We start from the raw sequence: 450,830 nt of genomic DNA on the forward strand, positions 1-450,830 counted from the left end.
GCTGGGATAGCGACCCGCGTCTCTTTCGAGGCGCAGGCCTCTATCAGAGTGGAAGCATACAACGCTCTGCTCGGTTATGGGCAAATCTGCGGCTCGCGTTCGCAGCACGCGATCACATTATCTTTCCCGGATTCGATAGGAACAAACCTCGCGTCCTTGCATTCGGCCGGAGCTATCAGCACTGCCGGCACAACTCTACCGGCGAAGCAGAAATGGCTGCGCGCCTGCGCGGGCGAATGTCGCGCGGGAAGATGGACCGGACAGCCGGCGCAGAACCAGAGAAACCGTCCAGCCGGAGCGGACAAGTATCCGCTCCGATCCTGGATCGCCGATGCCGATCGAAGCGCGCGCGGCGCTTGAGACTTCCGGTATCAGTACTTCCGGTAAAGCCCGATCAACTTGCCCTGGATCTTCACGCGGTTCGGCGGAAGAATGCGGACCTCGTAGGCGGCATTGGCGGGCTCGAGCGCGATCGAGGCGCCGCGGCGGCGGAAGCGCTTGAGCGTGGCCTCCTCGTCGTCGATCAATGCCACCACGATGTCGCCGGTATTTGCGGTCTCGTTGCGCTGGATCAGCGCCATGTCGCCGTCGAGGATGCCGGCCTCGACCATCGAATCGCCGCGCACTTCGAGCGCGTAGTGCTCGCCCGAGCCGAGCATGTCCGGCGGCACGCTGATGGTGTGGCTGCGGGTCTGCAGTGCCTCGATCGGCGTGCCGGCGGCGATGCGGCCCATCACGGGCACCGCGACCGGGCGCTCGCCCTCGTCCGCGGGCGGGCTGGAGCTCGCGCGCACCTTGCCGAGATTGCCCTCGATGACGCTCGGGGTGAAGCCGCGGCGATTGCCGGCGGCGGCCTGGAGCTCGGGCAGCTTGATCACCTCGATGGCACGGGCACGGTTGGGCAGGCGGCGAATGAAGCCGCGCTCCTCGAGCGCAGTGATCAGGCGATGGATGCCTGACTTCGAGCGCAGGTCGAGCGCATCCTTCATCTCGTCGAAGGACGGCGGCACGCCGCTTTCCTTCAGACGCTCGCTGATGAACCGCAGAAGCTCGTATTGTTTGCGCGTCAACATCTCGACCAAAGTCCCCCGGTTGATGTCGTTCGATTCCGAGACGATGAAGTCGGCAATAAGCCGCTACATCCTCGAAACAAATCATGAACGGACACTATATGTTCGATATGTGTTCCGCAACTGCTTAATTTATGGTGAACGCGGCCAAACTCGCGGAATGCGTGTGGCTGGGCGGCTCAGACGGGCAGCCGGAGCACCTCGCAAGGCGTCCCTGCCTCGGCCTTCGGCGCGAACGGTGCACGCACGAGAAGTACCTGTGCCGCAGCGAGATTCGCAAGCAGGGAGGAGTCCTGATGGCTGACGGGAAGGGCGACGCGCGTGCCGTCGTCGCGCACCTCCAGTCGCGCACGCAGATAATCCTCGCGCTGGTCGTTGGCGGCGAGATCGCGGCCCAGCACGGCGCGCTCGCGCTGATGATGAATCGCTGAACGGCCCGACAGGGCGCGAATCAAGGGCACCATGAACAGGAAGGCGCACACGTAGGACGACACGGGATTGCCGGGCAGGCCGATCACGCGCATCGCGCCTAGTCGACCGTGCATCATCGGCTTGCCGGGCCGAATCGCGATCTTCCAGAACGCCATCGCGATGCCTTCGCCCTTGAGCGCCTGCTGGACCAGGTCGTGGTCGCCGACCGACGCACCGCCGGTCGTGATCAGGATGTCGGCGCCGCTCTCGCGCGCGCTGCGGATGCCGGCGGACGTCGCCTCCAGCGTATCGGCGGCAATTCCGAGGTCGATGGTCTCGGCGCCCTCGCTGCGGGCGAGCGCATGCAGGGCATAGCCGTTGGAATAGACGATCTGGCCACGACCAGGCGTGGTGCCTGGCATCACGAGCTCGTCGCCGGTGGCGAGAACGGCAACCCTCGGGCGGCGGATGACGGCGAGATGCGGATGATTCATTCCGGCGGCAAGGGCGAGATCGCGCTCGGTGAGACGGATTCCCTTGCGCAGCAGCACGTCTCCTTCGCGGAAGTCGACGCCTGCAGGGCGGATGTGCCGGCCGAAAATGGCGGCTTCCTTGATCGTGACATGTTTGCCGTCGGCAGCCGTGTCCTCCTGGATCACGACGGCATCGGCGCCGTCGGGAACGACGCCGCCGGTGAAGATCCGCACGGCTTCGCCGGGGCCGACGCTTCCCGCGAACGGCCGGCCCGCCGCGACCTCACCGACGACGGTCAACCTCGAATCGTATGCCGCGTCCGCCGTGCGCACGGCATAGCCGTCCATCGCCGACATTGCCTCCGGCGGCTGCGTGCGCCGTGCCGCGACATCGCGGGCGAGCACACGATGGTAGGCCTCGTCGAGGCAAACCATCTGTTCAGCCAGCGGCTCGACGCCGGCCAACACCGCGGCAAGCGCGTCAGAAACCGGCATCAGGGCCACGGGCGAACTCCTGCTGAGCACATCAGTCAATGGGCGGCGAGAGTTCTAGCCGAGTGCAGGCGTGAGGCAAAGCAGCACGCGGGATGATTTATCCTGCGTGATCGCGGGGTGGAGGAGGTCGGCTCAACTCCGCCGCGGCATGATGCGGAAGGCGAGACAGACCGGAACGAGGATTGCCATGGCAAGGACGAGAATGACGAGCGCCACGGCCAGCATCGGTCAACGCTCCGTCGGATCGCCTGGACTGAAATCCGCGACGTCGGGCGCCTTGGGACCCTGATCTTTGTCGGGCAGCGGATCGGCCTGGGATTTCAGGTCGGCGGCCTTGCTGATCAGCTTGGCGGAGAGGTCAGAATCCGAGGTGGTTCTAGCGAATTCGAGCAGGAGAGAGGCTTGCTTGGTGAGATAGGTCTTGCCCAGCACGTCGATCAGTCCAATGTAGAAGTCCCAACGGACTCATGAGTCCGAAAGGTGGTATTCCGTTCCCGGAACTCTGTATAAAAATGCACAAAGTGATCAGGTTCCACAATTTCAGCAGTTTTTGTTCCGGCAAGTGAGCGCGCTCCGGGCTTTCCCGCGGCTCAGATCCCCAGTGCTTTCAATGCGTTCCCGACATCGCGCGGCGAGGTGACATGCACGGCGGTCAACCCCCGCGCCCGCGCTCCCTCGATGTTCTCGGCGAGGTCGTCGAAGAACACGATGCGCTCGGCCGGCACGCCGATCGCCGCCACGACATGGTCGAAGGCCTCGGCATCCGGTTTGCGCAGGCCGATGCTGGAGGACAGATACAGCTCGCGGAAATGGCCGAGCAGACCGGCATATTCCTTCGAGAAATAGTCGACGTGCGGCCGATTGGTGTTGGAGAAGGCATAGAGCGGCATCTGCTTCGCCGCCCGCGGCAGCAGCTCGGCGATATCAGGCATCTCGCCGGCGAAGATCGCGTTCCAGCCTTCCAGGAATTGCGCATCCGAGATGCCGATCCCGAGCGAGGACCGCAGCGAGGCGAAATAGTCCGCATCGCTGATCTTGCCCATCTCGTGCAACCGGTAGGCCTCGTCGCGCACATAGCGCGCGATGATGGCCTCGGGCTGGCAGCCGGCATGTCCCGCCCAGCAGGCGATCGCCTTGGAGAAGTCGATGTCGAGCACAACGCGCCCGAGGTCGAACAGCAGCGCATCCGCGCTGCCGGGAGAGAGCGATGTCATTGCGTCCTTCACTTCAGTATGGCGCGTCAGTAACGATAGGGCTCGTGATCGAACAGCGGGAACGCGCTGAACACGCTGGGCGCGTTGGTGGCGGTCGCCGGATGCAGGCAGGATTTATCGATCTCGGCGAATGAGGTGGCGCCCAGGAGGCCGAGGCAGCGCAGCACCTCGTCTTCGAGCAGCTCCAGCATCCGTGCGACGCCGGCTTCGCCGGCTGCCGCCAGCGCCCAGCATTGCAGCCGGCCGATGCCGACGAGGTCGGCGCCCGCCGCGATCGCCTTGACGATGTCGGTGCCGCGGCAAAAGCCGCCGTCGACCATGATCCTGGCGCGGCCCTTCACGGCGTCGACGATCTCCGGCAGCACGTGCATGGCGCCGCGGCCGTGGTCGAGCTGGCGTCCGCCATGGTTGGAGACGTAGATCCACTCGACGCCGTGATCGAGCGCGATCTGCGCATCCTCGGCCGTGGCGATACCCTTGAGGATCAGCGGAATTTTGAACGTATCCTTGATCATCTTCACGGTCCGCCACTCCAGGCCCTTCTGGAAATCGCCGCCGGTGGCGCGCAGGCGGCTCTCGCGAACGTAGCGCTTGGCGATGTCACGTTCACGACGGCTGTAATGGGCGGTGTCGACGGTCAGGCAGAAGGCGGCATAGGCGTTCTTCTCGGCCCGGCTGACGACATCGGCGACGAAAGCATCGTCGCCGCGGACATAGAGCTGATAGAGACGCAGTGCATCGGGGGCAGCCTCGGCGGTCGTCTCGAGGCCGGGCTCGGACACCGAGCTCAGCATGTGCGCGGCGCCGAACCTGCCTGCAGCGCGCGCGACGCTCGCCGCGCCATCCGGATCGAAGATCTCGAGTGCGCCGACGGGAGCCAGCACCACCGGCAGACGCAGCTTGCGGCCGAACTGCTCGACGCTGCCATCGATCCTGCGCACGTCGCGCAGCACGCGCGGGCGGAAGGCGATCTCGTCGAGCGCCATGCGATTGCGCCGCATCGTGGTCTCGGTCTCGGCGGCGCCGACGATGTAGTCCCAGGCATTCTGGTTGAGGTTGGCGCGCGCCTTCCGGATGAACTCGTGCAGGTTCTGGAACGGCTCGTCGCTGGCGCCGAGCTCGACGTTCCGTTCCGGCCGGATGCGGGGCGCTTCATTCATTGTTGTCCTCCCGAGAATTTGAAGTCTTGTCGCCATCGCCTATCGCGTCCGGCCCTCCAAAACCATCCTAAAATCGCATAGCTGCGAGGCGTGAGCGGCTCGGACCGGCGTCGTGTTGCTTCGAAACAGTTTCGGAACGTTGCCAAAAGTTTAGGCCAAGGCGAAGAGATTTCTTCGGTGTACCCGCCAGCGCGGCATCCCGGCCTTGAAGAAACCAGAATGGTATTGTGAGAGATGGACTGGATCGCCATTTGCATGGCGTTTCCCAGCCTCAAGAGAAACGCCAAGCAAAAGGCACCTTCATGCGGAAAACCCTGCTGTTCCCCCTGGGCGCGCTCACGGGAGCGTGCCTGACCCTTCTGGTAGCCAGCCCGCAGGGCGGCGTATGGGCAGCGCGGGCGGCAGTGAGTGCGAATGATGCTTATTCCCAGCTCAATCTGTTCGGCGCGGTGTTCGAGCGGGTCAAGGCCAGCTATGTCGAGAAGCCGGACAATGCCAAGCTGATCGAGGGGGCGATCACCGGCATGGTGACCTCGCTCGACCCGCATTCGCGCTACATGAACGCCAAGGCCTGGACCGAGATGCAGGAGACCACCTCCGGCGAGTTCGGCGGGCTCGGCATCGAGGTCACGATGGAGGATGGCCTCGTCAAGGTCGTCTCGCCGATCGACGACACGCCGGCTTCGAAGGCCGGCATCATGTCCGGCGACCTCATCGGCAAGATCGACGGCGAGGCCGTGCAGGGCATGACGCTCGAGCAGGCGGTCAACAAGATGAAGGGACCGGTCGACACCAAGACCAAGCTGACCATCATCCGCAAGGGCGCGGATGCGCCGCTCGAGGTTGCGATCACGCGCGAGATCATCCATGTGCGTCCGGTGCGCTTCCGCGTCGAGAACGGCGACATCGGCTATATCCGCATCACCTCGTTCAACGAGCAGACCGCCGACGGCCTGAAGAAGGCGATCGCCTCGGTCTCCAAGCAGGTCCCGCCGGAGAAGCTCGCCGGCTACGTGGTTGATCTGCGCAACAATCCGGGCGGCCTGCTCGACCAGGCCGTGTCGGTGTCGAGCGCCTTCCTGCAGCGCGGCGAGGTCGTTTCGACCCGCGGCCGCAGTCCGGAAGAAACCCAGCGCTTCACCGCCCATGGCGGCGACCTCACCAAAGGCAAGCCGATCGTGGTGCTGATCAACGGCGGCTCGGCCTCGGCCTCGGAGATCGTTGCCGGTGCACTGCACGACCACAAGCGCGCGACGTTGATCGGCACGCGATCGTTCGGCAAGGGCTCGGTGCAGACCATCATTCCGCTCGGCTCCGGCAATGGCGCGCTGGCGCTGACCACGGCACGCTACTACACGCCGTCGGGCCGCTCGATCCAGGCCCAGGGCATCGCGCCCGACATCGAGATCCTCCAGGACGTGCCGCCCGAGCTGAAGGGGCGGATGGACACCATGGCGGAATCCCAGATGCGCGGGCATCTGTCGGCCGACGGCACCGAGCAGACCGGATCGCAGTCCTACGTTCCGCCGGAAGAGAAGGACGATAAGGCTCTGCACGCAGCCTACGACTTCCTCCACGGCGTTACGGCAAATGCCGTCGCTGCCAAGCCAGCGACGAAGTCTGCAGTGCCGAACTAGATCTTACGACGTTTCGGATCATGTTTCGCCCGGGAGCGGAGGACCGCTTCCGGGCGATTTGGTTTGCAGCGCCGTTTCGGCCTAACCGACCTCGCGGCGGCGGCTCTCGCGGCTTTCGCGCCGGGCGAGCCGGCTGCGGTGCAGCGCGAACAGCTCCAGCATCTTGTCGGCGGGTTTGGCGGCGCTGAACAGATAGCCCTGCATCTCGGAGCATCCGAGCGTGCGCAGCAGACGCTGCTGCTCCTCGGTCTCGACGCCCTCGGCCGTCGTGGTCATGCGACGGGCGGCCGCCAGGTTGACGACGGCTTGAACGATGCTGGCGGAGCCGTCGGGACGGGCGATGTCCTCGACGAAGCAGCGGTCGATCTTGATCTTGTCGAACGGGAAGCGGTGCAGATAGCTCAGCGACGAGTAGCCGGTGCCGAAATCGTCGAGCGCGATGCGCACGCCGATGGCGCGGAGCTGGTGCAGGATGGCAAGCGCGGCATCGTCGTCGCGGATCAGGACCGCCTCGGTGATCTCGAGCTCGAGCCGGCTCGCCGGCAGGTTCGACGCGGCGAGCGCCGCCATGATCTTCAGCGCCAGCGTGCCGCTCTTGAACTGCACCGGCGAGACGTTGACGGCGAGGCGGATGTCGTCGGGCCAGCTTGCCGCGTCCCGGCACGCGGTCGCCAGCACCCATTCGCCGATCTCGTTGATCAGGCCGGTGTCTTCGGCGATCGGGATGAAATCCGCCGGCGAGACCCAGCCGCGCTCGGGATGGCGCCAGCGCACCAACGCCTCGCAGCCGGTGATGCGGTCGTCCTTCAGGCCGAGGCAGGGCTGGTAATACACCTCGAGCCCGCCTTCGCGGCCGCCTTGCGCGATGGCGTGGCGCAGGTCGCCCTCGAGGTCGCGGCGTTCGCGGACCTTGGCGTCCATGGCCGGCTCGAAGAAGCGGTAGGTGTGGCGTCCGGCGGACTTGGCCGCGTACATTGCCATGTCCGCATTCTTCAGGATCTGGTCGAGCGCCGTGCCGTGTTCCGGCGCGAGCGCGATGCCGATGCTGGCGTCGCTGGTGAGATGATGGCCCATGCAGTCGACCGGCGTGCGGATGGTTTCGAAGACACGCGCGACGAGCTCGTTGACCTGATCCAACGACGTCACCGCGCCTTGCACGATGGCGAATTCGTCGCCGCCGAGGCGCGCCACGAAGTCTGCCGGGCCGGCACAGCGGCGGAGGTTCGTCGCGATCGATTTCAACAGCTCGTCGCCGACGAGATGGCCGAGCGCGTCGTTGACGCCCTTGAACTCGTCGATGTCGATGTAATGCACCGCGGTCTGCTCGCCGTGGCGGGCCGCAGCCAGCTCCTGCCGCAGATGCTCGTGAAACATGGCGCGGTTGGGCAGGTCCGTCAGCGCGTCGTAGTGGGCGAGGTGGGTGATGCGCTCCTCGATGCGCCGGCGCTCCGTGATGTCCTCATGGGTCGCCACCCAGCCGCCATCCGCGAGCGGCTCGTTGAGGATGTGGATCGAACGGCCGTCGGCGGTATCGACCACCATGGAGTTGCGGAGATGGATGTCCTTCAGGACGCGCGCGACGTAGGCATCGACGTCGCCGGTAAACGAGCCGGTCGTTTTGCGATGGGCGATGATGTCCCGAAAGCTGCAGGCGGGCTTCACGATCTCGGCCGACAAGCCGTACATCTCGATGTAGCGCTGGTTGCAGACCACGAGCCGCTGCTCGGAATCGAACAGCAACAGGCCCTGCGTCATGTTGTTGACGGCGCGGTCGAGCCGCTGCTTCTCCAGCGTCAGCTGTTCGCGCGAAAGGCGGTGCTGCTCCAGCAGCTTGCGCACGACGGCAATCAGCACGCCTGCGATCGCGAGCGCGGAAGAGGCTGCGATCGAGATCAGAATGCCGATCTGCTCGCGCCAGTCCGCCAGGGCTGCTGCGCGCGTCGTGGTGGCCATCACCAGGATCGGGAAGTGGGGCAGGGCGCGGGAGGAGATCAGCCGGTCCTCGCCGTCGACCGGGCTGTTGAAGCGGCCGGCGAAATGATCGAGCCCGAACACCCTTTGATGCTCGAACGGTCCGGTCTTGAAGTTTCGCCCCATCAATTCGCCGGACTGCGGATAGCGGGCGAGCAGTGTGCCGTCGCGATGCAGCATCGAGATCGTCGCGCCTTCGCCGAGCACCACGGAGGCGAAGAACTTCTCGAAGTTGGCGGGCTCGATTCCGCGTCCGACCACACCGAGGAACTCGCCGCGTGGCCCGACGACCCTCCGGGCCACCAGAATGGTCCACGCACCGGAGACGCGGCTGTGCAGCGGCTCGATCAGGACATCAGGCGCATTGGGATCGTACTTGAAGGTGCGGAAGTAGGCACGATCGGCGACATTCACCTTGGGGGCCGGCCACGCCGTCGACGAATTGATCAGATTGCCTTCGGCATCGATGATGTTGACGCCGCCCATGTAGGGCAGCGCCTCGATCTTCGACCGCAGCCTCCGATGCACGTCCTCGCCCGAGAGGCGCTTGCGATAGTCCTCTCCGGTCGCAATTCCGGTGGTGCGGACGTGATCGACGAAATCCTTCTGGATGACGGCGAAGTCCTGCAATTGCTGGTCGAAATGATGAGCGAGCAGCAGTACGGTGTTTTCCAGCTCGCGGCCGGAATTGCGCAGCGCCCGCTCCCGGAAATTTTGCGCGATCAGGACCGAGCCTATGGCGATGGCCGCGATCAGCAGCGTGCCGCCAACCACCAGCCAGCGGATCGGACCGCTGCGCACGAAGACCTGGTCAAACAGACGATTGCCGAATTTCATCTTCATGCTGGATTCGTTGCCGCGCACACGTCAGGATCAATTCAGGACCCTGAGAACATCCGTTGGTTTACGGTGACGGTGTGGAAGTAAAGTTAGGAAGCGCGGTTAACGAGACGTGAATGCTCGCGCGCAAAAGCAATCCATGCGCGCGGCGCGAAACCGGCGTGCTTGCGCAAACCCGCGTCAGGCGCGGTAATGGCCGGATTTGCCGCCGAGCTTCTCGACCAGATGGATGCCCTCGATGCGCACGCCGCGCTCGACGGCCTTGATCATGTCGTAGATGGTGAGGCAGGCGACCGACACCGCCGTGAGCGCCTCCATCTCGACGCCGGTCGGTCCCGTCACCTTCACGCTGGCCCGTACCACGCAGCCCGGCAGCTTGGCGTCAGGCTCGATATCGACGATGACCTTTGACAGCGCGAGCGGATGACAGAGCGGGATCAGCTCCGAGGTGCGCTTGGCGGCCATGATGCCGGCGATGCGCGCGGTGCCGAGTACGTCGCCTTTCTTGGCGTTGCCGGACACGATCAGATCGAGCGTCGTCTTGGTCATGACGACGCGTCCCTCGGCGACCGCAAGCCGCTCCGTCGCGGGCTTGTCCGAGACGTCGACCATCCGCGCTTCGCCGGAGGCGCCGATATGGGTGAGGGCCGGGCCCGCCTCGGCTTTGGCCTGCTTCGCTTTGGCCAACCTCTTCGCTGGCTGGCGCGCCATGTCAGCGCGTGCCCGCCGCGCGCGCCGTCGCCTGGCGCGCGAGCAGCGAGCGCGTCGCCGCCGTGACGTCGGCCTGCCGCATCAGGCTCTCGCCGACCAGGAACGTCGCCATGCCGACGCGCTCCAGCCGGGCGAGGTCCTCGGGCGTGAAGATGCCGCTCTCGCCGACCATCAGCCGGTCCGAAGGGATCAGCGGCGCCAAGGCCTCGCTGGTCGCGAGTGTGGTTTCGAAGGTCCGAAGATTACGGTTGTTGACCCCGATCATCGGCGAGCGAAGTCTCAGCGCCCGGTCGAGCTCGGCGCGGTCATGGATCTCGATCAAGACGTCCATGCCGTAGGCGAGGGCGGCGTCTTCGAGGTCTCTTGCGGCGGCGTCATCGAGCGCCGCCATGATGATCAGGATGCAGTCGGCGCCGTGCGCGCGGGCCTCGACCACCTGATAGGGATCGAACAAGAAATCCTTGCGCAGAACGGGAAGCGAGGTTGCTTCGCGCGCGGCTATCATGAAGTCGAGATGGCCCTGGAACGAGGGCGTGTCGGTCAGCACCGACAGGCAGGCGGCGCCGCCGGCCTCATAGGCCCTGGCGAGTGCCGGCGGGTCGAAATCGGCGCGAATGAGTCCCTTGGAGGGCGAGGCCTTCTTGATCTCGGCAATCAGCGCGTAGCCGCCCTTGGCGTGCTTTGCCTTGATCGCGCGCAGGAAGCCGCGCGGCGCGGAGGCGGCCTTGGCCTGCGCCTCGACGGTGGAGAGCGGACGCGCTCGCTTCGCCGCCGCGATCTCCTCGCGCTTGTAGGTCTCGATCTTGGTCAGGATGTCGGACATGCGGGAGTTCAGCTCTTGGAGACCGTGACCAGGTGCTTCAGCTTCGCGTTGGCTGCGCCGCTGTCGATCGAGCGGACGCCGATCGCGACGCCCTCCTTGAGGTCCTTGGCACGGCCGGCCACGACCAGCGCGGCGGCGGCGTTGAGCAGCGCCACGTCGCGAAAGGGGCTCGGCTTGCCGTCGAGCACGCTCTGCAGCGCGATCGCGTTGGCATCGGCGTCGCCGCCTTTGAGCGCACCGGCCTCGCAACGCGAAAGGCCGGCTTCCTCCGGCGTCACCTCGAAATTCCGGATCTCGCCGTTGTGAAGCGCGGAGACGAAGGTCGGGCCGGTGAGTGTGATCTCGTCGAGGCCGTCGGAGCCGTGCACCACCCAGACGGAGTCGGAGCCGAGATTCTTCAGCACCTGCGCCAGCGGCTGCACCCATTGCCTGGAGAACACGCCGACCATCTGCCGCTTCACGCCGGCCGGATTCGACAGGGGACCGAGCAGATTGAAGATCGTGCGCGTGGCGAGCTCGACCCGGGTGGGGCCGACGTTCTTCATGGCGGGATGGTGGGCGGGGGCAAACATGAAGCCGATGCCGCATTCGCGCACGCAGCGGCCGACCTGCTCCGGCTTGAGATCGATCCTCACCCCGAGCGAGGCCAGCACGTCGGCAGCGCCCGAGCGCGACGACAGCGCGCGGTTGCCGTGCTTGGCTACGGGCACGCCGGCGCCCGCGACGATGAAGGACGCGCAAGTCGAGACGTTGACCGAGCCGGAGCCGTCGCCGCCGGTGCCGACGATGTCGACCGCCTCCGGCGGCGCCTGCACGGTCAGCATCTTCGCGCGCATCGCCGCGACCGCGCCGGTGATCTCGTCCACGGTCTCGCCGCGCACCCGCAGCGCCATCAAGAGCCCACCCATCTGCGAGGGCGTGGCCTCGCCGCTCATCATGGCATCGAAGGCGGAAGCGGCTTCGTCACGCGACAGGCTGGCGCCGGTCGCCACTTTTCCAATGATCGATTTCAGGTCGTCCATCGCGTGCTTTCAACTCACTGGTTCGCGCCGGTCACCTGCGCGAAGGCGGCCTGATTAATGGTGGTCCCGATGTCGGTTTCAAGCTTGTTGACGTAGGAAGCGACCTGCTCCTCGGTCTGGGCGCGGTCGAGGCTCTCCTTCAGCTTCTTGACCGCGTCGGAGGCAAAGTCGACCGCGGGATCGACGATGTCGGTGACGCGGAAGACGATCACCTCGCCGCCGCCGCTCACGGCCGTCTGTCCGATGCCGTCCTTGGCGGTGCGGAAGGCCGCCGCCACGACGGTGCCGGGCACGCCGGCGGGCGAGTCGTCGCGCTTGAAGCCCGTCGCGGTCTCGACCTTGGCGCCGACAGCGGCGGCCTCGTCGGCGAGCTTGCCGCCCGCTTCGAGCTTCTGCACCATCTCGGTCGCCTTGGCCTTCAGCTTGGCCGCGATCTGGTCCTGGCGCCAGCGCCCCTCGACCTGGTCGCGGACCTCGTCGAGATTGCGGTCGCGCGAGGGCGTGATGGCGAGCACGTCGTACCAGACATAGCCACCCTTGAACGAGATCGCGTCGTTGTCGACGCCGACGTCGGTGTTGAAGGCCTGCGACACCACGTCGAGGCCCTGCGGGATGTTGGCGATCGGCTGGCCGTTCGGGGCGCGGCCGGAGCGGTCGACGGCCTCGATGGTCACGGCGGTGAGGCCGAGCTTCTGCGCCGCATCGATCACGCTGGAGCCGCCGCCGCGCTCGTCTTCCATCTTGTCGCGGAGGTCGGCGACCTTGACGCGCGCACGCTCAGTCGCGATCTCGCGCTTGATGTCGCCGACAAGCTTGGTGTAGTCGGCCTCGGCGCCCGGCTCGATCTTGTCGACCCTGACGATTGCGACGCCGAGTCCGCTCTGGATCGGCTGGCTGATCTCGCCGGCAGGCAGCGCGAACGCGGCATCGCCGACGGCGGGCGTGAGCGAAGACTTGGTCACCAGTCCCAGGTCGACGTCGGAGGCGCTCAGCCCGCGTTCCTTGCCGATGTCCTCGAACGACGTCCCGCCGACGAGGCGCTCGCGAGCGGCTTGCGCTTCGGCAACGTTCGGAAACACGATCTGCTGGATCTGGCGCTTTTCCGGCGTGCCCAGCCGATCCTTGCGCTGCTCGAACGCCTTCCGGGCATCCTCGTCCGAGACCTCGGTCCATTTGCCGATCTCTTCCGGCGAGACCACGACGAAGGAGATCTTGCGATATTCGGGCGCGCGGAACTGGACCTTGTGATCCTCGAAATAGGCGGCAAGCGCCTCGGGCGAGGGCGGGTCGATCGGACCGGCCTGCGCGGCGTCGAGCCGGACGAATTCAATCGAGCGTTGTTCGTTCTGGTAGCGCGTCAGGACGTCGACCATGGCCTTCGGGGGCTCGAGGCCGGCGCCGACCGTGCCGGTGATCTGCCGGCGCAGCGATACCTTGCGCTGTTCGGCGACATAGCGCTGCTCGGTGTAGCCGAAATTGCGGATCAAGGCTTGGAAGCGATTGGGGTCGAAATTGCCGCCGATACCCTTGAAGTTGGGGTCGTTCATGATGAGCTGGCGGATCTGCTCGTCGGATTGGCCGAGGCCGAGCCGGCGCGCCTCTTCGTCAAGCGCGGCCTCGGCAATGGTCTGCTGCAGCACCTGGCGGTCAAGGCCGAACGCGCGCGCCTGGTCGGACGTCAACGGACGGCCGAACTGGCGGCTGATCTGTTGCAGGCGGTCGGTGTAGATCTGGCGGAACTCGTTGAGCGAGATCTCGGTGCTGCCGATCTTGGCGACCGTGGACTGGCCGAAGCCCTTGAAGATGTCGGCAATGCCCCAAATGCCGAAACTGATGATCAACACGCCCATCACCACGGCCATAATGATCTTGCCGAGCCAGTTCGATGAGGCCTTGCGTATTCCTCGGAGCATTTGGTCCAACTTGTTTGGTCAGGAGGGGAACGGAGCGCGTCTTAATGCAGATTCCGCAAAAGCGCGTCACCAAATTGATAGATCATCATAAAGTGGCGGCTTTCCCCCCGCAACCTCGCCCCGGGCGACCACTTGAAGCTGCGGCGAAAGGGCCTCTGGTCTCTGGAACTGCAGGAGCACCTCTGCTAGCGCATGAACAAACCTCATTCTGCTGGACATTGACATGACCGACGCCATCCGACCGCTGATCGCGGGCAATTGGAAAATGAACGGCCTGAAAGCCCAGGCTGCTGAATTCGACGCCATGCTCAACGGCGCGGCAGACGCGGCTGGCAAGGCCGACCTGCTGGTCTGCCCGCCGGCGACCCTGGTTGCGGCGTTCGCCGAGAAGGCGCGCGGCAAGAAGGTCGCGGTCGGGGCCCAGGACTGCCACCCCAAGGCCTCCGGCGCCCACACTGGCGATATCGCCGCCGAAATGCTCGCCGATGCAGGCGCGACCGCCATCATCGTCGGCCATTCCGAGCGCCGCGCCGACCACGGCGAGGGCGACGCGCTGATCCGGCAGAAGGCCGAGGCGGCCTGGCGCGCCGGGACCGTTGCGATCGTCTGCATTGGCGAAACGCAGGGCCAGCGCGACGCCGGCCAGACCTTGGACATCCTGCGCGGCCAGCTCGACGGCTCGCTGCCGGATGGATCGACGGCGGCCAATCTGGTCGTGGCCTATGAGCCGGTCTGGGCGATCGGCACCGGGCTGACCCCCACAGCCAAGGATGTCGAGCAGATTCATGGCTTTATCCGGGAACTCCTGACCATCAGGTTCAAGGCTGAGGGCGCGAAGATGCGAATCCTCTACGGCGGCTCGGTCAAGCCCTCGAACGCGGCCGAACTGATGGCGGTGAAGAACGTCAATGGGGCTCTGGTCGGCGGTGCCAGCCTGAAGGCGGCCGATTTCCTTGCGATCGCCAAGGGCTGCCCCTAGCTAAGTCCAAACCGCGGGACCGGGCCCGATCGGGGGTGGCATTGCCACCTCCGATCGTGTAACACCGCGCAACTTCAGGAAAACCCGCGAAGCGCGATCGGCCGCCGTCAGGCGCCGCCCGCTTGTGACGGAAGGATATCATGCAGACCGTTGTCATCGTCATCCACCTCATGATCGTCGCCGTCATGATCGGTGCCGTCCTGCTCCAGAAGTCGGAAGGCGGCGGCCTCGGCATGGGCGGCGGCGCGGGCTTCATGTCGAGCCGCGGCACGGCGAACCTTCTGACGCGGACCACCGCGATCTTGGCCGTCGGCTTCTTCCTCACCAGCCTGTTCCTGTCCTGGTATGCCGGTTACGACCGCAAGCCGTCGTCGATCATCGGCCAGCCCTCGCAGACCCAGCCGGCCGGCGGGTCGCCGATCGCGCCGCCGACCTCGGGCGGCATCTTGGATTCGCTGAAGAAGGCTGACGAGCAGCAGCAGGCACCGGCTCCGACCGGTCCTCAGGTGCCGCGCTCGCAATAAAGCAGGGGGGCCATGCAGGGCGGTGGCTACCGTCCTGCATCAACAATCCCCATCAAGGCACTGTCATCACTCTTCGTTTCGGCTCACCCACAGGCCCGCAAAATCTTTGGGGCGGAATGCGAATCGCTTTGGCGAATCGTATTTAGGGGATTAGAGGTTAAGTCCCATGGCGCGGTACATATTCATCACCGGCGGCGTGGTTTCTTCGCTCGGCAAGGGTCTGGCTTCGGCGGCACTGGGTGCCCTGCTGCAGGCCCGAGGCTACAAGGTCCGCCTCCGCAAGCTCGACCCCTATCTCAACCTCGATCCCGGAACGATGTCGCCGTATCAGCACGGCGAAGTGTTCGTGACCGATGACGGCGCGGAGACCGATCTCGATCTCGGTCACTACGAGCGCTTCACCGGCCGTCCCGCGACCAAGGCCGACAACATCACGACCGGGCGCATCTACCAGGACATCATCTCCAAGGAGCGCCGCGGCGATTATCTCGGCGCGACCATCCAGGTGGTTCCGCACGTCACCAACGCCATCAAGGAATTCGTCCTCGACGGCAACGACGATTACGACTTCGTGCTGGTCGAGATCGGCGGCACCGTGGGCGACATCGAGGGCCTGCCGTTCTTCGAGGCGATCCGCCAGCTCAAGAACGAGCTGCCGCGCGATCACGCCGTCTACATCCATCTGACGTTGCTGCCCTATATTCCCAGCGCCGGCGAATTGAAGACGAAGCCGACGCAGCACTCCGTGAAGGAGCTGCGCTCGATCGGCATCCAGCCGGACATCCTGCTCTGCCGCACCGATCGCGAGATCCCGAAGGAAGAGCGGCGCAAGCTCGGGCTGTTCTGCAACGTGCGCGAAAGCGCCGTGATCGAGGCGCGCGACGTCGACAACATCTACGCGGTGCCCGAGGCCTATCACAATGCGGGCCTCGACGATGAGGTGCTCGCCGCCTTCGGCATCGGCTCGCGGATTCCGCCGGAGCTGCGCAGCTGGCAGCAGATCAACGAGCGCATCCGCAACCCCGAGGGCAACGTCACCATCGCCATCGTCGGCAAGTACACCGGCATGAAGGATGCGTACAAATCGCTGATCGAGGCGCTCTCGCATGGCGGCATCGCCAACAAGGTGAAGGTCAATCTCGACTGGATCGAGAGCGAGATCTTCGAGAAGGAGGATCCGGCGCCGTTCCTCGAGCACGTCAACGGCATCCTGGTGCCCGGCGGCTTCGGCCAGCGCGGCGCCGAAGGCAAGATCAAGGCGGCGCAGTTCGCGCGCGAGCGCGACGTGCCGTATTTCGGCATCTGCTTCGGCATGCAGATGGCGGTGATCGAGGCCGCGCGAAACCTCGTCGGCATCGAGGACGCCAACTCCACCGAGTTCGGCCCGACCAAGGAGCCGCTGGTCGGCCTGATGACGGAGTGGCTGCGCGGCAACGAGCTGGAGAAGCGCTCGCAGGCCGGCGACCTCGGCGGCACGATGCGGCTTGGCGCCTATCCGGCAACGCTCAACCGCGGCAGCCGCGTCTCGCAGGTCTATGGCGGCGCAACCGAAATCTCCGAGCGTCACCGCCATCGCTACGAGGTCAACACCGCCTACAAGGACCGCCTCGAGCAGCACGGCCTGAAGTTCTCAGGCCTCTCGCCCGACGGCGTGCTGCCTGAAATCGTCGAGTACGAGGACCACCCCTGGTTCATCGGCGTCCAGTTCCACCCCGAACTGAAGTCGCGCCCCTTCGAGCCGCATCCGCTGTTCGCTTCGTTCATCGAGGCAGCGGCGAAGCAGAGCCGGCTGGTGTAGCCGGCTCGGTCTGCCCTGACCAAAGTCTTGCTCGCACGTCCGGTTACGCGGCCGCGATGTCCATCCTGCGGCAGAAGCAAGATGCCTTGATCGGCACCTCCGCCCGCGACTGGGCGAGGTCAAGTCGCTGCTTGATCAGCGGCCTCTCGGCCTTGTCGCCACGCCGCATGAGACATTCGTGCAAACCGTGAAGCGACCACAGATTGTCGGGATGCTGGCAGGCCCGGCTCAGCTTTCCATCGAGGCCGAGATCGGAACGGTACACTGCCTCGGCTTCCTCGACCCGTCCCTGCTCCAGCAGCAGCGCGCCGAGTGCGTGACGCGGTGGCTGCATCCATCCCCACGGCTCGTCATAGGGCAAGGCGTCGCTGAGCGCGACCGATCTGCGCAGCTCAGCGAACGCGAAGTCGTAATTGGCTTTGCGATATTCCAGTTCGCCATTCAACATGGCTTCGGCCACGCCGAGCAGGGCGACGACCTTGTTGTTGTGCACGAGCCGGCTCTCCGGCACGCGCGTCTTCGCCTGTGCGAACAACGCTTTCTCGGTTTCGGCCTCAGTGACGTGGCCAAGCGCCGAATGAGCCACCGCCTTGGCGTAGTGGATCATCGCCGTCACAGAGCAGTATAGCTCGCGATCCTCCGGCAGCTGTTGGGCAATGATGTCGTGCCATTTGCCGAAACGCACGAGAACGTGCTGCTTCATCGTCAAATACCCTTCCAGGAAGTCCGCCATGGGGGGCGATTGAATGCGCAGCACTGGCTCGGGCACGGTGGCAATGAGTTCCTCGGCCGCTGCGATAGCGGGGGCGTATTGACCCAGGAACATCGCGCCGTAGATGGCGAAGTGGAAGTTGTGGATGACATAGACCAGGTAGACACCCGGATCGTCCGAATAAGCGAGGAATCTGCGGTCGGTCGCCAGCGCCTTCTGATTGTAGAGCAGGACGTCGTTGTACTGCCCGCACAGCACGTCGAGATGCGTCGGCATGTGGATCAGATGGCCGCTATCGGGGGCGATCCCGCGCAGCCGGTCCCCAGCCCGCATCGCCCGTTGCGGGAAGGGCGACATCTCCATGAGGTGGACGTAGAGATGGAGCAGCCCCGGATGATTCCACGCAGCCGGCCATCCATCGAAAGCTTGTTCGAGCACGGCCCTGCATTCCTCGGTGCCAGCGCCCTTGGTGGGTTCTCCAGACTCAAGGTCCCACATCAGCCACGGCGTCTCATTCATGATCGATTCGGCAAAGATGGCTCGGACATCGAGATCTTCGGGATACGTGGCGAAGACCTTTCGCATCTCTCGCGTGAAGGCCTTGTCCCACGGCGCCATGTCCTCGATCGCTTCACGCTGCGGATAGCGCACCGACAAGGCGCGGATCAGCGCTTGCTCGACCGGGCTCGCCCTATCCGCCTGCGCGAGCGCGTCCTGCGTCGCATCGTATGATGCCGCCAGCGCCAATTGACGGCCTTGTGCGTCATAGCGGACCCAGGGCAGGTTGTAGTTGGGACCCGCGGCGTAGCCGATGCCCCAGTGGGCCATGGCGCAGCTGTTATCGAACTCGAGCGCCTTGCGAAAGCATTTGATCGCCTCGCCGTGGTTGAATCCGAACACCCAGTTGAGCCCTCGGTCGAACCAGAGCTGCGCATCGGGCGAAGTCGTGCTGATCTTGCGGCTGTAGGGTCCGAGATCAAAATAGGTCATTGCCTCTGCCCCCCTTTGATCGCTTCGGTCGTTTTGCCGATTGCTCGGGCCGTCGGCGGCTGATCCGTCCGGACCGAGCCTGCACATTATCAAGAGCGCCGGCTCCGCGCTATCGAGCTATGCGCGAAACGCCATGAGGTCGCCCGGGCGAGGCTCAAGACAGAGTTGTGGCCAGCGGGTATAACCGCCGCTCCTGCCAGGGAGGGAGCAAGAATGATCTACGAAATGCGTATCTATCGCTGCGTGCCGGGCCGCCTGCCGGCGCTGCTGAAGCGCTTCGAGACCGCCACGCTAAAAATCTGGGAGAAGCACGGCATCAAGCAGGCCGGGTTCTTCACCACCCTGATCGGCGAATCCAACCAGGAGCTGACCTATTTCCTCGCCTGGGACTCGCTTGCCGAGCGCGAGAAGAAGTGGGGCGCGTTCATGACCGATCCGGACTGGATGAAGGCGCGCGCCGAGAGCGAAGCCGACGGCCAGATCGTCGCCAACATCGTCAGCCAGATCCTGACCCCGACCGCCTTCTCGGCGGTGAAGTAGCAGGCGGCGGGCAGGGAACCCTGGCGCAACCCTGATATTCGGACCGCCCTGGCGGAAGAGGGTTGATCCGACCCTCGTGGCGGCTATGGTCGCGCCGAAACGAGGGATTTGCCTTGAGCTCTTCGAATTCAGCGGCGCCGGTCGTCACCATCGGCAGGGTCAAATTCGGCAATGATTTGCCGATCTCGGTCATTGCTGGGCCCTGCCAGCTCGAGAGCCGCCAGCACGCGCTGGAGGTCGCCTCCGCGCTGAAGGAGATCGCCGCGCGGCTGAACATCGGCCTCGTCTACAAGACCTCGTTCGACAAGGCCAACCGCACCAGCGCGGCGGCGGCGCGCGGGCTGGGCCTTGCGCAGTCGCTGCCGATCTTCGCCGAGATCCGATCCTCGCTCGGCCTGCCCGTCCTGACCGACGTGCACGAAGCCACGCAATGCGCCGAGGTGGCGCAGGCCGTGGACATCCTGCAGATTCCAGCCTTTCTGTGCCGGCAGACGGATCTGCTGCTGGCGGCGGCCGCGACCGGCAAGGTCGTCAACGTCAAGAAGGGCCAGTTCCTGGCACCCTGGGACATGGCCAACGTCGTGACCAAGATCACGAGCGCGAACAATCCCAACGTGCTCGTCACCGAGCGCGGCGCCTCGTTCGGCTACAACACGCTCGTCTCCGACATGCGCGCGCTGCCGATCCTGGCGCGCACCACCGGTGCGCCCGTCATCTTCGACGCCACCCATTCGGTACAGCAGCCGGGCGGGAAGGGGACGTCCTCGGGCGGCGAGCGCGAATTCGTCCCGGTGCTGGCGCGTGCAGCTGTCGCGGTCGGCGTTGCCGGCGTCTTCATCGAGACCCATCCCGATCCCGATCGCGCGCCTTCCGACGGTCCTAACATGGTGCCGCTGCGCGAGTTCGAAGGGCTCATCGCCCGGCTGATCGCGTTCGACGCGCTGGCAAAGAATCCGCGCTGATGCAGCAGAGCGAGGCGCGGCCGCCAGATCACGGCTTGCCGACGGCGCTCTACGTCATCTCAGGCGCAAGCTTCGCCGCTGCCTTGTCGGCCCGTGCACTCGATCCGGTGCTGCCGCACGTCGCCGAGGATTTTGGCGTCAGCATCGCGACCGCCGCGGGCTTTGCCGCGGTGTTCGCCTTCACCTTCTCGATCATCCAGCCGATTATCGGCGCCGCCGCCGATCTGTTCGGCAAGACGCGGCTGATGATCGGCTGCCTCGCGCTGCTCGGCCTCGCCAACATCCTGGGCGCATTCTCGACGTCGTTCTCGGTTCTGTTTGCGACCCGCATCCTCGCGGGCATCGGCTCCGGCGGCGTATTTCCGGTGGCGCTCAGCCTGACCAGCGATCTCGTCGGGCCCGAGAAACGCCAGGTTGCGATCAGCCGCACGCTCGCCGGCGCCATGACCGGCAATCTGCTCGGCGCCTCGGCCTCCGGCCTGATCGGCGATTTCCTCGGCTGGCGCGGCGTGCTGGCGGTGCTCGGTGTGCTCGTGATCGTCGCATCGATCGCGGTCGCTGCCGGCTTTCGTGGCGCCAAGGTCAAGCATCCGCCGAAGACGAGCCTGTCGGCGCTGAAGGCCGGCTATCGCACCATCTTCACCAACCCGAATGCCTATGTCTGCTATTCGGCTGTGTTCATCGAAGGCTGCTGCGTGCTCGGGCTGTTTCCCTACATCGCTTCGTTCCTGTTCGAGCTCGGCCAGACCTCGTTGTCGATCGCCGGCATCGTCATCGCCGGCTTTGCGGTCGGCGGCCTGTTCTACACGCTAACGGTGTCGCGCCTGCTGCCTTGGCTCGGCGTGAAGGGGATGATGATCGCAGGGATGACGCTGGTCGCCTCACAGCTCATCGCCGTCGCCTTCGGTCCACGCTGGGAAGTGCAGGCGCTGAATCTCGTCGTGATGGGCTGGGGCTTCTACATCGCCCATGGCTGTCTCCAGGTCTTCGCCAGCGAGCTCTCGGTCGAGGCGCGCGCCACAGCGATGTCGCTGCATTCGTTCTTCTTCTTCATGGGGCAGACGGTGGGGCCGCTCGCCTACGGCTTCGGGCTCCAGCATGCCGGCAAGATGGCGACCTTGTCTGCAAGCGCCGCGATCATGGTGCTGCTCGGCCTCGTCTGCGCGCGGCTGCTCAAGCAGCGGGCGCCGTCAGACGCCCGCGTCTGAGCGCGCGTCCGGAAGAAGCGCCCTCTCAAAAAGCTTCGCGAGCAGTCTTTGTGGTGCTCAGGCGCTCGCGTGGGCCTCCTGCCAGAGGTCAAGCACCTCGTGGCGCGTAATGCCACGGGTGATGAACACGATGCGCGAACGGCGGTCGGCATTGGGCCATTTTGCCAGCGCCACCGGCGGATGGAAGACGTGGTGGACGCCATGGACCGCGACCGGCGTCGCTTCATCGCGAAGATTCAAGATGCCCTTGACCCGCAAGAGGTCCTCGCCCCGGGTGGCACGCAGATGTGCGAGCCAGCGCGATACGGCCATCCAGTCAAGGGGATCGTCGAATGCGATCATGAAGCTGAGGATCGACGCATCGTGGCTATGATGCTCGTGATGGGCGTGACCGTCATCGTGATGATGGCCGCGCTCATGCGCCGCCTTGGCGAAGTCGGCGAACGCCTGCTCGTTGAGCCAGCGCTCGATATCGGCTGTCTTCTTTTCGGGGTCAATGAGGGCGGCGCCGAACAGTTGAGCCGGATCGACCTCGCCATGCGCCACGTTCTCGATCCTGGCGCCGGGATTGAGCCGACGAAGCCGCAAGTCCAGTGCGTCAGTGTCATTGACCAAATCGCGCTTGGTGATCAGCAGCCGGTCAGCGAGCGCGACCTGCTTCACCGCCTCGTATTGGCGGTCGAGCTGCCGCGCTGCATTGACCGCGTCGACGGTGGTCACCACGGTGTCTAGCCGCAGGAAATGCGAGACCAAGGGGTTGTTCAGCAGCAGCTGAGCGATGGGAGCAGGGTCAGCCAACCCCGTCGTCTCAACCAAAATCCTGCGGAACGGCGGGACCTCGCCACGATCGCGGCGCACCAGCAGCGCGCGCAGGGTCTCTTCTAGATCGCTGCGAATAGTGCAGCAAATACAACCACTCGCAAGCACGGCGACTTCGCCGTCCACGCGTTCCACGAGGAGGTGGTCGAGGCTGACCTCGCCATATTCGTTGATGATGACGGCGCTGTCCTTCATCGCGTCATGGCGCAGCAGGCGGTTGAGCAGTGTCGTCTTGCCGCTGCCAAGAAAGCCGGTGATCAGTGACACCGGAGTCCGCTCGGCGGATTTGTCGCTCTCGAACAGGCTCATCGGCGTCCTCAACCCTGGTCTTATTTTTGTCGCTGGACAACAGCCTAATGGAGGACGAGCATTCCGAAAACAGGATCTTAAGCCCGATCTCAGCGGGCACACCCCGGGAGGAAGCGATGGACGATACCAAAGGCGATGAAGAGAAGGGCGGTGCGGCGACCGATCGGCGGACCTTGCTCCGCACGGCAGGTCTTGCTGGTGCGGCTGGGGCGGCGTTCGCAGGTGCGATGCACGGCAAGTTCTCACTTGCACCGATCACCGCGGCCCAAGCCCAAACCCCGGCGATGCCAAAGGGCGTGGACAAGCCTTGGTGGCCCTCGAAATGGGGCAAGGACGACGAGGCTGGCGCGTCGAACCACATCACGCCGGCGAAGGTTCTCGATGCCGTGAAGTGGATCAAGGATGGCAAGATCTACAAGATCGGCCGCGTTTACGAGCAAGGCATGCCGTTGTTCGGCGCCCGCGCATTCTCGTTGCGCATTCCCGGCGGGCCGACTGGCGGCCCGTTCGGCGACAACAAGCTCGTCTATCACGACGAGTTTCTCGCCACCGAAATCGGCCAGACCGGCACACAATTCGACGGACTCGGCCATATCGGTATCCAGCTGGGCAAGGACGGCGACAAGAGCGAGATGCGCTTCTACAACGGCTTCACTGCCGCTGAGATCGGCGACGCCTACGGCCTGAAGAAGCTTGGCACCGAGAAGCTCAAGCCGCTGTTCACACGCGCCCACCTGATCGATATGGTCGCGCTGAAGGGCGGCATGATGGATGCGGGCCAAGAGATCACCTCGGCCGATATCAAGGCGGCGCTGGCGAAGCAAAGCATCGCGGAGAGCGACATCAAGCCAGGCGATGCGATCATGTTCCACACCGGCTGGGGCTCCCTGTGGATGAAGAACAATGATCGCTACAATAGCGGCGAGCCTGGGATCGGCCTCGATGCCGCGAAGTGGATCATCGAGAAGGATCTCGCGCTGACTGCGGCCGACACCTGGGCGGTCGAGGTGGTGCCCAATCCCGACAAGTCGCTCGCTTTCGCGGTTCATTCCGAATTGCAGACCAAGCACGGCATTCTCAACCACGAGAACCTGATCTTCGACGAGTTGATTGCCGACAAGAAGTACCAGTTCGTCTACTGCTTCACGCCGTCGCCGATCAAAGGCGCGACCGGCAGCAATGGCTGTCCGATCGCGATCACCTGAGGCGGACAAAACGCGGGTGGGCGGGCTTCCCCGCGCACCCGCGAAAGGCCGCCCGATCTGCCCCGCCCGCGATAGGCGCGAGGCCGGGAGGCATTGCTCCCCATCCTGACCGCGCTCGGCAATGCCGGCCTCACCACCATCCTCTCCGGTTTCGAGACTACTTCCACGGTAGGGGAGCGCGATCGCCGTCCGGACCGACGAGCCGCGCCGGCTGCGCCGCTTCGCGCTGTTCCGGTGTCGCGGGTGCTCAGAAAATATGCAAATTTTTGTTGCTCGACAAACACATCGCGCCGAAAATCGTCCAGCCATGCGTGATGACACCGATCATCGATGGTTCGCGGGTGGCGAAGCAGCTAGATATTCGCTGTTTGAATATCTGACAATCGAGGGCAGCTGCAGCGCAGGGCCCAGCGGAATTTTCAATGATCCGGGCGGACGGGGTTGGGCCCACGCGTGGGGCGCTCTTGAGGGCTTTTCTCGCCGGCACAGCTCTTGCGACGGTTGCCTTGGTGCCGTCCCTGGCGCGAGCGCAGGTCTGGCAGGACGGTGGCATCGACAACGGCAATTACAACGCGCCGTCCAATTGGTCGACTGGTACGGTCCCCGACACCGCGGGTGAAACCGCGACCTTTTCCTCGACGGGCACGACGGCCGTCACAGTCACCCTTGGCCCCATCGCGCCCCAGTCCTGGATTTTCGACGCTGCCTCACAAGGCTACACAATCAGCGGTCAGGCGGTGAATTTTGTCGCCGGCATCACCAACAATGCCGTCGGTGTCGGTACTTTCATCTCGATCAGCAACAACATGACGGGCGCGACGATCTCGCAGGCAGGGTCGAGCCGGTTGACGCTGTCCGGCACCAACTCGTTCACCACCACCAGCGTTACCGCCGGAACCTTCGTCAACACCGGCAGCCTGACGACGTCGCTGACCGTCAGTGCGATCGCGAGCAATCAAGGTACCCTGATCGGCGACATCACCACCACCACCGGTTTCTCCAATCTTCCAGCCGGCATCATCTCCGCGACGACGATTGCCAACAACGGTGGCACGTTCTTCAACAATGGCTCGATCACGACGACCGGAGGCACGACCAATGCCGCCGGCGCCACCTTCAACACGACGGGCACGGTCAACGGCGGACTGACGAATGCGGGCACGGCCAACGCGAGGGGCGTGTTCAATGACGGCATCACCAACCAGGGCAGCGGCGCCTTCGCGCTGAGCGGCGACCTGACCACCAATGGTGCGGTGACCAACAACGGGACATCGAGCCTGGCCGTGCAGTTCGGCAGCTTCACCGGCATCACGACGCTGACGAACAATTCGACCTCGGCCACGGCGGTCCAGGTGGCGGCAGGCCGGACGCTGAGCGCGACCAGCATCGTCAACAACGCCGGTCCCTTCACCAACGCAGGTACGGTGACGACGACCGCCGGGACGACGAACGCAGCCGCCGGTACCTTCACGACGACTGGAACGGTCAATGGCGGACTGACGAATTCCGGCACGACGAACGCAGCCGGCACGATCAACGGCAACGTCGACCATCAAGGCGGTACCTTCACGGTGACCGGTGCGCTCACCGTCAACGGGACCCTGACCACCGGTGCAATATCCGACCTTTTTGTCTCAGGCGGCGATCTCACCGTCACGACGCTGATCAACCAGGCCAGTGCGATGATTCACGCCACCTGGATCGACGCCGGCCGGACGGTCAATGCAACGACCGTGACCAACGACGGCAATCTTGGAGTCACGGGAACGCTGAATGCGACAAACACGATCAGCAACGCCATCGGCGCCAATATTGTCGTCGACCCCACCGGGACGATCAATGGATCGATCAACGCCGCCGGCGGATACACGCAGCTCTATGGGACGATCAACGGCAACGTGACACTGTCCGGCGGTCTCGCTTCGATGAACACCTATGGCGGCAGCGTCACGGGGCGGGTGGACATGACGGCTGCCGGTGCGAATGTCTACTCGACCTCGGGCGGCGCGACCTACGGCTCGCTCGCCGGCGTGGCGGGCACCCAGCTCAATACGGGCGCATTTGCCTTCACCGTCGGCGGAGACAATTCGACGTCTGTGTTCGCCGGATCCATCATTGGTGCCGGTAGCTTCGTGAAGACCGGTTCCGGCGCCCTGATCCTGTCCGGCGACAGCAGCGGTTACACCGGCACCACCACGGTTGACGGGGGCACGCTCGTTGTGTCGGGGTCGCTGGCTTCGTCGGCTCTTACCACCGTCAATTCCAATGGATACCTGGCCGGAAACGGTGCAGTCGGAGCCACCCTGATCGCGGGAGGCTATTTCTCGCCGGGTGCGCCAGGTAGCCCGGGAACCTCCATGGCAGTGACAAGCCTCGTGATGCAACCTGGGGCGTACTTCAATGTCTTCGTCAATCCCACAACCTCCACCTTTGCCAATGTTGCCGGCAATGCATCGCTTGGCGGCGCCACCGTTAGTGCAAATTTTGCGGCCGGCTCTTACGTCGCCAAGCAGTACACGATCCTGAATGCGACCAGCATCACCGGCGCGTTCAGTCCTACGGTGACCAATATTGGCCTGCCGTCAGGTTTTCACACCAGCGTGAGCTATGACGCCACACATGCTTATCTGGACCTCGCGCTGAACTTCGTGCCCCCGTCCGGCAACCTCAACGGCAATCAGCAGAACGTCGGCAACACGATCATCAATTACTTCAACACCAACGGCACGATCCCGATCGCGTTCGGCGGCCTGACGCCCGCCGGCTTGACCCAGCTCTCCGGCGAGGTCGGCAGCGCGCCGCAGCAGGCGACCTTCAACGCGATGAGCCAGTTCATGGGCGTGATGACCGATCCATTCATCGCGGGCCGCGGCGATCCCGTCAGTGCGGGCGGGACGCCGAATGCCTATGCGGATGAGACAGCCCTGGCGTACGCGCGCAAGCGCCAGCCGAACGACGCACTGGCTGCGATCTACACCAAGGCACCGATCGCACCGTCGTTCGAGCAGCGCTGGAGCGTCTGGGCGGCGGGCTTCGGCGGCGCGCAGCAAACCGAGGGCAACGCCGTCGTCGGATCGAACACCACCACAAGCAACCTCTATGGCACCGCCGTCGGTGCGGATTATCGCATCTCGCGGGATACGCTGGTTGGCTTCGCGCTCGCCGGCGGCGGCACCAACTTCACCGTAGCGAACGCGCTCGGCGGCGGCCGGTCCGACCTGTTCCAGGCCGGCGCCTTCTTCCGGCACATCGTCGGCCCTGCCTACATCACCGGTGCGCTGGCCTATGGATGGCAGGACATCACCACAGATCGCACCGTGACGGTTGCCGGCGTCGATCGCCTGCGCGCCGAGTTCAACGCCAACGCCTATTCCGGCCGCCTCGAGGGCGGCTACCGCTTCGTCACGCAGGGCGTCGGCCTTACGCCTTACGCCGCAGCGCAGTTCACGACGTTCGACCTGCCGGCTTACGCCGAACAGGCCATCGTCGGCGGCAACCTGTTCGCGCTGGCCTATGGTGCCAAGAGCGTCACTAACACCCGCACCGAGCTCGGCCTGCGCACGGACAAATCCTTCGCCCAGGCCGACGGGATCGTCACCTTGCGCGGGCGGCTCGCCTGGGCGCACGACTTCAATCCGGACCGCGCCATCGGAGCCACGTTCCAAGCTCTGCCCGGCGCGAGCTTTGTCGTGAACGGCGCGGCGATGGCCGCCGATTCCGCGCTGGTGACGGGATCGGTCGAGAAGAAGTGGCTGAGCGGCTGGTCGGCTGCCGGTACGTTCGAGGGCGAGTTCTCGAACGTCACGCGCTCCTACGCAGGAAAGGGCGTGGTGCGGTACGCGTGGTGAAACGGATCCTGTCGGGACAGGACCTGGACAGACGCACTGAGAGAGGCGTTATTTCGCCCCGCCGGCCGCGATGGGCTCCATCCCGCTCGCGATGATGGCGTCGTGCGCGGCGGGGGAGGCGAGGAAGTTTATCAAGGCGCGGCCAGCCTCCGGCTCCTTCGCGCCCGTCGCAATCCCAGCCGAGAAGATCGTGATCCTCTGCAATTCGTCCGGCAGGGGACCTACGATGTCGATGCCCTTGACGGGCTTCAACTCGCTGATCTGCTGAAAGCCGAGCTCGGCCTCGCCGTGCGCGACGATCTCGCCGACCGGCGTCGCCGGAATCTTGCGCGCCTTGTCCTTCATGGCCTCAGTGATGCCGAGCTTGTCGAACATCTCGGTCGAGACGTAGACGCCACTGGCGCTATCGGAATAGGCGATCGTCTTCGCCGCCAGCAGCGCGCGCTTGACCGCATCGGCCGAGCTGATGTCCGGCTTCGGCGCGCCCGATTTCACCGCGATTCCGATCGGCGACTTCGTGAGATCGACCTGGCTGCCGGCGACGACCTTGCCTTTGCTCGCGAGGTCGCTAAGGGCATAGCCCACCATGATCAGGACGTCGGCCGGCTCGCCGCGCTCGAGCCGGACCGGAATCGCGTTCGCGGTCGTTCCCATCGACGGCCCATATTCGGTGAGCACCTTGTGGCCACTGGTCTTTTCGAATTCCGGCACGAGCGCCTTGTAGGCCGCCGTCAGCCCGCCCGAAATCATCACCCGCACCTCAGCGGCATCTGATGTGCCGGTCAGCAAGAGGAGGCCGAAGAGGCCTAGCGCCAAATTACGGAATGTTGCCGAGATTGATGTCATCGTCTTCGCCTCTAACTAGCCCCGTCCGCGATAGGGCGCGACGCCTTGCTCGGGCACCCAAAGGCCCTTCGGCACGCGGCCGGTCTGCCAGAACACGTCGATCGGGATGCCGCCGCGCGGATACCAATAGCCGCCGATGCGCAGGAATTTCGGCTTGATCTCCGACGCGATACGCTTGCCGATCATCACGGTGCAGTCCTCGTGGAACGCGCCGTGATTGCGGAAGCTCGCGATGTAGAGCTTGAGCGATTTCGATTCCAGCAGCCAAGCGCCTGGCGCGTAGTCGATCATCAGATGCGCGAAATCCGGCTGGCCCGTGACCGGGCAGAGCGAGGTGAATTCCGGCACCGTGAAGCGGACCAGATAATCCGTGCCTTTCTGCGGATTGGGCACGCGGTCGAGTTGGGCCTCTTCCGGCGTGTGCGGCCATTCGACCGCGCGGCCGAGCTGGAGGGACTTTTTCGCCATCGTCGTCAACATCCTGTTTCGGATGCCGGGATGGACGCAAACGGGCTCGTCGTCAACCGGCGGCGATTGTCTGGATCATGACGATGCGATCGTTGCCGGACTCGCAGCCCCAAAGCTCGCCCGGCCGGCCGTCGAGCTGGCGGACATTGGCGTTGGCCTTGTCGCTGGCGAAGACGTTGAACTTCTCGGTGGCGGGATCGAAGCGCACAATGGCATTGGCGGAGAAATCGGTCAGCCAGACCTTGTCCTTGTCGTCGACGTACACGGCATAGGCGCGGGGACGTTCGCCCGGCAGCTTCCAGGTCCTCCACGAGCCGTCGGCGGGATCATGCACCGAGACGTGGCCGCTGTTCCACTCGCTGACCCAGATCCGGCCCCTCGAATCCGACCAGACGCGCCGCGACCCCTGGTTCGGGGTCGGCGGTTCGACCACGGTCGCATTGCCGCCCGCGCGGTCGATCTTCGCGATATGGCTGCCGCCGAGGGAGGCGTACCAGACATCACCGTTGGGCGTGACCGTGATGCCGTAGGGGCCGCCCCCCTTCGGCGCCTTGAACACATTCATCTCGCCGGTCTTCGGAGACAGCCGCCCGTAATAGCCGGATTGGCCGGTGAACCAGTAGGTGCCATCCTTGTCGAACACGCCGGTGTTGAGATTGGCGGAGGCGAACCTTTCCGGCAGGCGGAACAACGTCACCTTGAGATCGGCAGGGTCGACCCGCGCAATCGCGTTCTGGCCGCCCTCGGTGATCCAGGGCGCGCCGTCGGGCCCGATGGTCACGCCGTGTGGGGCCGCGCCTTGGCCGAGGCTGACCGTCTTGAAGCGGCCATCGCGTGGATCGAGGCTGCCGAGCAGGCCCTTGCCCTGCGCCGTGAACCAGATCGTGCCGTCAGGGGCGGGCGTGAGATCGTGCAGGCCGATACCCGGGCTGATGGGGTAGTATCTCGTCCGGAACGCGCCTTCCTGCGCAAAACCTGGGCGGGCGGCGAGCAGCGCGGCGCTCGAAGCAAGAAATTGGCGGCGATTCATGGCGTTACCCCGACTGTTTGAGATTGAGGTTGGGCACGCGGACCAGATGCGGTCGAGCATATTCTGAGGCGCCTTTCGCGTCAGGCGGAGCGGTGCGTCCAAGCGTTCACATTTGCTTGCGGCCCGTGTAAGACCCGCGGCACCGATCAGCCCTAACGAACGGAAGTGGACATCATGACCGCCATCATCGACATCATCGGCCGCGAAATTCTCGATAGCCGGGGCAATCCCACCGTCGAGGTCGATGTCGTGCTGGAGGACGGGGCGCTTGGCCGCGCCGCGGTTCCGTCCGGCGCCTCCACCGGCGCCCATGAGGCTGTGGAACTGCGCGACGGCGACAAGACCCGCTATCTCGGCAAGGGCGTGACCAAAGCGGTCGGCGCCGTCAACGGCGAGATCTTCGAGGCCCTGAGCGGCCTCGACGTCGAGCAACAGGCCCAGATCGACCAGATCATGATCGACCTCGATGGCACGCCGAACAAGAGCCGGCTGGGCGCCAACGCCATTCTCGGCGTCTCGCTGGCCTGCGCCAAGGCGGCCGCAAACTCGCTCGACATGCCGCTCTATCGCTACGTCGGCGGCACCTCCGCGCGCCTGCTGCCGGTGCCGATGATGAACATCATCAATGGCGGCGTGCACGCCGACAACCCGATCGACTTCCAGGAATTCATGATCCTGCCGGTCGGCGCCTCGAGCTTTGCCGAGGGCCTGCGCTACGGCGCGGAAGTCTTCCATACGCTGAAGTCCGAATTGAAGAAGGCCGGCCACAACACCAATGTCGGCGACGAGGGCGGATTCGCCCCGAACCTGCCGTCGGCGGACGCCGCGCTCGACTTCGTCATGAACGCGATCGGCAAGGCCGGCTTCAAGGCGGGCACTGACATCATGCTCGGCCTCGACTGCGCCTCGACCGAGTTCTTCAAGGACGGCAAATACGTCTATGAGGGCGAGGGCAAGACCCGCTCGATCTCCGAGCAGGCGAAGTATCTTGCAGACCTCGTCGCGCGCTACCCGATCGTGACCATCGAGGACGGCATGTCGGAAGACGACATGGACGGCTGGAAGGAGCTCACCGACCTGATCGGCAAGAAGTGCCAGCTGGTCGGCGACGACCTCTTCGTCACCAACGTCAAGCGCCTCGCCGAAGGCATCAAGACCGGCCGCGCCAACTCGATCCTGATCAAGGTCAACCAGATCGGCACGCTGACCGAGACGCTCGCCGCGGTCGAGATGGCGCACAAGGCCGGCTACACCTCGGTGATGTCGCACCGTTCCGGCGAGACCGAGGATTCCACCATCGCCGACCTCGCGGTCGCCACCAATTGCGGTCAGATCAAGACCGGCTCCCTTGCAAGGTCCGACCGCACCGCCAAATACAACCAGCTCCTGCGCATCGAGCAGCAGCTCGGCAAGCAGGCGCTCTATGGCGGCAAGGCGGCACTGAAGGCGCTGGCGTAAGCCGGCGTCTCAATCCGCGCAAACGGAAGGACAGGGGAGGATCGACATGAGTGACGGCAAGACCGGACTGGAATTGCGTTCGCTGCTGAAGAAGAGCGGCGAGCTGGAATTGTCTCTCGTGACGGTCCCGACCGCGGAGCCGGCCGACGATGAGGTCGTGGTTCGCGTCGAGGCCACCCCGATCAATCCATCCGACCTCGGGCTCCTGATCGGTCCCGCCGACATGTCGGCCGCCAAGGCCTCCGGCACCAAGGAGATGCCGGTCATCACCGCCACGATGCCGGAGGCGGCGATGCGGATGATGGCGGCGAGATTCGATCAGTCGCTGCCGGTCGGCAACGAGGGCGCCGGCACGGTGATAAGGACCGGATCGTCGGATGCGGCCAAGGCCCTGATGGGCAAGACGGTGTCGATGATCGGCGGCGGGATTTACACGCAGTACCGCGTGCTCAAGGTCCGCGACGTCATGGAGCTGCCGCCGGGCACCACGGCGGCGGACGGCGCCTCCTGGTTCGTCAATCCGCTGACCGCACTCGGCATGACCGAGACGATGCGGCGGGAGAACCACAAGGCGCTCGTGCACACGGCCGCAGCCTCCAATCTCGGTCAGATGCTCAACAAGATCTGCATCAAGGACGGCATCGGCCTCGTCAACATCGTCAGGAACAAGGAGCAGGCCGACATCCTGCACAAGATCGGCGCGAAATACGTCGTGGATTCCAGCGCGCCCAGCTTCATGGACGATCTCACCAACGCGCTGGTCGAGACCGGCGCCACCATCGCCTTCGACGCCATCGGCGGCGGCAAGCTGGCGAGCCAGATCCTGACCGCGATGGAGATCGCGGCCAACAAGACCGCGAAGGAATACAGCCGCTACGGCTCCAACGTGTACAAGCAGGTCTATATTTATGGCAGCCTCGACACCCGGCCCACGGAGCTGAACCGCTCGTTCGGGCTCAGCTGGGGCGTCGGCGGCTGGCTGCTCACGCCATTCCTTCAGAACATCGGCCCGGCCGAGATCGGCCGCCTGCGCCAGCGCGTGGCATCCGAGCTCAAGACCACCTTCGCCAGCCACTACACCAAGGTGGTGTCGCTCGCCGAGGCGCTCGATCCCGCCAACATCGCGGTCTACGCCAAGCGCGCAACCGGCGAAAAATTCCTGATCAACCCGAACAAGTGATCGGCTTGGACGGTTATCGTGACACATCGGGCCGCCGCTTGGCGGCCTGATTCCTTTTTGTATCGGCCCGGATGGAGGGCACGCGGACCCATTTCCAGAAACGCAGCGTTTCCAAATCGGACCAGTTCATGCACTTGCATCTATTGGCCCGGATGGCTTAAGTGCCGTCCCGGCATTCCCGCTCAAGCCTTCAAGGACACCCAATGGCCTACAACATCGTCACGATCGCTGGCAGCCTGCGCAAGGACAGCTTCTCGCTCAAGATCGCCAATGCGCTCGCCAAGCTCGCGCCTGCCTCGCTCAACCTCGAGGTGATCACGCCGGCGGGCATCTCGTTCTTCAACCAGGACCTAGAGGGCGCGCCGCCCGCGGACTGGCTCGCCTTCCGCGAGAAGCTCAAGACGTCGAATGGCGTCCTGTTCGTCACGCCCGAATACAACCGCTCGATCCCGGGCGTTCTGAAGAATGCCATCGATGTCGCTTCGCGCCCCTATGGCAAGAGCTCGTTCCTCGGCAAACCGGTCGGCATCGTCTCCAATTCGCCGGGGCTGCTCGGCGGCGTCAGCGCGGCCAAGCATCTGCAGAACATTCTGCCGGGCATTTCTGGTCCGGTCCTCCAGCAGCCGGAAATCTACCTCAGTGGCGTCGGCGATGCCTTCGATGCGGAGGGCAACCTGACCAAGGACTCCCTCAAGACGGTGCTGCAGCAATATATCGACGCCTTCGCCGCGCATGTGGCGAAGAATCAGGGTTGAGCTTCCGGCCAAGCCGACGCTCCGTCAGGCCCGGGCTTGTCTCGGGCATCCACGTTCTTCGTTATCGCCGGCAAAGCACGTGGATGGCCGGGACAAGCCCGGCCATGACGCGTCGTGGGGATAGTGCCTCGTTCTGGCAATTAGCACTCCCTTAACCAACCTGTCCCATCTTCCGAAGATGGTCTCCCGCGCGCGCCTGAAATCGATCCTGACCGGTCTTGCCCTCTATGCGATGGCGGCGGCGATCGTCGGCTATTTCGGCGTCAACGCCTATACCGGCAAATACGGCCTCAACGCCCGCCAAGAGCTCGACCAGGAGATCATCGCGCTGACCAGTGAGCTGGCTCAGCTCAAGCGCGAGCGCGCCAGGAGCGAACAACGGGTGTCGCTGTTGCGGTCCGAGAAGATCGACCCGGACATGCTGGACGAGCGGGCGCGCTTCCAGCTCGACTATGTCCATCCGCGCGATCTCGTTCGGATGATCCCGGCGAATTAGCGCATCCGCAGCTTCCGAAAGCCGCTGCTGGGATCCGGCAACCTGCCTCCTCCTGCGAAGGTCGTAACTCCGGAACCGGGCGGTCGCCTTGACGGCGGCGCCGCGGCGGGCTCATGCCATTTGCAGGCGCTGGCTGAAGTTGACGTAGATCAACCGGGGAGCAGCGGCGCGTCCTACAATCGATATCCGGAGGAAACTGTGGTGAATGGGACAATGCCCCGGCATCACGCGGCCCGCGTCGAGGCCGCCATCGCGTCAGGCCAGGCGGCCCGGTCCGCGCTCGTGGCCTCGTGGCGCCGTTCCTCCCGATTGCATCATCTCGATCCCGGCGGCCACGCCGCGCCGATGCGGCTGACCGAAGCCGAGCTGCAGCAGGCGCGCGAGCGCATCGCGCCGCTTCTGGCGGCCGCCCAGGGCGCCATGGACCGGCTTTACCAGGCGGTCGGCGCAGCGGGCTGCTGCGTGCTGCTCGCCGATCGCGAGGGCGTGCCGGTCGATCGCCGCGGCACGGTGGCGGACGATGCGACGTTTCAGTCCTGGGGCCTTTGGACCGGTGCACTCTGGAGCGAGGAGCACGAGGGCACCAACGGTATCGGCACCTGCCTCGTCGAGCAGCGTCCGCTGACCATCGATCGCGACCAGCACTTCTTTGCGCGCAACACGCTTCTGAGCTGCACCGCCGTTCCGATCTACGATCACGAGGCGGCGCTCGCGGGCGTGCTCGACGTCTCCTCCTGCCGCGCCGACCGCACCGATGCCTTCGCCAGCCTGATCGCGCTCGCGGCAGGCGAGGCGGCCAGGCGGATCGAGGCCGACCTGTTTCGCAAGGTCTTCGCCCATGCCCGCATCGTGCTGACACAAGCGGCGGATGGAAGCTGCGGCGGCCTCGTTGCGGTCGATGCGGACGATCTGGTGATCGGCGCAACGCGCTCCGCGCGGGCAGCGCTCGGCATCGTGCCCGGCGGTGCGTTGCGGCCGGTGCCCGCGGCCGATCTTCTCGGCGGCGATGCCGCGCGCGATCATCTTGTCGGTGGCCAGCGTGCGGTGCTGCAGCGCGCGCTGCTGCGCGCTGGCGGCAATGTCTCCGCAGCCGCCAAGGCCCTCGGCGTCAGCCGCGCCACGCTGCACCGGAAGCTCAAGCGGTTCGAGCTGAACCACTGAGCGGCGCCGCGCCACGACTGTCGCAGAACTGCGACAGGTCCGCTCCGCGATCGCGTCCACCCGGGCTGACAGAAAACGCCTCCCGCATCATCGTCTGCGCAAGTCGCGAACAGGCGACGACAAGCGCAAACAGCAACATCGGGAGTGATCAATGAACAAGGTGGAATTCCTCAGCGTCACCAAAGTGCCCTTTGCCGAACGCTACGACAACTTCATCGGCGGCAAGTTCGTCGCGCCGATCTCCGGGAAATATTTCGACAATGCCTCGCCCCTGACTGGCCAGGTCGTCTGCAAGATCGCGCGGTCCGACGCGCAGGACATCGAGGCAGCGCTCGACGCGGCGCATGCCGCCAAGTCCGCCTGGGGCCGCACCAGCGTCGCCGAGCGCGCCGCGGTCCTGAACCGGATCGCCGACCGCATGGAAGAGAACCTCGAGCGCCTCGCGATTGCCGAGACCTGGGACAATGGCAAGCCGATCCGCGAGACGCGTGCCGCCGACCTGCCGCTCGCGATCGACCATTTCCGGTATTTCGCCGGTGTGGTGCGTGCGCAGGAAGGCTCGATCGGCGAGATCGACCACGACACCATCGCCTACCATTTCCATGAGCCGCTCGGCGTGGTCGGCCAGATCATACCCTGGAACTTCCCGCTTCTGATGGCCTGCTGGAAGCTCGCGCCGGCGCTGGCCGCCGGCAATTGCGTGGTGCTCAAGCCCGCCGAGCAGACCCCGGCCTCGATCATGGTCTTCGCCGAGATCATCGCCGACCTGCTGCCGCCTGGCGTGCTCAACATCGTCAACGGCTTCGGCCTCGAGGCCGGCAAGCCGCTGGCGTCGAGCCCGCGCATTGCCAAGATCGCCTTCACCGGCGAGACCACGACGGGCCGGCTGATCATGCAATATGCCAGCCAGAACCTCATCCCGGTCACGCTCGAGCTCGGAGGCAAGTCGCCGAACATCTTCTTCAAGGACGTCACCGCCGAGGACGACGATTTCTTCGACAAGGCGATCGAGGGCTTCGTCATGTTCGCGCTGAACCAGGGCGAGGTCTGCACCTGTCCGAGCCGGGCGCTGGTCCACGCCGACATCTATGACCGCTTCATGGAGCGGGCGCTCAAGCGCGTCGCCGCGATCAAGCAGGGCGATCCGCGTGATGCCACGACCATGATCGGCGCCCAGGCCTCCAGCGAGCAGCTCAGCAAGATCCTCTCCTATATCGACATCGGCAAGCAGGAGGGCGCCAAGGTGCTGGCCGGCGGCGGACGCGCCGATCTCGGCGGTGATCTCACCGGCGGCTTCTACGTCCAGCCGACCGTGTTCGAGGGTCACAACAAGATGCGAATCTTCCAGGAGGAGATTTTCGGCCCCGTCGTCTCGGTCACGACCTTCAAGACCGACGAAGAGGCGCTCGCGATCGCCAACGACACGCTCTACGGCCTGGGTGCCGGCGTTTGGAGCCGCGACGCCAATCGCTGCTACCGCTTCGGCCGGGAGATCCAGGCCGGCCGGGTCTGGACCAACTGCTACCACGCCTATCCCGCCCATGCGGCGTTCGGCGGCTACAAGCAGTCGGGCGTCGGGCGTGAGACCCACAAGATGATGCTCGATCATTACCAGCAGACCAAGAACCTCCTGGTCAGCTACAGCCCGAAGAAGCTCGGCTTCTTCTGATCGGGAAGCCGCACTCACGAGGTCGTCATGCCCGGGCTTGTCCCGGGCATCCACGTTCTTCGTGCGCGGGGCGAGGCGTGGATGGCCGGGACAAGCCCGGCCATGACGTCGTGGAAGCTGTAGCGCTCAATTTATGAGATTTGGCGGCAGGATGACTGCGCAGCACTTCTTGATCCGGTCACGAATCTGCGCGCACGATGGCGCGCATAGATTTGTTGCCCGATCAGCGCCAAAGATTTTGCAATATTTCGATCACGTTGCAGTGCGGCATAATGAAAGTCGTGCCATGCCGCCGCGGTGCTTTCCAAGGGCGTTTGACTTGGGTTAGAGAGGGCGAAAGTTTTCTCTGACCCGGAATTCCCATGGCCGCACTCAAGAAAGCCGCCGCAAGCGCTGCACAGGACAAGACCGACGGCGGTTCGCCCCCGGAATTCACGAAGGAGCAGGAACTCAAGGCGCTCCGCGACATGCTCCTGATCCGGCGCTTCGAGGAAAAGGCAGGCCAGCTCTACGGCATGGGTGCCATCGGCGGCTTCTGCCACCTCTATATCGGCCAGGAGGCCGTGGTGGTCGGCATGCAGATGGCCCTCAAAGAGGGCGATCAGGTCATCACCGGCTATCGCGACCACGGTCACATGCTCGCGACCGGCATGGATGCCAACGGTGTCATGGCCGAGCTGACGGGTCGTCGCGGCGGCTATTCCAAAGGCAAGGGCGGCTCCATGCACATGTTCAGCAAGGAGAAGCACTTCTACGGCGGTCACGGCATCGTCGGCGCCCAGGTCTCGCTCGGCACCGGCCTTGCCTTTGCCAACCACTATCGCGGCAACGACAATGTCAGCGTCACCTATTTCGGCGACGGTGCGGCCAACCAGGGCCAGGTCTATGAGAGCTTCAACATGGCGGAGCTCTGGAAGCTGCCGGTGATCTACGTCATCGAGAACAACCGCTACGCCATGGGCACCTCGGTCTCGCGCGCCTCGGCGCAGCAGGATTTTTCCAAGCGCGGGGCGTCATTCAACATCCCGGGCAAGCAGGTCGACGGCATGGACGTCCGCGCCGTGAAGGCGGCGGGCGAGGAGGCGGCGGCCTGGTGCCGTGGCGGCAAGGGTCCCTTCATCCTGGAGATGCAGACCTACCGCTATCGCGGCCACTCGATGTCCGATCCCGCAAAATATCGCACACGCGAGGAGGTCGAGAAGGTTCGCCACGACCAGGATCCGATCGAGCAGGTTCGCAATCGCCTGCTCGCTGCCAAGGTCAGCGAGGCCGATCTCAAGGCGATCGACGCCGAAGTGCGCGACATCGTCAACGCCTCCGCCGATTTCGCCCAGCATGATCCCGAGCCGGATGCCGCCGAGCTCTGGACCGACGTGTACCGCTGAACGCGCGCAAGCTTTCTTTGGAGAAGATATGCCAATTCAAGTGCTGATGCCCGCGTTGTCGCCCACGATGGAGAAGGGCAACCTCGCCAAATGGCTGAAGAAAGAGGGCGAGACGATCAAGTCTGGCGACGTCATCGCCGAGATCGAGACCGACAAGGCGACCATGGAGGTCGAGGCGACCGACGAGGGCACGCTCGGCAAGATCCTGATCCCCGAGGGCACCGCCGACGTCGCGGTGAACACCCCGATCGCGACCATCCTCGCCGACGGCGAGAGCGCGGCTGATCTCGCCAAGGCACCCGCAGCGGCGGCGAAGGCTGCGGAGTCCGCGCCGCCGGCCGCAGCAAAGGCCGAGGCGCCCGCGCCGAAAGCCGCGCCTGCTCCGCAGGCCGTCGCCGAGCCCGATCCGGAAGTCCCCGCCGGCACTGAAATGGTGACGCAGACTATCCGCGAAGCGCTGCGCGATGCCATGGCCGAAGAGATGCGCCGCGACGCGGATGTGTTCGTGATGGGCGAAGAGGTGGCCGAATATCAGGGCGCCTACAAGGTGACCCAGGGCCTGCTCCAGGAGTTCGGCGCCAAGCGCGTGATCGACACGCCGATCACCGAGCACGGCTTTGCTGGCGTCGGCGTCGGCGCCGCGATGACCGGCCTCAAGCCGATCGTCGAGTTCATGACCTTCAACTTCGCCATGCAGGCGATCGACCAGATCATTAATTCCGCGGCCAAGACGCTCTACATGTCCGGTGGCCAGATGGGCTGCTCGATCGTGTTCCGCGGACCGAACGGTGCGGCCGCGCGCGTCGCCGCGCAGCACAGCCAGGACTATTCGGCGTGGTATTCGCACGTCCCCGGCCTCAAGGTGGTTGCGCCATATTCGGCCGCGGACGCCAAGGGCCTGCTCAAGGCTGCGATCCGCGATCCGAACCCGGTGATCTTCCTCGAGAACGAGGTGCTGTACGGTCACACCGGCGAAGTGCCCAAGCTCGACGATTTCATCATCCCGATCGGCAAGGCACGCATCGTCCGCGCCGGCAGCCACGTCACCATCATCTCCTGGTCGAACGGCATGACCTATGCGCTGAAGGCCGCCGACGAGCTTGCCAAGGACGGCATCGAGGCCGAGGTGATCGACCTGCGCACGCTGCGCCCGATGGATACCGAGACCATCATCAACTCGGTCAAGAAAACGGGCCGGGCCGTCACCGTGGAAGAGGGCTGGGCCCAGAGCGGCGTCGGCGCCGAGATTGCCGCGCGCATCATGGAGAACGCCTTCGACTATCTTGATGCGCCGGTGACGCGCGTGTCTGGCAAGGACGTGCCGATGCCCTATGCCGCGAACCTGGAGAAGCTCGCGCTGCCCTCGGCGGCGGACGTCGTCGAGGCCGCCAAAGCCGTCTGCTACAGGTAGACCATGGCAGGCCCCAAGGAGCAGCCACTGCCGCCAGACGTCATGACCCGCGACGACGCGGTCGAGATCCTGCGCGTGTTCGTGCTCGACGGCGGGCTGTCGATGGCGTTCCAGCGCGCCTTCGAGGAGCCGGACATGTGGGGCCTCCTGCTCGTCGATCTCGCACGTCATGCCGCGCGCGCCTATGCGCGCGAGAGCGAATATACCGAGGAGGACGCGCTGAACCGGATCCTCGACATGTTCCAGGCCGAGATCGAGCGTCCCACCGACACCGGCACCACCACGCCGCGCGGCAAGGGGCACTGACCATGGCGATCGAAGCCCATCATTACGATTTCATGCTGGAGGCGATCCGCGAGGCGGAAGCCTCGATCGCGCAGGGCGGCCTGCCGATCGGCGCGGTGCTGACGCGCGACAACAAGATCATCGCCCGCGGCCACAACAACCGCGTGCAGGAGAACAATCCGATCCTGCATGGCGAGATGAGCTGCCTGCGCGAGGCCGGCGCGATCTCGTTCCATGACACCGTCATGTACACCACGCTGTCGCCTTGCTCGATGTGCGCCGGCGCGCTCGCGCTGTTCAAGGTTAAGCTGGTGGTGATCGGAGAGTCCATCACCTTCCCCGGCTCGAAGGACATCCTCGACAAGTTCGGCATCCCCTGGATCGACCTTGCCGACGACCGCTCCATCACCATGATGAAGAATTGGCGCTCCATCCCCGCCAATGAGCGCCTGTGGCAGGGCGACATCGGCAACTAAACCTGGTCTGTTCGTCTTCGCTGTCGAAAGACGACGTTTTGCAAAGTTCTTCTTGAGGTCAGCATGCCCATCAACATCCTGATGCCCGCTCTCTCGCCGACGATGGAGAAGGGCAACCTCGCCAAGTGGCTGAAGAAGGAGGGCGACAAGGTCAAGTCCGGCGACGTCATCGCCGAGATCGAGACCGACAAGGCGACCATGGAGGTCGAGGCGATCGATGAGGGCACGATCGCCAAGATCCTGGTGCCCGAGGGCACGCAGGACGTTCCGGTGAACGACGTGATCGCGGTGCTCGCCGGCGAGGGCGAGGATGTGAAGGCTGCAGGGAGCGCCAAGCCCAGCGCTTCGGCCGCGCCGCCGAAAGCTGCTGAAGCACCTGCTGCTGCGCCGGCGCCGGCGCCTGCTGCGCCCAAGGCCGCGGCGTCGCCGGCAGCTGCGCCCGCGCCGCAGCCCGCAGCTCCGGCCGCGCAGGCCAATGGCCACGGCGGTCGTGTGTTCTCATCGCCGCTGGCGCGGCGTCTCGCCAAGGAAGCCGGCATTGACGTCGGCATGGTCACCGGCACCGGCCCGCACGGCCGCGTGGTCGCGCGCGACGTCGAGCAGGCCAAGTCCGGCAAGGGTCTGAAAGCGCCCGCTGCTGCGCCGTCAGGCGCGCCCGCGATCGCGCCGACCATGTCGGACAAGCAGATCCTGTCGCTGTTCGAGCCTGGTTCCTACGACATCGTCCCGCATGACGGCATGCGCCGTACCATCGCGCAGCGCCTGACCGCGTCGATCCAGAACGTCCCGCACTTCTACCTCACCATCGACTGCGACATCGGCAAGCTGCTCACGGCCCGCGAGGAGATCAATGCCGCCGCGCCGAAGGACAAGGAGAAGAAGCCGCTCTACAAGATCTCGGTCAACGACTTCGTCATCAAGGCGATGGCGGTCGCGCTGCAGAAGATCCCGAACTGCAACGTCAGCTGGACCGAAAGCGGCATGGTCAAGCACCACCATTCCGACGTCGGCGTCGCCGTCGCGATGCCCGGCGGCCTGATCACGCCGATCATCCGGAAAGCGGAGACCAAGACGCTCTCGACCATCTCCAACGAGATGAAGGATTTTGCCGCGCGGGCTCGTTCCCGCAAATTGAAGCCTGAGGAATATCAGGGCGGCACCACCGCCGTCTCCAACCTCGGCATGTACGGCATCAGCCACTTCACCGCCGTGATCAATCCGCCGCATGCGACCATCCTTGCGGTCGGCACCAGCGAGGAGCGTCCCGTCGTGCGCGGCGGCAAGATCGAGATCGCGCACATGATGAGCGTGACCCTGTCCTGCGATCACCGCGCCATCGACGGCGCCCTCGGCGCCGAACTGATCGGCGCGTTCAAACAGCTGATCGAAAACCCCGTCATGATGATGGTCTGACGCGGCGGCAGAGGGGGCAACCTTGCATGTCCGGACCCGCTGGCCATGGATATCGCTATTGCTCGGAGCCATCGTCGCGCTCAACCCGGTCGGGCTCGATTTTCTTCACTCTGCGTTCTTTGCCGGCGAGCAGCTGGCACGAAACATCGCCCAGCCGATCGTGCTCACCGCGCTTGCCATCATAGTCCTGGTGGTGCTGTTCGAATGGCTGGTGAGGTCTTTTCTGGTCAAGCGCCGCGCCCGCGGCGCTTCTTGAGTTGAACGGGAGCCGCTATGGCCGACACATCCTTCGACGTCATCATCATCGGCTCCGGCCCCGGCGGCTATGTCACCGCCATCCGTGCCGCGCAGCTCGGCTTCAAGACCGCGATCGTCGAAAAGTCCTATCTCGGCGGCATCTGCCTGAACTGGGGTTGCATTCCGACCAAGGCGCTGCTGCGTTCAGCCGAGATCTACCACTACATGCAGCACGCCAAGGACTACGGGCTCTCCGCCGAGAAGGTCTCGTTTGATCCGAAGGCGGTGGTGCAGCGTTCGCGCGGCGTCTCCAAGCGCCTCAACGACGGCGTCGGCTTCCTGATGAAGAAGAACAAGGTCAGCGTGATCTGGGGCGCCGCCTCGATCGACGCGCCCGGCAAGGTCACGGTGAAGAAGTCCGACGTCGAGGGCCCGAAGGGCGCGCTAGGCGAGGGGACCTATCAGGCCAAGCACATCATCGTCGCCACCGGCGCGCGGCCGCGCGTGCTGCCGGGCCTCGAGCCGGACAAGAAGCTGGTCTGGACCTATTTCGAGGCGATGGTGCCGGAGCGGATGCCGAAGTCGCTGCTGGTGGTCGGCTCCGGCGCGATCGGCATCGAGTTCGCCTCGTTCTTCCACACCATGGGAAGCGACGTCACCGTGGTCGAGGTGCTGCCGCAGATCCTCCCGGTCGAGGACGCCGAGATCGCGGGCCTCGCCCGCAAGCAGCTGGAGAAGCAGGGCATCAAGATCATGTCCTCGACCAAGGTCACAAAACTGGAGAAGAAGGCCGACAGCGTCCTCGCCACCATCGACGACGGCAAGGGCAAGCCCGTCACATCAGAGTTCGAGCGCGTGATCTCGGCGGTCGGCGTCGTCGGCAACATCGAGAATCTCGGCTTGGAAAAAGTCGGCGTGAAGACCGACCGCGGCATCATCGTGGTCGACGGTCACGGCAAGACCAACGTCCCCGGCATCTACGCGATCGGCGACGTCGCCGGCCCCCCGATGCTGGCGCACAAGGCCGAGCATGAGGGCGTGATCTGCGTCGAGGCGATCAAGGGCCTCAATCCGCATCCCATGGACAAGAACATGATCCCGGGCTGCACCTATTGCCACCCCCAGGTCGCCTCGGTTGGCCTCACCGAAGCCAAAGCGAAAGAGAGCGGCCGCGAGATCCGCGTCGGCCGCTTTCCCTTCGTGGGCAACGGCAAGGCGATCGCGCTCGGCGAGGATCAGGGCCTGGTCAAGGTCATCTTTGACAAGAAGACCGGCCAACTGCTCGGGGCCCACATGGTCGGCGCGGAGGTCACCGAGCTGATCCAGGGCTACGTCGTCGCCATGAATCTGGAGACCACGGAAGAAGAGCTGATGCACACGGTGTTCCCGCATCCGACCCTGTCGGAGATGATGAAGGAAGCCGTGCTGGATGCCTATGGACGGGTGTTAAACATTTGAGGGGCGAGCGCGTCGCCCGCCGCCGTCATTGCGAGCGAAGCGAAGCAATCCAGACTGCTGCTGCGGAAAGATTCTGGATTGCTTCGCTTCGCTCGCAATGACGAGCAGAGAGAGCTGTTTGCAGAACAAGAAGGAAATCATCCCATGCACGACAACGACAATCTCACCATCGAACGCCCGACCTTCGTCACCCATCTCGAATGCGCGATGGAGGGCGATCATTACGCGGCCGACGAGGTCCACAACCTCTCCAAGGCCGGCAAGCCCCTGCTGGTGCGCTACGACCTCGCGGGCGTGAAGAAGGCGCTGACCAAGGATGCGCTCGCCCAGCGCCCTGGCGACATGTGGCGCTACCGCGAGCTCTTGCCCGTGCGCAAATGCAAGGACATCGTCTCGCTCGGCGAAGTCACGACGCCCCTGATCCGACTGCCGAAGCTCGGTGCAAAACTCGGCGGCGGCGAGATCATCGTCAAGGACGAGGGACGGCTGCCGACCGGCTCATTCAAGGCGCGCGGCCTCGTGATGGCGGTGTCGATGGGCAAGGCGCTCGGCATCAAGCACATGGCGATGCCGACCAACGGCAATGCCGGCGCGGCGCTGGCGGCCTACGCCACGTCCTGCGGCATCAAGACCACGATCTTCTGCCCGGCCGATACGCCCGAAGTGAACGTCAGCGAGATCGAGCTGCAGGGCGCGACCGTCTACCGCGTCAACGGCTATATCGACGATTGCGGCAAGATCGTCGGCGAGGGCAAGGCGAAAGTCGGCTGGTTCGACACCTCGACCTTGAAGGAGCCGTACCGCATCGAGGGCAAGAAGACGATGGGCCTCGAGCTCGCCGAGCAGCTCGGCTGGGACGTGCCCGACGTGATCTTCTATCCGACCGGCGGCGGCACCGGCCTGATCGGGATGTGGAAGGCGTTCGACGAGCTCGAGAAGATCGGCTTCATCGGCTCAAAGCGCCCGCGCATGGTTGCGGTGCAGGCCTCCGGCTGTGCGCCGATGGTGCGCGCCTATGAGGCCGGGACCGAGCACGCGACGCGCTGGGAGGACGCCCACACCATCGCCTCGGGCATCCGCGTGCCGCAAGCGATCGGCGACTTCCTGATCCTGCGCGCGGTGCGCGAGAGCAAGGGCTTTGCCATTGCGGTCGATGACGACAAGATCTCGGCGGCGCTGAGCGAGGTCGCGCGCGAGGAGGGGCTCTTGCTCTGCCCCGAGGGTGCCGCGACCTACGCCGCCTACAAGGAAAGTCTCGCCGACGGCCGGGTCAGCAAGACCGATCGCGTCATGCTGTTCAACTGCGCGACCGGCCTGAAATACCCGCTGCCGCCGGTCACCCGCACGCTCGATCGCCACAAGCCGATTGACTATTCGAAATTCTAACTTGCTTCTCCCTCTCCCCGTTCTTACGGGGAGAGGGTCGGGGTGAGGGGCTGCTTCCGCAAACACAGTGAAAGTTGAGCTCGCGGAGACTCCCCCTCACCCGAATTGCTTTGCAATTCGACCTCTCCCCGCAAGCGGGGCGAGGTGAAGAAAAAAACATCTGGGGAGAAGACAATGAAGAAGGCCGTCTGGGCTGCGCTGATTGCTGTTCTCGCTGTTGCAGGCGCCGCGCGCGCCGACGATTTTCCCTCGCGTCCCATTACCATCATCGTGCCGTTTGCGGCGGGCGGGCCTTCGGACGCGATGGCGCGGGTGCTCGCCGAGCGTATGCGGGTGCCGCTCGGCCAGCCGGTCGTGGTCGAGAACGTCACCGGAGCAGGCGGTTCGATCGGTGTCGGCCGTGCCGTGCAATCGCCGCCCGACGGCTACACCATCTCGTTTGGCCATCTCGGCACCCATGTCGCCAACGGCGCCGTCTACAAGCTCAAATTCGACCTCGTCGCCGACCTCGAGCCGGTGGTGCTGCTGCCGAGCAACCCGATGATCGTGGTCAGCAAGAATGCGGTGCCCGCGACCTCGCTGAAGGAGCTGATCGACTGGCTGAAGTCGCGGCCATCGCCGCCGACCGCGGGCACGGCCGGCGCGGGCTCCGGCAGCCACATCGCCGGCGTCTATTTCGAGAGCGTCTCCGGCATCAAGCTGCAATACGTGCCTTATCGCGGCACTGCGCCGGCATTGAACGATCTCATCGCCGGCCAGATCGACATCATCGTCGACCAGACCTCCAATTCCATCGGCCAGGTCCGCGCCGGCACCATCCGCGCCTACGCCGTCACCGACCACAAGCGCCTCGCCTCCGCGCCCGAGATCCCGACCGCGGAGGAGGCGGGCCTGAAAGGCTTCAACATGACGCTGTGGTCGGGCATGTGGGTGCCGAAGGGCACGCCAAAGGAGATCGTCGCAAAGCTCAACGCTGCGGCCGTGGAGGCGCTGAACGATCCGGCAGTGAGGAAGCAGCTGGAAAGCCAGGGTCTCGAGATGACACCCAAGGATCAGCTCACGCCCGAAGCGCTCGGCACGCGGCAAAGGGCCGAGATCGCCAAATGGTGGCCGATCATCAAGGCGGCGAACATCAAGGTAGATTGAACCGGGCGGCGCACTCCTCGCGGCGTCACCGCCGCGTTTGCTGGCGGCGGGCGCTCAAGACGTGGTTTGGTGACCTGGTGCCAGCGCACGGTCCAGGCATTGCATCAGATCCGAGGCGGCGAACGGCTTGCCGAGAAAACAGATTGCGCCCGCATCGAGCGCCCGCACACGCACGCCCTCATCCGGGAAAGCTGTGATGAATATGAACGGCGTAGCCGAACCCTGCGACCGCATCTTCGTCAACAGATCGATTCCGCTCATCAGCGGCATCTGTACGTCGGCGATCACGCACGAGGTGTCGCTCGAATCGGTCGAGCTCAGGAACTCTTCCGCCGAGGCGAACGTGTGGACGTTGTATCCGCGCGATTCCAGGAGATTGTTGATCGCGGCCCGAACGTAGGGGTCGTCGTCAAGCACCGAGATGACCGAAGCCACTGACAAGACGTCCGCTCCTCGCCGGGAATTACGCTTGCCGTCGCCACGGCTAGAACATAAAGGCGCAAGGTGGACCTGCCGGTCACGATTGGAAACTCATACTTAGGTTTGTGCATCGGGCTTGTTCGGGCCAATCCCGAGCGCCTCGCTCATTCTCACCAGATCGGCCAGCGACTTCGCGCCCATCTTCCGCATGATCTGGCCGCGGTAGATCTTGACGGTGATTTCGGCCAATCCGAGCTGGGCGGCGACCTGCTTGTTCATCAGGCCGGACGTCACCAGTGACAATACGTCTCGCTCCCGCGAGGACAGTGACTCGAAGCGTGATCTGACCGTCGAGACCGTCCTGTTGAGGTCGCGGCGCTTGCGGTCTCGCTCGATGGCGGCCTGGACTGCGTCGAGAATGTCCTGATCGCGGACCGGCTTGGTCAAGAAGTCGATCGCCCCGCTCTTCATGGCCCGAACCGTCATGGGAATATCGCCATGACCGGTAATAAAGATGATAGGCGTGTGGATATTTGCCTTGGCAAGGTCGGCCTGCAGCTCGAGGCCGCTCGTTCCGGGCAGTCGGATGTCGAGCACCAGGCAGCTCGGGACGTCTGGCGGCTTGGCCTGGAGGAGCTGCGGCGCCGAGCCGAATGCTTCGACCTTGAGACCGACCGACTCGAACAGATTGGTGAGCGCACGGCGCATGGACGCGTCGTCGTCGACGATGAGGACAAGGGGCTGATCGCCGTCCTTCTGCGGTGGCGAAGATTCCGCGCGCTCGGTCACGGTGCTTCCTCTCGGTGGAGGGGCAAGGTGATCTGAAAAGTCGCGCCGCGCTCCTGATTTGGTATGGCGGAAAGTCGCCCGCCATGGGCCTCGATGATCGATCGACAGATCGACAGGCCCATGCCCATGCCGGAGGACTTCGTGGTGAAGAACGGCGTGAACAGGCGGTCTATCGCCTGTTCGCTGATGCCGGTTCCGCAGTCGGAAACGCTCACCTGCATCGCGCCATCGCCGCTCGCCTGTGAGCGGATCGCCAGTTCGCGCGGGCGATCGTGGACGTCTGCCATGGCCTCGATCCCGTTCATGATCAGGTTGATCAGGACCTGCTGCAATTGGATGCGATCGCCAAAGATCTTCGGCAGCGCCGAGGACAGCTCCATGCGGACGGACACGCCGTGGCTGGCCATCTCGCGCTGAACGAGCGCGACGGCCTCCCGCACGACCGCATTGGCGTCGAGCGGTACCATCTCGATGTCAGAACGCTTGGCGAGCGCCCGAACGTGACGGATCACGTCGCCGGCACGCCTGCCGTCCTCGATGATCCACTCGACGGAGCGGCGGGCCGCTTTGAGGTCCGGTGGATTGCGCTGCAGCCAGGCGAGGCAGGCGTCGGCGTTTGCGATCACTGCAGCGAGCGGCTGATTGATTTCGTGGGCTATCGAAGCGGTCAGCTCACCCAGTGTCGTGACACGCGTCACATGGGCGAGCTCGGCCTGGGCCTTCCGTAGCGCGTCTTCGGCTTGATTGGCCCGGATGGCCGCGGTTACGTCCGTGCAAACGCCACGGTAGCCCAGGAAAGCGCCGTCCGCGTCGAAGAACGGCTTGCCGCTGGTCCGCACATAGATCGGCTGCCCGTTGCGGTCCTTGCTGCGATACACCAAGTCGCGGAACGGGACGTGGGCGTCGAGGGCCGCGCGATGTTGTCGCCATTTCTCGGGCTCAAGAGCGGCGTCGGGCGCAATGTCCCACCGCGTGAGCCCGATCAGGCCCGCGGGAACAGTGTTGGTATCCGAGTGTTCCGATACCTGGGTGACCCGGTGGTCCGGCCCGGTTTCCCAGAACCAGTCAGAGGCAGTTTCGGCATAATCGCGAAAGCGCTGCTCGCTGTCGCGGAGCCTGCGTTCTGCCTCTTTGGCCGCCGTGATGTCGCTGACTGATCCAACGAATTCGACGTAGCCGCTTGCATCTCGCGTCGCCCGTGCCACCGCCCGAACGTATTTGATGGAACCGTCGGGCATCACCAGCCGGTATTCGTGATCGTAGTCTTTCCCCTCGCGCGCCGCCTGGCCCGTCGTCTGCTGCACGGCGAGCCGGTCCTCCGGATGGATCCGCTGGAGCATGAACGGGATATTGGGCTTCGTCCCTTCTTCGCATTGGAAGATGCGATAAGTCTCCTTGGACCAGGTGATCTCGCGGGTTTTGGCCTTCCAGCCAAAACTGCCGGTGTGGCTCAATTCCTGCGCCTGGGCGAGATAAGCCTCGCTCTGTCGCAGCGCGTTCTCGGCCTCCTTGCGTTCGGTAATGTTCTCGCAGGCGACCAGCACGATCGGCCCGCCATTGGCTCGCAGCATGGCCTTGGCGTTCTCGCGCACCCATAACATCGAGCCGTCCTTGCGAACCTTCCGGATCTCCCAGGTGTGTGACTGATCAAGGGTCTTGAGGCACAACGCGACACAGGCGCGGACAGTGGCGCGATCTTCGGCGAGGAAGACATCCAGCACGGATCGGCCGATCAACTCCCCCGGCGTGTAGCCCAGCTGCTCGGCGCCGAAGGTGTTGACGTTGATCACGGTACCGGCCGGATCGACCATGAAGTACATGACCGGCGTGTGCTCGAAGACCTGCTGCCACTGCTTGACCGCCTCGAGCAAGTCGGCACCACGGGGCTCGGTGTGCTGCTTGGCGGGAACAGTTTGCCTCAGGCAGCCGACGAGGAATTGCGCGGCTGACTTCCCGAATGTCGCTGCCCGGCCAGGCTTCATCGCTGGCGCTCCCGGCACTCTCTGCGTGAACAGAAGTAGAGCACGTTGCGACGAGAGGAGCAATTCCAGCCAAAGTCGGATCGGCGGTCATGGTTCGCCTTTGGACTGTCCGCTCGCCGCCAAAGTCCATGGCGGCGCCTCAAGGACACCGTGCCGGCCAACGTTTCACGGTGACCGTGCAGCCAGAGGGTCATGCGCCATCACGTTGAACTCGGGCAGGGTGGGCCCCGGGCGAATACGGGACAAACCTAGGTATAGCTCCTCCATTCCTAGTCATGTCGGCCATTTACCTCCGTACAATTGAGCGTTTCGTGCCCGGCGGACTAGCCTCGCGACCATCGGAAGTCTCGAAGGCAACAACTGAGAAAAGCGCAAGCAACAGAGGGAGACAGCAATGTGTGATATGTCGGTACTTCCTGAGCGTCGCCTATCGGAGTCCGAAAGTTGCTCCTCAGGGAATGGCTGTGCGGTGTGCGGCGGCAAGTTTGGCCTGATCCGCTACTATTCCTGGCGCACGGCGCTCTGCTCCAAGAAGTGCGTTGATCGTTTCCGCACGCGAAGCGAACGCGACCGCCGGTGGTTGTTTCGGGCCCAGGTCGCATAAGGCTGGATTGGAGAGCTGATCCGGGAGGCCGTGCGTTGAACCGCTCATGCAAGCTCTTCTGCTGGATCGTTCTCATCGCCCCCATCGCGGCCGCCCACGGACAGGAGGCAGGACACGGTGCCGTTCATCGCCGGCATCCGCCCCAGGACCAGGCGCTGCACGAAAAATTCTATTCGACCTGGCGCATGCCGGACAATCCGGGCGTCAGTTGCTGCAACAGCGCCGACTGTTATCCGACCGACATCAAGTACATCGGCGACCAGATCTATGCACGGCGCCGGGAGGACGGGAGATACATTCTGATCCCACCGCAAAAGGTGGAGAGAAACAGGGATAATCCGGACGGCCGGAATCATCTGTGCGCTCCACCGCCCGCACTGTCTCCGCTCGACAGCGTTTACTGCTTCGCTTTGGGAGGTGCCACATGAGATTCGCGTTCGTGCTGGTCAACGGCCGGACCCCGTTCCGGCAGACCTCGTGTATGCAGTGCTGCGAGCCGATCAGCAGCAGTTATTTGCGCGAGATCGCGACCCGTCTGCCTTACTGCGATCATCAGTGCTACGCGCTGTTCTGCGAGACGCTCGCGAAAGATGGCGTGAGAGCGGCTTCATGAAATTCGTGGTGGTCAATCACGAGCCGCCGTTGCACGCGGCCGCGTGCAGCACATGCTCGCGGTCGCTCCGCTCCGGCTATGTCCGCCATGCGCGGACGCAGCGCCGTTACTGTGACGACGATTGTTACCGGCGCGGCGAATTCTCCACGCTGTTCATGCACTGGCCGGTGCCTGGGCGGACGGAACCAATTGCCGGCAAGGTCGAGCTCGCCGCTGGCAGCATGATCCAGACGTTGACGGTGATGAGTGCCGTCTGGTGCTGGAGCTGCACGATCACTGCCTGGACCTTCGCGAGAGCTTTGACCGCCGCATATTTGGACAGTCGCGACCCGATCACGATGGAAGGAGGTGACACCTAGAGCATGATCCGGAAAAGTGTAAAGCGGTTTTCCGAAACGATCATGCTCAAACAATAATCTAAAGCGCAATGACGATTCATCCTAATCGCATCGCGCTTTAGCTGCGCGACTGCACGCGCGTAGAAGCCGCAGCACCGTATCCTTGCAAGCGCCGCGTCCAGCCCCGGCGGCGTCGATCAGGGAATGGGTGCTGCGGCCGCCGCTGGCTCCGTTGCGCTGGCCTCGTGAGTCACCACGCGCTGGTCGCTCTTGCCGGCGATCATGCTGCTGCCCTCGAACCTTGCCCGGTAGACCAGCACGTTCTCCATCACGCGCTGGACGTAGTTGCGCGTCTCGGACAGCGGGATGCGCTCGACCCAGTCGACCGGATCGACGTTGGGGTCCCGGGGATCACCGCGCTTCTGCACCCATTCACGCACGCGGCCGCGGCCGGCATTGTATCCGGCGAAGGTCATGATCTGGTTACCGCGATATTCCGAGAACAGCGCGCTGAGCTCGGCGGCGCCCATCTGCGTGTTGTAGACGGGGTCGGAGACCATCCTGTCCCAGTCGTAAGTCAGGCCGAAGCGCTTCGCGGTGTCGCGTCCCGCTTCCGGCGTCACCTGCATCAGCCCGACCGCGTTGGCATGCGACTTGTCGCGCTGCTCGAACGAGCTCTCGGTGCGTGCCACCGAATAGATCACGCTGGTCTCGATCGCCGGTGCGACCTGCTTGTGCTCGGGGATGCCGATGGTCGGGAAGGCGTAATGGTCGAGCGCGAGCCCGCGCGCCAGCGCGGTCTTGCCGACCTCCAGCATCACGCGCGCATCGTTGCGCCGGCCCGCAAGCTCGCCGAGCGCTTCCAGCGCGGCGACGTCGGTGCTCTCTTTGGCGAAATCCTCGGCGTAATAGAACACCATGTCGCGCTCGCCGATGCCGTAGAGCATGTCGGCGGCGCGCACGCGCTCGTCCGCAAGCTGCGCATCGGTCGAGGCCAGCACCGGCGAGGGCGGACGCAGCTCGATGCCGTCGAGGCCGAGCCTGGCGCGGGCGAGCTGGCCGTAATAGGCGGTGTGATAGCGCGCCGCCGCCCGGTAGCTCATGCGCGCGTCGGCTGTCGCGCCCATGGCTTCGGCCGCGCGGCCGCGCCAGTAATGCGCCCGCGACAGCGCGATCGGATTGGACGAGCCAGCGTCGATCGAGGCGAAATGCACCATCGCCGTCTTGGGATCGTCGAGATAGCGTAGCGCGATCCAGCCGCACATGAAGTGATAGTCGACGCGGTAGACCTCCTTTTCCGGCACCGCGGCCGTGTGCACCACGTCATAGGCGGTCCTGGCCTTGCCCTGGTCGAGCAGCTTGCGCGCCAGCATGCGGCGCTCGCGCCACCAGGCGTCGGTGTCCTGGGCTGCCATCATGTCGGGCTTGGCAGCGAGGATCACCTCGGCCGCGTCGTCGATGCGGTCGTTCTGAAGATGCCACTGCGCGCGGCACAGCACGTAACCGAGATCGCGTCGCTCCTCGGCCGCGACATCCTCGAGCAGATCCTTGGCCTTGCTCGCCTTGCCGGTGACGGCGGCGCAGGCCTTCACGATCGCGAGCGCGTCCTCGCCGAGCCGCTTCGCCGCGCGCCGCGCACCTGCATAATCCTTGGCGCCGAGGCGCTTGTCCATGCGCGCGCGGTGATCGTCGGCGGACAGAAGGTCGCCGAACGCCGCATAGGAATCCTCTTCGCTCCGCTCGGACAGTTCCTCCGCGCGCCAGGTTTCCCGGACCAGCCGCGCAGCCCTGTCGGTCTCGCCTTCGGCGAGCAGGACGCGCGCGAGTGCGAATTTGCCCTTGGCACTGGTCGGGCGATCCATCGTGAACTTGTGCACGATGGCCGCGTCGGCCTTCTCCTGCCACAGCCGTGCCTCGGCACGGCGGCGGAGCAGGGCGCTGCTCGGCCAACCGGGATTGGCGGCGAGGAAGGCGGCGTAGCGCTTGAAATTCGCGGTACTGTCGGGATGGCGCAGCATGAACCAGTCGGCGAGCTTCTGTCCGGCAGGGTCCGTGATGCGGTCGCGCGCAGCGCTCGCGTCTTCGGTCTTGCCCTTGCGCGTCAGGTCGATGGCGTCCTTCAGCGCGGCGAGATCGCCGGTCAGCGCCGGCTTGGCCGCGGGCTCCTCGACCGCCTTCTTCGATTTGCGCTTGGCCTCGGCGTGCTTGCCGTGTCGCGCTTTGCCGGCGGAAGCGTGGCGGTGCTTGCCCGCTTTCGCCTCATGCGTCTTCTTCGGTGCGGATGATTTTTGACTGCTCTTCGCCGCCAGCTCGGTGGGAAGGAGGGCCATCGCGGCCACGGCAACGACACACGCGAGCGAGCGTAGGCACTGGTTCATTGGATGGTCCCCCCTGCGAAAACCACTACAAACCAAGGTCCGCGACATGCGGCTTGCGAATCAAAACACCGAACGATGCGTCGGGATCGTGTCGCATCCTCAAGCTGTCGCAACAATGCGGCAAAATACGGATAGGAGCTGGGGAACTTCCGAAAGGACGGAAGAGGCAGCGGTTTTAACCTTTTGTTAACGAGCAGGCTTCGCGCGACGATTGCGCGCGGTACAGGACGCCAGAACGGCCAGATTGCACGTGTTGCCTCGGCCAAATCCGGTGTATGAGTTCCCTCGCTTCATCCTTTCAGCCTTTGCCCTGTACCTATGCCGATTTTCAACCAGTCGATCCGGCGCAAGATCGTCGGCATCGCGCTCGGATTGATCGTTCTGATGCTGGTCACCTCGATCCTGTCGATGGTGATGTCCAGCCAGGTCGGCATTTTGCTCGACGAGCTGACCAACCGCTACATCCCGGCCTATAGCCATCTGGCGCGCGCGAACATCCGCTCGCTGGAACGGGCGCTGGCGCAGCGGCGGATGGTGATGACCAGGATGGAGGCGCCGTCGGACGAGGAGGCCTACACGGCGCGGCTTCGCGACTTCGAGGCCTTGGACCGCAATTTCGAGCGGGAGGCCGAGGCCGCTCGCAAGCTCATCAACGCGATCATCGACGACTCCAGGACGTATTCCGACAACGCCGCGCTGGCACGGCTCGACGTCCGGATCGAAAGCTCCGTCACCGAGCTGCGGCGCGATCTCGACGAGGGCAATGCGAAACTGCTCAAGCAGGTCGAGGCCAAGGATATGGCCGCGGCCCGCGGCACGCTGGAACACCTCGACACGCTGCGCGATGCGTTCAACCGGAAGGTCGATGCGATCCGCGCCGACATGCTGGCGCAGGTCTATTTCTCGACGTCTCAGGTGATCGGCCGCCAGCACCAGACGATCATCGTCTCTGGGGTCGTAACCCTGCTCGCGGCGATCGTCGGCTTCGTGTTTGCGCTGCTGGTGAGTAGCGGCATCACGCGACCGGTGCGCCTGCTGCTGGCCGGCGCCCGCGAGGTCGAAGCGGGCCGGTTCGACAAGCCCATCACCGTCTCGACACAGGACGAGATCGGCGAGCTCGCTGCCGCCTTCAACCGCATGATCGAGCAGCTCAGGCACAACGAGCGCATTCGCGAGACCTTCGGCCGTTACATCGACCCGAAGGTGGTGCAGGGCCTGATCGACCGGCCGGAGGTCGCCATCGACGGTGAGCGCCGGGTGATGACCATCTTGTTCTGCGACATGAGCGGCTTCACCTCGATGAGCGAGGGCATGACGCCGCGCGGCCTCGTCAAGGTGATGAACCACTACTTCACCGTGATGTCCGCTCCCATCAGGAACAATCGCGGGATCATCGACAAATATATCGGCGACGCCATCATGTCCTATTGGGGGCCGCCCTTCATCGAGGAGGATGAGCAGGGTCTGCTCGCAGGGCTCGCCGCCGTCGAGATGACCGATCAGGTGCCCGCGCTGCAGAAGCAGCTGCCGGACCTGCTCGGCATCCGCGCCATGCCGGCGCCGTGCGATCTTCGCGTCGGCATCGCCACGGGCGAGGTCCTGACCGGCAGTATCGGTTCCGAGCTGATGATGAGCTTCACCGTGATGGGCGATGCCGTGAATCTCGCCTCGCGGCTGGAGGCCGTCAACAAGGTCTACGGCACCCGCATCCTGATCTCGCAGGCGACCGCGGACGGGATCGGATCGCGCCTGGAATTGCGCGAGATCGATCGTCTGGCGGTCGCGGGCCAAAGCGCGCCGCAGGCGATCTTCGAGCTGATGGCGAGACCAGGCGCGCTCAGCAATGCGCAAGTGAGCTTGCGCACGCATTATGCCGATGGTCTCGCCGCCTATCGTGCGCGGCGCTTCGACGAGGCCCGCGCCGCCTTCAACGCGGCGCTCGAGGCAGTCCCCGGCGACGGCCCCTCGCGCACGATGCTCGGCCGCATCGCTCAATTTGTGGCCAATCCGCCGGATCCCGATTGGGACGGCGTCTGGCGGCTGGAGCAGAAATAGCCGTGCTTTGCGGTCGGGCACGCCGCGCCGGAAAAAAGATGCTACTCCATAACGATGTTCGCCGTGACCTATTTCCCGGGCTTAGGTTGGATGTCCATGAGGCGTCTGATGGGGACACGCCGATGACACATCTCGAAGACAGGCTGGAACGGTTCGAGACGCTCACCGCCGAATGCGAGCTGATCGCCAAGCTCGCCACCGACAGCAGCAAGCGCGAGTTCTATTTGAAGCTCGGGGAACAGTACCGTCAGCTGGCCGTCGATATCCGGCAGGCGATCGCGACGACGGCTGCGGCCTGAGCCGGCTGAAATCCGTTCTTAACGTTTGGCGCGCATCCTTGGAGCAAGCGAGCACCGCCGGTCGGCGACACTCGTTGGTGGGAAGGCCGGGGTTCGCTGCAATGCAGCGCGCCTCGTGAGTGTGATTTGCCATGTCTGACAGGGCAATCCCATGCGCCTCGTTGCAGTGATCATATTCGCGCTCATGACGGCGGCCTGCGATCAGGAGCAGGACATCACCGGCTCGACGACGCCGGCCTGTCCGTTGCGCAACTACAGCTACAATCCACGCGACATGAACCAGTGCGTCAGCGCCTGCAAAACGTGCGACCGCGGCACGACGGTCACCTGCACGACCTCCTGCACCCTCAAGGGCGCTCGCTGAGCATTTTGCGGATGCGCGGAACCGGTAGGGCCCTCGAGCCAATGCCGGCGGTGCTGGAGCACCGGAACGATTCACATGCATTAATCATTGAAGGAGGCGGCAGGACGCGGAGTCCAATGGAATGGGTATGCTCGATCCCGGTCGATTTCTGGTGTCGTGCTCGCATTGCGATGCCTGGCCGATGGCGGCCAATGTGAAACGGTCGAGCTGGTCGGCGTCGCCGCACGAGGTCCGCTTCGTCTGCACGCGTTGCCGCCGCGAAGAAACGGCGATCGTCTCGGCCTCCGGCGAATTGACCCCCATCAAGCGCGTGGATGCCCCGCCACGCGATGTCGCTGTCGCCTGGGCCCAGGCGCAACGCTCGCGCGGGCGGTCCTGATGTTCGGCGTCGTCGTCTCGTCGGTGTTTCGCTTCTCTGTCAACCCGCCCGCATAAAAATATTCCGCTTTACCGAAATTCGGAAATGGCGTATGTGTCGCCCATCCCGGCTCAATCTCGAGGGGCGATCATGAGGTCGTCATTGTCGCGAGCCGGGCTTGCGGTGGACGCGGCAGCGTCGTGTACGAGAGCTGAGGGCAGGGCGGATTGCTCTCCGTGAGCCCCTAAGCTTCGTACGGACGAGCGGCGCTGTCAGGTTCGTCGCGCCGGCATTTCGATGGCAACGTGCACAACGCCGTCGAACCCTGCGGCGCCAACGAACCGCGCGTACGGCAAAACCGTGTGGTCCTGGCCGTCGTTGCTACGGTCAAGCTCTGGCGAATGCGGCATTGGCGTCAACCGGCGCGGTGCCGGTGACTTTCGCGGGAGCGAGGGAGGCCAGAGGGAACTCGGCTCCCGGGAGAGCGCGGCATAAGCCGTCCGACCATCGCGCAGGGAAGGCCGTGTGTTGGGCTTCACCTGTATGCTGCTGTGCGGTTCTTCCTGCGTGTGCTTTTCGCGCAGCGGACCGCGGGTGCCGCCGGCACCCGGCCTTCCCTGCGCCCTCTTGGAAAAGAGGGTGAAGTGACCAAGCAAAGCTCGGGCGAAATCAGCCGCGAGAATGCGAAGGCATGTCTGCACCTCCACACTCGCTGTCATCGCCCGCGAAGGCGGGCGATCCAGTACGCCGAGACGCCAGTGATTGAAACGAGGGGGCGCGGCGTGCTGGATTCCTTGCCTTCGCGGGGAATGACAAGTGTTACTTGGAGAACGCAGCGTCGCCTCACACTCCGTCATTGCGAGCGCAGCGACTTGTCCGCCGAAGCCTTTGGCGAAGGCGGAAGCAATCCAGAATCTTTCCGCGGCGGGATTCTGGATTGCTTCGTCGCAAGGGCTCCTCGCAACGACGAGGAGGAGAGTGCGAGCGCTACACTCTCTCGTGCCCCGGACGCAGCGCAGCGTCCCCCCGGCGATGCGAAGCATCGTCCGGTTCGACGATGCGCTGCAGAGCCGGGGCCCATCAATCTGCGCCGTACCATGTCACCCTGGGTCCCGGCTCTGCGCCGCAACGCCCCGCGTTGCAGCTTGTCCGGGACACGAGCGATGTGCATCGCTTCGCGTGGGGCCGCCGCCGACTCACTTCCGGTATGCCGCCTGTCGTCCAGAGCGGATGTTCTGTGCCTTCCGAAAGATCTCAGGTTGTGGATCGTCATTTTAGCGAGGTATCCACGTAAGGAAGCCCGTGTCTTCCCGGTACGATTGTGCTGCCTGTGCAACACCCACATCGGATTTAACCCTCATCACCGGCGGTTCGCATCGCCGCCGCTTTTTGGCCACACCCGAACATGAATAAAATCGCTCTAATGTTTTAAGGGCAGTGGCGGTCTTCGAAGGCGACGAGAAAATCCCAAGGTCGATTCAAATCTTGGCTCTGATTTTTCGGGTCTGAAAGGGTTGGCAGGGGAAGCTGGTTGCGATGGGCGCGAAGATCAACAAGCAAAGGCTGCCGAGCCGTCACGTGACGGAAGGCCCTGCGCGCGCGCCGCATCGGTCCTACTTCTACGCCATGGGTCTGACCACCGAGCAGATCCACCAGCCCTTCGTCGGCGTCGCCTCGTGCTGGAACGAAGCTGCTCCCTGCAACATCGCGCTGATGCGTCAGGCGCAGGCGGTGAAGAAGGGCGTCGCGTCCGCCGGCGGCACGCCGCGCGAATTCTGCACCATCACCGTGACCGATGGCATCGCCATGGGTCATGACGGCATGCGCTCCTCGCTGCCGTCGCGCGAATGCATCGCCGATTCGGTTGAACTGACCGTGCGCGGCCATGCCTATGACGCGCTCGTCGGGCTCGCCGGCTGCGACAAGTCGCTGCCGGGCATGATGATGGCGATGGTCCGCCTCAACGTGCCCTCGATCTTCATCTATGGCGGCTCGATCCTGCCCGGCAATTTCCGTGGGCAGCAGGTCACCGTGCAGGACATGTTCGAGGCGGTCGGCAAGCATTCGGTCGGCGCCATGTCGGACGAGGACCTCGACGAGATCGAGCGCGTCGCCTGTCCCTCGGCCGGCGCCTGCGGCGCGCAGTTCACCGCCAACACCATGGCGACCGTCTCAGAGGCGATCGGGCTGGCGCTGCCGTACTCGGCCGGTGCTCCGGCGCCGTACGAGATTCGTGACGCCTTCTGCATGACCGCGGGCGAGAAGGTGATGGACCTGATCGCCCAGAACATCCGGCCGCGCGATATCGTCACCCGCAAGGCGTTGGAGAATGCGGCCGCCGTGGTCGCCGCGTCCGGTGGCTCGACCAATGCTGCGCTGCACCTGCCTGCGATCGCGCACGAGGTCGGCATCAAGTTCGACCTGTTCGACGTCGCTGAAATCTTCAAAAAGACACCATATGTCGCGGATTTGAAGCCGGGTGGCCGTTATGTCGCCAAAGACATGTTTGAAGTAGGTGGCATACCGCTTCTGATGAAGACGCTGCTCGACAACGGCTTCCTGCACGGTGATTGCCTTACCGTCACGGGCCGCACGATCGCTGAAAACCTCAAGAGCGTGAAATGGAATCCGCACCAGGACGTGGTGCACCCGGCAGACAAGCCCATCACCGTGACAGGCGGTGTGGTCGGCCTGAAGGGCAATTTGGCGCCAGAAGGTGCGATCGTGAAAGTCGCGGGAATGTCCAACCTCAGGTTTACCGGTCCAGCCAGGTGCTTCGACCGTGAGGAGGACGCGTTCGAGGCGGTCCAGAACCGCACCTACCGCGAAGGCGAAGTCATCGTGATCCGCTACGAGGGGCCGAAGGGCGGTCCCGGCATGCGGGAAATGCTCCAGACCACGGCAGCGCTGACCGGCCAGGGCATGGGCGGCAAGATCGCGCTCATCACCGACGGTCGCTTTTCCGGTGCCACCCGCGGCTTCTGCATCGGCCATGTCGGGCCGGAGGCGGCGGTCGGCGGCCCGATCGGGCTGCTCGAGGACGGCGACGTCATCGAAATCGACGCGGTGGCCGGTACCCTTAACGTAAAATTGAGCGACGCCGAGCTCGCCCAGCGCAGAACCAAATGGAGCGCCCGCGCGACTAACCACACGTCGGGTGCGCTCTGGAAATATGCTCAGCAGGTTGGACCGGCGATCGGGGGGGCAGTGACCCATCCGGGCGGCGCGCACGAGAAACAGTGCTATGCGGACATTTAGGCGTGCCACAGTTGCGTTTGTGTTGGGGGCGGCTGCGCTGGCCGTGCCGGCGTTCGCCTTCGACGGTTCGCCGGTCAATCCCAAGGATGCGACAATCCCGGTCGTGACGACCTTGCCCGGCGCTGCGGGTGCGGTGCGCACCAAGGTTCCGCCGCAGGTCGCAACCCAGGAGACCTCGCTCAGCGCCCTGCAATATGCCGCCGAGGGCGGCCACCCCATCGCGCAGTGGAAGCTCGGCCGCATGTACGCCAACGGCGACGGCGTCGCCCAGGACGACCTGCGGGCCTTCGAATATTTCAGCCGGATCGCCAATGCGCATGCCGAGGACAGCCCGTCGGCGCCGCAGGCGCAGATCGTGGCCAACGCCTTCGTCGCGCTCGGCCGCTACTATCTGGCCGGCATCCCGAATTCGAAGGTCAAGGCCGACCCGGACCGCGCCCGCGAGATGTTCTCCTATGCCGCATCCTATTTCGGCAACGCGGACGCGCAATACGACCTCGCCCGTCTGTACCTGAAGACCCCGGACGCCTCGCGCGAGGACTACCGCTATGGCGCGCGCTGGCTTGGCCTCGCCGCGCAGAAGGGCCAGCACCAGGCCCAGGCCTTGCTCGGCCAGATGCTGTTCAACGGCGACCGCCTGCCGCGGCAGGCCGCGCGCGGCCTGATGTGGCTGACGCTGGCGCGCGACAGCGCCGGTGCCGACGAGGTCTGGATCAAGGAAAGCTACAACCGCGCCTTCGCCAAGGCCTCCGACGACGACCGCGCCATGGCCCTGCAAATGCTGGAGCAATGGGTGCAGGGGCGTCGGGAGTGATCGGCTGAGGCGGCCTCAAGCCGCCTCGAGATCCAGATCCGCCCACACCGGAACGTGGTCCGACGGCTTCTCCCAGCCTCGCACATAGCTGTCGATGCCGACATTGGCGAGCTTGTCGCTGGCCTGCGGCGACAGCAGCAGGTGGTCGATCCGCAGCCCCTGGTTTTTCTGCCAGGCCCCGGCCTGGTAGTCCCAGAACGTGTAGAGCCCGCCCTCGTCGGTGACGGCGCGCAAGGCGTCGCTGAGGCCGAGGCCGAGCAGGGACTGGAAGCTCTCCCGCGTCTCGGTCTTGAACAGCGCGTCCTCGGTCCAGGCGGCCGGATTGTGCACGTCGCGGGCATGCGGGATGACGTTGAAATCGCCGGCCAGGATCAGCGGGACCTCCTCCTTGAGTCGCTCCTTCGAATAATCAAGAAGCCGCGACATCCATTTGAGCTTGTAGGGATATTTGTCGGTCCCGACCGGGTTGCCATTGGGCAGATAGAGGCAGGCGATGCGCAGCACGCCTCGCTTGAGCGTCACCACGCCTTCGAGGAAGCGGGCATGGCTATCCTCGTCGTCGCCGGCGAGGCCCGAGTTGGTCTCGTCGAACCTGAGCTTGGAGAGCAGGGCGACGCCGTTGAACGTCTTCTGCCCGTGCGTCACCACGTTGTAGCCGAGCGCCTCGATCTCCAGCCGCGGAAAGGCCTCGTCGACGCACTTGATCTCCTGCAGGCAGACGATGTCCGGCTGGCACTCCTTCAGCCAGGTCAGGAGCAGATCGATCCGCTGCCGGACCGAGTTCACGTTCCAGGTGGCTACTCTGATGGGCATTGGGAGGGCTCCGCGCAGGGGGTCTTGGGTTAGAACAAAATGCAAACGCGCCCGTCAAGCCGTCCGCAAAATCTCCCACAAAATTAACCCGGCTTAAGCAGGCCGCAGGCCATTGATCGTCAAGAGGTTCCTCGGATGGATGGCCGGACAAGGCGATGAATCGAACTCAGCCGCGTGACGGCCTGATCGGCGCGTTCCTGTATTGGCTCGGCGGCTTCGAGATCGAGGACGGTCTGACCGCCGATCTCAGCGAGCGCGAGATCCGGCGCATCCGCGCCAAACAGATCGACGCGGTGACCCAGCTGATCCCCGTGACGATGGCGGTGACGATGCTGAACGTCGCCATCGTACTGATCCTGTTCTGGGGCAGGGGCTGGAACGACTTCCTCGCGATCTGGGGCCTGACGCTCGCCGTCACCGCTTCGCTCGCGGTGCGCGCGTGGCACAGGTCGCATCAGGACCCGCCGCAGGAGGCTTCGCCCCGCGCGGCGCGGCAGACGCTGCGGCAGGCGTTTTTTCTCGCCGCGATCTGGGGCGCGCTGCCGCTCGCTCTGTTCAGCCGCATCGAGCCGACCAGTCAATTGCTCCTCGCCTGCCTGATGGTCGGCATGATGTCCGGCGGCGCCTTCACGCTCTCGACCTTCCCGCGCGCGGGCCTCGTCTATCTCGCGACCATGACGATCGCCTGCGCCGGCGCGCTGCTCCTGTGCGGCACCGGCCCATATCTGGTGACCGCCGTGTTCCTGCTGCTGTTCGCATTCTTCATGGCGCGTAACATCGTCTCCCAGGGCAACCTCTTCCTCGGCAATCTCAAGGCCCAGCTCGAGCTCGAGCGCCAGACGGAGATCATCTCGCTGCTGCTGAAGGATTTTCAGGAGAACGCCAGCGACTGGCTCTGGCAGACCGATGCCGAGGGACGTCTCGTCGACGTGCCGCAACGATTCGCGGACGTCGCGCAGCTGCCGCTTCCGCTGCTGAAAGGCGCGCAGTTCGCCGACGTGCTCGACATGCTCTGCCCCGAGGACAAGTCAGCGGCCTACAACATCGTCGGCCTGATGGAGCAGGCCGAGCCGCTGCACGAGATGAATCTCAAGGTCGTCGCAGGCGGCGAGGCCCGGCTGTGGTCGCTGACGGCGAAGCCGGCCCATGACCGTGACGGTCATTTCCTCGGTTATCGCGGCTTCGGACGCGACGTCACCGAACGCTGGCGCGCGGAAAAGGCCGAGGCCGAAAGCCGCGCCAAGTCCGACTTCCTGGCGGTGATGAGCCACGAGATCCGCACGCCCATGAACGGCGTGCTCGGTCTTGCCAGCATGCTCCTCGAAACCAGGCTCGATCCGGAGCAGCGCGAGGCCGTCGCCACGATCCGCGAGTCCGGCGACAACCTCCAGCGCATCCTCAACGACATTCTCGACCTCTCCAAGCTGGAAGCTGGCCGCTTCCAGTTCGAGGCGATCGACTTCGCGCCGCAAGCGCTGGTCGAGACGGTTGCGACCGTGGTGCGCGCCAGCGCCAAGAGCAAGGGGCTCACGGTCAAGGTCGAGCTCGATCCGAACCTGCCGCCGACGCTCCGCGGCGACGTCGCGCGCATCCGCCAGGTGCTGCTCAATCTCGCCTCCAACGCTGTGAAGTTCACCGACGAAGGCGAGGTGACGATATCGGCGACCTGCCAGGCGCGGCGCGACCTGCTGGCGACCGTCGAATGGACGGTGACTGACAGCGGCATCGGTATCGCGCCCGACAAGCTCGGTCTGCTGTTCAGCGATTTCGCCCAGGCCGATGCCTCGATCAGCCGCCGCTTCGGCGGCACTGGCCTCGGCCTTGCCATCAGCAGGCGGATCATCGAGCAGATGGGCGGCACGATCGGCGTCATCTCGACGCCGGGAGAGGGCTCGACCTTCCGTTTCACGCTGGTCCTGCCCTGGAGCCAGGCGCAGGCGTCCGATCAGGCTGGCGGCCGCGACGAAGCCGACGAGCTCAAGGCCCGGATCGCCGGTCTCGACCGGCCGCTGAAGGTGCTTGTCGCGGAGGACGATGCGGTCAACCGCATGGTCGTGAGCAAGATGCTGGGGGCTTTCGACATCGAGCAGCGCGTCGTCACCGACGGGACCGAAGCCGTCGCGGCTGCCTGCGAAGGCAATTACGATGTCGTGCTGATGGACGTGCGCATGCCCGACATGGACGGGCTCGCCGCCACCCGGGCCATCCGCGCGCAAGGCGGGCGCTTCGAGACCTTGCCGATCGTCGCGCTGACCGCCAATGCCTTCCCCGAGGACATCAAGATCTGCCGCGAAGCCGGCATGTCGGACTTCCTGGCCAAGCCGCTGCGCAAGCCGGCGCTGGTCGGAGCGTTGCTGCGGGCGCTGGACGGCCACGTCATGTCGGAGGACGCGCCGCTCCAGCCGGCGTTGATGCCGACCGAGGTGGCCTGGACGGACGAGGAAAGGCAGATAACGGGCGCGTAGCCGCGTTAGACCGAGAAGCTCGTCCCGCAGCCGCAGGACGCGGTGGCGTTGGGATTGTTGACGCGGAACGAGGCGCCGATCAGGTCATCGACGAAATCGACCTGCGACCCCGCCAGGAACGGCTGGGAGGCGGAATCGACCAGCACCACCGCATTGTCCTGCTCGATCACGAGATCGTCGTCGGTGCGGGCACGGTCGATGTCGAACTTGTACTGGAAGCCGGAGCAGCCGCCGCCCTCGACGGAGATGCGCAGCATCGCGCCAGAACCTTCACCCTTGAGGATCTCCCCAATCCGGCGTGCGGCCCGGTCGCTGATGGTCACGGCAGTCGTCATTGCTGGTCTCCGATAGTCCCGGCGTCATACCCAATTCATTTGGTATCCCGCACCCGACATAGTTAAGTGCCACCATACGCAGAATCAAATGGATAGGGACTAAATTCGCCGTGTCCGTCGGAATGGCAGCCCCCCGAGCGCCCTATGCCTGCGACCCCGATCGCAGCCGCGGCCGGTTGGTCGCCGAGCCCCCGAGCCGGACCCGCAGCCCGTTCCGGCGCGATTGCGACCGGGTGATCCATTCCACCGCGTTCCGACGCCTGAAGTACAAGACCCAGGTGTTCGTGTTCCACGAGGGCGACCACTACCGCACCCGGCTGACCCATTCGTTGGAGGTGGCCCAGATCGCCCGCGCGCTGGCCCGCCAGCTCGGGCTCGACGAGGATCTCACCGAAACATTGGCCTTGGCCCACGACCTCGGTCATCCGCCGTTCGGGCACGCGGGGGAGCGGGCGCTGGATGCTTGCCTGAAGCAGTTCGGGGGGTTCGACCACAATGCCCAGACGCTGCGCGTCGTGGCTTCGCTCGAGCACCGCTATCCCGAGTTCGACGGGCTCAACCTCACCTGGGAATCGCTGGAAGGCATCGTCAAGCACAACGGGCCGCTGACCGATCGCAGCGGCGCCCCGGTCGGGCGCTACCGCGAGCATGGCGTTCCCGTCGGGATCGCCGACTACGTCAAGACCTACGATCTCGAATTGTGGAGCTTCGCCTCGCTGGAGGCGCAGGTCGCCGCGATCGCCGACGACATCGCCTATGACGCCCATGACATTGATGACGGTCTGCGCGCCGGCCTGTTCCAGCTCGACGATCTCAAGGTGATGCCGCTGACGGCCGAGATCATCGCCGAGACTGCGGCGCATTATCCCGATCTTGAAGACGTCCGGCGCGGTGCCGAGCTGGTGCGGGAGCTGATCTCGCACCTGATCGGAGCGGTGTTTGCGGAGACAGAGAAGAACCTCGCGGCCGTGAAGCCGCAATCGGCCCAGGATGTCCGGCGGCAGAGCCGGGCGCTGGTCGCGTTTCCCGCCGAGGTGGCGGAGGAAGAGGCCGCCATCAAACGCTTCCTGTACCAGCACATGTATCGCCACGCGCGGGTGATGCGGGTGATGGGCGAGGCCGAGCAGATCCTGTTTGACCTGTTCGCGAAATACCTGAAATCCCCCAGCGAGCTGCCGCCGGAATGGCTGCTGGGGGCTGAGGCGGACGACGAGGGCGACCGGGCCCGCCGGATCGGCAATTTCATTGCCGGAATGACTGACCGCTTCGCCCTGACCGAGCACCAGCGGCTCTTTGACTCGACCCCGGATTTGCGTTAGGCGGCGGCCATGCCCCAGACATCCTCATCGCTGCATCTGTTCGCCGACGTGCTCGCACGCGTGCACGGCGCCTGCCGCGCGCTTGCGGCGGATTCCAGCTGGCCCGAGGGCATCGATTTCTCCCGCGTCGTCGTCGAGCCGCCGCGCGATACCTCCCATGGCGACATGGCGACCAACGCCGCCATGGTGCTTGCGAAAGAGGCAAAGGCAAAGCCGCGCGATCTCGCCGAGCAGATTGCCGAACGGCTGCGTTCCGACGCGCTGATCGCCAAGGTCGATGTCGCCGGTCCCGGCTTCATCAATCTGACTCTGAAGCCCGCCGCCTGGGCCGAGGCGCTGCGCACGGTGCTGCGCGAGGGTGCCGAATACGGCCGCATCCGGGGCGCCGCCAAGGTCAATGTCGAATACGTCTCGGCCAATCCGACCGGGCCGATGCATGTCGGCCATTGCCGCGGCGCCGTGTTCGGCGACGCGCTGGCGAGCCTGCTCCAGTTCGCCGGCCACGATGTCACGCGCGAATATTACATCAATGACGCCGGCGCCCAGGTCGACGTGCTCGCGCGCTCAGCCTTCCTGAGGTATCGCGAAGCGCTCGGCGAGGACATCGGCGCGATCCCGGAAGGGCTCTATCCCGGCGACTACCTCAAGCCGGTCGGGCAGGCGCTGGCGACGGAGCATGGCGACAAGCTGCTCGCGATGAGCGAGGCCCAGTGGCTGCCGACCGTGCGCGCCAAGGCGATCGCGATGATGATGGACGAGATCAAGGACGATCTCGCCGCCCTCAACATCCGCCACGACGTGTTCTTCTCCGAGCGCTCCCTGATCGAGACCGGCAACAACAAGGTTGCCGAGACCATCGACTTCCTGAAGGCCAAAGGCGACATCTACGAAGGCCGCCTGCCGCCGCCGAAGGGCGCGCCGGTCGAGGATTGGGAAGACCGCGAGCAGTTGCTGTTCAGGGCGACCGCCTATGGTGACGACGTCGATCGTCCGCTGATCAAGTCGGACAATTCCTACACCTACTTCGCCTCCGACATCGCCTATCATAAGAACAAGTTCGACCGCGGCTTTGCCGAGATGATCGACGTCTGGGGCGCCGACCACGGCGGCTACATCAAGCGCATGCAGGCCGCGGTGAAGGCGACGACGTCGGCTAAGGGAGCGCTGGACGTCAAGATCGTCCAGCTCGTGAAGCTCTTGCGCAACGGCGAGCCGGTGAAGATGTCCAAGCGAAGCGGGGACTTCGTCACCTTGCGTGAAGTGGTGGATGAGGTCGGCCAGGACGCCGTCCGCTTCATGATGCTGTACCGGAAGAACGACGCGGTGCTCGATTTCGACCTGGCCAAGGTCATGGAACAGTCGCGCGACAATCCGGTGTTCTACGTCCAGTACGGCCATGCCCGCGGTCACTCGATCTTCCGCAATGCCCGCGCCGAGGTGTTCCCGGAACTCCCAGAGGATGCCGGCGCGCGGATCGCATGGCTCGCTGAGTCGGCGATGGAACGCCTGTCGGACCCTGTCGAGCTCGATCTTCTTAAGCGCCTCGCAATTTATCCGCGCATGCTAGAAGCTGCCGCCGCTGCCCATGAGCCGCACCGAATTGCCTTTTATCTCTATGATTTAGCCAGCGAATTTCATGCACTTTGGACGAAAGGGCGCGATTTGCCCTATTTACGCTTCATTATCAATAATGATGCAGATCTTACAAAGGCGCGATTGGCAATGGTCCAGGGCGTCGTCTCGGTCCTGGCATCGGGCCTCGCCATCCTCGGCGTCCATGCCCCGGACGAGATGCGGTAGTTTGGGGCGAACTACTTAAGGGGAATTCGGGGGTAACCGGCAGAAGCCGGATCGCTTAGACTTGGTTGAAAGCCTTGTGGGTCGAAAGCCGTGCCTTGGTCGAGGGGCGCGCGGCTTTCCCGAAGGGACGCATCATCACGATGGCCGAACGATATCAGGACAGACCGTTTCCTTCCGATGACTATGGTCGCGGCGGCGACCAGCATGGGAAGGCGGATAGCGATCCCTTGGCCGAGCTCGCCCGTCTGATCGGGCAGACCGATCCGTTTGCAGCGCAGTCGCGTCCGCCGGCGGCGCCCGCCCATAGCTATCAGGACCACGATTACCGCCAGCTCGATGATCAGCAGGACTACGCGGAGCAGGCACCGTCGCCGCCTTCATGGATGCGGCGTGCCAACGTACAACCGCAGCCGGCACCCGCGCCCGAGCCTGACTATCCGGTCACCGTAAGCCCGGTTCATCCGCTGCATCGCTACGCGGCCAAGCCCGCCGCGCCCGAGCCTGTCGTTCATCAGCCGCAGGCCTACCAGGACTCCTATCAAGATCAGGCTCATCCGGAGCAGGCCTATCAGCAGCATGGTCAGGCCTACCAGGAGCAGTCCTATCAGGAACCGTATGCGCAGCCCGATCCGTCGCGCTACGACGATGCGCTCTATGGTCGGCTGGAGACGAGCGAGCAGGACTATCAGCGCGAGCCGGCCTATCCCGACGACCCTTACGCCTACCAAAGCGACTATCCCGAGGAAGAGGTCGAGGAGCCGAAGAAGCAGCGCGGCGGCATGATGACGGTTGCGGCGATCCTGGCGCTTGCCGTGCTCGGCACCGGTGCTGCATTCGCCTACAAGACCTATATCGGCTCGCCTCGTAGCGGCGAGCCGCCGATCATCAAGGCCGACAACACCCCGACCAAGATCGTGCCGGCGCCGACGGACTCCGCGGCCAAGGTGCCGGACCGCATGGTCAGCGGTGACGGCACTGAAAAGATCGTGCCGCGCGAGGAGGCGCCCGTCGACGTCAACGCCACGGCGGGCGGGCCGCGCGTGGTGTTCCCGCCGCTGAACCAGAATGCGAACCCGCCCTCGGTGGCGAGCGTGTCGCCATCCACCGTGCCGCCGCCGAGCGCGGGTCCGAGCCCGAGCAACGGCACGCTGCCGAACAATTCGCCGCGCGCGATCAGGACCGTTGCGGTGAAGGGCGATCAGACCGATAGCGCCGTGCCGCAATCTGCCGCCGCCAAGCCGGCGCCCGCGGCGCCGAAGCCCGTTGCCGCGCCGGTTGCGCCCGCCGCGCCGCGCAATCCGCCGACCTCGGCCAATGCCAGCGCCAACCAGCCGATGTCGCTGGCGCCGCAATCGTCCCCGGCGGCCGAGCCGCCGCAGCGGATGGCTGCGACCAACCCGACGCAGATCGCGCCGACCAGCAGCGGTGGCGGCTACATCGTGCAAGTCTCCTCGCAGCAGAGCGAGGATAGCGCCGCCGCATCCTACCGGGTGCTTCAGAGCAAATACGGCAGCGTGCTCGGTTCCCGTTCGCCCGTCATCAAGCGTGTCGACCTCACCGACAAGGGCAAGGGAGTCGTCTACCGCGCCTTCGCCGGCCCCTACGGTTCGGCCGAGGAAGCGACGCAGGCCTGCAACAATCTGAAGTCCGCAGGCCTGTCTGCCTGCTTCGTCCAGAGGAATTAACGGCCGTTTCCTTGACCCCCTCGCGGGGCAGGGTTAATCGGCCGTTATGAGAACGCGGGCCTTCATTACCGGCGTATCCGGAACGGAACTGACCGCCGCCGAGCGGGAGTTTATCCGTGCCGAACGCCCATGGGGCTTCATCCTGTTCAAGCGCAATGTCGCGACACCGGCTCAAGTTGCTGCATTGGTTGCGGAATTGCGTTCGGTCGCGAAGGCCCCCGACGCGCCGGTCCTGATCGACCAGGAGGGGGGACGGGTGCAGCGGCTGGGGCCGCCACACTGGCCGGTTTATCCGCCGGGGGCCGTATTCGCGAATTTGTACGACAGTGATTCGGCCCTCGGGCTCACCGCGGCGCGCCTCAGTGCCCGCCTGATCGCAGCCGATCTCGTCGATCTGGGCATCACCGTGGATTGCCTGCCGCTGGCCGATGTGCCGGTGCCGGGCGCCGATGCGGTCATTGGCAACCGAGCCTACGGCACCGAGCCGGGCAAGGTCGCGGCGATCGCCCGCGCCGTCGCCGAGGGCCTGGAGCAGGGCGGCGTGCTGCCGGTGCTCAAGCATATTCCCGGGCATGGCCGCGCCACCGCCGACACCCATTTCAAGCTGCCGACCGTCGACACGCCCCGGGACGAGCTGGAGCGGACCGATTTCGCCGCATTCAAGCCGCTGGCTGATCTGCCGATGGCCATGACTGCACATGTTGTGTTTAGCGCCTTCGACCCCGCCCATCCGGCGACGACATCTGCGACAATGATTGCTGACGTGATTCGCGGCGCAATCGGGTTCCAGGGTTTGTTAATGAGTGATGACGTGTCGATGAACGCGCTGTCGGGGAATATCGCCGAGCGGACTCGCGCGATCTTGGCGGCCGGCTGCGACGTGGCCCTGCATTGCAACGGCAACATCGAGGAGATGCGCGACGTCGCCGGCGAGACACCTGAACTGGCCGGTGGGGCGTTGGAGCGGGCGAACGCCGCGCTCGCCGCACGCAAGCCGCCGCAGCCGTTCGACCGCGTGGCCGCACGCGCCGAACTGGATGCATTGATCGCACGGGCAAACACGGCATCGGCATGACTGCAGAAATCCTATCGTTCGAAACCGGGCGGCCCGCAGAGCTCGCCGAGGGTGAGCCGGCGTTGGTGGTGGACGTCGAGGGCTATGAGGGCCCGCTCGATTTGTTGCTCGCGCTGGCGCGGCAGCAGAAGGTCGATCTCGCCAAGATTTCGATCCTCGCGCTCGCCGACCAGTACCTCCATTTCATCGAAGCCGCGCGAAAGATCCGGCTGGAGCTCGCCGCGGACTATCTGGTGATGGCCGCATGGCTTGCCTTCCTGAAGTCGCGCCTGCTGCTGCCGGAGCCGCCGAGCGCGGAAGGCCCGAGCGCCGAGCAGATGGCGACGGCGCTCGCCAACCGGCTGCGCCGCCTGGAAGCCATCCGCGAAGCCGCCAACCGGCTGATGAACAGGCCGCAATTGCAGCGCGACATCTTCCCGCGTGGCGAGCCCGAGCACATCGCCGAGATCAAGCACCCGAAATACACGGCCACGCTCTATGATTTGCTCACCGCCTATGCCGCGCAACGCCAGTCGCGCGTGCTGGCGAGCGTGCATCTGGCCAAGCGCACGGTGTGGTCGCTCGCCGAAGCGCGCGCCACGCTGGAGCGGCTGGTCGGCAGCATCACCGAGCAGGACGATTGGGGTGTTCTCGACGACTTCCTGATCCGGCATGTCGCCGACCCGACGCAGCGCGCGACGGTGTTCGCCTCAAGCTTTGCCGCCGCGCTCGAACTGGTGCGCGAAGGTCAGCTCGAGCTGAATCAGAAGGAAGCGTTTGCGCCGATCTATTTCCGGAAGGGGCGCCCAAAACCGGTCCCGGACGCAGCTCCTGCGCCTGATGCGCCGGTCGCTTAAGTGCAAGAAGGAGAATCTGCCATGGCAAGCCTGGCTGAAGTGCGGGTAGAAGAGGCCGAGCCGATGGAGAACGAATCCCAGGCGCGTCCTGAGGAGTTGCGGCTGCTGGAGGCGCTGCTGTTCGCCTCGAATGAACCGCTGGACACCGCGACGCTGGCCAAGCGCATGCCCGAGGGCGTCGACGTCAAGACGGCGCTCGAGCAATTGCAAGCCGATTATGCCTCGCGCGGCGTCAATCTCGTTCGCGTCGCCAACAAATGGACGTTCCGCACCGCGGGCGATCTGGCTTGGCTGATGACGCGGGAGAGCACCGAGACCCGCCGCCTGTCGCGGGCCGCAATCGAGGTGCTCGCGATCATCGCCTATCACCAGCCGGTGACGCGGGCCGAGATCGAGGAGATCCGCGGCGTCGTCACGTCAAAGGGCACGCTCGACGTGCTGCTGGAGACCGGCTGGATCAAGCCGCGCGGCCGACGCAAGACGCCGGGCCGGCCCTTGACCTTCGGAACCACCGAGGAGTTCCTGTCGCAGTTCACCTTGGAACAGCTCGGCGACCTGCCGGGCCTGGAAGAGCTGAAGGGGACGGGCCTGTTGGATTCGCGCCTGCCCACCGGGTTCAGCGTGCCGACGCCGTCGGACGATCCGGCGCTGCGTGAGGACGAGGATCCGCTGGAACCCGGCGATGACCTCGATCTCGCCCTTGCGCCTGCGGTCGAGCCTGAGAGCCCGCCAGAAGGCGGCAATGAGGGTGGCAGCGAAGGCGGCGCCGAGGACTGACGTACCGGCGAATTACGGGCCCCTGCGACCAGTTAACACTAGCAAGATTGCGTAGCACCGACAGCGAATTGGCGCTGCCTTGGTCCTTGTTTTTGAGGCCTGCCAAGCCTAGGTTTCGGTGAGATCGGCCGGGTCCCCGGCTATGCGCGTTTGGAGGGTTGCAGGATGGGTTCACTCAGCATTTGGCACTGGATCTTGGTGATCGCAGTGGTCCTGCTGCTGTTCGGCCGCGGCAAGATTTCGGATCTGATGGGCGACGTGGCTCAGGGCATCAAGGCGTTCAAGAAGGGCATGCAGGACGACGACAAGGCTGCCGAGAAGCCCGAGCCGGCGAAGTCGATCGAGCACAATGCTGCGCCGACCGCGACACGGTCCGACGTCGGCAGCAAGGCCGTCTGAGCCGGAAGAAGCACGCGAGACGCGGGTAGCGGCCCGATCCTGCGCGCAAGGGATGGGCCGGCTCCGGCTTCGCGTGAACGGAAGACCTCATGTTCGACATCGGGTGGAGTGAACTGGTCCTCATCGGGGTCGTGGCCCTGATTGCCATCGGCCCGAAAGAGCTGCCGGGCGTGCTGCGCATGGTCGGGCAGTGGATGGGCAAGGCGCGCAAGATGGCGGCCGAATTCCAAGGCCAGTTCCAGGAGGCGATGCGTGAGGCCGAGATGGCCGACCTCAAGAAAAGCTTCGACGAGGTCAAGGAAGCCGCCACGGGTTTTAATCCGATGAGCTCGCTCCAGAAGGACGTGAGCGACGCGCTTCGCATCGATGCGCTGGACAAGCCGGCCGAGACGCCGGCGGCCACCGCCGTCGATCCGCCCGTCACGCCCACGACACCGGAGACCCCGACGCCGTCGACCTTCATGGAAGCCGAAGCGCATGCGGCCGCGGACGAGCCGCTCGCGATCACCCGTGAGGTCGAACAGGCAAAGGTTGCGCAGGACACCGCGCCATCCGAAGCGATCAAGGACGCCAAAGCGTCATGACCGACGCCGATATCGAGGCCAGCAAAGCCCCGCTGATGGACCATTTGATCGAGCTGCGCTCGCGGCTGATCAAGGCGCTGCTCGGCTTCGGCATTGCGTTCATCTTCTGCTTCTTCTTCGCCAAGCAGATCTACAACGTCCTTGTCTGGCCGTTCGTGTGGATTGCGGGTCCGGAGAACTCGAAATTCATCTACACGGCGCTGCTCGAATATTTCATCACCCAGCTCAAGCTCGCGCTGTTCGGCGCCGGCTTCATCTCGTTCCCGATCGTGGCGACGCAGATCTACAAGTTCGTCGCGCCCGGCCTCTACAAGCACGAGAAGCAGGCGTTCCTGCCGTATCTGGTCGCGACGCCGTTCTTCTTCGTCCTGGGCGCGGCGCTGGTCTATTTCGTCGTGCTGCCGATGCTGGTGCGCTTCTCGCTCGGCATGCAGCAGTCCGGCGGCGACGAGACTGCGCAGATCCAGCTGTTGCCCAAGGTCGGCGAATATCTGTCGCTGATGATGTCGCTGATCTTTGCCTTCGGCATCGCCTTCCAATTGCCGGTGATCCTGACGCTGCTCGGGCGGATCGGCATCGTCAGCTCGACAATGTTGCGCGAGAAGCGCCGCTACTTCATCGTCATGGCCTTCGTGATCGCAGCCGTGCTGACGCCGCCCGACGTGCTCAGCCAGTGCTCCCTCGCGTTTCCGCTGATGGCGCTCTACGAGGGCTCGATCCTCGCGGTGGCGATGGTGGAGAGGAAAGCGGCCGCCGCACAGGCTGCCACCGGCACTGACGTGTCGACGCCGGCCAATCCGGCGGAGTAGGGCACTTTCGCACTATCATGTCGTTGTCCAGCCCATGATTCGTCATGCCCGGGCTTGACCCGGGCATCCACGACTTGATCTAAGGCGGCAGATACGTGGATGGGCGGGACAAGCCCGGCCATGACGGGAAGACAGCCATGCACGACATCAAAGCGATCCGCGACAATCCGCAAGCCTTCGACGCCGGCCTCGCGAGGCGTGGCTTGACGCCGATGTCGGCCTCGCTGCTCGCGATCGACGAGAAGCGGCGTGCGGCGATCCTGGCCTCCGAGCAGGCGCAGGCGCGGCGCAATGCAGCTTCGAAGGAAATCGGCGATGCCAAGAAGGCCAAGGACGAGGCGCGTGCGGCCAAGCTGATGGCCGAGGTCGCCGAGCTCAAGACCACGATGCCCGAGCTCGAAGCGGCGGCGAAAGCCGCCGACGATGAGCTGAACAAAGAGCTGGCCGCGATCCCGAACATCCCGTTCGACGACGTGCCCGACGGCGTCGACGAGCACGGCAACGTGCAGCACCACGTGTACGGCAACAAGCGCAACTACGCATTCGCGCCGAAGCTGCATGACGATCTCGGCACCGCTCTCGGCTACATGGATTTCGAAGCGGCGGCAAAGCTCTCCGGCGCGCGTTTCGTCGTGCTGAAGAAGGGGCTGGCGCGGCTCGAGCGTGCCATCGGCCAGTTCATGCTCGATCTGCACACCACCGAGCATGGCTACACCGAGATCAATCCGCCGCTCTTGGTGCGCAACGAGGTGATGTTCGGCACCGGACAATTGCCGAAATTCGAGCACGATCAGTTCTGGGCGATCAAGGGCGAGCTGCTCGCCTCGCCGGACCATGAGCGGCTGAAGACCGAGCGCCTCGGTCTGATCCCCACCGCCGAAGTGTCGCTCACCAATCTCGCCCGCGAATCCATCCTCGATGAGAAGCAATTGCCAATGCGGCTGACCGCGCTGACGCCATGCTTCCGCGCCGAGGCGGGTGCGGCGGGGCGCGACACCCGCGGCATGATCCGCCAGCACCAGTTCACCAAGGTCGAGCTGGTCTCGATCACGACGCCGGAAGTGAGCAAGGACGAGCTGGAGCGGATGCTGTCCTGCGCCGAGCAGGTGCTGCAGAAGCTCGACCTGCATTACCGTGTGATGACGCTCTGCGCAGGAGATATGGGCTTCTCGGCGCAAAAAACCTACGACATCGAGGTCTGGATGCCCGGGCAGGGCGAGGGCGGGGCGTTCCGCGAGATCTCGAGCTGCTCGGTCTGCGGCGACTTCCAGGCACGGCGCATGGATGCGCGCTCGCGCGGGCCCGACGGCAAGCCGCGCTTCGTGCACACGCTGAACGGCTCCGGCACCGCCGTCGGCCGCGCGCTGATCGCCGTGATGGAAACCTATCAGCAGGAGGACGGCTCGATCGCGGTTCCGGACGTGCTCCAGCCCTATATGGGCGGGCTGAAGGTGATCGCGCGCGACTAAAGCGTTTTCCTGCGAAGTGGACACCGGTTCGCGTCCGAAAACGCGGCATGACGAGAATCGCGTTGCGAAGATCGGGCGGCCCGCTATCCTGCCGGCCCGTCCACGCGAACCCTCCGTTCATGGCCTTGCACCGCGACATCTTCTGGGTCGGCAGACAATGGGCGGTGACGGGGGCCGGGATCCAGGCCATCGATCAGCGCCTCCGCGGCGTTCTCGACATCGAGATCGCGCGGCTCTGGGACGACGATCTCGTGCAGAGCCGGCGGGCCAAGCCCGGGGTCAATGCTGCGGATTTCGACAAGGCGCTGAGCGTGGCACGCGAACGCTTTCCGCAGGAGCCGACGTCCGATCCGTTCGTCGCGCAGCTAAAGGCGCTCGGCGTCATCGAGGCTTCCGTCGTGAACCCGGTCGTGCCGGCGATGCAACTGCGTGCAGAAGGCCGGCTTGCGCGCTTCCTGCCGCAATGGCGCGTTCGCCGCTAGCGGGACCAGCCAGGGAACCAGCCGCCGGCCCGCCGCAATCGTCCGGTTTGCCTGATCGGCGCTGGCCGGATAAGACGGCTCAGACCCGCTTTCAGGAATCGAACCTTCCGCATGCGCATTCTCTGCACCAATGACGACGGCATCCACGCTCCCGGCCTCAAGGTCGTGGAGGAGATTGCGCGCGCTTTGACCGATGATGTCTGGGTGGTGGCGCCCGAGCTCGACCAGTCTGGCGTGTCGCACTCGCTGTCGCTGAACGATCCCTTGCGTCTGCGCGAGGTCGGCCCACGGCACTTCGCCGTGCGCGGCACGCCGACCGACTGCGTCATCATGGGAGCGCGCCATATTCTGGGAGCCAAGCTGCCCGATGTCGTGCTGTCCGGCGTCAATAAGGGCCGCAACGTCGCCGAGGACGTGGTCTATTCCGGCACCATTGCCGGCGCATTGGAAGGCACCATCCTGGGGTTGCCGTCATTCGCATTGTCGCAGGAGTTCAGCGTCGAGACCCGCGAACGGCCGCCCTGGGACACGGCCCGCAAATTCGGGCCGGATATCCTGCGCAAGGTGATCGCCGCCGGCGTTCCGAAGGACACCGTCATCAACATCAACTTCCCGTCCTGCGCGCCGGAGGATGTGCTGGGCATCCGCGTCACGCGGCAAGGCAAGCGCAATCTCGGCTTCCTCAGGATCGACGAGCGCCGGGACGGCCGCGGCAATCCTTATTTCTGGATCGGATTCGAGCGGACCGCGATGCTCGACACGCCCGCCGACGGCACCGATCTCGCGGCGCTGCGCGAGCGCTACGTCTCGGTCACCCCGCTCAGGCTCGACCGCACCGACGAGGCGTTTTCGGAAGCGCTTGGCCTCACCCTGAAATAAGGGTTAGCTGCCGCGAAGCGCGGCCTCGATGGTCTTGCCGAGCGCGTCGAGCTGAAACGGCTTCTGGAGCGCCGGCCGGTCGCGATATTGCTCGGGCAAGCCGGAGGAGCCGTAACCGGTAGCGAAGATGAACGGGCAGCCCTTGGCCATGATGACATCGGCGACCGGCGAGATGACCTTGCCGTTGACGTTGACGTCGAGAATGGCGAGATCGAACTCGGTGGATTGCGCAAGCCGCATGGCCTCATTGATGTCGCCCGCTTCGGCGGCAACCCTGTAGCCGAGCTCCTCCAGCATGTCCGCAACCATCATTCTGATCATGACCTCGTCCTCGACGAGGAAAACAGAGCGGCCCGAAAGCCCTGTCGCAGTCATGGTTGAGTCCTTGCCCATTCCCGTAAACGTTCGCAGATAACGATAGGCGACGCAATGCGCGTTTCGGCGAACGCAAACCTCGCAAATGGCTTAGCGCTTTGAAAGCCTTGTTGTGGTCAAATGCTGCACTGAAACGCTATCATGAGTTCCTGAGCCGGAACAAGATTCTCGTCTCGGGTTCTTGCGGTGCAGTGCCGCGATCCGCCCGGACGAGATGAGCAATAGCAGCAATGACGCCCCACCAGCACCCGCCGGAAAAGATGATGTTTCAGCTCACCCTGAGGCGTCGGGGCATCAGCGATCAGGCCGTGCTCCGGACCATGGAAGAGGTGCCGCGCGAGCTTTTCGTCGACGAGGCCGATCGCGAGGGCGCCTATCATGACAGCGCGCTGCCGATCGCCTGCGGGCAGACCATCAGCCAGCCCTTCGTCGTCGCCTACATGACCGAGCAGCTCCAGCTCCAGAAGCAGCACCGGGTGCTCGAAATCGGCACCGGCTCCGGCTACCAGGCCGCCGTGCTGTCGCGGCTCGCCGGCCAGGTGCTGACCGTCGAGCGCTATCGCAAGCTCGCCGACACGGCACGCGCCCGGCTTGAGAAGCTCGATTGTCACAATGTTGAGGTGATGCTCGGTGACGGTCTCAATCTGCCTCCCAACATCGGCCCGTTTGACCGCATCATCGTCACCGCCGCGATGGAGCAGATACCGGAGAACCTGGTCGAGCGGCTGGAGGTCGGGGGCATCCTGATCGCCCCGGTCGGCCCGCATCAGGGCGTGCAGACGCTGACCCGCCTGGCCCGCAGCGAAACCGGAATCGAGCGCAAGGAACTCGTCGAGGTCCGCTTCGTGCCGGCACTGCCCGGGGTGGCGCGGGAGCTGTAGAATCCCGGATCGGCAGTGCCGCCAACATCTTATTGTGAGGGTTAAGCCGTTATTTACTCGGCGCGTGTTTACTTAAAACACCAGTTCTGTTGCGTACGAGTGAGTAACCATGTCCGCTGTCGCCGAGTTGCTTTACTCGCGCCGCGTGCCGCAGGTCGCGGTGCTGGCGCTGATCTCCTTCAGCTTTGCAGGGTGCAGCGCCGACATGTCGTCGCGGCTGTCCCAGACGAACTTCTCCAATCCTTTCGCCTCCGAGCAGACCGGTTCGGTGCAGCAGCCACCGCCGCCCCAGCGTGAGCTGCCGCAATATGCGCGGCCGCAGACGCAGCCCGGTTACTACCAGTCGCAGGCTTTGCCTCCGCCCGCGGTGTCTGCCCCGCAGTCCTATCCCGTTGCCTCCGGGGGCGGGGTGTCCGGTGGCGGACGCGGCGTCAGCTCATATGCGCCCCCGGCGCAACCGCACCTGGAGACCACGGCCACCGTCCCGCCGCGGTCGGTCGCGGCCGCCCAGCCGGCCGGCGGAACCAAGATCATCGTCGGTACCAGCGACACGCTCGACGTGCTCGCCAAGCGCTATCGCGTCACGCCGCAGGCGATCCTTGCCGCCAACGGCTACAAGGGTCCGCGGACGCTCTCGCCCGGCCAGCAGCTGATCATTCCGTCGCCGGCGACGGCAGCTGCACCGGCGCCCGCGATGGCCCCGGTCGCGGCAGTGCCTGCGGCGAAGCCGGTTGCTGCCGTCGCGGCACCGCCGAGCACGCACTTCGTCAACCGCGGCGACACGCTCGCCAGCATCGCGCGCAAGAACCGCATCTCGGCGGCAGAGCTCGCCCGTGCCAACGGCCTCGATCCGTCGGCAAAGCTGAAGCTCGGCACCAAGCTGACCGTGCCCGGTGCCAAGACAGCCGCCGTCGCGGCGCCGGTCGCTGCGGCTCCGATCGCGGCTGCACCGGTGGCCGGAACGCTCCAGCCCGTCGCGGCAGCTCCGGCGCCCGTGACCAAGGTGGCCACGGCCGCTGCGCCCGTGCAGAGCGCGCGGCTCGCCCAGGCCACGAGCAATGTGGAAGAGAAGGCTGCCGAGACGCCGGCGAAGGCTGCGGAGGCCACCGGCGCGCTGCCGACCTTCCGCTGGCCCGTCCGCGGCAAGGTGGTCACGAGCTACGGTGCCAAGACCAATGGCAAGTCCAATGACGGCATCAATCTCGCGGTGCCCGAGGGGACGCCGGTCAAGGCGGCCGAAGATGGCGTCGTCGCCTATTCCGGCAACGAGCTGAAGGGTTACGGCAATCTGGTTCTGGTTCGGCACTCCAACGGCTACGTCACCGCATATGCCCATGCGAGTGAGCTGTTGGTGAAGCGCGGCGATACCATCAAGCGCGGCCAGGTCATTGCCAAGTCGGGTCAATCCGGGGAAGTGGCGTCGCCGCAGCTCCACTTCGAGATCCGCAAGGGATCGAGCCCGGTTGACCCGCTTCAATTCCTCAACGGGGCGTGAGACTTACGTAGCCTCCGCACGAACAGTGTCGTCGCCCGGCTCGACCGGGCGACCCAGTACGCCGCAGCCTCTCGATCGATCACAACGGTCTCTGGAATACCGGATCGCCCGCTCCAGTGCGCAAGCGCGCACAAGGCGGGCGATGACAGTTGAATTCGGGGTAACAGCTCGCGCTACTACGCCGTCAGCTTCACACCCAGCCGTCCCGCCAGCTCCTGCACGAACTGCCAGGCAACGCGGCCCGAGCGCGAGCCGCGTGTCGTCGACCATTCCAGCGCCTCGCGCTCGAGCGCCTCGTCGTCGATCCCGATGCCGAAATGGCTGCAATAGCCGCTCACCATGGCGAGATATTCGTCCTGGCTACAGCGGTGGAAGCCGAGCCAGAGGCCGAAGCGATCCGACAGCGAGACCTTCTCCTCCACCGCTTCGCCCGGATTGATCGCGGTCGAGCGCTCGTTCTCGATCATCTCCCGCGCCAGCAGATGGCGCCGGTTGGAGGTGGCGTAGAGGACGACGTTCTCTGGCCGGCCCTCGATGCCGCCTTCGAGCACCGCCTTGAGCGACTTGTAGGAGGCATCGTTGCCGTCGAAGGAGAGGTCGTCACAGAACACGATGAAACGGAAGGAAGAGGCTCGCAGCTGCTCCATCAGGGCCGGCAGGCTCTCGATGTCCTCACGGTGGATCTCGATCAGCTTGAGCTTGTCGGCCGATTTGCGCTCCGCGTTGATGCTGGCATGCGCTGCCTTCACCAGTGACGACTTGCCCATGCCGCGTGCGCCCCAGAGCAGGGCGTTGTTGGCAGGCAGGCCGTTGGCGAAGCGCTCGGTGTTCTCCATCAGGATGTCGCGCATCCGGTCGACGCCCTTGAGCAGGAACAGCTCGACGCGGCTCACGCGCGGCACCGCCGAGAGGCGTCCGTCGGGATGCCAGACATAGGCGTCCGCCCGCTTGAACGACTCGGCCTCGACCGCCGGCTTGCCTTGGGCGGAGAGGTGCGCCGCAATGGTCTCCAGGGCACGGACGATGCGCTCCTGCGCGGGGTCTGGCTCTGCCTTGGTGACCGCCGCCGTGGGGCGTTTTGCCGCGACACGGGTGGGCTTGTTGGCAGGGGTGCGGGGGCCTTTGCCGGCCGGGCTTTTGCTATGGTTTTTGGGCATGTCCGAAGTTCCTGAGAACGCAGCCTTATCGGGCCTCACGGGCCGCCGCAAGGTGGCCCAAAAGGGCAGTCTGGCAGCGTTGCAATTGGGGCAATGGCCGCTATAGTCCGCGCGAATTTGACCGAACCGGTCGCCTTCGAGGGCCTGACCGGCTTTCCCCCGTTCTCACGAGGATCGTCCGAATGCTGATTACCCCTGCGTATGCCCAGGCCGCGGCCGCTGGCGACACCAACAGCATGTTGATGTCGCTGCTGCCGTTCGCCCTGATCTTCGTGATCATGTACTTCCTGATTCTGCGCCCGCAGCAGAAGAAGGTCCGCGACCACGCCGAGCTCGTGAAGAATATCCGCCGCGGCGACACCATCGTGACCTCGGGAGGTCTCGTCGGCAAGGTTACCAAGGTGGTCGACGACGACCAGATCGAGTTCGAGATTTCCGACGGCGTGCGCGTGCGGCAGATGCGCCAGATGATCTCGGGCGTTCGTGCCAAGGGCGAGCCGGCCAAGGAAAGCGCAAAAGAGAGCGCCAAGGACGACACCGCGGCGAAGTGAGAGCTTCACCGCGAGTCTCAAGTCTCCTGATCTGACAGGTCCAGTCGATGTTGTATTTCACGCGGTGGAAGGCGCTGGGGATTATCCTGACGGCGCTGATCGTGTGCCTCTGCGCGGTCCCCAACTTCTTCCCCGAGGCGCAAGTCAAGAGCTGGCCCGCCTGGGCGCAGCGCCGCCTCGTGCTCGGCCTCGACCTCCAGGGCGGCTCCTATCTGCTACTCGAGGTCGACGCTGCCTATGTGAAGAAGGAACGGCTGGATCAGATCCGCGACGAGGTTCGCCGGACGTTGCGCGACGCCAAGATCGGCTTCACCGGCGGCGTCACCGTCCGCAATGACGCGGTCGAGGTTCGCATCACCAAGGAAACCGACGTGCAGCCGGCGCTCGCCAAGCTGCGCGAGCTGTCCCAGCCGCTGGGCGGCCTGATGGGATCCAGCGGTCAGCGTGACCTCGAGGTGACTGATGCCGGCGGCGGGGTGATCCGCCTGAGCGTCCCGCAGGCCGCGGTGCTCGATCGCCTGCGAAAGACCATCGAGCAGTCGATCCAGATCGTCGAACGCCGCGTCAACGAGCTCGGCACCGTCGAGCCCGTCATCCAGCGCCAGGGCAACGACCGCATCCTGGTGCAGGTCCCCGGTCTTCAGGACCCGACCCGCCTGAAGGAACTGCTGGGCAGGACCGCGAAGATGGAATTCCGCATGGTCGACACCTCCGTGCCGCCGGATCAGGCGCAAGCGGGCAGGGTGCCGCCGGAATCCGAACTGCTGATGAGCGCCTCGCCTCCGCCGACGCCCTACGTGGTCAAGAAGCAGGTGCTGGTCGCCGGCGGCGACCTGACCGATGCGCAGGCGACCTTTGACCAGCGCACGGGTGAGCCGGTCGTCAGCTTCAAGTTCAACACCTCGGGCGCGCGCAAATTCTCGCAGGCCACGCAGGAGAACGTGGGGCTGCCGTTCGCGATCGTGCTGGACAACAAGGTGATCTCGGCGCCCGTCATCCGCGAGCCCATCACCGGCGGCCAGGGCCAGATCTCCGGCAATTTCACGGTGCAGTCGGCCAACGATCTGGCCATCCTGTTGCGCGCCGGCGCATTGCCGGCTCCGCTCACGGTGGTCGAGGAGCGCACCGTGGGTCCGGGACTCGGCCAGGACTCGATCGAGAAGGGTCAGCTGGCGGCCTATGTCGGCTCGATCCTCGTCATCATCTTCATGCTCGTGACCTACCGGCTGTTCGGCGTGTTCGCCAACATCGCGGTGGCCATCAACGTCGCAATGATCTTCGGCCTGCTGTCGCTGCTCAATGCCACGCTGACGCTGCCTGGTATCGCCGGCATCGTGCTCACCGTCGGCATCGCCGTCGATTCCAACGTGCTGATCTACGAACGCATCCGCGAGGAATTGCGCGGCGGACGCAATGCGATCTCGGCGATCGACGCCGGCTTCAAGCGGGCGCTCGCCACCATCCTCGATTCCAACATCACCACATTCATTGCCGCCGCGGTGCTTTTCTACATCGGCACCGGTCCGGTGCGCGGCTTCGCCGTGACGCTCGGCATCGGCATCATCACCACGGTGTTCACCGCCTTCACCCTGACCCGGCTGATCGTCGCCTGGTGGGTGCGGTGGAAGCGGCCGCAGAGCGTGCCGATCTAGGAGCCTGATCGTGACTCAGACCGTTCTCATCGGGCTCGGCGTTCTCATCGCCATTCTCACCGTGGTCTCGGCGCTCGGCCTGCTGCCGTCGCTGCGCATCGTCCCCGACGATACGCATTTCGACTTCACGCGCTTCCGTCGCATCAGCTTTCCGATCTCGGCGGCGCTGTCGATCGTCGCGATCGTATTGTTCTTCACCCACGGCCTGAACCTCGGTATCGACTTCAAGGGCGGCACGCTGCTGGAGGTGAAGGCGAAGTCCGGCGCCGCCGACATCGCGGCGATGCGTACCTCGCTCGACGGCCTGGGCCTCGGCGAGGTCCAGCTGCAGCAGTTCGGCGGTCCGGAGAACGTCCTGATCCGCGTTGCGGAGCAGCCGGGCGGCGACGCGGCCCAGCAGGCAGCCCTGCAGAAGGTTCGTGGCGCGCTTGGCGACAGTGTCGACATTCAGCGCACCGAGGTGCTGGGTCCGCGCGTCGCCGGCGAGCTCCTGGCCTACGGCATGCTCGGCCTGATGCTCGCGATCGTCGGGATCCTGATTTATCTCTGGTTCCGGTTCGAATGGCAGTTCGCGCTGGGCGCGATGATCGCCAACGTGCACGACATCGTGCTAACGATCGGCTTCATGTCGATCAGCCAGGTCGATTTCGATCTGACCAGCATCGCCGCGCTTCTGACGATTCTCGGCTACTCGCTCAACGACACCGTCGTCATCTACGATCGCATCCGGGAAATGCTGCGTCGCTACAAGAAGATGCCGATGCCCCAGCTGCTCAACGAATCCATCAACTCGACGCTGTCGCGCTCGATCATCACCCACGTCACGGTGACGCTCGCGCTGCTCGCGCTGCTCTTGTTCGGCGGCCATGCTATCCACAGCTTCACCGCGGTGATGATGTTCGGCGTGGTGCTGGTCGGCACCTACACCTCGATCTTCATTGCAGCGCCGATCCTGATCTATCTCGGCGTCGGCGAGCACCGCGAAGACGCGCCCGATACGACGACGCCGGCGAAGAAAAGCAAGGCATGATCCGAACCTCGTGCCCTCGCAGGCGTTTGCGAGGGCAGTAAGCCCATTCGGACGAAACTCATGGCCGGCGATCCCAACGCTCCGCATTTCCCGCGCTCGGCGCCGATCGACGCCTATGGCAAAGGCGGCTTCGCCTTTGCCGGCATGTCCCATCGGGGCTCGCTGCTCTGCCTGCCCGACGCGATCTGGGCCTGGGACGTGACCGACCCCGCGAAGATCGACCGCTACTCGCTGGATCGGGTGTTCACGGCGGCCAACAGCATCGACACGCTTCTGGTCGGCACTGGAACGGGGCTGTGGCTGCCGCCGCCGGAGCTGCGTCAGGCGCTCAAGGCGGTGAGGGTGGTGCTGGACACGATGCAGACCGGCCCGGCCGTGCGCACCTACAACATCATGATCGGCGAACGGCGGCGGGTTGCCGCCGCGCTGATCGCCGTGCCATGAGCAGCCCGGCGCCGCCATCCGACTCCGCCGCGTTCTGCGCCGATCTCGTGCGCAGCCATGACTTTCCGCGCTACGCCGCGACCCTATTCGTGGCGGCCGCCGAGCGCCGCGCGTTGCTGGCGCTGTACGCCTTCAACGTCGAGATCGTCCGCGTCCGCGACCAGGTGAGCCAGCCCTTGCCCGGCGAGATCCGCCTGCAATGGTGGACCGACATGCTGTCGGGCCATGTCCATGGCAGCGCCGAGGGTAATCCGGTGGCGGCGGAGCTGCTTCGTGCGATCCGCGATTTCGACCTGCCGGTCGAGCCGCTGTCGCTGCTTGCCGAGGAGCACCAGTTCGATCTCTACAACGACCCGATGCCGACCATGGCCGCGCTGGAAGGTTACCTCGCGGCGACCTCATCGGCGTTGTTTGCCCTGGCAGCGCAAGTGTTGGGACCGCCTTCGGAGGCGGCCGAGCATGTCGCCCGCCATGCCGGGCTGGCGCAGGGTATCGTGCAGGTCATCGCCAATCTGCCGCGCGATGCCGCGCACCGGCAATTGTTCGTGCCGCAGCAGGTGCTGGAGCAGCACGATTGCAGCATGGGGGATGTCTTCGCCGGCAAGGAGACGCCCAATCTCCATGCGGTGCTGGAGCAGCTCGCGGGCGAAGCCCGGCAGCATATGACCGCGGCTTCATCGCTGCTGGCGCAGCTGGCGCCGCCGTTGCGGCCGGCGTTTCTGCCGCTGCGCCAGGCGCAGGCCGATCTCGAGCGCCTGTCGCGCCCGGGACGCAATCCGTTTAGGTTGCAGCCGACCTCGCGGTTGCGCACGCTCTGGACGCTGTGGCGCGCCTCGCGATCGCGTGAATTTACCAAATAGACGCCGGCTTATCGCCTGGCCCGCCCAAATGCTCTATGCTGTCCTATGGCTGACATGTCCCAAAGCTCGTTCGATCTCAGCGGCCTTCCGGTCGCCCCGGAAGACATTCACGCCGCCGCCAAGACCATCCAAGGCGCCGTTGTCGAGACGCCCTGTAGCCACAGCCGGACGCTGAGCAGCATCTGCGGCTGCGACATCTGGCTCAAATTCGAGAACCTGCAGTTCACCTCCTCGTTCAAGGAGCGCGGCGCGCTCAACCGGCTCACCGCGCTGACGCCGGACGAGCGCGCGCGGGGCGTGATCGCGATGTCCGCGGGCAACCACGCGCAAGGCGTTGCCTATCACGCCAAGCGGCTCGGCATTCCCGCCACCATCGTGATGCCGATCGGCACGCCCATGGTGAAGATCGAGAACACCAGGCATCACGGCGCCGAGGTGGTGGTCACGGGCGCGACGCTGGAGGAGGCGGCCGCCTTTGCGCGCAGCCACGGTGAAGCGCACGGCATGGTCTTCGTCCATCCTTACGACGATCCGCTCGTCATCGCCGGGCAGGGCACGATCGGGCTGGAAGTGCTGAAGGCGGTCCCGGAACTCGACACGCTGGTCGTCCCGATCGGCGGCGGCGGTCTGATCAGCGGGATTGCCATTGCCGCGAAGTCGATCAAGCCGTCGCTCAGGATACTGGGCGTCGAGGCTTGGCTCTATCCCTCGATGTACAACGCCATTCACGACGGCAATCTGCCGGCGCGCGGCGATACGCTCGCCGAGGGCATCGCGGTGAAATCACCGGGCAAGATCACCACCGAAATCGTTCGGCGCCTCGTCGACGATATTGCGCTCGTCAACGAAGCCGAGCTCGAGCGCGCAGTCGCGACCCTGATCTCAATCGAGAAGACCGTCGTCGAGGGCGCTGGCGCCGCCGGCCTCGCCGCGCTGATGTCCGATCCGTCCCGCTTTGCCGGCGAGAAGGTCGGCCTCGTGCTGAGTGGAGGCAATATCGACACGCGGCTGATCGCCTCCGTGCTCACCCGCGAGCTGGCGCGCGAGGGGCGGCTGACGCAGTTGTCGCTCGATATCCCCGACAGGCCGGGGCAGCTCGCCGCGGTAGCGGCACTGCTGGCCGAGGCGGGTGCGAACATCATCGAGGTCTCACACCAGCGGACCTTCTCCGACCTGCCGGCCAAGGCGACGCTGCTGCAGCTTGTCATTGAGACCCGCGATGCCGCGCATCTCGACGAGGTGATGGCCAGGCTCAGCGCATCCGGACTGAGCGCGCGCTGCACCTGAGCACGCGCTAACGTGACGCCAAATCCGCGACGTGGTCGATCAGCCGGTCGATCTCGGCTTGGGTGTTGTAGTAGTGGGGAGAAGCCCGGACGAGCGGCGGCAGCTCGCGGATCTCGGCATCGATGCGGGTACTCGACGGGTCTGAAGCGCCGATTGTGATGCCCGCCGCCGCGGCGCTGCTGACAATGGCCTCCGCTTCATATCGATCCAAAGTGAAGCTGACGATGGCGCCAGGCTTGCGGCCAAGGTCGTGAATAGTGATGCCGCGAATGGAAGCGAGGCCGCTGCGAAGGCGGCCCGCGAGCAGCCGGCAGCGCTCCTCGATGGCATCCATGCCGATGTCGAGCGCATAATCGACGGCAGCGCCGAGCCCAAGCCGGGCGGCGTAATTATTCTCCCATGTCTCGAAGCGGCGGGCATCGTCGCGGAGCCGATATTCATCGCGCGAGACCCAGGGCGCTGCAAAATGGTCGATCATCGGTGGCTCGAGCTGCTGCAGCAGCGGGCCGCGCACATAGAGAAAGCCGGTACCACGCGGCCCCCGCAGGAATTTGCGTCCCGTGGCCGACAGCATGTCGCAACCGATCGCCTCGACGTCGACCTCCATCTGGCCGATCGCCTGGCAGGCATCGAGCAGATAGGGGATGCCGTGTGCTCGCGCAATTCTGCCGATGGCCGCTGCGGGATTGGTTAGCCCGCCATTGGTCGGAACCCAGGTGACGGCGATCAGCTTCACGCGTTCGTCGATCATACGTTCGAGTGCGCCGACATCGAACTCGCCCGTCGCATCGCTCGGTACCACATCGATGACCGCGCCTGTGCGTTTGGCGGCCTGAAGAAACGCAACATAGTTGGCGGCGTACTCCGCTTCGGCCGTCAGGATCCGGTCGCCCTCTCGAAATGGAAGCGAATAGAACGCCATCTGCCAGGCAACCGTCGCGTTTTCCACCAGGGCGATTTCATCCGGCGATGCGTTCAGGAGCCGGGCCACTGAGCCGTAAACGGCTTCGAGCCGATCTGACGCGCGATCGGCTGCGGCATAGCCGCCGATCTCGGTCTCGAGATCGATATGTCCCTTCATCGCCGCGACGACGGGCGCGGGCATGAGAGCCGCACCGGCATTGTGGAGATACGCGAGCCGGGAGGCAGCAGGCGTGTCGGCACGAATCTGGTTGATGTCGATCACGTCAGAGCCTCCATCGTCAGGTTCCTCGTAGACACAATGACGTACGCGAGCAAGCTCGGGCAAACGACTGTTCCAGCTGGAGCATGCGGATCGGGATGCCTATGCTGATCGGAAGCGCAATCTGGCACGGAATCACAGGGAATACCCAATGGCAAAGAACACGATCTGCCTCTGGTACGACAAGGATGCTGAAGCCGCGGCCCGCTTCTATGCCGAGACGTTTCCCGACAGCGCGGTGAGTGCGGTCCATCGCGCGCCCAGCGACTATCCGTCCGGCAAGGCAGGCGATGTCCTGACCGTCGAGTTCACAGTAGCCGGCGTTGCCTGTCTCGGCCTCAATGGCGGACCCGTCTTCAAGCACAACGAGGCCTTCTCGTTCCAGATCGCCACCGACGATCAGGCGGAGACCGATCGCTACTGGAACGCCATCGTCGGCAATGGCGGGCAGGAGAGTGCGTGCGGCTGGTGCAAGGACAGATGGGGAGTCTCCTGGCAGATCACGCCGCGTGTGCTGACTGAGGCGTTGGCCGCCGGTGGCACGGAGGCCAAGCGCGCCTTCGATGCGATGATGGGGATGACGAAGATCGACGTCGCCGCGATCGAAGCCGCGCGCCGCGGCTGAGACGGTCGCGCCTCAGATGCAGAGGCCGAGCAGCTTGACGTGACAATTGCCGGACTTCGGCTTGCTCGCGGGCGGTACCTCGCGCTTCACCGCGACGACGGGCTCCTTGTCCTTTTTCTTGCCTTTGCCCTTGAGCCCGTAATCGCCCGCGATCACCATTGCCCAATAAGTGCGCTTGCCACTCGCATTCTTGGCGCTGGCAATGCCGACGCGCGAGGCGTTGTGCAGCAACAGGTTCTTGCGGTGCCCGGAGGAGTCGATCCACTGGCCCAGCGTCTTCTCGAAGCTTTCGTAGCCGTAGGCGATGTTCTCTGCGGCACGGCCCGCGCCGGCCGGTGCGACGCGCCGGTTGAATGGGCCGAGTGCGTCGTGGCTGAGGTCGTCCTTCGCCGCCATCGCGCGGGCCTGATCCATGGCTATGCGATCGAGGGTGGCGTCGCGGACAACGCGGGCCTCACCATGCTTGAGACGGAAGCTGGAGATCAGCTCCGCCGGTGAGTCGGCCAGCGCAGGCGCCCCTGCCAGCAGCACAAGGCCGGCGATCGTTCCGCCAACCATACGATGCATCATCGTCCCCCGAGCGCCCATGATCTCTGCCATTTCTGCGTGATCCAAGCGCTTCTCGATCGCCATTGTGGAGGCTTCAAGGCGCAGATTCCGCGCTAGCTCGTCGGGAGCTTCGCCTCGAAATTGAAGCGGTCGCGCAGGTTCTTGCGCTGCTCCAGGATATCCTTGAGGAAGGCGCGATCTTGCTCGTTCTTCATCATCGGCTCGATCAGGTCGAGCTGGTTCATGGCGACCAGTTGCAGGACCTCGATGCGCGGCTTGCCGCTGGTGTTCCGTGGCAGGGCGTGCACGACCTGGATGTGCTCGGGCGGCTTCGGTCCCTTGGCGGCGGCAAGCTCGCTGCGGAGCTGGCCCTCGAGCGCGGCCTGATCGGCTTCGACGAAGGCGTAAAGCCCGACGCCGGAGCGACGGTCGGCAAAGGCGACGATGGCGGCGTCGCGCACGGCGGGATTCCGGCGGATCAACTCGGCCAGCACCGGCGCGTCGTTGACGAGCCGACGGCCGCCGCCCTCGCGGTCGGTGAAGTTGAACAGGCCGCGGGTGATGGCGCGATAGACCTTCTTGCCGGTGGCGAGCCACAGGCTCGCGGCGAACGACTTCCTCGCCAGGATCTTTCGCTCTCGCGGCGTCAGCGCCTCGGGCGCGTAGGAGCGCTTGTGCTTGAGCAGATGCCGGAGGTCTTCATAGGCGAGGATGCGATAGAGCCGGCCGCGGCGCTTGAAGCACGCGGCGAGCTGGAAGTCGGTGACATAGGCGCGGCCGTCGCGGCCGACCAGCCAGTTCTGCTCCTTGGCGAGATCGTTGTGGCAGATGCCGGCGCGGCGCAGCCGACGCAGTGCGGCCTTGGCGGAGCGGAAATAGGCGACATCGCCATGGGGCTTTGCCAGGTGCAGCGCGACGCCGTCGACGAAGCCGCGCACCAGAGCGCGGCGCCCGGCCCAGAGCAGCTCGGGGCCGACGTCGAGGCCCTTGGCCCGCACCAGGGCCTGCTTCTCGCGGGCGAACAGGTGGCGTGCCAGCAGAAACGACCACCATGGCACCTCGTCGAGCCGGCGCAGCACCGCGTCGATCTCGCCGCTTTCGCTGCGGAAACGGCCGCGCTCGACAGTCGAGAACACGTCGCGCTTGAGCATCACGCCTTCGGTCCAGCGCGCCGACAGCTCTGCGGCGTCGTCTTTGGGCAAGCTCATTGCAAACTCACGCGGCGGCGGCAATGCGCAGGTGATCGGCGATCCAGCGATCGAGATCGGCGAGCGCCCGTGCGCTCAGCGCCTGCTTCTTGGCCACCGTCTTCTCGTTGCCGCGCAGCCGCGTGCCGTCGGGCTTCTTCGTAGGCACGCTCGTGAGCGGTGGAAACAGGCCGAAATTGATGTTCATCGGCTGGAACGAGCGCGTGCCCGGCTCGATGGTCTCGATATGGCCGCCGGTGATGTGACCGAGCAGCGATCCCAGTGCGGTCGTAGCCGGCGGGCTGACAAGCGTCTCGCCGCGCGCTTCCGCGGCTGCATAGAGACCCGCGATCAAGCCGACGCTGGCGGATTCCACATATCCTTCGCAGCCCGTCATCTGGCCGGCGAAGCGCAGCCGCGTCTGTGCGCGCAGCCGCAGCTGGCCGTCGAGCAGCTTCGGCGAGTTCAGGAAGGTGTTGCGATGCAGGCCGCCGAGGCGGGCGAATTCGGCGTTCTCCAACCCCGGAATGGTGCGGAAGATGCGCTGCTGCTCGCCATACTTCAGCTTGGTCTGGAAGCCGACGATGTTGTAGAGCGTGCCGAGCTTGTTGTCCTGGCGCAGCTGAACAATTGCGTAGGGCTTGGTGGTGGGATCGTGCGGATTGGTGAGGCCGACCGGCTTCATGGGACCATGACGCAGCGTCTCGGGGCCGCGCTCCGCCATCACCTCGATCGGCAGGCAGCCGTCGAAATAGGGCGTGTTGGTCTCCCATTCCTTGAACTCAGTCTTCTCGCCGGCGATCAGTGCGGCGACGAAGCCCTCATACTGCTCCTTGGTCATGGGGCAGTTGATGTAGTCGGCACCGTTGCCGCCGGGGCCGATCTTGTCGTAGCGCGATTGGAACCAGGCCACCGACATGTCGATGGATTCGCGGTGCACGATCGGCGCGATGGCGTCGAAGAAGGCGAGGGCGTTCTCGTCGGTCAGCTCGCGGATGGCGTCGGCCAGCGGCGCGGAGGTGAGGGGGCCGGTGGCGACGATGACGTTGCTCCACGCGGCCGGCGGCAGGCCCGCGATCTCGCCGCGCGCGATCTCGATCAGGGGATGATCGTTCAGCGCCTTGGTGACGGCCGCCGAGAAGCCGTCGCGATCGACCGCGAGTGCGCCGCCGGCGGGCACCTGGTTGGCGTCGGCCGCGCGCATGATCAGCGAGCCGAGGCGGCGCATCTCCGCATGGAGCAGGCCGACGGCGTTGTTGGCGGCGTCATCCGAGCGGAATGAGTTGGAGCAGACGAGCTCGGCAAGTCCGTCGGTGCGGTGCGCCTCGGTCATGCGGGTCGGCCGCATCTCGTGCAGCACCACGGGCACGCCGGACTTCGCAATCTGCCAGGCAGCTTCCGAACCGGCGAGGCCGGCACCGATCACGTGGACGAGGTTGGATTGGGGTCCTGTCATGGGGCGGACAGGTAGCGCTTTTCGGCGGAGAGTGGAATCGCCGAGATCGAGTTTTCTGCCACCAGATGCGACAACGCCCGCACGAGGCGGGCGCTATCGGTCCGTTCTAGTGGAGGGCTGAAGGATATCAGCCCTGATACTGACCGGCGGCAACGCGCGGGATGTCCGAGCGATCGAGGCCGATGTCGGCCAATTCGCGATCGCTGAGCTGGGACAGCTCGGCAACATTGCGCTGATAGTCCCGGAAGGCCTGGATCATGCGGATGAGCGAGAGCAGCATTGGTAGTCTCCTGTAGTTCGATTCAGCCTTTGCTTGAGGCCTCATCGTTGAAATGAATATAAGTGAGAGTGGTGCAGTGCGAAAGTTCCGATGTTGCGATGCAGCTAAGCGCTGTACGCATATCGATCGTAACCAACGATTAACTGACGGGCGCTCCTGCTCGTCCGCCGGGCACTATGTCCGACTGGGAGCCACAAATCACCGTGAATTCACGGGCTTATGCTCAAACCCTAGACGTGCAACGCCCACGTGGACATAGGGTGCTTTTCACAGTGCGCTAGCGAGCGTAATAGCGACTCAGCCCAAAACACGTATGCATGATTTGCATGCATCCGAAATCTTAGAAGTGAAAATTGATTCATTCAAAAGCCGTTCCGACACCGATATTCGTACATCGGCGCACCGAATCTCTGCATGCTGCTCTGTGCCGAGTGCAACATCACGCAGTTCTCGCGAGGAGTTGATTGCGGCAAGTTGCCGCGCCCTGAGAAAAGTCGTGCTGCAGATTCCGGCAATTTCGCTGGTCTGCCTCATCTGAAGAAGGAAGTAACGTCATGACGAAGTTACTCGGGGTTATCGCCGTCGCCGCTGTTGCGTTCGCCGTCGCGCCCGCCGAGGCCGCCAAGCACGCCATCGGCGGTTGCAGCGGGGCCAATCTGGAGAAAACCGAAACTGCGATCGAGAACATGGCCGACGGCGACAGCAAGTTCGTCGCGCAGAAGGAGATCGCTGCGGCTCAGGACTCGCTGCTCAACGGCAAAATGGGTGCATGCGGTGCGCACCTGAACAAGGCGATGCATGCCACCATGGGCAAGTAAACGCGCCCAAGTAAATTCACCCAAGAGGGCCGGTCGCCTTGCGATCGGCCCTAGCGTTTTGACGTGTTTAGTCTAAGGGGCGCGCGCGAGCTGGGCGGCAAAATAGGCCACGGTCTTGGAGTAGACCTCGCTCTTGTTCCACTGCTTGAGCACCTCAAAGTTCGGGCTGCCCGGCTGCCAGTCCTTGCCCTTCTGCCAGCCATAGCCGACCAGATAATTGGCGGTGGAGGCGAGCACGTCGGGCACGTTATGCAGAAGATCGCGCTTGCCGTTGCCGTCGAAGTCGATGGCATATTTCATCCAGGATGACGGCATGAATTGGGTCTGGCCGAGCTCCCCGGCCCAGGCGCCTTTCATCTCGGCGGGCGCAAGATCGCCGCGCTGGACGATGCGCAGCGCATCCAACAGCTCGGCGCGAAACTGCTCGGAGCGACGGCAATCGTAAGCGAGCGTTGCAAGCGAGCGGATGGTTGCGAACTTGCCGGTGTTGACGCCGAAATCGGTCTCCAGGCCCCAGATCGCGACCAGGACTTCGCCCGGCACGCCATAGGCCTGCTCGATGCGCGACAGCACCGAGCCGTATTGCTTCATCCTGTTGGAGCCGCGCTCCAAGCGTGGCGGCACCATGCGGCCGGAGAACTCCTCGAAGCTCTGGGTGAATACCTTTTGCGAGCGGTCGCGGTTAAGCACGCTCTGGTCGAGTGTGACGCCGGCAAGCGCGGCAGTGATGGTCTGCTGCGAGATGCCCTTCGCCGCAGCGTCGGTTTTGAAATCAGCCAGCCAAGCGTCGAAATTGCCCGAGTCGCAGGCAACCGCGGCGGGCGCTGGCTGGACTGAGAAAAGGGACGCGGAGACGGCCAAGGCTGCGAGAGCAAGACGAGAAATCGTCGGAGTCATCAGATGAAATGGATTTCCGTGAATTTGACCTGACCGGCAGCATAATCTCGGCTGTAACCGCGGCCAAAGCAAGGCGTGCGGCCCTGTCCGAACCGGCCAGGGCCGCACGTCACGAGATTGTCAGACGTCAGTCCGATTCCGCCACGGGAAAAGGTTGGCCGGGAAGTCGGCGGCCGGCTTGCGCGGCCGATGCGGCGGAGGCGGGACCGGACGTGCGCCCGGATCGGACACGATCACCTTGCGGTAAAGGTGCCACGTGGCGTGCCCGAGCAGCGGGACCACAACGGCGAGGCCGAGGAAGGCCGGGATCGTGCCGAGCGCGAGCAGCACCGCCACGATCAGGCCCCAGGCCGCCATCGGCACCGGGTTTTTTGCGACCACGCGCAGCGAGGTGCTCATCGCCTCGAACGCACCGGCATGGCGGTCCAGCATCAAGGGGAACGACACGGCACTGAGACAGAGCGCGGCAAGCGCGAACAGGAATCCGGTGCCGCAGCCAACCACGATCAGCCACCAGCCTTGCTGCGTCGTCAGCACGCGCATCATGAAGTCCGAGAATCCGGTGACGCCCTCGTAGCCGAACGCCGCGACATAGATCGCCTGCGCGGTCGCCACCCAGGTGACGAACAGGGCGAGCAGCAACGTACCGAGGCCGAGCATCGCGCCGAACGACGGCGATCGCAGCACCTCCATGGCATCCCAGGCGCTGGCCGGTTCATAGCGCTCGCGTCGGCTGGAAAGCTCGTAGAGCCCGAGCGCAGCGAAAGGCCCGATCAGCGCGAAGCCCGCGGCGAGCGGAAACAGCAGCGGCAGCACCGAATAGCCCATCACCACACGGGCGAGCATGAGGCCGAGCACCGGGTAGATCACGCAGAGGATGATCGCGTGGCTCGGAACGGCCTTGAAATCCTCCCAGCCGCGCCTGAGCGCGTCGTGCAGATCGGACAATTGAATGGTTCGGATCACCGGTCCAGCCGCATCCGTGGGCTGGGCCACCGTGGGGACATTGCCCTGGTAGAGTGTGGCCATGGTCGCTAGCTCCCTTGCCAAGCGGCTGCATCCGGCGCCGGCAAACGGCGCAAGCGGCCGCCCATTCTCTTGAAATCCCGCGATCCCGACCAGACGCGAATTCCGGATGGCATCGCGAGCTGAACGGCAAGCATACTCCCAAGTCCGAGTCCTGTCCCTCACGCTTGGATGAAATTCGATGCCGCGGCGCAATCAATGCGGCGTCATTCTGTCGTCATTTCGCCGCAGATAAGCTGATGCTGCTGTCCGCTCGCGGAAGTTCGCGGGCGCGGCGCACCAACTTCGTCTATAAGTGCCACGCAAGGCCCTTCCAACGGATTCCTTTTCGGGGAGCAGACATGAGCATTTTCGGGAAAATCATCAGCGCGATCTTCGGCGGCCAGCCGGCCTCCGCTGCACCGGCCGGTGGCGCCGCTTCGCCGGGCGCCCCCGCAGGGTCGGCAAGTCCTTCGGCTCCGGCCGGCGCGCCCATGGCCGCGGTCGACGTGGCGGCGATCGTCGACAAGGCGGCGGCCGCGCACAAGGGCGAGAAGCTGGAATGGCGTACCTCCATCGTCGATCTCATGAAGGCGCTCGACATCGATTCCAGCCTCGCTGCGCGCAAGGATCTCGCCAAGGAGCTGGGCTACAGCGGCGACATGAACGACTCGGCGAGCATGAACGTCTGGCTGCACAAGCAGGTGATGTCCAAGCTCGCCGCTAATGGCGGCAAGCTGCCGCCGGAGATCAAGCACTGACCGGACCTGGGGTAGTGCCGCAGGGCCCGCGATCGCCGCGGGCCCTTTTGCGTTCAGGCGACCAGATCCGCATCCTCCGGATGCCGGTCGAGATAGTCGACGACGAAGCCGCAGCCGGCGATCACCTTCTTGCCGTCGCGCCGGATCAGGTCGAGCGCGCCCTTGACCAGCTCGGAGCCGATGCCGCGCCCGCGCAACGCGCGCGGCGTCTCGGTGTGGGTGATGATTACGGCCGACGGAGTCAGCCGGTAATTGGCGAAGGCGATGTCGTCGCCGACATCGAGCTCGAAGCGGCTCCTGTCCTTGTTGTCGCGTACCGAAGCCGCCATGCGGGATCCCTCCGAACTGCAGATGCCTCCTGATCTAGGGGGCTGACACGGCCCTTGCCAAGGTGAGACCAGGGGAGATTGGTGCAGATGAGATATCTGCAAATGCGCGCCGCCCTCACCGCACTGCGGTATGGCCATGGCGCCCGGCGAGCATGGTCCGCGGCTCCGCAAATAATTCCCGATACCGCTCTTGCAAGCCGGGGTTCGGTTCCCACGTCCTGGAAAGGACATACGCCCGAATGCGGCCGGCAGGGTCGCTAGACATTCGGAGTGTCATGATCGCCAGCCGCAGACGTATGCCTCTTTTGCAGGAGGGTACGATGTCGGATTCTGGTTTCTTGAATACTCATCGAACATGGGAAGACTGGTGTGGGATGCTGCTGGGCGCGTTGATCGTGGCCTCGCCGTGGTTCCCGATCCAGGATCAGGCGATCTCCGGTCACCAGACGGCCATCCTGAACACCGTTGCGATCGGTCTCGTCGTATTTGGCATCAGCCAGCTCGAATATGTCGCCTTGCAGCGCTGGCAAGAGGTCACGACCATCCTGGTCGGACTGTGGCTCATCGCCTCGCCATACGTGATCGGCTATTCCGGTGAGGGATTTCTCCGCATCTATCACACGGCCCTCGGTGCGGTGGTGGTGCTGCTCGGCATTCTCCAGCTGTGGCAGGACTGGGATATGAATGACCAGGACTTGCTCAAGCACGGACAATAGACCCTAAGTTACGGCAGGCCCGCCGGCCACGAGCGGCGGGCCTATGCACTCACCGTGTCACGAGATCTGCATAGTCCGGGTGCTTGTCGATCCACGCCTTCACGAACGGGCATTGCGGGATCAGCTTCAATCCCTCGGCGCGGACCTGGTCGAGCGCGCCTTGCACCAGCTTCGAGCCAATGCCCTTGCCGCCAAGCTCCTTCGGCACGTCGGTGTGCTCGAAGGTGATGACACCGCCGTCGAGCCGGTAGTGCTCGGTCGCAAGATGACCCTCCACGTCGAGCTCATAGCGGTGATGGGCCTTGTTGTTGATGACGTCGCTCATATCGTTGCCTTGCAGCTGCCGGCCTCGCGCACGAGATCGTAACGCACGGTCCGGCCGGGGTTTCCAATCCGAAGCTGTTCCGTTCAATCGGTCGCTTTGGCGAGCCTGGAATCTTCGGCCTGTGGCTGCGGGCGGAGGCAGCCCTGGCAGATGACCAGGGAGCGGTTGACCCTGGCATCCTGTTCGGCCTCGATGCCATCCGCCTGCCACCATTCCCTCGAATGGGGCTGAGCCTCGGCTTGCGACCTGTTGCGCGCGGCGCGGCCGGCAGTCCGCGTCGGCTGCGAGGCGGCGCGCGGCCGGTTGGGATCCTCGCCGGCGCCATCCCAGGCATAGCGCGCAGGCTTGACGGCGAGATCGGATGCCAGATGCGCTTGCGGAGTCGCGGCACATCCGGCGAGCGCCAGTGACAACAGAAGGAGGGCAGGCGCTTTGACCATGATGCGGCACTCTGTACGCGAGAACTGAGCGAGGTTGCGTCGATCATGTTTAAGATTCTCTGAACGATAGCGGTTGTGGTTGCGACCAACGACCATGCGATATCTGATCCTTCTGCTCAGCTTGCTCGTGACCGGCGCGCGTGCCGACGACGCAAAGCCGTTCAATCCGGCCGATTATCCGCCCGGCGTGCAGAAGGCTGTGCGCTTTGCGAATGAGGAATGCGAGAGCCAGCAAGGCGGCGAGGTGACCTTCGCGCATGATACGGTGCGCAGGATCGACCTGACCGGCGATGGTCGTGAGGACTACATCGTCGATTTCCAGGACACCAGATGCGGCGATCGCGAGACGACCTACTGCGGAACCGGCGGCTGCGTCGTGAAGATCCTGGTGACGCTGCCGGACGGCAGCGTGCGCGAGGTGTTCGACGGCTACGTGCTCCGCTATAAGATCATGGCCCCGCCGGTGAAGCGCGGCGCCGCGCGCACGATCCGCTTCGACCTGCATGGCAGTTTCTGCGGCGGCTTTGGTCCGCAAGCCTGCTGGAAGACCAAGGCCATCACCGCGACGCCGTTTGCGTTCAAGCAGTAGGCCAGGTCCGCGGCAGCCGGCCTTGCGGGGGCAACGGCGATGGCGATAAATGGGCTGCAATGAACGGACGGCTTGCGTGCCGCCCGTCGTCGAAGAGGAAGCCCGATGCAGCCCCTGCGCATGTCCCGCCGCGTCATGAATCTCGCCTATATGCTGACTCAGAATGCGCGGCGGCATGGCGCGCGTCCCGGCTTCGTCTGGGGAGACAAGTCCTGGACCTGGCGCGAGATCGATGCGCAGGTCTCCGCCCTGGCCGCGGCGCTCGCCGCGCGGGGAATTGCCAAGGGCGATCGCATCCTCGTCCATTCCAAGAATGGCGATGAGATGTTTGTCTCGATGTTCGCCGCGTTTCGCCTCGGCGCGGTCTGGGTGCCCACCAATTTCCGTCTGATGCCGGATGAAGTCAGCTATCTCGCGCAGGCCTCCGGCGCCAAGGCGTTCCTGTGCCATGTCGATTTCCCCGAGCACGCCGCGGCGGTGAAGGACGGTGCGCTGGAGTTCACCTGGAGCGTCGACGGCAAGGCCGCGTTCGGCGAGCGCTCGGTGGCCGATGCGATCGCCTCGCATGCGGGCGCCGTTGTGGAGAATGTCGCCGTCGAGCATGACGATCCCTGCTGGTTCTTCTTCACCTCCGGCACCACCGGACGCTCCAAGGCAGCCGTGCTCACCCATGGCCAGATGGGATTCGTCGTCACCAATCATCTCGCCGATCTGACGCCCGGCACGACCGAGCAGGATGCCTCGCTGGTGGTGGCACCGTTGTCGCACGGCGCCGGCGTGCACCAATTGATGCAGACCGCGCGCGGCGCGCGCACCGTGCTGCTGCCGACCGAGAAATTCGACATCAACGAGGCGTTCCGCCTGATCGAGGCGCATCGCGTCAGCAATCTCTTCACCGTGCCGACCATCCTGAAGATGATGGTCGAGCATCCCGCCGCCGACAAGTATGACCATTCCTCGCTGCGCTACGTCATCTATGCGGGCGCGCCGATGTATCGCGAGGACCAGAAGGCGGCGCTGAAGAAGCTCGGCAAGGTGATCGTGCAGTATTTTGGCCTCGGTGAGGTCACCGGTAACATCACCGTATTGCCGGCGGCGCTGCACGACCCGGAGGACGGCCCGCACGCCAGGATCGGCACCTGCGGCTTCGAGCGTACCGGCATGCAGGTGTCGATTCAGGACGATGAGGGCCGCGAGCTCAAGGCCAACCAGAGCGGCGAGATCTGCGTGATCGGGCCTGCCGTGTTCGCCGGGTATTACGACAACCCCGAAGCCAATGCGAAGGCGTTCCGCAACGGCTGGTTCCGCACCGGCGATCTCGGCCACATGGACGAGGAGGGTTTTGTGTACATCACCGGACGTGCGTCGGACATGTACATCTCCGGCGGCTCCAATATCTATCCGCGTGAGATCGAGGAGAAGATCCTGACCCATCCCGGGATCGGCGAGGTCGCCGTGCTCGGCGTGCCCGACGCGACCTGGGGCGAGGTCGGCGTCGCCGTCTGTGTCGTCAGAAAAGGCGCGAAGGCGGTGACCGAAGCGGAGATGGCGGCGTTCCTGTCGCCGAAAGTGCCGCGCTACAAGATGCCGAAGCGCTTCTTCTTCTGGGACGCGCTGCCGAAATCGGGCTACGGCAAGGTGCCGAAGCGCATGGTGCGCGACGAGCTCGAGGCGCGCGGGCTGCTCGACCTCGACAAGGCGAAGACCGGCTGAGCACAGCAGATGCGGAGTATCAAGCAGCCGGGGGCGCCGCCTCCCGAACGCATTCAATGGGTGGAGGCGAGGGGGCGCGCCTTTTCCTTCACGCTTCAGGCCGGCATGCCGCTTCTGGAGGCAGCGCGGCGCGGCTTTGCGTCGGAGGGCTTTGCTGGCGGCGTGCTGAACTTCCGCCGCGGCGCGCTGGGGCCGTTCGCCTATGTCATGCCGGCGCTGTCGAAGACCGGTGAGAATGCGGCGTTCTACAGCGATACGTTCCGGCCCGCCGGCGCGACGCGTTTGAGGCTCGGCAGCATGACGCTCGGCACGCGCGACGGTGCGCCGTTCTTTCATTGCCACGGACTGTGGACGGAGGCTGACGGCAAGACGAGCGGTGGCCACATGATGCCGGACGAGACCGTCGTCGCCGAGCCGTTCGAGGTCGAGGCCTTCGGTCTGGACGGTGCGATGTTCACGGCCGAGCCGGATGCGGAGACCAATTTCAAGCTGTTCGGACCGGTCGCGGCTGCAAGCACCGGCGCGCGCACGACGAGCCGCGCCTTCGCGCTCCGCCTGCGCCCGAACCAGGATTTTGCCGGCGCACTCGAAGCGTTCTGCCGCACGAACGGCATCGCCCGCGCGAAGATCCATGGCGGCGTCGGCTCGACCATCGGCGCGCGCTTCAGCCATGGCGGCGTGACCGAGCCGTTTGCGACGGAGCTGGCAATCACGGCAGGGACAATCGCGCCCGGCGCCTCCGGCGCGCTGGAAGCTGCGCTCGATGTCGCCCTGATCGACTACACCGGCGGCGTTGCGGAGGGGCGTCTGATCCGTGGCGACAATCCGGTGCTGATGACGATGGAGCTGGTGCTGGAGGCAGGGGACTAGCTCGTGCGCCGTGACGTGGCGGGTGCAAGATAGCGCTTTTGCAATCCGGATGTTCCTGTCATGTTCCGTTGCGGATGCGAGTAGCGGCAGGACGTCATGGCACGAAAAGGCAATCGAACGATCAACCTGCCAGCGCCGTATCTGAAGCGGATATGGCTCGACCCGTCGCAGGTTCGCGACCGCGAGGCCTATCCGTTTTGCTTGCCCATCTTCCCGGATGATTTCGAGCTTAGCTTCGACAGCCCCATCACGATCATCGTCGGAGAAAACGGCACCGGGAAGTCGACCATCCTCGAAGGCATCGCAGCGCTCGCCGGCTATGACGATGCCGGCGGCGGCAAGGGCTACAGGCCGGTCGATCATTCCGAAGCGCGCGAGGAGATGGGCGGCCAACTCTCCAAGGCGCTGCGCGCAAGCTGGCTGCCGAAGATTACGAACGGTTGGTTCTTTCGTGCGGAGAGCTTTTTCTCGGTCGCGCGATATCTGGACAAGGCTGCGCGCGACGCCGGCCAGGTCGGCCCCGATTTCCTGTCGCACTCCCATGGCGAAGGCTTCCTGCGTTTCTTCGAGGAGCGTTGCCAGCGCCAGGGCATCTTCATCTTCGACGAGCCGGAATCGGCGTTGTCGCCAGCGCGCCAGATCGAATTCCTCAAGCTGCTGCGGCGCATGGAAGAGTCCCGCATCTGCCAGGTCATCATGGCAACGCATTCGCCGATGCTCATGGCCTATCCCAACGCGCGGCTGCTGCGGCTCGGCAAATACGGCCTGGAGCTTGTCACGGTGGAGCAGACCGACCATTACCGGCTGATGCGCGAGTTTTGTGCCGATCCGCGCGGGTTCGTGGAGGCGACGCTGGGGGAGTGAATGTCGTAGTCGACGGTCGTTCTCTCCGCCGTCATTGCGAGGAGCTCTTGCGACGAAGCAATCCAGCGGCCAACCTTCGTGTCCCGGACAAGCTGCAACGCGTGAGCGTTGCGGCGCAGAGCCGGGACCCAGCAACTCCCAATACCGCGGATACGTGGGCCCCGGCTCTGCAGCGCATCACTTCGTGCTGCGCAGCGTCCGGGGCACGAGACCGTCGTCGATTGGCTGGCATAGGCTCGCATCCTCGCGGCAGAGTCCGCCCGAGCTTTGCTGCATTCACCACCCTCGAAAATGCCGAGGGCGCAGGGAAGGCCGGGTGCCGGCTGGCACCCGCGGTCCACTGTGCGAAGCGTGTGCTTGAAAAAGCTGCACAGCGGCATACAGGTGAAGCCAAACATCCGGCCTTCCCTGCGCAGTGGGTTGACGGCTTATGTCGTGCTCTCCCCGGGGAGCGATGCACTATTGCCCCCGTCGCCTTGCGGATGACTGACGGTGCGGGGCCCGGTCGGCCCGCAACGTCACCGCAAGCCTTGGCGCACAGACCCCGGGCGCCAGGACCACACGATTTTGCCGTACGCGAGACTGCGCCCGTCGTGTGCGCGCCTCGCCTGCTCACGGAGTGATCCGCCCTGCAAACCGCTTGCGCGCGACGCTGCCTGCGTCCACCACCTCCCATCCCGCGTTCGTGACGATCGCGATGCGCCCCTCGGCCCGGGTTGGGGTGGTCGCAACATGCGATAATTCCGAATTCGAGTAAAGCGAATTATTTCGGCTTGGCATGGTTGACCCCGGTCTGGTGTTTTGCCCGTCCGCCAACCCAATCAATGGTGTGCATTGGCTTTGCCACCGCCGTGCCACGAACGGGTCTCCCCATGGCCCAAAAATGCGCTAGCATGACCTCAGCGCGCGTTCCAAGTCGCGCAGATTGAGAAACGAGGAAACGAGATGAGGATGAGAAGCGGACCGGCGATCGCCGGGGTGGCGGCGCTGGCGGTGGCGGGGATGGCTCTGATGACGGCCTTCGAGCCGGTCCGGGCCCATGGACCGACGCGGCAGAAGGTGCGGGAATCCATCGAGATCAACGCGGCTCCGGCCAAGGTGTGGGCGGTGATCGGCAATTTCCAGGACATGAGCTGGCTTCAGCCGGTCACCAAGACCGAAGGCGAGAAGGGCAACGAGATCGGCGCCACACGCAAGCTGACCCTGACGGGCGGCGGGACGGTCGAAGAGGAGCTCTACAAATACGAGCCCGACATGCAGAGCTATTCGTACCGGATCACCAAGGTCGACGTGAAGGTGCTGCCGGTGACCAATTATTCCTCGACCCTGACGGTCTCGCCCGCGCCCGACGGCAAGGCGAAGCTGGAATGGGCCGGCGCATTCTATCGCGGCTATCCCAACAACGACCCGCCGCCGGAGCTGAGCGACGAGGCCGCGATCAAGGCGGTGAGCGGGCTCTACAAGACCGGGCTCGAGGCGCTCAAGAAGAAGATCGAGAGCGGCAGCTGAACGTGCGGGTACTGGTTCTGGCGGCGCTCGCCGCCAGCCTTTGTCAAGCCGGCTGTGGAAGCGCGCGCGCCGACGAGGCGTTCGTCACCAACCAGCTCAGCGAAGATCTGATGGTGGTGGATCTCGCTGGCGCGCGCGGCGTTGCGACCATCCCGATCGGGGGCAAGCCGGCGGGCGTCGCCGTCAGCGCCGACGGGCGCTTTGCCTATGTCACGAGCCCGGATGCCAAGGCGGTGACGGTGGTCGACGCTGCCACGCGGCAGGTCGCCGGCCGCGTCGAGGTCGGTGGCGGGCCGCTCGGCATTGCCGTGGCGCCCGATGGCAAGACGGTCTATGTCGCCGATTGGTACGCGGCCGCGGTGCGGGTGATCGATACGGCCTCGCGCAGCGTTGTCGCCAGCATCGCGGTCGGCGCCTCGCCGTCGGGTCTTGCGGTGACGCCCGACGGCAAGCTGCTGCTCTCGGCGGACCGCGACGACGACAGCGTCTCGGTGGTGGACACGGCGACGCGCCAACGCAAGGCCGTGATCAAGGTCGGCACCCGCCCGTTCGGCGTCACCATCGATGTCGAGGGCAAGCGCGCCTACACCGCCAATGTCGGCTCCGACGACGTCTCCGTGATCGATATCGCGAAGGCCCGCGAGATCGGCCGCGTGCCGGCGGGGATGCGCCCCTATGCGGTGGCGCTGACGCAAGGCCGGGGCTTCGTCAGCGACCAATATGGCGGCACCGTCAGCGTGTTCGACCTGGCGAGCCTCAAGCCGGTCAAGCGCATCAATGTCGGCGACTATCCCGAAGGCATTGCGGCAACTGCCGACGGCAAGCGCGTCATCGTCGCCTGCTGGGAAAGCAACACGCTAAGTATCATCGACGCGGCCGAGCTCAAGGTCATTGGCGAGATCAAGACCGGCGACGGCCCGCGTGCGTTCGGCGCGTTCTTGCGCAGGGCGGAGTAGGGGGTGTGTAGGGTGGGTTAGCCTTGCGGCTGCGCGGAGCGCAGTCGGAAGGCGTAACCCACCTCTTTGGTTTCAGCGGAGACAGAAGTGGTGGGTTACGCCGCGAATGCGCGGCTAACCCACCCTACGAGTCCGAGCTAGCGTCGATGCAATCTCATCCATCCGCTCGAACACATGATCCGGCCCGAACGCCCGCAACGCCGCCGGCGCCGCATAGCCCCAGCATACCGCGCCGCAGGCAATTCCAACGGCCCGTGCCGCCTCGATGTCGCGGACCTCGTCGCCGATCGAAATGACCTTGTCGGGCTCAACGCCCGCGCGCCGGATGACCCGGCGGAATTTCGCGGCCTTGCCGAACAGCGAGGCAGAGCAGTCGAACTGCTCGAACAACGCTGCAGCCTCGCCAAGCTTCTCGCGCGCATTGGCCTCGCTGTCGGACGTCACCAGCGCCAGCTGCACGCCGTTCTCGGCCAGCGTCCGCAGCATCGCCTCGACGCCGGCAAACAGCGGAATCTCAGCTGCAGCCTCCGCCTTCAGCCGCCGCGCATGCCGCGCGATTGCCGGCAGCTTCCACAAAGGCACCTCGAGTCGGGCGAGGATCTCGCGGCTCGAGGCGTGCCTCAGCTCTTCAATCTCCCCATCCGCGACGCGACGAAAATTGAAGCGATCAGCGACATCGTTGATGGTGCGCAGGAACCAGGGAAAGCTGTCGGCGAGCGTGCCGTCGAGATCGAAGATGGCGAGGGCGTAGGGCATGAGGAGACGGAAGCACCGGGGGCTGGCACGTCGTGTCCAGCCGGCGACGCGCTGACAGATGTGATTGGAAATGCTATATTGAGATCCAGAGGTGACAGATGTCGGAGCTACTGGCAAGGATTACGGTCGATCCGCAGCGTATGCATGGACGCCCCTGTATTCGCGATCTGCGCATTACGGTCGCCGACATTCTGGGATTGCTGTCCGCGGGACAGTCGCGCGAGAGTATTCTCGAGGATTATCCATATTTGGAAGAGGCCGACATCGACGCGGTGCTCGCCTACGCCGCCCGTCAGGTCGACCACCCGATCATAGCGGCCAAATAGCTTGCCATACTTGATCGATGCTCAGCTTCCTTCGGCACTCGCGGAAGCCATGCGTCGCGCCGGATACGACGCGGTTCATGTGGCCGAGTTCGGGATGGCAAATGCGATCGACGGGGTGACCGATCGTGCTATGGGTGCGCGTGGGCAACATCGATAATCGCGCGCTGATCCGCCAGTTTCTAGCCGCCATGCCTCAAATTGCCGAAGCCGTCGCACGGGGCGAGGCGGTGATTGAATTCGTCGGAAGCTAGCGAGACCGCAGCCCGCGGACGTCAACGTTGATGTCGAGATCGATGTTGCTGACGCAAGTCTGAATTGTTCGATGCGAGCCGCCTTCATGCCAGCGGCCATCCCGCGCCCGGGCACCACTGACATTGGCCAGCTTTAGGCACCGCCATTGCGGCAGCGGTCCGCTGCTTTCGCCTGCAAACTACCAGGCCAGCACGGCTTCCTCGCCGGACTTGTTGGTGCCGATGATATGCGGACAGAGCTCGCGACGGCGGCCCTCGTAGACGCAAGTCACCTGTTGCTCGGCAAGGATCGCGTTCCGAAATAGCGTATAGGTTCGACTGGCCATTGCTCCCTCCAGATCGATCATCTGGCCTTGCCAACCACTTGAGTGTAGTGATGCGGGACTGGAAGGGTAACCATGCCGATCAATGACACCCAGCTCAGCAAGTTTCTGAGCCTCATCCTGCGCCACCAGCCGGAAACGATCGGGTTGGTACTGGATTCGCACGGGTGGGCCAGCATCGACGACCTGATCGCCAAGGGAAATGCCGCCGGCACAAAGTTTGGCCGCGACGATCTGCTGCGTGTCGTCGCAGAGAGCGACAAGAAGCGTTTCTCGCTATCCCCTGAAACTGATCGCATTCGCGCCGCGCAAGGACATTCCGTCTCGGTTGAACTTGGCTTGGCGCCGCAGGAGCCGCCGTCGATCCTGTATCATGGCACGGCGACACGGTTTGTCGAGGCGATCCTGTCCGAGGGCCTGAAGCCGCAGGCGCGCCAGCAGGTGCACCTGTCCTCCGACGAGGCAACGGCGCAGCGTGTCGGTCAGCGCCACGGCAAGCCGCACATCTTCAAGGTCGATGCCGGCAGCATGCATGCCAAGGGATTCAATTTTTTTCGCGCAGAGAACGGTGTGTGGCTGACCGACCATGTGCCGCCGGAGTTCCTGGCCTAGCTTACGTCCTGGATTTCCAAACAGTCTCCTCGGTCCAGCCTAGTTCGGCGAATTCGGCGGCTCGCAGCGGCGCTTCGCCTTCCGCGAAGAATTCGTCGAGCTGCGGGGGCGCGACATCCGTTTCGCACAGCATGGCATGCGCCTGTCCGCGATGATGAATTTGATGTTGGAAGAGATGCATGAGCAGTCGGTCGCAGCGTTCGGTCTGCACGGTCGTGTCGCGGTTGATCCGGACGAAGGCGTCGAGCCGTTTAGTTGTCAGCGCATCGCAGATCGCAATCAGGCGGTTGTCCATTGCGGCTTGGGCAGCTTTGAGCTCGGCTAACGAGGGGTACGGCACCTCGTTCTTCCAGGCTGCCGGTCCGAGCCAGCCCCCTTCAAGCGCATCGATGTAGAAGAAGTCGATGATGTAGATGTGGTTCAGCGTACGCTGCAGGCTTGGAAAGAAGCCGGTGCGGTGGGCTTCGAATTCAGACTGGGATAGCGCAGCGCAGGCGGCGAGCAGGCGATGGTTCGCCCAAGCGTTGTTGTGGGCGAAGGCGCGGTAGGTTTGGACGAGTCCAGCGGACATGTCGGTTCTTTCCCGATCGAATAGTGGCGGATTACGCTCCGCTAATCCGCGCTACAGCCCTGTGGCTTCGATGCAGCGCAATCTACTCCGCCGCCTCGCTCGCGGTTCGCCTCCGCTTCGGCTTCCGCGCCTTCTCCAGCACGGGAGCCAGGAACTTCCCCGTATAGCTCCGCGGCGCCTTGGCGATGTCCTCCGGCGGGCCCCAGGCGACGATCTCGCCGCCGCCGTCGCCGCCTTCGGGCCCCAAGTCGATGACCCAGTCGGCGGTCTTGATGACTTCGAGATTGTGCTCGATGACGACGACCGTGTTGCCCTGCGCGACCAGCTCGTGCAGCACCTCCAGCAGCTTCTTGACGTCGTGGAAGTGCAGGCCGGTGGTGGGCTCGTCCAGGATGTAGAGCGTGCGGCCGGTGGCGCGCTTTGACAATTCCTTGGCGAGCTTGACGCGCTGGGCTTCGCCGCCCGAGAGCGTCGTCGCTTGCTGGCCGACATGGATGTAGTCGAGGCCGACGCGGTGCAATGTCTGAAAAGTCTCGCGCACGCGCGGCACCGCCTTGAAGAACTCGGCGGCTTCCTCGACGGTCATGTCGAGCACGTCGGCGATGCTCTTGCCCTTGAACAGCACCTCCAGCGTCTCGCGGTTGTAGCGCTTGCCCTTGCAGACGTCGCAGGTGACGTAGACGTCGGGCAGGAAGTGCATCTCGATCTTGATGACGCCGTCGCCCTGGCAGGCCTCGCAGCGGCCGCCCTTGACGTTGAAGGAGAAGCGGCCGGGCTCGTAGCCCCGTGCTTTCGCTTCCGGCAGGCCGGCGAACCATTCACGGATCGGCGTGAACGCGCCGGTATAGGTCGCCGGATTCGAACGCGGGGTGCGGCCGATCGGCGACTGGTCGATGTCGATGATCTTGTCGATGTGCTCGAGGCCCTCGATGCGGTCGTGCGGCGCCGCGCCTTCGCTGGCGTTGTTGAGCTTGCGGGCAATGGCGCGGTAGAGCGTATCGATCAGCAGCGTCGACTTGCCGCCGCCGGAGACGCCGGTGACGCAGGTGAACAGGCCGAGCGGAATTTCCGCCGTGACGTTCTTGAGGTTATTGCCTCGCGCGTTCACCACCTTGATGGTACGGCGATGGTTCGGCGGACGCCGCTCCGGCACCTCGACCTCGAGCTCGCCGGTCAGGTACTTGCCGGTCAGCGATTTCGGGTTGCGCATGATCTCGGCGGGCGTGCCTTCGGCGACGATGTTGCCGCCATGCATGCCGGCGCCGGGGCCGATGTCGAGCACGTAGTCCGCAAGGCGGATGGCGTCCTCGTCATGCTCGACCACGACCACGGTGTTGCCGAGGTCGCGCAGCCGCTTCAGCGTATCGAGCAGGCGGGCGTTGTCGCGCTGGTGCAGGCCGATCGAAGGCTCGTCCAGCACGTAGAGCACGCCTGTGAGCCCCGAGCCGATCTGCGAGGCGAGGCGGATGCGCTGGCTCTCGCCGCCGGACAGCGTGCCGGAGGAGCGGGACAGCGTCAGATAATTGAGGCCGACGTCGAGCAGGAAGGTGAGGCGCTCGCGGATCTCCTTCAGGATGCGGCCCGCGATCTCGTTCTGCTGCGCGTTCAGCGCCTCCGGCACGGTCTCGAACCACGCGCCGGCGCCCTTCACGGACAGCTCCGAGATTTCGCCGATATGCTTGCCGCCGACCTTGACGCAGAGCGCCTCGGGCTTGAGCCGAAAGCCCTTGCAGCCCTCGCAGGGGACGTCGTGGAAATATTTCGCCAGCTCCTCGCGCGCCCACTCGCTCTCGGTCTCGCGGTAGCGGCGGTTGATGTTGGTGATGACGCCCTCGAACGGCTTCTTGGTGTCGTAGGAGCGCACCCCGTCCTCGTAGGAGAACTTGATCTCGTCCTCGCCCGAGCCGTAGAGGAGCGCGTTTTGCGTCTTCTTCGGCAGATCCTTCCACTTGGTGTCGAGCGTGAACTTGTAGTGCTTGCCGAGCGCGGTCAGCGTCTGCACGTAATAGGGCGACGACGATTTGGCCCAGGGCGCGATCGCGCCCTTGCGCAGCGTCAGATCCTTCTCGGGGATGACGAGGTCTTCGTCGACATGCTGCTCGACGCCGAGGCCGCCGCAGGCGGGGCAGGCGCCATAGGGATTGTTGAAGGAGAACAGGCGCGGCTCGATCTCGGGGATGGTGAAGCCGGAGACCGGGCAGGCGAACTTTTCCGAGAACAGGATGCGCTCGGGCCCGCTCTTGTCGTGGATTTTCGCGGTCTTCTTCTTTTCCTCCGCAGGCGCAGAAGCCGCGGGCGCATCGGCGAACTCGACGACGGCAAGGCCTTCGGCGAGCTTCAGCGCGGTCTCAAAGCTCTCGGCGAGGCGCTGGCCGATATCGGCGCGCACCACGATGCGATCGACCACCACGTCGATGTCGTGCGGGAATTTCTTGTCGAGGCTAGGGGCTTCCGCCAGCTCATGGAAGGTGCCGTCGATCTTGACGCGCTGAAAGCCCTTCTTGAGCCATTCGGCGAGCTCCTTCCTGTACTCGCCCTTGCGGCCGCGCACGACGGGGGCGAGCAGATAGAGGCGGGTGCCCTCGGGCAGCGCCAGCACGCGGTCGACCATCTGGGAGACGGTCTGGCTCTCGATCGGCAGGCCCGTGGCCGGCGAATAGGGCACGCCGACGCGGGCCCACAAGAGGCGCATGTAGTCGTAGATCTCGGTGACGGTGCCGACGGTGGAGCGCGGGTTCTTCGACGTCGTCTTCTGCTCGATCGAGATTGCCGGCGACAGGCCGTCGATCTGGTCGACGTCGGGCTTCTGCATCATCTCCAGAAACTGGCGGGCATAGGCCGACAGCGATTCGACGTAGCGGCGCTGGCCCTCGGCATAGATCGTGTCGAAGGCGAGCGAGGATTTGCCGGAGCCGGATAGCCCGGTGAACACCACCAGCTTGTCGCGGGGAATCTCGACGTCGATATTCTTGAGGTTGTGCTCGCGCGCGCCGCGGATCGTAATTGCGCGCAGGCTCGAGCCCGCGTTCTGTTGTTGGCGCTTCGCCTTGATCACTTCATCCATCCGAGTTGCCCTCAAGGAAGCCCAAAGGTGCGCGATCGCGCCAACAAAAAAGGCGCGCTGCGCCCGGAACCGGGATCGGCGCCGATGGGTATGGCAGCGAACGTAGGAAGAACGGCGGCGGATTTCCAGTGGGACTTGCGAATCGTCAACGGATTGTTGGCGTGCTGGCGGGATCTGGCAGCAGGAACGCGCGGAACCGCTCCCGGAGCAACCCGGCCAAAAAAGAAAGGCCGGCGCGAGGCCGGCCTTTCGTGACGATGTGACGTCGGTCTTGATCAGTACTTCGCGACGACCGGGCCACCGAAGGTGTAGTTGAGGCGAACGGTAGCCATGTCCACGTCCTGCTTGATGCTGTCGGTGCGAGTGGTCACGCCGAGGAAGGTGAAGGTCTCGTTGTGCCTGCCCATGAACAGGTGGTTGTATTCGACAGCGACCGACCAGTTCGGGGCGAAGCCGAATTCTATGCCGGTGCCGACCGTACCGCCCCAGCGCGTTTCGTTCGCGGTGTCGAGCGTAACGCCGCCAAAACTGCCAGTGTACTTGTTGTGAGTGACGGCAGCGCCGCCCTTCACGTACCAAAGCACGTTGTTCCAGGCATAACCGACCTGGCCAGTGAAGAGGCCGATGGCGTCGATCCTGGTCTCGTTCACCAGCGGCGCGAGCGCGGCAGGCGAGCTGATGTTCGAACCCTTCAGGTCAGCCCAGTCGCCCTGGGCTTCGAGACCGAACACCCAGTTGGCGGACTGCCAGCGATAACCGATCTGGCCGCCGACGAGTGCGCCGGTCGCATTGTGACAACCTTCGGCCACCGCCGGAGCGACCACGACGGGGCCGACACTGGTGAGATCCCAACAGTTGCGGCTCCAGCCACCGCCGGCGTTGGCGCCGAGGTAGAAGCCGCTCCAGTTGTACACCGCGATCGGCGCCACCGGAGCCTTGGTGTAGGGGCGGGCCGCCAAATCGGCCGCCGAGGCCGGTGACAACGCGCTGAGTGCGAACAAGCTGGCCGAAGCCAGCAAAAGCTTCTTCATATCCATTCCCCACTTCCATTTCTCATTCCGGTCTTCCGGAGAGCGGAAGAGCAGCGGACCTTATGACTCAAGCAACGTCATTGCTTTTACACCATTTAAGCCAAAGGTTGTGTCACCCAGCGGCCACACCCCTTCGAAAACGCGAGCGAACGGGCGGCCGCAACAAACAAAAAGGCCGGCGCGAGGCCGGCCTTTCGTGACGATGATGCGTCAGAGACGAAGCTCAGTACTTGGCGACGACCGGGCCGCCGAAGTGGTAGTTCACGCCGACCTGCACGGTGTGGAGGTCGAGAGTGCCGGTGTTGACCGGGAAGACGCCCGAGAAGTAGGTCTCGCCGCCCAGGCTGCGATAGAGGTACTCGCCCTTGACCGACCAGTTCGGAGCAAACATCGCCTCGACGCCCGCGCCGACCGTCCAGCCCGAATGGAACTGGCTCTCCGAGAGGCTCAGAACAGGGGGCGCGCTGACGCTGATCTTGTTGTTGATCCAGGCGTAACCACCCGTGGCGTACAGCAGGACGCTCGGGGAAGCGAGCCAGCCGATGCGACCACGCACGGTGCCGAGCGCGTCGATACGCGAACTGACCGTCGTGGGAACGAGGGCGCCACCAAAATCAACAAGACCGGTCGCTGAGGCGTTTACGTCAGCCCACGCGCCATCAGCTTCGATGCCGAACACGACGTTGGAGGTCTGCCAGTTGTAGCCAACGGTGCCGCCGACGAAACCGCCCTGCATGCGCGGATCATCGGAGCTGTTTTCCCAGGCGCCGCCGCCGACGATACCGAGATAGAAGCCGGTCCAGTTGTAGACCGAGGCCACAGGCGCGGGCGCCTTGGTGTAGGGGCGGGCTGCCAGATCAGCAGCCGAAGCGGGGGCCGCGAGAGCGAACAAACAGGCCGAAGCCAACAAAACCTTTTTCATTTTCAACTTAATCCCAGTCCCAGTTTCTGTTGTTGCCTTCCCTCACGGAAGGGCAGCGGACTCAACGGCCCAACTGGCGCCGTCTTTACACCACCAAAGCCGCAAGTTGTGTCTCCGAAAAGCCACAACAGCCGAAAAGGTGATGGTTGCTGACTTATTGACGTCCAGCCGTCGTGCGCAAAAAAGAAGGGCCGGCGCTGGGGCCGGCCCTTCCATCGCTCACGAAATCAGAGGGAATCAGTACCTCGCGACCAGCGGGCCGCCGAAGCGATAATTCAGCCGGACCAAACCCATGTCGACGTCCTGATATATGCGATCGGATCCGAAGAAGGCACCGCCTGGCGTCGTGAAGTCCCGGGTCTGGTGGCCCAGGAAGAGGTGGTTGTACTCGAATCCGAGCGTCCAGTTCGGTGCGAATCCGAACTCGACGCCCGCGCCGACGGTGCCGCCCCAGCGGGTGTGATCGGCCGAGGCGAGCAGGGTGCCCGCACCGGGCGTGCCTGGCGCCGCGTAGACGTCGAACTCGTCGCTGACGACGGCGGCGCCGCCCTTGACGTAGACCAGGATATTGTTCCAGGCATAGCCGACCTGGCCGGTGATCAGGCCGAAGGCATCGATCTGAGACCGGTTGCGGCTGCCGGTGACGAGCGCGGAGCCCGGGAAGACGAGGCTGACATTGTCGCCGGAGAAGTCGGCCCAGTTGCCCTGGCCTTCGACGCCGAACACCCAATTAGCGGACTGCCAGCGGTAGCCGACCTGGCCACCGACCGTGCCTCCGGTCGCGTTGTGACATCCTTCACCGACGAGGGTGCCGGCGGCGCCGGTGACGAGGCCCGTGGTGTCGACGAAATCCCAGCACTTACGGCTCGTGCCGCCGCCGCCGTTGATACCGATGTAGAAGCCGCTCCAGTCGTAAACGGTAGCGACAGGGGCCGGAGCCTTTGTGTAGGGACGCGCAGCAAGATCCGCTGCACTTGCCGGCCCCGACAGCCCCAACGCCATTGCACCGATTGCACCAAACAGAACCTTGTTCATTACAGTCTCCCCAGTTTCGTCCGCTTCTTGAAACTCCCCGAAGCGGCTGATCAGGCGCGACGCCCATATGAATCAATTCCAACGCGAATGTAGCCTAAGAATGGGGCAGAGTCCGTCTCCGGAATGCCACACTCGCCACTCAAGTGAATGGAACAACTTAATGAATGTTAAGCGGTTTTTCTCGTTCAGGGGAACCCAAGAAGGTTCCATCGGAGCGCTGCTCATTATTTTGGCAATGGGCCAGAATGGCTGTCCTATTGCGATGAAGAACAAATCTGGAACAAAACGGAAGGGGATGCTATATATGGGGATAACCCCGGGGGTGGCAGGCTGATCGGTGCCCGCAAGCGTATAGGGTCGCCCTAGCGGGCGCAGAGGAACGCGGGCAGCGGATTCGCCCTTTTGAAATTCAGTGGCATTCGGAGTGGAGAGCGGCGATGGCGGGAAGCGTCAACAAGGTCATTCTGGTTGGAAATCTCGGCAAGGATCCCGAAATCCGCCGCACCCAGGACGGGCGGCCGATCGCGAATTTGAGCATCGCGACCTCGGAGACCTGGCGCGACAAGAACACGGGCGAGCGCAAGGAGAAGACCGAGTGGCATCGCGTCGTGATCTTCTCTGAGCCGCTTTGCAAGATCGTCGAACAGTATCTGAAGAAGGGCGCAAAGGTTTACATCGAAGGCGCGCTCCAGACCCGCAAGTACACCGACCAGAGCGGCGTCGAGAAATATTCGACCGAGGTCGTGCTGCAGGGCTTCAACTCGACGCTGACGATGCTGGACGGCCGCGGTGGCGGCGGCGGAGGTGGCAGCTTCGGCGACGAGCCGGGCGGCGACTTCGGCTCCTCCGGACCCGTCAGCAGCGCGCCGCGCCGTCCCGTTGCCGCCGGCGGCGGCCGCAACAGCGACATGGACGACGATATCCCGTTCTGAGGTCAAATAGCGGGCGCTCGTCCTTTGCATCGGTGTGCTCGCGTGCCGCGCTTGGATTTCTCGTCAATCAACGGGCAAAGCTTGATTTTCTAAGCTTGCCTCATGTTGTGCGTCAGACGGCGAGCCGCTGCCGATCGGGGACTGCTGCATGAGTCTTGGACCGCTTCTTGCTGCTGCTCCGGCGATCCCGCTGCATGCCTTTGCCGCGATGGCTGCATTCGTCCTCGGAATTGTTCAGCTCATCGCCCCCAAGGGCACCCTTCCGCACCGGGCTCTGGGCTGGGTCTGGGTGGTGCTGATGCTCGTCGTGGCGCTCACCTCGTTCTGGATTCACGAAATCCGTCTGGTCGGTCAATGGAGCCCGATCCATCTGCTCTCGATCTTCGCGTTGGCGATGCTCGTATTGGGCGTGACGGCTGCAAGAGCTCACAATGTTCGCCGCCACAAGATCACGATGGCCTCGATCTTCTTCGGCGCACTCGTCATTGCCGGGCTGTTCACCCTCATGCCCGGCCGGCTCATGCATACAGTGGTTTTCGGGCCTTGAGCCGTGGCCGAAATCCACTCTCCGGCGCAGGGGTTGCCGACGTCCGAGGGCTGTCCGGAAATGACCTCTCGTCACCCCGGTAAGTGCATGAAAAAACGAAGGGAAAAAGCGCCTCCGGCGGCCCTGTCAGGGTGGTTATCCAACCCTCGATGCGCTATATGATTCCCAGATAAAACCTCACCGGATTTCCCCTTGGCTGACGACGATAACAAGCCCGGCGACCAGCCGGCGCAACCCTCGGACATTCGCCCCGTCTCCATCCTCGACGAGATGAAGAAGTCCTACCTCGATTACGCCATGAGCGTGATCGTATCGCGCGCGCTGCCCGATGCGCGCGATGGCCTGAAGCCGGTGCATCGGCGCATCCTGTTCTCGATGAACGAGCAGGGCTTCACGCCCGACAAGAAGCACAAGAAGTCCGCCGGTATCGTCGGTGACGTCATGGGTAAATACCACCCTCATGGCGACCAGGCGATCTATGACGCGCTGGTGCGCATGGCGCAGGACTTCTCGATGCGCGAGTTGCTGGTGGACGGGCAGGGCAATTTCGGCTCGGTCGATGGCGATCCGGCGGCGGCCATGCGCTACACCGAGTCCCGCCTGACCAAGATCGCGCTGAAGCTGCTCGAGGACATCGACAGCGACACCGTCGACTTCCAGGACAATTACGACGGTTCCGAGAAGGAGCCGGTGGTCCTGCCAGCGCGGTTCCCGAACCTGCTGGTCAACGGCGCCGGCGGCATTGCCGTCGGCATGGCGACCAACATCCCGCCGCACAATCTCGGCGAGGTGATCGACGCCTGTATTGCGCTGATCGACAATCCCTCGCTGACCATCGACGAGCTCATCAACATCATTCCCGGCCCGGATTTCCCGACTGGCGGCATCATCCTCGGACGCCAGGGCATCCGCAGCGCCTACCATCTCGGCCGCGGCTCCATCGTCATGCGCGGCAAGGTCACGTTCGAGACCATTCGCAAGGATCGAGAGGCGATCGTCATCACCGAGATTCCGTATCAGGTGAACAAGGCGACGATGGTCGAGCGCATCGCCGAACTCTACAAGGAAAAGAAGATCGAGGGCATCTCCGACCTGCGCGACGAGTCCGACCGCGATGGCTATCGCGTCGTCGTCGAGCTCAAGCGCGACGCCGTGCCCGACGTGGTACTGAACCAGCTCTACAAGTTCACCCCGCTGCAGACGAGCTTCGGCGTCAACGCAGTTGCGCTCGATTCCGGGCGTCCGCAGACGATGAACTTGAAGGATATGTTGACGATCTTCGTCGGCTTCCGCGAGCAGGTCGTCACCCGGCGCACCAAGTACAAGCTGCGCAAGGCGCGTGAGCGCGCCCATGAGCAGGTCGGCCTCGCCATCGCGGTCGCCAACATCGACGAGATCATCAAGGTGATCCGCACCTCGCCGACACCAGCGGCGGCCCGTGATACCCTGATGACGCGCGATTGGCCCGCGCGCGACGTCGAGGACATCATCACGCTGATCGATGACCCGCGTCACCGGATCAACGAGGACGGCACGATCCGCCTGTCGCTGGAGCAGGCGAGGGCGATCCTCGAATTGCGTCTCGCACGTCTCACCGCGCTCGGCCGCGACGAGATTGGCGGCGAGCTGTCGAAGCTCGCCGGGGAGATCGGCGACTATCTCGCGATCCTGCGCTCACGCGCGCGCATCCTGGACATCATCAAGACCGAGCTTGCCGAGGTGAAGGCCGAGTTCGCAACGCCCCGCCGCACCGTGATCATGGAGCAGGAGGGCGAGGTCGAGGACGAGGACCTGATCCAGCGCGAGGACATGGTCGTCACGGTCTCGCACGCCGGCTACGTCAAGCGCGTGCCGCTGTCGGCCTACCGGGCGCAGCGCCGCGGCGGCAAGGGCCGCTCCGGCATGCAGACCCGCGACGAGGATTTTGTCAGCCGGCTCTTTGTCGCCTCGACCCATACTCCGGTGCTGTTCTTCTCCTCGCGCGGCCAGGTCTACAAGGAAAAGGTCTGGCGGCTGCCGATGGCCGCGCCGAACGCGCGCGGCAAGGCCATGATCAACATCCTGCCGCTGGAGCAGGGCGAGCGCATCACCACCATCATGCCGCTGCCGGAGGATGAATCGACCTGGGGCCAGCTCGACGTGATGTTCGCGACCACGGGCGGCAACGTCCGGCGCAACAAGCTGTCCGACTTCGTCGACGTCCGCCGCTCCGGCATCATCGCGATGAAGCTCGACGACAACGAGGCGATCGTCGACGTGCAGATCTGCACCGAGCGCGACGACGTGCTGCTGACCGCTGCCGGCGGCCAGTGCATCCGCTTCCCCGTCACCGACGTGCGCGTGTTCACCGGGCGCACCTCGATGGGCGTGCGCGGCATCGCGCTCGGCGAAGGCGACAAGGTGATTTCGCTGGCGATCCTGCGCCACGTCGACACCACCTCGGACGAGCGCTCGGCCTATTTGAAGATGCGCCGCGCGGTCGCGGGCGAAGCCGCCGCGGAAGAGGCACCGGCCGATGCCGAGGCCGAGGAGACCTCGGGCAGCTTCCAGCTCCCGCAGGAGCGCTATGTCGAAATGTCGGCGCAGGAGCAGGTCGTGCTGACCGTCTCCGTCAACGGCTACGGCAAGCGGACCTCGTCCTACGAGTACCGCACCACCGGCCGCGGCGGCAAAGGCATCGTCGCCATGAGCGTCAACAACCGCAACGGCAATCTCGTCGCCTCGTTCCCCGTGGAGGAGGCGGATCAAATCATGCTGGTCACCGACAAGGGTCAGCTGATCCGCTGCCCGGTCGAAGGCATCCGCATCGCCGGCCGCTCGACGCAAGGCGTGATCGTGTTCGACACCGCCGAGGACGAGCACGTGGTGTCAGTCGAGCACATCACGGAAGAGGCCGAGAACGGCAACGGAGCCAACGGGGAGTAACGTTCAGCCAGGCAGCCCGAATTGCGCTGCGCTCGATCCGGGCTGTGAACCGCCTAGCTGACGCGAAATCGTCAAGCCCGATTACGGCGTGCGGTTGGCGGTCACGAGGCGTGCCTCGCGGACATTGGCCTTAGTGCCGGCGCTACGCAGGCAGGAGGCTTCGAAGTTCGGCCAGGCCTGCTGCGAGCAGTCACGGCCGATGCTGCGGATGTCGAGCCGGTCGCTCTTGGCCAGCGGCTGCGGCACGCTGGCTTCAACCTTCGGGGCAAAGCCGGGCAGGAGGGTGAGGGCCGCGGCAACACACGCAGACAGAGCGATCGCTGAAATGGTCTTGATCATGACAGTCCCCTGTGATGCGGCCGCCTACTCCCAGTACGCGGCCCGTCGTTCGTTGGCCCGGATTAGTAACCATGGCCAGTTTCCGGACGTCTTCGCCGATGTGGGAAATGGTTTCGTTCCCGCTCCGTTTTGTTTCGTGGTCGCCCCGAGGGCGAAACAAACCGGCTGCCGCTGACGCCCGACGGGACATTTTCGGAGGGGCTGGACCGGAAACGGGCAAGGAACCTGCCCGGCTTGCCGGCCCGGGCCGGGCGCGGTAGGACGGGGCCATGCCGCGCATCGCCTTCTACCCAGGTTCCTTCGACCCCATCACCAACGGCCATCTGGACGTGGTCCGGCACAGCGTTTCCTTGTGCGACAGGCTCGTGGTCGCGATCGGGGTGCATCCCGGCAAGAAACCGCTGTTCTCGACCGAGGAGCGCCTCAAGATGCTCGAGGACGTCTGCGGTCCGATCGCGGCGCAGGCCGGCTGCGTGCTGGAGGCGACGACGTTCGACGATCTGTCGGTCACCGCAGCGCGCAAGCACGGCGCGACCATCATGATTCGGGGCCTGCGCGACGGCACTGACCTCGACTACGAGATGCAGCTCGCCGGCATGAACGAGGCCATGGCTCCCGAGGTGCATACGGTCTTCCTGCCGGCCTCTCCCATGGTCCGCCCGATCACCGCCACTTTGGTGCGCCAGATCGCCGGCATGGGCGGGGACGTCTCGGCCTTCGTCCCGCCGCAGGTCGCGGCACAGCTCAAGGCCAAATTCGCCTGAAAACGGCGCGCTTCCTCTTCTCTCTGATCCGGAGTTGTCATGATCCGAATTCTCGCAGTTCTTGCCGCGCTTCTGTTCGCGGTACCGGCGGTGGCGCAGCAATTGCCGGCAAATCTCGACAAGGCCAACGCCATCGTCATCGACAGCACCAAGGGCCGCATCGTCATCAAGCTCAGGACCGACATCGCGCCCCAGCATGCCGAGCGCATCAAGCAGCTCGCGCGCGAGGGCTTCTACAACAACGTGCCGTTCCACCGCGTCATGGACGGCTTCATGGCGCAGACCGGCGATGGCGAGAAATTCAACGGCACCGGCGGCTCGAAATACCCGAACCTGAAGCAGGAATTCTCCAAGGTGCATTTTGCCCGCGGCATCGTCGGCATGGCCCGACGCGGCGACAGCGTCGACAGCGCCAACTCGCAGTTCTTCATCATGTTCGCCGACGGCGGCAGCCTCGACGGCCAGTACACCGTGATCGGCGAGGTGGTGCAGGGCATGGACGTCGTCGACAAGCTCAAGAAGGCGCCCGCCGGCTCGCCCGGCGGCTCTGTCACCGATCCCGACAAGATGGTGAAGGTGCAGGTCGCCTCAGACATCAAATAGGCGGGGGCCATGGCGCGCCGCGGTGGCAGGCTCCTGCTGGTTGCCGTGGTGCTGCTGCTCGCCACCTCCCGTGCGGCCGTGGAGGCCGCCCAGGTCGACACGATCCAGGACATCTTCCGGCACCTGCGCACCTGCTGGAGACCGCCGTCGCCGGCGAGGGCCCGCCCACTCGACATCACCGTCCTCGTGAGCTTTAACCGGGCCGGAAACATTCTGGGCCATCCGAGGATTACCTATGAATCCGCGGAGGCCTCCGACAATGACCGGCTGCAATACCGGATCGCGGTGATGGAGGCGTTGCAACGCTGCACGCCGGTGCCATTTACCGATGCAATGGCCGGCGCCGCCGCGGGACGTCCATTCGCGATCCAGTTCCGCAGCCGCAAGACGTCACCCGAGAAGACTTCACCCCCAACGCAAGAGAGACGAGCATGAGCGTCACCGAAAACACCCTGATCCTCGAGACCACGCAGGGCCCCGTCACCATCGAAATGCGCCCCGACCTCGCGCCCGGCCATGTCGCGCGCATCAAGGAGCTGGTCCGTGAGGGCTTCTACGACGGCATCGTGTTTCACCGCGTGATCGAGGGCTTCATGGCGCAGACCGGCTGCCCGCACGGCACCGGCACCGGCGGCTCCGGCAAGAAGCTGAAGGCCGAGTTCAACAAGGAGCCGCATGTGCGCGGCACCGCCTCGATGGCCCGCGCCGCCAATCCCGATTCCGGCGACAGCCAGTTCTTCATCTGTTTCGACGACGCCCGCTTCCTCGACAACCAGTACACGGTGTGGGGCAAGGTCACCGAGGGCATGGAGAACGTCGACAAGATCAAGCGCGGCGAGCCGGTGCAGAACCCCGACAAGATCGTCAAGGCGCGGATGGCCGCGGACAAGGAATAGTCACTCGATCCTCATCCTGAGGAGCGCGGAACGCGCGTCTCGAAGGATGAAGGCCCCACTGCTGCAACCCGGCCTTCATGGTTCGAGACGGCGCTAAGCGCCTCCTCACCATGAGGGTCTGGCTGTGTCGCGCCAAGCCTGCTCATGCGCACCGATCTCTTCGATTTCGATCTGCCGCCCGAGCGCATCGCTTTGCGCCCGGCGAGCCCGCGCGATTCCGCGAGGATGCTGGTCGTCGAGAATGGCGCGCTGCGCGACCAGATCATTTCCGACCTGCCGCAATGGCTGAAGCCCGGCGACCAGCTCGTCGTCAACGACACCAAGGTGATTGCGGCGCAATTGAAGGGTCGCCGCATCGGCCGCGACACCGAGCCGAAGATCGAGGCGACACTGATCAAGCGTCTCGACGGCTCGCGCTGGCAGGCGCTGGTGAAGCCGGCCAAGAAGCTCGCCCCCGGCGACCGCATCCGCTTTGGCAACGAAGGCAAGGTCTGCCTGCTCGGTCATCTCGACGCCGAGGTCGAGGCCAAGGGCACCGAGGGCGAGGTGACGCTGGCGTTCTCGTTCCACGGCCCGGCGCTGGACCAGGCCATCGCCGATCTCGGCAGCCCGCCGCTGCCGCCCTACATCGCCTCCAAGCGCACGCCAGACGATCAGGACCTCGCTGATTACCAGACCATGTTCGCGGCGAGTGAAGGCGCAGTTGCAGCGCCAACCGCGGGACTGCATTTCACGCCGGCGCTGGAACAGTCGTTGCGCGACCGCGGCGTTGCCCTCAACCGCGTGACGCTGCATGTCGGGGCAGGGACGTTCCTGCCGGTCAAGGTCGACGACACCGACGGCCACAAGATGCACGCCGAGTGGGGCACGATCTCGGCCGAAACGGCGGAGCGGCTCAACGTTGCGCGGAAGAACGGCGGCCGCATCGTTGCGGTCGGCACGACGTCGTTGCGGCTGCTCGAAAGCGCCGCGAGCGAGGACGGCACGATCCAGCCATTCGCAGCCGAGACGTCGATCTTCATCACGCCCGGCTACCGCTTCCGCGCGGTCGACGCGCTGATAACCAATTTCCACCTGCCGAAGTCGACGCTGTTCATGCTGGTGTCGGCCTTCTCGGGGCTCGCGACGATGAAGCAGGCCTATGCGCACGCGATCGCGCAGGGCTATCGCTTCTATTCGTATGGCGATGCGTGTTTGCTGTTTCGGGCCGAGCGGTAGGGTGGGTTAGCCGCAAGGCGTAACCCACCACTGCTCGTCTCCGCGGAAGCGAAGAGGTGGATTACGCCTTCGGCCAATCCACCCTACGCAACCTTCGTTACGCCATCACCCGCTGCGGCAGGAGTTCCGCGATCTGCACCGCATTCAGCGCCGCGCCCTTGAGCAGCTGATCGGCCGCCACGAACATCGAGATCGAGTGCCCGGTGGGGTCGCTGAGATCCTTGCGGATGCGGCCGACCAGGACGTCGTCCTGGCCCGAGGCGTCGATCGGCATCGGGAAGTAGTTCTTGGCGCGGTCGTCGACCACCTTCACGCCGGGCGCCTGCGCCATGATGGCACGGACCTGGTCCTCGCTGATCGGCTTCTCGCATTCGAAGGTGATGGCTTCGCAATGGGCGCGCAGCACCGGCACACGCACGCAGGTGACGCCGACGGCGATGCTGTCGTCCTCGAAGATCTTGCGGGTCTCCTTGATGACCTTGGTCTCTTCGTCGTTGTAGCCGGTCTCGGGGTCGATGGCGGTGTTGTGGTTGAACAGATTGAAGGCGTAGGGGTGCGGCATCACCTTGGGCGTATAGACCTGCCCGTTGAGGTTGGCGCGGGTGGATTCGACGAGCTCCTCCATCGCGGCGGCGCCGGCGCCGCTGGCCGCCTGATAGGTCGAGATGATCACGCGCTTGATGCGGTTGTGCTGGTGGATCGGCCACAGCGGCACCAGGGCGGTGATCGCGGCGCAGTTCGGGTTGGCAATGATGCCCTTGTGGTCGCGGATGCGGCTCGCGTTGATCTCGGGGATCACCAGCGGCACGTTCGGATCCATGCGGAAGGCCGAGGAATTGTCGACCACGATGGCGCCGGCCTTCACCGCGATCGGCGCATACTTCCTTGAGATGCTGCCGCCGGCGGAGAACAGCGCGATATCGACGCCGTCGAAGGAGCGCTCGGTCAATTCCTCGATGACCACGCTCTGCCCGCGGAACGACACCGTCTTGCCGGCCGAGCGGGCGCTCGCCAGTGCCTTGAGCTTGCCGACGCGAAAGCCGCGCTTGTCCATGGTGGCGATGAATTCGGCGCCCACCGCGCCGGTGACGCCGACAATCGCGACGACGGGATCGTTGCTCACTTTGTCCTCCGTTGCATTGAGAATTTAGACAACAAAAAAGCCCCGGACCATCGAGGGCGGGGCTTGCCGTAGAGCTGATGCGTTTAAGTCGACGACCTACGCGCGCACGCCTCCCCGGGCCCCTTCGGCCGTGGTGGTTTTGGTCGTGCGTTTGGTGGTCGTGAACATGGCGGCGACTTATGCGGGAGAGTTTTGCGGCCGTCAATGGCTTTTCGGTCCGGACGATGCCGGGGGCAGCCTGCCGCTATTTGGCACCCGCTATTTCCCCTGGCGCCCGGCGGCTCCAGGGTGACCTCCTTGAGGTCGTCGCCGCTGACGACGACGATCGAGAAGTTCAGCCGGCCGCGTTCACGGACCAGCCCGCCGCTGATGGCCTTGCCCGCGGCGGCACGCTCGGCGACGCGCACGGCATCGGAGAGGCGGTGCCTGATCGCACCCAGCGCTGCGAGGTTGCTACGGTCCTCGCGGTCGAGCTCGGTGAGGGGCAGGGCGGCTTCCCCGCCGACCAGTTCGCCGGTCGAAGCATTGATGGTGTGGCGCCAGATCCGGTCGTTGTGCAGGGTCTTCACCCGGTAGACCGGCACGCCCGAGCCGCCGTCGAAGCTCACATCGGCAGTGGTGGCGCCGGCATGGCGGGCTTCGGCAATCGCCATGGCCTGGCTGATTGTGATCGAGGAGCTGCGGAATCGCTCTATTTCGCGGCTGACTGCCTGGCGGTCCGCTTCGGCATCACCATCTGTGTCGCTGTGAAGCGCGGTCGGCGTGCTCGCGGTCACGACAGCCTGTGCCGGCGCGGCGATGAGCAGCGCGGGCAATGCGATCGCAAGCAGGTGCGAGGTCCATCGTTTGGCAGTCGTCATGCTCGAAACCCTCGGCCAGCGAGTGTGCCGGATGATCGTAAAGAATTCGCGGCCGGCCTTGGGCATCGGCCGGCCGCGGAGCGCCGCGGCAGGCTGTACCCGGCGCGGCGATCTGGGTGATACGGGCCTCCTTTGGGGCTGGTGAAAAAAGCGGTCCGCATCGCCTTATAACTAAACCATACCGTATCGTTTTATTTCGGTCAATGACGCCGCACCGTCGCCCCTTGGGGAAAGCACGCAAGCTCACGGAATTGTCAGCGGGAGGAGCGGCGCCGTGGCGCGAGTTTCGAGGTGTCCTGGACGCGGTCGGCAGGTCCCAGCGCGCCGGCCAGGAACAGCTTGATCGCCGCGCGCATGCGCTTCTCGGCAGCCTTCAGCTCCAGCGCCGTTCCGAACGTCGCCATACGATGGGTGTGGCCGACGACGACGTCGAGGAACACCTCGGCTGCGATGGTGGTGTCGTCGACATCGAGCGCGCCTTGCGCCACCAGATGGTCGAAGAAGCGCGCCGTGGTGGCGACGGCCTTCAGCCAGCCTTCCTCCTTGCCGAGCTTGGCGACGTCGGGGAAGTTGATCGCCTGTGCCGTCATCATGCGGCTGAAGGCGACGGCATCCGGGCCGCAGGTGAAGGTCAGCATCTCGCGTCCGATCTCGACCAGCCGCTGCTCGACCGGGATGTTCGAGGCGCTGGAGAGCTGCGTCTCCGCCGCCGCCGACAGCGGCGCAAGCCAGCGTTCGATCTCGCGCCTCAGCACGGCCGCGAACAGGCCGCGCTTGTCGCCATAGCGGGAATAGACGGTGGGCTTGCTGACCCGCGCAGCTTCCGCGACCGCATCGAGCGAGGTCGCATCGAAGCCGCGGTCCAGGAACAGGCGGGTGGCGACCTCGATCAGCCGCAGATCGCGCTCGATCGCAGCAGTCTTCGTCGGCCGGCCACCGCGCGATTTCGGTACCTCGCGCCGTGGCGCTGCCGGTCTTGTCCTGGTCGCAGTCAATCCCATGCCCAATGATTCCTGCGCGGTCGTGATATCGGTCATTCGCTCTATATCGCGCAGGAGCGGAAGCGTCATCGCGAATCTGGCCGAATTGGCCATATCGTCAACGGTTTCGGTATTGCCTCGTTCCGTCACGAGGGATCACGGCAGCGTCGAGGACCAGGCCTGGCCGGATGCAGCCTTCTCGTATCCGTACTGATACAGCGCCCGCATATAGCCGGTATCGAATCCTTCCGACGGCGGGGCGGGATAGTCGCGCGCGATGTAGGAAAGATGGAAGCCCAGCCGGTTGCGCTTGGCGAAATCGTAGGTCGAGAAGATGATCGAGCGCGTCTGCGATTGGGTGATCGCCGACAAGCTGCGTGAAGCGACGTCGATGGTGCCATTGGACACCAGCTCGAAATTGCGTTCGATCTTCTTGTTGACGAGGATGTAGATGTCCATCCTCGCATTGCCGGGCAGACGGCCGCTCTGGAACAGCAGAGCTTCCGGCAAGGTCAGCACCGGCGCGGTCACGCCGCCGTCGACATGCATCTCCTGAAACTTGCGGCCCCCGCCTTCGGCGTCGATCATGATGGGCGGAAACACCAGGGGAATGCTGGCGGAGGCTGCCATCACGTCGCGAAACAGCTTGAGCGCCTCGGGCGTTCCGACCGCGGCAATCCTGCCCATGTCCCAGATCGCGGTGCGCTGCGTGTCGAGGTCGGTCGTCACCACCAAGAGCCTGCGGCCCTTGGCATTCTCGCGCGCGACCTGCGCCATGATCTCGGGTCCGACATAGCGTGCGACGAGCTCGCGCAGCCTGGTGTTGCCGAATAGGCCGGATCCGAACAGCACGCGCATGATGCTGGGATCGTTCAGGAGACTCTCCGCGATACCGCTGGTGTAGACCTCCTTCAGCGTGTCGTCATATTGCGGTCCGAGAAACGCGAACGGTGCGATCAGGCCGCCGGTGCTGACGCCCGAGACGACCGAGAAGCTGGGGCGGGTTCGGGTCGCGGTCCAGCCGGCGAGCACGCCGACGCCGTAGGCGCCGTCAGCGCCGCCGCCGGAGAGCGCCAGATAGGTTCTCGTGGCAGTGCTGTTGTCCTTCTCGAAGCTGAACTTGGTGACCGGCTCGTCGGCGTAGCGCCGCAGACCCTCGATATCGAGCACGCGCGACGTGCTCGCCTCCGCGGCGGTATAGGGCGTGCGGGGCAGGGAGGTGCAGGCGCCGAGCGCCAGGCTGCAGATCAGGAGCACTAATCCGATCAGGCCGACACCAGTCTGCCTGATCCGGTCACGCGAGGAGACGGATGCGTCGGTCGAACACGAAGGGTACGGCATTGTCGGTGGCTGGCGATCACGTATCTACCGCCGCCGGCAAGTTCGCCGCGGCATCTCGTCCAGCCCCACGTACAAAACTACACTGTATCGTTTCGTTTGACAAGGGCGCGGCGTACGATCCTTGTGTGGTCGGTGTCCCAGTCTGATGCACGAACCGGCCCAAGCGCGGTCGGCGGGTTGATCAGCCTGCTCCGACACGCAATAAGCACCGCCATGAATCCCGACAATGACCTTCCCAATCACTTTGAGTTGCTCGCCACCGACGGGGCCGCGCGCACCGGGCGGCTGACCACCCCGCATGGCGTGGTGCGGACCCCGGCCTTCATGCCGGTCGGCACCGCCGGTGCCATGAAGGGCATGCACTGGCGCGAGGTGCGCGATGCCGGCGCCGACATCGTGCTCGGCAACACCTACCATCTGATGCTGCGTCCAAGCGCCGAGCGGATCGCGGCGCTCGGCGGCTTGCAGACGTTCACAGGCTGGAACGGACCGATGTTGACGGATTCCGGCGGCTTTCAGGTGATGTCGCTGGCGGATTTGCGCAAGGTCAGCGAGCACGCCGTCACGTTCCGCTCGCACATCGACGGCGCCAAGGTCGAGCTGTCGCCGGAGCGGTCGATCGAGGTGCAGCGTTTGCTCGGCTCCGACATCGCCATGCAGATGGATGAATGCGTGCGGTTGCCTGCCGAGCGCGCCGACATCGAGCGCGCGATGCAATTGTCGCTGCGTTGGGCGGAGAGAAGCAAGCGCGCCTTCGCGAGCGCCCCGGATGGCTACATGCTGTTCGGCATCGTGCAGGGCGGCGACGTGCCCGAGCTACGACACGCGAGCGCGCAAGGCCTGGTCGGGATCGGCTTCCATGGCTATGCGATCGGCGGGCTCGCCGTCGGCGAACCGCAGGCGGTCATGCTGGCGATGATCGACGAGACCGCGCCGCTGCTTCCGAAGCAGCGGCCACGCTATCTAATGGGCGTCGGCACGCCCGATGACATCCTCGAAGCGGTGAGGCGCGGCATCGACATGTTCGACTGCGTGATGCCGACCCGCAACGGCCGGCACGGCGTCGCCTTCACGCGCCACGGCCAGGTCAATTTGCGCAACGCGCGCCATGCGGACGATCCGCGTCCGCTCGATGAAGAGAGCTCATGGCCGTCGACGCGGAACTGCGCGCGCGCCTATCTCCATCATCTCGTCAAGGCGGGCGAGACGCTGGGCGCGATGCTGCTGTCCGAGATCAATGTCGCGTACTACCAGTCCCTGATGCAGGGCATCAGGGACGCGATCGCACAAGGAAATTTCGAGGAGTTCTATCAGCGTACGCGCGCGGACTGGGCGAGGGGCGATATCGCCCCGCGCTAGATCAATGGTCCAAACTCAGTTGCACACGAGCCGCCGCTTCACGGCATGCTTGGTCACGAAGCCGTAGCCGCAATTGTCGCACGTCCAGAGATAGCTGATGATGTGGTCCGAGACGTAGGCAGACGCTTCAGCGGCGACCATGGAGTCGGCGCAGACGGGACAGGTCGGCAACTCGCTGCAACGCGGATCACGCCTTAGCGCTACGGTCGACATCACTTCAGCAACCGCTGACATCGTGGTGACCTCCCTGCTTTCTAGACCTAAGTCTAACATAAGCAGAATCAGTTGACGAGGTCGCAACACAAATGCGTTGGTTTTCTGCTAATTAAAGCTCACGCGATTTTGCGATGCAGCGTATTTAACATGTGCTGCATTGCCGCTTGCGCGTCGCCGCAAGCTGTCCGTAACTGCGCAAGGCCGCGACAGACGTGCAGATCGTCGCCACAGGGAGTTCATCATGGACGCATCGTCCAACACGGGTGCAGCGCACCAACCCGGCCGTGGCCGGATCTATGACTCGATCGTCGATGCCTTTGGCAACACGCCCATCGTGCGCTTGCGCCGGCTGCCCGGTATGCACGACGTGAACGCGACCATTTTGGCAAAACTTGAATATTTCAATCCTGCCGCGAGCGTGAAGGACCGTATCGGAGCGGCCATGATCATCGCGATGGAGAAGGCGGGCATCGTCAAGCCGGACACCGTGCTGATCGAGCCGACCTCCGGCAATACCGGCATTGCGCTCGCCTTCGTGGCGGCTTCCCGCGGCTACCGGCTCAAGCTGGTGATGCCGGAATCGATGTCGATCGAGCGACGCAAGATGCTGGCCTTTCTCGGCGCGGAGCTGGTGCTGACGCCGGCGGCGCAGGGCATGAAGGGTGCCATCGCGGCCGCCGAGGAGCTCTTGAAGACGACGCCGAATTCAGTGATGCCGCAGCAGTTCAAGAACCTCGCCAATCCGGAGGTGCACCGCCGCACCACCGCGGAGGAGATCTGGAGCGACACCGGCGGCAGCATCGACTTCTTTGTGGCCGGCGTCGGCACCGGCGGCACGATCACCGGCGTCGGCCAGGTGCTCAAGCCGCGCAAGCCGGGCTTGCGTGTGGTTGCGGTCGAGCCGGAGGAGAGCCCGGTGCTCTCGGGGGGACAGCATACTCCCCACAAGATCCAAGGCATCGGTGCCGGCTTCGTCCCTGACATCCTCGACCGCTCCGTGATCGATGAGATCGTGAAGATCAACTCGACCACGGCGATCGAGACCTCGCGCGCGCTGGCGCGGCATGAGGGCATTCCGGGCGGCATCTCCTCAGGCGCTGCGATCGCCGCCGCGCTCGAGATCGGCAAGCGGCCGGAAGCTTCCGGGAAGACCATCCTGGCGATCGTGCCGTCCTTCTCCGAGCGGTATCTTTCGACGGCTCTGTTTGAGGGAATCTAGGACATGGCGGATCAAACGAGACGGCCGCGCACGCTGGGCGATGCCAGGACCGAGGCCGAGGCGGCGTTCAAGAAGGTAACGGCCAAGGTCGCCGCCGCGCCGCCCAAGCAAAACGCCGTGCCCGGCATCAAGGAGCAGGTCACGCTGCGCATCGACCAGGACGTGCTGGAGTTCTTCCAGGAGGGCGGTCCCGGCTGGCAGGATCGCATCAACGAGGCGCTGCGCAAGGTGGCAGGGAAGTAGGCTCCGACCGGACACGTCCGACCAGCGGCGTCTCTCCGCAGACTGTGACATCCGTTTGGCGCACATCTCTATCATCGTCGTTGCGAGGAGCTCTTGCGACGAAGCAATCCAGGCTGTCACCGCGGAGAGATTCTGGATTGCTTCGTTGCGCTCGCAATGACGGAGTACGCGGCAGCATCATCGCACCAACGAAAAAGCCCGGCGCGAGCCGGGCTTTTTGCATTGTCGATCTCGTTTCGACTCAACGACGGAACATGCCGCCCATCATGCCGCCGACGACGCCGCCGACGAAGGCCGCACCGGCAGCATCGCCGGGATTGCTGCGTGGCTGGGGAGCCGGTGCCGGCGCGCTGCTCTGAGCCGGGGCGGTGGCGGCGCGCCGAGCCGGCTTCTGGCTGCCGTCGCTCGCCGTTGCCGGGGCAGCCACGATTTCCGAGAGCAGGGCCTTGTGCTGGTGCTTGTTGAGGTAGCCTGACGACGGGTAGCCGCGCGCCGTCTGCCAGCGCTTGAGCACGGACCGCGTTTCGTCGTTGAATACGCCGGTCTGGTTGGTGTCGAAGCCGAGCGCCGTGAGTCGACGCTGCACGTCGCGACGCTTGTTCTTGTCGAGACCGATTTGGTCCTCGGTCACTTGGGTAGCCTCATCCGTGAAGGTGGCGGGATCGACGCCGGCATTGAGCGTGCGGGTCGCGGTCGAGGGGCCGCTCTTGATCGCCGCCAGCCGCGCCAGCGCCAGCGCCTTGAACTGGCCGTTCGGGTAAGCGGTGAGGTAGGCATTGAGCTCCTCGGCCTTGTTGGACTCCTTGACCGAGCGCCAGTATTCGAGCTCGACACCGTCCGAGCTTCCGGTCGCCGCCGGCACGATGCCGGTCGCGGTCGGGGCCGCAGCGGCGACCTGGGTGGTCGGCGCCTGATTGAGATAGACGGAGCCGGTCAGATTGGTGTGGCCCCAGGGCAGCTGGCCCTTGCGGGTCTCTTCATTGACCTGAGCGCGCACCGACGTCATGGCCTGCTGGATCTCGACGCCGGGCTTGGTGATGTTGTCGATCAACGCCCGCGTGAACGGGCTGTTGTTGCCCTCCTGGCCGTCGAGCGCGGTCTGGCCCGGGCCGGTGGCGAACGCGATCAGCGTTCCTTCGCCGGACTTCATCTCGGCGAGGCCGCTCTGGACGTTGACGCTGCGCGTCGCCGAATTCGACTTGATCTTGGCGGCGAACGGATTGTCGCGGCAGGCATCGAGGAAGACGAGCTTGACCTTGGCATCGCCCATGGTCTGCTCGAGAGTCAGGTCGATGTTGATGGCGGCGCCCAGCTTGACGTCCATCTCCGACTTGATGTCGGCGTCGACGGGCAGCAGGTAATTGGTGCCGCTGACGGCGATGCCGTGGCCGGCATAATAGAACAGCGCGATATCGGAGCCTTGCGCCTTGCGGCCGAAATCAAGCAGCTTCTCGGTCATCTGGTCGCGGCTGAGATTGGAGCCTTCGATCACCTCGAAGCCGACATTGCGTAGCGTGGCCGCCATCGCCTTGGCGTCGATCGGCGGGTTCGGCAATTGTGCGACATTCTTGTAGGAGCCGTTGCCGACCACGAAAGCGACGCGGCGATCAGCCTTGGCGGCACTGACTGACAGCGCCATGCACATCAGCGAAGCGAGGAGGGTGAGATAGCGCATTCTGAAATCCCCAGAATCGAATTGCAGGCAGCAACAGATCGGCAAAGAACCTACACGAAGTGCCCGACTTCGCGCCACCAAAACGGCAGTCCGTTGCGTTCAACCCGCTGCTGTGTGGCCGAATGTGCACGATGGAGTGTCGCTCCAACGTGATCCAAATCACACGGCCACTTGGTTTTGTCGCGCGAGGCGGCGCGAGGTTCACCTGGCGCGGGCGGGAACCGACGAAGCGGGCTTCAAATTGAGTAAATTGCCAAACAGGATCAGCGCGGCGCCGAGCACGGTCCAGGAGTCGAGCCGCTCGGAATACAACAGCCAACCGGCAGTTGCAGTCAGTGGAACCCGCAGGAAGTCCATCGGCACCACGATCGTCGCGTCGGCGTAGCGCATCGCACTGGCCAGGCAATAATGTGAGAACGTGCCGCAGACGGCGATCACGCCGACCCAGCCCCAGACATAGAGCGACGGCCAGGTCCAGACCATCAGCGCCGGAATGAAGCCCGCAACCGACTGCACCACCAGCATCCAGAACAGGATCGAGAGCGCGCTCTCGGTGCGGGTCAGCGATTTGACCAGCGCCATCGCGACGCCAAATCCCATGGCGGCGCCAAGCGCGATGAGCTGCCCTGGATTGATCTCCCCGGTCGAGGGGCGGACAATGACGATAACGCCGACGAGGCCGAGCACGATGGCGGCGATCTTCCATGGCGTCATCCGCTCGGACAGGAAGCTCGCCGCGAGGACGGCCGTCCAGATCGGCATGGTGAACTCGATTGCCACCACCTGGCCGATCGGAATCAGTGTCAGTGCGAAGAACCAGCCGAGCTGGGCAACATAGTGCACCAAATTGCGGCCGACATGCTGCGGCAGGCGCGATGTCTTGAGCACCTTCCAGCCGCCGGCGCGGTAGATGATCGGTGAGAGCAAGACGAAGCCGGCCAGCGACCTCATTTCCATGATCTGAAAAACATTCAGCTCGCGCGTGGTCTCGCGCCCGGCCACCGCCATGATCAGCATCAGCGACAGCCAGCCGGCCATCCACAGTGCAGCCATCATTTTCGACGGTGTGGTGCTCATCTGCGGCGGATGTGGACGGATAGACCGAGGAGGGGCGGCCGGTATCGGCGACATTGCCGCCGTTTGCAACGGCCAAATCTGTGGATGCAGCGATGCTGGGCTGCATGCTAAGGCAATCAGCGAACAACGACAAAGATCGGGAGGCATTGCCCATGCGCATCTTGCAGCCGGCCGAGTGGAAAAAACCGCGCGGCTTTTCCCATGGCGTCGTGACCGAGGGGCCGGGCCGGTGGGTGGTACTCGCCGGCCAAACCGGGGGCGACGAGGCCGGCAGTTACGATCCCGACATGGCAGCCCAGGTCGCGACGGCGCTGAAGCGGATCGTCAAGCTGCTGGCCGAGGCCGGTGCCGGCCCCGAGCACATCGTCCGCCTGACCTGGTACCTGACCAGCCGCGCCGAGTACGAAGCGGCAGGTGCCGGCATTGGCGCGGCCTGGAAGGAAACGCTCGGCCGCAATTTTCCGCCCTCGACGCTGCTCTATATCGGAGGCCTCGTGGACGAGCGTGCCAAGGTCGAGATCGAGGTCACCGCGTACGTGCCCGGCCCATAAAAAAATCGATCCGGCGCGGGCGCCGGATCGACTGTCGCGTCAACTTGCGTCTTATTTCGACATCGAGATGTTCGCGCCGCGGAATTGACTGTCCGCGCGCATCGTGACGTTCTGCTTGTTGCCGGACGTCTTGAGAGAGATGTTGGCGTTGAAGCCCGCGGTTGAGGCCACCAGCTCGTAGCTTCCGCCGCTGCCGCGGCCCTGGAGCGAACCGGAGATATTGCGGCTGGTCTCGGACCAACTGCCTGCAATGGCGCCGCCTTCGGCCTTCACGTTGGCGCCGAGGTTGAATTTGTAGGCATCGCTGGCACAGGTCAGCGACATCTCCATGGTCGGTCCGATCGGAGCGTATTTGGCCCGGCAGCGGATCCGCTCGGTCGAGCCGTCATCGAGCGTAACCGTGCCACCGCCGCTCCAGCTGCCCGCCAGCGGGGCGAACGGGCCGGACTGGGCCTTGCTTTGGGTGGTAGCGATCCCCGCCGTAAACAAAACGGCGGCCGCAATCAGCAGCCGCCGGTTCCGGGCGCGAGCCTCAATTGGTTTATTGACGCGATGCTTCCCACCGCCCGCTGCACGGTATGCCTGCAGATGCTCCATTCCACTTCCCCGATCCGGCGTTGCCGCTGAGTTGACCGTTGGCATATGCACCATTGATCGAAACTTTCACAAGTCCCCCGCTGCCGATGGTGCCGGAAACGTTAGCGCCGGGCGCGGTGATCTTGCCGTCGGCAACCGTCAGCATCGAGCTTGCGGTCGGCTCGCACGAACCGGTCTTGGTCACGATGGTGACTTGCCAATTGCCGTCATAGGGATTCTGGGCGAACGCGGGGGCGGCGAGGGTGCCAGCGAGAACTGGGGCGGCACAGAACACCGCAATGCGACCAAAACGCATGAATTCGTCCTTGAATGTGTCTGAGTTGCTGACGCTTATTCGGACGAAATGTGACGGAAATTTGTTGCGATGCCAAAGCGAAAATTGTTCCTTTGGGAACAATGGTTTATTTGCGCTTTTGGCTCCAATTTCCGAAGCAGAATCAAGAGCGCCGCACGTTAAGGGTAAACGTCAGGACGACTCGGAAAGAGCTTGCTCCAGGAGACTTCGGCTCAGAGGGCTGGCTCAGAGGGGCTTGGCTCAGGAGAGGCTGGGCGCGGAGGTCGCGAACTGCTCGTCCTGGACTTTGGCGGGTAGCGCCTTGTGGACCTTGGCGTAATCGATCACATCGGCCAGCAGCTTGAGCCCGAGCGGCGCCAGCGCGCGCTCCCAAAGCTCTCGTGCGGTCTCGCCCTTCTTGACGAAGCACCAGTCCTGGGCGGCGATCGCGCCGGCATCCATGCGGTCGGCGAGATGGTAGATCGTGCCGCCGGCGATCGGGTCGCCTTCCTTGATGGTCCATTCCACCGCGGCCTTGCCGCGGTGGCGCGGCAGCAGCGATGGATGATAGCCGATCCCGCCGAGCCTGGCGGCGGCGAGCGCATCCTTGCCGATCCTGGCATGGCTGTGCGCTGTGATGATCAGATCGGTATCCGGGGCGATCTCGGAGGCCACCACCAGCTTGGGATTGGCTTGCACCTGCACCTCGATGCCCGCCGCCTTGGCCGCCGCGGCAAGGCGGTCATCGGCGTCCGCCACCACGATCCGGACGACCGAGACGCTGTGCTCCCGGAGCATGTTCAGGGTGGTCACGCCAAAATGGCGGGAGCCGACGAGGGTAATTCGCATGGGTGTCCGATCCGTCTCGCAACTGCGTCATCCCCCGATAACACGTCCCCGTGCCCTGTCACCACCCGCGCAGCGTTTGCGTGGGTTATCAACAATGCGCCGGGCGCCGCTTGCGCGAACGCCGGGATTCGCACTGTCCGGTGCTTCCATTCGGGCATGACACCGGCTCGGGAGCGAAGGCATGCGCAGCGTCGGGTTTCTCCTTGTCGCGACACTGCTGGCGGCCACATCGGCCCAAGCTGGCGGGCCTTACCCGGCGGTCCCGGCCCGAGACCGGCGTCGCGCCATCGGTGGGGCCGATCTGGGATGCCTACCGCCCAGGGGCCGGTGATCAATTTCTATCATGGCGCTTATTACGGCGAGGAGCCGCCCGCGCTCTATCGCGGCTGCGCCTACCGCCCGTATTACCGTTACCGCGCCTATCGCAAATTGCCGCGCACCTATTTCTGTGTCGTCGACGCGCGCATGTAGCGGGTTCCTGTGTTCGTTCTTAACAGAGATGCCTCGGATTGGCTGATAAGGGTGCGCCAACGGGGGCTGGTGACATTTCAACCCGCATCCGTTTTCGACCCCGGCTTTTGGCCGCCGGCGGCCTTTCATGCCCATGACTGACGAAATCATCGAACGGTAACACGATCTCAACCAGCTTGGCGTATCGACGAATCCGTCGCGGATTTGTACTGCGTACCGCGACACCGAAATCGTCTGCCTGCGTGGGCGCGCCGCCGGGCCTTTTCGCCGGGACAGATCTCATGCCGAACGCGATCGAGCAGATCGTCGACGCCTATGTGCGTCTGAAGAACCGCCGTGGACTGGACGAGCTGATGATGCATAGGCAGCGGCTCGCGGTCGATCTGAAGAGCCGGTCCGGCTATGATTTCAGCCTGCCGATCGGCCAGATCGACGAGGAGATCGCGATCATCGAGGCGGGGCTCAGCCGGCTCAAGGCGGACAAATCCACGATCTAGACGTCGGCATCGTGCGTGGGGCTTGGCGTTGACGCATTGTCACAGTCCAAGCTCGGTTCATGCAGGGTTCAGCCCAGCTTTGCCTCAATTGTCATGTCGTTTCGTGGGACGCGAATCCTGATAGGCTTGTCCACGTGATTTGGAGGAATCGTCATGATCGAGCTTGCGCTGGCCGGCTTGCTTGCGTTTGCAACCGTGCCTGCGGCACCGACAGCGCCCATGGTGGAGCAGGTTCAGTTCAGGGGCGGTCCGGGCGGGCAATGTCCGCACGGCTATGATTACAACCACTCGAACGGCCGCTGCTATCCCAACGACCGTCACGCGCCGGGTGTCTACACCGGGGGCCACGGCTCGGGCTATGGGCGCCGTGGTGGCCTGTGCCCGCACGGTTACGACTATAATTACTCGACAGGCGAGTGCTACCCGAATCGTGCGCACGCGCCCGGCACTTACGGTCGCCCTCAATATTACGGACGACGCGGCGGGCTGTGTCCGGACGGCTATGATTACAATTACTCGCAGGGACAGTGCTACCCGCACGGGGCACGTGCGCCGGGCATGTATGGGCGGTAATCATCGCCGTGCTGAGGCGGGCGCGCTCAGTCGCGCCGGCCGCCGTCGATCACCGTGAACAGCGGCCGCGCCGGGGTGGGTTCGACCAGCAGCTCCTCCACCAGTGCGGTTGCGGCATCGACATATTTTCGGGTCGGCTTGTCGAGAGGGCGCTTGGCCTCGTCGTCGAGCGCGACTTTTGCGGCCTCGACCAGCTTGCGCATGCGCGCGGCATGGTCGTCGCCCGCGGTCAATGTCGCGCGCGCGAGCGAGCGCAGCACGAACAGCTCGCCCTCAAGGCGAAGCAGACGGTCGTTGAGCCTGGTCAGGACGGCGTTGAGGTCGGCCATGGCGTTCGAAGCGGAGGATCCGTCCTGATCTAGCCGCGATCGGTGAACGGAGTGCAAACGGCGCCGGCGCAATTCGGCGGATCCGGCGTCACCGCAGGCGGCTTACCATTCGACGCCGGCCCAGCGCCGCCCGAACACGGGCGGCCTCGTCTTCACGGCCTGCCAGCCGAAGAAGTGGTGCTTGCCGGACCAGGCATGCACGATGCCGCTGCAGATGCCGCATTTGAAGCTGCCGCTGTGAGCCTCGCTGTGCTCCTCTCTGGTCGCGGTGTAGTTCATGCCGCAACTCGCACAGGTGAATTGTTCGATCGTCCAGATGCTGTTGGCCATGGCCCAGAATGCATTTCGGTGACTGCGGATGGAAGGTAGTCACCAGCATTTGCAGCGGCGTAAACCGGCGCGGGGAAATCCGGTTAACCCGCGTTAGCCAAGCCGGGTTGGGACGGACGATGCGGTATCCGGCACCCGGTCGTCTTGACGCCAGATGCGTTGCTGGCAATAACGGCTGAGCCCGCAAGCGCGGAAGTTGCGTTCATGCCGCAAGGAAAGCTGTGCCCGTGAAAAGCCTCCGTCAGTTGCTGACGGGCGAGGACGTCATCCAGCTCGTGATCCGCCTCGGCCTGCTCGCCCTGCTGATCATCTGGACCTTCCTGATCATCCGCCCATTCGTGCCGATCCTGGCCTGGAGCGGCGTGCTGGCGGTCGCGTTCTATCCGGCGTTCAGCTGGGTTGCAAAGATCCTGGGCGGCCGGCCCAAAACCGCAGCAGCAATCCTGACCCTGGTCACGCTGGGTATCGTCATCGGTCCGGCGACCTGGCTCGGCATCAGCGCGGTGGACGGCGTGCGTGAGCTGGCGCACCAGCTCGGCACCGGCGACCTCGTGCTCCAATCGGCGCCGGAGCAGCTCAAATCCTGGCCGCTGGTCGGCCCCTGGCTCTACGAGCTCTGGGATCAGGCCTACAACAACGTTCGGACGGCGGTGCGCGAGGTGGCGCCGTATCTTCAGCCGCTGGCCGGCCCGCTGCTCTCGCTCGCGGGCGACGCCGGCCTTGGCACGCTCCAGTTTCTCGTCTCCGTGTTCGTGGCCGGCTTCCTGTTTCCGCATGGGCCACGCCTGGTCGCGGCCGGCCGCAACTTCCTGTTTCGCATCGTGCCGGAGCAAAGCGAGCATTTCCTCTCGCTCGCCGGTGCGACCATCCGCGCCGTGGCGCAGGGCGTCATTGGCGTGGCGATCGTCCAGGCGCTGCTCGCCGGAATCGGCTTCAAGCTCGCCTCGGTGCCGAGCGCGGGCCTCCTTGCCTTCATCGTGCTGCTGCTCTCGATCGTGCAGATCGGTGCTTTCCTGGTGCTGCTGCCTGTGATCATCTGGATCTGGACCGCCAAGGACGTCACCACGGCGCTGCTGCTCACCGTGTTCCTCGTCCTGGTCGGCTTCATCGACACCATGCTGAAGCCGCTCGTCATGGGCCGTGGCCTGACCACCCCGACCATCGTGATCTTCGTCGGCGTGATCGGCGGTACGCTGGCCCACGGCATCGTCGGACTGTTCATCGGACCGATCATCCTGTCGGTGGCCTGGGAAATGATGATGGCCTGGATCAGGACCGAGGACCGGGCGGAGGCGGGGAAGGGGTGATCTCGCGCCCGCCAGCGCAGTGTCAGCCGCCCATGCCGGATAGCTCGTGGCCTGTGATCAAGGCGCGTCGCTAACTTGTCTGTTCGACTAGACAAGTTACCATTGGGTCGATTCTGTTTTCGACAACGGCAGCAATGGCAAAGTCTTCCAAGCTGGTTGCCGCCAGGCGCGGCAAGGTATTGTTGGTCAGACGCCGGTCGGACGGCCTGTGGATGTTTCCGGGCGGCCGCAAGCGTGCGCGCGAGTCGGAGAAGGACTGCCTGCGGCGCGAGATCAAGGAGGAATTGCCCAAGCTGAAGCTCGGCAGGATCAGCCTCTGGAAGGAAGTGAAGGCGAGGAACAAGCGCTCCGGCCGCAAGATGAGCGACGCGATCTTCATCGCCAAGTCCGCCAAGGGCAGGCTGGCGATCGGCGACAAGAAGGAGATCGACCGCGCCGCCTGGCATAAGCCCCGCGGCATCCGCCTGACGGCGACCTCGCGCTACATCCGCGACCGCCTGTTTCCGCGCAAGCGGCGGCGAAGTTGAGCCGCTAGTCCTCCCGCGTCGCCGATCGCGTCCTGCCGGCAAACCTCCTCGACTGCGCCACCTCCGGCTCGGGTGCGGCGAGCTTCGCGGCCTGGAGCTCCCGCATCTCCTTGCGGACCTGGCGCGCACTGCGCATTGCCCGCTTGATGAAAGGATGCTGCGAGTCCTCGGCGAAGAACAGCACGACTTCGCAGCTCGGACATTGCCTGGAATAGCCGTCCTGCAACCGGCCGGCGCGATCGCGAAACACGTTCTTGCACCGCGTGCACTGAACCTGGACCGAACTCATGCGCGGATGACAATCACTTTGAAATGGATCGTCAGCTGATCCGAAATGTCTGAAGAAAGCTTGAATGCCGGCGTGGCTGGATGCCGCCAGATATCGCCGAGCCAACAAGGCGTGTGAACCAGTTCACAAGCGCGTGGCGAAACCGCTGCTATGAAGACGTCATTGCTTAACCGATTCATTTCGAACGAAACGCCCCAGCGTGGCTCCAAGCGCTGGGGCTTTTTCGTGCCTCCATTCTCACAGCCAAGAGCAGATCGAAAGGGATCGCGCCGCCGCCTCGAACGTTGTTGAGGAGGGGTGCGTTCGCAGGGCAAATCCCATATGCATGGCGCCGAGCTGCCGATTCGAGGGGCAAGGCGGCTCGCATTCAGTTTGCGGCGGTTCAAGAGCAGAAACGGGTCCAAGTGAGGCTTTCCACGAAGGCAAGGGTGGCCAAGAAGCCGCCGAAGAAGAGCAAGGGATCGCAGCGCACGATCTCGTCTTCGTCGCCTCTCGGCATGATGGCCCTTCATCTGCTTGCACAATGGAAGCAGTCCGGACGCAGCGGCATCGTGTTTCTCGCCGAGAGCGAGAACAGGGCGGAGCGGCTCGGCAGCGTCATTCACGCGCTCGACGCCGCCTGCGAGGTGCTGGTGTTTCCGCGCTTGAACACCTTGCCGTTCGATCAGCTTGAGCCCTCGCACGAGCTCGCGGGGCGCAGAGCCTCCGTGCTGAGGCGCCTTGCGAAATCCAAGAAGCCGGTGTTTCTGGTATCGACGGCCGAAGCGGTGATGGAGCGGATGCCGCCACCGGCCAGCCTGTCGCGCCTGAGCCTGAGCTTGAAGGTGGGCGGCACGTTCGCCGAGCAGGAGCTGGAGTCCCGCCTCCAAGCCCTCGGTTACGATCTCGACGATGAGCCGGACTATCCGGGCGGGGCGCTGTTCCACGGCCAGACCTTCGAGATATTTCCCGCAGGCGCGCTGGGGCCGTTCCGGATCGAGCATTCGCAGCACACGATCAAACGGATCGTGGCCTTCGACCCGCATGAGCACAGGATCATCTTCGAGACCAAGGAGCTGCTCGTCGATCCCATGTCGGAGCGGCTCGGCCTTGCCGGCAAAGGCGGCAAGCGCGCCAGCCTGTTCGATTATTGCGCGGGCGCCAGATGGATCGCCGATGCCGGCGTGCCGTCGCATGCCGACGGATGGCTCGATACGATCGAGGAGGCCGCGCCCCGCAGCGAGCGGGAGCGCGAATATCTCGGGCGCAGCGATTGGAAGCGGCTCTCCAAGGGCATCAAGGTGCTGCCGCGGACGGCGCCGTTCCAGGCCATCCCGGAATTTTCGAAGCTGACATCCTCTCGGAAGGCGTTGCGCGGCTTCGTCGAGGAGACGCGCCGGGCCGGGTCGCGGCTGATCCTCGTTGCCGCGCACGAGGACGATCTGCGCGTGATGGAGCGGATGAGCGGCGTCAAGGCGGAGCGCTGCGAAGACTGGGAGGAGGCGGCGCGCGGGCGGGGCGGTGAGATGGCGCTGCTCGCCGATCTCGATGCCGGCTTCGTCGTGCCGGCGAAGAAGCCTCTGGTGGTGGTGACGGCGTCCGACGTGCTCGGCAGCCGCGCGCATCATCCGCAGCCGATGGCGCGCGCCTGGAGCGCGGCCTTCGACCATGCCGATGCGCCGGAGCAGGGCACGGTGGTCGTTCATCTCCAGCGCGGCCTTGCCGTGCTCGACGGCCTGCAGACCGTCAACACCGGCGGCGGCGCGATGCGCGAGATGATCCGCCTGAAGTTCGCCGGCGACAATGCGGTGCTGGTGCCGCCGCCCGATCTCGCCTTGATGTGGCCTTACGCCGCCGAGCTCGGCAGGCTTTCGCTCGACAAGGCGGACGGCAGCACGTGGTGGGCGCGCCGCAGCGAGGCCGAGCGCGAGATCCAGATCGCCGGCAAGGCGCTCGCCAAGCACATCAGCCAGCGCCGGCGGCGGCGCGGCGAAAAGCTGGTGCCGCCGGGATCGGCCTACGAGAAGTTCGTCGCGCGTTTTCCTTACTTCACGACGATCGACCAGGCCCAGGCGATCCGGGACGTGCTGGATGATCTCGCATCCGGCCATCCGATGGATCGGGTGATCTGCGGCGACGTCGGCTTCGGCAAGACCGAGGTCGCGCTGCGCGCTGCGGCCGCGGTGGTGCTGTCGGGCAAGCAAGTTGCGGTCGCGGTGCCGACGACGGTGCTGGCGCGCCAGCACGTCGCGACGTTTCAGAAGCGCTTTGCCCCGTTCGGCATCGAGGTCGGCAACCTCTCGCGCGCGACATCGGGCGCGGCGCTGCGGGAGACCAGGGAGGGCCTGCGCAGCGGCCGGATCAAGGTCGTGATCGGCACGCAGGCGCTCACCGGCAAGGACGTCAGGTTCGACGATCTCGGCCTCGTCATCGTCGACGAGGAGCAGCATTTTGGCGCGGCGGAGAAGGCCAAGCTCGCCGGGCTCGCCAAGAACGTCCATGTGCTGATGATGAGCGCGACGCCGATCCCGCGCACGCTGGCCGCCGGCCTCGCCGGCTTCCGCGATCTCAGCGTGATCGCCTCGCCCCCGGTGCACCGGCTTCCGGTGGCGACCCGGATCGCGCCGCTGTCGGATGCGGCGATCGCCTCGGCGCTGCTGCGCGAGCAGCGCCGCCACGGCCAAAGCTTCCTGATCTGCCCGCGCATCCAGGATCTCGATCCCATGCTGGCGCGGGTGCGGGCCGTGGCGCCGGATCTTCGCATCGTCTGCCTGCACGGCAGGTTGGCGGCCGACGAGATCGACGACCGCATGATGAGCTTCGTCGAAGGCCATGCCGACGTCCTGCTCGCGACCAACATCGTCGAGAGCGGTCTCGACATTCCCCGCGCCAACACCATCGTGGTGTGCTGGCCGGAAAAGTTCGGCCTCGCTCAACTGCACCAGCTGCGCGGACGCGTCGGCCGCGGCGGCATCCGCGCCTTCGCGCATCTCTTGACCGAGACGGAGTCCGGACAATCCGAGAAGCGCCTTGCTGTGCTCGAGGAGTTCAGCCGGCCGGGCGCGGGCTTTGCCATCAGCGAGCGCGATCTGGATCTGCGAGGCGCAGGCGATTTGTTCTCGGAGCAGCAATCCGGCCACGTCCAGGTGTTCGGGCCGGTGCTCTACAGCCACCTGCTGAAAATGGCCTCGGAGAAGAGCGACGAGCAGCTGTGGGTGCCAGACCTCAACCTGCCGGTCGGGGACATGCTGCCCGAGAGCTATGTGCAGTCCGAGCCGGTGCGGCTCGAGCTCTATGCCCGCGCCGCTCGATGCAACGACGAGGACGATCTCGACGACCTCGAGGAGGAAACCTCCCGCCGCTTCGGACCCTTGCCAAAGCTCGCGCGCGACTTCTTCGCCGCGGCCAAGCTCAGGATCGAATGCAAGCGACGCGGCATCATCCGCCTCGACGTCGGCCCTGAAGCTGCCGCCGCGACGTTCCTGCCCGGACGCCTGCGCAAGTCGCGCGGAAAATCGCTGCAACGCGACGGCGACCGCGTCGTCTATCACAGCCCGATGCGTGATGCGCCGTTCGAGCTGGTGGAGGAGCTGTTCGAGCTGCTGGATGAGGGGTAGGGGCTTGCGCGTTCGTCAGCGCGCACAACCGCGAATTCGTAGCGGAAACCCTGCTTCACCATTATAGTTAATTTGGGCGTGGCGAAGGAGATCGTCCGATGTCACATGCCATTCGTCCAGTGATTGCCACGATTGTCGCAAGCTCATGTCTATTGGCCCTGGTGCAAGCAGGCGGCGCAAATGCCGGCTCCGCCGGAGCGGGCATGGGAACGGGGCAGGGTAGCGCTGGCGGCTCGGCGCCTTCTGGAATGGGGACGAGTGCGGGCAATGCAGGTCCCTCAGCTCCCCCAGGGATGGGGACGAAGGACACCGCGCCCGGCGGAGATCTGCGCACCAACAGCGGAGCGACCAATTCGAACGTCCAGCCCGCGACGCCTGCGAGGTCGCGGGCGGCAGCTCAGGCCGCGAGAAATGCCGGGGCTGGTCACGCTCAAAATGGCCTCCCGATCGGCGCGATTGGCAGCGGCACGAGCAATGAAGATCAAAAGGCCGCTGGTTCGGCGTTCTCCCAAAGCAGATTCCGACCGGCAACACAGGCTCAAGGAAACGCCAGTGTTGGTTCAAATCGTCTGTCAGGGAGAGGCTCGAGCCTTTCGGACCAGATCAGTCGGCCGCGAGCCGCACGAGCTGGAGACAAGGTGCTGGATGCCAAGGCCCAGGTCGAGCGACGAACGACTGTGTCGCCCAAACGCGTTACGAGCCCGATAGGACCAGGCTTGTAATCTGCGAGCGACGGGGGAACAGGTGGGCATCGCGCTCTCCAAAGCACATGTGGCGCTCGCGGTTTGAGCGGACGCACGAGCTGTTCGAGTTGCTGGACGAGGGGTAAACCGGAAAGTGCGAAAACAACCCCATGCACAGTAGCTATGTGCTTGTGCGATAAGGCGTTCTGCATCGGCGCGTCCATCGCGGCCGAGGTTGGCCCAAGCAAGCGTGGTCCACGACCCGGATCAGGCCTATCGTGCCGGGTCCGTGACGGAGGCGCCGTCACTTGGCCGTTGATTTGTCGGGCAAAACAGTGGCATTATGCCAACTTCGGAAAATCCGCTGCTAGCATGGCTGTTGCCGGATGCACGGCGAGGAGCTTGCACCGGATCCGTAATCGGCCGGGGTTGCCGGGCCGTCCGCCGGCCGCGCCGCTAACGCGGAATTAATCCAGAAAGCCGACAATTTTAGGCAGTTGTGTATGGGTGCTGCGTAAGCGGATCGTCGCGAGGGCGTTCCAGGGGCGGCTTCCTGTTGCTCGCTCCATGGGGGTCAGTGCAAATGACCACGTCCTTCGAAACGCCAAGCTTCGCCGAAGAGCTCGACGCCGTCGCCCTTGCAGCCGCTGCAGGCGCGCAGGAACCCGCAGGCCTGGAAGCTGAGCCGCCGCCGATCACGCCCCGCCGCAAGACGATCCTGCCGCTGGCGGTGTGTGCCCTCGCCATCAATGGCGCGGCCGCCATCTATACATCGCCCTCCGGCATGCCGTCATTGAATGTTGCCAGCCTCGCCGAACTACTGCCACGGCAGGAGGCGCCGGCGCCGAAGCCGGATCCGGTCGTCACCGCCCTGAAGGAGATCCAGTCGGCGCAGCAGCAGCACACCGCTTCGTTGCAGGAGAACAACCAGGCCCTGCAGCAGAATGCGGCCCTGCTGCAGCAGGATTCACTCTTGCTGCTGTCGCTGCGGCAGAGCATCACGGAGGAGCGGGTCGACGTGAAGAAGATCTCGTCGCAGCTGTCCACGCTTATCGCCAAGGTCGACTCGCTGCAGAATGTGATGATGTCGGACGTGACGTCGTCCGTTCGCCGAGCGAATGCGCGCTACGGACTGTCTGCCGCGATGCGCAAGCGGCTGGTGCGCGAGCCCAAACCGCTGGGGCCTCTGGGTCCGGTGTCGATCGGAGGGGCGCCGTTGAGCGTCCCGGCTGCGGTGGCGGGGCCGGAGAGCTGAGGATGCGTCCTAGCTAGGCCGCTTCCTCCTCGAACGAGGTATAGACCCGGCCTGTCGGATCAACGACCTGAACGTCCCAGCATCCGTCCTGGACCAGCTCCCTGGCCTTTTTGAGGGCCGCGGCGAGTGAGGACCGCTTGAGATTGACGACGCCCGCCGTGTCGAAACCGTTGATTTCAAACATGCCGTTCCTCCGGTTTTGGGGAATCCTACACGTTTCCGGCGCGATGTCAGCGGGTTTGTCAAAGTTTCAGTTGCTGGGCCTTGGCCTCCAACCGTATTCCTGATGGGAAATCGTGGCGGTGATGTCGGCCTCTTTGTCTGCCGAGAGGCGCCAGGCCGCCACTCCGAAGCACAACGTCAGGACCAGGGCCGTCGCAAGCAGAAGCATCGAGACGAAATGGCTCACGCGGGTCACCAGCGGTTGGAAGCTACGAGAGAGCGAACACGGGTTGCCGATTCGAAAAATACAGACGGGCTGACCTAAAGCCCTGGTTTCCACATCAAGTCACACAGGACCAAAGGCGCTCACGATCCCGATCGTGATCGGGACCAGCGCGACGATCGTCCATAAGGCGGGCGAGCTGGAAGACAGACCGGCGAAAAAGATCAAGAGACCGAAGCCCACAAGGGCCGCCGAGATGGCATAGGCGAGTGCTTTTTCCATCGTTCGATCCACGAGGAAACGGGATGGATTGCGCCTGTAGGACTCACCGCCGTTCGAAACGTTCCCATGCTGATCTGGATTGGCCGTGCATCGGCATCTCCGCAGCTCCGCTCAGCATGTCGACCACCACCGAACTGTCGAATACTTCGCGCTTTGCTGGATCGGTAGCCAAGTCGCGGATCAGGGCGCGTTCGGCCGCATCTTTGCGAAGTTTCTCGATCTGCGCCAGATAGTCCTTCATTGGCAACTGGCTCCGTTTGCGCAAACAAAACGTACAAGCAATGTGCGAAAGCGAGCAGAAGCGATTGCCGATTTTTCCTAGTCTTCGATGGCTTTGGCCTTCCCCAAGGTCCAAGCACCTCCAGCGGCCCCGGCCTCACACCCCAAAAGCCCCCCACGGTCGGGGCCGTCATTGGATCGCAGCCGTGACGCCTGCCCCTGAACGTTCGCAGATGGAGGAGCCGAGTCGCATCGCTCGAACTGCGACAACGGCGCAGCACTGTTCAAAGGAACTGGCTCCATGCCTCTGCATTCCTCGATTGCATGATTTTCCCACTTTTTGGTCGGCTCGGGTGACGGAGGGGGTACATGGGCACTTTCGATCACACCGCTGTTCTGAAGCAGCGTTTCGATGAGCTTGCTTCTGGGCTTTCCGAATTGGAAGACCTGCGCTCGCGCGTAGTCGCAGCCGAGCAAATGCAAGAGAGACATAGTCACGAGGGCAAGCCGCCCCCGACAATACGCAAGGGTGCCAACCCTAAATCGCGATCAGCAGAAACCGATCGGCCAAAGAGGCGCTAGGCGCGGCCCCCGTGCCACGCTTCAGAACTAGGGCCGCCGCTCTGGATAGCGGTCCTACCTGGTTACCATAGGTCCGACATGAAACTTGCCAGCCCTGGTAACGACAGGTTCGTCCTGGAGGGATGTTCCTGCATCAACAAACGTGAATCCAAAGGAACGGCCCCGGGCGTCCCGGGGCTGGCTGCGGACACACCGAGGCCGCCCGACGCACCACTCAGCGTGGCACGCCGGGTGATATCGTCTGCTCAAACATTCGAGCTGGGTGTCTCAAAAGATACCGTCTAGAATTAAATCTTCGAGGTCTAGGCCAGAACCGGCCCCGACGGCAACGCGAACGGTGGCCGGTGAACACGTTCGAATGCGGCGCCCGAGAAAGTGGACCGCAACCTTGGAGGCCCGCCGGTTCACGCCCGCGAGCCACCCCCATTCGCCGCACGCGGTTTCTCCGCGCGCGAGGGCATCAGCAGAAGTAGCAATTGTTCAGCTCGCTCCTTGGTCAGATTGGCCGCCATGTCGGTCCCGATCAGTGCTGGGCCCCTGCGTTCTCGATCGTAGACCATCCAACCCTTGCCGCCCATGCGAATGAAGAATCGGCTTTGCAGCGGAACCTCGTCAGTCAATGAAGCATGCTCCCGATTTGCCCAGCACCTCTCAGAAGTGGCATTCTTCTTTGTAGCTTCATTCGCATATGTGAATCGTTTCGGGAAAAAGTGGTAATTGGTCGGGTTTTCGTTCACAGTTGAGTGCACTGTCACCGTAGTTTGTCAGCGGTTTTGGCAGATCCGGTGGGCGGGCTGCTTGGAACGCCTCCCTTGACTTCACGACCGTGGTCACGCGCCAGCGGGCGTTGAGTTCATGGGGAAGCCGATGATGCAGTGTGCATCAACCGGCGAAGGTTCGGCCTTCCTGCGTCAGCTCGAAGCTCTCGCCATTTGCGTGGAGCAAACCAGCCGCGACCATTTGCTTGGCTAATGACAGGCTGCACACCGGATGCGAGCCGCCCGGATGATACAGCCGCGCGCCCCGCGCGATCAGGTGCCCATACAGCAGAGCGAGCCGCAGCGGCTTGATCATCCCGGGCGAGATATTTGGCATTCCTGCCAAAGCGTGCGGAAGGCCCGTCATTCCTGCGTGGAGTCGAACGACTGACAATTGTCAGTCTGCGGAGCATGACCGCGGCTGGCTGCAGCTAATCGCCCGCGAGCGACTGCATCGCTTCCAAGAGGCGTTCAAGCCCGAACGGCTTCTGGAGCATGATGCTCCCGGACACCGGACGCGGAGCGGCGTGCGTATAGCCGGTCGCGTAGATCACAGGCATGCGCGGATTGGATTGCCTGCACTGGATGGCGACATCCCAGCCCGTCAGCGAACCTGCCAACCTGATGTCGGTGAACAAGAGATCGGGTGTGGCTTCGGCACAAAGCTCGAGCGCGCGCTCGCCGCTATCAGCTTCCATCACCTCATGCCCGTGAGTTTCCAGGATGTCGACCACCACGTCCCGGATCAGGTCTTCGTCTTCGGCTACAAGAACCCGCAAGTCTCCCTCCAGTCGCGCTCTTCGTCCACGACGTGAGGACCATGCGCAGAAAACGTAGTGCCGGCTGGTCGGGCCGCCTCGGCCAACGAGCCAGCGAGACTCAAGCTGGAACGGGTGGCCTTTGTTCCTGCCCTCCTGGTGAGCCGGACGGCATTTCGATTTTTGCTACTTGATTTTATTGGTGAGCGCGCTGGGGCTCGAACCCAGGACCCCGTGATTAAAAGTCACGTGCTCTACCGGCTGAGCTACGCGCTCCCATGGCCGCTGATGGCTAAGATAAGAGATCGCCATCGTGTTCGGACATTCGAGAGGCATGTCTTGCCGCTTCGCCTAGAGATCGCGTTGCGGGGAAAACCGGCTGTTTCCGGATCATGCCTTCGGCCCGCGCTGTGTAGGGGGAGTGGCTGCCGAGGTCAATAGTGCGGGTGGTTGCCGAAGATCGCGGCAGGAGCGGGGATTGGCCTGGGCTATCCGTCGCTTAGGCCAAAATTCTCACCTCGATTGGCGGCCGGCCATCCACGCCGAAGACCTCGTGACTTCAAAGCACGAGGTCCGAAGACCGGCGTGGAGCAGGATCAGTTCGTCTCCCGCCGCACCTCGCTCGGCACCGGCTGCGGCGTTGCGCTCGGGTGGGGCAGCGCGACAGGGCGCAGGCCGATCAGCTCGGCGGTGCGGATCGCGCTGTCGCGCCAGAACTGGAACGAGTTGATGCGGCTGAGCTCGAGGATGGCGATGGCGACCGCGGCGAGGAACGGCAGGCTCTGCAGCACCAAGACGCCGGCGAAGATGTAGATCTCGGTGATCTGCTTGTAGCTGTTGGTGGCGATCAGCACGCCGGCGCCGACCAGGAGCAGGGTGCCGATCACGGCCTCCCAGAACGCCTGGAACTCGATCGACATGCGGGACAGGCCGCCTTTGGAGGTGCGGGCGAAGGCGATGTGCTCGGTGATCAGGCCCTGCGCCACCGCGCGCGACACCGTCCATTGCACGCTCATCGCCGCGATCATGGCACCCAGCATCTGGCCGGGCTTGATGGCGACGCGGGCGCGGTACATCGACAGGAAGTGCACCAGCGAGACGATGAAGGCGCCGATAATCGGCAGCGTCAGGATCTTGTCGGGAATGGCGATGTCGGCGAAGGCGACGATCGGCACCCAGATGAGGTTGAGCAGCGCCACGACCACGCCGAGGCTTTCGGCGCCCAGCCAGTTCAGCCAGCCGAGGCCATATTCGCGCTTCTGGTCCGGCGTCAGCCGGCTCGCGCCGGGCAGGAAGCGGCGCCAGTGCTTCTTGACGATCTGCAGGCCGCCATAGGCCCAGCGGTGTCGCTGCTTCTTGAAGGCCTCGTAGGTGTCCGGCAGCAGGCCTGCGCCGTAGCGGGTGTTGGTGTAGTGGGTGGTCCAGCCGAGCTCCTGGATGGCAAGGCCAAGATCGCTGTCCTCGCAGATCGTGTCGCTCGACCAACCGCCGGCCATGTCCATCGCGGCGCGGCGGATCAGGCACATCGTGCCGTGCACGATGATGGCGTTGGCCTCATTGCGCTGGACCATGCCGATGTCGAAGAAGCCGGCATATTCGCCGTTCATGATGTAGTGCATGATCGACAGATCGCCGTCGCGGTGCTCCTGCGGTGCCTGCACGAGGCCGACGCGCGGGTCGGCAAAAGCAGGCACGAGGTCCTTCAGCCAGTCGGGCTCGACGACATAGTCGGCATCGAGGATGCCGATGATCTCGGCATCCGCCGCGGTGCGGTCCATCGCGATCCGGAGCGCGCCGGCCTTGAAGCCCTGCACCTTCTCGGCGTTGATGAATTTGAAGCGTTCACCGAGCGCGCGGCAATGGTCCTGGATCGGCTGCCAGAAGGCGGGATCCGGCGTGTTGTTGATGATGACCACGCATTCGTAGTTCGGGTAGTTCAGCCGCGACAGCGCATCGAGCGTCTGCTTCAGCATCTCGACGGGCTCGAAATAAGCGGGGATATGGATCGAGACCTTCGGGCAGTAATCCTCAGGCACGCTCTCGACCGGCTTGTTCTTGGCGATCAGGCGCTGCGGCGGCCGGCCGAAGGCAACCGCGGCGATCTCGTCGATGCGCGCCATCGCGATGAGGACCAGCGGAACAAGGAGGATCATGCCGAGCGTCAGCGCGAAAGCCGAGCCGAACAGGAAGTAGTGGCCGTTCCAATAGGCGAACACGGTCGCGGCCCAGGCGCCGACGCCGTTGGCGGTCGCCGATAGCAGGAAGGCTTGCCTCGCGGTCGCCTTCTCGATCCGCAGGATCGGCAGCGACAGCAGCACCCCGACCAGCAGCGCGATGCCCATCAGCTTCCAATAGTCGGGGTTCTCGACCGGGCCGGTCCAGGCAAATTTCGGCTCGCCGCTGGCATTGAGGACGCCCCAATACGGACCGACGCCGCCTTCGAAGAACTTCCAGGGCCGATCGAGGGCTTCGACGATGTTGTAGTCCATGCCGAGCGCTTCGGCGCGGGTGACGAAGTTGCGCAAGGTCAGCGCCTGCTGGAACGGACCTGGATCTGCGTTGCGCAAATTGTAGCCTGCGCTCGGCCAGCCGAACTCGGCGATCACGATGCGCTTGCCCGGGAACTGATTGCGCAGGAGGTTGTAGCGGTCCACGGCCTGGTCGACGGCCTGATCCGAACGGAAATTTTCCCAATAGGGCAGCACGTGCGCGGCGATGAAGTCGACGCTCGAGGCGAGGTCCGGAAAATCACGCCAGATGTTCCAGATCTCGCCCGTCGTCACGGGAACACGGACCGCGCTCTTGACCTTCTTGATCTTGCTGATGAGGTCCTCGACCTTCATCTCGCCGCGGTAGATCACCTCGTTGCCGACCACGATGCCGATCACGTTGCTGTTCTTGCGGGCGAGCTCGATGGCGGCCTTGATCTCCCGCTCGTTGCGATCCTCGTCCTTGTCGATCCACGCGCCGACCGTGACCTTGAGGCCGAACTCGGCCGCGATCGGCGGCACCAGCTCGCTGCCTTCCGTCGCGGTGTAGGACCGGATCGCTCGCGTGAGGGTCGAGAGCTTCTTCAAGTCCGAGCGGATCTTGTCGGGGTCGACGTTGAGGTCGACGACATGGCCCGGTTCGAACGGCGTATAGGACAGGCTCGGCACCAGGCCCTTGAAGTCCGGCGCAGGTTCCCTGTCGCGCAGGACTCCCCAACTGCCTGCGTGGAGCGCAGACACGAGCAACAGAACGGCGGCGACAACGCGCATCGCGGCTAAACCAATAGGGGCTGAGGTGGCAGGGAAGCGGATCCGACCCCGAGATCCGACCAAGTCCGCGGCAAAGGGAGCATATCTCTGCCGCGCGGTTTCACAACTGTCATGGCCTCATGTCCTTATGAGGGCATGGCCTTTTCGAACGACGCGCGGCAGTGCCAACCGTCTCTATGGCCGGTCGTTCCTGAACGGCAGCTGAAACGACCGGAGCTATTTTGGCTTGGGCTATTTCGCCGGCGTGGGGGACGGGCTTGCCGCAGGCGAGGGGCTCGCGGCCGGCTGCGGCTGCGCATTGGCGGCCGGCGCTGCCGGCTGGGCGGCCGCAGCCGCCGCCTGCTGCGGCTGGGCGGCCGGGTTGATCCAGCACGCGTGCACACGACTATCCAGGGTTTCCGCCACCTTGGGATCGATCTGGCCGCCGAAGCGGGTCAGGCAGCGGAACGCGGCCTGGATGTGGCCGCCGGGGCAGCCGAAGCGGTCGTAGAGGTCGAGATGGCGGAACGCGGTATCGAGATCATCCCGCCACATCAGCCGCACCACGCGCCGGCCGAGCCAGACGCATTCGGGATTGCCGGCCGGGCCGTTGATGACCTGGGCGGCTTCCGCGAACTCGTCGGTGCGGCGCTGATTTTGGGCGGCGTCCTTGGCGGCGTCCGCGGGCTGGGCGGCCGCCTTGCCCTGTTCGGGGCCCGGCGGACCGCTCTGGGCGGAGGCGCCGCCAGCACCGGTCAGAACGAGCAGGCAGGAGACGGCCAAGGTGGCGGCGAACTGCCGCAGGACCGCATTTCGTGACTCGAACACCCGTTGCCGCATGAATTCCCCAATGTATCCGCTGGCCGTCCGCGTCAGGAGCCCCGCGGACGCGCTAGCTGATGGCGTCCAAATGGGTCTCCAATGCGGCGGAAAAGTCTTTCGGAGTCCATGACCTGTATTTCGAATTTTGTCCAGCAAAGTCACGATCCTAGATCACCTTTGAACCGGCGCAGGTAAATTCCCTGGGGGCGCAAGGGATCCACCGGACGTGCCCCCTTGGCAGACGGCGTGCGAGAAGGTAATCGACGGCCCTTCGCGGAGGACGGAACCGATTTCTCTTCGTACGCCACTGGCGCTTCTGCTCGTCTCACTGGGTGCGATCGCTGCCGTGTGGTGGTGGCTTGCCACGCCGATCACGCTCGCGCGCGCCCCGATCGATCCCGCCGACAAGGTTCAATGCGTCTCCTACGCGCCGTTCCGCGGCGAGCAGTCGCCGCTGGAGGCATGGACCCATATCGAGGCCGACCAGATCGAGCAGGACCTGCGCCAGCTCAAGGAGATCACCGACTGCGTCCGGACTTATTCGCTGGAGAACGGGCTCGACCAGGTGCCGGCGATCGCCGCCAAGGTCGGCGGGATGAAGGTGCTGCAGGGCATCTGGCTCTCCAGCAACCGCACCAAGAACTACGAGCAGGCCGGGCTCGCCATTCGCCTCATCAAGCAATTCCCTGACGTCATCACCTCCGTCATCGTCGGCAACGAGGTGCTGCTGCGCGGTGAGATGACGACGGCGGACCTCGTCGCTCTCATCCGCCTGGTGAAGACCCAGGTCGGCGTGCCCGTCACCTATGCCGATGTGTGGGAATATTGGCTGAAGAACCGCGAGGTGTATGACGCCGTCGACTTCGTCACGATTCATATCCTGCCCTATTGGGAGGATTTCCCGATCAAGGCGAAGTTCGCTGCCGCCCATGTCGAACAGATCCGCGAGCGCATGGCGGTGGCGTTTCCCGGCAAGGAGATCCTGATCGGCGAAACCGGCTGGCCGAGCGCGGGCCGCATGCGCGACGGCGCACTGCCCTCGCGCACCAATCAGGCGCGCGTCGTCTCGGAAATCCTCGGCCTCGCGAAGGCGAACAAGTTCCGCGTCAACCTCATCGAGTCCTACGACCAGCCCTGGAAGCGCAGGCTGGAAGGCACCGTCGGCGGCTATTGGGGCCTGTACGACTCCGTGCGCCGGAGCCTGAAATATCCGCCGGGCCAGCCGATCAGCAATTTCCCGTACTGGAAATGGTACATGGGCGCGGGCATGGGCCTTTCCGTGCTGGTGTTCGCGGTCGCGCTGATCACGCTGCGCCGCCGGCCGTGGACGCCGCGTTTCCCGGCCTGGCTGGGCGTCGGCATCTCGGCGACCACCGCCGGAATCCTGCTCGGGATCGGCGCCGACAAGATGTATTACGAGAGCTACGGCATCGGCGGCTGGCTGCTCTGGGGCGCGTTGCTGCTGGCCGGCATCCTGTCGCCGATCTTCTGCGCGCAAGCGATGGTGATCGGCCGCAGCCTGCCGACCTTCCTCGACCTGCTCGGCCCGCGCGAGGGTCGGAAATGGTCGAAGCTCACGGCGGTGCTCGGCCTGACGCTGGCGGTGACCGCGGTGATCGCTTCCGCGACCGCGCTCGGCTTCGTGTTCGACCCGCGTTACAAGGATTTTCCTTACGCCGCGCTGACGATGGCGGTGGTGCCGTTTGCGCTTCTGATGCTGAACCGGCCGCAGATCGGCCAGCGTCCGATCGCCGAAGCGGTGTTCGCGGGGGTGCTGGCGATGTCGGCCGTGTACGTGCTGTTCAACGAAGGCCGCGACAATTGGCAGTCGCTGTGGACCTGCGCGATCTATCTGTTGTTCGCGCTCACGCTGTGGCGGGCGCGGGCCGAGCAAAGCCAAGAATAAGCAGGCCGATCGCAAGGCCCGACAGCACGACATTGTAGAGCACGATGCCGAGGCCGGCCGCGATGAGGCCGACGGTCAGCAGCACGATCGACGGCCGCATCAGGTTCAGCGTCGCAACCACCAGCGCCACGATGCCGAATACCGAATTCTTGAACAGCACGGTCGAGACCGAGCGCGACTTGCAGACCAGGGTCTGAAGCCCGGCGTCGCAGGCGAGCGCTACTTGCGAAAACTCGATCGCGAGATAGCGCACGTAGAGCGCAGAGCCGACGGTGACGAATCCGACCACGAGCAGGAACTGCACCTGGTAGGGCGTGAGGCGGAAGGGCTTCTTTGTCATGGCGGCAATATGGTCGGGAAGGCGCGGCCAGGCAACAGGGCAGGCGAGGTTTCTGTTGATCCGCCCGGGCACTCTCCAGGAACACGCGAGCCTCCCGCTGGTTCTCAACGTTGTGTTGCCAACACCGCCTAGGAGTGAGGCATGGAGAAGCCGACGCAGGAGCAGCTGAGCGAGCTCAAGAGGCTGAGCAGGGAGGCGCGGGTCGAGGATTGGTCGGAAATCGTCCGCTCGAAGGACGAGGCGGAGATGCGCATCCGCGATCTGAAGGAAAAGGCGCGCATGGAATAGTCATCGCCTGCGCCAAGGACGATCAGCGGGCGATCAATTGCGACCTTGCGTGTTCCGGCTCTGCTCCGCCAGCCGGCGCTCGTATTTTTCAGCCAAGACGAGCAGCCGCTTCCTGATGTGGGGATCGGCCCGCTCGGCCAGTTCGCGGATCAACGCGAGTTGCTCCCGCAGAAAGTTCGCGTCCGTCATCTCCGCTCCGAATCAAGTCCGGTGCGGAGTGTGCCGTGTCAGGTTAGTCTCGTTCGTATCATTTGGTACTTGGGCGGAGGCATGAAGCCGCTCACCGGCCATGTGCGACTACCAGACTTACTTCAACCCCAAACGACGTTCGAGCCAGCTGAGCGCGAACAGCACGAATAACGTGACTGCGATGGCGGCGCCCACCAGCAGCCAGGCGCCCAGCGCGCAGGCGATGCCAAGACCGGCAGCGATCCAGACAGTCGCCGCCGTAGTGAGGCCATGAACCGTCTTGGCCTTGACGTCGTGCAGGATGACGCCCGCACCGATGAAGCCGACGCCGCTCAGCACGCCGGTAACAATGCCTTGGACCACCCTCGAGACTGCATCCGGGTGGTCGCGCAAATTCTGAAACTCGATCACGGAAATCGAGATCAGCGCAGAGCCCAAGGCCACCAGCGCCAGGGTGCGCATGCCCACCGGCTTGTCATTCATGTCGCGGTCGATGCCGATCACGAGGCCCGTAGCCGCCGCGACGAGTAGCCTCAGCACATCATCCAGTTCGTTCATCAAGACCCGCGTTTCTGGAGGGGCGACGCTTCGCGCACGTCGGACATGGACCTGCGAACTTGCTGCCAAGCGCGGCCGAGGTCCAAGCGTCCGTTGGTCGCATGCTGGCTGCGTGCGCGCCGGGACCGAGGCGTCATTGTCGCCTGAAGAACGACGACAGCGTCGATCCCGCGGACGACGCTGCCGCCTCCGGTTTCGCCGGTGCTGGCGCCGGCTGCGCGGCGGGAGCGGGGGCGGGCTCGTCGCGCTTGGTGCGTTTTGAGGAGTAGCTGCGGCGGCGTTGCGGCTTTTCAGGCTTCGCGCTCGACACAGGCGCCGTTTCGGCTGCAGGGCCAGCGTCCTGGCTCGTCTCCGAACCCTTGTCCGGGACTCTGTCCTGAGTCTTCTCTTGCGTCTTGTCGGAGCCACGCATCGACAGGCGCTGGCCGTCGAACACGGTGGTCTCGCAAGGGCGGCCGTTCTCGACGAGACCCGCGCAGAATTTTGCGGCGGCGGCGGCATTGACCAGGGGGCCGGCGCCCAGGCGGAGCTGCATGCCGAGGCCGGTGTTGCCTTCCTTGATCATGATGATCGGCCGCAGCGCCGCGATCTCCGGGTTGGACTTGGTCACGCCGCGCCAGAGCGCGCGCAGGCCGTCAACCGAGTTGGCGCCGCCGAGATCGATCGCAAAGCGCGTCTGCTGAACGGCGATGGCAGGGGATTCGCTCTCGGCGGCGTCCTGCGGCTTGGTTGCTGCCGCCACGATTTCGGCTGCGGCGGTTGCCGGCTCGGCCTTCTGCTCGGCTGTCTCAGGTTGAATCAGTTTCGATGCGGCCGGATCAGGTGGCGCCATGAGCGACTTGGCGGGCACCAGCGGAATGGTCGGCAGCGCCGAAGTCATGGCTGGGGTCTGTTGCACGAGAGAGGCTGCGGCCGCGGTCTGCGGCGGCGGGCTCGGCGGCTCCTTCAACGTTTCCTTCTGGGCATCCTTTGGCGAATCCTTCTGAGCGTCCTTTTGACCATCCTTGGCGGCTTCGCTGCGCGGCTTCTCGCTCGTCGCCGTCGGCGTCGAAGCGACCGGCGCGACACTGGGAGCCGTGGGTGCTGCGTCCTGCGGCTTCGCGCCCGGCGGCGGCGTGGCCGCTTGCTTGGCAATGGCGCCGGTGACGGAATCGAGCCCTTGCTCCAGCACGGTGACGCGCGAATACAGCCGGTCGCGGTCGCTGTTCAGCGTCTCGATCGCGGCGGCGAGCCGGCGCGCTTCGTTCTGGCTCTCCTTGGTCAGCAGCTGCAGCCGGTCGGCCTGGCGCACGAGATCGGCGGACGCAACCTGGTCGCGCCGCCAGCCGAGCTGGGCCTGGTTGGCCATCACGGCAATGACGACGGCGCCGACGGCCGCCACGCCCCACGAGCCCAGCCGCCACATCAAGCGCCGGTCGAAAGTGCTTTCCTCGGCCAAAAGTCCGGAGAACAGCCCGCCGGTCTCCTTGGTGGAGAAGGCGTCCGCCAGTGGGTCGGAATCCTTTGCCATGAATGTTAAGCGCCCAGCCCCGTCCGGCTTCCCCGAATCAATCAGGGAACATTAACAGGAAAAGGGCGCCGCACTTGAATTCCGGGCGTTTGCGGGGGTAGCTAGGCGATAGCTTCCGAGGGCGTTGCCGCCCGTCCGCGCCAATTTGATTCGGCCATAGCTGTCAGGATTTCGATGACCGCCCGTTCCAGCCTCACGATCGTGCTCGCCGCCGGCGAAGGCACGCGCATGCGATCGAGCCTGCCGAAGGTGCTGCATCCGGTCGCGCACCAGAGTCTGCTCGCGCATGTGCTCGCCGCCGCACCCAAGGGAACCGGCACCTCGCTTGCCGTCGTGATCGGCCCCGATCATCAGGCAGTCGCGGATGAAGCCAAGCGCATCCGCCCCGACGCGCTGACCTTCGTGCAAGCCGAGCGGCTCGGCACCGCGCATGCGGTGCTGGCGGCGCGCGAGGCGATCGCACGCGGCGCCGATGATCTCCTGATCGCGTTCGGCGACACGCCGCTGATCTCGGCCGAGACCTTTGCGCGGCTTCGCGCGCCGCTTGCCCGCGGCGCTGCCATTGCTGCGCTCGGCTTTCGCGCCGCCGATCCGACCGGCTACGGCCGCTTCATCGTCGAAGGCGACCGCCTGGTTGCGATCCGCGAGCAAGCCGACGCCAGCGAGCACGAGCGCAAGATCGATCTGTGCAATGCCGGCGTGATGGCGATCGACGGAAGCCGCGCGCTCGACATTCTCGGGCAGATCGGCAATGCCAATTCCAAGGGCGAATATTATCTGACGGATGCGGTCGAAATCGTCCGCAGGCAGGGATGGGAGTCGGTGGTGATCGAGACCAGCGAGGACGAGGTGCGCGGCATCAACACCAAGGCGCAACTGGCCGAGGCCGAAGCCGTAATGCAGGCGCGTTTGCGCAGGGCGGCGATGGAGGCCGGGGTCACGCTGATCGCGCCGGAGACGGTGTATCTGTCCACTGACACCGTGTTCGGCAAGGACGTGACGATCGAGCCGTTCGTGGTGATCGGCCCCGGCGTGTCGATCGCGGACGGCGCGGTGATCCACTCGTTCTCGCACATCGTCGAGACCACGCTCGGCAAGAAGGTCTCGATCGGACCCTATGCGCGGCTGCGTCCCGGCACCTCGCTCGGCGACGGCGCGCGCATCGGCAATTTCGTGGAGACTAAGGCGGCGACGCTGGAGGCCGGCGTCAAGGTCAACCATCTCTCCTATATCGGCGATGCCACCGTCGGCGCCAATTCCAACATCGGCGCCGGCACCATCACCTGCAACTACGATGGCTTCAAGAAGCACAAGACGGTGATCGGGCAGGGCGCCTTCGTCGGCACCAACTCCTCGCTGGTCGCCCCGGTGACGATCGGCAAAGGCGCCTATATCGGCTCGGGATCGGTGATCACGAAAGACGTGCCCGACGACGCGATGGCGCTGGAGCGCAACCAGCAGACCATTCGCGAGGGCGGCGCGGCGCGCTATCGCGAGATGAAGACCGGCGGCAAGAAGCCGGAGACGTGAGAGGCGCTATTCTTCGTCGGCGAATTCGGAGAAGATCGCGCGGGTCAGGCGCCAGCCGCGCGGCTTGGCGCGCTTCACCGGCTCGCCTTCGGGATGCTTGATGAAGAGGGGCTTGTTCTCTTTGCCGCGCAGCGGCGGCGGCCAATGCGCAAGGTGCGTGCCCGTGGTCTCGCTGGCGCGCAGATACATCGACGACAGACCCTTGCGGTCGGATGAGCCTTTCATGGCCTGGTTCTCCCGACCGGAATCGTTGGCCAAATGTATTGACAATAGGTTAACGCGCGCCGTTTAAGCCGGCCAAATCGACGCAGCGGTCGCCCGTGCTGTCTCAATCAGCAATAATTATTGAGTATCTGGTTCCCTGCGATTTTCGCTAAAAACCGGGCGCGTCGTTTAGGCGATTTTTCGACGATTTGGGGGATAGTGATCCGCATGTGCGGGATTGTCGGCATTCTCGGGCGCGCGCCGGTTGCAGAGCAATTGGTGGATTCGCTCAAACGTCTCGAATATCGCGGCTACGATTCCGCGGGCGTTGCCACGCTCGAAGGCAAGCACCTGGAGCGCCGCCGCGCCGAGGGCAAGCTGAAGAATCTGGAGAAGCGGCTCGAGGCCGAGCCGCTCAAGGGCACCACCGGCATCGGTCACACCCGCTGGGCCACCCACGGCAAGCCGACCGTCAACAACGCCCACCCGCACGCGACCGAGCGCGTCGCCGTGGTCCATAACGGCATCATCGAGAATTTCCGCGAGCTGCGCGAGGAGCTCGAAAAGAAGGGCACGGTGTTCCACACCGAGACCGACACCGAGATTGTGCTGCATCTCGTCGACGATTTGCTCACGCGCGGCAATAAGCCAGTGGAAGCGGTGAAGCTGACGCTGGCGCGCCTGCGCGGCGCCTTCGCGCTCGGCTTCATCTTCGCCGGCGACAACGACCTCATGATCGGTGCCCGCAACGGCCCGCCGCTGGCGATCGGCTACGGCGACGGCGAGATGTATCTCGGCTCGGACGCCATCGCGCTCGGCCCGTTCACCGACACGATCAGCTATCTCGAGGACGGCGACTGGGTGGTGCTGACCCGCAAGAGCGCCGCGATCTTCGACAAGGACGGCCATGCCGTCCAGCGCGACAAGATCAGGCACGCCGCCTCGACCTCGCTGGTCGACAAGGCCAATTACCGTCACTTCATGGCCAAGGAGATCCACGAGCAGCCGGAGGTGGTCGGCCACACGCTGGCGCGCTACGTCGACATGGCGACCGAGCGCGTCGCGCTGCCGGTCAAGCTGCCGTTCGATTTCAAGAACATCCAGCGCATCAACATCACCGCTTGCGGCACAGCGAGCTATGCCGGGTTCGTCGCCAAATACTGGTTCGAGCGCTTTGCGCGCCTGCCGGTCGAGGTCGACGTCGCCTCCGAATTCCGCTACCGCGAGGCCCCCTTGCGCAAGGGCGACCTCGCCATCTTCATCTCGCAGTCGGGCGAGACCGCCGACACGCTGGCGGCGCTGCGCTATGCCAAGGCCGAGGGCGTGCACACGATCGCGGTCGTCAACGTGCCGACCTCGACGATCGCGCGCGAGAGCGAGACGGTGCTGCAGACGCTGGCGGGACCGGAGATCGGCGTCGCCTCGACCAAGGCGTTCACGTGCCAGCTCATGGTGCTGGCAAACCTTGCGATCGCGGCCGGCAAGGCGCGCGGCGAATTGTCGGACGACGACGAGACCAAGCTGGTCCACGGGCTCGTCGAGGTTCCGCGCCTGATGGCCGATGCGCTCACGAGCGAGCTCCAGATCGAGAAGCTGGCGCACCGGATCGCCAAGTCGCGCGACGTGCTCTATCTCGGCCGCGGCACCAGCTTCCCGCTGGCGCTCGAAGGCGCGCTCAAGCTGAAGGAGATCTCCTACATCCACGCCGAGGGCTATGCCGCCGGCGAGCTCAAGCACGGCCCGATCGCGCTGATCGACGAGACCATGCCGGTCGTCGTCATCGCCCCACATGATCGCGTGTTCGAGAAGACGGTTTCCAACATGCAGGAGGTCGCCGCGCGCGGCGGCAACATCATCCTGATGACCGATGCCATGGGCGCGGCGGAGGCGACGGTCGAGTCCCTCGTCACCATCGTCATGCCCGATATGGCAGCAGCCTTCACGCCGATGGTCTATGCCGTCCCGGTGCAGCTGCTCGCCTATCACACGGCCGTCGTGATGGGGACCGACGTCGACCAGCCGCGCAATCTCGCGAAATCGGTGACCGTGGAATAGGCAATCTGGATATCGATCGGCCGCTCTCTTCCAAAACCTGCTAGAAGACTCTAGCTTGTGGTAGCGACCGACCTGGAACCCGAATGACCCCCCGCGACGACGCGCCTGCGCCTCTTGATCCCGTTCCGGAACCGCATACCGGTCTGATGGGCCGTTTCCGCAATTATTTCCTGACTGGCCTCGTGGTGACGGGGCCGATCGCTATCACCCTCTATCTGGTCTGGTGGTTCGTCACCTGGGTCGACGGCGTGGTGCGGCCGTTTGTGCCGCTGGCCTACCGGCCGGAAACCTATCTTCCCTACGTCATTCCCGGCTGGGGACTGATTGTCGCATTCTTCACGCTGACGCTGGTCGGCTTCCTCGCGGCCAATCTGATCGGCCGCACGCTGGTCGATGTCGGCGAGACCTTTCTCGGCCGGATCCCGGCGGTGCGCGCGATCTATCGCGGCCTGAAGCAGGTGTTCGAGACGCTGTTCTCGGGCAAGGGCTCGAGCTTCCGGAGAGTTGGCCTGGTCGAGTTTCCTTCGCCGGGCATGTGGTCGATCGTGCTGATTTCGCAATCGCCGAACGAGGACATCTCGCGCAGCCTGCCGGGGCAGGAGGAGCACGTGTCGGTGTTCCTGCCGTGCTCGCCGAATCCGACAACCGGCTTTTTCTTCTATGTCCCCAAGAGCAAGATCATCGAGGTCGATCTCACCGCCGAGGACGCCGCGACGCTGATCATGTCGGCCGGCGTGGTGCAGCCGGGCTCGTCGCCCGATCCGAAGAAGGCGGCCGCGCTTGCGGGCATGGCGAATGCTGCGCGGATCGCCAATGCCTCCACGCTCCGGCCCGAGCCTGCGAAGGCGGAGTAGGGCCATTCCGTTGCGGGATGGTCGCGTTCACGCGGGCGCATTCGTCCTCTGCTAGGCTCAGCTCGACCGAACCTGCCGCTCGGAATTCGACCTGGAGTGCACGATGTCCAAAACCATTGCGATCCTCGCGCCCGGTGCAATGGGCAGCGCCGTGGCCCGCCGCCTCAGCGAGAACGGTGCGCGCGTGCTGACGTCGCTGCAGGGGCGGAGCGAGGCGACGCGCAAACGTGCGGCGGACGCCGGCATGGTCGGCGCCGAGGACGACGCGATCGCGGACGCCGACATCATCCTCTCGATCGTGCCGCCGGGCCAGGCCGTCGCGCTGGCCGAACGGCTGGCCGCGCTGATCGTCAGGCGCGAGAAGAAGCCGGTCGTGGTCGATTGCAATGCCGTCAATGTCGATACCGTGCAAAGAATCGAGGAGATCATCGGCTCGGTGCAGGCGCCGTTCGTCGATGCCGGCATCATCGGCTTTCCGCCGCAGCCAGGTGGCAAGAGCCCGGCCTTCTACATGTCGGGCGAGCACGCCAAGGACGTTGCCGTGCTTGGGGATCTCGGCCTCGACGTGCGGATCGTCCAAGGCCCGGTCGGCGCGGCGTCCGCGTTGAAAATGTCCTATGCCGGCATCGTCAAGGGCCTCGCCGGCATCGGCTCGGCGATGGTGATCGCAGCCACGAGGGCGGGCGCAGCCGATGCGCTCCGCGACGAGCTCGCGCTGAGCCAACCCGCCATCCTGGCGCGGCTCGAGATCGCGCTGCCCGACATGATTCCGAAGGCCTATCGCTGGGTCGCCGAGATGCGGGAGATTTCAGGATTCCTCGGGCCCGATCATCCGGCCAGCCAGATCTACGAGGGCTTTGCGCGGTGGTTCGAGCATCTGGCGGAGGATGCGATGGGGGAGGCTGTGGATGCGGAGCTGATGAAGGCATTCGCGGCGAGCATCGCGCGGAAGAAGGCCTGATCGCGCGCATTCTCGCTCCCTCAACACGTCATTGCGAGCGCAGCGAAGCAATCCAGAATCTTTCCGCGGAGGCAGTCTGGATTGCTTCGCTGCGCTCGCAATGACGTGGAGGATCCGGTGCCTTTGCGTCTGTCACGAACCTTGCGGCACTGCCTCAATGTTAACCCGCTCCGATCAGCGGAATCGCTTCGTCTCGTTCATAGAGATACAGCAGGCACCGCAGCGCCTCACCGCGCTCGCCTTTGAGCTTCGGATCCTCTTTAAGGATTCGCAGAGCCTCGTCTCTTGCCTGGGCGATCAACTGGCCATGCACCTCCGGGCGCGCGATGCGGTAGCCGGGCAGGCCGCTCTGGCGTACGCCCAGCACGTCGCCTTCGCCGCGCAGCTTCAGGTCTTCCTCGGCGATGCGGAAGCCGTCGGTGGTCTCGCGGATCACTTTCAGCCGCGCCTTCGACATCTCGCCGAGCGGCTCGCCATACAGCAGGATGCAGGTCGATGCTTCGGAGCCGCGCCCGATGCGGCCGCGGAGCTGGTGGAGCTGGGCAAGACCGAAACGCTCGGCGTTCTCGATCACCATGATGGTGGCGGCCGGAACGTCGACGCCGACCTCGACCACGGTGGTCGCGACCAGCAGGCCGATCTCGTGCGCGGCGAACTGGGCCATAACGCGGTCCTTCTCGGTGCCCTTCATCTGGCCGTGGACGAGCCCGACGCGATCGTCGAAGCGCTTTTGCAGGGTCTCGAAACGCTTGGTGGCGTTGGTGAGATGCTCGGTGCCCTCAGCCTCGGACTCCTCGACCAGGGGGCAGATCCAGTAGACCAGCTTGCCGGCTTCGACCGCACGGCCGACGCCTTCCATGACCTCGCCGATGCGGCTCATCGGCACGGCGCGGGTATCGATCGGCTGGCGGCCGGCCGGCTTTTCGCGCAGCTCGGAGATGTCCATGTCGCCGAAATAGGTCAGCACCAGCGTGCGGGGGATCGGGGTCGCGCTCAGCACCAGCACGTCGACAGCCTCGCCCTTGGACGTCAGCGCGAGGCGCTCGCGCACGCCGAAACGGTGCTGCTCGTCGACGATGGCGAGCGCGAGATCCCTGAACACGACATCGTCCTGGATCAGCGCATGGGTGCCGACGAGCAGGTCGATCTCGCCGTCGGCAAGCTGGCTGATGATCTCGCGCCGCTCCTTGCCCTTCTCGCGGCCGGTGAGGATGGCGACACGCATGCCGGCGCGCTCGGCAAGCGGGGCGATGGTCTTGATGTGTTGGCGCGCCAGAATCTCGGTCGGGGCCATCAGCGCCGCCTGCTTGCCGACCTCTGCAACCGCGGCGGCCGCGAGCAGCGCCACCACGGTCTTGCCTGAGCCGACGTCACCCTGCAGCAGGCGCAGCATGCGCAGCGGCTGCTTGAGGTCTTCGGCAATCGCCGCCGCAGCGTTGCGCTGCGACGGCGTCAGCGCGTAAGGCAGGGCGTCGATGATCTTGTTGCGCAGATGTCCGTCGCCGGCATTGCGCACGCCGGCGGGGCGGCGCAGCTGCGCGCGGATCAGGGCAAGCGCGAGCTGGCCGGCCAACAGCTCGTCGAAAGCGAGGCGCGACCAGAAGGGACGGTCGGGCAGGATGTCGGTCAGCTCGACCGGCTGATGCACGCGGTTGAGCGCTTCCGTAATCGGCGGGAAGTCGCAGCGGCGCAGCACCTCCGGGCTGATCCATTCCGGCAGTGCGGGAAGCTTTTGCAGCGCCTGCGCGATCGCGCGGCGGAGCGAGCCGAGCGCGAGGCCTTCCGTCAGCGGGTAGACGGGGTCGATCCCGGAGAGCTTTGCGATCGCCTCCTCGTCGAGCACGCGATCGGGATGCACGATCTGCGGGATGCCGTCATACATCTGCAGCGTGCCGGAGACGTAGCGCTTCTCACCGACCGGCAGCAGCTTCTCGACATAGCCCGGCTTGGCGCGGAAGAAGGTCAGCACAACGTCGCCGGTATCGTCGCTGGCGTAGACCAGATGCGGCGCGCGCGCGTTGCGCGGCGGGGACGGGCGGTGACGATCGACGGTGACCTCCAGTGTCACCATGGTTCCAACGGCCGCGTCGCGGATCTTCGGCCGGGCCCGGCGGTCGATGACCTGGCTCGGCAGATGCAGCAGCAGATCAACCAGCCGCGGCGTCTCGCTGCGGCTGAGCAGGTACTGCAGCAGCTTGTCCTGCTTCGGACCGACGCCGGACAGGCTGGTCACGGGAGCAAACAGCGGATTGAGCAGGCTGGGGCGCATTTGTGCAGCAATCGTCATGCGCGGGCTCGACCCGCGCATCCATCTATTCAAGAGGATGGATTGCCGGGTCAAGCCCGGCAATGACGAGCATAAACAATTGCAACAACAAAGGGCTGACATGGCCTCTTCGAGTGGCTATATCACCCCCGCCCGGCACGTCCGGGCTTTCTGCGTTTGACTGGATTTGAGACATGACGGGAACGACACGATCGAGCAGCGGGCTGGATGACCGCCGCAAGCGGCTTCTGTTCCGCTGCTGGCACCGCGGCACGCGCGAGATGGACCTGATCCTCGGCCGCTTCGCGGATGCCGAGATCGGCAATCTGTCCGATGACGACCTGAGCCAGCTCGAAACCTTGCTCGAGGTCAACGATCCCGATCTCTATGCCGCCATCACGGGCGACAAGGTGCTGCCGGCCGACGTCGCCGGCGCGCTGTTTGCCCGCATCAAGGCGGCGTTTCCGATCGCGGACGGCAACGCATGAAGCAGGGAATGAAATCTCCGGCCGAGCTGCTCGCGCCCGGCCGCGCGCTGACGCTCGCCAATGTCGCGGAAGGTGCCGAAGGCCTTATCGTCTCCGATCTCGCCCGTGCCATCGCGGGGTGGCCGAAGAAGCCGGCGGTCAGCCTTGCGGTCGTCTGCCGCGACGGCGGGCGCATGCAGTCGCTCGAGCGCGGATTGCGGTTCTTCGCGCCCGATCTGCCGGTGCTGGCCTTTCCGGCCTGGGATTGCCAACCCTATGACCGCGTCTCGCCGCATGGCGGCGTTCTCGCCCAGCGCCTGACCACGCTGGCGCGGCTGGCCTCGCTCACCGGCAGCGACAAGCCGCTGATCGTGCTGACGACGGTGAACGCGGTGGTGCAGCGCGTGCCTGCGCGCGAGCTGGTCGCGGCGCAGGCGCTGTCGGTCGCGCCGGGCAACGTCGTGCCGATGGACACCGTTGTCGCCTGGCTCGAGCACAACGGCTACAACCGCTCCTCCACCGTGCGCGAGCCCGGCGAATACGCGGTGCGCGGCGGCATTTTGGATTTGTTTCCGGCCGGCCTCGAGCAGCCGGTGCGCTTCGACTTCTTCGGCGACAGCCTGGAATCAATCCGCTCCTTCGACGCCGAGACCCAGCGCACGCTGCTCGACATGCGTTCGCTCGACCTCGTGCCGGTCTCCGAGTTCCAGCTCGTCACCGACACCATCCGCAGATTCCGCATGGGCTATGTCGCCGAGTTCGGCGCGCCCGAGCGCGACGATGCGCTGTACGAAGCGGTCAGCGAGGGCCGCCGCCATCCCGGCATGGAGCACTGGCTGCCGCTGTTCCAGGACCGGATGGACACGCTGTTCGATTATCTGCAAGGCGCTGCGATCGCGATCGAGCCGCAGGCCGAGGACGCCGTGCGCGAGCGATTCAAGCAGATCCTCGACTATTACGAGGCCAGGCGCGAGGCGATGGAGCATCCCGGCGGCGGCGCGATCTACAAGCCGCTGCCGCCCGACCGGCTGTATCTGACCGAGGAGGAATGGGCCAAGCGCCTCGGCGATATCCCGCTGGCGCGGCTGACGCCGTTCTCGGTGCCGACCGACGGCACCGGCGTCGTCGATGCAGGTGCGCGCAAGGGCCGCGATTTCGCGCCGGAGCGCAACGACAGCAAGGTCAACGTATTCGAATCCGTCGTCGCGCATGTGATGGCCTTGCAGGCGCAGCGCAAGAAGGTCGTGATCGCGCTGTGGACGGAGGGCTCGCGCGACCGCATGACCTCGATGCTGCGAGACCACAAGCTCGCCCACACCACCAGCGTCAATTCCTGGCGGACGGTGCAGGCGACGCCGCGCAACGAGACCATGCTCGCGGTGCTCGGCCTCGAGAGCGGGTTCGAGACCGACGAGATCGCCGTCATCAGCGAGCAGGATATCCTCGGCGACCGCCTGGTGCGGCCGCGCAAGGCCAGTCGCAAGCTCGACAATTTCATCTCGGAGGTGACGAGCCTCACCGCCGGCGACATCGTCGTCCACGTCGATCACGGCATCGGCCGATTCATCGGCCTGCAGACGCTGGACGTCGCCGGCGCGCCGCATGACTGTCTCGAGCTGCATTATGCCGCCGAGACCAAGCTGTTCCTGCCGGTCGAGAACATCGAGCTGCTGTCGCGTTACGGCTCTGATCAAACCACGGTCGAGCTCGACCGCCTCGGTGGCTCGGGCTGGCAGACCCGAAAAGCAAAACTGAAGAACCGCATCCGCGAGATCGCGGGCGAGCTGATCAAGATCGCGGCCGAGCGCATGCTGCACGAGGCCCCGAAGCTGCCGGTGCAGCAGGGCGTCTATGACGAGTTCTGCGCACGTTTCCCCTATGACGAGACCGAGGACCAGCTGGGCGCGATCGAGTCGACGCTGAAGGATCTCGAAAAGGGCCGCCCGATGGATCGCCTGATCTGCGGCGACGTCGGCTTCGGCAAGACCGAGGTGGCGCTGCGCGCCGCCTTCGCCGTGGCGCTCGACGGCAAGCAGGTCGCGGTCGTGGTGCCGACCACGCTGCTGGCGCGCCAGCACTACCGGACCTTCAGCGAGCGCTTCAAAGGCTTTCCTGTCAATGTCGCACAGGCCTCGCGCCTGATCCCGACCAAGCAGCTCAACGAGGTCAAGAAGGGCATCGCCGACGGCTCGGTCGACATCGTCGTAGGCACCCACGCGTTGCTCGGCAAGGCGATCAAATTCCGCGACCTTGGCCTGCTCATCGTCGACGAGGAGCAGCATTTCGGCGTCAGCCACAAGGAGCGGCTGAAGGCGCTGCGCGCCGAGGTGCACGTGCTGACGCTGTCGGCAACCCCGATCCCGCGCACGCTCCAATTGGCACTGACCGGCGTCCGCGAGCTCTCGATCATCGCTTCACCACCGGTCGATCGCCTCGCGGTGCGCACCTTCGTCGCCCCGCACGATCCCCTGATGATCCGCGAGGCGCTCTTGCGCGAGCGCTATCGCGGCGGCCAGGCGTTCTACGTCGTGCCGCGCATCGACGACCTCGCCGAGGTCAAGGACTTCCTCGACAAGAACGTGCCCGAGATGAAGGTCGCGGTCGCGCATGGCCAGATGCCGCCGGCCGTGATCGAGGACATCATGACCGCGTTCTACGACGGCAAGTTCGACGTTCTGTTGTCGACCACGATCGTCGAGTCCGGCCTCGACATCCCCAACGCCAACACGCTGATCGTCCACCGCGCCGACATGTTCGGCCTTGCCCAGCTCTACCAGCTGCGCGGCCGCGTCGGCCGCTCCAAGCTGCGGGCCTATGCGCTGTTCACGCTGCCGGCGCAGCAGAAGATCACGGCGCAGGCCGAGCGCCGGCTCACCGTGCTGCAGTCGCTGGAGACGCTGGGCGCCGGCTTCCAGCTGGCGTCCCACGACCTCGACATCCGCGGCGCCGGCAATTTGCTCGGCGAGGAGCAGTCCGGCCACATCAAGGAGGTCGGCTTCGAGCTCTATCAGTCGATGCTGGAGGAGGCGATCGTCAACCTCAAGGCCGGCGTCTCAGAGCCCGCCGCCGATCGCTGGTCGCCGCAGATCACCATCGGCATGCCCGTGCTGATTCCGGAGGACTATGTCAGCGACCTCTCGGTGCGGCTGTCGCTGTACCGGCGCCTGGCCGATCTCGACACCGAGGAGGAGATCGAGAATTTCGGCGCCGAGATGCGCGACCGCTTCGGCGTGCTGCCGGACGAGGTGCGCTATCTGTTCAAGGTCGCCGCGATCAAGGCGTTCTGCCGCAGGGCCAATGTCGAGAAGATCGACGCGGGTCCAAAGGGCGCCGTCATCGTCTTCCGCGACAATTCCTTCGCCTATCCGGAACGCCTCGTGACCTTCATCCGCAGCTACGGCCAGGCTGCCAAGGTGCGCCCCGATATGAAGGTGGTGTTCCTGCAGGATTGGGAGACGCCGGAAGAGCGGCTCGCGGGCACGACGGAGATCATGCGGCAGCTGGCGCAGCTCGCAGAGAGCAAGAAGGCGGCGTAGGCCCGGCTCTCACCACGTCATTGCGAGGAGCCCTTGCGACGAAGCAATCCAGAGTCTCTCCGCGCAGAGAATCTGGATTCCTTCGCTGCGCTCGCAATGACGGTGCTCGTTGCTGCAGCTCGCGAAAAACTACGACGCCGCCCTCGATGCGTCCGCCGACAGCCGCGCCAGCAAGGACCTTGCCGTGTCCGACGGCGACAGCGAGTCCACGCTGACGACGGGATCGCTGCGCATCTCGTGCTTGCCGTTGGAGGTGTGCCGCATCACCGCCGACAGGCGGCGCGCGATCATATGCGCGGTGCGGAAGTCGGTCTCGGCGAACACGACGATGACCGAGCCGTCCTTCTGCGCGGCGCCAAAATCCATCTGCCGCATCAGGCGGCTGAGGATGCGGGCGGCGTCGAGCTGGGCGCGAGGATTGTTGGGATCGAAGGCGAAGCGCGCGACCGAGAGGCCGCCGCCGCGGGCCAGCGTCTGCTCGACAGCCTTGGCGAAATCGCGGGCGAAGGCTTCCACCGTGAGCAGGCCGCTGCGTGGATCGAGCCAGCCGCCGGCATCGATCGAGCGTAGCGTGCGGCTCAGCTGCGCTTCCATGGCGTGCTGGCGGATCAAGGGCAGCGCGTTGGCCGCGATCCTCGGCGGCTCGCCGGTGATCAGCTCGAGATTGGGCAGGTCGTAGCTCTGGGTGAGGTGGTGGGCGGTGACGACCACGGGCAGGCTGCGGAAGCGGGTGTCCTCGGCGAGCACGGTCAGAAACGCATCGGTCACGCGCGCGGTAAAACCTTCGGCGAGCACGACGCCGTCGAGGTCGCGGGTATTGAGGTGTTTTGCGGCAGCCTCGATCGAGAGCGCACCGACCACGCCGACGCGTTCGCCGAACGCGACGGAGAGCGCAGGGTAAGCCGCGCCGCGGCCGATCAGGAGCACGGTGGCATCGCGTGCGGGATCGCCCTGCGGCAGCGCGATTTTCACTTCGGGCAGCCGGCGCAGAACCGTTGCGTGCAATGTCCGCACGCGCAGCGCCGCCCGGAGCCGCGCGATCAGCCGGTCGGGACTGCCGCCGCGCGAGGAGAAGGGCAGGGCGTTGTGCGGCAGCGTGCCCGCCGCATCCAGGGCCACGAAGGGCAGGTAAAGCGATTGAGCGGCGATCGTCTTTGCGAGCCGCGTCACATGCGGCTCGTGCCCGGCATGGACCGCAGCGAGAACCGCGGCCGGCTGCACCTCTTCGACCGCGCGCGGCGCGCTGGTCCAGTCGGTGTCGACGACGGGAAAGAGCCGGGCCTCGTCCAGCGCCGCCACGAAGGCGGGGCGTTCGGCATCGGACACAAACAGGATCGGGCCCGCCTGGGACATGTAAAAACTCTGATCGCGCAACAATTTGCCGCCGCAATCTAGTTTGGCCGCCTTAATGCTGCGTCAACGCAGGCGCTGAAACCGCGCCTAGACCGGCCCGGAGCGGTCGCGAAAAGCCTCGACCATCAGGGGGTTAAGCCCGAGCTCGCTGAGCGCCTCGCGGGCGCGGGCATTGTCCTGGGCTCGCCCGGCGAGCCGGTGACCGGAGAGGCGGTCGGGCAGCGCCGTGAGCAGGGCGCCCTGGCCGAGCCGGCGCGCCCATTCCTGCAAATCGTTGGAGAGGAAGCGATAGCCGCCGACCGCCATGATGCCGGAGGGCGGCGCGGTGATGCAGATCGCGCCGCTCGGGCGATCGAGCCGCGCGGCATAGCCGGTGTCGACATAGTCACGCGGTGGCTGCGCCGTCAGCGTCTCGCCGACCGGCTGCGGCGGGGCGTAGGCCGCGATCGGCACCATCGCACCGCGCAGGCCGAGCGTGCCCTTCGGCGTCAGCAGGATCTCGCCGGCGATGGAGGAGCCGGACTGCTCGCGCGGAGCGCCGTGCGGCCCGGGCATGACAGGCACCGGCATGCCGTCCTCGCCGCGGCGGGCGCCGAACAATCCGGCCTCGCCGAACAGATAGACGTCGGTCAGCGGCGCATGCGGCGCGATCCAGGCATCGCTCGCCGCGACCTGCTCGGGCGCGCGCCACAGGCCGATGACGTTGCGCAAGGTGGGCATCCGCGCCGCGAGGTCGGCATCGCCGAGCCGCAGCGCGAGCTGCGCCGGCGCGATCAGCACCTCGCATTCGTGCTCGTTGATCTGCTGCTCCAGCACATCGTTCTCGAACGGATGATGCAGCGCCAGCGTGCCGCCCGAGAGCAGCCACACCGCGAGCGAGGAGGCGAGCCCTGCGAACGACATCGGCGTGAACGCCGCCATCACGGTCGCGCCCTGCTTGATGTCGGCTTCGAGCGACATCGCAAGGCCGCCCGCGATCAGGCTGAAATGCGGCCGCGGCACCGGGCGGAAGCCCTCCGCCGTGACGTCGAAGGAGATCATGGCCGCCTTGCGGCCGTCCTGGATCACGGCGCGCGTGGTGCCGGGCGGGCGTGCCAGGACGTCGTCGAGCGAAGCCATGCCTTCGGGCAGGTCGCTTCCGAAGCCGTAGACGTGCCGGATCGAGAACGCCTCGGCCGCGGCGTGCATGGCCAGATCGGCATAGCTGACGCCGTCGACCGTGCTCATGGTAACGATGGCGCGCGCGGCGGTGCGGTTGAGCGCGGCGGTCAGTTCCGCATGGCGCCAGAGCAGCGGCAGCACGGCGACGACGAGGCCGGCGCGATGGGCGGCGAGCACGGTCAGCACGAACTCGACAGTGTTCGGCAACTGGATCGCGATCACGGAATTGGCCGGCAGGCCCGATTCGACGAAATGCGCCGACAGCGCCTCGATGGCGGTATCGGCCTCGGTGTAGGTCATCCGCCGCGGATGGTGCCCGGTGATGCGTGTCTTGTTGAGCGGATCGAGCAGGGCGGTCGCGTGGGGCTGCCGCATCAGCGTGCGCTGAAACAGTGTGTCGAGCGTCGGCGATATTGCTGGCTGGTTCACGGCGTCACTTCGCTTGATGAGCTTGCGGCTGCCCCTTCGACCACCAGGTCTCCGGCAAATAGCCCGAGAGCGAGGTGGTCTTGGGCCGTTCTATCCGATTCCAGCGCGCGATCCATTGCTCCGATACGTTAAACAGCGGGATTGTGTAGAAGCCCGCGATCAGGGCGCGGTCGAGCGCGCGCACCGCCGAAACGAAATCCGTATGTTCACGGGCCTCGAGCAGGGCGGCGATCATGGCATCGACGGCGGGATCCCTGGCGCCCATGTAGTTGCGGGTGCCCGGATTGTCCGCGGCCGCGCTGCCCCAATAGAAATATTGCTCGTTGCCGGGCGACAGCGATTGGTCCCAGCGGTTCTGGATCATGTCGAACTCGTAGGCGAGCCGGCGCTGGTCGAATTGCACGGGATCGACCGAGCGCACGCTGGCCTCAATGCCGGCGCGTCTGAGGTCGCGCTGGAAGGCGAGCGCGATGCGCTCCTGGTCGCGCGTCGTGACCATGATCTCGAAGGTGAAGGGGCTCTTGGTCGCGCGATTGCGCAGCACGGTGCCGTCGAGATCGTAGCCGGCCTCCGACAGCAGCTTCAGCGCCGCGCGCAGCGTGGTGCGGTCGCGGCCTGATCCGTCGGTGACCGGCAGGCGGTAGCTGCCGTCCAGGATGTCGGGCGGAATCTTTGCGGCGAACGGCTTGAGCAGCTCACGCTCGCGCGCATCCGCAGGCCTGCCATAGGCCGACAGCTCCGAGCCGGCGAAATAGCCGGCCACGCGCGAATAGAGGGCGAAGAAATAGCTGCGGTTGACCAGCTCGAAGTCGAAAAGCAGCGTCAGAGCCTGCCGCACGCGGATGTCGGCGAAGACAGGACGGCGGGTGTTGAACACCAGGAATTCGGACGGCTGCGGCAGGCCGGGCTTGACGGTGTCGCGGATCACCTCGCCGCTTTTGGCTGCCGGAAAGTCATAGCCATCGTGCCAGCGCAGCGGCTCGTGCTCGACGCGGAAATCGTAGAGGCCGCGCTTGAACGCCTCGAACTGCCCGTTGGCCTCGCGAAAATAGTCGAGCCGGATCTCGTCGAAATTGTAGAGCCCGCGATTGATGGCGAGGTCGCGGCCCCAATAATCGGGATTGCGCGCAAGCGTCACGCTGGCGCCGGGCTTCACCGCGGTGACGCGATAGGGGCCTGAGCCAATCGGCGCGGTCAGCGTCGTCTCCTCGAAGGTCGCGACGTCGATGGCGTGCTTCGGCAGGATCGGCATCAGGCCGAGAATCAGCGGCAGCTCGCGGTCGTTGGCGCCTGTCAGGTCGAATCGGACGGTGAGGGGATCGGGCGCTTCGGCCTTGGCGACCTTGCCGTAGTACTGCCGGTGATTGGGGCGGCCGTGGTCGCGCAGCAGCTGCCAGGAGAACAGCACGTCCTCGGCCGTGACCTGCTTGCCGTCGGAGAAGCGAGCGCGGGGATCGAGGTGGAAGGTGACGAAGCTTCGTTCGTCATTGGTTTCGACGGTCCTGGCGAGCAGGCCGTAAAGCGTGAACGGCTCGTCCTGTCCGCGCGCCAGCAGGCTCTCGACCACGTAGTTGCGGACCGGCTGCACCGCCAATCCCCTCACGATGAAGGGATTGAGGCTGTCGAAGGTGCCGAGAATGCCCCAGGTCAGGCGACCGCCCTTGGGGGCATCGGGGTCGGCGTAGGGCATGTGGCTGAAGCCGGCGGGCATCGCCGGCTTGCCGTGCATGGCGATCGCATGGGCCTCCTCGGCCGCGGCGGTGCCCGCCGACAGCATCCCGGCAAGCGCAAGGGCAAGCGTATAGAGGCGGAGGCCGAGGCCGGGGCCCTCGAAGAGGCGCTGGAACATGAACATCGGCACAAGGTGATTCGAGGACCGTCGGGCGAATCTTATCACAGGGAATTTGATGGGGCTTTCGCACCAGACCGGCCAAAGACGCTTGTCGGCATTGATCTTTTCGTCGGCCACGTTAAGAAGGCACCCAATCGCGCAAGAGCGTCGAGCCCGTCACTTATCCGCCTCAATTGACGGGGAGAGAGCCGCGCCCAAGGCGGCCAGGTTCGGCGCTTCGGAGCGGTTCGGGCACTTCCCGTTCAGAAAGGGTTTTCCGCAATGAATTTCCGTTACTTGGCCGCGTCCGTCCGGCCGCGCGGGCGACTTCTCGCCCTGTTGACGGCGACGGCGTTGGCCGTTCCGTTTGCCGCCGAGGCTCAGACCCCTGCGCCGGCCCCAGGCGCCCCCGCCGCGCCCAAGGCCTCCCCGGCCCCGGCTCCGAAGGCGGCTGCTCCCAAGGCAGCTCCCAAGGCTCCGGCGCCCGCAGCATCCCCGCAGGCCCAGCAGGCTCCGGCGCAAGGCGCCCCGCAGCAGGGCGGAGCCCAGCCCGCCGACCAGCAGATCCAGCTGATCTATGCGCCCTGGACCAAGTTCTGCCTCAAGGGCCAGGACGCCAATGCCAAGCAGGTCTGCTTCACCGGCAAGGACGGCCGCATCGAATCGGGCCAGCCGGTCATCGCGGCCGTGATCATTGAGCCGGAAGGCGAACCGAAGAAGATCCTGCGCGTGACGCTGCCGCTCGGCATGCAGCTCGTGCACGGCACCCGCATCATCGTCGACAGCAACGCGCCGCTGCAGCAGCCCTATGTGATCTGCTTCCAGAACGGCTGCATGTCTGACTACGAGGCCACGCCCGAGCTCATCAACAACATGAAGAAGGGCCAGAATCTCGTTGTCCAGGCGATCAATGCCAACGGCGCGCCGCTGACGCTGCCGCTGCCGCTCACCGGCGAATTCCAGAAGGCCTATGACGGTCCGCCGACCGATCCGAAGGTGTTCGAGGAGACCCAGAAGAAGCTGCAGGAAGAGCTGCAGAAGAAGGCCGAAGAGCAACGCAAGAAGCTCGAGCAGCAGGGTGGTGGCGCGCCCGGCGCGGCTCCGACCGGTCAGAAGTAATCGGGATAAAATCCCGGACGTGAAAAAGGCGCTCGGTTGGAGCGCCTTTTTTGCTGGCCGCTCGATGGTGCGCAATTCTCAACGGACGCGGTGCCGACTATCGGGCTCCGTTCAACTCTCCCGAAGGGAGAGGTCGGATCGCATCGCAAGATGCGATCCGGGTGAGGGGTTACAGTCTCACTGGGCGCTGCGGCTCCTCACCCGGATTGCTCAGGCGCGCAATGCGCGCCATAGCAATCCGACCTCTCCCCGTCGGGGAGAGGTGGAGCCGAGGCGCCGGCCCGGTTTCTGAAGCTTTAGTTCAGCGAGGGATTGCGCGGGCGATAGCCGCCGGCCTTGTCCTTGATAAAGATCTCGGCGACCTGGGAATGCCGGACCGGCTCGCCGGAATCGTCCGGCAATAGGTTCTGCTCCGAGACATAGGCGACGTATTCGGATTCCGCGTTCTCCGCGAGCAGGTGATAGAACGGCTGGTCCTTGTGGGGTCGCACTTCCTCGGGAATCGATAACCACCATTCCTCGGTGTTGTTGAATTCCGGATCGATGTCGAAAATCACCCCCCGGAACGAGAAGATCCGGTGGCGAACGACCTGTCCGATCTGGAATTTGGCGGTCCGCGCTTTAATCATCCCCCGTCGATAGACCAGGATTGTGGCCGATGCTAGTGCCCTCAGCTGGAATTAACCTTCGTCTCCGGGGCGGATAGCCCCCAAGCCTTCAGAAAAAACTTCAGCAATGGTCGATATCCTCAATCTGGCGCTGCCTTATTTCGGCTTGATCTTCGTCGGTTTTGCCTGCGGCAAGGTCAAGTCCATCCCGGAATCGGGGCTCGCCTGGATGAACTTCTTCCTGCTCTACGTGTCGCTGCCGGCGCTGCTGTTCGCGATCATGTCGAAGACGCCGTTTTCGGAATTGAATAACCCGCCGTTCCTGGTGGCGACGACGCTGTCGACGGTCGCGGCGTTCACGCTAGCGCTCGTGGTCGGCAAGCTGCTCGGACGGCTGACGCTGCGCGAGGCGACGCTCGCGGGCCTCTCCGGCGGCTATGGCAATATCGGCTACATGGGCCCTGGCCTTGCGCTCGCGGTGCTGGGGCCGAAGGCGGCTGCGCCGACCGCGCTGATCTTCTGCTGCGACAGCATCTTCCTGTTCACGATCGTGCCGCTCTTGATCGAGCTTTCCGACCGCGACCATCCCTCGCTCGTCCACGCTTTCGGCGTCGTGCTGAAGCAGATCGTGCTCAATCCGCTGATCATGTCGGCTTGCTTCGGCGCGGCGGTGGCGGCGCTGCATATCGAGCTGCCGGTCGCGCTCGACCGCACCATCACCTTCCTGCAGAACGCGGCCGCGCCGACCGCGCTGTTCGTGCTCGGCGTCACCGTGGCGCTCCGCCCGTTCGATCGGGTGCCGTGGGAGGTGCCGGGCGTGATCGCGGTCAAGCTGCTGATCCATCCGCTCGCGGCGTTCGCCCTGATGTTGGCGTTCGGCCCGTTTGCGCAGCCTTGGGCGGCCACCGCCGTGCTCATGGCCGCGCTGCCGCCGGCGCTCAACGTGTTCGTCATCGCCCGGCAGAACGATGCCTGGATCGAGTCCGCCTCCGTCGCAGTGCTGCTCGGCACCTTCGCCTCGGTGGTCACGCTGACCAGCGTGATGTGGGCGATCCAGACGGGAAGGTTGGCGTTTCCTTGATGGTGATGAGATTGGCTTGATCTCTTCCGCGGGGCCGGTGCGCTCCCTCTCCCGCTTGCGGAAGAGGGTCGGGGAGAGGGCTCTCTCCGCGTCGGGATTGTCGAGAGTGCAGAAAAAATCCCGTCGCGGAGAGAGCCCCCACCCGGCGCTTCGCGCCGACCTCCCCCGCAAGCGGGAGAGGTTGCACCGAGCCCGCGGCATGTCTGTTCAACCTAAAGGCTATAAGGCTACCGCCGCCAGGTCGGCGTCAGGCCTTCGCGCATGGCGAAGCGGCGGAGCGGGCCGATGGCGCCGAGGAGGTGCATGCCGACGGCGCGGACGGGCTGGAGCGGTAGGAAGTCGTTGAGCAAAGAGCGGTTGGCGATGTCGATCGCAAAGGTGCGGCTCAAGATGTCCGGCCGGCGCGCGCGGTCATAGCGCTTGAGCACGTCGTCCGCGCCCGGATCCCGTCCCGCGGCGATGGCCTCGCCCGCGAGCCGGGCAATGTCGGCGGCATCGCGCAGACCGAGATTCAGTCCCTGGGCACCGATCGGCGGCACCACATGGGCGGCTTCGCCGACCAGCGCGATACGGTCGCGGCCGAAGCATTTCGGCCGCTCGATCGCGAGCGGGAACAGGTTGCGCCCCGGCTCCACATTCATCCGGCCCAGGATCGAATGCGACTGCTTCTCGATCGCCGCCGACAGCTCCTCGTCGCTCAAGCCGCGCAGCCGTTCAGCCTGCGCAGGCGCTGCGACCCAGACGATGCTGGAGCGGTCGCCGGGCAGGGGCACGAACACGCAAGGCCCGTGCGGCGTGTGGAACTCGGTCGAGACGTTGCGATGCGGCCGGGCATGGCTGACGTTGAAGGTCAACGCGGTCTGGTTCAACTCGCGCCGCGTCACCTCGATGCCAGCAGCCTCGCGGCACAGCGAGTGCCGGCCGTCGGCGCCCACCACCAGGCGGGCCGAGAGAAACTGTCCGGACGCCGTGCGCAGCGCGACGTCGACGGCTTCGATGACGACGCTTTCGGCCTCGTCGTCGAAGCGGACGAGATTGGGCAGCTCGGCCGCGCGCGCTTCCAGCGCCAGCATCAGCGAGCGATTGTCGATGTTATAGCCGAACGCATCGAGGCCGATTTCGTGACAGGAGAAGCGCACCTCCGGCGCACGAAACAGCCGGCCGGTGTCGTCGACGAGGCGCATGACTTCCAGCGCAGCCGCCTTGTCTCTGCAGCGCGACCAGACGTCGAGGCCTTCCAATAGATCGATGGAGGCGCCGAGCAATGCGGTGGTGCGATTGTCGGCATAGGGAACGCGGCGCGCCACCAGTGCGGTCCGGGCACCCGCCTGCGCCAGGGCGATCGCCGCGGCAAGGCCGGCAGGTCCGCCGCCAATCACGGCCGCGTCATGGAGTGTCGATGCGTCTATCATGGAACGACATTTGACACGCCGGGCGGCAAATTCAAGCCCACCTATATTTCCCTGATTTTATGGCGAATTTTGCGATCGTGCGCCGCAATGGCGGATGTGCAAACCGGTCGCATTCTGATAGCAGAAGCCATGGATACGCAGCAGGATTCCCTGAAGCCGAGACCGGCGATCCGCGCCGCAGCCTTCTCGGTGCACATCTTCACCGCGTTCGGCGCGGCGCTCGCGCTCCTGGCGATGCTGGAGGCCGTGCGCGAGCACTGGGCGGCGATGTTTCAATGGCTGGGCGTCGCCCTGATCATCGACGCGATCGATGGGCCGATCGCGCGCCGACTCGACGTCAAGAACGTGCAGCCGAACTGGTCGGGCGACGTGCTCGATCTCGTGGTCGACTTCTGCACCTATGTCTTCGTGCCGGCCTATGCGATCGTCGCGAGCGGCATGCTGCTGCCGGTCGCGGCTCCCTTGCTCGGCATCGCCATCATCGTCACCAGTGCACTGTACTTCGCCGACCAGCGCATGAAGGCCGACGACAATCATTTCCGCGGCTTCCCGGCGCTGTGGAACGCGGCCGCGTTCTATCTGTTCCTGCTGCATTGGCCGCCGCTGTGGGCGACGCTGCTGGTCGCCGCGCTGGTCGTGCTGACGTTCGTGCCGTTCCATGTGCTGCACCCTGTCAGGGTCGTGCGGCTGCGCTGGTTGACGATGTCGCTGATCGCGATTTGGGCGGTGCTCGCCTTCTACACACTGCAAATGGATTTTCGCGTCGGCACCGGGGTGACCATCGTGCTCTGCGCCATCGCGCTCTGGATCAGCTTCAGCGATGCCTTGATCCGGTTGGCGAAATCCCTGGCGAGATTATCGGCGTGATGGAGCTGCTGACCAGCCCGGAAGCCTGGGCCGCGCTGCTCACCTTGACGGCGCTCGAGATCGTGCTCGGCATCGACAACGTCATCTTCATCTCGGTGCTCGTCTCGCGTCTTCCCGAGAAACCGGCGCAGCGCGCGCGCCAGATCGGGCTTGCGCTGGCACTGGTCTTTCGCCTCATCTTGCTCAGTCTCCTGGTCTGGCTGATCGGCCTGACCGCTCCGGTGCTCTCGATCCAGGGCTATGCTTTTTCCTGGCGCGACCTCATCTTGATCGGCGGCGGCCTCTTCCTGATCGCCAAGGCCACACATGAGATTCACGGCGAGGTCGAATCCGATCACGACGCGAGCGAGAAGGACTCCACAGGCAGCGCCTTCTTCTGGGTGATCGTCCAGATCGTGATCATCGACATCGTGTTCTCGCTGGACTCGATCATCACCGCGATCGGCATGGCCGAGGACATCAAGATCATGATCGCGGCGGTCGTGATCGCATGCGCGGTCATGTACGTTTCGGCGGGCCCGGTGGCGCGATTCGTCGCGGAGCATCCGACCACCAAGATGCTTGCACTGGCCTTCCTGGTGCTGATCGGCGTCGCGCTGGTTGCGGACGGATTCCACTTCCACATTCCGCGCGGCTACATCTATTTCGCAATAGCGTTCTCGGCGGCGGTGGAGTTCTTCAACGTGCTGGCGAGGCGCAACCGCCGGAAAGCCGCCAAGTAGTCGCGTTGGGTCGTTCCAGTCGGCGTCGAGTTGACAAGGCGGGCGCGATGGCTTTCGCTCAGCCGCAAGAAGAGGAGGTCAGGTGATGACGAAAGCCATCCGTGTGCACAAGGTCGGAGGCCCCGAAGCCCTGGTCTATGAGAGCGTCGACGTGCCGGCGCCCGGGCCCGGCGAGGTGCGCATCCGCCAGCACGCGGTCGGCCTCAACTTCATCGACGTCTATTACCGCACCGGCCTCTACAAGGCGCCGGGGCTTCCCTTCATCGCCGGCAATGAGGCCTCGGGCGAGGTCACAGCGGTCGGGCCAGGCGTCACGAATTTTCACCCCGGCGATCGCGTTGCGTATTACCACAATCTCGGCGCCTATACCGGCGAGCGCAACATCCCCTGGGAGAAGCTGGTCAAGCTGCCCGATCACATCACCTACGAGCAGGGCGCCGTGCTGATGTTGAAGGGGCTGACGGTCTGGTATCTGCTGCACAAGACCTTCAAGGTCGAGCCGCATCATCGCGTTCTGGTCCACGCCGCCGCCGGCGGCATCGGCCTGCTCGCCTGCCAATGGGCGAGGGCGCTTGGCGCGCATGTCATCGGCACCGTCGGCTCGCGCGAGAAGGCCGAGCTTGCGGAGGCCAATGGCTGCGATCACGTCATCCTCTACAACGAGGAGGATTTCGTTGCGCGCGTGAAGCAGATCAGCCGCAACGAGGGCTGCGACGTCGTCTATGACGGCGTCGGCAAGGCGACGTTCCCGGGCTCGCTGTCCTGCCTGAAGCCGCGCGGCATGTTCGTCTCGTTCGGCAATGCTTCGGGCCCCGTGCCGCCATTCGCGATTGCCGAGCTCAACAATCACGGCTCGCTGTTCGCGACGCGACCGAAGCTCAACGATTATGTCGGCACGCGCAAGGAACTGCTCGAAGGCGCCGACACCCTGTTCGCCGCGGTCATCAACGGCAAGCTGCACGTGCCGATCAACCACGCCTACGCACTCAAGGACGCCGCCAAGGCGCACACCGATCTCGAAAGCCGCAAGACGACGGGGGCTTCGATCTTGAAGCCGTAACTCTTTCGGCATCGGCGGTTTCGTAAGGTGGGCAAAGGCGCGGAGCGCCGTGCCCACCATCTTCATTGCGGTGAAAAATGGTGGGCACGCTTCGCTTTGCCCACCCTACAGCACTATGCGACGCGTCTCGCCGCGCCGGCCTTGGTCAAGATCGCGTCGAGACATTCGATCATCTCGGCGATCTCTTCCTTCGTGACGTTCAATGCCGGCATGAAGCGCAAGCTGTCGACCTGCGGCGCGTTCAGCAGCACGCCGGCTTCGAACGCCTGCGCGACGATGCCGGGTGCGATCGGCAGCTTGAGATCGAGCGCGAGCAACAGGCCGCGCCCGCGCACGCCACCGAGGCCATGCCGGGCCGAGACCTTCTGCAGCTCGCTTTCGAGCAGGAGGCCGGTCTCGGTGACCGCCTTCAGGAAGTCGGGCTTCTTGACCTCCTCGAGCACCGCGAGGCCCGCCGCGCACATGATCGGGTTGCCGTTGAACGTGCCGCCCTGATCGCCGTGCTCGAAGCATGAGGCGCGTTCGCTCGCGAGCAGGGCCGCGAGCGGCACGCCGCCGCCGATGCCCTTGCCGAGCGTCATGATGTCGGGCGCAATGCCGGTGTGCTCGTAATGGAAGAGCTTTCCGGTCCGGCCGATGCCGGTCTGGATCTCGTCGAAGATGAGCAAGAGGCCATGCGCCTCGGTCAGCGCGCGCAGCTGCTGCAGGAACTGATCGGTCGCAGGCCATACGCCGGATTCACCCTGGATCGGCTCGAGCATCACGGCGACGGTATTGGCGTTGATCAGCTTTTCCACCGAGCCGATGTCGTTGAGCTTGGCCTTCTTGAAGCCCGCGACCTTCGGCTCGAACAGCGGCTCGAACGCCTTCTTGCCCGAGGCCGACATCGTCGCCAGCGTCCGGCCGTGGAAGCCGCCTTCGAAGCTGATGATCTCGAACGCGCCGCCTTTGTGCAGGCTGCCATATTTGCGCGCGAGCTTGATCGCCCCCCTCATTGGCTTCCGCGCCCGAATTGGCAAAGAACACCTGATCGAAGGCGCTGTTCTCGACCAGCGCCTGCGCCAGCTTCAGGCTCGGCTCGTTGTAGAAGGCCGGGCTCGGCGTCAGCAGCCGCCTGGCTTGAGCTGCGAGCGCGTCGGCGATCGCGGGCGGGGAATGGCCGAGGCAGTTCACGGCCCAGCCCTGCACGAAGTCGAGATAGCGCTTGCGGCTGTCGTCCCAGAGGTAGGAGCCGGCGCCGCGGACGAACACGGTCTTCGGCCGTGCGGTGATGTCCATCAGCGCGTCATACGGATGCGTGGTCATGTCGTACTCCTCTGGAGGCGGGGTGGAAAAAGGGCGCAAAAAGCAGAAAGGCCGCACCTTGCGGGTGCGGCCTTTCTCGAAAAACTGGCTGAATTCAGTGGTTCAGCGGCGTCCTCGGACATGGCGCACCCTCTCGTCGTCGCGCGAGCGACGGCGGAGCATTTCGGTGCGCTGGTTGGTCCGAGCGTTGATCATGGGGCGCGTCCGTACAGCCGAATGGCAGGACTTGTCAAGCAGGCATTTCGCAAGATGCTCGCCGAGCGTGCATCGGTCAGGTCGGGTGCGCGGCTTCCTCGGCTTCTTCGTCGCCCCAATCCGTGTCATCAGCCCGACGCGCAGCAGCTTGAGCGGCGAATTCCGGACAGCGCGGGCAGAGTTAGGCCGAGTCCGTGACCGCTGCGTGAATGCATTATAGTGTCACATTCCTAACGTGACGCTTACTCCACGCCATAGTGCGAGAACACATCGGCGATGCCGGCGTTGATCGCCTTTGCGGCCGCGATGTCGCGCTCGGCGCCTTCGCTGTCACCCTTCTTGCGCTTCGCCAGTCCGCGGCCGTAGAGCGAGCCGTCGAGCCCCGGCTTGATGCTCAGCGCGGCATCGTAATCGGCGATCGCCGCGTCGAGGTTGCCCAGCTTGAGATGGGCGAGGGCGCGGCTGTCCAGCGTGTAGGCCTCGTTGGGAGTCATCTTGAGCGACTGCTCGCAATCGGCCAGCGCCTCCTGCAGGCGGCCGACGATCGCGCGGGTGAAGCAGCGCGAATTGAACACGTCCGCGCGGTTCGCATTCGCTCTGATGGAGCGGTCGTAATCGTCGAGCGCCAGCGCATAATCGTGCGTATCAAAATTCATGTTCGCGCGCGCATAATAGTCGCGGTCGTTGTTCGGACTGAGATCGACTGATCTGGCGAAATCGGCCAGCGCTCGGGGGCGGTCGCCGCGGTCGCGATAAATGGCGGGCACGGTTGCCGTAGGCCGGCCCGTAGTTCGGGTCGAACTTGATCGACAGATTAAAGTCCGCAAGTGCGCGCGCATCGTCGCCGTGGTTGCTGAAGGCGGTGCCGCGATTGAAATAGGCGAGCGCGAATTTCGGATCGAGCTTGATGGCCCGATCGTAGTCGGCCATCGCGAGCTCGTACGCTTTCTTGTGAATGTAGGAGTTGCCGCGGTTGTTGAAATAGAGCGGGTCGCGGGCGTTCAGCCGAATGGCGCGCGTGTAGTCGGCAATGGCGCGATCGGCCTCGCCGAGATCGTCATAGGCGATGCCGCGATTGTACAGGAGGTCGGGATCCCTGGCACCGAGCTCGATGGCACGGCTGAAGTCCGCCACGGCACGCTCGGGCTCGCCACGTCGCCGAAACATTTCGCCGCGATTGGCGAGCGCGTGCACATCGTCGGGATTGGCCTTGAGCAGGGCCGAGCAGCCGGCGAAGCGCCGGTCGTCGCTGCCTCCGCCGTCGCTTGCGAAGCACCACTGGCGGGCCTGCGCCGTGGATGGCGATCGCGCGTCGGCGGGGGCCGGAAACGCGAGCAGGGCCATCGTCAGGCCGATTGCAGACAGCTTGAGGAGAATCCCTGACGTTTCATCGTGTTTCATTGTTTCCCGCGTCGAAACCATTGCGCCTCTAGCGCGTTTGTGATCGAAGGACGCGACTTGGTTCGAACCGAATGCGCCACCGCCCAGACCAAGAAGGCGGGACCAACCAAATAGCTCAAAGCCTTGTCCGATACGCCCTATCCGATTGACCTCGACAGCATTCGCGGCGCGTTTCCGCCCGGCATCGAGGCGCCGCCGCTGCTGGTCGACTTTGCGGCCTGGCTGAAAGGGCGCCCGTGGGGCAGCGTCGGCTGCTTCTCGCTGCAGGGCCAATTCTCGGACTCCGCGCCGATCGTCGACGGCAGTCCCTTGCGCGACAGGTTCTCGCTGTTCATGCGCCTGCCTGACGGCTCGGTCGTCGGCGGCTGGTATGGCGCGGGTCTTGATCGCGACAATCCGCCGATCGTCGGTCTGGGCTCCGAGGGTGATTACGAGCTGCTGGCGCCGAGCCTCGATGCGCTGCTGACGAGGCTGACGTCGCAGCAATTCGACAGGGCCTGGAGCGATCTGAAGCCGCGTGACGACGTCGAGCCTCAGACCGTCGAACTTGCGCAATGGCTCGCTGGCCAGCCCGTTGTCGACAAGGCGACGTGTGACGACGGAGCGCCGGAGCTGCCTGATTTCCGCGGCTTCATGGAAAAATGGAGCCGGGACCGCGAGGACTATTGGGCCAACCATCGCATGATGGCCGAACTCGGCTGGCGGCTGGCCGCCCATCTGCCCAAGGGCAAGAATGCCTGGGATAAGACGCGTTTCGAGGTCGCGATCGTCGGCAAGCAATACCAAGCGCGCGTGCTGACGCGCGGACCGCAGCCGTTCGAGGAAGCCGCTTCGATCGAATCCCTGCTGCGCGATCTGCGCGAACAGATGTGGAAGGCTCAGCCTGAGCTCGGGTTATGGTATGCGATGAGGTTCGGCCTCTACGCCGACGGCCGCGTCATGCCGAGCTTCGAATACGATGCGCGCCCGACCATCGACGGCGAACCGGCGAAGTTATCCGAGGCTCAGGCCGATCTCGCCCGCGCACCAAGGCCGGAGCGCTGGGTGCCGAAATGGCTGGCGTGATCGTCTCCACACTGTCATTGCGAGCGCAGCGAAGCAATCCAGACTGTTCCCGCGGAGGGATTCTGGATTGCTTCGCTACGCTCGCAATGACGGAATGCGGTCAGAACCCGGCGACGCTGCCGTGCAGATCGTATGCGTCGGCGCGCTCGATCTTGGCGGTGACGATCTCGCCGACACGCAAGGGGCGGCGGCTGGAGAGATAGACCGCGCCGTCGATCTCCGGCGCATCGGCCTTGGAGCGGCCCTTCGCCACGGTTGGGCCGACCTCGTCGATGATGACCTGCTGCCGCGTGCCGACCTTGCGCTTCAGCCGCCGCGCCGAGATCTTCTGCTGCCGGGCCATCAGCGCGTTGTAGCGCTCCTGCTTGACCTCTTCAGGGACGGGGTTCTCGATCGCGTTCGAGGTGGCGCCGGCGACCGGCTCGTATTTGAAGCAGCCGAGCCGATCGATCTCGGCCTCCTCGAGCCAGTCGAGCAGATAGGCAAAGTCGGCATCGGTCTCGCCGGGGAAGCCGACGATGAATGTCGAGCGCAAGGCGAGATCGGGACATTCCTCGCGCCAGCGCTTGATCCGCGCCAGCGTCTTGTCCTGCGCCGCCGGACGCTTCATCGCCTTCAGCACCTCGGGGCTCGCATGCTGGAACGGGATGTCCAGATAGGGCAGCACCTTGCCCTCGGTCATCAGCGCAATGACCTCGTCGACATGCGGGTAGGGGTAGACATATTGCAGCCGGATCCAGGCTCCCAACTCGCCGAGCTCGCGCGCGAGGTCGAGGAATTTTGCGCGGACCTGGCGGTTCTTCCACGGGCTCTCGGCATATTTGAGATCGACGCCGTAGGCTGAAGTGTCCTGCGAGATCACCAGGAGCTCTTTGACGCCGGCGCCGACGAGGCGCTCGGCCTCGCGCAGCACGTCATCGGCGGGACGCGAGACGAGGTCGCCGCGCAGCTTCGGAATGATGCAGAAGGTGCAGCGGTTGTTGCAGCCCTCGGAAATCTTCAGATAGGCGTAGTGGCGCGGGGTCAGCTTGATGCCCTGCGGCGGCACCAGGTCGAGATGCGGATTGTGCGCCGGCGGCAGTGCACGATGCACGGCGTCGAGCACGCTCTCATATTGCTGCGGGCCGGTGATGGAGAGCACGCCCGGATAGGCCTGCTCGATCGCTTCCGGTTCCGCGCCCATGCAACCTGTTACGATCACCTTGCCGTTCTCGGCCATGGCCTCGCCGATCGCCGAGAGCGATTCCTGCTTGGCACTGTCGAGGAAGCCGCAGGTGTTGACGATGACGATGTCCGCCCCGTCATGCTTGCGGGCGAGCTCATAGCCCTCCGCGCGCAGGCGCGTGATGATGCGCTCGGAATCCACCAAGGCCTTGGGGCAGCCGAGTGACGTGAATGAAATGCGCGGCGCTCTGTCCATGTAATCGCCTGGAGCCTATCTGAATTGTCTGGATTTGCGATCCAAGTAATTGAACCGATGGCGAAATTCAACAACTAACGTATGCGGCGCGCGGCTAAAGCAGTACGCGCGCGTAGTTGGCGTGATCGGCCAGTCACCAGCGACGATATTACTGACTGACGGTTCCTGGTCTGGAAGCTCATTCGGATCGAGCGAGTGGAGGATCCGAGGTGAATTGCTCGAACACGCCCGTTTTGGTTGTTATTCGGTTTCTTGCTTGATTTCACGGAGCTTAACCACGATGCGCCGCTTCATCTTCGGCTTGGCTTTCGTCACCGTTTCTTATGGCGCCATGTTTCCGGCCCGCGCTGAAGTCGACAAGATCATCCATGTCTGCGATCGGCAGGAACGATTGTGCCCGGAATTCAGGCCACGCGTGAAAGCACCTCATGGTTGGGCGAGGGACGAGGCCGCGAGTCTCAAATACGGCGCATTGATGTTCGTTCCTAAAGGGAAGACATTCGGTAAAGCAGAAGCAATCATCTATGCCGAGGGCCGCTATAACGAGGACCGGACCGAACTGGTTCAATGGATCGCAACGAGTGATAAGGATTGGGCGACGACATCCGGCGACCATGCCAAGATCACCACGCTTCCCTCGGTCAGCCCGAAGGTCATCATCAACCGCTACGACAATCCGTCCTTGAAGGACCAGCCGATCGAAGTCATCGCGCATTACGCCGACCGCGACAAGGACGGCAATTCCTACGTCGTGCGGCTAGCGGTCTCCGGCCGCACTGAGGCGGCGGTGCTGGCCGCGGTGCCACTTCTCGACAAGATGATCGTTGGCGCGAAGATTCCGTGAGAGCATGAGTTCTGCTTCGCAGCTGAAGGCTGACCTGCGTGAGCGTTTTCTTGCGGGTGGGTGGCACGGAAAGTTTACGTTGTGTCAGGACACCCGAGCGACACGAAGCTGACCTTGGGCGCAGCCGTCTGATCCATATCGGATCTGCCTGATTGACCTGCCTGAGCTAGTTCCAATTGCGCATAATTACAACCCTTTGCAGGGCGATCCGGCGTGCTATGGATGAATCAGCTGCCGTGAGTGAGCCATGAGCGCCGAACAGTCGCCCAAAATCGTGATCGTCGACGAAAGCCCGATCCGGGCCGCGATCCTGGAGGAGGGATTGCGCGAGGCCGGGTTTACCCAAGTCGTCCATATCAGCGAGATGCAGAGCCTGCTGGCCCGTATTTATGCGGCGGACCCCGACATCATCGTGATCGATCTCGAAAACCCCAGCCGCGACGTGCTGGAGGCGATGTTCCAGGTCAGCCGCGCGGTGAAGCGGCCGGTCGCCATGTTCGTCGACCAGAGCGATTCAGCCTCGATCCAGGCCTCGGTCGAGGCGGGGGTGTCGGCCTATATCGTCGACGGGCTGAAGAAGGAGCGCATCAAGCCGATCCTCGACCTTTGCGTGTCCCGTTTCAACGCCTTCGCCAAGCTCCAGGAGGAACTGGAGCGCACCAAGTCGCAGCTCGAGGACCGCAAGATCATCGAGCGCGCCAAGGGCATTCTGATGAAGGTGAAGGGCCTGACCGAGGACGAGGCCTATGTGCTGCTGCGCTCCACCGCGATGCGCGAGAAGAAGAAAATCGGCGAGATCGCGCAGTCGATCATCACCGCGTCGGAGATGCTGAAATGACCGTTCCCCTCCGCATCGGGTTCATTCCGCTGGTCGATGCCGCCGCGCTGATCGTCGCGGTGGACAAAGGCTTTGCCGCCGCCGAGGGGCTCGAGGTCGAGCTGGTGCGCGAGGTCTCCTGGTCCAACGTCCGCGACAAGCTCAATATCGGCCTGTTCGACGCGGCGCATCTGCTCGCGCCCGTGGCGATCGCGTCCTCGCTCGGCCTCGGTCACGTCAAGGTGCCGATCGCCGCGGCCTTCAATCTCGGCATCAACGGCAATGCCATCACGGTGTCGCCGGCGCTCCATGCCGCGCTGATGGAGGAGATCGACGGCGATCGCTTCGACCCGATGGCGACGGCGAAAGCGCTGGCGAAGGTGGTTGCCAAGCGCCGCAAGGCGGGGGCCGAGCCGCTCACCTTCGGCATGACCTTCCCGTTCTCCACCCACAATTATCAATTGCGGTTCTGGATGGCGGCGGCGGGCGTCGATCCCGACGAGGACGTGCGCCTCGTGGTGCTGCCGCCGCCCTATATGGTCGACAGTCTGAAGAACGGCCATGTCGATGCGTTCTGCGTCGGCGCGCCCTGGAACTCGGTCGCGGTCGATCTCGGCGTCGGCCATATCCTGCATTTCGTCGCCGACATTCTGGTCCGTGCGGCGGAGAAGGTGCTGGCGATCCGCCAGACCTGGGCCGACAAGAATCCGGACGTGGTCGCAGCCCTGGTGCGGGCAGCCGTGAAGGCCGCCGAGTTCATCGAGCATCCCGAGAACCGGACCGAGGCGGCGCAGATCCTGGCGCAACCCGAACGGATCGGCGTCGACGCCGAGGTCATCCAACGCACCCTCACGGGGCGCCTGAAGATCTCGCCCGATGGCACCTTCCGCGAAAGCGGCCGCTACCTGCTGGTCGGACGCGAAGGGGCAGGGCGGCCCGATCCGGTCCAGGCCGCCTGGCTCTATGCGCAGATGGTGCGCTGGGGCCAGACGGCGCTCACCCCTGACGGGGTCAAGACGGCGATGGCGGTGTTCAGGCCCGATCTCTACGACGCGGCGCTCGGCAACAGGGCGCCGCTTGAGGCTCCCGCAGCGTTCGGCGCCTTTGCCGGTCCGGCCTTCGACCCCGCCGATATCCGTGGGCATCTCGAGGCCTTCGGAGTCGGCCGCTGGAAGGCCTGATTCGCGGTTGCTTCGCTTTTGAGCATCTAAGATCCTTGGCTAATGTTTGAGCTGGCTGCTCGTATTTCGGGAGAGTTCCCAAGCCGGCAGTTTCCGGGTCCCATCCTAATTATCTGAAACTTCATTGGTTTTTATTTCGACCAAGCTGGCACGCAACTTGAATGTTGCGCTGCGGCCAGCTTGTCATAGGTGCCTGCTGAGCCAAGTCCCGCAGCAACGAAGCTGATCGGACCGTGGGTGACGAAGCCGGCTTCTGAGCCAGCCTTCAGTTCCTCGCGGGTCGCGCCAATCCGTCGAAGCCACTTTGGTGGCCGCAGGAGCTTCGTTACCGACCATGAAAATCGATACGCTCTCAGTCGACTTTACCGACGAGCAGAAACGCTATCTCGAAGGCTTCACGACCGGCCTGCAGATCAGCCGCGTCGGCCGCGGCCTCGGTGGCGGCAGCGGCAAGGCGAATGCCGAGCCTGTGGGTCCCGATGCCGTGCACATCAAGGCGCAGGACAAGGTGATCGCGTCGGGCAAGAAGCTCGCCGATCAGGAGAAGTTCAAGCGCGACGAGCATCCCTTCGACGCCTATCCGCGGCTGCGCCAGCAGGCGCTCGACAACACCCCGCCGAGCCCGGCGGACAATTTCCGCTGGCGCTACTACGGCATCTTCTATGTCGCGCCGACGCAGGACTCCTACATGTGCCGCCTGCGCATCCCGAACGGCATCATGAAGCATTGGCAGCTGTCAGGCCTTGCCGATCTCGCCGACGAGCTCTGCGGCCCCTACAGCCACGTGACCACGCGCGCCAATCTCCAGCTGCGCGAGATCCCGCCGAAGCACGCGATCAGAATGATCGAGGGCATCCAGGATCTCGGCCTGTGCTCGCGCGGCTCCGGCGCCGACAACATCCGCAACGTGACGGGGACGCCGACCGCCGGCATCGATCCGCAGGAAATCATCGACACGCGGCCCTATGCTCGCGAGTGGCACTACCACATCCTCAACGACCGCTCGCTCTACGGCTTGCCGCGCAAGTTCAACGTCGCCTTCGACGGCGCCGGCCGGATCGCGGTGCTGGAAGAGACCAACGACATCGCCTTCACGGCCTATGAGGTAAAGGACGGTTTCGGCGTCGAGCCGGGGGTCTGGTTCCGGCTCGGCCTCGGCGGTATCACCGGCCACAAGGATTTTGCGAAATATTCCGGCATCATCGTCAGGCCGGAGCAGGCGACCGCCGTCGCCGACGCCATCGTGCGCGTGTTCATCGAGCATGGCGACCGCACCAACCGCAACAAGGCACGGCTGAAATACGTGCTCGACGCGATGGGCCATGACGGCTTCCTCAAGCTGGTCGAGGAGCGGTTGAAGACGCCGTTCACGCGCGTGCCGGAAGAGGCGTTCGCGCCGCGGCCCGCGGCGGATCGCATGGCGCATATCGGCGTGCACAAGCAGAAGCAGGATGGCCTCAACTGGATCGGCGTATCGCTCACGCTCGGCAAGCTCACTTCCGATCAGATGCGGGGCCTCGCCAAGGTCGCGCGCGACCTCGGCGACGGCGAGATCCGCCTCACGGTCTGGCAGAACCTCTTGATCTCGGGCGTGCGCGACGAGAATGTCGAGCTTGCCATTGCCGCCATCAAGCAGATCGGGCTCGCGGTCGAGGCCTCGCACATCCGCGCCGGCCTGATCGCCTGCACCGGCAATGCCGGCTGCCGCTTCGCGGCGTCCAATACCAAGCGCAATGCCGCGGAGATCGGTGACTGGTGCGAACCGCGCGTCGCGATGGACAAGCCGGTGAACATCCACCTGACCGGCTGCCATCATTCCTGCGCGCAGCATTACATCAGCGACATCGGACTGATCGGCGCGCGCGTGCCGGTCAATGAGGAGGACACCGTCGAGGGCTATCACCTCTTCACCGGCGGCGGGTTCGGCCCCGACGCCGATGTCGGGCAGGAAGTCTATCACGACCTCAAGGCCGAGGACGCACCGAAGACGGTCGAGGCGCTGCTCAAGGCCTATCTCGCCAATCGCGCCTCGCCCGACGAAACCTTCCTCTCCTTCGCGCGCCGCCATGACGGCGAAACGCTGCGCAAGCTTGCCGATGCACAGGTGTCCGCATGAACCAGATCACGCCTCCGCCGAAACTCGATATCATCCCCGCCAGCGCGCCATTCTCCGACGCGCAGCGCTCCTGGCTAAACGGCTTCTTTGCCGGACTGCTCTCGCCTGATGTCGCAACGCCGCTGTCGCCAGAGCAGGGCGCCGCGGTCATGCCGGCCGGTGACGGCGACGACGGCGAAGCGCCGTGGCACGATCAGACCATGCCGATCGCCGAGCGGATGAAGCTTGCCGAAGGCCGTCCCCTGCGCCGCAAGATGATGGCGGCGATGGCACAGCAGGATTGCGGCCAGTGCGGCTACAATTGCCACGATTATTCGGAAGCGATCGCGTCCCGCAGCGAAGCGCGGCTCAATCTGTGCGTCCCCGGCGGCAAGGAAACTGCGCGGATGCTGAAGTCGCTGTACGAGGAGCTCGACAAGGCGCCCGCGGCCAAGATCACGGACAAGACCGCTGACAAGGCCGGCGCTCCGGCGCCGGCCGTGACCGTGACGATCGCAGAGCCCGGCCGCTCGCGGGATAATCCGATCCAGGCGACCTTCCTGTCGCGCCGTCTTCTCAACAAGGGCAAGTCGGAGAAGGAGACCTATCACATCGAGTTCGATCTCTCCGAGGGCAAGCTCGACTATGTCGTTGGCGATTCCTTCGGCGTTTTCCCGCGCAACGACGTCGGCCTCGTCGACCAGATCATCGCGCTGCTCGGCGCCTCCCACACGACCAAGGTCAACGGCAAGACGCTGCGCGAGGTGCTGATCGACGACGTCTCGCTGTCGCCGGCGCCCGACACGCTGTTCGAGCTGATCTCCTTCATCACCGGCGGCGCGCAGCGCGAGAAGGCGCGGGCGCTGGCGCAGGGGGAGGATCCCGATGGCGATGCCGCGACGCTCGACGTGATGGCGGCACTGCAGAAGTTTTCCGGCACGCGGCCGCATCCCGAGGCCTTCGTCGAGGCGCTGGAGCCGCTGCAGCCGCGGCTCTACTCGATCTCGTCCTCGCACAATGCGACGCCGGGAAAGCTGTCACTGACGGTGGACTCGGTGCGCTACGTCATCGGCAAGCGCAGGCGGCTCGGCGTCGCCTCGACCTTCCTCGGCGAGCGGATCAACGAAGGCGAGAAGCTCAAGGTCTATGTGCAGAAGGCGCACAATTTCGGCCTGCCGCAGGACCCGAAGACGCCGATCATCATGGTCGGTCCCGGCACCGGCATCGCGCCGTTCCGCGCCTTCCTGTTCGACCGCAAGGCGACCGGCGCGCCCGGCAAGAACTGGCTGTTCTTCGGCCATCAGCGCAGCGATTGCGATTTCTTCTATCAGGACGAGCTCAACGCCATGAAGACCTCAGGGCTTCTGACGCGCCTGTCGCTGGCCTGGTCGCGCGACGGCGAGAAGAAGTTTTACGTGCAGGACCGCATGCGCGAGGTTGGCCGCGAATTGTGGACCTGGCTCGCCGAGGGCGCGCATCTCTACATCTGCGGCGATGCCAAGCGCATGGCCAAGGACGTCGAGCGCGCGCTGGTCGACATCGTCGCCCAGTTCGGGGCACGTTCGACGGATGAAGCCGTCAGTTTCGTCGCCGAGCTCAAGAAGACCGGCCGCTTCCAGGCTGACGTGTATTAGCGGTTGAAGCGTCGGATCATCGCGCTTCGGCCTTCGGTGTCATCCGATTGTCATCCGAGTCGGTTCCAACTGGCTCGGACTTTAACGAATAAGATTCTCGGAACCTGCTGGTCAAGAGAATTTGCGTCTGCGATGGGGGGCCTCCAGAGAACCCTCATCGCTATTTCCGCCACCGTCTTGCCTCCCGTCCTGGTTGATCCTTCATACTCCCGCAAATGGGGCGTTGGAGATCGACCATGCGCGAACTATCGGCGGAAGCCAGGCTGCACTTCTACGCGCGCTCGCTCTCGCGCCGGACCGGGGCGAGCATGCACCACGTTGCGATGTACAGCGCGTTTGCGGTGATCGCGGCGATCGTGTTCGGGACGCTGTCGGTGCATCCGTTCTGATGTGTCTGCGTAGGGTGGGTTAGCCGAAGGCGTAACCCACCACTTGTATGGATGCAGCAGAAGAGGTGGATTACGCTTCGCTAATCCACCCTACGACACCGAACCCTGCTCACGCTCCGCGCTTGAACGGCGCCACATCGATCCCCGCACCTTTCAACGCCTGCCGCACGCCGCGCGCGATCTCGACCGCGCCGGGCGTGTCGCCATGGATGCAGACCGTATCCGTACGCATCTTGATGACCTTGCCCGTGACGGACACCACCGCGCCGTCCTGCACCATGCGCACCACGCGCTCGGCGATCGCCTTGGCATCGTGCAGCACCGCGCCGGGCTTCTTGCGCGAGACGAGGTTGCCGTCATCCTCATAGGCCCGGTCGGCGAACACCTCGTGCACCATCGGCAGGTTGGCCTCTTCGCCGGCCTTCACCAGCTTCGAATTGGCGAGCACGACGAAGATCAGGCTGGGATCCACCGCCTTGATGCCGGCAGCGATCGCCTTCGCCGTCATGTCGTCCTCGCAGGCGACGTTGGAGAGCGCGCCGTGCGCCTTCACATGGGTGACCTTGTGGCCGGCCGCAGTCGCGATCGCCTGCAACGCGCCGATCTGGTAGGCGACGAGGTTCTCGATCTCGGAGGCCTTGAGCCCTGCGATCGGATGCCGGCCGAAGCCGTGCAGGTCGCGATAGCCGGGATGCGCGCCGACCGAGACGCCGCGCGCCTTCGCAAGCTCCACCGTCCGGCGCATGATGTCGGGGTCGCCGGCATGGAAGCCGCAGGCGACGTTGACCGAGCTTGCCAGCTCGATCATCGCGGCGTCGTTGCCCATCTCCCACGCGCCAAAACCTTCGCCGAGGTCGCAATTCAGATCGACTGTTTTCATGGGTTGCTCTCCGCCTCTGGTCTTGTTGTCGCTTCTGGCTCCGCCGTGACCTGCCACGTCCCGGCATCGACCGCGCTGACCGCATAGCCCGCCACGTTAGCATCGCTGAGCGCCTCGATGTTGAGCGCGACGATGTCGGAGGAGCGCAGGCGATCGGGCAGGCTGCGGATCGCTTGCGCGAACTTGCGCGCCTCGTCCTGCGCTTCGGCCATGCTGACCGCCTTGAAGCGGAACGCGGTTCCTGCCGAGGTCTGGGCGAGGCGGCCGATATCGGCCGTGATCACGGTTGCGATCTTCGGATAGCCGCCGGAGGTGCCGCGATCCATCATCAGCGCGATCGGCGCGCCGTTACCGGGCACCTGGATGCTGCCGTTGACCGTGCCGTCGGAGACGATGTTGTGGCCGTGGAGATGCTTGATCGCAGGGCCTTCGAGCCGGTACCCCATGCGGTCCGAGGTCGCCGAGATCTTCCACTCACTATCCAAGAACAGCGCCTTGTTGGCGTCGTCGAATTCGTCGTCCTGAGGCCCTAGCAGCACGCGGATCGGGCCGCTCGCCGGCTTCGGCAGCTCGATGCGCAGCTCCGGTGCGCCGCTCGCGGCATCGACCGTGAATTCGTCGCCGGCCTGGAGCGGGCGCTGGTAGGGGCTGCCGAGGCCGGCGCGGGCGTTCACGGCAAGGCTGCCGAACACGGCCTCGCCCTTGATGGCGCCTTCGATCGCGAGATAGGTGAAGGCGCCGCCGCGGGCAAAGCCGAGCGTCAGCGTCTCGCCATCCTTGAGCGTCACCGAGGTGTCCATCGCGACCGCGCTGCCGGCGATGTCCGCATTGCGCGGCGCGCCCGATATCGCCACGCGCACGGCGCCGTCGCGGGCGGTGAAGGAGGCACCGAACGGGCCGATCTCGATGGCGGCCGCGAACGGCTCGTTGCCGACCAGAGTATTCGCCGCCGCAAGCGACAGCCGGTCCATCGCTCCGCTCACGGTCAAGCCGTAGCGCTGCGCGCCGTGGCGGCCGCCGTCCTGGACCGAGCTGGCAGGGCCGATGCTGGCAACGACGAGCCGGCTCATGCGTCCACCTGCTCAGCGACGATCTCGCCGGCTTCCGCAGCGCGGTCCATGTCCTCGAATGTCTTGTGGTCGATCGGGTAGAACGTGACGCGGTCGCCGGGCTCGGTGAGGAAGGTCGGATTGCGGTGGAGCTGATAGGTTCGCACCGGGGTGCGGCCGAGCAGATGCCAGCCGCTTGGGGCGGCTAGGCACTGGATGCCGGCCTGGACGCCGCCGATCGAGATCGTGCCGGCCGGCGTCAACAGTCGCGGCGATTGCCGCCGCGACATGTGCAGGAATTTGTCGAGGCCGCTGAGATAGGACCAGCCCGGCGTGAAGCCGATCATGGCGACCTTGTAATCGCCGCCCGAATGCCTGATGACGATGTCATCCGGCGTGGTGCCCAACGTCTTGGCGACGTCCTCGAGGTCGATGCCGTGCTCGCCGCCATAGGCGACGGGAACGCGCCAGCGGCGCGCTTTCGTGACCGGCGGCAGCGGCCGGGTGGCGATCGGGAGGATCTTTTCGCCCAGCGCATCGAAGCCGATCTTGCCGGGATCGTAATGGACCAGCAGCGAGCGATAGGTCGGCACGGTTTCGGTGATGCCGTGGATGGGCGCAGCTAGCAGCGCCTTGTCGAGCGCCAGCACGCGCTGGTTGGCATCGTTGTCGATGGTGCGGCTGAACTCGACCGTGACGGCACTGTCGCCACTGGGCAGAAGGCGGGGCGGGGGAAGCGTCGCGGCCATTGAGCTGTCAGAGCGCTGTCGTAATCGGGCTTCTCGGGAACGCGGGCTCGACCTTGAGTTCCGCTTGTCCCTGCTTCGCGTAAATGTGCCCGCAAGTCCAATAAATTAATGCAAGGGGAAGCGATAAAGCCTTGTTATCGCATCGCATAACGGCGCTGCGGCCCTGCGTAATTGCTAGCCTCTTGGCCCTTGACGCAAAGCTCGCGGCTCGCAAGATGCGCGCGTTCTTTCCCGCACCTTGGAGCTCGTTCTCGTCCATGTCGCTGTCCCCCGAAGCCCGCAAGACCCTCGCCGGCATCACCACCGCCACCATCACCACGGTCCTGCTGAAGAAGGGCCTGCGCAATGTGTGGATGCGCGGCGCGCGTCCGTTGCGGCCGGGGCTGCCGCGGCTGGTGGGACCGGCCTTCACGCTGCGCTTCGTGCCGGCGCGCGAGGATCTGGCGACACCGGAATCCTGGTCGTCGCCGATCTCGACCCGCACCGCGATCGAGGCGATGCCGGAGGGCTGCATCGCCGTGGTCGATGCCATGGGCATCACCGATGCCGGCATCTTCGGCGACATCCTTTGCGCGCGCATGGTCAAGCGCGGCGTCACCGCGCTTGTCACCGACGGCGTGGTGCGTGACGTCGAGGGCGTGCTCGGCACCAATTTGCCGGTTTGGTGCGACGGCTATGCCGCGCCGCCGTCGGTTGCAGGCCTCACTTTCGTCGGCTGGGGCGAGCCGATCGGCTGCGGCGGCGTTGCCGTCTTCCCGAACGACATCGTGGTCGCCGACCAGGACGGCTGCGTGCTGATCCCGCAGGCGATGCTCGATCACGTCCTCAATGAGGGCGTCGAGCAGGAGCGAATGGAAGCCTGGATCGTCAACGAGGTGAACAACGGCGCGGTGCTGCCGGGCCTCTATCCCATGAACGCCGAAACCAAGGCGCGCTACGCCGCCAGCAAGAAGTAACGGACAAGGAACGAGGACCCTCATGGACATCACGCTCGCCGGCACGCGGCCGACCCGCCGCGCGCCGAAGGAACACTTCACCGGCACCGTGTGGCAGGACCCCATCAACATGGCCCCTGAGCCTGCACGGCTGAACGTCTCGCGCGTCGCATTCGAGCCCGGCGCGCGCACCAACTGGCATCATCATCCGCTCGGCCAGACGCTTTACGTGATCTCGGGCGTCGGCCGCGTTCAGACCAAGGGCGGCCCGGTCCAGGAAATCCGTCCCGGCGACACCGTCTGGATTCCACCGGGTGAAGTGCACTGGCACGGCGCATCGCCGACCAACGGCATGTGCCACATCGCCATGCAGGAAGCGCTCGACGGCGTCTACTCGACCTGGCTGGAGCCGGTCACTGACGCGGAGTATGGCGCGGCGGTGGGCTGACTCTCGTGTCCCGGACAAGACGCATCGCCCAAGGCGATGCGTCGCCGATCCGGGACCCAGATCTTCGACCCACTGAGAGCACTGGGTCCCGGCTCTGCGCGGCAACGCTTCGCGCTGCCGCTTGTCCGGGACACGGCACCTAAATCTTCTCCGCCGTCCACGTGCCCGTGCACATGGCGCCGCGCCAAGTGCCGGAGCCGGACGCGCCGCTGAGCCGGCCGAAGCCGACGGCACGCTTGATGCCGGTGCTCAGGGTGACCTTGATGTTGCCGGCCTCGACGACGCGCCCCGACGCCGTCACTGCGGCGCTGCTCGATGCGATCTGGCCATTATTGATGCCGATAGAGACAGTCGCGCCGTTGCCGCAGGCCTGGCTTGATGAAGCGATGCGGACGTTCCACGCGCCATCGAACGTGCTTGTCGCAGCGTCGGCCTGTGCGAGCGGGACAGCGATGACGACGGCGGTGGCGAATAGAGCCTTGCGAAACACGTTCATGACACGCCCCTGTGGTTGACCATGCGGGGGGACCGTGACACGTGCGCGGAACCGGCGATGTGAGGGCTGTCACGTGCGCAGGAGGCTGTGTGAGCCTGCGCACGCCGGCACGCCAGGGCGCAAAAGCAAAGGACCCGCATCGCGGGCCCCTTGTCTGCGTAAGAACGATCAGGCGGATCTCAATTCACCCGCGTCCAGGTCTGGCCGCCGCAAAACATTCCGCCGAAGGCGCAGCCCTGCACACGTAGCCGGTCGGTGCCCTTCATGGCGATCGTCGAATCGTAGGTCGAGCCCGAGTTCGGATCGAGGATGCGGCCCGACCATTTCTGGTCCTTGCCCGCCTTCATGTTGATCAGCACCTGCTCGCCGTTCTGGTTGGACTTGCTGTCGACCGAATAGCCGCAGAGGTTGGTGCCGCATTGCTCGATGCGGACCTTGCCTTCCTTCTCCTCGGTGAGCCAGACGCCGACCGGCGAATTGAGGTCGCGCGTCGGCGCGGTTGCAGGTGCAGGCGGCACTGCGGCCGCTTCAACGCGAGCGGGAGCAGGCGCAGGTGGCGGAGGCGGGGCCGGCGGAGCCGCAGCCACGGCCGGGGCGGGCGGCGGGGCCACGGCGGGCGCGGCTTGCTGCTCGACCGGCGCAGGGGCCGGAGGTGGTGCAGGCGGCGGCGCAACGGCCGTTTGGGCCGGCGTATTGGCCGCAGTCGCGGCCGTCGGCGGAGCCGGCGGCGCAGGAGGCGGCGCGACGGCGGCCGCGGGCGCCTGCACGGCTGCGGGCGGCGCAGCAGGAGCGGGGGGTGGGGCCGGAGCAGCCGGCGCTTGCGGATCGACCGTGGCCTGCTGCGGCGCCGTCTCGTTCTTCTTGGCCTTCTTGGGCTTATTCTGGCCTGTGTTGTCGTAGACGCCGGGGATCTGCACCGTGCCGCGGTCCGGATCGATGCGGATGGTGCGCCCGCCATATTCAAACGTGTACTGCGCCTGCGCGGCAGTGCTCGCCAAAAGGAATGCGGCCGTGGCCAACAGCTTCCTCATCTCCGTCTCCTGAACAGGTGGTCCCCGCACCGACGCTTACGCGCCGGCTCGCTTGCAAAAAGTGATCTAGATCACTGTCGTTGCTGTGAGTCGTCTTCCGGCGGTTCCGGGTTCAATAGGCTCGGAGCCGGTCCAAAGTTTGGCGAGGCAAAGCGACAGGAGGACGCGGCCCAGCGCAGGCCGGCAGGCTCGACTCTGTCCAACGACGGGTAATCGCAGATGAGGCGTGGGCCGTGGGGCACGCTTGTCTCCACAGCGTCATGGCCGGGCTGTCCCGGGTATCCACGAATGTGCTCGCAGCACAAAAAAACGTGGATGCCCGGGACAAGCCCGGGCATGACGACGACTACTAGATGTTCAAATGCGAGAGCCTACGCTTCGCCCTTGCGCTCGTAGTCGGCGAGCGAGCTGCGGCCGGCGATCTCGCTGCGCAGCAGCTCGAAGCGCCTGTTCGCCTCATCCTGCTGGGTGTCGACGAAACGCACCGCGGCTTCGCTCGTCATGGGACCGCTGACCACAGGCGCGGACTGCTCGCCGATGGTCTCGTGGACATAGTACTGGCCGTCATCGCCGCGGTGGACCGTCCATTTCAGACGGATCGCGACCATGGGTCCCGGACCGACCTTGCTGTAGCCGTCGGCATCGGTGTGCTCCGGCGCCAGCGGCTGCTCTTCGACCACGGGATGCTCTTCGAGCAATTGATGCTCGTCGATCGCCGGATGCTCGTCCACGATCGGCGGCTCGTCAGACGCGATGTGCTCGCGCTCGCCTGCAACCACGATCTCGGTCTCGGTCTTGCGAATGACGAGGACGGGCTCGGGGTTCTCCAGGATGCTGGCGATGGTGGCCAGTGTCTGGTCGGTCGGGTCGATCTCGTTCAAGGGTCCATCCTCCAGCTCGGCACGCCGGCCAGTCTGTCCCACTGCCGCCGCGCTTCCGCCTCCATTACGCGCGTTTGATTAAGGCTGAGTTGGGGCCCGATCTGCACCAAAATGGGACGCTTTCTGGCCTTCCGAAGGCGGGCGGGGTGAGCCGCCGACCTTCGTGATCTCAGCCCAGCACGTCCTGGTTGATGACGTTTTGCCTGATGGGATCGCCGTCCAGCACGCTCAAAATATTGCGCGCGGTCTGCTCGCTCATGCGGCTCACCGCCTCGACCGTGACGCCGGCGACATGCGGGGCCATGATGACGTTGGGCAGCGCGAACAGCGCGTTGCTGACCGGCGGCGGCTCCACCTCGAACACGTCGATGCCGCCGCCGGCGAGCTTTCCGGACGTCAGTGCGTCATAGAGCGCTGCTTCCTTCACGATGCCGCCGCGCGCGGTGTTGATGAGGTAGGATCTATCCTTCATGCGGCCGATCCTGTCGGCATCGAACAGGCCGACGGTCTCCGGCGTCTTCGGGCAGTGGATGGTGACGAAGTCGGCGTGAGGCAGCGCGGCGTCGAGGTCGGTGACCGGCTCGCATCCGGCCGCCTTGATGTCGGCGGCATCCTTGTAGGGATCGTAGACCTGCACCTTCATCTCGAACGCCAGGCAGCGCTTCGCTGTGCGGCTGCCGATGCGGCCGAAGCCGACGATCAGCACGGTCTTGCCGTAGAGATCGAACGGCAGCATGCCGAGCCGGTCGGCCCAGGTGCCCTCCTTGACGCAGGAATGCAGCTCCTGCGCGCGCTTGGCCAGCGTCAGCATCATGAACAGCGCCGCTTCCGCAACCGAGGGCGAGTTGGCGCTGCCGGCGACCATCAGCGGCACCTTGCGGCGGGAGAGGGCGGGCACGTCGACGGCGTCGTAGCCGACGCCGATGCGGGTTACCACCTTCATGTCACGCGCGGCCTCGAGCTCGGTCTCGCCGAAAGCGGTGGCGCCGAGGGCCACGCCGTGGACGGGGGCATGGCTCTTCAACAAGGCCTCGAAATCCTTCGCCGAGATCAGGTTCGGAAACTCGACGAGCTCGATATCGTCCCGCTGGTTGAGGAGGGCACGTGCCCCTTGCGACAAAGTTTGCGTAACGAAAATCTTCTTCTTATTGGTCGCCATCGCTCCCCTACCTGCTCGCTTTTCTTGGATCGCGGCGTCACAACACGACGCCGGTCTCCTCATTTAGCAGGTGCATGTTGTTGAGGTCCATCGCCAGGCGCATGGGTGCCCCGTCCTTGGCGCCGGCATTGGGATCGACCCGGCCGCAGACCGGCGTGCCCTCGAGCCCGAAATAGACCAGCGTCTCCATCCCCATCGGTTCGGTGACGTCGAGCACGGTGTCGAAGGTCTCGACGCCGGGCGCCAGATGCGCGTGCGACTCGGTAAGATGCTCGGGACGGATGCCGAGCAGCAGCTTGTCGGTGCGCGGCAGCGCGTTGTAGCGCGCGGCGCGGGCCGGCGGCAGCGGGAAGGCGATGCGGTCTGTGAGGCGAAGCTGGAGCGTGCCGCCGACATCCTCGAGCCGGCACGGGATGAAGTTCATCGCGGGCGAGCCGATGAAGCCCGCAACGAAGCGCGTCGCTGGCTTGTGGTAGAGCTCGTTCGGCGTGCCGATCTGCTCGATCTTGCCCTTGTTCATGACAACGACGCGGTCGGCCAGCGTCATCGCCTCGACCTGGTCGTGGGTGACGTAGACCGTCGTGGTGCGCACCTTCTGGTGCACCTTCTTGATCTCGATCCGCATCTGCACGCGGAGCTTGGCGTCGAGATTGGACAGCGGCTCGTCGAACAGGAAGACCTTGGGATTGCGCACGATGGCGCGGCCCATGGCGACGCGCTGGCGCTGGCCGCCGGAGAGCTGCTTCGGCTTGCGGTCGATCAGGTCGGTGATGTCGAGGAGGCGGGCGGCTTCGGTCACCCGCGCCTTGATCTCGGCCTTGGGATAGTGCTTCAGCCGCAGCCCGAACGACATGTTCTCCGCGACCGTCATGTGCGGGTAGAGCGCGTAGTTCTGGAACACCATGGCGATGTCGCGGTCCTTCGGCGGCACGTCGTTGACGATGTCGCCGCCGATCATGATGTCGCCATCGCTGATGTCCTCGAGGCCTGCGATCATGCGCAGCGTGGTCGACTTGCCGCAGCCGGAGGGGCCGACCAGCACGATGAACTCGTGGTCGGCGATGTCGAGGTCGATGCCGCGCACGGCTTCGACATCGTCGTAACGCTTCACCACCTTACGCAAGGAAACGTCGGCCATTTCAGTTCAACCCTCCGCTTTCAACCCTTTGTCGCACCGGCAGTCAGGCCGGCAATGTAGTAGTCCATCAGGAAGGCATAGATGATCAGCGGCGGTGCCGCGCCGAGCAGCGCGCCGGTCATGATCTGTCCCCAATTGAAGACGTCGCCCTTGATCAGCGTGGTGATGATGCCGACGGGCAGAACGAGCTGGTCCGTGGACGTCGTGAACACGAGTGGATAGAGGAATTGCGCCCAGGACACGGTGAAAGCGAAGATGGTCGCGGCGATCAGCCCGGGCAGCGCGACCGGAATGAAGATCCGGGTCAGAGTCTGGAACCAGGACGCTCCATCGATGATGGCGGCCTCGTCGAGTTCTTTTGGGATCGAGGCGAAATAGCCGATCATGATCCAGGTGCAGAACGGGACCGTCAGCGTCGGATAGATGAAGAGCAGCACGTACCAGCGGTTGATGAGCTGGATGCCGGTCCAGTCGCCGAACAGGGCGAACACCTTGAACAGTGGAATGAACAACAGGCTGTCCGGAATGAGGTAGGTCAGGAACACGCCGGTCGCCAGCGTGGCCGAACCCCAGAACCGCATCCGAGCAAGAGCGAACGCCGCGGGCACGCTGATCAGCATCGTGATGGTGACCACGAAAATCGAGACCAGCGCCGAATTCCAGAAGAACCGCAGGAATTGGTTCGACGTCAGCAGGCCGATATAGTTCTCGAGAGTCGGATGAAAGACCCACCACGGATTGGTCGCCGCCGAGATTTCGGCGCTGCTCTTGAGCGAGGTGATCAGCATGTAGATGGGCGGCAGCAGCGAGAAGATGGCAAACAGCGTCAGAAAGAAATACGACCATCTCAGCGCCCATTTGCGGTCGCGGCTCATGCTACCATATTTGACCGAGCGTGTCGGCGCGGCCTTGTCGATCGTGACTGAGCTCATCAGGCTTCATTCCCGCGCTTGTTGACGTCCCGCAGGATGAAGATCGCTGCGATCGCCAGGATTGGCACCATGAATAGGGAGACGCTGGCACCGAGCGGAATGTCGCTTCCCTCGATGCCGATCCTGAACGCCCAGGTGGCGAAGATGTGGGTGTGGTCGAGCGGGCCGCCGGCGGTCAGGATTCGCACGATGTCGAAATTGGCGAAGGTGACGATCAGCGAAAACAGCGTCGTGATCGCGATGATGTTGCGCATCATCGGCAGCGTCACGTACCAGATCCGCTGCCACCAATTGGCGCCATCGATTGCTGCGGCTTCATAGAGCTGGTCGGGCACCGATTTGAGGGCCGCCAGATACATGATCATGAAGAACGGCGCGCCGTACCAGACATTGACCAGAATGACGGAGAAGCGCGCCCAAGCTGCGTCGCCGGTCCACGGGATCGGGCCTATCCCGAAGAACGACAGCGTATAGTTGAACGCACTGTAGGAGGGATCGAACAGCCAGAGCCATGCAAGTGTGCTCATGGCGGGCGGGATCACCCATGGGACCAGCAGCATGCCGCGCCATTTGCGCTGGCCCTTGGCCGGAATGTTGTGGACGAAGTGTGCGACGATGAACCCGATCAGCGCCTTGAAGACCACGGCGGTGATGGCAAAGATGCAGGATTGCTTGACCACCAACCAGAATGTGTCGCGCCTGAACAGGAACTCGAAGTTGCCGAGGCCGACGAATTTCTGCATCGACTTGTTGAGGGTCGCCAGGTGAAGCGAATAGAACGCGGGATAAATCACCAGAAGTGCGATGAGGATGATCAGCGGTAGCGTCATCAGGAACGCCGCGGTCGATCTGCGCTTGAGCGCCTTTTGCAAACCGGAGCGTTTTCGCGCCGGTTGCGTGGCGCCAATCCCGTCCGGCCGCAATGCCACATCCGCCATGATGCATATTCCTCGCGCGGTTCAGTTCAGAGAATTCGATGTCGGCACGTGCGAGAGCCTAGCCGTTCTCGCTTCGTGCCGCGGCGGGAAGGGGCTTCGCCGCGAGACGACCTGCGGCCGCTTGCGGCGACACCCTGTCCGTCTCAGCTCCGCATGAAGCCTTCACACTCGCCTTCGGCCCAGGCGAGAGTCTTCTCCATCGCTTCACCTTGATGATAACGCAAACACATCTTGGTCAGCGTGGCCTGCGCGTAGATTTGCTGTGCGATCTTCGGCGGCGCGGGAGAGGCTGCAATCGACAGCGTCTGATGCTTGTAGGGGTTGGGATAGTGATAGAGCGTACCCTTCGGCGGCCCTTCCTCCTGCCACACCTTCAACGTCGTCAGCTTCTCGTAGGCCGGTAGATCGTAACCGCCGCTTGCGACCACCATCTTTTCGATCGACGCGGGCTTCGAGAGTTGGACCAGGAGGCTCTTCGCCGCGTCCTTGTTCTTCGAGAAATTCCAGATGCTCCAGAAGTACGGCAGGTAGGGGGCAAAACGTCCCTTGGGTCCAGCCGGGAACCCGTGAGTCCAGCATTGCTCCGCAACCTGCGGCGCGTCGCGCCTGGCGACGGCCCAGGCGCTCGGCGGGTTCATGATCATCGCCCCCCTTCCGGAGACCAGCCATTTATTGTTGGACGCGTCATCCCAGGCTGCGGCGTCGGGCGGCAGGAAGCTGATCAGCTTCTTGTAGAATTCGAGTGCCTGACGAACCGCATCGGTCTTGACGGTGAGATTGCCCTTGGCGTCAACGAGCTGGGCGCCGAACGACAGGAAGATCGCGCCCGCTGTATCGACGTTGTCGGTGGTCTCGCCGAGGCCGATGCCGAACGGGACGCCAGCCTTGTGACAGGCTTCGGCAGCCTTCAGGAATGTTTCCAGCGTCCAGTTATCAGCTTTTGGTTCAGAACCGACCGGATACATCGCCTGCACGTCGATGCCAGCATGCTTCTTCATCAGGTCGATGCGGGAGCAGGGACCCTTGATCTGGCTGCCGACGGAGGCCGGAACTCCAAGCCATTTGCTCCCGGCCGTGCCCAGATACTTGGCCGTGCCGTTCACGTCGCCATTCTCGGCGATGATCGGCCCCATGATGTCGCTGACGTTCTCCAATTGGTCGGCATTGGCGTGGGCCCACCACGTCGGCATGGCAAAAATATCATGGCCCGACTTTGCCTGCGCTTCGGCAGCAATGGTGAGCAGGTTCTTGTTGCCCTGGCTGGGGATGTAGTCGATCGTGACTTCGACCTTTTCCTTCGCCGCCCATTCGTTGACGAGCTCGGTCGAGGCCTTGTTGGCGCCTGGCACCCAATGGTCCCAGAAGCCGATCGAGAGCTTGCCGGCGGCGTAAGCGCCCCGGACATAGGGCGCCGAGATCAGCGCCGCGGAGGACATTGCAGTGGCAGCCACAAATTGACGTCGCGTCAGTTTCTTGCGTGACATCTCGTTTCCTCGCTTGGGTGTTGTTGTTGGAGTTTCCTCTGAGACTTCTTTCTTGAACTCTTGTTTCTTGAGTTGTTGTTGGTCGATTTTCTTGTTGGTGCCGTCGGCCTGCGTTTGCAATTCACGCCTGTCGCAGCAAATTGGTAGCGCGATCAGATCATGATTGATCGCGTCTGTCGAGAAAGCCGAAGGACTCTGCGTCTAAAACTAATGGTGTGCCTGGAAACGCCACAACGCGTGTCGAGTCGAAGCGCCTCAGGTGCGGGACACGGTATTTTTTTGCGACGCACACTTCGCGCGCCAAACGGTCTGAACGCTGCGTGCGCATTTACGCCGCAGTTTCGCATAAGCCTGGATAAGCGCTTCGCGTGAAAGACTTTTCGAGCGTGGACAGCAATCGGCCGCGTCTGGACCTCGGAGCGGTGGAAACGATAGAGTTGCGCCTGGCGGCTGATCCCCGCTGACAGGTCCGATCGATGATGGAGACGAGAATGATCAAACCGGCGGCACCCGCGCGGCTTCATCTGCGGCGATGTCTTGCGCTGGCGTCTGTGCTCGCGCTGTTGCTCGGGGCCGCCGCGGTGGCGAATGCTCAAGGTCTGGTCAAGGGCGTTCAGGAAGGCGCCGCGGCCGGCAACAAGGCGGCAGGTCCGGTCGGTGGTGTGCTCGGTGGCGCCATCGGCGGCGTGGTCGGCGTCTTCACCGGCGTGCTCGGTGTCGGCAACACCAACACCGGCAATCAGGCGCCGCCGCCAAAGGACGCCGGCAAGGACGCGGCGAAGGATTCCAAGCAGCAGGGCGGGGCCAAGGACAAGGATGCCAAGAGCGCCAAGGGCAAGAGCGCCAAGGCGACCAAGGAGGCGAAGAACGCGCCGCAGGACAACAAGGGTAAAGACAACAAGGAAGTCACGGTTCTGACCCAGCCCGGTGCGCCGCAGCTGACTGCCGAGCAGATCGTCGCCAACAGCGATTCCTACATCGAGCGGATCAAGAGCGAGCTGAATCTCACGCCGGATCAGGAGAAGCACTGGTACGGATTCTCGAGCGCGATGCACTACCTCGGGCATAATGGCGCAGAGCGGCTCAACCTGCGGATTGCGCGCGCCAAGCGCGATCCGCCCGACGACATCATCGAGCAGATGCGCAACGAGGCCCAGTTCCTGATCGATCGCGCCGGCGATCAGCGCAACGTCGCCGATGCCGCCGAGCCGCTCTTTTCCAGCCTCGACGACAAGCAGAAGCAGGTGTTCATCCAGGCAATGGTGCGCCTCAGCCACGAGCGCGGACTGGATTGATCAAGTTGAATCGGTTCGGGCGCGTGTGAATTAACGGCGCCCGCCACGAATTCGTGTATCTACAGCGCAATTCGGTTATGCTTAGCTTCGCACGGCTGATTGCGGGGTTGATATGGCGGACGGACTCTCCGTTTTCCTGGTCGAAGACGAGGCGTTGATCCGGATGATGATCGCCGACATGGTGGAGGAACTCGGCCACCACGTCGTTGCGGAGGCAGACAATGTGCGCGACGCCAGCGCCTTTGCCATGACCGCGCAGTACGATCTGGCCATCCTCGACATCAATCTGATGGGCGTCTATGTCGACCCCGTCGCCGATTTGATCGAACGTCGCGGAAAACCGTTTCTCTTCGCCACAGGCTACGGTCCTGAGCTGCTGCCGTCCTTGCTCCGGCGCAGGCCGATCCTGCGCAAGCCGATCGCGATGGATCAGCTCAAGGCGATGATCGATTCGATGTTTCCCGAGCCGTCAGCCACCATCCCGAGCTGACCGATCGCGCTTTTGCCGCCTGGCGGGAAGAACTCAACCGCCAGGGCTGCGGCCGTTCCTCAGCACCCTGGCAATGGTATGCGCCGTCATGGCCGCGCGGTCCGAAGCGCGCTGGGCCGCCAGCTGGTCGCGGGCCTTTTCCTCGATCAGGAGCTCGATGAGCGCCAGCCGCTTGTCTTCGCTGTCCGCTTCGCGCAACAGGCGATGATAGCGGTGATAGTCGAAACCCGAATCCTGCTTACGCATGTCACGCCCCCGCAACTACGCCACACACGGCTAGATTGTTTCTCATCGGGAACACGCAGGCAAGCAGAACCTGCGTGGAACCGCAGGTGCGCCGCAATCAGCTGTGCATGACGGGAACTCGCCGCCTGAAACCGCTACTCAGCCGGAATTGTGCTCGGCAAACGTCGTCAGGCCGAGGAAGCTCGCATCTGGCTTGATCACGAGCCTGGTCGGGATGTTGCGCAGGTAATCCTGGAACCGTCCCTTGGCTTCGAAGCGTGCCCGGAACGCAGAGGCCGCGAGGAACTCGCGGAAGCGCGGCACGATTCCACCGGCGACATAGACGCCGCCGCGGGCGCCGAAAGTCACCGCGAGATTGCCGGCGACCGAGCCGAGGATGGCGCAAAACATATCGAGCGTCGCGCGGCTGACGGGACAGCTGTTCTCCAGCGCGGCCTTGGTGATCCCTGCGGCATCGCGATGCGGCACCTGGACGCCGTCGATCTCAGCCAACGCTTCATACAGATTTTGCAGCCCGGAGCCCGAGAGGGCGCCGCGCTCGATCGAGACATGGCCGAGGCGCCGGCGCAAGCAGGCGATCACGCGCTCCTCGCGCTCGTTTTCCGCCGGCAGGGTCGCATGTCCAGCCTCAGTAACGACGGCCAGGCGCGAACCATGCCGGTCGACCAGGCAGGACACACCAAATCCGGTTCCAGGCCCCACGACCAGCAACGGCTCGCCGGCCAGGCCGTCGCCGCCGCCGAGTGGGACCAGGTCCGAAGGCTCCAAGGCAGGCAGGGACCAGGCCACGACCTCGAAATCGTTCAGCACATGGACGCTGTCGAAGCCGAGCGCGGACTGCAGCTCGTTGCCGTCGATGACCCAGGGACTATTGGTCATGACGCAGCGATTGTTGGTGACGGGACCGGCCACAGCCAGCACCGCGCGATGGGGCTGCTCGCCGTTGGACCGGCGCGCCAAAACGTCCGCGATGGCTTCGCGCACGGTCGGGAAGTCGGCGACCTTGACATAGTCGATCGGTCCGGTCTGACCGCTCGGGCTCAGCGCGAAGCGCGCATTGGTGCCGCCGATATCGGCGAGAAGAATTTTTCCGGTCTTGCCGATATTCATGGCCTCATCGCCGCCACGACCTTCAGGCCCTGGCAGCCCTGTCCTCCGCTGCTTCGACCCGATCCGCCTGGCGCGGGCGGTGCGAGAATCTGCCCTTGGGTGCGCCTAGTCAACACGGACGAGGTCAAACCGTTGCATCGTGGCGGCCACGGTGACCAATTCGCGCAGCTGCCGCGCGTGCCAGTGGTTGCGAAGCCGCGCGGGAAGGCCGACACTGAGGTGGTCGCCCGGCGCCGTCGCGCCCGGCAGATCGAAATGGGACGGCGATGAAGATTTCCGACCGCGACGTGTTGCTGGTGATCGACGTGCAGAACGACTTCTGCACCGGCGGGGCGCTGGCGGTACCAGAGGGCGAGAAGGTGGTGCCCGCCATCAACAGGATCGCCCAAAAATTCGCCAATCTGGTGCTGACCCAGGACTGGCATCCGAGCGACCACGTCTCGTTCGCGCCAAACCATGCCGGCAAGCAGCCGTTCGAGACCATCGAGCTCGACTATGGCCGGCAGGTGCTGTGGCCGACGCATTGCGTGCAAGGCACGGCCGGCGCGGAATTTCATCGCGATCTCCACGTGACACGAGCGAGCCTCGTGGTGCGCAAGGGCTTTCGCCGCGGCATCGATTCCTACTCGGCATTGTTCGAGAACGACCATCGGACACCGACTGGATTGCTTGGTTATTTGCGCGAACGCGAGCTGAAGACCGTCTTTGTCGCAGGTCTGGCGCTGGACTTCTGCGTCCGCTTCTCGGCGGAAGATGCGCGCAAGGCAGGGTTGGAGGTGGCCGTCATCGAGGATGCCTGTCGCGGCATCGATCTGGACGGCTCGGTCGCGGCGACCCATCGGAGTTTTCGGGACCTCGGCATTGCCGTCGTGAGCCTCGAGGCGTTTCTGTGAGGATGTCGAGGTAGCCATGGTGGACAAGACCGCCAAACCGCCACGTGGGCCAGCGCAGGCTCCTGATGATCCGCGGCTCTGGCCGTTTGCCGCAGCGCAGCTCGCCATGGACGCCTGCTTCTGGTGGCTGGAGCGGGTACCCGAGCAACAGGGTGACAGCAGCCTGCCATGGACGACGCCGAGCCGCATTGCGCTGGAGCTCGCAACGATGGGCTTGCGCGATTGCTCGCAGACCCGGTCGGGCCAGCCGGCGCTGGTCTGCGCGCCCTATGCGCTGCACCGGGCCCTGATCGCCGATTTCGCCCCGGGACACAGCGTGGTGCAGTCGCTGCAGAATGGCGGCATCGACCGGGTCTATCTCACCGACTGGCGGTCGGCGACGCCGGACATGCGCTATCTCTCGATCGACAGCTATCTCGGCGATCTCAACGTCGCCATCGACGAGATCGGCGCGCCGGTCGATCTCGTCGGGCTGTGCCAGGGCGGATGGCTGTCGCTGCTCTATGCCGCGCGCTTTCCAGCCAAGGTGCGGCGGCTGGTTCTGGTCGGTGCTCCCGTGGACCTGTCAATCGAGTCCTCGCTGTCCCGGCTTGCCCGCAACGCGCCCGAGCTGGTCTATGACCAGCTGGTCGCGCGCGGTGGCGGCAATGTCAGTGGCGAGGAGATGCTGCGCCTCTGGTCCAAAACGCCTGACAACGACGATATCAGGACGGCATTGCAGCGGGATCTCTCGGACGAGCAGGGCGCCGAGCTGCTGGCGCGGTTCGACCGCTGGAACGCCGAGACGCTCAACCTGCCGGGCACTTATTATCTCGAGATCGTCAACGCGATCTTCCGGGAGAACCGCATCGCCGAGGGCCGTTTCGTCGCGCTCGGCCGCCCGATCGATCTGAAGGACGTCAAGGCGCCGATCTTCCTGCTCGCCGGCCTCGACGACGATGTCGTGCCGGCGACGCAAGCGCTGGCCACCGCGGGGCTCGTCGGTACGCCACCTGCCTTCGTTGCAGCGGCATCCGAGCCCAGCAACCATCTCGGCCTGTTCATGGGCGCGCGCACCCATGCGCATGCTTGGCCCCGGATCGCCGGGTGGCTGCGCGGCGATCTGCCCGGCGTGCTGGCCCGCAGCGCCTGAGCTCGCCGGCACTGGACCGGATGGGGCGCAAATCCGTTATGCATGATGGCGGATGGCCTGCACGGGGCCAGACCGATGGGCTAAATATGACCGGAGCTGACGGCTTTGGCCGCCGGCGAGAGATTTGAGGGTACGGCGCTCGATGACTTTCCACTCGATTTACGCCCACGGATTTGCGCGCGTGGCAGCCTGCGTGACCACCTCCCACGTCGCCGATCCCAGCGCCAACGTGAAGGCCGTGCTGGCGGCGGCCAATGCCTGCCATGAGCAATCGGTCGCGGTCGCGGTGTTTCCCGAGCTGTGCCTGTCCGGTTATGCGATCGAGGACCTGGTGAAGCAGGATCCGCTGCTCGATGCGGTCGAGCGCGGGCTCGCAAGCGTCGTTGAAGCTTCCGCGAGGCTAATGACGGTCCTGATCGTCGGGGCGCCGCTGCGCTTTGGCAATCGCATCTACAACTGCGCCGTCGTCATTCATCGCGGCAACGTCCTCGGCGTCGTGCCGAAATCTTACTTGCCGACCTATCGCGAGTTCTACGAGGGACGGCATTTCGCCTCCGGCGCCGGCATGGCCGGCGAGACCATCGCCTTTGGCGGCCTGCACGCGCCGTTCGGGGTGGACCTCCTGTTCGCGGCCGAGGACGTTCCGGGCCTCACCATCGGCGTCGAGATCTGCGAGGACATGTGGATCCCGGTGACGCCGGCCTCGGAGCTCGCGCTTGCGGGCGCGAGCGTGCTGATCAACCTCTCGGGCAGTCCGATCACGATCGGCCGGGCGCGCTCGCGCGCGTTGCTGTGCCAATCGACCTCGGCGCGTTGCCTCGCGGCTTACGTCTATTCCGCGGCCGGGGCCGGGGAATCCACCACCGATCTTGCCTGGGATGGCCAGACCTCGATCTACGAGAACGGGGTGCTGCTGGCCGAGGGCGAGCGGTTCCGCCAGGGCGGTCAGATCACGCTGGCTGACGTCGACCTCGACCTGCTTAGGCAGGAGCGCGCGCTGATGGGAACGTTCGAAGACAACCGGCGGCAGCGCGAGGCGTTTTTCCGCAAGGTGACATTTGCCCTGAAGCCGTCGGCCGCCGATATCGGCTTCCTGCGCAAGGTCGAGCGCTTTCCATTCGTGCCGAGCGACGAGAGCCTGCTCGAGCAGGACTGCTACGAGGCCTACAACATCCAGGTCGCGGGGCTGGTGCAGCGCATGCGCGCCACCGGCACCAAGCGCGTGGTGATCGGCGTGTCGGGCGGCCTCGATTCCACCCACGCCCTGATCGTCGCCGCCAAGGCGGTCGACCTGCTCGGCCTGCCGCGCGAGAACATCCTGGCCTACACCATGCCGGGCTTTGCCACCGGCAGCGAGAGCAAGACCAACGCGCTCGCGCTGATGAAGGCGTTGCAGACGAGCTGGCAGGAGCTCGACATCCGCACCACGGCCACGCAGATGCTGAAGGATATCGGCCATCCCTTCGGCAAGGGCGAGAAGGTCTACGACGTCACCTTCGAGAACGTGCAGGCCGGCCTGCGCACGGATTATCTGTTTCGGCTCGCCAACCATCACGGCGGCATCGTGATCGGAACCGGCGATCTCTCCGAGCTCGCGCTCGGCTGGTGCACCTATGGTGTCGGCGACCAGATGGCGCACTACAACGTCAACGCCGGCGTGCCGAAGACGCTGATCCAGCATCTGATCCGCTGGGTGATCTCCTCCAAGCAGTTCAGCGACGACGTCAACCGGACGCTCGGCTCGATCCTTGTGGCCGAGATCTCGCCTGAGCTCGTGCCGGTCGAGGCCGGCCAGAAGCCGCAGAGCACGGAAGCGTCCGTCGGACCTTACGAGCTGCAGGACTTCAACCTGTTCTATACGCTGCGCTTCGGCATGCGGCCGTCCAAGATCGCCTTCATGGCGCTTCAGGCATGGAAGGACGTTGCCAAGGGCGAATGGCCACCGGCCTTCCCGAGCGACCGGCGCCGGGCCTATGACCTGCCGGAGATCCGCCGCTGGCTCGACGTGTTCCTGCGCCGCTTCTTCGCCTTCAGCCAGTTCAAGCGCTCGGCCATGCCGAACGGGCCGAAGGTCTCGGCCGGCGGTTCATTGTCGCCGCGTGGCGATTGGCGCGCGCCCTCGGATTCGAGTGCAGCGGCATGGCTCGAGGATCTCGAGCGGAACGTGCCGAACTGATCGGGGCAGCGGATCGGTGGGGATGATCGGATGTCAGCTGGCGATGAAGCGGAAGCGGGTGAGGAGGCCAGGGTCGTCAACGGCCTCTACATCTTCGACATCGAGATGCGGGACGGCAAGCGTGGGCAGGCCAGGGGCGTGGTCGTGCTCAGCGACGGCCGCATCATGGGCGGCGACAGCTACTTCTACTACACCGGCAGCTACACCTTCCGGAACGGCAAGTGGCGGGGCGACATGATCGTCAATCAGCACACCGAGGCGGTCGGCAGGACGCTCGCATTCGGCGGCAGGGAGGTCACCTGCGGCTTTTCCGGCGACTATTTCCCAGGCGGTGCGGAAGTCGAAGGCATGGCGCTGGTCGGCAAGACCAGCGTGACGTTCACGGCGCGACTGACGCTGAAGGATGCGATGTAATGGCGACTTGATTGGCTCACCTCCACGACTGCGTTCCTGCTCAGGAACCTTCGTACGAACAGAACGTTCGCGTTTATTGTTGCGAATTGTCGAGGAGAGGGACCATGCGTCAACATTTGATGTTATCGACTGCGGCCGTCGGGCTCATGCTCGCATCCGGCCTTGCCTATGCCCAGGCGCCCGGTGAGCGCAGGGACGAGCCGAAACGGACCGAGGAGCCGGCCAAAGGCGCTTCTCCGCAGCGCGGTGGTGCGGCTCAAGAACGCGTTCAAGAGCGCGCGCAAGGCGCCCAGGAGCGGCTTCAGGGCGCAGGCCGCGAGGATCGAGGCGGCGCTGCCAAGAGCGAGGCAAGTGACGACAAGCGCCAGCCGGCGGCGGCCTCGGAGCGCAATCAACCGAAGGGCAGGGACCAGGCACAAGACTCTCGCGAGCCTTCGCGCGATCGCAACCGGGAGGCCGAGAGCACCAAGCCCGGACGCGATGCGGGCAAGAGCGGTGCGGAAACCAAGCAGGACAAGGCTGCGCAGGACAAGGCTGCGCCGCAGAAATCAACCGCCGAATCCGAGAGATCCAAGACTGGCCCGACGACTGGTCCGGCTGGCCAGCAGAACGAGCGCACGGGAGCTACAGCCAACCAGAACGAGCGCAACCAGGCCCAGCCGCCGCGCAGTGCCGCCGAGCAGCAGCCGCCGGCGCAACAGAGCAACCAGCCGGCCGCTGCGACGGATACCAGCCGCGCGGCTCCGACTAACAACGCACAGACCGCGCCCGGCTCCACGGGCACGCAGACCAACCAGGCCAATCAGACCACGCAGACCAACACGCAGGTCAACCAGCAGGCCCAGGTGACGACCGAGAGGCAGGTGCGGATCTCCGAAACTGTGAGCCGCGCACGCCTGGCGCAGCCGGAGCGCAATTTGAATATCTCAATCCGGGTTGGCGAAACGATTCCCTCGCGCGTGCGTCTGCATCGGCTTCCGCCCGAGATCGTCTCGATCGAGCCTGCATATCGGGGCTACGAATATTTCACGACGGAAGACGAGGTCATTATCGTGGAGCCGCGCTCGCATCGCATCGTCAGCCAGGTACCCCGCGATCCGTCGCGGGCCCGGGCCCAAATGGGTGGCAGCGCCTCCTCGTCGTCAGGCATGGCGGCGGCCGGCGGAAACAACATGGTGAACTGCCAGATCATGCGACGTGATGCCTCCGGCAACGTCGCCCAGGCGGAGCCGACCACCGTGGGCTCGACTGCGCGCACCGATTCCCTGAGCGTGATCGTCCAGATGCCTGGCGGCGGCTCGTCCGCGCCGATCGCCCTCGGCGCTCCCGCGGGTAACGTCGTGGTCGCGACGCAAGGGCAGGGCGATTGCACGGTGACGCTGGAGCCGCAGACGCGCTAAGCCGAAACAAAGAGGCTCTGAAACGACAGCGCGCCGCCCGGATGCCCACCGGACGGCGCGTTGCTGCGTTCAATCTAAAAAGTTTCGAGGTCCGGAGTGCCTAGGAGTCCGGACCTCGTCACCTTGCCCCAGCCTTCAATCCCCCGCCCCATGTGGTCCCCCAACCCCATGTAGCGCGATCAGAGGGTGATGCCCGTGGAAGTGGCCGCCGATCGATGTCCCGCGATGTACGCGAAGGACCGCTAGGATTCCATTCCGGATCACTACGGACACGATGGCGCTTGCCATGTGCCCGTTCTGCATCGGTGGCAGCGATCGCAGCACGCGCGGGCGGGATGTCCACATCTCGTCCACGCTGCGGAAGGCGCATTTCACCGGCCTGTCATTGAACTGGTCTAGCGCTGCTCCCGTCATCGCTGACGACGAAGGAGCATGCCATGTCGAAGCCGGTGCTGGGCGCCGCATTGTCCATCAAATCGATCCCCGCGCATCGTGACTGGCTTCTCGAAAAGCAGCGCGATCTGGAAATCCAGGACTTCTTCCGCGCCGATCTGCTCGATAGCGACTGGCGCGCAACGGCAGGCGAGATCAAGCAGATGCTCACCGGGCACACCGGCCGGCTCGGCATCCATGGTCCGTTCTGGGGCTTCAAGATCGACAGCCACGATCCGATGATCCGCCAGGCCGTGACCAAGCGCCTGCTGCAGGGCCTTGACGCCGCCGAGTTCCTCGGCGCGACGCAGATGGTGATCCACTCGCCGTTCACGACCTGGGACCACAACAATCTCGATCTCTATCCCGATAACCGGGCCAATATCGTCGAGCGCGTCAAGGCGACGCTCGCCGAGGTGATTGCGCGTGCCGAGACGATCGGCTGCGAGATCGTCATCGAGAACATCGAGGACAAGGATCCACGCGACCGCGTGCGCCTCGCCAAGGCGCTGGAAAGCAGTAAGGTCCGCGTCTCGCTCGACACCGGGCACGCCAATTACGCGCACATCTCCACCGGCGCGCCGCCGGTCGACTATTACGTCGAGACCGCCGGCGACATGCTGACGCATGTGCACCTGCAGGACACCGACGGCTTTGCCGACCGGCACTGGGCGCCGGGCGAGGGCAATATTCCCTGGGTCGCCGTATTCCGCGCGCTGGGACGGCTGACGTCGAATCCGCGGCTGATCCTCGAACTCCGCAACCACGACGATGTCCGCAAGGGCGCGGCGCATCTCGCCGCGCTCGGTCTCGCCGAATAACCGCAATCACAAAGGGCAGGGTCACATCATGAGCAAGCTCACCCGTCGCACCATCCTGAAATCCGGCGGCGCTGCCGCAAGCACCTTGCTGCTGCCGCGCTTTGCCATCGCGCAAGGCGACAATCGACCGTCGGTGACGGTCGCCGTGCAGAAGGTCACCAATTCGAACGTGCTCGACGTGCTGCGCGAGCAGTCCAATGTCGGCGAGCGCGTGTTCTTCTCCTCGATCTGGGAAGGCCTGATCTCCAAGAACTGGCGCGGCAAGCTCGAAGCCGTGCCGGGCCTTGCCACCGAATGGCGCCGCATCGACGACCAGACCGTCGAGGTGAAGCTGCGCCAGGGCGTCAAGTTCCACAATGGTGACGAGCTCACGGCGGAAGACGTCGTCTTCACCTTCAGCCGCGAGCGCATGTTCGGCGAGACCGAGGCCAAGAACCGCTCCACCATCAAGGCGTTCGAGAAGATCCCGACGCCGCGCCCGGGCAAGGAGCTGCCGCCGGACGTCCCCGCGGTCGCCCGCCGCATCTGGCCGGACCTGGTGCGCGTCGATGCCGTCGACAAGTACACGGTGCGCTTCTACAACGCGACGCCAGATGTCACGATCGAGGGCCGGCTGTCGCGCTATGGCTCCGACATCATGAACCGCCGCGCCTGGGAAGAGGCGGCGAGCTATCTCGACTGGGCGCGCAAGCCGGTGACGACCGGTCCCTACAAGGTCGTCGAACTCAAGCCCGACGTCTCGCTGACGCTGGAAGCCCACGACGAATATTGGGGCGGCCGGCCGCCGCTGAAGCGCATCCGCTTCCTCGAAGCGCCTGAGGTCGCCAGCCGCATCAACGGCCTGCTCTCGGGCGAATACCAGTTCGCCTGCGACATCCCGCCGGACCAGATCGCCGGCATCGAGAAGAATTCCGCGTTCGAAGTGCAGGGCGGCACGATTCAGAATCACCGCCTTACCGTGTTCGACAAGAACCACGCCGTGCTCGCCAATCCGCTCGTGCGGCGCGCCTTCACCCACGCGATCGATCGCCAGGCGATCGTCGACAGCCTGTGGGCCGGCCGCACCCGCGTGCCAAAGGGGCTGCAATGGGAATTCTACGGCGACATGTTCAACGCCGACTGGAATGTGCCGGCCTACGATCCCAAGCTTGCGCAGGATCTGCTCAAGCAGGCCAATTACAAGGGCGACCCGATCCCGTACCGCCTGCTCAATAATTACTATACCAACCAGGTCGCGACCGCGCAGATCCTGGTCGAGATGTGGAAGTCGGTCGGCCTCAACGTGCAGATCGAGACCAAGGAGAACTGGTCGCAGATCATGGAGCGCGGGCCGGTACGCGCCGTGCGCGACTGGTCGAACTCGGCCGCGTTCAACGATCCGGTGTCGTCGCTGGTCGCCCAGCACGGCCCTAACGGCCAGCAGCAGCAGATCGGCGAATGGACCAATGCCGAGCTGAACACGCTCTCCGAATTCCTGGAGACCTCGACCGACCGGGCCGCGCGCAAGAAGGCGTTCCGCCGCATGCTGGAGATCGCCGAGCGCGAAGATCCCGCCTACACGGTGCTGCACCAGAACGCGACCTTCACGGCCAAGCCGAAATCGATCAAGTGGAAGGCAGCGCCCGCCTTCGCGATGGATTTCCGCGCCGGCAATTTCGAGGTCTGAAGGTGAAGCCGCTGGTCAGCATCGAGGACTTGCGTGTCGCCTTCAATGGCGTGCCGGTCCTGCGCGGCGTCGACATTGCCTTGCAGAAGGGCGAGGCCATCGGCCTCGTCGGCGAGTCCGGCTCCGGCAAATCGGTGACGTGGCTCGCCGCGCTCGGCCTGTTGCCGCGCCATGCGCAAGTCTCTGGCTCGGTGCGGCTCGACGGGCGCCAGATTCTCGGCGCGCCCGCCACCGAGCTCGACCAGGTCAGGGGCGGGCGCATCGCCATGATCTTCCAGGATCCGGCGAGCGCGCTCAACCCGGTGCTGACTATCCGCAAGCAGCTGTGCGAAGCGCTGGCGCTGCATCGCGATCTCCAAGGCAACGCCGTGAAGGCGGAGGCGCGGCGGCTGCTCGATCTCGTCGGCATTCCCGACGCTGGCCGCCGGCTCGAGGCCTATCCGCACGAATTCTCCGGCGGCCAGGTCCAGCGCATCATGATCGCGATGGCGCTGGCCGGGAATCCCGATCTCTTGATCGCGGACGAGCCGACCACTGCGCTCGATGCCACCATTCAGGCACAGATCCTGGAGCTGCTCTCCACGGTCCGCCGCGAGCTCGGCATGGCCATGGTGCTGATCAGCCACGACCTCGGCGTCGTCGCGGAGAATTGCGACCGCGTCGCGGTGATGTATGCCGGCCGCATCGTCGAGCAGGCGCCGAGCAATCAGCTGTTCGCCGATCCCGTACATCCCTACGCGCAAGGGTTAATCGGCGCGCTGCCGCCGCTCGACGGTCCGCGGCGGCGCCTCACCGCCATTCCCGGCACGGTGCCCGATCCCGCGCACATGCCCGGGGGCTGCGCCTTCGCGCCGCGCTGCGCGCTGGTCGCGGAAGCATGCGGCCTTGCGGCGCCGACCCTCGCGCCGATCGCCGATGATCGCAGCGTCGCCTGCGTACGTGCCGAGACCTCGCGCCGCGCGCTGCTCGGGATTGCCGCCGAATGAGTCCGCCGCTCGTCGAGGTCTCCGCGATCTCGCGCACCTATGCGATGCGCTCTGGAATGTTCGGGCGAGCTGCGGCCGTGCATGCCGTCGACGGCGTGTCGCTGACGATTCCCAGGGGCCAGACGCTGGGTCTCGTCGGCGAATCCGGTTCGGGCAAATCCACCACAGGCCGCATCGTGCTTGGCCTCGAGCCGCCTGATAGCGGCGAGGTGCGGTTTGGCGGCAAGGCGATGGCAGCGCCCGGGACGACGGTCTGGCGTGCGCAGCGCGCGCGGATGCAGATGATCTTCCAGGATCCGCTCGGCGCACTCGACCGGCGGCTGCCGGTTGCAACGCAGATCCGCGAGCCGCTCGACATTCACGGCATCGGCACGCTCGTGGAGCGCGAGGAGCGCGTTCGCGAATTGCTGCGCGCGGTCGAGCTGACGCCGGCGCATGGCGCGCGCTATCCCGGCGCGCTCTCCGGCGGGCAGCGTCAGCGCATCGTGCTGGCGCGGGCGCTGGCCACGAACCCGGATTTCCTGGTTTGCGACGAGCCGGTCAGTGCGCTCGACGTCTCGATCCAGGCGCAGGTGGTGAACCTGCTCTGCGATCTGCAGGCGCAGCTGTCGCTGACGCTGCTCTTCATCAGTCACGATTTGCGCGTCGTCAGGCAGATCAGCAATGTCGTTGCCGTAATGTATCTCGGCCGCATCGTCGAGATCGGCAGCGCCGACGATCTGTTTGCGCGACCCGAGCATCCCTACACTCAGGCGCTGGTCTCGGCCTCGCCCGCGCCGGGCCGCCGCAGTGCGGGCCGCATCGTGCTGTCAGGCGACCCGCCGAATCCGGCCGCGCGCCCGACGGGCTGCGCCTTCCATCCGCGCTGTCCGCGCGCCATCGCGCGCTGCGCGCGCGAGATGCCGGCGCTGTCCGCCGTCGGCGGCGACAGGCAGGTCGCCTGCCATCTCGTCACCGGCGCTGCGACACGGGACGCCGCGTGATGGGACGTTATCTCGCCATTCGGATCGGACGCGCCGCGCTCACGATCGTGCTCGTCGTCACCTTCGCCTTCGTCGTGTTGCGGCTGTCAGGCGATCCCGCGCTGATGATCCTGGGACCGGAGGCGCCGCCGGAGGTGCTCGCGGCGTTCCGCAAGGCCTGGGGCCTCGATGATCCAATCTGGGCGCAGTATTTCGATTATTTCGGCGCCATCGCCAAGGGCGAGCTCGGCCGCTCCATGCGCGACGGCCGCCCCGCGATCGAGCTGGTCCTGGAGCGCATCCCCGCGACCCTGGCGCTGACCCTGCCGGCGTTCTTCTTCAAGGTCGCGCTCGGCGTCCCCGCCGGCATCTACGCCGCGCTGCATCGCGGCTCGGGAATCGACCGCGCCGTGATGATGACGGCGGTCGCCGGTTTCACCGTCCCGAGCTTCGTGCTCGCGCTGATCCTGGTGCTCGTTTTCGCCGTGCAGCTCGGCTGGCTCCCTTCGGGCGGGCAGGACAGCTGGCGCCACGCCATCCTGCCGATCGCAACGCTCAGCCTTGGCGGCGCGGCGGTGCTGGCGCGCTTCACCCGCAGCGCCATGCTGGAGGTGCTGGGCCAGCCCTATATCCGCACCGCATCCGCAAAAGGCGTGCCGTGGCGCAAGGTGGTGACCTCGCACGCGCTGCCGAACGCGGCGATCCCGACCGTGACCATCCTCGGCTTCATGGTCGGCACGCTGATCGCAGGCGCAGTCGTGGTCGAGAGCGTGTTCGCCTGGCCGGGAGTAGGGCGGCTTCTCGTCGTCGCTGTTGCCAACCGCGATCTCGCCGTCGTGCAATGCATCCTGCTGCTGGTCGCGATGACCATGGTGACGTCCAATTTGATCGTCGACTTCCTCTACGGCTTCCTCGACCCGCGCCTGCGCAGCAAGGGAGCACATGCATGACCGACGCGACGCTGAAGGATACCAAAGCATTTTCACGCCGCTTCAGCCTGCCGGCGATTCCGGTCTCGGTCGCGCTGGCGATCAGTTGGATCGTCGCGATGCTGCTGATCGCGGCCTTCGCGGAGAAGATTGCGCCTTACGGCTTCACGCAGCTCGACCTGCGCAACCGGCTTGCTGCGCCCGGCAATGCCGCGCACTGGCTTGGCACCGACGAGCTTGGCCGGGACGTGCTGTCGCGGCTGCTCGTCTCAATTCGCATCTCGCTCCTGATCGCGTTCGGCGCGACCGCAATCTCGGCCGTGGTCGGGACCACACTCGGCTTCCTCGCCGCGCATTTTCGTGGGTTCGTCGAGCAGCTCGTGCTGATGCTGACCGACTTCCAGGCCAGTATGCCCTTCCTGATCATGGCGCTGGCCGTGCTCGCCTTCTTCGGCAACTCGTTGCCGCTCCTGGTCGGGCTGATGGGCCTGTTCGGCTGGGAGCGCTACGCCCGCATCGCGCGGGGCCTTGCCATCTCCGCCAATGCGCAAGGCTACGCCGCCGCCGTCCGCCAGTTGGGGGCGACGCCGTCGCGGATCTATCTCCGCCACATCCTGCCCAACATCGCCTCGACCCTGATCGTCTCGACGACCCTGGTGTTCCCCGAGGTGATCCTGATGGAGTCAGGCCTGTCCTTCCTCGGCCTCGGCGTGCAGCCGCCGATGACCAGCCTCGGCAACATGGTCGGCTATGGCCGCGAATATCTGACCCGGGCGCCCTGGATCATGCTGGCGCCGGCGACGACCATCGTGGTCACCACGCTGGCGGTCTCGGTCATAGGCGACTGGCTGCGCGATCGGCTTGATCCGACGCTGCAATAAATGCTCGTCATGGCCGGGCTTGTCCCGGCCATCCACGTCTTTGCCGCGCAGAACCAAGAACGTGGATGCCCGGGACAAGCCCGGGCATGACGGCTGAGATCGCCTATGCCCCCCGCGCCGGGAGCAGGGGAGCCCTGTCCGACCCAAGTTCCCGTTGCGCGGGCTGCCCCCGTGCGCTATCCGGCCGGAAAGGCCTGAGGTGGCTCCACATTTTCCCGCCCCGGCCGACGCAAACCCGAGGACGGAAACCGCCATGCCAGCCTATCGCTCCCGCACCACCACCCACGGCCGCAACATGGCGGGCGCCCGCGGCCTCTGGCGCGCGACGGGCATGAAGGACGCCGATTTCGGCAAGCCAATCATCGCGGTGGTCAACTCCTTCACCCAGTTCGTGCCCGGCCACGTCCATCTGAAGGACCTCGGCCAGCTCGTGGCACGCGAGATCGAGCAGGCCGGCGGCGTCGCCAAGGAGTTCAACACCATCGCGGTCGACGATGGCATCGCCATGGGCCATGACGGCATGCTCTACAGCCTGCCGTCGCGCGAGCTGATCGCCGACAGCGTCGAATACATGGCCAACGCGCATTGCGCCGATGGCCTCGTCTGCATCTCCAACTGCGACAAGATCACGCCCGGCATGCTGATGGCCGCGCTCAGGCTCAACATCCCCGCCGTGTTCGTCTCGGGCGGGCCGATGGAGGCCGGCAAGGTCAAGCTGGCCGGCAAGACCAAGGCCGTCGACCTCATCGATGCCATGGTTGCCGCGGCCGATAGCAAGGTCAGCGACGAGGACGTCAAGGTGATCGAGCGCTCGGCGTGCCCGACCTGCGGCTCCTGCTCGGGCATGTTTACCGCCAATTCCATGAACTGCCTCACCGAGGCGCTCGGCCTCGCGCTGCCCGGCAATGGCTCGGTGGTCGCAACACATGCCGACCGCAAGCGCCTTTTCGTCGAGGCCGGTCACACCATCGTCGATTTGGTCCGCCGCTATTACGAGCAGGACGACGCCTCCGTGCTGCCGCGCAACATCGCGAATTTCAAGGCGTTCGAAAACGCGATGACGCTCGACATCGCGATGGGCGGCTCGACCAACACCGTGCTGCATCTCTTGGCCGCCGCCCATGAGGGGCAGGTCGCCTTCACCATGAAGGACATCGACCGGCTGTCGCGCCGCGTGCCCGTGCTCTGCAAGGTCGCGCCTTCCGTCGCCGACGTGCATGTCGAGGACGTGCACCGTGCCGGCGGCATCATGGGCATCCTCGGCGAGCTCGACCGCGCCGGGCTGATCGACACTTCGGTCTCGACCGTGCACGCGCCGACCATGAACGAGGCGCTGGAGCGCTGGGACATTAAGCGCACTAAGAGCGAGACGGTCCGCACCTTCTATCGCGCTTCGCCCGGCGGCATCCCGACGCAAGTCGCCTTCAGCCAGGAGCGCCGCTACGACGAGCTCGACGCCGACCGCGAGAAGGGCGTGGTGCGCGATCTCGCGCACGCCTTCAGCAAGGACGGCGGCCTCGCCGTGCTCTACGGCAATCTCGCGCAGGACGGCTGCATCGTGAAGACCGCCGGTGTCGATGCCTCGATCCTGAAATTCTCCGGCCCCGCGCGCGTGTTCGAGAGCCAGGACGCGGCCGTCGACGGCATCCTGGGCGGCAAGGTCGTCGCCGGCGAGGTCGTGGTCATCATCTATGAAGGCCCGCGCGGCGGCCCCGGCATGCAGGAGATGCTGTATCCGACCAGCTATCTGAAATCGATGGGCCTCGGCAAAGCCTGTGCGCTCGTCACCGACGGCCGCTTCTCCGGCGGCTCCTCCGGCCTGTCGATCGGCCATCTGTCGCCAGAGGCCGCCGAAGGCGGCAATATCGGTCTGGTGCGGACGGGCGACATCATCGCCATCGACATCCCGAACCGCAGCATCAGCCTCGAGGTCTCCGACGAGGAGCTCGCCAAGCGCCGCGCCGCGGAGGAGGCGAAGGGCGATGCCGCCTGGCAGGCGCAAGGCCGCAAGCGCAACGTCTCGACCGCGCTGCAGGCTTACGCCGCGCTCACCACCAGTGCCGCGCGTGGTGCGGTGCGCGAGGTCAAGCGGCGTCCGAAGTAGGCAGCATCGGCGCCACTGGCCTGGATCGGCGATCTTCGGAACGCCTCGCGGCTCCGTGCGACCACCCGGATGCGCCGTTGCAGGAAGTAGCCGGAACGGAGATCGGGAAAGAACGGCCCCCGCCTCCCTAGGGCGTGGGGCTGGTTGGGGTGGGGAGCGGGAGCCGTTTGCTCAGTGGGCACCCGACGTGCGGGCTCGCCCGCCAGGCATCATCAACTTAGTGCATTGTCCACATTTTGCTATTTAATTTTTATTAATTGTGTTTTTATTTTTATTTAATCGTGCCATCCTAAGAAAAATCGTCGAAATCCATTTTTTCCGAATCCAGCCGAGGCGGTCGCCGTATCGAGATTCGTCCGCAAAGGGTCCGGATTGCCAATAGCGGAGTTAGCCATGAGTCATTCTCCATCACTCGTGCCGCAAATCACGACAGACCGGGACGTCTATCTTGTGCTCGATGATTTCGGCCGCCGCCTGGGCCGGGCTTGGTGCGAGACGGCCGAGGAGGACGCCAATCGCGCGACCCTGCTCAGACATCTCGCCGAAGGGCAATATCTCCATCCCGCACGTATCGTGGCCTTCAATACCGCGGAGGGATGGTCGCGCGATGCCACCGCCGAAATCGCCGATGAGCTGCGCCGCCGCTTCGTCGAACTCGAGGAGACCGATCCCTCGCTGTTGGAGTTTCTGGAAAGAGCAGCGAGGCGTTGAAAGGTCGAACATCGAACGCGGATGAACTGCAAATCATGCTCGAACGAGTACCGCGGCGATGTCCGATCGCGGACTCGCTGTCATGCGCCCCCCGCGCAAACATCCCGCGCGTTAATGCGCGTGGTCAATGAGTTCTTACCGCTCCGCCGCGATCGATCGTTCGCATTAAGGATGCCTCGACGAAGTTCGGCAAGGCAAGGTTTTGCGCCGTATACTCCCGCGACCTTCGCAGATCCGTTTCGGGCAACTGGGGCACCACCGCAATGTCTCGTACTCTCGCTGTCGTTTTCTCAACGGCCGTCGCCGCCATTTCCATGACGGGCGCGGCCTCCGCCGGCTGCTACAATTGCTACACGCCGCCGCCGTGCACGACCTGCTACCAGCAACAATATGTGCCGCCGCAATACCGCACCGTCGACGAGACCGTGATGGTCTCGCCCGGCTCCGTGGTCGCGCACCGCACGCCGGCGCAGTATCGCACCGTGATGGTGCCGCAGACCGTGATGGTCGCGCCCCCCAGCGTCCAGTACGAGCGCATCCCGCCGCAATACGCCACCCGGCAGCGAGTCGAGATGGTCTCGCCGGGGTATTCCTATTACGCCCCGGTGCAGATGAACTGCGCGTCCTGCGGCTACTGACACCCCCAAGAGAACCGGTTTCGAGCGGCGCTCCCACGGGGCGCCGTTTGCTTTTGGGCTAAGTGCAAAACGAGGCCCGGGTATGGAGACCAATCCAGCCGGGCCTCGCAACCGGCGACGCCATGGGAGATGTCGCCAGCGTCTGCGGATTTGCGAAGGCGTAGCCTAAGCGAACACGCTGACACTCGCCTGACAGGGAGCCGGAGGTGAGGGCGGCCCAACTTCGCGTTGCCTTGTGCAGGCGACTGGGTTAAGCGACAGCCGTTCCAGGCTTGGAAGGGTGGCCGAGTGGTTTAAGGCACCGGTCTTGAAAACCGGCGTGCCCGCAAGGGTACCGTGGGTTCGAATCCCACCCCTTCCGCCAAAAGATCAGCAAAATCAGATACTTATCGGAGACGACGTCCATCAAAGCACAAACGAACGTACAATCGTTGGAGCACAACGATGAGTGCTGTCGATGTCGTCGGGTGGGTTCTCTTGGCCGTCGTATTCTTCGCCACGTTGACCGCGAGCCAACGCCCGCGAGGGTGAGAGACGGTTGACTCTGGAGCGCGAAAAGTTTCGTTGGCGGCATGCCTCGCTCGGCACAACGCCATACGCCGACGCACCCTGATGGCCGGCCGCTCAGATCACGTTCGGCCAGATGCGCGAGATGGGATTGCGCCGTGTGCTGGTCTACTGCCATTGCGGTCACCACGTCGCGCTGAGCGCCGATCGCTGGCCCGATGACGTTCGCTTGTCTGATGTGGAGCCACGCTTCGTGTGCGCCGGCTGCGGCAACCGCGGTGCTGATGTCAGACCCGATTTCGAGAGCGGCAGACCACCGCAGTTCGCGGGCCGGAAACGAAAGGCCGACAGCTGAGGCGGCCTTACTTCAAGTCGGTGCTCTTAGGCCGGGCGACCGTAGCCACTCGCTGATGTGCGAGCCGGTTTCAGCCAGGCGCGCTTTGCGGATTGCACGCTCGCGCTCAATCCCTGGCGGAAGCAGTTTAGCTTGCTCGCGCAGGCGCAGGGCCTCTGCGGCAAGGCGTTCTTCAAGGGATATGGTTTGCTTGATGCGGCGGCGCAGCTGCATGGCTCTAACTCCTCCTGAGGAAGGAGGCGGGAGCGCGTGATGGCGTTCTCATCACCGATATATGCCTAGGGCCGCGCGGTGATGGATGTTGTTAACACCTGTGGCAGACCAAGTCTGAGCAATTTTGACCATCCGCTTGGGCGCACTCGGCGACCGGCCGGCGCCCAGGGTCGGTCAGAAAAGGCCCGCCAGCGTGAACCGGCGGGCCCTCGATCTTGCGATGATCAATCGTCAGGCCATCACCGTGTTCGTCCAGTCCTGCTGGCCGACTTGCTCCAGCAAGCCCTCATAATCCCCGATGCCAGATGCCTCGCTGGCTTCTGCAGGGTCGTCGTCCTCCCGATCGCAGTCGTCCTGCTCAAGGTCCGCGAAGTAGCCGCCGCGCCAAGCGTGCTCCTGGTCGACCAGCCGATCGAAGCTGCCAAGTGACGGCTCGGTTACCTCCACCATGCAACGCCGGTCATGCGTGCTCCTGACACTTGGCAATGACAGGATAGGTGCGAACCACGATGCCACGCGTCGAGTCCAGGCGAAGCGGAAGCGGCTTCAACCGCCAGTGCTTGGCCGGGTCGAAAGGCTCAGTGTCCTCGTTCTCAATCGGCAGCCACTCGCCGCCATCAGGATCTTTCGCCGGCTTGAAGCTAGTCGCGATCAGCTCGCCGCCGCGGACTAGGCAATACTGCTGCTCGCCCACAGGGAAGCCCTCAGCCGCCAGCGCAGCGTCTGCAATTGATCGCAGGTAGGCCGCGACGGTAAGCCCCTTGCGCTCGGCAGCGGCCTTTAGAAGCTCCTCACGGGCGTAGCGAAATTCAGGCATCGTCACCTCAGGCCGCGAGTGGCGAGAAACAGGGGAATGCCGGGGATCTTCTCCCCGACCTTGTAAGCAACGTCGCCGGCATCGGTTTGCGGTTGATGGGGTTGGCCCAGGACCGCTTGCGCCTGGGACGCGAGCTGCTCGGATGTCGGCAGAAGCTGGGGCCGTTGGGCGTAGATCTGGCGCATCAGCTCGGGCGAGGGGCCTTCGTATCCAAGGCGCCGCTCGATCGGCCGGAGAATGGCATCATGCCCCGCAGCAATCATCTGCCGCACGTCTCCAGGCAAGCCCGCCAACATGCCTGCGCCGCTCACCAGGCCACTGCCGAACGAGCGCGCAACGTCCGTGAAGTCCCAGCCGGAGCGATCGGGGATCGATGACGGCGCTTGTGGCGCCCCTTCATCCCTGCCAGCGATGTAGTCCAGTAATCCCGCCATCAGCGGCGCGTGCTCCGTTCAAATCAGCGCCGACAATTTACCGACAGAGCACCGGCAACAGCAATTGATTTTGTACGTAGGATTGTACGCTGATAGACGCTGCTGGAATTTATCTTTGCTTTTCGGCCTCCAACCGAGCGATGAGGCAGAAGACGTTTCCGCCTGAACCTGTCCGAAGCTTGGACATCTCGCCAGGGCAGGGCGCTAGCGTTGCGCTGTTGCGCCTGCGTTACCGCAACGTTGCGCGCAACATCAGGGCCTAGCGTTGCGCTGTTGCGTTACGTTCCACCACCCTATAGGGGTGGACGTAACCGCAACGCGTAACGCCCTCACGCGCGCGTAGTTGTGCCCTTTGCTCACGGCTCGAGGCTATAAATCACCCCAACGGGATCAGGCCCGGCGACGATAGGCCCATTGCCGGCAAGCTCCCGAGCAATACTCGGCATCTGATCGCCTTGGCTTGAATGGCTGTTGGCAGACTGTGCAAGGCCGCTCCGGTCTCTCGTCCCGCTGGACACGTCGCAGGCGGCGCTTGCGGCAGCGCTCAGAGCAGGTTGCCCGATTCCATCGCCAGTCCGAGCGCACTTCGATCTGACACTCTGGACAGACGCGGGAGCCGATCAGGTACAGCTTCTGCTTCGGCTCGGTGCAGTCCTCGCACGTTGGCACGACCAGGGCGCGCTTGTCCTGGTCCGGCGCCATGGGCTTGCCGAATACGATCGCGGCGAGCTGATACGCAAACGCGCGCTCCGCCATCGCATCAGCTTGAATTGGGGGCAGGGAGGCGATATTATCCGAACAGATCGAAGCGCCAGCCAGATCAGATTTCGGAGCCCCGCACGCCGCCAGCGTTGCGGGGTTTCCTTTTAGAGGCTGCATCAGGCCACCGCCTCCGCCGGCTTCCACTCGCCGCGCTTCCAGCTCTCGATCTCATCCGCGTCCCAGGTGTGCAGGCGAATGTCCGTCCGCCGTGTACCAGGCGGAAATTTGCCGGTGCCGATGTGCTTATAGATGGTCGCCTTTGCCAGTCCGGTCGCTTCCATGACAGCGGGAAGCCGTAGTGCCTTTTGCATTTTCTACCTCGTCTGTTAGGCGGACAGCGTCCGCTGGAGTACAAGGTGGAGAATGGCACTAGGCGAAATTGGCCGCCTCCCGCGATTGCGCCAACAATCAAACGTCTGTATTTGCCTCGATGATGGTCCTTACCATGCGAGGGGAGATGCCCCAGGAGTGCGCCACCGCTTGGATGACTGCTTGCCGACCTCGATACAGCCGCGGCAGATCCTGCGTTGAGAAATGCCGTTTCCTTATACGCTTTTGTTTATTGTGCCGCATCTTCATGATGGCGTGCTCAACGTTGATCGGCAGTCCCTCGGGTATCTTCTTTTTCGACAAGCCGTATTCCAAAACGATCGGATGATACTTTGCCCGAAACTCGAAAACCCTCTCTGGAGTCCAGCTCTTGGGACACTTCAGCTCGCCGGGGTTCGGCTCAATGTCCCTCTTGCTCTTAAGTTCTCGCTCGATCCCTTTTTGCCATTGCTCTCTTCGGACTTTCCTCGCCCGTTGCTCGTAGTCCTCGCGGATAAGCTTCGCATCCTCCGGTAGGAGGTCTGGCTTCCGACCGGCACCTGCGCGCTTGCCGCCGCGGCTCATCGATGCGCCCCGATCGCCACCACGTTGTTGCCAGCCGGTACGCTGCGCTCGCAATAGTCCGCCCAATCCTGCATCAGCCGAACGCGCTTCTCCCGCTGATCGCCGCGGCGATAGGCGCGCTCGGTCTTGTCGCTGACAATGTGAGCCATCGCCATTTCGGTGAGCTCGTTTGCGTAGGCCGTCTGCTCGGAAGCCCAATCCTTGAAGGTGGAGCGGAAGCCGTGCACGGTCGCTTTATCGCCGTCATAGCCCATCTCCTTGAGGGTTTCGGCCATTGCCATATTGCTGAGGCCGGTCCCTTCCTTTGCGCCCGGGAACACATACTCGCCGTCGCGGGGCAGGTCGGCCAGAATCGCAAGGGCACGATCAGACAGCGGGATGACGTGATCGGGCCGACGCTTGCCTTTCTTTCCCTTCATGAGCTCGCCCGGGATAGTCCACGTCTTTTCCTTGGTATCGATCTGGTCCCACTTCGCGCCGATCGTGTTTGCGGTGCGGGTGACGTTGAGGATCGTGAACTCGAGCGCTCGGGCGCTGATGCCGTCACGCTTGCGAAGCTTTGTCATGAGGGCCGGCAACTGCTTGTAGGGCAGGGCGGCGAAGTGCTCCACAGGAGCGACCTGCGACTTGCGCGGCAATAGCTGGTCGAGATGCCCAATCCACCGGGCCGGGTTTTCGCCATCCCGAAGGCCGAGGGCCTTGGCCCGGTCCAGCACCTTCTCGATCCGCCCGCGGACCCGGCTGGCGGTCTCGGTCTTGATCGTCCAGATCGGTTCAAGGATCTTCATGACGTGGTTTCGATCGACCAGGGCAACAGGCAGGTTGCCAATGGTCGGATAGGCATAGGTTTCCAGGGTCGCTTCCCATTGAGCAGCGTGCTTGGCGCTTTTCCACCCCGCCTGATTGGCCTTGATGTAGGCCTCGGCACATTGCCGGAAGGTCGTCGCCTTGGCCTTCTCTGTCTCGTGCTCGGCCACCAGGGCAAGCTTCCGGGCCTTGCGCTCCTCGATCGGGTCTATGCCGTCGACCACAAGCAGGCGCTTCGCCTGGGCCAGTTTGCGAGCATCCTTGAGGCTGATTTGATCGACGTCACCGAGGCCCATCTTCCGAGCCCGGCCGCGGATCATGAAGCGGAAGATCCAGCTCTTGGTGGGCTTCTCGCCCTCAGTGTAGGACGGGCTGACCTGCAAATAGAGGCCGTTCCCGTCACCGTAGAGGCCGGGCGGGAGGTCAGCTTTCTTAATCCACTTATCGCTAAGCTGGTTGACCGCTCGCCCCATCGCCGGCTCCTACGTATTGAGCTACGTACAAATCAGACGTGGAAGCTAGTAGACTTCTGGAATCCTGCATAGCCCTAAAATTCACCGCTACCCTATAAAACATAGGGTATAATGGAAGTGGGTAGACTTCCGGAGACCAGAAATATGATCCCACCCCTTCCGCCAGTATATTGTTCTCCACTGTTCGCAGTCGTTCGAACTCCACAGCAAAATCAGTGACTTGCGCCGAAGAGCTGTACTTTGCAGTTCGCCGGTGTTCCCCCTAATCGGGGCACTGACCGTAGCATTAGCCCGTGGGTTCGGAGGACGGTTTTCCTGGAGGAACAATGGCTGGAAGGCTCAAACCGCTCGACGTAGAGCGCCAAAGCAAGCCCGGTAAATACGCCGATGGTGATGGGCTCTACTTGATCATCACCGGACCAACGTCGAAGAGCTGGTCATACAGATATTGGAAAGACGGCAAAGAGCGCTGGCACGGCCTGGGCTCCTTGAAGGAAGTGTCGCTAAAAGATGCACGGCTGGCACGGGATGCGGCGAGGCTGCGCGTGAAAGGCGATCGCAGCACCGCCGGCGTGGACATAGTGCAGGAGAGGCGAAAGGCGCGTGAAGAAGCGAAAGCCGTCGAGGCCCAGGTTGTGTTGCCAACGTTCGAGGAATGCGCGGAAGCCTACATCCGGACGAATTGGTCGACCTGGAGCGAGAAGCATCGCGATCAGTGGCCATCGTCCCTCAAGCGTTACGCCTATCCCACAATCGGCAAGCTGACCATCCCGGAGATCAAGCCGAGCCACATTCACGATCTGCTCAAGCCGATCTGGGTGGAGAAGCGCGAGACTGCAAACCGGGTTCGCGGCCGGATCGAAACGATCATTGCGAAGAACGTTGACATCGACGATCCAGACTTCCGCAATCCGGCCGAGCTTACGAGGCAGTTGCGCGAAAAGCTACCAAAGCGCCCCAAGCGGGTCGTCCGTCATCATCCGGCCTTGCCGTACACTGAGGCGCCGGCGTTCATGAAGCTCCTTGCCGGTGCACCCGGAACAGCTGCCGCCATGCTCCGATTCCTCATCTTCACGGCCTGCCGCACGAACGAGGCGGTCGAAGCGCGGTGGTCTGAGATCGATCGGTCAGGCTCGACTTGGAAAATCCCCGGCGAACGAATGAAGATGGACCAGGACCACTACGTTCCTTTGACGGATCCCGCGTTGGCGGTCCTCGACGAGATGCGAAACGGCCGCCAAGGCGAACTGATCTTCACCAATCCGGACAGCGGGGCATTCTCCGAAAACGCGATGCTCGCGGTACTTGATCGACTCGGCTACGGACATGTGACGGATGGCGTACGCGAAGCTGCACTGGCCCACAAATACAAGAGCGAGACCACCGCAGCCTATCAACGAGGTCATAAGCTCGAAAAGCGCCGGGGGCTAATGAAGGATTGGGCCGTATTCCTGAGCGGCGCCAATGTCACCCAATTGGATGACCGGAGGACAGGGTAGGCGTCGAGCAGACACTGAGGGTCAAAAGCGTTGGTTGCGTCCAATCTTAAAGTGTACGGTCTGCCCCAAGAAGCTGACATGGCGACGCGCTCGGCAAAAGGTCGGCTCAGGGCCCAGCAGCCGACATTAGGCGCGGCTCCCCAGTGGGGCATGTCGGGCAAGATGATGACTGGGATTGCGTCGGCAACTCGAGCCGGCGCCGACCGCAGCTAGTCTAATCTTTTGCCAGCTGGCGGGACCGGGGATGGTGTGCTGTCGCAGGCTGCGGTAGACTTCCTTGCGACCAAGGACCGACGCTCTCCTGTGGGAGGTCGATGTGGACATAACGGATTGGCTGCGCCGCCTCGGGTTGTATCAGTACGAGAGCGTGTTTCGCGACAACGACGTAGACGCGGAGACCCTGCCCAGCTTGACCGCAGACGATCTGCGTGAACTCGGCATCACATCGTTGGGCCACCGCAAGAAGCTCCTCTCGGCGATCGCCGCCCTTTCCCCGACGCTTGGCAAGGACCTGGAGGATGATCGCGGGCCTCCGCCAAAGGAAGCCGGTAGTTCACGACCATTGATGAAAACGCGGCACGCCGAGCGCCGTCATCTGACGGTCATGTTCGCCGACCTCGTCGGTTCGACTGCCCTTTCGGAGCGCCTCGACCCCGAGGACATGAGTGAGATCCTTGCGGCCTACCACCAAGCGGTTGCGGCGGAGGTGGCCCGCTTCGAGGGATACATTGCCAAGCTCATGGGTGACGGCGTGCTGGTTTATTTCGGCTGGCCGCAGGCGCATGAGGACGAGGCCGAACGTGCGGTGCGCACCGGGCTTGCAGTCGTGGAAGCCGTAGAGCGGCTAGAGAATCGAGCGGGCCGTACTCTTTCCGCGCGCGTCGGTATCGCAACCGGCCTGGTCGTGGTTGGCGACGTTATGGGGGAAGGGGCTGCCCAGGAAGAAGGGATTGTCGGCGCCACGCCGAACCTCGCCGCGCGTCTGCAGCAGTTCGCGGAGCCCGGAGCTGTGGTGATCTCCGAGAGCACGCGGCGCCTTCTTGGCAGCTGGTTCGCGCTCACCGACCTGGGCCCGCAACAGATGCGAGGGATCAAAGCCTCGGAACCGGCGTTCCGCGTTGTTGGGGAAGCGGCGGCCGAAGGTCGGTTCGAGGCCCTGCGACGAGCCGAGGTAGGTCCATTGATCGGCCGCGAACACGAACTCGCTCTCCTTCTCGATCGCTGGGAGATGGCCAAAGGCGGCGAAGGTCAGGTCGTACTGTTGTCTGGCGAAGCTGGCATCGGCAAGTCTCGGATTGTCCTCGCGCTGCGTGAGTGTCTCCGCCACGAACCTCGGTTCCGGATCGGATATTCCTGCTCGCCCCATCATGTGGACAGCGCGCTCTGGCCGGTGAGCGTCCAGCTCCAACGGGCGGCAGGGTACCTGCGTGAGGATGCACCCTCATTGAAGCTCGAGAAGCTGGAGCAGCTCCTCGACAAAGCGGGTGGGTTAGGGGAGGACGCGACGCCGCTGCTCGCCGAGCTGATGGGGCTGCCGCTCAATGGACGCTACGCGGCGCGCGGCGGGACACCGCAGGAGAAAAAGGCGCGGGTCTTTGGCATTCTCCTGGCGCAAATGGAGGGGCTCTCACACCAGCGGCCGATGCTCCTGGTCCTTGAGGACGCGCATTGGCTCGACCCGACGTCGGCGGAGCTTTTCGAGCGGATGGTGGATAGGATCCGGGTTCTGCCGATACTTCTCGTCGCCACTTTGCGGCCTGACGTGCCGACGCCTTGGACGAATTTCCCGCATGTCACATTCCTCAGCCTCAATCGCTTGGGGCGGCCAGCATCCCGAGCGCTTATCCAGAGAGCAGCGGGCGGACGGCAGCTTCCGCCCATCGTCATCGAAGCCATCCTCTCCCGCACCGAGGGCGTGCCGCTGTTCGTCGAGGAATTGACGAAAGCGGTCCTCGAATCGGTGATCTGGAAGACAACGGCCGGCGATGGTCATCTCGAGCTCGTCGGCCCACTTCCGCCGCTGGCCATTCCGGCGACGCTGCAGGAGTCGCTCATGGCGCGCCTCGATCGCTTGGCTCCGGCACGCGAGGTGGCGCAGATCGCTGCTTGCATCGGCCGGGAGTTCGACGAGGAGGTCGTTGGCGCGATCGCGGGATACCCGGAGCTGCAGCTGACGGCGGTGCTCGATCAACTGTGTCGCGCGGGGCTCATCCAACGACGTGGGATGCCGCCGCATCATACGTACAGCTTCAAGCACGCGCTCGTCCGCGACGCGGCCTACGCCACCTTGCTTAAATCACCGCGTCAGCAACTGCATGCGCATATCGCGCAAGCGATCGAGCAGTTGCGGCCGGAGATCGCGGCGGGCCAGCCCGAGATCGTCGCCCATCATTTCGTCGAAGGCGGCCTGCTCGACCAAGGGGCAATTTATCTTCTGGCCGCCGGTCGGTTGGCAAAAGCGCGGCATGCCGTCAAAGAGGCGGTCTCCCAACTTGAAACGTGCCTGCAGCTCACGGCGCGTCCTCGAGACAGTGCAGCATCGGCCGATCGAGGCACCGAGCGCGAGTGCCTCCTGATGCTGGGTGACTTGGCCGGCGTCGAGGACGATCTCGACAGAGCGAACGACTACTACGAGCGCGCCATGGCGCTCGGCGAGACCGATGCCGACCGCGACCGCGCGCGCAACTGCGTTCACCGCGCCCGGTACGCGGAGCGGGACGGCGCGCGTCTCGTCTTCTATGAGCACGGCAGCGGCGAGCCGACGATCGTATTCATCAATCCCATTGTCTACGGGCTGTCGACCTTTGAACCGATTCTCGAGCAGCTTCGCCAAGAATTCTGTGTCATCACGGTTGACTGCCGCGGCGCCGGACGATCATCACCTCTGATGCGTCCTTACTCGACGCTCCAACACATGGAGGACCTCCGCGCGATCATCAAGGCCGCCGGTGCCGTCCCAATCATCGGCGTCGGCATCTCGCGCGGCTCCAACCTGCTTATCCAGCTCGCCCATGCGCACCGGGAACTCGTCGGAAAGATGATGACGGTGGGCACGCCGATGATGGGAGCGCTACCGGATGGGCGCCCGGTGTTTAACCCGGATTACATGGCTCATCGTAAGGACGCCTACGCTCGGGGCGACGTTGAGGAATTGATCCGCTTGCAAACTCGGTACGTCTACAGCGAGCCAGATGCCGAAGATTTGCGGCGGATGGCCATCGAGCGCATGTGCAGGTTGCCGACCGAGACGATCCTCAGCTTCTACGATCCGGATCCGGGCATGGACATCGCGCCGCTGCTCGAATCGATCGCTGTTCCGACGCTCGTCGCGCACGGCCGAGAAGACCAGCTGGTCACCAGCGCCGCGAGCGAATTTATCGCGTCCCGCATCCCGGACGCGCAGCTCTATGTCTTCGACGGCAAGGGGCACAATCCGATGTTCTCGGCCACGGACGAGTTTTGCGATGTGCTTCGCAATTTCATTCGCACGGGACGCGCGGAAAGAACGTCTCAAGGATCGCTGGCAGCGTGAACAAAAAGTCAGGGCAGCTGGCTGCGGCCCAAGCGTCGGCTGAGGGCGGTTTGGCCAGCAGAGTTCATCCCGGAACTTAAGGATCGATGCGGCGAGATCGAGACCGACGCGCTTGACACTCATAGTGGACCTCCGGGCGCGAGCCCTGCTGGCGGCGAGGACCGAGATTGCCGTGTAGCACTAGCGTCAATCAAACGTCACCGAAGCGCAGCAGATGTCTCAATTGAGTCAGAATGCGAAGAACTCAACCTGAGCAAATCTAGTCTGCCTCGCCTCGATAAGCGGACCTCAACGAGGTGCCGCGACTTTGCTGATGGGGCAATAGGCGACTTGGACCACATCGACGACATGAAAGCGGCCGCAAAGTGAGGCGGCCTTACTCTCCTCGCTTGCTTTCCCGTTCATGGTCATCGAGCATTTCTAACTGGCTCGCAAGCTGTGGGCGATGTTGGTGAGCAGGGCGACTTTCTTTGGGGATACCGATGACGCCAGCTTCAATCTTGAGGGCTTTGGCGGCCTGGTGAGCGGCATGCGCCAAATCCTAGCCGAGATGCAGACCTACGAAAAGACCGCCGCCGGTTGACTTCCGCTCCGGGTCAGAATCGGGCATCCCGGCTTTCTCAGAACTTAGTCCGCTTCTGGCTGGAAAAGCCGACATCCCGGCACTTACTGGGTGCGGGACGCTGCAGGGCGCCCGAGATCGTAGTTTTCAACCGTAGCTATGAATCTGAGCCGCAAAAGAACGAACGCTATCAAGGCGATTTGGAGGAGGGAGTATCCGCTGGTCTAGCCGTCTCCTCCGACGCGCATCGTAGAGCGGCTTTCGCTATCGGCGACATCGACTTGCAGTCGGCTTGTCCGGCGCCAAGGAGATGAGCAGTGCTACCGCGATATCAGCAGTCGGACGACATCCGCTCCTCCACACCAACAACGACAGGATACTGAAAAGACATCGATTTCTTTAGATCAACGGGAACGTCGCACAAATAGCTACGGTGAGTAGCTACGAAGATGGGCCGCGGCTTACCCCGATATCCTGACTTCGAATATCCACTGACAACGGATGAGATATTGCTGCCAGCAGTTTCGACGGCTTCATGAGCTCGCGACGCGCGCCCGCAAAGCGCCCGAAGACCAACTCAGGCCCGCTGATCATCGGCGTCGGTTCGCCGAATTCCACTCTGCGACGATAGTCATAAAGCAATCTCCTATCTAAATTTTCGCTCAGCGCGATCCATCTCGGCCTTCAGTTTCCGTCTCGCAAGGTCTCTCACTCTGCACCGGTCTTCTGGACGTTAAAGCTCACGACGAGTGGCTAATGCGATGCTCGGTGCGCTCATCTTCGAGCACGCTATGTCGGGATCGCGAAAGGGAGCCGCCCGGCACGCGATTTGAACGCGCGTGCCAACTTGCAGAACCTTCGATCTGCGCGCGCGGCTCAGCCTTTGATGACAATTCCCCACCGGAGTGTAGCCTGGGCACGGGCGGAGCTTGATTCGTCATGCTGGAAGCTATTCTCATGCTACTGGGAATTGGAGCCGTGGCCCTTCTCCTTATTGCGTTCTGGGGACTGCATAGGCACGTGTGAGAGGGCCCGTCGTGCTTGAGAATCTAACGGTGGACGCTAGCCGGTCGGTTCACGACTGGCGATTGTCTCACGGTCTCAAATAGAAGGAGAGGGCGGATCGAAGGGCTCAGCAATCCGCTCTTTCACGCACTTTGCCGTAGAGAGACAGCAAAATTGCACGTCACCCGTTTTGGCCAGGGAAGGGGCCCACCTCTGGGACAAAAACTACGGTTTCGGTAGTGCCGACTCAACCGTTGAAAACACCGTAGTATTTATTCGCACCTGCGCAGAAAAGCGTGCACAATCAATAGAGTTGACAAGACACCCCTTCCGCCAGTGTATTGATCCGGCAGGCCGCGGACTCCGTAATCGGCGAGCGCGCTAATGTAGCACCCGTGCGGCCTCGGCAAGCCGCACCTTCTCTCTCAGGGCGTCAAGCTCCTCGAGGGCGTCGAGCAGTCTCACCAACTCGCGGGCGATCTGTTTCAGATCGGAACTTCGGCTTGTAAGAATACGGCCTCGTTGTGCCATTGATGTACGCCTCCTTGGGTTGGAGATCTCCTTGGCAAGAAGCACGCCGAAGCGCTCCTCGAAGCCGTGGGCAAAATTAACCACGTGACCGTGCGACGATCGCGGCGCTCGAGAACTCCCGCCATCGGCCTTGCGCAAGCTCAGCTGCGCCGTTCGCGGACAAGGTCGGTCGTGCAGCTCCCGATGAAGCAGATAGGCGCGTAGGTGTAGGTAACTTCCGCGCAACCAATCCCCGAGTTGCCATCTGCCCCTCCTATCCTCAAGCTATGTGCGATTCGTGAGTCGGGGGATTCATGGAACGGAAGCCGTTTGAGAGCATGTCTCTCGAGGAGCTGTGGCGACTCCACACGGTCGTCAATGACATTCTCGCCGCGAGACTCGTGGCCAAGAAGGAAGAGCTCGAACGACGCTTGGGGCTGCTCAACCGGGAGCAAAAGCCCTCCAATTAATGGGATCGCCCCGATCGGCGGGCGTCCCGACGCTCACGCCGACTCTAGCGTCCATGCCGGCTCTTGCAGTGCCGCGCCAATCGTGCCGACCACCGCGGCGCAGGTCGCGGCCGTCGCACCAGAGCGGCGCCCGCGACCCGTTCGACGACGCAGGCTGTGTGTGGGAATTGGGTCACAGCTGAAGACATTGAGAAGAGGGCGGGAACGTCCTCTCGGCAGGTGGCTTGTTGCACCGGCGACGGTCTCGGTTTCACGGGGCAGGAGCCGTCCGGCGGCCCTGCATCATCATGCCCCCCGGCCGATGCGGGGCCGCCTCTCTCAATTCAGCTCTTGGTATCACTACCCTTCAGCGCGTTCCACGCGGCCTGATTGGCTTGATCGAAGGCCTTGCGGGACTCGGCGAGTGCGGCGCTCATCACAGACCAGGAATCGCTGCCCGCCTGCTTCAACTTCTGCAGACGTGCTTCCGCCTCGGAGGCGTCGGACTTCAACTGCTGGAGCGCGGCTTCGACGTCCGCGGCGCGGGCTGTGGCAACCTTGCCCGCGGCCTCGCGGAACTTGTCTGCGGCTTCGCGCCAGGCCTTGGCCTGTGCTGCCGCAATGCCCTTGAACGTGACCTGCTGTTGCTCGAGCTGCTTGCCAGCGTCCTCGAAATAGGTCTTCACCTGGGCTTCGAATCCATTCCATTGCCGCTCCAGATCGGCCTTGGCGTCGGCCCAGGCCGCTTCACCCGCCTGCGCCTTGGCCTTGAGCAATGCCTGAAACTCGTCGCGGCGCTGGGTCAGATCGGCGAGGAGCTGATCGGTCTTGACCTTGGACTCAGCCTTGGCCTGGCCGGCCTTGACCTCGAACGACGCCAACGCGGCGTCCATCTCGTCGATCCGCTCCTTGGCCCAATTGAGAAGGAAATGCATGCTGCTCTGCTGTGGCATGGCCGCCTCCGTTGCGTTGTCGCGATCAGAATTCCAGAGCTTCGGCTTGCCTGTGTTGACCTGTCTCAATGACACCGTGGACGAAAGCGCAGCGCGCTCGAGCCAAGGGATGCACGGACTTGCGTCAGGAACGCTATCGAATGTGAGAGATTAGCCCGACAGCAAGCTTCACAGCGGGCAACGCATGTTCTTCTTTTTCTCGAACCGGCTGGGATGTCTCGGCTCGCTGCTGATCTCCGGCCTGGTCACGGTGGCGCTGCTCTTCCTGCTCGGAGTAGTTCGGTTCTGAGACGGCGGCTTCAAACGGTCATTTAGCTTCGAGACGGTGCCGGTAATTTCAGGAACTTGGCTCCAGCTCGCCTGTTGTTCGCACTCTCGACCACATGGAGAGCAGCCTTTGGAAAGCACCATCATTGGAGAATTCGACACGCGCCGCGGCGCCGAGCTTGCGGTTGAGCATGTCGTGCAGGAATGCGGCGTGCCGCGAGGCGACGTCTTCGTCCAGCCTGCCGGCGCTGCGAACACGGTGGGAACACGCGCGGCAGGTCCTGACGTCAAGACAGCGCCCACACCGGAGGGGCGGCAGAAGCTGGAAGGCCTGATCGAGGTTTCCGTCGATTTTCACGGCGATGCCCCTGAGAAAATTGTCGATGTGTTGAGGAGCGCCGGCGCGAAGTTTGTCCGCACCAAATGACGACTTGTGCGACGGGCACAGAGGACGCCGGACATTCGGCATTCGCATCGAACCGCAGCCGTTGATCGCGTGGAACCCCTTGAGCCTCCAGCGCGTTTAGACGCAAACGCGAATTGCGAGGTCCACCTGCTTCAGAGCGCATCGACACTCACTCCCGGCGACACCGTCTGGCGGCGGTGCAGGGCGCGGCGCGTGACGGTTCTGAACGATGCCGCCGCCTATTTCGCAGCCCTGCGGGAGGCCCTGCTGGAGGCGCAGGATCTCGTCTATATCGTCGGCTGGGATATCCATAGCAAGACGCGGCTGGTCGGAGATTCCGGACGTGCCGATGATGGCCTGCCTGAGGAGCTTGGTCCGTTCCTGCGCGCCTTGGTGCAGCGCCGGCCCGCCTTGCGCATCAACATTCTCGTCTGGGACTTCGTCTCGTTTTACGCTTCCGAGAGGGAGTGGAATTCCGCAGCGAAATTCACTGCCGACACCGATGGCCGCGTCCGGTTTCATCTGGACGCCACGCTTCCGTTCGGTTCGGCGCAACACCAGAAGATCGTCTGTGTCGACGGTTCACTGGCGTTCGTCGGCGGCCTTGATCTGACGATCAGGCGCTGGGACACGAGCGACCACCGCGCCGACAACGCCTTGCGCTGCGATCCTCAGCGCAAGCCCTATCCGCCGTTTCACGATGTTCAGTGCCTGGTCGACGGGGATGCCGCGGAGCAGCTGTTCGCCCTCGTCGAGCAACGCTGGCGTGCGGCAGGCCAACAGGCCGATGAGCGGCGCGCGTCGAACAACGGATGCTGGCCGGCGAACGTGCCTGTCGATGCCGAGCATTTGCCGGTCGGGATCGCCAGGACCGAGGTGGTCTGTCCGGCAGGCTCGACCATCAGGGAGGTCGAACGCTCCTTCATTACGGCGATCCGCTCGGCAACGAGCTTCGTGTACATCGAAAATCAGTTCACCAGCGCGACCAGGATGGCGCACGAATTGGCGGAGCAGATGTGTCGCGTGCCGTCGCTTCGGGTTCTGGTCGTCGCTCCGAAACTGCATTCCTCGTGGCTTGAGTCCCAGGCCATGCAGAACGGCCGCGGCGCTTTCATCGACTGCTTCAGCTCGGCCGGAGTGGCCGATCGCATCCGCTTCGTCCATCCGGTCTCCCGCAGCGGAAATAAGGAAGCTGCCGTGATGGTGCACAGCAAGCTCATGGTGGTCGATGACCGGGTCCTGCGGATCGGCTCGGCCAATCTGAATAATCGGTCCATGGGCGCCGACAGCGAATGCGACCTCATTTTCGAAGCTGAATCCGAGGAGCATCGGGATTTCATCGCCTCGGTCCGCCGTCGCCTGATCGCGCATTTCTGCGGTCTCGACGAACAAGCCATTGGCGAAAACGAGCATCGGCTGTTCGCACTGCTGGACGACGTCTCCACATCTCGTGGCGCCAAGACGTTGCGGAAAGTCGAGTCTTCGGTTCTAACCAGCACGCTGGCCAGCTTGGTTCAGCCTGTGGCGGACCCTGAGCTGCCCCTTCATCTGGAGCGCGCGGCCTCTCGCATGTGGACGACGAAAACCATCATCGGGATCGTTGCGATAGCCGTGGCGCTTTTCGGGCTGGCGCTGGCCTGGTCGTACACGTCCTTGAGCGATCTCGCCGATGCAGGTCATCTTTCGGCGCTTCTGTCTGCCTATTCGCAGTCCATCTGGGGGCCGCCATTGGCGATCGCAGCCTTCGTCCTTGGCGGGCTCGTCGTCTTTCCGGTTCTCGTCCTCATTGCGGCAACGGCCGCCGCACTCGGGCCGTGGCTGGGGTTCGCGACCGCAATGGCGGGCGTCCTGCTCAGCGCTCTGATCCTGTTTGCGATCGGCCGCTTCCTCGGCCGGGAACGGCTTCAGCGTCTGCTGGGTCGACGTGCCGCGCGCATCCAGGAACGCGTGGTCGGGAAGGGCATCCTGGCGGTTGTCGTCATCCGGATGCTTCCCATAGCACCGTTCTCGGTGGTGAACGTCGTGGCAGGTGCGAGCACGCTGCCTCTTCGTGACTTCATGGTGGGAACTCTGCTGGGCAGCACGCCCGGAATCCTGGCCATGGCGGTTCTCGGCTCGCAGATTGCAGAGCTCGCCAGAAATGCGTCCTGGAGCAACATGTTGCTGCTGGTACTGGCGTTCCTCGGCTGGCTCGGGGTCTGCGCCGGCGCGCAATTCGTGACGACATGGCTCGCCGGGAGGCGCTGATGGCGGCCGTGCGTTTCATGACCTGGAATGTGCACGGCACGTTCAATCTCAATCCGAAATTCGACCTGGAAGGCGTCTGCTCCATCCTGCGCAAATGGGCCCCTGATGTCGTCGCACTGCAGGAGGTCGACTCGCGGTCGCGATCGGACGACCCATTTGGGAAGTTGGCAAGCGTGATCGGAGATCACCGCGTGCACGCCAAGTCGATCGTCACCGAGGATGGTGACTATGGCCAGATGCTGCTGAGCCGCTTTCCGTTCTGCAGCGTGCCTGAAATCGTGGACGTTTCCTATCGAGAGCGGGAGCCACGCCGGGCGATCGCCACCGACTTGCTGACGCCTGCCGGTGACGTCCGCGTCGTGGCCACGCATCTCGGTTTGAGTATCCATGAGCGCCATGCCCAGGCGCAGTCCCTGGTGAGCCTGGTGAAACCGGCGAGAACCGTGGTCCTCGGTGATTTCAATGACTGGTTCTGGGTCCGATCTGTGCGGCGCGTGCTCGCGCAGGTCTGTCCCAACCGTACGCGATTGCGAACCTTCCCATCACGCTTGCCCTTGATGCGGCTCGACCGGATCTATGCAACCGGTGACAGTCGGATCGGGAGAGCTTGGACCGACGAAGCGGCGACGGCCTATTCCGACCATCTGCCCGTGATTGCAGACATCGAGATCGCCGCGGGCAGCTGATCTGCTCGCAGGCCTGCTATCTTGGGGGGCAGGCAGGGATTGAGGAGTTTCCGAAGGTGGGGAAGGCGACTTTTTTGCCCGACTGCGCAGCCGCCTCGTGCTCTCTGGAAAAGGCTTTGAGTCAGAAAGACTTGGCTACTGTGCATGGGGTTATTTTCGTAAGTCTCGTGTCGGCACCCGGCTCCTCACGGGACCATGCGGAACTTTTCTCGCACCGCCGCGTTATCTCGCCATGACTGAAGACCTTTCCTTCCGACGCAAACCCCTGACCCCCGAACAGCGCCACGCCCGCGATGCGGCTCGCCGGGTGGAGGCCGAGAAGGCCATGCGCGACCACGAAGCGGCGCAGAAGGCGTTCTACGCCAACAAGGAACGGCTCAAGGCCGAGCGGCTGGCGCGCGAAGCGGCGGCGGCGAAGGGCTGAGCGAACGCGCTTAGCCGCGCAATTTCCAAAAAATCGCATCTGCTGGCGGCCTGCGTTTGATTGTCGGCCGCCAATGTCGCTTGGGTGTCTGCTTCCCATCGGCAGGCTTGACGGAGCTTCGCTTCCGGGAGGAAGCTTCTGATGATCCAAAACTGACCTGAACCACGGAGACGTTCGCTCCCGACAAGTCCGATCCTCATCAGCGACGCAGAATGGAGCTGACCATGACCACGTTCGACAAGCGCGAGCGGGGCTTTGAAGCCAAATTCGCCCACGACGAGGAATTGATGTTCAAGGCCACGGCGCGGTCCAACAAGCTGCTCGGGCTTTGGGCCGCGGGCCAGCTCGGGCTCAGTGGCGATGCCGCTGCAAGCTACGCGGCTGCGCTGGTGACGGACCATCTGGATAGCCGGACGATGGACGATGTGGTCGGCAAGGTGGCGGGCGATCTCGCAGGCAAGGGGATCGCGCGCGAGCAGGTCGCGCAGAGGCTTCAGGAATGTCTGCACCAGGCGCTGGCGCAGCTCGAAGCGGATCGGCAATGACACCCGCTGCCGCGTTCATTCGGCGCGCTTGCCGCCTTCCGCGGGCTGTGCCGTTTCGTGCTACCGTGCCAGCCGCCGGAGACGGCGGCGAGCGGGAGGTGGGGGCATGTCACGGGTCAGCTTTGGCAAATGGTCCGGCGCAATCGCATGCGCCGGCGCCATGCTGGTCGCTGCAGGTGGCGCCGAGGTCTCGGCGACGCCGCTGACGCCGTTTCGCTACGAGGCGCAGGCCCAGCGTCATTGCCCGCGCGACAAGGTGGTTTGGCTCGACTTCGGCAAGGGCGTTTATTACCGCAAGGGTCAAAAGCGCTACGGCCAGGGCTTCGACGGCAGCTTCGTCTGCCAGAACGAGGCCCGCGGCGGCTTCTACCGCCGCTCGCTGTTGGGCCTGCGCTGAGCGGCGGGTTTCGGCGGCTGGCGGACCCGCCGGCTATTTCGCTGACGGCAGCCTGACCGGCACATGCGGGGAGGTGCTGATGACCCGGGGGCTTCCATCCGGATAGGTGCGGTTGCCGCGGATCAGGGATTCCAAGACCAGGAAGAACTTCTCGGCAAGCATTTGCGTCACCCTCGTTGGTGATGGCCTCTTGCAATTGGTCGAGGCGCCGAACGCAATAATTCAATCAACTGAATGGGAGCGGGGACAGCCGGGCCTGCTGCGCCGCAATGGAGAGAACCCGTGTTGGACAGGAGGACGTGCGGTTCAGGCAAACGCCAACGCGACGAGACTCGAGCAGAGCAGCACCAAGCCGCCGGCGGTCAAGGCCAGGAAGCCATCGGATACGAGGTCATGATTACGCATGGGACACCTGCCGCTCTCGTGTTCGATGCGCGAGTGGATCGACCAAGACCGTCCGAACGCGCCGCTGTGAAAGAGGTGATGCTTGCCGTCCGCGCGAGTGCCTTCAGGCCCTCGTGCGGTAACCCTCGAACGCATGGGCCAGAAAGATCCCCGCGCTTACCAGACCCATCAGTGCCGAAACCGTCTCGATCATCGTTAAATTCCAAATCCTGCCCTCGCATCCGAGAGAACGCGGGCGGCCTTGCACAGTCAAAAGAATTTCGGTGAGCGCCGCGACAATGGGGGTGGAGTGAGGATTTGGCGCAACAGACTGTCCGGCACTGGCACAGTGCGGGGGCCATCGCCCCGTAGAACAACGGAAAAATGCGAACGTCTCGTTTACCATCCCGGCGTGATCGCCGTGGGCTCCCCATTTCCGCCGCGTTCGGGTTGCGTTATCGTTACCGCTTCCGAGACGGTGGTGGGCCGCCTCGGATGAGATGACTGACCGGACAGCGCTCCCCGTAGCCAAAGCGGGTTGGGTACGCCTCCGGCGAAGTGGTATTTGGGGCGCATGGGGATCCGTCGGTCAGATTCGGTTTTGCGAGCCGCGCGCGGTGTTGCGGCGGTCGCGACCTGCCTTGCGCTCGCCAATTGCGCCTCCTCGAACAAGTTCGCCAGCCGGGTCGATCCGAAATACGGCGTGTCCTCGAGCCCGCGGGTGGTGGCCTTTGGCGATCCGGTCCCGAAGGGCGGCGGCACCTACCGCGTCGGCAAGCCCTATGTCGTGGCGGGCCGGACTTACGTGCCGGAGGAGGACGTCAACTACCGAGCTGAGGGCATGGCCTCCTGGTACGGCGACAGTTTCCACGGCCGCCTGACCGCCAATGGCGAGGTGTTCGATATGACCTCGCTGACCGCCGCGCATCCGACCCTGCCGATGCCGTCTTATGCGCGGGTGACCAACGTCTCGAACGGCAAGTCGCTGATCGTCCGCGTCAATGACCGCGGGCCCTATCACGGCAACCGCCTCATCGATGTCTCGAACAAGGCCGCCGAACTCCTTGAATTCAAAGGGAACGGCGTTGCCAAGGTCCGGGTCGAATATGTCGGCCGGGCGCCGCTCGAAGGCTCCGACGACCGTCAGCTTCTGGCGACCCTGCGGACCGGCGTCCCGGCGCCGTCGCCCTCGATGGTCCGGGTCGCCTCGGCCAAGCCGTTTGTGCCGGAGCTGCCGTCCTCGACCCGCGGTGCCATTCGCGGCGAGGTCCCGATGCCGGAGGGGCGGCCGTACAATCTCGGCAGTACCTCGGCCGATATGGCTTCGCTCAATGCTACCTCGGAAATGTCGGCTTCGAGCCGCAGCCGGGGCCGGGCGCTCCAGAACACCCGCGCGGTGTCCTATGGCGAGGACGGCCGCTACGCGAGCGAGACTGCTCCCTCCGTCGGTTATGCCTCGGACGGCGCGGCCGAAGCCCGCAGCATCCTCAGCGGCCGCGGCCTGTACTAGCCCGCGCTCTCCTTCAGGAACGCCAGCAGCGCTGCATTCACCTCGTCGGGCCGCTCCTGCTGCACCCAATGGCCGGCGCCCTCGATGATCAGCTTGCGCTTCAGATTGGGCAGCACGCGCTCGAGCTCGTTGACCCGCTTGGCCCCGATCAGGCCGGTGATGACGGCGTCCTTCGAGCCTGCGATGAAGAGGGAAGGCTGGTGAATCTGCGCGTCCTGCCAGGGCGCGGTCAGCTCCCAATTGCGGTCGATGTTGCGATACCAGTTCAGCCCGCCGCGGAAGCCGGACTTGCGGAAGGCCTCGGTGAAATAGGCCAGGTCTGCCTCGCTGAGCCAGCCAGGCAGCGGCTCGTCAGCGCCGGCGTGGCCGAGAAAGCCCTTGCCCTCCTGCACGAACATGGCCGCGGTGGGATCGGCGAGGCCCCGCCCGCCGAGGACGATGCGCATGGTGCGTGCGACGTCACGCTCGAGCTCGGCCTCGGCGACGCCGGGCGTCTGGAAATACTGCCAGTAGAAGTTGGTGACGCCGCCCTGGCGCAGCAGGTCGAGCGGCTTGCCGCGGCCCCGGAACGGCGGCGGCACGCTCAGGCCCGCGACCGCCGTGAAGATGTCCGGCCGGAACAGCGCCGCGTGCCAGGCGACCGGTGCACCCCAATCATGGCCGACCACCATCGCCTTGGTCTCGCCGAGGGCCTGGACCAGGCCGACCACGTCGCCGACCGTGTCGAAGATCGAGTAGGCGTTCGCGTCGAGCGGCGCCGCGCTCTGGCCATAGCCGCGCATGTCGGGGGCGACGACGTGAAACCCGGCTTCGGCGAGCGGCAGGATCTGGTGGCGCCAGGAATAGGACAGCTCCGGCCAGCCATGGCACAGTACGACCAGCGGTCCCTGGCCGGCTTCGCGGACGAACAGCTCGATCCCGTTGGCCTTGATCATGCGGGTTGAGGGCATTCGCTTTTCCGCCTTGTTTCAGGGGTTTGGTCGAAAAATATGAGGCGTCACGATAGGGGCGCGGCGAGAATCGTGCAATCTCGGCGACAAGCGTCCAACCGCGTGTTGTTCGCATCTGTTCCAGCTGTTAGAACGCCTCTCTCAGGGCTTCGCCATGACACTTCGTCTTCCTTTGCTTCGTCGCAACCGGCTCACCGCCGGAACGCTGGCGCGCGGGCTGATCGCGACTGTTTTGGCGGCGGCTATCGGATGGGGCGGGGCGCTCCATGCGGCCAACCAGAGCGTCCAGGGCGGCAAGAAAGCGGAAGATGCCGGCTTCGACGGCGATGCCCGGACCGCGATCCTGATCGAAGCCTCCTCGGGCAGCGTGCTGTTCGAGAAGAACGCCGACGAGCTGCGCGCGCCTTCGAGCATGATGAAGCTGATGACCGCCGAGGTCGTCTTCAATGCCATCAAGAAGGGCGACATCAAGCTGAATGACGAGTATCGGATCAGCGAGAATGCCTGGCGCAGAGGCGGGGCCCCCTCGGGCGGCTCGACCATGTTCGCCGCCATCAACAGCAAGGTCTCGGTCGACGATCTCCTGCGCGGCGCGATCATCCAGAGCGGCAACGACGCCTGCATCGCGCTGGCCGAAGCCATGGCGGGCAATGAGCGGATCTTTGCCGCCGACTTCATGACCAAGCGCGCCCGCGAGCTTGGCATGACCAGGTCGACCTTCGCCAATTCCAGCGGTCTGCCCGATCCCGGCAACAAGATGACGGTGCGCGAGCTCGGCATGCTTGCCCGGCACATCATCCTGGACTTCCCCGAATTCTACAAACTGTTCGGCGAGAAGGAGTTCACCTGGAACAAGATCCGCCAGCAAAACCGCAATCCGCTGCTCAATTCGATGGAAGGCGCTGACGGCCTGAAGACCGGCTACACCAAGGAAGGCGGCTACGGCATGGTCGGCTCCGCCGTGCAGAACGGCACGCGGCTGATCGTCGTCGTCAACGGACTTGACGATCCAGAGGACCGCGCCACGGAAGCCAAGAAGATGCTGGAATGGGGTTTTCGCAATTTCGAGACCCGCACCCTGATCGCAGCCGAGCAGCCCGTCGGCTACGCCAAGGTGTTCGGCGGCGAGAGCCGGTCGGTCAAGCTCATCGCCAAGACCCCTGTGAAGGTGATGGTGCACAAGAACGGCAGCGACAAGCTGATTGCGCGCATCGTCTATAGTGGCCCGGTGCGCGCGCCGATCGAGGCCGGCCAGCGGGTCGGCGTGGTCAGGGTCTGGCGCAGCGGCAACATCGCGGTCGAGACGCCGGTCTATGCCGCGGAGGCGATCGGCACCGGCTCGACCATGCGCCGCGCGATCGACGGCGCCAGCGAGCTCGTGATCGGCATGTTCCGCGCAGGCGCCGAGAAGCTCTGATCATGAGTGAGAGCGCTGCACAGCGACCGTCCGGACGGGGACGCTTCATCACCTTTGAAGGCGGCGAGGGCACGGGCAAGTCGACCCAGATCAAGAAGCTCGCCGACCGCCTCAAGGCGGCAAAGCTGCGCATCCGCGTGACGCGGGAGCCGGGCGGCTCGCCGGGCGCTGAAATCATGCGTCATCTGGTGCTGTCGGGCATGGGCAAGCTGCTCGGCCCCGAGGCCGAGACGCTGCTGTTTGCCGCCGCGCGCGATGACCATGTCCGCACGGTGATCCAGCCGGCGCTGAGCCAGGGCGTCTGGGTGCTGTGCGACCGCTTCGCGGACTCGACGCGGGCGTATCAGGGCAGCCTCGGCCAGGTGCCCGATGGTCTGATCAACGCGATGCAAAGGGTGACGATCGGCGACCTCAAGCCGGACCTCACCATCATCCTCGATTTGCCGGTCGAGATCGGCCTGCAACGTGCCGCCGCGCGCCGCGGCAGCGGCACGCCCGACAGGTTCGAGGCCGAGAAGCTCAGCTTCCACCAGGGCCTCCGCGAAGCCTATCGCAAGATCGCGGCGGAGGATCCCGCGCGCTGCGTGCTGATCGACGCCAATTCCGATCCGGACACGGTCGCCGCGCGCATCTGGACGGCGCTGCGCGAGCGCCTGCTGCCAACGCCTGCGTCAGTGGTGTCGGTATGAGCCCGCGTCAGGCCGAGCGCGAAACCGCCATACCGCATCCGCGCGAGACGTCGCAGTTGTTCGGCCATCGCGAGGCGGAGGCCGCGCTGCTTGATGCCTATCGCAGCGGACGCATTCCGCATGCCTGGCTGATCGGCGGGCCACAGGGGATCGGCAAGGCGACGCTGGCCTATCGCATGGCGCGCTTCGTGCTCACCCATGCGCAGCCGCTGGCGCCGGCCGTGCAGCGCGCCGAAAGCCTTGCGATCGATCACGACGACGCCGTGGCGCGGCAGGTGGCGGCCGGCTCGCATGGCGGCCTGCTGACGCTCGAGCGCACCGCCAACGAGCGCGGCGTGATGCGCACCGTGATCACCGTGGACGAGACGCGCGAGACGATCGGTTTTTTCGGCTCGACCGCTGCGGCCGAAGGCTGGCGCGTCTGCATCGTCGACACCGTCGACGAGCTCAATCCGAACGCGGCCAACGCGCTTCTGAAGATTCTCGAGGAGCCGCCGCAACAATCGCTGTTCCTGCTGGTGAGCCACGCACCCGCGCGGGTGCTCGCCACGATCCAGTCGCGCTGCCGCAAGCTGCGCCTGCGGCCGCTCGCCACGAACGATGTGATCGGCGCCGCCGCTTCGGCGGCTGAGCTCGATCCGAACGATGCCGCGCTGCGCGAGGCGGCCGAGGCCTCCGAGGGCAGCGTCGCACGGACGCTGACGTTGCTCGGTGGCGAGGCCCTGAAGCTTCAGCAGCGCACGGCGGCGCTGCTCGCGCGCCTGCCGCAGGTCGATCCGCGCGAATTGCACGCGCTCGGCGATTCGCTCGGCACAAGCGACCGCGTGGCGCTTGCGGCCTTCATCGACGGCATCGACCGCTGGATTGCGGAGCGCCTGCATGCGGATGAGGCCAATGCCAACCAGAACCTGCCGCGCCTTGCGCGGCTAGCTGAGGTATGGGAAAAGATCGTCCGCGCCGCGCGCGACACCGAAACCTACAATCTGGAGCGAAAGCCCTTGGTTTTCTCGGTGTTCGGCTGGCTGGCGGACGCAACGCGCTAAAGCATGATCCGGAAAAGTGCGCAGCGGTTTTCCGAAAAGATCATGCGCAAAACAATAACGGAACGCCGAGCCGTTTCCAAAATTCGAGAAGCCGGTAAAGGAATTCGTGGTGGCAACGCGAGCTAAGAAATCCGTCAAACGCAAGAGCGGCAAGAAGGCTGCGAAGAAGGCCGTCAAGAAAGCGGCGAAAAAGGCCAAGGCGCGCGCGGCCAAAGCTGCCAAGAAGGTCAAGAAGACCAAGAAGGCTGCCGTCAAGAAGAGCGTGAAGAAGGGCGCCGCAAAGAAGGCCGCAAAGAAGCAGGTCGTCGCCAGGAAGGCGGTGAAGCAGGCTGCCACAAAGCCGGCCAAGGCTCCGGCGAAGAAGGCCGCGAAAAAGGCGGTTGCGCCTGCCGTGACCGCCGCACCGGCTCCCGTCGCGCCTGTGAAGCCAAAGGCGCCGAAGTCCAAGGCCCCGCGCGCGCCGAAGCCCGTCGCTTCTCCGCAAGCTGCCGCGCCTGCGGTGGCCGCCCCGCGCGACAACGTGTTCTACATCACGACCGCGATCGCCTATCCCAACGGCAGCCCGCATATCGGTCATGCCTATGAGGCGATCGCGACCGACGCGCTGGCGCGCTTTGCGCGGCTCGACGGCAAGGATGTGTTCTTTTTGACCGGCACCGACGAGCACGGACAGAAGATGATTCAGACGGCGGCGAGCGAAGGCATGTCCACCGCTGCGCTCGCGACGCGCAATGCCGGCCGCTTCAAGGAGATGGACGAGCGCCTAGACGTGTCGTTCGACCGCTTCATCCGCACCACCGAGGAGCAGCATCACCGCTCCAGCCAGGAGATCTGGCGCCGCATGGAAGCGAATGGCGACATCTACGCCGACACCTATTCGGGCTGGTACTCGGTCCGTGACGAGGCCTATTACGCCGAGGACGAGACGCGCGTGAACGATGACGGCGTGCGCTTGGGGCCGCAGGGCACGCCTGTGGAATGGGTGGAGGAGAAGAGCTATTTCTTCCGCTTGTCGGCGTATCAGGACAAGCTGCTCAAGCTCTATGCGGATCAGCCAGACTTCATCGGGCCGGATTCCCGCAAGAACGAGGTCGTGAGCTTCGTCAAGGGCGGCCTGCGCGATCTCTCGATCTCGCGCACCACGTTCGATTGGGGCGTGAAGGTGCCCGGCGACGAAGAGCACGTGATGTATGTCTGGGTCGATGCGCTGACCAACTACATCACCGGCGTCGGTTTCCCCGATGAGAGCGACAGGAATTGGCGCTATTGGCCGGCCGACGTGCACGTCATCGGCAAGGACATCATCCGCTTCCATGCGGTGTATTGGCCGGCCTTCCTTTTGTCGGCGGGCATCCCGCTGCCGAAGCGGGTCTATGCCCATGGCTTCCTGTTCAACAGGGGCGAGAAGATGTCGAAGTCGGTCGGCAACACTGTAGATCCCTTCAACCTCGCCGACCAGTACGGCGTCGACCAGTTGCGCTACTTCTTCCTGCGCGAGGTGCCGTTCGGCCAGGACGGCAATTACAACCACGAGGCGATCGTCGCGCGCATCAACGCCGATCTCGCCAACGATCTCGGCAATCTCGCGCAGCGCTCGCTGTCGATGATCGCAAAACAGCTCGGCGGCGTGCTGCCCGAGCCCGGCGAGTTCAGCGACAACGACAAGGCGATCCTGGCGATGGCCGACGGCATGATCGCGGCCTCGCGTGAAGCCATGGCGACGCAGCAGATTCATCAATGGCTCAACGCCGTCTGGGCCGTGGTCGCGGAGGCCAACCGCTATTTTGCGGGTGAAGCGCCGTGGGCGCTCGCCAAGACGGACCCGGCCAGGCAGAAGACGGTGCTCTACGTCACCGCCGAAGTCGTGCGCCAGATCGCGATCCTGGCTCAGCCCGCGATGCCGACCGCCTCCGGCAAGCTGCTCGACAGCCTCGGCATCCCCGAAGCCGAGCGCAATTTTGACATGCTCGGCGGCGCGAAGCGCATCGCGCCCGGTTCGACGCTGCCGGCGCCGATGCCGGCGTTCCCGCGCTACGTCGAGCCGGCGGCCTGAAGGCGTTCGCACGATGCTGGTCGACAGTCATTGCCATCTGGATTTTTCGGACTTTGCGGAAGATCTCGACGGGATCGTGTCGCGGGCGCGAGCCGCCGGTATCGCCCGCATGGTCACGATCTCGACGCGGGTCCGCCGGCTGCAGGACCTGCTCGCCATCGCGGAGCGCTATGACGACGTCTATTGCTCGGTCGGCACCCATCCGCATCATGCGGACGAGGAGGACGGCATCGCGCCGGACGAGCTGATTGGGCTGACCCAGCATCCCAAGGTCGTCGCGCTCGGCGAGGCCGGGCTCGATTATTTCTACGACAACGGCTCGCCGGTGGCGCAGGCGAGGGGCTTTCGCGCCCACATCGCCGCCGCCCGCACCACCGGCCTGCCGCTGGTGATCCATACCCGCGAGGCCGACGAGGACTGCGCGCGCATCCTGGAAGAGGAGGCCGCAAAGGGATCGTTTCGCGCCGTGCTCCATTGTTACACGGGCGGGCGCGAGCTGGCACTGAAGGCGGTGTCGCTCGGGCTCTATATCGGCTTCACGGGAATCCTGACCTTCAAGAAATCGGAGGCCTTACGCGCGATCGCAGCCGAACTGCCGCCCGATCGTATCCTGGTTGAAACAGACTCGCCCTATCTTGCGCCCGGCAAATTTCGGGGCAAGCGCAACGAGCCGGCCTACGTGGTCGAGGTCGCAAAAGTGCTCGCCGAGACGCGCGGCGTGTCCCTTGACGAGATCTCGCGTCAGACCAGCGAAAACTTCTTCCGCCTGTTCTCGAAGGTGAAAGCTTGAGACTGGGAGCCACATGACGCTGACGCTGACGATCCTGGGCTGCGGCTCCTCCGCCGGCGTGCCGCGCCCGGCGCTCGGCTGGGGCGCCTGCGATCCCAGCAATCCCAAGAACCGCCGTCGCCGCTGCTCGCTGCTGGTCGAACGGACGTCCGAGCACGGCACGACACGCATCGTGATCGACACCTCGCCGGACCTGCGCGAACAATTGCTCTCGACCAATGTCGATCACATCGACGCGGTGTTCCTGACCCACGAGCATGCCGACCAGACCCACGGCATGGATGATCTGCGCTCGGTCGTCATGCACATGCGCCGGCGCATTCCGACCTATTTCAACCAGTCGACCGCCAAGGACATCCTGTCGCGGTTCTCCTATTGCTTCATCTCGCCCGAGGGCAGCGATTATCCGCCGATCCTGACGCGGCATTCGATCGAGGCGGGAGAAAGCCAGACCATTCTGGGGAAGGGCGGCGCGGTGACGATGACCGCCTTTCTGGTGCAGCACGGCAACATTCCCGCCCTCGGTTACCGCATCGGGGATGCGGCCTATACGCCAGACCTCAACGACATCCCGCGCGAGAGCTGGGGGGCGCTGGAAGATCTCGATCTCTGGATCGTCGACGGCCTGCGCTACACCAGCCATGTCAGTCATTTCAGCATCAACGATGCGCTGTCCTGGATCGAGCGATTCAAGCCGAAGCGTGCGGTCATCACCAACATGACCGCCGACGTCGATTACGAGGTCATCCGGCAGTCGCTGCCCCCTGGCGTGGTGCCAGCCTATGATGGGCTGCGGCTGGAGACGCCCTAAACCCGCGGTGGAAATTCTGCGGCAGCCGGCATAGACCTTGCTTGCGTCGGCCCCATCATGTTGATCTAACGTCTGAAAGACAGGCGCTGGGCAGGGCGATACTCAAAACGGAACCGGCACAACCCAGTGCAATCGGTCGGTCGAATCGCCGCGTGTGAGGATGGGGATTGCGTTGGCAGAGGACGATGTAGCGACTCAAGGACCGGTGCGACGCGCTCTGGACCTCCTTTATCTCGGCGCGGGCTATGCCGCGGGCGTCTTCCTGGTCGCGATCTTCGCAATCATGATGGTGATGTCGGTCGGGCGCCAGTTTGCGCTCAACATTCCCGCCGGCGATGATTTTGCGTCCTGGTGCATGGCGGCGATGGCGTTCCTTGGTCTCGCTCACACCTTCAAGCGCGGAGAGATGATCCGTGTCGGCCTCCTGCTGGAACGTCTGCACGGGCGGACCAAGCAGATCGCGGAGGTCGTGGCGCTCGGCATTGCCGCCGCCTTCATCCTCTACTTCACCCGTCATGCGGTGCAGATGACCTACGATTCCTGGCGCTTCAACGACGTGGCGCAGGGCGTCGTGGCGCTCCCGCTCTGGATTCCCCAGCTCGGCTTTGCCGGCGGCCTCGTGATCCTCTCGATCGCGCTGATCGACGAGATGGTCAACGTCATCGGCGGCAACCGTCCGAGCTACGAGAAGGGCTCGCCCGACGAGACTCCGGAAGAGTTCGTTGAGCGCATCTCGCAGGGCGGTGGAGGCTGACCATGGCCAATCTCGGCATGATCGAGCTGTCGTTCGTCCTGCTCGGCGTCATGATCCTGCTGCTAGGAAGCGGCGTCTGGATCGCGGTCTCGCTGGGACTGGTCGGCTTCGTGGCGATGGCGCTCACCACGAGCCTGCCGCTCGGCACCGTACTTGCGACCACCACCTGGAGCGCGAGCTCATCGTGGACGCTGGCGGCGCTACCGTTGTTCATCTGGATGGGAGAGATTCTCTTCCGTACCAAATTGTCGGAGGAAATGTTCCGCGGCCTGTCGCCCTGGGTGCAGTGGCTGCCTGGCCGCCTGACACATGTGAACGTGATCGGCTGCGGCATTTTCGCGGCGGTATCGGGCTCGTCGGCGGCGACCTGCGCGACGATCGGCAAGATCGCGCTGCCGGAGCTCGACAAGCGCGGCTACGACAAGGGCCTGAGCCTCGGATCGCTGGCGGGCTCGGGCACGCTCGGCCTGCTGATCCCGCCGTCGATTCCGATGGTGGTCTATGCCGTCACGGCGAACGTCTCCGTGCTTCAAGTGTTTCTCGGCGGCTTCCTGCCGGGATTGCTCGTGATCGCGCTCTATTCCGGCTACATCATCATCTGGTCGCTGCTCAATCCCAACAAGGTCCCGCCGCGCGATCCGCCGATGCCGTTTCGACAGAAGTTGCGGGAGTCAGCCAAGCTCGCGCCCTGTCTGCTGCTGATCCTGGCGGTGTTCCTGTCGCTCGTTCTCGGCTTTGCGACGGCGACGGAGTGCGCGGCCTGGGGCGTTTCCGGCGCGTTGCTGCTGGCGTGGTGGAGCGGCACGCTCACGCGCAAGAACTTCCTCGAGAGCATCATGAGCGCGACGCGCCTGACTTGCATGATCATGCTGATCCTGGCAGGCGCGGCCTACACCACGGCTGCGATGGCCTATACGGGCATTCCGGCCGCGCTCGCCACCTGGGTCCAGGGGCAGCACCTCACGCCGAGCATGCTGGCGCTGTATCTGAGCATCATGTACATCATCCTGGGTTGCCTGATCGACGGCATCTCGATGATCGTTCTGACGGCGGTGATCGTGCTGCCCATGGTCAGACAGGCCGGCCTCGACCTGGTCTGGTTCGGCGTCTATCTGATCATCCATGTCGAGATGGCACAGATCACGCCGCCGGTCGGGTTCAACCTGTTCGTGCTCCAGAACATGAGCGGCCGCGATACGTTCACGGTCGCGCGGGCGGCATTCCCGTTCTTCGTGCTGTTGCTCGCTGCGGTGTTCATCATCACGGAGTATCCGCAGATCGTGTTGTTCCTGCCGAAGCTCGCTTTCCCAGACTGAGCGTACCCGTTCTCTAGATCGACTGTGAGGAGAAGCCCGATGATGTCTCGTTTATTCCACGCATCCTTGATTGCCGGCGTTGTGCTGGCCGCGACACCTGCCTTGGCTCAGAGCAAATGGAATCTGCCGGCAGCGTATCCTGCGGACAATCCGCACTCCGAAAACCTGGTGGCGTTCGCCAAGGACGTCGAAGCCGCCACCTCGGGCAAGCTCCTGATCACGGTTCATCCGGGCGCCTCGCTGTTCAAGGCGCCCGACATCAAGCGCGCCGTGGTGACCGGGCAGGCGCAGATGGGTGAGGTGCTGCTGTCGATCCACGAGAACGAAGACCCGATCTTCGGCGTCGACGTCGTGCCGTTCCTCGCGACCAGCTTCCCCGAGGCGGCGAAGCTGTATCAGGCCTCCAAGCCTGCGATCGCCAAGAAGCTCGACGCGCAAGGTCTCAAGCTGCTGTTCGTGGTGCCGTGGGCACCGCAGGGCGTCTACGTCAACAAGCCGCTGGCCACGATCGAGGACATGAAGGGTCTGAAGTGGCGCGCCTACAATGTCGGGACCGCGCGGATCGGCGAACTGGTCGGCGCGCAATCGGTCACGATCCAGGCCGCGGAACTGCCACAGGCGTTGGCGACCGGCGTGGTGAACTCTTTCATGTCGTCGGGCGGCACCGGCTACGATTCGAAGGCGTGGGAGTCGCTCAAATACTTCTATGACGTGCAGGCCTGGATTCCGAAGAACTACACCTTCGTCAACAAGGCTGCGTTCGAGGCGCTCGACAAGCCGACCCAGGAAGCCATCCTGAAGGCCGCCGCCACCGCGGAGACGCGCGGCTGGAAGGCTTGGGAAGAGAAGGCCAATTGGTACCTCGGTCAGCTGAAGGCCAAAGGCATGACTGTCGAGCCGCCGAGCCCGGCACTGAAGGCCGGCTTCCAGAAGATCGGCGACCAGCTCACGGCCGACTGGCTCAAGAAGGCCGGCGCCGACGGTCAGGCGGTGCTCGACGCCTACAAGAAGATGTGAGGATGAGAGAGCTTCCGCCCGCCGCAGGCGGGCGGAAGCTTCTTTGGCCGCTGGTCAGGCCGAGATCGCCTTCACTGAGCCGACTTCGTTGCGCAGCAGGAACTTTTGGATCTTGCCCGTGGACGTCTTCGGGATCGGCCCGAACACGACCGCCTTCGGCGTCTTGAAGCCGGACATCTGGCTGCGGCAGAAGGCGATGATATCCGCCTCGCTGGCACTGGCGCCCTCTTTCAGTTCGACGAAGGCGCAGGGCACTTCACCCCATTTCGCATCGGGCTTTGCCACCACGGCCGCGAACAGCACGGCCGGGTGCTTGTATAGGATGTCCTCGACCTCGACCGAGGAAATGTTCTCGCCGCCGGAGATGATGATGTCCTTGGAGCGGTCCTTGATGATGACGTAGCCGTGCTCGTCGAGCACGCCGAGATCGCCGGTATGAAACCAGCCGCCTTCGAAAGCTTCCTTCGTCGCGTTCTCGTTCTTCAGGTAGCCTTTCATCACGATGTTGCCGCGGAACATAACCTCGCCGATGGTCTCGCCGTCGCGCGGCACCTGCTGCATCGTTTGCGGGTTGATCACGGTGACGGCTTCCTGGAGCGGGTAGGGCACGCCCTGCCGGCGCTTCATGCGCGCGCGCTCGGCGGCGGGCAGGTCATCCCAGCCCGGCTGCTCGGCGCAGACCGAGGCGGGGCCGTAGACCTCGGTCAGGCCATAGACATGTGTCAGCTTGATGCCGATGCTTTCGGCGCCTTCCAGCACCGCGACCGGCGGCGCGGCGCCGGCGATCAGGCCGATGACGCGGCGGGCCGCATCGCCCTTTGGTGCATCGGGCGCGTTGATCAGCGTGTTGTAGACGATCGGCGCGCCGCACATATGGGTGACGCCGTGGCTCTTGATCAGCTCGAAGATCCTGGTCGGCTCGACCTTGCGCAGGCAGACATTGATGCCGGCGGCCGCCGCAATGGTCCAGGGAAAGCACCAGCCGTTGCAGTGGAACATCGGCAGCGTCCAGAGATAGACCGGATGCTGGCCGAGATTGCCGGCGAGGATGTTGCTGACGGCGTTCAGATAGGCGCCGCGATGATGGGTGACGACGCCCTTGGGATTGCCCGTCGTGCCCGAGGTGTAGCTCAGCGCAATCGCGTCCCATTCATCGCTCGGCGTGATCGGCGCGAAGCCTGGATCGCCTTCGGCGACGGCTGCCTCGTATTCGATCTCGCCGATGCGCGTGCCGCCCTTGAACGATGCATCGTCGACGTCGACCACCAGCGGCTTGGGGCCGGTCATCTGCGCCAGGGCCGCAGTGATGACGCCTGAAAACTCTGGATCGACCAGGATGATTTTCGCGCCGCCATGATCGAGCTGGAACGCGATCGAAGGCGCATCGAGACGGATGTTGAGCGCGTTGAGCACGGCGCCGGTCATGGGCACCGCGAAGTGCGCCTCGTTCATCGCGGGAATGTTGGGCAGCATCGCCGCGACGGTGTCGCCGAGGCCGATGCCCTTGCTCGAAAGCCAGGAGGCAAAGCGCTTGCAGCGCTCATAGGTCTGCGCCCAGGTGAAGCTGCGGCCTTCATAGACCGTGCTGACGTGATCGGGATAGACCGCGGCGCTGCGCGCGAGGAAGCTCAGCGGGCTCAGCGGGACATAATTGGCTTGCGTCTTGTCGAGGCCGATATTGTACGGATTCTGTCGCTCACTCATCGACACCCTCCTTAAACCGCATCAAAGAAATCCGATCGAAATCCAGGGGAAGATCGCGACGATGATCAATCCCACCAGCAGCGCCAGCAGATAGCCCCAGATCGGCCTGATGCCTTCGACCGGATCGACGCGCCCGATGGCGCAGGCGGCATAATAACCGACGCCGAAGGGCGGGGCGAATAGCCCGATACCCATGGCGAGAATGATCACCATGGCGTAGTGCACCTCGTGCACGCCGACGGCGCGGGCGATCGGAAACAGCAGCGGTCCGAACAGCACGATCGCCGGGATGCCCTCCAGCACGCTGCCGAGAACGACGAAGGCCAGGATCGATACGGCGATGAAGGTCGCAGCGCCGCCCGGCAATCCCGTCATGGCCGCAGCCAGCGAGCGCGAGAAGCCGGATTGGGTCAGGCCCCAGGCCATGCCGGTCGCCGTGCCGATGATCAGGAGGATCGCACCCGACAGCGCGGCGGTCTCGACCAGCATCGGAAACAGCCGCCGCCAGTCGAAGCGGCGGTAGATCAGGAGGCCGACGAGGGCGCCATAGACGATGCCGATGGTGGAGACTTCGGTGGCGGTCGCGATGCCCTCGACCACGGCATAGCGGATCACGAAGGGCAGCGCGAGCGCGGGCAGGGCGACGACGAAGGTCTTGCCGATGTCGGATGCCGTCGAGCGGCGGACGTGGCTCATGTCCTCGTGGCGGTAGCGCCACCACACCAGCATGCAGAGCGTGACGGCGAGCACGACGCCGGGCAGGAGGCCGCCGGTGAAGAGGGCGGCGATCGAGACGCCCGTGACCGAGCCGATTGTGATCAGCACGAGGCTGGGCGGGATGGTCTCGGTCTGGGCTCCGGTGGCCGCAAGCAGCGCGACGAGATCGCCGGGCTTGGCGCCGCGCTCTTTCATCTCCGGGAACAGCACGGGCGCGACCGCCGCCATGTCGGCCGCCTTGGCCCCGGAGATGCCGGAGACGAGGTACATGGCGCCGACCAGCACGTAATGCAGGCCGCCCCTGATATGGCCAAGCAGGCTTGCCAGGAACGCCACCATGGCCCGCGCCATGCCGGTCATCTCGATCAGCAACCCTAAGAACACGAACAACGGCACGGAAAGCAGGATGAGGTGGCTCATGCCCTCGTCCATCCGTCCGACCAGCACCATGACCGGCGTGCGCGTGGTCAGCGCGAGATAGCCGTAGATCGCAAGACCAAAGCCGAACGCAATGGGAACCCCGGCAAACACGCAGAAGCCGGCGACGCCGACGAAGAAGATGATGAGGTTGAGATTGCCGAGCGGCCGCAGCAATGGCTCGGCCAGCCAGAACAGGCCGATCACGACCGCAACCGAGAGCACGGCAGCCGCAACCATTCGGTGGTCGGCGGCGCGCACGAGCCGCAGCAGGGCAAAGGCCGCCATCAGGCCAATGCCGGCCGGCAGCGCGGCGGCGCGCCACATATTGGAGATCTGCAGCGCCGGCGTCGTGATGTAGCTTTCTTCATAGGCGTAGTCGCAGGCCGGCCAGACGATCAGGATCAGGAACGCCAGGGCCGCGGAGGTCGCGACCAGATCGAGATAGGCCCGCATAGCCGGCCTGGCGCTCGCGACGATCGCCGTCATGCGCATGTGCTCGGAGCGGCGGAACGCAACCGCCGCGCCCAACATGGCGAGCCACAGGAACAGGATCGAGGCGAGCTCGTCCGACCAGATCAGCGGCCGGTGCAGGCCATAGCGTGCGACCACGCCGGCAAACAGGATCACGATCTCGGCGACCACCAGGAGCGCCGTCGGGATTTCGACCATGAGGCCGAGCACGCGCTCGACGGAGGCCAGCAGCGAAGGTCGGCGAGGGGACTGCAACGTCACCTCGCCCACCACTTCGGTCACCTCGATCTCGACGTGAGCCATCCTGATACCGACCTCGACGGCCCCAACGCGCTACGACAGCTTGCCGACGGCCTTCTCCAGAAGCTCCCAGGCCTGATCGCCATATTTGCCCTTCCATTCGGCATAGAAGCCGGCCGAGCGCAGCTTGTCGCGGAACGGCGCGATGGCCGGCTGGTTGAAGGCCAGGCCCTTGCCCGCGAGCTCCTGCTGCAGGTTGGCGTTCAGCTTGGCGGTATCCTCACGCTCCTTGACGGCGGCGGCATTGATGTTCTTGGCGACGATGGTGCGCACGTCCTGCGGCAGCTTTTCCCAGGCTCTGCGGTTGGCCAGGAACCAGAAGCCGTCCCACATGTGGTTGGTCAGCGAGCAGTACTTCTGCACCTCGTAGAGCTTGCCGGTCGAGATGATGGCCAGCGGGTTCTCCTGACCCTCGACGATCCTGGTCTGGAGCGCGGAATAAACCTCGCTGAAATTGATCGAGGCCGGCGCGGCATCGAACGCCTTGAACATCGAGGTCCACAGCGGCGACACCGGCACGCGGATCTTGAAGCCCTTGAGGTCGTCAGGCCCGGTGATCGGCTTGCTCGACGACGTGGTCTGGCGGAAGCCGTTGTCCCAGATCTTCTCCATGACCTCGAGCCCGGCCTTCTTGATCTCGCCGCGGACATGGGCGCCGAGATCGCCGTCCATGGCCTTCCAGACCGTGTCATAGTCCGGGAACGCAAAGCCGATGCCGTTGATGGACGCCGCCGGCACCAGGGTCGACAGGATCAGGCCGGACAGCGTGAAGAACTCGACGCCGCCGGAGCGGATCTGGCTCAGCATGTCGGTGTCTGAGCCGAGCTGGTTGTTCGGGAAGATCTGCAGGTCGAACTTGCCGCCTGTCTCGGTCTTGATCGCCGCCGCCATCTCCTTGGCACGGACGTTGAGCGGATGTGTGTCGGGCAAGTTATTGGCGTACTTGTAAGTGAACTCGGCGCTCTGGGCGCGCGCCACATGGGGCGCACCGAGGCCGCCCAGGACTGCGGTCGCGGCGGAGGCCTTGAGAAGCGTGCGTCGGGAAAAGCGCGTGGACGGGACCATGAGTCTGCTTCCTCGGAAGGTTTGTTGTTGTTGTTCTGAGATGCAAACCTATACGGACGGTCGGCCTTAAGGTCATCTGCGATCTCGCGGATGCCTCGCTTATTGCAGCCGGACAAGGTCACGACAATATCGGCTTTCGCAGACCTCGACCCCGATTCAAAACCTGAAAAACAACCCCATGCACAGTAGACGTCAAGAGCTAAGACGACGGCCGACGCGCAGACGGAGGTACAGGTTTTGGCGAAGGTCGGATGTCAGCAATTGCGCCTAAATAACTGATCTGATTGTACATAAAGATATTCCATAATATACCTTATGCGAATCACGGATACGCGGGTCCAGACTGGTCCGGCCGCGCCGTGCCTCGAACCACTACTCACCTTCTTTCGATTGATCCGGCCTAGCGAGCTATGAAGCGGCGCTCGTCGTCCGGATTTGCACCTTGGCTCCGTCGGCAAGGTCCACCGACGGATTGAGAATGATGTGATCCCCGCGCTCGACCCCGCTGTCGACTTCGAGCTGACGGCCGAGATCGCGCAGCACGTGGATCGTCCTGAAATGCACGGTTCCATTCGCGACCACGGCGACTTGCATTCCTTTGGCATTGAAGATCACCGCGTCAGCCGAAATTTGGAAGCTTGGCGTCCGGCGTGGGATACGAAGTTCCACGGTGCAGTAGATCCCCGACGTGAGCGCCGCATCGGGATTGGGGATATCGACCTCCGTCAGCAGCGTCCGCGAGCCGGGCTGGAGTGCATCCGCTATCCGGGTCACCGTCCCGGGAAAGGTCCGGTCCGGGATCTCGGGTACGTGGACGATCGCGGCAATGCCAGGCCTGAGGTTGAATGCGGCGTCCTGCGGCACGAACACCTGGGTACGGATGACGCTGCCCTGCTGGAGGGTGAACATGAACGTGCCCGAGGTGGCATCGGCCTGGACCAGGCTGCCGACGTCGACATTGCGCTGGGTGATGACGCCGTCGAACGGAGCCACTACGCGCTGATACAGCTTCTGCTGGCGGAGCACCTGCAACTGCGCCTGCTCGGCCGTGATGTTCGCCTGCGCCACGGATACCGCCGCCTCCTGGGCCTTCAGTGTCTGCTCGTCAATAGTGCCCTGCTGCGCGGTCACCCATCCCTTGTCGACCAGCGGCCGATCGCGGTCCCAGGTCACCTTGGCGAGTTCCCGGTTGGCTTGCGCCTGCTGGTACGACCAATTGAGCTGGGCGAGTGTTGCCTCCGCCTGGGCGATCTGGTGATCGAGCTCGGGGGCATTGATCTCGGCGAGCAGCTGCCCTGCCTTGACGTGGTCGCCGATATCGACGGCGCGAATGGCGATATAACCGCTGGCGCGGGCGAAGATGTTGGCACTCGCAAATGCGGAGGTCGTGGCCGGCAACTCGACGACCTCGACTTGATCGGCGGGCTCGACGGTGGCCACACGGACTTGCGGAACAAAATCTCGTTGCTGCTCGGCTGTCGCTAGGACCTGGCGGTGCTCGGCATATTGGCGCCAGGCCCCCGCCGCCAGCAGCGCGCCGGAAATGAGGATCAGGCTAAAGCCGGCGAGGCGCCCTCCCCGACGAGTCTGCCCTCGAGGTGTGACGTCCTGGTTCTGACCAGGTTCGGCCAGGCGCTCGGGTTCGATTGGTCTGTTGAAGTTCATTCCAGCACCTCGTCGAATACCCCGTGGTGTGTCTTCCCGTCATTGCCCTTGCGAAGAACCGCGAAGAGGTAAGGCACGACCAGCAGCGTGGTCGGCGTTGCGAACAGCAGCCCCCCGATGACGGCGCGGGCCAGCGCGGCGTTCTGTTCCTCGCCGGCGGCGCCGATCGCCATCGGGATCATGCCGACGATCATCGCGGCCGCGGTCATCAGAACCGGCCGGATTCGGGTATGGCCGGCCTCGACCGCGGCTTCAAAGGCGGTCTTGCCTGCGAGCTGCTGCTCGCGGGCAAAGGTCACGAGCAGGATCGAGTTCGCCGAGGCGACGCCGACCGCCATGATCGCTCCCATCAGCGAGGGCACATTGAGTGTCGTGCTGGTCATGAACAGCATGGTCAGGATGCCGCAGAGCGTGGCCGGCAAGGCCAGAATGACGACCAAGGGATCGCCGAAATTCTGGTAATTCACGACCATGAGCAGGTAGACGAGCACGGCGGCAAACAGCAGTCCTGTGCCGAGGTTGATGAAGGCACTGTTCATGCTCTGGATCTGGCCGGTGGCCTGGATCGTGTTGCCGGGCTTGAGCTGCTTCTGAAGATCGGCCGTTACCTTGGCGATGTCGCTCGCCACGCTGCCGAGATCGCGGTCCTGGACACTGGCATAGACCTCGTAGACCGGCTGCACATTGGCCTGGTTGGCGTTGGTCGGGATCGTGCCGCGCTGGAATGTGGCGACGTTGCCAAGCAAGCCGGGAATGGGCGTGTCAGTCTGCGGTGACGCCAGCGAGGTCGATACCGGCGTGTTGGCGAGATCGTTGAGCGATGCGATCTGCCGCTCGGGCGTCTGCACGGCCAAGTAATAGGGAATGCCGGAGGTAGGGTCGGTCCAGAAATTCGGCATGACCTGCTCCGAAGAGCTCAGGCTGACGTTGAGGTTGCTTGCGATCGTGTCGGCATTGAGCCCCAGCTGCGCAGCGCGGGTGCGGTCGATATTCGCGTAAAAGGCCGGTGCGTTGACCTCCTGCTGGAGATGGACGTCGGCGATTCCCGGGATCGCGGCGAGACGCCGGCGCAGCTCGGTGGCGACCTTCAGGTTGTTTGCCTTGTCGTAGCCCACGGTTCGCACGTCGATCTGGGCCGGCAGCCCGAAATTGAGGATCTGGGTGACGATGTCGGCTGCCTGGAAGTAAAAAGTGTCTTCGGGAAACGCAGCCGGCAGGGCCTCGCGCAGCTTGCGCACGTAGTCGGCCGTTGGCCGGTGGCCTTCCCTCAGCGAAACGAGGATGACACCATCATTGACGCCGATGGTCGAACCGTCGCTGAATGCCAGATTATAGGAGCGCGCCGGCAGGCCGATATTGTCGACGATCAGCGCGCGATCCCTCTCCGGAACGATCTCGCGGATCTTGTCCTCGACCTGCTGAAAGATCGCCTCGGTATTCTCGATCCGGCTTCCGGCCGGCGCGCGCACATGGAGCTGGATCTGTCCCCCGTCGATGACCGGGAAGAAATCGCGGCCGACCATGGGGAACAGCACGAGGCCCAGTGCCAGAACGGCGACCATGCCCGCAGGAATGATGAAGCGATGCTCGATCAATCCGGTCAGGATATGCGAATAGGCATGGCGCATCGCCTCGAAATGTCGCTCGAAGGCCGCATGAAAGCGCGCGAAGGGACCGCGTGGTTCAGCACCGGTCTCGCCGTGGCGCTCGCCCTCGAGCAGGAGACCGATGATGATCGGCGTCAATGTCCGCGACAACCCGTATGACGCCAGCATCGCGAAGACCACCGCAAGGCCCAGCGGCGTGAACAGATATTTGGCCGGTCCTTCCAGGAAGACGACCGACGTGAAGACGCAGCTGATCGCCAGGGTCGAGACGAGCGTGGGTATGGCGATGCCGGCCGCGCCGTGCAGCGTGGCCTGCGACAGAGGCTCTCCCTCCTCCGTGAGCAGGCGATGGGTATTCTCGATCGTGACCGTGGAATCGTCGACCAGGATACCGACGGCGAGCGCCAGTCCTCCCAGCGTCATCGTGTTCAAGGTCTCCCCGAGGAAGTGGAGCACGATCAGCGATGTGAGGATCGATAGCGGAATCGAGATCATCACCACGAGCGTCGATCGCCATGATCCAAGGAACAGCAGGATCATCAGCGCTGTCAGCGCGGCTGCGATAGCGCCCTCGCGCAGCACGCCTTCCACCGATTGCTTGACGAACACCGACTGATCGAACAGCTCGTCGATACGCATGCCCGGAGGCGCGGCGGCGCGTGCGGCTGCGAGCGCCTTGTGAACCGCGTTGACCACGCTGAGCGTCGAGGCGTTGCCGTTCTTGATGATGCTGAGCAGCACCGAACGGCGACCGTTCTGGCGCACGACATTCTGCTGCACCAGCCAGCCATCGTGAACCTGCCCGACATCCCTGACGAAAATCGTGGCGCCATTGACGACCTTGATCGGGATGTTGTTCAGGTCCTTGATCGATGGCGGCGTCGCATTGGTCCGGACCACATATTGCTTGTCACCCATCTTTGCGGTGCCTGCCGGCAGCGTCAGGTTCTGGGCGTTGACCGCATTGACGACGTCGAGGGGCGTCAGCCCCTTGGCGACCAGCTTGGCTGGATCGAGATCGACCATGATCTGGCGGTATTTTCCGCCCGATGGCGTCGGCAGCGTGATGCCCGGAATGGGCGCCAGTTGCTGACGTATGCGATAGATGCCGTAGTCGTAGAGCTGCTGCTCGCTGAGCGTATCGGAGCTCAGACTAACCTGGAGCACGGGCACGCTCGAGGCGTTGAACTGAACGACGACCGGCGCCTGGATGCCGGGCGGCATCAGCGCGCGGATGGCGTTGGTGGCGGAGACGATTTGCGAAATGGCGAGGTCGAGATTGACGTCGGGTTGGAAGTAGATCTTCTGCACCGACAGGCCAGCCATGGTCTGTGCCTCGATGTTCCTGATGCCGTTGACGTTCGAACTGATCGAGTACTGGCTGTAGGTGGTGACGCGTTGCTCCATTTCCGGCGTACTGAGGCCGGTATAACTCCAGATCACGGTCACGACCGGGATGTCGATATCCGGAAAGATGTCGGTCGGCATCGCGAATAGGGTGACTGCGCCGAGGAACAGGATCAGCGCGGCGACCACGTAGAAGGTGTGGGGAAATCGCAAGGCGAAACGAACGATACCCATCGAGCACTCCTCGCGCGTCGCAGCCTGTTGCGGCCACCACGGCTGTCCAGATCAGCGTTGACGCATGGCACGCGGCGTGTTGCCGGTGCGGCCACCTCGTGCGCTCCTGGATGGTTCTTGGTCTCGAGGGTCAACGATGAACCCCGCTCACACTCCCGGCTTCGGGCGTCCGGAATTGCAGTCGTGAGCAAACATGGCAACAGCAGATCAGAAGTGAATGCGGTGTGGTGTTAATTCACGGCAATGATCGGCGGGATTCGACCACAAATCGGTGAGCGCCCTCGTTTTGAATCTCAAGACCATGCGAGCTATATCGCGAGGCCCAGCTCAGTCCGTCGAGATGGCCGAAGCCGATATCGCCCCTGCCCGAGCTCAAAGCCGTGGTAGCTCAGTCCTGGCTGATTGCGTGCTCCGGCGCATCTTCCGCCCGCATGCCGCAGTGGAAAGTTCGGAAAGTGTGTGCCAGTTCATACAATCGAGCGGCCGCGAGCCGCACTATTCCCCAAATAAGTTGCATAACGAAACACGTTTTGGGTGCCGGCCGGTCCTGGCGCGAAGGCGCTTTGAGCCGCGTGCGACCCGGGGGAGCCAAAAACATGCGTCGTGATTTGACCATCAAAACCGGCAGCATGGCCGGCACGTCCGATTTCAGGGTGATGGCTCCGATCAAGAAGGGGTTCGTGCCGTCACTGGATGCGACCACGTACAAGACCCGCGTCAAATACGTGCTGCGGGCGCTGAATGGCGGACGCGCCAACGCGTATGAATACGAGCTCGCCCGCGTGCTGACCGATTCCGTTGACCGCGTCGGGCGGATCCACTCGGTGGGCATCGCCGTGCTCGAACCCGAGGACGAATCCGTTGACGGCGTGGACTATGTGCTTCTGACCGCGACGTTCGACGGGTCGTGGGAAGCCTATGTCCGCGTCATATGGCAGAAGGCCGCCCGGCTGCTCGACCTCATCTTCTGCAATACCGATGGTTATGTGCTCGGATACGAGAACACGTACGAAAACTGGGGTATCTGGCTCAAGAGCAAGCAGACCGAAGCCTATTTCCTCTATGCCACCCCCGACCTGACCGTGGATGACACGCGCTTCCTGCGGATGGAGGAGCGAGTCTATCGGCGCGCCTCTGGCGCCGGCGCCGACAAGATCGTCACGCGGATCAGGATTCCCTCGCCGGAAGACATCGCGCGACACTCGATATTCGAGGTCGACGGCCAGGTCGGCGTCGATCCGACCAATGCCGGCTTCAGCAAACCACTCAGCATCGAAGCTGCCGCCCGGCCTCCGTTTCGCCACGGCATCCGCGCACTGGCGGGACTCTACCGTCTGGCCGACTTCTATCCGCCGGGCACGCATGACGGGGTGCTTCTGCATCGGGCCGGCCACGAGCTGCTGCCCGAATTCGTCACCATGATCAACGACCCCACCTACGCGGAAGGCGTCAAGCGCGCTCGCCGGCGCTATGAAGAGGCCCTGCGCTGGTTGATGACCCCGCCCGATGTGGCGCCGGTACGGCGCAACCTGCCCCTCGCCCCGCCGGCCGACCTGCCGTTGCAGGATCCCGGCAACGTGCAAGGCGGAATTCTGACCGCCTACAATTCAGATCACGGCTGTCTGTTGCTGCTGCAGTTCGCCAACCCGGCCGCACTGGCCGCGTTTCTCGACGTCCTCCAGGTGACTTCCGAAGCCGACGTTCTGACGCCGGGGCAGATCGTCACCAACATCGCATTCACGGTCGAGGGACTGCGTCAGGCCGGCCTGTCCGACGAAGAGGTGCGCACTCTGCCGGAAGAGTTCGTGCAGGGCATGGAAAGACGCGCCGGCCTGCTCGGCGATGTGCGTTGGAATCATCCCCTGCGATGGCGCCTTCCCGCCAGCAATTGGGCGCTCGGGACCGACGCGCCGGACCTGCCCGACGGCGACCCGGCGCCGCGGATCAGCATGAGCTCGGTCCATGCCGTCCTCCAGCTCCGCCTGTTGCTACCCAAGGACGCGCAGACGACGGCGGATGCGAGACATGCGTTGATGGCCGAAATGAACCGCCTGGTCGGGGTCGATGCGGGTATCAGGCCCCTTTCGATCCAATGGATGCAGCGGCAGCGCGACAAGATATCCCGCGACATGCAGGACCATTTCGGGTTCGCCGACGGCAGTTCGAACCCGGTGCTGCGTGAGTGCGAGGCCGGCACGCACTATTCCAATCGGGTGCATCTCGGCGAAATTCTGTGCGGCTATCCGAACATCGCCGACGAGACGGCGCCGTTCGGCAACGCGACCAATCGTGCTCACGCGATGCTCCGCGACGGCAGCTTTATGGCGCTGCGCAAGCTGCGGCAGGACGTCGAGCAGCTCGAGGATGTCCTCGCCCGCGCGACGCGACAGGCAGCCGAGATGGTCGGACCGGACGCGCCTGCCCTGACGCGTGAGACGCTGATGGCCAAGATGATGGGACGCTGGCCGACCGGCCATTCCCAGGCCGGGCAACCCCTGACCCCTACTCCGCCCCCTGACAAAGGCCACAACGACTTCAACTACGACGCCGACCCGCAGGCCCAATCGTGTCCGTTTCACGCGCACATACGGCGCGCCAATCCGCGCGTGTCGATCACCAAGGCGGATGCCGGCGCCCGGCCCCCACGGATCGTCAGGCGCGGCATGTCCTACGGTCCGCCCGTCGACCCGCAAGCCGCCAAATCCGGCCAGCAGCCAGAGCGCGGCCTGGTTTTCATGGCCTACAATGCCAGCCTCGGCGAGCAGTTCGAGGTGGTGCAGAGCTGGCTCTCTGGCGGCAACAGCTCGGGTGCGTCCTCGGGGGTCAGCGATCCCTTCCTCGGCGTCGCCGAGCCTGGCCGGCTCCGGCATTTCCGTTTCGAGCATGGAGGCCAAACCATTCGTGTGGCACTGGACGGCTCGGACCGGCTCCACGACGAACCTCGTCCGTTCGTCCGTCTGGAATGGGGAGCATATTTCTTTGCGCCATCGAAGAAGGCGCTTGCCGATCTAAAGCAATGGGCGGCGAGCCAGGGGTACAAACCGGCGGTGACGTGGTGCGCGGATCAGGGGGAAAAAGAGATCGCGCGTCTGCGCCTGATCGAGCGCCAGCAGGGCGAAGCCGCGGCGATGGCCGCGTGGAAGACAGCGCTCGAAGATCCGGATTCAGCCTCGCATTTCGTCAACGCCTCGATCTGGGCTGCGATCCGCGAGCGCCACGGCGGCGCGCTTCGCACGCCCTTCGGGGTCTTGGTGGCCGACCGCGACATGGTCTACAAGGTGTTCGCCGACTCCGACACCAAGCTGACCATCACGGGCTATCTTCCCCGCATGCTGCGGTCGTTCGGCATCCTCTATCTTGGCCGCGACGCCGGGCAGCCAGACCAAGTCTACGAGCAGGAATCCGAGGCCTGCAATGCCGCGATCATGGCCCTCGACCAACCCGCCGCATTCGAGCTGGCGCGCGCGGTCACACAGAAGGTGCTGGGCTTCATGGTCAAGCAGACGATCGACTATGCCGCCAGCGACGGCGAAGCGAGCTGGGAGCTGACCGTCGACGTGCACGAATTGGTGGATCCGCTGCTCGCCGCCTTCTGCGAAGCGTGGTTCGGGTTGAGCGAAGACGGGGGCCATTTCCGCCGCGTCGGCTATCGCTGGGATTGGACGCCGGGCGAGCCGCCCGGCTATCCCGGGCATTTCCTGTCGCCTTCGCGCTACATCTTCCAGCCGCACCCGAACGCGACAGTGGAGGCGATCGGCGCGGCACATGGCGACGCTGCACGCCGTGCCATGGAAAATTTCCTGACGCAGTTCGGGCCGACAAACGCGCCAGTGACGAAGGCAGTCTATAACTCGCCGCGGGGCACCGGCGACATTCCGTTCGTGGCGCGCACGGTCGCCGGCGCCATGATGGGATTCATTCCGACCGTTGACGGCAACCTGCGACGAATATTGAACGAATGGCTGCGCGAAGGAACGCTATGGGCGTTGCGCGCTCGCTATGCCGGCACGAAGGCAAAGAACTATATGGACGCTCTCAACCGGCTGAGAGACGACTTCATCCCCGCGATGCAACTTCGCGCGGTGCCCGAACTGATCTGGCGGACGGCCGTCGTTTCGCAGACCATCGGAGGTGTCGAGGTCAGGCCCGGAGACGTCATCGTCGCCGGCGCGGTCTCCGCCACCCAGCAAAGTCTCGCCGAAGGCCGTCAGGACATCTACCACGCTTTCGGCGGCAACCGCAGGGTCGCGGGGCATCCCACGCATTCATGTCCCGGAGCAGACCCGGCACTGGCGGTGATGCTGGGTTTCTTCAGCGCACTGGTGGAGACGGAGCTGCCCTTGCGGACCGGCCCCATTCCAATGAGCCTGACGATGGACGGAAGAGTTCCCGCGCCGAGCCCACCGCCACCCTAGAGCCGTGGGCAGGTGCGCAGCGATCAGACGGCACAATGCCGAGCGAGCTGATCGTTCGCGTGGATGACGGGTATGCCGGCGACGCGCCTGATCGTCTGCTCCGCATGCCAGTGCATGCCGAGCGCGCGCAGTTTCTCCGCGGCTTCCATCATGGTCTGGCGAGCCGCCTCGCCCCGGCCCTGCCCTGCGAGGAGCTCGCCCCGCAGGGAAAGATTCAGGGCCGCATCGCGCAGTGACCGGCGCCACCCTGCGGAGGTTTCGGCCCGGCGCAACCAGCGCTCGCTGAGGCGAAGATCCTGGCGCAAAGCTGCGAGCTTCGCCAGCGCGCGGCACGCCGCGGCTTCGCCCAGTCGCTCGCTTTCGCGTGCGCGCCGCAGGACATGGGCGGCATACCGCCGCGCCGTCTCGACATCGCCTTCGGCGGTCGCCGCCTCGACGAGCCAGCTGTATTGAACCGACGTGTAGAATTGAAAGTTGCGCCGCTCCATCCATTCGGCGGCGTTGCGCAACTGCAGCAGGCCCTCGGCGTCGCCGGTTGCCGACCAGCGGGCAAATCCCGAGGCGGCCCGGCAATCCGCCAGAAGCAGCAGGCTGCGCGTGTTCTCGGCGATGCGCGCCCCTTCCACGGCAAGCTGCTCCGCCTCCTGCCAGCGGCCCTGCCAGATCAGCGCGACTGCGATCCAGTTGCGCACGGAATTGACGACCGGATGGGTCGAGCCTCCGACCAGAGCCATGGCTTCGCCGAAACAGGCGTGGGCGTCCTCGAAATCGCCGCGATCCGCAAGGACACCGCCCTTGCACGATAGCGCATAGGCGGCTCCGAAGGATATCGCACCATGCCGCCGGCTGCGTTGCTGCTTGGTCGAAATGGCGGCGTCGATCAGGGCGATGGCTTCGTCGTACTGACAGCTTGCAGCAAGAATCTGACCGAGCGTCGCTTCGATCTGAGCGATCAGGCGACGATCTTCGAGCTTGCGCGCCAATTCCAGTGCCGTCCGCGTGTGCGTCACGGCTTCGCGGAAGCGGCCGAACCCGTAGCACATCCAGCCGAGCCATTCATAGGCGCTGGCCATCGCGGCGGTCTCGCCGAGGGAGGACGCGATTGCAACCGCGCGTTCGAACACAGAGGTGTCGTCGGTCAGCGACAGCGGGTCGAAGATGTTGGCCATACCCAGCTTGTTGGCCAGCAAGCACCAGCGCAGCGATTGCTCGCGCGAGCGATTGGGCACGCGATCCAGCGCCTGCATCGCAACCTGGTACTGCGCGCTGGCACGATCGAGCGCAAATGCAGCCATGGCCTTGTCGCCGGCACGTTCGGCATAATGGGCTGCGCTTTCCCAATGACCCGCGCCTTGCGAATGGTAGGCCAGAGCTTCCATCGCATCCTCGCGATCAGCCTGCTCGGACCGCGCCAGCAGGGTGTCTTCGATCCGCTTGTGCAATGCCTGACGCTCGTGCAGGCCAATGGTGTCGTAGACCGCATCGCGCGTGATGCCGTGCTTGAAGCGAAGGACGCCGCCCGCTGGATCGGCAAAGAGAAAGTCCGCATCCGCCAATGCCCGCACGATGGCCGGGTTGGGTTCGCTGCCGCAGGCCGAAACCAGCAGCCCGTGCGGCACGGTGTTGCCGATGACGGCCGCGGCGCGAACCACGTTCGCCTCGTCGGGCGGCAGGCGTGCCAGGCGCGAAGCGACCAGGGTTGCGATCCAGCCCTGTTTGCTGCGCGCTTCGAACGAGGCAGGATCGTTGGCGGCGATGGAATGGCAGAGCTCTTCGATGAACAACGGCACCCCGCCCGCATAGGCATGGATGCGGGCTACCAGGAAGGGGTCGGCCTGCGGGACCCAGCGTCGTACGGCAAAGTCGGTTTCCGGCCCCTGAAACGGTTCGAGAAACAGGTGCGGCGCGCCGGAAATCCATTCGGTGCCGTCCTCGCGCGGCCGGCTGGCGAGGATGACGCGAGGTCCGTTGGGCAATTCCAGCAAAGCCTGCAGCAATTGGCGGCTCGCGTCATCAGACCATTGCCAGTCGTCGATCACCAGCACCAGCGGGCCATGTGCCGACAGTCCGGTGAAGAACCCGAGCAGATCGCCGACGACGCCATCGACGGTGATGCGGCCGCCGCGCGCATCGGCGCCGGCCGACGCCAGTGCGAGAATCGATTCTGCGTTCGGACCGAGTTGGGCCGCCCAGGGCTCCAGAGCCGCGCGCGCCGTCTCCTTTGCCTCGACGAGGGAGGCGTCCGCTCGAATTCCCAGTGCAGCGCGCAGCATCTGCAGGAATGGTTGCAGGACCTCTGCACCGACGTAACTCTCGCAACTGCCTCGCAGCAGCCTGATGCGCTCGGTGCCGACGTGCCCCAGCACTTCTTCCAGAAGGCGCGTCTTGCCGAGTCCGGGTCCGCCGACGACCACCGCGCAGCGTTGCGCCTGCGCAGGTGCTTCGCTCAGAAAGCGTGTCAGGAAGCCGAATATCTCGTTGCGGCCGATGAAGGGCGTCAGGCCGCGGCGCGAGGTTGCCTCGAAGCGCCGGGTCGCCGTGCTTCGACCCAACACCAGCCTCGCCGGCGGCATTCCCGAAGCCGCCGGGAGGTGGGCGGCGAGCTCGAAGAAGTTGGCATGCGGCCCAAGGGCATCGAGGCTGGCCAGGATCTGATCCGGACCGGCGTGGCGCGACAGGTGCGCTGCCGTGTTCACGACATCGCCGATCAGGTCATACCGGCCGGACTCGATGTCGCCTTGGGTCAGGAGCACGGTGCCGGCATGGATACCCGAATGCATTCGAAGCGGCATCAGCGCCGGCGATACGCCATCGTGGCGCAGCTCTCCAACCCATTTATGAATATCGAGCGCTGCTTCCGCAGCACGACGGCCGTCGTCTTCGCCGGATTGGGGATAGCCGAAAATGGCGAGGGCACCGTCTCCCTGCGTGCGGATGATACGACCACCGTGCTTCGCCACCGCGCGATGCCAGATCTGCCGCAACTGGCTGAGGAGTTCGGAAAGGTGCTCGGACTCGACATCCCGGCCCAGGGCGGTTGATCCGACAAGGTCGGAGAACAGCACCGTCAATCGATGACGTTCGCCTCTGGGGTCGCGGGTCTGCGTAATCATCGTCAATCGCAGCCAACTCGTTGACGAACCGCAAGAACGGTCTCCAGCGGGTGCCAGACCGGATGCAGCAAGTATCGCAAAAGGCCATAGTAACTCGCCCAACCCGCAAGTGGAAGCTCGCGGGGATTGCATCCGCCGAATATGACGATCAGGACGACCGCATTGGCCTAACCTATTCAAAAACCTCGTGTCTTCCGTTTGCCGACGGCGCGGCCCCGCCTCGCCCTGCGCAGGCCAAGGCGTGGTTCAAAGCCGGTGGTTCAAAGCCGGAGGATCACGGCGGAGGATATCGAGCTGCCGTTCCTAGGGAAGCGGCAGCCGCTCCAGCTGGCTCTGCGCCTTCTTGACGGCGGCCGCATACCAGCTCTGGCTCGGGGCTTCCTTGGCGAAGCACGCCGTGAAGGCGGTCATTGCCTTGTCCTCGCGGGCCATCTCGCCGCGCGGGTCTTTCTTGTCGACGGGCTTGGCCATCATCTGCTTCCAGACCTTCTCGCAGGTCGCGATCGGGGCGGTCTTCACGGCCTCCCTTGCCGCGAGGAAATAGACCTTGTCGCCCTGGATCGCGACGACGTCGATTTCGTCCGGCGGGCCCTTGAGGCCGCCATTGCCGCGCACGCCGAGCACAGCGGCTGCGACGCTCGCCCTTGCCGGCTTGGTGATCGGCAGCTCCGCGTAGATCGCGAAGGCGGCGTCCTGGATGGCGTAATAATAGAAGCGGTCGGATTTCAACGCGGCGCCACTGTCCTGAGGCATGCCGTCGGCGCGATGCTCGCCAAGCCAGTGCTTGAGCAGCCCGGTCGTGGTCACAACAGCCTGCATCTTGTCGCCTTCGGATGCGAAGCTCAGCCCATCGAGATGGCCGAAGCCGATGTCGTCCTTGAACAGCGTATCGACGTTCGACTTGCCCTCGGCCGGGAGTCCCCTGATCGCGACCGGACCGACCAGGCCGCGCAGCACGCCGGCCAGCTCCTTCAGGGCCGCATCGTGCTGCTTGTAGATCTCGTCGCTCTCCTTGGCGTTCGAGAATTTTGCGATGTAGCGGTCGCGCAGGTCGAGATAATGCTGCTCGGGCGCGGCCGCCCCGGCGGGCGCGGCCAGGACGAGCAGGCAGAGCAAGGCAGGCAATCTCATTGCGATTCCGGGAAGACTGGAGAGCGATCTCCCATCTTTGTGCCGACGCCGCGTGCCAAGGTTCATCCCTTGGCGGAACGCGGGTGCCCTACTCTGCCGGCGTCAGTTGCTCCCGGTTCAGCCGCACGGCCGCCGTCTCGCGCACGCGAACGCGGGCGCGGCGCTTGCGCCACCAGATCACGACGCCGGTGACAGAGAGCGCGGCGACCACGAGGCCCATCACCGAGATCAGGATGCGCCCGAACAGTCCGACGATGCGGCCCGAATGCAGCGGAAACTGCGCCTGCACGAAGATGTCGGCGGCGGTGCCGACCCAGGGCAGCCGCTCGCCGATGGGGCGGCCGTCCTCGCTGTCGTAATAGAGCTGCGCCGGGCCCACGCCGCCGGCGCCGTGATCGTCGCCGGGATGGAAGAAGGCGGCGGCATAGACGCCATGGGCCGGGCCGTAGCTGAGCGCGCCCACTGGGGTGGTCCAGCCTCGCGCCTTGCCGTCGGCGGCCGCGCGGGCAGCAATCTCGGCGAACGTCATCTTGGGCTCGATCGGATTATCGAGATCGCGATAGGGCCGCTGCTCATAGGGTGTCGGGGTGTAGTTCGACACCATCTTCATCAGCGGCGAGAACACCTCGAAATAGAGGTTCAGCGAAAACGCGGTGAAGGCGATGATGAACAGCACGCCCCAGGTCCACAGGCTGAAGGCGCGGTGGATGTCGAAATTGATCCGGTAGGCGCTGCCCGAGGTCTTGATAGTCCAGGCCGGCGCCCAGCGCGCCCAGAAGCCGCGCTCGAGCTGGCGCGCGACTTCGGGCGCCCGCGCGGCCTTGGCGCGCCGGCGCGAGGGCAGCGTCAGGTAGAAGCCGACGAAGCAATCGATGGTCCAGATGATAGCAATGATGCCGAGCACGCGCATGCCCCAGCGGTCGCTGCCCCAGAATTCCGGGATGTGCATCGTGTAGTGCAGCTTGTAGAGAAACGAGACGAAGTTTTCGCGCGTGACGGGCCACACCGCGCCCCAATAGCGCCGGCCGAGCTCCGCACCGGTGTTGGGATCGAGGAAGACCTGATTGTAGTCGAGCGGGTAACGCTTGCCGGTCGCGGGGTCGATCCGCGGCATGACGAAGAACCACAGCGAGTGCCCCTCCTCAGGCGTCATGAAGAGATAGACGACGCGCGCACGCGGATCGCGCTGCTCGATCATCTTGGCAAGCTCGAGCGAGGGAATGGCCGGGCCCTTCGTCGAGACGTCGAACAGGTGGCTGTTGAGGACGTCGTCGAGCTCGTGATCCCAGGAGATGATCGCGCCGGTGATGCCGGAGAAGAACAGGAAGGCGGCCGTCAGCAGTCCCGCCCAGCGATGCAGTTTGCCGAATATCGCTCTCATCGCTCAGATCTCATTCCCACTGGACCCGGCCCCTCATTTGCCGGACCGCTTTTCGATTGGACTCGCCGCCGGCCGTTCAGCCGGTGGGCCTTCGGCCTAACGCAGGGACCGTTGCAGTGCGAGAGGTCCGACATTAGAATTTGTCGAGACTGGCCAATAAGCTGCGCGACAAAGCGTCCAGGCGTGATCGGGTGTTCGCGCAGCCGCGTGCGTTACGGCCAATCGGCAAAATTCAGCGTCGGTCTCGATCGCCCCGCTCTCGCGCGTGCCGCAACGCGCCGACGCCATACGCCCGGTGCCTCGCCGGTGTGCTTGTGGAAAAAGCGGCTGAAATAGGCGGTGTCCGTGAAGCCCAGCGCGAATGCGATCTGCTTGACGGCGATGGTTCCCGCCTCCAGCCGTGCCGCCGCTTCCCTGACCAGGCGCTGCTGAATCAGCTCGCTCGGCGAGCGCTTCAGCTCGCGGCTGCAGAGTGCGTGCAGGCGATCCGGCGTGGTGCCGAGTAACCTCGCGTAATCGCTGACGCGCAGGTGCTGTTGATAGCGCTCCTCGAGCAACCTGCGGAACCGGCTCAGGATCTCGGTGCTGCTGCTCTCCTCGTTGCGGTTGCCGTCGCCAGCGAACAGGCGCCAGAATCGCAGCACGCACAGCGTCAGCTCCGCCGACATGATCGACGCTGCACCGCTGCGTGCGGGCGAGGCGATCTCGGCGGCGATCGCCGCGATCGAACGCGCGATCGTGGCCGCGAGATCGGCCTCGACCTGCAACGCCAGGATGCCGCCTGCGCCCTCGAGCGCGAGATAGGCCGCCTCCGCCGACGGCGGGAGATAGCGATGCCAGATACCGGCGCGCAATTGCAGCAGCTGCGCCGTCGTGCCTGCCGACACCTCCAGATAGTCGGCGGATCCTGCCGGGAGCCAGACCAGCGCGGGTCCGACCGTCCGCATGGTCCTGCCGGCCTGACCGATCTCAGCGGTCCCCCCGCCGGGAAGGCAGAGCAGATGAATGAACGGACGGGCCGCTTTCGAGGTCAGCGTCCATCGCCGCGCGACGTAATGCGCCGCGATCAGCTCGGCGCCCACAGGCACAGCCCCACTCGGGACGGTTGCCGTTGCCGGATCTGGGCCCGCGACGCCTCGACGCACTTGGCCATCAAGGCCAGAAACGTCCAATCTTTCACCGGATTTGTCCATTGTGCGAGCAAAGCTTGGGATGCTTGCTAGGTCAAGTCCCGGTGGCGGCCGGCTCAATGATGCCGCCCTAGAGAAAGTCGGGATCAAGAGGAAACGACCACTCACTGCGATGCCGACCATCGCTTGAGTGCAACAGGAGGGAGACACGATATGTTTTCAGCGAACCGTCGAACGTTGCTGCGCGTCGCTGGCCTTGCGGCTCTGGCCGGAACGCTGGGGACGTCCTCGGCCGACGCGCAGGAGAAGATTCGGATCGGCTACGCCATTTCCAAGACCGGTCCTTATGCCGGCGGCGCCGGCATCACCACCCTGCCCAATTATGAGCTGTGGGTGAAGGACGTGAATGCCGCCGGCGGCATCAAGCTCGGCGACAAGAAGCTGCCGATCGAGGTGGTCGAATATGACGACCGCAGCAGCTCGGAAGAAGCCGTCAAGGCGATCGAGCGCCTCGCCAACCAGGACAAGGTCGATTTCATTCTTTCGCCGTGGGGCACGGGTCTCAATCTCGCGGTCGGCCCGACTCTGAACCGCCTGGGCTACCCTCACCTCGCGGTCACGTCGGTGACCGACAAGGCGCCGGAGCTTGCCAAGCGCTGGTCGAACGCGACGTTCTGGCTCGGGACGTCGGCCCAGATATCCGAGGGGCTCGCCGATCTGCTCGGCAAGCTGAAGAGCGAAGGCAAGATCGGGGCGAACATCGCGATGGTCAGCATCGCCGACCAGTTCGGCATCGAGCTGTCCGCCGCGGGCCGCGAGGCCTTCAAGAAGCACGGCTTCAAGCTCGGCTATGACAAGACCTATCCGATGGGCACGCAGGATCTCCAGCCTCTGTTGAAGGATGCGATCGCGTCGAACCCGGATGCGTTCGTCGCCTTCAGCTATCCGCCGGATACGATCGCGCTGACCGAGCAGGCGCAGCTGTTGAAGTTCAACCCGAAGGTTTTCTACGTCGGCGTCGGCACCGCGTTCCCGCTTTACAAGGGCAAGTTTGCCGCCAACAGCGACGGCGTGATGGGCATCGGCGGTTGGAATGCCGAGTCTCCGCAGCTGAAGGAGTATCTGGCGCGCCACAAGGCCACGACCGGCAAGGAACCGGATCGTTGGGCGAGCTCGATCACCTATGCGAGCCTGCAGGTGCTCCAGCAGGCCATCGAAAAGGTCGGCAAGCTCGATCGCACCGCTGTCGCGGCGGAAATCCGTGCGGGCACGTTCGAGACCATCATCGGCAAGGTCAAGCTGAAGGACGGGCTGCTTCAGGAGGTCTGGAGCGTCGGGCAGTGGCAGAACGGCGAGTTCTACGCCCTCGCACCGACCTCGCTGCCGGGCGCGCGTGCCGCGGTCGTGCCCAAGCCGCAGTGGCAGTAGGCTGGTTGGCAGGCCTTGCGTCGGCGAGCCTGCCGTCCGCTCAAGGGGGCGCCGCTTCATGTTGCTTGTCGACATCATCCTGCCGGGCCTCGTGCTCGGCGGCATGTACGCGCTGATCGCGCTCGGGCTGACGCTGCAATATGGCGTGGCGCGGATCATGAACCTCTCCTATGGAGAGTCGCTGGTCGCGGCCGCCTTCGGCGCGTTCTCGCTCTATAGCGGCCTTGGGCTGAGCCCGCTCGCGGCGCTGCTGCTGGCGGTCCCGGTCGCGATGGTGCTGAACTGGCTGCTGTATCGCTTCCTGCTGGAACGGCTGATGCGGCGCGGCAAGGACCGGGGCGCGCAGGAGATCGACAGCATCCTCGTCACCTTCGGCGTGCTGTTCGTGATCCAGGGCGCCATGCTGGTCGCCTTTGGCGGCCAGTACTACAGCTATAGCTATCTCTCCATTCCGTTGACGATCATGGGCTCGACGCTTGCTGTCAATCGGCTCGCCGCTCTGCTGTTCGCGGCGCTTGTCGGCGGCGCCGTGTATCTCGCCCTCACCCGCACCCGGATCGGCACTGCGGTACGCGCCATCGCAGTCGATGCCAACGCCGCGCGTCTCGTCGGCATCGACGTCGCGGCCCTGTCGGGGTTGGCGTTTGCCTTTGGCGGCGGCCTCGTCGCCGTCGGCGGCGTGCTGATCAGCATGTTCCTCACCTTCAATGCCGCGATGGGCGTGGTCTTCACGATGAAGGCACTGGTCGTCGTCATCATGGGCGGTGTCGGCAACGTCATCGGTGCGCTGGTCGCCGGACTGCTGCTTGGTGTGGTCGAGACCGCGGTGGCGCGGCTGGTCGATCCCGGTCTGACGCTGGCTGCGACCTACGCCCTGTTTCTCGGCGTGCTCGTGATCAAGCCGACCGGCCTGTTCGGCAGGGCCGCGTCATGACGGGGCCCGTCCGGATTTTGCTGTGGTGCGCCGGCCTCGCCCTCGCCGCATGCCTCGTCACCTATCCGCTCTATGCCAACGGCTATTATCTCGCGCTCGGCATCAGCGTGCTCTATTTCACGATCCTGGCGACCGCGTGGGCGATGTTTTCGGGCCCGACGCGCTACATCTCGCTTGCCACGGTCGCGTTCTTCGGGCTCGGCGCTTACACGGCTGCGGTGCTCGGCGAGACCATGCCCTGGCCGGTCGTGCTGCTGGCCGCAGCCGGCGTGGGCGCACTCACCGCCGCAATCACCGGGCTTTCGACGCTGCGGCTGTCCGGGATCTATTTCGTGATCTTCTCCTTCGGCTTGGCCGAGCTGATCCGGCAGCTCGTGATCTGGTACGAGGTCAACATCCACAAGTCGGTCGGCCGCTATCTCTTCAGTGCGGTGACGCAGGACGTTCTCTACTGGCAGCTGCTGGGCTTGACCGCGGTCGTCTTCCTGGTGGGCTGGATGCTCGGGCGCTCGCGCTATGGGCTGGCCCTGCGCGCCATCGGCGCCGACGAGACCGCGGCGAGCCATTCCGGCATCGATGCCACGCGGATCAAGCTCGGCGTCTTCATTCTGAGCGCGACCTTCATGGCGGTGACCGGCGCGGTCATGGCGCCACGCTGGACCTATATCGATCCGGCCATTGCATTCAATCCAACCATCTCGTTCCAGGTCGTGATCATGGCCCTGCTGGGCGGCGCGGGCTCGCTGTTCGGGCCCGTGCTGGGCGTCATTCCCCTGGTCCTGCTGTTCGAGGTGCTGACCGCGACGCTGCCCAACCATTTCAGCATCGTGCTCGGCGTCATCTTCGTGTTCATCGTGATGGTGTTGCCGAACGGCGTGGTCGGCCTGTTCGGGGTGAGCCGCTGGCGCGTTCCGGCCGGCGGTCCTGCCACCGCGCCCGCCCGCGCGGGCGATGCACCGCTGCTCGCGGTCGACGGCGTCAGCAAATCGTTCAGCGGATTGCGCGCCGTCGACGGTGTCAGCTTCACGGTCACCACGGGCGAGATCATCGGCATCATCGGCCCGAACGGATCCGGCAAGACGACGCTGCTGAATACGCTGTCCGGGGCGCTGCGGCCCTCCTCGGGCACGATCCGGCTGGGCGGCATCGTCCTCAACGGTATGCGCGCGCACCAGATCGCGCGCCTTGGCCTTGCGCGCACGTTCCAGCTGGTGCGCGTGATGCCGGACCTGACGGTGGCCGAAAACGTTGCGGCGGCGCGGCTGTTCTCGACCTCGAACGGCTCGGGCGCAACGGCAAGCGAGCTGCTGGACCTCGTCGGGCTCGGCAAGCTGCAGGAAGCGCCCGCGAGCGAGCTGACCTATATCGACCAGAAGCGGCTCGAGCTTGCCCGCGCGCTGGCGCTGCAGCCGCGCCTCGTGCTGCTCGACGAATGGCTGGCGGGTCTCAATCCGAGCGAGCTCGAGACCGGCATCGCGCTGATCGCGAAATTGCGCGATCGCGGCCTCACCATCATCATGGTCGAGCATGTCATGGATGCGATCCGAGCGCTGTGCAGCCATTGCATCGTCATGAATGCCGGCAGCGTGATCGCGCGCGGCGCGCCGGAGGCCGTGTTGTCCGATCCAAGAGTCGTTGCCGCCTATCTCGGAGGCGACGATGCTTGAGGTCGCCGCCCTCTCCCACTTCTATGGCAAGCACCAGGCTCTCGCCGACATTGCGCTTGCTATCGGGCAAGGCGAGATCGTCGCGATCCTCGGCGCCAACGGCGCCGGCAAGTCCACCCTGCTCAAGAGCATCGCCGGGCTGGTCAAGCCCGCGCCGGGCGCAACGATCCGGTTCGAGGGACATCACATTGGCGAACTGCCCGCCCATCTGATCGTGGAGCGCGGCATCGCGCTGGTGCCCGAAGGCCGCGGCGTGTTCGGCGATTTGACGGTTGCCGAGAATCTGCAGCTCGGCGCCTACCCCGCCCGCGCCCGCGCAGGCGAGGCAGACCGGCTCGCGAGGATCCTGCGACTGTTCCCGCGCCTTGCCGAGCGCATGGCCCAGGCCGTTCGCACCATGAGCGGCGGCGAGCAGCAGATGGTGGCGATCGGCCGGGCGCTGATGTCGAACCCGCTGCTGCTCCTGCTCGATGAGCCCTCGCTCGGCCTGTCGCCCCTGCTCAGCCGGGAGGTCTTCCGCGCGTTGGCGGAGATTCGCAGCGGCGGCCTCAGCGTATTGCTGGTCGAGCAGAATGCGCGGGCGAGCCTCGACATCGCCGACCGTGTCTACCTGATCGAGTCCGGCCGCAACGCCGGCAGCGGACCGGCCAGTGCGATGAAGAACGATCCGGAGGTTCAGCGCGCCTATCTCGGCAAGGCCCGCGCGGCCCCGTCCCCACCATAATCGCTCAATCCCGCCTGCAACCTTTGGAGTGCATCATGAACGCGATCGACCTTCTCATCGGCGGCAAGGACCAGTCGGCAAGTAATCAACGCACCTTCCAGCGCCACAACCCGATCTCCGGCGACGTCGCGACCATCGTGGCGGCGGCCTCGATCGACGACGCGATGCGGGCCGCGGACGCTGCGGCCGCCGCCTTCCCGGCCTGGTCACAGCTCGGTCCGTCCGAGCGCCGCAAGCGGCTCAATGCGGCCGCCGACATCCTCGCACGCCGGGCCGCGGAATTCACCGCGCTGATGGTCGCCGAAACCGGCGCCACCGCGGGCTGGGCCGGATTCAACGTGCACCTGGCCGAAGGCATGCTGCGCGAAGCCGCGGCCATGACGACGCAGATATCCGGCGAAGTCATTCCGACCGACAAGCCCGACAACCTCGCCATGGCGTTTCGCCAGCCGGTCGGCGTGGTGCTCGGCATCGCGCCCTGGAACGCTCCCGTGATCCTCGGCGTGCGATCGGTCGCGATGCCGCTCGCCTGCGGCAATACCGTGGTGCTGAAGGCGTCCGAGATGAGCCCGGGCGTGCATCGTCTGATCGGAAGCTGCCTGGCGGAGGCCGGCCTCGGTGACGGCGTCGTCAATGTCGTGACCAACGCGCCCGAGGATGCGCAGGCGGTGGTCGAGGCGCTGATCGCCCATCCTGCGATCCGCCGCGTCAATTTCACCGGCTCGACCCGCGTCGGCCGCCTCATCGCACTCGCATGCGCAAAGCACCTAAAGCGCGCGCTGCTGGAGCTTGGCGGCAAGGCCCCGCTCGTGATCCTCGACGATGCCGATCTCGACGCTGCCGTGAATGCGGCAGCGTTCGGAGCCTTCATGAACCAGGGGCAGATCTGCATGTCGACCGAGCGGATCGTGGTCGACGACAAGGTGGCGGACGCCTTCATCGCCAAGTTCGCCGCCAAGGCCAGGAGCCTTCCCTTCGGCGATCCCCGCAAGGGCAATGTCGTGCTCGGCTCGCTGGTCAGTGACGCCGCCTGCGAGCGCGTCCGGGGCCTGATCGACGATGCCGTCGCCAAGGGCGCGGTGCTTGCTGCCGGCGGCCACGGCAGCGGCACCATCATGCCCGCCACCATCGTCGATCATGTCACGCCGGCGATGCGTATCTATGGCGAGGAGAGCTTTGGTCCGGTCGTGACCGTGGTGCGCGTGAGCGGGATCGACGAAGCCGTGCGCGTGGCCAACGACACCGAATACGGCCTCTCCTCGGCCGTGTTCGGCCGCGACATCGCCCGTGCGCTCGGCGTTGCCAGGCGGATCGAGGCGGGCATCTGCCACGTCAACGCCCCGACCGTGCATGACGAGCCTCAGATGCCGTTCGGCGGCACCAAGGCGTCAGGCTATGGCCGCTTCGGCGGCAAGGCCGCAATCGACGAGTTCACCGAACTGCGCTGGATCACCGTGCAGACCGGGCCCCGGCACTATCCGTTCTGATCGGCGGGATGCAGATCCGGCCTCCAAGGCCGGACTGTCCCTCGGATTGTGCTCACCAGCGGTAGGTCAGCCTGGCGATGGCTTTCCGCCCTTCCGCGTAGAAGCAGCCCGACATGCTGTAGCATGCGGCGACATAGCGGGTGTCGGCGAGATTGGTGACGTTCAGTGCCAGGCGCCAATTGTCCCTGTTGTAGGCCAGCAGCGCGTCGAGAACGGTCGACGATCCCACCTTGAACGTGTTGGCCTCGTCGCCCCAGGTCGCGCCGACATAGCGGATGCCGCCGCCGAATTGCAGGCCCGCGAGCGGCCCGTTCTGGAGCGTATAGTCGCTCCACAGCGAGGCGCGGTTGAGCGGCACCGTAGTTGGCGCCTTGCCGACATTCACCGGATCCTGCGTGACCATGGCGTCGACATAGGCATAGGCGGCGCGCAGGTTCCAGCCATCGGCGAGCGACATCGTGCCTTCGAGCTCGATGCCGCGCGACTTCACCTGCCCGATCTGTTCGTAAAAGGTGGCCGCGGGCACGTACACGGCGACGTTGTCGCGCGTCAGGTCGAAGGCGGCGAAGGTGAACAGCGCGTTCCAGCCGACCGGCTGGTACTTGACGCCGACCTCGTATTGGACGCCGGTCTCGGGATTGAGCATCTGTCCGCCAAAGCCGGTCGCGAGCAGCGGCAGGAACGATTCCGAGTAGCTGAAATAAGGCGCGATGCCGTTGTCGAAATTGTACATCACCGCGGCTCGGCCGGTGAAGGCCGAGGCGTCCTTCGCGGCCGTCGTGTTGGCGATACCGTTGTCGACCTGCGTCGTCACGAAATCCTGGCGGCCGCCGAGCTGGAAAGAGAGCCGGCCGAGCTTGATCTGATCCTGCGCATAGACGCCGACCTGGGATTGCTTGACGCCCGTATTGTCGTTCATAGCGCCGATGGCGTAGTCGTAGCTGTAGTTCGGATTGAAGACGTTGATCTCGGGGGACGAGGTCGTGACGCCGAAGGCGGTGTCGCGGAAGGACGTGTTGCGATAGTCGACACCAACCAGCGTGGTGTGGCTGAGAATGCCGGTGGTGAACTTGCCCTGGAGCTGGTTGTCCACGGCCAATGAGTTGATGTAGGAGTTGCTGTAGCTGCCATAGCGCGCGAGCTGCCCTGCGGCTTCGTTGGTATAGCCGCCGCCGTAAAACACCTTCTCCTCGTTGTGCTGATAGGCGTAGCGCAGATTTTGCCGGAACGTGACGTTGTCGGTGAAATTGTGCGCGAGCTGGTAGCCGACGGTTGCGATCTCGGTGTTGAACGCGTCGAAGCCCGGCACGCCCGCGAAGAACGAGACCGGGATAGTGCGGCCGTTGTTCGGCCACACCGTGCCCGACGCCGGCAGGAACTGAAGGCCCCACCCCGCCCGGTCGCGCTGGTAGTTGGCGAGCAGGGTGATGGTGGTGTCCTCGTTCGGCTTGAACGTCACCGCGGGCGCGATGAAGACGCGGTTGTCCTTGCTGAAGTCCACCTGGGTCTGTCCGTCACGCACGACGCCGGTCAGGCGCCACAGCACCGTCCCTTCCTTGTTGGCGGGGCCGCCCATGTCGAACTGGCCCTGATAGCGATTGAAGCTGCCGCCCGAGATCGAGACCTCGCCGAACTGCTGCGCCGTCGGCAGCTTGGTCACGTAGTTGAGAACGCCGCCGGTGCCGCTGCCGCCATACATCGCGGAGGACGGACCCTTGAGCACCTCGATGCGCTCGGCCCCATAGGGCTCGAGGCCATTGAAGTGCACGTAATTGCTGGAGGGAATGCGCAGGCCGTCGACGAAAAGGCCCGGCATCGTCATGTCGAAACCGCGGATCTGGAGGCCGCCGAAGCGCGTGTCCGAGCCGCCATTGACGTCGCCGCTGACGCCGGCGGTGTAGCGCAAGGCCTCGCCGATCGAGACCGCGCCCTGGTTTCTGATCTGATCGGTGGTGATGACCGACACCGACTGCGGCGTTTCGATCAGCGGCGTATCAGTCTTGGTGGCGGTGCCGCTGCGCGTCGCAACGAAACCGCGCACCGGACCATTGGCGCGTTCGCCCGTTGCGCCGTTCGATGAGGCCGACTGGGTCGGTGCGGCCTGCTGCGCCGGCGCGCGGCGGTTGGCGCGTGCAGTACGTGTCGCCGCCCTTCGCGACGACGCAATTGCCGCCGGACGAGCGCGCTGCGCCGGCGCTTCGACGGTGACCGGAGGAATCTGCGTCTGGGCCTGGGCAGAGCCGAAGGGCGCGGTGAGAGCGAATGTGCTGGCCGCGCCAAGGAAGAGCATCTGAATCTGTCGGCGGCGCGTGTTCTTACGCGAAGAAGGTTGGAAATCGGTCACGTCTGTTGAGCCCCACGCACTGCCGGCTTTGCCGGTATCGTTCTTGATGGCCCGCCCTAACTCAGGCGGTTTCGGAGTGCGATAGGAACAGCGTTAGAATTTCTCCAGACGTGTGCACAGCACCTGCGAGGCATGCGCTCATGCGCGCTGCTTCTTTGGGATTGGAATCCCTCTAAAATGATTCTGTCAGTGTGCTAGGAGCCCGACCGGATGCGACGGCGCGCGTCGCGCAATCAGCGTTGCGACCAAAGCCAGGGGTGCGAGCGGATGAAGGTCACGTCCGGTCCGCGTGACAACAGGTCGTGCTCTTCTCGCCAGCCAGCACGCTGCGGCTGTTGCGGTCCGGCGGGAGGTCGCCAGCCGCATTCGCCGAAAAGAATCCGGTTGGCTTCAACACGAAGCCGGCATATTCCACCGGCATGATCGGAAAGTCTTCGGGCTTGCAGACATGGGTGTGGCCGAAAGAGTGCCACACCACGATGTCGGCATTCTCGATGTTGCGATTCTGCGCGGCATAGCGCGGCAGGCCGTCACCGCCGGCGTGAACGTTGGGATAGTCGCCGCTGGCGTACTTCTCGGCCGGATCGAATGCAGTCACCCAGACATGCTTGGTGGCAAAGCCGCCGCGCTTGCGCACATAGCTGCCCTCCTGCGCCAGCATCAAGGGGCTCGGATTGATGACGAGCTTGTAGGCCGGTGCACCGCCGACCGAATTGGTCTCGTTCGGATTACTGATCTTCCAGAACCGGCCGGTCTCGCCATTGGCGACCGCCGCGGCGTCGCGCTCGCGCGACAGCACGCGCGTGGTGGTGTCGAACACGTTGCCGTGCGGATTGTCATCGCCCCAGGGCCGCGGCACGAACTCGTGCTCCGTCACCGTGTTACCGCCGCCGTCGAGATCCATATGCAGGCGGACGTTGAAGAAGTGCTGGTGCGTGGGGCCGCCGAGATTATCGTCGACCATGCCACCCCATCGGTACTTTTCGCCCAACTGGACCGCGGCGGTCTGGATGATGCCAGTGAGTTTCGTCTCCAGCTGAATCGTGCCGTCCTGATAGAGATACCAGTAGAAGCCGTAATCGTAATTGCCGACGGTGGCGAAGAACGAGATCACGAGCCGCCGGGATCTCCGCACCTCGAACAGGCCGTTGCGGAACTCGTAGTGCTTCCAGGCAATCCCGTAATCCTCCTCATGAATGCAGAGCGCGTTCTGCATGACGAAGGGCTCGCCCTTGCTGTCGGCTGCGGGCACGTCGAAATAATGGATGTTGCCGAGACAGTCGCAGCCTAGCTCCAGCGCGTTGGCGAGCATGCCGAGCCCGTATTCGCCGGCATCGAAGGCCGACTTCCAGAAATGGTTCGCGGTCGGATCGGCATAAGGCACCACCATCTCGGTGACGCTGGCGCGGTGGATCAGCGACCGCTTGCGCGCGCCGTCCTGGTAGGCGAGCTGATGCAGCACGAGGCCCTCGCGCGGCGTGAAGCCCACGCGGAAGCTCCATTTCTGCCAGTCGACTTTCCAGCCGTCGACCTTGAAGCTCGGCCCTTCCGGCTGCTCGATATGCAGCGGCTTGATGTCGGTGCGCGGGTTTGGCACCTCATGTGCGCCGTAGTTCCGTTTCTTGCGCGGAATCGGCACGATGGGATCTTCATCCGTGAGCTCGATGACCTTGCCCCCGATGAGGTCGACCACTGCGACCACGCCCTCGATCGGATGGGCGTAGCCGTTGTCCTGGAGATGCTCGCGAAAATAGCTGACGGCCCGCACAATGCGGGCGCCGCGCTCGAACTCCTTGTCGAAGAATCCGGAGGAGAACGGGTCGACCTGAACCAGCTCGATGTCCTTGTCGGTCAGCCCGCGCCGAACCATCGCCGCCCGCCAGGCGGGATCGGCCTTCACTACGGCATCGCACTTGAAGAACTCTTCCAGCATCACCGGCGGCTGCCCATAGGGCGCCTCGCGGTTCGGCACGACCTTGCGGCCGACGATCTCGCCGCGGCCGAGGTCAACGATATGCTCGATCGCCTCGCCCGTGGCGACGTCGAGCGTCAACGCGAAGGCGCGGCGCTCCACCTCGCCTGCGGCCAACTCCTGCTTCGTGGGCTCCTCCAGCCGCACCGTCGGGAAACGGCAGTTCGCCGCCGAGGTGGCCCCCGCCCGCACCAAAGCGCAAGCCGCGGTGATCTCGTCGGCCGTCAGCGGATCGAGCGGATGCGGTGTCGCGGTCTGCGCTCGCGGTTGGGCTTTGGCGGTTTCAAGCATGAGGACGTCCAAATATCAGGCGAGATGTGCGGTGATGGCGCGGAAGGCAGCAAACCAGCGCTGGTCGATCGGCACGTCCATTGCCTTGGGCTGTGTTGCGAGCTTGACGATGACGGTGTCGGAGTCGAGGTCGACATAGAGGTGCTGGCCGTGAATGCCGATCGCGGTGAGCGCGTTGCGCGAAGGATCGATGGTGAACCATTTGCTGCGGTAGCGCGCACCCGGGAAGAACTCGGCGAGGTCGCCATCGGCCCACGCCTTGGGATCACCGTTCTCGCGGATGTCGTCGATCCACCAGCCCGGCACCACCTGCCGGCCCTCGACGACGCCGCGGCAGCGGATCATCTCGCCGAAGCGGACGAGATCGCGCGCCGTGACCGAGATGCCGCCGGCAATGCGGCCCATGCCGTGGCTATCGAGTGTGAGAGAGCCGTCCTCCTCCGCGCCCAGGGGCTGCCAGAGAAACTCGGAGAGAATGAGATGGTAGGGCATCCCGCAGGCGCGTTCATACACCCAGCCGAGCACCTCGGTATTGGGCGAGACGTAGTGGAACACCTTGCCGTGCGGTTTGCCGCTGCCGCGCAGCGTCGTCAGATAAGCGCGCTGATGGCTGGGCTCAACGCCCGGCGGCGGCACGTCCCAACCCGAGGAGAACCGATAGCGCGCGAGGTCCCCGGCGGGGTCCTCGTAATCCTCCTCGAACTTGATGGCGACGGCCATGTCGAGCAGGTTGCGGACGGTGCAGCCGGCGTAGACCGATGTCTCCAGCTCCGGCACGTAGCGCAGCACCCTCGCCTCTGGATCGACCAGGCCGCGCGCGGCCAGCACGCCGCCGAGCGTGCCAGCGATCGCCTTGCTGATCGAGCAGATCAGATGCGGCGTGGTCGCGCTCATGCCGTCGCCGTACCATTCATGGATCAGCGTGCCCTGATGCATCACGAGGAGCGTGTCGGCAAACGTTTCGCGCAGCGCACATTCGATCGTGGTCGCTTTGCCATCAGGCCCGGTGAAGCCGAGCTTTGCCAGTTCGCGCGGGGCGCTTCTCATCGGCGTCGGCCGGGCGGAGCGGCGGATCTCTGCGGTCGGCAGCACTTCGCGGGTGTGGGTAAAACCCCAGCGGATCGCGGGAAAGCTGCGCCAATTGGCGCGCGTCACCTGAGCCTCGGGTGCGGGCGGGCTGCCGCGCATGACATCGGTCGGTCGCATCTCGATCTCTCCGCGAAGCGCCGTCCCGGCTGCGATGTCGGAACGGCAGGACGTAAGCCTGCACCGCGGCGCTCTCAGGCGTTATCGAGATCCGGCAATATTTTGCTGGACAGCGTCTATGGCCGTGCCAGTCTGGCGCGGTTCCTGCTCAGTGCTGGGCTCAAGGATTTCGACGTATTGCCATGGCCTTAAGGGCAACTCTTCCGATTCAGGACTCGGCTGCCAGCCTGCTCCAGGCGAACAGCACGGATGTCGATGAGCATTGCGCAAGCCTCGGCCGCTGGCGGCTGAGCTACGACCAGATCAGCGCCGGCGCGTTCCGGGGCAGCTTCACGCAACTCTCCTTGCCCCGGCTGGAGGTGTTCCGCGAGATCACCAGCCAGCAGGTCCGTCAATATGGCCAGCTTGGCGCCGACAGTTTTGGCATCGGCCTGCCATGGCACGGCGACAGCGAGCTCAGCTTCAACGGGACCGGTGCCAGCGGCGCCCGCGTCCTCGCCAGCATCGACGCCGAGATCGACATGTGTACGCCGAAAGCCTTCGAGCTGCGCGGCGTCGTTGCCAGCACGGTGTTGATCGCAGAGCTCGCCGCCCGGCTCGACATCGAGCTGCCGCGCACCGCCTGGCACCGGCTGCAGATGATCGAAATGGCGGAAGCGCCGGTCGCGCGGCTGCGGGCGCATCTGGCCGCCATTCAAGCGACGATCACGACCGCTCCGGCAACGTTCAACGATCCGGCGGCGCGGCTGGCCCTGGAAGACGCCCTCCTCGTCGAGATCATGGACATGCTGCCGACCGCACGCCCGAGCGATCCCGGCCGCAGCGCGGCGGCTCGGAAGCGAACCGTGGATCGTGCCCGCGAGCTGATGCATGGCAGGGGCGATCGCTCGCTCTCGCTGCTGGAGGTCTGCAAGGCCGTCGGCGCCAGCCCGCGCAAGCTCGGCTATTGCTTCCAGGAGGTTTTGGGTACGAGCCCGATGCACTATTGGCGCGCGATGCGGCTGAACCGTGTGCGGCGCGATCTCAAGGGCGCCGGCGGCAACGAGACCTCGGTCTACGACGTCGCGGTGCAGCACGGCTTCTGGCACTTCAGCCAGTTCTCGCTCGACTACAAGCGCCACTTCGGCGAGCTGCCCTCGCAGACGCTGCGTCGCGCGAGGTGTGCCGCCTGATCGGATTCAGCGATGCCGCAACCGGCGATTGACCCGGCGCGCCAGGTAATCGCCGGCGCTCTGGACGATCTGCACCAGTGCGATCAGCACGACCACGACGGCCAGCATCATCTCCGGCATGAAGCGCTGGTAGCCGTAGCGGATGCCGAGATCGCCAAGGCCGCCGCCGCCGACTGCGCCGACCATGGCGGAATAGCCGAGTAGGCTGACCACCGCGAGCGTCAGCGCCAGCAGCAGTCCCGGCAGCGCCTCCGGGATCAGGACCTTGAGCACGATCTGGAGCGGTGAAGCGCCGAACGAGGACGCGGTCTCGATCAGGCCGCCGTCGACCTCGCGGATCGCAGCCTCGACGAGCCGCGCGATGAACGGCGTCGAAGCGATCGTTAGCGGCACGATAGCGGCCGTCGAGCCGATCGAGGTGCCGGCAACGAGGCGCGTGAACGGGATGATGGCGACGACGAGGATGATGAAGGGCGTCGAGCGTGTCGCATTGACGACGATGCCGAGCACGCGATTGACGATGGGCGCCGCGAACAGCTCGCCTTTGCGGCTGGTGGCCAGGAACACGCCGAGCGGCAGGCCGAAGGCGGTGCCGAGCAGCGCCGCGATGCCGACCATGTACAGGCTTTCGAAGGTAGCCTGGACGATCAGGTTGATGAGTTCAGGCGACATAGCCGAGACGCTCCGCCGAGAGTTGATATTGAGAGAGCCAGGCGAGCGTCACCGCGTCCTCGCCGACGGGAATGCCGAGCGTCAGCGAGCCCACGTGCTGGCCGCCGATCTCGTCGATGCGCGCCGACAGCAGCGACACGTCGAGCGCTAGCTCACGCGCGAGCCGCGCCACCACGGTGTCGCCGGCCCCTGCCCCGCGCACCTGGATCCGGATCACGGCCTGCCCGCCGGCAGGCCGCTCCGAAACGATCCGGCTCGCCAGCGACACCGGCAGGCTGTCGCCGATCACCTCCGCCAGGAAGGACTGCGTGATCGGATGTCTTGGCTGCGTGAAGATATCGGCGACATGGCCACTCTCGACCACGCGGCCGGCGTCCAGCACCACCACCTCCTTGGCGAGCTGGCGCACCACGGACATCTCGTGGGTAATCAGCACGATGGTCACGCCGAGCTCGCGGTTGATGTTCGCAAGCAGATCGAGGATCGCGCGCGTGGTCTGCGGATCGAGTGCCGAGGTCGCCTCGTCCGACAGCAGCACGCTTGGCCGCGTCGCCAGCGCGCGGGCGATGCCGACGCGCTGCTTCTGGCCGCCGGACAGTTCGGAAGGATAGCGGTCGTGCTTGTCGGCGATGCCGACCAGCGCGAGCAGCTCGGCGACGCGGGCCTTGATGTCGGTCTTGGTCCAGCCGGCGATCTCGAGCGGCAGCGCGATGTTGTCGGCGGCGGTTCGCGAGGACAGCAGATTGAAGTGCTGGAAGATCATGCCGATCGAGCGCTGCGCCAATCGAAGCTCGCGGCCGGTCAGCGCCGAGATATCGCGGCCGTCGACGATCACACGGCCCGTGGTCGGTTTCTCCAGGCCGTTGATCAGCCGGACCAGGCTCGACTTGCCGGCGCCAGAGCGGCCGATCACGCCGGTGATGGAGCCGCGCGGAATGGCGAAGTCGATGTCTTGCAGCGCGTTGACGCCGGGCTTGCCGCGATAGGCCGGATAGGTCTTGGAGATGCCGGCGAAACGGACCATCGCGTCCGGCTCGGCGGGCGCGGGTGAAATCGCTTCGAGCGTTTCGATCGGTCGTCCGATCGCGAGCGATTGGTGGGCATTCATGGAGACGGCCTTCATGCACGATAGCTCGGTCACCCGCATGCCCAGGGCACATGGGAACCGGTCGCGTCTCTGCGACGTGGTGAAAATGGCGACGAGGGCTCAATCGAGCGCGCTGCACCGCAGCACGCACCTTCGCTCTTTCTGGTCTTCCTTGCAATCTCAGATATTTGGAAGGACGTGGACGAAATTTTCCCGATCGTCTCCTGACGAGGAAGATTTATCCGCCGAATTTCGGCGCTGTGATCACCGACCCCGGAACCGCGGCTTGCGGCGCGTCAGGAACGCCTCCACGCCTTCCTTGTGGTCTTCGCTGAGGCTGGCGAGCGCGAACTGATCGACATCCATGTGGCTTGCAAGATCGTCCAGCGCATGCGCGAGCCGGTTGACCGTCAGCTTGGTCATGGCGACGGACAGCGGCGGTTGCGCGGCAACCTTGCGGGCAAGCTCCATGGCGGCATCGAAGGCATGGCCGGGATCCGCCACCTGCTCGACGAGCCCCCATTCATAGGCCTCGTCCGCGCTGATGCGCTGGTCGGCCAGGATCACTGCCTGCTTGGTGCGGGCCGGCCCGATCAGATGCAGCATGCGCGGGATGCCCTGCCAGCTCATATTCATGCCGAGCCCGATCTCGGGCACGCGCAGATGCGCATCGCGCCCCATCACCCGGAAATCGAGCGCCACCGCGAGGGCGACGCCGCCGCCGACGCAAAAGCCTTCGATCGCGGCGATCGTGATCTGCTCCATGTCCTGCCAGGCTTGGGTGAGGCGCGGCCCGAGCTTGAGGTGCCGCCGCAGCGCGCCGAGGTCCATCTCCTTGCGCGAGCGTCCCTCGGCGTCCTTGAGATCGAAGCCGGCGCTGAAGGCGCCCGAGCTGCCGGTCAGCACGACGACCGAGGTCGCTGCATCGTCCTCGAAGCTGCGCGCGGCCGCCGTGAGTTGGCGCAGCGCCTCCGGCGAGAGCGCGTTGATGCCGTCGCCGCGGTCGAAGCGCACGACCGCGATCCGCCCCTCCGGCCCGAGACCCTTCTCGATCTTCACGTAATCGGTCACCATCATCTCCACGCTGTTTGCGGGATGCTAGCGTACAAATGCCCTCACGCATATGTGCCAGGACTGCGCTGCAACGAGCCCTCGACAGCCCCTAGCCATTGCGCCTATCTTCCGCGACATGAGCCAAGATCACGACCATCATCACCACGATCACGATCGTTCCGAGCTGTCCGAGACCGAGCTGCGCGTGCGCGCGCTCGAGACGATCCTGACCGAAAAAGGCTATGTCGAGCCGGCTGCGCTCGATGCCATCATCCAGGCCTATGAGACCAAGATCGGCCCGCACAATGGCGCGCGCGTGGTCGCCAAGGCCTGGACCGATCCGGCGTTCAAGACGGCGCTGCTGCAGGACGGCTCCAAGGCCATCGGCACGCTCGGCCATGTCAGCCGCGTCGGCGATCATCTCGTCGTGGTCGAGAACACGCCCGAGCGGCACAACATGGTCGTGTGCACACTGTGCTCTTGTTACCCCTGGGAAATGCTCGGGCTGCCGCCGGTCTGGTACAAGGCCGCGCCCTACCGCTCGCGCGCGGTAAAGGATCCGCGCGGCGTGCTCGCCGATTTCGGGGTCGCACTGCCCAAGGACATCGAGATCCGGGTGTGGGATTCCACGGCCGAGACGCGCTTCCTGGTGCTGCCGATGCGCCCCGCGGGCACGGAAGGCTGGAGCGAGGAGCAGCTCGCCGACCTCGTGACGCGCGATTCCATGATCGGCACCGGTTTCCCCAGGACGCCGGGAGCACCGTCGTGAACGGCGTGCACGACATGGGCGGCATGGACGGGTTCGGCAAGGTCGAGCCCGAGCCGAACGAGCCGATGTTTCACGAGGAATGGGAGTCGCGCGTGCTGGCCATGGTGCGCGCGATGGGCGCGGCCGGCGCCTTCAACATCGACACCTCGCGCTTCTATCGCGAGACCTTGCCGCCGCATGTTTACCTGTCGAGCTCCTATTACAAGAAATGGTTTCTCGGGCTCGAGGAGATGCTGATCGACAAAGGCTATCTCACCCGCGAGGAGGTCGCCGCCGGCCATGCGATGCAGCCTGCAAAGGCGCTCAAGCACGGCAAGTTCGACCGCGCCAATGTCGAGCGCGTGATGGTGCGCGGCAAGTTCGGCCGCCCTGCCCCGGCTCCGGCGAAATTCAACATCGGCGATCGCGTCCGCGCCAGGAATATTCACCCTGCCACGCACACGCGGCTGCCGCGCTATGTGCGCGGCCATATCGGCGTGGTCGAGCTGAACCACGGCTGCCACGTCTTTCCGGATACGGCGGCGATGGAGCGCGGCGAGAACCCGCAATGGCTCTATACCGTGGTGTTCGAGGGCCGCGATCTCTGGGGCGAGGACGGCGATCCCACGCTGAAGGTCTCGATCGACGCGTTCGAGCCCTATCTGGAGCCGGCGTGATGAGCAGCGCGCTTGCGGCCGCCGCGACGGCGGCGATCCCGAGCATTCCGTGCGACGACGACGGCCCGGTGTTCCGTGCGCCCTGGGAGGCGCATGCCTTCGCGATGGCCTTGAGCCTGCACGAGCGCGGCGTATTCACCTGGCCGGAATGGGCCGCAGCACTCGCCGACGAGATCAAGCGCGCCCAGGCCGCCGGCGACCCCGAAACCGGCGAGACCTACTATCTGCACTGGCTCGCCACGCTGGAGGGCCTCGTCGCCCGCAAGGGCGTCGCGTCGATGGAGACGCTGCACCGCTATCGGAATGCGTGGGACCACGCCGCGGATCGCACGCCACACGGCAAGCCGATCGAGCTCAGGCCAGAGGATTTTGGCTAGCTGATCGCTCCGTCGTCATTGCGAGCGCAGCGAATCGAGAATCCCTCCGCGGTGACAGTTTGGATTGCTTCGTCGCAAGGGCTCCTCGCAATGACGACAGAGCGAGCCTACCGTCCCGCCACGTACTCGTTCCACCCCTTCGCCCGCAAACTGCACGCGGGGCACTCGCCGCAGCCATGACCCCATTCGTGCAGCGCGCCGCGTTCGCCGAGATAGCAGGTGTGCGACTGCTCGCGGATCAAATCGACCAGCCCGTCGCCGCCAAGGTCGTGCGCCAGCTTCCAGGTTGCGGCCTTGTCGATCCACATCAAGGGCGTGTGCAGCTCGAACTGCTTGGCCATGCCGAGCGAGAGCGCGGCCTGCATGGCGCGGACGGTCTCGTCACGGCAATCGGGATAGCCGGAATAATCGGTCTCGCACATGCCGCCGACGATGTGGCTGATGCCGCGCCGGTAGGCCAGCGCCGCGGCGAAGGTCAGGAACACGAGGTTGCGGCCCGGCACGAAGGTGTTCGGCAGGCCGTCCGCGCCCATCGCGATCGCGACGTCGCGGGTCAGCGCCGTCTCGGACACCGCCGCCAGCGTCGGGATCGACAGCGTGTGGCTCTCGCCGAGCCTTGCAGCCCAATCGGCGCGCAGGGCCTTGATGCCGTCGAGCAGGCGGTCGCGGCAGGCAAGCTCGATGGCGTGGCGCTGGCCGTAGTCGAACCCCAGCGTCTCCACGCGCGCGAAGCGGCTCAGCGCCCAAGCGAGGCAGGTGGTGGAATCCTGGCCGCCGGAGAACAGCACCAGCGCGGTTTGTGAGGAAAATGCATCACTCATGGCCCGCGCTTTAGCATCGCGCGACTTGCCCGCCAATCGGTGGAAATCGGCCAGTTCCGCCGCCTTGCGCTGGGATCGGGGGCCCGCTTTTGGCATAAGGCTCTGGATCCCAGGAGACTGCCCGGCAATGACCCCTTCCCGCGACATTTCCCGCCTGATCGAGATCATGGCGGCGCTGCGCACGCCGGTGACCGGCTGCCCCTGGGACCTCGAGCAGGATTTTTCGACGATCGCGCCGTACACGATCGAGGAAGCCTATGAGGTAGTCGACGCCATCACCCGCGGCGATCTCGACGATCTCAGAGAGGAGCTTGGCGATCTCCTGCTCCAGGTGGTGTTCCACGCCCAGATGGCTTCCGAGCAGAACGCGTTCAATTTTGGTGACGTGGTCCTGGCCATCACCCGCAAGATGATCCGCCGCCATCCCCACGTCTTCGCCGACAAGGACGGCAATCTCGCCTCCTCCCATGTCAAGGAAGTCTGGGACCGCATCAAGGCCGAGGAAAAGGCCGAGCGCGCCGCGCGCCGGCCGCCGGAAGGGGCGCCGACGCACAAGTCGCTGCTCTCGGGCGTGAAGGCCGGCCAGCCCGCGCTGACGCGTGCGATGGAGCTGCAGCGCAAGGCGTCCACCGTCGGCTTCGACTGGAACGACCCGCGCGCGGTCCTGCACAAGATACGCGAGGAGGTCGACGAGATCGAGGCAGCATTGGACCGCAACGACAAGCAGGAGATTGCGGAAGAGACCGGCGACCTGATGTTCGCCCTCGTCAACCTCGCCCGCCATGTCGATGCTGATCCGGAGGCTGCGCTCCGCGCGACGAATGCAAAATTCGAGCGGCGCTTTGCCTATATCGAGCGGGCACTAGAGGCGCAGGGCCGGACGCTGGAGCAGGCGTCGCTGGCGGAGATGGACGCGCTGTGGAATGCGGCGAAGGGCGATGAGAAGCCGGTGTCACAAGCGCGAAGCTCGTAGCCCGGATGGTGCGAAGCGTAATCCGGATCGCTTTGCGCTGTGACATCCCGGATTTCGCTAACGCTCCATCCGGGCTACGAAGTGAGGCTCGGTTACGCCGGCAGATGCGGCACCGCGTCGAACCTGTTCACCACGATATCCCGCTTGGTCTCGTCCACCCGCACGGTCATGTCGAAGCGGCCGTCGTGCAGCTCCTTCGACAGCACCTCGGCATTGCGGTGCAGCCAGCTGATGCCGGCACCGTCGGCGGCGTCGATGGAGAGATCGAGCGTTGTCCGTTTCGCCGCGAGCCGCTGCTCGATCGCGGCGAGCAGAGCATCGACGCCCTCGCCCGACACGGCTGAGACCAGCATCGCCGGATGATCCTCCGGCCTGCGCGCCGCGATGTTGAGCAGCTCTTCGCGTTGCTCAGGGTCGAAACGGTCGATCTTGTTCCAGACCTCGATGATGCGGCCGGAATCGTCCGGGTTGATGCCGAGCTGGCGCAGCACCGCGTCGACGTCGCTTTGCTGCGCCTCGGCGTCCTCATGCGAGATGTCGCGGACATGCAGGATGACGTCGGCCTCCAGCACCTCCTCCAGCGTGGCGCGGAAGGCGGCGACGAGCTGCGTCGGCAGGTTGGAGATGAAGCCGACGGTGTCCGAGAGCATCGCCTTGCCGCCATGCGGCAGGTTGAGCGCCCGCAAGGTCGGATCGAGCGTTGCGAACAGCATGTCGGCCGCCTGCACGTCGGCGCGGGTCAGGCGATTGAACAGCGTCGACTTGCCGGCATTGGTGTAGCCGACCAGCGCGACAACACGATACGGCACGCGTTGACGGCCGGCGCGGTGCAGGCGCCGCGTCGCCTGCACCTTTTTAAGCTCGCTCTCGAGTTTGGAGATGCGCTCCTGGATCAGGCGGCGGTCGGCCTCGATCTGCGTCTCGCCGGGGCCGCCCATGAAGCCGAAACCGCCGCGCTGGCGTTCGAGATGGGTCCAGGAGCGCACCAGGCGCGAACGCTGGTAGTTGAGATGCGCAAGCTCGACCTGCAACGAGCCTTCCCGGGTCTTGGCGCGGCGGCCGAAGATTTCGAGAATGAGCCCGGTGCGGTCGAGCACCTTGGCGTGCCATTCCTTTTCGAGATTGCGCTGCTGGATCGGCGACAATGCGCAATCCATCACCACGAGCTCGACCTCGAGGGTCTTGATCAGCCCGGCGATCTCCTCGACCTTGCCCTTGCCGATATAGGTCGCGGGGCGGATCTGGCTGACCGGCGCGACGATGGCGTCGGCAATGACGAGATCGATCGCCCGCGCGAGGCCCGCGGCTTCATCGAGCCGGGCCTCGGTATCTCGCAGAGCATGAGTCACCGATTGCACGTCGGCGCTGCCCGCGCGCACGCGCAAGTAGGGGCCGATGACAAGCACCCGCCCCGTCTGCGTAGCCCCTGCCGACCGCGGACGGTCGGCATCCCCGTCGAAATTCCGGGGTTCCAATCAGGTCACTCTCAAGCCGGCTGGTCCTCGCCGCCTTCGAACAACTGAATCGGAGCGCCCGGCATGATGGTCGAGATCGCATGCTTGTAGACCAGCTGCGAATGACCGTCGCGCCGAAGCAGCAAACAGAAATTGTCGAACCAGGTCACGATGCCCTGGAGCTTCACTCCGTTGACCAGAAAGATCGTCAGTGGCGTCTTGGTTTTGCGAACGTGATTAAGGAAGGTGTCCTGTAGGTTTTGTGCGCGGTCTGCCGCCATTGTTTTTTTCTCGCTTTGAGTTTCTTTTTATTGCGCCGGATGCGGCCCTCTTTGTGGAGTTCGGGGCCTCCTCCGGTTGCCGTCCTTCATGAGATCCCCCTCGGAAGGAACAGCGGTTGGATTAGAGGACAGGTCGGGATATTAGGCAAGCCGCTTCAAGCGGCAGGCGTGGCCCTATTGCCCCGAAAAACTACGGAAATCGATGATTTTCTTTGCCTATTCCCGAGATGCCGCCGCAGCGTCGCAGCATTAGCCGACGCCGAGTGCTTTCAACTTCCGGTGCAAGGCCGAGCGTTCCATGCCAACGAACTCGGCCGTTCGAGAAATATTTCCTGAGAAACGGCTGATCTGTGCAATCAAATAGTCGCGCTCGAACACCTCGCGGGCTTCGCGCAGCGGCAGGCCCATGATGTGCTCGCCATTGTTGCTGGTCGGCATCGCCGGCACCATCGAGCCGACATCCTGCGGCAGCATGTCGGCCGTGATGATGACCTCCGGCCCTCCGGCCGCCAGAATCATGACTCTTTCGACGTTGTTGCGGAGCTGGCGCACATTGCCGGGCCAGACATGCGATTGCAGCACCGCCATCGCGTCCTGACCGATCTGGCGCTTGGGCAGGCCGCTGCCGGCCGAGATCTGCTCCATGAAATAGTCGATCAGTTCCGGAATGTCCTCGCGCCGCTCCGACAGTGCGGGCACGCGGATCGGCACCACCGAGAGCCGGTGGTAGAGGTCCTCGCGGAAACGGCCGGCCGCGATCTCCTCTTCGAGATTGCGTGCGGTCGATGAGATGATGCGCACGTCGACCTGCACCTTGGCGGTGCCGCCGACGCGCTGGAACGACTGCTCCACCAGCACGCGCAGGATCTTGTTCTGGGTCTCGCGCGGCATGTCCGCGATCTCGTCGATGAACAGCGTGCCGCCATGCGCCTCTTCGAGCGCGCCGGGCTTGCGCGGCTGCTCGCCGTTGGACTGCTCGACGCCGAACAGCTCATGCTCCATTCGCTCGGGCGTGATCGCGGCGGCGTTGATGACGACGAACGGACCGTCGGCGCGGCCCGAAGCGGTATGCAGCGTGCGCGCGGTCAGCTCCTTGCCGGCGCCGGCGGGGCCGACGATCAGGATACGGCTGTTGGCCTTGGCCGCCCGCTCGATGGTCTGGCGCAGCTGGTTCATGCTGGGCGAGCGGCCGACGAGCTGGCTGGCGCTCGGGGCGAGCTGCTTCAGCTCCTTGACCTCGCGCTTGAGCCGCGAGTTCTCCAGCGCTCTGGTCGCGACCAGGATGAGGCGGTCGGCCTTGAACGGCTTCTCGATGAAGTCATAGGCGCCGCGCTTGATCGCGGCGACTGCGGTCTCGATGTTGCCGTGGCCGGAGATCATCACGACGGGCAGATCGGCATTGTCCTTCTTGACCTGCTCCAGGAGCTGCAGGCCGTCGAGCTTGGAGCCTTGCAGCCAGATGTCGAGAAACACCAGATGCGGCCGACGATTGGCAATCTCGGCGAGCGCCGTGTCGCTGTCACGTGCGGTCCTGGTGACGAACCCCTCGTCTTCGAGAATGCCCGCAACGAGATCGCGAATATCGGCCTCGTCATCGACAATCAGAATTTCACTTGCCATGGATCGCGCCTGTCTTGTCAGCTGCCTGTTGAGGCTTCGATTTTGGTTGAATCATTGGTCTTTTCAGCCGGCTCTTTGGTTCCGGCGGCCGGCTCTTTTGTTGCCTGGGTCTCGATGGATTCCGTCGCCGTTTGCGTGATGTCGGGCTTGGAGGTTGTCCCGGTCGCGCCGTTGACCGCCGGCACTTGCTCCGTTCTCGCGGACTTCGCGGGTTGCCCCGACACGGCAAAGCGCATGCGCATCCAGGCGCCGCGCTGGCCGGCACGGAAGTCCGAGGCGTCCTTCAGCTCGATCCGCCCGCCATGGTCTTCCAGCACGCGCCCGACGATCGCAAGCCCCAGCCCGGTGCCCTTGGCACGCGTGGTAACGTAGGGCTCGAGCAGACGCGAGCGCGCGACCTTGGGCAGGCCGATGCCGTTGTCGATGACGTCGATCAGCACGTCGTCGCCCTCGCGCGACACCACGACGTCGATACGCCCCTTGCCGAGCTCCTCGGGCGGGACCTGCTCGATCGCCTCGGTGGCGTTCTTGACGATGTTGGTGACAGCCTGCGAGATCAGGCGCCGGTCGAACTGGGCGCGCAGCGGATCCTGCTTGAACTCGGCCTCGATGTCGATTTCGGGATGGGCGACCTTCATCAGGAACACGGCCTGGCGCACCGTGTCGGCGACGTCCTCGCCTTCCATCACGGGCTTGGGCATCCGCGCAAAGCGCGAGAACTCGTCGACCATGCGCCTGATGTCGTCGACCTGGCGGACGATGGTGTCGGTGCATTGGTCGAAGATCTGCTTGTCCTTGGTCTCGGTGATGTCCTTGCCGAACTTGCGGCGGATGCGCTCGGCCGAGAGCTGGATCGGCGTCAGCGGGTTCTTGATCTCATGCGCGATGCGGCGCGCCACGTCGCCCCAGGCCGAGGTACGCTGCGCCGAGACCAGCTCGGTGATGTCGTCGAGCGTGATGATGTAGCTGTCATGCGGCTGGTTCTTCTCGGCGCTGACGCGGACCGACAGGTTGCGCTCGGTGCCGTCACGGGTGATCGTGATCTGGCCCTGCACCAGGCGCTGGGTCCCTTCCCGCGCCGTCTTCATCATCTCGTCGAGTTCGGGCAGCACGTCGGAGAGCGGATGGCCGAGCGTCTCGGCTTCGGAGTGCCCGATCAGTTTCTCTGCGGAGCGGTTGAGGATGCCGACGCTGCCGGACGCGTCGACGCCGATGATGCCCGCGCTCGCGGACGACAGCACCGCCTCGATGAAGCGGCGGCGGCTGTCGATGAGGTCGCTGGCATTGACCAGCTCGTCGCGCTGGCTGCGCAATTCCTGCGTCATCTTGTTGAAGGTCTCGCCCAGCTGGGCGAGATCGCCCTCCGACTGGTGCACGGGCACCTGGACGTGCAGGTCGCCGGTCGAAACTGTATGTGCCGCGTTCATCAGTCGCCGGATCGGCGAGACCAGCGAGTTGGCGAAGTTGAGACCGATCAGCACCGAAGCCATGAGGATGGTCAGCGCGATCACCGCGAACATCAGCGCGAAAGCGACCTGGATACCGAGCCTGCGCGATTCGATCTGGGCGTATTCGGCGACGCTGACCTCGGTCTGCTTGAGCTGATTGACGACATTCGGATCAAGCGGCCTGGCGACATAGAGGAAGGTGTCGTTGAAGGCGCGCAGGCGGATCACCGCGGCAACGAAGCTCGCATCGGGAAGGACCGCGATCTCGGGCTCGTTCTCGTTGACGTTGCTGAGAAAGTCCGGCGCGGGCGGCGAATAAGCGAGCCGCATGCCGGTGTCGGCGGATTCCAGGATGTTGGTGTTCTTGTCGATGATCATCGCGCCCGGCAGGTTGCGCGACGCGGCGCTCGCCGTCAGCATCTCGCGGAACGAGCGGCGGTCCTGGTCGTAGAGCGGCCGGGCATGGGCGATGTCGTTGGCCATGCCGAGAATGTCGCCGCGGATCAGCTGGGCATGGTCCTGCATATAGGCCCGCGCGATCGTCAGCGAGTTCTGGATCACCTCCTTGGTCGGCCCGGAGAACAACCGGTCGAGGCCGCGCTCGATGGTGACGTTGGCAACGACGGCGACCAGCACCGCCGGCAGCACCGCCACGATCGAGAACAGGCTGACGATCTGGACGTGGAGACGCGCCGCCGCCCTGCCCCGCCGCCGCGCCAGGATCAGCTGCCAGAGTTCCCGGATGATGATCCCGACCAGCAGCAGGATCGTGGCGGCATTGATCAGATAGAATGTGCGGACCACCGCGGGCGTCGGCTCGATCGTGCTCAGACCCGTCAGGACCAGGAAGGTCAGGAAGGCCGACAACAGCGCCAGCGCGACGGCAAAGGGTGCCAGCCAGCGTCGCACCGACCAACGCCGGGGCTCTTCCGCTGTGGCCGTGTCAAAGTGTGCGGCCGAGGTATCTGCGCTGGTCATTCCGGCAATGATGCTGAAAACGGGTCCGCGGACGGGCGGATACTGATGTATTCGTACCACATTGTTGCCGAATTGCGACAATTCCGCGGCGTGTTCGCCCTGGCGGACCCGCGCAATCCACAGGCACATGCCGCCTGGGCGGAACGGATTCCCGCCGTCCCGGCTTAATCCGCATGGATAGGATCTTTCTCGCGACGATGGTTTCGGCCGTTCTGCTGCTGATCGTGGCCGCCGACCTCCTGGTCAACGGCCTCGGCCTTCAGCAGCCGCCGCTGAATGTCGCGAGCGTGGTGCCAGCATCCGGCGGACTGGTCAGATAGGCGCAATGGCCGCGCTGCGGCCGACGACCAATTTGAATGTGCGGGCGGAACATTAGAGTCCCGTCAGGACTTGTGCTCACCGCGTCAGCCACAACGGCCAGCGCGATCCGGACAGGCTCAGCTCTGCCTTGGTAGGGGGAGCTGAGCCACCGGCCGCGTCGAGAGACTAGCCCCCGCTCCGATACACCTGGATGTCGAGATCCCGGATCTTCTTCCGCAGCGTGTTGCGGTTGAGGCCGAGCAGGTCCGCGGCGCGGATCTGGTTGCCACGGGTGGCGGCGAGCGCGGCCGTGAGCAGCGGCACCTCGATCTCCTTGAGGATGCGGTGATAGAGGCCGGGCGGCGGCACGCCGTTCGGGAAGCCCTGGAAGTGCGAGGACAGATACGCCTCCACGGCGCCGCCGAGATTGTCGACGCCCTGCTGGACCGCAGCCCCCGGGCTGACCGAGGGGGGCGCGAGCTCGCCGTCGATGACGGAGGACGTGATCACGTCCTGGGGATAGAGCGCGGCGAGGCGCCGGGCGAGGTTCTCGAGCTCGCGCACGTTGCCGGGCCAGCGGTGCTGCTTCAGCCGCTCCAGCGCCAGCGTGTCGAGCTTCTTCGGCGGCAAGCCGTCCTTCTCGGCCAGTGTGAAGAAGTGCCGCACGAGATCCGGCAGGTCCTCGATGCGCTCGCGCAACGGCGGCAGCCGCAGCGGAACGACGTTGAGGCGGAAGAACAGGTCTTCGCGGAACAGGCCCTGCTGAATGAGCACGCGCAGGTCCTTGTTGGAGGCCGCAACGATGCGCACGTCGGTCTTGATCGGGGTGCGGCCGCCAACCGTGGTGTATTCGCCCTGCTGCAACACACGCAGCAGGCGGGTCTGCGCCTCCATCGGCATGTCGCCGATCTCATCCAGGAACAGCGTGCCGCCTTCGGCCTGCTCGAACCGGCCGGAGGCGCGGGTGTTGGCGCCGGTGAAGGCACCGCGCTCGTGGCCGAACAATTCGGACTCGATGAGGTCGCGCGGGATCGCCGCCATGTTGACCGCGACGAAGGGGCCGTTGCGGCGCTTGCCGTAATCGTGCAGCGCGCGCGCCACCAGCTCCTTGCCGGTTCCGGACTCGCCCGTGATCATCACGGTGAGGTCGGTCTGCATCAGGCGCGCCAGCACGCGATAGATTTCCTGCATCGCCGGCGAGCGGCCGACCAGCGGGATCGCCTCCATCTCGGCGTCCTCATCCGGCGTCGAGGTCCGCTCCTTCGGCTCGGCGAGCGCGCGGCCGACGATCGCGATCAGCTCCTTGAGGTCGAACGGCTTCGGCAGATATTCGTAGGCCCCCCGCTCGGACGCACGGATCGCCGTCATGAAGGTGTTCTGCGCGCTCATGACGATGACGGGCAGGTTCGGCCGCATCTTCTTGATCCGCGGCAACAGGTCGAACGCGTTTTCGTCGGGCATCACCACGTCGGTGATGACGAGATCGCCCTCGCCCTGGCTGACCCAGCGCCATAGCGTTGCGGCATTGCCGGTCAGCCGCACTTCGTAACCGGCGCGGGACAGTGCCTGATTGAGAACGGTGCGGATGGCGGTATCGTCATCGGCTACGAGAATGCTACCTGCGGGCATTGTTGATCCTCATTTTGCCCCCTGTGACGCAGGCGACGACTTCCCGGCAGAGCCGTCGCGACTGCTTTGATCGGCGTGTTTGACCGATGTGGAATACATCGGCATCAGCACGCGGAAGGTGGTCTTGCGCGGCTGAGATTCGCATTCGATGATGCCCCCGTGATCGCCGACGATCTTGGCGACCAGCGCAAGGCCGAGACCCGAGCCGGTCTGCTTGGTGGTCACGAAGGGGTCGAACAGGTTGGGCAGAAGATCGTCGGGCACGCCGGGTCCGTTGTCCTTCACGCAGAATTCGAGCGGAAGGGATACCCGGGATTTTTGACCGGGGACTGACAGGCGCACGCCGGGGCGGAACGCGGTTGTGAGCTGGATCTCGGCGTCGGGCACGTCGATCAGCGCTTCGGCAGCGTTCTTCACGAGATTGAGGAACACCTGGATCAGCTGGTCCTGGTTCGCCAGGACCGGCGGCAGCGAGGGGTCGTAGTCCTCGATGAAACGGATGTTGCGGGCAAAGCCCGACTGCGCCAGCCGCTTCACGTGGTCGAGCACCGAATGGATGTTGACGGGACCGCGCACCACGGGGCGCTCGTCGCCGAACACCTCCATGCGGTCGACCAGCGTCACGATGCGATCGGCCTCGTCGCAGATCAGCCGCGTCAGCATGCGGTCCTCGGACGAGGCCTGCTGCTCGAGCAGCTGCGCTGCGCCGCGAATGCCCGAAAGCGGATTCTTGATTTCATGAGCGAGCATTGCTGCTAGCGCTATCACCGAGCGCGCGGCGCTGCGATGGGTGAGCTGCCGATCCATCTTGTCCGCGATGGTGCGCTCCTGCAGCATCACGACGATATGGCCGGGCCGCTCGGTGAGTGGAGCCACGTGCAGGTCGACCTGGCGGTCGCCGCCCATGCGTGGCGTGCCGAGATCGACCTTGTATTCGTTGACCGGCGCGTTCGAGGAACGCACCTGGTCGATCAGCGCCAACAGAGGGCTTCCAAACGGCACCAGCTCCTTCAGCGACTGCCGCTTCAGGAATTGCGTCGAGATCTCGAAGAAGGCTTCGGTGGCGATGTTGGCGGCGACGATCTTGCCGTCGGGCCCGATCATGAGCACGGGGTTGGGCAAGGCATCCAGGATTGCGTCGCTGTCGGACTGAAGCGGCCGACGATGTTCAGCGGCTGAACTCATGCAGCAGCGCTCCATGCGAAGTCGTCGAAGGCGTCTTGCAGTGAAACGTGAACGAGGCGCGGATCCTCCGAGACCAGGATCTTCTGCCGCCAGGATTTCAGCTTCTCGGCCGGCGCACGGCTCGCCTGCGCTGCGACGTCGAGCGCCCAACCCAGATGCTTGCGGGCGTGCCTCAGCCCGATGCGCAGGCCATAGAGCGCACAAACGCCGTCATAGAGTGTGCGGACATAATGCAGCTGCGTCTGGAGCGAGGGTACGGCTTCCTCGGCTCCGCCCTGCAGGCGGCGGCCGATCTGGCCCGGCAGCCAGGGCTGGCCCTGCGCGCCGCGGCCGATCATCACGGCGTCGGCGCCCGAGGCGTCCAATGCCGCCAGCGCCTTCTCGTAGGAGGTGATGTCGCCGTTGACGACGAGCGGAATCGAGATGGCCTCGCGCACGGCGCGGATCGCATCCCAATCGGCCTCCCCCTTGTAGAACTGGCAGCGGGTGCGGCCGTGCACGGTGACGAGCTTGACCCCGGCGGCCTCCGCGCGCCGCGCCAGCTCGGGCGCGTTGCGGCTGCGGTCGTCCCAGCCGAGGCGCATCTTCAGCGTCACCGGCACCTTCACCGCCGCGATCGTCGCTTCGATCAGGCTGACGGCATGGTCGAGGTCGCGCATCAAGGCCGAGCCGGACTGGCCGCCGGTGACGTGGCGGGCGGGACAGCCCATGTTGATGTCGATGATATCGGCGCCTTCCGCTTCGGCGATCCGGGCGCCTTCGGCCATCCAATGCGTCTCGCAGCCGGCGAGTTGGACCACATGCGGGCCGATGCCGGTGGCTTCGCAGCGCAACCGGGACATCCGGTGTCCATTGACGAGCTCATCGCTCGCGGTCATTTCGGACACGACGAGACCAGCCCCAAGCTCGGCGGCCAGCCGGCGGACGGGCGAGTCAGTCACACCCGACATCGGCGCCAGGAAGACCGGGGTGGCGACTTCAATATCGCCTATTTTCAACGGCTTAGAGCCTGATACTGCCGAGCCGGTCACAGGGGTCCCGTTGACTGGGCAGGGCCTCATCGCGCCTGCCATGATCTATCTTGCGCACAATTCTTGTGCAGTCAAGCGTCATGCCTACAGTTTAGACAGTTCTGTAGATCTTTCAAGTGCAGTGCAGCAAAATGCTGTTTCCCACAATCCGGGGAAACCCCCCTTTTTTTGCGGGCCTGCCGTGCTAGAGGCATGCCGGCAAATCACCCCTGCTCTTATTGGCAACTGAGTATTTGAGTCCTATGGCGAAATCACAGCGCACCGCGGTCGTCCTCGTCGCAGCCGGGCGTGGACTGCGTGCCGGCGCCGGTGGGCCGAAGCAATATCGCGAGATCGGTGGCGTGCCCGTGATCCGCCGCGCCATGGAAGCCTTCAGCCGTCACGCTGAGGTGTTCGCGGTGCAGCCGGTGGTGAACCCCGACGACAGCGCCATGTTCACCGCAGCGGTCGCAGGGCTCAGGCACGAGCCACCGACCAATGGCGGCGCGACGCGGCAGGCTTCGGTGCTCGCCGGCCTCGAAGCGCTGGCCAAGCACAATCCGGACATCGTGCTGATCCACGACGCCGCGCGCCCCTTCGTCTCGGAAGGCGTGATCTCGCGCGCGATCGAGGCGGCGAGCCGCGCCGGCGCTGCGATCCCCACCGTCGCCGTCACCGACACCATCAAGGTCACCGGCGAAAGCGGCAACGTCGAGGCCACGCCGGACCGCGCTTCCTTGCGGATCGCACAGACGCCGCAATCCTTTCGTTTCGACGTCATCCTCGAGGCGCATCGTCGCGCGGCAAGGGATGGACGCTCGGATTTCACCGACGATGCCGCGATTGCCGAATGGGCGGGATTGACGGTTGCAACCTTTGAAGGCGATGTTGCCAACATGAAGCTCACAACTCCCGAGGATTTCGTGCGCGAGGAAGCGCGCCTGGCCGCCCAGCTCGGCGACATCAGGACCGGCACCGGCTACGACGTGCACGCCTTCGGCGAAGGCGACCATGTCATGATCTGCGGCGTGCGCGTGCCGCACACCAAAGGTTTCCTGGCTCATTCCGACGGCGATGTCGGCCTGCATGCGCTGGTCGACGCCATTCTCGGCGCTCTCGCCGACGGCGACATCGGCTCGCACTTCCCGCCGAGCGATGCGAAGTGGAAGGGCGCCTCCTCCGACCAGTTCCTGAAATATGCCATCGAGCGCGTCGCAGCGCGCGGCGGCCGCGTCGCCAACCTCGAGGTGACGCTGATCTGCGAGCGGCCGAAGATCGGCCCGTTGCGCGACACCATGCGCGCGCGCATCGCCGAGATCTCCGGCGTCGACATCTCGCGCATCGCAGTGAAGGCGACCACCAGCGAGCGGCTCGGCTTCACCGGCCGCGAGGAAGGCATCGCGGCGACCGCGAGCGCCACCATCCGCCTTCCCTGGGGCGTCTAGGCCATGGGCGGCAGCGACGCACGCGCCCTCTCCCGCTCGCTGCTCGATCTGTGCCGGATGCGCAAGCTGACGATCGCGACCGCTGAATCCTGCACCGGCGGCCTGGTTGCGGGCGCACTGACCGACATTCCCGGCTCGTCCGACGTCATTGACCGCGGCTTCGTCACCTATTCCAACGAGGCCAAGCGCGCGATGCTTGGCGTCGAGGCGAGCACGCTGGCCAATTTCGGTGCCGTGAGCAAGGAGACCGCCACCGCAATGGCAATCGGTGCGCTTGAGCGCGCCGATGTCGATCTCGCCGTCGCCATTACCGGCATCGCCGGCCCGGGCGGCGCCACGCCCGGCAAGCCGGTCGGTCTCGTGCACTTCGCCGCCGCCGCGCGCGACGGCCGCATCATCCACCGCGAGCACCGCTTCGGCGCCATCGGCCGCAGCGCGGTGCGCGCCCGTTCTGTTGTCGAGGCTTTGCGCATGCTGATGGATCTGGCCCGCGGCCCGCAAGTCGCGGCCAAGCCGCAGCGTGCCGCCGCAAGCCGCCTGCGCCCGCGTGTGACCCGCTCGCCGCGCCGGCATGTGGTGAAACGCAGGCCGCCGCGTCCGCCGCGGGGATAAATCGTCTCAGGCGGCCGTGGCAAGCAGCGCGCTCGCATGATCGAGCACGCACTGCTTGACCGCGCCAGCTTCAGACGGTTTCGCCTTGGCGCTAACCGTCAATTCCAGGATCGGCGCGGCGGGATTGGCGACATCGAGGACCTTGCTGACGGAGACGGCGGGTTGCGCCTGATCGTCGATGCGGGAATCCTTGCGAAGCTCCTTCAGGATGCGATCGGCCAGCGCCGGAGCGGCGCCGGCGGGTACCGGAAACGTCACCTTGATCTCGCCCGTGCCAGGATAGGCGCTGTGGTTGATGATGGCCGCGCCCCAGACCTGTCCATTCGGCAACAGGATCTGCGTGTTGTCGGGCGCGACCAGCTCGGTCATGAATAGCGACAGCGACCTCACCTTGCCCGCCTTGCCGGCGACCTCGACATCGTCGCCGATGTGAAATGGCCGGAACAAGAGCAGCATCACGCCGGCGGCGAGATTGGACAGCGTGCCCTGCAAGGCAAGACCAATGGCGAGCGAGGTCGCACCCAGCACGGCAACGAGACTCGCCGTCTGGATGCCGAACAGCTGCAGCACGGCGATGCCGACGACCGCGAGCACGCCATAACGCGCAAGGCTGCCCACGAACAGCGTCACCAGCGGGTCGACGCGATGCGTGACGCTGAGGACGCGCGTGACGAAGCGTTGCATCGCGCCGGACAGATACCAGCCGACCGCGAGCAGCAGGACCGCGTAGATCGCGTTCAGGCCATACAGGACAAGCGAAGCTTGCAGCGCGTCGAAATTGATGGTCATGGCGGCTCCAACCCGGACAGTCGGTTGAGAACGCGCCGCGATGCGAAATGATCCCCGCGACGGCGGAGGCGGAACGCAGTCGCCTAGCCCGGGTGAGCGAAGCGACACCCCAGGATCACCGTCAGTGGATTGAGAAAGATCTCGTGCCCCGGACGCAGCGCAGCGCTCCTTCAGCGGTGCGCTGCAGAGCCGGGGCCCATCTATCGAGTGAGGAGTCTGTCGCTGTGGGTCCCGGCTCTGCGCAGCAACGCTAAGGGCGTTGCAGCGCGTCCGGGACATGAGAGTTACCTACGTCGAGGCCAGCTTCGGCCGCCCGTAGATCGCGTCCGCCCGTTTCTCGAACGCGGCGGAGAACCGCGCGAAGGCGGCGTCGAACATCGAGCCCATCAGCATCGCCAGCATGCGGCTCTTGAATTCGTAAGACAGGAAGAAACCGACGTCGCAGACGCCCTCGCCTTTAGGCTCGAACGTCCAGCGGTTTTCCAGATTGCTGAACGGACCTTGCAGATATTCGACCAGGATCTTCAGATTGGCGCGGTCGAGCGTCACCCGGCTGGTGAAGGTTTCCTTGATCAGCTTGAACGACACCGTCATGTCGGCAACCAGCACCTCGGTGCCGTCGGGCTTGGCCATCCGCTGCCGCACCTTCAGCGCGCTGCACAGCGGCACGAATTCCGGGTAGCGCTCGACGTCGGCGACCAGATCGAACATCTCGGATGCGCTGTGATTGACACGGCGCTTGCTCGAAAAACGGGGCATATCGGTTCAACGGGCAATCGCGGCCCGCGCGGCCTGCAGTCTCGCAAAGTCCTCGCCGGCATGATGCGAGGAACGGGTGAGCGGGCTCGCCGACACCATCAGAAAGCCCTTGGTGTAGGCGACCTTCTCGTAGGAACCGAACTCGTCCGGCGGCACGTAGCGCATCACCGCGTGATGCTTGCGGGTCGGCTGCAGGTATTGCCCGATGGTCAGGAAGTCGACGTCGGCCGAGCGCAGATCGTCCATCACCTGGAGCACCTCGTGGCGCTCCTCGCCGAGGCCGACCATGATGCCGGACTTGGTGAAGATGGTGGGGTCGAGCTCCTTGACCCGCTGCAGCAGCCGGATCGAATGGAAGTAGCGCGCGCCGGGCCGCACCGTGAGATAGCGCGACGGCACCGTCTCGAGATTGTGGTTGAACACGTCGGGCTTGGCCGCGACGACGATTTCCAGCGCCCCCTCCTTGCGCAGGAAGTCGGGCGTCAGGATCTCGATCGTGGTCGAGGGGCACGCGGCCCTGATGGCGCGGATGGTCTCTGCGAAATGCTCGGCGCCGCCGTCAGTGAGGTCGTCGCGATCGACCGAGGTGATGACGACGTGGGCGAGGCCCAGCTTCGCCACGGCCTCGGCGACGTTCTGCGGCTCGGCCGCATCCAGTGCATTCGGCAGGCCGGTCTTGACGTTGCAGAAGGCGCAGGCCCGGGTGCAGGTGTCACCCATGATCATGAAGGTCGCGTGCTTCTTGTCCCAGCACTCGCCGATGTTCGGGCAGCCCGCCTCCTCGCACACCGTGTGCAGGCCGTTGGCGCGCACGATGTTGCGGGTGTCGGCATAGCCGCGGGTGTTCGGCGCGCGCACGCGGATCCAGTCCGGCTTCGGCGGCGAAGCGGAATCGGGCCGGTTCACCTTTTCGGGGTGGCGCGGGCGCAGCGGGTTCGAGATGGTATCGACAATAACGACCATGGGGTGTCCGGTCTGTTCAGGTCCTACCTAGTCGGTCTGGCCTGGCATCGCAACCCGGCTCGCCCCGCTTCAGGGAACATGGCAGATATGGGCAATATCCTGCTCTGTTCTCAGACGATTCTCCTCGAATGGCTCCAATCTCGAAACCTTCCACACCACGGCTCGGCAAGCAGCTGAAGCGGACCTTTTTCGGCCGCAGCGTCCATGAGGTCGCGCCCGACCTGATCGGCGCCACCATGCTCGTCGACGGCGTCGGCGGGATCATCGTCGAGGTCGAGGCCTATCACCATACCGACCCGGCGGCGCACTCCTACAATGGCCAGACGCCGCGGAACCAGGTCATGTTTGGCCCGCCTGGCTTTGCCTATGTCTACCGCTCCTACGGCATCCACTGGTGCGTGAACTTCGTCTGCGAGGAGGAAGGCTCGGCCAGCGCCGTGCTGATCCGTGCTCTGGAGCCGACGCATGGCCTGGCTGCGATGCGCCGACGCCGGCATCTGCAGGACGTGCATGCGCTGTGCTCGGGCCCGGGCAAGCTGACCGAGGCGCTCGGCATCACCATCGCGCACAACGCCCTGCCGCTGGATCGGCCTCCCATCGCGCTGCATGCGCGAACCGAGGATGTCGAGGTCGCAACCGGCATCCGCATCGGCATCACCAAGGCGGTCGAGCTGCCTTGGCGCTACGGCGTCAGGGGCTCGAAGTTTTTGAGCAAGCCGTTTCCGAAATAGGCCTAAAGCGCGATGAATCATCATCGCGCTTTAGGTTATTGTTTGAGCATGATCTTTCCGGAAAACTGCTGCACACTTTTCCGGATCATGCCCTAAGACGCCTGCTTCAGCCGCTCCATCGCTTCGAGCAGCTTGGCCTTGCGGGCCAGCGCCGCCTCGCGCTTTTCGCGCTCCTCCTCGACGACTTCCTCGGCCGCGTTGGCGACGAACTTCTCGTTCGCCAGCTTCGACTCGGCGCGCTTGATGTCGGCCTCGGCCTTGCCGATCTCCTTGTCGAGACGCGTGCGCTCGGCGGCGACGTCGATCACGCCCTTGAGCGGCAGCGCGGCGACCTCGCCGCGCACAAGCAACTGGACAGCGCCGTCAGGCGCTCGGTCGGCGAAGGAGATGTCCGACAGCCGCGCCATACGCTTGATGACATCGGCCCAGCGCGGCGCGCGCTCCTTGGTTTCGGCCGAAGCGCCTGCGAGCACCAGCGCCGTCAGCGTTGCCGGCGCGATGTTCATCTCGGCGCGCACCGAGCGGATCTGCGTGACGAGGTCGATGACCCAGCCGATCTCGGCCTCGGCAGCCGGATCGGTGAAGTCGGCATGATCGAAGATCGGCAGCACCCAGGCCGGCGAGACCAGCGCATCGGTCGGTCCCGTGGTCGCCGCAAGCATCGCGAGCTGCTCCGGCGTCGGCTCGACCGGCTTCAGCGGCCACGGCGCCAATGCGAGCAGGCCGTCGCGTTTTGCCGTCACCTCCCACAGCTCTTCGGTGATGAAGGGCATGAAGGGGTGCAACAGCTTCAGGATCTCGTCGCGCGCCCAGGCGACCATGGCACGGGTCTCGTCCTTGGCAGGGCTGTCCGGACCGAGCAGCACGGGCTTGGCGAGCTCGACATACCAGTCGCAATAGACGTTCCAGACGAAGCGATAGATGCTGCCGGCGGCATCGTTGAACCGACAGGCCTCGATCGCCTCGGTCACCTCGCGCGTGGTGTGCGCGGTCTCATGCGCAATCCAGCGGTTCAGCGTCTCCTTTGCCTTCGCAGGCTCGAAACCATCAGGCACGGCGCAGTGGTTCATCTCCGCGAACCGGCATGCGTTCCAGAGCTTGGTCGCGAAATTGCGGTAGCCTTCGACACGGCTGGTGGCGAGCTTGATGTCGCGGCCCTGCGCTGCCATCGCCGCCAGGGTGAAGCGCAGCGCGTCCGCACCGTATTCGTCGATCAGGTGGAGGGGATCGATGACGTTGCCCTTCGACTTCGACATCTTGGCGCCCTTCTCGTCGCGGACGAGGGCGTGGATGTAGATGGTCGAGAACGGCACCTCCTTCATGAAGTGCAGGCCCATCATCATCATGCGGGCGACCCAGAAGAAGATGATGTCGAAGCCGGTCACCAGCGCATTGGTCGGGTAGTAGCGCTGCACCTCGGGCGTCTCGTCGGGCCAGCCGAGCGTCGAGAACGGCCACAGCGCCGAGGAGAACCAGGTGTCGAGCACGTCCTCGTCGCGCGTGATGAATCCTTCGCGCTTGTTGCGGTCGAGCGCCATCTCGCGGCCCTGCTCGGGCGTGATGACCTCCTGCTCGACGTAATAGCCGAGCGCGTGGCTGATGGCCTCCTCCTCGGTCTCGGCGACGAACACCTTGCCGTCAGGGCCGTACCAGGCCGGGATCTGATGGCCCCACCAGAGCTGACGTGAGATGCACCAGGGCTGGATGTTCTCCATCCACTCGTAATAGGTCTTTTCCCAGTTCTTCGGAACGAACGTCGTTTCGCCCGAACGCACCGCCGCGATCGCAGGTCTCGCCAGCGTCTTGGCGTCGACGTACCACTGATCGGTCAGGTAGGGCTCGATCACGCTGCCAGAGCGATCGCCGTGCGGCACCATGTGGGTGTGCGGCTCGATCCGCTCGACGAAGCCGAACGATTCCAGCCGCTCGACGATGCGCTTGCGCGCAGCGAAGCGGTCGACCTTGTGGAATTCCTCGGCGGATTGCGCAGCGCCTTCGGGCAGGTCGCGCAGATAATCCTCGTTGTCGAGGAGATCGAGACAGCCTTCCCTGTCGAGCACGCTGATCCGGCGCAGCCCGTGGCGATTGCCGACCTCGAAATCGTTGAAGTCGTGCGCCGGCGTCACCTTCACAGCGCCCGATCCCTTCTCGGGATCGGAATACTCGTCGGCGACGATTTTGATCTTGCGGCCGACCAGCGGCAGGACGACATTCTTGCCGATCAGCTTCTGGTAGCGATCGTCCTCCGGATGGACGGCCACGCCGGTATCGCCGAGCATGGTCTCGGGGCGCGTGGTGGCGACCACGATGAAGCTCGAGGGATCCTCGGGGCTGAACGTCTTGCCCTCGATCGGATAGCGCAGATACCAGAGGTGGCCCTTCACTTCCGTCTGCTGCACTTCGAGATCGGAGATCGCGGTCAGCAGCTTGGTGTCCCAGTTCACCAGCCGCTTGTCCTTGTAGATCAGTCCCTCGCGGTGCAGCTCGACGAACACCTTGACGACGGCCTTCGACAGGCCCTCGTCCATGGTGAAGCGCTCACGCGACCAGTCGCAGGACGCACCGAGGCGCTTGAGCTGGTTGATGATGGTGTCGCCGCTCTCGGCCTTCCACTGCCAGACCCGCTCCAGAAACTTCTCGCGGCCCATCTCGCGGCGACCGGGCTGCTGGCGCTCCATCAGCTGCCGCTCGACCACCATCTGGGTGGCGATGCCGGCATGATCGGTGCCGGGCTGCCACAGCACGTCGCGGCCGCGCATGCGCTCGAACCGGCAAAGGATGTCCTGCAGCGTGTTGTTGAGGGCGTGGCCCATGTGCAGCGAGCCCGTCACGTTCGGCGGCGGGATCACGATGGTGAAGGGCACGGCATCACGGCGGTCGGGCCGGCCAGCCTTGAACGCAAGGCTGTCCTCCCACACCACGGACATGCGGGTTTCGATATCGGCGGGTTGGTAATTTTTCTCGATCATGGGGCTGCTAGAAAGCCGCGCGAGGGGGCCAAGTCAACGAAAAGTCAACGAAAAGCTCAGGGAAAGCGCGGCGGCGACAGCGCTTTCCGACCCGGTCCGGGCTCGAATATGACACCCGAAGCCAGGCTTTATGAGGGCCTTTCGGCCGTCCTCAGCGGCCGCCGCGCGAGACCCGCTCGATTTCGGCCTTCACGATGCGTTCAACGAGGCCGGGCAGATTGTCGTCGAGCCAGGACTTCAGCATCGGCCGCAGCATCTCCTTGACCAAGTCCTCCAGCGTCCGGGCGTTGCTGCTGAGCACAGTATGGGCCAGGGAGTTGAAGGCGGATTCGACCGCGGAGACCGTCGATTGCGCGAGGATCGGCTGCTGCGGGGGCAGCGGCGGCGCGTCGAAATCCACCGGCGCGTAGGACGGCGGCGGGGCGGGCCGCGGCGGCTCAGCGAATTCGAGATCGTCGCGGGGTTCGACCTTGCGGAAGCTCGGCGGCGGCGGAGGCGGCGTCGGGTCCACCGCCATGTCGTCGGTGAGTTCGAGCACGTCCGGTTCGGGCTCGGGCTCCGGCTCGGGCGCGCGGACCTCAGGCGCAGGTGTGGCCGCATCGAGACCCGCCAGCAACGCGTCGATGTCGTCCTGGCTGTTGGATGCGTCCGCCGCGGGCGCCGGCGCAGGTGCCGGCGCCGGCTTTGCAGCCGGCGGCGGTGCCGGCTTCTCGGCGGCGGGTTTCGGCGGAGCGACCTTGGATGGCGGAATGTCGTTCATCGCCTGCGGCTTCGGCGGCGCAGCGGGCGCAGCAGCCTTCTCGGGCTTGGCGGCCTCGACCGGCGGGGGCTTTGCCTCGTCGTCGGCAATGATGCGCCGGATCGAGGCCAGAATCTCCTCCATCGAGGGTTCTGTGACCTTTGCAGGCTGCGTCATCTCCGACTCCACATCATCAACGCCCTCGCATGCGTTGTTTTACACCAAGCACGGCAGGATTGGCCGGTTCCGCAACGATGGGTCCGCCATTTTCGTCGCCGCAGCCCGACTTGTCCCCAGATCACGGCTCGACGCGCAGCGGTGCGCCCCTGCCCCGGCGCCGAAGCGTTACGCACGTGACATCAATGCGGGGCGAATCGACCCGCATCATCTTGGCAAGGCTATGTCAGGGATTTTGACGATTGCAAGCAAAGCACCGGTCGACCTCGGCTATTGGCGAGATCGACCGGATGATTACGGGAATCAGCGGCCGTCAGGCGTGCGCACACCCGCCCAGCTGTCCCGCACCTGATGATAGTGAACGCTGGGGTCGTAGGTCGTAGTCGCAAGGCCGAGGACTTGCGGCGACAGACGCCCGACCGCCGCGAGGACGTTATAAGATGCAACTACACGATCGTGCTGCGCGGTCACCAGCGCGACGCGCGCGTTCACCAGCGCCTGCTGCGCATTGAGCACGTCCAGCGTGGTGCGCTGGCCGGCCTTGGCCTCCTCGCGTACGCCGTTGAGGGCGATCTCGGATGCCGTCACCTGCGCCTGAGCCGACTGCACCTGCGCCTTGGTGGCCTGCAGCGAGCCCCACCATTGCACAACGGTCGCACGGGTCTGGTCGCGAGTCGTTTCGAGGTTGAGGCGCTGCTGCGCCAGGTTCTCCTTGGACTGGCGGATCAGCGCGTATTCGCCACCGCCCTGATAGATCGGCACCGAGATCTGTGCGATCGCGGACGCGTTGAAGGCCCTGTACTGTATCAGCGACTGCTCGTATGCCTGCGTGGCTGTGGCCTGCAACGTGACTGACGGGAGCAGAGCGCCCTCGGCGACCTTCACTTGCAGAAAGTTGACGTCGATGCCGAACATCGCGGCCGTCACGTTGGGGTGCTGGACCAGGCCTAGCTCGATGGCCGAAGCGAGTGTCGAAGGCAGGAACCGATCGACAGGTGAGCCAGGCGCAAGATTCGTCGGCTCGTTGCCGATGATGCGACGGAAGTTTGCGCGGGTCGTCGTCAGATTCGCTTCAGCGGTGAGCGCCTGGGTCCTTCCGGCCGCCAGTTGCGCTTCCGATTGAGCGACGTCGGTGCGGGTCACTTCGCCGACATTGAAACGGTCACGGGTCTGCTTGAGCGTCTGCTCGAGCACGCGCACGTTGCTGCGTTGGACTTCAAGCGTCGCCGCGTCGCGGAGATAATCCATGTAGGTCGTGGCCGCCTGAAGCAGCACGCTTTGATCGAGGCTGCGCAGCGCTTCCCGAGCACCGGACACCTGACTCTCCGCGGCGCGAGTCCGGTTGGCGGTCTGGTTGCCGTTGTACAGCGTCTGGGAAGCAGTCAATCCCACGCTTCGAGGAATGCCCGTGCCGTTAACGGGCTCGCTAGTAGAGGCACTCTTGAAGTCCGAGTACTGATAACCGCCGCTTGCGGTCAGCGAGACCCGCGGACGATAGCCAGACAAGGCCTGCGGCACGTTCTCGTCGGTCGAGCGCACCTGGGCACGCTGCGCGTTGAGCTGCGGATTGTTCTGATAGGCGCGCACCAGCGCGCCCTCGATCGTATCCGCCAAGGCAGGCGTCGTCCCGGCAAGCGCCAGCAGCAGGACCGAAACCGCAGCTCCGGTGAAGAGCTTCACCCCATGCATCCGTGAAATTCCGTTCGTTCTAGCGCCCGGCTCGTGCCCGCGAGCCGGGGTACCGTACCAATGGAGTCGTTGCCCCGCCGCAACATAGGACGCGGTCAAGCGCGACGGAACTACCCGAGGGTGGTTCTCAGTGGAAACTCTTCACGTGCAGCATCCCGGCCACACTTCTGATTCAGAACGGGATTTGGGGCGGCTTTGGGGCCGTCAGAAGACAAAGGCAGCCGCCCGTTCCAGCCCGGGAAGCACCGGGGCGGCGGCGTCGAACAGGGTCCGATGACCGAATTCGCCGTGGGTACGGGTCACGATCATCGCGCGCGGCGGCCTCGATTCGGCCGATACTCCCACCAGACGCCCACCCTCCTTCAGCTGCCCGAGCAGCGCTTCCGGCATCACCTCGGCCGCGCCGTTGAGGACAATCACATCATAGGGGGCGGTAGCAGGATCCCCCTCGGTGCAGGCCGCCGCCTTGCAGGCGACATTGGCAAGCCCCTGGGCGGTGAAGGCTTCGCTGGCCTTGGCGGCCAAAGCCGTATCGCACTCGGTCGCCGTGACCTGCCGCGCGAGCTTGGCAGCCAGCGCGGCGAGATAGCCGGTGGCGCAGCCGACGACCAGCACGTTGTCATCCCCGCCGATTTCGGCGGCCTGGAGCAGCTTGCCGGTCAGCGCCGGCTTGATCAGGAACCGCTTGGCGGCGCCTTCGCTGACGTCGAGGTCGAGATCGAGGTAAGCCAGCGCCTGCCGGCCGGCCGGCACGAAGGCCTCGCGCGGCACCGTGAGCATGGCATCGAGAACACGACGGTCGGTGACGTCATTGGTGCGCACCTGGCCATCGACCATTTTTTGGCGCGCGGTCGAAAAACCGGACATTTGCGGACCCTGCAATGCGGACGATGCCGCGGAGAAAAATCGCGGCATCTTTTGGAGCATGCTCGGTCAAAACGCAACATAGCGGTTGGCGATGCGCGCTTCGCGCTCCGCAAGACCCCTGAGGGAGGGCCCGGCCGGCCCTATTCGATGGCGACTGCCAGGCGGCCAATGAGGCCTGCGACCTCGTCCAGCCGCGCCGAATCCGGCGCCTCGACTGCGCGCGCGAGACAAGCGAGGCATTCATCGTCGCTGAGCTCGGGGATGCCGGCCGGCAGAATCGAGGGGGCCATATCCGAACGGTCGACCTTGATGTCTGGCATGGGGAATCAGCTCCGCAAATGTCTGGCGGATGCACGCTCGACGTGAATTGAGTCGATTTGGCGCCGTCCCAATGGCGGGACGACGCCGACACACTCATCTCTCTGTGAGCGATTCCGCGCCGGACTACCGATGCAATGTTCAAAATCAGGGAAAGCGGATCGCGCGCCGCATGAGGATGCGAGCACAAACCATTGAGTTTTTGGCACGATTTTGCCCCCCCTGGGCTGGGTCGCGTTTCATTACGGAAACGTCGGTTTCTCGCTGACGGCGCGCAATGATCCAGAGGCCCTTGACCCATATCAAGGGAGCCCGTCGCCCACCCGCCAACATCCGCACCTTACCGCCCTTCAGCCCATCGTCGGCCGACCGGGAGTTTCGATCATGAAGGCTGTTTCCGTCGAAGAAGCCGTTGCGATGATCCCGGCGGGCGCCAGCGTCATGGTTGGCGGATTCATGGGAGTTGGAACGCCAGAGCGGCTCCTCGACGAAGTCGTGCGCCAGAGGAAGACGGGTCTGACCTTGATCTCGAATGACGCGGCCACGCCCGGCAAGGGCGTCGGCAAGCTGTTCGACCAGGCACTGGTGTCGAAGCTGACGGCGACGCATATCGGCCTCAATCCGAAGGCGCAGCAGCAGATGCTGGCGAACCAGATCGCGGTCGATCTCGTGCCGCAAGGCACCTTCGTCGAACGCATCCGCGCCGGCGGATGCGGTCTCGGCGGCGTGCTGACGCCGACCGGAGTCGGAACGCTGGTGGCCGAAGGCAAGCGCCAGATCGAAGTCGATGGCAAGCCGTTCCTGCTGGAGACGGCGCTGCGGGCGCAATTCGCATTGGTGCACGCCTTCCTCGCCGACTACCTCGGCAACCTCGCCTACGCCCTCACCTCGCGCAATTTCAACCCGGTCATGGCGATGGCGGCGGATACCGTCATCGTGACGGCGGAGCATATCGTCCCGGTCGGCGTGATCGCGCCCGATCACGTCGTCACCCCCGCGCCGCTCGTCGACTATCTCATCACCAACGGGTGACATCATGGATCCCCAGATCATCATCGCCCGGCGTGTCGCCAAGGAGCTGAGGAACGGCAATCTCGTCAATCTCGGCATCGGCATTCCGACCCTGGTCGCCAATTATGTGCCGTCGGACCTGAAGGTGTTCTTCCAGTCCGAGAACGGGTTGATCGGCACCGGGCCGATTCCCGAGCAGGGGATGGCGCATCCGACGCTCACCGATGCCGGCGGGCGCCCGATCAGCGCGCTGCCGGGCGCCTCCACCTTCGACAGCGCGATGTCGTTCGGCCTGATCCGCGGCGGCCATGTCGATGTCACCGTGCTCGGCGGCCTCCAGGTCGATGCGCATGGCCATCTCGCGAACTGGATGATCCCGGGCAAGATGGTCCCGGGCATGGGCGGAGCAATGGACCTCGTCACGGGCGCCAAGCGTGTGATCGTCGCCATGCAGCACGCGGCCAAGGGCAAGTCGAAGATCGTGGTGAAATGCTCGCTGCCGCTGACCTCGGCACGCCCTGTCAACCTTGTCGTGACCGACATGGCCGTGATCGGTTTTCCCGACGGCAAGGCGACGTTGCTGGAAACAGCACCCGGCATGAGCGTCGGCGAGGTCATGGCCCTGACGGAGGCCGAGCTCGCCATTCCCGACAATGTTCCGGAAATGAAGCTCTGAACAGGTCAACCCATGCGAATATTCAGCGACTTCAACGAGATCAAATCCGCAATCGGCACCGAGATCGGCGCCAGCGACTGGATCGAGATCACGCAGGACCGCATCAACCAGTTCGCCGAGGCGACCTGCGACGAGCAGTGGATCCATGTCGACCAGGAGCGTGCCAAGCAGGAGATGCCGGGCGGCAAGACTATCGCCCATGGCCTGCTCTCGCTTGCCCTTGCCCCGCTGTTCATCCGCTCGGTCATCGGCCTGAAGGGGCTGCGCAACACGCTCAATTACGGTGCGGACCGGATCCGATATCTTGCGCCGGTGCCGGCGGGCTCGAAGCTGCGCGGCCGGGTCACGATCGCGGAAGCGGAGGACGTGCCGCCGGACGGGCTGCGCGTCAACTACCACCTCGTGATCGAGATCGAGGGCGGCACCAAGCCGGCCTGCGTGGCCGAATTGATCGCGCTTCACTATCGCTGAATCAAAGAGTCGAAAAACAACCCCATGCACAGTAGCCATGGTTTTGATCTGATTGATGTTTTCTGTTCGCCCGGAACCGGTTGCTCCGTCGGGCAAAACACTGGCAATATGTTACCATCGATCGTGGGTCGCCGGACTGCTCGGCGCGTCAATCGACGATGCGGTGGCCGCCGTCGACGTCGAGGCCCCGCCGGGGATCAGCTTGGCGCCGTGAATGGTGACGCGGCACGTCCTCCGAACCAGGCGCCGAAATAGCCAGCATAAAGTGCCGGCGATTCGAGGTTCATCGAATGCCCTACGCCTGGCACGATGACCAGCCGGCAATCCGGCATCGCTACGACCATGGCCCGGAGATCGGCCGGCGCGATCCAACCGTCCCGCTCGCCCCACAACACGAGGTGCGGATGCCAGATCCCGGACATGCGGCGCTCCAGCTCACGGCTCTCCCTCTCCCGCGTCAGGTTCACCGGCGTGCCGATCCAGATCCCCTCCGATACGCCGAAGGTCTGCTCGACGATCCGGTCGAACAGCGTCTGGATCTCTCCCAGTCCCTCGCGAAAGCGCGGGACCATGTTCGGCCCCATGCTCTCCGGGACGAACAGCGAAGAAGCGGCCGTAGCCATCACGGACCGCGTCAGCTCCTTGCTCGACATCATGGCCCTGAATAATCCGATCTGATCGGCATCGAAGGCCATGCCGAGCGGCGTTACCGGATCGAGCGCGAACACACGGCCGAAGCGCTGCGGCTGCTCGAGCAGCATTCTGGCGGCGATGATGCCGCCGGTGGAATGTGTCGCGAGATGGCAATAGCCGATCTCGAGCGTATCGAGCGCCGCCAGCATGTCCTCGGCGTGCTGCCGCATGGAGTAGTTGGAATAGTCGGCCGACGGCTTCGGCCGGTCGCTGTCGCCGCAGCCGCGCCAATCGATTGCAACCACACGGAGCCCGATCGGAAACAATGGCGCGGCGAGCTCGATCCAGTCCTTGCTGGCGAGGTTTCCGTGGATGAAGACGACGGTGACGTCGCCTCCTCCCCACTCCCGCCAGCCGAGTCGGAGTTCGCCCGCCTGCACCCTTGGCATCGCCGGGCCCTACTTGTTGAGGCCAGCCGTCGGCGCCGCTCCGGGCGGTGTCGGCGCCACTGGCAAGGCAGAGACGACGGCGCCCTTGATCATGCGATCGGTTCCGAGCGGCGATGATGTGTCCACCTCCCCCTTGGTCACGAAATCCACGACATCGGCAGCGTATTCCACTGGATTGTCGGTGTGGATGAAGTGTCCGGTCTCCGGATAGATCTTGAGCATCGGCCGGTTGCCGGCATTGGTCATGCGCGTCATGAACGGCGTGATGACGTCGCGGCCGAGGTCCGTCAGGCCGTTGAACGCAGGCGTCGGAATGAACGGCTCCTTGTCGCCGAACGCCAGGAAGATCGGCGCTTTGATCTGGGTGACCCGCTCATAGAGGTTCTTCGGGTCATCCTGCTGGAGCTCAGCACCGATCGTGTAGATGTCGAAGATGAAGACGTTGCACCACTGATCGAGCTCCTTCGGGTTGCCCTTGGTAAGCCCAGCGCGCTGCTCGGTATGGAAACGGGCATATTCGCTGTCGTTGAAGAAGTATCCGCTCTTCGCAGCCGATACCACGCCGGTGTCCGGATCACGTTTCTTGAAGTAGAAGAAGTCGCGGACGTTCTGCTCGCTCCGCGCCTTTTCCGCAGCGAGAATACCGGTCTGGTCCCAGACCTGCTTCCACTTGTCGAAGTCTCGGCCGAGGCCGTCGGCGAAGAGAGGCGCCTTCTTGTCCTTGGCAATAGTGATCTCGCGCGGATATTCCTCAAGGCCGGACGGCGCCTCCAAGGCGAGGCCCTGCACCGCATCAGGCCAGGTCAGGGCGTAGCCCACGACGAACTGGCCGCCGAGCGAGTGGCCGAGATAATACGCCTTCTTGACTCCGAGCTGGTTGACCACGAGGTCGTAGATCACCTCGCGCATGTCCTGCATGGTGCGAGCGGGGTTCTTGTCGAGATTCCCGGGTCCCGACATGCCGTAATGCGGTAGGTCCGGCACGATCACGCGCAGGCCGCTGCGCAGCGCATACTGCATGATGTTGCCGTAATGGCCGCCGAACGCGCCCTTGCCGTGGATGATGACGAGCACCTTCGGATCCTTGTCGGTGCCGGCATACTCGTCCATGTAGCCGATTTCCCAGGAGTTGCCGCTCTTGTCCTTGGCGCTGCCGAATTTGACCGGATAGGGATAGGTCACGTGGGTCTTCCAGAACGACTTCTTGGGATCGATCGTTTGGGCGACGTCGGGCACGCGATAGTTCTTGTCGACGAACTTCTGGGCGCGATCGAGGGCCGCCACATCATCCATGAAGGTGACGAACTTCGGATCGTTCTTGCGCTGATTGATGATCGGGAACACGCCGTAATGCGCGACCGGGCTCTCCTGTGCGATCAGGTCAGCGCCGGGCACGCGATCAACGGCCTTCTGCGCCAGCTTGAAGTTGAGCCAGAGATCGTTGGTGATGTGCATCACCAGCGTGCGAGCCTGAATGCGACCGAGATAGGGATTGACGTTATGGGTCTCGCCGACCCGATTGCGCCAGACGAGGTCGACGGCGTCGTAGAGCTTGGCGCGATTGGTGACGTTGAGGCCGGCCTTCTCGTTCGGCGGATCCCAATAGAAAATCTCGGGCTGTACCGCCGCCCAGTTCTGGGTCGTGCGGAAGGAAAAGTCATAACCCGTCATGCCGAGGATCGACCAGCCGAAGGCCACGCCCGGCACCGGATGCTTTTCCTTCGGGAGCTTGTAATAATCGCCCTCGGTCGCCTGCCAGACCGGATCGCCCTGGATCGCGGCCGTCATCATCTGGAAGGTCCAGTTGCCGACGGGGTCGTCGCCATCCGATTGCGTGGTGCCGCCGATCGGCATCAGGGCGCTGACATATTCCGGATGCATCACGCCCCAGACGTAGGTCTGCGTGCCACCCATGGAGACGCCGGTCACCAGTGCGACGCGCGCGACCTTCAGCTCGTCACGCAGCAGGCGATAGTTCGCCTGCACCATGTCGTAGTAGCTGTATTGCGGAAACTTGATGCCTAAGCCGTCGGACGGCTTGCTCGCGCCCCAAGTGCCGAGCGGATCGACCATGATGACATAGTAACGATCCGTGTCGATCGGCCGGCCCGGACCAATGATGGGTACGCCACCTGACAACGCCGCACCCTTGACCCACTGTTCGTACATGTCGGTGGAATCGCCGGAATAATAGGAGTTGATCACGATGGCATTGGTGATCTCGCCGGCCGCGTTGCGCCTTGCGTTGCCGACAGCAATGTATGCCGTGCGCAGCTTGCCGGCCCCGAGCGATTCCAGCGTGACGCCGCCCTCGCCGCCGTTCTCCCATTTGGAGGGATCGGACAGGTCGTACTTGCCGCCCAGGCGGAAGTTGGCGATCTCGTAGGTCTTCTTCAGCCCATCATGCTGCACTTGCGACGAGCGGCGCGTGAACGGCTGTGCGGTTGCGATCGCCGTTCCGAGCAGCAGCACGATCACGCTCAACAGGCAACGCTTCAACGCATCTCGTCCGGCCATGATGCGATCCTCCCTGGAAGATTTTCCTGAAACGCTAGGCAGGGCGGCCGCGAAAGGTTTGATCTAGCTCAATGGAATCCGCTCGGAGGAATCGAGGATCGCGGGCATCAAAACACCGGCAGTACCCTCGCGATGCCCTTCCTCAACCACGGCTCATATCGGATCCGCTATGAGCTCGACGGTCCGGCGGGCGCACCGGCCTATGTTCTCGTGAACGGGCTGACGCAATATTCCGAGCTGTGGGGCGCCTATCGCGAGGCCTTGTCGGCGCGAGGCTTTCGCGTTGCGACCTTCGATCTGCTGGGCCAGGGCGCCTCCGACAAGCCGAGACTCTTCATCAGCCAGGACGACCAGGTCGCTGCTTTGCGCCTCCTGATCGACGAACTCGGGGACGGTCCAGTCTTTCTGAGCGGGATCAGCTTTGGCGGCCTGATCGCGCTGCGATATGCGATCGAGCACGGCAAGCGATTGGCCGGGCTCGTGCCGATGAGCTGCTTTGCGGACCTGTCGCCGCAACTCTTGCTGCTTGGCAATGCGCTGCGGACCGGGCTGATCCTCGGTGGCACAAGTTACCTCCAGGACCTGCTGTTACCCATGAACCTTTCCGACCAATGGCTGAAGCCACTGCTGGACAAGCTCGATAGCGTGAAGCGGCAAGGTTGGCTGGTCAACGACGTCTACGCGCTGCAGAACCTGATGGAATCCTTTCTCGACTTCCGGCCGCTCACGCCGCACCTGTCCAAGATCGCCGTTCCAACCATGATTCTCAACGGCGAGTTCGACTTTCTCACGCCGCGGGGTCTCCACGAAACATTGCGCGCTGAGATTCAGAACAGCTCATTGGTGATCATCCCCAGGGCCTATCACGCCTTCACGCTGGAGAAAGGGACACTGACCGCCGATCTGCTGGCGCGCTTTGCCGAAGACGTGCTGGCCGGCCGCTGGCAGGGCAATCAAGCGGTCTGGGTGGCGCCGGACCAGCCCGGCGGCGAGCTCACGCCGTTTCCTGCCGGCTACGATCATCTGCGTGCCATCCCGGTCAAGCGAGCGCTGCCATGAGCGGCTTCCTCGGTCCCGTCGCGCCGGACGGTCGCATTCCACCGTACCAGCAGACGAAGGTCGCAGCATTCCTGATTTCGGCGCACGGCGCCCTGGCTCGGCAATTCGCTTTCATGCTGCCCGCGAGGCTCGACGCGGCATGGCAGACCGAATTGAATGCTCAATTTTATCGCGAGACCGAGATCGTCTCGCTGCTGCTGCGCGCCACGTCCTGGGTGTTGGATCCTTCCCTGGGTTACATGCTTGCCTCCTGGGAGTCCGCCTGGCTGCCTGCACCGGTCGAAGGGATCGCAGACCCTCGCCTTGCCCAAATGATTCATCTCGCAGCGCTTGCCCACGCCGTGCATGCCGGCATCCGACCGGCTGCGCTCCTACCGCTCGAGGTCAATGCGCAGGATCCTTTTGTTATGGCGCTGCACCGGATCGAATTCGAGAGCGGCCGGCTGTTGCAGGCGCAGATTCTGTTTCTGAAGAGCACAGACGTTGCGCCGCATCGCGACGCGGTCAGTGCGGCGCTCGCGCAGCGTCACGCCGGAGTCCGCAAGCTCTGGCGCGAATTACTCGAGAGCATCGGCATCGGCGCACCGCCGGCATGACCACGCGCGCTTGCGCCGGTCAATCGATGATGTGATAGCCGCCGTCGATGTAGAGCACGCCACCGGTGATCAGCTTGGCGCCGTCGAGCGCCAGGAACGCGGTGGCATTGCCGACATCGTCGATGCTGACGAGGCTGCGCGAGGGCGCCTTGGATTGTGCCTTGTCCATCAGCTCGTCGAACTCCGGAATGCCCGAGGCCGCGCGGGTCGCGAGCGGCCCTGGCGAGATCGCGTGCACGCGGATGCCCTTCGGACCGAGCTCGGCAGCGGCATAGCGGACCGCGGCTTCGAGCGCCGCCTTGGCGACGCCCATGATGTTGTAGTTCTCCACCACCATCTGGCTGCCGTAATAAGTCATGGTGAACATCGTGCCGCCGTTCTTCATCAGGGGTTCGGCTAGATGTGCCATCCGCAGGAACGACCAGCAGGAGACGTCCATGGTCTTCAGAAAGCCGTCGCGGCCGACGTCGACGACGCGGCCGTGCAATGCTTCCTTCGGCGAAAAGGCGATGGAATGAAGCAGGAAATCGAGCTGCCCCCACTCCGACTTGATCCGCTCGAACACCGCTTCAGTCTGGCCTTCGACCATGACGTCGAGCGGCAGGAAGATCGGCGCTTCCAGGGCCTGCGCCAACGGCTCGACGTGCTTCTTGGCGCGGTCGTTCAGATAGGTGACGGCGAGATCGGCGCCGAGCGCGCGAAACGCCCTGGCGCAGCCCCAGGCGATCGACTGGTCGTTGGCGATGCCGACGACGAGGCCCTTCTTCCCCTTTAGTGCGACCTTGCTGTCCGGAAATACTGGAATCATGACACCCTCTCATGTCTGGGGTTGACCGTTCATCAACAGCGTCAGCGTGTGCTGCGCAATCATGAGCTCCTCGTCGGTCGGGACGACGTAGACCGGAATGAGACTCGCCTTTGCCGATATCAGCCGCGAATGGCGCGTGTTCTCGGCCGGGTCGAGTGTCACGCCAAGCCAGCCGAGCTGCTCCGCCACACGCGCGCGGATGCCGCTCGAGTTCTCGCCGATGCCGGCGGTGAAGACGAAGGCATCGATACCCTGCAGCGCCGCCGCCAGCATGCCGGCGTTGAGGCCGATGCGATAGACGAAATAGTCCACCGCCAGTTTCGCTTGCGGATCAAGGCTCGCCTCCAGCTCGCGCATGTCGTTGCTGAGCCCGGAAAGCCCCTTCAATCCGCAATCGCGATAGAGGAAATCCTGCACCTTCGATGGCGTCATCCCCTTCTCGGACAATAGATACAGCACGACCCCGGGATCGAGCTGGCCCGGGCGCGTGCCCATCGGCAGCCCATCGAGCGCGGTAAATCCCATCGTGCTCTCGACGCTCAACCCATTTTTCATCGCACACATCGACGCACCACTGCCGAGATGCGCGACAATCACCCGGCGCTTTGCGATGTCTGGCGCGATCTGCGGCAGGGCCCTGGAGATGTATTCATAGGAGAGCCCGTGAAAGCCGTAGCGTCGCACACCTTCGGTGTGAAGCTGGTAAGGGATGGCGTAATGATCGGCCAGCGGACCGTGCGTGCGGTGAAACGCGGTGTCGAAGCAAGCGACCTGGGGTATCGTCGGGAAATTGGCGAGGATCGAGCGGATCGGCGCCAGATTGTGCGGCTGATGTAGCGGCGCCAACGTGACGAAGCGTTCCAGCCGTGCCACCACGCCATGATCGACGACGATTGGCCGCTCATAATCCGGCCCGCCATGGACGACGCGATGCCCGACCGCCAACGGATGGATGCGCGTCTCGTTCCGCAGCCATTCCCCCGCGACTTGCATCGCCGCCGGCACGTCCGGAATGGTCTCGATCGGATAGGCCCGGTCGGCCATGGGATCATTGCCTGCCCTGCTCGCCCGCAAGCGCGGACGGCTGCCGATGCCGTCCACCTGCCCCTTGATCAGGCGGCGCAGAACGCCCTCACCCTCGACCGCAAAGACCTGGAACTTGACGCTCGAGGAGCCGGCGTTGACGACGAGGATGCTGTCCATGGCGGTCACGCCGCGACTGTCGGCGCCTTCTGGCGCCGCGCGTGAGCATAAAGTGCAGCAACTGCGCAGGACGCCATCCGTGCTCTTGGGCTGTCCGCACGCGAGGTCAGGACGACGGGGACGCGCGCGCCGAGCACAATGCCGGCGCCGTCGGCCTTGGCGAAATAGGCGAGGTTCTTGGCCAACATGTTGCCCGCTTCGAGGTCGGGCACGACCAGGATCTGAGCGCGGCCGGCCACCTCGGACTTGATGCCCTTGATCCGCGCGGAGTCGAGGTCAATCGCGTTGTCGAAGGCCAGCGGCCCGTCGAGCACGCCGCCCGTGATCTGGCCGCGATCCGCCATTTTGCAGAGCGCCGCGGCCTCGATCGTGGACGGAATTTTCGACGTGACCGTTTCGACTGCGGAGAGGATGGCCACCCGCGGCAACTTGCCGAAGCCCGCCTGATTGTAGAGGTCGATCGCGTTCTGAATGATGTCCCGCTTGGCGTCCAGATCTGGGAAGATGTTGATGGCGGCGTCAGTGACGAAGATCGTCTCGGCGTAGGCCGGCACATCCATGACGAAAACGTGGCTGATGCGCCGATCGGTGCGCAGCCCCCCGACCTTGGCCGTGACGGCCCGCATCAGCTCGTCGGTGTGCAGGCTGCCCTTCATGAGCAATTCGCCCTGCGCGGCATGGATCAATTCGACACCCTTCGCCGCGGCTTCGTCGCTGTGCGCGGCATCCACGATCTCATAACCCGAGATGTCCAGGCCGAACGTGCCAGCCGTATCCCGGATCTTCCGCTCCGGTCCGACCAGGAGCGGCCGGATGATGCCGGCAGACGCGCTGTCGACAGCGCCGCGCAAGGATGTCTCATCGCAGGGATGCACCACGACGGTCGGCGTCGGCGGGATTGCCTTGGCAGCGGCGATCAGACGATCATACTTGCTGGGAGACTGCGTGGCCGTCGCATCTGCTGACATGATGTCGCTCCCGATCCTTGCAACTCGCGCTACGACGCCTTCGCCTTGGGATCGAAAGGGGCAACGTTCGACGCCCTTTCGGTACCTTCCGCGGTGTCGAGGCCAAACAGGCCAGCGATCTGCCGCAGTCGGTTTGCGCGCTCGCCGGTGACATCCGCACTGGCCGACAGCACCTGCTCGATCGCCTCGAATGCTGCGCGGCGAACGTTCATGTCGTCAGGCAGCAATTTCGGGATTGCAGCGAGCGCCCCTTCCCGGTCGAGCAGCAGCATGAAGAACTGCTCGCGTACCAGCATCTTGAACTCGGCAAGAGACATGCGTGCGCCGCCATGATCCCGGCGGACCCGGCGCAGAGCCTCGATGCTGCGTTCGTCCACCATCCCCCGTGCCGAGCCGACATAGAGCAAAGCGCGCAACGCCGCTTCACGGAGGCCGCCCTCACCGATCCGCGACTTCAGCTCGGCAATGCGCTTCTCGAGCATGGTGCGATGCTCGGCGGACATCTCACGCCGACGCGACGGCGTGGACGTCGGATCGATCCCGACCGCCGCCTGGAGCGCCGGGGATCCGTAGACGCTGAGGAACATCGCTTCGCTGAGCGCCTCCTGTGAATCGCGCCAGCTGTCGAGGGCGTGAACGACCTGCTTCGAGATCTGCTCCTGGAACGCCAGGAACGGATTGTCCGCAGCGACCGGCTTGCGCTTCTCGGCGGCCTTCTCGGCCAATGATTTCACCGTCGCCATGAAAGGATTCTGGCTGCTGAACAGCTCGTATTGCAGCCGCAGCGGATGCATGTTGTGAGCCCATTCGGCCATCTGTGGCGTCACCATGGCGCTTGAGCCATGGCTGGACGACTTTTCGATAGGCCGCCAGGTTGATTTCCGAGATTCGTTTGGCGGTGGCAAAGCGTCGCTCGTCCTCAGGCGAATTGCCGCCCATGGCGCGGATGTCGTCGAGCGTCCGCGCTTCGCAGCGCATCACCCACTGGCCGACGACCAGATCCGAACTTGCGGTTTCCTCATCCTTCGCCTCGAACGTCGCTTCATAGAGTCCGGGCGGCAGAACGTCGATGAGGTCGATGTTGCTGGAAAATTCCGCGTGCTCCTTCTTGGCAACGCCGCCGGAGACGAAGATGCCGAGATGGCCGATGTTCTGGTGCACGGTGTAGACGATGGTCTGGCCATAGGCCCTGATCTCATCGACATCGGCATAGCAATCGAGGATCCAATGCAGCGCCTGCTGCGGCGGCGTGATGTTGTCGCCCTCCGAGCAGAACACCACGATCGGGGATCTGATGTTGCGAAGGTCGACCTTCCGGCCATCGGACATTTCGATGTTGCCGGCCGCGAGGTTGTTGCCGACGAACAGCTCATCGACGATGAATTGGATCTCCTCGGCGTTCAGGTTGACGTGGCCGCCCCACCAACGCTCGAATTCGAGATAACGATCCGCCTCGGTGTCGACCTTGGAATAGACGTTGTATTGCTTGGTCCAGAGCGTATTCGACGGGTTCTGGTTCTCGAAGTTCTGCACCAGCCAAGCACCATCGAACTTGCCGGCGCCGAGATCGGAGGTCAGGGCCGTCAACCAGCTTCCGCCCAACAGCCCGCCCGAGTAGCGCATCGGATATTTTCCATGCACGCCGGCCCAATAGGCCAGCGGCGCGCCGGCGATGATCAGCGGGCCGAATAGCTCGGGACGTAGCGAGGCCAGGATCATGACGGCCCATCCGGCCTGGCAATTGCCTATCACGCAGGGCTTGCCGTCGGCATCCGGGTGAAGGCTCATGACCTTTTCGATGAAGATGGCTTCGGCACGCGCGATGCGCTCGATGGTCTGACCGGGCATCGGGTCCGGCAGGAAGCCGATGAAATAGCAGGGATGGCCTGCCTTCATCGCCACCCCGATCTCGCTGTCGGCCTTGAAGCCGCCGATGCCGGGGCCGTGGCCCGCACGCGGATCGACCACGACGAACGGCCGCCGGTTCATGTCGATCTCGACGTTGGCGGGCGGAACGATGCGCACCAGCGCGTAATTGACGGGTTCGGCGAGCTGGCGCCCGTCGATGATCAACTCCGCCGCATATTGCAGAACATGCGGGGCGGTTTGCGCGAGGTGCTCCCTGTACTGGTCCCCGCGCCGGCGCATGATATCCAGGAACAGGATACTGCGCTGTCCCGCATCGACGAGGTATTCGACTGCCGAGGCGACCAGCCCCGACATGGGACCGCCCGGAATTTGCATCTTGTGCATGGACATGTTCTCGACCTCTCCGTCGCCTTGGCCAATTGACGGCGCTGAGCGAGGACGAACGTTGATCTAGGTCAAGATGATCTGCACGCTTCGGAGGCGTCTATCCTGCATTATAGGGCAAGAGACCCGGCCGGGCGGTTTTGAAAGAGCGACATCGACAATGTCCCAAGCTGCAACTTACAGCGTGCAAACCGTGCTGAAGGACAGCACCCCGATCCAGGTCCGCGCGCTTCGCGCCAGCGACGAGGCGGACATGCTCGCCGCCGTCGCGCGTACAGGACCGCAGTCGCTGCAGAACCGGTTCTTCGTTTTGAAACGGCATTTCTCCGAGAAGGAGCGCGCCTTCTTCATGGACGTGGATTTCAGCAATCACGTCGCGCTGGCCGCTCTCGCCGAAGAACAGGGGCGATACACCATTGTCGGCGGCGGCCGGTATGTCGTCATCGAGCCCGGCCAGGCCGAGATGGCCTTCGTCGTGGTGGATGCCTGGCAAGGTCGCGGCGTGGGCTCGCTGTTGTTGAAGCATCTGACGGAGATTGCGCGCGCGCAAGGTCTACGAGAGCTCGTGGCCGAGGTTCTATCCGACAACGGAGCCATGCGAACCGTGTTCGCGAAGGCGGGCTTCAAGCCTGCGCGGAGTGACGATCCGAGAACCGTGCGCCTGTCGCTCTTGCTTTGATCGCGCGAGCGGCCTGAGCCTCACCTCAAAGCGATCGTGATCCGACTGATATTGGCCGCCAACTCGAGCCCCGCCTTCGGGCCTTGCAGCACCATCGTGACGCCCTTTTCGTTGCGGAGGTGCACACCGTTGGCGCCGCCGACCAGCGCAAAGCCGCCGCCGACGGAGCTGTAGTTGCCGGCGAAGTCACTGACCTCCCGGATGCCGGATGCCCAGCCGTCGAGGCGGCCGACAGTTGCACCGACCGTGATGCCCAAGCTCACGCCGCTGACCTTGAAGGGATAGGTCTTGCCCCGGTACGTCAACACGCCGCTGCCCACGCCACCGCCGGCCAGGACTCCCGCTTTGACGATCTTCACTCTGACCTGACCGGTGGCCTGCGCGAAGGACGGCGCCGCCGGCAGGGTCAGCCCGAGCGCGAGCAGGAGCAGCGCGCTCAGGCGAAATGCGCGCACGCGCGGCTCAGGGTTTTGCGGCATCGACCTTCTTCCAGGTCTCGTCGGGATCGAACAATGTTGTGCGCTCGGCGATGAACGCCGTGCGCTTGCCGAGATCCTTCTGATAGACGACGCCGTCATGATTGACCAAGAAGGTCATCACGCCCGAATTGCCGTATTCCGCGGGCCAGGCGATCAGGGCGAAGCCGCCGATCATCTTGCCCTTGACGACGTAGTTGAGCGCACCACCGGGTGCGTCCCGCCCCTGCCCTTTGAGGATTCGGAAGTAATAGCCGTGATAAGGTGCAGGGCCTACATCGCCGCCGCGATAGCCCTCCTTCGAGGCTTCGGCCGCGAGCGCGCCGAGCGGACTCGGGTCGCTGTCGTCGCGCCAGAACAGGCCGTCCTTCTTGCCGGGCGAGGAGACGATGCGCTGCGCGTAGACGCCGACGCCTTCGCCGCGGTCCTTTTCCGCATATTCGTTTTGCGCGTCGACGAAGGCGAGCGCGGTCTGGATCGCGTCGAGCTCGTTGCGGCCGATGCGACGGCGCAGCACCTCGATGCGTCCCTCGTCGGTGTCAAACGCCCAGCCCGTCCTGGTGTTGACCAGCGGAATTGGAAACGGGAAGTCGTCCGGCCCGAGCATCAAGGTAGCAGTCTTGTTACCCTCCGCCTTGATGCCGTGCTTGGCGTCGTACATCGCAGTGAAGCGCGCCCGAATGTCGTTGTCGGCAACCTCGTCACCGGACGACACGATGTCCTCCGCATTCCTGCCGAGCACTTTCAAGATGTCTTTCGGGCCGCTCTTGACCGCGGCGGCAAGGGCAGACGCGGCCTCTTCCGGTGTCTTGTAGGATTCCTGCGCGAGAGAGGCCGATCCGAGCAGCGCGAGCACGAGGACGCCGGGCATCAGCGCACGGCTAAACGATCTCAGACCGGTCATGGCATCACCTCCGCAGGAATCTTCGCGCCGCCGGCGAGCCAGTCGCGATAGGTGCGGAACGTCAGGCCGAGTTTTTCGTAGTGGACGCGCAGATAGCCGTCGCTGCCGCGGGTCACGGCAGCGGGCATCGCCTGCTCGACCTCCTGCGCCATCACGCCGACATAGGCCTTATCGGTGCCGATATAGCTGAAGCGATAATAGCCAAGGCCGTTCGAGAGGTGTCCGAGCAGGACGATGTCATGCTTGAGCGCGATATCCGAGCGCCGGCCGCCGCCGCCACCGCCACGGAAGCCGCCTCCGCCGCCACGCATCGCCATTCCGCCACCGCCGCCGCGCCCGGCAAAGCTTGGTCCGCCGCCTCCACCGCGCGGCATGCTCGCCATGCTGGCGCGGCCGCGTGCGGATGCTGCGGCAGCCGAGCGGCCGGAGGAGACGTTCATGGCACCGCCACGATTGCCGCCGCCGCGATTGGCCGCACCGCCGCCGGCGCGGTTCGCAGCCTTGGCGCGATCGCCGCCACCCTTGGTCGCGCCCTTGGGACGATCACCGGCACCGGCACGATCGCCGCCGCCGGGCCGGTCGCGCGTCCCTGCGCTGGGGCGATCGCCCGCGCCCGGACGGTCGCCACGATTGCCGGCGCGATCACCTGCGCGATCCCCAGCGCGATCTCCTGGACCGCCGCGATCACCCGCACGATCTCCCGCCCGGTCCCCGGCACCCTGGTCGGGACGCAGCACCTGGTTGCCGTCGCGGCCGCGGAAATCCATCCGGTCCGACACGCCGGACTTCAGATTGTTGTTGCCGAAGCGCTGCTGAACATTGCTGTTGTTGTAGCGGACACCGCCGCGATGCGCCGGATTGTGCTGCCAGCCATTGCCGATGTTCGTGGTGCGATGGTTGACATAGACGTTGCGGTTACCCCAGTTGCAGCCGCCGCCCCAGTAATTGCCCCAGCGTCCGATCGCCCAGGCCGTGCCGAAGGCGATGCCGGCCGCAACCACGCCGGCGCCGATATAGGACGGGTAGCCCCAGTAATACGGCGGATACTCCGCATAGGGCCAGCTGCCGTAGACGGTCGCCGGGTCGTAATACGGCACGTACATCGCCGCGGGATCGGCCTGCTGGATGACGACGACCTGCTTGCCTTCCTGAGACTGGACGCTGACCTTCTGCTGCTTGGTGGTGACGAGCTTCTTGTTGTCATAGGCCTTGTTGCGCAGACGCTGGATCGCGTCCATCACGTCGGGCTGCTGCGCGAGGAACGCATCGCCGAGCTTCTTGGTCCAGTCGAGCTGATCGCTCATCATCACGAGGACATCGGCGGTGCTGGCCAGTGCCTTGACGCTGTCATCCCAGCCCTGCTTCTCCACTTCCGTCTTCAGCGCATCGCCCTTCAGGCCCTTGCGCTCCTTCAGCCAGCGGTCGGCCTGCACCACTTCCAGCGGATAGGTGGAGGCGGCCAGTACATTGGCGAGCAACTCGTCGGGATAAAGCGCGATCGGCGCGACGAGGGCCTCGAGCTGCTCGGGCTTCAAGAGCTCGGCCGTCGGCGCAGGCGGACTGGCAGGCTGCGCCTGCGTCGTCGGCGCTGCAGGTGTCGTTGTGATCTGCGCCGTCGCAGCGACCGAGGTCGACATCAAGAGCGCCAGCGCCATCAGGATCTTGCCGCAACGAAACATCACATCCTCCCTCGGACTTCAGTGCGGGAGGATCAAGCCGGGGCGCAGGCATTTGTTGATCGAGATCAACGAAACGGGTCATCGCGGCTGCTGCAGCGCAAAGATCGAATTATCATTCGATCAGCTCGGCATCCAGCAGAAGCCGGTTCGGCACCGTCAGGCCGAGGGCCGTGGCGGTCTTCATGTTGATGACGAGCTCAAACCTGGTGGCAAATTGCACCGGGAGCGTGCTGATATCGGCACCGCGCAGGAGGCGGTCGACATAGCCGGCGCCATCACGAAATTGCTGGGTGAGATCTGCACCATACGACATCAATCCGCCATTCGACGCGTAGAATCGAACTGCGAAGATGGCAGGCACGCGCCGCTGCGCCAGCAATGCAATGGCCATCGTGCTGTGGGTTCCGAAGAAGCCGCCATCCGGCAGCACGACGAGGCCGCCGCCTGTGCGCGCCGCCGTCTCGATCACTCCCGCGATCTCCGGACCGCTGCGAACGCTCGCACCGGCAATCTTGAGGCCGAGACGGCCTTCCATCTGGTGCGCCGCTTGAACATAGAACGGTCCGTAGGGTGCCGATTCCGGATTGAACAGCAGGGCCGCATGGCTCATTCCCGGCACCATGTCCTTCAAGAGGCCGAGCCACTTCCCGCTCATCGAATGCTCATAGAGCGAAAAGCCGGTCAGATTTCCGGCCGGCCGGGCCAGATTGGCGACAAGCCCCGTCCCTACCGGATCGGAAAGCCCCACGAAGACGATCGGAATGCGCTGCGTTGCATCGCGCAGCGCCCGTGTTGATCCCGTACTGGTCGAGAACAGCACGTCCGGCGCCGCGGCGACGAGCTCGAGCGCCTCCAACTTCTGGCGCGCCGGATCGGGGCCCGGCCAGCGCACCTCCAGGCGGTAGTTCTGGTTGGCGACCCAGCCTCGATCGGTGAGACCCTGCTGAAAGGCATCCACGCGCATTTGCGCCCCGGGATCACCAGCGACATTGCCCGTCAGCACGCCGACGGCGGGCATTCGGTCCTGGGCTTTCGCCAGGACCGGCAATGCAGCGGCAGCACCAACCAGCCTCATGAAGTCACGACGTCTCATACGCCTCACGCTCGCCCGTCGTACTTGTCATGCGACTGAGAGAGAACGGCTTCAGCGTCGTGATGTTTGATCAAGATCAAGATACCGCCCGCTCAGCGAGCGGTCGGAAGCCTGATCGTGAACAGCGCGCCGCCCGCAGGCTGGTTCGCCGCGGCGATTGTGCCGTGATGGGCCTCGACGATGGTTCTGGCGATCGCGAGGCCCATGCCCATGCCGTGCGGTTTGGTCGTGAAGAACGGATCAAACAGACTTGCGAGATCGGAGGCGGGTATTCCGGGCCCGGTGTCGGCGATCCTGATCTCGGCCTGATTGCCGGTGCTGAGCGTCGACACGCTGACCTCCCGCTTTCCGGCGTCCGCATCGGAAATCGCATCCATTGCGTTGATGATCAGGTTGAGAATGACCTGCTGAAGCTGGACCGAATCTCCCTTGACGTGAAGGCCGGCCAGGGCCGGCACATAGCTCAACGTGATCCGGCGCCCCTGAGCGAGGGCCTTCACGAGATCGATTGCTTCGCGCACCGTATCGTTGAGCTCGATGGTCTTGATCTCGAACGGGACCTTTTTCAGGATGCTGCGCAGCCTGCGGATCACCTCGCTCGCCCGTTGGTCGTCCCGTCTGATGTCGGCGAGGATCTGCTGGATCTCGACCAGATCCGGCTGGGCAGCCTTGAGCATGAGCTCTGCCGTTTCGGCATTGGTCAGGATCGATCCGAGTGGCTGGTTCAATTCATGCGCGATCGAGGTCGTCAGCTCGCCAACGGCCGAGTAGCGGTTGACGTGGGCGAGTTCCGTCAGCCGCTGGCGCGATTCAACTTCGGCAACCTGCCGGCGGCGTCGCTCGTGCAGGAGCCCGCTGATGAGCCCGGCCTGGACCAGGAACACGGCCGCGATCATCAGCATCTGCCAGTGATAGCGCTGCCAGATGCTCGGCTCGCGAAACAGGATTGCGCTTCCCGGCGGCAGACGACTCTCGCTGATGCCCCAGCGCTGCAACTCCCGCCAATCGTAACGCGGCGCAGCGAAGGCGGTCGGCACATATGTGATGCTCGAAGGTTTCGCGCCGCCGAGGATACCGATCGCGGCGCTGACGGTCCGCGACGTCGTTTCCCGAATCAAGTGCATCGGTCCCCCGACTGCGCCCTCGCCGAAAAACGGCTCCTGGTAAGAAAAGATCGGGGCGTTCGCGACGGCATGCAGTTTGCGCAGGGCCCAGTCGTTCTCATAGACCACCCCGGCCGAATCGACGGACATCAGCCCCCAAAACAGCGCGGTGTGGGACGGCAGCTTTGACGAGCGCTTCAGGATCTCCTCGAAGGACAAATCCGAGTACCAGACGAGTTCGATCCGCTCCGCGAGAGGTTTCAGCTCCCGCTTCAGCTCCTCCGTCCAAAACCTCTCGAGTGGCGAGGCACCGATGACGATCGCAACCGATTTGGTATCAGGCAGAACCTGAAGAATGTTATCGAAGGCCGCGACGAAATCGTTGCGGACGGCCACGACGACATCGTTGTCGCCGAGATCGGCGCGATCGATTAGCCGATCCTCGACTGCAGATAGAATCAGTGGCGCATCGGGGAACAGCCTGGCGCGGTATTTCTGCGCGAACCGGGCTGCAGGCGCGCCGATGCTCACGACGATGTCGGGCGTCGCGCCGTGGTACAGCGAGTGCAGATACTCGACGAAGGGCGCCTCGGGACCAGGATTGTTGAAGCGCGCGGTGAGTAGCGCGTGCTCCTGGATATCGAGTGGCCAGGGCGATTGCCGCTCGAGCTCGGCCTTGATGTCACGCGCATAGTCGCTCCACGGCCGAAACTCCCGGCCGAAGGAATGCAGCAACAGCACGCGCTTGAGCTCGCCTCGCCGGGTCCGCTCGAGGGCACCGGCTTGCCCGGACGACAGGCACTCGGCCATGAGCAGGCCGAGACAGAGCAACGCGGCCGCGAGCCGCAGCTTCAGCCGGACGATGGACGCGCCCCCGCTCATGCTAGACACTCGCAGGTTACCGCAGCTGCTTGCCAGTCAATTCTAGCCCGGATCGCCCCATGCGGACAGTCCCGGACTGCAGCATGATCGTTTCTTGGCGCCTGCTGGTGTGCCCCGGGTAAGTTCAATGCCCGCCGCTCAGCACGAGCGTCTGGATCGGCAGCAACAGCGCCTGGATCCGCAGCAGCAGCGCATGGACGAGGCCGACACCGTCGACGACGTGCAGCGCGATCTTCCGGCTGGTCGAGGTGTCCTTGGCCGAAATCTCCTCATGGTTGCTGGTATAGGCATTCACGACGCAGCTCGAGCCGGGCGTGACGCCGTCGAGTCCGCCTTTGTAAAGCGGCTCCAGAAAGACCAGGATCGTGCCGGGTCGGACGGCATTCTGAGGATCGATGAGCTGCTCGCCGGTGCGAAACTGCCCGGCCGCGATATAGTCTTGCACCGTCGTGATCACCATCGGAATGATCACCCAGGGTTTCGAGATGCAGGTCGCTTCCGCGACCATGCCCTGCTTCATGACCTGCGCCTCGATCTGGCCGAAACCGGCCTGCAGTGCCTTGCGGCCCGCCCCCTCCGGAACGAGCACGCCGGCGGGACGCATCAGCTGGTTGACGACGTCGCCAGGGCGAACCAGGAACTGCTCGACGCGCCCGTCGACGCCGGCACGCACGGACGTCTTGTCGAGATCGACCTGAGCCTGGTCGAGCGCGGCTTCGGCGCTGGCCTTTTGGGCCGGCAGCAGAGCCGAGACCTGCAAGGACGCCGATTGCTTCGCGGCCGTTGCAGCATCGATGCCGGACTGGCGCTGATCGACCAGCACCTGGAGTTTGTCGATATCCCGTTGCGGAACGATGCCGGGGTTGCGGCGCTGGAGCTCGGTCTTGACTTCGAGCTCGTCCTTGGCCTGCTGGTAGTTCGCCTTCGCCTCGCCGATCTGCGCCTCAGCCTTGACCACGTCGGCCTGCGCCGTCTGCATGGCGGCGTCGACCTCCGCGACCTTTCGCTTCGCCGTCTCGTAGGCGGCCTGCTGCTTCGAGGCGTCCAGCGTGAACAGCACATCCCCCCTCTTGACGGGCGCACTAAAGCCGACCTTGACCTCAGCCACACGGCCCGAGCCCTCGGGGAGGATCGGCACGGTACGGAAGTAGAGCGTCGCCGAGGATGTGGACGGATGGAAGTAGAAGATCATGGTGATCAGCGACACCGTCAGCATCAGGCAGGCGGTGATGCCCCAGCGCAGCTCGTACCAGACCGAGAAGAAGGTGATTTCCTTGCCGAACCGCTTGCCTTGCGCGTAGCGACGGTAGAGGTAGTCCGGCAGGATCGTGACGAGGGAGCAGATCAGCAACTCAAGCATGGCTGTGCTCCTTCTCCTTGGCCGGTCCCGGCTTGTCCGCGGGAGGCGGCGCGACGGCTGCCTCGGCCTGGACTTCTCCCGCATCAGAGGCCGGCGCCGCCTCTGCAATCTTCTCAACCGATCCGGCGATGCTGCGCAGCGGCGTGCCGAAATCCGGAAGATCGATCATCGCGAGGAGCAGGCCGGCGATCCAGAAGATGTGCATGTGCGTGAACAGCGAGATCAGGCCGAGCACCGCGACGATTTCGAACTGCAATTTATGCGTTTTGTGCGCCATCCGCTCGGGCAGGCTGTGCAGCTTCCAGTAGAGCGTGCCGACCCAAAGCACGGTCCCGATCAGGAATACGCCCATCACCACCATCAGCGTGTCGGTCCCGCTCCCCGGGGCGAGATAGAACGGCAGGTGATGCGGGGCCATCGGATGAAGCTGCTCGCTCAAACGTCTCTCCCGGTCAAAACGTGCATGGGCCGAACTGTGGTCGGGTATGTTCGCGTTTGTTTGATTTGAGTCAAGGGAACAGGCCAGGGCCGACCTAGCGTCTGCCGCGTGCTGATCGCGTCATCATCAGGAGCCGCTTGCCATGCCCGGCCTAGACGATCTCATCCCCAGCGCCGCCCAGATCCGAAAGGAAGCCGCCCTCAAGGAAGCCGAAAAAGCCGAGGAATATGTGCGCCTTGCCGCTGCGGCCGAGGCCGAGAAGCGAGCCTTGATCGAGCGCTTGAGCAAGCCCTCGGGCAAGACCGAGGAGGAGAAGATCAAGCTCGCCTCAACCATCATCCAGCGCGCGGTGCGCAATGGCCTGACGGAAGTGTTGGTTTATCGCTTCCCCAACTCGCTCTGCACGGACAAGGGCCGTGCCATCAATCAGATGGAAAAGGGTTGGGAGAATACCCTGACCGGAATCCCCAAGGAGATCTTCCAGCTCTGGACCGATTATCTGAAACCGCGCGGCTACCGCATTGCCTATCAGATCATCGATTTTCCCGGCGGCGTGCCCGGCGACATCGGTGTGACCATTTCCTGGGACGATTAGCAACAGGGTGGACCGCATGGCGAAGGACGACACTGCGGAGCGGATGAAGCGGAAGGATTACGAGAAGGAGCTCGAGAAGCTCCAGGTCGAGCTGTGCCACCTCCAGGACTATGTGCGGGAAAACAGGCTCCGCGTCATCGTCCTGTTCGAGGGCCGCGACGCCGCCGGCAAGGGCGGCACCATCAAGGCGATCACCGAGAAGGTCAGCCCGCGCGTATTCCGGGTCGTCGCCCTCCCCGCGCCGTCCGACCGCGAGAAGACGCAGCTGTTCTTCCAGCGCTATATGGAGAGGTTTCCGGCCGGCGGCGAGATCGTGATCTTCGACCGGAGCTGGTACAACCGCGCCGGTGTCGAGTACGTCATGGGCTTCTGCACCCCCGCCGAGCACGAGCGTTTCCTCAACCTGTGCCCGCAGATGGAGAAATACGTCATCGACGGCGGCATCATCCTGATCAAGATCTGGCTCGAGGTCGGCATGGACGAGCAGGAGCGCCGTTTCAAGGCCCGCATCGACGACCCGGTCCGGCAGTGGAAGCTCAGCCCGATGGACCTGGAATCCTTCCGTCGCTGGTACGACTATTCGCGCGCGCGCGACCTGATGCTGAAGAAGACCAGCACGAAGGATGCGCCCTGGCACATCGTCCGCTCCGACGACAAACGAAGGGCGCGGCTGAACTGCATCGCCCACATTCTAGGCGCCATCCCCTACCAGCGCATCAAGAAGGACAAGATCACGCTGCCGAAGCGCTCCGACAAGGGACGCTACAACGACCAGGCCAGCCTCAAGAAAATGAGTTTCGTCGCGCAGCGCTATTGAGCAGCATCGGGCCGCTAAAGCGCGACGCGATTGGGAAGAATCGTCATCGCGCTTTAGGTTGTTGTCTGAGTATGTTCTATTCGGAAAACCGCTACACACTTTTCCGGATCATGCTTTAGGGTCCCGATGCTGCCGTCGATCGCTCAATAGCCATACGACCCCTTCAACTCGATTTCAGGCGGATCGTGACGCCACCGACGGCAGCCGATACTTCCGCGCCGACCCGCGGGCCGCTGAGCTGGAGGATCACGCCATTGCTGTTTTGCAACTGAACGGCGCCGGCACCTGCGGCGATTGCCCCACCCGCTCCTCCCACAGCATAAGAGCCTTCGATCGACGCCGGCCCCTTCAGATTGAGCGCGCGGCCGACGAACTTCGTGGTCGACGCTCCGATGGTGAGGCCCACGCTCATGCCAGATACCGTGAATGGGTATTTCTTGCCCCGGTAGACCAGAACGCCCTCACCGCCACCGGCGCCGACGATGAAGCCACCCTTGGTGAAGACGACCGCGACCTGGCCGGTGTCGGCACGCGCGGACGTGCTGAAGCCAGCAACGGCGGCGAGCGAGGTGACCAGGACGGCGCCGAAGGACATTTTTCTCATGACGTGTCTTCCCCTTATTGAGCCAGGATCATCGCGAAGTAGCCGAAGATGGTGAGAAGGATGCCCGAGACGGCATAGCCGACCGGGAATCCGATCCAGGGCACGGAGCTCTGGATCTCGACCGCGGCCTCGCGGCACGGGCCGGAATGCGAGCGCGCGCCGGCAACGCCGCCCATCAGCACCGCGTCCTTGGACATCTGTCTCGCGCCGATCCTTCACCAGCATGATGCGGGATCGTGGGTACGGCGACGGTCGCTCCATTGATCCAAGTCAACGGTCGCGTGCATTCTGCGCGCCGATACCGTGGCGTTCGCAGCGCAACACGAGAACATCAGGCCGTTCGTTGTGCGATGCTCGCCTGATCATCGCCGAGCAGGCTGTCGAGCGACCGCAGCCACTGGCCGCTGTCGGTCTTGTCCGCAAGTCCTTCGGCGCGCAGGAGGTCGCGCAGCTGCGCATGCGCGCCGACGATGCAGAAGGTCACCCTGCGTGACGCAAGTTCGTCGTAGAGATCATGCAACATGCGCGCGCCGGCCAGATCGATATAAGGCGACGCGGAGAGATCGCAGGCCACGAGCCGGACGCCGGGCGATGTCCGGAGCGCTGTCAGGACGGTGTCCAGGATCGTCTCGGCATTGATGTAGAGCAGCGACGCTTCGGGCCGGAAAGCGATGATCCCGACCAGCGGCTCGATGCCCTCATGTCTGGCGCTATCCGAATAACGGCCGCTGCCTGGCAGGCGGCCGAGAAACGCGACATTCGGCTGCGAGGCCCGCGCCAGCAGCAGGAAGATCGAGGCGATCGAAGCCAGCAGAACGCCCTGGAGGATGCCGAGCAACAAGACGGAGATCAGCGCAATCGCCGCTGCGTAGAAATCGATCCGGCTGACCTGCCACATTCGCAGCAGCGCCCGGACGTCGACCAGCCTGTAGACGGCGGCGATGACAATCGCCGCGAGCACCGCCTTCGGCAGGTTGGTCAGCAGCCCCGTGAAGAACAGCAGGCACAGCCCGAGCGCCACCGAGCAGATTATCAGCGCCAGCGGCGTCCGCGCACCGGCATTGTCGTTGACCGCCGATTGCGACAGGCCGCCCGCGACGGGATAGCCATGGCCGAAGGCGGCCGCGAAGTTCGCCGCGCCCAGCCCCAGGAACTCCTGTCTAACGTCGAGCGCATAACCGTGCTTGGCGGCAAAGCTGCGCGCCGCCGATACGCCTTCGATATAGGCCAGCAGCACACAACCCGCGGCGAGCGGGAACAGATCGTCGAATTCCAGCAGGCCGAATGTCGGGGGTCCCAGCGTCGGCAGCCCTTCCGGTATCTTCCCGGTGACGGGCACACCGAGGGCGGGCAAGCCCAGGAGCGTTGCCGATGCGATCGCGAGTGCAACGACGGTGATGCCGACGGGTTTTCCCGGCAGAAGCCGTTCGCCAAGCAGAAGCAGCAGCAGCGCGATCGCGCCGATGCCCAGCACAAGCAGATCGATGCCGCCGAGCTGCCCGGACAGCTTGATGGCGCGATCGAAGAAATTGTGGCCGCCGCCAGCGATGCCGAGCAGGCTCGGCAACTGGCTCATGATGATGGTGAGCCCTGCCCCCGCCTTGAAGCCGACCAGGATGCTGTCACTGACGAGGCGCACCAGCACGCTAAGCTTGAACAGCCAGGCAATGAAGCACAGCACAGCCACTGCAAAGGCCGTAAGGCTCGCGATCTGCGCATAGCGCACCGCATCGCCTCCGGCGAGGGCGCCGACCGTCCCGGCGATCATCAGGGAGATCGCCGAGGTCGGGCCGATCGCGAGCTGGCGCGACGCCCCAAACAAGGCATAGCCGATGCCCCCGAGCATGTAACCATAGACGCCGATCTGCGGCGGCAGGCCGGCGAGCGCGGCATAGGCGAGCGAGACCGGAATGGCATAGGCGGCGAGCGTGATGCCGGCGACCGCGTCGGAGGGCAGCCATTCGCGTCGGTAGGCCGCGAGCCATTCGGCCGGTGGAAAGAATCGTGTCCAGGTCGGGGCGGATGGCCGGTTCATCGCCCCTCCTCCGAACGGAACGCCTCGCAGCGCAGCAGCACAATCAACAGCGCCACCACGGGCAGGCCCAACGCGAGATCGGGGATGCTCTTGGTCGCAAAGGCACCGGCGGCGGCACCGAAGCCGAACACGGCGCACAATGCGAAGAAGATGCCCGAGCGGCGCAGCGCTCCCAACGGCGCACCGCCTGCTGCGACTGCGAAGACATTCTCGATCGCCTGACGCATGTTGCCGGTGATCATCACCGTGCTGCACACAGTGCCTTCGACCTTGACGAACATCGCGGCCTGCATCGCCGCCACGGCGGAAATACCGAGCGTGCCGGCCAGATCGGGCAACCGATTGTGCAGGATGCCGATCGCTATCAAGAGCAGGATCTCGATCAACGTGCTGATCGCGCTGGCCCGCTCGTCCGCTACGCGGCGCAGCCAGGCTGCAAGCACGATTCCGATCGCGAAAGCCAGGATTGGTGGCACAAAGTGCAAGGCCTTCGTCCAGTTGCCGGCCATCGCATAGACCCAGAGGAAGATCAGATTGGCCGTCTGGGCGTTCGCCATCACACCGTGGATGATCCAGGTATAGGCATCGATATAGCCGCCGGCAAAGGCGAGCAGCAGGACGATCCCGACCGTCTCATCGCGGCGGATCGCGCCGGCTGCGAGGTCCATGGTACTCATGTCGGAAAAATGGGCTGTCGCGAACATTCCATCGGGTCATAGGCGCCGCCACGTCGCCGCGAAGGCTTGATCTGGATCAAGCAACATCCCGCAGCCATCAATCAAATCACGCCGAAGTGCCGGGGAAATGCCATGGAAACCGTCAGGTGGATCATCGCCACCGCACCGGAAATTTTCCTGCTGCTCGCGATCGCGATCGGCACCATCCTCGGCCGCATCAGGATTCGCGGCTTCTCGATCGGAACCACCGCCTGCATCCTGATCGTCGCCGTGCTGATCGGACAGCTCGGGAGCTTCACGTTCCCGCCGATCCTCAGGGCGATCCTGTTCAGCCTGTTCGTTTTCACGATCGGCTACCGTTCTGGACCGGAATTCTTCGCCTCGCTGAGCGTGCGGACTTTGGCACAGGTCGTGCTCGCGCTGGTGATCGGAGCCACCGGGCTCGTCCTGGTGCTCATCTTCGCTCGTGTCTTCACATTGGACACGGGGACAGCGGCAGGACTGACCGCCGGGGCGCTGACGCAATCCTCGGTGATCGGCACCGCATCCGGCGCGCTACAGCAGCTCGGCCTGCCGAGCGACGTGCTGAAGCAGCAGGAAGCCAACATCGCGGCGGGCTATGCCGTGACCTACGTGCTCGGCTACATCCTGACGCTCCTGTTCGTGCCGTTCGTGGCGCCGCGGCTGATGCGGATCGATCTCAAGACGGAGGCCAAAAAGCTCGAGGCGGAGCTCGCCGGCGGTGCGCCGCCAAAGACGGAAAACCTGTCCTATCGCAAATTCCAGGCCCGCGCCTATCGCGTGTCAGCCGGCGCAGGTCGCACCATCGGCGCGATCGAGGCGGAGATCGGCAGCCGCACGGTCGTGGAGCGGATCGTGCGCGGCGGGGCCGACATCAAGCCGCAGCAGGACACCGTGCTGGAGTCGGGCGACGACATTGTCATTGCCGGACCGACCGCCGCGATCGTTGCGGCCAAGCCGATAATCGGCGCCGAGATCGACGCAGGCGAGCTGCTGCGCAACCTGCCTGGCAATGTGATCGAGGTGCTCGTTGAAAACCGTAAGTTGCACGGCCGCTCACTTCGCGAGATCGTTGACCGACTTGGATCCGATGCGCGCGGCGTATTCCTGCGTGCGCTCACGCGCATGGGGCGGGAAGTGCCTCTCGGTCCCGACACGCGGGTCTATCTCGGCGACGTCATGACGCTGGTCGGCAGCACCAGCAATATCGCGCGTGCAGCGGCGCAAGTGGGACACCCCCTGAATACCGGCGATCGAACCGACATCGCCTATCTTGCCGCCGGCATTGCAGTGGGTCTTCTCGCCGGCCTTGCCAGCTTCAAAGTCGGCACTGTCGCATTGACGCTGGGCGGTGGCGGCGGTGCGCTGATCGCCGGGCTCGTCTGCGGCTGGCTGCGGACGCGCCGGCCCGGCATCGGCGCAATGCCGCCGGCCGCGCAGCAGACCCTGAGCGACATCGGCCTCGGCGGCTTCATCGCGGCGATCGGACTCGGCAACGGCCTTGCCGCCTGGTCGGCGATCCAGGCCCACGGTCTGTTGCTGGTCGGCATGGGCATCGTGGTCACGCTGGTTCCGATGACGGTCGGAACGCTGGCTGCTTACCATCTGCTGCGCATGAACCCGGTCGTGACCTGCGGCGCGCTCGCCGGCGCGATGACGGTCGATGCCGCCGTCACCGGCGCCTGCGACGTTGCGGAGAGCCAGACGCCGGTGCTCGGCGTTGCCGTCCCCTACGCTGTCGGCAATGTCGTCCTCACGGTGCTCGGCCCGATCGTCGTGGCCGCAACCTACGCAGGTTGAGGGGGCCCAGATGCGACGCGGACCTACCTTGCTCCATTCTCTCGCGATCACCTTCCTCGCCCTCATCATGGCCGCATCGCCCACGCGCGCCGGGGACGAGGTCCGCATCCAGGAGGAAATCTGGGCGCTGCCTCTGCCGCTGCCGATGTTCGCCTATCTGGTGCGCCCAGTCGGCGACGGTCCGTTTCCGCTCGTCATCATGAATCACGGCGTCTCGCTCGACGCGACCCAGCGCAGCCTTTTCCCGCTGGTCGAATTTCGCGACGCCGCCAAATGGTTTGCGAAGCGCGGCTATCTTGTGGTGGCGCCGGTAGGCAGCGGCTATGGCGCGCAAGCGATCGACATCCCCGAACGCGGGCTGTTCGGCCCGTTCTTCTCGAAAATCGGAAAGTGCACCAATCCCAATTTCCGTGATGCGGGCCTCGCGATCGCCCAGGTCGACCTCTGGATCATTGACTACCTGGCCGCCGAAAAGCGGATCATCCCGAAGGACGTGATCGTCGTCGGGCAGTCCGCCGGCGGCTGGGGCGCGATCGCCCTGTCGAGCGTGAACCCGCCGCAGGTGAAGGCCATCATTGTCTTTGCCGGGGGGCGCGGCGGACGGGTCGGCGGCAAGCCGAACAACAATTGCGCACCCGACCGGCTGGTCGAGGCCACCGCCGATTTCGGCCGCACATCGCGCGTGCCGATGCTGTGGATCTACATCGGGAACGACACGTTTTTCGGTCCCGACTTGTCAAAGCGCATGCACACGGCCTTCCTCGCCGCCGGCGGCCGGGCCGAATATCACCTGATGCCACCGTTCGGCACCGAGGGACATTTCTTCCTCGGTTCGCCGGATGCGGTCCCGCTCTGGTCGCCGTTGGTCGCCAGGTTTCTAGATGCGCAGAACTGAGTCCGGATTTCGGAGTTGCAGCGATGGCCCGTGCTCTTGATTGTCTCTCTGGCCTCCTGATGGTTGCAGCAATCGGGGCCGCCACGATCTCGAGCGTCGCCTCACCCATGGCAGCGCAATCCGAAAAGCCCGCCGAGGTCGCAACACGCGGCCAGCGTGACGCCAACGACATCAGCTATGGCAGCTGGCAAAAACTGTGCTTCAGGGCTGGCGGTGCGCCCACCCTCTGCCGAACCTCGATCACTGGGCGCTTCGCGACCGGGCAGACCGCCGTGCGCATCGATCTGATCGAGCGGGAGGACGCGCCCACAGCCCGCCTGCAGCTGTTCGTGCCCGTCGGGATGTACCTGCAACAATCACCGAAATTGGCCGTCGATCATGGCGCCGCGTTTCGCGTTCCCTATACCTGGTGTCTCACCAATCTATGCGTCGCGGCGGACGTCGTGGCGCCGAAAATCATTGATGAAATGGAAAACGGTCAGACGCTTCTGCTCGAACTCGTCGATTCAAATCTTCTTGCCGTGACGACCTCGATTCCGCTCGCGCAATTTGCTTCCGCCCACAAGGGGGCGCCGACCAGGACGCTCGAACAATATGTCGACGAATGACGGCCGAGGCGGAGCTACGAGACGAGGGCGCGCTCGACGGACTCGATCAAGGACTGAGCCGCAAACGGTTTGATGAGATAGGCGATGCAGCCTGAAGCAATCGCTGCGGCGCGGTTCGCCGGGCTGTCATTGCCGGTGACATAGATCACCGGCGCTGCGATGCCATTCCCGGCCAAACTTCGCCGCACCTCGATGCCGGACCTCACACCCAGATTGATGTCGAGGATGATGCAGATCGCCGTATGGAGCCTGCCATGATCGAGCAAGGCGCTATCAGAGTCGAACAGAGTCGTTGCGAAGCCGTGTCCCCGCAGAAGCCGGTCCATGCTGGTCCGCATGGACAGATCGTCATCTACGACAAAGACGGATTCGCGCAGGGGCAAGGCGATTTGCCTTTCTGGAAGACGCCGTTGGGATATTGGATTGCGAAGGCTCTGCATTCTGACGCGGTTATGTGTGCATCTTGCACACAGCTTGTCGCGCACTGTCAACACGCCTCGGCATTGTCCTTTGGGACAGGCGCATCGAGGGAACTTTACGCCGTTCCGAAGCCGTCAGCGTTCGTCGGGATTGAGCATTCCGAGACGCTCTGCGATCGAAACGAGCTCCGCCAGCGAGCGAACCTGCATCTTCTCCATCACTTGATGGCGGTGTGCTTTCACGGTGCGCTCGGTGGTCCCCAGCTCATGCGCGATCTGCTTGTTGATCCGGCCGCGCACGATCAGATCAAACACCTGTCGCTCGCGCTGGGTCAGCGCGGCCAGATGACGACGAAGCGTATCAAGCCTGCTGGCCTGGGCCCGCGCCGTCCGCTGACTGGCCAGCGCCCGCTCGATGGCATCGAGCAGTTGCTCGGACGAAACTGGTTTGGTCAGGAAGTCTTCCGCACCGGCCTTGATTGCACGTACGGTCGTTGGCGTGTCGGCATGACCAGTCAGGAAGATGATGGGTAACATCGAACCGGACGCGGCCAGCCGGGCCTGCAGGTCCGGGCCGCTCAGGCCAGGGATCCGGACGTCGAGCAGGATACACCCGGCCCGCTCGTCATCCGACAGCGAGTCCAGCAGCTCCAGTGCGGAAGCATATGTCGCCACCTCGTACCCCGCGAGCTTCAGCCGGCGCTCGATCGCGGTCCGAAAGGACGCGTCGTCGTCAACAACGTGAACAAGGCCTGGCAACTTCTACCTCTCGCCCAACTCAATGAGGACGCTCGACGTCCTTCTTATTGTTCAAAGCGATCCTCACGTCTGAAAGTCGAAATATCTGCTTCGCAATTCGTCGCAGCTACCCTGCGCAGAGGGCTTCTCATCCAGCGCAGCAATCGTCCGTGCTGTCCTTTGGTACAATGAACCTTGGGACAATGGATAACAATACTTCGCTGGCCGAAAATCAACTTCGGCGGGAGTGGGATTGCGCGGCGCATTTCCGGCAACGTATTTCGTCTGACAGACCAATTCGGCGGAAAAGCTGAGGAGTTGGCCTATGTTCGTTCGCATCACGACGGATTCCACGCTGCGACCCAATACTCTCCGCGACCTCGGTATGGCAAGTCATTCAAATGCACTGGTCAATTTAAGCGAATTTTCCTACCGGAAAGGCTCCGAGATCTACGGCGAGAAGGAGCCGGCCGAGTATGTCTATCAGGTCAAGTCCGGCGCGGTACGAAGCTACAAGTTGCTGTCGGACGGTCGCAGGCAGATCGGCGCATTTCACCTCGTCGGCGACATCTTCGGGCTCGAGAACAGCAGCGAGCACCGCTTCACGACGGAAGCCATCGTCGATACCACGGTGCGACTGATCAAACGCCAAAGCCTGGAAATCGTAGCCGAGAGCGATGCCATGGTAGCCAGAAACCTGCTCAGCATGACCACGAATAACCTCCAGCATGCTGAAGACCACATGCTGCTTCTCGGCCGCAAGACCTCCCTGGAGCGTGTCGCCGCGTTCCTGCTCGAAATGGACAAGCGCCTGACGGCTGCAGGCGTCATGGCGCTTCCGATGTCACGCCGCGATATCGCCGACTATCTCGGCCTGACGCTGGAGACCGTCTCGCGGGCTTTGTCGCGGCTGCATGAGCTCGGCGTGCTCGGCTTCATCGGCAACACCCAACGCCAGATCGTGCTGCTCGACCGGCACCAGCTCGCAAGCCTCGATCTGCAGCCCTGAGCCGGCGAAAGGCCGGTTCACGATCCGCAATGGTCGCGGTTGACCGAGGCGACAGCATCAGGTGCGTGGCAGGTCCGCGCCGGGTTTTTCGGTGAGGCCGAGATGGTCGAGCGTCTTGAGCAAGACTTCGAACAGAATGGCGGCGGACCAGCCGAACAGCAGAACACCGTTCATGGCGGTCAGCGGACCGAGCAGGCGCCATTCGCGCACCGGCGTGATGTCGCCGTAGCCAAGCGTGGTGTAGTTGACGAAGGCAAAGTAGAGCATGTCTGCGTCGGCGGCGGCCTGGACGACATGATAGGTCGCCGCCCAAACCAGAATTTCGATCATGTGGGCGATCTTCAACACGACGGCGATCGTGATCATGACGCTCATGAGGTGCAATCGCGGTCGCTTGGTATGGCGCGGGACGGCACTGCGGGCGACGGTGACGGCGACCACCGTCACGAGCGCGTGTATTCCGATATTGATCACGCTGACGAGCGTGCCGACAAGGAATTGGAGCATCATCGGGGTGAACCACACCTCATTTCAGCCTAGGCCAACCGTGCCTCGATCGTTTCCTTTGCGACAACGGTTTCCTGATCGACCCGCGCTGACGCAGCGCGGTCGATTCCTGTCCATGCGGTCGCGAGCTCCCAGGCCACCGACAGGATGATCGGCCCAATGAACAGTCCGATGATTCCATGCGCGAGCGTACCACCAATGACCCCGATCAGGATGACCAGCGTCGGCGTCGTCAGGCCCCGCCCCATGAGGAGCGGCTTCAGCACGTTGTCGAGCAGACCGACGACGACCAGATAGACAGTCAAGAGCAGGGCGACGGTCACGTCCTTGTCCACCCATATCCAGACCAGCACGGGGAAAAGAACGGGGCCGGCGCCGATTTGGACAATCGACAGCAAGAGCACGACGACCGCGAGCAGTCCCGCGCTTGGGATCTCTGCGAGCTTGAAGCCGATGCCCGCCAGCAAGGCCTGAAGGATGGCGACGCCGATAATGCCCTGCGCGACGGCGCGTATGGTTGCGCCGGCGAGCTCGAGAAAGTGCTCGCTCCGGCCGGGCACGACGCGCAACAGGAAGCCGCGCAGCGCGGCGACGAGCTGCGCGCCGTGCGGGAGCAGAAAGCCCGCGACGATCACCGACAGCAGGAATTGGAGCATGCCAATTCCGGTGTCACCGGCAAACGACAGCATCACTCCGGCGAGCGGTTTCAAGTACGGCGCCACTTCGCGCAGCGCCGCACGGATGTTCGTGTAGGCCTCGTTCCAGATCGCGTAGAGCTGAGGACCGATCAACGGCCAGCTCCTGATCTGCTCCGGTGCGGCCTGGAGCGCGAGATCGCCACTGCCGATCTGGCCCGCAAGATCCCGGATTCCTTCGACTGCACTGAGGCCGAGCCAGGCGGCGGGACCGATGACGATGCCCAGCGTGATCAGGGTGAGAACGGCTGAGGCTGTCCGGGGACGGCCACCGAGGCGTTGGGCGAGCCAGGCGAAGACGGGATGAAACGCCACGGCCAGCACGGCGCTCCAGCTCAGGATCGGCACGAACGGCCGGAGGACGACAAATGTCCAGAAGATCAGCAGCCCGAGCAAGCCTAGCCGGATCACGAGTTGGACAATGTCCTCCGCGGACAGAAGCTGGCGAAGCGTTTTCAAGGGTCGTTGCCTCCAGGCCGACGGACCGCTGCTGAGCAGCTAGCGGGGCGGCCCACCGCGGAGGCTTGATCCAGATCAAGCTCGCAAGTCACGTCAGCCTCGCTTGGCAGCGGCCTTAGCTGGAAGCCTCAGCTTGCACGGAAGGTCGGCTGGTGGGTTCCAGCGGGCGAGAATCGCCTCGGAATACATCATTCTGGGGCGTATTTCACGCCGATCAGGACGCCACCGCTGATCGGGGAATATCGTACCTTGGTCGTTGCGATGACCGAGCTTGTCGAGTTCGGCCGCGAGACCAGCAAGAGCCAACATCGATCCTCTACGTGGCCCCTTTGGTCGTGATCAGATGGAATAGGCCGCCGCCATCGGCCAGCTTTATGTCCTTCGATTCGGCCTTGGCGCTTAGAACGGCCGATCAGAGAGCGCCTTCCGGAATTTCATTCAAACCCCCGTGGCTGGAATTTGGGGGTATCTGAGGGGGTGAATTTGGGGGGTGCAAGGCCCCTACCCCCCTTCCATGCCCCCAACGGCTCCGGACGAGGGCGGACGCCGATGGAAGCCTTAGAACATAACAGAACATCAAAAAGCCCTGAAGTTTCAAGGACCTACGTAAATGTCTTGTTTGATTTTGGAGTGTTTGGAGAGGCTTACGAAACAGCCTGATGGCTCCCCGGGCTGGATTCGAACCAGCGACCATCCGATTAACAGTCGGATGCTCTACCGCTGAGCTACCGAGGAAAGGGCGAACCGTTCGTTCGCGCGCGGCTGCGTATAACAAAGCCGCTTGCGCTTGCAAAGGACGAATTCGTCATCATCCGCAACGCGCTCGGAGGGACCTGGAACGGCCGCTCCTCCGGCCGGGACCGGGCAAGGATTATTCCGCCAGGAACGAGGTGGTCTTGGTGCCGGGGTCGTAGCGCAAGCGGAGCGCGGTGAGCTTGCAGAGATTGACGTTCTTCCACAGCACCGACTCGTCATAGTTCTTCCAGTCGACCCGGATGTTCCAGACGCAGCCTTCATCGTCGTCGTCGAACTCGACATAAGTGCTGGCCTGGTTCTGCAACACCTTGTCGAGCTCGTTCTCCCATTCGTCCAGCCCGTCATCCGGCGCGTTGAAACCCAGAAGCTTGATGGCATAGCCGGTCTCGTTGACGACGGTGACGTTGCGGGCATCGGTCGCAAGTGACGGCGTGGCGGCGATCGAAAGGGCGATCGCGATCAATCCGGACAGAAAATGCTTCATCTGAAAATCCTCCGATCAAAACAGGCCTCGGCGACCGGCATGGATCGGCGCGGGCGCCGCGGCAGGGAAATGCGTTGCCTGGAGACACGTCCGGAGCGCGATCGCCATGTTCAAGAAACGATCGATCTGCACTCCGGGACGGCTGCGCGACGCGAGACGCGCCCAACCTGTTTATCGTTTCGAATTCTCAGCAGCAATGAACCGGCATTCATAGATCGGCAGAGTTTGTTTTCTCCGGTACCGGCACCGGTACGGCCGCGCCATTGCTCTTGCCCGTCACGGCACCGACCAGCGCCTTGACCGGATCGTCGCCCGGCGCAAAGCCGCTCTGGCGCAGGATCTCGTCGATCATCGGACGCAGCGCGTGAACCTTGAGCAGCTCGCCGGCCAGACCTTCGCCGAAGCCGACATTGCCTCCACTCGCGCCATTGCCGCCGAACGCGCCGCCGGTGTGCAGGATGCGGACGTCCTTGAGGTTCGCGATCGGCTTCACCATCTCCGCCAGCGCGGACGGCATGGTCTCGATCCGCTTCTTGGCGATCTCGAAATCGATGACGTTGCTGCCGAGCTTGTTCTGCGCCTCGTTCTTCATGGTGATGACGGCGGCTTCCGCCTCGCCGATGTTGCGGACGCCGACCGCCTTGATCTTGTTGGATTCAGCTTCGGCGGTGGCCAGCGTCTTGACGGCTTCGGCGCGATCGAGCGAGGCCTTCTTCTCGGCCTCGGCGGCGACGATCAGCTCGGTCGATTTCCGTTCGGCCTCGGTGCGTGCGGCCAGCACCTGGGTCAGGCGGGCACGATCGGCGACCTCGATGGCGCGCGCGGTGACGACCTTTTCCTCCGCGGAGACGGCCAGCGCCTCGGCGGTCTTGGCTTCGGCGACGGCTTCCGACGTCTCCTTGCTCTTCGCCGCGATCTGGATCTCGTTCTCCTGCGTCGCGATCTGGATCTCGCGCTGGGCGTCGGTCTTGCGCTTGTTGATTGCCAGCTCCGACTCGATCACCGCGGTTTCCTTGACCTGCTTGGCACCCGCCTCCTTCTCGGCAACCGCGCGATCGGTGTCGATGCGAGCGTTCTCCTCGGTCAGACGCGCTGTCTGCGTCGCGGTCGCGACCTCGGCGCGGGTGCTCGCCGTCTTGTTGGCGATGTCGCGCTCCTGCGACAGCTCGGCTTCCTTCTTGGTCCGCTCGATCCCGAGGGTCTGCTGCCGGGCTTCGAGATCCTTTTGCGCGATCGCCACCTCATTGTCGCGAACGATGGCGTTTCGATCGCGCCGCCGGGTTTCGGTGACGGTTTTCAATTGGGTGAGACCTTCGGCGTCGAAGAAATTCTCCGGGTTGAAGAATTTGACGTCGGTCTGGTCGAGCTTGGTCAGCGACACCGATTCCAGCTCGAGCCCGTTCGACTTCACGTCGGACTCGACCGTGGACTGCACGTGCTTGACGAAGTCCGAGCGCTTCTCCTGGAGCTCCAGGATACTCATGGTCGCGGCGACCGAGCGCAGGCCGTCGACGAATTTCGCCTCGACCTGGTTGCGCAGCGCCTCGGCATCGTTGGTCAATGCACCCAGCGTCTGGCTCGCGAGCGCGATGCTCTCCTCGTCGGGACGGACACGCACATAGAACTCGGCGACGATGTCGACGCGCAGGCGATCCTTGGTGATGAGGGATTCCCGCTCCTTGCGCTCGACGGTGAGGCGCAACGTCTTCAGGTTGACGCTGGCACAGGAGTGGAAGATCGGAAGGATCATGGCGCCGCCGTCGAGCACGACCTTCTTGCCACCGAGCCCGGTGCGCACGAAGGCCTCGTCGCGGGTGGCGCGCTTGTAGAGGATGGTGAAGACGATCCCCAGGACGACGATCAGCGCGACGCCGATCACGGCCGGGACTGCGATGTCGAACATGACTTTCTCCGCTGTGGGACTTGCTAATTGCTTAGAGTGGGCTTCGACGGCTTGAGTTCATCGTCGGCCTTCACCGCGACGAAGCGCGTGCCGTCGCGGTCGACCAGGAGAACCATGGTTCCCTGGGGCAAAGGTCCCGATTGCGGCGCCGCGACCGCCGAGACGAAATGGCGGTTGCCGTGGACGTCGGCGACACTGACGCGGCCGGGCGGCCCCTGGTCGAGCGGGCCGACGACGACCTCGCCGATGCGGCCGACCAGATCGCCGAGGCCGACGACGTAGCTTTCGTCCTTGGGAATGATCCGCGCGATGGCACGGCTGGAAACGCGGACCAGTGGAACCGATGCGGCGACTGCCCCGATCGAGGCGACCGCCGCCGGCAAGGGACCCGCCACCATCCGCGCGAGGTCCTGGATCAGGAAGCCGGTGATGGAGAAGGCGCCGAGCAGCAGCAAGAGGAAGATCAGGAGCGGCACGCCGCCGACATTGATCCATGAAATAGCGTTGAGCACGCCGTTGTCGCTTGATGAGCAAAATCGATGTTGGTGCCCAGCATCTCGCTCAAGGAGGCCCCGACCAGCATCGAGATCACCTCGACCGAGCCGACGATGATGATCATAGCCGCCGCGATCGCGAACGGCCTGACTTCAGGCGCCATGACGTGTTCGAGCAAAGCGCTCATGACACCGCACTCAGGAGCCCGACTTCAACCGGGCCAGCCTCGCTGCAATTTCCTTGTCGCGATGGAGCGTGCTCAGCTCGTCGATGTCGCTCGAATAAGGAATTCCCGGCGGCACGCCGGTGGCCCGTGCCACTGCCCTGCCCGCCCGCAGCGCCTTCGCGGCAGCGGAGGTGCCGCCGGATTTCCGCGACGACGTCGATGTCTGTGGGCTGGCCTGTGCCTCGCTCTTTTCCAGATCGGCCCGGCGCTGCTCGGCATCCTGGAGCGCCGACAGCACCGCGCGGAGCGATGTGACGCATTGCTCGATCTTCTCGTTGTTCTCGTCGATGGCGCGGGAGAGCACCTCGAACTGCGCCTCCAGGTCCATTTGCCGCGCGATGCCGGCGCGGGCGAGATCATCGCGCCCGTCTGCGATCGCGGCCTCGATCTTGGCGGTCAGATCGGTCATCGCCCGCTCGATCTCGCTGCGGCGCGCGTTGAGGCGATATTCCTCGGCCCGCGCAGCGGCGAGCGCATCGCGCGCTTCGGTCTCGGCGCGCTCGATTTCGCGGATGGCCTGGCCGACCACCTTCAGCTTGTTCTTGCCTTCCGCCTGCTCGATCGCATCGTACGCGATCCCGGCAATCAGGCGCCCGACTCGGGACAGGAAATTGTCGGGAGCGGCAGCGATGTTATCCATGGCGTTCTCCTCCTCTGGCAGGCTGTTCGGCGTGACGCCGTAGTGAACTTCGAAACCGTCGTCGGTGCGGATGAGGCGCGCCGGCACGCTCTGCCCCCAGCCCTCGGCATAGCCGGCGTAGTCGAAGGGCACGCTGAAGCGCCCTTGCACGGTCGCAATCGAAATGGTGGCGGGCCCCTTGATCTTGGCGAGCTTGTCGTCGAGCGGCAGGCGGCGCCCTTGCGCGGCGCGATACTCCGCGCGGTCGCGGAGCCCCAACGTCACCAGCCGCGAAGGCAGCGCCGTCTGTTTGCGGATCGGCTCATAGGCATGGGCATGGAGCAGGACCACATTGGAACCCACATTGTGGGTCCGCGCCACCTCATCGAGGATTTCCATCATGCGGTCATAAGCCTGGAATGTCGCCTCGATGGCGGCCTTGGCGGCCGGGTCAGGGGCAAGCCGGTAACGCAGCGCGGACGGCGCGTTTTTGCGAGATGGGCTCATAGAAAGCACTAAAGCACCATTTTGGTGCTTTCGGAAGAGGAAACTCGATCACGTTCTGCTGATTCCTATGCACTCTGTAGGTTAGTCGCGGCGACGAGGGCCTGCGTTCAAGGCTGCCGATCATCCCTAGCGGACGGCCGATCAAGATTTGATGCACGCTTCGGTTGAAATTTGAGACGAATGCTGTGGGTGTTCGGTAAGCCGTCATTCTCTCGACGCGCCGTTGCGCGGAGCTCCGGCCGCAGCAGCGATCTGCCAGATCGCGCAATTATTTCGGTGAGCTCATTTGACGGAGATATGACGATCGCCGACCAAGATGCGACGACGGTACGAAGCATTCACGTCCGGCATCCGCAGCAAATCCACAGCATATCCACAGGGTGCCTGTGACCGATTCGCGAGCCTCTGCGAGACACTTGCTGCGCACAAACCCACAGGCGGGCCGTTCAGCCACCCGCCTGGTCGAATACGGATCGGCAGGCCTCGCTGAGGTTGGCGCGGTTGCGACGCAGGCAGGCGGTGATGGCGCGGACGTTGGGGATCTCGCCGGCGCAGAGCCGGTAGACATCGGGCGTACAGGCCCGCCGCTGCTCTGCCGTTCCCTGTGCATGGGCCGCGGAGGCAAACAGCGTCAGGAACAGCCCGACCGTCGAGGCGCTCCGCGCCCGGCTCTTCACGCCCGCAAACCGCAAGAACCTCGCCTTCATGACCGGTCTCCCGCTCTGCACTGCCCGCTCCGGCCTGCATTGGCCGGCACGGTGCAAAGGGGTTACGAGAAATAAACCGCCAGGGACGTGATCTTACACCCGCCGCGCGGCGGCGGCACATAGGGTTGCCCCGGGGATTTTCAGGAATCGCTAACCATTCGGGTCCCGATCGCCGCATCGTTAAAATGCGAACGATCGGGTCAATACGGAAACAAATCGGCTTTGCGACATTGCGCCGTCCGCGTTCTGCGAGGGTGTGATGAGCGAAGCCGAATTCAATTTGCTGCTGGATGCTGTCCGGGACGCCATGGTGTTTGAGGATTTCGCGCCTGTGCCGGTGGAGGAATACGTGCCCCGCTCGTGGAGCTTCAACGCGACGCCCAACGCTGCCAATGACAACGAGGGCGCCTGGCCCCTCCTGCCCTTTCCCGACGACTGGTACGCGGCCTGCTGAGGTCCGCCTTGAAGTGAACCGATGCGTCCGCCTTGCGGGCGGTTCGGCGTGACCGAGCGCCGGGGGGGACCGGCGCAGCCCGATCAAGTCTTGACGCGCTCCTCGCCGTGCTGCGGCGCCCGGTCGGGTGCAGCCGGCGGAAAGATGCTGTCATAGATCGCGCGCGCCTCAGCAATGAGGCGGGCCCGCTCCAGCTCGGATTTCGGGACAAATCGAACGACGTCGCCCACGTGCTCTCCAGCTCCAGGGTTTGGATGCGTCTCTTCGCAGATGCGAAGTCTATGCCAGAGGACTGAATCGCACCTTTCCGCCAAGCCCCGGGCAAACCCGGTGACTGGCTGGCGCGTGCGGCTCGGCGAAACCGCCCAAAAGTCAAAATTTTGCGGAAAATCAGAGACTTGTGATGGAGGCCACGACCAGAATTGAACTGGTGTACACGGTTTTGCAGACCGTTGCGTAACCACTCCGCCACGTGGCCCCGTAAGGGCGGACCAATATAGGGGATCAATGGCTTAGGCAACCCCACGGCCCGCGGGTAGCACAGCGAAATGTCCAGGCAAAATCAGGCGCGCTTGCCGCGCCGGAAGTCGCGCCGGCGGCCCTTGGGCGCGGGCTTGGGTGCCAGTTCCGGCATCTCGGCCTGGACCTCGCGGTAGCGAGCCAGCATCCGTTCGAAACTGGCATGAAGCGTCTCGGCGATATCAGAGCGCCGCTCGAGGCCGGCGAGGATCGTCGCGGCGGCTTCGATGGTCGAGAGGCCGTCGCGGCGCGGCTCCTTGCGCAAGCGCCCGTAGCGAGAGGGATGCGCCGGATTGAGGATCACGCGCTGGCATTTGAGCATCCAGGGATTGCGCCACCACAGCGCCTTGGCCTGGCTCCAGGTGCCGTCGAGCAGCACCACGCCTTCGAGCTTGCCGAGGATCGCGCGCTGGTTCTCCGCGACCTCGCCCTTGCGGTTGAGCGCGACGATCTCAGCTTCGGCATCGAGATCGGCCGCGCGTGCCGAGCCGAGATAGAGCACCGCCCAGTGCGAAGCATTCTCGACCGGTCGTCCCAGCGCCTTGGACAGGCTCGGCCAGGACAGGCCGACCCGCACCGTGGCATCGGCAAAATGCCTGGCCAGCAGCCGCGCCGTGCCGAGCGCCCTGTCCTGCTCCTGCGGATGCTGCAGGATCAGGAGCGAGAGCCGGTTCTCGATCGGCGTGACGCTGTCGCAAATGCACAGCGGCATCGGCTTCTGGCAATGCGGGCATTCGGGGATCGGCTCGGCCGGCGCGGCGGTAGTGTCGGACGGATTGGACATGGCGCCGCTATACGCTTGACGCGGCGCTGCAACAACCTATTCCGCCGGGGCCGCCAGCGGACGCGGCTCGGATCGCCGCCGCAGGCGGTCGATCAGGAGGTAGATCACGGGCGTCGTGTACAGCGTCAGGATCTGCGAGACGAACAGGCCCCCGATGATGGTGATGCCGAGTGGGCGGCGCAACTCCGTGCCGGGGCCGGTCGCGATCACCAGCGGAATGCCGGCAAACAGCGCCGCCATGGTCGTCATCAGGATCGGGCGGAAGCGCGCCTGGCAGGCCTCGAAGATCGCCTCGGCCGAGGACAGGCCGCGCTGGCGCTCGGCATCGAGCGCGAAGTCCACCATCATGATGCCGTTCTTCTTGACGATGCCGATCAAGAGGATGATGCCGACGAAGGCGATCACCGTCAGCGGCGTGTTGGTGAGCTGCAAGGCCAGCAGCGCACCTAAGCCGGCCGAAGGCAGCGTCGAGATGATCGTGAGCGGATGGGCGAGGCTCTCATAGAGCACCCCGAGCACGATATACATCGCGACCAGCGCGCCGAGGATCAGGAGCGGCTGACGACCGCTGGTCCTGGCGAAATCGCCGGCATTGCCGTCGAAGCTGCCACGAATGCCTTCGGGCATGTGCAACTCGTCGACCGCGCGCTGGATGTTCTGGGTCGCCGCCTGAAGCGGCACGTCCGGCATCAGGTTGAAGGACACCGTGGTCGATGGGAACGACTGCGAATGATAGACGGCAAGCGCAGCGAGCCCACGCGTCGCGCGCACCACGGCCGACAGCGGCACCTGCGCATCTCCCGCCCCGGCGACGTAGATGCGATCGAGATTGGAGGGGTCGACCTGGAACTTCGGGTCGATCTCCAGCACGGTCATGTACTGATTGCGCTGGGTGTAGATGATCGAGATCTGCCGCTGTGCGAAAGCGTTGTTCAGCGCGTTGTCGATGTCCTGGACCCTGACGCCGAGCGCGGACGCCTTCTGGCGGTCGATGGCGAGCGTCAGCTGCAGCCCGCCGGGATCGCGATCGCTGGAGATGTCGGTGATGCCCTCCACGCTCTCCAGGCGCTTGGCCACGATCGGCGCCCATTTCTGCAACAGGCCGAGATCGGTGCTGGTGAGCGTATATTGGTAGTCGGAATCGCTCTGACGCCCGCCGGCCCGCACGTCCTGGGCGGCGAACATGAAGAGGCGGATGCCGGGCACGGGATACAGCGCGCGCCTGAGCCGGTCGATCACGACCTCAGTCGACACGTGGCCACGCTCCTCCGGCGGCTTCAGGCTGATGAACATGGTGCCGCGGTTCGAGGTTGCCGGCCCCGGCCCCCCGCCTCCGCTGCCCACGGTCGAGCCGATGCCGGCCACGGCCGGATCCCGCATCACGATCTCGGCGAGCCGCTGCTGCAGGCCGAGCATCGACTGAAACGAGATGTCCGCCGAGGCGCGCGTCGCGCCGATGATGAGGCCGGAATCGTCGGTCGGGAAGTAGCCTTTGGGGACCTTGATGTAGAGCGTCACCGTGAGCGCGATGGTGGCGAAGAACACCAGCAGCGTCAGCAGCGGGAATTCCAGCACGGTGCGCAAGCTGCGGGCGTAGAACGCGACGGTGCGCGATAGCGCGCCTTCGATAATGCGGTCGAACAGCGTTGCCGTGCCGGAGGTGGTCTGCCGGATGTAATGGGCGCAGATCATCGGCGTGACCGTCAGCGACACCAGCGTCGAGACCAGGATGGCAAAGGTCAGCGTCAGCGAGAATTCGCGCAGGAGCCGGCCGACGACGCCGTCCATGAAGATCAGCGGCGTGAAGGCGGCGATCAGCGACAGGCTGATCGAGACCACGGTGAAGCCGATCTGCTTGGCGCCCTCCTGCGCCGCCCGGAACGGCCGCATGCCTTGCTCGAGGTTGCGGAACATGTTCTCGATCATGACGATGGCGTCGTCGACGACGAAGCCGACGGAGATGGCGAGCGCCATCAGCGACAGGTTGTCGATGGAGAAGCCTGCGACCCACATGCCTGCGCAAGTGCCGGCGAGTGCCAGCGGCACCGAGATGCCGGCCGCGATGGTCGGCGTCAGCCGCCGCAGGAACACGAACACGACGACCATCACAAGGACGGACGTTGCCAGCAGCGTCCATTGCATGTCCAGCACACTGGCGCGGATCGTGCCGGTCCGATCGACCAGGGTGGAGATCTCGACACCGGCCGGGATCCACTGCTTCAGCTCGGGGATGAGCGCCTTGACCCGGTCGACGGTGTCGATGACGTTGGCATCGCCCTGCTTGGTGATCTGGATCAGAACCGCCGGTTGCCTGTTGAACCAGGCGATCGAGCGGACGTTGCGGACGGAATCCTCGATGTCGGCGACGTCCGACAGCCGCACGAAATTATTGCCCGAGCTCTTGATGACGATGTCGCGGAACTCCTTCGCCGTGCGCATCTGCTTGTTCAGCGACAGCGTCTCGCTCTGGCGCTCGCCTTCGAAGATGCCGACGGGGCCGAGCGCGTTGGCGGCGATGATCGCTGTCCGCACGTCGTCAGTGGCGATTCCAGCATTGGACAGCGCAACCGGGTTGAGCTGCACGCGCACGGCCGGCTGGTCGGCGCCGGAGATCGACACGTTGCCGACGCCCGGCACCTGCGAGATGCGTTGCGCCAAGACGCTGTCGGCGACGTCGTAGATCGCCGACGGAGAGATCGTCTTGGAGGTCAACGCCAGCACGAAGATGGGTGCGCCGGCCGTGTTTGCCTTGCGGAAACGCGGCAGCGTCGGCAGGTCGCTCGGCAGGTCGACCATCGCGGCGTTGATGGCCGCCTGCACGTCGCGCGCGGCCTTGTCGATGTTGCGGCCGATGTCGAACTGAAGCTGGATGCTGGTCGTGCCGAGGCTCGAGGTCGAGGTGATCTGGTTGATGCCGGCGATCTCTCCCAACCGCCGCTCCAGTGGCGACGCCACCGTCGCCGCCATCACGGACGGATCGGCGCCGGGCCGGCTGGCGGAGACGAAGATCGCGGGGAAGTCGACATTCGGAACCGAGGCGACCGGCAGGAACTGGTAGGCGACGACACCCAGCAGGAACAGCCCGATCGACAGCAGCGTGGTCGCGACCGGGCGGCGGATGAAGGGCTCCGAGATCGATGCCATCACTGCATCCCCTCGGTCGCGCCGGCGACCGGCGGGCCGCCGGATTCGGCCGGCGGCAATGCCTGCTCGAACCGGCGGTTGATGCGGTCGAGCGCCAGGTAGATCACGGGCGTCGTGTAAAGTGTCAGGAGCTGGCTGAGCAGCAGACCGCCGATGATGGAGATGCCGAGGGGAAAGCGCAGCTCGGCGCCGGTGCCGCTCTCGATCGCGAGCGGCAGCGCCCCGAACAGCGCCGCCAGCGTCGTCATCATGATCGGACGGAAGCGTAACAGACACGCCTGCACGATCGCTTCGTTCGGCGACATGCCCCGCCCGCGCTCGGCCTCGAGCGCAAAGTCGATCATCATGATCGCGTTCTTCTTGACGATGCCCATCAAGAGGATGATGCCAATCAGGCCGATCACCGAGAGGTCCTCTCCGCACAGCATCAGCGCCAGGATGGCGCCGACACCGGCCGAGGGCAGCGTCGACAGGATCGTGATCGGATGGATATAGCTCTCGTAGAGCACCCCTAACACGATGTAGATCGTGATGACGGCGGCGAGCAGCAGCCACGGCTGGCCGGCGAGTGCCTTGGCGAATTCGGCGGCGTCGCCGGCATAGACGCCGACGATGCTGCCCGGCATGCCGATGCGGGTCTCGATCACCTTCACAGCTTCGACGGCATCGCCAAGCGCCGCGCCCGGCGCCAGGTTGAAGCTGAGCGACACCGACGGGAATTGCGCCTGGTGCGAGATCGCGAGCGGCGCCGTGGTCCGCTTCAGCGTCGCAAAGGCCGACAGCGGCACCTGGGCATTGGGCGCGCCGGCGGTGGCGCTCGCGGCGCCCGGCAGATAGAGCTTCGACAGGATCGAGGGATCGCGCTGATACATCGGCAGGGCCTCCAGCACCACGCGGTACTGGTTGGCCTGGCCGTAGATGGTCGAGATCTGCCGCTGCGCGAAGGCATCGTTCAGCGTGTCGGTGATTGCTTGCAGGCTTACCCCGAGCTGGCCGGCGCGCGTGCGGTCAACATCGAGCTGCGCCCGCAGGCCGCCCTCCTGCGCCTCGGAGGAGACGTCTCGGAAAAGAGGATCGCGCCGCATCTCCGCAACCAGCTTGCGCGCCCATTCCGAGACCAGCGCCGCATCGGTGCCGGTCAGCGTGTACTGGTATTGCGAGCGGCTCGACTGGGTCGAGATCTGCACGTCCTGCACCGGCTGGAAATAGACGGTCATGCCGGGGATGCCGGAGACCCGCTCCTTCAGCCGAGTTACGACCACGCTGACATCGTCTTGGCGCTCGCCGCGCGGCCGCAAGCTCATGACGAGCCGGCCGACATTGGTGGTCGGGTTGACGGAGCCCGCACCGATCACCGACACCACGCCGACCACATCAGGGTCGGCCCTGATGGCCTCGGCCGCCTCGGCCTGCCGCCTCTTCATTTCCGCAAACGACACGTCGGGCCCCGCCTCGGTCACCGCCGTGATCGACGCGGTGTCCTGCAGCGGCAGGAAGCCCTTGGGCGCGACGACATAGAGCACCAGCGTCGCGATCAGCGTAACGAACGTCACGACCAGCGTGGCGCGCTGACGCTCCAGCACCCACAACAGCGACGTGTGATAGGCGTCGACCGTACGGTCGATGAAGCGGCTGATCGCGGCCAATCCCGGCACGGCCAGCTCCTCGTGCGCGTGCTTGAGCAGCCGCGAGCACATCATCGGCGTCAGCGTCAGCGAGACCACCGCCGAGGTCACGACCGCAATCGTCAAGGTCAGCGCGAATTCGCGGAACATGCGCCCGACCAGGCCCGACATGAACAGGAGCGGGATGAAGACCGCAATCAGCGACACCGTCAGCGAGATCACGGTAAAGCCGATCTCGCTGGCGCCCTTGCGCGAGGCTTCCATCGCGCCATCGCCATTTTCCATGTGACGCACGATGTTTTCGATCATCACGATGGCATCGTCGACGACGAATCCGGTGCCGATCGTGAGCGCCATCAGCGACAGATTGTCGAGGCTGAAGCCGGCAAAATACATGATGCCGAAGCTCGTGATCAGCGACAGCGGCAGCGCGACGCCGGCGATCACGGTCGCGCGCAACGAACGCAGGAACAGCAGCACGACCAGCGTCACCAGCACGACGGCAAGGACCAGAGTGAATTGTACGTCGCGCACCGAGGCGCGGATGGTGACGGTGCGATCGGAGACGATGGTGAGATTCACGCCGGCCGGGATCGCGCGCTGCAGTTTCGGGATCTCGGCGCGGATCTGGCTGACGACGTCGATGACGTTGGCGCCGGGCTGGCGCTGGATGTCGAGGATGACCGCCGGCGTGCCCTGGTACCAGCCGCCGGTGCGGTCGTTCTCGAGGCCGTCGACGATCTGGGCGACGTCGGCAATGGTCACCGGCGAGCCGTTGCGATAGGCGATGATGACGGGCTTGTAGGCTTCGGCCGCCGCGATCTGGTCGTTGGCGGCGATGATGTAGGATTGCTGCGCGCCGTCGAGCGAGCCTTTCGGCCCCGAGACATTGGCATTGGCGATCGCGGTGCGCAGATCTTCCATCGCGATGCCGTAGGCTGCAAGGCGCGCCAGATCGGCCTGGATGCGCACGGCCGGCTTCAACCCGCCCAGCACGGACACGCGCCCGACGCCGGAGATCTGGCTCAAACGTTGCGCCAGAATGGTGTCGGCGATGTCGCTCATCACCCGCAGCGAGATCGTGTCCGAGCGCAGCGCCAACGTCATCACCGGCGCATCCGCCGGGTTCACCTTGGCGTAGGTCGGCGGGTAAGGCAGCGTCCTCGGCAGCACGCCCGCGGCGGCATTGATCGCGGCCTGCACGTCCTGCGTCGCCCCGTCTATGTCGCGGTTGAGCTCGAACTGCAGCGAGATCTGGCTGACGCCGAACGAGCTCGTCGAGTTCATCGCCGAGAGCGACGGGATCTGCCCGAGCTGCCGCTCCAGCGGCGCGGTGATCAGCGAGGCGATCACGTCCGGACTCGCGCCCGGCAGCTGCGTCGTCACCTGCACGGTCGGGAAATCGACCTGCGGCAGCGCCGAGACGGGCAGTGCGAAATAGCCGAGCAGCCCGCCGATCAGAAGCGCGATGCCGAGCAGCGAGGTCGCGATCGGCCGGCGGATGAAGGGTTCGGAGACGCCCATTGGTTATGCCTGCCGCTTCAAGCGGCTGTTGTCGGGATCATGGCTGCTTGGCTCCACTTTCCGATGCCCCCGGCCCCGGCGCCGGTCCCGTCTGCCCCTTCTGGTCGCCTTCGCTGCTCTTGCGCTTGGCGCGCAACTCGCCGTCCTTGGCTTGGCCGTCCTTCTGGCCTTCGTTGGCACCATCCTTCTTCTGGGCGTCCGGTGCGCGCGAGCGCTTGCGCGGGGCAAGATCGGCCGATGGAGTCTGGTCGTCGCGGCCGACGATCACCTTGGAGCCGTCGGACAGATTTGCGAAGCCCGTGGTGACCACCCTCTCGCTCGCCGACAGGCCGCTGGCGATCACGGCGTCATGCTCGTTCTGCTGGGTCACCGTCACGGGCTTGGCCGAGACGATGTTGTCCGCGCCGATAACGTAGCTGAAAGTGCCGATCGGGCCGCGCTGCACCGCCGAGGTCGGCACCACCAACGCCTGCGTCAAGGTCTCGACCTTGAGGCGGACATTGACGAACTGGCCCGGCCAGAGCTGGTAATTGGCATTGGGGAATTCGGCCTTGAGCTTGAGCGTGCCGGTGGTCTGGTCGACCTGGTTGTCGATGCCGGTGAGCTTGCCGGTATCGATCACCGTGATGCCGTCATTGCCGAACACGTCGACCGCGAGCGGCCCCTTCGCCGCCGCCGCGTTGACGCGCATGATCTGCTGTTGCGGCAGGCTGAACCACACCGCGATCGGCTGCAATTGCGTGATCACCACGAGGCCCGTGGTGTCGGAAGCATGGATGATGTTGCCCTGGTCGACCAGGCGCAGGCCGACACGGCCCGAGATCGGCGCCACGATCTTGGTGTAGCTCAGCGTCGCCGCCGCGTTGTCGATCGCAGCCTGGTCGGCCTTGACCAACGCCTCGGTCTGCGCGACCAGCGCACGCTGGGTGTCTGCCTGCTGCTTGGAGCCGGCGTTGGAGGCAGCGAGCTGCTCGTAGCGCGCGAGGTCGATGCGTTGGTTGGCGAGCTGGGCCTGATCCTGCGCCTTCTTGGCAACCGCCTGGTCGTACTGAGCCTGATAGATCGCCGGATCGATTTCGCCGAGCACGTCGCCCTTCTTGACGTCCTGGCCTTCCGTGAAGTTGACCGCGATCAGCTTGCCGTCGACCTGCGAGCGCACGGTTACGGTGTTGAGCGCGCGGATCGCGCCGACGCCGTCGAGATAAACCGGCACGTCCTGGATGCGCGGGCTCGCCGCCAGCACCGGCACCGGCAGATCGGGGCGCTGATTGCGGTTGTTCGCCTGCTGCTGCTGCATTGCAATCCAGCCGACGTAACCAAGGCCGCCAAGGATCGCGAGCGTGATCAGGGTCATGACGAAGCCACGGCCGCGCGATCTCTTCGTCGTCCCCTCTCCCGCGCCCTGCTTGGTGTCCGGCTTAAAGAGCATTGACCGGTTTCTCCATTCGCGGCTCCCAGCCGCCGCCGAGCGCCTGGTACAGGCTGACGATGGCCAGAAGCCGTGCGAGTTGGGCCTGCCACAACGCGTCTTCCGCCTGGAACAGGGTCAGTTGGGTGTTGAGCACTGTGACGATGTCGGCGGTGCCGGCACGCAATTGCTGCTCGGAAAGATCGAAGGCGCGACGCGAGGCGGCGACGACGTCGCGCTGCAATTGCAGCCTGATCGTGGTCTGCTTGATCGAGAACAGGGCGTTGTCGACGTCGGCAAAGGCCTGGACGATGGTCTTGCGATAGGTTTGCAGCAGCTCGTCCTGCCGCGCCTTGGCCAATTCGAAATTGCCGAGGATCCTGCCGCCGTCGAAGATCGGCTGTGTCGCGCTGCCGACGAGCTGGAAGAAGGCCGCATGCGGCTGGAACAGCGAGACCAGCGCCGAGCTCTGGTAGCCGCCATTGCCGGTGAGCTGGATGGTCGGAAAGAACTGAGCGCGGGCATTGCCGATGTTGGCGGTGGCCGAGGCGAGCTGCGCCTCCTGTCGGCGGATGTCCGGCCGCTGCGTCAGGAGCTCCGACGGCAGGCCGGGCGTCACGCGCGGGATCGCGATCCGGTCCAGAGAGCCGCCGTGCACGCGCACGCTCTCCGGCGGCCGCGACACCAGCACGGCGAGCGCGTTGACGTTCTGGTCGAGCGTCTGGCGCAACGGCGGCACCAGCGCCTTCTGGTTCGCCAGCACGCTCTCCTGCTGGGCAACGTCGAGATCGGTGCCGGTGCCCGCCCTGCGGCGCTCCCTCACCGCATCGAGGATGCGCTGCGCGCTCGCGATGTTGCGCTGTGAGGTCCTGATGCGGTCCTGCGAGGCGAGCACCTGGAAATAGGCGTTGGCGACGGCGGCGAGCGTCGTCAGCGCGACCGTGTCGCGATCGAAACGGTTGGCGTTCGCCGTCTCCTCCGCCGATTGCAGCGCGTCGCGGTTCTGCCCCCAGAAATCGAGCTGATAGCTCGCGCTCAGCGAGGCCGAGTAATTGACGACCTCGCGCCCGCCGATGGACAGCCCCGAAGCGCTCGAGCCGGATGTGCGTGAATAGGACTCCGATCCGGCTGTCGAGACACTCGGCAGCAGCGCCGCGCCGGCCTGTCGCGCCTGCGCGTCAGCCTGGACAATGCGCGCCACGGCTGCGGCAATGTCGAGATTAACGGTCTGCGCCTCCTCCATCAGTTGCGTCAGCTCCGCGGAGCGGAAGCCGCGCCACCAATCCAGCGACGGCGGCGCATCGCCCTTGCCGGCATATTTGTAGTGCGCGGGAACGTCGAGCGCGGGATCGGGAAGATCCTGGGTCAGCACGCACGCCCCCGAGCCGGCGGCGAGACAGAGCACCGCAATCCATCGCGCCGCGCGCAGCGTTCCGAATGCAGAACCGAGAGACCGCCGCGAGGCGATCACTGGAACTTGCTGTGTCACATCCACCCCCCGCCGGGCAGATCAAGCCGCCGCAACGCTGCCGGATTAACCGATTCGCGGCGGGACGGTCGGGAGGCTTTGGACGACGCGCTCACAGTAATGATGCTTTCTGCGGAACCTGAGCTTCATACTAGCCGGGCCCGGAACGGCGGGACAGTGCCGCAATTGCGAGATGCCCGTGCCAACGAGGCGGGAGCGAACTGACAAGAATGCGAAAAGCGCCTGTCTCGCAGAGACTTTCTTCATTGCGAAACATTGGGAAACGTAAGCAAGCTTACCAAGATTTCATGTGATATCGCGGCCACACCCTTAGCTTCGCTCTTTATTCCCAACGCGTTGCACGCCTTCAGCTCAGTCCCACCCTCTGGGCGACGCACAACACCAGCCAATCTTGCCGAAAACGAAGCCGTCCAACGTACCGATATCTCTTTGGCCGTCACCGCGTCCACGTGTCCTGTCGCGACCCGTCTCGCCAGTGGCAAGAATCGGTCGCGACAGTGCTGATGGGGAGCGCAATCGTTCGTGCCCTGGCCGGGGTTCGGTCGTTTCCTCCTACCGATATCCCGCCTCGCGGCCGCGCGCATCAGCGCCGGTCTCGTCTCGGGCATATCACTGTTTCCGCGGGCGTTTCGGTCAGGTTCGCCGCAGCGCAAAAGCCTTCCCCTTTGGCCTCCCAAGCACTAGGTTCGGGCCAAAGCCGATCAACCCCTTGGTAGTGATTTCCCCCGACATGACCATTCGCAACGACGTTGTCGAAGCCATCGGCAACACCCCCCTGATCAAGCTCAAGCAGGCTTCGGAATTGACCGGCTGCACCATCCTGGGCAAGGCCGAGTTCATGAATCCCGGTCAGTCGGTGAAGGACCGCGCCGGCAAATGGATGATCCTGGAGGCCGAGAAGCGCGGCGAGCTGAAGCCCGGCGGGCTGGTGGTGGAAGCGACCGCCGGCAATACCGGCATCGGCCTTGCCGTGGTTGCGAGCGCGCGCGGCTATCGCACCCTGATTGTAATCCCGGAGACGCAGAGTCAGGAGAAGAAGGACTTTCTGAAGCTTTGCGGTGCCGAGCTGATCGAGGTGCCGGCCCTTCCCTACGCCAACCCCAACAACTACCAGCATGTCGGCCGGCGGCTCGCCGACGAGCTGCGCAAGACCGAGCCCAATGGCGTGCTGTTCGCCGACCAGTGGAACAACCTGGACAACGCCAAGGCGCATTACGAATCCACGGGGCCTGAGATCTGGGAGCAGACCGGCGGCAAGGTCGACGGCTTCGTCTGCTCGGTTGGCAGCGGCGGCACGCTCGCCGGCGTCAGCCGCTATTTGAAGGAGAAGAACAAGAACATCCGCATCGCCTGCGCCGATCCCCACGGTGCCGGCATGTACGAATATTTCAGGACCGGCGATCCCAAGGCGACGCCGGGCGGCTCGATCACGGAGGGCATCGGCCTCAACCGCGCCACCGCCATCGTCGAGACCGCCAAGGTCGACGATGCCTATCTCATTCCCGACACCGACGCGGTCAGTGCGATCTACGAGCTGCTCCAGCACGAAGGTCTGTGCCTCGGCGGCTCGACGGGCATCAATGTCGTCGGCGCGATGCGGCTTGCGAAGCAGCTCGGGCCCGGCAAGACGATCGTTACCGTGCTGTGCGATTCCGGCAGCCGCTATCTGTCGAAGCTGTTCAACGCCGACTTCATGCGCGCCAAGAACCTGCCGGTGCCGGAATGGCTGGAGAAGCGCAGCAACATCAAGCCGCCCTTCGTCTGATCGTCACACGCATCATCGGGCCGAGGGCGCAGATCCACAAAATCTGCGCAGTTCGGCCGGCTCAAGCGACCCGCCCGCTTTCCGAGGCCGCGGCACAATAGTCGCGCCAGAACTTGCGGTAACCCTCCTCGACCCTGCGCGTGTAGGTTTCGACATTACCCGCGGCCGAAGCCGCGATCCGGGCCGGCAATTCCGCGCGCAGCTTTGCCAGATGCGCGGGCTGGGCAGCGAATTTGCACGCGATAGCGGCGTAGCCCTCGTCGTCCTCGGCCAACCAGTCGTCAAGACCGACGGCGGCCACGATGGAGCCGCCGGCGCGCGAGGATGCGCCGTGGCCGAGCTTGGCGACGACCGGAACGCCCGCATAGAGGGATTCCCAGGTGCTGACGCCGCCGTTCTGCGGAAACGGATCGAGCGAAATATCGACCAGCGCGAAGGCTCGCAGATGATCGGCGCGCTCGGACGAGCCGAGGCAGGTGATCCTCTCCTCGGCGATCCCGTGGGCGACAAAGCGCGCGAGCAGGCCGTCGCGCACCAGGGGATCGTCGAGCAGCGTATGCTTGATGATGATCTTCGATCCGGCCACCTCCCGCATCACGTTCGACCACACGCGAATGGCCTCGTCCGAGATCTTGTTGACGCGGTTGAACACGCCGAAAGTGACGTAGCCGTTGCGAAGCATGGGAAGCTCCGAAGGCGGCACATCCAGGATGGGATCGATCGTGATCAGGCACGGCAGGTCATAGACTGTTTCGGCCAGCAGATGCCGCGCCGATTGCGGAATGAAGACCGGATCCGCGAGCACGTAGTCCATCGTCCGAAGGCCCGTACCGGTCGCGTGCCCGAAGCCCGTGACCTGGATGGGAGCCGGCTTGCGGGCGAAGACCTGAAGCCTGTTGCCCGACGAGTGCCCGGACACGTCGATCAGGATATCGACCTTGTCGGCCTCGATACGATCGGCCAGTTCGTCGTCGAACATCTGCCAGGCATCGACCCAGCCGTCTGCCGCCGACTTGAATTCGGCTGTGATCGCATCTCGTGTCGGCGAACACGAATAGCAGACGACCTCGAAGCTGGCATGATCGTGATGGCGCAGCACCGGCAGCAAGCCGAACGCCGCCGAATGATACCAGAATTCGGCGGAAACATAGCCGATCACGATCCGCCTGTCGGGATCGAGCTGGCGGGGGGCGAGCTTCCTCTGCGGCACGCAGGCACCGATCGCCTCGCCCCAGGACCTTCGCGTCGCCTGCTGGATCGTGAAATCGGCGTCGGGGAGAAAGTCCAGATAGTAGATCTTCCGCGCCATCAAGTCTGGATCCGGCGAGATCGCCAGCGCGGCGTCGAGATGTTCGATTGCGGACGCGATTTCTCCCTGATTTGCAAAACAGGAGCTCAGCAACGCCAATGCGATCGTGGAACGTGGATTTTGCTCGAGCAAGGTCGTGGAGGCCAGGATCGCCTGTGCGGTATTTCCCAGGCTGAGCGAGACCTCCGCCTTTCCCCGCAAGGCCATTTCGAACCGGGGCGAAAGCGCAAGTGCCGCATCGAAGTCCGCCGCCGCCTGTTCCAGCCGCGACAGCGCCGAGTTGAGGCGTCCGCGCTGCGCCAGAATCTTGGCCGAATCGGGCTTGATCGCGAATGCCGCTGCGAGCGCAGCTTCCGCCTCATCGTAGCGCTTGAGCTCGATGCTGACCACGCCCTTGCCGATGAGTGCTTCGACGTGGCGCGGCTGAAACAACAAAGCGCGATCAAAGCTCTCCCTGGCACGGTCAAACCGGAACAGCGCCAGCTCCGCCACGCCACGATTGCAAAGCGCGTCGGCGTAGTCGGGCTTCAGCTTGATGGCGCGATCGTAGACCTCGATGGCCTGCTCGGGCAGGTTCATCTGGAGCAGGGTGTTGCCGAGACCGGCCAGGGCCGGCGTAAAATTCGGCTTCAGCGCGATCGCTTTCTCCTGACAGGCGCGCGCCGCTTCCAATTTCTGAAGCACGAAGTAGAGCGCCGCGAGATTGCTCTGAGCCTCATGCGAACGCGGATCGATCGCAATCGCGCGCTCGAGCAGCTGTTGCGCCTCGTCGAGGCGCCCGCCCTGCTGCAAGCTGAGGCCGAGCACGTGTGTGGCGTCGAAATGATCCGGAACGGCTTGCAAAATCTGGCGGCAGAGCGCCTCGCTCTCCGCATATCTGCCTTGGCCATAGGCGCTCGCCGCTGCGGAGATGACGGCGTCGGCCTGCTTCTTCAATTTCTTCTGCAATCGCGCATTCTGGAATGCGCGCGCGCCGACGCTGCTCTGCAAGGTGTCTCTCCGGAAGATGGCCCAAGGCCGAGTCTAACTGATTCGCGCACCGACCCGGCCGGGCTGCCGGACCAGAAATCCGTCCGGGATATCCCGGGGGTCGCCTGCAGGACGCGGCTCAGGAGCCGCCAGGTGCGTCCGCCCCGCTGACCGCAGCGTCGCCGTGCTCGGCGGCAGCGGCACAATAGTCGCGCCAGAACTTTCGGTAGCCCGCCTCGAGCTCACGCGTGTAGATCTCGACATTGCCGGCGGGCGAGGCTGCGATCTGGGCCGGTAAGCCCGCGCGCAACTTCGCCAGATATTCGGGCTGCGAGGCAAACTTGCGGGCGATCTCGACATAGCCGTCGTCGTCCTCCGCGACCCAGTCGCCGAGGCCGACGGCCGCCACGATGGAGGCGCCGGCACGCGAGGAGGCTCCAATGCCGAGCTTGGCCACGACCGGAACGCCCTTGTAGAGGGATTCCCAGGTGCTGATGCCGCCGTTCTGCGGGAACGTGTCGAGGGAAATATCGATCTTGTCGAAGGCCATCAGATGGTCGTCACGCGAGGTGGTGCCGAGGCAAGTGATGTCCTCCTCCGCAATACCCTGTGCGATGAAGCGTGCGATCAGGCTATCGCGCAGCAGGGCGTCGTCGAGCAGACCATGCTTGAGGATGATCTTCGATCCCGGCACTTCCCGCATGATGCGCGACCACACGCGGATCGCATCATCCGAGATCTTGTAGATGCGGTTGAACACACCAAAGGTGACGTAGCCGTTGCGGAGCATTGGCAGCTCGGAGGGCTTTAGATTGGTGACCGGCTCCATCGTGATCAGGCACGGCAGATCGTGGATCTTCTCGGGAAACAGGTGCCGGGCCGATGGCGGAATGAAAATGGGATCGGCGAGCACGTAATCCATGGTCGGCATGCCCGTGCCCGTCGCGTGTCCGAAGCCGGTGGCCTGGATCGGAGCCGGCTTCCGCGCGAAGCATTGCAGCCTGTTGCCGGTCGTGTGGCCGGAAACGTCGATCAGAATGTCGACATTGTCGGCCTGAATGCGATCGGCGAGCTCGTCGTCGGAAAGGTCCCAGGCGTCGACCCAGACGTCCGCCAGCGCCTTGAACTTGGCGGTGTACTCATCCGCGCCCGGCCAGGAGTAATAGCAGATGATCTTGAACTTGGCGTGATCATGATGGCGCAGCACCGGCAGCAAGGTGAGCCCCGCCGAGTGTTGCCGGAACTCGGCCGCGACATAGCCGACCACAATCCGCTTGTCCGGGTCGAGCGCCCGCTTCGGCAGCGTCCGCCGCGGCTGCTTGGAGCCGATCCGGTCCCACCACTCGCGTCTTACCGCCTGCTGGAGGGCGAAATCGGCCTCGGCACGATAGTCCTGCAGGAAGATCTTGCCCCTGATTGCATCCCCATAGTCCGGCCTGATCGCCAGCGCGCGATCGAGATATTCGATCGCAGAGTCCATGTCGCCCTGGTTCGAATAGGCAAAGCCCATCAGCGCCAGCCCCATCTCGGAGCGCGGATTCTGCTCGATCAACGCCGTTGCCGCCGCCGTCGCCTGTGCGGTCTTTCCCATCACGAGGCAGACCTGCGCCTTGCCCCGGAGCGCAAGCTCGAGCTTGGGCGAGACCGCGAGCGCCGCATCGAAGTCCGCAAGCGCGGGCTCCAGGCGCTGCAGCTCGTAACTGAGCCGCCCGCGCTGGGCCAGGATCCTCGGCGAGCCCGGCTTGATCGCGAGCGCCATCGCAAACTTGGCCGCCGCCTCCTCGTGGTGCCGGAGCTCCATGGCGACCATGCCGAGGCCGACGATCGCCTCGGCGTGGCGCGGCTGAAACAGCAAGGCGCGATCGAAGCTCTCCTTGGCCTTCGTGACCTGTCCCAGCAAGATCTCGATCATGCCGCGATTGCAGTACGCGTCGGCGTAATCCGGTTTGATCTTGATGGCGCGTTCGTGCATCTCGAGCGCCTGCACGTACTGCCCCAGATGCATCAGCGTGTTGCCGAGATTGGTCAGCCCGACCGCGAAATTCGGCTTCAGCGCGATCGCCCTCTCCTGGCAGCGCCGTGCTTCTTCGAGATTGCCGAGATCGAAATGCACGGTCGCGAGGTTGTTGTGGGCATCGTGCAGGCGCGGATCGAGCGCAATCACGCGCTCGAGCAGCTCCCTCGCCTCTTCCAGGCGCCGGCCGTCATGGGCGCACATGCCGAGCAGGTGCATGGCATCGACATGATCCGGAAGCGCTTTCAGGATCTCGCGGCACAGCGCCTCGGTCTCGGCATATCGGCCCTGGCCATAGGCGTCCGCCGCAGCGGCAATGACGGCGTCGGCCTGCTTCATCAACTTCTTCTGCAATCGCGCATTCTGGAACGCGCGCGCGCCGCCGACGCTCTTCTGCAAGGTGTATCTCCGGAGGATGCCCTCAGCAGAGTCTAACTGATTCGCGAGCTTGGCCCGCCGGTCACCGGAGTCCTATCGCCTCCGGGATTTCCCGGGGCCCGGCGCAAGATCCTCCTACGCCACCTCCGAAGCGGCGGCACAATGATCGCGCCAGAACCGGCGATAAGCCGCTTCGACCTCGCGCGTGTAAAATTCGACGTCGCCGGCCGGCGAGGCTGCGATCCGAGCCGGCAGATCCGCCCGCAGCTTTGCCAGGTAGGACGGCTGCGCCGCATATTTGCACGCGATCGCTGCATAGCCCGCGTCATCCTCGGCGACCCAGTCCTCCAGGCCGACGGCGGCGACGATGGAGCCGCCGGCGCGCGACGAGGCGCCGCTGCCGAGCTTGGCGACCACGGGAACGCCGGCATAGAGGGACTCCCAGGTGCTGATGCCGCCGTTCTGCGGGAAGGTGTCGAGGGACATGTCGACCATCGCGAAGGCCCGCAGATGCTCGGGGCGCGAGGTCGAGCCCATGCAGATGACGTTCTCTTCGGCGATCCCGTGTGCCGCGAACCGCGCGACCAGCCGATCGCGCAGCAATGGATCCTCAAGCAGCCCGTTCTTGATGATGATCTTCGATCCCGTCACCGCATGCATCACGTTCGACCACACCCGGATGGCCTCGTCCGAAATCTTGAAGATGCGGTTGAACACCCCGAAAGTGACGTAGCCGTTGCGGAGCATGGGTGGCTCTGAAGGCGGAATGTCCAGAATCGGATCGATCGTGATCAGGCACGGCAGGTCATGGACCTTCTCGGCCAGGAGATGACGCGCCGATTGCGGAATGAAGATCGGGTCCGCGAGCACGTAGTCCATGGTTTGAAGGCCTGTCCCCGTGGCGTGCCCGAAGCCTGTGACCTGGATCGGCGCCGGCTTGCGGGCAAAGACATGAAGCCTGCTGCCGGTCGTGTGCCCGGAGACATCGATCAGAATATCAATGCCATCGGCCTGGATGCGGTCGGCGAGCTCGTCGTCGGACAATTGTGCGGCATCGACAAAGACATCCGCGAGAGGTTTGAATCTCTCCGTCATCTCGTCCTGCACCGGCCAGCAGGAATAGCAGACGATCTTGAACCGGGCGTGATCATGATGGCGCAGCACCGGCAACAGAGAGTATGCCGCCGAGTGGTTCCTGAATTCGGATGCGACGTATCCGATCACGATCTGCCGGTCCGGATCGAGCTGCTGGGGCGAAAGCGTCCTTTGCTGCAGCTTCGCGCCGATCGCGTCCCACCAGTATTCCCGCGCGGCCTGCTGGGCGGCGAAATCGGCCTCCGGCAGGTAGTCCAGCACGAAGATCTTGTATCCGATCGCCTCCGGAAAATCCGGCGCGATCTCGAGCGCGGCGTCGAGGTGCGCGAGCGCGGTCGCGATGTCTCCCTGGTTCACGTGACAAGCTGCCAGCAGCGCCAGCCCCATTTCGGATCGCGGATTGACCTTGAGCAGCGTCTTGACGCCTGCCATCGCCCGCGCCGTGTTTCCCGCGAGAATGGCGATCTGCGCCCGCCAGCACAGCGCGAGCTCGAGCCGTGGCGATTGCGCCAGCGCCGCGTCGAGGTCCGCGGCCGCCTGCTCCAGCCGGGACAAACTTAGGTTGAGCCGTCCACGCTGCAGCAGAATCCGCGGCGAACCCGGCTTGATCGCGAGCGCGGCGTCGAAGGCGGCGCCCGCTTCCGCGAAGTGCCGGAGCTCGAGGCTGACCATCCCCCTGCCCGCGATCGCCTCGGCGTGAGATGGCTGAAATGTCAGGGCACGGTCGAAGCTCGCCTTGGCGCGCTCGAACTGGCCCGTCATCAATTCCGCCATGCCACGGTTGCAAAACGCATCGGCATAATCCGGCTTCAGCCTGATCGCCCGCTCGTGCAGCCCGATCGCCTCGTTGCCGAGGCCGATGTGCAGCAGCGTATTGCCGAGATTGGTCAGGGTGATCGGACAGTTCGGCTTGAGCGCGATGGCCTTCTCCTGGCAGGCGCGGGCGCCAGCGAATTTCTCCAGCGCGAAATAGACCGCCCCGAGATTGCCGTGCGCATCGGGCGAACGCGGATCGAGCGCAATCGCACGCTCGAGCAGGAATTCCGCCTCCTCGAGCCGCCCGCCGTCGAACGCGCGCAGGCCGAGCAGGTGCGTGGCATGGAAATGATCCGGCACCTCCTTCAAGATCTCGCGGCAGAGCATCTCGGCCTCATCGGGCCTGCCCTGCCCGAGTGCCTCGATCGCGAAGGCCATGACGGCGTCCGCCTGCTTCTTCAGCTTCTTTTCCAGTCGCGCATTCTGGTATGCGCGCACGCCGGCACTGCTCTGCAAGGTCTCTCTCCGGAGGATGGTCCGAAAAGAGGCAAGCCGATTCGGATGGTGCCAGGCTTGCGGTCAGACCGGCGAGGCCACAGTTTGCCGGGCTCAGCGCAGAATCTGGCTCAGGAACAGCTTGGTGCGGGCGTGCTGCGGGGCGGCGAAGAACTCGTTCGGGGTGTTGGCCTCGATGATCTGCCCGGCGTCCATGAACACGACGCGGTTGGCGACCTCGCGGGCAAAGCCCATCTCGTGGGTGACGACCAGCATGGTCATGCCTTCCTCGGCGAGGTCGACCATGGTGTCGAGCACCTCCTTGACCATCTCGGGGTCGAGCGCCGAGGTCGGCTCGTCGAACAGCATCACCTTCGGGTTCATGGTCAGGGCTCGCGCGATCGCGACACGCTGCTGCTGGCCGCCGGACATCTGACCCGGAAACTTGTTGGCCTGGTGCGGGATCTTGACCCGCTCCAGGAACTTCATCGCGGTCGCCTCGGCGTCCTTCTTGGGGATGTTGCGGACCCAGATCGGCGCCAGCGTGCAATTGTCGAGCACGGTCAGGTGCGGGAACAGGTTGAAGCTTTGGAACACCATGCCGACTTCACGGCGGACCGCGTCGACGTGCTTGAGGTTCGGCCCGAGCTCGATGCCGTCGACGACGATCTCGCCCTCCTGGAATTCCTCCAGCGCATTGATGCAGCGGATCAGCGTGGACTTTCCCGAGCCCGAGGGGCCGCAGATCACGATGCGCTCGCCCTTCTGCACCGCCAAATCGATGTCACGCAGGACGTGGAATTCGCCATACCATTTGTTCAGGCCGGAAATCTTGACGATGGGCTCGGACATGGTGGTCTCGATCAGTTGCGGCGGTGGGCGTTGAGGCGATGCTCGACGAACAAGGAATAGCGCGACATGCCGAAGCAGAACAGGAAGTAGATGATCCCGGCGAAGGCGAAGCCGGTGAACGCCGTCGACGGCGTCGACCATTTCGGATCCGCGAACGAGGCGCGCAGCGAGCCGAGCAGATCGAACAGCGCCACGATCGAGACCAGCGAGGTGTCCTTGAACAGCGAGATGAAGCTGTTGACGAGGTTCGGAATGACGTGCCGCAGCCCCTGCGGCAGCACGATCAGCGAGGTCGTCTTCCACCAGGACAGTCCGAGGGCGGCGGCCGCCTCGCTCTGCCCGCGCGGGATGGCCGCGAGCCCGCCGCGGACGTTCTCGGCCTGATAGGCGCCGGTGAACAGCGCGATGCCGATCAGCGCACGCACCAAGCCGTCGACGGTGAAATTGCCGGGCAGGAACAGGGGCAGCATGTAGGTTGCGAAGAACAGCACGGTGATCAGCGGCACGCCGCGCCAGAACTCGATGAAGGCGATCGAGAAGATCCGGATCAAGGGAATGGTCGAGCGGCGGCCAAGTGCGAGCGCGATGCCGATCGGCAGCGAGGTGACGATGCCGGTGACGGACACCACCAGCGTCACCAGGAGGCCACCCCACAGATTCGTCGTCACGATCGGCAATCCGCCGTGGTCGAGGTCCATCAGCCTGATGACGATGGCGATGCCAATGAAGGTGGCGACGCTCGATGCAAGAGCCCGCCCGCCGGTGCGAACACCACCGCCGAGAACGAAGGCGATCAGGCAGACGATCGCGCCCGTGACGGCGAAATCCGCCCAGACCGGCTGGCCCGTGCCCTGGATTAAATCGCGCAGCCAGGTGAGCGGAAAGATCAGCCAATGGGTCACCGTGCCGAGCAGCACGATGAGGCTCCCGAGCGCCCACAGCAGCGGACCGACCGCGGAGGTCCTGCTCGAGGTGAGCAGCGCCTGTCCGGCACCGACGATGCTCTCGTCGAACAATTGCAGCAGGCCGGCCGTCCAGCTCAGCCCGAAGCCCTTGATGCCGCCGCCGTGCAGCAGGAAGAACGCCACCACCGGAAAGGCGACGAAGAACAGGCCGGCATTCAGGCTCTTCGCCGGCAGCCGCGGAATGAGCAGCGGCAACAGCAGGACGACTGCAAGCAACAGCGTCAAGTTCACCCGCCAACGCTCGGCCTCGGGATAGAAGCCGTAGATCAGTTGCGGGAGCTTCGCCTGGATGTAGGGCCAGCAGGCGCCGACCGCAAAGCCGGCGTTCTCGGCGAGGCACGCGGTGCGGTCCTTACCGCTCCAGACCGCATCGACCATCAGGAACTTGACGGAGGGGACGATGGTGAACCAGAGCAGCAAGGCGCCGACGATGGTCAGCAGGATGTTGGTCGGCGAGTTGAACAGGCGCGTGCGCATCAGGCCGATGAAGCCCGTCGTCTTCACCGGCGCCGGACGCTCGGCGAGCAGATCCTGGCGAACGAAGCTGGATGACATGACATCGCTCATGCGCCGAGGCTCCGGCTGACGCGCCAACCGTAGACGCTCATGATCGCGCTCGTGAGGAGCGAGATCAGGAGATAGACGCCCATCGTCATGGCGATGATCTCGATCGCCTGCCCGGTCTGGCTCAGCGACGTTCCGGCAAACACCGACACCAGGTCAGGATAGCCGATCGCGACCGCCAGCGACGAGTTCTTGGTGAGATTGAGGTACTGGTTGGTCAGCGGCGGCACGATGACGCGCATGGCCTGCGGCACGACGATGAGGCGGAGCGTGGCGCCGCGGCTGAGGCCGAGCGAAGATCCCGCCTCCATCTGCCCCTTGTGAACGGACAGGATGCCAGCGCGCACGATCTCGGCGATGAAGGCGGCGGTATAGGTCGCCAGCGCCACCGTCAGCGCCACGAATTCCGGGATGATGCGTGAGCCGCCGGCGAAGTTGAACCCCCTCAGCTGCGGCAGCTCGAAGGTGAAGGGCAGACCGAAGACCAGCACCGTGGCGAGCGGAAGGCCGAACAGCAGGGCCAGCACGGAAGGCCAGATGCGGATCACCTGCCCGCGCTGGAACAGCGCTCGCCTTGCGTAGACGCGCAGCGCCAGTGAGGCGACGACGCCGAGCGCCAGCACCGCCAGGAACGGCGCAAGACCGCTCTGACCGATCGGGCTGGGAATGACGAGGCCCCGATTGCTGATGAAGGCAATGCCGAACAGGGAAATGCTCTGCCGCGGATTTGGCAGGGCCGCGAGCACCGCCAGGTACCAGAACAGGATCTGGAACAGCAGTGGCAGGTTGCGGATGACCTCGACATAGATCTCGCCGACCCGTGACAGCAGCCAATTGGGCGACAGCCGGCACAGCGCGACGATGAAGCCGATCACCGTGGCGAAGACGATACCGACCACGGAGACCACGAGCGTATTCAACAGCCCGACCACGAACACGCGCAGGAACGTGTCCGAGCCGGTGTACGAGATCAGGGTCTGGTTGACGTCGAAGCCGGCATTGTTCCTGAGGAAGCCGAAGCCGGCGGCGATGTGCTGGTTCTCGAGATTGGCCCGCGCGTTGGAGACGATCTCGTAGCCGATCCAGCCCAGGATCGCTGCGAAGGCAAACTGGACGGCAACGCCGTTCCAGCCTGCCTTGCCGCCCAGAATGCGCCGGATCTTCAGCGCGATCTGGGGCGGCGGTTTTCGAGCCTCGGTGCTCATGCCGCTGCCGGCCGATCAGGGCTGATCAGCGGATCGGCGGCGCGTACTGAAGACCGCCCTTGTTCCAGAGATTGTTGACACCGCGATTGATGCCGAGCGGCGAACCGGCGCCGACGGTGCGATCGAACACCTCACCGTAATTGCCGACGGTCTTGACGATCCGCACCACCCAATCCTTGGTCAGGCCGAGCTGTTCGCCGAAATTGCCGTCGCTGCCGAGCACGCGCTTCAGCTCGGGATTTTCCAGCTTCGCCTTCTCGTCGATGTTCTTCGAGGTCACGCCGAGCTCTTCGGCGGTGAGCATCGCGAACAGCGTCCATTTCACGATGTCGAACCACTGGTCGTCGCCGTGCCGCACCATCGGACCGAGCGGCTCCTTCGAGATGATCTCGGGCAGCACCATATGGTCGTTGGGGCTGGCGAGCTTGAGGCGGTTGGCGTACAGGCCCGACTGGTCGGTGGTGAAGACGTCGCAGCGGCCGGCTTCATAGGCCTTGACGGTCTCGTCGTTGGTGGCGAACGCGATCACCTCGTACTTCATGTTGTTGGCCTTGAAGTAGTCGGCGAGGTTCTGCTCAGTGGTGGTGCCGGTCTGCACGCAGACCGATGCGCTGTTGAGCTCGAGCGCCGAATTCACCTTGAGCGACTTCTTCACCATGAAGCCCTGCCCGTCGTAATAGGTCACGCCGGTGAAATTGGCGCCGAGCGAGGTGTCGCGCGAGATGGTCCAGGTGGTGTTGCGCGAGAGCACGTCGATCTCGCCGGATTGCAGCGCGGTGAAGCGGTCCTTGGCGGACAGCGGCACGAACTTGACCTTGGTCGGATCGTTGAAGATGGCGCCGGCAATGGCGCGGCAGACGTCGACGTCGATGCCGGTCCAGTTGCCCTTATCGTCGGGCGACGAGAAGCCCGGCAGGCCCTGGCTGACGCCGCAGGACACCATGCCCCGATCCTTGACGGTCTTGAGCGTTTGCGCATCGGCGGCTTGGGCGGTGAGGCCGGCGGCGAGAGCAAGGGAGAGAGCCAGGGTTACGCGTTTCATGGGCTTTGGGCCTTTCAAGGTCGTCTCAAGGTCAGGAATGTTGTCTTAGGATCGTCTCTGCCAAGCCAGGTCCTTCAAGAATCCGGCCTTGCAAGAGTCATGCTGGAAAACCTTGCCGAACACTCGCCGATCTCGGGAGGCCATACCTTCATCCCCGCCGCCGGCGCCCGCCATCTCTTGGCTGTGACGCGACGTCCGGTCAGGCAATGGATCGAAGGTCGCGGCAGGCCCCTCAACATGCGGCGACTGAATAGCACCTGCGCATCACAGAACGACTAGCGTTCCGGGTCAAGGGGTTGACGGGACTCTTCTGTGTTCTGTTATTAACGACCGCGGCCTTTCGGTCGGCCCAGGGGCGCGATGCGTCCGGTGGAAACGCGGTTTTGAAAGCAGGCGCATGGATTCTTCGTCCCCCCAAGAGCAGCACGCCGATACCCGGCTGGTCACCTCCGGCCGCGACACCAAGGCGCAGAAGGGGTTCGTCAATCCGCCGGTCTTCCACGGCTCGACCGTGCTCTATCCGACCGCAGAGGACCTGCACGCCCATCGCGGCGAGTTCACCTACGGCCGTCACGGTTCCCCGACCACCAAGGCGTTCCAGGAGACGCTGATGGCGCTGGAGGGTCCGCAATGCGCCGGCGTCGGTATCGTGCCGTCGGGGCTGTCGGCGATCTCCACCACCCTGCTCTCGGTGCTGAAGGCCGGCGACCACATCCTGGTGGTCGACAACATCTATCGGCCCTCGCGCAATTTCTGTAACGGCATGCTCACGCGCTACGGCGTCGAGACCACCTATTTCGATCCGATGATCGGCGCCGGCATCGACAAGCTGTTCAAGCCCAACACCCGGGCCGTTCTGGTGGAGGCGCCGGGCTCGCAATCGTTCGAGATGCCCGACATCCGCGCCATCGCCGAAGTCGCACATGGGCGCGGCGCGCTCATCATCGACGACAACACCTGGGCGACGCCGCTCTATCACCGCTCGCTCGACCAGGGCGTCGACATCAGCATGCAGGCCGCCACCAAATATATCGGCGGTCATTCCGACATCATGTTCGGCACCATCTCGGCCAACGCCAAGGCCTGGCCGATGATTGCCGAAGGCATCCGCTTGCTCGGCGTCTGTGCCGGCCCCGACGACGTCTTCCTGGCGCTGCGCGGCCTCCGCACGCTGTCGGTGCGGCTGGCGCAGCATCATCGCTCCGGGCTCGAGATGGCGCGCTGGCTGGCGGCGAGGCCTGAGGTTGCGCGGGTGCTGCATCCCGGGCTCGAGACCGATCCCGGTCATGCGATCTGGAAGCGCGACTTCACCGGCGCCTCCGGCCTGTTCAGCATCGTGCTGAAGCCAGCGCCGCAGAAGGCGGTCGACACCATGCTCAATACGCTGAAGCTGTTCGGCATGGGCTTTTCCTGGGGCGGGTTCGAGAGCCTTGCAATTCCCTTCGATTGCGATGCCTATCGCACCGCGACCAAATGGGCGCCCGGCGGCCCGACGCTGCGTCTCCACATCGGGCTCGAGAACACCGACGACCTCAAGGCCGATCTCGATCGCGGCTTCGCTGCCCTGAAAGCGGCCATGTGAGCATCAGGATTGGGCATCTCGCCCAGCAACGTGCCAGGCTTCAACAAGCGGAGCCGAACGCTCGGTCAGCGGTCCAGCGTCTTTGAGGCGGTGCCGCGGTTCTTCCAGATCAGCATGATGTTTCTGATATAGATGATGGTCGCGAGCGACTGTCCGAGGATGATGACGGGCTCGCGCTTCACGACGCCATAGACCAGCGTCATCAGCCCGCCGCCCATCGAGCAGAACCAGAACGCCATCGGCACCACGCTGTTGCCGGCGCGCTCGCTCGCGATCCACTGCACCAGGAAGCGCGCTGTGAAGAACAGCTGCGCGACCAGGCCGAATGCCAGCCAGAAGTCGAACTTGGCGACGAAGACGTCATAGAGATAATTGCTCAGCGCCTGACCGTATTGAATGATCATGCGTTCACCTCGGTCACTTCAGGCGTCGGCTTCTTGCGGCGGATCAGCCACCAGACCCCGGCAAGATCCATGATGCCGATCCACAGCCGGTCGAAGAAACCATAGTTGGACACGCCCGAATGGCGCGGCCGGTCGATCACGTCGACATAGGCGATGTCGTAGCCTTCGCGGCGGACCAACGCGGGAAGGAAGCGATGCAGCCCGTCGAAATATGGAAGCATCAGGAAAACGTCACGCCGGAACGCCTTCAGCCCGCAGCCGGTGTCGCGCGTGCCGTCCTTCAGGATGGCGTTGCGAACGCCGTTAGCGACGCGCGACTGGAATTTCTTGAAGCCGGTGTCCTTGCGCCCGATCCGCTGGCCGGCCGCGAGACCGACGCGCCCTGCCCCCTTCTCGACTGCCGCGATCAGGTCGGGCAGGAAGGCCGGATTGTTCTGGCCGTCGCCATCGAGCGTCGCCACGATCTCCCCGCGCGCCGCGCGCACGCCGCTGCGCACGGCCGCCGACTGGCCGCCCGATCGTGCATGGCGAAGCTGACGCAGATTGCTCCGCTGCTTCATGATGGCGCCAAGCCGCTCGCCGGTGGCGTCGGTCGAGCCGTCGTTGACGTAGATGATCTCATAGGGCCAGCGGCCATCGAGTGCCGCGCCGATCTCCGCGATCAGCGGCGCGATGTTATCGGCTTCGTTGCGCACGGGAACAACGATGGACACCGAAGGCTGGGACGTCGACAAATCGAGGCTCGTGGTTGGAATTGACCTGCCCAGGGGAACCGGCGGTCCCGGCAGGCAGCCGCTTTTATGGGGCGGATGCCCGGTGGGCAACCCTTTTGAGGCGGTCGGAAAACGTCCCTGAAAGCGGCACGATGGTGCCGTCGGCGCGGATGGCAAATCCGAGCTTTCGGGCCGCGAACCAGTAATGAACGGCCATGGCGCCCACCGTTCCGACCAGAGCGCCGGCGACCACGTCGCTCGGATGATGCGCCAGCAACACCAGGCGCGTCAGCACGATCACGATTGCGTAAGTGAACATGAAGACGCGCAGACGCGGCCACAGTGCCGAGACGGCAAACGCCAGGGCGAACGCGGCCACGGCGTGGCCTGACGGCAGGCTGGCATAAGCCCCCGTCCCCTCGAACGGGACGAAGTTGAACGGATTGGCCTTGCCCCCGACGAACGGACGTCCGCGGCCGATGACATATTTCAGGATTTCGGCGACGAAGGCTGACACGGCAACCGACAGAAACAGGAATTGCAGCCGCGTGCCGAAGCCGAGCAACAGCGCGCGACGCCTCCCGTGCAGCCCTGCCGCAACGAGCGCCAGCACCACCAGCGCAGCACCCAGCACCGAGAGGATATACTCGTCCTTGCCGAAATCGGTGAGGATGCGGATCGGCCACAGGCTCGGCGTGCCGCGCGGCGGCATCAGCAGGATTTCGGTCTGATCGAACGCGACCATCAGCACGATGACGAGCGCTGCACCCGCCGTGGCAATCCATAGCGAATGCCGCGCCAGCTTCCGGGCGGCCTCGGCGCGGCGCGAATGCGAGGGCGACCGCACGAGCTGCGCCAGCGCGCGCCAGGATACCGCTAGCAATTGCGCGGGATAGCCGGCATGCGGCGCAATGTCGGTCGGGGCCCGCACCCTATTCGATTCCTTCCGAGCGGAAGATCGAGATCGAGATCGCGCGCCCTTGCGAGAAATTATAGCCGTCGATGCGCGCGCCGACCTTGTAGCGCAGCCCGATCGCCTCGGCGCGCTGCACGAAGCTGCGCTCCGAGCGCTGCTCGATCAGCGCGAAGCGGCAGCTGCCCTGCCGCAGGAAATCCGCCGCACCGGAGCCGTCGGTGAGCAAGGTCCGGGTGCCCGCCAGGAAGACGAGGCTCGGCTCGTGATAACCGGCCGCAGCCGCCTTCGGTCCGACGCAGGTGACGTTGCGAAGCGCGCGCGCGATCTCGATGCTGGGAAACAGCGGCGTCAGCGACGGCAGCACGATGCCGTAAATCGTCACGGCGAGCATCAGGCCTGCGACCAGGGCGTTGAGCAACGAGCGCTCGGCGCGGTTGGTATCGAACAGCCACCAGGCGAACAGACCGAAGATCAGCGCGGCCGCGATGAACGGCCAGGCCACGAAAGCGGGCTGCCGCGTCAGTATCACCGAGCCGACCACCGCAATGATGGAGGCGGCTGCGGGGATCGCGAACCACCAGGCCGAGCCGCGCATCAGCCAGGAGCGCGACAGCACGCGCCGCTCCACCGCGCCGGCGGTGAGGATCGCGATCGCGGGATACAGCGGCAGCACGTAATGCGGCAGCTTGGTCAGCACCGCCTCGAACACGATCCAGGACGGGATCAGCCAGGCCAGCAGGAACTGCGCACCGGGCTCGCGGCGGGCCCGCCACACCGCGGGCGCCGCCATCGCCGCCAGCGGCGCACCTGGCCAGAACGTGATCCAGAACAGCGCCAGGTAAAGTCCGGGCGGTGCGCCGTGGGATTCCTGGGCGCCGAGCTTGCTCAGCATGTCGCCGCCGACGGAGGTGGTGAAGAAGGTCTCGCCCGCGCGCCAGAAGATCGCGACGAACCAGGGCAGCACCAGCACCAGCATCCACATCAGGCCCCAGACAGGCCGCAGCTTCCACAGCCAGGAGGCGTCGCGGTCCTGGATCGCGAGCGCGACGATGGTCAGGCCTGCGAACATCAGGATCAGCGGGCCCTTGATCAGTATGCCCACGGCGAGTGCGGTCCAGAAGATCGCGGGCCAGCTCCAGGGCGGATGCGTCTCGTCCTCGGCGCGCTGCCAGGACAGATAGGCCCGCGCCATCGCGCCCATCGCGGCGACCACGCAGAGCAGCAGCATGGCGTCGGTCTTGGCCAGGCGCGCCTCGACGCCGAGCAGCACGGAGGCGCACATCATCAGCGCCGCCAGCACCGCGGCACGTCGTGTTATGAATCCGAGCGCGGCCCAATAGGTCATCAGCACGGCGCCGATCGCCCCCATCAGCGACGGCAGCCGGTAGACCCAGATACGCAATTCGGCCTTCGGCAGCTTGAGCATCGATGCGGCTTCGAGGGTCGCCGATTGCAACCAGTAGATGCCGACCGGCTTCTTGTAGCGGACGTCCTCCTGAAAGCGGATGTCGACATAGTCGCCGCTCTCGACCATCTGCTTGGTGGCCTGGGCAAACCGCGCCTCGTCGCGGTCGATCGGCGGGATGGTGAAGAAGCCCGGCAGGAACAGCAGCAGCGCGCACAGCACCAGGAAGCCGACTGCGCGCGGGTGGCTGGCCGTGACGATGTCGAGCATGCGCACGAGCCCGCTGCCCGGATTTGTGGGCGATTTCGACTCGCGGGGGGCACCAAAACGGGGGCTGGGGTAGGTGTCGGCCATTGGTTCCGCTTACGCTGAAACCGCCATGGCCACAACCGCTTAAGGCAGGGTCATTGAATTCGAATGACGACTGTGTCCGCGGCGCCCGTGGCGTCGATCACGGTGAGCCGAGCAAAGCCCGGGCCGGGCGGATCGATCAGCCGCTGACGGCGGCCGTCGATCTCGCCGAGCGCGGTGCCGTTAACCATAACGGTCATGGGCAGCACGCCGCCGGCGACCTTGACCGGCATGGCCGCGCTCTCCCGGCCACCCGATCGATCGACGTCGATCCGCGAGCCGTTCAGCGGAAACTGGATGTGCAGCGGCTGCTCGCCCCCGCTTCGCACCAGTTCGCCGACGGGACGGAACCGCTTCAAGGGCAGCGGCAGCTTCGCGTTGCTTGCGACCAGGGTTCCCTTGGGCGGCTTCGGCAACGCGGCCAGCGTCTTGCCGCTGCGGGCGAAGGCATCGAACAGGATGGGCGCGGCGGCGATGCGTCCGATCAGGCCGGGAACCGGCGCTCCGTCCGGACGGCCAACCCAGACGCCGATGGTCATGCGGCCGTCGAAGCCGACCGACCAGGCGTCGCGATAGCCGTAGGAGGTGCCGGTCTTGAAGGCGATGCGGTTGTGGGCGGCGTTCTCCGGGGGCGGCGTGCCGAGCAGGACGTTGCCGACCTGCCAGGCTGCGACCTGATCCAGCAGCCGAAGCGGCTCGCGATCGTCCTTGGCCGTGACGATCTCGCGCAGCGGCTTGGTGGTCCCAAGGCGGGCAAAGCCGGCATAGAGCTGGGCCAGATCCTGCAGCGTCACGCCGAGGCCGCCGAGGCCCATGGCGAGGCCGGGCGCTTCGTCCTTGGGCAGGACGAGGTTGCCGCCGGCCTGCCGCAGCCGCGAGGTCAGCCGGCTCGAGCCGACGCGGTCGAGCAGCACGATGGCCGGCACGTTCAGCGACAGTTGCAGCGCCTTCCTCACCGGAACCGTGCCCTGGAAAGTCATGTCGAAATTTTCCGGCGCATAGGAGCCGAAGCGGACCGGGCGGTCGTCGATCAGACTGTCGGGATGGACAAAGCCGTCCTCGAAGGCGAGCCCGTAGATGAAGGGCTTGAGCGTCGAGCCTGGCGAGCGGATGGCGCGAGTCATATCGACCTGCCCCGCCCGGCTCTCGTCGAAATAATCGGCCGAGCCGACACGCGCGAGCACGTCGCCGCTCTCATTGTCGACCACGACGATGCCGACCGAGATGTTCGGCCCCAGCGCAATTGCGCGGTCGCGCGCCAGCGGCTCCAGCACCTTCTGCAAGGTCGCATCGAGCGTCAGCTTGATGATCGGCGTGTCCTTGACCGTCGACAGCGCGGCGTCGGAGGCGTGCGGCGCCAGGATCGGCATCGGCCTGCGCAGTGTCGGCACCGGTACCGCCTTGGCCTGATTGGCCTCCTCAGTGCTGACCACGTGCTCCTCGACCATGCGGTCGAGCACGCGGTCGCGCGCCTTGCGGGCTGCCTCCGGATAGCGATCCAGCCGGCGGGTCTCCGGCGATTGCGGCAGCGCGACCAGCAACGCGGCCTCCGCCAGCGACAGCCGCTTCGGCTCCTTGCCGAGATAGGCGATCGACGCCGCGCGGATGCCTTCGAGATTGCCGCCATAGGGCGCCAACGCCAGATAGAGATCGAGGATCTGCTCCTTGCTCATGCTGCGCTCGATTTCGATGGCACGCACGATCTGCCGCAATTTTGCGTACAGCGAGCGCTGCCGGCGCGGCTCCATCAGACGGGCCAGCTGCATGCTGATGGTCGAGCCGCCCGAGACGATGTGGCCGCGCGTTCCCAGCTGCAACGCGGCGCGTCCCAGAGCGAGCGGGTCAACGCCGTTGTGGGCGTAGAAGCGCTGGTCCTCATAGGCGAAAAGCAGCTTCAGATAGGTCGGATCGACATTCGTTTTCGCCTCAACGGGCAGACGCCAACGCCCATCCGCCATGGCGTAAGCGCGCAGCAGCTTGCCGTTGCGGTCAACGATGGTGGTTGAGACCTGGCGGGCTTCGTCGAGCGGGAGCGGGCCGAGCGAGTAGACCCAGCCAACGAAGGTGCAGATGGCGAGGATGAAAGAGAGCGCGAGCCCGGAGAGAAGTCGGTAGCCCCTGCCCCTTGCTCCGTCATGGCCGGGCTTGTCCCGGCCATCCACGTTCTTGCCGCCCGCGGCAAAGTCCGTGGATGCCCGGGTCAAGCCCGGGCATGACGACCGAGTTTGAGGCGCGACCTCGCTCATCCCACCAGCACTCACTTCGCCGCCCGCACCTCGACACTGCCCGTGCCGGTCCGGCCATAGCGCGAGGGATTGTACATGTCCTCGACATAGGCCTGCGGCAGCACGTATTTGCCGGGCGAGACCGCGCGCACGACATAGGCGAGCGTGAAGACCGAGTTGGAATCCGAGGCCCGGTCGACGGCCGCGGTGAAGCGGTCGTCGCGGAATTCGGTATGTTCCGGCTCCTCGCCGTCCTCAATCCAGTCCAGCGTGCCGCTGTCGCCCGACGACACCAGGTTCGGATTGTCGATCTCCAGACCCGCCGGCAGATAGTCCGACACCATAATGTGGCCGTACTCGGGCTTGGCCTCGGTGATTTTCAGCACCACCGCAATGCGCTGGTTCTGCTTGACCTTGCTGATGTCGGCGGGCTTGCCGTCGAGCGTATAGTAGCCGCGCTCGATCTTGAAGCCGTTGGACGCCGCCGGCTCCGGCGTGACCGGCGAGCCCGACACCGAGACGACCGCCTGCACCGGCGCATCGCCGGTGTTGGTGATCTTCAGCGGCTTGCCGCCCAGCGTGTCCGCCTTGTAGCTGCGGTACAAGGCGGTCTTGACCGGCTGCCCATCGACCTCGATCGAGAGGTTCTCCTTGGCGAGCGCCCGTGCCGCTAGCACCAGCCACGCATTCTCCTGCGTGGAGGTGTAGGGCGTCAGCCCGCGGGCGGTCTCGACCCGCGACACCGCCTGCGTCAGCGTCGCCCTCGGCGCGTTGCCTTCGCTGGCCAGCGACACCAGTGCAGCGGCATCGCGCAGCTGCGAGCCATAGTCGGTGCGGCCGAATTCCAGCGCCGGCTTGGGTGCGAGGCTGTCGAGCGCTGCGCCATAGACCCGCTCGGCGCGGTTGCGGTCGCCGACGAGTGCGAGCGCGGCAGCAAGCTGCGATTTCGCGATTGGGGTCGCGAGGTTGGCAAGCTTGGTGTCGGCGAGATAGCGGAGATCGCCGATCGGAGCTGCGCCGTTACGCGCGAGCACATAGAGGCCGTACGCGAGATCGCGGCCACCGTCCTTCTCCGGCTCGTTGGCATTGACGACGGAGTTGCGGATACGGTCCAGTGCGTTCTTGAACAGCACGTCCGGCACCGCAAAGCCCTTCTCGCGGGCGCGGGTGAGGAAGTCCGTCACGTAGGCATCGAGCCAGGCATCGTCGCCGCCGGCCAGCCACAGGCCGAACGAGCCGTTCGAGCCCTGGCGCGCCAGCAGCCGCTCGATCGCGTCGCGGATGCGCTGGTCGACCTCGGTGTCCATGGCAAGATGCGCGCCGGCCGCGAGCTCGTTGACATAGAGCAGCGGCATCGCCCGGCTCGTGATCTGCTCCGAGCAGCCATGGGGATAGCGGTCGAGCGCCTTCAGGATCGTTGCCGCGTCGAGCGCGGTCGACAGGCTCGCCGAGACCGAGACAGCGCCGGTGCCCGGCACGAGGTCGGAGAACAGGTCCGAGGTCAGCGTCAGGCTCTCGCCCTTCGCCAGCGTCCGGATCGAGCGCCGCGCCAGCACCTGCGTCGCTGGCTTGACGTCGAACGCATAGTGACGCACCAGCGCGAGGCCATTCGGGCCCTTGATGTCGACGTCGAGCGTCGCCTGCCCCGCCGCGGTCGCATCGAGCGCGAGCGAGAACGAATTTCGCTGCTTGGCGGCGAGCTTCACCGTGGTTGCGGGATTGCCGGTCATCTTCACCGGGCCGCCCGCCTTCACGTTGATGACGTAGTCGCCGGCCTGGCCCTCGACATTGTCGATCTCGAGATTGACCGAGCCGCGGTCGCCATTGAGCAGGAAGCGCGGCAGCGTCGTCGTGAGCACGACGGGATCGCGGATCACGATGTCGGTGTTGGCGCGGCCGAGCTTGGTCGCGGTCCACGCCACCGCCATCACGCGCGCGGTTCCCGCGAACTCCGGAACATCGAAGCTCACTTCGGCCGAGCCGTCGGCAGCGACGGTGACGATGCCGGAATAGAGCGCGAGCGGCTTCTGCGTGGGCGGCGAGCCCTGGAGCTCGCCACCGGCGTCGCCGCCGGACTTGATCTGGCCGCGCGTGCCCGACATGCCGTCGATCAGCTGTCCGTAGAGGTCGCGGATCTCGGCGCTGAGGCGACGCTGGCCGAGATAATAATCGTCCGGGGCCGGCGGCTTGTAATTGGTGAGATTGAGGATGCCGACGTCGACCGCGGCGATGACGACCTTGGCGTCCTCGCCCGGATTGAGCCCATCGAGCTTGACGGGGATCTTCAGCGTCGAATTCGGCCGGATCAGCGAAGGGGGCGACAGCTTGACCTGCAAGGTGCGAGCCTGCTTGTCGATGCCGAACCATTTCAGCCCGATCGCACGGCCCGGCATGCGCTGGGCGGCGGCATCGAGCGGACGGCGCAGCGTCGCCACCACATAGGCGCCGGTGCCCCAATCCTTGCCGATCGGGAGCTTGACCTGCGCGGTGCCTTCCTTGACGTCGATGGTCTGCGTCGTCAGCAGCCGCTCGCCGAGCACGTTGACGGTGAGCTTGCCGGCGCTGCGGACGTTGACGGACACCGTCATGGTGTCGCCGGAGGCGTATTGCGGCTTGTCGATCGAGGTCTCCAGCAGGTCCGGCGTGTCGGCGTTGCCGTCGGAGTACCAGCCGACGTCGAACTGCACCGAAGTCACCGGACCGTCAGCCTCGTTCGACCTGACGTCGAGCCGGTAGCGGCCGGGCTGCGGTGTGAGCGAGATCCGCGTCGGCTTGTCGGCCGTAACAGTGACGTCGCCGTCGGCGACGCGCGAGGTCGACTTGACCGGCTCGTACTCCCAGTAATTGTTCTGGCGGTACCACTGGTAGCGCGACTCGATCTTCAGGAGCTCGTAGCGCAGGCCGTCGCGGCGCAGCTTCTCGCCCTCCGGCGAGACGAACACGACGTCGAACTCGGCCTTGTCGCCCTCGGCGACGTTCTTGTCGCCGAACAGCGGCTTGATGCCGATCTGCGCCGTGGCGGGCGCGACCGGCAGCACGATCTTGCGCTCGACGGCGCGGCCGCCGGTCTCGACCATGCGGACGAAGATCTGCGCCTCCTGCGGACGCGTCGAGGCCGGCTGCTTGTCCAGCGTCACCGGGAAGGTCGCGACGCCATGGGCGTCCGCCTCGGGCAGGTTCTCCAGCGGCGTGCGCTCGTTCGAGGTGGTCTCTTCGTCGTCGACGCCAAACTTGTAGCCGGCGAAGCCGGGCCGCTCGGCCGCGGGCGCGATCAGCATGTCGCCTTCGAGCTGCAGGCCCGAGGCCGGTGCGCCGTAGAGGAAATGACCGTCGGCCTTAAGCTCCACTGGAGCGTTAGCTTTGATCAGCTTGTCCTTGGCGGACAAGTCGAATTCGATCCGATCGGGGACATAATCCTCGACCATGAAGGTGGTCTCGCCAACCGAAGCTCCCTTCGGATCGGTGAAGGCGCGCACCCGCCAGGTGCCGGTCGGTACGGCCGAATTGAGCGGCACGGACAGCGTGCGGCCGCCGGCGCCCTGATCCGCCAGCACGGCGCGACGATATTCGACGCCGTCGGGGCGCTCGACCACCAGTGTCATCGGCCCGCCGGTGACGGCATTGCCCTGCCCGTCGCGGAGCAGCGCGGTGAGGAAGACGGTCTCGCTGGAGCGGTAGACGCCACGCTCGGCATAGACGAAGGCATCGGCGCCGGCTGGCACGGCGCGCCCCGAAACGCCGCGGTCGGACAGGTCGAAGGCCGACGTCTTCAGGCTCAGGAAGGCATAGTCGGCCTTCTCCCCGGTGACCGTGAGCATCGCCGGCGACAATCCGCCCTCGCCGCGCGCAAGGCCGGCCTCGAACAGCACGTGACCAGCATCGTCGGTCTTGCGCGTCGCCAGGATCTCGTTATTGCGCGCGACCAGCCGCACCTCGGCTTTGCCGACCGGATCGGTCGACGCCAGCGAATTGACGAAAACATGGATGCCGTCATTGCCGGAATAAGCGGCGATGCCGAGGTCGGAGACGATGAACCATTGCGTGGCGAGCTGGTAGTCCTCGTCCGATGCCCTCGCCGCGGCCGTCATGACGTAGACACCGGGCTGGAGCTCGCCGAGCGCCTGGTCGACCGGGAACGCCGTGGTGACGTCCTGGTTCAGCGTCGTCGCAGTCGCAAGCTCGCCGGTCCAGACCTTGACGCCGCGCTCGTCGCCGAGCTCGCTGAGCTGGTACTTCGACAGCGTCCTCTGGAAATCGCTGTCGACCACCGTGTTGATCAGGTTGCGGTCGCCGATCCGGAACACGTTGATGCTGACCGCGGGCGTGTTGACGCTGACGACGGGAATGCCGCGCTGGCCGGTCCGCGGCAGCACATAAGCGCGGCTGGTGAAGCGCACGAACGGCTTGCGGTCGCGCACATAGATGTTGAATTCGGCCGATTTCGGCAGGCCCTCCTTCACGGTCGACGGCAAGCCGGCGCGCAGGTTGATGTTGTATCGCTCGCCGTGCTTCAGCCCGTCGACGCAGAGCTGTTTGCCTTCGGCCGACAGCGCCGGCTTGTCCTGCCCGGCGAGAGCCAGGAACGGCGCGAAGTCGGTGCGCTTGGCGAGCTCCTCGGAGAACTGGAAGCAGGCACGCGGGCTCGCCGAATCCGAGTCTACGGTATAGTCGAGCAGCCGGAAGCCGTGCTCGTCGCGCATCTTCTCATATTGGCCGCGGACCTCGGCGACCTCGCGCATGTCGAGCGACAGCCGCAGCGCATCCAGTGCCGGCCGCCACAGCTTGCGGTCGGCCAGCGCCTTGCCGAGGACGGCAAGCGCGTCGGCCTCCTCGCCCGGATTGCCGGCGCGCATGTAAGCGATATAGGCCGCGGTCGAGGCGCGCTCCAAAAGGAAGGTCTGCTCGCTCGAGCTCTTTGGCGAAATCTGGAAGATGACCTTGGCGAGCCGCAACCAGTTGCCGGCATCCTCGGGCGTGGTCGCGGCGATCTGGCCGAGCACGGAAAGGCCGGTGCGATAGTCATTGCGCCGGAAGGCGGCGTCGGCGTCCGTCTTCAGCGTCGCATTGGTCTTGGCGACCGGCCCCGCCTCGCTCTTGATCTGGGCCTCCAGCTTGATCGCGGAATCGGCGAGGTCGTCGCGTCTGAACGCCTTGTCGGCAGCCTGCGCGGCGACGAGGCCGAGCGCCAGCGCGGCGCAGATTGTGACGGCGCGAACAAGACCGATCATGGAGGACTCCCGGAAAGCGCGGACGAACGCCGCGGCGGCAAATGAAATGCGCGGAAAGGTGACGGACTCAAGGCGATGGAACCAGAACGTGCAAAGCGTCGCTTTCGCCATGACAGAGGCAAGCCCAGAGGAGACCGGCCGAGATACCGCCACGCACGCCGTCCTGATGGCGCAGCAACACCTAGCCAGTCGACCGGCGGCCGTGTCCCGGAAGCTGTTCAGCGTTCCCGGCGATGTGATCCATCGTCCAGTCCACTGCCGCTCAACCCGGCACCCTGACACCCCAGCGTTCCGCTTTGTCGTCGCACTGAGGAAAACGGTTCGGTTCAGACTTGGCGAAACACCAGTTTTTTCATATTGGCATGCTACATGAACGGCCAGCCGCCCAATCCGAGCGGCACAAGCCGGCCGGCTCAAGACGGTCCCGTAGCTCAACTGGATAGAGTAGCGGATTTCTACTCCGCGGGTTGCAGGTTCGAGTCCTGCCGGGATCGCCAGCTCGTTGCCTCGCCGCCGTTCTTCACGAACGCGTGGGTAACCATATGCCGGCCTTTGAACGGCGCCGATCAGCCCTATCTAAGCGCCGGGCGAGACGTGCCCGATAGGTTTGGGAATGCAGCAATCCGAGCTGACGAGAATGGCGATCGCGTCTGCGGTCGCGGTCGTTGCGATATCGTATTTGGCCGTGGATGCAGGCGTGGTGAACACCAACGTGGTCACGAGGCCCATCAAGGTCGTCCAGGCCTCGATCATTGGCGCCGCCATGGGACAACGTCAGCCTGCGTTTGCAGTTGAAGACTGGGCGCGCCGCGGCCAGGAGAAACCGCGACTCGAATATTGCCTGGCGGTCGACTGATCCACGCCGCCCGCCCTGCCGTCTATCCAGCCCCCGCCTACTGACGACCGCGCCACCACCGCGCAATGGCGGCGGTGAGATCGTCCCACACCTCCGTCGGCAGGTCCGGAACGGCCACCCGGACGCTGTACTGGTCCGTCGTCGCGTCGTGAAACCACTCGGTCGCGGCGAAATCGAAGCCGAAGCTGCCGGCGTGGCGGATGGGAAAGCCCGCGCGGCGCAATTCGCAGCTCATGTCCTCGGCAACCTGCCGCGCGGCCGCCTCGTCGAGCGCGCGCCTTCCGCGAAGGGTGACGTAGAGGCCGTGAGCGAAGCGAAGCTGAGCCGAGAGCGCCGGGATCTCGGCGGCAAAGCATCGCGCCGAGCTTCGGCCGTTGCGCAAGATCGCCGCCACGCGCCGCTTCGTCAGCGCCCAATACGCCGCGCTGCCTGCGAACGGCGGGAAGTGGGCCGGCAAGGCCGCGCCGCCGAGCAGCCGCACTGCGTTACGCGTTTCGGACGCGAGACCTGACCATTCAGCGTGCCCTGCCCGCGGTGGACGCTCATGCCCGTGCACGAAGACGGCCGAGCCGAGCCGGCCATATTCCGCTCCGAGCGAATCGAGCTTGTTGTGGCTTCGCACCAGCACCAGCGCAATTCCGTGTCGCCTGGCCCACCCCACGACTCGTCTGATGCGGCCCGACCTGCCGGCGAAGCACGTCGTATCGAAAATCAGGAGATCGAGGCCCGAGCCGTCACGGCGCAACACCGCCTCGATGGCGCCGGCGACGGAGCAGGAATCCAGCAGCAAGATACGCGGTGACTTCTCCGGAGCAAGCGCATCGCCGAGCGGCAGCGGCAAGGGTTCGATCCGCAAATGCGGCATGAAGCTTCGGATCAGCTCCAGCGTCTCGCCGTAGGAGCCCGGCAGCACCAGGATATCGGCTTTCGCGACGATCCGCGCGGAAGCAAGCAGCACGGCGGAGATCGCCGCCATCCCCGAGGCGGTGTAGATCGCCGTGCTCGTGCAGCCACCATCGAGCTCGTAGAATGAAGGACCGCGTACTGTCAGATCGGCCCGCTGGTAGTCGTAGCTGAACTCGAACGGCCCGCTTGCGGGATCGGCCGTGTGCGACCAAGCTGTCTCCGTCGCCTTCCACTCGTGTAATTCATGCTCCGCCCTGAGCGCGGCCGTGATCTGGAATTTGGATCTGACGACGTCATCGACGGAACTCGGCGACGCCAAATCGAGCGGGTTTCTCAGGCCGTCGTTCAACAGCTTGAGTTCCCAGTGCTTGCGTTCCAGATAGGCCCGAACGGTCTCCATCGCGCTTCTTGACAGATCCAATCAGGCGTCAACGTCCGGAAATCCCAACGGGTCCAACGTGCGTGCTGCAACGAACCGGCGCCTTCGCAGTTGAAGCCATGCAAGGAGGACAGCATGGCTGACATCAGAGAACACATGAAAATCATCGGCAAGGACGGCGCCCATGTCGGCACCGTCGATCGTCTCGAGGGCAACCGCATCAAGCTGACGCGCAAGGACAGCCCGGAAGGTCACAAGGACCATCATCACTACATCGACACGAAATATGTCGGTGCCGTCGAAGGCGACGTGGTCAAGCTGTCGGTGAATGCCGACGCCGTCCCGAAGACGGAAGCCGCGTGAAACACTGAGCCCCTGCGGGGGCTTTTTGTTTGTTCACGGTCCGACTCCGCTTCGTTCGCAAGCACGAATCGCGACCGCAATTCGATTGCGCGGAGCATTCGTTAACGATGACTTTCTGCGGAAGGTCGCTGCAATGCGATCGGATTTCAGCGCTGCGGATTGATCGGGAACGAATGCGCGGTCCGCGCGTTGGATAACCGAACAGAGTGGTGCCGACCCGCCAGCCCCGGTCGGCTTTGAAGGACCCCGTGCTTGCCCCCGAGCACGGGGTTTTTCTCATCTCAGCGCTATCGGGCCAAAGGCCTGCGCCCGGCTGGATGTGAGGGGCCGGCTTGCTCATCGTGCAGATCGCGGGCGAGTTCGTGCCATGCCAGGGCCAGCTGGATCAGCCGTTGCCTGTCGGCACCCTCGGCCTCCGCGGCGCGCTTCATAGCGGCCTCGGCCTCGTGTTGCGGATCGTACTCGGTGTACATGCGCAGACTCTAGCCGGCCATCTGGACGAGTGCGTGGCAATTTCGTCCGTATGATTGCGGGGTAACCACCAGCCTTCCTGCACCGGTCTGTGAACCACGTCACAGCCTGTCCGCGACATCTCCGCTAAACTACGTGTCCAGGTTTCATGGGTGATGTCCGGTCATGACACGCAAAGCAGCAACCGAAGTCATCGTCCCGAGGCAGCGACATCGCGCGGACCTGCTCGGCATCGCCTATCTCGGCACCATCGGCGTCGTCATGGTGGCCTGGATCGCCGGCCTGGTCTGGGCCTCGATTGCATTCTTCGACTGGCTCGTGTCCTGACGGAGCAAGGCAATTCGCCTGCCCGCCGATCCCGCCTTTAGAGCATGATCCGGAAAAGTGTGAAGCGTTTTTCGAAAAGATCATGCTCAAACATAATCTAAAGCGCGATGACGATTCATCCTAATCGCATCGCGCTTTAGAGCAGGTAGGGCAACGCCTGCGAGAGTTTAATTGCGCCGCAAACGATCATGGCCCAGAGCGCCACGCTGATCTGGATGGCATCCAGCATGTCCCACATCCCCCGCGAATCATCCCGCCATTTTTCTTTGAAATTGACGTGAGGGGGCGACGAGCACCAGGGCTATTTCAATGCAACCGCCGCGTGCAAAAGGATGAGGCGGGCCCGAAGCCCGCCTCCATGCTCCAAACCGGCCAAGCGAATTCAATAGCAGGCGCGGGGATCGGCCTGCACATATTGGCCGTTCGGATAGCGGTAATAGCAGGTGCCCTGCGCCCAGTAATAGCCGGGCTGGGACGCCGCGGTCGCGCCGGCGATCGCACCCGTTGCGCCCCCGAAGACCGCGCCTGCGGCGGCCCCCGTTGCATTGCCTGAGATCAGGCCGCCCAGCAGGCCGCCGACGATCGCACCGCCTAGCGCGCTGGCGCCAGGATCGGCCGGCGGTGGCGGCGGCGGAGGGGGCGGCGCATAGGCCACCGGAGGCCGGGCGTAGACCACCGGCACGTCGTCGATATAGTCCTCCGAGATGTAGGCCGGCGGGCCGGCCATACGCTGCGGATAATAATACCAGACACCGCCAACGTCCCACCACCAGCCGGATCGGCCATGGCGGACTTCGTGGCGCCAGCGTCCACCCTCCCAGGCAAGATTGCCGCGATAGGTGTGCCCACCCCAATCACGTGTGGGAGCAGGACCGCGCGCGACGTGACGTCCGGGCGGCGGGCCCCCGGCGTTGTGACCGGCATGGGGCTGACCGCCGGGCTGCGCAGGCCTGGTCGCCTGCTGCGGCGGAGGGCCCTTGCGCATAGGCGGATTGGCCTGTGGCGGCGCGCCGGCTGCCGGCCCGGCCGGCGGTTGGACGACCTCTTGCCGGGACCTGGCCTCTTGCGCCTGCGCCGACAGCGCGAGCAGCGACGTGGCCGAAACCAAGGGAATGAAGATCTTCATATGTTTGGACGCACTCATGCGTGCTCGCCCCCTGCTCTCTCATGGCCGTGAATCCCGCGCGCGATCGACGAATCGGCGCGCGCCGGGCTGATGCCGGCCGAAATCACTGCCCTGCTTGATCGGCTAAGTCCCGTTACAAATGATTAAGATCAGGGCAATTTTTCGGTCCCATCGGCCATGCTGTAGCGCGCGCCTAGCGAGCCGGCTCGATCACATTGCAATTGCTTCGCCCGGACATCAGGCAATCCTGCATCTTGCTGGCTGCCGTCAGATCCCGGGCAAGCCACCAGCCGACGCCGAGGATCACGACCGCGATGATCAATCCTGCAAGCGCGCCGCGGCGGTCGCCGCCGGACGGAGGCTTGGGCTGACGGTTCGGTCGAGGATGGGGCTCCTCGCCCGGTTCGGATCTGGACTCTGGCTTCGACATGGCCGCCTGGTCACGCTGGCGCGCTGGCTTTACCACCTCTGCGGCGTCGCGTCACATCCCGATCGTCCGGCCCAATTCAGCCCCGGGTCTGCTGGATTGCATCCTTGCGCAAGGTTTCGACCGCCGGAATTGCCTCCTGAACGCGCGGTGCGCAACTCGTCAGCACGAATGCGGTCTGGGTGCATTCCCAATCCGCTCCCAGCACGGCACTTTCGATGGGCTGCGGACGAGCCAGCAGCAAGGCGGCGCCGGCCACGCCCGCCAAGGCGAAGGCAATCGCCAGCGCTTTCAGGCTCGGTCTTGAGATCGTCATGCCCGTGCTCCGTCTCGTCGCGGGCGGACGCTAGGCGTCGCCCATGTGCTCCCTTATGAGGGAGATCACAATTCGGCAGTTTTTTCGGGCTACGAGAGATCGTCGGGGGGCGATTTTTCGTTGACCTGATCGGCTGCGATTATGGGTGGCTTCGCGACGCGCGCCGATGTACACGCTTCTGCGTCGCGTGGCGCCTGCTATGCCCAGCCGACTTACCAACAGGCACCGATGTAGGATCGAAAGCGAGGAAGACAAGGCTCGTCGATGAGTGGATTCAGGGAACCCGGCTTTGCAGACCGGCAAAAGGCGGCGCAAGACGCCCGCAAAAATCTTTTGAACAAGTTCAAGTCGCAGCCGGGGCCCGATGATCCCGCGGTGGCGGCGAAGCGCGCCGAGCGTGAGGCGCTCGCGGCCAAGCGCGCCGAGGCAAAGGCCGCGCGGGAGGCCGAAAAGGCCGAGCAGAAGCGCCTCGAGGAAGAGGCCAAGGCAGCCGAAGCTGCTCGGATCGCGCGGGAAGCCGAGGAAGCCGCCGAGAGGCAGGCTGCGATCGAGGCCGAGCAGAAGGCCAAGCGCGACGCGCGCTACGCCGCCCGCAAGGCGAAGCGCAAGTAAAGCGCGCTGGTCACGTTCAATTGAACTTGAACTGAGCCATCATTCCGGCGGCCTCAAATGCCGCCGGAATTCGAGAGGACGCGGCCCGCCCAAGGGGCGTTGCGCGATGACGACCCGGGATCAGTTCTTCTTCATCATCCCGTCGTCCTTTTTCATGCCGTCCTTCGACATGTGATCCTTCTTCATGCCGTCGTCCTTGGACATGGTGTCCTTCTTCATCATGCCGTCCTTGGACATCGTGTCCTTTTTCATCATGCCATCATCCTTGCCCATCTTGTCCTGAGCAAAGGCGGCCGGCGCAAACGCGAGGCCTAGCGAGAGAGCGGCAGCCGAGACGCCGAGCACGATGCGAGTGCGAATGGTCATGGTTCATCTTCCTTCGTGATGGTGTTTGTCAGCGACGGACGCCGCTATCCTGTCTCGACGGATAGCCGTGTGGCGTTGTTACGCTGACCATCGATAAATTTCTGCGGCCAGCCGCCCTCGTTGATTGGCGAGCCCGCATGGATCGGAAGTGCTGCAGCGCAGCACAACCGGCACTTGCCGCGGCACTCTGTCTCGAACTATCAGATGAAAGACCATCGGATGGAGACCGGCTTGGATTGGCCCAGCGGTCGCGAAGAACCCAGTTCAAATCACCTCTGCCAAAAACACTCCGAGAAACGCCCAAAGAAACGCCCAAGGGGATTACATCATGTTCACGCGCCGCCATCTGCTCGCGACCGCCGTCGCGGCACCTGCCATTCTCCGCTTCGGCACCGGCACCGCGCAGGCCGCGACCACGCTGAAGATCTCGCATCAGTTCCCAGGCGGCACCATCGACAAGGGCGATTTCCGCGACCGGCTGTGCCGCATGTTCGCCGCCGAAGTGAGTAAGCGCAGCAATGGCGACATTGCCGCCGAGATCTATCCGAACTCCTCGCTGATCAAGACCAACGCGCAGTTCTCCGCCATGCGCAAGGGCGCGCTCGATATCAGCCTCTATCCTATGCCCTATGCCGGCGGCGAAGTGCCGGAAACCAATATCGGCCTGATGCCGGGCCTCGTGACCACCTACGACCAGGGCCTGCGCTGGAAGAAGGAACCGGTCGGCAAGGCGCTGACCGACTTCCTCGCCGACAAGGGCATCATCCTGCTCACCTGGGTCTGGCAGGCCGGCGGCGTCGCCAGCCGCTCCAAGCCGATCGTCGCTCCTGAAGACGCCAAGGGCCTCAAGGTGCGCGGCGGCTCGCGCGAGATGGACATGGTGCTGCAGACCGCCGGCGCCTCCGTCTTGTCGGTGCCGTCGAACGAGATCTACGCAGCGATGCAGACCGGCGCCTGCGATGCCGGCATCACCTCCTCGACCAGCCTGATCTCGTTCCGCCTGGAAGAGGTCGCGAAGTCGCTGACATCAGGCGCGGGCACGTCCTACTGGTTCATGCTCGAGCCCCTGATGATGTCGAAGGCGATCTTCGACAAGCTGCCGAAGAACCATCAGGACATTCTGCTCGCGGTCGGTACCGAGCTCGAAGCCTTTGGCCGCAAGGGCGCGCAGGACGACGATGTCGATGTCGCCAAGGTCTACGAGAAGGCTGGCGCAAAGGTCTCGGCGCTCGACGCCGCCACCGTCGGAAAATGGCGCGACATCGCCCGCGACACCGCGTGGAAGGACTACAGCGCCAAGACCGCGACCGCCGCAAACCTGCTCAAGCTCGCGATCGACGTCGCAGCATGAGCCACGGTCCGCTTCCGGATCGTGACGACCGGACGAGCGTTGCCGCGGGGACCGGCCCTGCGGCGGCGATCGATCGCGGTCTCGCCGTCCTCAACAGCATCATCGTCGTGTTCGCCGCGATCGCACTTGTCGCGGCCTGTGCAATCCTGAGCTACAGCGTGCTCAGCCGCGCGCTGTACAAGGCTGCGAACTATTGGCAGGACGAAGCCGCCGTGTTCCTGCTGGTCGGCGCGACCTTCATGACGGCGGCCTATGTGCAGCAGCATCGCGGTCATATCGGCATCGAGGCCTTCGTCGGCCTGCTCTCGCCATTCGCGAACCAGGTCCGGCTCTGGCTGGTCGATGCCGCCACGTTCCTGTTCTGCGCCTTCTTCACCTGGAAGTCGTGGACACTGGCGCACGAAGCCTATGTCGACGGCCAGGTCTCCAACTCGATGTGGTCGCCGCCGCTCGCCATCCCCTACTCGCTGATGGCGCTTGGGATGAGCCTGCTCTGCCTCCAGATCCTCGTGCAGCTTGCGCTGCCCTTCACCGGAGCCAAGCGGCCATGAGCGTTTTCGGCATCGGCCTCGCCTACGGCATTGTGACGCTGCTGGTGATGTTCTCGGGCATGCCCATTGCGTTCGCGCTCGGCGCGGTCGCGGTGGTGTTCATGGCCATCTTCATGCCCTCGGCCTCGCTCGATACGGTGACGCAGAACGTCTACGAGGAGATGGCCTCGATCACGCTGTTGTCGATCCCGCTCTTCATCCTGAAGGGCGCGGCGATCGGCAAGTCCCGCGCCGGCCAGGATCTCTATCTGGCGCTGCATGCCTGGCTGCACCGCGTGCCCGGCGGCCTCGGCGTTGCCAACGTGTTCGCCTGCGCGCTGTTCGCGGCGATGGCGGGGTCTTCGCCGGCAACTTGCTCGGCGATCGGCTCGGCCGGGATCCCCGAGATGCGCAAGCGCGGCTATTCCGGCGGCTTCGCCGCCGGCATCATCGCAGCGGGGGGCACGCTCGGCATCCTGCTGCCGCCCTCCATCACGATGATCCTGTTCGCGGTCGCCGCCGAGAAGTCGCTCGGCCGCCTGTTCCTCGCCGGCATCGGTCCCGGCCTGCTGTTGGTCTTCCTATTCGGCGCCTATGCCGTCGTTCGCTTCCGCCAGGAATATGCCGCCGCCGAGGTGGCTTACAAGAACGGCGGACCGGAGGCTCCGATCTTGCATCGTGACGAGTACACGCTCGCCGAACGCTTCAGCGTGCTGCCGCGCGTGATCCCCTTCGTGCTGCTGCTCACCGGCGTCATGGTCGCGCTCTATGGCGGCTATGCCACGCCGTCGGAGACCGCCGGCCTCGGCGGCCTCCTGGCGCTGGCGCTGATCGCTGCGATCTACAGCGTGTGGCGGCCGAGCGACCTCGCGCCAATCATGAAGTCGACGATCCGGGAATCGACCATGCTGATGATGATCATCGGCATGTCCCTGCTCTATTCCTACGTGATGAGCTATCTGCACATCTCGCAATCGGTCGCCGAATCCATCGTCGCGATGCATCTGCCGCGCTGGGAGCTGCTGTTCGCGATCCTCGTCATGGTTGTGGTGCTCGGCTTCTTCCTGCCGCCGGTCTCGATCATCCTGATGACGGCACCGATCATCCTGCCGCCGCTCCGCGCCGCCAATTTCGACATCATCTGGTTCGGCGTCGTCATGACCATCGTGATGGAGATGGGGTTGATCCATCCTCCCGTCGGCCTCAACATCTTCGTCATCCGCAACGTCGCGCCCGATATTCCCCTGCGCGAGGTGATCTGGGGCACGCTGCCCTTCGTGCTCTTGATGATGCTTGCAGTGCTGCTGCTGTGCCTCGTGCCGGGGATCTCGACCTGGCTGCCGGACCTCGTGATGGGACCGGACGGGAGCAGGTAGAAGCGATCGCCGGTCTGTAGGGTGGATTAGCCGAAGGCGTAATCCACCTCTTCTGTCGCTGCGGAGACGAACAGCGGTGGGTTACGCCTTCGGCTAACCCACCCTACGACTTCTCCTTCCGCCGCGATTTCGGCGCGTTCGCCACCACCTGCAGCAGGTCCTTGCGCACGGCCTCGATGTGCCGCTCCAGAAATCGGCAGGCCTCCTCCACTTTCTGTGCGCGGCAGAGCGCGATCAGATGGGCGTGCTCCTTTTCGGCAATGCCCATCGCCTTGGTGTTGGAGAGCTGTAGCCGCGTGTAGCGGTCGCTGGTCTGCAGCAGCGACAGCACGATCGCACGCGTGCGTGGCTGCGGGGCGTGGACGTAGAGCGCCATGTGAAAGTCGGCGTTGAGCTGGCCCCACTCACTGACGTTCCTCGCCTTGATCGCCTTCTCGAAGCTCCGGTGGATGTCGTCGAGCCCGTCGAAATCCTGCGTGGTGAAGCGCGGCGCCGACTGTGCCAGCAGCCGCGGCTCCAGGATACGGCGGAGGTCGAACACGTCGTTGATCTCGTCCAACGACAGCTCCGAGACGATGGCGCCCTTCTGCGGCACGATGCGCACCAAGCCTTCCGCCTCGAGCTGGAACAGCGCCTCGCGCACCGGGATGCGGCTGACGCCATAGGCTTCGCCCAACGCGTCCTGGCGCAGCTGCGATCCGGCCGGATAGGTGCCGTCGAGGATCGCCTGGCGGAGCTGGTCGACGATCGCGGCCGACAGGGTGCGATGCTTCAGAGGCTGCTTCATCTGATCGTCCGTTGTCCTTCCCGACTCGCGCGGCCGACACGGTCCCTGTCTTGCATGTCGAGCTGCCCGGCAAAAGCCGGGCGTCACAAACCTAATGCCCAGCAAACACGCGCCCTGCCGCCCAAATGACCGCAAACTCCGTTTGACTCCCAAAATGTATAAATTATACATTTGGCAATCGCACGACAAATCTTCAGGGGGTTGGGGCCTCTTTCATGATCGAGCAGACCATGCCGGCCACGCGCGCGCTCAGCCTCCGACGCATGATCGTCCGGATGTCGAGTGCCCTGCTCGCCTGCGAGCGGCTCGCGCTGATGGGCCTGATGTACCTGCTCACCGGCCTGATCCTGGTGAACGTCGTCACCCGCTACTCGCATTTCCCGATCTACTGGATCGATGAATCCGCCGTCTATTGCGTGGTCTGGCTGACCTTCATCGGAGCATCCGCGATGACGCGGCTGCGGCTCGATTTTGCGGTGTCCATGCTGACGGAGCGACTTTCCGCTCAGCACCAGAAATTTGCAAAGGTGATCTCGACCGGCCTCGTCGTGGTGTTCGGCATCGCCCTGATCGTCACCTGCGTGCTCTGGATGGACCCGATCGGCCTCACCCGCGCCGGCTTCGACGGGCGCAAGCTCGCCGCCGAGACGTTCAATTTCCTCTACACCGAGCGCACGCAAACGCTGAACTGGCCGACCTGGGTGCTCTATCTGACGCTGCCGATCTTCGCGGTGTCGATGACCGTTCACGGCCTCGCCAATCTGCTGGAAGATCTCGAGCTGGTCCCGCGCACCGCGCCAAAAGGCTTCCAGCTCTCCGAGCTCGACGGGGTCAATTGATGATCACGTCAGCAGCCTTCATGGCGTTCATGCTGGTCGGCGTACCGATCGGCCTTTGCCTGTGCCTAGCCGGCCTTGTCTATATCGCCGCCTCAGGCAATCCCGTGCTGTTCCAGTCCTATCCGCTGCAGCTGTTCGGCGGCGTCGACAGCTACGGCCTGATCGCGATCCCGCTCTTCATCCTGATCGGCGAGATCATGAATGGAGGCGGCATCACGCGGCGCATCGTCGACATGGCGATGGCCTTCGTCGGCTCGCTCAAGGGCGGGCTCGCCTACGTCAACATCCTCGCCAACATGTTCATCTCGTCCATCCTGGGATCGGCGACCGCGCAGGTCGCGATCATGGCGCAGATCATGGTCCCCGAGATGGAGAAGAAGGGCTACGACAAGACCTTCGCGGCCGGCCTCACCGCCTATGGCGGCATGCTCGGCCCGATCATCCCACCCTCGGTGATGTTCGTGGTCTACAGCGTGCTGGCGCAGGTCTCGGTCAGCGACATGCTGATCGCCGGCATCGTCCCGGGCGTCATCCTCACCGTGATGTTCTGCCTCGTCATCGCGCTGATGGGCTACATCTACAGCTATCCGCGCGCCGACCATCAGACGCCGCGCCAGCGCGTGATGACGATCCTGCGGACCTCGCCGACGCTGCTGATCCCGATCGTCATCGTAGGCAGCATCCTCGGCGGCCTCGCCAACGCCACGGAATCGGCGGCCGTCGGCGCGGTGGCCGCGGCCCTGGTCGGAAAGTTCTGGACCAAGGAATTCGAGTTCTCGCAGCTGCCGCAGATGATGCTGCGCAGCGCGATCTATTCGGCGATCGTGCTGTTTCTGGTGGCGGCCGCCGCGGTGTTCTCCTGGGTGCTGATCTTCGGCAAGGTGCCGCAGGAGACCGCCGCCTGGATCCAGACCGTCGCCAAGGATCCGGTCAGCTTCATGCTGATCTGCAACGTCATCCTGCTGCTGATCGGCACGGTGATCGACGGCATTCCCGGCCTGATCATGACGGTGCCGATCCTGCTGCCGGTCGCAACCGAGATCTATCACATCGACCCCCGGCAATTCGGCGTGGTCGTGGTGATCAACCTCGTGCTCGGCCTGTTGTCGCCGCCGGTCGGGCTTTGCTTCTTCGTCGCGGCCGCCGTTACCGGCGCCAAGCCCGGCAGGATGTTCATGGTGACGCTGCCCTTCTTCGTCATCGCCTGCATCCTCCTGGTGCTGCTCTCGCTCTATCCCTCGCTCTCGCTGATCCTCGTCAAATAGACCCATCCGAAAGGAGCCCGACCATGCCGCTTTCCCGCCGCCGCTTTCTCGCCGCCAGTGCCGCCGCCTCGGTGTTCGCCCCGTCGCTGGCGCTCGCCCAGGCCAAGGAATTTCGCCTCGGCCTGATCACGCCGAACGGCCATTCCTGGAACAAGGCCGCGCTCAAATTCGGCGACGAGCTCAAGGCCGCCACCAACGGCCGCCTGACCTTGACCGTCTTCCACGCCGGCCAGCTCGGCAACGAGACCGCGATGATGCAGCAATTGCAGTCCGGCGCGCTCGACATGGGCTTCATCCAGGCCGCCGAGCTCGGCTCGCGCGTGCCGCACATCGCCGCGATCAACGCGCCCTACATCGTGCGCTCGACGCCGGCGGTGGCGAAGTTCGTGCGGCATCCGGCGGCAGTGAAGCTGTTCGAAGTGCTGCCGCAGGAGACCGGCACGATCGGGCTCGGCTGGGGCATCACCGGAATGCGCGCGGTGTTCTCCTCCAAGGACCTGAATTCGCTCGCCGACATCAAGGGCATGAAGCTGCGCATCAACCCGACCCCGGTCTATCGCGATTTCTATTCCTCGCTCGGCGCGGCGCCGACGCCGATCCCGACGCCGCAAGTGTTCGACGCCATGGCCAACGGCCAGGTCGATGGCCTCGAGGCCGATCTCGAATTCTCCTGGAACCAGCGTTTCGACAAGGTGTCGAAGGTGATCCTGCAAATGAACGCCGTCTTCATGCCGATGGCCGCGGTCGTCTCCGGCCGCGTCTGGCAATCGCTGCCCGCCGCCGATCGCGAGCTGATCACGAAAACGATCAAGACGACGCTGGACGCGCAGATCGACGAGCTCGCCGGCAACGAGCCCACGCTGATCCAGAACTTCAAGAACGCGCCGATCCCGATCCGCCAGGTCGACGCCAAGGATACCGAGGCCGTGATTGCCGAGTTCGACAAGATCTGGCTGCCCAAGGCCCCCGTTCTCGCCGAGCTGCGCAAGGTCGGCGCGACGCTCTGACCCTCATCCATCCTCTTCACGTCAATGCCCGGCGGATCGAACGATCCGCCGGCACAATTCCAATCGGAGCCAAACAATGAGCCCACGCATCTCCTGGGAAGGCGTCTTCCCGGCCGTCACCACCCAATTCCACGACGATCTCTCGCTCGACATCGACGCAACCACCAAGGTGATGGACGGATTGATCCGCGACGGCGTCTCCGGCCTGATCGTCTGCGGCTCGGTCGGCGAGAACACCTCGCTGGAGCGCAAGGAGAAGGTCGCGATCATGGAAGCGGCGAAGTCGGTCGCGAAGGGCCGCGTGCCCGTGCTGTGCGGCATCGCCGAATTCACCACCGCCTTTGCGGTGGAGACCGCGAAGGAAGCCGCGCGCGTCGGCATCGACGGCGTGATGGTGATGCCGGGCGCTGGTCTATTCGTCCAAGCCGCACGAGACCGCCGCGCATTTCCGCGCGGTTGCCAGCGCCACCGACCTCCCGGTGATGCTCTACAACAACCCGCCGATCTACAAGAACGACGTTACGCCAGACATCCTCGCCTCGCTCGCCGACGTCGAGACCGTGGTCTGCTTCAAGGATTCCTCGGGCGATACGCGACGGTTCATCGACACCCGCAACATGGTCGGCGATCGCTTCGTGCTGTTCGCAGGTCTCGACGACGTCATCGTCGAGAGCGTCGCCATGGGCGCCGTGGGCTGGGTCTCCGGCATGTCCAACGCCTTCCCGCGCGAGGGCGAGACGCTGTTCCGCCTCGCCAAGGCCGGGCGCTTCGCCGAGGCGATGCCGCTCTACGAATGGTTCATGCCGCTCCTGCACCTCGATGCCCGCCCGGATCTCGTCCAGTGCATCAAACTGTGCGAGCACATCATGGGCCGCGGCACCGCCCTGACCCGCCCGCCGCGCCTGGCGCTGCTGCCGCAGGAAAAGGCGGAGGTCGAGGCCCTGATGGCCAAGGCGCTCAAGAACCGGCCGCGTTTGCCGGATGTCGGGCTGAAGGCGGCTTGAGGCTACGGTCTCGTAGGGTGGGCAAAGCACAGCGTGCCCACCTTCGCCAATGATCGCGAAAGATGGTGGGCACGGCGCAAGGCGCCTTTGCCCACCCTACGAGAGGTGCCTCAGCCGTCATTGCGAGGAGCCCTTGCGACGAAGCAATCCAGACCGTCTCAACGGAGGGATTCTGGATTGCTTCGCTTCGCTCGCAATGACGGAGAATTAGGAATCCGCCCGCTTCTTCTTCGCGTTTAGCGCGGACGCCACGCGGCTCACGGGCGGCTTGCCGAGCACGACGCTCATCGCGTTCGTCGCCGCCAGCAGCTTCTCCATATCGACACCTGTCGTGATCCCCATGCCTTCGAGCATGTAGACGACGTCTTCCGTTGCGACGTTCCCCGTCGCGCCCGGCGCATAGGGGCAGCCGCCGAGCCCGCCGGCGGCGGCGTCGATGACGCGGACGCCCTCCTCCAATCCGGCATAGAGGTTGGCGAGCGCCTGGCCGTAAGTGTCGTGGAAATGCATCGCGAGCCTGGCTGCGGGAATGTTGGCGGCAACCGCGCGCAGCATCTCTCTGGCCTTGGCTGGCGTGCCGACACCGATGGTGTCGCCGAGCGAGATCTCGTAGCAGCCGAGCTCGAACAGCGTGCTCGCGAGATCGGCGACAGCCTTCGGCTTGATCTCGCCATCGAACGGACAGCCCAGCACGCAGGAGATATAGCCGCGCACATTGATACCATCGTCCCTGGCGCGTGCCAGCACCGGCCTGAACCGCTCGATGGACTCCGCAATCGTGCAGTTGATGTTCGCCCGGGAAAACCCCTCGGAGGCCGCCGCGAACACGGAGACCACTTTGGCGCCCGCGGCACGCGCGGCCTCGTAGCCTTTCTCGTTCGGCACCAGCACGTGAAATTCGGCGCCCTTCACATGCGCGATGCCGCGCAGCACGGCGTCCGAGCTAGCCATCTGCGGGATGGCCTTGGGCGAGACGAAGGCGCCGACCTCGACCGTGTCGAGACCGGCCCCGACCAGCGCCTCGATGAAGGCGATGCGGGCCTCGACGCTGACGGGGGTCTTCTCGTTCTGGAGGCCGTCGCGCGGCCCCATTTCGATAATGCGGACAGGATCGCTCATCTCATTCCCCTGAAGGTTCGACCAGAGCGAGCTCGACGCCCTCCTGCACGATGTCGCCGACCTTGCACTTGATGGATTTCAGCACGCCGGCATAGGGCGCGCGTAGCGTCTGCTCCATCTTCATCACTTCGAGCGTGAGAATCGGCGCGCCCTTCTCCAGCTTGGCCCCCTCCTCGGCCAGCACGGCAACCACCGTGCCGGGCAAGGGCGCTGCGATCTTATCCTCGCCGACATGCTCCTCGCTCTCGCCTCCGAACGGATCGACCCAATGCAGGTCGAAGCGGCCGTTGCGCGTGCGCAGGTACAGCTCATGGCCATCGATGACCGCTGCCACCGACGATTTGACGCCGTCGAGCGTCAGATCGAAGCCGCCATCCTTCGCTGCGATCGTGAACGCCAGCTCGCGCTCGCCGATCATCAGCGTCGACGGTCCCCTGCCGTAGTTCAGAATGATCTTCTGCTCCGGACCATGGCCGACGCGGAAGGCAAAGCTGCGCTGGCGGCGACCCACCGGCTGCCAGCCGAAGGTCTGCCAGGGTGAATTCGCTTCCGCCTGCGCGGCCTGCCGCTCCTCGTTGACGATTGCGGCGACTGCGGCGCAGAGCTCGAGCTCTCCGGGTGCAGGCGCCGCTTCGGTCAGCACCGCCAGCTCACGCTCGATGAACCCGGTGTCGATCGCATTCGCCCGCACCTTCGGATGCGTCATCAGCGCCGACAGGAACGGGATGTTGGTGACGATGCCGCGGACGTCGGTCTGTTCCAACCCGCGGTTCAGCCGCTCGATCGCGACGTCCCGCGTCGGCGCCCAGGCGATCACCTTGGCGAGCATGGCGTCATAATACGGCGAGACCATATCGCCCTCGCGATAGCCGGCGTCGATGCGCAGGCCGCCCGTCTCGACCGGCAGCCGCCAGGTCGAGATCCTGCCGACCGACGGCATGAAGTTCTTGGTCGGGTTCTCTGCGTAGACGCGCGCCTCGACCGCGTGACCGTTGAGCTTGATCTCGTCTTGCTTGAGTGGCAGCGCCTCGCCGAAGGCGACGCGCAGCTGCCACTCGACGAGGTCGATGCCCGTGATCAGCTCGGTCACGGGATGCTCGACCTGCAGGCGCGTGTTCATCTCGATGAAGAACACGTCCTTGCCGTCGGAGACGAACTCGATGGTGCCGGCGCCGACATAGTTCACCGCGCCCGCCGCCTTTCGTGCAGCGGCGCAGACGGTTTCGCGCTGCGCGGCATTGAGCGTCGGCGATGGCGCCTCCTCGATCACCTTCTGGTGCCGGCGCTGCAAGGTGCATTCGCGCTCGAACAGCGAGAGCAGATTGCCATGGCTGTCGCCGATGATCTGCACCTCGATATGCCTGGGATTATCGACATACTTTTCGATCAACATGCGGTCGTCGCCGAAGGCGGCCTTGGCCTCGCGCTTGGCGCTGACGATCGCTGGGGCAAGCTCGTCGGCGGAGCGCACGATACGCATGCCGCGCCCGCCGCCGCCGGCGGAGGCCTTCACCAGCAGGGGGAAGCCGATCTTGTCCGCTGCTTTCGAAAGCGTTGCGTCGTCCTGGGCCTCGCCGTGATAGCCGGGCACCAAGGGCACGCCGGCTTTCTCCATCAGCTCTTTCGAGCCGGATTTCGAGCCCATTGCCGTCATCATCCCGGCGGTCGGCCCGACGAAGACGAGGCCGGCGTCATAACACGCCTGCGCGAACTCGGCATTCTCGGACAGGAAGCCGTAGCCGGGATGCACGGCCTCCGCGCCGGTCTTGTGTGCGGCCTCGATCAAACGCTCGATGTTGAGATAGCTGTCGCGGGCACGGGCGGGCCCGAGCAGCACGGCTTCGTCCGCGAGCGCGACATGCATCGCCTCGCGATCGGCCTCGGAATAGACCGCGACCGTGCGCAGGCCCATGGCTCGGGCGGTGCGGATGACGCGGCAGGCGATCTCGCCGCGGTTGGCGATCAGGAGCGTGCGAAAACGCCGGTAGAGCTTTGAGCGGTCCATCGCATCACATCCTGAACAGGCCGAACTTCGTCGGTTCGATCGGCGCATTCGATGCCGCCGAGAGGCCAAGGCCGAGCACGAGACGCGTGTCGGCCGGATCGATCACGCCGTCGTCCCACAGCCGCGCGGTCGCGTAGTACGGGTGGCCCTGGCTCTCATATTGCGCGCGAATGGGCTCGCGGAACTTGTCTTCCTCTTCCCTGGACCAGCTCTCGCCCTTGGCCTCGATATTGTCGCGGCGAACCTGGCTCAGCACCATCGAGGCCTGCTCGCCGCCCATCACCGAGATGCGCGCGTTCGGCCACATCCACAGGAAGCGCGGCGCGTAGGCGCGCCCGCACATGCCGTAATTGCCGGCGCCGTAGGAGCCGCCGATCACCACGGTGAATTTCGGCACCGACGCCGTCGCGACCGCCGTCACCAGCTTGGCGCCGTCGCGCGCGATGCCGCCCGCCTCGTATTTCTTGCCGACCATGAAGCCGGTGATGTTCTGTAAGAAAATAAGCGGAATGCCGCGCTGGCAGCACAGCTCGATGAAATGCGCGCCCTTCAGCGAGCTCTCGCTGAACAGGATGCCGTTATTGGCGATGATGCCGACCGGATAGCCCCAGATATGGGCGAAGCCGCACACCAGCGTCGTGCCATAGAGTTTCTTGAACTCGTCGAACTCCGAGCCGTCGACGATGCGCGCGATGATGTCGCGCACGTCGAACGGCTTGCGGCCGTCGACCGGCACCACGCCGTAGATTTCCTCCGCCGGAAACAGCGGATCGCGTGGCACATGCATGTTCAGGTTCGGCCGCACCGACGGCTTGAGCGTGCCGACGATACGCCGGGCGATGCCGATCGCATGCGCATCGTTCTGGGCATAGTGATCGGTCACGCCGGACTGCCGCGAATGCACGTCGGCGCCGCCGAGCTCCTCCGCACTGACGACCTCGCCGGTCGCGGCCTTCACCAGCGGCGGGCCGCCGAGGAAGATGGTACCTTGGTTGCGCACGATGATGCTCTCGTCCGACATTGCCGGCACATAGGCGCCGCCAGCGGTGCAGGAGCCCATCACGATCGCGATCTGCGGAATGCCCTGCGACGACATCTGCGCCTGATTGTAGAAGATGCGGCCGAAGTGCCGCTCGTCCGGAAAAATCTCGTCCTGCAGCGGCAGGAAGGCGCCGCCGGAATCCACCATGTAGACGCAAGGCAGATTGTTCTGCCGCGCAATGTCCTGCGCGCGCAGATGCTTCTTCACCGTCATCGGGTAATAGGTGCCGCCCTTGATGGTGGCATCGTTGGCGACGATCACGCATTCGCGGCCCGAGATGCGCCCCACCCCCGTGACGACGCTCGCCGAATGCACGTCGCCGCCATACAGGCCATAGGCCGCGAGCGGCGACAGCTCCAGGAACGAGGTGCCGGGATCGACCAGGAGGTCGACGCGCTCGCGTGCCAGCATCTTGCCGCGCGCGGTGTGGCGGTTGCGCGAAGCCTCGCCCCCACCGCCGGCGACCAGGCTGAGCTTTTCGCGCAAGTCCGCGACGAGACCGCGCATGGCCTCGGAATTGCGCGCAAAATCTGATGACGACGGATCGATGCTGGAATGGAGCGGCATGGTGATTCCAATGAGGTGAAGGACTTAAGCCGTCTCGGCCATCAGTTCGCGGCCGATCAGCATGCGCCGAACTTCGGAGGTGCCGGCGCCGATCTCGTAGAGCTTGGCATCGCGCCACAAGCGCCCGACCGGGAATTCGGAGGTATAGCCAACCCCGCCCAGCGCCTGGATCGCTTCGCCCGCCATCCACGTTGCCTTCTCCGCGGAATAGAGGATCGCAGCAGCCGCGTCCTTGCGCAAGGTGCGCGCGTGATCGGCGCGGTCGCAGGCGCGGCCCACCGCATAGACATAGGCGCGCGTGGCTTGCCAGGTCGAATACATGTCGGCGAGCTTACCCTGCATCAGCTGGAAGTCGCCGATCGGCTGGCCGAACTGCTTGCGCTCGTGCATATAGGGCACCACCGCGTCCATGCAGGCCGCCATGATGCCGAGCGGCCCGCCCGAGAGCACCGCGCGCTCATAATCGAGGCCGGACATCAGCACCTTGACGCCCTCGCCCACCTTGCCCATCACATTCTCCTCCGGCACCTCGCAATCGTCGAAGAACAAGGGATAGGTGTTGGAGCCGCGCATGCCCAGCTTGTCGAGATGCTGGCCATGCGTGAAGCCTTTAAAACCCTTCTCGATCAGGAACGCGGTCATGCCGCGCGGCCCGGCCTCCGGATCGGTCTTGGCGTAGACCACCAGCACGTCGGCATCGCCGCCATTGGTGATCCACATCTTGGAGCCGTTGAGCACGTAGCGGTCGCCGCGCTTGTCGGCGCGCAGCTTCATCGAGACCACGTCGGAGCCGGCGCCCGGCTCGGACATCGCGAGGGCACCAACATATTCGCCGGAGATCAGCTTCGGCAGATAACGCTGCCGCTGCGCGTCATTGCCGTTGCGGCGGATCTGGTTGACGCAAAGATTGGAATGGGCGCCGTAGGACAGCGCCACGGCCGCCGAACCGCGCGAGATCTCCTCCATGGCGACGATATGGGCGAGATAGCCCATATTGGAGCCGCCATATTGCTCCGGCGCGGTCATGCCGAGCAGGCCGAGGTCGCCGAAGCGCTTCCAGAGGTCTGCGGGGAAAAGATTGGCCTTTTCGATCTCGGCGGCACGCGGGGTGATCTCCGCCTCCACGAACGAACGAACGGTGTCGCGCAGCAGGCTGATGTCTTCGCCCAGATCGAAATCGATGCTCGGGATGTTCAAGGCGAGTCCTCCGTATTTTGGGCTCCGAACCTAGCCCGGTCCCGGCCCTCTTGCAGTCGAAAAGGTTGCATTTTCCGCCAAACTTGACGAGGATTTCCGAAAGGAATTCCGATGCCTTTTCAAGCCGCCACCGCAATTCCGCGCCGCGCCGTCACGCCCGCCGCCTTCGTTCGCGGCGTGGTGGCCGCGTACGAGCATTACGGCCGCGATCCCGCCGAAGCCTTGATCCGCGGCCAGGTTGCGCCGGAGCTCCTGAATTCTCCTGATGGGCGTGTGACCGCGGCCCAGTTCGAGGCGCTGGCGGGCCATGCCATGCGCGAGCTCGATGACGAGGCGCTTGGCTGGTTCTCGCGCCGGCTGCCGTGGGGCACCTATGGCATGTTGTGCCGGGCCTCGATCACCGCACCGACGCTGGAGGTCGCGCTCAAGCGCTGGTGCCGGCATCACCGCCTGGTCACAGAGGATGTGCTGCTCGATCTCGAGGTCGGCGAAGAGACCGCCGTCGTGTCGATCCGTCAGCTCCGCGACCTCGGGCCGTTCCGCGAGTTCTGCCTCGTCACACTGTTCCGCTACGTGCTCGGCTTCTCGTGCTGGGCTGTCGATTCCCAGATCGCACTCCGCGCGGCTGAGTTTCCTTACTCCGAGCCCGGCCACGTCTCGGTCTATCCGACCATCTTTTGCCGGAGCGTCCGCTTCGATGCGGACCGCGCGGCCATCGTCTTCGACAAGCACTATCTTTCGCTGCCGCTGACGCGCAGCGCAGCCGATCTCGACAACATGCTCAAGGGCGCGCTCCGGCTCACCGTGCTGCCCTACCGGCGCGACCGCCTGCTGGTCGAGCGCGTCCGCCGCGTGCTGCGAGAAGCGCGCGGACGGGTCCTCGGCGCCGAGGACGTCGCGCGCGAGCTCGCGCTTTCCACCCGCACGATGCATCGCCGCCTGCGCGAGGAGTCCACCTCGCTGCGCGATCTCAAGGAGGAGGCGAAATTCGAGCTCGCCAAACAGGAGCTGATGCGCGGCCGCACGCCGATCAAGCGCATCGCCGAAATCGCCGGCTTCCGCAACGAGAAGAGCTTTTCGCGGGCCTTTCGAACCTGGACCGGCACCTCCCCGCGCGAGTTTCGCGGGCGGTATCGCTGAGGCGCTTCGCTGAAGTTCAGATCCGTTTCCGCTGGGATATTCGCAGCCCTACCGGCTATGCCGCCGCGACCTCGTGCAACGGCAGCGGTACGTCCTTGGCGACGCCGAGCACGGGGAAGCTGCGGACGTTCTTCACATTGGGCATCGCGGCGAAGTGCAGGAGCTGCTGGCGCATGCTCTCGACACTCGGGGCCACGCATTTGAGCAGATAGTCGGTGTCGCCGGAAATCCGCCAGCATTGCTGGATGCGCGGGATCGCGGCGATCGAGCTCTCGAACGCCTCCAGCACCGGCTGGGCCTGACTGCCGAGCTGGATCGACACGAACGACACCACCTCATAGCCGAGCAGCCGCTCGTCGATCACGGCGCGCACCGCCCGGATCACGCCGCGGCTGAACAGCGATTTCAGCCGCCGCAGGCAGTTCGGCGCGGACACGCCGACCCGCAGCGCCAGCTCGTTGTTGCGAACCCGCCCGTCCTGCTGCAGCTCGGATAGGATTTTCAGATCGACGCCGTCGAGCTGGTCACGCCCCGCCATCCCCCACCTCGTCCTGGTCGTGTCATGCGGGGCAGCGAAGCACGGGGCGGAATTGGTGCCAAGGGTTCTCAGGCGCGGGCGACCAGCCGCTCCCTTCGTCATGGCCGGGCTCGTCCCGGCCATCCACGTTCTTCGTCTACCGCCAAAAACGTGGATGCCCGGGCCTTCGCCTCGCCGAAGCGGCTTCGGCCGCGCAGGCGGGACAAGCCCGGGCATGACGGCACTTTCGATGCGTCGGGTGAGAATGGCCCCTCAATGCGTCCAGGGCTCGCCGCGGCGGAACGAGAAATTGTCGGCATAGGCAACCGGCCGGCGGATCGACTCCTTGGGCTCGATCACCTGATAGGCGATGCCCTTGCGCTCGCAATAGGCGATCGCCTCTTCCTTGCTGTGGAAGCGCAGCGTAATTTGCTGCTTCATGTCGGCCGACGACGTCCAGCCCATCAGCGGCTCGACCGAGCGCGGCTGCTCCGGCTCGTAATCGAGCTGCCATTCCCTGGTCTTGGACCGGCCGGATTGCATCGCGTTTTTGGCGGGCTTGAAAATGCGTGCGGTCATGACTGGTCCGGGCCTCTTGATCTTTCCGTTCGATTTCGATGCGTCACGGTGGCAGTTGGTGGAAATCTCGGGGATAGTATAGAGAAGCCGGTTGGGAACTGATCCTGATTCCGGCCCCGGCAACCCTCGCCAACGGTATAGTCATTATGCTGCACCGTGACAATTGCGTACCCGCGTCTCATCCTGGGACCCCTTTTGGCGGCCCGGTTTCATCGATCTCCGCGCTTCTGTCCTCTCTGAAAGCTCCCGACGCATGGCCTTCCTGAACGTCAGCGCCACGCTTCCCGACAAGGGTCGCGACCTCCGGCTCGACCTGTTTCGCGGTGTCGCAAACTGGGCGATCTTTCTCGACCATATCCCCGACAACGTCGTGAACTGGATCACGACCCGCAACTACGGCTTTTCCGACGCGGCCGACCTGTTCGTCTTCATCTCCGGCTACACCGCCTCCTTCGTCTATGCGCGGATGATGCTGGACCGCGGCTTCATCGTCGGCGCCACGCGGCTGACCAAGCGGGTCTGGCAGCTCTATGTCGCCCACATCATCCTGTTCGTGATCTACATCGCCTCGATCAGCTATCTCGCGCTGCGCTTCGGCGATTCCGAGATGATCAACGAGTTCAACGTCGCCGGCCTCGTCGACAACGCCACCGAGACGCTGCGCCAGGGCCTGTTCCTGCGCTTCAAGCCCCTCAACCTCGACGTGTTGCCGCTCTACATCGTGCTGATGGGCCTGTTTCCGCCCGTGCTGTGGTTCATGCTGCGCAAGCCCGATTTGACGATGATCCTGTCGATCGTGCTGTGGCTCGTCGCGCGCCATAACGGCTGGAACCTGACCGCCTATCCGGCCGGCCAGTGGTACTTCAACCCCTATTGCTGGCAGGTGCTGTTCGTGTTCGGCGCCTGGTGCTCCATGGGCGGTGCGCGGCGCTCGGCAGCGCTGATCAATTCGCCTGTTACGCTGTGGGTCTGCCTCGGTTATCTCCTGTTCGCGCTGGTCATGACCATGGCCGGCCGCTTCCCCACCTTCGGCGGCATGTTCCCGGAATGGCTGTTCTCGGCCTTCAACCCCAATGACAAGACCAACCTCGCACCGTATCGCTTCCTCCACTTCGTGGTGATCGTGATCCTGGTGATCCGCTTCGTGCCGAAGGAGTGGCCGGGGCTGGAGTGGAAGGTGTTCGACCCCTTAATCGTCTGCGGCCAGCAGTCGCTCGCCGTGTTCTGCGTTGGCGTGTTCCTGTCCTTCGTCGGTCATTTCGAGCTGTCGATGAGCTCAGGGTCGCTGCTCGCGCAGATCTTCGTCAGTGTCGCCGGCATCGCGATCATGACGACCGTGGCTTACTACATCTCGTGGTCGAAGAAGCAGGACAAGCCGCTGAAGCCGCCGCCGGCCAAGCCGGCTGCGGAAGCGAAGGCGGCCTGAGAGAGGCGGCAGTTAAGCCGCCTCTTCGCCGTCGAACTCGGTGAACTTCTTGTAGATCCAGTCGCGGCCGTCGTGGCGACGCCAGACCTTGCCGAGCACGAACTGCCCGTTGATGGAGCGGCGCGGCACGATCACCGTCCAGAGGTGCCAGATCTCGGTCCAGTTTGACTGCGGACCGATGGTCCCGATGTTGCGGTCAATAGCCATGGCAGAACTCGCTGGCGCAGAACTTAGGCTGATCCGCGCGCCGCGACGAACAGTCATCTGTGGTGGCACAGAGTGGACAGCCCATCGCGAGCCGGGACCGACCTGATAGCAGCCAGCCAAACGGCCGCAACAGCCGCTCGCCCTTAACCTTGCCGATCAACCTTACTTCTTGGGATGGAGCGGCGCGTTTGGTTGAAAGCTTGCGCCGGTTTTTCTAGAATGCCCGTGATTTGAGGATGAGCGCGCCGTTTCGGCGCAGGGTGATTTTAAGACTGAACTTTGCAGACGATCGGACGTTTGGAAGCAAGTAGATTGCTGGGGGGACGACAATGATGAAATTGCAATGTGCGCGTCTGCGCCTCGCGTTGCGCGTGATCCCGCCCGCGCCAATCGTGAGCACGGCCTCGCAACGGCCGCCGCAAGCCGCCAACGACAATCAGATGGCCTGGCCGTACGTGCCATTTCCGCCCGGCTGGTACGCCTCGAACTGACGAGCGCGCCGGGCAAAACGCAACGCCGCACAAGCGGGATATTCATCGCTTGGCGGCGTCCGTTTAGACATTGGGCGCTGAAATCCCCAACACGGATTTGTCTATCGCGACGCCCAAAGGTTCGATGAGGCTTTGCTGATTTCCAGGCGAAGCGGAGGCCGGACGCGTGGATGCCAGGCCATGCCGGTTGGATGCTGACCTCTAGGCCAGCGCCGCCCGGGGAATGGTCGGGGCAGCTGGATTCGAACCAACGACCTGCAGTACCCAAAACTGCCGCGCTACCAGGCTGCGCTATACCCCGAATGTCCGGCGAGCACCGTCGATACACGCTTCCCGGAGCGCCAGCAAGCTTTCCAAAGCCGCCGGCCTGGGCCGCAATCGCCCCTGCCCGTCCTATTTGCCGCCGAACAGGGGGTGGCCGACGCGATCACCGGGGCGGATGCCGTACTTCTGCGCCGTCCCCGCCACCACCTCCAGCACGGCCCGAGCGGGTCCCCGGGAGGAGATGATCTTCGTCGACAACGGCTCGGTATTCTCCGCAATGCGCAGGATGCGGCCATCGGCGCGGATGAAGATCATGTCGAGCGACACATAAGTGTTCTTCATCCACATCGAGATTTCCTGCTCGAGATTGAAGTCGAACAGCATGCCTTTGCCGTCGGCCAATTCCTTGCGGTACATCAGGCCGGTCTCCTTCTCCTCCGGGGTCGTTGCCATCTCGACCGAGAACACCTGCACGCCGTTCTTGGTGACGATCTCGAGCGGCTGGAAGCTGGCGGCGCCGGCCGGCGTGCCGGCGACGGCCCAGCCGGCGATGACGAGGATGGCGGCCAGCCAGCCCTTCAGAGCGGACCAGACGGCCTTTCGATCAGAAGTCATGGGGGCTCTCATGGCGTGGGACTTCAGTCAGTCCTTACGCGGCGACCGCCGGAAAAGGAAGAGGCGCACCGGACTTGCGGCACGCCTCTGCTCACGATTGCGGGAATTCATAGCCTTAGTGCGACTGCAATCCCGGCGATCCGGTCTCGGGATGGATCTCGGCCGCCATCATGCCCTTGGAGCCGGGCCCGAAGCGGACCAGCACATACTGGCCCGGCCTCAGCTCAGTCATGCCGAAGCGGCGCAGCGTCTCCATGTGCACGAAGATGTCGGGGGTGCCCTCGCCGCAGGTCAGGAAGCCGAAGCCGCGCAGCCGGTTGAACCATTTGACCTGGGCCCGCTCCAGCCCGCTGGTTGGGGTGACCGTGACATGGGTGCGCGGCGGCAGCATCTGCGCCGGGTGGATCGCGGTCGACTCGTCCATCGAGACAACGCGGAAGGCCTGGTAGCCCTTGGCGCGCTGGATGCACTCGACGACGATGCGGGCGCCCTCATAAGCGGTCTGGAAGCCGTCGCGCCTAAGCACGGTAACGTGCAGGAGCACGTCCGGCCAGCCGTTGTCGGGAACGATGAAGCCGTAACCTTTGGAGGCGTCGAACCATTTAATGACGCCGGTGACCTCGACGAGATTGGCGCTGGCTTCGCCCAATCCGGTGAAGGGATTGAGCGCATTGTCGCGGCCGGCTCCGCCATGCTCGCCCGGCGTCAATCGCCCCTGCGAGGTGCCCTGTCCGGGAACTCCAAGCTTCTTGGACTCAAATCCGTCCGACGACCCCATAACCCCGGACCCCACACTGCCATGCAACCCGCCACACTGGCGGCGCTCGAATCACGCGTCTTAAGAGAATGTTCTCACTTCGACGCGACGCGAATCTTTCGACTCAAAAGATAACACTCCCGGTTGAGACGCATAGACAAAAAAGAGATTCGCCGGAACCTATGAACAGCTTGCACAGCCGCGAATCAAACTGATGCCTCAATTGCCGACAAAGGGCCCGAGCGTCTCGCCGATGTCGTGGTGGATGACGAGGTCGGCGATGTCGTCCTGCTCGGTCGGCTCGCGATTGATGATCACGAGACGTGCGCCGGCGCGCTTGGCCATCATCGGAAAGCCGGCCGCCGGCCAGACCACCAGCGAGGAACCGATCGCGATGAAGAGATCGCAGGCCTGCGACAGCGCTGTCGCGCGCTGCATCTCCTCGTCCGGCATCATCTGCCCGAAGGAAATCGTGGCGGTCTTCACCGGCTCGTCGCAGGCGGTGCAGTTGGGCGCGGCGCCATCGCCCTCGAAACGGCGCTTCACCCAGTCCAGCGGATAGTCCTGCCCGCAGCCGATGCAGCGCGCATAAGTGGTATTTCCGTGAAGTTCAATCACGTGCTCCGGCGCGAAGCCGGAGGCCTGGTGCAGGTTGTCGATGTTCTGGGTGATGACGGCGGGAACCTTGCCGGCGCGGTAGAGCGATGCCAGCGCCCGATGGCCGCGGCCGGGCTTCGCTGCGGCGAAGACCTCCTCCATCGCAAAGCGGCGGCGCCAGGATTCGTCCCGCGCTGACTGGCTCGCGACGAACTCGTCGAACGGGATCGGACGGTTACGCGTCCAAATTCCACCCGGCGAGCGGAAGTCGGGAATGCCGCATTCGGTCGAGATGCCGGCACCGGTGAACGGCACGATGGTCCTGGCCTCGGCGATCATGTCGCCGAGCCGTTCGATACCGCTCTGCAGATCCGATGCGATCAATCGCGCCTCCCCGATAGTTTGGCCTGACAGCAACATACGCAAGCGACAAGATCGTTGACGCTCTTATCAAGCGCCAATGCAATGCACTCGGCAATTTCTTCCGACCTTCGCATATCACAATCCTGCAATGCCTCCTCCCCATTGACGCCCCATTCGGAAGTGCCAATGGATGTGTTGACGCGACTCAACGTGATTGCGGCGGCAGTGCTTGAGTTCGGATGTGCACATACTCAGGTGTCGAGGGGATTTGACATGACCGAAGACGAACAGCGCAAAGAGCGCGAACGCGAAGAAATCGCCGCCCGTGTCGCCGCCTTCCGTGCCACACAGGAAAAGTTCAAGCGCGAGCGCGAGGAATACTTCGTGGCGACGCTGGAGAATGCCCGCAAGGTCGAGCGGCCCTCGCTCTGGCCGTAGGCATCATCGCGCCGGCAGGCGCAACGACATACGAATGACGACATGCGAACGAAAAAAGCCCGGAGCACCGCTCCGGGCTTTTCGCTATTCGCCGACTACCAATAACGGTAGTGGTGGTGACGGTAGTACGGCCCGCCGTAATAGGCGTACGGACCCGGTCCGTAATAGGCGGGACCGTCGTAATAGCGGTAGCGGGGACCGTAATAGCCATAGGGCTGGGAAGCCGCGACTGCGCCCGCGGTGATCGCGCCGGCGGCGAGGCCGAACGCCAGGCCCGGGCCGATGCCGCCGCGGCCGCGCGCCTCAGCCGGCGCGGGCGCCGCGACCGCGGTCACACCGACCGCCGCGATGGTGGCCAGAACTGCCAGTGTCTTCTTCATGCTTGTCCTCCTTCGCGTGTCGCGGAGACAACGGCGAGCGCCTGTGATGGTTGCGCATGGATGGAACCAGCCCGCAGGCAAGAAATGTCGATGCCGCGGGAACGAAACGGCGAGACGGCGGTTAGCGTCTCAAGTGCGGGAGCCTCCGCCATCCGGGTCGAGGCGACAGCACGAAGACCCCGTCAGCATCTCCGCGGTGCTGGCGGGGTTTTCAGTTTCACGGGAGCAGATGGCAGCAGACCATGACGGTTGCCAGCGGGGACAACAATCATGGAGGAGAGTTTGCCCTTATCCGCTTTGCTGGCCCGTATCCGCAAATTGGTTCCCAAATCCGAGGATGAACATTACGACGAGATCGTCCGCAGCTTCGGTGTCGGCACGCTGCGCCCGCCGCCGACGCCGATGAGCGACCGCGAGCTGGCGCAGGCCATCGCCGAGTTCCTCAAGGAGCAGCCGTCGAGCGAATCCGTCGTGACCCTCGGCCGCCGGCTCGACCCGTCCACCCGGCTCTGAGTTTCTTCGCGGGAGTATGGAACCAGGAATGCGCGCGGACGTTGAGTCCGTTCCCTGCTGAGCGGAGAGAAAGAGATATGCCCGCCTGGCTCGAAGTCTTGCTCAACCTGTCCGGCTATGCCGGCTTCGTGGCGCTCGCCTCGCGCGGCGCCGGATGCCCGCAGGCGCGGGCCGATGACCGCCGTTGCGGCGACGAGCGTTAGTTGGCGCGCGCGGCTTGACCTGCCGTACGCACCAAACGGTCGGCCTTGACCGCAACGCGCGTGTCCTCGGCCTGCGGCCGCAGCGAGAAGCTGATCACAACGAAAGCAATACAGAACAGCGTGCCGACGACCGCGACGCGCCGGTAGGTGTGCCGGTCGCCTTGGAAAAAGGACGGAGCTGAAAAAGGCATCATGGCAAATTGCTGCTTGCGCAAATCGTTTTTGGCAAAGGCGTTTCTTGCTTGTCGTTGCCGAACACCTACCCCAAGGCGCAGCAAGCGCAACGCGATTGGGCTTTTAACCTAACCGAATAGGGTTATCGGCATCCGCATAAGCTATCGTTAGCCAGACGCATCCGGCACCTTCGCGGCGAGAGCGGCGCAAGAACGCCCGGCTTTGTTCCAGCTTCGACTCCGTTTCGTTCGCGAAGAACGAATCGGAGTCGCAAGAATGCGCGGAGAGCAACTCCTAACGATCGATGAAAGCGCGCACGCTCACACCGTCGACCCGGCGGGACCCTTCTTCGACGAGTGTCTTCTGCAACAAGTCTCTTCTGCAACAAGACTCTTCTTCGACACAACTTCGAGAAGACTCTTCGCCGGCAAGCAACGCGGCGACATATCAAGCGCGCCCCCTCGGAGCGGATCGCGCTTGCGCGTTGCCGCGTGGCGTCGACAAAGTCAGGCCGCCCGCTTCGGCTTCTCCTTCGAGAAGCATTCGAGGATCTGGATGCGCAGCTCCTCCGCCGCAGGGCCCTCGACCTTTCTGAGCTCGTTCCAGAGCCTGATCACTTCGCGCTGTTTTTCGACGGTCATGAGCAACCTCCAACGGTCCATCAACGCGTCTCACTAGAACAAAATGAGAACAAAAAGTCCAGCCCCGGACGTAAAATTTTGGTGGGGGGCGGCGTTGAACCTTTTCGGCGCGACAAGCACCTATGGAAGCTGGGGATTTCAGCGCCCAGTTACACGGCAGCGCCGCCTGACGAACATACTCCGTCGTGGCGGCGCTGTTGCTTTTTGCGATTTCAACTTTAGGTTAAAGCCATGGCTGTCGGCCAGGCGCTGAAATCCCAACGCCGTCAGCCAGAAAAGCCTCGCGCGAAAGCGCGGGGCTTTTTCTTGTGAAGCGGATGAGGATGGTGAGGGAACAAAGCTCGTCGTTCAGGACGAAGCGAGTACCGCGTGCTGGTTACCCTGATGGTTCGGGCATCGCGATGGCCGAGCACCACCTGGTCCTCGGCCGTTGATTGCTGCGCCGGCGCGTCAATGAGCCCACCGCACCGACATCGCCGGCACGTCAGACGGCGTCCTTGGCCACCTTCAGCGGCGAGGCCTTGACCGATTTGCTGGCGGGCTTCGCCGCAAACTGCATCGGCTCCTTGGTGAAGGGATTGATGCCCATGCGGGCTTCGGTCGCCGGCTTGTTCACGACCGACATCTTCACAAAGCCGGGAATGACGAACTCGCCGGACTCGTTGAGCTCCTTGTAGCCGACCGTCGCCATGTACTCGATCACCGACTTCACGTCGTTCTTCGAAAGCTGCGTGCCCTCGGCAATTGCATCGATCAATTGGGTCTTCGTCATCTTCGCCATGGTCTGAATTCCTTTGAATGGGTGCGCGGAGCAATTCTGCTGCTGGGGACGCGGCCGGACCCGCGAGTGCGCGCTGCTGATTCATGCCAGAAGTCATGAAGCGATCGGGCTTAGACCCTATCGAGGCCAAAAACGCAAGCACGGGCTCCGCGAGGTTCCCGACTTCCTGTGCAAGACGTTGCAGGACCTGCAATTTTAGGACCTGCAATTTCTCGAACCTGGCACAGCGCCGCGGCTGCTATAAGCCAGGAAAGGTATCTGATGGGGTTCTGATGAAGGTCGCTATCGTCATCGCAGGTCTGATCGTGGTCGCCGTCGCAGCCCTCGTCGCGATCCAGCCTAGCTTCTTGAAGCCCGCGTCCTTCGCCCTCGTGAAAAAGTCCGACATGTTCGGCTTCTCGCCCGGGATGTCATTCGAGGAGGCCAACAAGCTCGTCGCGCGACGCCACTATCTCTGCCGGCCGAGCCGAGGTCCGTACACGCTCGCATGCGACATCAACGGCGCCAAGGTCGCCGTCGACAGCGACGAGACCGACCCCAGGCATCCGATCTGGCGCGTCAATGCGACGCTGAACAATCCGGGATCGCAGGAAGCTGCGGTCAAATCCATCTCCGACCAGTTCAACGCCTCGGCAATCAAGGACCGGGAGGGCTGGACCTGGATCGTCGGCCGCGGTTTCAAGCTGAGCTATGACGGCGCCAGCTTGACCCTCGTGGACGAGGCCGCCGAGGCCAGGCTGCGCAAGGAGGACGCCAAGCGCTAGATAGCATCGCGCTTTGGCGTCACCTCGTCGTGAAACTTGTGGCTCGGCGATCCGTTGTTGACGCTTCAGTAACCTAACGCGACCAAGCTTCACTCAGGTTGGTTGCGTTGGAGTATCCTCAAAGTGCTGGATTTTAACGAGCTGCGTGAACTCGCGGCGGATGTTCGTATTTTCGTCGATGTCGCCGAAGACAAGGCCGAGGCGCTCAGAGCCGTGATCGCGGCCTACGACGTGGTGCTGGCGATCTTCCCCGTCGATGACGGCATGGGCCTCCACGTCATCAAGGGCAAGGGGATCCTGGACCAGATCGCGACGTCGCGCACACACGCGATGTACAGCCACACGGCGATCGCGGTTCCGGATCTCGCCCATGCCGAAGCGCTCAAGTTCCTGACGGCGCCCGTCGAACACCGGATTGCGGCCTGAGCTTGGTTGCAGCCGCACCGCTCCGCAGCAGAGCGGCGCGGCTGAATTGTCGTGGTGCCTTCAGCGGCTTTGTCTGGGCGTACGGGCTGTTCGCCGCTTCCGTCGCAGACCGATGCGCGTGCCCGGCAGATTGATGCCAAGCTCGATCGCGCGCGACCTGATCGATGCAATGGGGCGCTTGAGCTTCACGATCATCAGCGTGAGGCTCTTTCCGGTTTCGCACATGGATCGAAGCAGCCGGTCGTCGTCTTCCGACCAGCGTTCGTGGTTGTAAGTGCGGGCGGCCATGGACGTTTGCCTCTGAGGCCAATGAGGCTGGACCTGAGCCGGAGAATGTCAAAGGACCCAGCTTCGCCTTTTTTCTGAGCGCGGCGGCTGGGTGTCAGTTGAGGGGCGGCTTGTTACGCTGCCGCCTGACGCAGAGATAGTTTTGCGGCGTCGATTTTCAACCGACTTACGGATTTGTAATGGCCCGGCGCGCGTGCATTCGCTTGCAATCGAAGCGGCGCACTTTCGTTTGAACTTTCTTAGCCGCTCGCGCGTCTTACAGTTGAAGCGTCCCTAAGCTTCACCTCGACAGAGAACCCCGCTCCCGAAAGGGCGGGGTTTTCGCTTTTGGCGCTGCATCAGCTCGCTCGGGATTTCAAGCGCTCTTTGCCGTTGACCCGGCGGCCGTCCGGCCGCACTTTTTGCGACGGGCAGGGTTTTGAGGAGCCGTGATGCCGAAAACCCTTGTGGAATTCAGAGCGCAGAACCTTCGTTTGCTCGAGCGGCTTTCTCCCGACGACCCGCGCTACATCGCGGCCTGGCTGAAGCAGTTCGACGAGCAGAACGGGATCACACCAAAAGCTGGTCCGAAGTCGGGCAAGCGCCGCGCCAGGCCTTCGCCGCGAAGCAAGACCGCTTCGGCGGAACGCATGAGGTCAGCGCCCTCCTCCTCGGTCTCACCGCGCTGATCGGCAACGATAGCCGCGCAGTCCCGAGAGCCGCTCGGGCGCTCACGGAATGTCCGCGGCCTTCCGGTTGTCCCCGATCGAAACCGGCTTGTTGAGGAAATACTCGCGGTTACCCGTCGCAGCTTCCGCGTACTGGTCGATGGCGACGATGATGGCCTGGACGTGGGCATAGCACCACCCTTCCCGCGTCGCCCTGCGGCGGACGTCCTCGAGCGCGGTCAGGAAGGGCGACAGGTCTCGCTCATCGTCGAACCATCGCCTGCTCACCATGTCCTCCCGCCGAGCACCCTGCCCTTGGACTGGCGCGGCTCTGCCGCCTTCAGCGCATCGCGTTCCGCGCACAGGCTCTCGACCTTCGCCTGCATCCGCGACAGCAACGCCTCGGCCGAGGCCGTGCCGATACCCGCCCGTTGCAGCTGGAGGATCTCCTTCCTCTGCCTGCCCATCTGGATGCGCATCCGTTCGATCTCCCGCCTGAGAAAGTCCAGGTCCGGCATTGTTCCGCCTCGCAAATTCTAGATATGGCCCATGAGAACAAAAACGGAACGAAGAGTCGAGTCTGACGTTCTACGGAAAACCGAATAGGAGATGCGCGATGGCCGACAACACCCGGAAGGACCCGAAGGACTGGGTTTCCGGCGACGACCCGATGACCGGAGCCCAGGAATCCTATCTCAAGACCCTGGCCGAGCAGGCTCACCAGGACCTGCCCGAGGAAGAACTGACCAAGGCCGAGGCCTCGGAGCTGATCGACAAGATGCGGCAAAAGGCCGGGCTGGACGAGTGAGCCGTCCAATTGCGGGAACCCGGCTCCGTGCGTATGCAAACGAAATTGGGAATCGAAAATGCCTTATTTCGTTTGTGCCCGCGACGGAGCGGGCCAGATCATCTTGAAGCGAGACACAAGGGAAGCGGCCGAGAAGAAAGCCGCCGAGCTCCGCGACATGGGCTATTTCGAAGTCGAGATCGTGGCCAAGGGTGACGAGGAGACGGCGTGAGGGATCATGCTTCCCTCAGCACCTTGATGACGCTGAGAATGACGAAAGCACCCAGACCGTAAGTCAGCGCATTCACGACCCAGGAAATGGCGATGCCGACAATGGGTCCTCCGACCGCTCCCCGGAAAAAATACGCTGCGCTGATACCCGGCCACTCCAGCCAAAGAAACGCGAAGTCGGTCAGCGGCTCCAGGACGAGGAGCACCGTCGAGACGAGCGCCCCGATGGCCAATGCGATGACAAGGTACGTCCTCAGCCAGGGCATCAAAGACCCAGCAAGCCAGCGATAACAGGAACGAGGAAAAAAGCGGCGATCCCGAGCAACCCGCCCACGACAAAGCGTGCCGCGCGGCCGTGAATCTTGGTATCGAGCCACGCACAGATGGCCACTACAGCCTGTCTCAGCCAGCTACCCACGAGGGTTCTGACGAGATCGAACAGGAGTTCTGCAACGAGTGCGGCCATGCCGTTTGGTCGGCGCGACCTCTGGCGGGGTTCAAGTGCGGAGGCAATGACGAGAGCGGTTGAAAGCCTGCGCCGCTGGACTGCACCTGCCGAATAACACAAGATAGTTTCAGTGTCGCTGCAGCAGATCGGCCGGCGGCCGGCGTGAGTTAAGTGCCGCAATAAAATTCAGAAAGCGCAGGGAGGAACGATGCAGCGAAAAAGAAAGGTGGCGCTTGATGATGCGATGGCTGGCCTGGGTCTGATAGCGGCCATCACGGTCATTGCGATCTCGCCGGCAAGCGCCGACGATTCAGCCAACATACCACCTGCGCTCAAATGCGCTGACCTGACCGGCTGGACGATGCCGGGATCGACGGCAACGATCACCAAGGCCGAAATGGTGCCGGAGGCGCCGCCGGGAACCGTGCAGCCGTCACCGCCGGCGCCGGCCACCGTCTCGGTGGCGCTGCCGCCGAATTGCCGCGCGGATGGCGTGATCGATCAGCGCGTGGGGGTCGAGGGCAAGTCCTACGCAATCGGCTTTGCCGTTGCCCTGCCCGATCGCTGGAACGGCCGGTTCTTGTTTCAGGGCGGCGGCGGTTTGAACGGCTCGATCCGGCCGCCGCTGGGTTACCACGCGGCCGGCGAGGTGCCGGCGCTGGCGCGCGGCTTTGCCGTGGTCTCGACCGATAGCGGTCATCAGGGCGCGGTGTTCGATGCCTCGTTCCTGAAGGACCAGGAAGCCGCGCTCAACTTCGCCCATGCATCCGTCGGCAAGGTGACGATCGCCGCCAAGGCGATCGTCGCGCATTACTATGGCCAGCCCGCAAAGCGCTCTTATTTCACGGGGTGCTCGACCGGGGGCCGCGAAGGCATGCTGGCGTCGGCGCGCTATCCCGAGCAATTCGACGGCATCGTCGCCGGCGCGCCTGCGCTGCGCACCGGCAATTCCAATATCGGACTCGCCTGGGCCAACGCTGCCTTCAGCCAGATCGCACCGAAAGATGCGTCCGGCAAGCCGGAGCCCGCCAAGACGTTTTCCGCAGGCGAGCGAAAGCTGATCACGAACGCGATCCTCGATGCCTGCGACGCCAAGGACGGTGTCAAGGATGGCCTGGTCTTCGACGGCAAGGCCTGTCAATTCGATCCCGCGGTCCTCACTTGCAAGGGCGACAAGACGGATGACAAGACGGATTCCTGCCTGGCGCCGCCGCAGGTCGATGCCTTGAAGAAAGCTTTTGCCGGACCGAAGAATTCACGCGGCACGCAGGTCTACCCGCCGTTCCCGTGGGACAGCGGCGTGGCAGCCGAAGGCGTTGCCATTCCGGGCATCCTGGCCACAGGCGCGCGCAGTCCGGTCGGACCGCCCGTTTGGGAAAGCATCAACGTCGATCAACTCGAAGACCGGGTCAACGCGAGCGGGATGGATCGCCTCACCAACACCGCCTACTGGACCAACCTTTCGAGCTACTTCGGCCATGGCGGCAAGCTGCTGTTTTACCACGGTGTGAGCGATCCCTGGTTCTCGGCGAACGACACCGTGAATTACTACGAGCGCATGGCGGCGGATTCCGGCGGCATGGAATTGGTGCGGGAGAAATCGAGCCGAGCCTTCCTGGTGCCCGGCATGGGTCACTGCTCGAGCGGCACCGCGCTCGATCGTTTCGATCTCCTCAGCGCGGTCGTGAACTGGGTGGAAGACGGCAAGGCACCCGATCTGGTGGTCGCGACGGGACCAGCCTTTCCCGGCCGCAGTCGACCGCTTTGCGCCTATCCGCAACATGCGCGGTACAAGGGCCAAGGCGATCCGGAGAGCGCGGCGAGCTTTGAGTGCAAATAGGGAGGATGTGCGCCGCTAGTTGAGCGTGCTGAACCGCAATTCGTGATTCCTGGGATGGCAAGACATGCCGTTGTTCCTCAAAACCGACTGCCCACCTGAGATGCCCGACAATATCCTGTCAGCTACCAACGGGGCGATCGAGCGTTTGCAAGCGAAGCTTCTCGATACTATCGTGATAGGAACCCCTTCAAAGGGGCTGCATGCACCAGCCTTGGCACGATCTTTTATCCAAGCCCATCTGCGCCGGATGCTGATGTTCGTCGAAGGCGGCTGCGCTGAATTCCGCGCTGGACGCCCGCTGATGACCGAGATGGCCACTAGGGCGATATACGAGAACGTTGCCAGCTTTTGCGATTACTCGACCAAGCTTCAGGCTTTATGCGAAGCTGGAGATTATGCCGGACTAGCCGACCTGACCAACAAGTACGCATTCGCCACTCGGTTACCCGCCTTGCTGGACGAGGGCCTGAAATATAGAGCGCCGCAAATTCTCGGCCAAATCGATAAGATGAATAAGAGGCTTGAGACCTACCGTGAAGCATACGATCATCTGTGCGAGATTGTTCATCCCAATGGGCTCGGAGCGGTTGTGTACTTCGGCAAGCACGACGGCCAACTCATGACATTTTACCCACGAGGCTCCGTTCCGGAGAGAGCAATGGAATCGCTGATTACCGCGGCTGTTCTGTTCCTCACCGTCTACGTTGAACTGGACAAGATGGAAACGAGTCTCGACGCCATCACTGAGTTGACCGAGCTTAGGCGATAGATCCCTCACGTTCCGCGCTTGGTACCGCCCCGTTGCACTCAGCCTCTACGGACTTGGAAAGATCGTCGTGAGCAATCAAAATTCACCCTCGGTCAGAAGGCCATTGCGCAAGATATCGGAGCGCGAGGTAGATGTCGTAGAGCCTGAGGAGTCAGCCGCAGGTCAGCGATACGATCATGACAGCAGGTTAGCCCCGCAGCCTCGCCATCAATCCGCCTTGCGGTGCATATCGTTGTTCTTCCTCGCGAGCCAAGCGAAATGATCGATGACGTCACGCAAGTATCCCGGCCTAATATCTTCGGGGATTCTACGCCAGTTTTCGAACACGCTGATCACATTCGGGGTCATTTCATATGTCCCGAGGATCTTACGAACTGTCTCAAACACGATTGACCAATGACGCTCCCGGATTGCCGACTTCGATGAAAATACTGACGTACCGAAATCCAATAGCCTTATCCGCGCGAATTCTTTTCTTTATAGAACGCTAACTCGTAGTTTCGTAGCAACGTAACCATCACGTTTCCCGCGTGTGGGTCGCCGTGCACCACGCTTTCTGTAGTGGTTTGATCTATGGCATCCACATACCGAGCGGCAGCCATCCATCTCCAGTATTTTGACGGCTTATCGTTCAAATACGCCCTCAACGAAACGCCGTTGATTTTCTCCATCGCGGTAAAGAAGGTTCCCGCAATGATCTCGGCCTCGTACACCATCGCCACCCAAAGCGGGTCGGCCGCAGCGAGCTTCTGAGCTTCGGCAATTCCTTGCGCAATTTTGTCACGCTTGTCGCCGCCCCTGAGTTTTAGCCAAACTTTCACAGCACGCGGACGATCTAGCAGCTTATGACGTGCATCAAACACCACGCCATTTGCGCCTTGGCCGAGCTTTCCTGTTACCTCGAACTTCGTGACGGCCTGTCCGTGCAGATGAAGAATCCCATCTACGACCTCGACATGCCGCGCGATCTTTTGGGAATAGCTCATCGGAGGCTGTCCTATCAAAAGTTCGCGCTACCTTATAGCTTGGGCGCGGCCCTTTCCTAGACAGAGCCACTCCTCCTGACTTCCAATAAGTGATCAGGCAAAACGCAAACGGTAACTTGAATGAAGACCGCACTTGTCTTCGGCGCAACCGGCTTCATCGGCTCGCATTTGCTGCGCGACCTCTTGGACAGTCCTGACTATTCGGGGTTATCGCGGTGGCCCGCAAGCCGCTGTCCTTGATCGCCTTGGCGACGGCGCCGGCCAAGGTCATGTACTCGCTGATGTCGTGCTTGCTGACGATCGTGCTGCCCACATTCACCTTCAGCCTCGTCTCAGTCTCAGGTCCGAGCTGACAAGCATGCTCATGATCTGCTGCTGTTGCGATGGTCGTTGCGGTGATCGACGCGATGATGATTTGCGTCATCCGCGAATTCGTCGCCAGACTTGCAGCGAATCAGGATTGCGTTTTCTGAGCGACGATCGAGCGATTCGCCGCCGCGATGGTCGTTGCGGTGATCGACTCCGGTGAAATCCCGGTGTTTCACGTAAAACAATTCGGGAATGTTCGTCATACACAGACTACGGTGTAATACACACAACATTTCTAAATCACTGATATTATTATCTTTTGCTTGTAAAACGTATGCACGATATTTGTCTTGTGTAAGTCTCACCAAATATTTGTTCCCGCCCCCTTGTGGCACGGAACGGAGTCCTCGTAGTATGCGCGGCATCACAACCTGTTCGGGTAGTCATGCCGTCTGATCTTGATCCAGCTATCGCCGCCTTGGAGCGCCGCCGGGAGGAAGCGCTGTCGACTGCTGCCGAGTTGGAGCGGACCATCAACACTCTCTGCAAGGAAGCCGGCTACGCGCCCCGCTACACCGAGGCCGCCAGCAGCAACTCCACGCGGGTGACGCAGATCAGCGACGACACCTTCTACGGGATGAAGCAGACCCCGGCGATGCGCATGTACCTGGAGATGAGGAAGGCGCAGAACCTCGGGCCGGCCACGACCCGCGACATCTTCGACGCCCTTAAGCAGGGCGGCTACGTGTTCGAGGCGAAGACCGACGACATCGCGATGGTGGGCATGCGCGCCCTGCTGCGCACTCAGCCCGCCGTCTTCCACCGGCTTCCGCAGGGTACCTGGGGCCTCAGCTCCTGGTATCCCGACGCCAAGAAGCCGAAGGAGGAAACCCAAAAAGAAAACGGCACCGGCCAAGAAGGCAGGCGCCGCTTCTAAGCTTCGGAAGGCTCCGTCCCCTGGAAAGCGAAGGAGCAGTCCACAACACCCGGAGAGAAAGGAGGAGCCTGATGTGGTCCATCAGCCGGACAACACCGATTAGGTGACCTCGGTCACCCACCTGTGCTGCCCCCCTTCCACAAGGGGTAAGAGCTGGAGCCTGTCTCGATTCCACACCGAGGCGGGCTTCAGTGCGTAAGGAATAGTAACTATAGAGATTTCGGTCAACACCATTGCGGGCATAGGGTTAGGGTCAGCTATCCAGACCCGTATTTGTACAGCAGTACGGCAAGGGACCCGACGGCCATGCCCCACGGTCCCCTGGTCTTCATGATCGCCGTGAAGATAAGGAAGGTGCCGTAGCGAGGCCCAGCGACGGCGATCAGCTCCGGCGCCCTCGCCAGGATTTGGCTAAGCTCAGATTCAGGCCGAGCTTTATCGCCCGCCCGTTGGGGCAGTTTCACGTCCGCCATATCCCTGTCCTCACGATGAGGGGTTCGAATGTTTGCCAAACAGCCTAAGGCAGAATGGTTAATATCCCGAAACTCGAACACCCCTTCAAAACCAGGCTAGTTTGAATCGCGTTAACTTCTTCAGCCTTTCAGCAACTATTATAGCGCAAAGATGGGCATTGATTATCGCAAACGACAAGGGGCGAAACTCGGCGTTCCGCCCCTCGCCTTTGTAGTTGGAATCGCTCATTATTTCTGCCGGCTTGAGAGGTGGTCTCCACTTCGCGATCTCTTCTCAAAGCTATGGCGGCCACCAAGGCACCAGCAACTTCGGCCAGGTCAGCAGGTCCGTCTTAGTTGTGATGAGTGCCACGGCCATCGTGCCGGCCGCCCAGATCAGCGACTTCCACGCGGACTGCGACGGTTTGGCCGAGCGTAACGTGAAGATGTAAAGCACAGCACCCAACCAACGACCGTACTTGAATTACGGAATTACGGTGACAGTGCACTCAACTCACCATGCTAGCCACCGGAGTTAAGTGTGCTGGACTGCACCCCTGAAGTGAGACACGATAATTAGAGTGACAGCGGGTTGTCACGATGCGTTACCGCGCATTGTTTTGCGCGAAGGCGGTTTCGAACTCAAGGGGCGACTGGTATCCGAGCGCCGAGTGCAGGCGCTCCTTGTTGTAGACCTCCGCGATGAAGCTGTTGATGCGGCGACGGGCGTCGTTGAGATCGAAAAAGGCCTTGCCGTTGACCTCCTCGGCCTTGAGCGTTTTCATGAAGCTTTCGGCCTTGGCGTTGTCGAAGGGGTTGCCCGGCCTGCTCATGCTGATGGTGATGTCGCGATCGGCGAGCTGCTGACGGTATGCAATGGAGGCGTATTGCACGCCGCGATCGGAGTGATGGATCAGGCTGCCGGGCTTCGGTTTTCGAGCGTCGAGGGCCTTCTCCAATGCCGCGATGGCGAGTGAGGCATCGAGCGTGTCTTCAAAGGCCCAGCCGACGGCCTTGCGCGAGAATGCATCCAGTATGACGGCGAGATAGGCGAAGGTCTTGGCGAGGTGGACATAGGTAATGTCCGCGACCCAGATTTGGTCGGGTGCGGACGGCACCAGGCCGCGCACCAGATTAGGGACGACGAGGACGCCCATCGGCCGCTGCACAGGCGGCTTCAGGAACGGCGTCTTGCGTTGCGCGAGCAGGTTGTCCTCGCGCATAAGCCTCAGGACTTTCTTGGCATTTACGACCATGCCTTGGCGTCTGAGGGACGCTGCCACCCGCCGATAGCCGTAGAAAGGATGCTTGAGGCAAATGCGATGGAGCTGGTCGCGCAGCTCGCACTCGGCCGCCTCACGACTGTGCCTGTTGAGATGCCGGTAGTAGGTCGCGCGCGGCAAGCCCGCGAGGCGGCACAGGCGCTGTACGTCGGTGTTGGCGTCGGTTCTCTCCGATGTCATGGCTTGGATGACTTCGATGATGCGGATGCTGGTTTGCCTTGCGCTGCAGGCCGCTCCAATGCGCGCAAGGCGTTCCGAAAAAAATCGAGGTCCATTTGCTGGCGGCCCACCAGCCGCTCGAGTTCAGCAATGCGGGCATTTGCGAGCGCAAGCGCGGAACTTTGTCGTCGTACGTTGGAAGCGGTTTGAGCTTGCGGGGCCCCGGCTTGGGCCCGGGCTTACGGTTCAACCCGTCCGGTCCATGGGCCTTCCAGGCCTTGACCCAGTCATGCAGACTCTTGCGGGAGATTCCAAGTTCGCGAGCCACGGGGAGCACGCCTTCTCCCCGCTCGACCCTCTTGATCGCCTTGATTTTGTAAGCCGTCGGAAACTGACGCTTCTTTCCTCGTCCTGCCACAGGTCATCCTCGAAATGCCTGTCACTGTAATTATCGTGTCTCACTTCAGGGGTGCAGTCCAGTGCACTTATTTTATTCGCAAGCACTCACTCGCTCGGCCCTCACGCGCAGATGCACTGTCACCGTAATTCAGTTTTGATGTAGGTGGTCGATGGCACGCATTGCGATCAGATTCGTTGACCACGACGGGAAGGCAACCGACGACTTCATCGAAGTTCTCCCGGTCGTCGCCGTCAACATACACGTCGGGATTACCTATCAAAGCACGCCGAAAGAAATTTTGGATACTGTCAAACTGATGAAGCGCGTCGACGCTCTGATCGACACGGGGTCAAACACGACGATGATAGGAAGGACGTTAGCAGGCAGCCAGGCGCCCCTGAGAAACGTGCCATCTCAAAATCAGGCTGAGCCAGGTATCGGAAGCGTTTATGGCGCTCTAGTCCAGATCGAAGGACTTGATAAAGCCTATCCAATCGAGGTTGGCTTGGCCAATCTCATACTGGCCTCGCGATGCTACTTGGGCGAGATATGCTTTCCAAATATCGCCTAGTATTCGACGCTCCAAGCGGAGAATTCTACCTGGAGACCGTGTCATGTTGACAGCGCACTGAATTTATTCGTCGCCGCCGACCTGCGGCTTCCGTCCACTTTGTCGATCTACTTCACTACCGCCTCCCCTCACGCACATTGCCCCCGCCCCCTGCCCCTCCTCCCCATTTCCTGCTATTTCCTACCCCGCCGTCCCGGCCCAAAAACCCTCCGCCACCCAGGGAGCAACAACCATGCGATACCTCCACACCATGCTGCGCGTGCGCAATCTCGATGTCGCGCTGAAGTTCTACCAGGATGCGCTGGGCTTGAAGGAGGTGCGGCGGATCGAGAACGACAAGGGGCGGTTCACGCTGGTGTTCCTGTGCTCGGCGGACGATCTCGAGGCGCTGAAGAAACAGCCGCCGACGCGCGGGGCGCCGCTGGTCGAGCTCACTTACAATTGGGATGAGGAGACCTATGGCGAGGACCGCTTCTTCGGCCATCTCGCCTATGAGGTCGACGACATCTACGCCACCTGCGAGAAGCTGATGAAGGCGGGCGTCACCATCAACCGTCCGCCGCGCGACGGCAACATGGCGTTCGTCCGCTCGCCGGACCTGCACTCGATCGAGCTGCTGCAGAAGGGCGATCCGAAGCCGCCGCAGGAGCCGTGGGTCTCGATGCCGAACACCGGCCATTGGTAAGCCACAGGCAGGAACCAGGCCCCTCGCCGGACGTTCTCCTTTCACGAAACCGATTTGGAGGAGGATGCGATGGCGAGAGGGCTGTTGCTTTGGATGATTGGCGTGCCTATCCCGGTGATCATTCTGTTGTGGCTGTTCTTCGGCCGCTGAGCGAAAAGCTTGAACTTTGCAAGGAAAGCTCCGCCGCGTGCGGAGCTTTTTGCATGACGGGCGCGATGCAATCGCGCATCGCTCCGCGCGCCGAATTCCGCTATCACCCGCAGCTGTAGCCCGGATGGAGCGCAAGCGTAATCCGGGACTGTCAGCCCTGGATTGCGCTTCGCTCCATCCAGGCTACGACACCGAACAATGCCGCGGGGAGACGCTTCATGGCCGATACCAAGCCGACGATCTGGGGCCGGGCCAATTCGGTCAACGTGCAGAAGGTGCTGTGGTGCTGCACCGAGCTTGGCCTGGCCTACGAGCGCATCGATGCCGGCATGCAATACGGCAAGACCCGCGAGGCCGATTATCTGGCGATGAATCCCAACGCGCGGATCCCGACGCTGGTCGAGGGCGACTTCGTGCTGTGGGAGTCCAACTCGATCATGCGCTATCTCTGCCTTGCGCATGGCCGCGGCACGCCGATCTATCCCGAGGCGCCGAAGCAGCGCGCCTCGGTCGACCGCTGGCTCGACTGGACGCTGTCGACGGTGCAGCCAGTCGACCGCCCGGTATTCTGGGGCATCGTGCGCACCGCGCCCGCCGAGCGCGACATGATCCAGGTGCAGCGCGATGCCGATGCCGCCGCCGAGGTCTGGGCCATCGCCGACCGCCTGCTCGCCACGCGCCGCTTCATCGAGGGCGATGCGTTCACGCTCGCCGACATCGCGATCGGATCCTATGCGCGGCGCTGGCTCGGGGTCGAGGGCATCAGCCGGCCGGCCCAGCCGCACCTCACCCGTTGGCTCGCCGAGCTCGGCAAACGGCCGGGATTTGCGCAATTCGTCGCACCGCCGATGTCGTGAGCCCCTCGCGCGCCTTAAGCTGCGGCGATCGCGCGGGGAATCCGCGTTCGGGCGCGCGCCCCGCGGCGTCACGGCCACGCTTGACGGCTACTGTGCATGGGGTTGTTTTCGCGGTATTGTTTGAGGCTTTAGCGCCAGCCGCGCTCGACCAGCAGCACGACGACGATCAGCACCAGAGTCACCGCAGCCGTGGCGAGCCGTGCGGTCCAGCTGAGGCCGCGGCCGACCCACCACAGCAGCGCGCAATACATCAGCACGGGGACGATGATGTCGAGCCGCACCAGATCCGCGGGCATAGGCTTCAGCGCCGGATGTTGGTGTCGAGGCTGGTCGAGCCACCGAGCTTGACGCAGGTCCCGGTGCCCTCGGCCATCACGAAGCCAGCGCCATAGGCGGCACAGGCGCCTGCCCGCGCCTTGCCGGCCGTGCTGCCGTGTAGCGGCAGCGCCTTGCCGGCCTGCGGTGGCTCGGCAGGCGGCAGGCGCAGGCTCTCGGCCGCGGTCGCGGACGGGGCCAGCAGCGAGAGCAGGATGAGGAGCGGCGTGCGCATCGCCGCCTTGTAGCCTGGACCGGTCCCGCGCGCCATCGAACCGTCCGCGATCAGAGGAACCTGACGCCGGCCGACTTGCCGCGGCGCCAGACCACTTGGCAGCTCCGCCCGGTGCGCGCATCGCGTGCAAAGGCCATCCGGATCACGCCGGGAAGCTGGCTCGCGTCCTCGTCCAGGGTGATCTTGGCGCCCGAATCCGAGATGTCCTGGACCAGGCAGTGCCGCGCGGCAAAGCCGCCGTCCAGCGTGATCCAGGCATGCTGCGACAGCAGCTTGCGGGCTGCGCGCTTCTTCGGCGGTGGCATCGGCAAAATCTCCCCGTCCAGCGCTACGCAGGGAACGCTAACAAACCGTTGAAATCGCCTCCGAATGATCCCGCGCCCCGGGCTATCCACCGGGCCCGAAAGACCGTTCCCGAACGGCTTGCCCGGGAGCGCAAAGGCCACTATACGTTCGCCCGCTGCAAGCGGCCGGGCCCTGTTCGGCCGGCCAGCGGCCGTGCCGGGACAATCGGCAGGGCCCTGCGTTTGCTCCCTTCGTCTATCGGTTAGGACGCCACCCTTTCACGGTGGAGAGAGCGGTTCGATTCCGCTAGGGAGCGCCACCAAACACTTAAAGATCCACTCTGCCGCCGTGTCCAACGTGTGGCCAATAAACCCGTGCGAACACCCATGGACGTGGGCTCGATCGCCGCACCGCTTTCACGAAGCTCGACAAGCTCGCCCTAGCGATGGTCGGAGCCATGGCCGCTCTAGCGGTACTCTGGGCCTGCTGAATCCGGAGCACCAGACAGCCAAGCGCGCGACGTCTAAAGCGGCTCCACCTTCCTGCTATTCGATCGGCCGGTCTATTGCGCCGCGATGCTGGCACAGAACGAGCGGTAGCGAAATAAAGCATTTACAATCTGAGTAATGGAAAGCGCGCCGGCCGGCGGACGTTGTGGGCGCAGCCCGGGGGCCAAGCCCTAGTGCGAAGCTCTTTCGCGCGCAGCATTCAGGTCCGCCTTTATGCCTGAGATCGCTGCATCAGCCGCCTGTCGTCGAGGGGGCGGTTCATTGAGATCTCGCGCCCATGGTGCCCCCGATCGGGCTGTCGGACCGGAAGTGACTTGATTAGAGCTCACACAAGCAGAGACAAGTAGGCTAGGAAGGCCGACCAATATCACCCGCGTCATCGCTTGCATGCCCATGCTCGCTTAACCGAGATGTCTCCGAATCCCCTAGATCATAAGGCCAGCTTGGCAGAAGTCTGGAAAAATAACGACCCGCCAGCGTAAACCAGCGGGCCCTCGTGCTTACCGCCTGAGCCCGGGGCGGTGCGTCATCAGCCGCGGCCGGTCGCGCCTCCTGTGCAACCTGCGGTTGCCGCGAGGCAAGCCGCCGGCATCGCTCATTTATTTTTTTCGAAACAGCCAGCGGCTACCCTGTTGGCGATTGAGTAGCAATCAGGAGGATTGGGCTTGGTGACCACGTGCTGGGGCGTCTCAACTCGTGGGCTCGACCACCCCCAAAGCACAGCAAGCAGGGCCAGACCCCCGAGTATCGCGAGTGCAACCATTTCAGGCGTGACGAGAGCGGGGCGCCGACAGAGCCCTTGGGGTGCAATCTGCTTCAATGAACACAACTCTGAACTGAAATAATCTGAACTGTAATAAAAATATCATATGTTAATTCCGGTTCCATTGCAAATGGCCGGTTGTTCCACGCGGAAATGCCCGAAACGAACGGCCCGCCAGCGTGAACCGGCGGGCCCTGCTCAATGGCGCTTCATTGGTCGCGCTCGCCAGGATGCGGTTGATCTCGGCCGTCACGATCAGCTGGTGCTCAGGCGTGAGCTGGGCATACCTCGCCAAAGGCCTCGCTCAGCCCTCTGGTGCCCTCGGCGTTCGTCGATCATCCTCTTGAGGCCCTTTAGATCGCCGTCGAGCATCCAGTCGACGTTGATCCCGTGCTTCCGGCAGTAGTCGCACAGCTCGGCGCTGGGCGCGGGACCGACCTTCGGAGCTCGCTCCAGTCCCCATTCGATCGCGAGCCACAACAGGCGCCGGTTGATGTTCTGCGCTCACGACGCACCGTCTGCGTCGAGCCGGCCCAGAGGCGTCCTTAGACGTAGCCGGCGACGCTTGGCGGCGTTGCGACGCCGCGTGATGCCCGCGCGGGTGATGGGCTTCTCCTTTGCCTTGGCCATGCCTCAGCCCTCCATCGACCGGGCCGCAATGATCGCAGCGCTCAACCTCTTGGCCGCTGCCGTGAGTAGATCAACCCGGGCGGCCCAGTTCTCTTGGTCGCGTGTCAACTGCCCGCGGATCTTCCTGAGCTTCGTTTGTGCCTTGTCGATGTCTATTGTTACGGAGGTGGACGGCCATGGACCTATTCTCATCTCTTTCACGGTGGAGAGAGCGGTTCGATTCCGCTAGGGAGCGCCAGAGGCGCAAAGCCGCCGTGGCAGCATGAACCTCCTCGCCCCTCGTCTCCGACCAATGTCAGGTCGAAACGGTCGAGGCCCATGCCGCAGCACAATGACGACATCGCAGACGCATCCCCGATGCCGGCGCTTCCCACATGGCTGCGCCACCCGCACCAGCACGCGCCGGACCGGCTTGCCAAGATGCTCGATCACATGGCCCGAGTCCGATCGCTTCCGGACCGCCAAGCGACGTTGACGACGCCCGCGCCCGAGCGGTCAGGCAAAGCCGGCGCGGAGATTCTCGGCGACGCCATCGGCCACATCGTCCTGTTCGGTGTCATCGCCCTGCTCTTCCAATCGCGCGTTCCGCTCTACCTCGGTGCCTTTCTCTTCCTGACCGATGGCGAGCGCATCGAAAGCGCGCTCGGCCACATCGGCATCCGCTTCGAGCCAGGGACAATCGGCCCAGACATCATCAAGGGCTTTGTATTCTGGTTCGGATGGTTCGCGCTGCTCGCCTCCGTCAGAGCCTCGGTCCCCGCCTGGCTCGCACCATGGCTGCCCCCGGCCGACTCCTGGTCCTTGCTCGCCGGCATCGCTGTCGCGCTCACCCTCGCCGAATCCGTCGCAGTCCAGGTGATGCGTCGCTCCGCCCATGGTTCGGCTTTGAACTCGCTCCGGGCGGGTGGATCTGGATGGCGGTCAAGCTTACGGCGGCGATCGGCGCACTGGCTTTGCTCTTGGCGTTCTTCGGATCGCGGTAGGCCCATGCGATCGCTGGCAGTTGCCAAGGACCTTATGCCGCGAATTCCGGGACATCATCGCCCAGCGTCGTTTACCGAAAATTCACCCCAGCTCTTGGGCAGCGGTATCACTTGCTTAGAATTTGTTCGCTACCGTGGAACTACGGCAATCACCCGAACCCCCGGTCAGCGCTCATGTCCGTCGCAGACTTCCTGAGGCAGCGAGCAGTAGATGTTACGGTCAGCGGCAGCTACTCGCTGCCGCGCTGGTATGATTGCGAGGGCAAGCTCCGCAGCTTCGCCTGCCGGACCAAGCGCGTCTCGCCGTTCCGGATGATCGTGGATGTGCCCGTGGTCGGCAAGGTCGGCGAGCGCTTGACCTCCTACTTCGAGGATTTCGGCGAATTCCAGGGCACCATCAGCGCGACGCTGAAGGCGGGCTTCCTGATGGAGCTCGAGATGACGCGGGCGCGGCGCGCCTGGATGTCGGAAAAGCTGACCTGGCTCGAGAAGAAGCAGAAGGATGCCAGCGTTCGGGAGCTGCGGCGTGACGCGCGTTTCGTTCCGCAGGTCTCGCACACCGTGCTGACCCTCGCCGACGGCAGCAGTCACCCATGCTTCATCATCGACGTCTCGACGGCCGGCGTCGCGGTGTCCTCCGAGTATGATCCGGTGGTCGGAACCCCGCTTGCGGTCGGCGCCTGTGTCGGGCGGGTGATCCGCAAGTTCGAGCACGGCTTTGCGGTCAAATTCGCCGAAAAGCTGGACCGGGACGACCTCGTCCGCCTGATCGTCCGCGCGCCCTTGCTGAAGTCGGCCTGAATTCGCCGCCCTATAGCGGCCCCAATGCCGGATCAGCTTTTGCAGGTCTGGGCCTCGGGCCGGACGTCATTTTGCAGACTTGCGATCGGGGGACCGAATGGCAGTCGACAAGATCACCTGGGACAGGGTCGGCCGGGTCACCGAGCCCGGACGCTACATGTACACGTTCGGCTGGCTCACCATCACCGCCGGCGATCTGGAGATCTGGAAGCGATACCCGCAGGCCGCGTTCACGCTGCTGGCACAGAGTTCCGAGTCAAACGAGTTCGCCGGCGAGGAATTCCATCTCGGCGCCTTCGACGTCGCACCCGACGCGCCGCCCGCGATCACCACGCACTGAGCTCGGAAGGCGCTGGCGCTGCATCCAGGCGAGGGCCTCGCGCCCGCGGGCCGATGGGCCGGGTAAGCCAGGAATCGAGGAATCCCGCGCATTTCCTTGAACTGGCTTGCAAATCACAATCCCCAGCGTGCCGGGCAATCGTTGCCGTGACTGGCGAGCTTCTGCCATCATGCGATTGATTGCGCTCGCATTCTACTCCCCACAATGAGCCCGGATGAACGGCAGCTGTCGCACGCCTTCAGGAAGCCGACAGCCGGCGCATGACACATGGTCGCATCGGTGAGCGTAGATAAGCGGATCAAGGGAACCTATTTTCGGCGCCAATGTACCTGATCGAAGCGCTCCCCACCGTCATTGGAACTGCCGCTATCGCCCCGGCGCTGCTGTTGCTCTGGCTCGTCATCGCTGCCGAGGAACGCCCCGGGCCGCCGGCCCAGGTCTGGACCGCATTCCTGTTAGGCGCGGCCAGCATTTCTCTGCTGGGTCTCGCCCGCGCCCCCTTCGCCAAGATGGTCGCCGCCCCCGACGATCCCTGGGCGGCGCTGGCCATGCATTCGATCTTCGGCGTCGCGCTGCCCGAGGAGGCAGTCAAGGTGCTCGCCATCGTGCTGGTCTCCTCGACCAAGCGGCGCACCTTTGCCAATCCGATGGACACAGTGGTCTACGGCGCCGCGGTCGGCCTCGGCTTCGCCGCCTACGAGAATCTCGCCTACCTGGTCCATCACGCCGACATGTGGCGCTCGCTCGCCGCGCTGCGCAGCGTCCTGACCGTGCCGTTCCACGGCGCGCTCGGCATCATCGCCGGCGCCTACCTGACCATCGCGCGCGCCGGCACGGCGCTTGGCGCAAACCGCCACCATCGCGATTGGGCCCGTCTCTCCAGCCGGCTCTTGATCTTCGGCGGCCCGCTTGCGCTCCATACGGCCTTCGACTTCCCGCTGCTGACGCTCCAGCGCATGCCCGATCTCGATCCGACGCTCCGCATGTGGCTGGGCGCTGCAAGCCTGTTGATCGGCTTCAGCTCGATTGCCTTCGCCATCCGCCTGGTGCGGCGCGTCGCGCGCCACCACGCGCCGCGAACCGATGTCGCGCGCGAGCGGCTCAGCCAGCTGCGCCGGATGTGGGCGCTGCTGCTCGCCGGCGGCGGCATCGGCTTCGTCGGGCTCGCCTTCGTCCTGACCTCGATTCATCACTGGCTGATCAACCCCGAGCGCAACCTGACGCTGGCGCTGATTCCGATCGGTTTCGTCTCGATCCTGCTCGGCCTAGCGCTTCTGATTGTCACATCGGCGATCTACATTCTCGGCCGCAACCGCATTCGCACCAACGCAGAAGGCTTTTCGTCGGCGCCCGGCGGCACTTGATCCAACGCATGGCGAACGCGCGACAGGCCCACTAGATTGGGACGCAATCCTCTCGTTCCGGAGCCAGACGATGACATCGCCCGAGGAATTTGTCCGCCTCCAATCCGAGATGAACCAGGCGGTCAAGGCACATTGGAAGGCTTTTCTGTTCGAAGGGATCCTGCTTGCCGTCCTCGGCATTGCTGCGCTCATCCTGCCGCCGCTCGCCAGTCTTGCGACTGCGATCTTCCTCGGCTGGATGTTCCTGATCGGCGGCATCGGCGGACTGATCGCGACCTATTGGGCGCGCAGCACGCCGGGCTTCTGGTGGTCGCTGATTTCGGCTGCGCTGGCCGTGCTCACCGGCCTGCTGCTGCTGGCCCGGCCGATGCAGGCCGTGCTGACGCTGACTATCGTGCTCGGCGCCTATTTCCTCGCCGAGGGCGTCGCCACTATCATGTACGCGCTGGAGCACCGCCGTGAGCTCAGCGGCCGCTGGTCATGGCTGCTGATCTCGGGCCTCGTCGACATCGCGATCTCGTTCATGGTGATCACGGGGCTGCCGAGCTCGGCGGAGTGGGCCATTGGCGTCCTCGTCGGTATCAACCTGCTCTTCGGCGGCGCCACCCTGATCGGAATGGCGCTGGCGGCACGCAAAGGCAACAGTTGAGGCGCCTCGTCGCTCCACATTCTGATTGGGGGGTGACAAGGCGTCAGCGGCACGCTATATGGCCTTTCCATGATCACCGTCGCCACCAGCTATTTTTGGTATTTTAGCTACGACAGCTCGCTGGCGGCGGGAGGATCGCGCTCAATCTGAAACATTGCAGCAAACGTCCGAACAGCCGCCAGACCTGGCGGCTTTTTTATTGGCCGGCAGGTTCTAAAACAGACAGGAGCCCGCCGTGCTGAGCACGACCGACGATCTTCGTATCCGCGAACTGAAAGAACTGAGCACGCCGGAAGAGGTGATGCGGGAGGTCCCGCGCACGCTCACTGCGACGCGTGTGGTGATGGCCGCGCGCAACGCCATCCATGCCATCCTGAGCAATCAGGACGACCGCCTTCTGGTCGTCGTCGGCCCCTGCTCGGTGCATGATCCCAAGGCGGCGCTCGACTATGCCGAGCGGCTCGCAAAGCTTCGCGAGGATCTCGCCGATCAGCTCGAGATCGTGATGCGGGTCTATTTCGAGAAGCCGCGCACCACGGTTGGCTGGAAGGGCCTGATCAACGATCCCGACCTCGACGGCAGCTTCGACATCAACAAGGGGCTGCGGCTCGCGCGCAACGTGCTCGCGGCGGTGAACAATCTCGGCCTGCCCGCCGGCACCGAGTTCCTCGACATGACCACGCCGCAATACATCGCCGACCTCGTCTCCTGGGCCGCGATCGGCGCGCGCACGACCGAGAGCCAGATCCATCGCGAGCTGGCTTCGGGCCTGTCCTGCCCGGTCGGCTTCAAGAACGGCACCGACGGCAATGTGCGGATCGCGGCCGACGCGGTGAAATCAGCCTCGCATCCCCATCATTTCATGGCCGTCACAAAGCTCGGACGCTCGGCGATCGCCTCGACCGCCGGCAACGAGGACTGCCACATCATCCTGCGCGGCGGAGCTGAGCCGAACTACGACGCGGCAAGCGTTGCGGCGGCCTGCAACGAATTGACCAAATCCGGCGTTGCCCCGCTGGTGATGGTCGATGCCAGCCATGCCAATTCGAGCAAGAAGCCGGAGAACCAGCCGCTGGTGATGGCCGACATCGCCCGCCAGATCTCTGGCGGCGAGAGCCGCATCATGGGCGTGATGATCGAGAGCAACCTCGTCGCCGGCCGCCAGGATGTCGTGCCGGGCAAGCCGCTCACTTACGGGCAGAGCATCACGGACGGCTGCATCGACTGGGCAACGACGGCGAAGACGCTCGAGCAGCTCGCCGACGCGGTCGAGATTCGCCGCAATATCCAGCGCGCCGGACTGCACGAGAGGTCAGCCTGACGGATCACGAGTTTAGGATGCCTCGTTCCTCACCTCTCCCCGACGGGGAGAGGTGTAAAGCCTCAGCAGCCGCGGCAGATGCTCTTGATCTTCTTGTCGAGCGCCTGGTTTTCCTTGCTGAGCGGATCGTTCGCATCGCTCAGATTCTTCTCGCTAGGCACATCGCTGGCACGCGGCTGGCGATGACCGACCGGCGCCGGCAACACCGATCCGGACGATGCGCCGCTTGAGGTCGACCCCTTGGAGCCGCCGGTCTGCGCAACAGCCGCGCCGCCAAGCAAGACCACGAGCGATACTGCCAGCATGATCTTCGTCATGTCCATTTCTCCATTCTCAAATCAGCGTCCAAGCCCAGCACTCAAGTCAGCGTCGATGCCATCGCCACTCATGCTTCGGGCGGATAGAGATGAACGTCGCCGCAATAGTCGACGATACGATAGCGCGTTTCTGATTCCGCTTCACTTGTCTCGTTTGCGGTATTTTTCACCGCCGACACGTAATTCGGACCCACCGGCGACTTGCCGGCACCGCCGGGAATGTCGATGACATAGTCCGGCTGACACAAACCCGACACCCGCCCGCGCAACTGCCGCATCAAGGCCTGCCCCGCTGCCAACGTCGTGCGCAGATGCGCCGTTCCCGGGGCGAGATCGCCGTGGTGCAGATAATAGGGCTTGATCCGGCATTCGACGAAAGCTCGCATCAAATCCGAGAGAGCGGCGATGTCGTCATTGACGCCGCGCAAAAGCACGGACTGGCTCACCAGGGGAATTCCAGCATCGACGAGCCGCGCGCAGGCATCGCGCGCGGCTCCCGTCAGTTCGCGCGCGTGATTGGCGTGTACCGCGACCCAGGTGGCCGCGCCCGCAACCTTCAGGGCTGCAACCATCTCCGCGCTGACGCGCGCGGGTTCGGCCACCGGGACACGGGTGTGGAGACGGATGATCTTGACGTGATCGATGGCCGCAAGGTCGGCCATGATCTCGCTCATCCGCCGGGGCGACAGCATCAGGGGATCGCCGCCGGTCAGGATCACTTCCCAGATCTCGCCATGCGACCGGATGTAGTCGATCGCGGCGCGATAGGCGCTCTCCGACAGCGCATTCTCCTTGCCGGGCCCGACCATCTCGCGGCGGAAGCAGAAGCGGCAATAGACCGCGCAGACGTGCACGAGCTTGAACAGCACGCGGTCGGGATAGCGGTGCACGATTCCCGCGACCGGCGAATGCGGGTGATCGCCGATCGGATCGGCATTCTCGCCCGGCTGCGCCTCGAGCTCGGCCGAAACAGGAACGAACTGCCGCGCGATGGGATCGTCGGGATCCGTCGCATCGATCAGCCCGACCAGATCCGGCGTGATCGCCACGGCATAGCGCGCGGCGACGCGTTCGAGCGCCGGCAGCGCCGATGCGGGCGCCAGGCCCTCGGTTACCAGCTCGGCAGGTTCGCGCAGGGTGCGTGCAAGGTTCGTCTTTGTCATCTCTCATCCGCAGGCGGTGTCCACACCACCTGATCAATTCGTGTGGCGCCGCTCGCCAACATCACCAGCCGGTCGAAGCCGAGCGCGACACCGCTCGCCTCCGGCATTGCGGCGACCGCCGCCAGAAAATCCTCGTCGAGCGGATAGGCTTCGCCATAGCGGCGCTGCTTCTCCGTCATGGATTCCGTGAAGCGTTTGCGCTGCTCCTCGGCATCGGTCAGCTCTCCAAAGCCGTTGGCGAGCTCGACGCCGCAGGCATAGACCTCGAAACGTTCGGCGACCCTCGGATCGTCCGTCTTCACCCGCGCCAGTGCCGCCTCTGGAGATGGGTATTCGAACAGGATGGTCAAACGCCCCTGCCCCAGCTGCGGCTCGACGTGCTCGACCAGGACCTTGCTGAAGATGTCGGACCAGGTGTCGTCCTCGGCGACACGGACCTTCCCGGCTGCCGCAGCGGCAAGCGCCGCACGGTTACCCTCGCCGCCCGAGATTGTCGACAGCAGGTCGATGCCGGCGAACTGCGCGAAGGCGCCCGCGACCGTCAGGAGCTCCGGCTCGGCGAAGGGATCGGCGGTCCGGCCGCGGAAGGAGAAGGCTTCGATCCCGGTCGCCTGCGCCGCTCGGGCGATCACGACGACGCAATCGGCCATGATGGCATCATAGGGCGCTCCCGCCCGGTACCATTCCAGCATGGTGAACTCGGGCAGATGCAGGTCGCCGCGCTCGCGGTCCCGGAACACCCGTGCGAACTCGAAAATCCGCGTCTCGCCCGCCGCCAGCAGCTTCTTGCAGGCGAATTCGGGGGAGGTGCGCAGGTATCGGCTGGCCCGGCTGCCATCGGGCCGCATGATCTCGGTCCTGGGGGCGTGCAGATGGGTCTCGTTGCCCGGAGAGACCTGGATAATGGAGGTTTCGACCTCCACAAACCCCTGTTCGGCGAAAAACCCCCGCAAAGCTCCGGTCACGGCGCCCCTTGCCTGGAGGAACGGCCGTCGGTCGAGGTGGCGCGCGGGCGACCAAAACGGCGACATCGGCTTGTCCCCAGCCATCAACCCACCGCCCCGGCCGGCAGCAAAATGCTGGCATCCAACGGCAAAATCAGTATGTTGCGGCCCGAAACGGGTGCCGAGGTCCGATTTGAGGCCCCAAGTCCCCCAGCAATTCGACCACGTCCTGGCTGGTGCCGGGCCAAGCAAGCAGGAAATACAGCTTTGAGAGTCATCGCCAGTTCTATTCGCAAGGGCAACGTGATCGAGCAAGACGGCAAGCTCTATGTCGTCGTGAGCGCCGAGAACATCCATCCCGGCAAGGGAACCCCGGTCAGCCAGATCGAAATGCGCCGAATCTCGGACGGGGTAAAGATCTCGGAACGCTACAAGACCACCGACCAGGTCGAAAAGGCCACCATCGAAGAGCGCAACTACACCTTCCTTTACGAAGATGGCGATGGCTACCACTTCATGAACCCCGAGACCTACGACCAGGTTCAGGTTTCCAAGGACGTCGTCGGCGACGCGGCCGCGTATCTTCAGCCGGATATGACCGTCAAACTGTCGATGCATGACACCAATCCGGTGTCGATCGCACTGCCGCAGCGCGTGACGCTGGAAGTGGTGGAGACCGAGCCGGTGACCAAGGGCCAGACCGCCTCCTCCTCCTACAAGCCGGCGGTGCTGTCCAACGGCGTGCGCACCACCGTGCCGCCGCACATCTCGGTCGGCACGCGCATTGTGGTGATGACCGAAGACGGTTCCTACTCCGAGCGTGCCAAGGACTAAGCGAGCCATCGAGGATCGGAACAGGTACCGCCGGGGGGCGAAGCAGTGGGCAGGAACAGTCTCCGCTTCGTCTCGCTTCTCCTGGCGTGGCCGTCGCTTCTCGTTGCCGCACCGATCGCTGCGGATGAATTCCGCAGCCCCTCGCTGACGGCCCTGCGCATCGAGTGGCGCGCGGCGCTCGACCAGCTTCGCAGCGAGATCAACAGCCGTCCGCAAATTGCGGGCGACTTCATCTTCGCACCGCGCCGTTCGGTGCCGCGCTACGATCCGCGCGCGATGCCGGCACTGGTGCAGCTCAACGCGGTCTCCTCGCGCTTCTTCACCGGCATTACCCGAAGTCCCGTCCCCGTGCTGCTGCCGTTCGACGCCGCCGCGTATCTCGATGCGCAGCGCAGCGGCGCGCCGGCGACGCTCGCGCTGGCGCGCTACCAAGCCGACTTCAATCCCGTCGACATGTTCGATGCCGGTCCTGCCGGCTACAGCGCGACCTTCTCGCTCGAGCCCGGCGCCGGTGACGGCATGCCGAGCCGGGTGTACGCAAAGCCTGTCGAGGTGCAGATCACGGGCTCGGCGCTGCTCTACGACATCGCCGATCCGGCCGGGGGCAAGGGCGAGCCAGTCAAGCCGCTCGCCGCAACCTACCCGGATCTGCGCAGGTTCATCCGGGAAGGCTATGTGCGCTATGCCTTCACCCGCTTCGGCGCCGCCTATGTGGTCTCGATCCAGTGCCTCGACAGTGTCGCGAGGCCACGGCGGCTCGCCTGCAAGGAGGCCTATCCAGTCGCCGAGCGCTTCCTGAAGGCACTGCGCGTCGCAGGCGGCCAGCGCATGCGGCCCCTGGCGGACGTTGCGTCCAACATTATCGATCGCCCCGCGGTGCGTTCACCGGATTTCAGCTACCGGCCGAGCGGCGACATCATTCCGAACACCGGCTACCGCAAGCAGGGCGGTCATCCCGACGCCATGGCCTATGCCCAGATCCGCTTTCCCTTGGAGAAGGCGCCCGCCTTCGTGCGCTCCCAATCCTTCGGCAAGCGCGACAAGAGCGAAGGCCCGACCGCCTATCCCTGGCGCGACAATTTCTGCGAGTCGCGCCGTTTCGAGGTGTGGCAATGCGGCGGAGGTTACGGCCACCAGGGCGAGGACATCCGCGCCGCCGACTGCCCTTCGCCCGGTGAAGGCCGCGAGCCCTGCGATCCCAAGCGGCGCGGCGTCGTCGCCGTGCGTGACGCAATCGTCATCCGTGGAGCCAAGGACCAGGCCGCAACGCTTCAGGTCAATAGCCGCACCGAGCACATTCGTTTCCGCTACATGCACATGAATCCGCATGCGATGAACGCCGATGGCGTGCTCAACGGCCGCATCGTCACCGAAGGCGAGAAGATCGGCGTGATCTCGAACTACCTCGACCGTCCCGCCGGCACCTCGATGCACCTGCATTTCGACGTCCAGGTATTCACCCGCGATGGCTGGATCTGGGTCAGCCCCTACGTGACGCTGGTCTCGGCCTATGAACGGCTGATCCGCGCGCGCGGCCGCGAGATCGGCCCGGAGATCGCGGTCACGGCGCAGCCGGTGGCCCATGCGCTGCCGGAAGACGTGCTCAAGCCTGACCTGCGCGAGGGAGCGGGCGGCGAGCAGAACTGAGAGCGTACTGGTTCGTTGCCGGAGCGGGCAGGAAAGCCTCTGGTCGCGCCCCCGCTCGAACGAAGAAGGATAGGTTGATGAGTGTCGGACTGATCGGTCTTCTCGACGACATCGCGGGGATCGCTAAGGTGGCTGCAGCGTCGCTCGATGATATCGCCAGCCAGGCAGCCAAGGCAGGCACAAAGGCGGCTGGCGTGGTCATCGACGATGCGGCGGTCACGCCGAACTACGTCATCGGTTTTGCTTCGAAACGCGAGCTGCCGATCGTCGGCAAGATCGCGGTCGGATCGCTACGCAACAAACTGCTGATCTTGCTGCCGATTGCCCTGCTGCTCGGCTATTTCCTTCCCGCTGCGGTCACGCCGCTGCTGATGCTGGGCGGCGCCTTTCTCTGCTATGAGGGCGCCGAAAAGGTGCTCGAAGCCGTGATGCCGCATCATGCGCACCAGCACGAAGCTCAGCTCGAGCCGATTGCGTTGAATGCCCAGTCGGTCGAGGACGAGAAGGTCGCTGGCGCCATCAAGACGGATTTCATCCTGTCGGCGGAGATCATGGCGATCACGCTGGCGGCCCTCCCGGCGGGCAGCATCTGGACGCAGGCGCTGGTGCTGGCGCTGGTCGGCCTCTTCATCACTGTTGGCGTCTATGGCGTGGTGGCCCTGATCGTGAAGGCGGACGATGCTGGCATCGCCCTCGCGCGGTTCGACGGCGCCTCGCTCGCCGGCGGCGCGATCCGATTGCTTGGGCGCGCGCTCGTCCGCGGCATGCCCGTTTTCCTGGCGGTGCTGAGCACGATCGGCACCGCCGCCATGATCTGGGTCGGCGGTGGCATCATCCTGCACGGCATCGAGAAGTACGGCCCACCCGCGATCGGCCACACGGTCCATGCCATAACCGAGGCTGCCGCACATCTCCTTCCATCCGTTGCCGGCATCGTCGAATGGTCGGTCGAGGCAGCCATCTCGGGTGCGCTTGGACTGCTCGTCGGCGCGGTTGCCATTCCGGTCGTCCAATACGGACTCGCGCCGGCCTGGAAGCGGTTGAGGCGATCGCGATCGGCCTGAGCACAGCCATTGCGGATGACGCGCGCAGCCTATTCCAGGAACGTCGTCAGCTGCGCGCCCTCATCCGCCACGAACACCGCGATCAGTTCCGCCGGCTCGGTCATGCTGGCATTGGCCGAGACCAGATGCGTCGAGCCCGGCGGTTCGAAGAAGGACTGGCCGACGCCAAACGTCTCGACCGGGCCGCCGCCGAGCTGCGAGCGGATCTCGCCCTTGGTGATGTAGGCGGTGACGGAGCCGGAGTGACGATGCGGGCGCGAAAACCCGCCTGGACCATAGGACACGCGCACGATGGTAACGCGTTTGCCGGGCACGTTCGGAAGCGCGTAGGAGCCGATCGGCTCAACCTTATCGAGCGGCGAGCCTTCCGCCGCCGTCGCGCAGAGCGGCGCGAGGGCGCTGGACACGCTGTCGATCGTCACCGGCAGAGCTTTGCCGATTGCCAGCGCGCAAACTAATCCTGCGATGACGGCGAACGCTGTCGAACGTGACGGCAACGGGTACTGCACGGCTGAAAGGCTCATGGCTGTCATCGTGATCTTCCCCTCTCCCCGTCAGGACGAAGCGGCAACGGCGGCCGCCGGCCGCTTTGCAGGCGTCCAGCGAAACGCCGCGCCAAAACGGTTCCAGACGTTGATCGAGGCGACCGCCGAGGTCAGGTACGTCAGTTCAGTCTCGGAGAATTCGCCGGACGCTTCCGCGTAGACCTCCTCGCTGACGCCGTCCGGCAAACAGGTCAGCGCCTCGGCCCAGGCGAGCGCAGCCCGCTCGCGCGGCGAAAAGATCGGCGCCTCGCGCCAGACCGCGAGCAGATGGAGCTTGTCGAGGGGAACGCCGATCCGTTCCGACAGCAGGACGTGGTGTTGCACGCAGAACGCGCAGCCGTTGATCTGAGAGGCGCGCAGCTTGACCAGCTCGAGCAGCTGCTTGTCGAGGCCGGCCTTGGCCGCAAGCTGGCCCAGCGCCAGCACCAGATCAAACGCATCGGGCGCGATCCGCTTGAAATCCTCGTATTCGCTGCGGGCGTGTGCCATTGCCATTCACCTCGGCTTATTATAAGAGCTCAGATACATTATAAGAGCTCTTATATGTCGCGCAAGACGAATGTCATGACATTGCAATCGGGCCGCAAGGCCGTTGCAGCCGGCGCGGTGCATGTCCCGGCACCGGGCGAAGGCAAGCGCGGCGAGCAAGGCTATCTCGGCTACCTGCTGCGCCAGGCCCACGCCGCGGTTCGCCTGACGATGGAGCGCACGCTCGCCGATCTCGGCGTGACCTCGCCGCAATTCGCGGTGCTGACGATGCTGAACGCCTATCCGGGCTTGTCGGGGGCCGATGTCGCCCGCCTCACCTTCCTGACGCCCCAGACCGTCGGCGTCATCATCCGCAATCTCGAACGCGACGGCGCGATTGCGATGACGCCTCATCCCGTTCACGGCCGCATCCAGCAATGGACGCTGACGCCGCGAGGCGCGACTCTTTTGAAGACGTGCCGGCAGCGTGTGCTCGAATTGGAGAAGCGGCTCGCTCGCAATTTGGATGCAAAGGCGGAAACCGCGATCCGGCGTTGGCTTGCCGGAATCGCGGCTGACCTTCAGGAGGACTAGGCGACCGGCATTCGCGGCTGTCGTGGCCGCTGGTGCTACCCGCCTTTCAAGGCGTTCTTAACTGCGCCGTCCGGCCAGCTCTCGTCCGCCGCGATCACCCGCACCCGGGTCTGGTCGGCGGGATTGACCAGCACGTGCGAACTCACCCGCTCACCGCTCGGCTCCAGACGCAAATCGGTTTCGGGCTTCCAGCTCAGCGTCGTCGCGAGGTCGCCGGGAAAGATCTTCCATTGCGATCCGTCGTCGAGTTCGACGATATGGCTTTCGGCGTGCGTGCGTATCTTCATTCCACCCCGACGATTCGATGAACAGGAAGGCCGGCCGTACCAGGACCGACTATTCTCCTCTGGCGTGGGAGGAATGCGGGAGTGGGGCACTTGTTCCGGTGGGAACGACCGACGGGGTCGGGCCGAGTTGACGCACGCGGCCGTTTCGGAACCGACTCACGCGTGCCATGTTTCCGGCTAGAATGTGCCCATGAAGCACACTGATTCCTCGCCCCGTCATACACGCCGCGCCCTGCTCCAGTCGACGCTCGGTGCAGCCGCTTTGCTCGCGCTTCCCACCCGCGCTCTCGCCGCGCCTCCCGGCTTCGACGAATGGCGCGAGAGCTTTCGTGCGCGCGCGATGGCAAAAGGTATTTCCGCCGCGACATGGCAGCGCGCGATGGGACGGGTCGAACCGGACATGAGCGTGTTTGCGCAGATGCGCAACCAGCCCGAATTCCGCGAGCAGGTTTGGCAGTACATCAACCGCCGCGTCTCGGACTGGCGCATCATCAACGGCAAGATCGCGCTGAAGAACAACGAGGCGCTGTTCG

At 64.5% G+C, this 450,830-nt stretch carries 422 protein-coding genes, 7 tRNA genes and 6 pseudogenes (1 of these 435 only partly in view); 215 read left to right on the top strand and 220 right to left on the bottom strand.

Features of this window, described 5'->3' with window-relative positions; translation table 11 throughout:
* Positions 1 to 371 precede the first annotated feature (371 nt).
* The 5 genes from lexA to ABIA40_RS10385 all read right to left on the bottom strand — a co-directional run bounded on the left by lexA (position 372) and on the right by ABIA40_RS10385 (position 4,823).
* Positions 372 to 1,073, bottom strand: coding sequence for a transcriptional repressor LexA (gene lexA / locus ABIA40_RS10365; protein ID WP_036009965.1), 702 nt, complete (start codon positions 1,071 to 1,073; stop codon positions 372 to 374).
* A gap of 176 nt (positions 1,074 to 1,249) precedes the next feature.
* On the bottom strand, positions 1,250 to 2,458 hold the full coding sequence (glp, locus tag ABIA40_RS10370) for a gephyrin-like molybdotransferase Glp (RefSeq protein WP_271537726.1): 1,209 nt from the start codon (positions 2,456 to 2,458) through the stop codon (positions 1,250 to 1,252).
* 219 nt (positions 2,459 to 2,677) lie between these two features.
* Complete coding sequence (locus tag ABIA40_RS10375; RefSeq protein WP_128265692.1) at positions 2,678 to 2,881, bottom strand: hypothetical protein; 204 nt, start codon at positions 2,879 to 2,881, stop codon at positions 2,678 to 2,680.
* A 158-nt stretch (positions 2,882 to 3,039) separates the two neighbouring features.
* A complete protein-coding gene (locus ABIA40_RS10380; protein WP_036025208.1) occupies positions 3,040 to 3,663 on the bottom strand; it encodes an HAD family phosphatase in 624 nt (207 codons plus the stop codon).
* Positions 3,664 to 3,689: 26 nt separating this feature from the next.
* The gene (locus ABIA40_RS10385) at positions 3,690 to 4,823 is read right to left on the bottom strand and encodes an alpha-hydroxy acid oxidase (protein ID WP_271537729.1); all 1,134 of its coding nucleotides are present in this window, start codon (positions 4,821 to 4,823) and stop codon (positions 3,690 to 3,692) included.
* Between the two features lie 302 nt (positions 4,824 to 5,125).
* Here ABIA40_RS10385 and ABIA40_RS10390 point away from each other — a divergent pair, with 302 nt between their 5' ends.
* The gene (locus tag ABIA40_RS10390) at positions 5,126 to 6,460 is read left to right on the top strand and encodes a S41 family peptidase (RefSeq protein WP_271537732.1); all 1,335 of its coding nucleotides are present in this window, start codon (positions 5,126 to 5,128) and stop codon (positions 6,458 to 6,460) included.
* 81 nt (positions 6,461 to 6,541) lie between these two features.
* Here ABIA40_RS10390 and ABIA40_RS10395 read toward each other — a convergent pair whose 3' ends face one another.
* From ABIA40_RS10395 to ABIA40_RS10415, 5 genes are all read right to left on the bottom strand, one after another.
* A complete protein-coding gene (locus ABIA40_RS10395; RefSeq protein ID WP_271537734.1) occupies positions 6,542 to 9,274 on the bottom strand; it encodes an EAL domain-containing protein in 2,733 nt (910 codons plus the stop codon).
* A 177-nt stretch (positions 9,275 to 9,451) separates the two neighbouring features.
* Positions 9,452 to 9,982: a cyclic pyranopterin monophosphate synthase MoaC gene (gene moaC, locus ABIA40_RS10400; RefSeq protein ID WP_271537736.1), complete on the bottom strand. Its 531-nt coding sequence runs from the start codon at positions 9,980 to 9,982 to the stop codon at positions 9,452 to 9,454.
* Position 9,983: 1 nt separating this feature from the next.
* Positions 9,984 to 10,805: an indole-3-glycerol phosphate synthase TrpC gene (gene trpC / locus ABIA40_RS10405; protein WP_271537738.1), complete on the bottom strand. Its 822-nt coding sequence runs from the start codon at positions 10,803 to 10,805 to the stop codon at positions 9,984 to 9,986.
* An 8-nt stretch (positions 10,806 to 10,813) separates the two neighbouring features.
* Positions 10,814 to 11,827 carry an anthranilate phosphoribosyltransferase gene (gene trpD / locus ABIA40_RS10410; RefSeq protein ID WP_271537740.1) on the bottom strand — a complete coding sequence of 338 codons (1,014 nt, stop codon included), beginning with the start codon at positions 11,825 to 11,827 and terminating at the stop codon, positions 10,814 to 10,816.
* A 14-nt stretch (positions 11,828 to 11,841) separates the two neighbouring features.
* Complete coding sequence (locus ABIA40_RS10415; protein ID WP_271537742.1) at positions 11,842 to 13,740, bottom strand: SurA N-terminal domain-containing protein; 1,899 nt, start codon at positions 13,738 to 13,740, stop codon at positions 11,842 to 11,844.
* Positions 13,741 to 13,963: 223 nt separating this feature from the next.
* Here ABIA40_RS10415 and tpiA point away from each other — a divergent pair, with 223 nt between their 5' ends.
* From tpiA to ABIA40_RS10430, 3 genes are all read left to right on the top strand, one after another.
* A complete protein-coding gene (tpiA, locus tag ABIA40_RS10420; protein ID WP_271537744.1) occupies positions 13,964 to 14,719 on the top strand; it encodes a triose-phosphate isomerase in 756 nt (251 codons plus the stop codon).
* Positions 14,720 to 14,859: 140 nt separating this feature from the next.
* Positions 14,860 to 15,243, top strand: a complete 384-nt coding sequence (gene secG / locus ABIA40_RS10425; protein WP_036009912.1) for a preprotein translocase subunit SecG — start codon at positions 14,860 to 14,862, stop codon at positions 15,241 to 15,243.
* A 166-nt stretch (positions 15,244 to 15,409) separates the two neighbouring features.
* Positions 15,410 to 17,041, top strand: a complete 1,632-nt coding sequence (locus ABIA40_RS10430) for a CTP synthase (RefSeq protein WP_157283627.1) — start codon at positions 15,410 to 15,412, stop codon at positions 17,039 to 17,041.
* Positions 17,042 to 17,084: 43 nt separating this feature from the next.
* Here ABIA40_RS10430 and ABIA40_RS10435 read toward each other — a convergent pair whose 3' ends face one another.
* Positions 17,085 to 18,830, bottom strand: coding sequence for a hypothetical protein (locus ABIA40_RS10435; protein ID WP_404540919.1), 1,746 nt, complete (start codon positions 18,828 to 18,830; stop codon positions 17,085 to 17,087).
* 126 nt (positions 18,831 to 18,956) lie between these two features.
* On the opposite strand from ABIA40_RS10435, the gene ABIA40_RS10440 reads away from it, so the two are divergent.
* The 3 genes from ABIA40_RS10440 (at position 18,957) to ABIA40_RS10450 (ending at position 21,453) form a co-directional block, all read left to right on the top strand.
* The gene (locus ABIA40_RS10440; RefSeq protein WP_275499708.1) at positions 18,957 to 19,283 is read left to right on the top strand and encodes an NIPSNAP family protein; all 327 of its coding nucleotides are present in this window, start codon (positions 18,957 to 18,959) and stop codon (positions 19,281 to 19,283) included.
* Positions 19,284 to 19,396: 113 nt separating this feature from the next.
* A complete protein-coding gene (gene kdsA, locus ABIA40_RS10445) occupies positions 19,397 to 20,245 on the top strand; it encodes a 3-deoxy-8-phosphooctulonate synthase (RefSeq protein WP_404540921.1) in 849 nt (282 codons plus the stop codon).
* Positions 20,245 to 21,453 (top strand): MFS transporter, encoded by a 1,209-nt coding sequence (locus tag ABIA40_RS10450; protein WP_275499704.1) that lies wholly within the window; start codon positions 20,245 to 20,247, stop codon positions 21,451 to 21,453. The genes kdsA and ABIA40_RS10450 overlap by 1 nt, the downstream gene beginning before the upstream one ends.
* A gap of 57 nt (positions 21,454 to 21,510) precedes the next feature.
* Here ABIA40_RS10450 and ABIA40_RS10455 read toward each other — a convergent pair whose 3' ends face one another.
* The gene (locus ABIA40_RS10455) at positions 21,511 to 22,581 is read right to left on the bottom strand and encodes a CobW family GTP-binding protein (RefSeq protein ID WP_404540924.1); all 1,071 of its coding nucleotides are present in this window, start codon (positions 22,579 to 22,581) and stop codon (positions 21,511 to 21,513) included.
* A gap of 116 nt (positions 22,582 to 22,697) precedes the next feature.
* Here ABIA40_RS10455 and ABIA40_RS10460 point away from each other — a divergent pair, with 116 nt between their 5' ends.
* Both ABIA40_RS10460 and ABIA40_RS10465 read left to right on the top strand, forming a co-directional pair.
* Positions 22,698 to 23,786, top strand: coding sequence for a cyclase family protein (locus tag ABIA40_RS10460; protein ID WP_036025182.1), 1,089 nt, complete (start codon positions 22,698 to 22,700; stop codon positions 23,784 to 23,786).
* A gap of 464 nt (positions 23,787 to 24,250) precedes the next feature.
* Positions 24,251 to 27,634, top strand: coding sequence for an autotransporter domain-containing protein (locus ABIA40_RS10465; protein ID WP_404540926.1), 3,384 nt, complete (start codon positions 24,251 to 24,253; stop codon positions 27,632 to 27,634).
* Between the two features lie 48 nt (positions 27,635 to 27,682).
* On the opposite strand, the gene ABIA40_RS10470 is transcribed toward ABIA40_RS10465, so the two are convergent.
* Genes ABIA40_RS10470 through ABIA40_RS10480 form a run of 3 tightly spaced genes read right to left on the bottom strand, consistent with a single transcriptional unit; the run spans position 27,683 to position 29,978 of the window.
* Complete coding sequence (locus ABIA40_RS10470; RefSeq protein ID WP_404540928.1) at positions 27,683 to 28,480, bottom strand: extracellular solute-binding protein; 798 nt, start codon at positions 28,478 to 28,480, stop codon at positions 27,683 to 27,685.
* Positions 28,481 to 28,495: 15 nt separating this feature from the next.
* The gene (gene queF / locus ABIA40_RS10475; protein WP_036009878.1) at positions 28,496 to 28,960 is read right to left on the bottom strand and encodes a preQ(1) synthase; all 465 of its coding nucleotides are present in this window, start codon (positions 28,958 to 28,960) and stop codon (positions 28,496 to 28,498) included.
* A gap of 40 nt (positions 28,961 to 29,000) precedes the next feature.
* Positions 29,001 to 29,978 (bottom strand): lyase, encoded by a 978-nt coding sequence (locus tag ABIA40_RS10480; RefSeq protein WP_404540930.1) that lies wholly within the window; start codon positions 29,976 to 29,978, stop codon positions 29,001 to 29,003.
* Positions 29,979 to 30,152: 174 nt separating this feature from the next.
* Here ABIA40_RS10480 and eno point away from each other — a divergent pair, with 174 nt between their 5' ends.
* From eno to ABIA40_RS10555, 15 genes are all read left to right on the top strand, one after another.
* On the top strand, positions 30,153 to 31,436 hold the full coding sequence (eno, locus tag ABIA40_RS10485) for a phosphopyruvate hydratase (protein ID WP_157283638.1): 1,284 nt from the start codon (positions 30,153 to 30,155) through the stop codon (positions 31,434 to 31,436).
* A 46-nt stretch (positions 31,437 to 31,482) separates the two neighbouring features.
* A complete protein-coding gene (locus ABIA40_RS10490; RefSeq protein ID WP_404540932.1) occupies positions 31,483 to 32,616 on the top strand; it encodes a zinc-binding dehydrogenase in 1,134 nt (377 codons plus the stop codon).
* Between the two features lie 203 nt (positions 32,617 to 32,819).
* Positions 32,820 to 33,371, top strand: a complete 552-nt coding sequence (locus ABIA40_RS10495; protein ID WP_404540934.1) for an NADPH-dependent FMN reductase — start codon at positions 32,820 to 32,822, stop codon at positions 33,369 to 33,371.
* Between the two features lie 178 nt (positions 33,372 to 33,549).
* On the top strand, positions 33,550 to 33,867 hold the full coding sequence (locus tag ABIA40_RS10500) for a septum formation initiator family protein (protein WP_025036496.1): 318 nt from the start codon (positions 33,550 to 33,552) through the stop codon (positions 33,865 to 33,867).
* 201 nt (positions 33,868 to 34,068) lie between these two features.
* Positions 34,069 to 35,028 (top strand): GAF domain-containing protein, encoded by a 960-nt coding sequence (locus tag ABIA40_RS10505; protein ID WP_404540936.1) that lies wholly within the window; start codon positions 34,069 to 34,071, stop codon positions 35,026 to 35,028.
* A 151-nt stretch (positions 35,029 to 35,179) separates the two neighbouring features.
* Positions 35,180 to 36,697: an aldehyde dehydrogenase gene (gene adh, locus ABIA40_RS10510; RefSeq protein ID WP_275499695.1), complete on the top strand. Its 1,518-nt coding sequence runs from the start codon at positions 35,180 to 35,182 to the stop codon at positions 36,695 to 36,697.
* A 362-nt stretch (positions 36,698 to 37,059) separates the two neighbouring features.
* Positions 37,060 to 38,082, top strand: coding sequence for a pyruvate dehydrogenase (acetyl-transferring) E1 component subunit alpha (gene pdhA, locus ABIA40_RS10515; protein ID WP_404540938.1), 1,023 nt, complete (start codon positions 37,060 to 37,062; stop codon positions 38,080 to 38,082).
* Between the two features lie 28 nt (positions 38,083 to 38,110).
* Positions 38,111 to 39,493, top strand: coding sequence for a pyruvate dehydrogenase complex E1 component subunit beta (locus ABIA40_RS10520; RefSeq protein ID WP_074447972.1), 1,383 nt, complete (start codon positions 38,111 to 38,113; stop codon positions 39,491 to 39,493).
* Between the two features lie 3 nt (positions 39,494 to 39,496).
* Positions 39,497 to 39,799, top strand: coding sequence for a DUF5076 domain-containing protein (locus tag ABIA40_RS10525; RefSeq protein ID WP_008547332.1), 303 nt, complete (start codon positions 39,497 to 39,499; stop codon positions 39,797 to 39,799).
* Positions 39,800 to 39,801: 2 nt separating this feature from the next.
* On the top strand, positions 39,802 to 40,254 hold the full coding sequence (locus ABIA40_RS10530) for a nucleoside deaminase (RefSeq protein WP_157283646.1): 453 nt from the start codon (positions 39,802 to 39,804) through the stop codon (positions 40,252 to 40,254).
* A gap of 63 nt (positions 40,255 to 40,317) precedes the next feature.
* The gene (locus ABIA40_RS10535) at positions 40,318 to 41,667 is read left to right on the top strand and encodes a pyruvate dehydrogenase complex dihydrolipoamide acetyltransferase (RefSeq protein ID WP_157283647.1); all 1,350 of its coding nucleotides are present in this window, start codon (positions 40,318 to 40,320) and stop codon (positions 41,665 to 41,667) included.
* Between the two features lie 49 nt (positions 41,668 to 41,716).
* Positions 41,717 to 41,923, top strand: coding sequence for a hypothetical protein (locus ABIA40_RS10540; RefSeq protein ID WP_404546205.1), 207 nt, complete (start codon positions 41,717 to 41,719; stop codon positions 41,921 to 41,923).
* A gap of 17 nt (positions 41,924 to 41,940) precedes the next feature.
* A complete protein-coding gene (gene lpdA, locus ABIA40_RS10545; RefSeq protein ID WP_275499688.1) occupies positions 41,941 to 43,362 on the top strand; it encodes a dihydrolipoyl dehydrogenase in 1,422 nt (473 codons plus the stop codon).
* A gap of 144 nt (positions 43,363 to 43,506) precedes the next feature.
* Positions 43,507 to 44,748, top strand: a complete 1,242-nt coding sequence (locus tag ABIA40_RS10550; RefSeq protein ID WP_271537789.1) for a threonine synthase — start codon at positions 43,507 to 43,509, stop codon at positions 44,746 to 44,748.
* Positions 44,749 to 44,922: 174 nt separating this feature from the next.
* Positions 44,923 to 45,894, top strand: coding sequence for a tripartite tricarboxylate transporter substrate binding protein BugD (locus ABIA40_RS10555; protein WP_404540941.1), 972 nt, complete (start codon positions 44,923 to 44,925; stop codon positions 45,892 to 45,894).
* Positions 45,895 to 45,948: 54 nt separating this feature from the next.
* Here the strand turns inward: ABIA40_RS10555 and ABIA40_RS10560 are convergent, their stop codons facing one another.
* From ABIA40_RS10560 to ABIA40_RS10570, 3 genes are all read right to left on the bottom strand, one after another.
* On the bottom strand, positions 45,949 to 46,335 hold the full coding sequence (locus tag ABIA40_RS10560; RefSeq protein ID WP_404540943.1) for a response regulator transcription factor: 387 nt from the start codon (positions 46,333 to 46,335) through the stop codon (positions 45,949 to 45,951).
* Positions 46,336 to 46,431: 96 nt separating this feature from the next.
* Positions 46,432 to 47,103, bottom strand: a complete 672-nt coding sequence (locus tag ABIA40_RS10565) for a response regulator transcription factor (RefSeq protein ID WP_404540945.1) — start codon at positions 47,101 to 47,103, stop codon at positions 46,432 to 46,434.
* Complete coding sequence (locus ABIA40_RS10570) at positions 47,100 to 49,085, bottom strand: PAS domain S-box protein (protein WP_404540947.1); 1,986 nt, start codon at positions 49,083 to 49,085, stop codon at positions 47,100 to 47,102. The genes ABIA40_RS10565 and ABIA40_RS10570 overlap by 4 nt, the downstream gene beginning before the upstream one ends.
* Positions 49,086 to 49,724: 639 nt before the next feature.
* Here ABIA40_RS10570 and ABIA40_RS10575 point away from each other — a divergent pair.
* The 3 genes from ABIA40_RS10575 to ABIA40_RS10585 are packed head-to-tail and all read left to right on the top strand — an operon-like array spanning position 49,725 to position 50,661.
* Positions 49,725 to 50,117, top strand: coding sequence for a hypothetical protein (locus ABIA40_RS10575; RefSeq protein ID WP_244941489.1), 393 nt, complete (start codon positions 49,725 to 49,727; stop codon positions 50,115 to 50,117).
* Positions 50,114 to 50,302, top strand: coding sequence for a hypothetical protein (locus tag ABIA40_RS10580; protein WP_271537802.1), 189 nt, complete (start codon positions 50,114 to 50,116; stop codon positions 50,300 to 50,302). The genes ABIA40_RS10575 and ABIA40_RS10580 overlap by 4 nt, the downstream gene beginning before the upstream one ends.
* On the top strand, positions 50,299 to 50,661 hold the full coding sequence (locus ABIA40_RS10585; RefSeq protein WP_157283653.1) for a hypothetical protein: 363 nt from the start codon (positions 50,299 to 50,301) through the stop codon (positions 50,659 to 50,661). The genes ABIA40_RS10580 and ABIA40_RS10585 overlap by 4 nt, the downstream gene beginning before the upstream one ends.
* A 176-nt stretch (positions 50,662 to 50,837) precedes the next feature.
* On the opposite strand, the gene ABIA40_RS10590 is transcribed toward ABIA40_RS10585, so the two are convergent.
* Complete coding sequence (locus tag ABIA40_RS10590; protein ID WP_271537806.1) at positions 50,838 to 53,018, bottom strand: lytic transglycosylase domain-containing protein; 2,181 nt, start codon at positions 53,016 to 53,018, stop codon at positions 50,838 to 50,840.
* 318 nt (positions 53,019 to 53,336) lie between these two features.
* Here ABIA40_RS10590 and ABIA40_RS10595 point away from each other — a divergent pair, with 318 nt between their 5' ends.
* The 6 genes from ABIA40_RS10595 to ABIA40_RS10620 all read left to right on the top strand — a co-directional run bounded on the left by ABIA40_RS10595 (position 53,337) and on the right by ABIA40_RS10620 (position 60,166).
* Positions 53,337 to 55,073, top strand: a complete 1,737-nt coding sequence (locus tag ABIA40_RS10595; protein WP_404540950.1) for an adenylate/guanylate cyclase domain-containing protein — start codon at positions 53,337 to 53,339, stop codon at positions 55,071 to 55,073.
* 122 nt (positions 55,074 to 55,195) lie between these two features.
* Positions 55,196 to 55,372 carry a hypothetical protein gene (locus ABIA40_RS10600; RefSeq protein WP_167361664.1) on the top strand — a complete coding sequence of 59 codons (177 nt, stop codon included), beginning with the start codon at positions 55,196 to 55,198 and terminating at the stop codon, positions 55,370 to 55,372.
* Positions 55,373 to 55,523: 151 nt separating this feature from the next.
* Complete coding sequence (locus ABIA40_RS10605) at positions 55,524 to 55,736, top strand: hypothetical protein (protein ID WP_036044357.1); 213 nt, start codon at positions 55,524 to 55,526, stop codon at positions 55,734 to 55,736.
* 121 nt (positions 55,737 to 55,857) lie between these two features.
* A complete protein-coding gene (locus ABIA40_RS10610; protein WP_036009816.1) occupies positions 55,858 to 56,115 on the top strand; it encodes a hypothetical protein in 258 nt (85 codons plus the stop codon).
* Positions 56,116 to 57,630: 1,515 nt separating this feature from the next.
* Entirely contained in the window at positions 57,631 to 59,352 is a 1,722-nt protein-coding gene (gene ilvD, locus ABIA40_RS10615) for a dihydroxy-acid dehydratase (RefSeq protein WP_404540953.1), read from the top strand.
* Positions 59,339 to 60,166 carry a tetratricopeptide repeat protein gene (locus ABIA40_RS10620; RefSeq protein WP_157286102.1) on the top strand — a complete coding sequence of 276 codons (828 nt, stop codon included), beginning with the start codon at positions 59,339 to 59,341 and terminating at the stop codon, positions 60,164 to 60,166. The genes ilvD (ABIA40_RS10615) and ABIA40_RS10620 overlap by 14 nt, the downstream gene beginning before the upstream one ends.
* A gap of 15 nt (positions 60,167 to 60,181) precedes the next feature.
* Here the strand turns inward: ABIA40_RS10620 and xth are convergent, their stop codons facing one another.
* The gene (xth, locus tag ABIA40_RS10625) at positions 60,182 to 60,979 is read right to left on the bottom strand and encodes an exodeoxyribonuclease III (protein WP_271537818.1); all 798 of its coding nucleotides are present in this window, start codon (positions 60,977 to 60,979) and stop codon (positions 60,182 to 60,184) included.
* Between the two features lie 155 nt (positions 60,980 to 61,134).
* Between xth and ABIA40_RS10630 the strand changes: the two genes are divergently transcribed.
* Positions 61,135 to 63,444: an ATP-binding protein gene (locus tag ABIA40_RS10630; protein ID WP_404540955.1), complete on the top strand. Its 2,310-nt coding sequence runs from the start codon at positions 61,135 to 61,137 to the stop codon at positions 63,442 to 63,444.
* Positions 63,445 to 63,449: 5 nt separating this feature from the next.
* Here the strand turns inward: ABIA40_RS10630 and erpA are convergent, their stop codons facing one another.
* Entirely contained in the window at positions 63,450 to 63,779 is a 330-nt protein-coding gene (erpA, locus tag ABIA40_RS10635) for an iron-sulfur cluster insertion protein ErpA (RefSeq protein ID WP_024342679.1), read from the bottom strand.
* A 110-nt stretch (positions 63,780 to 63,889) separates the two neighbouring features.
* On the opposite strand from erpA, the gene ABIA40_RS10640 reads away from it, so the two are divergent.
* From ABIA40_RS10640 to surE, 12 genes are all read left to right on the top strand, one after another.
* Positions 63,890 to 65,098, top strand: a complete 1,209-nt coding sequence (locus ABIA40_RS10640; protein ID WP_271537822.1) for a deoxyguanosinetriphosphate triphosphohydrolase — start codon at positions 63,890 to 63,892, stop codon at positions 65,096 to 65,098.
* Positions 65,099 to 65,107: 9 nt separating this feature from the next.
* On the top strand, positions 65,108 to 66,898 hold the full coding sequence (argS, locus tag ABIA40_RS10645) for an arginine--tRNA ligase (RefSeq protein ID WP_271537824.1): 1,791 nt from the start codon (positions 65,108 to 65,110) through the stop codon (positions 66,896 to 66,898).
* A 140-nt stretch (positions 66,899 to 67,038) separates the two neighbouring features.
* Entirely contained in the window at positions 67,039 to 68,583 is a 1,545-nt protein-coding gene (locus ABIA40_RS10650; protein ID WP_271537826.1) for an SPOR domain-containing protein, read from the top strand.
* Between the two features lie 46 nt (positions 68,584 to 68,629).
* Entirely contained in the window at positions 68,630 to 69,658 is a 1,029-nt protein-coding gene (nagZ, locus tag ABIA40_RS10655) for a beta-N-acetylhexosaminidase (protein WP_271537828.1), read from the top strand.
* Entirely contained in the window at positions 69,655 to 70,494 is an 840-nt protein-coding gene (locus tag ABIA40_RS10660) for a ScpA family protein (RefSeq protein ID WP_172783664.1), read from the top strand. The genes nagZ and ABIA40_RS10660 overlap by 4 nt, the downstream gene beginning before the upstream one ends.
* A 21-nt stretch (positions 70,495 to 70,515) precedes the next feature.
* Positions 70,516 to 71,271, top strand: a complete 756-nt coding sequence (scpB, locus tag ABIA40_RS10665; protein WP_271537830.1) for an SMC-Scp complex subunit ScpB — start codon at positions 70,516 to 70,518, stop codon at positions 71,269 to 71,271.
* Positions 71,272 to 71,436: 165 nt separating this feature from the next.
* On the top strand, positions 71,437 to 71,670 hold the full coding sequence (locus ABIA40_RS10670; protein ID WP_036012762.1) for a twin-arginine translocase TatA/TatE family subunit: 234 nt from the start codon (positions 71,437 to 71,439) through the stop codon (positions 71,668 to 71,670).
* An 89-nt stretch (positions 71,671 to 71,759) separates the two neighbouring features.
* Complete coding sequence (gene tatB / locus ABIA40_RS10675) at positions 71,760 to 72,254, top strand: Sec-independent protein translocase protein TatB (protein WP_271537832.1); 495 nt, start codon at positions 71,760 to 71,762, stop codon at positions 72,252 to 72,254.
* Positions 72,251 to 73,063: a twin-arginine translocase subunit TatC gene (tatC, locus tag ABIA40_RS10680; protein WP_157286094.1), complete on the top strand. Its 813-nt coding sequence runs from the start codon at positions 72,251 to 72,253 to the stop codon at positions 73,061 to 73,063. Before tatB ends, tatC begins: the two co-directional genes overlap by 4 nt.
* Positions 73,064 to 73,200: 137 nt before the next feature.
* Positions 73,201 to 74,532, top strand: a complete 1,332-nt coding sequence (gene serS, locus ABIA40_RS10685; RefSeq protein WP_271537839.1) for a serine--tRNA ligase — start codon at positions 73,201 to 73,203, stop codon at positions 74,530 to 74,532.
* 119 nt (positions 74,533 to 74,651) lie between these two features.
* Positions 74,652 to 75,014, top strand: a complete 363-nt coding sequence (locus tag ABIA40_RS10690) for a hypothetical protein (protein ID WP_157286092.1) — start codon at positions 74,652 to 74,654, stop codon at positions 75,012 to 75,014.
* 111 nt (positions 75,015 to 75,125) lie between these two features.
* Positions 75,126 to 75,893 carry a 5'/3'-nucleotidase SurE gene (gene surE / locus ABIA40_RS10695; protein WP_271537842.1) on the top strand — a complete coding sequence of 256 codons (768 nt, stop codon included), beginning with the start codon at positions 75,126 to 75,128 and terminating at the stop codon, positions 75,891 to 75,893.
* A 3-nt stretch (positions 75,894 to 75,896) separates the two neighbouring features.
* Here the strand turns inward: surE and ABIA40_RS10700 are convergent, their stop codons facing one another.
* On the bottom strand, positions 75,897 to 76,268 hold the full coding sequence (locus ABIA40_RS10700; protein ID WP_157286091.1) for a response regulator: 372 nt from the start codon (positions 76,266 to 76,268) through the stop codon (positions 75,897 to 75,899).
* A gap of 230 nt (positions 76,269 to 76,498) precedes the next feature.
* Between ABIA40_RS10700 and ABIA40_RS10705 the strand changes: the two genes are divergently transcribed.
* Positions 76,499 to 77,149, top strand: a complete 651-nt coding sequence (locus tag ABIA40_RS10705) for a protein-L-isoaspartate(D-aspartate) O-methyltransferase (protein ID WP_271537845.1) — start codon at positions 76,499 to 76,501, stop codon at positions 77,147 to 77,149.
* Positions 77,150 to 77,258: 109 nt separating this feature from the next.
* Positions 77,259 to 78,644, top strand: a complete 1,386-nt coding sequence (locus ABIA40_RS10710) for a peptidoglycan DD-metalloendopeptidase family protein (RefSeq protein ID WP_404540959.1) — start codon at positions 77,259 to 77,261, stop codon at positions 78,642 to 78,644.
* Positions 78,645 to 78,820: 176 nt separating this feature from the next.
* On the opposite strand, the gene ABIA40_RS10715 is transcribed toward ABIA40_RS10710, so the two are convergent.
* Complete coding sequence (locus ABIA40_RS10715; RefSeq protein WP_271537849.1) at positions 78,821 to 79,801, bottom strand: ATP-binding protein; 981 nt, start codon at positions 79,799 to 79,801, stop codon at positions 78,821 to 78,823.
* Positions 79,802 to 79,983: 182 nt separating this feature from the next.
* Here ABIA40_RS10715 and yajC point away from each other — a divergent pair, with 182 nt between their 5' ends.
* The 6 genes from yajC to ABIA40_RS10745 are packed head-to-tail and all read left to right on the top strand — an operon-like array spanning position 79,984 to position 85,625.
* Entirely contained in the window at positions 79,984 to 80,352 is a 369-nt protein-coding gene (gene yajC, locus ABIA40_RS10720; protein WP_036012751.1) for a preprotein translocase subunit YajC, read from the top strand.
* Positions 80,353 to 80,399: 47 nt separating this feature from the next.
* Positions 80,400 to 82,004: a protein translocase subunit SecD gene (gene secD / locus ABIA40_RS10725; protein WP_271537851.1), complete on the top strand. Its 1,605-nt coding sequence runs from the start codon at positions 80,400 to 80,402 to the stop codon at positions 82,002 to 82,004.
* Between the two features lie 10 nt (positions 82,005 to 82,014).
* Positions 82,015 to 83,034 (top strand): protein translocase subunit SecF, encoded by a 1,020-nt coding sequence (gene secF / locus ABIA40_RS10730; protein ID WP_271537853.1) that lies wholly within the window; start codon positions 82,015 to 82,017, stop codon positions 83,032 to 83,034.
* A 60-nt stretch (positions 83,035 to 83,094) separates the two neighbouring features.
* Entirely contained in the window at positions 83,095 to 83,478 is a 384-nt protein-coding gene (locus ABIA40_RS10735; protein WP_028179505.1) for an Mth938-like domain-containing protein, read from the top strand.
* Positions 83,475 to 84,338: a phytoene/squalene synthase family protein gene (locus ABIA40_RS10740; protein WP_271537856.1), complete on the top strand. Its 864-nt coding sequence runs from the start codon at positions 83,475 to 83,477 to the stop codon at positions 84,336 to 84,338. The genes ABIA40_RS10735 and ABIA40_RS10740 overlap by 4 nt, the downstream gene beginning before the upstream one ends.
* Before the next feature lie 45 nt (positions 84,339 to 84,383).
* Positions 84,384 to 85,625 (top strand): threonine ammonia-lyase, encoded by a 1,242-nt coding sequence (locus ABIA40_RS10745; RefSeq protein ID WP_271537858.1) that lies wholly within the window; start codon positions 84,384 to 84,386, stop codon positions 85,623 to 85,625.
* A 7-nt stretch (positions 85,626 to 85,632) separates the two neighbouring features.
* Here the strand turns inward: ABIA40_RS10745 and ABIA40_RS10750 are convergent, their stop codons facing one another.
* Positions 85,633 to 86,811, bottom strand: a complete 1,179-nt coding sequence (locus ABIA40_RS10750) for an aminotransferase class V-fold PLP-dependent enzyme (RefSeq protein ID WP_404540963.1) — start codon at positions 86,809 to 86,811, stop codon at positions 85,633 to 85,635.
* Between the two features lie 148 nt (positions 86,812 to 86,959).
* Here ABIA40_RS10750 and ABIA40_RS10755 point away from each other — a divergent pair, with 148 nt between their 5' ends.
* Positions 86,960 to 87,433, top strand: coding sequence for a VOC family protein (locus tag ABIA40_RS10755; protein WP_008547150.1), 474 nt, complete (start codon positions 86,960 to 86,962; stop codon positions 87,431 to 87,433).
* A 12-nt stretch (positions 87,434 to 87,445) separates the two neighbouring features.
* On the opposite strand, the gene ABIA40_RS10760 is transcribed toward ABIA40_RS10755, so the two are convergent.
* The 4 genes from ABIA40_RS10760 to ABIA40_RS10775 all read right to left on the bottom strand — a co-directional run bounded on the left by ABIA40_RS10760 (position 87,446) and on the right by ABIA40_RS10775 (position 90,905).
* Positions 87,446 to 88,000 carry a CAP domain-containing protein gene (locus ABIA40_RS10760; RefSeq protein WP_198399917.1) on the bottom strand — a complete coding sequence of 185 codons (555 nt, stop codon included), beginning with the start codon at positions 87,998 to 88,000 and terminating at the stop codon, positions 87,446 to 87,448.
* Positions 88,001 to 88,095: 95 nt separating this feature from the next.
* The gene (locus ABIA40_RS10765) at positions 88,096 to 89,190 is read right to left on the bottom strand and encodes an AMP-binding enzyme (protein WP_128261565.1); all 1,095 of its coding nucleotides are present in this window, start codon (positions 89,188 to 89,190) and stop codon (positions 88,096 to 88,098) included.
* Between the two features lie 7 nt (positions 89,191 to 89,197).
* The gene (trmFO, locus tag ABIA40_RS10770; RefSeq protein WP_157286081.1) at positions 89,198 to 90,625 is read right to left on the bottom strand and encodes a methylenetetrahydrofolate--tRNA-(uracil(54)-C(5))-methyltransferase (FADH(2)-oxidizing) TrmFO; all 1,428 of its coding nucleotides are present in this window, start codon (positions 90,623 to 90,625) and stop codon (positions 89,198 to 89,200) included.
* A gap of 127 nt (positions 90,626 to 90,752) precedes the next feature.
* Complete coding sequence (locus tag ABIA40_RS10775) at positions 90,753 to 90,905, bottom strand: DUF1127 domain-containing protein (protein WP_007590701.1); 153 nt, start codon at positions 90,903 to 90,905, stop codon at positions 90,753 to 90,755.
* Positions 90,906 to 91,459: 554 nt separating this feature from the next.
* On the opposite strand from ABIA40_RS10775, the gene ABIA40_RS10780 reads away from it, so the two are divergent.
* Positions 91,460 to 91,723 carry a hypothetical protein gene (locus ABIA40_RS10780; RefSeq protein ID WP_271537867.1) on the top strand — a complete coding sequence of 88 codons (264 nt, stop codon included), beginning with the start codon at positions 91,460 to 91,462 and terminating at the stop codon, positions 91,721 to 91,723.
* Between the two features lie 72 nt (positions 91,724 to 91,795).
* Here the strand turns inward: ABIA40_RS10780 and ABIA40_RS10785 are convergent, their stop codons facing one another.
* On the bottom strand, positions 91,796 to 92,620 hold the full coding sequence (locus ABIA40_RS10785) for a lytic murein transglycosylase (RefSeq protein WP_271537869.1): 825 nt from the start codon (positions 92,618 to 92,620) through the stop codon (positions 91,796 to 91,798).
* Between the two features lie 120 nt (positions 92,621 to 92,740).
* Positions 92,741 to 93,649, bottom strand: coding sequence for a DUF2189 domain-containing protein (locus tag ABIA40_RS10790; protein WP_275509962.1), 909 nt, complete (start codon positions 93,647 to 93,649; stop codon positions 92,741 to 92,743).
* A gap of 338 nt (positions 93,650 to 93,987) precedes the next feature.
* On the opposite strand from ABIA40_RS10790, the gene ABIA40_RS10795 reads away from it, so the two are divergent.
* Positions 93,988 to 94,386 carry a DUF3597 domain-containing protein gene (locus ABIA40_RS10795; protein WP_157286077.1) on the top strand — a complete coding sequence of 133 codons (399 nt, stop codon included), beginning with the start codon at positions 93,988 to 93,990 and terminating at the stop codon, positions 94,384 to 94,386.
* Positions 94,387 to 94,439: 53 nt separating this feature from the next.
* On the opposite strand, the gene ABIA40_RS10800 is transcribed toward ABIA40_RS10795, so the two are convergent.
* Positions 94,440 to 94,715 carry a GNAT family N-acetyltransferase gene (locus ABIA40_RS10800; protein WP_036044205.1) on the bottom strand — a complete coding sequence of 92 codons (276 nt, stop codon included), beginning with the start codon at positions 94,713 to 94,715 and terminating at the stop codon, positions 94,440 to 94,442.
* A 320-nt stretch (positions 94,716 to 95,035) separates the two neighbouring features.
* Here ABIA40_RS10800 and ABIA40_RS10805 point away from each other — a divergent pair, with 320 nt between their 5' ends.
* Positions 95,036 to 95,431, top strand: coding sequence for an SPW repeat protein (locus ABIA40_RS10805; protein ID WP_198399913.1), 396 nt, complete (start codon positions 95,036 to 95,038; stop codon positions 95,429 to 95,431).
* Between the two features lie 49 nt (positions 95,432 to 95,480).
* On the opposite strand, the gene ABIA40_RS10810 is transcribed toward ABIA40_RS10805, so the two are convergent.
* Positions 95,481 to 95,756, bottom strand: coding sequence for a GNAT family N-acetyltransferase (locus ABIA40_RS10810; RefSeq protein WP_225133681.1), 276 nt, complete (start codon positions 95,754 to 95,756; stop codon positions 95,481 to 95,483).
* Between the two features lie 83 nt (positions 95,757 to 95,839).
* Complete coding sequence (locus ABIA40_RS10815) at positions 95,840 to 96,196, bottom strand: hypothetical protein (protein WP_271537881.1); 357 nt, start codon at positions 96,194 to 96,196, stop codon at positions 95,840 to 95,842.
* A 94-nt stretch (positions 96,197 to 96,290) separates the two neighbouring features.
* Between ABIA40_RS10815 and ABIA40_RS10820 the strand changes: the two genes are divergently transcribed.
* The 6 genes from ABIA40_RS10820 (at position 96,291) to ABIA40_RS10845 (ending at position 102,697) form a co-directional block, all read left to right on the top strand.
* A complete protein-coding gene (locus ABIA40_RS10820; RefSeq protein WP_404540967.1) occupies positions 96,291 to 96,785 on the top strand; it encodes a hypothetical protein in 495 nt (164 codons plus the stop codon).
* Between the two features lie 105 nt (positions 96,786 to 96,890).
* Positions 96,891 to 98,498, top strand: a complete 1,608-nt coding sequence (locus tag ABIA40_RS10825) for an acyl-CoA synthetase (RefSeq protein WP_404540969.1) — start codon at positions 96,891 to 96,893, stop codon at positions 98,496 to 98,498.
* A 9-nt stretch (positions 98,499 to 98,507) separates the two neighbouring features.
* On the top strand, positions 98,508 to 99,368 hold the full coding sequence (locus ABIA40_RS10830) for a PCC domain-containing protein (RefSeq protein WP_271537887.1): 861 nt from the start codon (positions 98,508 to 98,510) through the stop codon (positions 99,366 to 99,368).
* Between the two features lie 96 nt (positions 99,369 to 99,464).
* Positions 99,465 to 100,232 carry an AAA family ATPase gene (locus ABIA40_RS10835; RefSeq protein WP_275499638.1) on the top strand — a complete coding sequence of 256 codons (768 nt, stop codon included), beginning with the start codon at positions 99,465 to 99,467 and terminating at the stop codon, positions 100,230 to 100,232.
* A gap of 945 nt (positions 100,233 to 101,177) precedes the next feature.
* A complete protein-coding gene (locus tag ABIA40_RS10840) occupies positions 101,178 to 101,741 on the top strand; it encodes an SRPBCC family protein (protein ID WP_404540971.1) in 564 nt (187 codons plus the stop codon).
* 2 nt (positions 101,742 to 101,743) lie between these two features.
* Positions 101,744 to 102,697, top strand: coding sequence for a cytochrome D1 domain-containing protein (locus tag ABIA40_RS10845; protein ID WP_404540973.1), 954 nt, complete (start codon positions 101,744 to 101,746; stop codon positions 102,695 to 102,697).
* A gap of 114 nt (positions 102,698 to 102,811) precedes the next feature.
* On the opposite strand, the gene ABIA40_RS10850 is transcribed toward ABIA40_RS10845, so the two are convergent.
* A complete protein-coding gene (locus tag ABIA40_RS10850) occupies positions 102,812 to 103,453 on the bottom strand; it encodes an HAD-IA family hydrolase (RefSeq protein WP_275509956.1) in 642 nt (213 codons plus the stop codon).
* Between the two features lie 98 nt (positions 103,454 to 103,551).
* Between ABIA40_RS10850 and ABIA40_RS10855 the strand changes: the two genes are divergently transcribed.
* The gene (locus ABIA40_RS10855; protein WP_100230657.1) at positions 103,552 to 103,779 is read left to right on the top strand and encodes a DUF433 domain-containing protein; all 228 of its coding nucleotides are present in this window, start codon (positions 103,552 to 103,554) and stop codon (positions 103,777 to 103,779) included.
* A 10-nt stretch (positions 103,780 to 103,789) separates the two neighbouring features.
* Positions 103,790 to 103,936 carry a hypothetical protein gene (locus ABIA40_RS10860; protein WP_404540976.1) on the top strand — a complete coding sequence of 49 codons (147 nt, stop codon included), beginning with the start codon at positions 103,790 to 103,792 and terminating at the stop codon, positions 103,934 to 103,936.
* A gap of 273 nt (positions 103,937 to 104,209) precedes the next feature.
* Here ABIA40_RS10860 and ABIA40_RS10865 read toward each other — a convergent pair whose 3' ends face one another.
* Positions 104,210 to 104,356: a hypothetical protein gene (locus ABIA40_RS10865; RefSeq protein WP_275509955.1), complete on the bottom strand. Its 147-nt coding sequence runs from the start codon at positions 104,354 to 104,356 to the stop codon at positions 104,210 to 104,212.
* A gap of 72 nt (positions 104,357 to 104,428) precedes the next feature.
* Between ABIA40_RS10865 and ABIA40_RS10870 the strand changes: the two genes are divergently transcribed.
* Entirely contained in the window at positions 104,429 to 104,965 is a 537-nt protein-coding gene (locus ABIA40_RS10870) for an RNA 2'-phosphotransferase (RefSeq protein WP_157286065.1), read from the top strand.
* A gap of 1 nt (position 104,966) precedes the next feature.
* On the opposite strand, the gene ABIA40_RS10875 is transcribed toward ABIA40_RS10870, so the two are convergent.
* The 5 genes from ABIA40_RS10875 to ABIA40_RS10895 form a co-directional block, all read right to left on the bottom strand.
* The gene (locus ABIA40_RS10875; protein ID WP_275499632.1) at positions 104,967 to 105,536 is read right to left on the bottom strand and encodes a DinB family protein; all 570 of its coding nucleotides are present in this window, start codon (positions 105,534 to 105,536) and stop codon (positions 104,967 to 104,969) included.
* 82 nt (positions 105,537 to 105,618) lie between these two features.
* On the bottom strand, positions 105,619 to 108,600 hold the full coding sequence (gene uvrA / locus ABIA40_RS10880) for an excinuclease ABC subunit UvrA (protein ID WP_275509954.1): 2,982 nt from the start codon (positions 108,598 to 108,600) through the stop codon (positions 105,619 to 105,621).
* 275 nt (positions 108,601 to 108,875) lie between these two features.
* Positions 108,876 to 109,631 carry an outer membrane protein gene (locus tag ABIA40_RS10885; protein ID WP_275499975.1) on the bottom strand — a complete coding sequence of 252 codons (756 nt, stop codon included), beginning with the start codon at positions 109,629 to 109,631 and terminating at the stop codon, positions 108,876 to 108,878.
* A gap of 223 nt (positions 109,632 to 109,854) precedes the next feature.
* Positions 109,855 to 110,553, bottom strand: a complete 699-nt coding sequence (locus tag ABIA40_RS10890) for an outer membrane protein (protein ID WP_157286061.1) — start codon at positions 110,551 to 110,553, stop codon at positions 109,855 to 109,857.
* 237 nt (positions 110,554 to 110,790) lie between these two features.
* Complete coding sequence (locus ABIA40_RS10895) at positions 110,791 to 111,588, bottom strand: outer membrane protein (protein WP_271537907.1); 798 nt, start codon at positions 111,586 to 111,588, stop codon at positions 110,791 to 110,793.
* Between the two features lie 437 nt (positions 111,589 to 112,025).
* Here ABIA40_RS10895 and ABIA40_RS10900 point away from each other — a divergent pair, with 437 nt between their 5' ends.
* From ABIA40_RS10900 to gyrA, 3 genes are all read left to right on the top strand, one after another.
* Positions 112,026 to 112,520, top strand: a complete 495-nt coding sequence (locus ABIA40_RS10900) for a single-stranded DNA-binding protein (protein ID WP_025036423.1) — start codon at positions 112,026 to 112,028, stop codon at positions 112,518 to 112,520.
* A 148-nt stretch (positions 112,521 to 112,668) separates the two neighbouring features.
* On the top strand, positions 112,669 to 113,067 hold the full coding sequence (locus ABIA40_RS10905) for a DUF2306 domain-containing protein (protein WP_404540979.1): 399 nt from the start codon (positions 112,669 to 112,671) through the stop codon (positions 113,065 to 113,067).
* A gap of 192 nt (positions 113,068 to 113,259) precedes the next feature.
* Positions 113,260 to 115,992: a DNA gyrase subunit A gene (gene gyrA / locus ABIA40_RS10910; RefSeq protein ID WP_404540981.1), complete on the top strand. Its 2,733-nt coding sequence runs from the start codon at positions 113,260 to 113,262 to the stop codon at positions 115,990 to 115,992.
* Between the two features lie 81 nt (positions 115,993 to 116,073).
* Here gyrA and ABIA40_RS10915 read toward each other — a convergent pair whose 3' ends face one another.
* Positions 116,074 to 116,331: a hypothetical protein gene (locus tag ABIA40_RS10915; RefSeq protein WP_036012649.1), complete on the bottom strand. Its 258-nt coding sequence runs from the start codon at positions 116,329 to 116,331 to the stop codon at positions 116,074 to 116,076.
* A 269-nt stretch (positions 116,332 to 116,600) separates the two neighbouring features.
* Here ABIA40_RS10915 and coaD point away from each other — a divergent pair, with 269 nt between their 5' ends.
* The 5 genes from coaD (at position 116,601) to queA (ending at position 119,812) form a co-directional block, all read left to right on the top strand.
* Positions 116,601 to 117,095, top strand: coding sequence for a pantetheine-phosphate adenylyltransferase (gene coaD / locus ABIA40_RS10920; protein WP_036028155.1), 495 nt, complete (start codon positions 116,601 to 116,603; stop codon positions 117,093 to 117,095).
* A 39-nt stretch (positions 117,096 to 117,134) separates the two neighbouring features.
* Positions 117,135 to 117,698 (top strand): peptidylprolyl isomerase, encoded by a 564-nt coding sequence (locus ABIA40_RS10925; RefSeq protein ID WP_271537917.1) that lies wholly within the window; start codon positions 117,135 to 117,137, stop codon positions 117,696 to 117,698.
* A 9-nt stretch (positions 117,699 to 117,707) separates the two neighbouring features.
* A complete protein-coding gene (locus ABIA40_RS10930) occupies positions 117,708 to 118,133 on the top strand; it encodes a hypothetical protein (protein ID WP_271537919.1) in 426 nt (141 codons plus the stop codon).
* Positions 118,130 to 118,594 (top strand): peptidylprolyl isomerase, encoded by a 465-nt coding sequence (locus ABIA40_RS10935; protein WP_018642141.1) that lies wholly within the window; start codon positions 118,130 to 118,132, stop codon positions 118,592 to 118,594. The genes ABIA40_RS10930 and ABIA40_RS10935 overlap by 4 nt, the downstream gene beginning before the upstream one ends.
* A gap of 144 nt (positions 118,595 to 118,738) precedes the next feature.
* Entirely contained in the window at positions 118,739 to 119,812 is a 1,074-nt protein-coding gene (gene queA, locus ABIA40_RS10940; protein ID WP_404540984.1) for a tRNA preQ1(34) S-adenosylmethionine ribosyltransferase-isomerase QueA, read from the top strand.
* A 97-nt stretch (positions 119,813 to 119,909) separates the two neighbouring features.
* Here the strand turns inward: queA and ABIA40_RS10945 are convergent, their stop codons facing one another.
* The 4 genes and pseudogenes from ABIA40_RS10945 to ABIA40_RS10960 form a co-directional block, all read right to left on the bottom strand.
* Positions 119,910 to 120,935, bottom strand: coding sequence for an aspartate-semialdehyde dehydrogenase (locus ABIA40_RS10945; RefSeq protein ID WP_404540986.1), 1,026 nt, complete (start codon positions 120,933 to 120,935; stop codon positions 119,910 to 119,912).
* 266 nt (positions 120,936 to 121,201) lie between these two features.
* Positions 121,202 to 121,795 (bottom strand): annotated as a pseudogene (locus tag ABIA40_RS10950) (PepSY domain-containing protein); the annotation flags it as partial.
* A gap of 254 nt (positions 121,796 to 122,049) precedes the next feature.
* Entirely contained in the window at positions 122,050 to 122,796 is a 747-nt protein-coding gene (locus tag ABIA40_RS10955) for a TetR/AcrR family transcriptional regulator (protein ID WP_036012628.1), read from the bottom strand.
* Positions 122,797 to 122,931: 135 nt separating this feature from the next.
* Positions 122,932 to 124,116: a patatin-like phospholipase family protein gene (locus ABIA40_RS10960; RefSeq protein WP_404540987.1), complete on the bottom strand. Its 1,185-nt coding sequence runs from the start codon at positions 124,114 to 124,116 to the stop codon at positions 122,932 to 122,934.
* Positions 124,117 to 124,329: 213 nt separating this feature from the next.
* Here ABIA40_RS10960 and tgt point away from each other — a divergent pair, with 213 nt between their 5' ends.
* Complete coding sequence (gene tgt, locus ABIA40_RS10965; protein WP_404540989.1) at positions 124,330 to 125,475, top strand: tRNA guanosine(34) transglycosylase Tgt; 1,146 nt, start codon at positions 124,330 to 124,332, stop codon at positions 125,473 to 125,475.
* Between the two features lie 15 nt (positions 125,476 to 125,490).
* Here tgt and ABIA40_RS10970 read toward each other — a convergent pair whose 3' ends face one another.
* Positions 125,491 to 125,709, bottom strand: a complete 219-nt coding sequence (locus ABIA40_RS10970; protein WP_036028144.1) for a hypothetical protein — start codon at positions 125,707 to 125,709, stop codon at positions 125,491 to 125,493.
* 223 nt (positions 125,710 to 125,932) lie between these two features.
* On the opposite strand from ABIA40_RS10970, the gene cysK reads away from it, so the two are divergent.
* Together cysK and ABIA40_RS10980 are read left to right on the top strand one after the other, a co-directional pair.
* Positions 125,933 to 126,910 carry a cysteine synthase A gene (gene cysK, locus ABIA40_RS10975; RefSeq protein WP_157286050.1) on the top strand — a complete coding sequence of 326 codons (978 nt, stop codon included), beginning with the start codon at positions 125,933 to 125,935 and terminating at the stop codon, positions 126,908 to 126,910.
* A gap of 3 nt (positions 126,911 to 126,913) precedes the next feature.
* Positions 126,914 to 127,153: a BrnA antitoxin family protein gene (locus ABIA40_RS10980; RefSeq protein ID WP_157286049.1), complete on the top strand. Its 240-nt coding sequence runs from the start codon at positions 126,914 to 126,916 to the stop codon at positions 127,151 to 127,153.
* Between the two features lie 241 nt (positions 127,154 to 127,394).
* Here the strand turns inward: ABIA40_RS10980 and ABIA40_RS10985 are convergent, their stop codons facing one another.
* Complete coding sequence (locus ABIA40_RS10985) at positions 127,395 to 128,828, bottom strand: caspase family protein (RefSeq protein ID WP_275509946.1); 1,434 nt, start codon at positions 128,826 to 128,828, stop codon at positions 127,395 to 127,397.
* A gap of 201 nt (positions 128,829 to 129,029) precedes the next feature.
* Positions 129,030 to 129,905 (bottom strand): DMT family transporter, encoded by an 876-nt coding sequence (locus ABIA40_RS10990; protein ID WP_404540992.1) that lies wholly within the window; start codon positions 129,903 to 129,905, stop codon positions 129,030 to 129,032.
* Positions 129,906 to 130,057: 152 nt separating this feature from the next.
* On the opposite strand from ABIA40_RS10990, the gene ABIA40_RS10995 reads away from it, so the two are divergent.
* Complete coding sequence (locus tag ABIA40_RS10995) at positions 130,058 to 130,456, top strand: RidA family protein (RefSeq protein ID WP_271537934.1); 399 nt, start codon at positions 130,058 to 130,060, stop codon at positions 130,454 to 130,456.
* 51 nt (positions 130,457 to 130,507) lie between these two features.
* Here ABIA40_RS10995 and ABIA40_RS11000 read toward each other — a convergent pair whose 3' ends face one another.
* From ABIA40_RS11000 to ABIA40_RS11010, 3 genes are all read right to left on the bottom strand, one after another.
* Positions 130,508 to 131,053: a hypothetical protein gene (locus ABIA40_RS11000; RefSeq protein WP_271537936.1), complete on the bottom strand. Its 546-nt coding sequence runs from the start codon at positions 131,051 to 131,053 to the stop codon at positions 130,508 to 130,510.
* Complete coding sequence (locus ABIA40_RS11005; protein ID WP_157286043.1) at positions 130,998 to 131,348, bottom strand: hypothetical protein; 351 nt, start codon at positions 131,346 to 131,348, stop codon at positions 130,998 to 131,000. Before ABIA40_RS11005 ends, ABIA40_RS11000 begins: the two co-directional genes overlap by 56 nt.
* A 240-nt stretch (positions 131,349 to 131,588) precedes the next feature.
* A complete protein-coding gene (locus ABIA40_RS11010) occupies positions 131,589 to 132,176 on the bottom strand; it encodes a formyltransferase family protein (RefSeq protein ID WP_404540995.1) in 588 nt (195 codons plus the stop codon).
* A 306-nt stretch (positions 132,177 to 132,482) separates the two neighbouring features.
* Between ABIA40_RS11010 and ABIA40_RS11015 the strand changes: the two genes are divergently transcribed.
* Together ABIA40_RS11015 and ABIA40_RS11020 are read left to right on the top strand one after the other, a co-directional pair.
* On the top strand, positions 132,483 to 132,647 hold the full coding sequence (locus ABIA40_RS11015) for a hypothetical protein (RefSeq protein ID WP_404540997.1): 165 nt from the start codon (positions 132,483 to 132,485) through the stop codon (positions 132,645 to 132,647).
* 281 nt (positions 132,648 to 132,928) lie between these two features.
* Entirely contained in the window at positions 132,929 to 133,144 is a 216-nt protein-coding gene (locus ABIA40_RS11020) for a hypothetical protein (RefSeq protein ID WP_157286042.1), read from the top strand.
* A gap of 599 nt (positions 133,145 to 133,743) precedes the next feature.
* Here the strand turns inward: ABIA40_RS11020 and ABIA40_RS11025 are convergent.
* Entirely contained in the window at positions 133,744 to 134,046 is a 303-nt protein-coding gene (locus ABIA40_RS11025) for a hypothetical protein (RefSeq protein ID WP_027575377.1), read from the bottom strand.
* 102 nt (positions 134,047 to 134,148) lie between these two features.
* Positions 134,149 to 134,376, bottom strand: a complete 228-nt coding sequence (locus ABIA40_RS11030) for a hypothetical protein (protein ID WP_157286041.1) — start codon at positions 134,374 to 134,376, stop codon at positions 134,149 to 134,151.
* A 227-nt stretch (positions 134,377 to 134,603) separates the two neighbouring features.
* Here ABIA40_RS11030 and ABIA40_RS11035 point away from each other — a divergent pair, with 227 nt between their 5' ends.
* Positions 134,604 to 135,683 (top strand): AI-2E family transporter, encoded by a 1,080-nt coding sequence (locus ABIA40_RS11035; RefSeq protein WP_404541000.1) that lies wholly within the window; start codon positions 134,604 to 134,606, stop codon positions 135,681 to 135,683.
* 134 nt (positions 135,684 to 135,817) lie between these two features.
* On the top strand, positions 135,818 to 136,210 hold the full coding sequence (locus tag ABIA40_RS11040; protein WP_157286040.1) for an NUDIX hydrolase: 393 nt from the start codon (positions 135,818 to 135,820) through the stop codon (positions 136,208 to 136,210).
* Between the two features lie 4 nt (positions 136,211 to 136,214).
* Here ABIA40_RS11040 and ABIA40_RS11045 read toward each other — a convergent pair whose 3' ends face one another.
* Entirely contained in the window at positions 136,215 to 136,460 is a 246-nt protein-coding gene (locus ABIA40_RS11045) for a hypothetical protein (RefSeq protein WP_404541002.1), read from the bottom strand.
* A 536-nt stretch (positions 136,461 to 136,996) separates the two neighbouring features.
* On the opposite strand from ABIA40_RS11045, the gene ABIA40_RS11050 reads away from it, so the two are divergent.
* A complete protein-coding gene (locus ABIA40_RS11050) occupies positions 136,997 to 140,095 on the top strand; it encodes a DEAD/DEAH box helicase (protein WP_404546207.1) in 3,099 nt (1,032 codons plus the stop codon).
* A gap of 1,266 nt (positions 140,096 to 141,361) precedes the next feature.
* Positions 141,362 to 142,033 (top strand): hypothetical protein, encoded by a 672-nt coding sequence (locus tag ABIA40_RS11055; protein WP_404541004.1) that lies wholly within the window; start codon positions 141,362 to 141,364, stop codon positions 142,031 to 142,033.
* A 13-nt stretch (positions 142,034 to 142,046) separates the two neighbouring features.
* On the opposite strand, the gene ABIA40_RS11060 is transcribed toward ABIA40_RS11055, so the two are convergent.
* The 8 genes from ABIA40_RS11060 to ABIA40_RS11095 all read right to left on the bottom strand — a co-directional run bounded on the left by ABIA40_RS11060 (position 142,047) and on the right by ABIA40_RS11095 (position 149,096).
* Positions 142,047 to 142,217: a hypothetical protein gene (locus ABIA40_RS11060; RefSeq protein ID WP_198399911.1), complete on the bottom strand. Its 171-nt coding sequence runs from the start codon at positions 142,215 to 142,217 to the stop codon at positions 142,047 to 142,049.
* A gap of 324 nt (positions 142,218 to 142,541) precedes the next feature.
* Positions 142,542 to 142,700 (bottom strand): hypothetical protein, encoded by a 159-nt coding sequence (locus ABIA40_RS11065; protein ID WP_164936882.1) that lies wholly within the window; start codon positions 142,698 to 142,700, stop codon positions 142,542 to 142,544.
* A 43-nt stretch (positions 142,701 to 142,743) separates the two neighbouring features.
* Positions 142,744 to 142,941, bottom strand: coding sequence for a hypothetical protein (locus tag ABIA40_RS11070; RefSeq protein ID WP_404541006.1), 198 nt, complete (start codon positions 142,939 to 142,941; stop codon positions 142,744 to 142,746).
* Between the two features lie 1,442 nt (positions 142,942 to 144,383).
* Positions 144,384 to 144,575: a hypothetical protein gene (locus ABIA40_RS11075; protein WP_246732387.1), complete on the bottom strand. Its 192-nt coding sequence runs from the start codon at positions 144,573 to 144,575 to the stop codon at positions 144,384 to 144,386.
* A gap of 115 nt (positions 144,576 to 144,690) precedes the next feature.
* Positions 144,691 to 145,038, bottom strand: coding sequence for a response regulator (locus ABIA40_RS11080; protein WP_036012559.1), 348 nt, complete (start codon positions 145,036 to 145,038; stop codon positions 144,691 to 144,693).
* A gap of 179 nt (positions 145,039 to 145,217) precedes the next feature.
* Positions 145,218 to 145,293, bottom strand: a tRNA-Lys gene (locus ABIA40_RS11085).
* A gap of 320 nt (positions 145,294 to 145,613) precedes the next feature.
* Positions 145,614 to 148,277 (bottom strand): glycosyltransferase, encoded by a 2,664-nt coding sequence (locus tag ABIA40_RS11090; protein ID WP_404541009.1) that lies wholly within the window; start codon positions 148,275 to 148,277, stop codon positions 145,614 to 145,616.
* A gap of 231 nt (positions 148,278 to 148,508) precedes the next feature.
* Entirely contained in the window at positions 148,509 to 149,096 is a 588-nt protein-coding gene (locus ABIA40_RS11095) for a hypothetical protein (RefSeq protein ID WP_036012549.1), read from the bottom strand.
* 328 nt (positions 149,097 to 149,424) lie between these two features.
* On the opposite strand from ABIA40_RS11095, the gene ABIA40_RS11100 reads away from it, so the two are divergent.
* On the top strand, positions 149,425 to 150,984 hold the full coding sequence (locus tag ABIA40_RS11100) for a beta-(1-6) glucans synthase (protein WP_404541011.1): 1,560 nt from the start codon (positions 149,425 to 149,427) through the stop codon (positions 150,982 to 150,984).
* On the opposite strand, the gene ABIA40_RS11105 is transcribed toward ABIA40_RS11100, so the two are convergent.
* Positions 150,944 to 151,324, bottom strand: a complete 381-nt coding sequence (locus ABIA40_RS11105; RefSeq protein WP_036039729.1) for a hypothetical protein — start codon at positions 151,322 to 151,324, stop codon at positions 150,944 to 150,946. The two genes, ABIA40_RS11100 and ABIA40_RS11105, sit on opposite strands and share 41 nt — an antisense overlap.
* 141 nt (positions 151,325 to 151,465) lie before the next feature.
* Here ABIA40_RS11105 and ABIA40_RS11110 point away from each other — a divergent pair, with 141 nt between their 5' ends.
* Positions 151,466 to 151,612: a hypothetical protein gene (locus tag ABIA40_RS11110; RefSeq protein ID WP_157286031.1), complete on the top strand. Its 147-nt coding sequence runs from the start codon at positions 151,466 to 151,468 to the stop codon at positions 151,610 to 151,612.
* Positions 151,613 to 151,645: 33 nt separating this feature from the next.
* Here ABIA40_RS11110 and ABIA40_RS11115 read toward each other — a convergent pair whose 3' ends face one another.
* The 3 genes from ABIA40_RS11115 to ABIA40_RS11125 all read right to left on the bottom strand — a co-directional run bounded on the left by ABIA40_RS11115 (position 151,646) and on the right by ABIA40_RS11125 (position 153,869).
* Positions 151,646 to 151,801 carry a hypothetical protein gene (locus ABIA40_RS11115; protein ID WP_275499572.1) on the bottom strand — a complete coding sequence of 52 codons (156 nt, stop codon included), beginning with the start codon at positions 151,799 to 151,801 and terminating at the stop codon, positions 151,646 to 151,648.
* Positions 151,802 to 151,918: 117 nt separating this feature from the next.
* Positions 151,919 to 152,359, bottom strand: coding sequence for an MgtC/SapB family protein (locus tag ABIA40_RS11120; protein WP_036012541.1), 441 nt, complete (start codon positions 152,357 to 152,359; stop codon positions 151,919 to 151,921).
* A gap of 133 nt (positions 152,360 to 152,492) precedes the next feature.
* Positions 152,493 to 153,869 carry a hypothetical protein gene (locus ABIA40_RS11125; RefSeq protein WP_404541014.1) on the bottom strand — a complete coding sequence of 459 codons (1,377 nt, stop codon included), beginning with the start codon at positions 153,867 to 153,869 and terminating at the stop codon, positions 152,493 to 152,495.
* A gap of 174 nt (positions 153,870 to 154,043) precedes the next feature.
* Between ABIA40_RS11125 and glmU the strand changes: the two genes are divergently transcribed.
* A complete protein-coding gene (glmU, locus tag ABIA40_RS11130; protein WP_404541016.1) occupies positions 154,044 to 155,399 on the top strand; it encodes a bifunctional UDP-N-acetylglucosamine diphosphorylase/glucosamine-1-phosphate N-acetyltransferase GlmU in 1,356 nt (451 codons plus the stop codon).
* A 6-nt stretch (positions 155,400 to 155,405) separates the two neighbouring features.
* On the opposite strand, the gene ABIA40_RS11135 is transcribed toward glmU, so the two are convergent.
* Positions 155,406 to 155,624: a hypothetical protein gene (locus ABIA40_RS11135; RefSeq protein WP_036012532.1), complete on the bottom strand. Its 219-nt coding sequence runs from the start codon at positions 155,622 to 155,624 to the stop codon at positions 155,406 to 155,408.
* A 207-nt stretch (positions 155,625 to 155,831) separates the two neighbouring features.
* Here ABIA40_RS11135 and glmS point away from each other — a divergent pair, with 207 nt between their 5' ends.
* The 3 genes from glmS to ABIA40_RS11150 all read left to right on the top strand — a co-directional run bounded on the left by glmS (position 155,832) and on the right by ABIA40_RS11150 (position 159,473).
* Positions 155,832 to 157,658 (top strand): glutamine--fructose-6-phosphate transaminase (isomerizing), encoded by a 1,827-nt coding sequence (glmS, locus tag ABIA40_RS11140; protein WP_271537965.1) that lies wholly within the window; start codon positions 155,832 to 155,834, stop codon positions 157,656 to 157,658.
* 83 nt (positions 157,659 to 157,741) lie between these two features.
* Positions 157,742 to 158,512: a DUF502 domain-containing protein gene (locus tag ABIA40_RS11145; RefSeq protein WP_157286027.1), complete on the top strand. Its 771-nt coding sequence runs from the start codon at positions 157,742 to 157,744 to the stop codon at positions 158,510 to 158,512.
* A 103-nt stretch (positions 158,513 to 158,615) separates the two neighbouring features.
* Positions 158,616 to 159,473 (top strand): DUF1932 domain-containing protein, encoded by an 858-nt coding sequence (locus tag ABIA40_RS11150; protein ID WP_404541019.1) that lies wholly within the window; start codon positions 158,616 to 158,618, stop codon positions 159,471 to 159,473.
* 160 nt (positions 159,474 to 159,633) lie between these two features.
* Here ABIA40_RS11150 and recG read toward each other — a convergent pair whose 3' ends face one another.
* Complete coding sequence (recG, locus tag ABIA40_RS11155; protein ID WP_404546209.1) at positions 159,634 to 161,742, bottom strand: ATP-dependent DNA helicase RecG; 2,109 nt, start codon at positions 161,740 to 161,742, stop codon at positions 159,634 to 159,636.
* A gap of 191 nt (positions 161,743 to 161,933) precedes the next feature.
* On the opposite strand from recG, the gene ABIA40_RS11160 reads away from it, so the two are divergent.
* Positions 161,934 to 162,227 (top strand): succinate dehydrogenase assembly factor 2, encoded by a 294-nt coding sequence (locus ABIA40_RS11160; RefSeq protein WP_404541021.1) that lies wholly within the window; start codon positions 161,934 to 161,936, stop codon positions 162,225 to 162,227.
* Entirely contained in the window at positions 162,224 to 165,742 is a 3,519-nt protein-coding gene (gene mfd, locus ABIA40_RS11165; protein ID WP_404541023.1) for a transcription-repair coupling factor, read from the top strand. Before ABIA40_RS11160 ends, mfd begins: the two co-directional genes overlap by 4 nt.
* A gap of 129 nt (positions 165,743 to 165,871) precedes the next feature.
* Here the strand turns inward: mfd and ABIA40_RS11170 are convergent, their stop codons facing one another.
* The 3 genes from ABIA40_RS11170 to ABIA40_RS11180 form a co-directional block, all read right to left on the bottom strand.
* Positions 165,872 to 167,095, bottom strand: a complete 1,224-nt coding sequence (locus ABIA40_RS11170; RefSeq protein ID WP_271537969.1) for a GGDEF domain-containing protein — start codon at positions 167,093 to 167,095, stop codon at positions 165,872 to 165,874.
* 87 nt (positions 167,096 to 167,182) lie between these two features.
* Positions 167,183 to 168,685 (bottom strand): class I adenylate-forming enzyme family protein, encoded by a 1,503-nt coding sequence (locus ABIA40_RS11175; RefSeq protein ID WP_271537970.1) that lies wholly within the window; start codon positions 168,683 to 168,685, stop codon positions 167,183 to 167,185.
* A gap of 4 nt (positions 168,686 to 168,689) precedes the next feature.
* Positions 168,690 to 170,540: an extracellular solute-binding protein gene (locus tag ABIA40_RS11180; RefSeq protein ID WP_271537991.1), complete on the bottom strand. Its 1,851-nt coding sequence runs from the start codon at positions 170,538 to 170,540 to the stop codon at positions 168,690 to 168,692.
* 258 nt (positions 170,541 to 170,798) lie between these two features.
* Between ABIA40_RS11180 and ABIA40_RS11185 the strand changes: the two genes are divergently transcribed.
* A complete protein-coding gene (locus tag ABIA40_RS11185; RefSeq protein WP_271537971.1) occupies positions 170,799 to 171,635 on the top strand; it encodes an invasion associated locus B family protein in 837 nt (278 codons plus the stop codon).
* A 296-nt stretch (positions 171,636 to 171,931) separates the two neighbouring features.
* On the opposite strand, the gene hspQ is transcribed toward ABIA40_RS11185, so the two are convergent.
* Positions 171,932 to 172,264 carry a heat shock protein HspQ gene (gene hspQ / locus ABIA40_RS11190; RefSeq protein WP_008564941.1) on the bottom strand — a complete coding sequence of 111 codons (333 nt, stop codon included), beginning with the start codon at positions 172,262 to 172,264 and terminating at the stop codon, positions 171,932 to 171,934.
* Positions 172,265 to 172,370: 106 nt separating this feature from the next.
* On the opposite strand from hspQ, the gene ABIA40_RS11195 reads away from it, so the two are divergent.
* A complete protein-coding gene (locus tag ABIA40_RS11195; RefSeq protein WP_157288139.1) occupies positions 172,371 to 173,324 on the top strand; it encodes an AEC family transporter in 954 nt (317 codons plus the stop codon).
* Between the two features lie 227 nt (positions 173,325 to 173,551).
* On the opposite strand, the gene ABIA40_RS11200 is transcribed toward ABIA40_RS11195, so the two are convergent.
* The gene (locus ABIA40_RS11200) at positions 173,552 to 174,736 is read right to left on the bottom strand and encodes a UbiH/UbiF family hydroxylase (RefSeq protein WP_404541026.1); all 1,185 of its coding nucleotides are present in this window, start codon (positions 174,734 to 174,736) and stop codon (positions 173,552 to 173,554) included.
* Positions 174,737 to 174,823: 87 nt separating this feature from the next.
* On the opposite strand from ABIA40_RS11200, the gene pcsA reads away from it, so the two are divergent.
* The 3 genes from pcsA to ABIA40_RS11215 all read left to right on the top strand — a co-directional run bounded on the left by pcsA (position 174,824) and on the right by ABIA40_RS11215 (position 177,385).
* Positions 174,824 to 175,603, top strand: a complete 780-nt coding sequence (gene pcsA, locus ABIA40_RS11205) for a phosphatidylcholine synthase (protein ID WP_404541028.1) — start codon at positions 174,824 to 174,826, stop codon at positions 175,601 to 175,603.
* Positions 175,600 to 176,325 carry a TerC family protein gene (locus ABIA40_RS11210; RefSeq protein ID WP_036012482.1) on the top strand — a complete coding sequence of 242 codons (726 nt, stop codon included), beginning with the start codon at positions 175,600 to 175,602 and terminating at the stop codon, positions 176,323 to 176,325. Before pcsA ends, ABIA40_RS11210 begins: the two co-directional genes overlap by 4 nt.
* An 85-nt stretch (positions 176,326 to 176,410) precedes the next feature.
* Positions 176,411 to 177,385, top strand: coding sequence for a quinone oxidoreductase family protein (locus ABIA40_RS11215; RefSeq protein ID WP_404541030.1), 975 nt, complete (start codon positions 176,411 to 176,413; stop codon positions 177,383 to 177,385).
* A gap of 113 nt (positions 177,386 to 177,498) precedes the next feature.
* On the opposite strand, the pseudogene ABIA40_RS11220 reads toward ABIA40_RS11215, so the two are convergent.
* From ABIA40_RS11220 to ABIA40_RS11230, 3 genes and pseudogenes are all read right to left on the bottom strand, one after another.
* Positions 177,499 to 178,690 (bottom strand): annotated as a pseudogene (locus ABIA40_RS11220) (acetylornithine transaminase).
* Between the two features lie 437 nt (positions 178,691 to 179,127).
* Positions 179,128 to 179,541 (bottom strand): tetratricopeptide repeat protein, encoded by a 414-nt coding sequence (locus ABIA40_RS11225; RefSeq protein ID WP_404541032.1) that lies wholly within the window; start codon positions 179,539 to 179,541, stop codon positions 179,128 to 179,130.
* Entirely contained in the window at positions 179,531 to 180,286 is a 756-nt protein-coding gene (locus ABIA40_RS11230; protein ID WP_404541034.1) for a tetratricopeptide repeat protein, read from the bottom strand. Before ABIA40_RS11230 ends, ABIA40_RS11225 begins: the two co-directional genes overlap by 11 nt.
* Positions 180,287 to 180,409: 123 nt before the next feature.
* Between ABIA40_RS11230 and ABIA40_RS11235 the strand changes: the two genes are divergently transcribed.
* Positions 180,410 to 181,351: a hypothetical protein gene (locus ABIA40_RS11235; protein WP_404541036.1), complete on the top strand. Its 942-nt coding sequence runs from the start codon at positions 180,410 to 180,412 to the stop codon at positions 181,349 to 181,351.
* A gap of 100 nt (positions 181,352 to 181,451) precedes the next feature.
* Here the strand turns inward: ABIA40_RS11235 and rimO are convergent, their stop codons facing one another.
* Positions 181,452 to 182,771, bottom strand: a complete 1,320-nt coding sequence (rimO, locus tag ABIA40_RS11240; protein ID WP_271537977.1) for a 30S ribosomal protein S12 methylthiotransferase RimO — start codon at positions 182,769 to 182,771, stop codon at positions 181,452 to 181,454.
* Between the two features lie 280 nt (positions 182,772 to 183,051).
* On the opposite strand from rimO, the gene ABIA40_RS11245 reads away from it, so the two are divergent.
* From ABIA40_RS11245 to ABIA40_RS11270, 6 genes are all read left to right on the top strand, one after another.
* Complete coding sequence (locus ABIA40_RS11245; protein WP_404541038.1) at positions 183,052 to 183,615, top strand: hypothetical protein; 564 nt, start codon at positions 183,052 to 183,054, stop codon at positions 183,613 to 183,615.
* Between the two features lie 247 nt (positions 183,616 to 183,862).
* Entirely contained in the window at positions 183,863 to 184,453 is a 591-nt protein-coding gene (locus ABIA40_RS11250) for an ANTAR domain-containing response regulator (protein WP_036012463.1), read from the top strand.
* Positions 184,450 to 185,613 (top strand): CmpA/NrtA family ABC transporter substrate-binding protein, encoded by a 1,164-nt coding sequence (locus tag ABIA40_RS11255; RefSeq protein WP_157287585.1) that lies wholly within the window; start codon positions 184,450 to 184,452, stop codon positions 185,611 to 185,613. Before ABIA40_RS11250 ends, ABIA40_RS11255 begins: the two co-directional genes overlap by 4 nt.
* A 334-nt stretch (positions 185,614 to 185,947) precedes the next feature.
* A complete protein-coding gene (locus ABIA40_RS11260) occupies positions 185,948 to 187,729 on the top strand; it encodes a NirA family protein (protein WP_275509922.1) in 1,782 nt (593 codons plus the stop codon).
* Positions 187,726 to 189,342 (top strand): sulfite reductase subunit alpha, encoded by a 1,617-nt coding sequence (locus ABIA40_RS11265; RefSeq protein WP_271537981.1) that lies wholly within the window; start codon positions 187,726 to 187,728, stop codon positions 189,340 to 189,342. Before ABIA40_RS11260 ends, ABIA40_RS11265 begins: the two co-directional genes overlap by 4 nt.
* Positions 189,343 to 189,578: 236 nt before the next feature.
* The gene (locus tag ABIA40_RS11270; protein ID WP_036028094.1) at positions 189,579 to 189,731 is read left to right on the top strand and encodes a hypothetical protein; all 153 of its coding nucleotides are present in this window, start codon (positions 189,579 to 189,581) and stop codon (positions 189,729 to 189,731) included.
* Positions 189,732 to 189,840: 109 nt separating this feature from the next.
* Here the strand turns inward: ABIA40_RS11270 and ABIA40_RS11275 are convergent, their stop codons facing one another.
* Genes ABIA40_RS11275 through pxpB form a run of 3 tightly spaced genes read right to left on the bottom strand, consistent with a single transcriptional unit; the run spans position 189,841 to position 192,409 of the window.
* A complete protein-coding gene (locus ABIA40_RS11275; protein WP_404541041.1) occupies positions 189,841 to 190,611 on the bottom strand; it encodes a LamB/YcsF family protein in 771 nt (256 codons plus the stop codon).
* Positions 190,608 to 191,681 (bottom strand): biotin-dependent carboxyltransferase family protein, encoded by a 1,074-nt coding sequence (locus tag ABIA40_RS11280; RefSeq protein WP_404541043.1) that lies wholly within the window; start codon positions 191,679 to 191,681, stop codon positions 190,608 to 190,610. Before ABIA40_RS11280 ends, ABIA40_RS11275 begins: the two co-directional genes overlap by 4 nt.
* On the bottom strand, positions 191,678 to 192,409 hold the full coding sequence (gene pxpB, locus ABIA40_RS11285; protein WP_404541045.1) for a 5-oxoprolinase subunit PxpB: 732 nt from the start codon (positions 192,407 to 192,409) through the stop codon (positions 191,678 to 191,680). Before pxpB ends, ABIA40_RS11280 begins: the two co-directional genes overlap by 4 nt.
* Positions 192,410 to 192,666: 257 nt before the next feature.
* On the opposite strand from pxpB, the gene ABIA40_RS11290 reads away from it, so the two are divergent.
* Together ABIA40_RS11290 and ABIA40_RS11295 are read left to right on the top strand one after the other, a co-directional pair.
* A complete protein-coding gene (locus ABIA40_RS11290; RefSeq protein WP_036012452.1) occupies positions 192,667 to 193,365 on the top strand; it encodes a ribonuclease activity regulator RraA in 699 nt (232 codons plus the stop codon).
* Between the two features lie 22 nt (positions 193,366 to 193,387).
* Entirely contained in the window at positions 193,388 to 193,792 is a 405-nt protein-coding gene (locus ABIA40_RS11295; protein WP_157287590.1) for a cupin domain-containing protein, read from the top strand.
* Between the two features lie 139 nt (positions 193,793 to 193,931).
* On the opposite strand, the gene ABIA40_RS11300 is transcribed toward ABIA40_RS11295, so the two are convergent.
* The 8 genes from ABIA40_RS11300 to ABIA40_RS11335 form a co-directional block, all read right to left on the bottom strand.
* Positions 193,932 to 194,288: a hypothetical protein gene (locus ABIA40_RS11300; RefSeq protein WP_128261629.1), complete on the bottom strand. Its 357-nt coding sequence runs from the start codon at positions 194,286 to 194,288 to the stop codon at positions 193,932 to 193,934.
* A 179-nt stretch (positions 194,289 to 194,467) separates the two neighbouring features.
* Positions 194,468 to 195,319, bottom strand: a complete 852-nt coding sequence (locus tag ABIA40_RS11305; protein ID WP_404541048.1) for a DUF2147 domain-containing protein — start codon at positions 195,317 to 195,319, stop codon at positions 194,468 to 194,470.
* Positions 195,320 to 195,690: 371 nt separating this feature from the next.
* Positions 195,691 to 196,200, bottom strand: coding sequence for a hypothetical protein (locus tag ABIA40_RS11310; protein ID WP_275509916.1), 510 nt, complete (start codon positions 196,198 to 196,200; stop codon positions 195,691 to 195,693).
* 169 nt (positions 196,201 to 196,369) lie between these two features.
* On the bottom strand, positions 196,370 to 197,359 hold the full coding sequence (locus tag ABIA40_RS11315; RefSeq protein ID WP_404541050.1) for a hydroxyacid dehydrogenase: 990 nt from the start codon (positions 197,357 to 197,359) through the stop codon (positions 196,370 to 196,372).
* Positions 197,360 to 197,396: 37 nt separating this feature from the next.
* Positions 197,397 to 198,497, bottom strand: coding sequence for an ABC transporter ATP-binding protein (locus tag ABIA40_RS11320; RefSeq protein WP_404541052.1), 1,101 nt, complete (start codon positions 198,495 to 198,497; stop codon positions 197,397 to 197,399).
* Positions 198,498 to 198,517: 20 nt separating this feature from the next.
* Complete coding sequence (locus ABIA40_RS11325; protein ID WP_271542278.1) at positions 198,518 to 199,429, bottom strand: carbohydrate ABC transporter permease; 912 nt, start codon at positions 199,427 to 199,429, stop codon at positions 198,518 to 198,520.
* Entirely contained in the window at positions 199,429 to 200,367 is a 939-nt protein-coding gene (locus tag ABIA40_RS11330; protein WP_271542276.1) for a carbohydrate ABC transporter permease, read from the bottom strand. The genes ABIA40_RS11325 and ABIA40_RS11330 overlap by 1 nt, the downstream gene beginning before the upstream one ends.
* 143 nt (positions 200,368 to 200,510) lie before the next feature.
* Positions 200,511 to 201,851 carry an ABC transporter substrate-binding protein gene (locus ABIA40_RS11335; protein ID WP_271542274.1) on the bottom strand — a complete coding sequence of 447 codons (1,341 nt, stop codon included), beginning with the start codon at positions 201,849 to 201,851 and terminating at the stop codon, positions 200,511 to 200,513.
* Between the two features lie 491 nt (positions 201,852 to 202,342).
* Between ABIA40_RS11335 and ABIA40_RS11340 the strand changes: the two genes are divergently transcribed.
* Together ABIA40_RS11340 and ABIA40_RS11345 are read left to right on the top strand one after the other, a co-directional pair.
* Positions 202,343 to 203,146, top strand: coding sequence for a Spy/CpxP family protein refolding chaperone (locus tag ABIA40_RS11340; protein WP_157287639.1), 804 nt, complete (start codon positions 202,343 to 202,345; stop codon positions 203,144 to 203,146).
* A 112-nt stretch (positions 203,147 to 203,258) separates the two neighbouring features.
* Positions 203,259 to 203,636 (top strand): response regulator, encoded by a 378-nt coding sequence (locus ABIA40_RS11345; protein ID WP_036012398.1) that lies wholly within the window; start codon positions 203,259 to 203,261, stop codon positions 203,634 to 203,636.
* 33 nt (positions 203,637 to 203,669) lie between these two features.
* Here the strand turns inward: ABIA40_RS11345 and ABIA40_RS11350 are convergent, their stop codons facing one another.
* Both ABIA40_RS11350 and glk read right to left on the bottom strand, forming a co-directional pair.
* Positions 203,670 to 203,882, bottom strand: a complete 213-nt coding sequence (locus ABIA40_RS11350; protein ID WP_036012396.1) for a hypothetical protein — start codon at positions 203,880 to 203,882, stop codon at positions 203,670 to 203,672.
* Between the two features lie 138 nt (positions 203,883 to 204,020).
* Positions 204,021 to 204,992, bottom strand: a complete 972-nt coding sequence (glk, locus tag ABIA40_RS11355) for a glucokinase (RefSeq protein ID WP_271542269.1) — start codon at positions 204,990 to 204,992, stop codon at positions 204,021 to 204,023.
* A 266-nt stretch (positions 204,993 to 205,258) separates the two neighbouring features.
* On the opposite strand from glk, the gene pncA reads away from it, so the two are divergent.
* The 16 genes and pseudogenes from pncA (at position 205,259) to ABIA40_RS11435 (ending at position 221,999) form a co-directional block, all read left to right on the top strand.
* Positions 205,259 to 205,885: a bifunctional nicotinamidase/pyrazinamidase gene (pncA, locus tag ABIA40_RS11360; RefSeq protein ID WP_404541056.1), complete on the top strand. Its 627-nt coding sequence runs from the start codon at positions 205,259 to 205,261 to the stop codon at positions 205,883 to 205,885.
* A gap of 16 nt (positions 205,886 to 205,901) precedes the next feature.
* Positions 205,902 to 207,017: an alpha/beta fold hydrolase gene (locus ABIA40_RS11365; RefSeq protein WP_271542266.1), complete on the top strand. Its 1,116-nt coding sequence runs from the start codon at positions 205,902 to 205,904 to the stop codon at positions 207,015 to 207,017.
* Between the two features lie 142 nt (positions 207,018 to 207,159).
* Positions 207,160 to 209,193 (top strand): NAD(+) synthase, encoded by a 2,034-nt coding sequence (locus ABIA40_RS11370; protein WP_404541058.1) that lies wholly within the window; start codon positions 207,160 to 207,162, stop codon positions 209,191 to 209,193.
* 30 nt (positions 209,194 to 209,223) lie between these two features.
* Complete coding sequence (locus ABIA40_RS11375) at positions 209,224 to 209,607, top strand: GrlR family regulatory protein (RefSeq protein WP_036012369.1); 384 nt, start codon at positions 209,224 to 209,226, stop codon at positions 209,605 to 209,607.
* 104 nt (positions 209,608 to 209,711) lie between these two features.
* The gene (locus ABIA40_RS11380) at positions 209,712 to 211,007 is read left to right on the top strand and encodes a DUF1236 domain-containing protein (RefSeq protein ID WP_404541059.1); all 1,296 of its coding nucleotides are present in this window, start codon (positions 209,712 to 209,714) and stop codon (positions 211,005 to 211,007) included.
* A gap of 437 nt (positions 211,008 to 211,444) precedes the next feature.
* Entirely contained in the window at positions 211,445 to 212,260 is an 816-nt protein-coding gene (locus tag ABIA40_RS11385; protein WP_275509906.1) for a sugar phosphate isomerase/epimerase, read from the top strand.
* A 28-nt stretch (positions 212,261 to 212,288) separates the two neighbouring features.
* Complete coding sequence (locus tag ABIA40_RS11390) at positions 212,289 to 213,926, top strand: ABC transporter substrate-binding protein (protein ID WP_404541061.1); 1,638 nt, start codon at positions 212,289 to 212,291, stop codon at positions 213,924 to 213,926.
* A gap of 2 nt (positions 213,927 to 213,928) precedes the next feature.
* Complete coding sequence (locus ABIA40_RS11395) at positions 213,929 to 214,912, top strand: ABC transporter ATP-binding protein (RefSeq protein ID WP_404541063.1); 984 nt, start codon at positions 213,929 to 213,931, stop codon at positions 214,910 to 214,912.
* Entirely contained in the window at positions 214,909 to 215,895 is a 987-nt protein-coding gene (locus ABIA40_RS11400) for an ABC transporter ATP-binding protein (RefSeq protein ID WP_271542254.1), read from the top strand. The genes ABIA40_RS11395 and ABIA40_RS11400 overlap by 4 nt, the downstream gene beginning before the upstream one ends.
* Positions 215,895 to 216,824, top strand: coding sequence for an ABC transporter permease (locus ABIA40_RS11405; protein WP_271542252.1), 930 nt, complete (start codon positions 215,895 to 215,897; stop codon positions 216,822 to 216,824). Before ABIA40_RS11400 ends, ABIA40_RS11405 begins: the two co-directional genes overlap by 1 nt.
* Entirely contained in the window at positions 216,821 to 217,684 is an 864-nt protein-coding gene (locus ABIA40_RS11410; protein ID WP_157284484.1) for an ABC transporter permease, read from the top strand. The genes ABIA40_RS11405 and ABIA40_RS11410 overlap by 4 nt, the downstream gene beginning before the upstream one ends.
* Positions 217,685 to 217,937: 253 nt before the next feature.
* A complete protein-coding gene (gene ilvD / locus ABIA40_RS11415; RefSeq protein ID WP_225174935.1) occupies positions 217,938 to 219,788 on the top strand; it encodes a dihydroxy-acid dehydratase in 1,851 nt (616 codons plus the stop codon).
* Positions 219,789 to 220,181: 393 nt separating this feature from the next.
* Positions 220,182 to 220,499: a hypothetical protein gene (locus ABIA40_RS11420; RefSeq protein WP_036028058.1), complete on the top strand. Its 318-nt coding sequence runs from the start codon at positions 220,182 to 220,184 to the stop codon at positions 220,497 to 220,499.
* A gap of 314 nt (positions 220,500 to 220,813) precedes the next feature.
* Entirely contained in the window at positions 220,814 to 221,137 is a 324-nt protein-coding gene (locus ABIA40_RS11425) for a hypothetical protein (RefSeq protein WP_036028057.1), read from the top strand.
* A gap of 274 nt (positions 221,138 to 221,411) precedes the next feature.
* Positions 221,412 to 221,501: transfer RNA gene (locus tag ABIA40_RS11430), tRNA-Ser, on the top strand.
* 208 nt (positions 221,502 to 221,709) lie between these two features.
* Positions 221,710 to 221,999, top strand: a pseudogene (locus tag ABIA40_RS11435) (hypothetical protein).
* A 12-nt stretch (positions 222,000 to 222,011) separates the two neighbouring features.
* Here ABIA40_RS11435 and ABIA40_RS11440 read toward each other — a convergent pair.
* The 7 genes from ABIA40_RS11440 to ABIA40_RS11470 form a co-directional block, all read right to left on the bottom strand.
* Positions 222,012 to 222,212 carry a hypothetical protein gene (locus ABIA40_RS11440; RefSeq protein WP_404541066.1) on the bottom strand — a complete coding sequence of 67 codons (201 nt, stop codon included), beginning with the start codon at positions 222,210 to 222,212 and terminating at the stop codon, positions 222,012 to 222,014.
* Between the two features lie 231 nt (positions 222,213 to 222,443).
* Entirely contained in the window at positions 222,444 to 222,662 is a 219-nt protein-coding gene (locus ABIA40_RS11445; RefSeq protein WP_404541068.1) for a hypothetical protein, read from the bottom strand.
* Between the two features lie 10 nt (positions 222,663 to 222,672).
* Positions 222,673 to 223,029: a hypothetical protein gene (locus tag ABIA40_RS11450; RefSeq protein ID WP_404541070.1), complete on the bottom strand. Its 357-nt coding sequence runs from the start codon at positions 223,027 to 223,029 to the stop codon at positions 222,673 to 222,675.
* A 2-nt stretch (positions 223,030 to 223,031) separates the two neighbouring features.
* Positions 223,032 to 223,463: a hypothetical protein gene (locus ABIA40_RS11455; protein WP_404541072.1), complete on the bottom strand. Its 432-nt coding sequence runs from the start codon at positions 223,461 to 223,463 to the stop codon at positions 223,032 to 223,034.
* Positions 223,464 to 224,341: 878 nt separating this feature from the next.
* The gene (locus tag ABIA40_RS11460; RefSeq protein ID WP_404541074.1) at positions 224,342 to 224,536 is read right to left on the bottom strand and encodes an AlpA family phage regulatory protein; all 195 of its coding nucleotides are present in this window, start codon (positions 224,534 to 224,536) and stop codon (positions 224,342 to 224,344) included.
* Between the two features lie 97 nt (positions 224,537 to 224,633).
* On the bottom strand, positions 224,634 to 225,119 hold the full coding sequence (locus tag ABIA40_RS11465) for a hypothetical protein (protein ID WP_404541076.1): 486 nt from the start codon (positions 225,117 to 225,119) through the stop codon (positions 224,634 to 224,636).
* On the bottom strand, positions 225,116 to 226,399 hold the full coding sequence (locus tag ABIA40_RS11470) for a tyrosine-type recombinase/integrase (RefSeq protein WP_404541078.1): 1,284 nt from the start codon (positions 226,397 to 226,399) through the stop codon (positions 225,116 to 225,118). Before ABIA40_RS11470 ends, ABIA40_RS11465 begins: the two co-directional genes overlap by 4 nt.
* Positions 226,400 to 226,725: 326 nt before the next feature.
* On the opposite strand from ABIA40_RS11470, the gene ABIA40_RS11475 reads away from it, so the two are divergent.
* The 3 genes from ABIA40_RS11475 to ABIA40_RS11485 all read left to right on the top strand — a co-directional run bounded on the left by ABIA40_RS11475 (position 226,726) and on the right by ABIA40_RS11485 (position 232,013).
* Positions 226,726 to 227,898 (top strand): tyrosine-type recombinase/integrase, encoded by a 1,173-nt coding sequence (locus ABIA40_RS11475; RefSeq protein WP_404541080.1) that lies wholly within the window; start codon positions 226,726 to 226,728, stop codon positions 227,896 to 227,898.
* A gap of 316 nt (positions 227,899 to 228,214) precedes the next feature.
* On the top strand, positions 228,215 to 231,430 hold the full coding sequence (locus tag ABIA40_RS11480; RefSeq protein WP_271542242.1) for an alpha/beta fold hydrolase: 3,216 nt from the start codon (positions 228,215 to 228,217) through the stop codon (positions 231,428 to 231,430).
* Positions 231,431 to 231,881: 451 nt separating this feature from the next.
* Complete coding sequence (locus ABIA40_RS11485) at positions 231,882 to 232,013, top strand: hypothetical protein (RefSeq protein WP_404541082.1); 132 nt, start codon at positions 231,882 to 231,884, stop codon at positions 232,011 to 232,013.
* 1,365 nt (positions 232,014 to 233,378) lie between these two features.
* On the opposite strand, the gene ABIA40_RS11490 is transcribed toward ABIA40_RS11485, so the two are convergent.
* The gene (locus tag ABIA40_RS11490; protein ID WP_271542225.1) at positions 233,379 to 233,666 is read right to left on the bottom strand and encodes a hypothetical protein; all 288 of its coding nucleotides are present in this window, start codon (positions 233,664 to 233,666) and stop codon (positions 233,379 to 233,381) included.
* 634 nt (positions 233,667 to 234,300) lie between these two features.
* Positions 234,301 to 234,909, bottom strand: a complete 609-nt coding sequence (locus tag ABIA40_RS11495) for a hypothetical protein (protein ID WP_275501940.1) — start codon at positions 234,907 to 234,909, stop codon at positions 234,301 to 234,303.
* Positions 234,910 to 235,306: 397 nt separating this feature from the next.
* On the opposite strand from ABIA40_RS11495, the gene ABIA40_RS11500 reads away from it, so the two are divergent.
* The 6 genes from ABIA40_RS11500 (at position 235,307) to ABIA40_RS11525 (ending at position 239,881) form a co-directional block, all read left to right on the top strand.
* A complete protein-coding gene (locus ABIA40_RS11500) occupies positions 235,307 to 235,603 on the top strand; it encodes a hypothetical protein (protein ID WP_035999192.1) in 297 nt (98 codons plus the stop codon).
* A gap of 69 nt (positions 235,604 to 235,672) precedes the next feature.
* A complete protein-coding gene (locus tag ABIA40_RS11505; RefSeq protein WP_404541084.1) occupies positions 235,673 to 237,829 on the top strand; it encodes a VTT domain-containing protein in 2,157 nt (718 codons plus the stop codon).
* Positions 237,829 to 238,515: an endonuclease/exonuclease/phosphatase family protein gene (locus ABIA40_RS11510; protein WP_128261649.1), complete on the top strand. Its 687-nt coding sequence runs from the start codon at positions 237,829 to 237,831 to the stop codon at positions 238,513 to 238,515. Before ABIA40_RS11505 ends, ABIA40_RS11510 begins: the two co-directional genes overlap by 1 nt.
* Positions 238,516 to 238,747: 232 nt before the next feature.
* Positions 238,748 to 238,939, top strand: coding sequence for a hypothetical protein (locus tag ABIA40_RS11515; protein ID WP_025036310.1), 192 nt, complete (start codon positions 238,748 to 238,750; stop codon positions 238,937 to 238,939).
* A 224-nt stretch (positions 238,940 to 239,163) separates the two neighbouring features.
* Positions 239,164 to 239,484 (top strand): DUF1476 domain-containing protein, encoded by a 321-nt coding sequence (locus ABIA40_RS11520; RefSeq protein WP_198399782.1) that lies wholly within the window; start codon positions 239,164 to 239,166, stop codon positions 239,482 to 239,484.
* Positions 239,485 to 239,590: 106 nt separating this feature from the next.
* Entirely contained in the window at positions 239,591 to 239,881 is a 291-nt protein-coding gene (locus ABIA40_RS11525) for a hypothetical protein (protein ID WP_404541087.1), read from the top strand.
* A gap of 33 nt (positions 239,882 to 239,914) precedes the next feature.
* On the opposite strand, the gene ABIA40_RS11530 is transcribed toward ABIA40_RS11525, so the two are convergent.
* Positions 239,915 to 240,043: a hypothetical protein gene (locus ABIA40_RS11530; protein WP_260347296.1), complete on the bottom strand. Its 129-nt coding sequence runs from the start codon at positions 240,041 to 240,043 to the stop codon at positions 239,915 to 239,917.
* 796 nt (positions 240,044 to 240,839) lie between these two features.
* Here ABIA40_RS11530 and ABIA40_RS11535 point away from each other — a divergent pair.
* Positions 240,840 to 241,775, top strand: a complete 936-nt coding sequence (locus ABIA40_RS11535) for a septal ring lytic transglycosylase RlpA family protein (RefSeq protein ID WP_157284448.1) — start codon at positions 240,840 to 240,842, stop codon at positions 241,773 to 241,775.
* On the opposite strand, the gene ABIA40_RS11540 is transcribed toward ABIA40_RS11535, so the two are convergent.
* Positions 241,772 to 242,725 carry an alpha/beta fold hydrolase gene (locus ABIA40_RS11540; RefSeq protein WP_404541089.1) on the bottom strand — a complete coding sequence of 318 codons (954 nt, stop codon included), beginning with the start codon at positions 242,723 to 242,725 and terminating at the stop codon, positions 241,772 to 241,774. The two genes, ABIA40_RS11535 and ABIA40_RS11540, sit on opposite strands and share 4 nt — an antisense overlap.
* Before the next feature lie 154 nt (positions 242,726 to 242,879).
* Between ABIA40_RS11540 and ABIA40_RS11545 the strand changes: the two genes are divergently transcribed.
* From ABIA40_RS11545 to ABIA40_RS11585, 9 genes are all read left to right on the top strand, one after another.
* On the top strand, positions 242,880 to 244,142 hold the full coding sequence (locus tag ABIA40_RS11545) for a D-alanyl-D-alanine carboxypeptidase family protein (protein ID WP_404541091.1): 1,263 nt from the start codon (positions 242,880 to 242,882) through the stop codon (positions 244,140 to 244,142).
* Between the two features lie 2 nt (positions 244,143 to 244,144).
* Positions 244,145 to 244,831, top strand: coding sequence for a dTMP kinase (tmk, locus tag ABIA40_RS11550; RefSeq protein WP_057029203.1), 687 nt, complete (start codon positions 244,145 to 244,147; stop codon positions 244,829 to 244,831).
* On the top strand, positions 244,828 to 245,874 hold the full coding sequence (locus ABIA40_RS11555) for a DNA polymerase III subunit delta' (protein ID WP_404541093.1): 1,047 nt from the start codon (positions 244,828 to 244,830) through the stop codon (positions 245,872 to 245,874). Before tmk ends, ABIA40_RS11555 begins: the two co-directional genes overlap by 4 nt.
* A 109-nt stretch (positions 245,875 to 245,983) precedes the next feature.
* Positions 245,984 to 247,927, top strand: a complete 1,944-nt coding sequence (gene metG / locus ABIA40_RS11560; RefSeq protein ID WP_404541095.1) for a methionine--tRNA ligase — start codon at positions 245,984 to 245,986, stop codon at positions 247,925 to 247,927.
* 13 nt (positions 247,928 to 247,940) lie between these two features.
* Entirely contained in the window at positions 247,941 to 248,717 is a 777-nt protein-coding gene (locus ABIA40_RS11565) for a TatD family hydrolase (protein ID WP_404541097.1), read from the top strand.
* 13 nt (positions 248,718 to 248,730) lie between these two features.
* Positions 248,731 to 249,528 carry an MBL fold metallo-hydrolase gene (locus ABIA40_RS11570; RefSeq protein WP_404541098.1) on the top strand — a complete coding sequence of 266 codons (798 nt, stop codon included), beginning with the start codon at positions 248,731 to 248,733 and terminating at the stop codon, positions 249,526 to 249,528.
* A 160-nt stretch (positions 249,529 to 249,688) separates the two neighbouring features.
* Complete coding sequence (locus ABIA40_RS11575) at positions 249,689 to 250,282, top strand: TRAP transporter small permease (RefSeq protein WP_035999231.1); 594 nt, start codon at positions 249,689 to 249,691, stop codon at positions 250,280 to 250,282.
* A gap of 2 nt (positions 250,283 to 250,284) precedes the next feature.
* Positions 250,285 to 251,598, top strand: a complete 1,314-nt coding sequence (locus ABIA40_RS11580; RefSeq protein WP_404541100.1) for a TRAP transporter large permease — start codon at positions 250,285 to 250,287, stop codon at positions 251,596 to 251,598.
* A 39-nt stretch (positions 251,599 to 251,637) separates the two neighbouring features.
* Positions 251,638 to 252,615 carry a TRAP transporter substrate-binding protein gene (locus tag ABIA40_RS11585; RefSeq protein WP_404541101.1) on the top strand — a complete coding sequence of 326 codons (978 nt, stop codon included), beginning with the start codon at positions 251,638 to 251,640 and terminating at the stop codon, positions 252,613 to 252,615.
* 54 nt (positions 252,616 to 252,669) lie between these two features.
* Here ABIA40_RS11585 and ABIA40_RS11590 read toward each other — a convergent pair whose 3' ends face one another.
* The 5 genes from ABIA40_RS11590 to ABIA40_RS11610 form a co-directional block, all read right to left on the bottom strand.
* Positions 252,670 to 254,319, bottom strand: coding sequence for an acyl-CoA synthetase (locus ABIA40_RS11590; RefSeq protein WP_404541103.1), 1,650 nt, complete (start codon positions 254,317 to 254,319; stop codon positions 252,670 to 252,672).
* Between the two features lie 21 nt (positions 254,320 to 254,340).
* A complete protein-coding gene (locus tag ABIA40_RS11595; protein WP_404541105.1) occupies positions 254,341 to 256,230 on the bottom strand; it encodes a TRAP transporter large permease subunit in 1,890 nt (629 codons plus the stop codon).
* Between the two features lie 30 nt (positions 256,231 to 256,260).
* Positions 256,261 to 257,292, bottom strand: a complete 1,032-nt coding sequence (locus ABIA40_RS11600; RefSeq protein ID WP_404541107.1) for a TRAP transporter substrate-binding protein — start codon at positions 257,290 to 257,292, stop codon at positions 256,261 to 256,263.
* A gap of 408 nt (positions 257,293 to 257,700) precedes the next feature.
* Positions 257,701 to 258,957, bottom strand: coding sequence for an efflux RND transporter periplasmic adaptor subunit (locus ABIA40_RS11605; RefSeq protein WP_404541109.1), 1,257 nt, complete (start codon positions 258,955 to 258,957; stop codon positions 257,701 to 257,703).
* A complete protein-coding gene (locus tag ABIA40_RS11610; RefSeq protein ID WP_404541111.1) occupies positions 258,954 to 262,145 on the bottom strand; it encodes an efflux RND transporter permease subunit in 3,192 nt (1,063 codons plus the stop codon). Before ABIA40_RS11610 ends, ABIA40_RS11605 begins: the two co-directional genes overlap by 4 nt.
* 431 nt (positions 262,146 to 262,576) lie before the next feature.
* Between ABIA40_RS11610 and ABIA40_RS11615 the strand changes: the two genes are divergently transcribed.
* Positions 262,577 to 266,560, top strand: a complete 3,984-nt coding sequence (locus tag ABIA40_RS11615) for a hypothetical protein (RefSeq protein ID WP_404541113.1) — start codon at positions 262,577 to 262,579, stop codon at positions 266,558 to 266,560.
* 23 nt (positions 266,561 to 266,583) lie between these two features.
* Here ABIA40_RS11615 and ABIA40_RS11620 read toward each other — a convergent pair whose 3' ends face one another.
* From ABIA40_RS11620 to ABIA40_RS11635, 4 genes are all read right to left on the bottom strand, one after another.
* Entirely contained in the window at positions 266,584 to 269,673 is a 3,090-nt protein-coding gene (locus tag ABIA40_RS11620; protein WP_404546210.1) for an ATP-binding protein, read from the bottom strand.
* Positions 269,674 to 269,976: 303 nt separating this feature from the next.
* Positions 269,977 to 270,804: a hypothetical protein gene (locus ABIA40_RS11625; RefSeq protein ID WP_404541115.1), complete on the bottom strand. Its 828-nt coding sequence runs from the start codon at positions 270,802 to 270,804 to the stop codon at positions 269,977 to 269,979.
* An 88-nt stretch (positions 270,805 to 270,892) separates the two neighbouring features.
* Positions 270,893 to 272,185, bottom strand: a complete 1,293-nt coding sequence (fsrB, locus tag ABIA40_RS11630; protein WP_271542206.1) for a siderophore utilization protein FsrB — start codon at positions 272,183 to 272,185, stop codon at positions 270,893 to 270,895.
* A 212-nt stretch (positions 272,186 to 272,397) separates the two neighbouring features.
* A complete protein-coding gene (locus ABIA40_RS11635) occupies positions 272,398 to 273,273 on the bottom strand; it encodes a helix-turn-helix domain-containing protein (protein ID WP_404541117.1) in 876 nt (291 codons plus the stop codon).
* 255 nt (positions 273,274 to 273,528) lie between these two features.
* On the opposite strand from ABIA40_RS11635, the gene ABIA40_RS11640 reads away from it, so the two are divergent.
* From ABIA40_RS11640 to ABIA40_RS11660, 5 genes are read left to right on the top strand one after another with little or no spacing between them, the layout of a single operon-like run.
* Positions 273,529 to 274,743, top strand: coding sequence for an amino acid ABC transporter substrate-binding protein (locus tag ABIA40_RS11640; protein WP_404541119.1), 1,215 nt, complete (start codon positions 273,529 to 273,531; stop codon positions 274,741 to 274,743).
* A gap of 58 nt (positions 274,744 to 274,801) precedes the next feature.
* Positions 274,802 to 275,677 (top strand): branched-chain amino acid ABC transporter permease, encoded by an 876-nt coding sequence (locus tag ABIA40_RS11645; RefSeq protein ID WP_404541121.1) that lies wholly within the window; start codon positions 274,802 to 274,804, stop codon positions 275,675 to 275,677.
* A complete protein-coding gene (locus ABIA40_RS11650) occupies positions 275,674 to 277,344 on the top strand; it encodes an ATP-binding cassette domain-containing protein (protein WP_404541123.1) in 1,671 nt (556 codons plus the stop codon). Before ABIA40_RS11645 ends, ABIA40_RS11650 begins: the two co-directional genes overlap by 4 nt.
* Positions 277,337 to 278,068: an ABC transporter ATP-binding protein gene (locus ABIA40_RS11655; protein ID WP_271542202.1), complete on the top strand. Its 732-nt coding sequence runs from the start codon at positions 277,337 to 277,339 to the stop codon at positions 278,066 to 278,068. Before ABIA40_RS11650 ends, ABIA40_RS11655 begins: the two co-directional genes overlap by 8 nt.
* 35 nt (positions 278,069 to 278,103) lie before the next feature.
* Positions 278,104 to 279,555, top strand: coding sequence for an aldehyde dehydrogenase (locus tag ABIA40_RS11660; RefSeq protein ID WP_271542201.1), 1,452 nt, complete (start codon positions 278,104 to 278,106; stop codon positions 279,553 to 279,555).
* 52 nt (positions 279,556 to 279,607) lie between these two features.
* Here ABIA40_RS11660 and ABIA40_RS11665 read toward each other — a convergent pair whose 3' ends face one another.
* From ABIA40_RS11665 to ABIA40_RS11675, 3 genes are all read right to left on the bottom strand, one after another.
* On the bottom strand, positions 279,608 to 281,596 hold the full coding sequence (locus ABIA40_RS11665) for a TonB-dependent siderophore receptor (protein ID WP_271542298.1): 1,989 nt from the start codon (positions 281,594 to 281,596) through the stop codon (positions 279,608 to 279,610).
* A gap of 577 nt (positions 281,597 to 282,173) precedes the next feature.
* Entirely contained in the window at positions 282,174 to 284,162 is a 1,989-nt protein-coding gene (locus tag ABIA40_RS11670) for a primary-amine oxidase (RefSeq protein ID WP_271542200.1), read from the bottom strand.
* Positions 284,163 to 284,177: 15 nt separating this feature from the next.
* Positions 284,178 to 285,368 carry a serine hydrolase gene (locus ABIA40_RS11675; RefSeq protein ID WP_271542199.1) on the bottom strand — a complete coding sequence of 397 codons (1,191 nt, stop codon included), beginning with the start codon at positions 285,366 to 285,368 and terminating at the stop codon, positions 284,178 to 284,180.
* Between the two features lie 182 nt (positions 285,369 to 285,550).
* Here ABIA40_RS11675 and ABIA40_RS11680 point away from each other — a divergent pair, with 182 nt between their 5' ends.
* Positions 285,551 to 286,540 (top strand): helix-turn-helix domain-containing protein, encoded by a 990-nt coding sequence (locus ABIA40_RS11680; RefSeq protein ID WP_404541126.1) that lies wholly within the window; start codon positions 285,551 to 285,553, stop codon positions 286,538 to 286,540.
* Between the two features lie 6 nt (positions 286,541 to 286,546).
* On the opposite strand, the gene ABIA40_RS11685 is transcribed toward ABIA40_RS11680, so the two are convergent.
* The 3 genes from ABIA40_RS11685 to ABIA40_RS11695 all read right to left on the bottom strand — a co-directional run bounded on the left by ABIA40_RS11685 (position 286,547) and on the right by ABIA40_RS11695 (position 289,370).
* Positions 286,547 to 287,212, bottom strand: a complete 666-nt coding sequence (locus ABIA40_RS11685) for a methionine ABC transporter permease (RefSeq protein ID WP_057029183.1) — start codon at positions 287,210 to 287,212, stop codon at positions 286,547 to 286,549.
* Complete coding sequence (locus ABIA40_RS11690; protein ID WP_404541128.1) at positions 287,202 to 288,335, bottom strand: methionine ABC transporter ATP-binding protein; 1,134 nt, start codon at positions 288,333 to 288,335, stop codon at positions 287,202 to 287,204. The genes ABIA40_RS11685 and ABIA40_RS11690 overlap by 11 nt, the downstream gene beginning before the upstream one ends.
* Positions 288,336 to 288,563: 228 nt before the next feature.
* Complete coding sequence (locus ABIA40_RS11695; protein ID WP_271542196.1) at positions 288,564 to 289,370, bottom strand: enoyl-CoA hydratase/isomerase family protein; 807 nt, start codon at positions 289,368 to 289,370, stop codon at positions 288,564 to 288,566.
* A gap of 118 nt (positions 289,371 to 289,488) precedes the next feature.
* On the opposite strand from ABIA40_RS11695, the gene nthA reads away from it, so the two are divergent.
* Genes nthA through ABIA40_RS11710 form a run of 3 tightly spaced genes read left to right on the top strand, consistent with a single transcriptional unit; the run spans position 289,489 to position 291,154 of the window.
* The gene (gene nthA / locus ABIA40_RS11700; protein ID WP_404541130.1) at positions 289,489 to 290,121 is read left to right on the top strand and encodes a nitrile hydratase subunit alpha; all 633 of its coding nucleotides are present in this window, start codon (positions 289,489 to 289,491) and stop codon (positions 290,119 to 290,121) included.
* Positions 290,118 to 290,777 carry a nitrile hydratase subunit beta gene (nthB, locus tag ABIA40_RS11705; protein ID WP_275509875.1) on the top strand — a complete coding sequence of 220 codons (660 nt, stop codon included), beginning with the start codon at positions 290,118 to 290,120 and terminating at the stop codon, positions 290,775 to 290,777. The genes nthA and nthB overlap by 4 nt, the downstream gene beginning before the upstream one ends.
* Positions 290,777 to 291,154 (top strand): nitrile hydratase accessory protein, encoded by a 378-nt coding sequence (locus ABIA40_RS11710; protein ID WP_404541132.1) that lies wholly within the window; start codon positions 290,777 to 290,779, stop codon positions 291,152 to 291,154. Before nthB ends, ABIA40_RS11710 begins: the two co-directional genes overlap by 1 nt.
* 107 nt (positions 291,155 to 291,261) lie before the next feature.
* Here the strand turns inward: ABIA40_RS11710 and queC are convergent, their stop codons facing one another.
* The gene (gene queC / locus ABIA40_RS11715; protein ID WP_404541134.1) at positions 291,262 to 291,975 is read right to left on the bottom strand and encodes a 7-cyano-7-deazaguanine synthase QueC; all 714 of its coding nucleotides are present in this window, start codon (positions 291,973 to 291,975) and stop codon (positions 291,262 to 291,264) included.
* 127 nt (positions 291,976 to 292,102) lie between these two features.
* Between queC and mazG the strand changes: the two genes are divergently transcribed.
* Positions 292,103 to 292,948, top strand: coding sequence for a nucleoside triphosphate pyrophosphohydrolase (gene mazG, locus ABIA40_RS11720; RefSeq protein WP_157284390.1), 846 nt, complete (start codon positions 292,103 to 292,105; stop codon positions 292,946 to 292,948).
* 92 nt (positions 292,949 to 293,040) lie between these two features.
* Here mazG and hflX read toward each other — a convergent pair whose 3' ends face one another.
* The 4 genes from hflX to ABIA40_RS11740 all read right to left on the bottom strand — a co-directional run bounded on the left by hflX (position 293,041) and on the right by ABIA40_RS11740 (position 298,729).
* Positions 293,041 to 294,423, bottom strand: a complete 1,383-nt coding sequence (gene hflX / locus ABIA40_RS11725) for a GTPase HflX (protein WP_198399778.1) — start codon at positions 294,421 to 294,423, stop codon at positions 293,041 to 293,043.
* An 11-nt stretch (positions 294,424 to 294,434) separates the two neighbouring features.
* Entirely contained in the window at positions 294,435 to 294,683 is a 249-nt protein-coding gene (hfq, locus tag ABIA40_RS11730) for an RNA chaperone Hfq (protein ID WP_007591126.1), read from the bottom strand.
* Positions 294,684 to 294,932: 249 nt separating this feature from the next.
* Positions 294,933 to 296,303, bottom strand: a complete 1,371-nt coding sequence (locus tag ABIA40_RS11735; protein WP_036039494.1) for a sigma-54 dependent transcriptional regulator — start codon at positions 296,301 to 296,303, stop codon at positions 294,933 to 294,935.
* Between the two features lie 17 nt (positions 296,304 to 296,320).
* Positions 296,321 to 298,729, bottom strand: a complete 2,409-nt coding sequence (locus ABIA40_RS11740; RefSeq protein ID WP_271542191.1) for a PAS domain-containing sensor histidine kinase — start codon at positions 298,727 to 298,729, stop codon at positions 296,321 to 296,323.
* A gap of 173 nt (positions 298,730 to 298,902) precedes the next feature.
* Between ABIA40_RS11740 and ABIA40_RS11745 the strand changes: the two genes are divergently transcribed.
* Positions 298,903 to 299,049, top strand: coding sequence for a hypothetical protein (locus ABIA40_RS11745; RefSeq protein ID WP_167361662.1), 147 nt, complete (start codon positions 298,903 to 298,905; stop codon positions 299,047 to 299,049).
* Positions 299,050 to 299,215: 166 nt separating this feature from the next.
* On the opposite strand, the gene ntrC is transcribed toward ABIA40_RS11745, so the two are convergent.
* The 3 genes from ntrC to dusB are packed head-to-tail and all read right to left on the bottom strand — an operon-like array spanning position 299,216 to position 302,841.
* Positions 299,216 to 300,658, bottom strand: coding sequence for a nitrogen regulation protein NR(I) (gene ntrC, locus ABIA40_RS11750; protein ID WP_128261688.1), 1,443 nt, complete (start codon positions 300,656 to 300,658; stop codon positions 299,216 to 299,218).
* A gap of 9 nt (positions 300,659 to 300,667) precedes the next feature.
* Complete coding sequence (locus ABIA40_RS11755) at positions 300,668 to 301,843, bottom strand: nitrogen regulation protein NR(II) (RefSeq protein WP_128261689.1); 1,176 nt, start codon at positions 301,841 to 301,843, stop codon at positions 300,668 to 300,670.
* Positions 301,840 to 302,841, bottom strand: coding sequence for a tRNA dihydrouridine synthase DusB (gene dusB, locus ABIA40_RS11760; protein ID WP_271542190.1), 1,002 nt, complete (start codon positions 302,839 to 302,841; stop codon positions 301,840 to 301,842). Before dusB ends, ABIA40_RS11755 begins: the two co-directional genes overlap by 4 nt.
* Before the next feature lie 275 nt (positions 302,842 to 303,116).
* On the opposite strand from dusB, the gene ABIA40_RS11765 reads away from it, so the two are divergent.
* Together ABIA40_RS11765 and ABIA40_RS11770 are read left to right on the top strand one after the other, a co-directional pair.
* Positions 303,117 to 304,298 carry a bifunctional 2-C-methyl-D-erythritol 4-phosphate cytidylyltransferase/2-C-methyl-D-erythritol 2,4-cyclodiphosphate synthase gene (locus tag ABIA40_RS11765; RefSeq protein WP_271542189.1) on the top strand — a complete coding sequence of 394 codons (1,182 nt, stop codon included), beginning with the start codon at positions 303,117 to 303,119 and terminating at the stop codon, positions 304,296 to 304,298.
* 3 nt (positions 304,299 to 304,301) lie between these two features.
* Positions 304,302 to 304,910: a CinA family protein gene (locus ABIA40_RS11770; RefSeq protein ID WP_271542188.1), complete on the top strand. Its 609-nt coding sequence runs from the start codon at positions 304,302 to 304,304 to the stop codon at positions 304,908 to 304,910.
* A gap of 6 nt (positions 304,911 to 304,916) precedes the next feature.
* On the opposite strand, the gene ABIA40_RS11775 is transcribed toward ABIA40_RS11770, so the two are convergent.
* The 3 genes from ABIA40_RS11775 to lipA form a co-directional block, all read right to left on the bottom strand.
* A complete protein-coding gene (locus ABIA40_RS11775) occupies positions 304,917 to 305,699 on the bottom strand; it encodes a mechanosensitive ion channel family protein (RefSeq protein WP_404541139.1) in 783 nt (260 codons plus the stop codon).
* A 288-nt stretch (positions 305,700 to 305,987) separates the two neighbouring features.
* Positions 305,988 to 306,458 (bottom strand): type II toxin-antitoxin system RatA family toxin, encoded by a 471-nt coding sequence (locus ABIA40_RS11780; RefSeq protein WP_157284379.1) that lies wholly within the window; start codon positions 306,456 to 306,458, stop codon positions 305,988 to 305,990.
* Positions 306,459 to 306,464: 6 nt separating this feature from the next.
* Positions 306,465 to 307,421, bottom strand: a complete 957-nt coding sequence (lipA, locus tag ABIA40_RS11785) for a lipoyl synthase (RefSeq protein ID WP_157284378.1) — start codon at positions 307,419 to 307,421, stop codon at positions 306,465 to 306,467.
* A gap of 128 nt (positions 307,422 to 307,549) precedes the next feature.
* On the opposite strand from lipA, the gene ABIA40_RS11790 reads away from it, so the two are divergent.
* Positions 307,550 to 308,152 (top strand): DNA-3-methyladenine glycosylase, encoded by a 603-nt coding sequence (locus ABIA40_RS11790; RefSeq protein WP_271542187.1) that lies wholly within the window; start codon positions 307,550 to 307,552, stop codon positions 308,150 to 308,152.
* Between the two features lie 92 nt (positions 308,153 to 308,244).
* Here ABIA40_RS11790 and ABIA40_RS11795 read toward each other — a convergent pair whose 3' ends face one another.
* From ABIA40_RS11795 to ABIA40_RS11815, 5 genes are all read right to left on the bottom strand, one after another.
* Entirely contained in the window at positions 308,245 to 311,121 is a 2,877-nt protein-coding gene (locus ABIA40_RS11795; RefSeq protein WP_404541142.1) for a valine--tRNA ligase, read from the bottom strand.
* Positions 311,122 to 311,272: 151 nt separating this feature from the next.
* A complete protein-coding gene (locus tag ABIA40_RS11800; RefSeq protein WP_275509868.1) occupies positions 311,273 to 312,037 on the bottom strand; it encodes a PopZ family protein in 765 nt (254 codons plus the stop codon).
* 303 nt (positions 312,038 to 312,340) lie between these two features.
* Entirely contained in the window at positions 312,341 to 313,726 is a 1,386-nt protein-coding gene (locus ABIA40_RS11805) for a TolC family outer membrane protein (RefSeq protein WP_157284370.1), read from the bottom strand.
* A gap of 204 nt (positions 313,727 to 313,930) precedes the next feature.
* Positions 313,931 to 314,593: a protein-L-isoaspartate O-methyltransferase gene (locus ABIA40_RS11810; RefSeq protein WP_404541145.1), complete on the bottom strand. Its 663-nt coding sequence runs from the start codon at positions 314,591 to 314,593 to the stop codon at positions 313,931 to 313,933.
* 140 nt (positions 314,594 to 314,733) lie between these two features.
* Positions 314,734 to 314,913, bottom strand: coding sequence for a hypothetical protein (locus tag ABIA40_RS11815; protein WP_128261698.1), 180 nt, complete (start codon positions 314,911 to 314,913; stop codon positions 314,734 to 314,736).
* Between the two features lie 382 nt (positions 314,914 to 315,295).
* Between ABIA40_RS11815 and ABIA40_RS11820 the strand changes: the two genes are divergently transcribed.
* The 3 genes from ABIA40_RS11820 to ABIA40_RS11830 are packed head-to-tail and all read left to right on the top strand — an operon-like array spanning position 315,296 to position 317,069.
* Positions 315,296 to 315,943 carry a CoA transferase subunit A gene (locus ABIA40_RS11820; RefSeq protein ID WP_035999395.1) on the top strand — a complete coding sequence of 216 codons (648 nt, stop codon included), beginning with the start codon at positions 315,296 to 315,298 and terminating at the stop codon, positions 315,941 to 315,943.
* Between the two features lie 4 nt (positions 315,944 to 315,947).
* The gene (locus tag ABIA40_RS11825; protein ID WP_275509866.1) at positions 315,948 to 316,598 is read left to right on the top strand and encodes a 3-oxoacid CoA-transferase subunit B; all 651 of its coding nucleotides are present in this window, start codon (positions 315,948 to 315,950) and stop codon (positions 316,596 to 316,598) included.
* Between the two features lie 12 nt (positions 316,599 to 316,610).
* Positions 316,611 to 317,069, top strand: coding sequence for a MaoC family dehydratase (locus tag ABIA40_RS11830; RefSeq protein ID WP_157284365.1), 459 nt, complete (start codon positions 316,611 to 316,613; stop codon positions 317,067 to 317,069).
* Between the two features lie 197 nt (positions 317,070 to 317,266).
* On the opposite strand, the gene ABIA40_RS11835 is transcribed toward ABIA40_RS11830, so the two are convergent.
* Positions 317,267 to 318,151, bottom strand: a complete 885-nt coding sequence (locus ABIA40_RS11835) for an alpha/beta fold hydrolase (protein WP_404541148.1) — start codon at positions 318,149 to 318,151, stop codon at positions 317,267 to 317,269.
* Between the two features lie 9 nt (positions 318,152 to 318,160).
* The gene (locus tag ABIA40_RS11840) at positions 318,161 to 320,668 is read right to left on the bottom strand and encodes an alpha/beta hydrolase (RefSeq protein ID WP_404541150.1); all 2,508 of its coding nucleotides are present in this window, start codon (positions 320,666 to 320,668) and stop codon (positions 318,161 to 318,163) included.
* Positions 320,669 to 320,800: 132 nt separating this feature from the next.
* Here ABIA40_RS11840 and ABIA40_RS11845 point away from each other — a divergent pair, with 132 nt between their 5' ends.
* Positions 320,801 to 321,727, top strand: a complete 927-nt coding sequence (locus ABIA40_RS11845; protein WP_404541152.1) for an alpha/beta fold hydrolase — start codon at positions 320,801 to 320,803, stop codon at positions 321,725 to 321,727.
* Complete coding sequence (locus ABIA40_RS11850; RefSeq protein ID WP_404541154.1) at positions 321,724 to 322,323, top strand: hypothetical protein; 600 nt, start codon at positions 321,724 to 321,726, stop codon at positions 322,321 to 322,323. Before ABIA40_RS11845 ends, ABIA40_RS11850 begins: the two co-directional genes overlap by 4 nt.
* 19 nt (positions 322,324 to 322,342) lie before the next feature.
* Here the strand turns inward: ABIA40_RS11850 and fabI are convergent, their stop codons facing one another.
* The 4 genes and pseudogenes from fabI to ABIA40_RS11870 all read right to left on the bottom strand — a co-directional run bounded on the left by fabI (position 322,343) and on the right by ABIA40_RS11870 (position 327,561).
* Positions 322,343 to 323,131 carry an enoyl-ACP reductase FabI gene (fabI, locus tag ABIA40_RS11855; RefSeq protein ID WP_025035483.1) on the bottom strand — a complete coding sequence of 263 codons (789 nt, stop codon included), beginning with the start codon at positions 323,129 to 323,131 and terminating at the stop codon, positions 322,343 to 322,345.
* A 9-nt stretch (positions 323,132 to 323,140) separates the two neighbouring features.
* The gene (locus tag ABIA40_RS11860; RefSeq protein ID WP_404541156.1) at positions 323,141 to 324,334 is read right to left on the bottom strand and encodes an acetate/propionate family kinase; all 1,194 of its coding nucleotides are present in this window, start codon (positions 324,332 to 324,334) and stop codon (positions 323,141 to 323,143) included.
* 5 nt (positions 324,335 to 324,339) lie between these two features.
* Entirely contained in the window at positions 324,340 to 325,302 is a 963-nt protein-coding gene (locus ABIA40_RS11865; RefSeq protein WP_404541158.1) for a phosphate acetyltransferase, read from the bottom strand.
* Positions 325,303 to 325,331: 29 nt separating this feature from the next.
* Positions 325,332 to 327,561 (bottom strand): annotated as a pseudogene (locus ABIA40_RS11870) (DUF3141 domain-containing protein).
* Positions 327,562 to 327,715: 154 nt separating this feature from the next.
* Here ABIA40_RS11870 and ABIA40_RS11875 point away from each other — a divergent pair.
* On the top strand, positions 327,716 to 328,234 hold the full coding sequence (locus ABIA40_RS11875) for a GNAT family N-acetyltransferase (RefSeq protein ID WP_333919458.1): 519 nt from the start codon (positions 327,716 to 327,718) through the stop codon (positions 328,232 to 328,234).
* A gap of 20 nt (positions 328,235 to 328,254) precedes the next feature.
* Here ABIA40_RS11875 and ABIA40_RS11880 read toward each other — a convergent pair whose 3' ends face one another.
* The 7 genes from ABIA40_RS11880 to ABIA40_RS11910 form a co-directional block, all read right to left on the bottom strand.
* Positions 328,255 to 328,713, bottom strand: coding sequence for a hypothetical protein (locus ABIA40_RS11880; protein ID WP_404541160.1), 459 nt, complete (start codon positions 328,711 to 328,713; stop codon positions 328,255 to 328,257).
* Positions 328,697 to 329,614, bottom strand: coding sequence for a DUF2950 domain-containing protein (locus ABIA40_RS11885; RefSeq protein ID WP_271542175.1), 918 nt, complete (start codon positions 329,612 to 329,614; stop codon positions 328,697 to 328,699). The genes ABIA40_RS11880 and ABIA40_RS11885 overlap by 17 nt, the downstream gene beginning before the upstream one ends.
* Entirely contained in the window at positions 329,611 to 331,293 is a 1,683-nt protein-coding gene (locus ABIA40_RS11890; protein WP_404541162.1) for a DUF3300 domain-containing protein, read from the bottom strand. The genes ABIA40_RS11885 and ABIA40_RS11890 overlap by 4 nt, the downstream gene beginning before the upstream one ends.
* A 112-nt stretch (positions 331,294 to 331,405) precedes the next feature.
* The gene (locus ABIA40_RS11895) at positions 331,406 to 332,368 is read right to left on the bottom strand and encodes an ABC transporter substrate-binding protein (RefSeq protein WP_404541164.1); all 963 of its coding nucleotides are present in this window, start codon (positions 332,366 to 332,368) and stop codon (positions 331,406 to 331,408) included.
* A 110-nt stretch (positions 332,369 to 332,478) separates the two neighbouring features.
* Positions 332,479 to 334,371, bottom strand: a complete 1,893-nt coding sequence (locus ABIA40_RS11900) for an ATP-binding protein (RefSeq protein WP_404541166.1) — start codon at positions 334,369 to 334,371, stop codon at positions 332,479 to 332,481.
* Positions 334,372 to 334,495: 124 nt separating this feature from the next.
* On the bottom strand, positions 334,496 to 335,731 hold the full coding sequence (locus ABIA40_RS11905) for an HlyD family secretion protein (RefSeq protein ID WP_404541168.1): 1,236 nt from the start codon (positions 335,729 to 335,731) through the stop codon (positions 334,496 to 334,498).
* Positions 335,724 to 336,149, bottom strand: coding sequence for a hypothetical protein (locus tag ABIA40_RS11910; RefSeq protein ID WP_404546212.1), 426 nt, complete (start codon positions 336,147 to 336,149; stop codon positions 335,724 to 335,726). The genes ABIA40_RS11905 and ABIA40_RS11910 overlap by 8 nt, the downstream gene beginning before the upstream one ends.
* A 163-nt stretch (positions 336,150 to 336,312) precedes the next feature.
* Here ABIA40_RS11910 and ABIA40_RS11915 point away from each other — a divergent pair, with 163 nt between their 5' ends.
* Positions 336,313 to 336,765, top strand: coding sequence for a hypothetical protein (locus ABIA40_RS11915; protein ID WP_157284333.1), 453 nt, complete (start codon positions 336,313 to 336,315; stop codon positions 336,763 to 336,765).
* A 16-nt stretch (positions 336,766 to 336,781) separates the two neighbouring features.
* Positions 336,782 to 337,582, top strand: a complete 801-nt coding sequence (gene ppk2, locus ABIA40_RS11920; protein WP_275502017.1) for a polyphosphate kinase 2 — start codon at positions 336,782 to 336,784, stop codon at positions 337,580 to 337,582.
* 163 nt (positions 337,583 to 337,745) lie between these two features.
* Here ppk2 and ABIA40_RS11925 read toward each other — a convergent pair whose 3' ends face one another.
* The 4 genes from ABIA40_RS11925 to ABIA40_RS11940 all read right to left on the bottom strand — a co-directional run bounded on the left by ABIA40_RS11925 (position 337,746) and on the right by ABIA40_RS11940 (position 340,898).
* Positions 337,746 to 338,186, bottom strand: coding sequence for a hypothetical protein (locus tag ABIA40_RS11925; RefSeq protein WP_404541170.1), 441 nt, complete (start codon positions 338,184 to 338,186; stop codon positions 337,746 to 337,748).
* 14 nt (positions 338,187 to 338,200) lie between these two features.
* On the bottom strand, positions 338,201 to 338,383 hold the full coding sequence (locus tag ABIA40_RS11930; protein ID WP_404541172.1) for a hypothetical protein: 183 nt from the start codon (positions 338,381 to 338,383) through the stop codon (positions 338,201 to 338,203).
* Positions 338,384 to 338,517: 134 nt separating this feature from the next.
* Positions 338,518 to 340,221 carry a SulP family inorganic anion transporter gene (locus ABIA40_RS11935; protein WP_404541174.1) on the bottom strand — a complete coding sequence of 568 codons (1,704 nt, stop codon included), beginning with the start codon at positions 340,219 to 340,221 and terminating at the stop codon, positions 338,518 to 338,520.
* Positions 340,218 to 340,898, bottom strand: coding sequence for a YoaK family protein (locus ABIA40_RS11940; RefSeq protein ID WP_271542294.1), 681 nt, complete (start codon positions 340,896 to 340,898; stop codon positions 340,218 to 340,220). Before ABIA40_RS11940 ends, ABIA40_RS11935 begins: the two co-directional genes overlap by 4 nt.
* Before the next feature lie 132 nt (positions 340,899 to 341,030).
* Between ABIA40_RS11940 and ABIA40_RS11945 the strand changes: the two genes are divergently transcribed.
* From ABIA40_RS11945 to ABIA40_RS11955, 3 genes are read left to right on the top strand one after another with little or no spacing between them, the layout of a single operon-like run.
* The gene (locus ABIA40_RS11945; protein ID WP_271542165.1) at positions 341,031 to 342,719 is read left to right on the top strand and encodes an aspartate:alanine exchanger family transporter; all 1,689 of its coding nucleotides are present in this window, start codon (positions 341,031 to 341,033) and stop codon (positions 342,717 to 342,719) included.
* Between the two features lie 10 nt (positions 342,720 to 342,729).
* Positions 342,730 to 343,614 carry an alpha/beta hydrolase family protein gene (locus tag ABIA40_RS11950; protein ID WP_404541176.1) on the top strand — a complete coding sequence of 295 codons (885 nt, stop codon included), beginning with the start codon at positions 342,730 to 342,732 and terminating at the stop codon, positions 343,612 to 343,614.
* A 23-nt stretch (positions 343,615 to 343,637) separates the two neighbouring features.
* The gene (locus ABIA40_RS11955; protein WP_271542164.1) at positions 343,638 to 344,222 is read left to right on the top strand and encodes an invasion associated locus B family protein; all 585 of its coding nucleotides are present in this window, start codon (positions 343,638 to 343,640) and stop codon (positions 344,220 to 344,222) included.
* A gap of 14 nt (positions 344,223 to 344,236) precedes the next feature.
* On the opposite strand, the gene ABIA40_RS11960 is transcribed toward ABIA40_RS11955, so the two are convergent.
* Together ABIA40_RS11960 and ABIA40_RS11965 are read right to left on the bottom strand one after the other, a co-directional pair.
* Entirely contained in the window at positions 344,237 to 344,605 is a 369-nt protein-coding gene (locus ABIA40_RS11960) for a response regulator (RefSeq protein WP_271542290.1), read from the bottom strand.
* A 171-nt stretch (positions 344,606 to 344,776) separates the two neighbouring features.
* Complete coding sequence (locus ABIA40_RS11965) at positions 344,777 to 345,400, bottom strand: response regulator transcription factor (RefSeq protein WP_271542163.1); 624 nt, start codon at positions 345,398 to 345,400, stop codon at positions 344,777 to 344,779.
* Between the two features lie 304 nt (positions 345,401 to 345,704).
* Between ABIA40_RS11965 and ABIA40_RS11970 the strand changes: the two genes are divergently transcribed.
* Complete coding sequence (locus ABIA40_RS11970; RefSeq protein ID WP_404541179.1) at positions 345,705 to 346,388, top strand: helix-turn-helix domain-containing protein; 684 nt, start codon at positions 345,705 to 345,707, stop codon at positions 346,386 to 346,388.
* 57 nt (positions 346,389 to 346,445) lie between these two features.
* Here ABIA40_RS11970 and ABIA40_RS11975 read toward each other — a convergent pair whose 3' ends face one another.
* The 8 genes and pseudogenes from ABIA40_RS11975 to ABIA40_RS12010 form a co-directional block, all read right to left on the bottom strand.
* The gene (locus tag ABIA40_RS11975) at positions 346,446 to 346,898 is read right to left on the bottom strand and encodes a potassium channel family protein (RefSeq protein ID WP_404541181.1); all 453 of its coding nucleotides are present in this window, start codon (positions 346,896 to 346,898) and stop codon (positions 346,446 to 346,448) included.
* Between the two features lie 26 nt (positions 346,899 to 346,924).
* Complete coding sequence (locus ABIA40_RS11980; protein ID WP_404541182.1) at positions 346,925 to 347,986, bottom strand: AI-2E family transporter; 1,062 nt, start codon at positions 347,984 to 347,986, stop codon at positions 346,925 to 346,927.
* A gap of 723 nt (positions 347,987 to 348,709) precedes the next feature.
* Positions 348,710 to 348,784, bottom strand: a tRNA-Asn gene (locus tag ABIA40_RS11985).
* Between the two features lie 136 nt (positions 348,785 to 348,920).
* A complete protein-coding gene (locus ABIA40_RS11990) occupies positions 348,921 to 349,289 on the bottom strand; it encodes a hypothetical protein (protein WP_404541184.1) in 369 nt (122 codons plus the stop codon).
* 208 nt (positions 349,290 to 349,497) lie between these two features.
* Entirely contained in the window at positions 349,498 to 351,192 is a 1,695-nt protein-coding gene (locus ABIA40_RS11995; protein WP_157284309.1) for a flotillin family protein, read from the bottom strand.
* Positions 351,193 to 351,215: 23 nt separating this feature from the next.
* A pseudogene (locus ABIA40_RS12000) lies at positions 351,216 to 351,874 on the bottom strand (OB-fold-containig protein).
* A 10-nt stretch (positions 351,875 to 351,884) separates the two neighbouring features.
* Positions 351,885 to 353,048, bottom strand: a complete 1,164-nt coding sequence (locus ABIA40_RS12005) for a PspA/IM30 family protein (RefSeq protein ID WP_404541185.1) — start codon at positions 353,046 to 353,048, stop codon at positions 351,885 to 351,887.
* Between the two features lie 437 nt (positions 353,049 to 353,485).
* A complete protein-coding gene (locus ABIA40_RS12010) occupies positions 353,486 to 353,746 on the bottom strand; it encodes a hypothetical protein (protein ID WP_271542157.1) in 261 nt (86 codons plus the stop codon).
* Between the two features lie 259 nt (positions 353,747 to 354,005).
* Between ABIA40_RS12010 and ABIA40_RS12015 the strand changes: the two genes are divergently transcribed.
* Positions 354,006 to 354,200, top strand: coding sequence for a hypothetical protein (locus tag ABIA40_RS12015; RefSeq protein WP_157284301.1), 195 nt, complete (start codon positions 354,006 to 354,008; stop codon positions 354,198 to 354,200).
* An 83-nt stretch (positions 354,201 to 354,283) separates the two neighbouring features.
* On the opposite strand, the gene ABIA40_RS12020 is transcribed toward ABIA40_RS12015, so the two are convergent.
* From ABIA40_RS12020 to ABIA40_RS12050, 7 genes are all read right to left on the bottom strand, one after another.
* Entirely contained in the window at positions 354,284 to 354,430 is a 147-nt protein-coding gene (locus ABIA40_RS12020) for a hypothetical protein (RefSeq protein ID WP_198399783.1), read from the bottom strand.
* A gap of 174 nt (positions 354,431 to 354,604) precedes the next feature.
* Positions 354,605 to 354,678, bottom strand: a tRNA-Cys gene (locus ABIA40_RS12025).
* 84 nt (positions 354,679 to 354,762) lie between these two features.
* On the bottom strand, positions 354,763 to 355,503 hold the full coding sequence (locus ABIA40_RS12030; protein ID WP_271542155.1) for a tRNA-uridine aminocarboxypropyltransferase: 741 nt from the start codon (positions 355,501 to 355,503) through the stop codon (positions 354,763 to 354,765).
* A gap of 36 nt (positions 355,504 to 355,539) precedes the next feature.
* Complete coding sequence (locus ABIA40_RS12035; protein ID WP_404541188.1) at positions 355,540 to 358,647, bottom strand: efflux RND transporter permease subunit; 3,108 nt, start codon at positions 358,645 to 358,647, stop codon at positions 355,540 to 355,542.
* A complete protein-coding gene (locus ABIA40_RS12040; protein ID WP_404541190.1) occupies positions 358,647 to 361,796 on the bottom strand; it encodes an efflux RND transporter permease subunit in 3,150 nt (1,049 codons plus the stop codon). The genes ABIA40_RS12035 and ABIA40_RS12040 overlap by 1 nt, the downstream gene beginning before the upstream one ends.
* 37 nt (positions 361,797 to 361,833) lie before the next feature.
* Positions 361,834 to 363,225 (bottom strand): efflux RND transporter periplasmic adaptor subunit, encoded by a 1,392-nt coding sequence (locus ABIA40_RS12045; RefSeq protein WP_404541192.1) that lies wholly within the window; start codon positions 363,223 to 363,225, stop codon positions 361,834 to 361,836.
* Entirely contained in the window at positions 363,215 to 364,699 is a 1,485-nt protein-coding gene (locus ABIA40_RS12050) for an efflux transporter outer membrane subunit (RefSeq protein ID WP_404541194.1), read from the bottom strand. The genes ABIA40_RS12045 and ABIA40_RS12050 overlap by 11 nt, the downstream gene beginning before the upstream one ends.
* A 724-nt stretch (positions 364,700 to 365,423) precedes the next feature.
* Between ABIA40_RS12050 and ABIA40_RS12055 the strand changes: the two genes are divergently transcribed.
* Positions 365,424 to 366,458 (top strand): cysteine synthase A, encoded by a 1,035-nt coding sequence (locus ABIA40_RS12055; protein WP_035999544.1) that lies wholly within the window; start codon positions 365,424 to 365,426, stop codon positions 366,456 to 366,458.
* Positions 366,459 to 366,519: 61 nt separating this feature from the next.
* On the opposite strand, the gene ABIA40_RS12060 is transcribed toward ABIA40_RS12055, so the two are convergent.
* The 7 genes from ABIA40_RS12060 to ABIA40_RS12090 all read right to left on the bottom strand — a co-directional run bounded on the left by ABIA40_RS12060 (position 366,520) and on the right by ABIA40_RS12090 (position 378,102).
* On the bottom strand, positions 366,520 to 368,757 hold the full coding sequence (locus ABIA40_RS12060; protein WP_404541196.1) for a tetratricopeptide repeat protein: 2,238 nt from the start codon (positions 368,755 to 368,757) through the stop codon (positions 366,520 to 366,522).
* A 118-nt stretch (positions 368,758 to 368,875) separates the two neighbouring features.
* Positions 368,876 to 371,149 (bottom strand): tetratricopeptide repeat protein, encoded by a 2,274-nt coding sequence (locus ABIA40_RS12065; RefSeq protein ID WP_404541198.1) that lies wholly within the window; start codon positions 371,147 to 371,149, stop codon positions 368,876 to 368,878.
* A 114-nt stretch (positions 371,150 to 371,263) separates the two neighbouring features.
* On the bottom strand, positions 371,264 to 373,495 hold the full coding sequence (locus tag ABIA40_RS12070) for a tetratricopeptide repeat protein (protein ID WP_404541200.1): 2,232 nt from the start codon (positions 373,493 to 373,495) through the stop codon (positions 371,264 to 371,266).
* Between the two features lie 93 nt (positions 373,496 to 373,588).
* Positions 373,589 to 374,326 carry an amino acid ABC transporter ATP-binding protein gene (locus tag ABIA40_RS12075; RefSeq protein WP_271542147.1) on the bottom strand — a complete coding sequence of 246 codons (738 nt, stop codon included), beginning with the start codon at positions 374,324 to 374,326 and terminating at the stop codon, positions 373,589 to 373,591.
* 11 nt (positions 374,327 to 374,337) lie between these two features.
* Complete coding sequence (locus tag ABIA40_RS12080; RefSeq protein WP_404541202.1) at positions 374,338 to 375,858, bottom strand: amino acid ABC transporter permease; 1,521 nt, start codon at positions 375,856 to 375,858, stop codon at positions 374,338 to 374,340.
* Positions 375,855 to 377,060 (bottom strand): amino acid ABC transporter permease, encoded by a 1,206-nt coding sequence (locus ABIA40_RS12085; protein ID WP_271542145.1) that lies wholly within the window; start codon positions 377,058 to 377,060, stop codon positions 375,855 to 375,857. Before ABIA40_RS12085 ends, ABIA40_RS12080 begins: the two co-directional genes overlap by 4 nt.
* A 25-nt stretch (positions 377,061 to 377,085) precedes the next feature.
* Complete coding sequence (locus tag ABIA40_RS12090) at positions 377,086 to 378,102, bottom strand: amino acid ABC transporter substrate-binding protein (protein ID WP_057029155.1); 1,017 nt, start codon at positions 378,100 to 378,102, stop codon at positions 377,086 to 377,088.
* A 397-nt stretch (positions 378,103 to 378,499) separates the two neighbouring features.
* Here ABIA40_RS12090 and metC point away from each other — a divergent pair, with 397 nt between their 5' ends.
* The gene (gene metC / locus ABIA40_RS12095; protein WP_404541205.1) at positions 378,500 to 379,684 is read left to right on the top strand and encodes a cystathionine beta-lyase; all 1,185 of its coding nucleotides are present in this window, start codon (positions 378,500 to 378,502) and stop codon (positions 379,682 to 379,684) included.
* A 65-nt stretch (positions 379,685 to 379,749) separates the two neighbouring features.
* On the opposite strand, the gene ABIA40_RS12100 is transcribed toward metC, so the two are convergent.
* The 6 genes from ABIA40_RS12100 to ABIA40_RS12125 form a co-directional block, all read right to left on the bottom strand.
* Positions 379,750 to 380,088 carry a lipid-A-disaccharide synthase N-terminal domain-containing protein gene (locus tag ABIA40_RS12100; RefSeq protein WP_025036223.1) on the bottom strand — a complete coding sequence of 113 codons (339 nt, stop codon included), beginning with the start codon at positions 380,086 to 380,088 and terminating at the stop codon, positions 379,750 to 379,752.
* Entirely contained in the window at positions 380,085 to 380,822 is a 738-nt protein-coding gene (locus ABIA40_RS12105; protein ID WP_157284283.1) for a glycosyltransferase family 2 protein, read from the bottom strand. The genes ABIA40_RS12100 and ABIA40_RS12105 overlap by 4 nt, the downstream gene beginning before the upstream one ends.
* A 64-nt stretch (positions 380,823 to 380,886) precedes the next feature.
* Positions 380,887 to 381,732 (bottom strand): phosphatase PAP2 family protein, encoded by an 846-nt coding sequence (locus tag ABIA40_RS12110; RefSeq protein WP_271542142.1) that lies wholly within the window; start codon positions 381,730 to 381,732, stop codon positions 380,887 to 380,889.
* Position 381,733: 1 nt separating this feature from the next.
* On the bottom strand, positions 381,734 to 383,476 hold the full coding sequence (locus tag ABIA40_RS12115; protein WP_404541207.1) for an ArnT family glycosyltransferase: 1,743 nt from the start codon (positions 383,474 to 383,476) through the stop codon (positions 381,734 to 381,736).
* Between the two features lie 50 nt (positions 383,477 to 383,526).
* Positions 383,527 to 385,635: a penicillin-binding protein 1C gene (pbpC, locus tag ABIA40_RS12120; RefSeq protein WP_404546214.1), complete on the bottom strand. Its 2,109-nt coding sequence runs from the start codon at positions 385,633 to 385,635 to the stop codon at positions 383,527 to 383,529.
* Positions 385,636 to 385,730: 95 nt separating this feature from the next.
* Positions 385,731 to 390,926 (bottom strand): alpha-2-macroglobulin family protein, encoded by a 5,196-nt coding sequence (locus ABIA40_RS12125; RefSeq protein ID WP_404541209.1) that lies wholly within the window; start codon positions 390,924 to 390,926, stop codon positions 385,731 to 385,733.
* 420 nt (positions 390,927 to 391,346) lie between these two features.
* On the opposite strand from ABIA40_RS12125, the gene ABIA40_RS12130 reads away from it, so the two are divergent.
* Both ABIA40_RS12130 and ABIA40_RS12135 read left to right on the top strand, forming a co-directional pair.
* Positions 391,347 to 391,423 (top strand) — tRNA-Arg (locus ABIA40_RS12130).
* A 116-nt stretch (positions 391,424 to 391,539) separates the two neighbouring features.
* Positions 391,540 to 391,782, top strand: coding sequence for a hypothetical protein (locus ABIA40_RS12135; RefSeq protein ID WP_404541211.1), 243 nt, complete (start codon positions 391,540 to 391,542; stop codon positions 391,780 to 391,782).
* A gap of 37 nt (positions 391,783 to 391,819) precedes the next feature.
* Here ABIA40_RS12135 and ABIA40_RS12140 read toward each other — a convergent pair whose 3' ends face one another.
* Positions 391,820 to 393,088: a hypothetical protein gene (locus ABIA40_RS12140; RefSeq protein WP_404541213.1), complete on the bottom strand. Its 1,269-nt coding sequence runs from the start codon at positions 393,086 to 393,088 to the stop codon at positions 391,820 to 391,822.
* Between the two features lie 114 nt (positions 393,089 to 393,202).
* On the opposite strand from ABIA40_RS12140, the gene ABIA40_RS12145 reads away from it, so the two are divergent.
* Positions 393,203 to 393,430: a DUF2171 domain-containing protein gene (locus ABIA40_RS12145; RefSeq protein WP_025036201.1), complete on the top strand. Its 228-nt coding sequence runs from the start codon at positions 393,203 to 393,205 to the stop codon at positions 393,428 to 393,430.
* 287 nt (positions 393,431 to 393,717) lie between these two features.
* Here ABIA40_RS12145 and ABIA40_RS12150 read toward each other — a convergent pair whose 3' ends face one another.
* On the bottom strand, positions 393,718 to 393,903 hold the full coding sequence (locus tag ABIA40_RS12150) for a hypothetical protein (protein WP_157284271.1): 186 nt from the start codon (positions 393,901 to 393,903) through the stop codon (positions 393,718 to 393,720).
* 163 nt (positions 393,904 to 394,066) lie between these two features.
* Between ABIA40_RS12150 and ABIA40_RS12155 the strand changes: the two genes are divergently transcribed.
* On the top strand, positions 394,067 to 394,228 hold the full coding sequence (locus ABIA40_RS12155; protein ID WP_035999590.1) for a hypothetical protein: 162 nt from the start codon (positions 394,067 to 394,069) through the stop codon (positions 394,226 to 394,228).
* 382 nt (positions 394,229 to 394,610) lie between these two features.
* Here ABIA40_RS12155 and ABIA40_RS12160 read toward each other — a convergent pair whose 3' ends face one another.
* The 3 genes from ABIA40_RS12160 to ABIA40_RS12170 all read right to left on the bottom strand — a co-directional run bounded on the left by ABIA40_RS12160 (position 394,611) and on the right by ABIA40_RS12170 (position 396,097).
* Entirely contained in the window at positions 394,611 to 395,372 is a 762-nt protein-coding gene (locus tag ABIA40_RS12160; protein ID WP_275502052.1) for a hypothetical protein, read from the bottom strand.
* 175 nt (positions 395,373 to 395,547) lie between these two features.
* Positions 395,548 to 395,784, bottom strand: a complete 237-nt coding sequence (locus ABIA40_RS12165) for a hypothetical protein (RefSeq protein ID WP_057029336.1) — start codon at positions 395,782 to 395,784, stop codon at positions 395,548 to 395,550.
* Between the two features lie 76 nt (positions 395,785 to 395,860).
* A complete protein-coding gene (locus tag ABIA40_RS12170) occupies positions 395,861 to 396,097 on the bottom strand; it encodes a hypothetical protein (RefSeq protein WP_275502054.1) in 237 nt (78 codons plus the stop codon).
* 264 nt (positions 396,098 to 396,361) lie between these two features.
* Between ABIA40_RS12170 and ABIA40_RS12175 the strand changes: the two genes are divergently transcribed.
* A complete protein-coding gene (locus ABIA40_RS12175; protein ID WP_157284263.1) occupies positions 396,362 to 396,709 on the top strand; it encodes a DUF6481 family protein in 348 nt (115 codons plus the stop codon).
* A gap of 120 nt (positions 396,710 to 396,829) precedes the next feature.
* Here the strand turns inward: ABIA40_RS12175 and ABIA40_RS12180 are convergent, their stop codons facing one another.
* Entirely contained in the window at positions 396,830 to 397,075 is a 246-nt protein-coding gene (locus tag ABIA40_RS12180) for a pentapeptide MXKDX repeat protein (RefSeq protein ID WP_036027965.1), read from the bottom strand.
* 328 nt (positions 397,076 to 397,403) lie between these two features.
* Here ABIA40_RS12180 and dctP point away from each other — a divergent pair, with 328 nt between their 5' ends.
* From dctP to ABIA40_RS12195, 3 genes are read left to right on the top strand one after another with little or no spacing between them, the layout of a single operon-like run.
* A complete protein-coding gene (gene dctP, locus ABIA40_RS12185) occupies positions 397,404 to 398,426 on the top strand; it encodes a TRAP transporter substrate-binding protein DctP (protein WP_128261779.1) in 1,023 nt (340 codons plus the stop codon).
* Complete coding sequence (locus ABIA40_RS12190) at positions 398,423 to 398,977, top strand: TRAP transporter small permease (protein ID WP_036045576.1); 555 nt, start codon at positions 398,423 to 398,425, stop codon at positions 398,975 to 398,977. Before dctP ends, ABIA40_RS12190 begins: the two co-directional genes overlap by 4 nt.
* Entirely contained in the window at positions 398,974 to 400,332 is a 1,359-nt protein-coding gene (locus ABIA40_RS12195; RefSeq protein ID WP_128261780.1) for a TRAP transporter large permease, read from the top strand. Before ABIA40_RS12190 ends, ABIA40_RS12195 begins: the two co-directional genes overlap by 4 nt.
* A 103-nt stretch (positions 400,333 to 400,435) precedes the next feature.
* Here the strand turns inward: ABIA40_RS12195 and ABIA40_RS12200 are convergent, their stop codons facing one another.
* A complete protein-coding gene (locus tag ABIA40_RS12200; protein ID WP_275502057.1) occupies positions 400,436 to 401,119 on the bottom strand; it encodes a GntR family transcriptional regulator in 684 nt (227 codons plus the stop codon).
* A gap of 230 nt (positions 401,120 to 401,349) precedes the next feature.
* On the opposite strand from ABIA40_RS12200, the gene ABIA40_RS12205 reads away from it, so the two are divergent.
* From ABIA40_RS12205 to ABIA40_RS12220, 4 genes and pseudogenes are all read left to right on the top strand, one after another.
* Complete coding sequence (locus ABIA40_RS12205) at positions 401,350 to 401,958, top strand: TRAP transporter small permease (RefSeq protein WP_404546216.1); 609 nt, start codon at positions 401,350 to 401,352, stop codon at positions 401,956 to 401,958.
* Positions 401,958 to 403,223 (top strand): TRAP transporter large permease, encoded by a 1,266-nt coding sequence (locus ABIA40_RS12210; RefSeq protein WP_404541217.1) that lies wholly within the window; start codon positions 401,958 to 401,960, stop codon positions 403,221 to 403,223. The genes ABIA40_RS12205 and ABIA40_RS12210 overlap by 1 nt, the downstream gene beginning before the upstream one ends.
* 23 nt (positions 403,224 to 403,246) lie before the next feature.
* Positions 403,247 to 404,230, top strand: coding sequence for a TRAP transporter substrate-binding protein (locus ABIA40_RS12215; protein WP_157284254.1), 984 nt, complete (start codon positions 403,247 to 403,249; stop codon positions 404,228 to 404,230).
* A 76-nt stretch (positions 404,231 to 404,306) separates the two neighbouring features.
* Positions 404,307 to 405,234 (top strand): annotated as a pseudogene (locus ABIA40_RS12220) (dihydrodipicolinate synthase family protein).
* 207 nt (positions 405,235 to 405,441) lie between these two features.
* Here the strand turns inward: ABIA40_RS12220 and ABIA40_RS12225 are convergent.
* From ABIA40_RS12225 to ABIA40_RS12240, 4 genes are read right to left on the bottom strand one after another with little or no spacing between them, the layout of a single operon-like run.
* On the bottom strand, positions 405,442 to 406,353 hold the full coding sequence (locus tag ABIA40_RS12225; RefSeq protein ID WP_404541218.1) for a hydroxymethylglutaryl-CoA lyase: 912 nt from the start codon (positions 406,351 to 406,353) through the stop codon (positions 405,442 to 405,444).
* A gap of 1 nt (position 406,354) precedes the next feature.
* Complete coding sequence (locus ABIA40_RS12230; protein WP_404541220.1) at positions 406,355 to 408,358, bottom strand: acetyl/propionyl/methylcrotonyl-CoA carboxylase subunit alpha; 2,004 nt, start codon at positions 408,356 to 408,358, stop codon at positions 406,355 to 406,357.
* 4 nt (positions 408,359 to 408,362) lie between these two features.
* The gene (locus ABIA40_RS12235; protein ID WP_404541222.1) at positions 408,363 to 409,967 is read right to left on the bottom strand and encodes a carboxyl transferase domain-containing protein; all 1,605 of its coding nucleotides are present in this window, start codon (positions 409,965 to 409,967) and stop codon (positions 408,363 to 408,365) included.
* A 24-nt stretch (positions 409,968 to 409,991) separates the two neighbouring features.
* Positions 409,992 to 411,164: an isovaleryl-CoA dehydrogenase gene (locus ABIA40_RS12240; RefSeq protein WP_271540413.1), complete on the bottom strand. Its 1,173-nt coding sequence runs from the start codon at positions 411,162 to 411,164 to the stop codon at positions 409,992 to 409,994.
* A gap of 111 nt (positions 411,165 to 411,275) precedes the next feature.
* On the opposite strand from ABIA40_RS12240, the gene ABIA40_RS12245 reads away from it, so the two are divergent.
* Complete coding sequence (locus ABIA40_RS12245; protein ID WP_404541224.1) at positions 411,276 to 412,304, top strand: AraC family transcriptional regulator; 1,029 nt, start codon at positions 411,276 to 411,278, stop codon at positions 412,302 to 412,304.
* A 55-nt stretch (positions 412,305 to 412,359) separates the two neighbouring features.
* Here ABIA40_RS12245 and ABIA40_RS12250 read toward each other — a convergent pair whose 3' ends face one another.
* Complete coding sequence (locus ABIA40_RS12250; protein ID WP_404541226.1) at positions 412,360 to 412,842, bottom strand: Lrp/AsnC family transcriptional regulator; 483 nt, start codon at positions 412,840 to 412,842, stop codon at positions 412,360 to 412,362.
* A gap of 252 nt (positions 412,843 to 413,094) precedes the next feature.
* Entirely contained in the window at positions 413,095 to 413,400 is a 306-nt protein-coding gene (locus ABIA40_RS12255; RefSeq protein ID WP_024337795.1) for an ETC complex I subunit, read from the bottom strand.
* Positions 413,401 to 413,653: 253 nt separating this feature from the next.
* Between ABIA40_RS12255 and ABIA40_RS12260 the strand changes: the two genes are divergently transcribed.
* Positions 413,654 to 414,826 carry an OpgC domain-containing protein gene (locus ABIA40_RS12260; protein WP_157284240.1) on the top strand — a complete coding sequence of 391 codons (1,173 nt, stop codon included), beginning with the start codon at positions 413,654 to 413,656 and terminating at the stop codon, positions 414,824 to 414,826.
* A gap of 12 nt (positions 414,827 to 414,838) precedes the next feature.
* On the opposite strand, the gene ABIA40_RS12265 is transcribed toward ABIA40_RS12260, so the two are convergent.
* Positions 414,839 to 415,033: a hypothetical protein gene (locus ABIA40_RS12265; protein ID WP_271540422.1), complete on the bottom strand. Its 195-nt coding sequence runs from the start codon at positions 415,031 to 415,033 to the stop codon at positions 414,839 to 414,841.
* A gap of 329 nt (positions 415,034 to 415,362) precedes the next feature.
* Here ABIA40_RS12265 and ABIA40_RS12270 point away from each other — a divergent pair, with 329 nt between their 5' ends.
* Positions 415,363 to 415,524 (top strand): hypothetical protein, encoded by a 162-nt coding sequence (locus tag ABIA40_RS12270; protein ID WP_271540424.1) that lies wholly within the window; start codon positions 415,363 to 415,365, stop codon positions 415,522 to 415,524.
* A 224-nt stretch (positions 415,525 to 415,748) separates the two neighbouring features.
* On the opposite strand, the gene ABIA40_RS12275 is transcribed toward ABIA40_RS12270, so the two are convergent.
* The 4 genes from ABIA40_RS12275 to ABIA40_RS12290 form a co-directional block, all read right to left on the bottom strand.
* Positions 415,749 to 415,825 (bottom strand) — tRNA-Pro (locus ABIA40_RS12275).
* Positions 415,826 to 415,917: 92 nt separating this feature from the next.
* Entirely contained in the window at positions 415,918 to 416,403 is a 486-nt protein-coding gene (locus ABIA40_RS12280; protein WP_404541229.1) for a DUF192 domain-containing protein, read from the bottom strand.
* 115 nt (positions 416,404 to 416,518) lie between these two features.
* The gene (locus ABIA40_RS12285; RefSeq protein WP_035999666.1) at positions 416,519 to 417,181 is read right to left on the bottom strand and encodes a cold-shock protein; all 663 of its coding nucleotides are present in this window, start codon (positions 417,179 to 417,181) and stop codon (positions 416,519 to 416,521) included.
* Between the two features lie 198 nt (positions 417,182 to 417,379).
* The gene (locus ABIA40_RS12290; protein ID WP_198399769.1) at positions 417,380 to 418,141 is read right to left on the bottom strand and encodes an NAD-dependent protein deacetylase; all 762 of its coding nucleotides are present in this window, start codon (positions 418,139 to 418,141) and stop codon (positions 417,380 to 417,382) included.
* Positions 418,142 to 418,306: 165 nt separating this feature from the next.
* Here ABIA40_RS12290 and ABIA40_RS12295 point away from each other — a divergent pair, with 165 nt between their 5' ends.
* On the top strand, positions 418,307 to 418,558 hold the full coding sequence (locus ABIA40_RS12295; protein ID WP_271540429.1) for a hypothetical protein: 252 nt from the start codon (positions 418,307 to 418,309) through the stop codon (positions 418,556 to 418,558).
* Positions 418,559 to 418,653: 95 nt separating this feature from the next.
* On the opposite strand, the gene ABIA40_RS12300 is transcribed toward ABIA40_RS12295, so the two are convergent.
* On the bottom strand, positions 418,654 to 418,938 hold the full coding sequence (locus tag ABIA40_RS12300) for a hypothetical protein (protein ID WP_157284232.1): 285 nt from the start codon (positions 418,936 to 418,938) through the stop codon (positions 418,654 to 418,656).
* Positions 418,939 to 419,208: 270 nt separating this feature from the next.
* On the opposite strand from ABIA40_RS12300, the gene ABIA40_RS12305 reads away from it, so the two are divergent.
* Both ABIA40_RS12305 and ABIA40_RS12310 read left to right on the top strand, forming a co-directional pair.
* Positions 419,209 to 419,451 carry a hypothetical protein gene (locus tag ABIA40_RS12305; protein ID WP_404541232.1) on the top strand — a complete coding sequence of 81 codons (243 nt, stop codon included), beginning with the start codon at positions 419,209 to 419,211 and terminating at the stop codon, positions 419,449 to 419,451.
* A gap of 77 nt (positions 419,452 to 419,528) precedes the next feature.
* Entirely contained in the window at positions 419,529 to 419,654 is a 126-nt protein-coding gene (locus ABIA40_RS12310; RefSeq protein WP_057029130.1) for a hypothetical protein, read from the top strand.
* Here the strand turns inward: ABIA40_RS12310 and ABIA40_RS12315 are convergent.
* The 3 genes from ABIA40_RS12315 to ABIA40_RS12325 all read right to left on the bottom strand — a co-directional run bounded on the left by ABIA40_RS12315 (position 419,651) and on the right by ABIA40_RS12325 (position 421,250).
* A complete protein-coding gene (locus ABIA40_RS12315) occupies positions 419,651 to 419,848 on the bottom strand; it encodes a hypothetical protein (protein WP_333920065.1) in 198 nt (65 codons plus the stop codon). The two genes, ABIA40_RS12310 and ABIA40_RS12315, sit on opposite strands and share 4 nt — an antisense overlap.
* Before the next feature lie 486 nt (positions 419,849 to 420,334).
* Entirely contained in the window at positions 420,335 to 420,469 is a 135-nt protein-coding gene (locus ABIA40_RS12320; protein ID WP_260347228.1) for a hypothetical protein, read from the bottom strand.
* 484 nt (positions 420,470 to 420,953) lie between these two features.
* Complete coding sequence (locus ABIA40_RS12325; RefSeq protein ID WP_008558895.1) at positions 420,954 to 421,250, bottom strand: HU family DNA-binding protein; 297 nt, start codon at positions 421,248 to 421,250, stop codon at positions 420,954 to 420,956.
* 272 nt (positions 421,251 to 421,522) lie between these two features.
* On the opposite strand from ABIA40_RS12325, the gene ABIA40_RS12330 reads away from it, so the two are divergent.
* Together ABIA40_RS12330 and ABIA40_RS12335 are read left to right on the top strand one after the other, a co-directional pair.
* On the top strand, positions 421,523 to 422,014 hold the full coding sequence (locus ABIA40_RS12330) for a hypothetical protein (RefSeq protein ID WP_404541234.1): 492 nt from the start codon (positions 421,523 to 421,525) through the stop codon (positions 422,012 to 422,014).
* A 123-nt stretch (positions 422,015 to 422,137) separates the two neighbouring features.
* Positions 422,138 to 422,440 (top strand): hypothetical protein, encoded by a 303-nt coding sequence (locus ABIA40_RS12335; protein ID WP_275502085.1) that lies wholly within the window; start codon positions 422,138 to 422,140, stop codon positions 422,438 to 422,440.
* 60 nt (positions 422,441 to 422,500) lie between these two features.
* On the opposite strand, the gene ABIA40_RS12340 is transcribed toward ABIA40_RS12335, so the two are convergent.
* The gene (locus ABIA40_RS12340) at positions 422,501 to 422,728 is read right to left on the bottom strand and encodes a hypothetical protein (RefSeq protein WP_035999684.1); all 228 of its coding nucleotides are present in this window, start codon (positions 422,726 to 422,728) and stop codon (positions 422,501 to 422,503) included.
* Between the two features lie 431 nt (positions 422,729 to 423,159).
* On the opposite strand from ABIA40_RS12340, the gene ABIA40_RS12345 reads away from it, so the two are divergent.
* The gene (locus ABIA40_RS12345; protein WP_404541236.1) at positions 423,160 to 423,396 is read left to right on the top strand and encodes a hypothetical protein; all 237 of its coding nucleotides are present in this window, start codon (positions 423,160 to 423,162) and stop codon (positions 423,394 to 423,396) included.
* Between the two features lie 42 nt (positions 423,397 to 423,438).
* Here ABIA40_RS12345 and ABIA40_RS12350 read toward each other — a convergent pair whose 3' ends face one another.
* Positions 423,439 to 423,663, bottom strand: a complete 225-nt coding sequence (locus ABIA40_RS12350; protein ID WP_085974320.1) for a hypothetical protein — start codon at positions 423,661 to 423,663, stop codon at positions 423,439 to 423,441.
* On the bottom strand, positions 423,660 to 423,893 hold the full coding sequence (locus ABIA40_RS12355) for a hypothetical protein (RefSeq protein WP_271546558.1): 234 nt from the start codon (positions 423,891 to 423,893) through the stop codon (positions 423,660 to 423,662). The genes ABIA40_RS12350 and ABIA40_RS12355 overlap by 4 nt, the downstream gene beginning before the upstream one ends.
* Before the next feature lie 98 nt (positions 423,894 to 423,991).
* On the opposite strand from ABIA40_RS12355, the gene ABIA40_RS12360 reads away from it, so the two are divergent.
* A complete protein-coding gene (locus ABIA40_RS12360) occupies positions 423,992 to 424,183 on the top strand; it encodes a DUF3072 domain-containing protein (protein WP_225141865.1) in 192 nt (63 codons plus the stop codon).
* A 58-nt stretch (positions 424,184 to 424,241) separates the two neighbouring features.
* Positions 424,242 to 424,394 (top strand): hypothetical protein, encoded by a 153-nt coding sequence (locus ABIA40_RS12365; RefSeq protein WP_157783960.1) that lies wholly within the window; start codon positions 424,242 to 424,244, stop codon positions 424,392 to 424,394.
* A 4-nt stretch (positions 424,395 to 424,398) separates the two neighbouring features.
* Here ABIA40_RS12365 and ABIA40_RS12370 read toward each other — a convergent pair whose 3' ends face one another.
* Both ABIA40_RS12370 and ABIA40_RS12375 read right to left on the bottom strand, forming a co-directional pair.
* Positions 424,399 to 424,659: a hypothetical protein gene (locus ABIA40_RS12370; RefSeq protein ID WP_404541239.1), complete on the bottom strand. Its 261-nt coding sequence runs from the start codon at positions 424,657 to 424,659 to the stop codon at positions 424,399 to 424,401.
* Positions 424,659 to 424,859 (bottom strand): hypothetical protein, encoded by a 201-nt coding sequence (locus ABIA40_RS12375; RefSeq protein WP_404541241.1) that lies wholly within the window; start codon positions 424,857 to 424,859, stop codon positions 424,659 to 424,661. The genes ABIA40_RS12370 and ABIA40_RS12375 overlap by 1 nt, the downstream gene beginning before the upstream one ends.
* A 190-nt stretch (positions 424,860 to 425,049) precedes the next feature.
* On the opposite strand from ABIA40_RS12375, the gene ABIA40_RS12380 reads away from it, so the two are divergent.
* A complete protein-coding gene (locus ABIA40_RS12380; RefSeq protein WP_404541243.1) occupies positions 425,050 to 426,681 on the top strand; it encodes a tannase/feruloyl esterase family alpha/beta hydrolase in 1,632 nt (543 codons plus the stop codon).
* A 64-nt stretch (positions 426,682 to 426,745) separates the two neighbouring features.
* On the top strand, positions 426,746 to 427,450 hold the full coding sequence (locus ABIA40_RS12385; RefSeq protein ID WP_404541245.1) for a hypothetical protein: 705 nt from the start codon (positions 426,746 to 426,748) through the stop codon (positions 427,448 to 427,450).
* 455 nt (positions 427,451 to 427,905) lie between these two features.
* Here the strand turns inward: ABIA40_RS12385 and ABIA40_RS12390 are convergent, their stop codons facing one another.
* Positions 427,906 to 428,436 carry a protein kinase gene (locus ABIA40_RS12390; protein ID WP_404541247.1) on the bottom strand — a complete coding sequence of 177 codons (531 nt, stop codon included), beginning with the start codon at positions 428,434 to 428,436 and terminating at the stop codon, positions 427,906 to 427,908.
* 120 nt (positions 428,437 to 428,556) lie between these two features.
* Here ABIA40_RS12390 and ABIA40_RS12395 point away from each other — a divergent pair, with 120 nt between their 5' ends.
* Positions 428,557 to 428,676: an NAD-dependent epimerase/dehydratase family protein gene (locus tag ABIA40_RS12395; RefSeq protein ID WP_404541249.1), complete on the top strand. Its 120-nt coding sequence runs from the start codon at positions 428,557 to 428,559 to the stop codon at positions 428,674 to 428,676.
* Positions 428,677 to 428,798: 122 nt separating this feature from the next.
* Here the strand turns inward: ABIA40_RS12395 and ABIA40_RS12400 are convergent, their stop codons facing one another.
* The gene (locus ABIA40_RS12400; protein ID WP_404541251.1) at positions 428,799 to 429,008 is read right to left on the bottom strand and encodes a hypothetical protein; all 210 of its coding nucleotides are present in this window, start codon (positions 429,006 to 429,008) and stop codon (positions 428,799 to 428,801) included.
* Between the two features lie 182 nt (positions 429,009 to 429,190).
* On the opposite strand from ABIA40_RS12400, the gene ABIA40_RS12405 reads away from it, so the two are divergent.
* On the top strand, positions 429,191 to 429,682 hold the full coding sequence (locus tag ABIA40_RS12405) for a hypothetical protein (RefSeq protein WP_404541253.1): 492 nt from the start codon (positions 429,191 to 429,193) through the stop codon (positions 429,680 to 429,682).
* A gap of 1,057 nt (positions 429,683 to 430,739) precedes the next feature.
* Here the strand turns inward: ABIA40_RS12405 and ABIA40_RS12410 are convergent.
* Together ABIA40_RS12410 and ABIA40_RS12415 are read right to left on the bottom strand one after the other, a co-directional pair.
* Complete coding sequence (locus tag ABIA40_RS12410) at positions 430,740 to 431,597, bottom strand: IS3 family transposase (RefSeq protein WP_404541255.1); 858 nt, start codon at positions 431,595 to 431,597, stop codon at positions 430,740 to 430,742.
* Positions 431,491 to 431,994 carry a transposase gene (locus tag ABIA40_RS12415; protein WP_404541257.1) on the bottom strand — a complete coding sequence of 168 codons (504 nt, stop codon included), beginning with the start codon at positions 431,992 to 431,994 and terminating at the stop codon, positions 431,491 to 431,493. The genes ABIA40_RS12410 and ABIA40_RS12415 overlap by 107 nt, the downstream gene beginning before the upstream one ends.
* Before the next feature lie 151 nt (positions 431,995 to 432,145).
* Between ABIA40_RS12415 and ABIA40_RS12420 the strand changes: the two genes are divergently transcribed.
* The 3 genes from ABIA40_RS12420 (at position 432,146) to ABIA40_RS12430 (ending at position 434,239) form a co-directional block, all read left to right on the top strand.
* Positions 432,146 to 432,547: a hypothetical protein gene (locus ABIA40_RS12420; RefSeq protein ID WP_404541259.1), complete on the top strand. Its 402-nt coding sequence runs from the start codon at positions 432,146 to 432,148 to the stop codon at positions 432,545 to 432,547.
* 232 nt (positions 432,548 to 432,779) lie between these two features.
* The gene (locus ABIA40_RS12425) at positions 432,780 to 433,232 is read left to right on the top strand and encodes a VOC family protein (RefSeq protein ID WP_404541261.1); all 453 of its coding nucleotides are present in this window, start codon (positions 432,780 to 432,782) and stop codon (positions 433,230 to 433,232) included.
* A 368-nt stretch (positions 433,233 to 433,600) separates the two neighbouring features.
* A complete protein-coding gene (locus ABIA40_RS12430; RefSeq protein WP_404541263.1) occupies positions 433,601 to 434,239 on the top strand; it encodes a glutathione S-transferase family protein in 639 nt (212 codons plus the stop codon).
* 128 nt (positions 434,240 to 434,367) lie between these two features.
* On the opposite strand, the gene ABIA40_RS12435 is transcribed toward ABIA40_RS12430, so the two are convergent.
* The 3 genes from ABIA40_RS12435 to ABIA40_RS12445 are packed head-to-tail and all read right to left on the bottom strand — an operon-like array spanning position 434,368 to position 435,094.
* Positions 434,368 to 434,535: a hypothetical protein gene (locus ABIA40_RS12435; protein ID WP_036022969.1), complete on the bottom strand. Its 168-nt coding sequence runs from the start codon at positions 434,533 to 434,535 to the stop codon at positions 434,368 to 434,370.
* A gap of 5 nt (positions 434,536 to 434,540) precedes the next feature.
* A complete protein-coding gene (locus ABIA40_RS12440; protein WP_271547261.1) occupies positions 434,541 to 434,789 on the bottom strand; it encodes a hypothetical protein in 249 nt (82 codons plus the stop codon).
* A 50-nt stretch (positions 434,790 to 434,839) separates the two neighbouring features.
* Positions 434,840 to 435,094, bottom strand: coding sequence for a PilZ domain-containing protein (locus ABIA40_RS12445; protein WP_197952920.1), 255 nt, complete (start codon positions 435,092 to 435,094; stop codon positions 434,840 to 434,842).
* 224 nt (positions 435,095 to 435,318) lie between these two features.
* Between ABIA40_RS12445 and ABIA40_RS12450 the strand changes: the two genes are divergently transcribed.
* Positions 435,319 to 435,393: transfer RNA gene (locus ABIA40_RS12450), tRNA-Glu, on the top strand.
* Positions 435,394 to 437,471: 2,078 nt separating this feature from the next.
* Here the strand turns inward: ABIA40_RS12450 and ABIA40_RS12455 are convergent.
* Entirely contained in the window at positions 437,472 to 437,852 is a 381-nt protein-coding gene (locus ABIA40_RS12455) for a hypothetical protein (RefSeq protein WP_404541266.1), read from the bottom strand.
* A 281-nt stretch (positions 437,853 to 438,133) separates the two neighbouring features.
* On the opposite strand from ABIA40_RS12455, the gene ABIA40_RS12460 reads away from it, so the two are divergent.
* The 5 genes from ABIA40_RS12460 to ABIA40_RS12480 all read left to right on the top strand — a co-directional run bounded on the left by ABIA40_RS12460 (position 438,134) and on the right by ABIA40_RS12480 (position 442,434).
* The gene (locus ABIA40_RS12460; RefSeq protein ID WP_271546587.1) at positions 438,134 to 438,760 is read left to right on the top strand and encodes a PilZ domain-containing protein; all 627 of its coding nucleotides are present in this window, start codon (positions 438,134 to 438,136) and stop codon (positions 438,758 to 438,760) included.
* Between the two features lie 97 nt (positions 438,761 to 438,857).
* Entirely contained in the window at positions 438,858 to 439,100 is a 243-nt protein-coding gene (locus tag ABIA40_RS12465) for a hypothetical protein (RefSeq protein WP_198399898.1), read from the top strand.
* A 323-nt stretch (positions 439,101 to 439,423) separates the two neighbouring features.
* A complete protein-coding gene (locus ABIA40_RS12470) occupies positions 439,424 to 440,464 on the top strand; it encodes a PrsW family glutamic-type intramembrane protease (RefSeq protein WP_271546589.1) in 1,041 nt (346 codons plus the stop codon).
* A 70-nt stretch (positions 440,465 to 440,534) separates the two neighbouring features.
* Complete coding sequence (locus ABIA40_RS12475) at positions 440,535 to 441,113, top strand: HdeD family acid-resistance protein (protein ID WP_275509755.1); 579 nt, start codon at positions 440,535 to 440,537, stop codon at positions 441,111 to 441,113.
* A 235-nt stretch (positions 441,114 to 441,348) separates the two neighbouring features.
* Complete coding sequence (locus tag ABIA40_RS12480) at positions 441,349 to 442,434, top strand: 3-deoxy-7-phosphoheptulonate synthase (RefSeq protein ID WP_271546593.1); 1,086 nt, start codon at positions 441,349 to 441,351, stop codon at positions 442,432 to 442,434.
* 62 nt (positions 442,435 to 442,496) lie between these two features.
* Here ABIA40_RS12480 and ABIA40_RS12485 read toward each other — a convergent pair whose 3' ends face one another.
* The 3 genes from ABIA40_RS12485 to epmA form a co-directional block, all read right to left on the bottom strand.
* A complete protein-coding gene (locus ABIA40_RS12485) occupies positions 442,497 to 442,751 on the bottom strand; it encodes a hypothetical protein (protein WP_157285847.1) in 255 nt (84 codons plus the stop codon).
* 68 nt (positions 442,752 to 442,819) lie between these two features.
* Positions 442,820 to 443,914, bottom strand: a complete 1,095-nt coding sequence (locus ABIA40_RS12490) for a lysine-2,3-aminomutase-like protein (RefSeq protein WP_404541270.1) — start codon at positions 443,912 to 443,914, stop codon at positions 442,820 to 442,822.
* Positions 443,911 to 444,963: an EF-P lysine aminoacylase EpmA gene (gene epmA / locus ABIA40_RS12495; protein WP_271546596.1), complete on the bottom strand. Its 1,053-nt coding sequence runs from the start codon at positions 444,961 to 444,963 to the stop codon at positions 443,911 to 443,913. The genes ABIA40_RS12490 and epmA overlap by 4 nt, the downstream gene beginning before the upstream one ends.
* 162 nt (positions 444,964 to 445,125) lie before the next feature.
* Here epmA and efp point away from each other — a divergent pair, with 162 nt between their 5' ends.
* From efp to ABIA40_RS12510, 3 genes are all read left to right on the top strand, one after another.
* Positions 445,126 to 445,692 (top strand): elongation factor P, encoded by a 567-nt coding sequence (efp, locus tag ABIA40_RS12500; protein WP_028136595.1) that lies wholly within the window; start codon positions 445,126 to 445,128, stop codon positions 445,690 to 445,692.
* 45 nt (positions 445,693 to 445,737) lie between these two features.
* Complete coding sequence (locus tag ABIA40_RS12505) at positions 445,738 to 447,339, top strand: M23 family peptidase (protein ID WP_404541272.1); 1,602 nt, start codon at positions 445,738 to 445,740, stop codon at positions 447,337 to 447,339.
* Between the two features lie 77 nt (positions 447,340 to 447,416).
* Entirely contained in the window at positions 447,417 to 448,403 is a 987-nt protein-coding gene (locus ABIA40_RS12510; protein ID WP_271546600.1) for a DUF808 domain-containing protein, read from the top strand.
* Positions 448,404 to 448,432: 29 nt separating this feature from the next.
* On the opposite strand, the gene ABIA40_RS12515 is transcribed toward ABIA40_RS12510, so the two are convergent.
* Complete coding sequence (locus ABIA40_RS12515; RefSeq protein ID WP_225141852.1) at positions 448,433 to 448,936, bottom strand: cupin domain-containing protein; 504 nt, start codon at positions 448,934 to 448,936, stop codon at positions 448,433 to 448,435.
* Positions 448,937 to 448,957: 21 nt separating this feature from the next.
* Positions 448,958 to 449,437, bottom strand: a complete 480-nt coding sequence (locus ABIA40_RS12520; RefSeq protein WP_157285852.1) for a carboxymuconolactone decarboxylase family protein — start codon at positions 449,435 to 449,437, stop codon at positions 448,958 to 448,960.
* 54 nt (positions 449,438 to 449,491) lie between these two features.
* Here ABIA40_RS12520 and ABIA40_RS12525 point away from each other — a divergent pair, with 54 nt between their 5' ends.
* Complete coding sequence (locus ABIA40_RS12525) at positions 449,492 to 450,010, top strand: MarR family winged helix-turn-helix transcriptional regulator (protein WP_157285853.1); 519 nt, start codon at positions 449,492 to 449,494, stop codon at positions 450,008 to 450,010.
* A gap of 35 nt (positions 450,011 to 450,045) precedes the next feature.
* On the opposite strand, the gene ABIA40_RS12530 is transcribed toward ABIA40_RS12525, so the two are convergent.
* Entirely contained in the window at positions 450,046 to 450,297 is a 252-nt protein-coding gene (locus ABIA40_RS12530) for a hypothetical protein (protein ID WP_271546604.1), read from the bottom strand.
* Between the two features lie 190 nt (positions 450,298 to 450,487).
* Between ABIA40_RS12530 and ABIA40_RS12535 the strand changes: the two genes are divergently transcribed.
* Positions 450,488 to 450,830: the beginning of a lytic murein transglycosylase gene (locus ABIA40_RS12535; RefSeq protein ID WP_404541275.1), read on the top strand. It continues 887 nt past the right edge of the window; 343 of the gene's 1,230 nt are visible here — the first part of the coding sequence; it begins with the start codon at positions 450,488 to 450,490; the stop codon falls past the right edge of the window.

This window comes from Bradyrhizobium sp. USDA 223 (assembly GCF_044909005.1).
GTDB classification, from domain to species: domain Bacteria; phylum Pseudomonadota; class Alphaproteobacteria; order Rhizobiales; family Xanthobacteraceae; genus Bradyrhizobium; species Bradyrhizobium yuanmingense.

Bases quoted from the DNA above. Each gene is read 5' to 3' on its own strand.
- lexA (WP_036009965.1), bottom strand. From the start codon at position 1,073: ATGTTGACGCGCAAACAATACGAGCTTCTGCGGTTCATCAGCGAGCGT.
- ABIA40_RS10380 (WP_036025208.1), bottom strand. From the start codon at position 3,663: ATGACATCGCTCTCTCCCGGCAGCGCGGATGCGCTGCTGTTCGACCTC.
- ABIA40_RS10385 (WP_271537729.1), bottom strand. From the start codon at position 4,823: ATGAATGAAGCGCCCCGCATCCGGCCGGAACGGAACGTCGAGCTCGGC.
- ABIA40_RS10390 (WP_271537732.1), top strand. From the start codon at position 5,126: ATGCGGAAAACCCTGCTGTTCCCCCTGGGCGCGCTCACGGGAGCGTGC.
- ABIA40_RS10395 (WP_271537734.1), bottom strand. From the start codon at position 9,274: ATGAAGATGAAATTCGGCAATCGTCTGTTTGACCAGGTCTTCGTGCGC.
- moaC (WP_271537736.1), bottom strand. From the start codon at position 9,982: ATGGCGCGCCAGCCAGCGAAGAGGTTGGCCAAAGCGAAGCAGGCCAAA.
- trpC (WP_271537738.1), bottom strand. From the start codon at position 10,805: ATGTCCGACATCCTGACCAAGATCGAGACCTACAAGCGCGAGGAGATC.
- trpD (WP_271537740.1), bottom strand. From the start codon at position 11,827: ATGGACGACCTGAAATCGATCATTGGAAAAGTGGCGACCGGCGCCAGC.
- ABIA40_RS10415 (WP_271537742.1), bottom strand. From the start codon at position 13,740: ATGCTCCGAGGAATACGCAAGGCCTCATCGAACTGGCTCGGCAAGATC.
- tpiA (WP_271537744.1), top strand. From the start codon at position 13,964: ATGACCGACGCCATCCGACCGCTGATCGCGGGCAATTGGAAAATGAAC.
- secG (WP_036009912.1), top strand. From the start codon at position 14,860: ATGCAGACCGTTGTCATCGTCATCCACCTCATGATCGTCGCCGTCATG.
- ABIA40_RS10430 (WP_157283627.1), top strand. From the start codon at position 15,410: ATGGCGCGGTACATATTCATCACCGGCGGCGTGGTTTCTTCGCTCGGC.
- ABIA40_RS10435 (WP_404540919.1), bottom strand. From the start codon at position 18,830: ATGTGCAGGCTCGGTCCGGACGGATCAGCCGCCGACGGCCCGAGCAAT.
- ABIA40_RS10440 (WP_275499708.1), top strand. From the start codon at position 18,957: ATGATCTACGAAATGCGTATCTATCGCTGCGTGCCGGGCCGCCTGCCG.
- ABIA40_RS10450 (WP_275499704.1), top strand. From the start codon at position 20,245: ATGCAGCAGAGCGAGGCGCGGCCGCCAGATCACGGCTTGCCGACGGCG.
- ABIA40_RS10455 (WP_404540924.1), bottom strand. From the start codon at position 22,581: ATGAGCCTGTTCGAGAGCGACAAATCCGCCGAGCGGACTCCGGTGTCA.
- ABIA40_RS10460 (WP_036025182.1), top strand. From the start codon at position 22,698: ATGGACGATACCAAAGGCGATGAAGAGAAGGGCGGTGCGGCGACCGAT.
- ABIA40_RS10470 (WP_404540928.1), bottom strand. From the start codon at position 28,480: ATGACATCAATCTCGGCAACATTCCGTAATTTGGCGCTAGGCCTCTTC.
- queF (WP_036009878.1), bottom strand. From the start codon at position 28,960: ATGTTGACGACGATGGCGAAAAAGTCCCTCCAGCTCGGCCGCGCGGTC.
- ABIA40_RS10480 (WP_404540930.1), bottom strand. From the start codon at position 29,978: ATGAATCGCCGCCAATTTCTTGCTTCGAGCGCCGCGCTGCTCGCCGCC.
- eno (WP_157283638.1), top strand. From the start codon at position 30,153: ATGACCGCCATCATCGACATCATCGGCCGCGAAATTCTCGATAGCCGG.
- ABIA40_RS10490 (WP_404540932.1), top strand. From the start codon at position 31,483: ATGAGTGACGGCAAGACCGGACTGGAATTGCGTTCGCTGCTGAAGAAG.
- ABIA40_RS10495 (WP_404540934.1), top strand. From the start codon at position 32,820: ATGGCCTACAACATCGTCACGATCGCTGGCAGCCTGCGCAAGGACAGC.
- ABIA40_RS10500 (WP_025036496.1), top strand. From the start codon at position 33,550: ATGGTCTCCCGCGCGCGCCTGAAATCGATCCTGACCGGTCTTGCCCTC.
- adh (WP_275499695.1), top strand. From the start codon at position 35,180: ATGAACAAGGTGGAATTCCTCAGCGTCACCAAAGTGCCCTTTGCCGAA.
- pdhA (WP_404540938.1), top strand. From the start codon at position 37,060: ATGGCCGCACTCAAGAAAGCCGCCGCAAGCGCTGCACAGGACAAGACC.
- ABIA40_RS10520 (WP_074447972.1), top strand. From the start codon at position 38,111: ATGCCAATTCAAGTGCTGATGCCCGCGTTGTCGCCCACGATGGAGAAG.
- ABIA40_RS10525 (WP_008547332.1), top strand. From the start codon at position 39,497: ATGGCAGGCCCCAAGGAGCAGCCACTGCCGCCAGACGTCATGACCCGC.
- ABIA40_RS10530 (WP_157283646.1), top strand. From the start codon at position 39,802: ATGGCGATCGAAGCCCATCATTACGATTTCATGCTGGAGGCGATCCGC.
- ABIA40_RS10535 (WP_157283647.1), top strand. From the start codon at position 40,318: ATGCCCATCAACATCCTGATGCCCGCTCTCTCGCCGACGATGGAGAAG.
- lpdA (WP_275499688.1), top strand. From the start codon at position 41,941: ATGGCCGACACATCCTTCGACGTCATCATCATCGGCTCCGGCCCCGGC.
- ABIA40_RS10550 (WP_271537789.1), top strand. From the start codon at position 43,507: ATGCACGACAACGACAATCTCACCATCGAACGCCCGACCTTCGTCACC.
- ABIA40_RS10555 (WP_404540941.1), top strand. From the start codon at position 44,923: ATGAAGAAGGCCGTCTGGGCTGCGCTGATTGCTGTTCTCGCTGTTGCA.
- ABIA40_RS10570 (WP_404540947.1), bottom strand. From the start codon at position 49,085: ATGAAGCCTGGCCGGGCAGCGACATTCGGGAAGTCAGCCGCGCAATTC.
- ABIA40_RS10580 (WP_271537802.1), top strand. From the start codon at position 50,114: ATGAGATTCGCGTTCGTGCTGGTCAACGGCCGGACCCCGTTCCGGCAG.
- ABIA40_RS10585 (WP_157283653.1), top strand. From the start codon at position 50,299: ATGAAATTCGTGGTGGTCAATCACGAGCCGCCGTTGCACGCGGCCGCG.
- ABIA40_RS10590 (WP_271537806.1), bottom strand. From the start codon at position 53,018: ATGAACCAGTGCCTACGCTCGCTCGCGTGTGTCGTTGCCGTGGCCGCG.
- ABIA40_RS10595 (WP_404540950.1), top strand. From the start codon at position 53,337: ATGCCGATTTTCAACCAGTCGATCCGGCGCAAGATCGTCGGCATCGCG.
- ABIA40_RS10600 (WP_167361664.1), top strand. From the start codon at position 55,196: ATGACACATCTCGAAGACAGGCTGGAACGGTTCGAGACGCTCACCGCC.
- ABIA40_RS10605 (WP_036044357.1), top strand. From the start codon at position 55,524: ATGCGCCTCGTTGCAGTGATCATATTCGCGCTCATGACGGCGGCCTGC.
- ABIA40_RS10610 (WP_036009816.1), top strand. From the start codon at position 55,858: ATGGGTATGCTCGATCCCGGTCGATTTCTGGTGTCGTGCTCGCATTGC.
- ilvD (WP_404540953.1), top strand. From the start codon at position 57,631: ATGGGCGCGAAGATCAACAAGCAAAGGCTGCCGAGCCGTCACGTGACG.
- ABIA40_RS10620 (WP_157286102.1), top strand. From the start codon at position 59,339: ATGCGGACATTTAGGCGTGCCACAGTTGCGTTTGTGTTGGGGGCGGCT.
- xth (WP_271537818.1), bottom strand. From the start codon at position 60,979: ATGCCCATCAGAGTAGCCACCTGGAACGTGAACTCGGTCCGGCAGCGG.
- ABIA40_RS10630 (WP_404540955.1), top strand. From the start codon at position 61,135: ATGAATCGAACTCAGCCGCGTGACGGCCTGATCGGCGCGTTCCTGTAT.
- erpA (WP_024342679.1), bottom strand. From the start codon at position 63,779: ATGACGACTGCCGTGACCATCAGCGACCGGGCCGCACGCCGGATTGGG.
- argS (WP_271537824.1), top strand. From the start codon at position 65,108: ATGCCCCAGACATCCTCATCGCTGCATCTGTTCGCCGACGTGCTCGCA.
- ABIA40_RS10650 (WP_271537826.1), top strand. From the start codon at position 67,039: ATGGCCGAACGATATCAGGACAGACCGTTTCCTTCCGATGACTATGGT.
- nagZ (WP_271537828.1), top strand. From the start codon at position 68,630: ATGAGAACGCGGGCCTTCATTACCGGCGTATCCGGAACGGAACTGACC.
- ABIA40_RS10660 (WP_172783664.1), top strand. From the start codon at position 69,655: ATGACTGCAGAAATCCTATCGTTCGAAACCGGGCGGCCCGCAGAGCTC.
- scpB (WP_271537830.1), top strand. From the start codon at position 70,516: ATGGCAAGCCTGGCTGAAGTGCGGGTAGAAGAGGCCGAGCCGATGGAG.
- ABIA40_RS10670 (WP_036012762.1), top strand. From the start codon at position 71,437: ATGGGTTCACTCAGCATTTGGCACTGGATCTTGGTGATCGCAGTGGTC.
- tatB (WP_271537832.1), top strand. From the start codon at position 71,760: ATGTTCGACATCGGGTGGAGTGAACTGGTCCTCATCGGGGTCGTGGCC.
- tatC (WP_157286094.1), top strand. From the start codon at position 72,251: ATGACCGACGCCGATATCGAGGCCAGCAAAGCCCCGCTGATGGACCAT.
- serS (WP_271537839.1), top strand. From the start codon at position 73,201: ATGCACGACATCAAAGCGATCCGCGACAATCCGCAAGCCTTCGACGCC.
- ABIA40_RS10690 (WP_157286092.1), top strand. From the start codon at position 74,652: ATGGCCTTGCACCGCGACATCTTCTGGGTCGGCAGACAATGGGCGGTG.
- surE (WP_271537842.1), top strand. From the start codon at position 75,126: ATGCGCATTCTCTGCACCAATGACGACGGCATCCACGCTCCCGGCCTC.
- ABIA40_RS10700 (WP_157286091.1), bottom strand. From the start codon at position 76,268: ATGACTGCGACAGGGCTTTCGGGCCGCTCTGTTTTCCTCGTCGAGGAC.
- ABIA40_RS10705 (WP_271537845.1), top strand. From the start codon at position 76,499: ATGACGCCCCACCAGCACCCGCCGGAAAAGATGATGTTTCAGCTCACC.
- ABIA40_RS10710 (WP_404540959.1), top strand. From the start codon at position 77,259: ATGTCCGCTGTCGCCGAGTTGCTTTACTCGCGCCGCGTGCCGCAGGTC.
- ABIA40_RS10715 (WP_271537849.1), bottom strand. From the start codon at position 79,801: ATGCCCAAAAACCATAGCAAAAGCCCGGCCGGCAAAGGCCCCCGCACC.
- yajC (WP_036012751.1), top strand. From the start codon at position 79,984: ATGCTGATTACCCCTGCGTATGCCCAGGCCGCGGCCGCTGGCGACACC.
- secD (WP_271537851.1), top strand. From the start codon at position 80,400: ATGTTGTATTTCACGCGGTGGAAGGCGCTGGGGATTATCCTGACGGCG.
- ABIA40_RS10735 (WP_028179505.1), top strand. From the start codon at position 83,095: ATGGCCGGCGATCCCAACGCTCCGCATTTCCCGCGCTCGGCGCCGATC.
- ABIA40_RS10740 (WP_271537856.1), top strand. From the start codon at position 83,475: ATGAGCAGCCCGGCGCCGCCATCCGACTCCGCCGCGTTCTGCGCCGAT.
- ABIA40_RS10745 (WP_271537858.1), top strand. From the start codon at position 84,384: ATGGCTGACATGTCCCAAAGCTCGTTCGATCTCAGCGGCCTTCCGGTC.
- ABIA40_RS10755 (WP_008547150.1), top strand. From the start codon at position 86,960: ATGGCAAAGAACACGATCTGCCTCTGGTACGACAAGGATGCTGAAGCC.
- ABIA40_RS10760 (WP_198399917.1), bottom strand. From the start codon at position 88,000: ATGCATCGTATGGTTGGCGGAACGATCGCCGGCCTTGTGCTGCTGGCA.
- ABIA40_RS10765 (WP_128261565.1), bottom strand. From the start codon at position 89,190: ATGAGCTTGCCCAAAGACGACGCCGCAGAGCTGTCGGCGCGCTGGACC.
- trmFO (WP_157286081.1), bottom strand. From the start codon at position 90,625: ATGACAGGACCCCAATCCAACCTCGTCCACGTGATCGGTGCCGGCCTC.
- ABIA40_RS10775 (WP_007590701.1), bottom strand. From the start codon at position 90,905: ATGCTGCTCTCGCTCATCCGCATGATCCAGGCCTTCCGGGACTATCAG.
- ABIA40_RS10780 (WP_271537867.1), top strand. From the start codon at position 91,460: ATGACGAAGTTACTCGGGGTTATCGCCGTCGCCGCTGTTGCGTTCGCC.
- ABIA40_RS10785 (WP_271537869.1), bottom strand. From the start codon at position 92,620: ATGACTCCGACGATTTCTCGTCTTGCTCTCGCAGCCTTGGCCGTCTCC.
- ABIA40_RS10790 (WP_275509962.1), bottom strand. From the start codon at position 93,649: ATGGCCACACTCTACCAGGGCAATGTCCCCACGGTGGCCCAGCCCACG.
- ABIA40_RS10795 (WP_157286077.1), top strand. From the start codon at position 93,988: ATGAGCATTTTCGGGAAAATCATCAGCGCGATCTTCGGCGGCCAGCCG.
- ABIA40_RS10800 (WP_036044205.1), bottom strand. From the start codon at position 94,715: ATGGCGGCTTCGGTACGCGACAACAAGGACAGGAGCCGCTTCGAGCTC.
- ABIA40_RS10805 (WP_198399913.1), top strand. From the start codon at position 95,036: ATGTCGGATTCTGGTTTCTTGAATACTCATCGAACATGGGAAGACTGG.
- ABIA40_RS10810 (WP_225133681.1), bottom strand. From the start codon at position 95,756: ATGAGCGACGTCATCAACAACAAGGCCCATCACCGCTATGAGCTCGAC.
- ABIA40_RS10815 (WP_271537881.1), bottom strand. From the start codon at position 96,196: ATGGTCAAAGCGCCTGCCCTCCTTCTGTTGTCACTGGCGCTCGCCGGA.
- ABIA40_RS10820 (WP_404540967.1), top strand. From the start codon at position 96,291: ATGCGATATCTGATCCTTCTGCTCAGCTTGCTCGTGACCGGCGCGCGT.
- ABIA40_RS10825 (WP_404540969.1), top strand. From the start codon at position 96,891: ATGCAGCCCCTGCGCATGTCCCGCCGCGTCATGAATCTCGCCTATATG.
- ABIA40_RS10830 (WP_271537887.1), top strand. From the start codon at position 98,508: ATGCGGAGTATCAAGCAGCCGGGGGCGCCGCCTCCCGAACGCATTCAA.
- ABIA40_RS10835 (WP_275499638.1), top strand. From the start codon at position 99,465: ATGGCACGAAAAGGCAATCGAACGATCAACCTGCCAGCGCCGTATCTG.
- ABIA40_RS10840 (WP_404540971.1), top strand. From the start codon at position 101,178: ATGAGGATGAGAAGCGGACCGGCGATCGCCGGGGTGGCGGCGCTGGCG.
- ABIA40_RS10850 (WP_275509956.1), bottom strand. From the start codon at position 103,453: ATGCCCTACGCCCTCGCCATCTTCGATCTCGACGGCACGCTCGCCGAC.
- ABIA40_RS10855 (WP_100230657.1), top strand. From the start codon at position 103,552: ATGTCGGAGCTACTGGCAAGGATTACGGTCGATCCGCAGCGTATGCAT.
- ABIA40_RS10865 (WP_275509955.1), bottom strand. From the start codon at position 104,356: ATGGCCAGTCGAACCTATACGCTATTTCGGAACGCGATCCTTGCCGAG.
- ABIA40_RS10870 (WP_157286065.1), top strand. From the start codon at position 104,429: ATGCCGATCAATGACACCCAGCTCAGCAAGTTTCTGAGCCTCATCCTG.
- ABIA40_RS10875 (WP_275499632.1), bottom strand. From the start codon at position 105,536: ATGTCCGCTGGACTCGTCCAAACCTACCGCGCCTTCGCCCACAACAAC.
- uvrA (WP_275509954.1), bottom strand. From the start codon at position 108,600: ATGGATGAAGTGATCAAGGCGAAGCGCCAACAACAGAACGCGGGCTCG.
- ABIA40_RS10885 (WP_275499975.1), bottom strand. From the start codon at position 109,631: ATGAAGAAGCTTTTGCTGGCTTCGGCCAGCTTGTTCGCACTCAGCGCG.
- ABIA40_RS10890 (WP_157286061.1), bottom strand. From the start codon at position 110,553: ATGAAAAAGGTTTTGTTGGCTTCGGCCTGTTTGTTCGCTCTCGCGGCC.
- ABIA40_RS10895 (WP_271537907.1), bottom strand. From the start codon at position 111,588: ATGAACAAGGTTCTGTTTGGTGCAATCGGTGCAATGGCGTTGGGGCTG.
- ABIA40_RS10900 (WP_025036423.1), top strand. From the start codon at position 112,026: ATGGCGGGAAGCGTCAACAAGGTCATTCTGGTTGGAAATCTCGGCAAG.
- ABIA40_RS10905 (WP_404540979.1), top strand. From the start codon at position 112,669: ATGAGTCTTGGACCGCTTCTTGCTGCTGCTCCGGCGATCCCGCTGCAT.
- ABIA40_RS10915 (WP_036012649.1), bottom strand. From the start codon at position 116,331: ATGATCAAGACCATTTCAGCGATCGCTCTGTCTGCGTGTGTTGCCGCG.
- coaD (WP_036028155.1), top strand. From the start codon at position 116,601: ATGCCGCGCATCGCCTTCTACCCAGGTTCCTTCGACCCCATCACCAAC.
- ABIA40_RS10925 (WP_271537917.1), top strand. From the start codon at position 117,135: ATGATCCGAATTCTCGCAGTTCTTGCCGCGCTTCTGTTCGCGGTACCG.
- ABIA40_RS10930 (WP_271537919.1), top strand. From the start codon at position 117,708: ATGGCGCGCCGCGGTGGCAGGCTCCTGCTGGTTGCCGTGGTGCTGCTG.
- ABIA40_RS10935 (WP_018642141.1), top strand. From the start codon at position 118,130: ATGAGCGTCACCGAAAACACCCTGATCCTCGAGACCACGCAGGGCCCC.
- queA (WP_404540984.1), top strand. From the start codon at position 118,739: ATGCGCACCGATCTCTTCGATTTCGATCTGCCGCCCGAGCGCATCGCT.
- ABIA40_RS10955 (WP_036012628.1), bottom strand. From the start codon at position 122,796: ATGGGATTGACTGCGACCAGGACAAGACCGGCAGCGCCACGGCGCGAG.
- ABIA40_RS10960 (WP_404540987.1), bottom strand. From the start codon at position 124,116: ATGCCGTACCCTTCGTGTTCGACCGACGCATCCGTCTCCTCGCGTGAC.
- tgt (WP_404540989.1), top strand. From the start codon at position 124,330: ATGAATCCCGACAATGACCTTCCCAATCACTTTGAGTTGCTCGCCACC.
- ABIA40_RS10970 (WP_036028144.1), bottom strand. From the start codon at position 125,709: ATGTCAGCGGTTGCTGAAGTGATGTCGACCGTAGCGCTAAGGCGTGAT.
- cysK (WP_157286050.1), top strand. From the start codon at position 125,933: ATGGACGCATCGTCCAACACGGGTGCAGCGCACCAACCCGGCCGTGGC.
- ABIA40_RS10980 (WP_157286049.1), top strand. From the start codon at position 126,914: ATGGCGGATCAAACGAGACGGCCGCGCACGCTGGGCGATGCCAGGACC.
- ABIA40_RS10985 (WP_275509946.1), bottom strand. From the start codon at position 128,828: ATGCGCTATCTCACCCTCCTCGCTTCGCTGATGTGCATGGCGCTGTCA.
- ABIA40_RS10990 (WP_404540992.1), bottom strand. From the start codon at position 129,905: ATGAGCACCACACCGTCGAAAATGATGGCTGCACTGTGGATGGCCGGC.
- ABIA40_RS10995 (WP_271537934.1), top strand. From the start codon at position 130,058: ATGCGCATCTTGCAGCCGGCCGAGTGGAAAAAACCGCGCGGCTTTTCC.
- ABIA40_RS11000 (WP_271537936.1), bottom strand. From the start codon at position 131,053: ATGGAGCATCTGCAGGCATACCGTGCAGCGGGCGGTGGGAAGCATCGC.
- ABIA40_RS11005 (WP_157286043.1), bottom strand. From the start codon at position 131,348: ATGCGTTTTGGTCGCATTGCGGTGTTCTGTGCCGCCCCAGTTCTCGCT.
- ABIA40_RS11010 (WP_404540995.1), bottom strand. From the start codon at position 132,176: ATGCGAATTACCCTCGTCGGCTCCCGCCATTTTGGCGTGACCACCCTG.
- ABIA40_RS11015 (WP_404540997.1), top strand. From the start codon at position 132,483: ATGCCTACCGCCCAGGGGCCGGTGATCAATTTCTATCATGGCGCTTAT.
- ABIA40_RS11020 (WP_157286042.1), top strand. From the start codon at position 132,929: ATGCCGAACGCGATCGAGCAGATCGTCGACGCCTATGTGCGTCTGAAG.
- ABIA40_RS11025 (WP_027575377.1), bottom strand. From the start codon at position 134,046: ATGGCCGACCTCAACGCCGTCCTGACCAGGCTCAACGACCGTCTGCTT.
- ABIA40_RS11030 (WP_157286041.1), bottom strand. From the start codon at position 134,376: ATGGCCAACAGCATCTGGACGATCGAACAATTCACCTGTGCGAGTTGC.
- ABIA40_RS11040 (WP_157286040.1), top strand. From the start codon at position 135,818: ATGGCAAAGTCTTCCAAGCTGGTTGCCGCCAGGCGCGGCAAGGTATTG.
- ABIA40_RS11050 (WP_404546207.1), top strand. From the start codon at position 136,997: ATGATGGCCCTTCATCTGCTTGCACAATGGAAGCAGTCCGGACGCAGC.
- ABIA40_RS11055 (WP_404541004.1), top strand. From the start codon at position 141,362: ATGACCACGTCCTTCGAAACGCCAAGCTTCGCCGAAGAGCTCGACGCC.
- ABIA40_RS11060 (WP_198399911.1), bottom strand. From the start codon at position 142,217: ATGTTTGAAATCAACGGTTTCGACACGGCGGGCGTCGTCAATCTCAAG.
- ABIA40_RS11065 (WP_164936882.1), bottom strand. From the start codon at position 142,700: ATGGAAAAAGCACTCGCCTATGCCATCTCGGCGGCCCTTGTGGGCTTC.
- ABIA40_RS11070 (WP_404541006.1), bottom strand. From the start codon at position 142,941: ATGAAGGACTATCTGGCGCAGATCGAGAAACTTCGCAAAGATGCGGCC.
- ABIA40_RS11075 (WP_246732387.1), bottom strand. From the start codon at position 144,575: ATGATCAAGCCGCTGCGGCTCGCTCTGCTGTATGGGCACCTGATCGCG.
- ABIA40_RS11090 (WP_404541009.1), bottom strand. From the start codon at position 148,277: ATGCGCGTTGTCGCCGCCGTTCTGTTGCTCGTGTCTGCGCTCCACGCA.
- ABIA40_RS11095 (WP_036012549.1), bottom strand. From the start codon at position 149,096: ATGCGGCAACGGGTGTTCGAGTCACGAAATGCGGTCCTGCGGCAGTTC.
- ABIA40_RS11105 (WP_036039729.1), bottom strand. From the start codon at position 151,324: ATGACAAAGAAGCCCTTCCGCCTCACGCCCTACCAGGTGCAGTTCCTG.
- ABIA40_RS11110 (WP_157286031.1), top strand. From the start codon at position 151,466: ATGGAGAAGCCGACGCAGGAGCAGCTGAGCGAGCTCAAGAGGCTGAGC.
- ABIA40_RS11115 (WP_275499572.1), bottom strand. From the start codon at position 151,801: ATGACGGACGCGAACTTTCTGCGGGAGCAACTCGCGTTGATCCGCGAA.
- ABIA40_RS11120 (WP_036012541.1), bottom strand. From the start codon at position 152,359: ATGAACGAACTGGATGATGTGCTGAGGCTACTCGTCGCGGCGGCTACG.
- ABIA40_RS11125 (WP_404541014.1), bottom strand. From the start codon at position 153,869: ATGGCAAAGGATTCCGACCCACTGGCGGACGCCTTCTCCACCAAGGAG.
- glmU (WP_404541016.1), top strand. From the start codon at position 154,044: ATGACCGCCCGTTCCAGCCTCACGATCGTGCTCGCCGCCGGCGAAGGC.
- ABIA40_RS11135 (WP_036012532.1), bottom strand. From the start codon at position 155,624: ATGAAAGGCTCATCCGACCGCAAGGGTCTGTCGTCGATGTATCTGCGC.
- glmS (WP_271537965.1), top strand. From the start codon at position 155,832: ATGTGCGGGATTGTCGGCATTCTCGGGCGCGCGCCGGTTGCAGAGCAA.
- ABIA40_RS11145 (WP_157286027.1), top strand. From the start codon at position 157,742: ATGACCCCCCGCGACGACGCGCCTGCGCCTCTTGATCCCGTTCCGGAA.
- ABIA40_RS11150 (WP_404541019.1), top strand. From the start codon at position 158,616: ATGTCCAAAACCATTGCGATCCTCGCGCCCGGTGCAATGGGCAGCGCC.
- recG (WP_404546209.1), bottom strand. From the start codon at position 161,742: ATGCGCCCCAGCCTGCTCAATCCGCTGTTTGCTCCCGTGACCAGCCTG.
- ABIA40_RS11160 (WP_404541021.1), top strand. From the start codon at position 161,934: ATGACGGGAACGACACGATCGAGCAGCGGGCTGGATGACCGCCGCAAG.
- mfd (WP_404541023.1), top strand. From the start codon at position 162,224: ATGAAGCAGGGAATGAAATCTCCGGCCGAGCTGCTCGCGCCCGGCCGC.
- ABIA40_RS11170 (WP_271537969.1), bottom strand. From the start codon at position 167,095: ATGTCCCAGGCGGGCCCGATCCTGTTTGTGTCCGATGCCGAACGCCCC.
- ABIA40_RS11180 (WP_271537991.1), bottom strand. From the start codon at position 170,540: ATGTTCATGTTCCAGCGCCTCTTCGAGGGCCCCGGCCTCGGCCTCCGC.
- ABIA40_RS11185 (WP_271537971.1), top strand. From the start codon at position 170,799: ATGAATTTCCGTTACTTGGCCGCGTCCGTCCGGCCGCGCGGGCGACTT.
- hspQ (WP_008564941.1), bottom strand. From the start codon at position 172,264: ATGATTAAAGCGCGGACCGCCAAATTCCAGATCGGACAGGTCGTTCGC.
- ABIA40_RS11195 (WP_157288139.1), top strand. From the start codon at position 172,371: ATGGTCGATATCCTCAATCTGGCGCTGCCTTATTTCGGCTTGATCTTC.
- ABIA40_RS11200 (WP_404541026.1), bottom strand. From the start codon at position 174,736: ATGATAGACGCATCGACACTCCATGACGCGGCCGTGATTGGCGGCGGA.
- pcsA (WP_404541028.1), top strand. From the start codon at position 174,824: ATGGCGGATGTGCAAACCGGTCGCATTCTGATAGCAGAAGCCATGGAT.
- ABIA40_RS11215 (WP_404541030.1), top strand. From the start codon at position 176,411: ATGACGAAAGCCATCCGTGTGCACAAGGTCGGAGGCCCCGAAGCCCTG.
- ABIA40_RS11225 (WP_404541032.1), bottom strand. From the start codon at position 179,541: ATGAATTTTGATACGCACGATTATGCGCTGGCGCTCGACGATTACGAC.
- ABIA40_RS11230 (WP_404541034.1), bottom strand. From the start codon at position 180,286: ATGAAACACGATGAAACGTCAGGGATTCTCCTCAAGCTGTCTGCAATC.
- rimO (WP_271537977.1), bottom strand. From the start codon at position 182,771: ATGGACAGAGCGCCGCGCATTTCATTCACGTCACTCGGCTGCCCCAAG.
- ABIA40_RS11245 (WP_404541038.1), top strand. From the start codon at position 183,052: ATGCGCCGCTTCATCTTCGGCTTGGCTTTCGTCACCGTTTCTTATGGC.
- ABIA40_RS11250 (WP_036012463.1), top strand. From the start codon at position 183,863: ATGAGCGCCGAACAGTCGCCCAAAATCGTGATCGTCGACGAAAGCCCG.
- ABIA40_RS11255 (WP_157287585.1), top strand. From the start codon at position 184,450: ATGACCGTTCCCCTCCGCATCGGGTTCATTCCGCTGGTCGATGCCGCC.
- ABIA40_RS11260 (WP_275509922.1), top strand. From the start codon at position 185,948: ATGAAAATCGATACGCTCTCAGTCGACTTTACCGACGAGCAGAAACGC.
- ABIA40_RS11265 (WP_271537981.1), top strand. From the start codon at position 187,726: ATGAACCAGATCACGCCTCCGCCGAAACTCGATATCATCCCCGCCAGC.
- ABIA40_RS11270 (WP_036028094.1), top strand. From the start codon at position 189,579: ATGCGCGAACTATCGGCGGAAGCCAGGCTGCACTTCTACGCGCGCTCG.
- ABIA40_RS11275 (WP_404541041.1), bottom strand. From the start codon at position 190,611: ATGAAAACAGTCGATCTGAATTGCGACCTCGGCGAAGGTTTTGGCGCG.
- ABIA40_RS11280 (WP_404541043.1), bottom strand. From the start codon at position 191,681: ATGAGCCGGCTCGTCGTTGCCAGCATCGGCCCTGCCAGCTCGGTCCAG.
- pxpB (WP_404541045.1), bottom strand. From the start codon at position 192,409: ATGGCCGCGACGCTTCCCCCGCCCCGCCTTCTGCCCAGTGGCGACAGT.
- ABIA40_RS11290 (WP_036012452.1), top strand. From the start codon at position 192,667: ATGTCGCTGTCCCCCGAAGCCCGCAAGACCCTCGCCGGCATCACCACC.
- ABIA40_RS11295 (WP_157287590.1), top strand. From the start codon at position 193,388: ATGGACATCACGCTCGCCGGCACGCGGCCGACCCGCCGCGCGCCGAAG.
- ABIA40_RS11300 (WP_128261629.1), bottom strand. From the start codon at position 194,288: ATGAACGTGTTTCGCAAGGCTCTATTCGCCACCGCCGTCGTCATCGCT.
- ABIA40_RS11305 (WP_404541048.1), bottom strand. From the start codon at position 195,319: ATGAGGAAGCTGTTGGCCACGGCCGCATTCCTTTTGGCGAGCACTGCC.
- ABIA40_RS11315 (WP_404541050.1), bottom strand. From the start codon at position 197,359: ATGGCGACCAATAAGAAGAAGATTTTCGTTACGCAAACTTTGTCGCAA.
- ABIA40_RS11320 (WP_404541052.1), bottom strand. From the start codon at position 198,497: ATGGCCGACGTTTCCTTGCGTAAGGTGGTGAAGCGTTACGACGATGTC.
- ABIA40_RS11325 (WP_271542278.1), bottom strand. From the start codon at position 199,429: ATGAGCTCAGTCACGATCGACAAGGCCGCGCCGACACGCTCGGTCAAA.
- ABIA40_RS11330 (WP_271542276.1), bottom strand. From the start codon at position 200,367: ATGGCGGATGTGGCATTGCGGCCGGACGGGATTGGCGCCACGCAACCG.
- ABIA40_RS11335 (WP_271542274.1), bottom strand. From the start codon at position 201,851: ATGTCACGCAAGAAACTGACGCGACGTCAATTTGTGGCTGCCACTGCA.
- ABIA40_RS11340 (WP_157287639.1), top strand. From the start codon at position 202,343: ATGATCAAACCGGCGGCACCCGCGCGGCTTCATCTGCGGCGATGTCTT.
- ABIA40_RS11345 (WP_036012398.1), top strand. From the start codon at position 203,259: ATGGCGGACGGACTCTCCGTTTTCCTGGTCGAAGACGAGGCGTTGATC.
- ABIA40_RS11350 (WP_036012396.1), bottom strand. From the start codon at position 203,882: ATGCGTAAGCAGGATTCGGGTTTCGACTATCACCGCTATCATCGCCTG.
- glk (WP_271542269.1), bottom strand. From the start codon at position 204,992: ATGAATATCGGCAAGACCGGAAAAATTCTTCTCGCCGATATCGGCGGC.
- pncA (WP_404541056.1), top strand. From the start codon at position 205,259: ATGAAGATTTCCGACCGCGACGTGTTGCTGGTGATCGACGTGCAGAAC.
- ABIA40_RS11365 (WP_271542266.1), top strand. From the start codon at position 205,902: ATGGTGGACAAGACCGCCAAACCGCCACGTGGGCCAGCGCAGGCTCCT.
- ABIA40_RS11370 (WP_404541058.1), top strand. From the start codon at position 207,160: ATGACTTTCCACTCGATTTACGCCCACGGATTTGCGCGCGTGGCAGCC.
- ABIA40_RS11375 (WP_036012369.1), top strand. From the start codon at position 209,224: ATGTCAGCTGGCGATGAAGCGGAAGCGGGTGAGGAGGCCAGGGTCGTC.
- ABIA40_RS11380 (WP_404541059.1), top strand. From the start codon at position 209,712: ATGCGTCAACATTTGATGTTATCGACTGCGGCCGTCGGGCTCATGCTC.
- ABIA40_RS11385 (WP_275509906.1), top strand. From the start codon at position 211,445: ATGTCGAAGCCGGTGCTGGGCGCCGCATTGTCCATCAAATCGATCCCC.
- ABIA40_RS11390 (WP_404541061.1), top strand. From the start codon at position 212,289: ATGAGCAAGCTCACCCGTCGCACCATCCTGAAATCCGGCGGCGCTGCC.
- ABIA40_RS11400 (WP_271542254.1), top strand. From the start codon at position 214,909: ATGAGTCCGCCGCTCGTCGAGGTCTCCGCGATCTCGCGCACCTATGCG.
- ABIA40_RS11405 (WP_271542252.1), top strand. From the start codon at position 215,895: ATGGGACGTTATCTCGCCATTCGGATCGGACGCGCCGCGCTCACGATC.
- ABIA40_RS11410 (WP_157284484.1), top strand. From the start codon at position 216,821: ATGACCGACGCGACGCTGAAGGATACCAAAGCATTTTCACGCCGCTTC.
- ilvD (WP_225174935.1), top strand. From the start codon at position 217,938: ATGCCAGCCTATCGCTCCCGCACCACCACCCACGGCCGCAACATGGCG.
- ABIA40_RS11420 (WP_036028058.1), top strand. From the start codon at position 220,182: ATGAGTCATTCTCCATCACTCGTGCCGCAAATCACGACAGACCGGGAC.
- ABIA40_RS11425 (WP_036028057.1), top strand. From the start codon at position 220,814: ATGACGGGCGCGGCCTCCGCCGGCTGCTACAATTGCTACACGCCGCCG.
- ABIA40_RS11440 (WP_404541066.1), bottom strand. From the start codon at position 222,212: ATGCAGCTGCGCCGCCGCATCAAGCAAACCATATCCCTTGAAGAACGC.
- ABIA40_RS11445 (WP_404541068.1), bottom strand. From the start codon at position 222,662: ATGGTGGAGGTAACCGAGCCGTCACTTGGCAGCTTCGATCGGCTGGTC.
- ABIA40_RS11450 (WP_404541070.1), bottom strand. From the start codon at position 223,029: ATGCCTGAATTTCGCTACGCCCGTGAGGAGCTTCTAAAGGCCGCTGCC.
- ABIA40_RS11455 (WP_404541072.1), bottom strand. From the start codon at position 223,463: ATGGCGGGATTACTGGACTACATCGCTGGCAGGGATGAAGGGGCGCCA.
- ABIA40_RS11460 (WP_404541074.1), bottom strand. From the start codon at position 224,536: ATGCAAAAGGCACTACGGCTTCCCGCTGTCATGGAAGCGACCGGACTG.
- ABIA40_RS11465 (WP_404541076.1), bottom strand. From the start codon at position 225,119: ATGAGCCGCGGCGGCAAGCGCGCAGGTGCCGGTCGGAAGCCAGACCTC.
- ABIA40_RS11470 (WP_404541078.1), bottom strand. From the start codon at position 226,399: ATGGGGCGAGCGGTCAACCAGCTTAGCGATAAGTGGATTAAGAAAGCT.
- ABIA40_RS11475 (WP_404541080.1), top strand. From the start codon at position 226,726: ATGGCTGGAAGGCTCAAACCGCTCGACGTAGAGCGCCAAAGCAAGCCC.
- ABIA40_RS11495 (WP_275501940.1), bottom strand. From the start codon at position 234,909: ATGCCACAGCAGAGCAGCATGCATTTCCTTCTCAATTGGGCCAAGGAG.
- ABIA40_RS11510 (WP_128261649.1), top strand. From the start codon at position 237,829: ATGGCGGCCGTGCGTTTCATGACCTGGAATGTGCACGGCACGTTCAAT.
- ABIA40_RS11515 (WP_025036310.1), top strand. From the start codon at position 238,748: ATGACTGAAGACCTTTCCTTCCGACGCAAACCCCTGACCCCCGAACAG.
- ABIA40_RS11520 (WP_198399782.1), top strand. From the start codon at position 239,164: ATGACCACGTTCGACAAGCGCGAGCGGGGCTTTGAAGCCAAATTCGCC.
- ABIA40_RS11525 (WP_404541087.1), top strand. From the start codon at position 239,591: ATGTCACGGGTCAGCTTTGGCAAATGGTCCGGCGCAATCGCATGCGCC.
- ABIA40_RS11530 (WP_260347296.1), bottom strand. From the start codon at position 240,043: ATGCTTGCCGAGAAGTTCTTCCTGGTCTTGGAATCCCTGATCCGCGGC.
- ABIA40_RS11535 (WP_157284448.1), top strand. From the start codon at position 240,840: ATGGGGATCCGTCGGTCAGATTCGGTTTTGCGAGCCGCGCGCGGTGTT.
- ABIA40_RS11540 (WP_404541089.1), bottom strand. From the start codon at position 242,725: ATGCCCTCAACCCGCATGATCAAGGCCAACGGGATCGAGCTGTTCGTC.
- ABIA40_RS11545 (WP_404541091.1), top strand. From the start codon at position 242,880: ATGACACTTCGTCTTCCTTTGCTTCGTCGCAACCGGCTCACCGCCGGA.
- tmk (WP_057029203.1), top strand. From the start codon at position 244,145: ATGAGTGAGAGCGCTGCACAGCGACCGTCCGGACGGGGACGCTTCATC.
- ABIA40_RS11555 (WP_404541093.1), top strand. From the start codon at position 244,828: ATGAGCCCGCGTCAGGCCGAGCGCGAAACCGCCATACCGCATCCGCGC.
- ABIA40_RS11565 (WP_404541097.1), top strand. From the start codon at position 247,941: ATGCTGGTCGACAGTCATTGCCATCTGGATTTTTCGGACTTTGCGGAA.
- ABIA40_RS11570 (WP_404541098.1), top strand. From the start codon at position 248,731: ATGACGCTGACGCTGACGATCCTGGGCTGCGGCTCCTCCGCCGGCGTG.
- ABIA40_RS11575 (WP_035999231.1), top strand. From the start codon at position 249,689: ATGGGGATTGCGTTGGCAGAGGACGATGTAGCGACTCAAGGACCGGTG.
- ABIA40_RS11580 (WP_404541100.1), top strand. From the start codon at position 250,285: ATGGCCAATCTCGGCATGATCGAGCTGTCGTTCGTCCTGCTCGGCGTC.
- ABIA40_RS11585 (WP_404541101.1), top strand. From the start codon at position 251,638: ATGATGTCTCGTTTATTCCACGCATCCTTGATTGCCGGCGTTGTGCTG.
- ABIA40_RS11590 (WP_404541103.1), bottom strand. From the start codon at position 254,319: ATGAGTGAGCGACAGAATCCGTACAATATCGGCCTCGACAAGACGCAA.
- ABIA40_RS11595 (WP_404541105.1), bottom strand. From the start codon at position 256,230: ATGGCTCACGTCGAGATCGAGGTGACCGAAGTGGTGGGCGAGGTGACG.
- ABIA40_RS11600 (WP_404541107.1), bottom strand. From the start codon at position 257,292: ATGGTCCCGTCCACGCGCTTTTCCCGACGCACGCTTCTCAAGGCCTCC.
- ABIA40_RS11605 (WP_404541109.1), bottom strand. From the start codon at position 258,957: ATGAACTTCAACAGACCAATCGAACCCGAGCGCCTGGCCGAACCTGGT.
- ABIA40_RS11610 (WP_404541111.1), bottom strand. From the start codon at position 262,145: ATGGGTATCGTTCGTTTCGCCTTGCGATTTCCCCACACCTTCTACGTG.
- ABIA40_RS11615 (WP_404541113.1), top strand. From the start codon at position 262,577: ATGCCGCAGTGGAAAGTTCGGAAAGTGTGTGCCAGTTCATACAATCGA.
- ABIA40_RS11620 (WP_404546210.1), bottom strand. From the start codon at position 269,673: ATGATTACGCAGACCCGCGACCCCAGAGGCGAACGTCATCGATTGACG.
- ABIA40_RS11625 (WP_404541115.1), bottom strand. From the start codon at position 270,804: ATGAGATTGCCTGCCTTGCTCTGCCTGCTCGTCCTGGCCGCGCCCGCC.
- fsrB (WP_271542206.1), bottom strand. From the start codon at position 272,185: ATGAGAGCGATATTCGGCAAACTGCATCGCTGGGCGGGACTGCTGACG.
- ABIA40_RS11640 (WP_404541119.1), top strand. From the start codon at position 273,529: ATGTTTTCAGCGAACCGTCGAACGTTGCTGCGCGTCGCTGGCCTTGCG.
- ABIA40_RS11645 (WP_404541121.1), top strand. From the start codon at position 274,802: ATGTTGCTTGTCGACATCATCCTGCCGGGCCTCGTGCTCGGCGGCATG.
- ABIA40_RS11650 (WP_404541123.1), top strand. From the start codon at position 275,674: ATGACGGGGCCCGTCCGGATTTTGCTGTGGTGCGCCGGCCTCGCCCTC.
- ABIA40_RS11655 (WP_271542202.1), top strand. From the start codon at position 277,337: ATGCTTGAGGTCGCCGCCCTCTCCCACTTCTATGGCAAGCACCAGGCT.
- ABIA40_RS11660 (WP_271542201.1), top strand. From the start codon at position 278,104: ATGAACGCGATCGACCTTCTCATCGGCGGCAAGGACCAGTCGGCAAGT.
- ABIA40_RS11670 (WP_271542200.1), bottom strand. From the start codon at position 284,162: ATGCTTGAAACCGCCAAAGCCCAACCGCGAGCGCAGACCGCGACACCG.
- ABIA40_RS11675 (WP_271542199.1), bottom strand. From the start codon at position 285,368: ATGCGACCGACCGATGTCATGCGCGGCAGCCCGCCCGCACCCGAGGCT.
- ABIA40_RS11680 (WP_404541126.1), top strand. From the start codon at position 285,551: ATGGCCTTAAGGGCAACTCTTCCGATTCAGGACTCGGCTGCCAGCCTG.
- ABIA40_RS11685 (WP_057029183.1), bottom strand. From the start codon at position 287,212: ATGTCGCCTGAACTCATCAACCTGATCGTCCAGGCTACCTTCGAAAGC.
- ABIA40_RS11690 (WP_404541128.1), bottom strand. From the start codon at position 288,335: ATGAAGGCCGTCTCCATGAATGCCCACCAATCGCTCGCGATCGGACGA.
- nthA (WP_404541130.1), top strand. From the start codon at position 289,489: ATGAGCCAAGATCACGACCATCATCACCACGATCACGATCGTTCCGAG.
- ABIA40_RS11710 (WP_404541132.1), top strand. From the start codon at position 290,777: ATGAGCAGCGCGCTTGCGGCCGCCGCGACGGCGGCGATCCCGAGCATT.
- queC (WP_404541134.1), bottom strand. From the start codon at position 291,975: ATGAGTGATGCATTTTCCTCACAAACCGCGCTGGTGCTGTTCTCCGGC.
- mazG (WP_157284390.1), top strand. From the start codon at position 292,103: ATGACCCCTTCCCGCGACATTTCCCGCCTGATCGAGATCATGGCGGCG.
- hfq (WP_007591126.1), bottom strand. From the start codon at position 294,683: ATGGCGGCAGACCGCGCACAAAACCTACAGGACACCTTCCTTAATCAC.
- ABIA40_RS11735 (WP_036039494.1), bottom strand. From the start codon at position 296,303: ATGGCAAGTGAAATTCTGATTGTCGATGACGAGGCCGATATTCGCGAT.
- ABIA40_RS11740 (WP_271542191.1), bottom strand. From the start codon at position 298,729: ATGACCAGCGCAGATACCTCGGCCGCACACTTTGACACGGCCACAGCG.
- ABIA40_RS11745 (WP_167361662.1), top strand. From the start codon at position 298,903: ATGGATAGGATCTTTCTCGCGACGATGGTTTCGGCCGTTCTGCTGCTG.
- ntrC (WP_128261688.1), bottom strand. From the start codon at position 300,658: ATGCCCGCAGGTAGCATTCTCGTAGCCGATGACGATACCGCCATCCGC.
- ABIA40_RS11755 (WP_128261689.1), bottom strand. From the start codon at position 301,843: ATGAGTTCAGCCGCTGAACATCGTCGGCCGCTTCAGTCCGACAGCGAC.
- ABIA40_RS11765 (WP_271542189.1), top strand. From the start codon at position 303,117: ATGGCGAAATCACAGCGCACCGCGGTCGTCCTCGTCGCAGCCGGGCGT.
- ABIA40_RS11770 (WP_271542188.1), top strand. From the start codon at position 304,302: ATGGGCGGCAGCGACGCACGCGCCCTCTCCCGCTCGCTGCTCGATCTG.
- ABIA40_RS11775 (WP_404541139.1), bottom strand. From the start codon at position 305,699: ATGACCATCAATTTCGACGCGCTGCAAGCTTCGCTTGTCCTGTATGGC.
- ABIA40_RS11780 (WP_157284379.1), bottom strand. From the start codon at position 306,458: ATGCCCCGTTTTTCGAGCAAGCGCCGTGTCAATCACAGCGCATCCGAG.
- lipA (WP_157284378.1), bottom strand. From the start codon at position 307,421: ATGGTCGTTATTGTCGATACCATCTCGAACCCGCTGCGCCCGCGCCAC.
- ABIA40_RS11790 (WP_271542187.1), top strand. From the start codon at position 307,550: ATGGCTCCAATCTCGAAACCTTCCACACCACGGCTCGGCAAGCAGCTG.
- ABIA40_RS11795 (WP_404541142.1), bottom strand. From the start codon at position 311,121: ATGATCGAGAAAAATTACCAACCCGCCGATATCGAAACCCGCATGTCC.
- ABIA40_RS11800 (WP_275509868.1), bottom strand. From the start codon at position 312,037: ATGACGCAGCCTGCAAAGGTCACAGAACCCTCGATGGAGGAGATTCTG.
- ABIA40_RS11805 (WP_157284370.1), bottom strand. From the start codon at position 313,726: ATGCATGGGGTGAAGCTCTTCACCGGAGCTGCGGTTTCGGTCCTGCTG.
- ABIA40_RS11810 (WP_404541145.1), bottom strand. From the start codon at position 314,593: ATGTCCGGTTTTTCGACCGCGCGCCAAAAAATGGTCGATGGCCAGGTG.
- ABIA40_RS11815 (WP_128261698.1), bottom strand. From the start codon at position 314,913: ATGCCAGACATCAAGGTCGACCGTTCGGATATGGCCCCCTCGATTCTG.
- ABIA40_RS11820 (WP_035999395.1), top strand. From the start codon at position 315,296: ATGAAGGCTGTTTCCGTCGAAGAAGCCGTTGCGATGATCCCGGCGGGC.
- ABIA40_RS11825 (WP_275509866.1), top strand. From the start codon at position 315,948: ATGGATCCCCAGATCATCATCGCCCGGCGTGTCGCCAAGGAGCTGAGG.
- ABIA40_RS11830 (WP_157284365.1), top strand. From the start codon at position 316,611: ATGCGAATATTCAGCGACTTCAACGAGATCAAATCCGCAATCGGCACC.
- ABIA40_RS11835 (WP_404541148.1), bottom strand. From the start codon at position 318,151: ATGCCAAGGGTGCAGGCGGGCGAACTCCGACTCGGCTGGCGGGAGTGG.
- ABIA40_RS11840 (WP_404541150.1), bottom strand. From the start codon at position 320,668: ATGGCCGGACGAGATGCGTTGAAGCGTTGCCTGTTGAGCGTGATCGTG.
- ABIA40_RS11845 (WP_404541152.1), top strand. From the start codon at position 320,801: ATGCCCTTCCTCAACCACGGCTCATATCGGATCCGCTATGAGCTCGAC.
- ABIA40_RS11850 (WP_404541154.1), top strand. From the start codon at position 321,724: ATGAGCGGCTTCCTCGGTCCCGTCGCGCCGGACGGTCGCATTCCACCG.
- fabI (WP_025035483.1), bottom strand. From the start codon at position 323,131: ATGATTCCAGTATTTCCGGACAGCAAGGTCGCACTAAAGGGGAAGAAG.
- ABIA40_RS11860 (WP_404541156.1), bottom strand. From the start codon at position 324,334: ATGGACAGCATCCTCGTCGTCAACGCCGGCTCCTCGAGCGTCAAGTTC.
- ABIA40_RS11865 (WP_404541158.1), bottom strand. From the start codon at position 325,302: ATGTCAGCAGATGCGACGGCCACGCAGTCTCCCAGCAAGTATGATCGT.
- ABIA40_RS11875 (WP_333919458.1), top strand. From the start codon at position 327,716: ATGTCCCAAGCTGCAACTTACAGCGTGCAAACCGTGCTGAAGGACAGC.
- ABIA40_RS11880 (WP_404541160.1), bottom strand. From the start codon at position 328,713: ATGCCGCAAAACCCTGAGCCGCGCGTGCGCGCATTTCGCCTGAGCGCG.
- ABIA40_RS11885 (WP_271542175.1), bottom strand. From the start codon at position 329,614: ATGACCGGTCTGAGATCGTTTAGCCGTGCGCTGATGCCCGGCGTCCTC.
- ABIA40_RS11890 (WP_404541162.1), bottom strand. From the start codon at position 331,293: ATGTTTCGTTGCGGCAAGATCCTGATGGCGCTGGCGCTCTTGATGTCG.
- ABIA40_RS11895 (WP_404541164.1), bottom strand. From the start codon at position 332,368: ATGAGGCTGGTTGGTGCTGCCGCTGCATTGCCGGTCCTGGCGAAAGCC.
- ABIA40_RS11900 (WP_404541166.1), bottom strand. From the start codon at position 334,371: ATGAGCGGGGGCGCGTCCATCGTCCGGCTGAAGCTGCGGCTCGCGGCC.
- ABIA40_RS11905 (WP_404541168.1), bottom strand. From the start codon at position 335,731: ATGCTTGAGTTGCTGATCTGCTCCCTCGTCACGATCCTGCCGGACTAC.
- ABIA40_RS11910 (WP_404546212.1), bottom strand. From the start codon at position 336,149: ATGGCCCCGCATCACCTGCCGTTCTATCTCGCCCCGGGGAGCGGGACC.
- ABIA40_RS11915 (WP_157284333.1), top strand. From the start codon at position 336,313: ATGCCCGGCCTAGACGATCTCATCCCCAGCGCCGCCCAGATCCGAAAG.
- ppk2 (WP_275502017.1), top strand. From the start codon at position 336,782: ATGGCGAAGGACGACACTGCGGAGCGGATGAAGCGGAAGGATTACGAG.
- ABIA40_RS11925 (WP_404541170.1), bottom strand. From the start codon at position 338,186: ATGAGAAAAATGTCCTTCGGCGCCGTCCTGGTCACCTCGCTCGCCGCC.
- ABIA40_RS11930 (WP_404541172.1), bottom strand. From the start codon at position 338,383: ATGTCCAAGGACGCGGTGCTGATGGGCGGCGTTGCCGGCGCGCGCTCG.
- ABIA40_RS11935 (WP_404541174.1), bottom strand. From the start codon at position 340,221: ATGAACCGGCCATCCGCCCCGACCTGGACACGATTCTTTCCACCGGCC.
- ABIA40_RS11940 (WP_271542294.1), bottom strand. From the start codon at position 340,898: ATGAGTACCATGGACCTCGCAGCCGGCGCGATCCGCCGCGATGAGACG.
- ABIA40_RS11945 (WP_271542165.1), top strand. From the start codon at position 341,031: ATGGAAACCGTCAGGTGGATCATCGCCACCGCACCGGAAATTTTCCTG.
- ABIA40_RS11950 (WP_404541176.1), top strand. From the start codon at position 342,730: ATGCGACGCGGACCTACCTTGCTCCATTCTCTCGCGATCACCTTCCTC.
- ABIA40_RS11955 (WP_271542164.1), top strand. From the start codon at position 343,638: ATGGCCCGTGCTCTTGATTGTCTCTCTGGCCTCCTGATGGTTGCAGCA.
- ABIA40_RS11970 (WP_404541179.1), top strand. From the start codon at position 345,705: ATGTTCGTTCGCATCACGACGGATTCCACGCTGCGACCCAATACTCTC.
- ABIA40_RS11975 (WP_404541181.1), bottom strand. From the start codon at position 346,898: ATGATGCTCCAATTCCTTGTCGGCACGCTCGTCAGCGTGATCAATATC.
- ABIA40_RS11990 (WP_404541184.1), bottom strand. From the start codon at position 349,289: ATGAAGCATTTTCTGTCCGGATTGATCGCGATCGCCCTTTCGATCGCC.
- ABIA40_RS11995 (WP_157284309.1), bottom strand. From the start codon at position 351,192: ATGTTCGACATCGCAGTCCCGGCCGTGATCGGCGTCGCGCTGATCGTC.
- ABIA40_RS12010 (WP_271542157.1), bottom strand. From the start codon at position 353,746: ATGAAGGCGAGGTTCTTGCGGTTTGCGGGCGTGAAGAGCCGGGCGCGG.
- ABIA40_RS12015 (WP_157284301.1), top strand. From the start codon at position 354,006: ATGAGCGAAGCCGAATTCAATTTGCTGCTGGATGCTGTCCGGGACGCC.
- ABIA40_RS12030 (WP_271542155.1), bottom strand. From the start codon at position 355,503: ATGTCCAATCCGTCCGACACTACCGCCGCGCCGGCCGAGCCGATCCCC.
- ABIA40_RS12035 (WP_404541188.1), bottom strand. From the start codon at position 358,647: ATGGCATCGATCTCGGAGCCCTTCATCCGCCGCCCGGTCGCGACCACG.
- ABIA40_RS12040 (WP_404541190.1), bottom strand. From the start codon at position 361,796: ATGGGCGTCTCCGAACCCTTCATCCGCCGGCCGATCGCGACCTCGCTG.
- ABIA40_RS12045 (WP_404541192.1), bottom strand. From the start codon at position 363,225: ATGCTCTTTAAGCCGGACACCAAGCAGGGCGCGGGAGAGGGGACGACG.
- ABIA40_RS12055 (WP_035999544.1), top strand. From the start codon at position 365,424: ATGACCATTCGCAACGACGTTGTCGAAGCCATCGGCAACACCCCCCTG.
- ABIA40_RS12075 (WP_271542147.1), bottom strand. From the start codon at position 374,326: ATGTCCGAGCCCATCGTCAAGATTTCCGGCCTGAACAAATGGTATGGC.
- ABIA40_RS12080 (WP_404541202.1), bottom strand. From the start codon at position 375,858: ATGAGCGATGTCATGTCATCCAGCTTCGTTCGCCAGGATCTGCTCGCC.
- ABIA40_RS12085 (WP_271542145.1), bottom strand. From the start codon at position 377,060: ATGAGCACCGAGGCTCGAAAACCGCCGCCCCAGATCGCGCTGAAGATC.
- ABIA40_RS12090 (WP_057029155.1), bottom strand. From the start codon at position 378,102: ATGAAACGCGTAACCCTGGCTCTCTCCCTTGCTCTCGCCGCCGGCCTC.
- metC (WP_404541205.1), top strand. From the start codon at position 378,500: ATGGATTCTTCGTCCCCCCAAGAGCAGCACGCCGATACCCGGCTGGTC.
- ABIA40_RS12100 (WP_025036223.1), bottom strand. From the start codon at position 380,088: ATGATCATTCAATACGGTCAGGCGCTGAGCAATTATCTCTATGACGTC.
- ABIA40_RS12115 (WP_404541207.1), bottom strand. From the start codon at position 383,476: ATGGCCGACACCTACCCCAGCCCCCGTTTTGGTGCCCCCCGCGAGTCG.
- ABIA40_RS12125 (WP_404541209.1), bottom strand. From the start codon at position 390,926: ATGATCGGTCTTGTTCGCGCCGTCACAATCTGCGCCGCGCTGGCGCTC.
- ABIA40_RS12135 (WP_404541211.1), top strand. From the start codon at position 391,540: ATGCAGCAATCCGAGCTGACGAGAATGGCGATCGCGTCTGCGGTCGCG.
- ABIA40_RS12140 (WP_404541213.1), bottom strand. From the start codon at position 393,088: ATGGAGACCGTTCGGGCCTATCTGGAACGCAAGCACTGGGAACTCAAG.
- ABIA40_RS12145 (WP_025036201.1), top strand. From the start codon at position 393,203: ATGGCTGACATCAGAGAACACATGAAAATCATCGGCAAGGACGGCGCC.
- ABIA40_RS12150 (WP_157284271.1), bottom strand. From the start codon at position 393,903: ATGTACACCGAGTACGATCCGCAACACGAGGCCGAGGCCGCTATGAAG.
- ABIA40_RS12155 (WP_035999590.1), top strand. From the start codon at position 394,067: ATGACACGCAAAGCAGCAACCGAAGTCATCGTCCCGAGGCAGCGACAT.
- ABIA40_RS12160 (WP_275502052.1), bottom strand. From the start codon at position 395,372: ATGAGTGCGTCCAAACATATGAAGATCTTCATTCCCTTGGTTTCGGCC.
- ABIA40_RS12165 (WP_057029336.1), bottom strand. From the start codon at position 395,784: ATGTCGAAGCCAGAGTCCAGATCCGAACCGGGCGAGGAGCCCCATCCT.
- ABIA40_RS12170 (WP_275502054.1), bottom strand. From the start codon at position 396,097: ATGACGATCTCAAGACCGAGCCTGAAAGCGCTGGCGATTGCCTTCGCC.
- ABIA40_RS12175 (WP_157284263.1), top strand. From the start codon at position 396,362: ATGAGTGGATTCAGGGAACCCGGCTTTGCAGACCGGCAAAAGGCGGCG.
- ABIA40_RS12180 (WP_036027965.1), bottom strand. From the start codon at position 397,075: ATGACCATTCGCACTCGCATCGTGCTCGGCGTCTCGGCTGCCGCTCTC.
- dctP (WP_128261779.1), top strand. From the start codon at position 397,404: ATGTTCACGCGCCGCCATCTGCTCGCGACCGCCGTCGCGGCACCTGCC.
- ABIA40_RS12190 (WP_036045576.1), top strand. From the start codon at position 398,423: ATGAGCCACGGTCCGCTTCCGGATCGTGACGACCGGACGAGCGTTGCC.
- ABIA40_RS12195 (WP_128261780.1), top strand. From the start codon at position 398,974: ATGAGCGTTTTCGGCATCGGCCTCGCCTACGGCATTGTGACGCTGCTG.
- ABIA40_RS12200 (WP_275502057.1), bottom strand. From the start codon at position 401,119: ATGAAGCAGCCTCTGAAGCATCGCACCCTGTCGGCCGCGATCGTCGAC.
- ABIA40_RS12205 (WP_404546216.1), top strand. From the start codon at position 401,350: ATGCCGGCCACGCGCGCGCTCAGCCTCCGACGCATGATCGTCCGGATG.
- ABIA40_RS12210 (WP_404541217.1), top strand. From the start codon at position 401,958: ATGATCACGTCAGCAGCCTTCATGGCGTTCATGCTGGTCGGCGTACCG.
- ABIA40_RS12215 (WP_157284254.1), top strand. From the start codon at position 403,247: ATGCCGCTTTCCCGCCGCCGCTTTCTCGCCGCCAGTGCCGCCGCCTCG.
- ABIA40_RS12225 (WP_404541218.1), bottom strand. From the start codon at position 406,353: ATGAGCGATCCTGTCCGCATTATCGAAATGGGGCCGCGCGACGGCCTC.
- ABIA40_RS12230 (WP_404541220.1), bottom strand. From the start codon at position 408,358: ATGGACCGCTCAAAGCTCTACCGGCGTTTTCGCACGCTCCTGATCGCC.
- ABIA40_RS12235 (WP_404541222.1), bottom strand. From the start codon at position 409,967: ATGCCGCTCCATTCCAGCATCGATCCGTCGTCATCAGATTTTGCGCGC.
- ABIA40_RS12245 (WP_404541224.1), top strand. From the start codon at position 411,276: ATGCCTTTTCAAGCCGCCACCGCAATTCCGCGCCGCGCCGTCACGCCC.
- ABIA40_RS12250 (WP_404541226.1), bottom strand. From the start codon at position 412,842: ATGGCGGGGCGTGACCAGCTCGACGGCGTCGATCTGAAAATCCTATCC.
- ABIA40_RS12255 (WP_024337795.1), bottom strand. From the start codon at position 413,400: ATGACCGCACGCATTTTCAAGCCCGCCAAAAACGCGATGCAATCCGGC.
- ABIA40_RS12260 (WP_157284240.1), top strand. From the start codon at position 413,654: ATGGCCTTCCTGAACGTCAGCGCCACGCTTCCCGACAAGGGTCGCGAC.
- ABIA40_RS12265 (WP_271540422.1), bottom strand. From the start codon at position 415,033: ATGGCTATTGACCGCAACATCGGGACCATCGGTCCGCAGTCAAACTGG.
- ABIA40_RS12270 (WP_271540424.1), top strand. From the start codon at position 415,363: ATGATGAAATTGCAATGTGCGCGTCTGCGCCTCGCGTTGCGCGTGATC.
- ABIA40_RS12280 (WP_404541229.1), bottom strand. From the start codon at position 416,403: ATGACTTCTGATCGAAAGGCCGTCTGGTCCGCTCTGAAGGGCTGGCTG.
- ABIA40_RS12285 (WP_035999666.1), bottom strand. From the start codon at position 417,181: ATGGGGTCGTCGGACGGATTTGAGTCCAAGAAGCTTGGAGTTCCCGGA.
- ABIA40_RS12295 (WP_271540429.1), top strand. From the start codon at position 418,307: ATGGATGTGTTGACGCGACTCAACGTGATTGCGGCGGCAGTGCTTGAG.
- ABIA40_RS12300 (WP_157284232.1), bottom strand. From the start codon at position 418,938: ATGAAGAAGACACTGGCAGTTCTGGCCACCATCGCGGCGGTCGGTGTG.
- ABIA40_RS12305 (WP_404541232.1), top strand. From the start codon at position 419,209: ATGGAGGAGAGTTTGCCCTTATCCGCTTTGCTGGCCCGTATCCGCAAA.
- ABIA40_RS12310 (WP_057029130.1), top strand. From the start codon at position 419,529: ATGCCCGCCTGGCTCGAAGTCTTGCTCAACCTGTCCGGCTATGCCGGC.
- ABIA40_RS12315 (WP_333920065.1), bottom strand. From the start codon at position 419,848: ATGATGCCTTTTTCAGCTCCGTCCTTTTTCCAAGGCGACCGGCACACC.
- ABIA40_RS12320 (WP_260347228.1), bottom strand. From the start codon at position 420,469: ATGACCGTCGAAAAACAGCGCGAAGTGATCAGGCTCTGGAACGAGCTC.
- ABIA40_RS12325 (WP_008558895.1), bottom strand. From the start codon at position 421,250: ATGGCGAAGATGACGAAGACCCAATTGATCGATGCAATTGCCGAGGGC.
- ABIA40_RS12330 (WP_404541234.1), top strand. From the start codon at position 421,523: ATGAAGGTCGCTATCGTCATCGCAGGTCTGATCGTGGTCGCCGTCGCA.
- ABIA40_RS12340 (WP_035999684.1), bottom strand. From the start codon at position 422,728: ATGGCCGCCCGCACTTACAACCACGAACGCTGGTCGGAAGACGACGAC.
- ABIA40_RS12345 (WP_404541236.1), top strand. From the start codon at position 423,160: ATGCCGAAAACCCTTGTGGAATTCAGAGCGCAGAACCTTCGTTTGCTC.
- ABIA40_RS12355 (WP_271546558.1), bottom strand. From the start codon at position 423,893: ATGCCGGACCTGGACTTTCTCAGGCGGGAGATCGAACGGATGCGCATC.
- ABIA40_RS12360 (WP_225141865.1), top strand. From the start codon at position 423,992: ATGGCCGACAACACCCGGAAGGACCCGAAGGACTGGGTTTCCGGCGAC.
- ABIA40_RS12365 (WP_157783960.1), top strand. From the start codon at position 424,242: ATGCCTTATTTCGTTTGTGCCCGCGACGGAGCGGGCCAGATCATCTTG.
- ABIA40_RS12370 (WP_404541239.1), bottom strand. From the start codon at position 424,659: ATGCCCTGGCTGAGGACGTACCTTGTCATCGCATTGGCCATCGGGGCG.
- ABIA40_RS12375 (WP_404541241.1), bottom strand. From the start codon at position 424,859: ATGGCCGCACTCGTTGCAGAACTCCTGTTCGATCTCGTCAGAACCCTC.
- ABIA40_RS12380 (WP_404541243.1), top strand. From the start codon at position 425,050: ATGCAGCGAAAAAGAAAGGTGGCGCTTGATGATGCGATGGCTGGCCTG.
- ABIA40_RS12385 (WP_404541245.1), top strand. From the start codon at position 426,746: ATGCCGTTGTTCCTCAAAACCGACTGCCCACCTGAGATGCCCGACAAT.
- ABIA40_RS12390 (WP_404541247.1), bottom strand. From the start codon at position 428,436: ATGAGCTATTCCCAAAAGATCGCGCGGCATGTCGAGGTCGTAGATGGG.
- ABIA40_RS12395 (WP_404541249.1), top strand. From the start codon at position 428,557: ATGAAGACCGCACTTGTCTTCGGCGCAACCGGCTTCATCGGCTCGCAT.
- ABIA40_RS12400 (WP_404541251.1), bottom strand. From the start codon at position 429,008: ATGACGAACATTCCCGAATTGTTTTACGTGAAACACCGGGATTTCACC.
- ABIA40_RS12405 (WP_404541253.1), top strand. From the start codon at position 429,191: ATGCCGTCTGATCTTGATCCAGCTATCGCCGCCTTGGAGCGCCGCCGG.
- ABIA40_RS12410 (WP_404541255.1), bottom strand. From the start codon at position 431,597: ATGACATCGGAGAGAACCGACGCCAACACCGACGTACAGCGCCTGTGC.
- ABIA40_RS12420 (WP_404541259.1), top strand. From the start codon at position 432,146: ATGGCACGCATTGCGATCAGATTCGTTGACCACGACGGGAAGGCAACC.
- ABIA40_RS12425 (WP_404541261.1), top strand. From the start codon at position 432,780: ATGCGATACCTCCACACCATGCTGCGCGTGCGCAATCTCGATGTCGCG.
- ABIA40_RS12430 (WP_404541263.1), top strand. From the start codon at position 433,601: ATGGCCGATACCAAGCCGACGATCTGGGGCCGGGCCAATTCGGTCAAC.
- ABIA40_RS12435 (WP_036022969.1), bottom strand. From the start codon at position 434,535: ATGCCCGCGGATCTGGTGCGGCTCGACATCATCGTCCCCGTGCTGATG.
- ABIA40_RS12440 (WP_271547261.1), bottom strand. From the start codon at position 434,789: ATGCGCACGCCGCTCCTCATCCTGCTCTCGCTGCTGGCCCCGTCCGCG.
- ABIA40_RS12445 (WP_197952920.1), bottom strand. From the start codon at position 435,094: ATGCCACCGCCGAAGAAGCGCGCAGCCCGCAAGCTGCTGTCGCAGCAT.
- ABIA40_RS12455 (WP_404541266.1), bottom strand. From the start codon at position 437,852: ATGGGCGGAGCGACGCATCACCTGGACTGCGACGGATTCGGCGAGGGT.
- ABIA40_RS12460 (WP_271546587.1), top strand. From the start codon at position 438,134: ATGTCCGTCGCAGACTTCCTGAGGCAGCGAGCAGTAGATGTTACGGTC.
- ABIA40_RS12465 (WP_198399898.1), top strand. From the start codon at position 438,858: ATGGCAGTCGACAAGATCACCTGGGACAGGGTCGGCCGGGTCACCGAG.
- ABIA40_RS12470 (WP_271546589.1), top strand. From the start codon at position 439,424: ATGTACCTGATCGAAGCGCTCCCCACCGTCATTGGAACTGCCGCTATC.
- ABIA40_RS12475 (WP_275509755.1), top strand. From the start codon at position 440,535: ATGACATCGCCCGAGGAATTTGTCCGCCTCCAATCCGAGATGAACCAG.
- ABIA40_RS12485 (WP_157285847.1), bottom strand. From the start codon at position 442,751: ATGACGAAGATCATGCTGGCAGTATCGCTCGTGGTCTTGCTTGGCGGC.
- ABIA40_RS12490 (WP_404541270.1), bottom strand. From the start codon at position 443,914: ATGACAAAGACGAACCTTGCACGCACCCTGCGCGAACCTGCCGAGCTG.
- epmA (WP_271546596.1), bottom strand. From the start codon at position 444,963: ATGGCTGGGGACAAGCCGATGTCGCCGTTTTGGTCGCCCGCGCGCCAC.
- ABIA40_RS12510 (WP_271546600.1), top strand. From the start codon at position 447,417: ATGAGTGTCGGACTGATCGGTCTTCTCGACGACATCGCGGGGATCGCT.
- ABIA40_RS12515 (WP_225141852.1), bottom strand. From the start codon at position 448,936: ATGACAGCCATGAGCCTTTCAGCCGTGCAGTACCCGTTGCCGTCACGT.
- ABIA40_RS12520 (WP_157285852.1), bottom strand. From the start codon at position 449,437: ATGGCACACGCCCGCAGCGAATACGAGGATTTCAAGCGGATCGCGCCC.
- ABIA40_RS12525 (WP_157285853.1), top strand. From the start codon at position 449,492: ATGTCGCGCAAGACGAATGTCATGACATTGCAATCGGGCCGCAAGGCC.
- ABIA40_RS12530 (WP_271546604.1), bottom strand. From the start codon at position 450,297: ATGAAGATACGCACGCACGCCGAAAGCCATATCGTCGAACTCGACGAC.